The sequence below is a fragment of the Tenacibaculum mesophilum genome, assembly GCF_003867075.1.
Classification (GTDB): domain Bacteria; phylum Bacteroidota; class Bacteroidia; order Flavobacteriales; family Flavobacteriaceae; genus Polaribacter; species Polaribacter mesophilus.
Genome location: NZ_CP032544.1, coordinates 898,358 through 1,332,500, shown reverse-complemented (window position 1 = coordinate 1,332,500; position 434,143 = coordinate 898,358). Strand labels below are relative to the sequence as shown.

377 protein-coding genes, 2 rRNA genes, 1 other RNA gene, 2 pseudogenes and 2 riboswitches (2 of these 384 cut by a window edge) are annotated in these 434,143 nt (G+C 31.6%); of the genes and pseudogenes, 192 read left to right on the top strand and 190 right to left on the bottom strand.

Annotated features, from left to right (window positions below; translation table 11 throughout):
* The 7 genes and pseudogenes from D6200_RS06090 to D6200_RS06065 all read left to right on the top strand — a co-directional run.
* Nucleotides 1–1,919: ribosomal RNA gene (locus D6200_RS06090) — 23S ribosomal RNA — on the top strand (it extends 954 nt beyond the left edge of the window).
* Between the two features lie 100 nt (nucleotides 1,920–2,019).
* Nucleotides 2,020–2,128, top strand: a 5S ribosomal RNA gene (rrf, locus tag D6200_RS06085).
* Nucleotides 2,129–2,973: 845 nt separating this feature from the next.
* Nucleotides 2,974–3,333 (top strand): helix-turn-helix domain-containing protein, encoded by a 360-nt coding sequence (locus D6200_RS06080; protein WP_125064381.1) that lies wholly within the window; start codon nucleotides 2,974–2,976, stop codon nucleotides 3,331–3,333.
* Between the two features lie 119 nt (nucleotides 3,334–3,452).
* Entirely contained in the window at nucleotides 3,453–3,884 is a 432-nt protein-coding gene (locus D6200_RS06075; protein WP_073183431.1) for a hypothetical protein, read from the top strand.
* Nucleotides 3,866–3,940 (top strand): annotated as a pseudogene (locus D6200_RS15560) (hypothetical protein); the annotation flags it as partial. The gene D6200_RS06075 and the pseudogene D6200_RS15560, both read left to right, overlap by 19 nt.
* Before the next feature lie 105 nt (nucleotides 3,941–4,045).
* Nucleotides 4,046–4,237: a type 1 glutamine amidotransferase family protein gene (locus tag D6200_RS15415; protein ID WP_073183428.1), complete on the top strand. Its 192-nt coding sequence runs from the start codon at nucleotides 4,046–4,048 to the stop codon at nucleotides 4,235–4,237.
* Entirely contained in the window at nucleotides 4,194–4,709 is a 516-nt protein-coding gene (locus D6200_RS06065; RefSeq protein ID WP_083574817.1) for a DJ-1/PfpI family protein, read from the top strand. The genes D6200_RS15415 and D6200_RS06065 overlap by 44 nt, the downstream gene beginning before the upstream one ends.
* Before the next feature lie 65 nt (nucleotides 4,710–4,774).
* Here the strand turns inward: D6200_RS06065 and D6200_RS06060 are convergent, their stop codons facing one another.
* From D6200_RS06060 to tsaD, 6 genes are all read right to left on the bottom strand, one after another.
* Nucleotides 4,775–6,406, bottom strand: coding sequence for a pyruvate dehydrogenase complex dihydrolipoamide acetyltransferase (locus D6200_RS06060; protein WP_073183424.1), 1,632 nt, complete (start codon nucleotides 6,404–6,406; stop codon nucleotides 4,775–4,777).
* A 3-nt stretch (nucleotides 6,407–6,409) separates the two neighbouring features.
* On the bottom strand, nucleotides 6,410–7,405 hold the full coding sequence (pdhA, locus tag D6200_RS06055; protein ID WP_047790615.1) for a pyruvate dehydrogenase (acetyl-transferring) E1 component subunit alpha: 996 nt from the start codon (nucleotides 7,403–7,405) through the stop codon (nucleotides 6,410–6,412).
* A 142-nt stretch (nucleotides 7,406–7,547) separates the two neighbouring features.
* A complete protein-coding gene (locus tag D6200_RS06050) occupies nucleotides 7,548–8,222 on the bottom strand; it encodes a hypothetical protein (RefSeq protein ID WP_073183422.1) in 675 nt (224 codons plus the stop codon).
* Between the two features lie 67 nt (nucleotides 8,223–8,289).
* Nucleotides 8,290–8,955, bottom strand: coding sequence for a M15 family metallopeptidase (locus D6200_RS06045; protein ID WP_083574816.1), 666 nt, complete (start codon nucleotides 8,953–8,955; stop codon nucleotides 8,290–8,292).
* A 57-nt stretch (nucleotides 8,956–9,012) separates the two neighbouring features.
* Entirely contained in the window at nucleotides 9,013–10,866 is a 1,854-nt protein-coding gene (locus D6200_RS06040) for an LTA synthase family protein (RefSeq protein WP_240627207.1), read from the bottom strand.
* A 17-nt stretch (nucleotides 10,867–10,883) separates the two neighbouring features.
* Nucleotides 10,884–11,912, bottom strand: coding sequence for a tRNA (adenosine(37)-N6)-threonylcarbamoyltransferase complex transferase subunit TsaD (gene tsaD, locus D6200_RS06035; RefSeq protein WP_073183420.1), 1,029 nt, complete (start codon nucleotides 11,910–11,912; stop codon nucleotides 10,884–10,886).
* A 227-nt stretch (nucleotides 11,913–12,139) separates the two neighbouring features.
* Here tsaD and D6200_RS06030 point away from each other — a divergent pair, with 227 nt between their 5' ends.
* From D6200_RS06030 to D6200_RS06010, 5 genes are all read left to right on the top strand, one after another.
* The gene (locus D6200_RS06030) at nucleotides 12,140–16,498 is read left to right on the top strand and encodes a translocation/assembly module TamB domain-containing protein (protein WP_240627206.1); all 4,359 of its coding nucleotides are present in this window, start codon (nucleotides 12,140–12,142) and stop codon (nucleotides 16,496–16,498) included.
* A gap of 13 nt (nucleotides 16,499–16,511) precedes the next feature.
* Nucleotides 16,512–17,435 (top strand): DUF368 domain-containing protein, encoded by a 924-nt coding sequence (locus D6200_RS06025; RefSeq protein ID WP_047790619.1) that lies wholly within the window; start codon nucleotides 16,512–16,514, stop codon nucleotides 17,433–17,435.
* Between the two features lie 33 nt (nucleotides 17,436–17,468).
* On the top strand, nucleotides 17,469–18,476 hold the full coding sequence (locus tag D6200_RS06020; RefSeq protein ID WP_073183416.1) for a DUF368 domain-containing protein: 1,008 nt from the start codon (nucleotides 17,469–17,471) through the stop codon (nucleotides 18,474–18,476).
* Nucleotides 18,457–19,218, top strand: a complete 762-nt coding sequence (locus D6200_RS06015; RefSeq protein WP_073183414.1) for a shikimate dehydrogenase family protein — start codon at nucleotides 18,457–18,459, stop codon at nucleotides 19,216–19,218. The genes D6200_RS06020 and D6200_RS06015 overlap by 20 nt, the downstream gene beginning before the upstream one ends.
* Nucleotides 19,219–19,304: 86 nt before the next feature.
* Nucleotides 19,305–21,062 (top strand): DUF349 domain-containing protein, encoded by a 1,758-nt coding sequence (locus D6200_RS06010; RefSeq protein WP_240627205.1) that lies wholly within the window; start codon nucleotides 19,305–19,307, stop codon nucleotides 21,060–21,062.
* Between the two features lie 121 nt (nucleotides 21,063–21,183).
* On the opposite strand, the gene D6200_RS06005 is transcribed toward D6200_RS06010, so the two are convergent.
* Both D6200_RS06005 and D6200_RS06000 read right to left on the bottom strand, forming a co-directional pair.
* On the bottom strand, nucleotides 21,184–21,612 hold the full coding sequence (locus D6200_RS06005; protein ID WP_073183409.1) for a hypothetical protein: 429 nt from the start codon (nucleotides 21,610–21,612) through the stop codon (nucleotides 21,184–21,186).
* Between the two features lie 23 nt (nucleotides 21,613–21,635).
* Nucleotides 21,636–23,306 (bottom strand): M1 family metallopeptidase, encoded by a 1,671-nt coding sequence (locus D6200_RS06000; protein WP_240627204.1) that lies wholly within the window; start codon nucleotides 23,304–23,306, stop codon nucleotides 21,636–21,638.
* Between the two features lie 91 nt (nucleotides 23,307–23,397).
* On the opposite strand from D6200_RS06000, the gene D6200_RS05995 reads away from it, so the two are divergent.
* The 4 genes from D6200_RS05995 to D6200_RS05980 all read left to right on the top strand — a co-directional run bounded on the left by D6200_RS05995 (nucleotide 23,398) and on the right by D6200_RS05980 (nucleotide 27,134).
* Entirely contained in the window at nucleotides 23,398–24,198 is an 801-nt protein-coding gene (locus D6200_RS05995) for an SDR family oxidoreductase (protein ID WP_073183407.1), read from the top strand.
* Nucleotides 24,199–24,323: 125 nt separating this feature from the next.
* Nucleotides 24,324–24,977, top strand: a complete 654-nt coding sequence (gene fsa, locus D6200_RS05990; protein ID WP_073183404.1) for a fructose-6-phosphate aldolase — start codon at nucleotides 24,324–24,326, stop codon at nucleotides 24,975–24,977.
* A gap of 65 nt (nucleotides 24,978–25,042) precedes the next feature.
* Entirely contained in the window at nucleotides 25,043–26,722 is a 1,680-nt protein-coding gene (gene menD, locus D6200_RS05985) for a 2-succinyl-5-enolpyruvyl-6-hydroxy-3-cyclohexene-1-carboxylic-acid synthase (protein WP_073183401.1), read from the top strand.
* Between the two features lies 1 nt (nucleotide 26,723).
* Nucleotides 26,724–27,134, top strand: coding sequence for a S1 RNA-binding domain-containing protein (locus D6200_RS05980; protein ID WP_073183399.1), 411 nt, complete (start codon nucleotides 26,724–26,726; stop codon nucleotides 27,132–27,134).
* A 1-nt stretch (nucleotide 27,135) separates the two neighbouring features.
* On the opposite strand, the gene D6200_RS05975 is transcribed toward D6200_RS05980, so the two are convergent.
* Nucleotides 27,136–28,365, bottom strand: a complete 1,230-nt coding sequence (locus tag D6200_RS05975; protein WP_073183396.1) for an alpha/beta hydrolase-fold protein — start codon at nucleotides 28,363–28,365, stop codon at nucleotides 27,136–27,138.
* Nucleotides 28,366–28,460: 95 nt separating this feature from the next.
* On the opposite strand from D6200_RS05975, the gene D6200_RS05970 reads away from it, so the two are divergent.
* From D6200_RS05970 to ftsY, 7 genes are all read left to right on the top strand, one after another.
* Entirely contained in the window at nucleotides 28,461–29,300 is an 840-nt protein-coding gene (locus tag D6200_RS05970; RefSeq protein ID WP_047790629.1) for a 1,4-dihydroxy-2-naphthoyl-CoA synthase, read from the top strand.
* Between the two features lie 84 nt (nucleotides 29,301–29,384).
* Nucleotides 29,385–29,993: a fumarylacetoacetate hydrolase family protein gene (locus D6200_RS05965; RefSeq protein WP_073183394.1), complete on the top strand. Its 609-nt coding sequence runs from the start codon at nucleotides 29,385–29,387 to the stop codon at nucleotides 29,991–29,993.
* A 41-nt stretch (nucleotides 29,994–30,034) separates the two neighbouring features.
* On the top strand, nucleotides 30,035–31,279 hold the full coding sequence (locus tag D6200_RS05960; protein ID WP_073183392.1) for a competence/damage-inducible protein A: 1,245 nt from the start codon (nucleotides 30,035–30,037) through the stop codon (nucleotides 31,277–31,279).
* A 165-nt stretch (nucleotides 31,280–31,444) separates the two neighbouring features.
* Nucleotides 31,445–31,684, top strand: coding sequence for a 50S ribosomal protein L28 (gene rpmB / locus D6200_RS05955; RefSeq protein ID WP_047790661.1), 240 nt, complete (start codon nucleotides 31,445–31,447; stop codon nucleotides 31,682–31,684).
* Nucleotides 31,685–31,711: 27 nt separating this feature from the next.
* A complete protein-coding gene (rpmG, locus tag D6200_RS05950) occupies nucleotides 31,712–31,894 on the top strand; it encodes a 50S ribosomal protein L33 (protein ID WP_013070733.1) in 183 nt (60 codons plus the stop codon).
* A 28-nt stretch (nucleotides 31,895–31,922) separates the two neighbouring features.
* A complete protein-coding gene (locus tag D6200_RS05945; protein WP_073183390.1) occupies nucleotides 31,923–32,075 on the top strand; it encodes a DUF4295 domain-containing protein in 153 nt (50 codons plus the stop codon).
* A gap of 263 nt (nucleotides 32,076–32,338) precedes the next feature.
* The gene (gene ftsY / locus D6200_RS05940; RefSeq protein WP_047790632.1) at nucleotides 32,339–33,292 is read left to right on the top strand and encodes a signal recognition particle-docking protein FtsY; all 954 of its coding nucleotides are present in this window, start codon (nucleotides 32,339–32,341) and stop codon (nucleotides 33,290–33,292) included.
* Between the two features lie 48 nt (nucleotides 33,293–33,340).
* Here ftsY and D6200_RS05935 read toward each other — a convergent pair whose 3' ends face one another.
* Nucleotides 33,341–33,940 (bottom strand): nitroreductase family protein, encoded by a 600-nt coding sequence (locus D6200_RS05935; RefSeq protein WP_047790633.1) that lies wholly within the window; start codon nucleotides 33,938–33,940, stop codon nucleotides 33,341–33,343.
* A gap of 95 nt (nucleotides 33,941–34,035) precedes the next feature.
* Between D6200_RS05935 and D6200_RS05930 the strand changes: the two genes are divergently transcribed.
* Both D6200_RS05930 and D6200_RS05925 read left to right on the top strand, forming a co-directional pair.
* Entirely contained in the window at nucleotides 34,036–34,392 is a 357-nt protein-coding gene (locus D6200_RS05930; RefSeq protein ID WP_047790634.1) for a winged helix-turn-helix transcriptional regulator, read from the top strand.
* Nucleotides 34,393–34,503: 111 nt separating this feature from the next.
* On the top strand, nucleotides 34,504–36,150 hold the full coding sequence (locus tag D6200_RS05925) for an amidase family protein (RefSeq protein ID WP_073183388.1): 1,647 nt from the start codon (nucleotides 34,504–34,506) through the stop codon (nucleotides 36,148–36,150).
* A 46-nt stretch (nucleotides 36,151–36,196) separates the two neighbouring features.
* Here the strand turns inward: D6200_RS05925 and D6200_RS05920 are convergent, their stop codons facing one another.
* Entirely contained in the window at nucleotides 36,197–37,300 is a 1,104-nt protein-coding gene (locus tag D6200_RS05920; protein WP_073183386.1) for an SMP-30/gluconolactonase/LRE family protein, read from the bottom strand.
* Nucleotides 37,301–37,367: 67 nt separating this feature from the next.
* A complete protein-coding gene (locus D6200_RS05915; protein WP_073183384.1) occupies nucleotides 37,368–37,943 on the bottom strand; it encodes a Crp/Fnr family transcriptional regulator in 576 nt (191 codons plus the stop codon).
* A gap of 153 nt (nucleotides 37,944–38,096) precedes the next feature.
* On the opposite strand from D6200_RS05915, the gene rimO reads away from it, so the two are divergent.
* Entirely contained in the window at nucleotides 38,097–39,449 is a 1,353-nt protein-coding gene (rimO, locus tag D6200_RS05910) for a 30S ribosomal protein S12 methylthiotransferase RimO (protein ID WP_073183382.1), read from the top strand.
* A 44-nt stretch (nucleotides 39,450–39,493) separates the two neighbouring features.
* Nucleotides 39,494–40,252, top strand: coding sequence for a Dph6-related ATP pyrophosphatase (locus D6200_RS05905; protein ID WP_073183380.1), 759 nt, complete (start codon nucleotides 39,494–39,496; stop codon nucleotides 40,250–40,252).
* On the opposite strand, the gene D6200_RS05900 is transcribed toward D6200_RS05905, so the two are convergent.
* The 6 genes from D6200_RS05900 to D6200_RS05875 all read right to left on the bottom strand — a co-directional run bounded on the left by D6200_RS05900 (nucleotide 40,241) and on the right by D6200_RS05875 (nucleotide 45,869).
* Nucleotides 40,241–40,624: a DUF6122 family protein gene (locus D6200_RS05900; protein WP_206337276.1), complete on the bottom strand. Its 384-nt coding sequence runs from the start codon at nucleotides 40,622–40,624 to the stop codon at nucleotides 40,241–40,243. The two genes, D6200_RS05905 and D6200_RS05900, sit on opposite strands and share 12 nt — an antisense overlap.
* Nucleotides 40,625–40,628: 4 nt before the next feature.
* The gene (locus D6200_RS05895; protein ID WP_053056780.1) at nucleotides 40,629–41,189 is read right to left on the bottom strand and encodes a PAS domain-containing protein; all 561 of its coding nucleotides are present in this window, start codon (nucleotides 41,187–41,189) and stop codon (nucleotides 40,629–40,631) included.
* Nucleotides 41,190–41,219: 30 nt separating this feature from the next.
* A complete protein-coding gene (locus D6200_RS05890; protein WP_073183378.1) occupies nucleotides 41,220–41,984 on the bottom strand; it encodes a TIGR02757 family protein in 765 nt (254 codons plus the stop codon).
* 1 nt (nucleotide 41,985) lies between these two features.
* Entirely contained in the window at nucleotides 41,986–42,537 is a 552-nt protein-coding gene (locus D6200_RS05885) for a CPBP family intramembrane glutamic endopeptidase (protein WP_073183376.1), read from the bottom strand.
* A gap of 45 nt (nucleotides 42,538–42,582) precedes the next feature.
* On the bottom strand, nucleotides 42,583–43,245 hold the full coding sequence (locus D6200_RS05880; RefSeq protein WP_073183373.1) for an ABC transporter ATP-binding protein: 663 nt from the start codon (nucleotides 43,243–43,245) through the stop codon (nucleotides 42,583–42,585).
* Between the two features lie 89 nt (nucleotides 43,246–43,334).
* Nucleotides 43,335–45,869 carry a DUF5916 domain-containing protein gene (locus tag D6200_RS05875; RefSeq protein ID WP_073183371.1) on the bottom strand — a complete coding sequence of 845 codons (2,535 nt, stop codon included), beginning with the start codon at nucleotides 45,867–45,869 and terminating at the stop codon, nucleotides 43,335–43,337.
* A 243-nt stretch (nucleotides 45,870–46,112) separates the two neighbouring features.
* On the opposite strand from D6200_RS05875, the gene sucC reads away from it, so the two are divergent.
* The 11 genes and pseudogenes from sucC to D6200_RS05820 all read left to right on the top strand — a co-directional run.
* On the top strand, nucleotides 46,113–47,309 hold the full coding sequence (gene sucC, locus D6200_RS05870) for an ADP-forming succinate--CoA ligase subunit beta (RefSeq protein WP_073183369.1): 1,197 nt from the start codon (nucleotides 46,113–46,115) through the stop codon (nucleotides 47,307–47,309).
* Nucleotides 47,310–47,767: 458 nt separating this feature from the next.
* Complete coding sequence (gene tssD, locus D6200_RS05865; RefSeq protein WP_073183366.1) at nucleotides 47,768–48,550, top strand: type VI secretion system tube protein TssD; 783 nt, start codon at nucleotides 47,768–47,770, stop codon at nucleotides 48,548–48,550.
* Between the two features lie 5 nt (nucleotides 48,551–48,555).
* Entirely contained in the window at nucleotides 48,556–50,007 is a 1,452-nt protein-coding gene (locus D6200_RS05860) for a hypothetical protein (protein WP_073183364.1), read from the top strand.
* A 1-nt stretch (nucleotide 50,008) separates the two neighbouring features.
* On the top strand, nucleotides 50,009–50,587 hold the full coding sequence (locus D6200_RS05855; RefSeq protein WP_073183361.1) for a hypothetical protein: 579 nt from the start codon (nucleotides 50,009–50,011) through the stop codon (nucleotides 50,585–50,587).
* A 14-nt stretch (nucleotides 50,588–50,601) separates the two neighbouring features.
* Nucleotides 50,602–50,988, top strand: coding sequence for a hypothetical protein (locus D6200_RS05850; protein ID WP_073183358.1), 387 nt, complete (start codon nucleotides 50,602–50,604; stop codon nucleotides 50,986–50,988).
* Nucleotides 50,989–50,992: 4 nt separating this feature from the next.
* A complete protein-coding gene (locus tag D6200_RS05845; protein ID WP_073183356.1) occupies nucleotides 50,993–51,562 on the top strand; it encodes a hypothetical protein in 570 nt (189 codons plus the stop codon).
* A gap of 116 nt (nucleotides 51,563–51,678) precedes the next feature.
* Entirely contained in the window at nucleotides 51,679–52,542 is an 864-nt protein-coding gene (locus D6200_RS05840) for a hypothetical protein (protein WP_073183354.1), read from the top strand.
* 117 nt (nucleotides 52,543–52,659) lie between these two features.
* The gene (locus D6200_RS05835) at nucleotides 52,660–52,878 is read left to right on the top strand and encodes a hypothetical protein (RefSeq protein ID WP_073183351.1); all 219 of its coding nucleotides are present in this window, start codon (nucleotides 52,660–52,662) and stop codon (nucleotides 52,876–52,878) included.
* Between the two features lie 8 nt (nucleotides 52,879–52,886).
* Nucleotides 52,887–53,501, top strand: coding sequence for a hypothetical protein (locus tag D6200_RS05830; RefSeq protein ID WP_125064380.1), 615 nt, complete (start codon nucleotides 52,887–52,889; stop codon nucleotides 53,499–53,501).
* Between the two features lie 88 nt (nucleotides 53,502–53,589).
* The gene (locus D6200_RS05825; RefSeq protein ID WP_073183347.1) at nucleotides 53,590–54,147 is read left to right on the top strand and encodes a hypothetical protein; all 558 of its coding nucleotides are present in this window, start codon (nucleotides 53,590–53,592) and stop codon (nucleotides 54,145–54,147) included.
* A 93-nt stretch (nucleotides 54,148–54,240) separates the two neighbouring features.
* A pseudogene (locus D6200_RS05820) lies at nucleotides 54,241–54,465 on the top strand (DNA polymerase III subunit delta); the annotation flags it as partial.
* 36 nt (nucleotides 54,466–54,501) lie between these two features.
* Here the strand turns inward: D6200_RS05820 and D6200_RS05815 are convergent.
* The 17 genes from D6200_RS05815 to D6200_RS05735 form a co-directional block, all read right to left on the bottom strand.
* A complete protein-coding gene (locus D6200_RS05815; RefSeq protein ID WP_073183344.1) occupies nucleotides 54,502–55,305 on the bottom strand; it encodes a hypothetical protein in 804 nt (267 codons plus the stop codon).
* 139 nt (nucleotides 55,306–55,444) lie between these two features.
* The gene (locus D6200_RS05810) at nucleotides 55,445–56,011 is read right to left on the bottom strand and encodes an SMI1/KNR4 family protein (RefSeq protein WP_073183342.1); all 567 of its coding nucleotides are present in this window, start codon (nucleotides 56,009–56,011) and stop codon (nucleotides 55,445–55,447) included.
* 142 nt (nucleotides 56,012–56,153) lie between these two features.
* Nucleotides 56,154–57,926 carry a DUF6119 family protein gene (locus D6200_RS05805; RefSeq protein WP_125064379.1) on the bottom strand — a complete coding sequence of 591 codons (1,773 nt, stop codon included), beginning with the start codon at nucleotides 57,924–57,926 and terminating at the stop codon, nucleotides 56,154–56,156.
* 225 nt (nucleotides 57,927–58,151) lie between these two features.
* On the bottom strand, nucleotides 58,152–59,177 hold the full coding sequence (locus D6200_RS05800; RefSeq protein ID WP_073183337.1) for an OmpA family protein: 1,026 nt from the start codon (nucleotides 59,175–59,177) through the stop codon (nucleotides 58,152–58,154).
* Between the two features lie 254 nt (nucleotides 59,178–59,431).
* A complete protein-coding gene (locus tag D6200_RS05795; RefSeq protein ID WP_240627203.1) occupies nucleotides 59,432–59,986 on the bottom strand; it encodes an HD domain-containing protein in 555 nt (184 codons plus the stop codon).
* A 97-nt stretch (nucleotides 59,987–60,083) separates the two neighbouring features.
* Nucleotides 60,084–60,494 carry a hypothetical protein gene (locus D6200_RS05790; protein WP_073183334.1) on the bottom strand — a complete coding sequence of 137 codons (411 nt, stop codon included), beginning with the start codon at nucleotides 60,492–60,494 and terminating at the stop codon, nucleotides 60,084–60,086.
* A gap of 99 nt (nucleotides 60,495–60,593) precedes the next feature.
* Nucleotides 60,594–61,094 carry a hypothetical protein gene (locus tag D6200_RS05785; RefSeq protein WP_073183331.1) on the bottom strand — a complete coding sequence of 167 codons (501 nt, stop codon included), beginning with the start codon at nucleotides 61,092–61,094 and terminating at the stop codon, nucleotides 60,594–60,596.
* A gap of 154 nt (nucleotides 61,095–61,248) precedes the next feature.
* Nucleotides 61,249–62,220: a thioredoxin family protein gene (locus tag D6200_RS05780; protein ID WP_073183329.1), complete on the bottom strand. Its 972-nt coding sequence runs from the start codon at nucleotides 62,218–62,220 to the stop codon at nucleotides 61,249–61,251.
* Between the two features lie 545 nt (nucleotides 62,221–62,765).
* A complete protein-coding gene (locus tag D6200_RS05775; RefSeq protein ID WP_073183326.1) occupies nucleotides 62,766–63,497 on the bottom strand; it encodes a GNAT family N-acetyltransferase in 732 nt (243 codons plus the stop codon).
* Nucleotides 63,494–63,943, bottom strand: coding sequence for a DMT family transporter (locus D6200_RS05770; protein ID WP_073183324.1), 450 nt, complete (start codon nucleotides 63,941–63,943; stop codon nucleotides 63,494–63,496). Before D6200_RS05770 ends, D6200_RS05775 begins: the two co-directional genes overlap by 4 nt.
* A 51-nt stretch (nucleotides 63,944–63,994) precedes the next feature.
* On the bottom strand, nucleotides 63,995–64,597 hold the full coding sequence (locus D6200_RS05765) for a Crp/Fnr family transcriptional regulator (RefSeq protein WP_073183322.1): 603 nt from the start codon (nucleotides 64,595–64,597) through the stop codon (nucleotides 63,995–63,997).
* Nucleotides 64,598–64,604: 7 nt separating this feature from the next.
* Entirely contained in the window at nucleotides 64,605–65,549 is a 945-nt protein-coding gene (locus tag D6200_RS05760; protein WP_073183319.1) for an XdhC family protein, read from the bottom strand.
* 6 nt (nucleotides 65,550–65,555) lie between these two features.
* Nucleotides 65,556–66,062, bottom strand: a complete 507-nt coding sequence (locus tag D6200_RS05755; RefSeq protein WP_073183316.1) for a hypothetical protein — start codon at nucleotides 66,060–66,062, stop codon at nucleotides 65,556–65,558.
* Complete coding sequence (locus D6200_RS05750; RefSeq protein WP_073183459.1) at nucleotides 66,052–68,304, bottom strand: xanthine dehydrogenase molybdopterin binding subunit; 2,253 nt, start codon at nucleotides 68,302–68,304, stop codon at nucleotides 66,052–66,054. Before D6200_RS05750 ends, D6200_RS05755 begins: the two co-directional genes overlap by 11 nt.
* 8 nt (nucleotides 68,305–68,312) lie before the next feature.
* On the bottom strand, nucleotides 68,313–69,710 hold the full coding sequence (locus D6200_RS05745; protein ID WP_073183314.1) for an FAD binding domain-containing protein: 1,398 nt from the start codon (nucleotides 69,708–69,710) through the stop codon (nucleotides 68,313–68,315).
* A 148-nt stretch (nucleotides 69,711–69,858) separates the two neighbouring features.
* Nucleotides 69,859–70,629: a zinc ribbon domain-containing protein gene (locus D6200_RS05740; RefSeq protein ID WP_047789597.1), complete on the bottom strand. Its 771-nt coding sequence runs from the start codon at nucleotides 70,627–70,629 to the stop codon at nucleotides 69,859–69,861.
* 3 nt (nucleotides 70,630–70,632) lie between these two features.
* Complete coding sequence (locus tag D6200_RS05735; protein WP_073183311.1) at nucleotides 70,633–71,727, bottom strand: Nif3-like dinuclear metal center hexameric protein; 1,095 nt, start codon at nucleotides 71,725–71,727, stop codon at nucleotides 70,633–70,635.
* 101 nt (nucleotides 71,728–71,828) lie between these two features.
* Here D6200_RS05735 and lpxK point away from each other — a divergent pair, with 101 nt between their 5' ends.
* Nucleotides 71,829–72,860: a tetraacyldisaccharide 4'-kinase gene (gene lpxK / locus D6200_RS05730; protein WP_073183308.1), complete on the top strand. Its 1,032-nt coding sequence runs from the start codon at nucleotides 71,829–71,831 to the stop codon at nucleotides 72,858–72,860.
* Here the strand turns inward: lpxK and D6200_RS05725 are convergent.
* The 4 genes from D6200_RS05725 to D6200_RS05710 form a co-directional block, all read right to left on the bottom strand.
* Nucleotides 72,857–74,842 (bottom strand): GTP-binding protein, encoded by a 1,986-nt coding sequence (locus D6200_RS05725; protein WP_073183306.1) that lies wholly within the window; start codon nucleotides 74,840–74,842, stop codon nucleotides 72,857–72,859. The two genes, lpxK and D6200_RS05725, sit on opposite strands and share 4 nt — an antisense overlap.
* Nucleotides 74,843–74,878: 36 nt before the next feature.
* On the bottom strand, nucleotides 74,879–75,940 hold the full coding sequence (locus D6200_RS05720) for a mannose-1-phosphate guanylyltransferase (RefSeq protein ID WP_073183304.1): 1,062 nt from the start codon (nucleotides 75,938–75,940) through the stop codon (nucleotides 74,879–74,881).
* 7 nt (nucleotides 75,941–75,947) lie between these two features.
* Complete coding sequence (locus tag D6200_RS05715) at nucleotides 75,948–76,541, bottom strand: SprT-like domain-containing protein (RefSeq protein ID WP_073183301.1); 594 nt, start codon at nucleotides 76,539–76,541, stop codon at nucleotides 75,948–75,950.
* Between the two features lie 140 nt (nucleotides 76,542–76,681).
* On the bottom strand, nucleotides 76,682–77,362 hold the full coding sequence (locus D6200_RS05710) for an SDR family NAD(P)-dependent oxidoreductase (protein ID WP_073183299.1): 681 nt from the start codon (nucleotides 77,360–77,362) through the stop codon (nucleotides 76,682–76,684).
* Nucleotides 77,363–77,436: 74 nt separating this feature from the next.
* On the opposite strand from D6200_RS05710, the gene D6200_RS05705 reads away from it, so the two are divergent.
* A complete protein-coding gene (locus D6200_RS05705; RefSeq protein ID WP_073183296.1) occupies nucleotides 77,437–78,726 on the top strand; it encodes a metal-dependent hydrolase family protein in 1,290 nt (429 codons plus the stop codon).
* Nucleotides 78,727–79,485: 759 nt separating this feature from the next.
* Here the strand turns inward: D6200_RS05705 and D6200_RS05700 are convergent.
* Nucleotides 79,486–80,982, bottom strand: coding sequence for a hypothetical protein (locus tag D6200_RS05700; RefSeq protein ID WP_073183294.1), 1,497 nt, complete (start codon nucleotides 80,980–80,982; stop codon nucleotides 79,486–79,488).
* Nucleotides 80,983–80,991: 9 nt separating this feature from the next.
* Complete coding sequence (locus D6200_RS05695) at nucleotides 80,992–82,032, bottom strand: glutaminyl-peptide cyclotransferase (protein ID WP_047789606.1); 1,041 nt, start codon at nucleotides 82,030–82,032, stop codon at nucleotides 80,992–80,994.
* A 197-nt stretch (nucleotides 82,033–82,229) separates the two neighbouring features.
* Between D6200_RS05695 and D6200_RS05690 the strand changes: the two genes are divergently transcribed.
* From D6200_RS05690 to D6200_RS05680, 3 genes are all read left to right on the top strand, one after another.
* Nucleotides 82,230–82,481 (top strand): type B 50S ribosomal protein L31, encoded by a 252-nt coding sequence (locus D6200_RS05690; RefSeq protein ID WP_047789607.1) that lies wholly within the window; start codon nucleotides 82,230–82,232, stop codon nucleotides 82,479–82,481.
* A gap of 90 nt (nucleotides 82,482–82,571) precedes the next feature.
* Nucleotides 82,572–84,104 carry an FMN-binding glutamate synthase family protein gene (locus D6200_RS05685; protein ID WP_073183291.1) on the top strand — a complete coding sequence of 511 codons (1,533 nt, stop codon included), beginning with the start codon at nucleotides 82,572–82,574 and terminating at the stop codon, nucleotides 84,102–84,104.
* Nucleotides 84,105–84,124: 20 nt separating this feature from the next.
* Nucleotides 84,125–85,222 (top strand): methyltransferase, encoded by a 1,098-nt coding sequence (locus tag D6200_RS05680; protein ID WP_073183289.1) that lies wholly within the window; start codon nucleotides 84,125–84,127, stop codon nucleotides 85,220–85,222.
* Between the two features lie 42 nt (nucleotides 85,223–85,264).
* On the opposite strand, the gene D6200_RS05675 is transcribed toward D6200_RS05680, so the two are convergent.
* The 12 genes from D6200_RS05675 to D6200_RS05620 all read right to left on the bottom strand — a co-directional run bounded on the left by D6200_RS05675 (nucleotide 85,265) and on the right by D6200_RS05620 (nucleotide 97,399).
* Nucleotides 85,265–85,906 carry an outer membrane beta-barrel protein gene (locus tag D6200_RS05675; protein WP_073183457.1) on the bottom strand — a complete coding sequence of 214 codons (642 nt, stop codon included), beginning with the start codon at nucleotides 85,904–85,906 and terminating at the stop codon, nucleotides 85,265–85,267.
* Nucleotides 85,907–85,960: 54 nt separating this feature from the next.
* Nucleotides 85,961–87,130, bottom strand: a complete 1,170-nt coding sequence (locus D6200_RS05670; protein ID WP_073183286.1) for a histidine decarboxylase — start codon at nucleotides 87,128–87,130, stop codon at nucleotides 85,961–85,963.
* Nucleotides 87,131–87,362: 232 nt separating this feature from the next.
* Nucleotides 87,363–88,397: a M28 family metallopeptidase gene (locus D6200_RS05665; protein WP_206337274.1), complete on the bottom strand. Its 1,035-nt coding sequence runs from the start codon at nucleotides 88,395–88,397 to the stop codon at nucleotides 87,363–87,365.
* Between the two features lie 65 nt (nucleotides 88,398–88,462).
* Nucleotides 88,463–89,167: an ABC transporter ATP-binding protein gene (locus D6200_RS05660; protein ID WP_317039781.1), complete on the bottom strand. Its 705-nt coding sequence runs from the start codon at nucleotides 89,165–89,167 to the stop codon at nucleotides 88,463–88,465.
* A 125-nt stretch (nucleotides 89,168–89,292) separates the two neighbouring features.
* The gene (locus D6200_RS05655) at nucleotides 89,293–90,324 is read right to left on the bottom strand and encodes a FecCD family ABC transporter permease (protein ID WP_073183279.1); all 1,032 of its coding nucleotides are present in this window, start codon (nucleotides 90,322–90,324) and stop codon (nucleotides 89,293–89,295) included.
* Nucleotides 90,325–90,903: a non-canonical purine NTP diphosphatase gene (locus D6200_RS05650; protein WP_073183277.1), complete on the bottom strand. Its 579-nt coding sequence runs from the start codon at nucleotides 90,901–90,903 to the stop codon at nucleotides 90,325–90,327. It abuts the gene before it with no gap.
* Between the two features lie 154 nt (nucleotides 90,904–91,057).
* Nucleotides 91,058–91,417 carry a DUF2200 domain-containing protein gene (locus tag D6200_RS05645; RefSeq protein WP_073183274.1) on the bottom strand — a complete coding sequence of 120 codons (360 nt, stop codon included), beginning with the start codon at nucleotides 91,415–91,417 and terminating at the stop codon, nucleotides 91,058–91,060.
* A 9-nt stretch (nucleotides 91,418–91,426) separates the two neighbouring features.
* Entirely contained in the window at nucleotides 91,427–91,753 is a 327-nt protein-coding gene (locus D6200_RS05640; RefSeq protein WP_073183272.1) for a DMT family transporter, read from the bottom strand.
* Nucleotides 91,754–91,782: 29 nt separating this feature from the next.
* Nucleotides 91,783–92,457 (bottom strand): hypothetical protein, encoded by a 675-nt coding sequence (locus D6200_RS05635; RefSeq protein ID WP_073183270.1) that lies wholly within the window; start codon nucleotides 92,455–92,457, stop codon nucleotides 91,783–91,785.
* A 45-nt stretch (nucleotides 92,458–92,502) separates the two neighbouring features.
* Entirely contained in the window at nucleotides 92,503–93,087 is a 585-nt protein-coding gene (locus D6200_RS05630; protein WP_073183268.1) for an SMI1/KNR4 family protein, read from the bottom strand.
* Between the two features lie 164 nt (nucleotides 93,088–93,251).
* Nucleotides 93,252–95,696 carry a carboxypeptidase-like regulatory domain-containing protein gene (locus tag D6200_RS05625; protein ID WP_073183266.1) on the bottom strand — a complete coding sequence of 815 codons (2,445 nt, stop codon included), beginning with the start codon at nucleotides 95,694–95,696 and terminating at the stop codon, nucleotides 93,252–93,254.
* A gap of 11 nt (nucleotides 95,697–95,707) precedes the next feature.
* A complete protein-coding gene (locus tag D6200_RS05620) occupies nucleotides 95,708–97,399 on the bottom strand; it encodes a M23 family metallopeptidase (protein WP_240627202.1) in 1,692 nt (563 codons plus the stop codon).
* Between the two features lie 148 nt (nucleotides 97,400–97,547).
* Between D6200_RS05620 and D6200_RS05615 the strand changes: the two genes are divergently transcribed.
* From D6200_RS05615 to rny, 4 genes are all read left to right on the top strand, one after another.
* Nucleotides 97,548–97,838, top strand: a complete 291-nt coding sequence (locus D6200_RS05615; RefSeq protein ID WP_047789618.1) for a hypothetical protein — start codon at nucleotides 97,548–97,550, stop codon at nucleotides 97,836–97,838.
* 15 nt (nucleotides 97,839–97,853) lie between these two features.
* On the top strand, nucleotides 97,854–98,144 hold the full coding sequence (locus tag D6200_RS05610) for a cell division protein ZapA (protein WP_047789619.1): 291 nt from the start codon (nucleotides 97,854–97,856) through the stop codon (nucleotides 98,142–98,144).
* Nucleotides 98,145–98,200: 56 nt separating this feature from the next.
* Nucleotides 98,201–98,309, top strand: a non-coding RNA gene (ssrS, locus tag D6200_RS05605) — 6S RNA.
* A 48-nt stretch (nucleotides 98,310–98,357) separates the two neighbouring features.
* Nucleotides 98,358–99,923: a ribonuclease Y gene (rny, locus tag D6200_RS05600; protein ID WP_047789620.1), complete on the top strand. Its 1,566-nt coding sequence runs from the start codon at nucleotides 98,358–98,360 to the stop codon at nucleotides 99,921–99,923.
* Nucleotides 99,924–99,978: 55 nt separating this feature from the next.
* Here the strand turns inward: rny and D6200_RS05595 are convergent, their stop codons facing one another.
* Entirely contained in the window at nucleotides 99,979–100,695 is a 717-nt protein-coding gene (locus D6200_RS05595; RefSeq protein WP_073183261.1) for a hypothetical protein, read from the bottom strand.
* A 240-nt stretch (nucleotides 100,696–100,935) separates the two neighbouring features.
* Between D6200_RS05595 and D6200_RS05590 the strand changes: the two genes are divergently transcribed.
* Nucleotides 100,936–101,430: a DinB family protein gene (locus D6200_RS05590; protein ID WP_047789621.1), complete on the top strand. Its 495-nt coding sequence runs from the start codon at nucleotides 100,936–100,938 to the stop codon at nucleotides 101,428–101,430.
* An 11-nt stretch (nucleotides 101,431–101,441) separates the two neighbouring features.
* On the opposite strand, the gene D6200_RS05585 is transcribed toward D6200_RS05590, so the two are convergent.
* The 10 genes from D6200_RS05585 to prfB all read right to left on the bottom strand — a co-directional run bounded on the left by D6200_RS05585 (nucleotide 101,442) and on the right by prfB (nucleotide 113,437).
* Nucleotides 101,442–102,602: a gliding motility-associated C-terminal domain-containing protein gene (locus D6200_RS05585; protein WP_073183259.1), complete on the bottom strand. Its 1,161-nt coding sequence runs from the start codon at nucleotides 102,600–102,602 to the stop codon at nucleotides 101,442–101,444.
* A gap of 5 nt (nucleotides 102,603–102,607) precedes the next feature.
* Nucleotides 102,608–104,878 (bottom strand): hypothetical protein, encoded by a 2,271-nt coding sequence (locus tag D6200_RS05580; RefSeq protein WP_073183257.1) that lies wholly within the window; start codon nucleotides 104,876–104,878, stop codon nucleotides 102,608–102,610.
* A gap of 20 nt (nucleotides 104,879–104,898) precedes the next feature.
* The gene (locus D6200_RS05575; RefSeq protein ID WP_073183255.1) at nucleotides 104,899–105,663 is read right to left on the bottom strand and encodes a hypothetical protein; all 765 of its coding nucleotides are present in this window, start codon (nucleotides 105,661–105,663) and stop codon (nucleotides 104,899–104,901) included.
* A gap of 47 nt (nucleotides 105,664–105,710) precedes the next feature.
* Nucleotides 105,711–106,658: a hypothetical protein gene (locus tag D6200_RS05570; RefSeq protein ID WP_073183252.1), complete on the bottom strand. Its 948-nt coding sequence runs from the start codon at nucleotides 106,656–106,658 to the stop codon at nucleotides 105,711–105,713.
* A 90-nt stretch (nucleotides 106,659–106,748) separates the two neighbouring features.
* Complete coding sequence (locus tag D6200_RS05565) at nucleotides 106,749–107,801, bottom strand: ATP-grasp domain-containing protein (RefSeq protein ID WP_083574814.1); 1,053 nt, start codon at nucleotides 107,799–107,801, stop codon at nucleotides 106,749–106,751.
* A 3-nt stretch (nucleotides 107,802–107,804) separates the two neighbouring features.
* Complete coding sequence (locus tag D6200_RS05560; RefSeq protein ID WP_047789626.1) at nucleotides 107,805–108,044, bottom strand: DUF6095 family protein; 240 nt, start codon at nucleotides 108,042–108,044, stop codon at nucleotides 107,805–107,807.
* Entirely contained in the window at nucleotides 108,037–108,852 is an 816-nt protein-coding gene (gene murQ / locus D6200_RS05555; protein ID WP_047789627.1) for an N-acetylmuramic acid 6-phosphate etherase, read from the bottom strand. Before murQ ends, D6200_RS05560 begins: the two co-directional genes overlap by 8 nt.
* Before the next feature lie 206 nt (nucleotides 108,853–109,058).
* Nucleotides 109,059–111,284, bottom strand: a complete 2,226-nt coding sequence (locus D6200_RS05550) for an NADP-dependent isocitrate dehydrogenase (RefSeq protein WP_073183250.1) — start codon at nucleotides 111,282–111,284, stop codon at nucleotides 109,059–109,061.
* Nucleotides 111,285–111,981: 697 nt separating this feature from the next.
* Nucleotides 111,982–112,323 (bottom strand): arsenate reductase (glutaredoxin), encoded by a 342-nt coding sequence (gene arsC, locus D6200_RS05545; RefSeq protein ID WP_047789629.1) that lies wholly within the window; start codon nucleotides 112,321–112,323, stop codon nucleotides 111,982–111,984.
* A 19-nt stretch (nucleotides 112,324–112,342) separates the two neighbouring features.
* Complete coding sequence (gene prfB, locus D6200_RS05540) at nucleotides 112,343–113,437, bottom strand: peptide chain release factor 2 (protein ID WP_073183247.1); 1,095 nt, start codon at nucleotides 113,435–113,437, stop codon at nucleotides 112,343–112,345.
* A gap of 36 nt (nucleotides 113,438–113,473) precedes the next feature.
* Between prfB and D6200_RS05535 the strand changes: the two genes are divergently transcribed.
* Nucleotides 113,474–114,496 (top strand): threonine aldolase family protein, encoded by a 1,023-nt coding sequence (locus tag D6200_RS05535; protein ID WP_073183244.1) that lies wholly within the window; start codon nucleotides 113,474–113,476, stop codon nucleotides 114,494–114,496.
* On the opposite strand, the gene D6200_RS05530 is transcribed toward D6200_RS05535, so the two are convergent.
* From D6200_RS05530 to D6200_RS05520, 3 genes are all read right to left on the bottom strand, one after another.
* Nucleotides 114,493–114,978: a hypothetical protein gene (locus tag D6200_RS05530; RefSeq protein WP_073183242.1), complete on the bottom strand. Its 486-nt coding sequence runs from the start codon at nucleotides 114,976–114,978 to the stop codon at nucleotides 114,493–114,495. The genes D6200_RS05535 and D6200_RS05530 overlap by 4 nt on opposite strands.
* Before the next feature lie 79 nt (nucleotides 114,979–115,057).
* Nucleotides 115,058–115,666, bottom strand: coding sequence for a hypothetical protein (locus tag D6200_RS05525; protein ID WP_047789633.1), 609 nt, complete (start codon nucleotides 115,664–115,666; stop codon nucleotides 115,058–115,060).
* Between the two features lie 5 nt (nucleotides 115,667–115,671).
* Nucleotides 115,672–116,166, bottom strand: a complete 495-nt coding sequence (locus D6200_RS05520; protein ID WP_073183239.1) for an RNA polymerase sigma factor — start codon at nucleotides 116,164–116,166, stop codon at nucleotides 115,672–115,674.
* Between the two features lie 152 nt (nucleotides 116,167–116,318).
* Between D6200_RS05520 and D6200_RS05515 the strand changes: the two genes are divergently transcribed.
* From D6200_RS05515 to D6200_RS05485, 7 genes are read left to right on the top strand one after another with little or no spacing between them, the layout of a single operon-like run.
* The gene (locus tag D6200_RS05515; protein ID WP_073183237.1) at nucleotides 116,319–116,735 is read left to right on the top strand and encodes a DUF2141 domain-containing protein; all 417 of its coding nucleotides are present in this window, start codon (nucleotides 116,319–116,321) and stop codon (nucleotides 116,733–116,735) included.
* A 40-nt stretch (nucleotides 116,736–116,775) separates the two neighbouring features.
* On the top strand, nucleotides 116,776–118,128 hold the full coding sequence (locus tag D6200_RS05510) for a 2TM domain-containing protein (RefSeq protein ID WP_073183234.1): 1,353 nt from the start codon (nucleotides 116,776–116,778) through the stop codon (nucleotides 118,126–118,128).
* A gap of 5 nt (nucleotides 118,129–118,133) precedes the next feature.
* Complete coding sequence (locus D6200_RS05505) at nucleotides 118,134–118,430, top strand: 2TM domain-containing protein (protein ID WP_047789637.1); 297 nt, start codon at nucleotides 118,134–118,136, stop codon at nucleotides 118,428–118,430.
* Nucleotides 118,420–118,707 carry a 2TM domain-containing protein gene (locus tag D6200_RS05500; protein ID WP_047789638.1) on the top strand — a complete coding sequence of 96 codons (288 nt, stop codon included), beginning with the start codon at nucleotides 118,420–118,422 and terminating at the stop codon, nucleotides 118,705–118,707. The genes D6200_RS05505 and D6200_RS05500 overlap by 11 nt, the downstream gene beginning before the upstream one ends.
* 1 nt (nucleotide 118,708) lies before the next feature.
* Nucleotides 118,709–119,050, top strand: a complete 342-nt coding sequence (locus D6200_RS05495) for a 2TM domain-containing protein (RefSeq protein ID WP_047789639.1) — start codon at nucleotides 118,709–118,711, stop codon at nucleotides 119,048–119,050.
* Nucleotides 119,034–119,342: a 2TM domain-containing protein gene (locus D6200_RS05490; protein ID WP_047789640.1), complete on the top strand. Its 309-nt coding sequence runs from the start codon at nucleotides 119,034–119,036 to the stop codon at nucleotides 119,340–119,342. The genes D6200_RS05495 and D6200_RS05490 overlap by 17 nt, the downstream gene beginning before the upstream one ends.
* A gap of 26 nt (nucleotides 119,343–119,368) precedes the next feature.
* Entirely contained in the window at nucleotides 119,369–120,124 is a 756-nt protein-coding gene (locus D6200_RS05485) for a LytR/AlgR family response regulator transcription factor (protein ID WP_073183232.1), read from the top strand.
* Here the strand turns inward: D6200_RS05485 and D6200_RS05480 are convergent.
* The 4 genes from D6200_RS05480 to D6200_RS15375 form a co-directional block, all read right to left on the bottom strand.
* Nucleotides 120,121–120,912, bottom strand: coding sequence for a helix-turn-helix domain-containing protein (locus D6200_RS05480; protein ID WP_047789642.1), 792 nt, complete (start codon nucleotides 120,910–120,912; stop codon nucleotides 120,121–120,123). The genes D6200_RS05485 and D6200_RS05480 overlap by 4 nt on opposite strands.
* Before the next feature lie 5 nt (nucleotides 120,913–120,917).
* Entirely contained in the window at nucleotides 120,918–121,196 is a 279-nt protein-coding gene (locus D6200_RS05475; RefSeq protein WP_047789643.1) for a putative quinol monooxygenase, read from the bottom strand.
* Between the two features lie 78 nt (nucleotides 121,197–121,274).
* Nucleotides 121,275–121,613, bottom strand: a complete 339-nt coding sequence (locus D6200_RS05470) for a flavodoxin family protein (RefSeq protein ID WP_240627215.1) — start codon at nucleotides 121,611–121,613, stop codon at nucleotides 121,275–121,277.
* Nucleotides 121,614–121,642: 29 nt separating this feature from the next.
* The gene (locus D6200_RS15375; protein ID WP_206337273.1) at nucleotides 121,643–121,816 is read right to left on the bottom strand and encodes a hypothetical protein; all 174 of its coding nucleotides are present in this window, start codon (nucleotides 121,814–121,816) and stop codon (nucleotides 121,643–121,645) included.
* 140 nt (nucleotides 121,817–121,956) lie between these two features.
* On the opposite strand from D6200_RS15375, the gene D6200_RS05465 reads away from it, so the two are divergent.
* From D6200_RS05465 to D6200_RS05450, 4 genes are all read left to right on the top strand, one after another.
* The gene (locus D6200_RS05465) at nucleotides 121,957–122,811 is read left to right on the top strand and encodes a PPK2 family polyphosphate kinase (RefSeq protein ID WP_047789645.1); all 855 of its coding nucleotides are present in this window, start codon (nucleotides 121,957–121,959) and stop codon (nucleotides 122,809–122,811) included.
* Between the two features lie 70 nt (nucleotides 122,812–122,881).
* On the top strand, nucleotides 122,882–123,709 hold the full coding sequence (locus D6200_RS05460; RefSeq protein ID WP_047789646.1) for a 3'-5' exonuclease: 828 nt from the start codon (nucleotides 122,882–122,884) through the stop codon (nucleotides 123,707–123,709).
* Nucleotides 123,710–123,782: 73 nt separating this feature from the next.
* The gene (locus D6200_RS05455; protein WP_073183230.1) at nucleotides 123,783–124,268 is read left to right on the top strand and encodes an ABC transporter ATPase; all 486 of its coding nucleotides are present in this window, start codon (nucleotides 123,783–123,785) and stop codon (nucleotides 124,266–124,268) included.
* A gap of 68 nt (nucleotides 124,269–124,336) precedes the next feature.
* Entirely contained in the window at nucleotides 124,337–127,267 is a 2,931-nt protein-coding gene (locus D6200_RS05450) for a glycoside hydrolase family 3 N-terminal domain-containing protein (RefSeq protein ID WP_073183227.1), read from the top strand.
* On the opposite strand, the gene D6200_RS05445 is transcribed toward D6200_RS05450, so the two are convergent.
* The 7 genes from D6200_RS05445 to D6200_RS05415 all read right to left on the bottom strand — a co-directional run bounded on the left by D6200_RS05445 (nucleotide 127,248) and on the right by D6200_RS05415 (nucleotide 134,633).
* The gene (locus D6200_RS05445) at nucleotides 127,248–128,294 is read right to left on the bottom strand and encodes a 1-acyl-sn-glycerol-3-phosphate acyltransferase (RefSeq protein ID WP_073183225.1); all 1,047 of its coding nucleotides are present in this window, start codon (nucleotides 128,292–128,294) and stop codon (nucleotides 127,248–127,250) included. The two genes, D6200_RS05450 and D6200_RS05445, sit on opposite strands and share 20 nt — an antisense overlap.
* 3 nt (nucleotides 128,295–128,297) lie before the next feature.
* Complete coding sequence (locus tag D6200_RS05440) at nucleotides 128,298–129,209, bottom strand: bile acid:sodium symporter family protein (protein WP_073183222.1); 912 nt, start codon at nucleotides 129,207–129,209, stop codon at nucleotides 128,298–128,300.
* Nucleotides 129,193–129,834 carry a DUF4159 domain-containing protein gene (locus D6200_RS05435; protein ID WP_073183220.1) on the bottom strand — a complete coding sequence of 214 codons (642 nt, stop codon included), beginning with the start codon at nucleotides 129,832–129,834 and terminating at the stop codon, nucleotides 129,193–129,195. The genes D6200_RS05440 and D6200_RS05435 overlap by 17 nt, the downstream gene beginning before the upstream one ends.
* Nucleotides 129,835–130,226: 392 nt before the next feature.
* On the bottom strand, nucleotides 130,227–131,297 hold the full coding sequence (locus tag D6200_RS05430) for a helix-turn-helix domain-containing protein (protein ID WP_125064378.1): 1,071 nt from the start codon (nucleotides 131,295–131,297) through the stop codon (nucleotides 130,227–130,229).
* Between the two features lie 145 nt (nucleotides 131,298–131,442).
* Nucleotides 131,443–132,153, bottom strand: a complete 711-nt coding sequence (locus tag D6200_RS05425; RefSeq protein ID WP_047789653.1) for a 16S rRNA (uracil(1498)-N(3))-methyltransferase — start codon at nucleotides 132,151–132,153, stop codon at nucleotides 131,443–131,445.
* Nucleotides 132,153–133,271: a GTP cyclohydrolase gene (locus tag D6200_RS05420; protein ID WP_073183216.1), complete on the bottom strand. Its 1,119-nt coding sequence runs from the start codon at nucleotides 133,269–133,271 to the stop codon at nucleotides 132,153–132,155. The genes D6200_RS05425 and D6200_RS05420 overlap by 1 nt, the downstream gene beginning before the upstream one ends.
* 18 nt (nucleotides 133,272–133,289) lie before the next feature.
* Entirely contained in the window at nucleotides 133,290–134,633 is a 1,344-nt protein-coding gene (locus D6200_RS05415; RefSeq protein WP_073183214.1) for a transporter, read from the bottom strand.
* Nucleotides 134,634–134,772: 139 nt separating this feature from the next.
* Between D6200_RS05415 and D6200_RS05410 the strand changes: the two genes are divergently transcribed.
* Together D6200_RS05410 and D6200_RS05405 are read left to right on the top strand one after the other, a co-directional pair.
* On the top strand, nucleotides 134,773–135,054 hold the full coding sequence (locus tag D6200_RS05410; RefSeq protein ID WP_047789655.1) for a DUF4834 family protein: 282 nt from the start codon (nucleotides 134,773–134,775) through the stop codon (nucleotides 135,052–135,054).
* Nucleotides 135,055–135,056: 2 nt separating this feature from the next.
* Nucleotides 135,057–137,450 carry a YfhO family protein gene (locus tag D6200_RS05405; RefSeq protein WP_073183212.1) on the top strand — a complete coding sequence of 798 codons (2,394 nt, stop codon included), beginning with the start codon at nucleotides 135,057–135,059 and terminating at the stop codon, nucleotides 137,448–137,450.
* Here the strand turns inward: D6200_RS05405 and D6200_RS05400 are convergent.
* Nucleotides 137,447–139,135: a helix-turn-helix domain-containing protein gene (locus tag D6200_RS05400; protein ID WP_073183210.1), complete on the bottom strand. Its 1,689-nt coding sequence runs from the start codon at nucleotides 139,133–139,135 to the stop codon at nucleotides 137,447–137,449. The two genes, D6200_RS05405 and D6200_RS05400, sit on opposite strands and share 4 nt — an antisense overlap.
* Before the next feature lie 315 nt (nucleotides 139,136–139,450).
* Between D6200_RS05400 and D6200_RS05395 the strand changes: the two genes are divergently transcribed.
* From D6200_RS05395 to D6200_RS05375, 5 genes are read left to right on the top strand one after another with little or no spacing between them, the layout of a single operon-like run.
* A complete protein-coding gene (locus D6200_RS05395; protein ID WP_047789658.1) occupies nucleotides 139,451–139,978 on the top strand; it encodes a methyltransferase domain-containing protein in 528 nt (175 codons plus the stop codon).
* The gene (locus D6200_RS05390; protein ID WP_073183207.1) at nucleotides 139,975–141,150 is read left to right on the top strand and encodes a glycosyltransferase family 4 protein; all 1,176 of its coding nucleotides are present in this window, start codon (nucleotides 139,975–139,977) and stop codon (nucleotides 141,148–141,150) included. Before D6200_RS05395 ends, D6200_RS05390 begins: the two co-directional genes overlap by 4 nt.
* Nucleotides 141,147–142,427: a glycosyltransferase gene (locus D6200_RS05385; protein ID WP_047789660.1), complete on the top strand. Its 1,281-nt coding sequence runs from the start codon at nucleotides 141,147–141,149 to the stop codon at nucleotides 142,425–142,427. Before D6200_RS05390 ends, D6200_RS05385 begins: the two co-directional genes overlap by 4 nt.
* Nucleotides 142,424–143,509 carry a non-hydrolyzing UDP-N-acetylglucosamine 2-epimerase gene (wecB, locus tag D6200_RS05380; RefSeq protein ID WP_073183205.1) on the top strand — a complete coding sequence of 362 codons (1,086 nt, stop codon included), beginning with the start codon at nucleotides 142,424–142,426 and terminating at the stop codon, nucleotides 143,507–143,509. Before D6200_RS05385 ends, wecB begins: the two co-directional genes overlap by 4 nt.
* A 1-nt stretch (nucleotide 143,510) precedes the next feature.
* Nucleotides 143,511–145,016 carry a lipopolysaccharide biosynthesis protein gene (locus D6200_RS05375; RefSeq protein ID WP_073183202.1) on the top strand — a complete coding sequence of 502 codons (1,506 nt, stop codon included), beginning with the start codon at nucleotides 143,511–143,513 and terminating at the stop codon, nucleotides 145,014–145,016.
* Between the two features lie 162 nt (nucleotides 145,017–145,178).
* On the opposite strand, the gene D6200_RS05370 is transcribed toward D6200_RS05375, so the two are convergent.
* From D6200_RS05370 to D6200_RS05335, 8 genes are all read right to left on the bottom strand, one after another.
* Nucleotides 145,179–145,799 carry a WbqC family protein gene (locus D6200_RS05370; RefSeq protein WP_073183200.1) on the bottom strand — a complete coding sequence of 207 codons (621 nt, stop codon included), beginning with the start codon at nucleotides 145,797–145,799 and terminating at the stop codon, nucleotides 145,179–145,181.
* Nucleotides 145,799–147,382, bottom strand: a complete 1,584-nt coding sequence (lepB, locus tag D6200_RS05365; protein ID WP_073183198.1) for a signal peptidase I — start codon at nucleotides 147,380–147,382, stop codon at nucleotides 145,799–145,801. The genes D6200_RS05370 and lepB overlap by 1 nt, the downstream gene beginning before the upstream one ends.
* 78 nt (nucleotides 147,383–147,460) lie before the next feature.
* On the bottom strand, nucleotides 147,461–148,162 hold the full coding sequence (gene dapB, locus D6200_RS05360; protein WP_073183195.1) for a 4-hydroxy-tetrahydrodipicolinate reductase: 702 nt from the start codon (nucleotides 148,160–148,162) through the stop codon (nucleotides 147,461–147,463).
* 1 nt (nucleotide 148,163) lies between these two features.
* Nucleotides 148,164–148,742, bottom strand: a complete 579-nt coding sequence (locus D6200_RS05355) for a DUF5683 domain-containing protein (protein ID WP_073183192.1) — start codon at nucleotides 148,740–148,742, stop codon at nucleotides 148,164–148,166.
* Nucleotides 148,743–149,630, bottom strand: a complete 888-nt coding sequence (locus D6200_RS05350) for a ParB/RepB/Spo0J family partition protein (RefSeq protein ID WP_047789667.1) — start codon at nucleotides 149,628–149,630, stop codon at nucleotides 148,743–148,745. It lies immediately after the preceding gene.
* A 9-nt stretch (nucleotides 149,631–149,639) separates the two neighbouring features.
* On the bottom strand, nucleotides 149,640–150,404 hold the full coding sequence (locus D6200_RS05345; RefSeq protein ID WP_047789668.1) for a ParA family protein: 765 nt from the start codon (nucleotides 150,402–150,404) through the stop codon (nucleotides 149,640–149,642).
* 136 nt (nucleotides 150,405–150,540) lie between these two features.
* On the bottom strand, nucleotides 150,541–151,659 hold the full coding sequence (gene dnaN / locus D6200_RS05340; protein WP_047789669.1) for a DNA polymerase III subunit beta: 1,119 nt from the start codon (nucleotides 151,657–151,659) through the stop codon (nucleotides 150,541–150,543).
* Nucleotides 151,660–151,744: 85 nt separating this feature from the next.
* A complete protein-coding gene (locus tag D6200_RS05335) occupies nucleotides 151,745–152,689 on the bottom strand; it encodes a lipid A deacylase LpxR family protein (RefSeq protein ID WP_073183189.1) in 945 nt (314 codons plus the stop codon).
* Nucleotides 152,690–152,757: 68 nt separating this feature from the next.
* Between D6200_RS05335 and ppk2 (D6200_RS05330) the strand changes: the two genes are divergently transcribed.
* Both ppk2 (D6200_RS05330) and ppk2 (D6200_RS05325) read left to right on the top strand, forming a co-directional pair.
* The gene (ppk2, locus tag D6200_RS05330; RefSeq protein ID WP_047789745.1) at nucleotides 152,758–153,615 is read left to right on the top strand and encodes a polyphosphate kinase 2; all 858 of its coding nucleotides are present in this window, start codon (nucleotides 152,758–152,760) and stop codon (nucleotides 153,613–153,615) included.
* A gap of 2 nt (nucleotides 153,616–153,617) precedes the next feature.
* Nucleotides 153,618–154,397: a polyphosphate kinase 2 gene (gene ppk2 / locus D6200_RS05325; protein ID WP_047789671.1), complete on the top strand. Its 780-nt coding sequence runs from the start codon at nucleotides 153,618–153,620 to the stop codon at nucleotides 154,395–154,397.
* Here the strand turns inward: ppk2 (D6200_RS05325) and D6200_RS05320 are convergent, their stop codons facing one another.
* On the bottom strand, nucleotides 154,398–155,033 hold the full coding sequence (locus D6200_RS05320; RefSeq protein WP_073183187.1) for a low molecular weight phosphatase family protein: 636 nt from the start codon (nucleotides 155,031–155,033) through the stop codon (nucleotides 154,398–154,400).
* An 83-nt stretch (nucleotides 155,034–155,116) separates the two neighbouring features.
* On the opposite strand from D6200_RS05320, the gene D6200_RS05315 reads away from it, so the two are divergent.
* Both D6200_RS05315 and D6200_RS05310 read left to right on the top strand, forming a co-directional pair.
* Nucleotides 155,117–155,662 (top strand): Smr/MutS family protein, encoded by a 546-nt coding sequence (locus D6200_RS05315; protein ID WP_047789673.1) that lies wholly within the window; start codon nucleotides 155,117–155,119, stop codon nucleotides 155,660–155,662.
* Between the two features lie 46 nt (nucleotides 155,663–155,708).
* Nucleotides 155,709–156,839: a cysteine desulfurase family protein gene (locus D6200_RS05310; RefSeq protein WP_073183184.1), complete on the top strand. Its 1,131-nt coding sequence runs from the start codon at nucleotides 155,709–155,711 to the stop codon at nucleotides 156,837–156,839.
* A gap of 138 nt (nucleotides 156,840–156,977) precedes the next feature.
* Here D6200_RS05310 and D6200_RS05305 read toward each other — a convergent pair whose 3' ends face one another.
* The 4 genes from D6200_RS05305 to D6200_RS05290 form a co-directional block, all read right to left on the bottom strand.
* Nucleotides 156,978–160,220, bottom strand: coding sequence for a S41 family peptidase (locus tag D6200_RS05305; protein ID WP_073183182.1), 3,243 nt, complete (start codon nucleotides 160,218–160,220; stop codon nucleotides 156,978–156,980).
* 69 nt (nucleotides 160,221–160,289) lie between these two features.
* Nucleotides 160,290–161,969 carry a gamma-glutamyltransferase gene (gene ggt / locus D6200_RS05300; protein WP_073183180.1) on the bottom strand — a complete coding sequence of 560 codons (1,680 nt, stop codon included), beginning with the start codon at nucleotides 161,967–161,969 and terminating at the stop codon, nucleotides 160,290–160,292.
* 6 nt (nucleotides 161,970–161,975) lie between these two features.
* Entirely contained in the window at nucleotides 161,976–162,563 is a 588-nt protein-coding gene (locus D6200_RS05295) for an acyl carrier protein phosphodiesterase (protein ID WP_073183178.1), read from the bottom strand.
* Between the two features lie 64 nt (nucleotides 162,564–162,627).
* Nucleotides 162,628–164,091, bottom strand: a complete 1,464-nt coding sequence (locus tag D6200_RS05290; protein ID WP_073183176.1) for an aminoacyl-histidine dipeptidase — start codon at nucleotides 164,089–164,091, stop codon at nucleotides 162,628–162,630.
* A 70-nt stretch (nucleotides 164,092–164,161) separates the two neighbouring features.
* On the opposite strand from D6200_RS05290, the gene recR reads away from it, so the two are divergent.
* Nucleotides 164,162–164,779, top strand: a complete 618-nt coding sequence (gene recR / locus D6200_RS05285; RefSeq protein WP_073183174.1) for a recombination mediator RecR — start codon at nucleotides 164,162–164,164, stop codon at nucleotides 164,777–164,779.
* Nucleotides 164,780–164,816: 37 nt separating this feature from the next.
* On the opposite strand, the gene D6200_RS05280 is transcribed toward recR, so the two are convergent.
* From D6200_RS05280 to D6200_RS05260, 5 genes are all read right to left on the bottom strand, one after another.
* The gene (locus D6200_RS05280) at nucleotides 164,817–165,206 is read right to left on the bottom strand and encodes a lipocalin-like domain-containing protein (RefSeq protein ID WP_073183171.1); all 390 of its coding nucleotides are present in this window, start codon (nucleotides 165,204–165,206) and stop codon (nucleotides 164,817–164,819) included.
* Between the two features lie 177 nt (nucleotides 165,207–165,383).
* Nucleotides 165,384–165,968, bottom strand: a complete 585-nt coding sequence (locus D6200_RS05275; RefSeq protein ID WP_073183169.1) for a CopD family protein — start codon at nucleotides 165,966–165,968, stop codon at nucleotides 165,384–165,386.
* A gap of 137 nt (nucleotides 165,969–166,105) precedes the next feature.
* Entirely contained in the window at nucleotides 166,106–167,143 is a 1,038-nt protein-coding gene (gene hemH, locus D6200_RS05270) for a ferrochelatase (protein ID WP_073183167.1), read from the bottom strand.
* A gap of 1 nt (nucleotide 167,144) precedes the next feature.
* The gene (locus D6200_RS05265; RefSeq protein ID WP_073183164.1) at nucleotides 167,145–167,660 is read right to left on the bottom strand and encodes a TrmH family RNA methyltransferase; all 516 of its coding nucleotides are present in this window, start codon (nucleotides 167,658–167,660) and stop codon (nucleotides 167,145–167,147) included.
* A gap of 31 nt (nucleotides 167,661–167,691) precedes the next feature.
* Nucleotides 167,692–168,576: a helix-turn-helix domain-containing protein gene (locus D6200_RS05260; RefSeq protein WP_047789684.1), complete on the bottom strand. Its 885-nt coding sequence runs from the start codon at nucleotides 168,574–168,576 to the stop codon at nucleotides 167,692–167,694.
* 211 nt (nucleotides 168,577–168,787) lie between these two features.
* Between D6200_RS05260 and hemA the strand changes: the two genes are divergently transcribed.
* The 11 genes from hemA (at nucleotide 168,788) to D6200_RS05205 (ending at nucleotide 180,408) form a co-directional block, all read left to right on the top strand.
* Entirely contained in the window at nucleotides 168,788–170,059 is a 1,272-nt protein-coding gene (hemA, locus tag D6200_RS05255; RefSeq protein WP_073183452.1) for a glutamyl-tRNA reductase, read from the top strand.
* The gene (hemC, locus tag D6200_RS05250) at nucleotides 170,043–171,629 is read left to right on the top strand and encodes a hydroxymethylbilane synthase (protein ID WP_073183162.1); all 1,587 of its coding nucleotides are present in this window, start codon (nucleotides 170,043–170,045) and stop codon (nucleotides 171,627–171,629) included. Before hemA ends, hemC begins: the two co-directional genes overlap by 17 nt.
* A gap of 2 nt (nucleotides 171,630–171,631) precedes the next feature.
* Nucleotides 171,632–172,141 carry a hypothetical protein gene (locus D6200_RS05245; protein WP_073183160.1) on the top strand — a complete coding sequence of 170 codons (510 nt, stop codon included), beginning with the start codon at nucleotides 171,632–171,634 and terminating at the stop codon, nucleotides 172,139–172,141.
* On the top strand, nucleotides 172,138–172,965 hold the full coding sequence (locus tag D6200_RS05240) for a tetratricopeptide repeat protein (protein WP_073183158.1): 828 nt from the start codon (nucleotides 172,138–172,140) through the stop codon (nucleotides 172,963–172,965). The genes D6200_RS05245 and D6200_RS05240 overlap by 4 nt, the downstream gene beginning before the upstream one ends.
* Nucleotides 172,966–172,984: 19 nt before the next feature.
* Nucleotides 172,985–173,947, top strand: coding sequence for a porphobilinogen synthase (gene hemB, locus D6200_RS05235; RefSeq protein ID WP_047789688.1), 963 nt, complete (start codon nucleotides 172,985–172,987; stop codon nucleotides 173,945–173,947).
* Between the two features lie 58 nt (nucleotides 173,948–174,005).
* Nucleotides 174,006–175,295: a glutamate-1-semialdehyde 2,1-aminomutase gene (hemL, locus tag D6200_RS05230; RefSeq protein WP_073183156.1), complete on the top strand. Its 1,290-nt coding sequence runs from the start codon at nucleotides 174,006–174,008 to the stop codon at nucleotides 175,293–175,295.
* Nucleotides 175,296–175,339: 44 nt separating this feature from the next.
* The gene (hemE, locus tag D6200_RS05225) at nucleotides 175,340–176,371 is read left to right on the top strand and encodes a uroporphyrinogen decarboxylase (RefSeq protein WP_047789690.1); all 1,032 of its coding nucleotides are present in this window, start codon (nucleotides 175,340–175,342) and stop codon (nucleotides 176,369–176,371) included.
* A 20-nt stretch (nucleotides 176,372–176,391) separates the two neighbouring features.
* Entirely contained in the window at nucleotides 176,392–176,994 is a 603-nt protein-coding gene (locus tag D6200_RS05220; protein ID WP_082118662.1) for a TlpA family protein disulfide reductase, read from the top strand.
* Between the two features lie 74 nt (nucleotides 176,995–177,068).
* Nucleotides 177,069–177,815, top strand: a complete 747-nt coding sequence (locus D6200_RS05215) for an EI24 domain-containing protein (RefSeq protein WP_047789747.1) — start codon at nucleotides 177,069–177,071, stop codon at nucleotides 177,813–177,815.
* Nucleotides 177,816–177,845: 30 nt separating this feature from the next.
* Nucleotides 177,846–178,748, top strand: coding sequence for an oxygen-dependent coproporphyrinogen oxidase (gene hemF, locus D6200_RS05210; RefSeq protein WP_073183153.1), 903 nt, complete (start codon nucleotides 177,846–177,848; stop codon nucleotides 178,746–178,748).
* 352 nt (nucleotides 178,749–179,100) lie between these two features.
* Entirely contained in the window at nucleotides 179,101–180,408 is a 1,308-nt protein-coding gene (locus tag D6200_RS05205; protein WP_047789693.1) for a dihydrolipoamide acetyltransferase family protein, read from the top strand.
* Between the two features lie 164 nt (nucleotides 180,409–180,572).
* Here the strand turns inward: D6200_RS05205 and D6200_RS05200 are convergent, their stop codons facing one another.
* Both D6200_RS05200 and D6200_RS05195 read right to left on the bottom strand, forming a co-directional pair.
* Entirely contained in the window at nucleotides 180,573–181,250 is a 678-nt protein-coding gene (locus D6200_RS05200) for a GNAT family N-acetyltransferase (protein ID WP_073183151.1), read from the bottom strand.
* Nucleotides 181,243–182,130, bottom strand: a complete 888-nt coding sequence (locus tag D6200_RS05195; RefSeq protein ID WP_073183149.1) for a TIGR01777 family oxidoreductase — start codon at nucleotides 182,128–182,130, stop codon at nucleotides 181,243–181,245. The genes D6200_RS05200 and D6200_RS05195 overlap by 8 nt, the downstream gene beginning before the upstream one ends.
* Nucleotides 182,131–182,325: 195 nt before the next feature.
* Here D6200_RS05195 and D6200_RS15495 point away from each other — a divergent pair, with 195 nt between their 5' ends.
* The 4 genes from D6200_RS15495 to D6200_RS05175 all read left to right on the top strand — a co-directional run bounded on the left by D6200_RS15495 (nucleotide 182,326) and on the right by D6200_RS05175 (nucleotide 187,194).
* Nucleotides 182,326–182,976 (top strand): DUF4331 family protein, encoded by a 651-nt coding sequence (locus tag D6200_RS15495; RefSeq protein WP_073183147.1) that lies wholly within the window; start codon nucleotides 182,326–182,328, stop codon nucleotides 182,974–182,976.
* Between the two features lie 28 nt (nucleotides 182,977–183,004).
* On the top strand, nucleotides 183,005–183,565 hold the full coding sequence (locus D6200_RS15490) for a DUF4331 family protein (RefSeq protein ID WP_073183145.1): 561 nt from the start codon (nucleotides 183,005–183,007) through the stop codon (nucleotides 183,563–183,565).
* 89 nt (nucleotides 183,566–183,654) lie between these two features.
* Nucleotides 183,655–184,950 carry a tetratricopeptide repeat protein gene (locus D6200_RS05180; protein ID WP_073183142.1) on the top strand — a complete coding sequence of 432 codons (1,296 nt, stop codon included), beginning with the start codon at nucleotides 183,655–183,657 and terminating at the stop codon, nucleotides 184,948–184,950.
* A 15-nt stretch (nucleotides 184,951–184,965) separates the two neighbouring features.
* Nucleotides 184,966–187,194, top strand: coding sequence for a TonB-dependent receptor (locus D6200_RS05175; RefSeq protein ID WP_073183140.1), 2,229 nt, complete (start codon nucleotides 184,966–184,968; stop codon nucleotides 187,192–187,194).
* Nucleotides 187,195–187,304: 110 nt separating this feature from the next.
* On the opposite strand, the gene D6200_RS05170 is transcribed toward D6200_RS05175, so the two are convergent.
* The 10 genes from D6200_RS05170 to htpG form a co-directional block, all read right to left on the bottom strand.
* Nucleotides 187,305–188,102: an anti-sigma factor gene (locus tag D6200_RS05170; protein WP_047789700.1), complete on the bottom strand. Its 798-nt coding sequence runs from the start codon at nucleotides 188,100–188,102 to the stop codon at nucleotides 187,305–187,307.
* A complete protein-coding gene (locus tag D6200_RS05165; protein WP_073183137.1) occupies nucleotides 188,102–188,629 on the bottom strand; it encodes an RNA polymerase sigma factor in 528 nt (175 codons plus the stop codon). The genes D6200_RS05170 and D6200_RS05165 overlap by 1 nt, the downstream gene beginning before the upstream one ends.
* 34 nt (nucleotides 188,630–188,663) lie before the next feature.
* On the bottom strand, nucleotides 188,664–189,230 hold the full coding sequence (locus D6200_RS05160) for a YdeI/OmpD-associated family protein (RefSeq protein WP_073183134.1): 567 nt from the start codon (nucleotides 189,228–189,230) through the stop codon (nucleotides 188,664–188,666).
* Between the two features lie 3 nt (nucleotides 189,231–189,233).
* Nucleotides 189,234–190,562: a M28 family peptidase gene (locus D6200_RS05155; RefSeq protein WP_073183132.1), complete on the bottom strand. Its 1,329-nt coding sequence runs from the start codon at nucleotides 190,560–190,562 to the stop codon at nucleotides 189,234–189,236.
* Nucleotides 190,563–190,674: 112 nt separating this feature from the next.
* Nucleotides 190,675–191,847, bottom strand: coding sequence for a nuclear transport factor 2 family protein (locus D6200_RS15370; RefSeq protein WP_206337272.1), 1,173 nt, complete (start codon nucleotides 191,845–191,847; stop codon nucleotides 190,675–190,677).
* 80 nt (nucleotides 191,848–191,927) lie between these two features.
* Nucleotides 191,928–193,742 (bottom strand): DUF885 domain-containing protein, encoded by a 1,815-nt coding sequence (locus D6200_RS05145; protein ID WP_073183130.1) that lies wholly within the window; start codon nucleotides 193,740–193,742, stop codon nucleotides 191,928–191,930.
* A 292-nt stretch (nucleotides 193,743–194,034) separates the two neighbouring features.
* Nucleotides 194,035–194,382 (bottom strand): 50S ribosomal protein L19, encoded by a 348-nt coding sequence (gene rplS / locus D6200_RS05140; protein ID WP_047789705.1) that lies wholly within the window; start codon nucleotides 194,380–194,382, stop codon nucleotides 194,035–194,037.
* A 122-nt stretch (nucleotides 194,383–194,504) separates the two neighbouring features.
* A complete protein-coding gene (trmD, locus tag D6200_RS05135) occupies nucleotides 194,505–195,179 on the bottom strand; it encodes a tRNA (guanosine(37)-N1)-methyltransferase TrmD (protein WP_073183128.1) in 675 nt (224 codons plus the stop codon).
* 32 nt (nucleotides 195,180–195,211) lie between these two features.
* The gene (locus tag D6200_RS05130) at nucleotides 195,212–196,069 is read right to left on the bottom strand and encodes an RluA family pseudouridine synthase (RefSeq protein WP_073183126.1); all 858 of its coding nucleotides are present in this window, start codon (nucleotides 196,067–196,069) and stop codon (nucleotides 195,212–195,214) included.
* Nucleotides 196,070–196,400: 331 nt separating this feature from the next.
* Nucleotides 196,401–198,311: a molecular chaperone HtpG gene (htpG, locus tag D6200_RS05125; protein ID WP_073183123.1), complete on the bottom strand. Its 1,911-nt coding sequence runs from the start codon at nucleotides 198,309–198,311 to the stop codon at nucleotides 196,401–196,403.
* Between the two features lie 162 nt (nucleotides 198,312–198,473).
* Between htpG and D6200_RS05120 the strand changes: the two genes are divergently transcribed.
* Nucleotides 198,474–199,484 (top strand): 3-oxoacyl-ACP synthase III family protein, encoded by a 1,011-nt coding sequence (locus D6200_RS05120; RefSeq protein WP_047789709.1) that lies wholly within the window; start codon nucleotides 198,474–198,476, stop codon nucleotides 199,482–199,484.
* Nucleotides 199,485–199,542: 58 nt separating this feature from the next.
* Here D6200_RS05120 and D6200_RS05115 read toward each other — a convergent pair whose 3' ends face one another.
* Together D6200_RS05115 and D6200_RS05110 are read right to left on the bottom strand one after the other, a co-directional pair.
* Entirely contained in the window at nucleotides 199,543–201,912 is a 2,370-nt protein-coding gene (locus tag D6200_RS05115; RefSeq protein ID WP_073183121.1) for an outer membrane beta-barrel family protein, read from the bottom strand.
* 86 nt (nucleotides 201,913–201,998) lie between these two features.
* Nucleotides 201,999–204,446: a TonB-dependent receptor domain-containing protein gene (locus D6200_RS05110; RefSeq protein WP_073183119.1), complete on the bottom strand. Its 2,448-nt coding sequence runs from the start codon at nucleotides 204,444–204,446 to the stop codon at nucleotides 201,999–202,001.
* 96 nt (nucleotides 204,447–204,542) lie between these two features.
* Between D6200_RS05110 and D6200_RS05105 the strand changes: the two genes are divergently transcribed.
* The gene (locus tag D6200_RS05105; RefSeq protein ID WP_047789712.1) at nucleotides 204,543–204,905 is read left to right on the top strand and encodes a CoA-binding protein; all 363 of its coding nucleotides are present in this window, start codon (nucleotides 204,543–204,545) and stop codon (nucleotides 204,903–204,905) included.
* On the opposite strand, the gene D6200_RS05100 is transcribed toward D6200_RS05105, so the two are convergent.
* Genes D6200_RS05100 through pyrR form a run of 5 tightly spaced genes read right to left on the bottom strand, consistent with a single transcriptional unit; the run spans nucleotide 204,902 to nucleotide 208,052 of the window.
* Nucleotides 204,902–205,843 (bottom strand): ribonuclease Z, encoded by a 942-nt coding sequence (locus D6200_RS05100; RefSeq protein ID WP_047789713.1) that lies wholly within the window; start codon nucleotides 205,841–205,843, stop codon nucleotides 204,902–204,904. The two genes, D6200_RS05105 and D6200_RS05100, sit on opposite strands and share 4 nt — an antisense overlap.
* Entirely contained in the window at nucleotides 205,844–206,164 is a 321-nt protein-coding gene (locus tag D6200_RS05095; RefSeq protein ID WP_073183117.1) for a T9SS type A sorting domain-containing protein, read from the bottom strand. It abuts the gene before it with no gap.
* Between the two features lie 41 nt (nucleotides 206,165–206,205).
* A complete protein-coding gene (locus D6200_RS05090; RefSeq protein WP_073183115.1) occupies nucleotides 206,206–206,538 on the bottom strand; it encodes a hypothetical protein in 333 nt (110 codons plus the stop codon).
* A gap of 2 nt (nucleotides 206,539–206,540) precedes the next feature.
* On the bottom strand, nucleotides 206,541–207,473 hold the full coding sequence (locus D6200_RS05085; protein WP_073183113.1) for an aspartate carbamoyltransferase catalytic subunit: 933 nt from the start codon (nucleotides 207,471–207,473) through the stop codon (nucleotides 206,541–206,543).
* Between the two features lie 24 nt (nucleotides 207,474–207,497).
* Complete coding sequence (pyrR, locus tag D6200_RS05080; protein ID WP_073183111.1) at nucleotides 207,498–208,052, bottom strand: bifunctional pyr operon transcriptional regulator/uracil phosphoribosyltransferase PyrR; 555 nt, start codon at nucleotides 208,050–208,052, stop codon at nucleotides 207,498–207,500.
* 147 nt (nucleotides 208,053–208,199) lie between these two features.
* Between pyrR and D6200_RS05075 the strand changes: the two genes are divergently transcribed.
* Nucleotides 208,200–210,092: a SulP family inorganic anion transporter gene (locus D6200_RS05075; protein WP_073183108.1), complete on the top strand. Its 1,893-nt coding sequence runs from the start codon at nucleotides 208,200–208,202 to the stop codon at nucleotides 210,090–210,092.
* Between the two features lie 47 nt (nucleotides 210,093–210,139).
* On the opposite strand, the gene D6200_RS05070 is transcribed toward D6200_RS05075, so the two are convergent.
* Nucleotides 210,140–210,886 (bottom strand): hypothetical protein, encoded by a 747-nt coding sequence (locus tag D6200_RS05070; protein WP_073183106.1) that lies wholly within the window; start codon nucleotides 210,884–210,886, stop codon nucleotides 210,140–210,142.
* 39 nt (nucleotides 210,887–210,925) lie between these two features.
* A complete protein-coding gene (locus D6200_RS05065; protein WP_047789720.1) occupies nucleotides 210,926–211,867 on the bottom strand; it encodes a hydrogen peroxide-inducible genes activator in 942 nt (313 codons plus the stop codon).
* Between the two features lie 116 nt (nucleotides 211,868–211,983).
* Between D6200_RS05065 and D6200_RS05060 the strand changes: the two genes are divergently transcribed.
* Complete coding sequence (locus tag D6200_RS05060) at nucleotides 211,984–212,454, top strand: Dps family protein (protein ID WP_047789721.1); 471 nt, start codon at nucleotides 211,984–211,986, stop codon at nucleotides 212,452–212,454.
* Nucleotides 212,455–212,540: 86 nt separating this feature from the next.
* Here the strand turns inward: D6200_RS05060 and D6200_RS05055 are convergent, their stop codons facing one another.
* A complete protein-coding gene (locus tag D6200_RS05055) occupies nucleotides 212,541–213,320 on the bottom strand; it encodes a sulfite exporter TauE/SafE family protein (RefSeq protein WP_047789722.1) in 780 nt (259 codons plus the stop codon).
* A gap of 46 nt (nucleotides 213,321–213,366) precedes the next feature.
* Nucleotides 213,367–214,287, bottom strand: coding sequence for an AraC family transcriptional regulator (locus D6200_RS05050; RefSeq protein WP_073183104.1), 921 nt, complete (start codon nucleotides 214,285–214,287; stop codon nucleotides 213,367–213,369).
* A 201-nt stretch (nucleotides 214,288–214,488) separates the two neighbouring features.
* Here D6200_RS05050 and D6200_RS05045 point away from each other — a divergent pair, with 201 nt between their 5' ends.
* The 3 genes from D6200_RS05045 (at nucleotide 214,489) to acs (ending at nucleotide 218,384) form a co-directional block, all read left to right on the top strand.
* Nucleotides 214,489–215,988, top strand: a complete 1,500-nt coding sequence (locus D6200_RS05045; RefSeq protein ID WP_047789724.1) for an aldehyde dehydrogenase family protein — start codon at nucleotides 214,489–214,491, stop codon at nucleotides 215,986–215,988.
* A 54-nt stretch (nucleotides 215,989–216,042) separates the two neighbouring features.
* Nucleotides 216,043–216,384 (top strand): DUF779 domain-containing protein, encoded by a 342-nt coding sequence (locus D6200_RS05040; protein ID WP_073183101.1) that lies wholly within the window; start codon nucleotides 216,043–216,045, stop codon nucleotides 216,382–216,384.
* A gap of 92 nt (nucleotides 216,385–216,476) precedes the next feature.
* Entirely contained in the window at nucleotides 216,477–218,384 is a 1,908-nt protein-coding gene (gene acs, locus D6200_RS05035) for an acetate--CoA ligase (RefSeq protein WP_073183099.1), read from the top strand.
* Between the two features lie 18 nt (nucleotides 218,385–218,402).
* Here acs and D6200_RS05030 read toward each other — a convergent pair whose 3' ends face one another.
* The 3 genes from D6200_RS05030 to D6200_RS05020 all read right to left on the bottom strand — a co-directional run bounded on the left by D6200_RS05030 (nucleotide 218,403) and on the right by D6200_RS05020 (nucleotide 221,389).
* Entirely contained in the window at nucleotides 218,403–219,086 is a 684-nt protein-coding gene (locus D6200_RS05030; RefSeq protein WP_047789727.1) for a response regulator, read from the bottom strand.
* The gene (locus D6200_RS05025; protein ID WP_073183097.1) at nucleotides 219,076–221,085 is read right to left on the bottom strand and encodes a tetratricopeptide repeat-containing sensor histidine kinase; all 2,010 of its coding nucleotides are present in this window, start codon (nucleotides 221,083–221,085) and stop codon (nucleotides 219,076–219,078) included. The genes D6200_RS05030 and D6200_RS05025 overlap by 11 nt, the downstream gene beginning before the upstream one ends.
* A gap of 73 nt (nucleotides 221,086–221,158) precedes the next feature.
* Nucleotides 221,159–221,389, bottom strand: a complete 231-nt coding sequence (locus tag D6200_RS05020; RefSeq protein ID WP_125064376.1) for a hypothetical protein — start codon at nucleotides 221,387–221,389, stop codon at nucleotides 221,159–221,161.
* Between the two features lie 1,645 nt (nucleotides 221,390–223,034).
* Between D6200_RS05020 and D6200_RS05015 the strand changes: the two genes are divergently transcribed.
* The 4 genes from D6200_RS05015 to D6200_RS05000 all read left to right on the top strand — a co-directional run bounded on the left by D6200_RS05015 (nucleotide 223,035) and on the right by D6200_RS05000 (nucleotide 228,954).
* The gene (locus D6200_RS05015) at nucleotides 223,035–224,495 is read left to right on the top strand and encodes an alkaline phosphatase PhoX (RefSeq protein WP_073183093.1); all 1,461 of its coding nucleotides are present in this window, start codon (nucleotides 223,035–223,037) and stop codon (nucleotides 224,493–224,495) included.
* Nucleotides 224,496–224,536: 41 nt separating this feature from the next.
* Nucleotides 224,537–226,288, top strand: coding sequence for a cytochrome-c peroxidase (locus D6200_RS05010; protein WP_240627201.1), 1,752 nt, complete (start codon nucleotides 224,537–224,539; stop codon nucleotides 226,286–226,288).
* Nucleotides 226,289–226,401: 113 nt separating this feature from the next.
* Nucleotides 226,402–227,163 carry a DUF6503 family protein gene (locus D6200_RS05005; protein WP_073183088.1) on the top strand — a complete coding sequence of 254 codons (762 nt, stop codon included), beginning with the start codon at nucleotides 226,402–226,404 and terminating at the stop codon, nucleotides 227,161–227,163.
* 129 nt (nucleotides 227,164–227,292) lie between these two features.
* Nucleotides 227,293–228,954, top strand: coding sequence for a sodium:solute symporter (locus D6200_RS05000; RefSeq protein ID WP_073183086.1), 1,662 nt, complete (start codon nucleotides 227,293–227,295; stop codon nucleotides 228,952–228,954).
* Here the strand turns inward: D6200_RS05000 and D6200_RS04995 are convergent.
* Both D6200_RS04995 and cmk read right to left on the bottom strand, forming a co-directional pair.
* Nucleotides 228,951–230,438: a bifunctional ADP-dependent NAD(P)H-hydrate dehydratase/NAD(P)H-hydrate epimerase gene (locus D6200_RS04995; RefSeq protein ID WP_073183084.1), complete on the bottom strand. Its 1,488-nt coding sequence runs from the start codon at nucleotides 230,436–230,438 to the stop codon at nucleotides 228,951–228,953. The genes D6200_RS05000 and D6200_RS04995 overlap by 4 nt on opposite strands.
* Nucleotides 230,439–230,528: 90 nt before the next feature.
* Nucleotides 230,529–231,218 carry a (d)CMP kinase gene (cmk, locus tag D6200_RS04990; RefSeq protein ID WP_073183082.1) on the bottom strand — a complete coding sequence of 230 codons (690 nt, stop codon included), beginning with the start codon at nucleotides 231,216–231,218 and terminating at the stop codon, nucleotides 230,529–230,531.
* A gap of 257 nt (nucleotides 231,219–231,475) precedes the next feature.
* Here cmk and D6200_RS04985 point away from each other — a divergent pair, with 257 nt between their 5' ends.
* The 14 genes from D6200_RS04985 to D6200_RS04920 all read left to right on the top strand — a co-directional run bounded on the left by D6200_RS04985 (nucleotide 231,476) and on the right by D6200_RS04920 (nucleotide 267,274).
* Nucleotides 231,476–233,656 (top strand): T9SS type B sorting domain-containing protein, encoded by a 2,181-nt coding sequence (locus D6200_RS04985; RefSeq protein ID WP_073183080.1) that lies wholly within the window; start codon nucleotides 231,476–231,478, stop codon nucleotides 233,654–233,656.
* Between the two features lie 10 nt (nucleotides 233,657–233,666).
* Nucleotides 233,667–235,505 carry a PorP/SprF family type IX secretion system membrane protein gene (locus tag D6200_RS04980; protein WP_073183077.1) on the top strand — a complete coding sequence of 613 codons (1,839 nt, stop codon included), beginning with the start codon at nucleotides 233,667–233,669 and terminating at the stop codon, nucleotides 235,503–235,505.
* A 48-nt stretch (nucleotides 235,506–235,553) separates the two neighbouring features.
* Entirely contained in the window at nucleotides 235,554–253,607 is an 18,054-nt protein-coding gene (locus tag D6200_RS04975) for a T9SS type B sorting domain-containing protein (protein WP_073183075.1), read from the top strand.
* Nucleotides 253,608–253,613: 6 nt separating this feature from the next.
* On the top strand, nucleotides 253,614–254,561 hold the full coding sequence (locus D6200_RS04970) for a PorP/SprF family type IX secretion system membrane protein (RefSeq protein ID WP_073183073.1): 948 nt from the start codon (nucleotides 253,614–253,616) through the stop codon (nucleotides 254,559–254,561).
* A 131-nt stretch (nucleotides 254,562–254,692) separates the two neighbouring features.
* Nucleotides 254,693–255,529 carry a 23S rRNA pseudouridine(2604) synthase RluF gene (rluF, locus tag D6200_RS04965; RefSeq protein ID WP_073183071.1) on the top strand — a complete coding sequence of 279 codons (837 nt, stop codon included), beginning with the start codon at nucleotides 254,693–254,695 and terminating at the stop codon, nucleotides 255,527–255,529.
* Between the two features lie 70 nt (nucleotides 255,530–255,599).
* Nucleotides 255,600–256,730 (top strand): tRNA guanosine(34) transglycosylase Tgt, encoded by a 1,131-nt coding sequence (gene tgt, locus D6200_RS04960; RefSeq protein ID WP_047789398.1) that lies wholly within the window; start codon nucleotides 255,600–255,602, stop codon nucleotides 256,728–256,730.
* Nucleotide 256,731: 1 nt separating this feature from the next.
* Nucleotides 256,732–257,817: an LptF/LptG family permease gene (locus D6200_RS04955; protein WP_047789399.1), complete on the top strand. Its 1,086-nt coding sequence runs from the start codon at nucleotides 256,732–256,734 to the stop codon at nucleotides 257,815–257,817.
* On the top strand, nucleotides 257,804–258,703 hold the full coding sequence (locus D6200_RS04950) for a DMT family transporter (RefSeq protein ID WP_073183069.1): 900 nt from the start codon (nucleotides 257,804–257,806) through the stop codon (nucleotides 258,701–258,703). Before D6200_RS04955 ends, D6200_RS04950 begins: the two co-directional genes overlap by 14 nt.
* 106 nt (nucleotides 258,704–258,809) lie before the next feature.
* Nucleotides 258,810–259,763: an acetyl-CoA carboxylase carboxyltransferase subunit alpha gene (locus D6200_RS04945; RefSeq protein WP_047789401.1), complete on the top strand. Its 954-nt coding sequence runs from the start codon at nucleotides 258,810–258,812 to the stop codon at nucleotides 259,761–259,763.
* Nucleotides 259,764–259,885: 122 nt separating this feature from the next.
* On the top strand, nucleotides 259,886–260,311 hold the full coding sequence (locus tag D6200_RS04940) for a hypothetical protein (protein WP_073183066.1): 426 nt from the start codon (nucleotides 259,886–259,888) through the stop codon (nucleotides 260,309–260,311).
* 142 nt (nucleotides 260,312–260,453) lie between these two features.
* Entirely contained in the window at nucleotides 260,454–261,536 is a 1,083-nt protein-coding gene (locus tag D6200_RS04935; protein WP_073183064.1) for an efflux RND transporter periplasmic adaptor subunit, read from the top strand.
* A gap of 24 nt (nucleotides 261,537–261,560) precedes the next feature.
* The gene (locus D6200_RS04930) at nucleotides 261,561–264,809 is read left to right on the top strand and encodes an efflux RND transporter permease subunit (protein ID WP_073183062.1); all 3,249 of its coding nucleotides are present in this window, start codon (nucleotides 261,561–261,563) and stop codon (nucleotides 264,807–264,809) included.
* The gene (locus D6200_RS04925) at nucleotides 264,799–266,250 is read left to right on the top strand and encodes a TolC family protein (protein WP_047789405.1); all 1,452 of its coding nucleotides are present in this window, start codon (nucleotides 264,799–264,801) and stop codon (nucleotides 266,248–266,250) included. The genes D6200_RS04930 and D6200_RS04925 overlap by 11 nt, the downstream gene beginning before the upstream one ends.
* Before the next feature lie 151 nt (nucleotides 266,251–266,401).
* Complete coding sequence (locus tag D6200_RS04920) at nucleotides 266,402–267,274, top strand: cation diffusion facilitator family transporter (RefSeq protein ID WP_073183060.1); 873 nt, start codon at nucleotides 266,402–266,404, stop codon at nucleotides 267,272–267,274.
* Nucleotides 267,275–267,324: 50 nt separating this feature from the next.
* Here the strand turns inward: D6200_RS04920 and D6200_RS04915 are convergent, their stop codons facing one another.
* Nucleotides 267,325–267,957, bottom strand: a complete 633-nt coding sequence (locus D6200_RS04915) for a 7-carboxy-7-deazaguanine synthase QueE (RefSeq protein ID WP_047789407.1) — start codon at nucleotides 267,955–267,957, stop codon at nucleotides 267,325–267,327.
* Between the two features lie 86 nt (nucleotides 267,958–268,043).
* Between D6200_RS04915 and D6200_RS04910 the strand changes: the two genes are divergently transcribed.
* The 3 genes from D6200_RS04910 (at nucleotide 268,044) to D6200_RS04900 (ending at nucleotide 270,771) form a co-directional block, all read left to right on the top strand.
* Nucleotides 268,044–269,564 carry a helicase HerA-like domain-containing protein gene (locus D6200_RS04910; protein ID WP_073183058.1) on the top strand — a complete coding sequence of 507 codons (1,521 nt, stop codon included), beginning with the start codon at nucleotides 268,044–268,046 and terminating at the stop codon, nucleotides 269,562–269,564.
* 41 nt (nucleotides 269,565–269,605) lie between these two features.
* Nucleotides 269,606–270,166: a hypothetical protein gene (locus D6200_RS04905; RefSeq protein WP_047789409.1), complete on the top strand. Its 561-nt coding sequence runs from the start codon at nucleotides 269,606–269,608 to the stop codon at nucleotides 270,164–270,166.
* Between the two features lie 65 nt (nucleotides 270,167–270,231).
* Nucleotides 270,232–270,771, top strand: coding sequence for a hypothetical protein (locus D6200_RS04900; RefSeq protein WP_073183056.1), 540 nt, complete (start codon nucleotides 270,232–270,234; stop codon nucleotides 270,769–270,771).
* 554 nt (nucleotides 270,772–271,325) lie between these two features.
* Here the strand turns inward: D6200_RS04900 and D6200_RS04895 are convergent.
* The 9 genes from D6200_RS04895 to D6200_RS04855 all read right to left on the bottom strand — a co-directional run bounded on the left by D6200_RS04895 (nucleotide 271,326) and on the right by D6200_RS04855 (nucleotide 278,851).
* Complete coding sequence (locus tag D6200_RS04895) at nucleotides 271,326–272,294, bottom strand: hypothetical protein (protein ID WP_073183053.1); 969 nt, start codon at nucleotides 272,292–272,294, stop codon at nucleotides 271,326–271,328.
* Nucleotides 272,295–272,346: 52 nt separating this feature from the next.
* Nucleotides 272,347–272,748 carry a hypothetical protein gene (locus D6200_RS04890; RefSeq protein ID WP_073183051.1) on the bottom strand — a complete coding sequence of 134 codons (402 nt, stop codon included), beginning with the start codon at nucleotides 272,746–272,748 and terminating at the stop codon, nucleotides 272,347–272,349.
* Between the two features lie 210 nt (nucleotides 272,749–272,958).
* On the bottom strand, nucleotides 272,959–273,423 hold the full coding sequence (locus tag D6200_RS04885) for a hypothetical protein (RefSeq protein ID WP_073183049.1): 465 nt from the start codon (nucleotides 273,421–273,423) through the stop codon (nucleotides 272,959–272,961).
* 100 nt (nucleotides 273,424–273,523) lie between these two features.
* The gene (locus tag D6200_RS04880; protein WP_047789415.1) at nucleotides 273,524–273,895 is read right to left on the bottom strand and encodes a hypothetical protein; all 372 of its coding nucleotides are present in this window, start codon (nucleotides 273,893–273,895) and stop codon (nucleotides 273,524–273,526) included.
* A 44-nt stretch (nucleotides 273,896–273,939) separates the two neighbouring features.
* Nucleotides 273,940–275,400 carry a potassium/proton antiporter gene (locus D6200_RS04875; RefSeq protein WP_073183047.1) on the bottom strand — a complete coding sequence of 487 codons (1,461 nt, stop codon included), beginning with the start codon at nucleotides 275,398–275,400 and terminating at the stop codon, nucleotides 273,940–273,942.
* A gap of 168 nt (nucleotides 275,401–275,568) precedes the next feature.
* Complete coding sequence (locus D6200_RS04870; RefSeq protein WP_239178894.1) at nucleotides 275,569–276,075, bottom strand: nuclear transport factor 2 family protein; 507 nt, start codon at nucleotides 276,073–276,075, stop codon at nucleotides 275,569–275,571.
* Between the two features lie 19 nt (nucleotides 276,076–276,094).
* Nucleotides 276,095–278,068 carry a PspC domain-containing protein gene (locus D6200_RS04865; protein ID WP_073183045.1) on the bottom strand — a complete coding sequence of 658 codons (1,974 nt, stop codon included), beginning with the start codon at nucleotides 278,066–278,068 and terminating at the stop codon, nucleotides 276,095–276,097.
* Nucleotides 278,061–278,405 (bottom strand): PadR family transcriptional regulator, encoded by a 345-nt coding sequence (locus D6200_RS04860; RefSeq protein ID WP_047789417.1) that lies wholly within the window; start codon nucleotides 278,403–278,405, stop codon nucleotides 278,061–278,063. Before D6200_RS04860 ends, D6200_RS04865 begins: the two co-directional genes overlap by 8 nt.
* Before the next feature lie 17 nt (nucleotides 278,406–278,422).
* Nucleotides 278,423–278,851 carry a DUF4870 domain-containing protein gene (locus D6200_RS04855; RefSeq protein WP_073183042.1) on the bottom strand — a complete coding sequence of 143 codons (429 nt, stop codon included), beginning with the start codon at nucleotides 278,849–278,851 and terminating at the stop codon, nucleotides 278,423–278,425.
* A 154-nt stretch (nucleotides 278,852–279,005) separates the two neighbouring features.
* On the opposite strand from D6200_RS04855, the gene D6200_RS04850 reads away from it, so the two are divergent.
* From D6200_RS04850 to D6200_RS04835, 4 genes are all read left to right on the top strand, one after another.
* On the top strand, nucleotides 279,006–279,461 hold the full coding sequence (locus D6200_RS04850; protein ID WP_073183040.1) for a DUF4442 domain-containing protein: 456 nt from the start codon (nucleotides 279,006–279,008) through the stop codon (nucleotides 279,459–279,461).
* A 7-nt stretch (nucleotides 279,462–279,468) separates the two neighbouring features.
* Nucleotides 279,469–280,326: a class D beta-lactamase gene (gene blaOXA, locus D6200_RS04845; protein WP_073183037.1), complete on the top strand. Its 858-nt coding sequence runs from the start codon at nucleotides 279,469–279,471 to the stop codon at nucleotides 280,324–280,326.
* Nucleotides 280,327–280,360: 34 nt separating this feature from the next.
* Nucleotides 280,361–281,161, top strand: a complete 801-nt coding sequence (locus D6200_RS04840; protein ID WP_073183035.1) for a TIGR00266 family protein — start codon at nucleotides 280,361–280,363, stop codon at nucleotides 281,159–281,161.
* 507 nt (nucleotides 281,162–281,668) lie between these two features.
* A complete protein-coding gene (locus D6200_RS04835; protein ID WP_125064375.1) occupies nucleotides 281,669–281,842 on the top strand; it encodes a grasp-with-spasm system A modified peptide in 174 nt (57 codons plus the stop codon).
* Between the two features lie 1,082 nt (nucleotides 281,843–282,924).
* Here D6200_RS04835 and D6200_RS04830 read toward each other — a convergent pair.
* Nucleotides 282,925–284,319, bottom strand: coding sequence for a TlpA family protein disulfide reductase (locus tag D6200_RS04830; protein WP_047789457.1), 1,395 nt, complete (start codon nucleotides 284,317–284,319; stop codon nucleotides 282,925–282,927).
* Between the two features lie 169 nt (nucleotides 284,320–284,488).
* Between D6200_RS04830 and hutH the strand changes: the two genes are divergently transcribed.
* The 4 genes from hutH (at nucleotide 284,489) to metF (ending at nucleotide 291,638) form a co-directional block, all read left to right on the top strand.
* Nucleotides 284,489–285,994 carry a histidine ammonia-lyase gene (hutH, locus tag D6200_RS04825; protein ID WP_047789579.1) on the top strand — a complete coding sequence of 502 codons (1,506 nt, stop codon included), beginning with the start codon at nucleotides 284,489–284,491 and terminating at the stop codon, nucleotides 285,992–285,994.
* 598 nt (nucleotides 285,995–286,592) lie between these two features.
* A riboswitch (SAM riboswitch) is annotated at nucleotides 286,593–286,697 on the top strand.
* 50 nt (nucleotides 286,698–286,747) lie between these two features.
* A complete protein-coding gene (locus D6200_RS04820; RefSeq protein WP_047789458.1) occupies nucleotides 286,748–287,764 on the top strand; it encodes a homocysteine S-methyltransferase family protein in 1,017 nt (338 codons plus the stop codon).
* 3 nt (nucleotides 287,765–287,767) lie between these two features.
* Nucleotides 287,768–290,443, top strand: coding sequence for a methionine synthase (gene metH / locus D6200_RS04815; protein ID WP_073183033.1), 2,676 nt, complete (start codon nucleotides 287,768–287,770; stop codon nucleotides 290,441–290,443).
* A 238-nt stretch (nucleotides 290,444–290,681) separates the two neighbouring features.
* Nucleotides 290,682–291,638 carry a methylenetetrahydrofolate reductase [NAD(P)H] gene (gene metF, locus D6200_RS04810; protein WP_047789460.1) on the top strand — a complete coding sequence of 319 codons (957 nt, stop codon included), beginning with the start codon at nucleotides 290,682–290,684 and terminating at the stop codon, nucleotides 291,636–291,638.
* Nucleotides 291,639–292,020: 382 nt separating this feature from the next.
* Here metF and D6200_RS04805 read toward each other — a convergent pair whose 3' ends face one another.
* The 3 genes from D6200_RS04805 to D6200_RS04795 all read right to left on the bottom strand — a co-directional run bounded on the left by D6200_RS04805 (nucleotide 292,021) and on the right by D6200_RS04795 (nucleotide 299,640).
* Nucleotides 292,021–293,157: an NAD(P)/FAD-dependent oxidoreductase gene (locus D6200_RS04805; protein ID WP_159432119.1), complete on the bottom strand. Its 1,137-nt coding sequence runs from the start codon at nucleotides 293,155–293,157 to the stop codon at nucleotides 292,021–292,023.
* A gap of 8 nt (nucleotides 293,158–293,165) precedes the next feature.
* Entirely contained in the window at nucleotides 293,166–296,354 is a 3,189-nt protein-coding gene (locus D6200_RS04800) for a LodA/GoxA family CTQ-dependent oxidase (RefSeq protein ID WP_073183028.1), read from the bottom strand.
* Between the two features lie 310 nt (nucleotides 296,355–296,664).
* Nucleotides 296,665–299,640 (bottom strand): DEAD/DEAH box helicase, encoded by a 2,976-nt coding sequence (locus D6200_RS04795; protein WP_073183026.1) that lies wholly within the window; start codon nucleotides 299,638–299,640, stop codon nucleotides 296,665–296,667.
* Between the two features lie 248 nt (nucleotides 299,641–299,888).
* Between D6200_RS04795 and D6200_RS04790 the strand changes: the two genes are divergently transcribed.
* From D6200_RS04790 to D6200_RS04750, 9 genes are all read left to right on the top strand, one after another.
* On the top strand, nucleotides 299,889–300,236 hold the full coding sequence (locus D6200_RS04790; protein WP_125064374.1) for a hypothetical protein: 348 nt from the start codon (nucleotides 299,889–299,891) through the stop codon (nucleotides 300,234–300,236).
* 730 nt (nucleotides 300,237–300,966) lie between these two features.
* The gene (locus D6200_RS04785; protein ID WP_073183024.1) at nucleotides 300,967–301,449 is read left to right on the top strand and encodes a glycine-rich domain-containing protein; all 483 of its coding nucleotides are present in this window, start codon (nucleotides 300,967–300,969) and stop codon (nucleotides 301,447–301,449) included.
* 2 nt (nucleotides 301,450–301,451) lie between these two features.
* The gene (locus tag D6200_RS04780) at nucleotides 301,452–302,366 is read left to right on the top strand and encodes a hypothetical protein (RefSeq protein ID WP_073183022.1); all 915 of its coding nucleotides are present in this window, start codon (nucleotides 301,452–301,454) and stop codon (nucleotides 302,364–302,366) included.
* A gap of 101 nt (nucleotides 302,367–302,467) precedes the next feature.
* Nucleotides 302,468–304,756, top strand: coding sequence for a TonB-dependent receptor (locus D6200_RS04775; protein ID WP_206337271.1), 2,289 nt, complete (start codon nucleotides 302,468–302,470; stop codon nucleotides 304,754–304,756).
* 22 nt (nucleotides 304,757–304,778) lie between these two features.
* On the top strand, nucleotides 304,779–305,996 hold the full coding sequence (locus D6200_RS04770) for a DUF4374 domain-containing protein (protein ID WP_073183019.1): 1,218 nt from the start codon (nucleotides 304,779–304,781) through the stop codon (nucleotides 305,994–305,996).
* Nucleotides 305,997–306,004: 8 nt separating this feature from the next.
* Complete coding sequence (locus tag D6200_RS04765) at nucleotides 306,005–306,706, top strand: ABC transporter ATP-binding protein (RefSeq protein ID WP_073183017.1); 702 nt, start codon at nucleotides 306,005–306,007, stop codon at nucleotides 306,704–306,706.
* A 43-nt stretch (nucleotides 306,707–306,749) separates the two neighbouring features.
* The gene (locus D6200_RS04760; RefSeq protein WP_073183015.1) at nucleotides 306,750–308,180 is read left to right on the top strand and encodes a DUF3526 domain-containing protein; all 1,431 of its coding nucleotides are present in this window, start codon (nucleotides 306,750–306,752) and stop codon (nucleotides 308,178–308,180) included.
* On the top strand, nucleotides 308,177–309,598 hold the full coding sequence (locus D6200_RS04755; protein WP_083574811.1) for a DUF3526 domain-containing protein: 1,422 nt from the start codon (nucleotides 308,177–308,179) through the stop codon (nucleotides 309,596–309,598). Before D6200_RS04760 ends, D6200_RS04755 begins: the two co-directional genes overlap by 4 nt.
* A 15-nt stretch (nucleotides 309,599–309,613) precedes the next feature.
* Nucleotides 309,614–310,981, top strand: coding sequence for an MATE family efflux transporter (locus D6200_RS04750; protein ID WP_073183010.1), 1,368 nt, complete (start codon nucleotides 309,614–309,616; stop codon nucleotides 310,979–310,981).
* Nucleotides 310,982–311,006: 25 nt separating this feature from the next.
* On the opposite strand, the gene D6200_RS04745 is transcribed toward D6200_RS04750, so the two are convergent.
* Nucleotides 311,007–311,615 carry a methyltransferase domain-containing protein gene (locus D6200_RS04745; RefSeq protein WP_073183008.1) on the bottom strand — a complete coding sequence of 203 codons (609 nt, stop codon included), beginning with the start codon at nucleotides 311,613–311,615 and terminating at the stop codon, nucleotides 311,007–311,009.
* 204 nt (nucleotides 311,616–311,819) lie between these two features.
* On the opposite strand from D6200_RS04745, the gene D6200_RS04740 reads away from it, so the two are divergent.
* Both D6200_RS04740 and D6200_RS04735 read left to right on the top strand, forming a co-directional pair.
* On the top strand, nucleotides 311,820–312,131 hold the full coding sequence (locus D6200_RS04740; RefSeq protein ID WP_073183005.1) for a hypothetical protein: 312 nt from the start codon (nucleotides 311,820–311,822) through the stop codon (nucleotides 312,129–312,131).
* A 374-nt stretch (nucleotides 312,132–312,505) separates the two neighbouring features.
* Entirely contained in the window at nucleotides 312,506–314,872 is a 2,367-nt protein-coding gene (locus tag D6200_RS04735; protein ID WP_073183002.1) for an outer membrane beta-barrel protein, read from the top strand.
* Nucleotides 314,873–315,163: 291 nt separating this feature from the next.
* On the opposite strand, the gene D6200_RS04730 is transcribed toward D6200_RS04735, so the two are convergent.
* A complete protein-coding gene (locus tag D6200_RS04730; protein ID WP_073183000.1) occupies nucleotides 315,164–315,880 on the bottom strand; it encodes an RDD family protein in 717 nt (238 codons plus the stop codon).
* Nucleotides 315,881–315,998: 118 nt separating this feature from the next.
* On the opposite strand from D6200_RS04730, the gene D6200_RS04725 reads away from it, so the two are divergent.
* The 6 genes from D6200_RS04725 to D6200_RS04700 are packed head-to-tail and all read left to right on the top strand — an operon-like array spanning nucleotide 315,999 to nucleotide 322,124.
* On the top strand, nucleotides 315,999–316,964 hold the full coding sequence (locus D6200_RS04725) for a stage II sporulation protein M (RefSeq protein WP_047789477.1): 966 nt from the start codon (nucleotides 315,999–316,001) through the stop codon (nucleotides 316,962–316,964).
* The gene (locus D6200_RS04720; protein ID WP_047789478.1) at nucleotides 316,957–317,808 is read left to right on the top strand and encodes a hypothetical protein; all 852 of its coding nucleotides are present in this window, start codon (nucleotides 316,957–316,959) and stop codon (nucleotides 317,806–317,808) included. The genes D6200_RS04725 and D6200_RS04720 overlap by 8 nt, the downstream gene beginning before the upstream one ends.
* A gap of 4 nt (nucleotides 317,809–317,812) precedes the next feature.
* The gene (locus D6200_RS04715; RefSeq protein WP_073182997.1) at nucleotides 317,813–318,547 is read left to right on the top strand and encodes a hypothetical protein; all 735 of its coding nucleotides are present in this window, start codon (nucleotides 317,813–317,815) and stop codon (nucleotides 318,545–318,547) included.
* A gap of 1 nt (nucleotide 318,548) precedes the next feature.
* The gene (locus D6200_RS04710; protein WP_073182995.1) at nucleotides 318,549–319,784 is read left to right on the top strand and encodes a DUF4350 domain-containing protein; all 1,236 of its coding nucleotides are present in this window, start codon (nucleotides 318,549–318,551) and stop codon (nucleotides 319,782–319,784) included.
* 1 nt (nucleotide 319,785) lies between these two features.
* Entirely contained in the window at nucleotides 319,786–320,790 is a 1,005-nt protein-coding gene (locus D6200_RS04705) for an AAA family ATPase (protein ID WP_073182992.1), read from the top strand.
* A gap of 2 nt (nucleotides 320,791–320,792) precedes the next feature.
* The gene (locus tag D6200_RS04700) at nucleotides 320,793–322,124 is read left to right on the top strand and encodes a DUF58 domain-containing protein (RefSeq protein ID WP_125064449.1); all 1,332 of its coding nucleotides are present in this window, start codon (nucleotides 320,793–320,795) and stop codon (nucleotides 322,122–322,124) included.
* A 35-nt stretch (nucleotides 322,125–322,159) separates the two neighbouring features.
* Here the strand turns inward: D6200_RS04700 and D6200_RS04695 are convergent, their stop codons facing one another.
* Genes D6200_RS04695 through D6200_RS04685 form a run of 3 tightly spaced genes read right to left on the bottom strand, consistent with a single transcriptional unit; the run spans nucleotide 322,160 to nucleotide 323,114 of the window.
* The gene (locus tag D6200_RS04695; RefSeq protein WP_073182988.1) at nucleotides 322,160–322,477 is read right to left on the bottom strand and encodes a CCC motif membrane protein; all 318 of its coding nucleotides are present in this window, start codon (nucleotides 322,475–322,477) and stop codon (nucleotides 322,160–322,162) included.
* Between the two features lie 13 nt (nucleotides 322,478–322,490).
* The gene (locus D6200_RS04690; RefSeq protein WP_231128418.1) at nucleotides 322,491–322,784 is read right to left on the bottom strand and encodes a DUF2752 domain-containing protein; all 294 of its coding nucleotides are present in this window, start codon (nucleotides 322,782–322,784) and stop codon (nucleotides 322,491–322,493) included.
* A gap of 6 nt (nucleotides 322,785–322,790) precedes the next feature.
* A complete protein-coding gene (locus tag D6200_RS04685) occupies nucleotides 322,791–323,114 on the bottom strand; it encodes a YbaB/EbfC family nucleoid-associated protein (protein WP_047789483.1) in 324 nt (107 codons plus the stop codon).
* 138 nt (nucleotides 323,115–323,252) lie between these two features.
* Between D6200_RS04685 and D6200_RS04680 the strand changes: the two genes are divergently transcribed.
* The gene (locus D6200_RS04680; protein ID WP_073183445.1) at nucleotides 323,253–325,349 is read left to right on the top strand and encodes a S9 family peptidase; all 2,097 of its coding nucleotides are present in this window, start codon (nucleotides 323,253–323,255) and stop codon (nucleotides 325,347–325,349) included.
* Between the two features lie 114 nt (nucleotides 325,350–325,463).
* Complete coding sequence (locus D6200_RS04675) at nucleotides 325,464–326,459, top strand: PLP-dependent cysteine synthase family protein (protein WP_073182986.1); 996 nt, start codon at nucleotides 325,464–325,466, stop codon at nucleotides 326,457–326,459.
* Between the two features lie 7 nt (nucleotides 326,460–326,466).
* On the opposite strand, the gene D6200_RS04670 is transcribed toward D6200_RS04675, so the two are convergent.
* From D6200_RS04670 to D6200_RS04660, 3 genes are all read right to left on the bottom strand, one after another.
* A complete protein-coding gene (locus tag D6200_RS04670; protein ID WP_047789485.1) occupies nucleotides 326,467–327,216 on the bottom strand; it encodes an FG-GAP repeat domain-containing protein in 750 nt (249 codons plus the stop codon).
* 288 nt (nucleotides 327,217–327,504) lie between these two features.
* Entirely contained in the window at nucleotides 327,505–328,134 is a 630-nt protein-coding gene (locus D6200_RS04665) for a hypothetical protein (RefSeq protein ID WP_073182984.1), read from the bottom strand.
* A gap of 38 nt (nucleotides 328,135–328,172) precedes the next feature.
* A complete protein-coding gene (locus D6200_RS04660; RefSeq protein ID WP_073182981.1) occupies nucleotides 328,173–329,429 on the bottom strand; it encodes an exo-beta-N-acetylmuramidase NamZ family protein in 1,257 nt (418 codons plus the stop codon).
* A 135-nt stretch (nucleotides 329,430–329,564) separates the two neighbouring features.
* Here D6200_RS04660 and D6200_RS04655 point away from each other — a divergent pair, with 135 nt between their 5' ends.
* Both D6200_RS04655 and D6200_RS04650 read left to right on the top strand, forming a co-directional pair.
* Nucleotides 329,565–330,800 carry an ABC transporter permease gene (locus D6200_RS04655; RefSeq protein ID WP_073182978.1) on the top strand — a complete coding sequence of 412 codons (1,236 nt, stop codon included), beginning with the start codon at nucleotides 329,565–329,567 and terminating at the stop codon, nucleotides 330,798–330,800.
* Nucleotides 330,801–330,822: 22 nt separating this feature from the next.
* Nucleotides 330,823–332,181, top strand: coding sequence for a pyridoxal-phosphate dependent enzyme (locus tag D6200_RS04650; protein WP_073182975.1), 1,359 nt, complete (start codon nucleotides 330,823–330,825; stop codon nucleotides 332,179–332,181).
* 240 nt (nucleotides 332,182–332,421) lie between these two features.
* Here D6200_RS04650 and lipA read toward each other — a convergent pair whose 3' ends face one another.
* The 6 genes from lipA to D6200_RS04620 all read right to left on the bottom strand — a co-directional run bounded on the left by lipA (nucleotide 332,422) and on the right by D6200_RS04620 (nucleotide 338,051).
* Nucleotides 332,422–333,291 carry a lipoyl synthase gene (gene lipA, locus D6200_RS04645; RefSeq protein ID WP_047789490.1) on the bottom strand — a complete coding sequence of 290 codons (870 nt, stop codon included), beginning with the start codon at nucleotides 333,289–333,291 and terminating at the stop codon, nucleotides 332,422–332,424.
* Between the two features lie 38 nt (nucleotides 333,292–333,329).
* Nucleotides 333,330–334,559 (bottom strand): Nramp family divalent metal transporter, encoded by a 1,230-nt coding sequence (locus D6200_RS04640; RefSeq protein ID WP_073182973.1) that lies wholly within the window; start codon nucleotides 334,557–334,559, stop codon nucleotides 333,330–333,332.
* Nucleotides 334,560–334,728: 169 nt separating this feature from the next.
* A complete protein-coding gene (locus D6200_RS04635) occupies nucleotides 334,729–335,292 on the bottom strand; it encodes an RNA polymerase sigma factor (protein WP_082118657.1) in 564 nt (187 codons plus the stop codon).
* Between the two features lie 236 nt (nucleotides 335,293–335,528).
* Nucleotides 335,529–335,735 (bottom strand): membrane or secreted protein, encoded by a 207-nt coding sequence (locus tag D6200_RS04630; RefSeq protein ID WP_073182971.1) that lies wholly within the window; start codon nucleotides 335,733–335,735, stop codon nucleotides 335,529–335,531.
* Between the two features lie 114 nt (nucleotides 335,736–335,849).
* Nucleotides 335,850–336,860: a UDP-N-acetylmuramate dehydrogenase gene (gene murB / locus D6200_RS04625; protein ID WP_073182968.1), complete on the bottom strand. Its 1,011-nt coding sequence runs from the start codon at nucleotides 336,858–336,860 to the stop codon at nucleotides 335,850–335,852.
* Nucleotides 336,861–338,051, bottom strand: a complete 1,191-nt coding sequence (locus D6200_RS04620) for a pyridoxal phosphate-dependent aminotransferase (protein ID WP_073182966.1) — start codon at nucleotides 338,049–338,051, stop codon at nucleotides 336,861–336,863.
* A gap of 158 nt (nucleotides 338,052–338,209) precedes the next feature.
* On the opposite strand from D6200_RS04620, the gene D6200_RS04615 reads away from it, so the two are divergent.
* Entirely contained in the window at nucleotides 338,210–339,550 is a 1,341-nt protein-coding gene (locus tag D6200_RS04615) for an aspartyl protease family protein (RefSeq protein ID WP_073182963.1), read from the top strand.
* Between the two features lie 46 nt (nucleotides 339,551–339,596).
* On the opposite strand, the gene D6200_RS04610 is transcribed toward D6200_RS04615, so the two are convergent.
* Complete coding sequence (locus D6200_RS04610) at nucleotides 339,597–340,001, bottom strand: DUF1573 domain-containing protein (protein WP_047789497.1); 405 nt, start codon at nucleotides 339,999–340,001, stop codon at nucleotides 339,597–339,599.
* Nucleotides 340,002–340,188: 187 nt separating this feature from the next.
* Between D6200_RS04610 and D6200_RS04605 the strand changes: the two genes are divergently transcribed.
* Nucleotides 340,189–342,828: a valine--tRNA ligase gene (locus tag D6200_RS04605; protein WP_073182960.1), complete on the top strand. Its 2,640-nt coding sequence runs from the start codon at nucleotides 340,189–340,191 to the stop codon at nucleotides 342,826–342,828.
* Nucleotides 342,829–342,898: 70 nt separating this feature from the next.
* Here D6200_RS04605 and D6200_RS04600 read toward each other — a convergent pair whose 3' ends face one another.
* The 4 genes from D6200_RS04600 to D6200_RS04585 are packed head-to-tail and all read right to left on the bottom strand — an operon-like array spanning nucleotide 342,899 to nucleotide 345,793.
* Entirely contained in the window at nucleotides 342,899–343,627 is a 729-nt protein-coding gene (locus tag D6200_RS04600; protein WP_073183443.1) for a head GIN domain-containing protein, read from the bottom strand.
* A 22-nt stretch (nucleotides 343,628–343,649) separates the two neighbouring features.
* Nucleotides 343,650–344,720, bottom strand: a complete 1,071-nt coding sequence (locus D6200_RS04595) for a hypothetical protein (RefSeq protein ID WP_073182958.1) — start codon at nucleotides 344,718–344,720, stop codon at nucleotides 343,650–343,652.
* Nucleotides 344,707–345,237, bottom strand: coding sequence for a hypothetical protein (locus tag D6200_RS04590; protein ID WP_047789500.1), 531 nt, complete (start codon nucleotides 345,235–345,237; stop codon nucleotides 344,707–344,709). Before D6200_RS04590 ends, D6200_RS04595 begins: the two co-directional genes overlap by 14 nt.
* Nucleotides 345,227–345,793: an RNA polymerase sigma factor gene (locus D6200_RS04585; protein ID WP_231128417.1), complete on the bottom strand. Its 567-nt coding sequence runs from the start codon at nucleotides 345,791–345,793 to the stop codon at nucleotides 345,227–345,229. The genes D6200_RS04590 and D6200_RS04585 overlap by 11 nt, the downstream gene beginning before the upstream one ends.
* Nucleotides 345,794–345,992: 199 nt before the next feature.
* Here D6200_RS04585 and D6200_RS04580 point away from each other — a divergent pair, with 199 nt between their 5' ends.
* The 10 genes from D6200_RS04580 to D6200_RS04535 all read left to right on the top strand — a co-directional run bounded on the left by D6200_RS04580 (nucleotide 345,993) and on the right by D6200_RS04535 (nucleotide 358,844).
* Complete coding sequence (locus tag D6200_RS04580; protein WP_047789502.1) at nucleotides 345,993–346,850, top strand: hydroxymethylglutaryl-CoA lyase; 858 nt, start codon at nucleotides 345,993–345,995, stop codon at nucleotides 346,848–346,850.
* 4 nt (nucleotides 346,851–346,854) lie between these two features.
* A complete protein-coding gene (locus tag D6200_RS04575; protein ID WP_047789503.1) occupies nucleotides 346,855–347,661 on the top strand; it encodes a hypothetical protein in 807 nt (268 codons plus the stop codon).
* 37 nt (nucleotides 347,662–347,698) lie between these two features.
* Complete coding sequence (locus D6200_RS04570) at nucleotides 347,699–349,258, top strand: bifunctional metallophosphatase/5'-nucleotidase (RefSeq protein ID WP_083574808.1); 1,560 nt, start codon at nucleotides 347,699–347,701, stop codon at nucleotides 349,256–349,258.
* 133 nt (nucleotides 349,259–349,391) lie between these two features.
* The gene (locus D6200_RS04565; protein WP_073182956.1) at nucleotides 349,392–350,579 is read left to right on the top strand and encodes a DUF4856 domain-containing protein; all 1,188 of its coding nucleotides are present in this window, start codon (nucleotides 349,392–349,394) and stop codon (nucleotides 350,577–350,579) included.
* A 105-nt stretch (nucleotides 350,580–350,684) separates the two neighbouring features.
* Nucleotides 350,685–351,785: an imelysin family protein gene (locus tag D6200_RS04560; RefSeq protein WP_073182954.1), complete on the top strand. Its 1,101-nt coding sequence runs from the start codon at nucleotides 350,685–350,687 to the stop codon at nucleotides 351,783–351,785.
* Nucleotides 351,778–353,145, top strand: a complete 1,368-nt coding sequence (locus tag D6200_RS04555) for an HTTM domain-containing protein (protein WP_073182952.1) — start codon at nucleotides 351,778–351,780, stop codon at nucleotides 353,143–353,145. The genes D6200_RS04560 and D6200_RS04555 overlap by 8 nt, the downstream gene beginning before the upstream one ends.
* Complete coding sequence (locus D6200_RS04550; protein ID WP_073182950.1) at nucleotides 353,120–355,612, top strand: TonB-dependent receptor domain-containing protein; 2,493 nt, start codon at nucleotides 353,120–353,122, stop codon at nucleotides 355,610–355,612. Before D6200_RS04555 ends, D6200_RS04550 begins: the two co-directional genes overlap by 26 nt.
* A 242-nt stretch (nucleotides 355,613–355,854) precedes the next feature.
* Nucleotides 355,855–356,382 (top strand): hypothetical protein, encoded by a 528-nt coding sequence (locus tag D6200_RS04545; protein WP_073182948.1) that lies wholly within the window; start codon nucleotides 355,855–355,857, stop codon nucleotides 356,380–356,382.
* A gap of 209 nt (nucleotides 356,383–356,591) precedes the next feature.
* Nucleotides 356,592–358,097: a tetratricopeptide repeat-containing sensor histidine kinase gene (locus D6200_RS04540; RefSeq protein ID WP_125064373.1), complete on the top strand. Its 1,506-nt coding sequence runs from the start codon at nucleotides 356,592–356,594 to the stop codon at nucleotides 358,095–358,097.
* Nucleotides 358,098–358,100: 3 nt separating this feature from the next.
* Nucleotides 358,101–358,844, top strand: a complete 744-nt coding sequence (locus D6200_RS04535; RefSeq protein ID WP_073182943.1) for a LytR/AlgR family response regulator transcription factor — start codon at nucleotides 358,101–358,103, stop codon at nucleotides 358,842–358,844.
* On the opposite strand, the gene D6200_RS04530 is transcribed toward D6200_RS04535, so the two are convergent.
* From D6200_RS04530 to D6200_RS04520, 3 genes are all read right to left on the bottom strand, one after another.
* Nucleotides 358,845–359,114, bottom strand: coding sequence for a hypothetical protein (locus D6200_RS04530; protein WP_047789511.1), 270 nt, complete (start codon nucleotides 359,112–359,114; stop codon nucleotides 358,845–358,847).
* A 5-nt stretch (nucleotides 359,115–359,119) separates the two neighbouring features.
* Nucleotides 359,120–359,707 (bottom strand): hypothetical protein, encoded by a 588-nt coding sequence (locus D6200_RS04525; protein WP_073182941.1) that lies wholly within the window; start codon nucleotides 359,705–359,707, stop codon nucleotides 359,120–359,122.
* 117 nt (nucleotides 359,708–359,824) lie between these two features.
* Nucleotides 359,825–360,580, bottom strand: coding sequence for a hypothetical protein (locus D6200_RS04520; protein ID WP_073182939.1), 756 nt, complete (start codon nucleotides 360,578–360,580; stop codon nucleotides 359,825–359,827).
* 247 nt (nucleotides 360,581–360,827) lie between these two features.
* Between D6200_RS04520 and guaB the strand changes: the two genes are divergently transcribed.
* The 21 genes from guaB (at nucleotide 360,828) to cysM (ending at nucleotide 383,238) form a co-directional block, all read left to right on the top strand.
* The gene (guaB, locus tag D6200_RS04515; protein ID WP_073182936.1) at nucleotides 360,828–362,303 is read left to right on the top strand and encodes an IMP dehydrogenase; all 1,476 of its coding nucleotides are present in this window, start codon (nucleotides 360,828–360,830) and stop codon (nucleotides 362,301–362,303) included.
* Between the two features lie 253 nt (nucleotides 362,304–362,556).
* Nucleotides 362,557–363,003, top strand: a complete 447-nt coding sequence (msrB, locus tag D6200_RS04510; RefSeq protein ID WP_047789587.1) for a peptide-methionine (R)-S-oxide reductase MsrB — start codon at nucleotides 362,557–362,559, stop codon at nucleotides 363,001–363,003.
* Between the two features lie 14 nt (nucleotides 363,004–363,017).
* Entirely contained in the window at nucleotides 363,018–363,563 is a 546-nt protein-coding gene (gene msrA / locus D6200_RS04505; protein WP_073182934.1) for a peptide-methionine (S)-S-oxide reductase MsrA, read from the top strand.
* A gap of 6 nt (nucleotides 363,564–363,569) precedes the next feature.
* Entirely contained in the window at nucleotides 363,570–365,135 is a 1,566-nt protein-coding gene (locus D6200_RS04500; RefSeq protein WP_073182932.1) for a protein adenylyltransferase SelO, read from the top strand.
* A gap of 184 nt (nucleotides 365,136–365,319) precedes the next feature.
* Nucleotides 365,320–365,433, top strand: a riboswitch (SAM riboswitch).
* A gap of 131 nt (nucleotides 365,434–365,564) precedes the next feature.
* Nucleotides 365,565–366,857, top strand: coding sequence for an O-acetylhomoserine aminocarboxypropyltransferase/cysteine synthase family protein (locus tag D6200_RS04495; protein WP_073182930.1), 1,293 nt, complete (start codon nucleotides 365,565–365,567; stop codon nucleotides 366,855–366,857).
* A 133-nt stretch (nucleotides 366,858–366,990) separates the two neighbouring features.
* Complete coding sequence (thrA, locus tag D6200_RS04490) at nucleotides 366,991–370,389, top strand: bifunctional aspartate kinase/homoserine dehydrogenase I (RefSeq protein WP_073182928.1); 3,399 nt, start codon at nucleotides 366,991–366,993, stop codon at nucleotides 370,387–370,389.
* Between the two features lie 320 nt (nucleotides 370,390–370,709).
* Nucleotides 370,710–371,876 (top strand): O-succinylhomoserine sulfhydrylase, encoded by a 1,167-nt coding sequence (locus tag D6200_RS04485; protein ID WP_073182926.1) that lies wholly within the window; start codon nucleotides 370,710–370,712, stop codon nucleotides 371,874–371,876.
* A gap of 23 nt (nucleotides 371,877–371,899) precedes the next feature.
* Nucleotides 371,900–372,307 (top strand): RrF2 family transcriptional regulator, encoded by a 408-nt coding sequence (locus D6200_RS04480; protein WP_047789518.1) that lies wholly within the window; start codon nucleotides 371,900–371,902, stop codon nucleotides 372,305–372,307.
* Between the two features lie 117 nt (nucleotides 372,308–372,424).
* The gene (locus tag D6200_RS04475) at nucleotides 372,425–372,679 is read left to right on the top strand and encodes a DUF2061 domain-containing protein (RefSeq protein ID WP_073182924.1); all 255 of its coding nucleotides are present in this window, start codon (nucleotides 372,425–372,427) and stop codon (nucleotides 372,677–372,679) included.
* Between the two features lie 11 nt (nucleotides 372,680–372,690).
* Entirely contained in the window at nucleotides 372,691–373,299 is a 609-nt protein-coding gene (locus tag D6200_RS04470) for a phosphoadenosine phosphosulfate reductase domain-containing protein (RefSeq protein WP_073183439.1), read from the top strand.
* Between the two features lie 11 nt (nucleotides 373,300–373,310).
* Nucleotides 373,311–374,216: a sulfate adenylyltransferase subunit CysD gene (gene cysD, locus D6200_RS04465; protein WP_082118660.1), complete on the top strand. Its 906-nt coding sequence runs from the start codon at nucleotides 373,311–373,313 to the stop codon at nucleotides 374,214–374,216.
* Between the two features lie 79 nt (nucleotides 374,217–374,295).
* Nucleotides 374,296–375,546, top strand: coding sequence for a sulfate adenylyltransferase subunit 1 (locus D6200_RS04460; protein WP_073182922.1), 1,251 nt, complete (start codon nucleotides 374,296–374,298; stop codon nucleotides 375,544–375,546).
* Nucleotides 375,547–375,558: 12 nt separating this feature from the next.
* On the top strand, nucleotides 375,559–375,909 hold the full coding sequence (locus tag D6200_RS04455) for a 4Fe-4S dicluster domain-containing protein (protein WP_073182919.1): 351 nt from the start codon (nucleotides 375,559–375,561) through the stop codon (nucleotides 375,907–375,909).
* 37 nt (nucleotides 375,910–375,946) lie between these two features.
* Nucleotides 375,947–378,049, top strand: coding sequence for a HEPN domain-containing protein (locus tag D6200_RS04450; protein ID WP_073182917.1), 2,103 nt, complete (start codon nucleotides 375,947–375,949; stop codon nucleotides 378,047–378,049).
* 14 nt (nucleotides 378,050–378,063) lie between these two features.
* The gene (gene cobA / locus D6200_RS04445; protein ID WP_073182915.1) at nucleotides 378,064–378,831 is read left to right on the top strand and encodes a uroporphyrinogen-III C-methyltransferase; all 768 of its coding nucleotides are present in this window, start codon (nucleotides 378,064–378,066) and stop codon (nucleotides 378,829–378,831) included.
* A 13-nt stretch (nucleotides 378,832–378,844) separates the two neighbouring features.
* A complete protein-coding gene (locus D6200_RS04440; RefSeq protein ID WP_047789525.1) occupies nucleotides 378,845–379,450 on the top strand; it encodes an HPP family protein in 606 nt (201 codons plus the stop codon).
* Between the two features lie 5 nt (nucleotides 379,451–379,455).
* Nucleotides 379,456–380,031, top strand: a complete 576-nt coding sequence (locus tag D6200_RS04435) for a precorrin-2 dehydrogenase/sirohydrochlorin ferrochelatase family protein (RefSeq protein WP_047789526.1) — start codon at nucleotides 379,456–379,458, stop codon at nucleotides 380,029–380,031.
* A 7-nt stretch (nucleotides 380,032–380,038) separates the two neighbouring features.
* Nucleotides 380,039–381,094: an NAD(P)/FAD-dependent oxidoreductase gene (locus D6200_RS04430; RefSeq protein WP_073182913.1), complete on the top strand. Its 1,056-nt coding sequence runs from the start codon at nucleotides 380,039–380,041 to the stop codon at nucleotides 381,092–381,094.
* 134 nt (nucleotides 381,095–381,228) lie between these two features.
* Nucleotides 381,229–381,564, top strand: a complete 336-nt coding sequence (locus tag D6200_RS04425; protein WP_073182911.1) for a 2Fe-2S iron-sulfur cluster-binding family protein — start codon at nucleotides 381,229–381,231, stop codon at nucleotides 381,562–381,564.
* Nucleotides 381,565–381,587: 23 nt separating this feature from the next.
* Nucleotides 381,588–382,331, top strand: a complete 744-nt coding sequence (gene epsC, locus D6200_RS04420) for a serine O-acetyltransferase EpsC (RefSeq protein ID WP_073182909.1) — start codon at nucleotides 381,588–381,590, stop codon at nucleotides 382,329–382,331.
* Between the two features lie 19 nt (nucleotides 382,332–382,350).
* Nucleotides 382,351–383,238 carry a cysteine synthase CysM gene (cysM, locus tag D6200_RS04415; RefSeq protein WP_073182907.1) on the top strand — a complete coding sequence of 296 codons (888 nt, stop codon included), beginning with the start codon at nucleotides 382,351–382,353 and terminating at the stop codon, nucleotides 383,236–383,238.
* Nucleotides 383,239–383,357: 119 nt separating this feature from the next.
* Here the strand turns inward: cysM and D6200_RS04410 are convergent, their stop codons facing one another.
* The 3 genes from D6200_RS04410 to D6200_RS04400 form a co-directional block, all read right to left on the bottom strand.
* Nucleotides 383,358–384,344, bottom strand: a complete 987-nt coding sequence (locus D6200_RS04410; protein ID WP_073182905.1) for a hypothetical protein — start codon at nucleotides 384,342–384,344, stop codon at nucleotides 383,358–383,360.
* Nucleotides 384,345–384,702: 358 nt separating this feature from the next.
* Entirely contained in the window at nucleotides 384,703–386,493 is a 1,791-nt protein-coding gene (locus tag D6200_RS04405) for a DEAD/DEAH box helicase (protein WP_073182902.1), read from the bottom strand.
* 126 nt (nucleotides 386,494–386,619) lie between these two features.
* A complete protein-coding gene (locus D6200_RS04400) occupies nucleotides 386,620–387,972 on the bottom strand; it encodes a hypothetical protein (RefSeq protein WP_073182900.1) in 1,353 nt (450 codons plus the stop codon).
* Between the two features lie 178 nt (nucleotides 387,973–388,150).
* Between D6200_RS04400 and D6200_RS04395 the strand changes: the two genes are divergently transcribed.
* Nucleotides 388,151–389,773 carry an ABC-F family ATP-binding cassette domain-containing protein gene (locus tag D6200_RS04395; RefSeq protein WP_047789534.1) on the top strand — a complete coding sequence of 541 codons (1,623 nt, stop codon included), beginning with the start codon at nucleotides 388,151–388,153 and terminating at the stop codon, nucleotides 389,771–389,773.
* A 53-nt stretch (nucleotides 389,774–389,826) separates the two neighbouring features.
* Here D6200_RS04395 and D6200_RS04390 read toward each other — a convergent pair whose 3' ends face one another.
* The 4 genes from D6200_RS04390 to D6200_RS04375 all read right to left on the bottom strand — a co-directional run bounded on the left by D6200_RS04390 (nucleotide 389,827) and on the right by D6200_RS04375 (nucleotide 392,324).
* Nucleotides 389,827–390,105, bottom strand: coding sequence for an STAS domain-containing protein (locus D6200_RS04390; RefSeq protein WP_073182898.1), 279 nt, complete (start codon nucleotides 390,103–390,105; stop codon nucleotides 389,827–389,829).
* A 125-nt stretch (nucleotides 390,106–390,230) separates the two neighbouring features.
* Nucleotides 390,231–390,785, bottom strand: coding sequence for an RsmD family RNA methyltransferase (locus D6200_RS04385; RefSeq protein ID WP_073182896.1), 555 nt, complete (start codon nucleotides 390,783–390,785; stop codon nucleotides 390,231–390,233).
* The gene (locus D6200_RS04380; protein WP_239179516.1) at nucleotides 390,785–391,615 is read right to left on the bottom strand and encodes a DUF3822 family protein; all 831 of its coding nucleotides are present in this window, start codon (nucleotides 391,613–391,615) and stop codon (nucleotides 390,785–390,787) included. The genes D6200_RS04385 and D6200_RS04380 overlap by 1 nt, the downstream gene beginning before the upstream one ends.
* A complete protein-coding gene (locus D6200_RS04375) occupies nucleotides 391,590–392,324 on the bottom strand; it encodes a hypothetical protein (RefSeq protein WP_073182894.1) in 735 nt (244 codons plus the stop codon). Before D6200_RS04375 ends, D6200_RS04380 begins: the two co-directional genes overlap by 26 nt.
* 102 nt (nucleotides 392,325–392,426) lie before the next feature.
* Between D6200_RS04375 and D6200_RS04370 the strand changes: the two genes are divergently transcribed.
* The 5 genes from D6200_RS04370 to D6200_RS04350 all read left to right on the top strand — a co-directional run bounded on the left by D6200_RS04370 (nucleotide 392,427) and on the right by D6200_RS04350 (nucleotide 402,653).
* Complete coding sequence (locus D6200_RS04370) at nucleotides 392,427–393,854, top strand: ATP-dependent DNA helicase (protein ID WP_073182892.1); 1,428 nt, start codon at nucleotides 392,427–392,429, stop codon at nucleotides 393,852–393,854.
* A 35-nt stretch (nucleotides 393,855–393,889) separates the two neighbouring features.
* The gene (locus tag D6200_RS04365) at nucleotides 393,890–394,603 is read left to right on the top strand and encodes a hypothetical protein (RefSeq protein WP_073182890.1); all 714 of its coding nucleotides are present in this window, start codon (nucleotides 393,890–393,892) and stop codon (nucleotides 394,601–394,603) included.
* 163 nt (nucleotides 394,604–394,766) lie between these two features.
* The gene (locus tag D6200_RS04360) at nucleotides 394,767–397,268 is read left to right on the top strand and encodes a PIG-L family deacetylase (RefSeq protein WP_073182887.1); all 2,502 of its coding nucleotides are present in this window, start codon (nucleotides 394,767–394,769) and stop codon (nucleotides 397,266–397,268) included.
* A 172-nt stretch (nucleotides 397,269–397,440) separates the two neighbouring features.
* Entirely contained in the window at nucleotides 397,441–401,979 is a 4,539-nt protein-coding gene (locus D6200_RS04355; RefSeq protein WP_073182884.1) for an immunoglobulin domain-containing protein, read from the top strand.
* Entirely contained in the window at nucleotides 401,976–402,653 is a 678-nt protein-coding gene (locus tag D6200_RS04350) for a fibronectin type III domain-containing protein (RefSeq protein WP_073182882.1), read from the top strand. The genes D6200_RS04355 and D6200_RS04350 overlap by 4 nt, the downstream gene beginning before the upstream one ends.
* Nucleotides 402,654–402,708: 55 nt before the next feature.
* Here D6200_RS04350 and D6200_RS04345 read toward each other — a convergent pair whose 3' ends face one another.
* The 5 genes from D6200_RS04345 to D6200_RS04325 form a co-directional block, all read right to left on the bottom strand.
* A complete protein-coding gene (locus D6200_RS04345; RefSeq protein WP_073182879.1) occupies nucleotides 402,709–404,319 on the bottom strand; it encodes a class I SAM-dependent methyltransferase in 1,611 nt (536 codons plus the stop codon).
* Nucleotides 404,320–404,391: 72 nt separating this feature from the next.
* Nucleotides 404,392–404,934 carry an NUDIX hydrolase gene (locus D6200_RS04340; protein WP_073182877.1) on the bottom strand — a complete coding sequence of 181 codons (543 nt, stop codon included), beginning with the start codon at nucleotides 404,932–404,934 and terminating at the stop codon, nucleotides 404,392–404,394.
* Between the two features lie 57 nt (nucleotides 404,935–404,991).
* A complete protein-coding gene (locus tag D6200_RS04335) occupies nucleotides 404,992–406,080 on the bottom strand; it encodes a M42 family metallopeptidase (protein WP_047789544.1) in 1,089 nt (362 codons plus the stop codon).
* Between the two features lie 25 nt (nucleotides 406,081–406,105).
* A complete protein-coding gene (locus D6200_RS04330; RefSeq protein ID WP_047789545.1) occupies nucleotides 406,106–406,942 on the bottom strand; it encodes a lysophospholipid acyltransferase family protein in 837 nt (278 codons plus the stop codon).
* Nucleotides 406,943–407,002: 60 nt separating this feature from the next.
* Nucleotides 407,003–407,629 carry an NUDIX hydrolase gene (locus D6200_RS04325; protein WP_073182874.1) on the bottom strand — a complete coding sequence of 209 codons (627 nt, stop codon included), beginning with the start codon at nucleotides 407,627–407,629 and terminating at the stop codon, nucleotides 407,003–407,005.
* Nucleotides 407,630–407,732: 103 nt separating this feature from the next.
* On the opposite strand from D6200_RS04325, the gene D6200_RS04320 reads away from it, so the two are divergent.
* Complete coding sequence (locus tag D6200_RS04320; protein ID WP_073182871.1) at nucleotides 407,733–408,026, top strand: hypothetical protein; 294 nt, start codon at nucleotides 407,733–407,735, stop codon at nucleotides 408,024–408,026.
* Between the two features lie 72 nt (nucleotides 408,027–408,098).
* Here the strand turns inward: D6200_RS04320 and D6200_RS04315 are convergent, their stop codons facing one another.
* On the bottom strand, nucleotides 408,099–410,669 hold the full coding sequence (locus D6200_RS04315; RefSeq protein ID WP_073182868.1) for an endonuclease: 2,571 nt from the start codon (nucleotides 410,667–410,669) through the stop codon (nucleotides 408,099–408,101).
* A 174-nt stretch (nucleotides 410,670–410,843) separates the two neighbouring features.
* Here D6200_RS04315 and pheT point away from each other — a divergent pair, with 174 nt between their 5' ends.
* The 3 genes from pheT to D6200_RS04300 all read left to right on the top strand — a co-directional run bounded on the left by pheT (nucleotide 410,844) and on the right by D6200_RS04300 (nucleotide 415,343).
* The gene (gene pheT, locus D6200_RS04310) at nucleotides 410,844–413,270 is read left to right on the top strand and encodes a phenylalanine--tRNA ligase subunit beta (protein WP_073182866.1); all 2,427 of its coding nucleotides are present in this window, start codon (nucleotides 410,844–410,846) and stop codon (nucleotides 413,268–413,270) included.
* Nucleotides 413,271–413,334: 64 nt separating this feature from the next.
* Nucleotides 413,335–414,387: a quinone-dependent dihydroorotate dehydrogenase gene (locus D6200_RS04305; RefSeq protein WP_073182864.1), complete on the top strand. Its 1,053-nt coding sequence runs from the start codon at nucleotides 413,335–413,337 to the stop codon at nucleotides 414,385–414,387.
* Between the two features lie 341 nt (nucleotides 414,388–414,728).
* A complete protein-coding gene (locus D6200_RS04300; protein ID WP_073182862.1) occupies nucleotides 414,729–415,343 on the top strand; it encodes a LysE family translocator in 615 nt (204 codons plus the stop codon).
* Nucleotides 415,344–415,360: 17 nt separating this feature from the next.
* Here the strand turns inward: D6200_RS04300 and D6200_RS04295 are convergent, their stop codons facing one another.
* On the bottom strand, nucleotides 415,361–416,047 hold the full coding sequence (locus D6200_RS04295) for a tetratricopeptide repeat protein (protein WP_047789553.1): 687 nt from the start codon (nucleotides 416,045–416,047) through the stop codon (nucleotides 415,361–415,363).
* A 230-nt stretch (nucleotides 416,048–416,277) separates the two neighbouring features.
* Between D6200_RS04295 and lon the strand changes: the two genes are divergently transcribed.
* The gene (gene lon, locus D6200_RS04290) at nucleotides 416,278–418,734 is read left to right on the top strand and encodes an endopeptidase La (RefSeq protein WP_047789554.1); all 2,457 of its coding nucleotides are present in this window, start codon (nucleotides 416,278–416,280) and stop codon (nucleotides 418,732–418,734) included.
* A 99-nt stretch (nucleotides 418,735–418,833) separates the two neighbouring features.
* Here the strand turns inward: lon and D6200_RS04285 are convergent, their stop codons facing one another.
* The 4 genes from D6200_RS04285 to D6200_RS15260 are packed head-to-tail and all read right to left on the bottom strand — an operon-like array spanning nucleotide 418,834 to nucleotide 419,607.
* Complete coding sequence (locus D6200_RS04285) at nucleotides 418,834–419,013, bottom strand: hypothetical protein (protein WP_047789555.1); 180 nt, start codon at nucleotides 419,011–419,013, stop codon at nucleotides 418,834–418,836.
* A 21-nt stretch (nucleotides 419,014–419,034) separates the two neighbouring features.
* Entirely contained in the window at nucleotides 419,035–419,214 is a 180-nt protein-coding gene (locus D6200_RS04280; RefSeq protein ID WP_073182860.1) for a hypothetical protein, read from the bottom strand.
* A gap of 13 nt (nucleotides 419,215–419,227) precedes the next feature.
* Entirely contained in the window at nucleotides 419,228–419,407 is a 180-nt protein-coding gene (locus D6200_RS04275; RefSeq protein WP_073182857.1) for a hypothetical protein, read from the bottom strand.
* Between the two features lie 29 nt (nucleotides 419,408–419,436).
* Nucleotides 419,437–419,607 carry a hypothetical protein gene (locus D6200_RS15260; RefSeq protein ID WP_159495251.1) on the bottom strand — a complete coding sequence of 57 codons (171 nt, stop codon included), beginning with the start codon at nucleotides 419,605–419,607 and terminating at the stop codon, nucleotides 419,437–419,439.
* Nucleotides 419,608–419,893: 286 nt separating this feature from the next.
* On the opposite strand from D6200_RS15260, the gene D6200_RS04270 reads away from it, so the two are divergent.
* Entirely contained in the window at nucleotides 419,894–420,103 is a 210-nt protein-coding gene (locus D6200_RS04270) for a hypothetical protein (protein WP_073182855.1), read from the top strand.
* Nucleotides 420,104–420,119: 16 nt separating this feature from the next.
* Here D6200_RS04270 and D6200_RS04265 read toward each other — a convergent pair whose 3' ends face one another.
* Nucleotides 420,120–421,823 (bottom strand): helix-turn-helix domain-containing protein, encoded by a 1,704-nt coding sequence (locus D6200_RS04265; protein WP_073182853.1) that lies wholly within the window; start codon nucleotides 421,821–421,823, stop codon nucleotides 420,120–420,122.
* 253 nt (nucleotides 421,824–422,076) lie between these two features.
* Here D6200_RS04265 and D6200_RS04260 point away from each other — a divergent pair, with 253 nt between their 5' ends.
* Entirely contained in the window at nucleotides 422,077–422,511 is a 435-nt protein-coding gene (locus D6200_RS04260) for a hypothetical protein (RefSeq protein WP_047789560.1), read from the top strand.
* Nucleotides 422,512–422,577: 66 nt separating this feature from the next.
* On the opposite strand, the gene D6200_RS04255 is transcribed toward D6200_RS04260, so the two are convergent.
* From D6200_RS04255 to D6200_RS04225, 7 genes are all read right to left on the bottom strand, one after another.
* Nucleotides 422,578–424,806: a M1 family metallopeptidase gene (locus tag D6200_RS04255; RefSeq protein WP_073182850.1), complete on the bottom strand. Its 2,229-nt coding sequence runs from the start codon at nucleotides 424,804–424,806 to the stop codon at nucleotides 422,578–422,580.
* 71 nt (nucleotides 424,807–424,877) lie between these two features.
* Nucleotides 424,878–425,369 (bottom strand): DUF6702 family protein, encoded by a 492-nt coding sequence (locus D6200_RS04250; RefSeq protein ID WP_073182848.1) that lies wholly within the window; start codon nucleotides 425,367–425,369, stop codon nucleotides 424,878–424,880.
* 29 nt (nucleotides 425,370–425,398) lie between these two features.
* A complete protein-coding gene (locus D6200_RS04245; RefSeq protein ID WP_073182846.1) occupies nucleotides 425,399–426,196 on the bottom strand; it encodes a carboxypeptidase-like regulatory domain-containing protein in 798 nt (265 codons plus the stop codon).
* Between the two features lie 90 nt (nucleotides 426,197–426,286).
* On the bottom strand, nucleotides 426,287–427,063 hold the full coding sequence (locus tag D6200_RS04240; RefSeq protein ID WP_073182843.1) for a carboxypeptidase-like regulatory domain-containing protein: 777 nt from the start codon (nucleotides 427,061–427,063) through the stop codon (nucleotides 426,287–426,289).
* Between the two features lie 4 nt (nucleotides 427,064–427,067).
* On the bottom strand, nucleotides 427,068–427,880 hold the full coding sequence (locus D6200_RS04235) for a carboxypeptidase-like regulatory domain-containing protein (RefSeq protein ID WP_073182841.1): 813 nt from the start codon (nucleotides 427,878–427,880) through the stop codon (nucleotides 427,068–427,070).
* 4 nt (nucleotides 427,881–427,884) lie between these two features.
* On the bottom strand, nucleotides 427,885–428,661 hold the full coding sequence (locus D6200_RS04230; RefSeq protein WP_073182838.1) for a carboxypeptidase-like regulatory domain-containing protein: 777 nt from the start codon (nucleotides 428,659–428,661) through the stop codon (nucleotides 427,885–427,887).
* A gap of 130 nt (nucleotides 428,662–428,791) precedes the next feature.
* A complete protein-coding gene (locus D6200_RS04225; RefSeq protein WP_073182836.1) occupies nucleotides 428,792–429,310 on the bottom strand; it encodes a lipocalin family protein in 519 nt (172 codons plus the stop codon).
* A gap of 66 nt (nucleotides 429,311–429,376) precedes the next feature.
* Between D6200_RS04225 and pepE the strand changes: the two genes are divergently transcribed.
* Nucleotides 429,377–430,084: a dipeptidase PepE gene (gene pepE / locus D6200_RS04220; RefSeq protein ID WP_073182834.1), complete on the top strand. Its 708-nt coding sequence runs from the start codon at nucleotides 429,377–429,379 to the stop codon at nucleotides 430,082–430,084.
* A gap of 420 nt (nucleotides 430,085–430,504) precedes the next feature.
* The gene (locus D6200_RS04215) at nucleotides 430,505–431,131 is read left to right on the top strand and encodes a JAB domain-containing protein (RefSeq protein ID WP_073182832.1); all 627 of its coding nucleotides are present in this window, start codon (nucleotides 430,505–430,507) and stop codon (nucleotides 431,129–431,131) included.
* A gap of 136 nt (nucleotides 431,132–431,267) precedes the next feature.
* On the opposite strand, the gene D6200_RS04210 is transcribed toward D6200_RS04215, so the two are convergent.
* The 3 genes in view from D6200_RS04210 to D6200_RS04200 are tightly spaced (at most 25 nt apart) and all read right to left on the bottom strand, a layout consistent with a single transcriptional unit that may run on beyond the window.
* Nucleotides 431,268–432,662: a Sau3AI family type II restriction endonuclease gene (locus D6200_RS04210; protein ID WP_073183437.1), complete on the bottom strand. Its 1,395-nt coding sequence runs from the start codon at nucleotides 432,660–432,662 to the stop codon at nucleotides 431,268–431,270.
* 25 nt (nucleotides 432,663–432,687) lie between these two features.
* Nucleotides 432,688–433,929, bottom strand: coding sequence for a DNA (cytosine-5-)-methyltransferase (gene dcm, locus D6200_RS04205; RefSeq protein ID WP_073182830.1), 1,242 nt, complete (start codon nucleotides 433,927–433,929; stop codon nucleotides 432,688–432,690).
* A protein-coding gene (locus tag D6200_RS04200) for a helix-turn-helix domain-containing protein (protein ID WP_073182828.1) crosses the window boundary here: on the bottom strand, nucleotides 433,919–434,143 show its 3' portion. The gene runs 84 nt beyond the window's last position; 225 of the gene's 309 nt are visible here — the last part of the coding sequence; its start codon lies beyond the right edge, outside the window — the gene reads right to left on this strand; its stop codon occupies nucleotides 433,919–433,921. Before D6200_RS04200 ends, dcm begins: the two co-directional genes overlap by 11 nt.

The window sequence follows — 434,143 nt, the reverse complement described above, 5'->3', positions numbered from 1 at the left end:
AAAATGTTTTTCAGCAGTGAGGGCATGGGTGCTAAGGTCCATGTCCGAGAGGGAAAGAACCCAGACCATCAGCTAAGGTCCCCAAATATATGTTAAGTTGAAAAAACGAGGTTTGACTGCCCAGACAGCTAGGATGTTGGCTTGGAAGCAGCCATTCATTTAAAGAGTGCGTAACAGCTCACTAGTCGAGCGGTCGAGCATGGATAATAATCGGGCATAAACATATTACCGAAGCTATGGACTTTTAAAAGTGGTAGGGGAGCATTCTATATGTGCTGAAGGTGTGCTGTGAGGCATGCTGGAACGTATAGAAAAGAAAATGTAGGCATAAGTAACGATAAAGGGGGCGAGAAACCCCCTCACCGAAAGACTAAGGTTTCCTCAGCGATGCTAATCAGCTGAGGGTTAGTCGGGACCTAAGGCGAATCCGAAGGGAGTAGTCGATGGACAACAGGTTAATATTCCTGTACTTCTTATAATTGCGATGGGGTGACGGAGTACTGAAAGCACCGCGAACTGACGGAATAGTTCGTTGAAACATTTAGGTATTAGACTGGTAGGCAAATCCGCTGGTTTAGCTGAAGTGTGATAGTACCACAAGTCTTCGGATGCGTGGATAGTGTGCCTAAAAACTTCCAAGAAAAACCTCTAAGCTTCAGGTTATAAGAACCCGTACCGTAAACCGACACAGGTAGTTGGGATGAGAATTCTAAGGTGCTCGAGAGATTCATGGCTAAGGAACTAGGCAAAATAGACTCGTAACTTCGGGAGAAGAGTCGCCAACAGCAATGTTGGCCGCAGTGAAAAGATCCAGGCGACTGTTTATCAAAAACACAGGGCTTTGCTAAATTGAAAGATGATGTATAAGGCCTGACACCTGCCCGGTGCTGGAAGGTTAAGTGGAGTTGTTAGCTTCGGCGACGCAATCAAATGAAGCCCCAGTAAACGGCGGCCGTAACTATAACGGTCCTAAGGTAGCGAAATTCCTTGTCGGGTAAGTTCCGACCTGCACGAATGGTGCAACGATCTGGATACTGTCTCAGCCATGAGCTCGGTGAAATTGTAGTATCGGTGAAGATGCCGATTACCCGCAGCGGGACGAAAAGACCCCGTGAACCTTTACTATAGCTTCGTATTGACTTTGGATAAGTAATGTGTAGGATAGGTGGGAGACTTAGAAGCGGCGTCGCTAGGCGTTGTGGAGTCATCCTTGAAATACCACCCTTTGCTTATCTAGAGCCTAACTCAGCAATGAGAACAGTGCGTGGTGGGTAGTTTGACTGGGGTGGTCGCCTCCAAAAGAGTAACGGAGGCTTCTAAAGGTTCCCTCAGCACGCTTGGTAACCGTGCGTAGAGTGCAATGGCATAAGGGAGCTTGACTGAGAGACATACAGGTCGATCAGGTACGAAAGTAGAGCATAGTGATCCGGTGGTTCCGCATGGAAGGGCCATCGCTCAAAGGATAAAAGGTACTCCGGGGATAACAGGCTGATCTCCCCCAAGAGCTCACATCGACGGGGGGGTTTGGCACCTCGATGTCGGCTCGTCACATCCTGGGGCTGGAGAAGGTCCCAAGGGTTGGGCTGTTCGCCCATTAAAGTGGCACGCGAGCTGGGTTCAGAACGTCGTGAGACAGTTCGGTCTCTATCTGCTGTGGGCGTTAGAAATTTGAGTGGATCTGACTTTAGTACGAGAGGACCGAGTTGGACTGACCTCTAGTGTATCTGTTGTCTCGCCAGGGGCACTGCAGAGTAGCTACGTCGGGAAGGGATAAGCGCTGAAAGCATATAAGCGCGAAACCCACCACAAGATGAGATTTCTTTAAAGGGTCGTGGAAGATCACCACGTTGATAGGCTATAAGTGTAAGTGCAGTAATGTATGTAGCTGAGTAGTACTAATAACCCATAGGCTTATGTACGTATCCCGGTCCTAGTGGCCGGGAGCAAACTCTTTGATGAATTTATGATATGATTTTACTAATATGTTAACTTTTACAGTTGAAATATACTGAAACGATTTAAGGTGATTATCGCAATGGGGCTCACCTCTTACCATTCCGAACAGAGAAGTTAAGCCCATTAGCGCCGATGGTACTGCCACAGGTGGGAGAGTAGGTCGTTGCCTTTCTTTATAAACCTCAATCTTTTAAAGATTGAGGTTTTTTTTTGATCTTATTTTTGGGATTGCTGTATCTCGTAGTTTTTAATCCTTTGCCCGTTATTTTTATAATTATAAAAGAAGTAACTATACTAAATAAGATTTGTACATTGAAATTTGTTTTTAAATATTTACGTTTTAGAAATACGAAATGAGTTTATATAACGAAGTTTTATTTTTTATTTGCTCTTTAGGTGTTTTTAATGGTCTATTGGTGAGTATCTATTTTTTATTAATAGATAAAACAAAAAGAGTTCCTAATTTTTTGTTTGGGCTGTTGACTTTCTTTTTAACAGTGCGAATAGGGAAGTCTGTTTACACAATATTTACTCCTAGGGAAGAAAGAAATTTATGGGTTGTCCAGATAGGACTATCTGCTTGTTTTTTAATAGGAATCTCGTTGTATTACTATTTAAAGTCTTCTGTAACTAAGACGAAGAAAATTCCATTAAACTGGAAAATTCATTTTTTAATATTATTCCCAGTAATATTTATAGTAGGAGTCATAAAACCACATGCAATAGATACTCTTTTTTGGAATACCTATTTATTTATTTGGTTGGGGTGTTTATGTTGTATTGTCAGGTTTTATTCTAAAAGATATTTTCAAAAAGCTATTTTAAAAAAAAGAAACTTGGATGACATCAGAAGTTTGGTTGGTTGCTGTTTATATGAGTAACTTATTAATTTAGCTAGCGTACATTATTGGGTATTTTAATTTCTATTTTGTAGGAACGGTTACTTTTTCTATTGTGTTTTATGGTCTAGTACTATTGTTTCTCTCTAAGAAAAATAGAGAGTCAATTTTTAGAGATTTGCCTGAAAAATATTCAGCAAAAAAGATTGAAAGTGATGAAGTAATCTCTTTGAAATTACAATTAAATGCTTTGATGGGAGAGCAAGAGTTGTATAAGAATTCAGATATGAAGTTATCTGATATTTCAGCTAAAATGGGTATATCTTCTCATAAATTATCTCAATTTTTAAATGATAACTTAGGAAAAAGCTTTGCAATGTTTTTAAATGAGTATAGCATTGAGGAGGCGAAGAAACTATTGAAAGAGAATCATAAAATTACTTTAGAAAATATTGGTTTTGAAGCTGGTTTTTCTTCAAAATCAAACTTTTATGCTACCTTTAAAAAGGTTGTTAGGCAAACTCCAGCTCAATATTAAAAGCAGTTTTTATAAGGTTTTTAGTACAGAATTATAATTTAGGACGCCTAAATTATAGGACATCATTAAAAAGGAAGATTGTTTTAAGAGGTTTGAATTCAAATTAAAAACCTTTTAAAATGAAATTTATATGTACAGCAGTAGTGTCTTTCTTTTTTCTGTTTAGTTTTTCACAAGAAAAAGAAGATACTAAAGGGAAACTTCTAGCCAGTATTTATGGAAGTAAACAACAGAAAGTAATTAACTATGGTAAGAGTTTTATTTCTGGAGATCGTTTGTTTTATGGAAATATAGATCGTTCAGGGATTAATAGTTTATCTCCTTCAGATGAAGAATTGATTGAACAGACGCTTAATAATTATATTGAAGGAAGTTCTTTTAATAAAATGAATACTCTTAAAAACTCTTTTTACAAATATGTAACATTTTATTTAACAGGAAAAGATGGCTTTAAACAGTTTAGTACTGAAGAATATTCAAATTTTTTTTCATCAAACAAAAAGGGAGAGTTTAATGGTAGGGGACAGGAGAGATCATTTCAGTTGATATAACGAATGATATTGCTACGGCAAAAGTTGAAATCTTAATACCTAATCGTAAATGGAGGTTTGTAGATCTTTTTTTACTGAAGAAGTTTGCGAATAATTGGAAAATTATAAGTAAAACCGCAACTAGAGAAGCTTCTTATGAGACAGGAAATAAAATCTTATTTGTGGTTTCTAATACAGATTATTATGTAGGTACTAATATACCAACAGGAAATAGTTTTGATGAAATAGTATTGGCTTATAAAATGTTTACGGAAGCTGGGTTTAATATAGATATTATTAGTCCCAAAGGAGGTGCAATTCCTTTAAAATATGTGGATACATCTGAAAAGAATAAGAAAAAAATACTTGTATGATAATGACTTTATGTATGCTTTAAAAACGACTAAAAAAACAACAGAAGTTCATTCGTCTAGCTATAAAGCAATTTATTATGTGGGAGGTGGAAGTGCTATGTTTAATGTACCTAAGAATAAGGAAATACAAAAAATAGCTATGGATATTTATGAAAAGCAAGAAGGTGTTATCAGTGCAGTGTGTCATGGTACTGCTGGAATTGTTTTTCTAAAGAAAAGTGACGGTGAGTATGTGGTAAAAAACAAGCGAGTAAATGGGTTTCCTGAAGATCATGAAAAGAAAGAAAAAGAATATTTTAAAAGTTTTTCTTTTTTAATAAGAAAAACAGTTGAAGATCATAGAGGAAAGTTCTTTTTTTCAGATGTAGCAGATGAACATCTAGAAGTGGATGGAAGGTTAGTAACTGGTCAAAATCCAGCGTCGGTACCTAAATTGGTAAGAGAGGTAATTAATATTATTAACTCCAAATAAAGTAGATTTGATTTCATAAAAAAAACTCACCAAAGGTGAGTTTTTTATTTATAATTTATTGAATATTAAGCTAACATTGTAACTGGATTCTCTAAATAAGTTTTTAAGGTTTGTAAAAACTGAGCTCCAACAGCACCGTCAACCGTTCTGTGGTCACATGCTAAGGTTAACTTCATAGTGTTTCCAACCACTATTTCTCCGTTTTTTACTACTGGTTTTTGTACAATTGCACCTACCGATAAAATAGCAGAATTAGGTTGATTGATAATTGAAGTAAAGCTTTCAATACCAAACATTCCTAAGTTAGATACCGTAAACGTACTTCCTTGCATTTCGTTAGGAGTTAGTTTTTTATTTCTAGCTTTTGACGCTAATTGACGAACTTCAATATCTATTTGATTGATATTCATGTAATCTGTATTACGAAGAACAGGTACAACTAAACCTTCAGGTACAGCAACGGCTACACCTATATTTATATGTTTATTGTATATTGTTACATCATCATTCCAAGTAGTATTAACTTGAGGGTGTCTTCTCAATGCCATAGCAGAAGCTTTAACCACCATATCATTAAAAGATACTTTTGTTTCTGGCATCTGATTAATAATCTTTCTAGATTCAATAGCATTGTCCATATCTACCTCTATGTTTAAGTAGAAATGAGGAGCGGAGAATTTAGAATTAGCTAGTGCTTTAGCAATAGCTTTACGCATTTGAGAATTTTTAACTTCCTCTATAGATTCACCTGCTGCAGTAGTAAAATTAGTTACTGCTGATGGAGTTGTAGCTGTACTTGTAGCTACAGGAGCTTCAACTTTAGCAGTTGGACTATAGTTTTCAACATCTTTTTTGATGATGCGACCATTTTCTCCAGAACCTTTAATATCTGCTAAATTAATTCCTTTGTCTTTAGCAATTTTCTTAGCTAAAGGGGAAGCAAAAATACGTCCACCTTTATTATTTGATGCAGTTTCTACTGGAGTAGCTACTGTTTCTGTTTTATTTTCTTCAATTGCTTTAGGAGCTTCTTCTTGTTTTTCAGAAGAGTTGTTATTTAAAGTACCTGCTTTATGAGCTTCTACTAATGATGAAACATCAGTACCAGCTTCACCAATGATAGCTAATAAACTATCTACAGGAGCACTTTCACCTTCTTGAACACCGATATGTAACAAAGTACCTTCATTGAAAGATTCGAACTCCATTGTAGCTTTATCAGTTTCAATTTCAGCTAAAATATCACCTTCTTCAACTTTATCACCTACTTTTTTTAACCAAGAAGCAACGGTACCTTCAGTCATTGTATCACTTAAACGAGGCATGGTTACCACTTTTACTCCTTCAGGAATAGCAGTATTTGTAGATGTTGCTTTGGGCTCTTCAGTTTTAGGTTCTTCTGATTTTGTTTCAGCAGAAGCGGAAGTGTTTCCATTTAATAATGCTGAAAAATCTTCTCCTTCTTCACCAATAATAGCTAATAAACTATCAACAGGAGCTGTTTCGCCTTCTTGAACTCCGATATGTAATAAAGTTCCTTCATGGAAAGACTCGAATTCCATTGTAGCTTTATCAGTTTCGATTTCAGCTAAAATATCACCTTCTTCAACTTTATCACCTACTTTTTTTAACCAAGAAGCTACCACTCCTTCTTCCATTGTATCGCTTAAGCGAGGCATGTTTATAATTGTAGCCATAGTTTACTTAGATTTTATAAATGGATAATCTTCTTGTTCATATACCATATCATATAATTGATTAAGCTCTGGATATGGAGAATCCTCTGCGAATTTTTCACATTCCTTAACCATATCTTTTACTTCTTTATCAATTGCTTTGATCTCATCTTCTGTAGCGTACTCTTTTTCTTTGATGACATCTAAAACTTGAGTGATAGGATCTATTTTTTTATACTCTTCAACTTCGTCTTTTGTACGATAATGTTGAGCATCTGACATAGAGTGACCTCTATATCGGTATGTTTTCATTTCTAAGAAAGTAGGACCATCACCACGACGAGCTCTTTGAATAGCTTCATCTACAGCTTCAGCTACTTTGATAGGGTTCATTCCATCAACAGGTCCACAAGGCATTTCATAACCTAAGCCTAATTTCCATATATCAGTATGGTTTGCAGTTCTTTCGACAGAAGTTCCCATAGCATATCCATTATTTTCTACAATAAATACTACTGGTAATTTCCAGTTCATAGCCATGTTAAAAGTTTCATGTAAAGAACCTTGACGTGCAGCTCCATCACCAAAATAACATAAAGTAACAGCATCGCTACCTTTGTATTTATCTCCAAAAGCGATACCAGCACCTAATGGAATTTGTCCTCCTACAATTCCGTGACCACCATAGAAACGGTATTCTTTAGAGAAGATGTGCATAGAACCTCCCATACCATGAGAAGTACCTGTAGCTTTACCATATAACTCTGCCATAACACGTTTTGGATCTTCACCCATACCAATTGGTTGAACGTGATTACGATAAGCAGTAATCATTTTATCTTTAGTCAAATCCATTGCATGTAATGAACCGGCTAAAACAGCCTCTTGACCGTTGTATAAGTGTAAAAAACCTCTTACTTTTTGTTGAATGTAAACTGCAGCTAGCTTATCTTCGAATTTTCTCCAAAATAGCATGTCTCTATACCAATTGATATAGGTTTCTTTGGTGATTTTCTTCATTATATACTTAGTTGTTTATTTAAATGTTTGTTTGCTTTACTTATTACAAAACGTAGCTACAAAAATAAGTAGTTTTTAGTAATTTAAAAAAAGTTATTACTAAAAGTTGAAGAAAGGTTTTTGGAGAAGTGTAAAGGTGTAATTATTGTTCTTTAGCTACAATTATAGTGGCTTTAGCACCTGTAGCTAAATTCCACTCATTAGATGAAATTAACATACCTGCATCGTTATAAATTTTAAATGCGGCTGTGTTTGGACCAGAGGTACCTTGGTTTAAAGCTACAATTTTTATAGTGTTGATTCCTTTATCTAGAGGAATATTAAAGGACTGATAGCGTTGTCTTAGTATAAGGTTGCTAACAACAGGTACATCATTTATATAGATGGTAACCTTATCTCCGTCAGGATATTGATAATCCCTACAAATAATGTTAACACTTTTTGATTTAGTACTAAAACTCCCTAAGTCCTGATCAATAACAGGATACTGATACATTCCATTTATTTGTTTGAATGATTTTAAGTATTGTTCTTCTGCAATTTTAGCTTTAGTTAAGATTCCTTTATTTTCTAAATCTCTTTGAGCTTGTCTTTTTTGAAGTTCTTTTTGTTGTTCTTTATGTGCAGTTTTAAATCCATTGTTATTGTCAAAATCTAACGCTTTAGGTTTTTTTACTTCTTTAACAGGTGCAGTTATAACACCAAAAGCAGAATTTCCCTTTTTTTTACTATTAACAGAACCATCCATTTGTGCAAGAACATTGGATGTAATGCTACATAAAAAAATGATTACAAGTGTTGGTATTATTTTCATCATTGTAAATAAATCTAAGCAAATATAATGCCGATTTTTAAGTGATTTTAAAATAAAAGATTAAAACTAGTTATTTTACAGGAAAATCAAAAAAGGTTTTAGGGAAAGGTTCTCCTCTTAGGGTAAAATGCCACCATTCTTTACTGTAAGGTCTAAAACCATGTTTACGCATCACAGTTTGTAATAGTTGTCTGTTCTTTTTTTGTTGTTTAGTAAGTTTTTCATAGGTGATATGAGATGAAACTCCAAAAAAGTCATACGGACTTCCCATATCTAACTCTTCGCCTGTTTCTAGGCGTATAATTGTTAAATCTACAGTGCTTCCTCTTGAATGACCAGATTTTGAAGAAATATATCCCTTTTTAAATAAATGACGTTTATTAACCTCAGGATAGTATTGTTGTTTCATTAATGTATCATTCATTACTCGAGCCCATTTTACAAAATGATTTACTGCTGTTTGAGGACGGTAAGCATCATAAATTTTTAAACCTAATTTTTGATTTGCTAACTCATTTTGGACTTTTTTTAAAGCTTTAGCAGTAGGGGTGGTAGCTATAAGAATATTTTCTTCATATCCATTAACAGGGACCCCCATAAAGTTGTTAGTATGACAATATCTTAATTCCCCTTGTATTGTAGGAGACACTTCTTTTATATATGTAAAACCTTCAGGTAATTTTTGAGACTGAATGCTTAAAGCGGCAAGTAAAAATAACGATAAAATCCATTTCATAGGGTAAAAGTAATGAAATGGATTTTAACAGTTTCTCTCTTAATGAAAGATTAACTTTTATTTATCTAAAAAATCTTGATAAGCGTTTTGACTAATAGCTCTTCCTAAAGAATCTAAAGGGTGGTAATTACCTTCTTGTATTACAGGTTTTTTGCTTACATAATCGTATACAAAGGTTCCGTTTTTAGAAACTGTACCAAATCCTTTATTAAACACATAATGTGCATATTGATTTTCAGAATTATTAAAAATATTTTTTCCAAATTGAAATTTTTCTGGATTACCTCCTAATATGTCAGTTAAAGTATATGCTAAATCACTTTGAGCGCTAAAATTATTAACAGTAATACCTGTTTTGTTAAGAGCACCACCTAACCAAACCATAGGAATTTGAAATCTTTTAGGGGAGTTAAAATAACCTTTGTGTTTAGGTAATGGATGTCCATGGTCAGATAAAATAATAACCAAAGTGTTATTCCACCAAGGTTGTTTTTTAGCTTTGTGAATAAACTTACCTATAGCTTTGTCTGTATATGCTTGTGCACTTCTGTATAAATTTTCTACAGAACTTTTACCAAATTTATATTCGCCAGGGAACTCGTAAGGTTCGTGACTAGTTAATGTTAAAGCTACTTCAAAAAAAGGTTCTTTAAGGGTAGGAGAAGATAAATCTTTCATAAATCGGTCTAAAAAGATGTGATCATGCGCTCCCCATTTCGAATTCCAGTTTTCTTTGTCAAATTCAGTTCCATCAACAATTTTATCTATTTGACCATTACGTAAATAGGTAATCATATTCCCAAAATTACTATCCCCACCATAATAAAAACTAGTATTGTACCCTAATTTTTTCATCTCTTTGGTGAGTATAGGTAGCTTTCTTGCTTTGTATGGAATTTTCATTATGCTTTTTGTAGGCTGAGGATAATAGCCACTTAAAATAGCAGGAACCCCTTTATCTGTCCTGTCTCCATTTCCATAGAAATTAATAAACAAAATACCTTCTTTAGCTAGTTTGTTTAGGTTTATAGTAACATCAGGTTCACCTCCTAATGCACCAACTGCTTTAGCAGAGAGACTTTCCCAAATAAGTAAAATGACATTTGGTTTTTTAGTATTTAAGATAGAATCTGTATTAGCTGTTAAAAGCTGATTTTTAGTTTTGTTGATGATGTTTTTAGCAATATCTTTTTTATAGTGAACATACGGGTTTTTGCCGTCGGTTTTATGAGTAATTGTATTAGCAAAGTTCCAGATAAAATTTACCGCAGCATGATTTGCAAACATATTTTTAGAGAAGTATACGTTACTTTGATTAATAGGAATGTTGGCAAAACCACCTCGTATAGGAATTATTAAGCTAGCAATTAATAATAAAAATATAGGAGTTTCTAAAAAATGCTTCTTATTCAACTTTTTAAGAACTTTGTTCAATATCTTATTAAAACAGTAAATAGTAATTACCGAAAGTAATCCCCAAGCAAAAAGTCCGCCAACTAATTGTAAAGTACTTACAGAAGCCAACATTGCTTTAGGAGTATTAATGTAATTTAAGACAGTAACATCTATACGAACTCCCCAGAATTTATACAAGGAAATATCCGTTAACATAAACAAGTTAATAACTAAAAGAATAGGGAAAGTATACCCTTTAATAATATAACCAATAATTCTTCTAGGAATCCATATTGATAGCAAAATAATTAGAAAAGGAATAGCAGCCAAGTATGCAGCAAAAGAAAAATCTAATTGAATACCATACACGAATGTTTTTAGCGTAGTGATAAAACTTAATTCAGAGGTTTTATCAAAATAATATATTAAAAATAAAAGACGGGCAAGTAAAAAGTATACTACCCATAGAAAATAATATGTAAAACTAAATAAGATTCTATTTTTAAAATTAGTCATTCTAGTATGAAAAAGGTTTACTCTGTAACTTTTAAACGAGCTTTAGCTGTTACAGAAATATCTGAATAATCGTTTTTTAAATATTTTAAATACCCTGCAATGGCAATCATAGCAGCATTATCAGTGGTATACTCAAACTTTGGAATATATGTTGTCCATCCCCAATGTTTTTCAGCTAAAATTAAACGTTTTCGTATTTCTGAGTTAGCAGAAACACCACCAGCAATAGCTATGTGCTTAATACCAGTTTGTTTTATAGTATTTTTAAGCTTATCCATCAAAATTTCAATAATAGTGTATTGAATAGAAGCACAGATGTCATTAAGGTTTTCTTTGATGAAATTGGGGTTTTCTTTTACGTTTTTTTGAATAAAGTATAAGATTCCAGTTTTTAATCCGCTAAAACTAAATTCTAAGTCACCAACTTTAGGCTTGGTAAATTTAAAAGCTTTAGGGTTTCCTAATTGCGCATATTTATCAATTAAAGGTCCACCTGGATAAGGCAGACCTAAAATTTTAGCAGATTTATCAAAAGCTTCCCCAACAGCATCGTCAATTGTTTCACCTAAAATTTCCATTTCAAAATGATTGGTAATTTTTACAATTTGCGTGTGTCCACCGCTAATTGTTAAACAAACGAATGGAAAAGGAGGTATTCTACTTCCTTCTTCATCAATAAAATGAGCTAAAATATGTGCCTGCATATGGTTAACATTTATCAAAGGAATGTTTAACCCTAAGGCTAAAGACTTAGCAAAAGAAGTACCAACCAGTAATGAGCCCATTAACCCTGGGCCACGAGTAAAAGCAATTGCATTTAAATCGTTTTTAGTTATACCAGCTTGTTCAATAGCTTGTTGCACAACAGGAACAATGTTTTGTTGATGTGCTCTTGACGCTAATTCAGGAACTACACCACCATATTTAGCATGTACTTCTTGGTTTGCTACGATATTACTTAATACCTTTCCGTTACAAATTATTGAAGCACTTGTATCATCACAAGAGCTCTCAATACCTAAAATATAGATGTTTTTTGCACTCAAATCTTTTCTGATTTAGAGGACAAAAATATTGATATTACGTTAGATTTTAGTTAAAAAAAACATTTCTTTAAAATAAGGCAGCATTTTTGCTGTTTGCTGATTACTTTTGTTAAATAAGATTATAAATAAAGGAAGTTATTAAAAGATTAGGAAACATAATAGGTAAAATACTAAAGTATACAGTACTTTTTTTACTCTTGCTTTTTATTTTACTATCTCTCCCTTTTGTGCAAAGTCAACTTGCTAAACAAGCAACTAATTGGGTGAATAAAGAATTTAATACTAATATAGTTGTAAAAAAAATTGATTTGTCTTGGTTGGGAAGTGTCCAGTTAAAAGAAATTGAGATTAGAGACCATCACAAAGACACTTTAATATTTGTGAATAATCTAACTACTTCTTTACAAAATGCTAAACGTATATTAGAAAATCAAGTAGATTTAGGAGAAGCTTCTTTAAGTGGCGTTCATTTTTATATGAAAACATATAAAGGTGAAAAGAATGATAATATGTCTATTTTTATAGATAGTTTTGAAGACGGAAAACCTAAAGATAGTTTAGCTGCACCGTTTGTTCTTAAAAGTGATAAAATTTCTTTAGATGATTTAACTTTTAAGTTAATGGATGAAAATAAACAAGACCCTCTTGAATTTGCAGCGTATAAAGCAGGAGCTGAATTAAATGATTTTTCTATTATAGGCCCTGATGTTTCTATGAAAATAAGAAACATGTACTTTACTGAAAACAGGGGAGTAAATGTATCAAACTTAGCTACCGATTTTACATATACAAAATCCTTTATGGATTTTAGTAATACAATTTTAGCAACAGACAATGACACAAAATTGCAAGCAGAAGTTAAATTTACCTATAATCGCAAAGATTTTGTAAACTTTAATGATAAAGTTAGGATAAAGGCTAAATTTCAAGAAAGTGTAGTCTCTGTAAGAGATTTAAACAAACTATATAGTGAAATTGGCGGACACGATTTTCTTTATATAAGTGGAGATATTGATGGTGTTTTGAACAATTTTAGTGCTAGTAATGTAAGAGTACACTCAAAAGGAGGTATGAGAATTATTGGAGACATGGGGTTTGTTAACGCAGTTAAAACTAGTAGGGGTTTTGTATTTGATGCGGACTTAGATAATCTTACAGCAAATTATTATCAACTAAGAAATGTACTACCAAATTTATTAGGAAGAACATTGCCAACAGAATTTCAAAGACTAGGAAATTTTACTTTGAATGGAATAGTAAGAGTAACTCCACAACAAATGGACGCTACAGTATCAGTAAAATCAGAAATTGGAACCGCAATTTCTGATCTTCAATTAACCAATATTGATAATATTGATAAATCTGAGTATACAGGAGAGGTAGAGTTTAAAAATTTTGATCTTGGAGTCTTTGCTAATGATCCTGTATTAGGAACTGTTTCATTAAAAGCGGATGTTAATGGGAGTGGGTTTAATGTAGATAATGTAAACACCATAATAATAGGAAAAGTAAGTAGTTTGTTCTTTAATGAGTATGAATACAAAAACTTACAAGTAAATGGACAGTTTCAAAATAAAAAGTTTGACGGTTTACTTAATGCGGATGATGATAACTTTAAGTTGAAATTTGAAGGACTAGCAGATTTTTCATCAGAGATTAACAAATTTGATTTTATCGCTGATGTTGATAGAATTGATTTAAAAAAGACAAATTTGTTTACCCGTGATAGTATTTCTGAATTAAAAGGGAATATTAATTTAAATATTTCAGGAAATACGTTTGATGATATTATTGGTAAAGCAACGTTCAAAAACTTAATTTATACAAATCAAAAACAAAGCTACCCATTCAAGAGCTTTGAAGTAAATTCATCAGTAAAAGATAGTATAAAAACTATTGAAGTAAATTCATCAGATATTGTAAAAGGATCTCTTAAAGGTAAATTTTCTTTCGAAGAGCTGTTACCAATTACTCAAAATGCTTTAGGTAGTGTGTATACAAACTATCGTCCGCATGAAGTAGCGCCAAATCAGTTTTTAGATTTTGACTTTACAATTTATAATCAAATTATAGATGTTTTTTTACCAAATATTTCTATAGGAAAGAATACACGATTAAAAGGACGTATTAATTCAGATAAAAACTCATTAAAACTAACGTTTGAATCTCCAGAAATAAACGCGTATAAAAATATAATAGAAGGAGTGGTGTTAAGATTAGATAATAAAAACCCGCTTTATAGTACTCACTTAACTGCAAATAAGGTGAATACAAAATATTATAACATTGAGAAATTAAACTTGTTAAACCGTACCAAAAATGATACGCTATTCTTTAAGTCTGTTTTTAAAGGAGGGAAAAATTATGAAGAAAGTTTTAGTTTAGATTTTTTCTATACAATCAATGAACTTCAAAAATCTGTAGTAGGAATTCAAAAATCGAAGCTATATTACAAGGGGTTTGATTGGGAGGTAAATCCAAATGATGATAAAAATAACAAAGTAACATTTGATTTACAAAAAGATGAATTTACAATCAGCCCATTTATTTTGAAATCGGGAGAACAAAGAATCGATTTCAAAGGAGTTTTAAGAGATAGTACTTACAAAGATTTTCAAGCAGATTTTAATAAAGTTAAATTAGCTAGCTTTTTACCCCCTATCGATAGTTTAAAATTAGATGGTAAATTAAATGGACAATTAGCATTTAAACAAGAAAATGAAACGATAGCTCCAGTTGGTAATTTATACATAGAGAATTTTGACATTAATAATTATTCGCAAGGAAATTTGGCGTTAAATGTTACGGGAGATAATTCTTATGAAAAATACAATGTTAATCTATCTCTAGAAAATAAAAATGCAAAAAACATATCTGCTACTGGTGGAATTGATTTTTCAAAGGATAGGCCAATTATAGATTTAGATATTTACTTGAAAGAATATGATATTGCTGCTTTCAGTCCATTAGGAGAAGATGTATTGTCTAAACTAAGAGGAAAAGTAACAGGAGATTTTACAGCAACAGGTTATTTAAGAAATCCTGATTTTAACGGAGTTTTAAATTTTGAAAATGCAGGATTAGCTTTTCCGTATTTAAATGTAGATTTTGATCTTAAAGGAAATACAAGTGTTGTTTTAGACAAACAAGAATTTATACTAAAAGACATAATCTTAGAGGATACAAAGTATCTTACACAAGGAGATTTATCTGGGAGTATTGTACATCAAAACTTTAAAGATTGGTTTTTAAATTTTGATATCAATACACAAAATTTACTGATTTTAGACACACAAGAAACTGAAGAATCTCAGTATTATGGAACAGGTTTTTTAAATGGAGAAGCTAAAATTAGAGGGCTTACTAGCTTTTTAGATATTGAGGTTAACGGAAAAACAAACAAAGGAACTTTATTTGTAATTCCATTAAGTGATGTTAAAACAATTGATAATTACAAGTTAATTAGATTTAAAACAGGAGAAGAAGAAGAAGGAACTAAAGGAAAAGTTATTGGAGATATTAAAGGTCTTGACTTAAGACTTAATCTAGCCGTAACAAAAGATGCTGTAGCACAAGTTGTAATAGATAAAGTTTCAGGAAGTGAGTTAAAAGGAAGTGGAGAAGGAAACCTTAGAATTGATATTGATACACGAGGTAAGTTTAATATGTTTGGAGACTTTACGGTAGATAATGGTTTTTATAATTTTAAGTATGCAGGAATAACAAAACCCTTTATTGTACAAAAAGGAGGAACTATTTCTTGGAATGGAGATCCTTATGAAGCCGATTTAGATATAACAGCAGTATATAGAACCAAAGCAAACCCAGCACAGTTATTAGATAACATTAATTCAAATCGTAAGATTCCAATTGATTTATACACCAAAATTACAGGAGGTCTATTTAGTTCAAAACAAGAGTTTGATATTAAAATACCAAATGCAAACTCAACAGTAAGTTCTGAGTTAGAATTTATTTTAAATGAGAATGACTTAAACACTAAAATGCAGCACTTTTCATTTTTGTTAGCCTTCGGTACATTTTATAATCCAGATGCTATTGGAAGTAGTGCAAGTTCAGGAATTACAGGAACAGCTTCAGAAATAGCTTCAGGAATTTTGACAAATATGTTAAATAGCGATGGAAATAAATTTCAGTTAGGAGTAGGATATACACAAGGAGATAGAGGAGATGTAGACAACCTTAATTCAGACGATCAAGTAGATGTATCTGTATCAACGCAATTAAGTGATAGGGTATTGGTTAATGGTAAAGTAGGAGTTCCTGTTGGAGCTAATACACAAACCAGTGTAGTGGGAGAAGTAAAAGTAGAGGTCCTTTTAAATGAAGAAGGTAATTTAAGAGGTACAGTATTTAATCGCCAAAATGAAGTGCAATATTCCACAGAAGAAGAAGGATATACACAAGGAGTAGGGATTTCTTATCAAGTTAACTTTAATAATTTACGTGACTTGGGGAAAAAATTAGGGTTAAATAAAAAAGAAAAGAAGAAAGAAGTAAAAAAAGATACCTTAAAACCAAAGAAAAAAGGATTGATAAATTTTAAATCAAAAGAGAAAAAATAACCAAACTATTTTTATGAATAGAACTATTAAAGATTACTTCGTAATCATGTTAAAGGGAATTGCTATGGGGGCTGCTGATGTAGTTCCAGGTGTTTCAGGAGGTACCATTGCGTTTATTTCAGGAATTTATGAAGAACTACTAGGTTCTATTAGTAATATAAACTTAAAGTTACTTAAAACTTTAAAAAAAGAAGGTTTTAAATCAGCTTGGAAACAAGTAAATGGTAACTTTTTAGTAACTCTTTTTGTTGGAATTTTTATTAGTATCGTTTCGTTAGCAAAAATGATTTCTTGGTTATTAATGCACCATCCAGTTTTAGTATGGTCTTTTTTCTTTGGGTTAGTATTAGCAAGTGTTATTTACATAGCAAAACAAGTTACTCAATGGAATCTCGCTTCAGGAATTTTACTAATGTTGGGAGCTATATTAGCTTATTACATCACAACGCTAAATCCGTTGGTTTCAGAAAACTCTTCAATGTCATTTATGTTTTTAGCAGGAGCAATAGCAATTTGCGCTATGATTTTACCAGGTATATCAGGATCTTTTATACTAGTATTATTAGGAGCCTATAAACCAGTATTAGCAGCCGTAAACAACCGTGATTTAACAACTATAACAGTTGTTGGTTTAGGAGCGATTGTAGGTTTATTACTTTTTTCAAGAGTTTTAAAGTATCTGTTTGAAAACTATAAAAACCATACTCTCGTTGTCTTAACAGGGTTTATAATAGGGTCATTAAACAAAATTTGGCCTTGGAAGAAAGTATTGACATACAGAACCAATTCACACGGAGAACAAATCCCTTTTAATGAGTTATCTATTTCACCATTTTCCTACGATGGAAATCCACAATTAATGTATGCAATAATCTTAGCCTTAATTGGTTTTGCACTTATTTTATTGCTAGAAAAATTAGCAGTAAAAAAGCACTAGAAAATAACTAACTTAGCGTTCTAATCAAACCGCATGTATAAAGAGCGCACGCTATCACAAAAAATAACCCTTTTTTTAAAAGGCTTGATAATGGGAGGAGCCAACAAGGTACCAGGAGTCTCAGGGGGCATGGTAGCTTTTGTAATGGGGTTTTATGAAGAGCTTATTTATACTTTTCAAAGAATCAATGGTAAAGCTTTTAAACTGTTGTTTAATGGACGTTTTAAAAGTTTTGCAACCTATACCAATTTACAATTTTTAGTTTGGGTAATGGCAGGAAGTATGTTCAGCTACTTCAGTGTATCTCTTATTTTAGATTATTTCTTGAAAAATTACGAACTGTATGTATGGTCATGGTTTTTTGGAATGATTATAGGCTCTATTTATTATATATCGAAAGATTTTGGAGAATGGAAACTTAAAACAGTTTTAGGACTATTTATTGGAGCATCAGTTGGAATCTCTATTAGTTTTATGACACCCGCTACAGAAAATGATAATCTTTGGTTTGTCTTCTTATGTGGTATTATAGGAGTTTCAGGAATGACATTACCAGGACTTTCAGGCTCATTTATTCTTATATTATTAGGAAACTATGTTTTGTTGTTAGTAGATAGTGTAAATGTATTAGGCAATGTAATTACAAATCTATTGTCTGGAAACTTTGAAGTACTGAATGATCAAGTAAAAGTTCGTTACTTAAAAATTATAGGAGTTTTTACAGCAGGTTCAGCTTTTGGGCTTGTGTCTATTTCACATGTTTTAGGGTATGTTTTAAAAAGATGGCATGAAATTGTAACAGCAATTATTATAGGTTTTATTACTGGGTCATTAGGTGTTGTTTGGCCATGGAAAGAAACTATTTATAAAAAAGAAGCAGGTGTGTTTTTGCTTGATCAGAGTGGGAACAAAATTATAGAAAATTACCAGAGATTTATACCCAATTTTAACAATCAAGAAACATGGGTTTCTATAGGATTCATTATTATTGGAATTGCATTAATACTAATTATTGATTTTTATGACCAAAAAAGAAAATAAGCATTTATATGCTTTAGTAGGAAAGAACATTTCGTACTCATTTTCTCGCGGATATTTTACCGAAAAATTTGAAAAATTAGATTTAAAAAATCATGAGTATATCAATTTTGATATTCAATCAATACATGAACTACCTGAAAAAATAAAAGAAAATAAAAAACGCTTAAAAGGAATGAATGTTACGATTCCATATAAGTTAGATGTTTTTAATTTTTTAGATAGAATAGATAAGAAGGCTCTAAAAGTAGGAGCCGTTAATACTATTAAAATAACCAAGAAAGGGAGATTAAAAGGATATAATACTGATGTGTATGGGTTTAAAAAATCATTAAAACCATTAGTAAAGAAATATCATAAAAGAGCCTTGATATTGGGAACAGGTGGGGCATCTAAGGCTGTATCCTATGTACTTGAAAGCTTAGGAGTGAAATATAAATATGTATCTAGAACTCCTGAAGGAAAAAAGCAAATCTCCTATCAAGATATAGGTAAAGAACTTATAGAATCACATTATATAATTGTAAATTGTACACCGTTAGGTACACATCCAAACGTAGAGAACTGTCCAGATATTCCATATAAATTTTTATCAGATAAACATTTATTATACGATTTAATATATAATCCGTCAGAAACTACTTTTTTACGTAAAGGTAAAGAGCAGGGAGCAACTATAAAAAATGGATTAGAGATGTTAGAGCTACAAGCAGAAAAAGCTTGGAAAATATGGAATAATAGCTAAAATTTTAAAAACTAAAATAAAATTTGCTATTCTCTAAGAATCCTTATCTTTATAATCTAAATCAAAGGAACTTAAACATTGTAGATATGTTAGAAAACAACGAAGAGAAAGTAGAAAAGCCAATCACAGAAGAGCAATCAAAGGTTAGTAGGGAAACTGAAAATGCAGTTAATGAAGTTGAAAATGAAGTAGCCAATGAATCTGAAAAAGCAGATGAAAAGCACGAAATACCTATGCTTGATTATGCTTCGATGGAGCTAGAAAAATTGGTAGATGAATTAAAAAAATTACTAAAAAGCCATCCAATTCAACAATTAAAATCAAATGTAGATGCTATTAAAACAGCGTTTAACTCAAAGTTTGGGGCTTTATTAGCAAAGAAAAAAGAGGCATTTTTGGCAGATGGAGGAAATTCTATAGATTTTCAATTCTCTAGTCCAACAAAAACAGAATACAATAAGTTATTAGGTGAATATAAATCCAAGCGTGATGCTTACTATTCTCAATTAGAAAAACAATTAAAAGAAAACTTAGAGAGACGAAATAATTTAATTGAAGAGTTAAAGACTTTAATTAAAGATGCTGACCCAAAAACGATGTATAATGATTTTCAAGAAATTCAAAATCGTTGGAAAAGTGTTGGAGCTGTGCCTAAAACAAAGTATAATGATACCTGGAGAACATATCATCATCATGTAGAACGTTTTTACGATTTACTACATTTAAATAAAGACTTTAGAGAGTTAGATTTTAAACATAACCTTGAAGAAAAACTACGACTAATTGAAAGAGCAGAAGCTTTAAATGATGTAGAAGACGTTAATGTAGCTTTTAAAGAGTTACAAGAATTACATCGTATGTGGAAAGAAGATGTAGGACCTGTGTCAAGAGAACATAGAGAAGATGTTTGGGGAAGGTTTAGTGAAGCAACTAAAAAAATTCATGACAGACGTCATCAGCATTACAGAGAATTAAAGTCAAAGCATCAAGAAATGATTGATGCAAAACTAGCTGTTGCAGCAGAAATAAATGCGTACGATACATCAAGCAATAAAACACACAACGACTGGCAAAAAAGTATTGTAGAAATAGAAAAACTACGAAAAAAATACTTTGACATAGGAAAATTACCTTACAGTAAGAGCGAAGCTGTTTGGCAAGAGTTTAAAGCAGCAACTAAAAAGTTTAACTCAGCTAAAAATGCATTTTACAAGCATGAAAAAAGTGCACAAAACGAGAACTTAAGGAAGAAAATGGAATTGGTAGAGCTTGCAGAAAGCTTAAAAGATAGTGAAGACTGGAGTGAAACTACCAATACTATGAAGCGTATTCAAGCAGATTGGAAAAAAATAGGACATGTGCCTAGAAAATTTTCTGACGATATCTGGAAAAAATTCAAAAATGCTTGTAATTACTATTTTGATAGATTACACGCCCATAAGAATGAAGAAAATAAAGAACAATTAGTAGTAGTAGAGGCTAAGAAAGAATTTGTAGAGCAAATTAAAGTTGCTGAAATTTCTACCGAAGAAGATGTAGAAAAAGCCTTAGCAGATTGGAGAGCACTAGGAGCATTGCCAAGAAATGCACGTTATTTGGATGAAAAATTCAACAAAGCAATGGATGCACATCTCGATAAATTGGATATGAGCAGAATTGATATTGAAATGATGAAGTTTAAAGGCGTTGTAGATACATATTTAGCACAAGAAGACTATAGAAAATTAGATAGTGAACAGTTCTTTATTAGAAAAAAAATAGATGAAACTGTACGAGAAATGCAACAGTTAGAAAACAATTTAAGCTTTATTTCAAACGCTACAGAAGATAATCCTTTAGTATAAAATGTACGTAAAGGAATCCAAGAATTTAAAGACCAGTTAGATCTTTGGCAAGAAAAACTAGACTACTTAAAAAGATTAGATTATTAAAAACAATATAATAATCATTAAAAACTCGAGCCTTTTAAGGTTCGAGTTTTTTATTTGTTTTTTTAGTAAGTTGTTTGGCTACTTTGAGTTCAAAATTTGATAGAATGGTAATAATAAAGACTTCAACGATAATATAAGTCCATCCTAAGTTAGTAATAGTTTTTCTATGAAGAAATGCTACTCCAATAGAAAGACAGCAATATAGTAGGTTTACAACTGCAATTCCTTTTAAAAAACATCTAAGATTATTGTGATTTTTTCGGTAACAGTAAAAATCATACATAGTAAAGATCAAAGGAAAAGCAGTTAGAAAATACAGACTAGAAGGAGGAATTCCTATGGTGCTTTCAAACTTTACTAACACAACACCCAATAAAAAAGCAGATAAAAAAGCTCCAAAACCATCTATTAAAAACAACTTTTTAGGGTTTAGGATAACGTTTTTTAAAAGCTTTTTAATCATGAAAAAGATAAAATACAGTTGCTTTATAGAGGTTTTGAGTTTACATAAAAGTTTTTGTCAACCTCAATTGAGTCTCCTTTAATAGTTTTTGTTTGCCAATTATCAGAAGGATTTAGTAATTCATCCTTTCCATCAATAGTTACTTTTATAGGCATATTAAAACCTTTAACAACATTATTCCAACGATATTTTAAGGTGTTGTTTACAATAGTATACTCCAGCTCTGGAATCTTCACTGTACGTAAATATTGATCGAATATTTTACTTAAATCAATACCTGATTTTTCAATCATGTACTTTTCGATTTCTTCAGTAGTTACTGTTTTATGATAAAAATCAGCATTCAAACCACGTAAAATTTGACGCCATTTTTCATCATTATTAACTAGTTGACGAATTGTATGAAGCATATTAGCCCCTTTATAATACATGTCTCCAGAACCTTCATCATTAACATTATAATTTCCAATTATAGGAATATCATTTTGAATAGAACTTCGTGTTCCTATAACATATTCAGCAGAAGCTTTTTTACCATAGTAATAATCTAAAAATAAGTTTTCAGAGTAAGCTGTAAAGCTTTCGTGAATCCACATATCAGCAATATCTACATTGGTAATATTATTAGCAAACCATTCATGACCAGCTTCGTGAATAATAATAAAGTCGAATTTTAGTCCCCAACCAGTTCCAGATAAATCTCTACCTAAATACCCGTTTTTATATTGATTTCCATAGGTAACAGAACTTTGATGTTCCATTCCTAAATATGGAACTTCTACTAGTTTAAAGCCATCTTCATAAAAAGGATATTTACCAAACCAGTGTTCAAAAGCTTTCATCATCTTGGGAGCGTCTTTAAATTGCTTTTTGGCTTTTTTAAGATTGTCACGTAACACATAATAATTCATATCTAACGCTCCACCTTCACCTTGGTATTTTTCAGAAAAATGTACATAATCTCCAATGTTTACATTAACTCCGTAGTTGTTGATAGGATTATCAACAAACCAATGATAAGTAGTTGTATCGTCATTGTGTTTTTCAATATTACGTAAACGCCCATTAGAAACATCCATTAAATTTTTAGGTACACGAACACTAATTGCCATACTATCTACCTCATCATACATATGATCTTTATTTGGCCACCAAACACTAGCTCCTAACCCTTGACAAGAAGTAGCAACAAAGTGATTTCCATTACTGTCTTTTTTCCAAGAAAAACCACCATCCCAAGGAGCTCTAATCGCTTCTTTAGGTTTACCTTCATAATATACATCAACAGAATTTACAGTTCCTTTCTTTTGAGGAGATTGTAGTTGAATAAAATGCGCATTTCCTTCAGAAATAACTTTTAATTCTTTATTGTTTTGAGTCGCTTTGGTAATTTTTAAAGGAGGTTGTAAATCTATTTGTAAAACTTGATAAGGTTTTAAAACTTTATATTGTACAGTATTTTTTCCTTTAATAAACTTTTTGTCAGGATTAACGGTTACGTTAAGGTGATAATATGTTAAGTCCCACCAAGATCTTTCAGGCGTAATAGAACCACGTAAAGAATCTTGACGTGTAAACGTTTTATTTTTTGAAAATAACGAGGTGCTTTTTTGAGCGGTTGAAGAAGAACATCCAGCAATTAAAATTGCTAAAGATGTCATAAAAACAGATAAAGAAAACGTTTTTTTATACATGGTATTTGTTCTTGTAAGATAAAATGCTAAGATAAGTTTTAAAGTTTTTTTATTGAAGCTAACTTTAAGATATTTGCTTAAAATAAGAACAATGTCAAAAACAGTTTTCATTACAGGAGCTTCTTCAGGAATAGGAAAATCAATAGCTATCTATTTACACGATAGAGGGTTTAAAGTTTATGGAACAAGTAGAAATCCACAAAAAGTAACTACTCCATTTCAAATGGTAGCATTAGATGTAACTGACCAAGAATCAATAAAGAAAGCTGTAGAAGAAGTAATCACTGCTGAAGGAAAGATTGATGTGTTGATAAACAATGCAGGAAAAGGAATTACTGGTCCAATTGAGGATACACCTACACAAGAAATGAAAGATAATTTTAATACAAATTTTTTTGGGGTAATTGATGTTGTTAAAGAAGTGTTGCCTCATATGAGAAAACAGCAATCGGGAACGATTATTAATACAACTTCAATCGCAGGATACATGGGGTTACCTTTTAGAGGAATTTATTCTGCAAGTAAAGGGGCGTTAGAGTTGGTTACAGAAGCGTTAAGTATGGAGGTGAAAAGTTTCGGTATTAAGGTTGTTAATGTAGCTCCAGGAGATTTTGCTACGAATATTGCTGCAGGAAGGTATCATACACCTGTTTTTGAAAACTCTGCTTACAAAGAAAAATATGCTGAAAACTTAGCATTGATGGATGCTCATGTTGATTCTGGTGCAGATCCAATACTAATGGCAGAGGCAATCTATAAAATCATTGAAAACAAGAACCCAAAAATTCACTATAAAGTTGGTGGATTTATGGAGAAATTTTCAATCGTATTGAAAAGAATTTTGCCTGATAAAATTTATGAAAAATTACTAATGAATCATTATAAATTGTAAATTCGCAGAAGATTAGTAATTAAAGAAAAATCAAGGTGTAAAACATTGTTTTATATGTTGTTTTTATAGAGAGTTGAACTCGCAAAACTCAAGAATTAGAACACAACTACATAATAAATATACAGATGAAATTTTTTATTGATACAGCTAACTTAGATCAAATAAGAGAAGCACAGGCTTTAGGTATTTTAGACGGGGTAACAACAAATCCATCGTTAATGGCTAAAGAAGGAATAACAGGAGAGGGGAATATTATCAATCATTACAAAGCAATTTGTCAAATTGTAGAAGGAGATGTTTCTGCTGAGGTAATTTCTACTGATTTTGATGGTATGGTAAAGGAAGGAGAAGCGTTAGCTGCTTTAAACCCTCAAATAGTAGTGAAACTACCTATGATTAAAGATGGAATAAAAGCGTGTAAATATTTTTCTGATAAAGGAATTAAAACCAATGTAACTTTAGTGTTTTCTGCTGGTCAAGCATTATTAGCAGCAAAAGCTGGAGCAACATATGTATCGCCATTTATTGGTCGTTTAGATGATATTTCTACAGACGGTTTAAACTTAATTTCAGAAATCCGTCAGATTTATGATAACTATTTATTCGATACTCAAATTTTAGCTGCATCTGTACGTCACACAATGCATGTGATTGATTGCGCTAAAATTGGAGCTGATGTTATGACAGGGCCTTTAAGCGCTATTGAAGGATTGTTAAAACACCCTTTAACTGATATTGGTTTAGCTAAATTCTTAGCAGATTATAAAAAAGGAAACTAACCAACGAAGTTGGTTTTAGTATTTTTTCATTCCCGCTTTCGCGGGAATCTCATTTTTTAAAAGATATGTACCCAAAAAAAGAACTCGCACAATTAGTAGTTTCAGCATGCAATCAATTTAATATTGATACTGTTGTAATTTCTCCAGGCTCTCGTAATGCCCCACTTACTGTAGGGTTTTCAAACCATCCAGAAATAAAAGCATTAAGTGTAGTAGATGAGCGTTGTGCAGCCTTTTTTGCAATGGGAATAGCACAACAAAAGCAAAAACCTGTTGCCATTGTATGTTCGTCAGGTTCTGCTTTGTTGAATTATTATCCTGCGATAGCAGAAGCTTTTTATAGCAATATTCCGCTAGTTGTAATTTCAGCAGACAGACCCAAGCACCTGATTGATATTGGTGATGGACAAACCATTCGTCAAGAGAATGTGTTTAAGAACCATATTTTGTTCTCAGCTAATTTGATTGAAGAAGAAAGTCAGTTAAAAAATAATATCAGTTTATTAATTCAGGCATTACAAACTTCAATCACTCAAAAAGGACCAGTTCATATAAATGTTCCATTTGATGAACCTTTATATGAAACACTTGAAAAATCAGATTCGGTCATTGCGAACAAAGTGAAGCAATCTTTTGAAAAGATGAATGTCATTTCGAGCGCAGTCGAGAAATCTTTTGATTTAGAAAAAATAGCTTCTATTTGGAACTCTTCAGTCAAAAAAATGATTTTAGTAGGAAGTCATTTTCCTGATGTTGAGCTTCAAAAAATATTGAATGTATATGCAGAAGATACTTCTGTTTTAGTGTTAACAGAAACTACCTCAAATATATACAATTCTAAGTTTATCAATAACATAGATAAATTAATCTCTAAGTTAACTGAAGACGGGTATAAAGAGTTGCAACCTGAAGTATTACTAACTTTAGGAGGAATGGTAATTTCTAAAAGAATTAAACAGTTTTTACGAAAATTACAGCCGAAACATCACTGGCATGTTGATGAGTTAAAGGCAATGGATACGTATCACTGTTTGTCAGAATTTTTACAAGTAAAACCTGTAACCTTGTTAACAAGTCTTTCTAAGGAAAAGAAAAATGTTGAAAGTAGTTATCAACATGCATGGTTACAAGAAAAAGAACAAAGAGCTGTAAAACACGAAGAGTATTTGAAAGATTGCGAATATTCAGATTTAAAATCTTTTGAAGTTATTTTAGAAAGTATCCCAGATAATTCGCAAGTACAAATAAGTAACAGTTCAATTATTCGATATTCACAATTGTTTGATGTAAATTCTACGCTAAAAGTATTTTGTAATCGAGGAACAAGCGGGATTGATGGAAGTACAAGTACAGCTGTAGGAGCAGCATATGCCTCAAAAAATCAAACAATATTTATAACAGGAGATTTAAGTTTCTTTTACGACAGCAATGCATTGTGGAACACAAATATTCCGAAGAATTTTAGAATTATTATTTTAAACAATGCAGGAGGTGGTATTTTTAGATATATCCCGGGGCCATTAACAACAAATGCTACGGAGTACTTTGAAACACCGCATGATTTAACTGCAGAGCATTTATCAAAAATGTATGGTTTTGAATATGTTCAAATAAAAGACTTAAAGAGCTTGCAAAATAGTTTGATTTCGTTTTATGAAGAATCGGATCAGCCAAAAATAATGGAGGTTTTTACTCCAAAAGAAATAAATGACGTAGTTTTAAAAAACTATTTTAAAAACTTATAAAATGGAATTAAAAGAAGGTGATAAGGTAGATTTAGTAATTGGTGTTCAAACCGCTTTAGGTTATTCAGTATTAATTAATGAAGCATATGAAGGCTTATTGTATAACAATGAAGTTTTTAGTGATGTAGAAGAAGGAATGCGAACAATAGGTTATATTAAAAAGATACGTGAAGATGAAAAAATTGATGTATCACTACGACCGCAAGGATTTAAAAACGTAATTGATTCAGATATTGATATAATCTTAAAAAAGCTAGAAGAAAAAGGCTTTTTATTGTTAACAGATAAAAGCTCTCCTGAATCAATTAAATTTCACTTGCAGATGAGTAAAAAAGCATTCAAGAGAGCTATTGGCAGCTTGTATAAGAGTAAAAAAATAGAATTACAAGAAGACAGAATAGTGTTAAAATAAACTATTCTTGTCCTTCTTCTTCAATAATTTCCTCGTCATTATTTTTAATTTCTTCTTTCTTTTTACTTCCCATTAAATCGTTTACACGTTTAATGTTTTCGTAAAAAGCATTTGCATTAGGATCAGAAGGATCCATTTTTCCATAAGCAGCTTTGTAGTAAAAATCTGCTTTTTCGTAGTCTTTTCCAAGTTCATGGTATTTACCTATATAAAAATCACCCATATGAGAATCAGGGTATTTTATCATTACAAAATCCCCTAAAACTCTCAAGTAATCACCATCTTGTCTGTCAATTACAATATCTTCAATAACAAAAATGTCATCTAAACGAACATTTAAGTTAGAACCGTATAGATACTGAATATCTAGATATTTTTTTTCCACATACTTAATTGCATCTAAAGGAGCCAAATCTTTAACATTAGCTTCGTACTCTTCTTTAGTAATTTTAGAATATAAGCTAAACATTTGTGTAAAAGCTCTAGGAATAGTTTCTCCAATTATAGCTAAATAGCTTGGAGAAGAATCAAATTCATCAAAAACAACATTAAAGTTTTTAGCTTCATAGGATGTTAATAACGTTTTAATATCACTAAATCGATTATATTGATTAGTGTCAATGTACTTTTTGTTATTACTTGTATATAAGAAGTAAGTGTTATCTATAGAACCCAGTCTGTTAAGAGAATAAGACTCCATAATAGCTGGAGCAAACTTAGGAAAATCAGGAGTGATACAGATATAAGAATTAAAAATAGGTTTTTCATCTTTTAAGTAGTGAGTAATAAAATTAGCAGCTTTTCCTTCACCTACAATTGTCATAAAAGGAGAAGTTCTAAAGTTTCCTTCCATAAAAGGAATTAACTCATGTTTAATAAAATTAAAAAAATGTACCCCTGAACTGGTTAAGGAATTATTAGAAGGTATTATAGAAATATCTTTTCCATAAGTGTTTTTCATATCAATACCTACTACAATTTGTCTGGGTGCTTTATCTACATTAGCATAAAGTTTAGCATTACCTACATATAAATCAAAAAGATACTCGTCACCTAAAACAATAGCTAGAGGATAATTAGTAGTTTCATCTACATCATAGCCTTTTGGAAGGTAGATTTTTACATTTCTATCTTTTTCTAATTCTTTTGAATTGATTTTTTGAGTAACAACTTTTTGAGAAAAAAGACTAATACTAATTAATAGGGTAAATAATAAATATACTTGTTTCATATTTAGGGGTAAATTATATCGTTCAAATATAGAAAAGAAAAATAAAGTTATTATGTTATTTTTGTACAACTAAATAACGACAATATTTTAAAATTATGATACAACCAGACTGGAAAGTTGCCAAAGAGTACGAAGATATTACCTATAAAAAGTCACACAACGTTGCAAGAATAGCATTTAATAGACCCAATGTACGTAATGCGTTTCGACCAAAAACTACTTCAGAGTTATTGGATGCGTTTCATGATGCACATGAAGATACGAATATAGGAGTGGTATTGTTGTCTGCTGAAGGGCCATCAACTAAAGATGGAGTTTGGAGTTTTTGTTCTGGAGGAGATCAAAATGCACGTGGACACCAAGGTTATGTTGGAGATGATGGTTACCACCGTTTGAATATTTTAGAAGTACAGCGTTTAATACGTTTTATGCCAAAAGCAGTAATATGCGTGGTTCCAGGTTGGGCTGTAGGTGGCGGACATAGTTTGCACGTAACTTGTGATTTAACTTTAGCGAGTAAAGAACATGCTATTTTTAAGCAAACTGATGCCGATGTTACTTCGTTTGACGCAGGTTATGGTTCAGCATATTTAGCTAAAATGGTGGGGCAAAAGAAGGCCCGTGAAATATTTTTCTTAGGAAGAAACTACTCAGCACAAGAAGCGTATGAAATGGGTATGGTAAATGCCGTAATTCCACATGATGAGCTAGAGCAAACAGCTTTTGATTGGGCACAAGAAATTTTAGCAAAATCACCAACTTCAATAAAAATGTTAAAGTTTGCAATGAACTTAACGGACGATGGAATGGTAGGGCAACAAGTATTTGCAGGAGAAGTAACTCGTTTAGCATATATGACGGATGAAGCTAAAGAAGGACGTGATGCGTTTTTAGAAAAACGTAAGCCAAACTTCCCTAAAACGTGGATACCATAACTGATTGATAATTTTAAGAATTATGAATTACGAGTTAGAGGTTTTTAATTCGTAATTCTAAAATCATAATTCGTACTTGAAGAAATGAAAATAATTTGTATAGGACGTAATTACGCAAAACACATAGAAGAGTTAGCAAATGAAACACCAGAAAACCCGGTAGTTTTCTTAAAACCAGATTCGGCTATTCTTCCTAAAAAAATGCCATTTTTTATTCCTCCGTTTTCAAATGATATCCATTATGAGGTTGAAGTATTGGTAAAAATTAATAAGGTTGGAAAACACATTTCTCCAAAATTTGCTCATAAATATTATGACACTGTAGGCTTAGGGATTGATTTTACTGCGCGTGATGTGCAAGCACAATGTAAAGAAAAAGGATTGCCTTGGGAAAAAGCAAAAGCTTTTGATGGTAGTGCTATAGTAGGAGAGTTTTTTCCGAAAGAAGATTTTGACTTAGAAAACTTGTCTTTTCAATTACAAAAGAACGATGAGGTTGTACAAGATGGAAATACCACTAGTATGTTGTGGAAAATTGATGAGTTGATTAGTTACGTGTCGCAATATTTCACGTTGAAAAAAGGAGATATTATCTTTACAGGAACACCAGCAGGAGTTGGAAAAGTGGCAGAAAATGACATTTTAACAGGAACTATTGAAGGAAAACAAGCTTTTCAAATTAAAGTAAAATAAAATATATCCCGCTTCGGCGGGATTCTTTTTTAGATATATACATGAATGCAGAAATCATTACGATAGGAGATGAAATTCTTATCGGACAAATTATAGATACCAATTCACAATGGATTGGTCAAGAACTTAATAAAATTGGAATTTCGGTATATCAAATCTCCTCAGTACAGGATGAAAAACAACATATTTTAAATGCGTTAAAAGAAGCAGAAAGTAGAGCAGATATTGTTATTGCTACAGGAGGATTGGGACCTACCAAAGACGATATCACTAAAAAAACAATTGCTGAATATTTTAAAGATGAAAAGATTGTTGAATACCCCGAAGTAATTGATAACATTAAATACCTATTCAAAAAAAATAATCATCCGTTCAACGAAATCCAGAAGTATCAAGCGCAGCTTCCTTCCAAAGCCACCTTATTAATGAATCGTTTAGGAACTGCACCAGGAATGTGGTTCTATGAAAATAATACTGTTTTTGTATCTCTTCCGGGAGTGCCATATGAAATGAAAGGATTAATGAAGTATCATGTATTGCCTAAGCTACGGTCTACTTTTAAATTGCCATTCATTTTACATAGGACAATTATGACGGTAGGTACAGGGGAAACAATTATTGCAGAAAGAATTTCTGATTGGGAAGAGAGTTTACCTAATTTTATAAAGCTAGCCTACTTACCATCTTATGGACGTGTTCGTTTACGTTTATCAGCTAAAGGAAAAGATAAAGAGGTATTAGTGAAAGAGATGGAAAAGCAAGTTGCAGCATTATATATGCTAATACCAGAAATTATCGTAGGAGATGATAATGAAACATCTTTAGAAAAAGAAGTGGGTAAACTGTTAAAAAAACATGGGAAAACTGTTGCTACAGCAGAAAGCTTAACAGGAGGGAAAATAGCGTCAACCATAGTTTCAGTTCCAGGAGCATCTTCATATTTTATGGGAGGATTCGTTACGTATACAGCAGCTTTAAAAGAACAACTACTCAATGTTTCTAAAGAAGTTATTGATAAATATACGGTAGTAAGTAAAGAAGTAGCTTTAGCAATGGCAAAAGGATGTTTGGAGAAGTTACAAACAGATTACGCGATAGCTGTAACAGGAAATGCAGGTCCAACAACCGATCATAATGATAAAAGTGTAGGATTGGTATATATTGGTATAGCAACTAAAAGTGGAGTAGATGTTTATGAGTTTAATTTTGGGGAGCCAAGAGAAAAGGTAATTAATAGAACGGTAACCAAATCTTTAGAACTTTTACAAGCTGCCATATTAAAATAAATTAGTATTTTTGCAGCCGTTACGCTTCCAAATAGGTTAGATGCTGAGCCTAGTTTTGAAAAGATTAAAATTAATTAAAATTTAATCGAGAATATTTTTGTGCAGTAAATTAAAATGCATAAATTTGCACCTCGTTTAGAAATAACACTAAAAACTGTCAAGAAGATGTCTAGAGTTTGTGAATTAACAGGAAAAAAAGCGATGGTAGGTAACAATGTATCTCACGCTTTAAATAGAACTAAAAGAAGATTTAACGCTAATTTAATGACTAAGCGTTTCTATATTCCAGAAGAAGATAAATGGGTAACTTTAAAAGTATCTGCTTCTGCATTAAAAAATATTAATAAAAAAGGAATCTCTGCGGTTATTAAAGAAGCTAGAGAAAAAGGTTTCTTAACTAAATAATTCCTTACTAGATAAAATTTTAGAGAGATGGCAAAAAAAGGAAACAGAGTTCAAGTAATTTTAGAGTGTACTGAGCACAAAGCTTCTGGTCAACCAGGAACTTCTCGTTATATTACAACAAAGAACAAAAAGAATACTCCTGATAGAATGGAATTAAAGAAATTTAATCCAATCTTAAAGAAGATGACAGTTCATAAAGAAATTAAATAATAAGCTACGGCGTAAACTTTAATATAAAATGGCAAAGAAATCAGTAGCATCGTTACAAACAGGTTCAAAAAGATTAACCAAAGCTATCAAAATGGTAAAGTCTCCAAAATCAGGAGCTTATACATTTGTTGAAGCTATTATGGATCCAGAAAGCGTGAATGACTTTTTAGCAAAAAAGTAATTCTTGTATACAGTTTAAAGAAAAGCTACTTTCATTAGAGAGTAGCTTTTTTTATATTTGACAGTCTCAAGTTTTTTGAATACGTTAAAGATTTGGGAATTATCCTAGCAAGTCGGGCTTTCGGCAGTCGCTTCCCGAAGTATCGGGAGAGCTTTAATAAATGCCTCAATCCTTAACACTAAAGCTGTGGAACAATGACAATTTGACTGTATTAGTAAAATGGTATAGTTTTTAACCTATGTAAGCGATTATAAAATTTAAAAATGAGTTTTTTTAAGAAAATCTTCTCTAAAGAGAAAAAGGAAACCTTAGACAAGGGATTAGAAAAAACCAAAACAAGTTTTTTCTCTAAATTATCAAAAGCAGTTGCTGGTAAAGCTAAGGTTGATGATGATGTATTAGATAATTTAGAAGAAGTATTGGTATCGTCTGATGTAGGAGTAGAAACTACCCTGAAAATAATAGATAGAATAGAAGAACGTGTATCTCGCGACAAATATTTAGGAACAGAAGAGCTAAACCAAATTTTACGTGAAGAAATAGCGGGTTTATTATCAGAAACCAATACTGGTGACGACACCGATTTCACTATTCCAGCAAATACGAAACCTTATGTGTTAATGGTTGTAGGTGTTAATGGAGTAGGAAAAACAACTACGATAGGTAAACTAGCTTCACAATTTAAAAAGAAAGGGTTAAAAGTTGTTTTAGGAGCAGCGGATACCTTTAGAGCCGCAGCAATAGATCAGCTACAAGTTTGGGCAGATAGAACAGACGTACCAATTGTAAGACAAGAAATGGGTTCCGATCCTGCCTCTGTAGCTTTTGATACAGTTCAATCAGGTGTAAATCAAGGAGCAGATGTTATAATTATCGACACTGCAGGACGTTTACATAATAAAGTAAACCTAATGAATGAGCTAACAAAAATAAAACGTGTAATGCAAAAAGTAATACCAAATGCACCACACGATGTATTGTTAGTGTTAGATGGTTCAACAGGACAAAATGCTTTTGAACAAGCAAAACAATTTACGAAAGCAACAGAAGTAACTTCGTTAGCAGTAACTAAATTAGATGGTACCGCAAAAGGAGGCGTTGTTATCGGAATTTCAGATCAATTTAAAATACCTGTGAAATATATTGGAGTAGGAGAAGGTATTGATGACCTACAAGTATTCAACAAACATGAATTTGTAGATTCGTTTTTTAAATAGAAAAACATAAGTAAATAAAAAAACTCCCAATTTGGGAGTTTTTTTATTCTAAACAGTTTCAATAACCTTGTTAAAAGCCAATCTCGATTTAGGTTTTCTGTCTGGTTGATTAAAATCCTCTTCATCTCTATAGCCAATAGCCACAGCAACAACAGTTGCGTAATCTTTGTTGTTTAAAATTTTGTCATAATTTTCTGGTTCAATACCTTCCATTGGAGTGGCATCGATTCCCATTTCAGCACAAGCACTTAAAAAAACTCCTAAAGCCAAATATACTTGTCTGTTAAACCAGGCTTTAATTTCTTCTTCAGGTTTTGGCTTTATAAATTCTTTATAATAACCAACAGCACCCTCAGGGAGCTCTTCTTCAATTTGTTTTTCAAACAAATCAATATCATTAATTCGATTAAAAACAACAATGGTATCACTTTCAATAACCTTGCTAGTATTTAACCAAGATACTTTTGAAAGTTGTTCTTTAGTATCAGTGTCAGAAACAAAAGTGAATTTCCATGGTTGGCTATTTATTGAAGAAGGACTTAATTGTAAAACCTGTTGTAACTCTTTGATTTTTTCTGATTCAATTTTTTTTGAAGCATTATATTTTTTTGTTGTATAACGTTGCTGCATTGATGTTATAAAGCTCATATTCTATTTTTTAATTAAACTATAAAAATTATAGTATCAAAAGTAAGTATAGTTTTTTATCTTTGCAATAACGGTCAAAAAGGATAGTATAAATTATGGAGGTACAAGAATCTAAAACACTTAAGTTTAAAGGAAGAGAGTTCCCCTGCTGTACGAGTCTTACTATGGGAGTTATTGGAGGGAAATGGAAAACAGTAATTCTTTTTCATTTAATAAAAGGAACGCTTCGTTACAGTGAGTTAAGAAAAGAAATTCCAATGGTTACAGAACGAACTTTAAGTTTACAGTTAAAAGCCTTGGAAGAAGATGGTGTAATAAAAAGAAAAGTGTACACCTCAAAACCACCATTAAAAGTAGAGTATTCTTTAACTGATTTAGGAAAAAGTTTAATTCCTATAATTCAGTCTATCGCAGACTGGGGAGATTTTGCCGTAACAAACCATTCTAAATAATAATCTCCGTATATTATCAACTATTAGAGTTTAGATAATAAGGCAGTTTTGTTATCCTAAATAAAGCTTTTCAATTTTTATAATTACATTTGAGTATCAAATATTTGACCAATGAGAAAAGCTACTTTTTTATTATTAACTCTTCTATTTATAAGTGCATGTAAGCAAAAAGCTGTAAAGGTATATTTTAAAAGCTATGATGAATCATCAGAAATAGAAAAACAGCAAGATCACGAGAAAAAGAGAATGCAGTTTAAATTACTTCAGTCTCATTTTTTAGATTTAAATAAAGAACTCAAACCTTTTGAAAAGGAGCTATCAAGATTTTCAGAAGAAGAATATCAACAACTAAAGCCATTAATTTTAGAAAAAGATATTCCAACTATTCAAAAGAGCATAACAAATAAAAAACTCACGTACGAAAAACTAACATTATTCTATTTATATAGAATACGAAAGTTTGAAAGTGATAGTACAAAGTATTTGAATGCAATTATATCTCTAAATCCAAAGGTATTAGAAGAAGCAAGAGCAAAAGATAAAGAATCAAAAGAAGCAAATGAATTTTCCTTGAATGGAATTCCAATTTTGATAAAGGATAATATTGATGCCGCAGGAATGATAACGACTGCTGGAGCTGTAGCTTTACAAAACAACTCAACTGACAAGGATGCTTTTATTGTCAAAAAATTAAGAGAAGCGGGAGCATTAATTTTAGGAAAAGTAAACTTAAGTGAATGGGCATACTTCTTTTGTGAAGATTGTCCGTTAGGGTATAGTGCCACTGGAGGGCAAACCTTAAATCCTTATGGAAGAAAAGTTTTTGAAACAGGAGGTTCTAGCTCAGGAAGTGGAGTTTCTGTAGCAGCAAACTATGCCGTAGCTGCTGTAGGTACAGAAACAGCAGGGTCTATAACTTCACCATCAAGTCAAAACTCAGTGGTTGGATTAAAACCAACAATTGGTGTTTTAAGTCGCTCAGGAATTGTTCCGATTTCAAGTACGTTAGATACTCCAGGTCCGATGACTAAAAGTGTCGTAGACAATGTTATTTTATTTGAAGCGATGCTAGGAAAAGATAATGAGGATGCTGCTTCTTTAGAAATAGAAGATTTTAAACCTAAAGAATTACTTAATGAAAGCTACACAATCCAAGGAAAAAGAATAGGAGTGCTAAAACCTATTTTAACAGATTCTATTTATAAAGCAAGTGTAGAAAAGTTACAAGAAGCTGGTGCAGAAATTATTGAGATAATACCACCTGAAATTTCTTTTGATGGATTTATTACACTGTTGAATATAGATATGAAACATGATTTACCTGAATACTTAGCTACTCACGGAAACAAAAAGCTAACAGTGAAAAATATACAAGATGTGGTTGAGTTTAATAAAAAAGATTCTACAAAAAGAGCTCCATACGGACAACAGCTATTTGAAGGAATAATAAAAGATACGACTAGTTTAGCTCAGTTAGAGGTGGTAAAAGATAGTCTAAGTTATAATGGAAAGAAATTTTTACAAGCTTTAAAAGCCCAAAATTTAGATGGTATTCTATCAATTAATAATTATCATTCTGGTATTGCAGCAGTAGCGAAGTATCCGACATTAACAGTTCCTATGGGATATAAAAACTCTGGAGAACCTGTTAGTTTAACGTTTATAGGGAAGCCTTTTACTGAAAAAGAATTATTGCAGCTAGGGTATGCTTTTGAGAAACTAACGAAAGCAAGAAAGACTCCAGTTGATTATCATTAATAGGACTACATATAAAATAAAAACTCCCAATTCGGGAGTTTTTATTTTAATTCTCTAATTTGTATTTTCCAATATAACCAGACACATCTCCGCCAAGATAAAGATATCCATCATGCTCTTCAACAGAACTAGCTTCTGACACAACTTTACCAGTCGTGTCATAATAAGTTTTTAAAATCTCTCCATCAGCACTCAAATGCATAATCATTCCATAGCGAGCTACTTTAGGTTGTAAAAATAGAGGAAGACCATATACTAACTTTTTTACAAGAGGTTTAGAGTGTATTTCATCTAAAGAAGAATCTCTTTTAGTTGAAAAACCAAGCCAAAAACTACCATCGGTTCTTCTAGAAACTCCATTAGGAAAACCAGGTAGGTTATCAAGAAAAATATCTGTTGTTCCTTTATTACTGCCTTTTAACCAGTATCTAAGAATTCTATATTTAGCCAAATCTACCATTAACACAAAGTCATCCTTTTGAGAAACCGCAACACCGTTTCCGAAATAAGTACCCTCTATAAGTGTTTTTACTTCTTTGGTTTTCGGATTGTAACTATAAAGACCTCCATCAGGTTTAGCTTCCATTAATAGTTTCCAAATATGTGTTCTACTAAAAGGAATTTTAGAAGAAGTATTGGTAAAGTAAATAGTTCCATCAGAAGCAATGTCTACATCATTGGGGATAAGAAACTTGTTCCCGTTTTCATCTTCACTTGCTAAAGTGGTAATTTTTCCTTTTTTATCTACACTGATTAAACCTCTTTTTAAGTCACAAGCAATTAGATTTTGATTGCTGTCAAAATGCAGACCAGCAACCCAAGATTCAGTATTACAAAACACAGAAACTTTTCCCGATGTGTCAATTTTTAAAATTCTACCATCTGAAAAGTCTGTTTCAGAAATATGAACTCCACAATATAGATTTCCTTGATTATCTACTGCAATATCCTCAGGCCCATACCAACCGTCTAAATCGATGTGTTGAGTTGAGCTTAGTAGTTCATTTTCATGAAGCGCGCCTACTAATTTAGGAGGTGTAGGAGGAAACCAAGCTTCTGGATTAATTGAACATGATTTAAAAGTAACACTGGTTATAAAAATGAGTAAGATTAATAATGTAGCGTATTTTACTAATGATGCAATTTTCATTGTATTTGTTTTTATAATTTATAAAGACAAAGAAAATGACAGTAATTTATTTCTATCTTGACAAATGTTAGGAAATAGTAACTTCTTTTCGAATCCTACTCAAAGATTCGGCAGCTATACCAAGAAAGCTTGCGATTTGGTATTGAGGAGCTCTTAAAACAATTTTTTTATCATAGTTTTTAATAAAGTCTAAATACTTTTTTTTAGCCGATTTTGTTTGCATAGTTAGAACTCTTTGTTGTGCACAAAGGTGATTTTGCTCAGCTAAAACTCTACCAAACTTCTCAAAGTTGGGAGATTCTTTATATAATTGAGTTAAACTTTCAAAAGAAATTTTATAAACTACGCTATCTTCAATAGCTTCTAGAAATTCAAGAGAAGGAGTTTGGTATATAAAACTATCAAAAACTGTTATAAACTGGTTATCGCAAGAAAAATAGGTTGTAAACTCTTTACCTTCTATATTTTTAAATGTTCTAAAAAAACCAGATTCAATAAAGTATAAATCCTTAGCTTTTCTCCCTTCTTTAATAACTAATGTTTTTGATTTATACTCTTTTTTTTCTAATTGATTATAAAATGTTTTAAACTCATTTTCAGTAAGTCCGATTAAGTCGTATAATAATCTTTTGAGTTCGTTCATTTTTTAATAAGAGGTTAACGTAGTTTGTAAACATACAAGTTTCGTTAATAACGAAGTTACCGAAAACAAGGATAAGAATCAAACTAATTTTTAGGGGTTTAAAGTTAAAGAAGTTCAATTAAAACGTATCTTTGCACACCGAATTTTTATAGTATGCGTACCAAAACAACAAAACAAAACAAAATTAATGTAGTTACTTTAGGTTGCTCTAAAAACGTTTACGATAGTGAAGTGTTAATGGGGCAGTTAAAAGCTAATGGTAAAGAAGTGGTTCATGAAGATGAAAATGACGATGGAAATATTGTAGTAATTAATACGTGTGGTTTTATTGGTAAAGCCAAAGAAGAAAGTGTAGAAACTATTTTACACTATGCACAAAAGAAAGAAGAAGGTGAAGTAGATAAAGTGTTTGTTACGGGGTGTTTAAGCGAACGTTACAAGCCAGACTTAGAAGCTGAAATTACCAATGTAGATCAGTATTTTGGTACACACGATTTACCAAATTTGTTAAAAGTTTTAGAAGCAGACTATAAGCATGAGTTAATCGGTGAACGTTTAACCACGACTCCAGAGCATTATGCCTATTTAAAGATTGCAGAAGGATGTGACCGCCCGTGTTCGTTCTGTGCCATTCCGTTAATGCGTGGCAAGCATAAATCGACACCAATTGAAGATTTGGTTACAGAAGCAACGAAATTGGCAGAAAAAGGGATTAAGGAAATTATGCTAATCGCACAAGATTTAACCTATTACGGATTGGATATCTATAAAAAGCGTGCTTTAGCAGATTTATTAAAAGAATTAGTAAAAGTTGAAGGTATAGAGTGGATTCGTTTGCATTATGCATTTCCAACAGGTTTCCCTATGGATGTATTGGAAGTGATGAAAAACGAACCAAAGGTTTGTAATTATCTAGATATTCCGTTACAGCATATCAATACCGAAATTTTAAAGTCGATGAAGCGTGGTACAACGCACGAAAAAACGACTTCGCTGATTCATAAATTTCGAGAGGCAGTGCCAAACATGGCAATTCGTACAACATTAATTGTTGGATATCCGGGAGAAACTGAAGAGCAATTCCAAGAATTAAAAGACTGGGTAGAAGAGATGCGTTTTGAGCGTTTAGGAGCTTTTGAATACTCGCATGAAGAAAATACAGGAGCGTATGTTTTAGAAGACGATGTACCTGCGGATGTAAAGTTTAGAAGGGTGAATGAAATCATGGAAGTGCAGTCGCAAATTTCTTGGGAATTGAATCAAGAGAAAATAGGAAAGACGTTCAAATGTTTATTCGATAGAAAAGATGGAGAGTACTATTACGGACGTACCGAGTTTGACTCACCAGATGTAGATAATGACGTAATTGTTGATGCTCGTGAGTATTATATCAAACTAGGAGAGTTTATCGATATTGAAATTTTTGATGCAGGTGATTTTGACTTGCACGGAAAACCAGTAGTAAAACAAGAAAGACCAGTTCCTTTAAATCAAAAGAGAAAATAAAATCAAACCTGCGCAATGCAGGTTTTTTTATGCATATTTGTCGCATGAAAAAAGCCTATTTTAACTGGAGTTCAGGAAAAGATTCGTCATTAGCATTGTATAAAATTTTACAACAAAAAGAATACGATGTACAAAAATTGATAACAAATGTAAATCAAGATTATCAGCGTGTTTCAATGCATGGTTTACATGAGGATTTACTGAATGCACAGACTGAAAGCATTGGTATTCCTTTAGAAAAAATATATTTTCCAGCTGAGGTTACAATGGATTTATATAATCAAAGAATGAAAGAGAAGACTGCGGAGTTAAAAGAAGCAGGACTTGTAAATGGTATTTTTGGTGATATTTTCTTGGAAGACTTGAGAGCATATCGCGATTCGAAGCTACAAGAGGTTGGAATTACTGGTGTTTACCCACTTTGGAAACAAGATACAAAAGAATTACTTAGAGAGTTTTTAGATTTAGGCTTTAAAACAATTACTGTTTGTGTGAATGCAAAATTGCTAGGAGAAGAATTTGTAGGGAGAGTTATTGATGAAGGTTTTATTAATGAACTTCCTGATGGAGTTGATGTTTGTGGGGAGAATGGAGAGTTCCATACGTTTTGTTATGACGGTCCTATTTTTAAGAAACCTGTGGAGTTTGAAATAGGAGAGAAGGTATTGAAATCGTATACGTTACATAAAAACGATGATGACAATTGTTATCAAGATTCAAAGAAAACTAAGAAATCAGAAGAAACGACTACTAAAAACTATGATAGAAGTTTTTGGTACTGTGATTTACAGCTAAAAAAGTAATTTATTTATAGCTTCTAATAGTCTTTGAGCAGGAGCATTTTCTAGGCAAGAACTACAAGTGTTGTACATAAACAAACAATCGATAAAGTCGGTTAGCATATGTAATAATAGCCCTAAGCCAATAATGTTGTATGGTCTTTTAAAAAAAAGTAAAATAACATACACTCCAATAGCATAGTAGGAATGAAATAGGTGAAACCCAAAACTACATCGGTTTGGGTCAAATATAGGGCTTGCTAATAAGTGATCTATATCTACTAGCATAGTTGCTAGTAGTGTTATAGCAACTTTTATCCAATTTTTTTTAAAAAAGAAGAAAGCGATAAAAACAGGAAATCCGAAATGTAAAAAATAATGGATGAATTGTTGCACTATGCTAAGCTATTTCTTTTTCTAAAGCTAAAAAATGAGTAACTTCTGTAGGGCTGTTTTTATATAAAGGAATAATATATAACTCACACTTGTAGTAGGACTTATCTTTTCTATAATTAACAATAATATCTTTAAAAGGTTTCCCTTTTAATAATTTATTTCTAATTCGTTTTCGAGTACTTTCTTTTGTCTTTTCTCCTTGAAAAAAACGTCCAGTTTTGTTAATAACAAAATCAATGTCATATCCAGTCATTTTAGAGAAGCCATCGTTAGCCCAAATAATTTTTTTTGTAACATCTGTTAATACAAGCGCTTCATAATAGTTCTCGTTTAAAATAGAAGTTATGTTATTTTTCCAGTTGTAGTTTTTACGTAAGTTTTTTAAAACATTAATATCATTAGAAACTGTTGAACTCATAAATAACTGTTGAATTCCCCAACTTAAAATATTTATACTTTTTTTGGAAGCGAGTGTAAGGTTATTGGCTATTTTAGAATACTCATCATTAGTTAAGTTAGATGTATAAATATCAAGAGACATCATTTTGTCAAAACAGTTTTTCATACTAATATAATTTTTTGTAAATGTAAAAAATTAAAACTTTTCAAATACACCTAAACCAAAAAGGGCAAAATCATATTTCACAGGATCCTTTTTATCAAACGTTCTTAAAGTAAGATCAAGTTCTTGAATAGCTTTCCAATCATTTTGCTTCCTAGTAAGTATTTTTAGTTTTCTAGCAATATTTCCTGTGTGAACATCTAACGGACAATGTAAGTGTGCTGACGAGTGTGTTTTCCATATGCCTAAATCGACTCCAGTGGTATTATCGCGAACCATCCAACGTAAAAACATATTAATTCTTTTAGATGCAGAGCCTTTTAAAGGGTCAGAAACATGTTTTAGAGTTCTTGGTTGATGAGGGATTTCAAAAAAAACTTGTTTGAAACGATGTATAGCATGTTGGTAATTATCTGCTTTATCTTTTGGTTTTAAAACAGCTTCTAATCCCCCATGATTCTGATAGATGTTTTTTAATGCCTGAACAAAGAACTTAAAATCATCGGCATTAAATGTTCTGTGTACAAATCCGTCAAAATTAGCTAAATCTTCTTCAGAATGATTGAGAACAAAATCATAAGGAGAACTTCCCATTAAATCCATCATTTTATGGGAGTTGTTAATAATCATTTTACGATTTCCCCAAGCAATAGTTGCTGCTAAAAAACCAGCAATTTCAATATCTTCTTTTACTGAAAATTGGTGTGGAATTTGAATAGGATCACTATCAATAAAATCAGGATTATTATATTGTATAACCTTTTCGTCTAAAAAATCTTTAAGCTCTTTATTGTTCATGCTATGCTAAATCTCCTGCAAAACTAAGCAAAACAAAGAAAGCATTATAGCAAGCGTGTAATAACATACTCCATCTTAAGCCAAAACGAACTCTAATAAATCCTAAATAACCGCCTAAAATAGTTTGCGGAGCTACTAGTATTGGAGCTAATAAAAGTACGTTTGTGGTAATACCAAAATTGGTTAAGTGTACCAAACCAAAAAGTATAGCAAAGACATAGAAACTTATTTTAAATGTTTTCTTACGATGAAATAAAGTAATGGGAGCTCTAAAAAATAATTCTTCAAACAAAGGAGCCAAAATAATTGCTAAAAAAGCAATAAACCATTTAGGGTGTTCTTTCAATAATTCTTCCATGGCATGTTCATTCATATTTACCCAACCCAACTCTTGAATAAGGATAAAAAGAGGAGATAATACAGCACCTGTTATAATACTTATAATAAGTAAATGAAAGAATTTTTGAAATCGATAAGAAACATCTTGATTAGTATCTTTTTCTAAGACAGGATTTTTTAAATAAATGATAAGTTCTTGAAAAGTTTCTTTCATGGAATTGATTTATTAATTAGTAGCAAGAAACTTTAAATAGTTACATTATTCAACAATAATTCCGTCTTTCATGGTAAGTGTTCTATCAGCCATTTGTGCTAACTCTTTGTTATGTGTCACTAATACAAATGTTTGGCCAAACTCATCACGTAACTTAAAAAACAGTTCATGTAAGTTTTTAGCAGAAGTAGAATCCAAATTTCCTGAAGGTTCATCTGCAAAAATAACAGAAGGTTCGTTAATTAAAGCTCTAGCAACAGCAACACGTTGTTGTTCTCCTCCAGAAAGCTCGTTAGGTTTGTGGTTTTCTCTGTGCGATAATCCTAAAAAGGCTAGTAATTCTTTTGCTCTTTTTTCGGTTTCTGTTTTTCCTTTTCCTCCTATAAAAGCAGGAATACAAACATTTTCTAAAGCAGTAAACTCTGGTAACAACTGATGAAATTGAAAAATGAATCCGATATGTTTATTTCGGAAAGCAGAAACTTTGGTATCGTTTAAACCTTTTATAGAAACACCATCGACCAATAATTCGTAGCTCTGATTTTTTAAGGGCTTATCTAAAGTTCCTAAAATTTGTAATAAGGTTGTTTTTCCTGCTCCTGACGGACCAACAATAGCGACGATTTCTCCTTTTTTTATATGAAGATCAACGCCTTTTAATATTTCTACCTCTCCGTAATGTTTGTGGATGTTTTTAGCAACAATCATAGTGTTATTTTCTAAGTAACGAATGTATAAAAAAGAAATCAGATACGCTTTAATGCTTACCTGATTTCAAATAATAAATGAACGAGTATTTAAATTATGTTTTTGATGTTGTTGTAATCGATAAAATAAACCAATCGAACAGAGAATCTATGCTGCATACTTTGGTCAAAAAGTTTTGAGATGTTGTCTTTAAAATCAATATTAGCTGGAGCAAAATCATGATCAGGCCTTATTGAGTTTCTGTAGAAAAAAATCAATTGACTACCAGGAGCAAATTGCCATTGATAGTTTAAGTCTAAGTTCCAGCTATTAAAGTTTTTATCGTGTTCTCCTTGATAATTATTTGAAACAAGTTCTCCATTATCTTCATTCAAACTATAAAATAGACCTAAATATGGAACTTTACTCCAATTGTGCCTAAACGATAACGACGCTGCTGATTTTGTACTAAATGTGTATTTTCCAGTTAATGAATTGTCATAAGTATCCCAATCTCGTTGCCCGAAAATAATGTGATTTTTTAAAGGAGCTAATAAAGGTTTTTCTTCTACATCATCTTCATCAATCTTTGTAACATACCCCTGACCGTTATTGGTTTTGCCATATCTAAAACCATAAATCAAAGAAAACTTATTAGTGAAACGATATCTAGGAGAAACTCTAAACCCATAATCTTCTTTAGGGTTGTTTTTGTAAAAAGTATAATACCAATCGTAGTCTATTGCAAACTTTTTTCTATAATCAGTAGACCCCCAATGATTCACATTTAGCCTTTCAGGTCTGTTAAAAAAAATTCCACTAGTAGTTCCTTGTCTAGGTTCAAAAAAATCTTTTCGTTCTGTGCTATAATTCAAGTTTCCTCCAAAACTGAATCGCTTTTTTGTATCAGCGCCAAAAGATAAACTAACATTTGTACCTACATACGTTCCTGGATTGTGTAAGAAGTTAATATCATAAAAAACATTAATTCTATAATTATTGAATATTCCTTTAGGTTTTAATAATCGATAGCCAACAAAACCATAAATAGCTTGTTCGTTGTTGCTAAAAAGAATCCCCATATCGTTAGGGTTGTAGTCTTTATTTTCAAAATTATATCCAATTTCTCCACGCCAATTCCCTGAATGTTTACCTATACTGGTATCGAAAGTGTACCCCGTATTAGGGTTGTCTTCATCGTCAGAGATACTACTCATTTTAAAACTTCCGTCTATATTATACCTACTTTTTTTATCCTCAACATGCCATAGAAGTCCAGTAACATTAGCATCTCTAAATCGTCCATCACGAGTTACATTGGTATTAATTAAGGTAATAGATGAGTTTTGATTAAACTGTTGGTCTAACACCATAATATTGTAATTAGAAAACGGATTAACTGTAGTTTTATAAGTACTTACATTGCTAATAGTATCTAATCCATTAATTGTTTGCTTAGTTCTTTCAACAGTAGCTTCTGTTTTTTCAGTAATGGCATTAAAGAATCCTATTCCTAAACCACCTTTGGTTCTTCCAGATATTTTTATGGCGTTTAGCATTTGAACTTTATCAGGAACATCTATAACTTCATCATTTATTTTTTTTCCATTAATAAACTCATCATCGTCTTTTCGTTCGTTAGAAAATTGATCTATTGGTCGTCCTCCAATTCTTCTTGAGTAAAACAAATTACCTTTACTAAATAGTTCAGTTCCTTCAGTAAAAAACTGACGTTGTTCTGTAAATTGTTGTTCAAAAGGACCGAGGTTTAAGGTAACATTATCAAAACCTACTTGGCTAAAATCAGGAATTAAAGTAGCATCTAAGGTAAAGTTTTCGGTAATACCATACTTTACATCCATTCCTACACTCCAATCAAAGTCAGTATTTCCATCTTTAGTGGTCGTAGTTGCAGAGGCATACGGATAAAAGTTTAATCGGGTAGGAGGTTTTATATTGGTGAAGTTTTCATATAAACCATCATATTGAGTCCAATTCCCTTGTTGATTATCAATATGGTTCCATGTAAATTGAGCATTTAAATTGAGCACTTTTCTGTGGTAATTGATTCCCCATGATTGAACAGGAGTATTAGCAAAACGCAAAGCTCTATAAGGGATTTTCATTTCTACAACCCAAGAATCTTGATTAATACTAAAATCGCTATCCCATACAGCACTCCAGTTAAAATCTTCATTTCCGTTAGATACTTTTGAGTCTGCTTTGGCTCCTGAACTGGTTACTATAAACTCAAAAGGATTTTGTCCGTCATCGTTAGGGTTAATAGTTATTAAAAAGAAATCGCTGTTACCAATATTGTCTCTGTTAGTAAACTCTGCAGGTATTTTAGATGGTTCAGGATCGTACATTTTAGCACAGATATAAATAGCATTATCATCGTATACTAATTTTACTACTGTTTTATGGGTGTCAGGTTCTGCTCTTCCGTTATCAGGACGCAACATTACAAAATCTTTTGCGGCTGGAGTATTTTTCCAGGCAATGTCATTTAATTTTCCGTCAATTTTTGGAGGGGTATCTACACGTACTACATTTAGTTTTTTTCTGTTTTTATTAATGGTTTGGGCGGTTGTAACTTCAATAAAGAAGAAACAAGTTATAATAAATGCTAAAATCTTAAGCATAATTTATTGATGTATAGTGTTAGTTGTCGCGCTAAATTATTATGATTTGGATTAATAAATCATAAAATCATGTTAATTACAGTAAAAACGTGTTAAAAAAAAGAGTGTTAAAAGTTTAAATGTTAAAAAAATAGTAGAATGAAAATTAAATAAAACTTGATTTAATTATAAATTAAAGTACAAATTATAAGGTATTATAAATTGAATTTGTATTTTTGTTCGACTTTTAAAAATTCATATCTAATGAACTTACACGAATATCAAGGTAAAGAAATATTAAGCAGTTTTGGCGTTCGTATTCAACGCGGAATTGTTGCAAATACTCCAGAAGAAGCTGTTGAAGCAGCAAAAAAATTAACAGAAGAAACAGGTACTGGTTGGCACGTAATCAAAGCTCAAGTACACGCAGGTGGTCGTGGAAAAGGTGGAGGTGTTAAGTTAGCTAAAAACTTAGACGAAGTAAAGAGCATTTCTGATGATATTTTAGGAATGATGTTAGTAACTCCTCAAACTTCAGCAGAAGGAAAGTTAGTTAACCAAGTGTTAATTGCTGAGGATGTATATTATCCTGGTGATAGTGAGCCAGATGAATTTTATATGTCAGTTTTATTAAACCGTGCTACGGGTAGAAACATGATTATGTACTCTACTGAAGGAGGTATGGATATTGAAACTGTGGCAGAAGAAACTCCACACTTAATTTTTACAGAAGAAATTGATCCAGGAACAGGATTATTACCTTTTCAAGCTCGTAAAATTGCTTTTAATTTAGGTTTAAGCGGTGGGGCTTTAAAAGAAATGGTAAAATTTGTTACTGCTTTATATACTGCATACATCAAGTCTGATTCTTCGATGTTTGAAATTAACCCAGTATTAAAAACATCTGATGATAAAATTATGGCAGTAGATGCTAAAGTATCGTTAGATGAGAATGCATTATATCGTCATAAAGATTATGCAGCAATGCGTGATTTACGTGAAGAAAATCCAATTGAGGTAGAAGCTAAAGCTACAGGATTAAACTATGTAGATTTAGATGGTAATGTTGGATGTATGGTAAACGGAGCTGGTTTAGCAATGGGAACTATGGATTTAATTAAGCAAGCAGGTGGTGATCCAGCTAACTTCTTAGATGTTGGTGGTACTGCAGATGCACAGCGTGTTGAAACTGCTTTCGGAATCATTTTAAAAGACCCTAATGTAAAAGCTATCTTAGTAAACATTTTTGGAGGAATCGTTCGTTGTGATCGTGTTGCTCAAGGTGTTGTAGATGCTTATAAAAATATGGGAGACAAAATTAATGTGCCTATTATTTGTCGTTTACAAGGAACAAATGCTAAAGAAGCAAAAGAATTAATAGACAATAGCGGAATGGAGATAATCTCAGCTACTGAGTTCCAAGAGGCTGCTGACAAAGTAGGGGAAGTTTTAAACGCTTAAACTACCATTTAATTCTTAGTTATAACTGGTCCTAAATAGTGTTATATATTTTAAGGTCAGAAAACCAAACCTCATTAGAAATCTAAATTCTAATGAGGTTTAGTTTTTAATATCATGAATTAAAAGTCAATATGAAAGACTCAGAAGCTAATAACTTAAAAGTAAACTCTAATAAATAAGTAAGTGATAGAGTTAAGTTACCTGTCTAGTTTCATAATTAAATGTATTGAAATAGATGACTGCTCGAATAAAAGAGAAAAAAAACACGTACTACTTAGTGACTTTTTAAGTACATAAAATAGTGTGCAAAGGTACAAGCTGCGTACAAATAAAATTGGTTCTTGTTAAAAGACAGTGTTTTACAGTAAAAAACTTAAAAATCAATATATTAAATGTGTGATTTTGAAGATGTTTTATATCTTTAACTCAAAAAATTGTACCACCCTAAAAATACATCTATGAACATAAAAGCAAAGCTTTTTATATGTGGTGAGGAACGAGAATTGCTTACTACTAACTTAAATTATAACAGACTTACTGATTGGAATGGTAAACCTACTTCAGCCTTATTAGGAGGAACTATTTCAGTAACTTTTGAATCTGAAATGTACGATGATACTTTTGTTGATTGGATTAAATCAGATAGAAGAGGCAATAAAAAAATACGTCATCCTTTTAATCTTTATCAGTTAAGAGACGGTAAAATAGTTTTTTACAAAGACGAGTTTGATGGAGTAGAGCTGTTCCAAAACAACTTTCAAGATGGTGTACTTGTAAACTATTACGAAGCTTTTGATAACCAAAAAGGTATGTATGTTACGTTAACCATATCGCCTGCGATGCAAGACTATCGTTTTTTTAATAATAGTACCGACTGGCGTAGAAAAAGCACTACTCGTTATATAAAGCCTTGGCAAGAAAGTTTTATACCGCCTATAAAAGAAACTCCATACAAGGCAAAAACAAATGATAACCGCATAAAAATAACTAAGTACACAATAAAAAACACCAACAATGAAGAAATTGAAGAATATTTTGCAGGTGATACAATTGTGTTACATGTTGAAACAATTAATGCTATTGGTAAAACCATAACACTAAATTTAAATGACAAGTCTTACGACTTTAAGTATAAGAACACCGTTTTAAAAGATGATATATTAAAAGATTATGTAATTAACAGTAATCTTGAAAAAATAACACTGGAAGTTATAGTTCCTGAAAAAGAAGAAATTAACTAAAAGCTATGGCTGAAACAAAATTTAAAATTACGTTAAACGAAACAGGACAATCAATAACCAAAGAAGTATTGGGTTACAAAATTGCTTTTTTCAATCATAAATGGAGTTATGATAAGGAAGGAAAAGAAACTATAAACAAGGCTGAACTTTCTGAAACTGTATACTTTCACACGGAAATAACAGGATTGCCAAATAAAACACAATTAGAGTTTAAACTTTATGAACACGATAATTTTTTTCCCGATAGTCTTAATGATGATAAGTTTAATGAAGAAGAAGTTATTATAAAAACTGAAGTAATAGAAAAAGGGGGAATACGAAAAGCTAGTATAAAACTTTATCTTGATGAGAAATGGGAAGGTATGTTAAAAAAAGACACTGCTTATGACCTAGATTTATATTGGCAAGTTTATTTTAAATTACCCAATTACGATACAAACCTTTGGGCGAAAGTGCCTAAAAAAGAAGAAGAGCGCTTACAAGTAGAGTTTAATTCAAGAACTTTGTTTTTTAAACCTTCTATTGCAGGAGGTAAATTACCACAGCTTATCGCTAACGATGGAAGCCCTTTGTTTTTAGCTGAACTTAAAGAAGCTACAATTGATGAAGTTGAGGACATTGCTAAGTCAAGGATTAAAGATAAAGTTAAAAAGAAAGCTGAAGAACTTGTAAATAGTGCTGTAGTAGGTTATAATAATGCTATTGAAAGTAAAGTAACTACCATTGCATTGGCGAAATTAGCCAAAGGTACTATGGTAGATACAAATGGTAAAATACATACCAAGTCTAGAAAAATTTACCAATACACCGAAGAAGTATTTAACAAAGAAATAATTGTAAAAAGAGGTAGACGTTTTGATAACGGTGTTGTAAAATCAGCAGCTAATCAAGCACATTATTTTGCAACTAATGGTACTAATGTAGAAATACTAAATACATTACGTATAAGGCCATTAATGAGTGCTGAAGATGCATCTGAAACATTTAGTAAAATATTTAGTTTGGTTGATTTCTCTATGATGAGTTTAGAAGAAATAACGGATACACCTTTAAATGTACCTGATTTTTTGTTAAAACGTTTTTTACCCAAAACACCCATTGTAGGTATTAGTTTATGGCTTGAGTTTTTAGGATATGTAGCTTTAGTTGAACATGAAAAGCAAGAAGCTATGGTTGACCAAATAATGCAAGAAAAACTTGAAAGAGCAAAAATAAAAGGACTAGATGCTTTAAGAACATTTTTACATGTTTATGAAACAGATTATGAATTAAGAAAAGTAACAAGCAAGACTTTAGGTAAATTATTAACAAATAATTTTAAAACATTAAATGATTTACTTGACTTTGATGCGAAAACAAGAGGGGAAAGGAATATTGAACTTTTAATAAAAAAGGATAATAAAACCAATCCTGTGCAAACTAAAACAATTATTGAATCAATTTTTTTCTCTAAATAAAATGAAGTATTTAAATATTATACTCACACTTCTATTAGTTTCATGTACAACAACTAAAGAAATTACTGTTACAAGTAAAGTGTCTAATAAATATAAAGTTATTGCTTGGTATGATAAAGAGCAGAAAGATATTTGGGCTTTTAGTGTTCCTATATATTTAGAAGTTGAAAATAAAAGTTTTCTAACACCACGTGAGTTCATATCTCATAAATATATTTATGCAGATAAAAACAGTGGTACACATACATTTTTGTATGAGTTAGAAGCAAATGGAAAATTAAAAAAGAAAAAGAATTTCAGTAGAAAAAAAATAACACCTAGTACAAAGAAAAAATACATTATTTATTCTAAACATTTAATAACAAACAAGAAATATTCCGGCCAAATATTGCACTCTTATAAAAATAGAGAGTTTAAAAGTGATTCTATAGTACTCGACTTTTTTAATGATTTTAAAAACAAATTACCAGATTTAGCTGAAAATATATTGGTAAAAGATAGTTTGTTCTTAAGCTTTAACAACGAGGATGAAAAAAGTAAACTATCTACAAAAAGAATTAAAGTCCCTATTAAACTTTAAACGTACCTGATTTTTTGTTAAAACGTTTTTTACCCAAAACACCCATTGTAGGTATTAGTTTATGGCTTGAGTTTTTAGGATATGTAGCATTAGTTGAACATGAAAAGCAAGAGGCTATGGTTGACCAAATAATGCAAGAAAAACTTGAAAGAGCAAAAACAAAAGGATTAGATGCTTTAAGAACATTTTTACATGTTTATGAAACAGATTATGTTTTAGTCCCTGTTTCAGCCAAAACACTTTCAGAATTATTAATAGGGAATTTTAAAACTCTTGGTGAGGTGACTGATTATGATAAAAAGGTTTCAGAAGAAAGAAGAGCAGAACTTCTGATAAAAGTAATAGATGAAGAAGAAAAAAAGTCAGAAACAACAGTAATTAAAGCCATTTTTATTGATTAACAATATGAAATATATATATATAACCTTTATAATTTTATTTATTTCTTGTAGTACAAGTAAACATTTTAAAATAGAAAGTGAATTTAAAAAGGATTCTAATGTTTACGCTTGGTATGATGTAGAAAAAAAAACTATTTGGGCATTAAGTTTTCCTATATCTCTGAACATTATTAATGATGATGTAAAAAAAGAATTATTATATTATCAGTATAATTACAAAAATTCAAAAAGAGGTAAAGCGATATCTCTATATGAAATCGAAAAAGATAATAGTCTCATACCCATCAAAAACTTTAAGAAAAAAGAACTAAAGCTTGATGAAACTAATAACTTTTTAATACTTACTAAGCATATTATTACTGGTAGTGAATTAGCAAATAAAATAGTTACTGAGCTAAATAATAAACGGTTAACCAATGATTCCATTTCTTTAGGTAATTTCAAAGAGTTTAAAAAAAAGTATTCGTCTTCTATCAAGAACCTTCTTGATAAAGACACCCTCTACATAAGGTTTAAGATTTTTGAAGATAATAATAGAAAGAAGAAAAGAATTAAAGTACCTATTAAACTTTAAACGTACCTGATTTTTTGTTAAAACGTTTTTTACCCAAAACACCTATAGTAGGTATTAGTTTATGACTTGAGTTTTTAGGATATGTAGCTTTAGTTGAACATGAAAAGCAAGAAGCTATGGTTGATCAAATAATGCAAGAAAAACTTGAAAGAGCAAAAACAAAAGGATTAGATGCTTTAAGAACATTTTTACATGTTTATGAAATAGCATATTTCTTAGAGCCTATTACAAGTAATACTTTATCCAGTATACTTACAGGTAAATTTAAAACATTAGAAGAGGTAAGAGATTATGATAAAAAGATATTTAGTGATAGAAATGTCATGCTTTTAATTAGAGAGGATAAAAAAAATCCAGTACAAGTAAAAACAATTGTTGAATCTATTTTTATTGAATACATTGTGAAATATAAGTTATATATAACGCTAATTCTATTTGTTATTTCTTCTTGTAGTATGCAAAGAAATATTGAAGTAAAGAGTATTACTTCAAAAAGCAATGAAATAATCGGTTGGTATAATCCTAAAAGTAAAAAAATAGACGCGATAAGTTTACCTTTTAATCTATATATTGAGAGTAGCCAACAAGAACTTTTACATACTTACCAATACAAATACAGAAATCCTAAAAAAGGCGCTTCTGTGGAAATTTATTATATAAACAAAGAAAAAAAGATAGAAGTATTAAAAGATTATGAAGAAAGGTCATTTAGCTCTAATAAAAGAAAAAAGTTCTTATTATACACCAGGCATATGATTTATGATACTGAGCTGTCGAATAAACTATCGTCAAAATATATTAAAGGTAGAGAAACAAAAGACTCTATTACACTAGGGGTTTTTGAAGATTTTTATAAAAACTACCCAACTTTAACAAAAGACTTAATAAAAGAAGATACTCTATATTTAAGGTTTAAACTTCTTCCACTTAGAGGGAAAGATAAAAAAATAAAAAGAATTAAAGTACCTATACACCTTTAAATGTACCTGATTTTTTGTTAAAACGTTTTTTTACCCAAAAGACCCATAGTAGGTATTAGTTTATGGCTTGAGTTTTTAGGATATGTAGCTTTAGTTAAACATGAAAAGCAAGAAGCTATGGTTGACCAAATAAAGCAAAAAAAACTTGAAAGAGCAAAAATAAAAGGATTAGATGCTGTTCAAACTTTTGTTCATATTTACGGAAAAGAGACAGAGTATGATTTAATAGCTGTTTTAAATAAAACTTTATCAGCATTGTTATTAGGAAAATTTAGAACCTTAAAAAAGTTAAACGATTATGAAAGTGAACAAAAGTTTAGTACAAAAAATGTATAGAGCTGTTTATGGAGAAGAAAAAGGAAGATTTGATTACGTTATCGAGTCTATATTTATTGATAAATAGAGGGAAATATGTCTTTGTTACTTTAATGTTTATTGCTTGTTCAAGTAATAAAAAAGTTTCAAGCTTTAAACCCTCAAGTCCAGTTATTGTGATGATGAGTAAACCCCATAAAAAAGTTTATAGAATAGACATTCCTTTTGGTGTTAAAATAAAAAACAGTTCATCTTCAAAACTATCTTTTGTTACCATGAATTATAATTACTTCCTTAATAAAAAGGGGATTGGAGAAGATCTATTTATCTATAATGATGCTGAAGAATTAGTTGAAATAGAAAACAATCAAATAAAGAGCATATCACCTTTTTTAACTAATAAATATATAATCTATTCACGATATCAAATAGACTCATCCGAGGTCACTCAAAAAGACTTAAAACCCTACGTACTAAAAATGTTGAAAAACAACTTAGATACCTTCCGTATAAAATCAGTTTTAGAGTTTAAGAAAAAACATGCAGCATTATTTGAAAAGTTAACAAAAGGAGATAGTATTTCAATTCAGTTTTTAGATAATGGAAAGTTAGGCGAGTATGTTACTGTTCCTGCAAAATGGTAACAGAGTTTTTTAAGCTTCAACAATGAGGATAAAAAAAATCCAGTACAAGTAAAAACAATTGTTGAATCTATTTTCTTTAAATAAACTTATGAAACATTTATACATCATATTAATTTTTTTTATTTTCTGTGGTACCAATAAAGATATTAAAATAACAAGTAAACCGAGTGAAGATTCTGAAGTGATTGCATGGTATGATAATGAGAGTAAAAAAATATGGGCAATTAGTTTACCTTTTGATTTAAATATTAAAAGTAGTGGAAATAAATTTTTATATCATTTTCAATATAAATATAAAAAATCAGATGAAGGTGCTGTGATTAAAATGTATTTCATCAGTGACGAAAAATTGGTGAGATTAGAAAATTATAAAAAAAGAAAATTTAATAATCAAAAAAATAAATCATTTTTGTTTTATACAAAACATTTGATAATTGATGAAGATGAATCAAAAAAGATTTTATCAAAAATAGATACAACATCAATTAAAGCTGATTCTCTTTTCGTAGGTAATTTTTATAGTTTTAGTAGAAAATTCCCCAAAATAACAAAAAACCTTATTGATGGGGATACACTTTATTTAAGGTTTAAAGAAATTGAAGGGGTAAATAAAGAAAGAATTAAAGTACCTATTAAAATTAACTAATCAATGAAGTTAATTATCTACTTGTTAACTCATAGTATGCTTTAAAAGTTTATTAACAGAGTAAGTAATCGTTTTTCTACGTATGAATTTTAATACCACGGATTAAAAGACAAATCGAAAGCTTCGGTAGCTAAAAACTTAGGAGTAAACCCTTATTTTGTGGACGACTATGTAAATGCAGCCCGTAACTACCCGATGCGAAAAGTATCACAAATTATAGCCTTATTATGTGATGCCGATGTAAAAAGTAAAGGAGTAGGAGCCAACCAAACGCATGCTGATATTTTAAAAGAACTGCTGTTTAAGATTTTGCATTAAAGGTTTATATAGCTTATGCATTGCTGGTAAACGTATTTATTTCCATTTAGTTCTTAATTCAGTGCCAATAGGATACTTTTCATGGTCAAAATCAGGTAGACGATATGCACCAAAACTACGATTTGTTAAAACAGAATCAATTTCTAAAAAAATCATATCATCTTTTGTAGTCATTGATAGACGGTTGTTCATTTTGTCATTATTTCCTTTATCCAACTCTATTTCCCACCAATAATTTTCTTTATCGTATGGGTCGGTAATTTTTTTAAAACTTTTTATTTTGGCTGAAATAGGTTGCGTTAAAAAAAACTCCTGCCACTTTTCAGGAATTTGTTTTAAATTAAATTCTGATTTTATTGAATCTTTACTTTTCTTGGATAGATACATTCCGCTTGTACTAGGTTCTAGACCTATATTTAAATAATTAGCGAATCTAATGTAGTCGTTTTCCTTTTCAAGACTCCAGTCATAATCATAAAAACTAGAAAGAAGGTATTTATTATTTTCCCAAGTAACAATTTGAAATTCAGTTTTAATTTTAAGTGAATCAACTCCATAATTAATATTAGTCGTTTTTGGTTTTGATTTGCTGTCAAAAGGATATTCGATTGGATATTCGGTAAGTTCTATTGTTTTAGGATTCAATTTTAAGTTTATATTATTCATTTTATAAGTTCCGAATACTTTTTTTCTTTCTCCACCACCAGTACAACCAAACACATATTTTTCGTTTATAAACCTCCCATCACTTAACAGATCAAGCCTTGAACCATTATTAAATCCATCGTAAGAATATCTAATAGTGTCAATACTCTGTGCTAAATTATTGTCATCATTCAATTTTGTTTTATTATTCGAACAACTAAATATTAAAAACAATAATAGAATATTAATGTGTTTCAAAGTCTTTATCAAAATATCAGTTAATTTTTATGTAAGAAGATTAATTAAGTGTTTAAACTCTTAATTTTATCAGGTATTACAGATAGTTTATTATTCTTTCCCAAATACTCTTTTTTACTTTTTTCTTTGGCTTAAGTTCTCTTATAATGTTGTCAAGTTTGGGATCAATCCATCTTTTAAAATTATTATATTTAGGAGTTACTTCTGAATTTGATGCTAATTCATCTTCCCATACCTGCCCCTTTGCTTTTCCTTTAATTATTAATACATATCCATTGCCACAACCAGTTCCAGCAAGACTGATACACCCATTAGTTAGTTCGTCATAATCAAATTCATTAGTTGAGTCTTTTGTTCTTTCAAAAACGGGAAACTCTATGTAAGGATTATGACTTTCACCATCAAGGTCAGCAAAATAATTTGTAAAGTTTGTCTCATCAAAAATTACCTCATCATGTTCATTGTCCTTAATTCCATTTGCAACATTAGTTACAAAATCTTTGAAATCTTCAGGTAGTTTTAATTGATGTTTTTTTTCAAAAATAAGAATACCATCTAAAGATGCCTTTTCGGAAAAAACATACTTATTTTGAATATCTAATTCTTTTATTAATTCAACTTTTTTCTTAAATGTTCTAAGCATAAATTATTTGTAAGGTGATTGTGTATGATTTCGTTGAGTGTTTAAGTACTGAAGTTAGCAAATAAATCACAGATAGAAAACCCGCGAGGATTTTCAGAAGTGGGCGAGGAAAGTAATTACTTATAGCCATTGTTAGCGGTAGTTATTTTCTCATAATTTGATGTGTAAGCATTGGAAAATAATTCGCTCTCATTTCACTTGAACATTGTATTAGTGAATATCTTGCGATATTTGAATCAAACGACTCAATATTAGATAAAACATCCAAATCTTTCTTCAAGTGAGAAGTGAAAGCTAAAACAAAAGAGATTTTTTTATCAAATAAATCTTTAAATTCGTCTAACGATAATCCATCAACGCTTCTCTTTTTCTTTTTTAGCTTTTTATAAATCTTTTCCAGTATTAATTTGTCATCTGTGCCTAATGTTTTTATTAATCTTCTTGCCGAGATAATTACTTGATTTGTCAATTCTCTCATTTCAGATTTGAAACCATATTTAACGTGGATTAAATATAAATTTCTATTGTCATAATGTAGTATATCACAGAGTTCTAATCCGTCTTCTATTATAGTATCTATAACAATATAATTCGGGATTTTGTCATAAAGCAAATTATAGTGTTTTTCTTTTTTGATTAATTGTTTATCCCAAGGTAGATTTACAATTTTTGGTGGTGCAGAATATGTCTTTAAAACGTGCTTTGTGTTATTTTTTAAATCCTCAACAAATGAATCTCGCAAATGATACCATTTAGTGTCTACTAAGAAAACTGGTTTGCCATCAATCGGAAACTCTGTAGAAATATGAAATAAAAAGCTTGAAGCAACGGTTTTTTTATTGTTTTGATGGCAAGTAACTCTAACGCCTTGTATAAAAACCATAAATTTAAACCTATCATTTACACCATATAATTCTACAGCACGATTTAGAACCGCATCATAAATTTCATTTCTATCTGATACTATTTTAAAAATTTTATAGCCTCCATTTTCTGTCTTCGCTTTTAGCTTATAGGTATCAGCTTCATAGAATTTTTCTATATTATTTGGGTTGCAAAAATCGTGTTCGAATGTTGTACCTGAATTTTGATTTCTTTTTCCCAAATTCTCCGTGTCGTTGAAAATTCGCGTGATCAATTCTGGGTGTAATCTATTTGCTTTAAATGTTTCATCAGTAATTTCTTCGTAAGAACTTAGGTAGTCTGATGGAACTAACTCCATTATATATCCAAGTTCAATTATAATCTTATGCAGAGTCTTAAAATCAATCGTCTTTTTAATTTGAAAAGCTCTACCTACAAAAATTTGAATTCTATCTGTTTTTTTACTTTTAAGAAATTTGAAATATAAATCTGTTGTTTCTTGACTTAATCTCAAATGTATTTCTTTTGGTACCTTACCAAATTTTATGAAATCAATAATTCGATAGTTATTCCTGAATTGTTCACTTAGTCCAGCTCTTGTCCCTGTAATTCCTCTCGATTTGATAGATGCAAGTTCATCCTTTTCTGGTTGCATAATTCGAGCATAAGTTGAGAGACCAAATGATTGGTCTATAAACGGAAGGATTATTTGATAAGCATTACCGCCAATTACACAAAAAATGTGATGCTCAGTTTCTACAAAAAGTATTAAAGAAAGTTTTTGCTGGATAAAGTCTTCTCCTTGTGTAAGACTTTTAGGCAAGAATTCCTCCCAATCAGAGACAATATCTTTCGAATTGTAAAGGTATAGGAAATAAGTAAATTCTCCTTTTGTAGTTCTTTTAAGGTTTTTAGATTTAAAATTTTGAGCAATTCCCAGTTTTTTGAATGATGTATTGATAATTTTTTGAATAATCTTTTCCGTGTCGACAATTCCTTTTATCAACCTTTTATTCTTATCAATCAAATATATTTTTGGGTTTTTTGTCAAATGCGTTTTGTTTGTTTTAATTGCCGCTAACTTGTTTATACTTTTACGAACTTAACAATAATAATTTAATTTTCTTACGGAATCCCATAAGCTCAATTATTTAAGTACTAAAAGTTGTTTTAGCTACCATAAAAGCTTGCACGGGTCGCTGATATTATTAAGGCTATAGAATTATCTTGTGTTTTGTGTAAGCAGCAGTTTTTATACTGCTTACACGATATTTCTTTAAATTTTTCTTAGTTCAACTCTTCTATTTTGTGCTTTTCCTTCTTCTGTAGCGTTATTACCTATAGGTTTCGTGTGCCCAAAGCCTTTACTTTCTAGTCTTGATTCTTCAATACCTTCATCTACGAGTGACATAAGAACAGATTTGGCTCTGTTTTTAGATAGTTTCATATTAAAACCTTCATTACCCACATTATCAGTATGTCCTTCAATACTTATTTTTAAATTGGGATTTGTTTTTAACATTTTAGATATTTCACTCACTATTTCGTAAGAGTCAGCTTTAATTCTTGATTTCCCAGTATCGAAATTAATATGCAACGTAGCAAAGCCTTTAGTGTTTATTTCATTTATGATTTTATCTGCAGTTATTTTCTCTATTGTTTGTTCAAATTCTTTTGATTCCACAACTCCAATTTGTGCATTAGCCACATCAGAATAGATTTGAATTCCTATTTTTTTAGTTGGTGTTTTTAATACATACATACGAATAGGATGGTTTACAACATCTCCAACATAAAAATTATTAAAGTAAGTATAACGATCGTTTACGCTTTCTCCTTTTTGATTTACAAGTTCATTAGGTATTTTTCCTTCAAAAATAAGTTGAGCGCCAATAGCTGTTAGGTAGTCTTTAATACTTTTATCAAAATAGTATTGATTCCATTTTTGATTTCCATCCATCATAATTCCCATTTTATCTACTCGTCCTTCTATGTCAAAAAATGAATTACCGTCAAACATTTCAAGTTTGTGAAAGTCATAAGACTCTGTGCTGCTAGTATTTTTATTTACTAACATACCTTTTGGTGGTGTTATATAAGGGTATGCACCAATATCAACTTTAGATTCAACTATGTTTTTCCAAGAAAATTTTTTAGTGTTATTCTTTAATTCTTTTTTTTCTTTGGTTGTAACTTCATTATTAACAACTTCATCTAAGTTGTTTTTGGTAGTCTCTTTCTCATTTTTACATGAAATTAAAGTAATTATTGATAACAAACAGATTGAGTAAATTCTTTTCATTGTAATTCTTATTTAAGTTTGGCTTCTAATTGTTAATAACAGCTTTTATGTGCTTGTTAATTATGGAGTTAAATATAATATTTTTAAGTTTAGTTTAACGTTATTAATTATTTTAGTGGTTTTTTGAAGTTTCTTACATCTTCTTGAGATTGAAAGTAGGTTATATTTGTAATTAAGAGTTTATTACTACAGTTAAACATTATAAAGATTAATTTTATAGTTATTTCTCGGGAGAGTTTAATAATAAGTTATTCTTATTTAGTAGTATACTTTTTGTATTCAGCAATTTTATTTTCTAATCTTTTATTTAAATATTCATTCTTGTTATTTAGTGTTTCATTAATTACGATAGCTTCAGATAAATAGTGTTGAATTTTATCTTTTTTCCAATGTTTTGGTGGTTCTTGAAGGTTTGTAATTCTGTCTGCTAATTTTACCATTCCAACCTCTTTTTCAAGTTTGTTTATTCGGTTCAAGCTGTCTGTCATTTTCTCTTTTTTAGAATCTAGGTTTTTATCTTTAGTCAATGCTAGAACTCCATTAGCAACTTTTTCTCCAAACATGTTTAATAACTCCGAAAAGTCAGTATCAGTATCTTCTAATGTATCGTGGAGTAGCGCTAATTGAACAGCATAATTTAAATCGAAATTGTTAGTTGCATTATATGCTATGATTATTTCCATAGCAACGTTAGAGATATGTAGCAAATAGTTGGAATTTGTACCAGGAACTTTTTGATTTTTGTGCTTTTCTCCAGCAAACTTTATTGCTTTTTGATAGATTTCTTGTGTCATTTGAGGTGTATCCATTTAGAGAAGAGTTTTTTTAGCATAGTATATTATTGTTCAAGAGGATAAAAAGTAGTTGAGAACAAGCAATTACTTATAATAATTACTGTAAGTGTCTCTATTTCGGGTTGATAAATAATATTTTTCGGTTAAACTCTTCTTCAAACTTATACAAAAAATCTAGTTCTTTTCCATATTCATTGTATTTCTCCCAAGGGGTTAACTTCTTTTCTGAGTCAAGAAAGCTTTTGATTTTTACTAACACTTCTTTACGAAGCTGTTCTGGTATGGCGTCTTCGAAATTTTCAATCCGATTGTTTTCTTCATAATTAATCAAAACATTGTAAAATTCTAATAGTTGATTTCGGAAGTTATTTTTTATAAATATTTCAACAGAAAATTCAAGATCAGATAATTCGTGTGGTATTACCATATCAAATATTGGGGTTACAACTAAATATGGCTCTCCCCAAGAAAATTTCTTCTCTTCTAATGAGCATTTAGGTAGTGTATCTGTGTCTATTTTCACTTGTTTTGATTGAGTTGATGTTTTGTTATTTATATTGAGTGGAGTTGGACGTAGTTGAATCTGCCGCAATTGTGGTTATATATTGTTAGTCACTGGTTTTTAATATTCAATTAAATGTTTAATATTCTGTCCAAAATAGAAATATGAAAGTCCGTTTCCTTCTCCTCCTGTCGATTCAGAGTCTGCAATTGTTATTTTTAGTTTTTCAAATAGATAATTTCCTTGCTCAATTTCTTTAAAGTCATAACCCTTTAATTTCAGATGGTTTAAATAAATGTCAATATCTTTTCCAAACTCCATTTCTATATTGTCAATCAAAATTTTGATTCCCCAATGAACTTCCAAATCACAAAGTTTATTATCCTTGTCGAAACTCAAAAAGAAATAATTTTTCATACCATTAGTGTCCTCATAAATATCTCTTTTTTGGTCAATGTTGTGATTTGTGTCACCATCAAAGAATTGAGACATCTCAATGACTCTATCATCTTCTTTATAATGGGTTTTCAGTTTTTGTCTAACCGATTTTCTTTCGTCACTCCAATAAAAAAATTCAGAGTTTAGTTTAAACGCTTTGTCTGGTAATATTTCTAATGTCATTTTTGGTCAACTTATGTTTAACAGTTTAGGTTATGAGTAATTTCGTGAATTAGTACTTAACGATGCAAGTACACACCAAGCTGAAAACTCACGAGGATTTTTAGAAGTAGGCAAGAACCAGTAATTATTTATAGCCATTGTTTACCACAAGTAGTTATTCAATAAATTTAGTAAAAGTATCTAAATCAGAGTACCCTTGATTTTTTATAATTTTTCCATTTGCATCTATTATAACAAAGTAAGGTTGAACCCCAGATTTAAATTTATTTACTTGTAATTCATAATTTTTTCTACCAACAGTTTTTATAAGTCTGCCTCTCCTTGATTTACCCCATTCCTTTTCAGGTAGAGGAGTGTTATCATCAACATACACACTAACAAAATTAAAGTCAGTTTTTAATTTATCAATTATTTTCTTTTTTGATAGAACCCTTTGTTCCATTTTTATTGCATTTACACAAGCATAACCAGTAAAATACATTAATACTGGTTTTTTATTTTTTTTACTTTTTTCTAATAGCTTTTCATAGTCTACTTTACCATAGTTTTCAAAAATCTTATTTTGGCTATATTCTAAAGGTTCAATTACTGTATTGTTTTCAGGTGTGCTATTTTTTCCAATTCTTTCTAGTATTTCTTTGTAGGTTTCGTCTTTATTAGGGCTGTTTTTTAACTCGATGAATATTTCTTCTATATATTTATCTGGTATTTCTAACTTTTTAAGTATTAATTTGTCTGATTCCCAGTTTTTAATATTAGCCTCTTTTTTAGTAAAATCAATTAACGTTATATATTTAGGTTTGATATTATTTTTATAGTTTTCTGTTTTTGTAATTAATAATAGTTTTTCTAAAATAGTATTGTAAGTATAAGGCTCAGTATTTTCTTTAGCTAATATGTCCATTATAATATGAGTCATGATGGGACTATTATTTAAAATGTCTAAATCAGTTTTATCTAATCCACAATTTTCAAGTGAATTCAGTTTTTGAGTAAATATTAATAAACTTTCTTTATCATTAGGGGTTAGTTGAACTTTCTCATTTAGAATTTCATTATTACAATCATTCTGACAAAAAGCAAAGTATGTGTTTAAAAATATTAATGTTAAGAGTAATTTTTTCATTTTCCTATTTATGGTAACTAGTTATATATGCATAATAAAATCACTATTACATTCCTATAATGGTAGAGTAAGTAGAAGGGATAGCAATTTTATTAACACTCTCAAATATAAAAAAAGTAAGATAAAAAAGTGTAACTTTTTTATCGGGTCAACACACGAAGCCTAATCGGGTCAACACACGAAGCCTAATCGGGTCAACACACGAAGCCTAATCGGGTCAACACACGAAGCCTAATCGGGTCAACACACGAAGCCTAATCGGGTCAACACACGAAGCCTAATCGGGTCAACACACGAAGCCTAATCGGGTCAACACACGAAGCCTAATCGGGTCAACACACGAAGCCTAATCGGGTCAACACACGAAGCCTAATCGGGTCAACACACGAAGCCTAATCGGGTCAACACACGAAGCCTAATCGGGTCGACACACGAAGCCTAAGGGGAGTGACACTCCTTGCCTAAGGGAAGTGTCATTCACTGCATAATGGGAGTAACACCAAACAACAAAAAAAGATAAAATATTCGTATTGTGTAGAAAATTGTTAGTTTGTTGTATTGAGTATATAGTTCTCCATTAAAAAGTCTAAAGAAAACCCTAGTTTTAAATACATTTCTTTCGCCATTTCTGAGGCTTGAAGTGTAGCTAAAGACAAATTCTGGTCAATGGCTTTATTCAATGTATGGCGCATAATTTCGGTAGCAAAACCTTGTTTTCTTTTTTCTGGTATAATACCTAAGCTGTGCAAACCAGCAATCGTATTTGTGGTGTATAAAATTATGGTGCCTACAAGCTCTTGTTCAAAATAAACAAGATAGTAGGGGATGGTTTCTTTAGTTTTTAAAATTGTTACTGTGCTTATTTCATAATTAAAGGCTTTAAAAAAAGCATTGCTCCAAATACCAGCTTCTTCTTTGTTTTTTACTCTTTTAAAATCGATCTGTCTTTGCGTTTCGAACTTTTCTTTTAGTTCTAAACTCATTCCATATTGTGTTGACTTTAACTTAATTTTAGCGTCAAGTTCCATATTATTTTCTTGACTTGATAGTGTAAATAAAGAAAATGTAAAATACTTATCTTCTCCTAACATTTGTTGCTGTACTTCTTTTAGTTGGTTTTTAGAAGGAGAGAGGTTAGTCCAAATTCTATTAGGCCATTGAGCGTTTTGTATATAAGCGCTTTCAAAAGATGTTTCTTTATGATATCCTTGATATGGAGTCGCAGCAGTTTTCCACAAAGAAGTTAAATTATTAATATTTGATACTATTTTTTTCATTTTGAGTTGATTAAAAGAATACTAATTGCCATGAAAACAATTCCAATACATTTTTTGGTAGTTATAGGCTCAACAGGCAGGTTTAACCAACCAAATTTTCCTGCGAATAACGAAAAAATCAATTGACCGCATAAGCCAAAAGCAATCATTTTTGAAATTCCTAGTTTTGGTATGGTGTAAAAATAAAGAGAAATACCAATCATGCTAAAAAGTCCGCCAATAAACCATAAATACCAAGGTACTTGTTGTGCTATAGTTAATTGAATACTTTCTTCTTTGAATAGAAAGATGAATAAGCATCCAAAAACAGCACTCGCTATAGAGGTGGCTATAACAGCAATAACAGGTTGCTTTACAATAGCACCTAATTGTGTGTTAAATCCTGCTTGAACAGCTAGTGAAACCCCACCAATAAAGGCCAAAAAGTATAAAAAGAATATTTTCATACTGCAAAGATGGAAAGGAAACAACACCTTTTTCTTTACATATGTTGATTGCTATACAGTTTTTTTTATGCTCTTACGTATTCGGCTTAATTGAGTAGGAGTGATACCTAAGTGAGAGGCAATATAGTGTAACGGTATTCTATTTTCTATGTTTGGATTAGCGTTTACAAAATCAAGATACCGTTCTTTAGCTTCTTTTAAAACAATATCAATTTCTCGTTTCTCTTTATCAATCACCCAATTCTTTTCAAGATAAGCGATGTAAAAGTTTTGTAAATCTTGGTTTTCTCTAATAAGTTGTCTGTAGGTGTCATACGGAAAACTAATAATTGTAGAGTCTTCTATAACTTCCAGAGAAAACTGAGAAGGTGTATTAGTAAGTGACGATACTACAGAACCTACAAAACTCTCTGGTAAAAAAATGTTTTTGTGGTATAACGTACCATCTTTATGTAAAAAACACGAAACTACAGCACCTTTGTAAAGAATATGAACGTGTTTTGATATTTTACCAAAAGGTAATAGAGTGGTTCCTTTTTTTAAATCATGAATTTTTGCAGCTGAAAACAAAGAAGAAATGGAATCGTCGCTCACCGTAGCATAACGATTAAAAACGCTTGTTAAAAAGGTTTTATATTCATTAGGTTGATTCATTATTCGTTTAGGTGTTTTTAATTTGAATAATTTGTGCGGCAATACTTATTGCAATTTCATCGGGCGTTTCACTTTTTATTGGAAGTCCGATGGGAGCATGAATTTTTTGTAGTTTTTGAGCAGCAACTCCTTCTTTTTGCAAAACCTCCCACATTGTTTTTAATTTTGCTTTGCTACCAAGAACGCCTAAAAACGTATAATTGTTTTTTATAAGTTTACTGAGCACTAATTTATCATCTGTATATTTATTAGTCATAATGGCTACATAACTAGAAAGAGATGCTTCAATGTAGTTTTCAATATCGTTGTAATCAATCACTAATTTTTCATGGGCGGTTTGGTTATTTTCTAAGGTGTTTAGATTTTTTCGATTGTCTAAAACCACTACATAAAAACCAAGCTTTACAAAGAGTTCAGAAACAGCAACGCCTACATGCCCCCCACCAATAATGTACAAGGTTTCTCTAAAGCCGATATGTTCTTTAAAATACCAATCTTCTTTCGAGTTAATGGTATACTCAAATTGATTGTCTAGAGTATGAGAAGTAAAATTAAATAAGGTAGGAGATAAGTGTAGAATTCCTTTTTTACCATGCTGTAAAGAAGAAATAATAGTTGAAATTATTGAAGTATGCCCCGAATTTAAGCAATGAAAGGCTACAGTTTGTTCACCAGAACAAATCATACCCGAACCATCTTTGATATTTCCTTTATGAATTTGTTTTTTTGTAAATGTTGGCGGATTCTCTTGTTGTAGTAGTTGTTTTGCTTCTTCAACGAGTGCAAACTCCATTACACCACCGCCCACAGAACCGAAAATAAAACCATCTTCTGCAACTAACATTTTAAAACCTTTTCGACCTGGAGAACTGCCAAGGTTTTCAATTACCATTAGGAGGTATACCTTCTGTTTATTTTGAAGTTTTGTATGTAGTTGTTGCCAAAATTCCATAAAAGCTTAGTTAAAAATGGTTTCGCTTAGGGCATAATAAATAGCCATTAGTGCAGAAAAAATAGCACTGGCTAAAAAACGCCAATCGAGTTTTACTTTATTTTGAATGATAAAGTTAGCGATAAACGAAATAGGAACGTTCACTAAAAACGACCAACAAGCAACAATGAATAAGTTACTGGTTATTTGTTCAAAATTTCCAGAAAACAATTTGATAAATAGCAAATGTCTAAAAATCCAAAGAGGATTAAAGTATGCAATAGCCAATATTGTTTTTGTTATAGTTCTTTTGAGTCCGCTATTGTTTGCTGTCTTTTTTTCTATCCAATTAAAATAATTAGGGATTTCAAAAGCATAAACAGTAGCACCAATAAGTACCATCCCGAGAAGTCTGTATATAGAAAACTCGTTTAGTAAAAGGGATGCAATGGTATCTCCAATGCTATAAATTAACGCGCCCTTAAATATATTCTGTTTGGTGTATTGTAGTTTGATAGGTCTTCTATTTTTCATACAATCCCATCAACACTTTTTCGGCTGTAAAAGGAGCGTGGAATTTTAATTTATAATTAGGGTTAAAGGTTTTTACCGCTTGCTGGATGGCAAAATAAGCCCCAATTCCATACATTAATGGAGGTTCACCAACCGCTTTCGATTTTTTAATAGCCATTTGATTTCCTTCCGTTTTTAACGGAATGGTTTCAACTGTTTTGGGAGCTGAAAAAATATCAGGAACCTTGTAGGTAGACAAGGCATTCGATAATAATCGTCCTTCATTATTATAAGAGATTTCTTCCATAGTCATCCAACCAATTCCTTGTGCCAAAGCACCTTCAACTTGCCCTAAATCAATGCCCATATTCATACTTTTACCAAAGTCGTGTACAATTTTTACACTGTCAATTTCATAATTACCACGGATACAATCTACAGTAACTGTTGTTATTGCAGTACCGTATACATGGTAGGCAAACGGATGTCCTTTTTCTTTGGTTTTATCAAAATGAATAACTGGTGTAGCATAATGTGCATTTTCAGATAGCGCCACACGACGTAGCATCGCTTCAGCAATTAAAGCTTCCCATATTAGATCTGATTTTTTATCGCTTACAAAAACAGCATCTTCTTGAAAAGAGATGTTTTCTTTTTTGGTAGAGAGCATGTCAGCGGCAACTTCTGTTAGTCGTTCAACTAACGAATTACACGCCATTTCTGTTGCTTTTCCGTTAAGGTCGGCAGTTGAACTTGCTGCAGAAGGTGAGGTATTGGCAACACGTGTAGTGTTCGTGGTTTCTAGTTTTACTTTATCTGGCGAAATTCCTAAAACACTTTGTGCTACTTGTAATATTTTGGTGTTTACACTTTGTCCCATTTCTACAGCACCTGTGGAAACACCAACACTTCCATCTTGATAAATATGTACCAAAGCACGTGCATGGTTCATTGGGGTATTGGTAAACGAAATACCAAAAGCAATAGGCATTAATGAAATTCCTTTTTTGTAGCGGTCGTTTTTATTGTTGAAGTCAGCGATTTCTTGTTCTAGCTGTTCAAGTTGATATCGCTCTTTTGCACTAAACCACGAATTTTGTGCTTGTACTTCGGTTGCAATTTGCCCGTAAGAAAACTCATCGTTTTCAGCTAATAGATTTGCTTCTTGTATTTTTCTTTTGTTGATTCCGATTTTATCAGCGGCATCTGCAATAGCACTTTCAATAACAAACATACCTTGCGGACCACCAAAACCACGGAAAGCGGTATTAGGAGGTAGGTTGGTTTTACAGCTATACACGGTAGTATGTACATTTGGAACAAAATAGCTATTGGTAGCATGAAACAAAGTTCTCTCAGCAATAGCAGGAGATAAATCAGCTGCAGCACCTGAATTTTGTAAGAACTCTGCTTCAAAAGCTTTAATTTTTAGGTCTTTGGTGAGTCCTATTTTATAAAATGAGGAATAGGGATGACGTTTTCCTGTCATACGCAAATCATCATGGCGATTCAGCATGTATTTAACTGGGCGATTCAAATGTTGCACAGCTACAGCTGCCATAACTGCCCAAGGAGTTGCTTGATCTTCTTTACCTCCAAAACCACCACCTAAGCGGATTACATCTACTTCAATTTTATGCATTGGGATGCCTAAAACCTTGGCCGCTGTTTTTTGTACAGCAGTAGGGCCTTGCGTAGAGGAAGTAATTTTTATATTTCCGTTTTCTTGAGGAACCGCATAACAACCTTGTGTTTCGAGGTACAAATGCTCTTGTCCGTTCGAAAAAGTTTCGCCTTCAAATACATATTCACATTCAGTAAAGGCGTTTTGAGTATTTCCTAAGTTGAATGAACGAGGAGCATTGATAAAGCTTCCTTTTTCTTTGGCTTCTTTAGCAGTTGTAATTACAGGAAGTTCTTCAATATCTATGGTAATTAAGGCTCTAGCTTTTTTAGCAATAGCTTCACTTTTTGCAACGATAAAAGCAATCGGTTGTCCCCAAAAATGGACTTCATCCTCAGCCCACAAAGGTTCATCAGGAATGATACCTCCAATCTGATTTTCTCCTAAGACATCTTTATAGGTGAATATTTTTACTACACCTTCTAGCGCTTCTGCTTTTGAATAATCTACCGATTTGATTTTTCCATGTGCTTTTGGCGAGTCAAAAACCAATCCGAATAAGGTATCTTGGCGTAGCATTAAATCGTCAACAAATAACGATTCTCCTCTAACATGTGTAAAACTGTCTATGTTCTTCATCGTTTTCATTAGGCAATTAGTTTTTTAAGTTCTACTTGATTTGGGAATAGTTCTAAAAAGTGAGCAAAAAATAACTGTCTTGCCAATAATCGCTTATAGTCAGCAGTTCCACGAACATCGCTAATAGGCGAAATTTCTGATTGTAAAATAGTTTCGGCTTCTTTTATAGTTTCAGAATTGATTGTTTTTCCGATTAAAAAAGCGTTGGTATTGGATAAATACTTTGGAATAGCGGCCACACCTCCTAAAGAAAAATGAGCATCTGTAATTGTATTGTTTTTTAGTGTAATTCTTCCTGCCGAATTTACACTAGCAATGTCTAAATGTGTTCGTTTGCTGACTTTCTCAAAATTGAAAAAGTCTTCTGCTTGTGGAACTTTGAACTGTATTGATTGTAAGATTTCACCTTCGTGTAAATCGTACTTTTTATAGTCTTGATGAAATTCTTGAAATGGAATTTGTCGCGTATTTCCATCTTCTTTTTGAATGGTTAACGTTGAGTTCAATGCTAAAAAGAAAATAGACATGTCACCAATAGGTGAGGCGTTTACAAAGTTACCACCGATGGTTCCCATGTTTCTGATTTGCTCAGAAGAAACAAGTTTCAAAAATTGTTTTAGTTTAGGAAAGAGGGTTTGTAATTGTTTGCTTTCTGCTATTTCGGTCACTGTTGTATTAGCACCTAGTGTACAAAATCCTTCGGTAAAAGAGATTTCTTTTAAAGCGTTTTTATCGGTTAATAAATGTACATCTTCTTCCGCCATTTTATCAGCATGCTGTACATAAATATCGGTTCCGTTAGCTACTTTTATTCCCGTTTTTTCAAAGGTTTTTGGTTGTATTTGTGCTAATTTTTCAGGGATAGTTTCAAAATAATTAGGAATAAACCCTTCTTTGATTAGCCAGTCAATTTGATGGTTTTTATCTTTCTGTTGCAGTTTTTCTTCAATTTCAAAACCGGCTTTTTCAATCGATTTATACCCTGTACAACGACAAATGTTTCCGCTGATAGCATCGTTACAAGAAGTTGTTTGTTTACTGTCAAGAGCATAACCAGTCATAGAAACCACAAATCCTGGTGTGCAAAAACCACATTGCGTCGCATAATTATCGGCCATTGCTTTTTGAACGGTATTCAGTTCTTTTGGTAAATTGATACCTTCTACCGTAACGATGTGTTTTCCGTTAGCATTTCCCAAGGGAGAAATACACGAAGTTATACTTTGATAGCTAAGACTACCGTTTTTTTGTTCACCGATTAGAACGGTACAAGCACCACAATCACCTTCACGACATCCTATTTTTGTACCTTTTAACTGTTGATGTTCTCGAATAAAATCGAGTAGGGTAATACCAGCGTTTGCTGTAGTTTTTATTACCTGATTATTTAATATAAATTGTATCATAAGCAGAATGCAAGATACGAAAATGTAACGTCAGGTGAAAAGTGAGGAGCTTTGATTTTTAATTGTCACTAATTTTATCATCAAAACTGATAGTAATAAAAAAGCCTCCAAATTTTTGGAGGCTTTTGTATATACTTTAAGAAAAATATTAAGCAAATAAGCTGTCTATTTTTTCTTTTTCTTCTTGTGCTAAAGCAGGATCTACTAAAATACGACCACTGTGCTCGTCAATTGTAATTTTCTTACGGTTAGCAATCTCTAATTGTACTTGTGGTGGAATAGTGAAGAAAGAGCCTCCTGCAGCTCCACGCTCAATAGCAACAACAGCTAAACCGTTTCTTACTTTAGTTCTAATTCTTTTGTATGCCGTTAATAAGTGCTTGTCAATAGATTGAGAAAACTCTTCAGACTTTTCTTTTAATAATTGCTCTTCTTTCTCAGTTTCTTTTAAGATAGCATCTAATTCACCTTTTTTGTGAGCTAAATGTGCTTCTTGCTTAGCTAATTTTTCTTTGGTGTTATCAATAACCTCTTTCTTTTGAGCAATTTTAGCTTTGTATTCTTTAATTCTCTTTTCAGATAATTGAATTTCTAGCTCTTGGTACTCAATTTCTTTAGATAAAGAGTCGAATTCACGGTTATTACGAACATTTTTTTGTTGTTCTTCGTATTTAGTAATTAAGTTTTTAGATTCTTCAATCGCTAACTTTTTGTTACTAATGTCAGTTTCTAAATTTTTAACATCCTCAGCTAAATTAGAAAGTCTCTTGTTTAATCCGGCAACTTCATCTTCTAAATCTTCAACTTCTAAAGGTAATTCACCGCGAACGTTTCTAATCTCGTCAATTCTAGAATCGATTAACTGTAAATCGTATAACGCTCTTAATTTTTCTTCTACCGTTACTTCTTTTTTTGCCATCTGTTAAATATAGTGTATTGGATTTGTACTCTTTTCGCTTAAAATAATTGCAAAAGTACTAAATTTTTTGCTAAGATAATCAACTAAAAGGTTTTTTGTAAACTGCTCGCTTTCATAATGTCCTACATCTGTAAGTAAGATTCTTTTTTCAGCTTTAAAAAATTCATGGTATTTAAAATCAGCACTTATATAGGCATCTGCACTTGCTCGTATGGCATTTTTAATAGCAAAACTTCCTGAACCTCCTAGTACTGCAACTTTTTTAATAGGTTTGTCAAGTAATTCTGAATGTCGTACACAACCAGTTTTAAAGGTTTCTTTTACAAATAATAAAAAGTCTTTTTCATTCATCGCCGAAGGTAGTTCTCCAATCATTCCCATACCTACGTTTTGGTTTTGGTTATCCAGCGTAATAACTTCGTAGGCAACTTCTTCATAAGGATGGTTTTTAAAGAGAGCGGAAAGTATTTTTCCTTCTAAATAAGAATCGAATGTTACTGTAATGCAGGTTTCTTCTTCAAACATCAATTTACCCTTTTCACCAACAGTAGGGTTTGAGTTTTCATTGCCTTTATAACTTCCTTTTCCTTCTACATTAAAAGAACAGTTATCATAATTACCAATATTACCTGCACCAGCTTCAAATAATTTTTCACGAAGATTATTAGCTTCTGCAAAAGGAACATAAGTAGTTAGTTTTTTTATGATTCCTTTTTTAGGAATCAAAGTTTTCATGTTTTCTAAGCCTAAAACTTCTCCCATTTTAGCAGAAACACCATTGTTTACATTATCTAGAGCTGTATGTGTAGCATAAATAGCAATATTATTCTGAATAGCCTTCAACACAACACGTTCTACATAATTGTTACCGTTTATTTTTTTCAATCCGCTAAACACAATTGGGTGAAAACTTATGATAAGATTACAATTTTTAGTAATAGCTTCCTCAACAGTTTCTTCTAGGGTATCTAATGTAACTAAAACTCCAGTTACTTCAGTAGCGTAGTTTCCTATTAATAAGCCTACATTGTCAAAATCTTCGGCATACGAAAGCGGAGCTAGTTGTTCAATGTAGTTGGTAACGTCTTTTATTTGCATTTGGGTAATTTTCAAAGTATTAATATAGCAAAGTTACAAAGTAGAAAAATGAAAATAAAAGTATCCTGTAGATTAATGCTTAAATTATTACTTTTGATGTAATGAAGCTACTTCGATTTTTATTATTTCCGTTTGCTGTTTTGTATGATGTTATTACGAGAGTTCGTAATTGGTTTTTTAATGTAGGCATTTTAAAATCTACTTCTTTTGATATTCCTGTAATTGCTGTTGGTAATTTGAGTGTAGGAGGAACAGGAAAATCTCCTCAGATTGAATATTTGATACGATTACTGAAAGATGATTATAAAACTGCTGTTTTAAGTCGTGGATATAAACGTAAAACAGAGGGCTTTAAAATAGTGAATGATACCCATACAGCCGAAGATGTAGGTGATGAACCCTTACAATTTTATAAGAAGTTTAAAAAAGATATTGCGGTAGCTGTGGATGCTGATAGAACGAACGGGGTCCAACAGTTATTACAACATAAGAATCCACCAGAAGTTGTGTTGTTGGATGATGCTTATCAGCATAGAAAAGTAACAGCGAGTAGTTATATTTTACTAACCAAGTACAACGATTTATTTGTAGATGATTTTGTGTTGCCTACAGGGAATTTGCGAGAAAGCAGGAGAGGAGCTAAACGAGCAAAAGTGATTGTGGTTACGAAATGTCCTGAGAATTTATCGAAGACAGAACAAGAAAAGATAGTACGAAAGATAAAACCGAAATCGTATCAAAAAGTGTTCTTTACAACGATTGTTTATGATGAGAATTTAAAAGGAACAAAAGAGTTAACAATTGATGATTTACAGGGTAAGGAAGTTTTGTTAGTTACGGGAATTGCGAATCCGACTCCTTTATTGAATTTTTTGAAAGAAAAGGAAGTAAGTTATAAGCATCTAAACTTTCCTGACCATCATAATTTTACGAATCAGGATATTACAACTATCAAGAAGAATTTTGATGAATTGCAATCTCAACAAAAAATTATACTAACTACCGAAAAAGATTATATGCGTTTAGAAGGAAAGATTGATCCTCTTAATTATATTTCTATAAAAAGTCATTTTATAAGTGAAGAGAAAGCTTTTAACTCTTTGGTGTTGAATGAAATAAAGAAAGTGAATTAAATCACTCGTTCGTCAGCTTTATAAGCACCTCGTCGATGTAAAATCCATTGAGCTTCGTCTAATGGATTAACTCCTTTAAAAGATCTTGATTTTCCTTCTCCTTCAGGACATACGTCATAACCATGAAAAACCATTCGCAAACGTATACGACCGCTGCAAAGAGTATTTAATTTAATACTTAAATCTAAAGAAGTAGCAACAGGAATCGTTCCTGTAAGATGCATCATTTCATTTTGAAAAGTAGGAGAGTTGATAGTAGCTCTTCTAGTAGTAAGTTCAGAAATGATTTTACTTAAAAATTCTTCATTAGTTTTTATTTCAAAACGAACTAATGGCTCTAACAAATGTGTTCCGCCAGCTTGTAAACCTTTCATGATTCCCATTGGAGTAGCTAAATTAAAGTCACCAGGTCTTGAATGCACATTATGATCTTCTCCTTTGATTAATGTTATTTTTACATCGGTTACTTCCCAGCCCAATAATCCTTGTTCTAAAGCTTTAGGAATTGTTCTAGCTATTTCGTTTTGATATTTGTTATGAATATCGTTTTTAGAAACAATAGATTGATAACTAACACCAGAATTTAAAGGAGCGGGTTCAATCAAAAAAGTCATAATTGCCCAACAAGGCTTAGGCATCCAATAACGAACGTAACCTTCTGCAGCTTTGCTTATGGTTTCTTTGTAAACAATTTGAGGCTCTGTAAAAGTAGCAGGGATTGAAAATCGTTCTAATAAAACATGTGTAAGTACTTCAATTTGCATATCTCCCATTAGTAATAACAACAGTTCTTTTTCGGGTTTATGCCATTTGAATTGTAGCGTTGGATCTTCTCTGTCTATGATTTGTAAAGCCTGCGCTAAAGCATTGTAATCTTTATCGTTATCAGGTATCACTTGTACACTCAAGACGGGAGTATTTAATTCGGGGAGCTTAGGAATTCCTTCGGGACTGCCAAGAATATCTCCTGTTTTTGTATCAACAACACCTGTAATAATTCCTATATCACCTGCTTTAATAGTAGTGTCTATGTGTTTGGTATGATGAAAAACTTTCGATTGGTTTATTTTAGTTTCTACGGCTTGGGTATGATTGTAAATAACAGACTTAGAAGATAACTCACCCGAAAAAACCTTTACATGTGCCATGACACCATGAGTTTTATGATGCTCTAACTTGTATACATAAGCAGAAGTTTCTTGTGTGGCAGTATTCTTATCTGGTTTAATGAAACTTGTTAATCCATCTAATAGCTCTTTTACACCAATGTTGTTTTTAGCAATTCCTGTAAATACAGGTGAAATTAAAGCTTTGGAAGTGTTTTTTACAATAGTTTTTATATGGACATCATCAGTAATGGTGTGACCATTTAAGTATTGTTCTAGTAAATTTTCATCGGTTTCAATTAACTCTTCTAAAATGGCTTCTTTTTGTTCTTTGGTAGCCGAATTATTATGAAAAACTGGATTAATACAAGCAGTGTCCAATCCTTCATGATGACTGGTATAGATAGACACAGTTTTAATTTGAAGCTCATCTTTTATTTGTTCTAAAACATTCTCTGTATCTGCTCCTTGTCGGTCAATTTTATTAATGAAAATTATTGTAGGAATTTTCAGTTTTTGCAAAGCATCTGCAATAGTTAAGGTATGAGCTTGTACACCTTCAACAGCTGAAATAACTAAAACAACAGCATCTACCACACATAATGTTCTTGCAACTTCACTAGAAAAATCTACGTGTCCAGGAGTATCTATCAGATTGACTTTGGTGTCATTCCAAATAAAAGAAGTGGTAGCTGCTTTTATGGAAATTCCACGTTCTTTTTCCAGTGCTAAACTGTCAGTAACAGTAGAACCTTTATCTACACTCCCTATATTTCTTATAGCTCCTGTATGGTATAATAAATGTTCGGTTAAGGTAGTTTTACCAGCATCAACATGTGCTAAAATTCCTATGTTAAGAGTGTTGGAATATTCCATTAATCAGTAATATCTTATAAAGATAGAGGTAGTTTGTTAAAATTGCTCTTTTGCTTCAGTTCGTAGTTGTTTAATGTCTTGTTCGTCTTTACGTGGACAAATAACTAATACATCATCTTTTTCTACAATAATAAAATCTTGTAATCCTTGAACTACTACTTTTTTACCATTTTTAGTACTAACCATATTCCCGTTGGCATCTTTAAAAATAGTTGTAGCTCCAACTGTTGCGTTTTGATGAGTGTCTTTATCAAGTTTGTTATATAAAGAACCCCAAGTACCTAAATCATCCCAACCAAAATCTACAGGGAGTACGTGTACCTTTTCAGAGCGTTCCATAATTCCGAAGTCGATAGAAATATTCTCGCACTTCTCATAGTTGCTTTTAATAAAATCATCTTCGAAATTAGTGTTGTACACGTTATCTTCGGTTTCTAAAATGTTTACCATTTCAGGAAGATGTTTTTTAAAGGAATGTAAAATGCTAGAAACAGACCAAACAAAAATACCAGCATTCCATAAATAGTCGCCACTCGCTAAAAACTGAGTAGCTTTTTCTAGATTAGGTTTTTCGGTAAACGTTTGTACCTTTTTTATTTCAGAAGTATTTTCTTCAAATTGAATATAGCCATACCCCGTATTTGGGTGATTCGGTTGTATTCCTAGAGTCATTAATATGTCTTCCTTTGAGCAAGCGTTAAAAGAAGTTTCTATGTTTTTAAGGAATTCGGTTTCGTTTTCTATCCAGTGATCTGATGGGGCTACTAACATCACAGCATTTTCATTTTGCTGACGGATTTTTAATGCAGCATATAAAATACAAGGAGCTGTGTTGCGCATTGTAGGTTCAAGAAGTAGCTGTTCTGAGCTAATCTCAGGAAGTTGTTTTAATATTAATTCTTTATAACGTTGATTCGTAGCAATTAAAATATTCTTAGAAGGAACTAATTGATTGATCCTGTAAAAGGTTTTTTGTAATAAAGATTCTCCAGTTCCTAATAAATCATGAAATTGTTTAGGATTGTTTTCTGTACTTACAGGCCAAAGACGAGAACCTACGCCACCAGCCATAATTACTGCGTAATAATTATTCTTCATAAGAATTTTAAGTTTTTATTAATTCAATTTCTGCGTTTTGATTGAATAAGTAGGTTTTTTTATTGTTTAAATTTAAGCATTCATAACGAGTTCTTCGTTTATTTCCTCTCTTATATAAAATATTTTTAAATTTAAAAACACTCCCTACAGGCACTTCAAATATAAAATGCTTTCCATTTTCTGCTTTACCTCCTCGTAGAGCTAACGATAAGTTTGTATCGGTATCTGTACTGGCTTTTGGATTTTTTAAATAATTGGCTAAATATGGCAGAATATTTTTTGGATAAATTTCTGGCTGTAAAAAAGGTAACATTAAATGTTGAAAAACTGTTTTCCATTCTTTACCATGAGGTTGTACTCTTCCAAATTTTTGATACGTAACATGATGTGCAATTTCATGAATTAACGTCAGTAAAAATTGATAAGGGTTTAAGTTGTTATTTACTGTAATTTGCATGTGACCATTTGATAAGCGACGAAAATCACCATGTTTGGTTTGGCGTTCACTTACTATTTTTAAATTGATTTTATGCTCAATAATTAAGTATTCAACTAATGGAATTGCTTCTTTGGGGATGTATTTAATTAGTGTTTTTTTCAAAAGTCAGTTCGAGCGGTTTTTATTTTGAAATAAAATGAAAAAATAAAAAATTGTATCGAGAATTAACTAATGCTTCTAGATACAATTTTCTTTTCAGTTATGTTAAACGAAAATCATTAAAAGTGATACACGTTATTTTATTATGGAGTAGAGCTTGAAACCTGTAGCACTTTTCCGTTATAATATTTATTACCAGTTAAAGCAAAATCAAAAATATAATTAGCCATTTCTTTAGCAGATAATGGAGCTTCATAACCAGGGAAAGCTTCTTCTAACATCTCTGTTTGTACAGCGCCTAAGGCTAATACATTAAAAGCTATTTGTTGTTCTTTGTATTCTTCTGCTAATAGTTCTGATAAGGTAATTACAGCACCTTTGGCAGAGCTATAGGCAGCTAATCCAGGAAATTTCATGCTTCCTTGAATTCCACCCATACTACTCACTGTTACCACATGACTCCCTTTTTGCATAAACGGTAGAAGGGTTTTAGTCAATTCAGCAACTGCAAAAACATTCACTTTATAAACCTCTTCAAAATCTTGCGTAGTTAGTTGTTCAAAAGGTTTGTTAACCAACTTTCCTGCATTATTGATAAGGATATCTACCTTTTTCCATTTAGTTGAAACAAATTCAACTGCTTTTTGTAAATCTCTTTCGTTCGATAAATTAACAGAGATAATAGTGATGTTTGGGTGGCTAACCTGTTCTAAAGGTTTTGTGTTTCTTGATAAGGCTAATACTTGATGTCCTTGATTAGCAAACTGTTGTGCTAATTTAAAACCAATACCTCTACTAGTTCCTGTAATAACAACGTTCTTCATGTAATTGTCAAAATTTAAAAAGGCAAGCTACATAAAAATCACTACATTTATTGTTTAATCATTCTTAAATTATCATGAAAAAAAGACTTTTTTTAACGCTTCTCCTAACAATGTCAATCACAACATTTGCTCAAAATACCTATATATTTTGTGGGAAATTAATTGATACAGAAAAAGGTAAAATAAAAGAACAACAAACTATAATTGTAAAAGGTAACAAGATTATTGATGTGTTAAAAGGATATGTGAACCCTGAAAATACTGATGATATAACGATAGATTTGAAAGATAAGGTGGTAATGCCTGGATTGATTGATATGCATGTGCATGTTGAAAGTGAACATAGTCCGAAAACAAGACTGGAAAAATATATTTTGAATGATGCTGATAGAGCTTATAACTCAGTTAAGTTTGCCGAAACCACTTTGTTAAACGGCTTTACCACGGTAAGAGATTTGGGAGGAACAGGGGTTAATATTTCTTTAGCTAAAGCAATTAAATCGGGAAAAATTGTAGGTCCGAGAGTGTTTACTGCGGGGAAATCTTTAGCAACGACAGGAGGGCATGCAGACCCAACAAATGGAAGCAGTAGAAAGCTAATAGGAAACCCTGGGCCAAAAGAAGGAGTGGTAAATTCGGTAGAAGATGCTCGAAAAGCGGTTAGACAGCGTTACAAAAATGGAGCAGATTGTATAAAAATTACAGCTACAGGAGGCGTATTAAGTGTGGCCAAAAGCGGAGACAATCCGCAGTTTACTATTGAGGAAATAAAAGCAATTTGTGAAACAGCTAAAGATTACGGAATGCATGTAGCGGCTCATGCTCATGGAGATGAAGGAATGCAACGCGCCATAATTGGAGGGGTAAAAACGATTGAACATGGAACTTATATGAGTGATGAAACAATGGAGTTGATGAAAAAATACGATGCATATTTGGTACCAACTATTACAGCTGGAAAAGAAGTAGAAGAGAAGGCTAAAGTAAAAGGCTTTTATCCAGAAATTGTAGTGCCTAAAGCATTAGCTGTTGGTCCACAAATACAAGGAACTTTTGGAAGAGCTTATAAAAAGGGTGTAAAAATAGCTTTTGGTACTGATGCAGGAGTTTTTAAACATGGTAAGAATGGAAAAGAGTTTGGGTACATGGTTGAAGCAGGAATGCCTGCTATAGAAACGATACAGTCTGCAACAGTGACTAATGCAGCATTATTAGGCATGAAAAATGAGTTAGGACAGATTAAAAAAGGGTTTGTAGCAGATATCATTGCAGTAGGAGAAGATCCTATTCAAAATATTCATACGATGGAAAAAGTAGTTTTTGTGATGAAAAGTGGGAGGGTTTATAAAGAAATTATGAATTGAAAAACAGTACGTTAAAAATAAAAAGGAATGCTCAGCATTCCTTTTTTTATAGATATATATCTATAGTATTGCCCCCCGACAAATATTTTGATGTTTAGTGATTTCTTTTTTTAAAAAGAGCTATTCAATTTTATTAATAAAGAATAGCTCTTAACTAACCAAACTTATTAATTTATTTTATTACTATGAATGAAACAAATACACTACAAATATATTTTAGATTCTATGCTCTTTTACTTTTAATTCGATGAATGGAGTGTTTTTTAGGTTGAGAAGAAGCCTACTACAGATAAGTTATGTAACGAAAAAAACAAGTAACATGTTTTTTAATTTGAATTTATTTTTGTAAAGAATTTATAAAAAAGAACAAAAAAGGAATGCTCAGCATTCCTTTTATTTATAGATACGTATCTATAGTGTTGCCCCCCGACAAATATTTTGATGTTTAATGATTTCTTTTTTAAAAAAGAGCTATTCAATGTTTATTAATAAAGAATAGCTCTCAACTAACCAAACTAATTAATCTATTTTATTACTATGAATGAAACAAATACACTACAAATATATTTTAGATTCTATGCTCTTTTACTTTTAATTCGATGAATGGAGTGTTTTTTAGGTTGAAAAGAAGTGTACTACAGGTAAGTTATGTAACGAAAAAAACAAGTAACATATTTTTTAACTTGAATTCGTTTTATAGCTTGTAAGATATATATCGCTTGATAAATATTTTAATGTTTAATGACTCTTTTTGAAGAGTTAAAAATTAGTATGTTGGTAAGCTCCAATATCAGGGGAAGTGCTTCTGTCTACACCTAAAATATCATTAGAAACAGCAGAAGGTTTAGCTTTATTAATAGCATCACTATTTTCACCAATGATAAACTCATTTTTAGTAACATCTTTAAAGTTAGGCTCTCCGTTTAAAATGTTATTTTGATAATGTTCAGTATCATTAAAATTCAATTCAGTATTATCTGTGAATGAATTATTAAGGTCATTAAATTTTATTAAGCAATTTTCAACCGAGTAATTAAAGGTTGTACCATCAATTCTATCAAGAATAAATTCAACGTTGTTGTTTCCTTCAATAATACAGTTTATAAAGTTAGCGATAACCAAATCATTAGTCTCTGTAACTTCTTGGTTATCATTATTAAGATAACTAATGTGGTTGTTGACTAAAACCGAAGGTAATTGACGAATACTATTGTTCCAAAAGTTAGCAAAAGTAGCATGGGTAAAGTTATATTTACCACCAAAAGTACAAGCTAATGCAGATTGTCCTGCGCTACCTATTACTATGTTTTCTCCTTCAATATGTGTGTTTCTACCTAAAACACCATAGTTTGAACTGTTATATATTTCAGTGTTTTTTATTGTTAGCGTGGGAGAGGAGGTATCTTGTCCGTCAACAAGAAGTCCAACAGTTCCATTTTTAATTTGAGTATAATTTAGTTCGTTGTTAAAACTACCTTCACGTATCCAAATAGCCCCCCATTGTCCTGGAATTTCGCTAAACTGATGTTCTAATCGGTCTCCTTCAAAAATTACTTTTTCATCTAAAGTTCCATTCACTTTAAAGTTTGCATCTTTATCAATAATTAAGCCTGAATTATTGTGAAAATGAATTTTAGCTCCGGCTTCAACTGTTAGTGTTTTACTTGATGGTACAGCAGCGTAACCGTAAATGACATAAGGTTTTTCATTAGTAAAGATTAGTTCTTCGTCAGTTAAAAAGCGACCCTGAATTTCGGTTTCTTTACCATTAATAGTTAATGTTTCAATACCCGAACTGTTTTTAGAAGGAAAAATAAAATGAGCGTCTTGTACTAAAGTAACTAAATCTACATCTTGTTGGTTTTCTCCATTATCAAATAATATTTTATCAGTATATAAAGGATCGGTAATGGTGTTAACATTAATAGTGGTTTCTATAAAAATATAAATACTATCATTTGCCAAAATATCAATATTATTGAAACTGTCACCAGCTAATCCATCTACATTCAATCGATAATTTGAAGTATTTCCATTTTCCAATTTGATTTCTGGAATTGTAATAGTTTTACTACTCTTATTGTATACTTTTAAGTTATAAGTAGCAGAACCTATGTTGCTAAAAACAGTGTCTAGAAACACGGTGTCTTTTGAAAACTGTAACTTCCCATAACTAGGTACTGTATTGAAGTCTTTTCTACAAGATATTACAATAATGGATAGAATAAGTGCTAGTATGGGAAGGGTATTTTTCATGGTTTAGGATTATTGTTTGATTAATTCTATTTCAAATAATTTTCCCCAATGTTTTCCTGTAACAAATAAACGATTGTTTTCAGAATCATATGCAATTCCGTTTAGTACATCATCTTGAGTCTCCAAAGTTTGATCTTTAGCAACAATATCTCTCAATCCATTTAAGTTAGCTACACCTTCAACGACACCTGTTTCTGGATTGATAATAACTATTGAGTTTTGTTGCCATTTATTAGCATAAATTTTACCATTTATTAGCTCAATTTCATTTAAATTATCAACGGGATATTTGTTTGTGTATACTTGAACACTTCTTTTTTCTTGCTGATTATTGGCGTCTAAAAACCAAATTTTGTTACTTCCATCCGTTTTAATAAGCTCAGAACCGTTATGTGTTAATCCCCATCCTTGATTACTATTGGTGTAATTAAAGCTGCCAAGTTGTTTAAATGTTTCAAAATCGTATATAAATCCTTTTCGAGCGTGCCATGTTAACCAATAAATTTTATTATTAAAAATGGTCATTCCTTCACCAAAGTATTTTTCATCCAAATCTATCTTTTGTAAAACTTTTCCAGTTTCTAATTCAACTTTTCGTAAAGTAGACTCACCGTTTCGACCCGTACTTTCATATAAATAACCGTTTTTATATTCTAGTCCTTGAGTATAGGCTCCTTTATCATGTGGGTAAATGTTTACAATTTTATAAGAGTATACAGCAGGAGCCTCTTTTGCTAAAATCTCAATAGAGTTGTTTAATTTTTTTGACTTATTAGGATAAAAAGCCAATGCGGTAACAGCATGTTTTCCTACACCAAAATTGGCAGTATTAATAGTAACACTTGTTTCGTTAGTATTTACACGTTTGTTGTTTACATAAAGGTGTACAGAATCTATCTGCTCCCCCTTCAATTGTTCAAACTTAATAGCGGCTTTTTCGCCTAGAGTGGTTTTTTTAGTAGTGTTTAATTTAAATTTGTAATTAGTTTCACTACAAGAAGTTATGAGTAAAGTAGTTAATCCTAATGATAAAAGTTTATAAAAACGCATATATAAAATGTTATTTTCTATAGTTTATAAAGATGTACTACAAATTAAAGCAAATTATTTGTTTGCAAATTAAAAAAAAGGGTTAAATTTGCACCCTCAAATAGCCATTGCAGGTTTTTGATATATGAAAGAACTATAAAGCTTTACCAACTTTATAATTTTTTCAACAAAAATAAAAGATTTTAAATTTACAAGAGATGAAAAAAGGTATACATCCAGAAAATTATAGAATGGTAGCGTTTAAAGACATGTCTAACGGAGATGTTTTTTTAACACGTTCAACTGCTAACACAAAAGAAACTTTAGAAGTAGAAGGAGTTGAGTATCCATTAATTAAATTAGAAATTTCAAGAACTTCACATCCTTTCTACACTGGTAAGTCTAAGTTAGTAGATACTGCAGGGCGTATTGATAAGTTCAAAAATAAGTACGCGAAATTCAAAAAATAATTTCAAGTATTCAAATATACAAGAAAGCTCTGGCTATATGTCAGAGCTTTTTTTATGCTAAAATTGTATTTTTGCAAAAAAATAAAAAAAATGAGAGATACTATCTTATCTGTTGTTATTGTAATAAATATTTTATGTGGTGTGTTAGTTTATTTCATGCCAGATATGGGAAATTACATTTTACTAACAGTAGCTACAGCAGTTACTCTGTTAGCAATATATGATGCTTTTATTCAAAAAAAGCATTCATTAATGAGAGCTTTTCCAGTAATTGCTCGTTTACGTTGGGTATTTGAAGAAGAAAGAGAAAAAATTCAACAGTATTTTATTGAAGACGATTTAAACGGAAAGCCTATTAATCGTGAAAAAAGAAGTATTGTTTACCAGCGTTCAAAAAGAGAAATTGAAACAGTACCTTTTGGTACCCAACATAATGTATATGCAAAGGGGTATGAGTTTGTAAAACATTCACTATTTCCTAAAGACCATCATCATATTAAAGGAGAAAGAGTACTTATTGGTTCAGATAAGTGTACACAAAAATATGACTCTTCTATAATCAATATTTCTGCAATGTCTTTTGGTTCGTTGAGTAAAAATGCAATTATGGCATTAAACCAAGGTGCTAAAATGGGTGGTTTTGCACATAATACAGGTGAAGGAGGAGTTTCTCCTTATCATTTACAAGGAGGAGATTTAATTTTTCAGGTAGGTACAGGGTATTTTGGAGCAGGGAAAAGTGTAAATGGTAAACGTGTTTTTGATGCTGAGGTTTTTAAGAAAAATGCTGTTAGAGAAGAGGTAAAGATGGTTGAAATAAAGCTTTCACAAGGAGCTAAACCAGGTCATGGTGGAATTCTTCCAGCAAAAAAGAACACGAAAGAAATTGCTGAAATTCGTTCTGTAGAGCCTTTTACACGAGTAGATTCACCACCGGCACATGATGCTTTTTCTAATTTTGACGAAATGGTTGCATTTATTCAGCAAGTAAGAGAGTTATCAGGAGGTAAACCAATAGGAATTAAGTTTTGTGTTGGAGACAACGATGAAATCGAAGCGATGATTAAAGCTTTTGCTGATGCTAATAATTACCCTGATTATATAGCTGTTGATGGAGGAGAAGGAGGGACAGGTTCAGCACCTTTAGAGTTTTCAAACTACATTGGTACACCGTTATTAGAAGGACTATCTTTTGTAAATAAGATGTTGAAAAAATACGGACTAAAAGACCAAATAAAAATTATTGCAAGTGGTAAAGCTATTGATGCTTTTGATGTGATTAAATATCTAGCATTAGGAGCCGATGCAATTGGTATGGCTCGTAGCTTTATGTTAAGTTTAGGCTGTATTCAGGCACGTGAATGTAATTTAGATACTTGTCCTGTGGGTGTAGCAACACAAGAGAAGGACTTAGTAAAGGCTTTGGTAGTTAAGTATAAGAATATGCGTGTAAAGAATTACCATAATAAGACAATTAGTGCCATTAAAGAAATGGTTGCAGCTATGGGAAAAGATTCAATTAAAGATGTAGAGGCAAAACACATTTTTAGAAGAAAAAGAACAGGAGAAATAACTTCGTTAGATAAAGTTTACTACACTAAAGAAAAGGTTTTAGTTAGTTAAATAAAGAAAACTAGTTAAAATTGGATACTAGAGTAAAAATACAGTCAAAAACATATCAATTACAGCGTTACCCCAAGACTTCCGACAAAAGTTTACGAGCTTGGAGTAACGCTGAACTCTTAGTGTTAGATTATATAACCGATAAGTATATAGAGGGTTTACACCTTTTTAATGACCGTTTTGGAGTGTGGAATTGCGCTTTACAGCATAAAAAAGTTACGGCTGTTTGGACGTATGCTAGTCAGCAAAAAGCAATTCGTCAAAATTTAAAACTGAATAACATTTCTACGGAAGTCGATTTTAAAACTCCTTTAGACAACTTAGAGAGTGTTGATTTAGCATTGATTAAAATTCCAAAGTCATTAGAGTTGTTTGAGTTGTTTTTACAACAAATACATAAAGCTTCACATGAAAATACTGAAGTAGTTTGTGGGTTTATGACTAAATATTTTTCAGTTTCTTTTATAAAAGTTGCTGAACAATATTTTGAAGGGGTTACTCAATCAAAAGCATGGAAAAAAGCACGTTTGTTGATTTTAAAAGTACCTAAAAAAGAAGTCAAACAGAAGGATCTAATTAATACCATCCAGTGGAAAAGCAAAGTCTTACAGCAATATTACGGTGTGTTTTCTTCTGGAAGCATAGATATAGGAACGCAATTTTTCTTAGAAAATTTAGAAGTTAAAACAGAGGAGTTAAAAGTATTAGATGTAGCTTCTGGAAATGGAATTATAGCTTATGAAGTTACTGAGCAAAACCCACAAGCAGAAGTAACTTTGCTAGATGATTTTAACTTAGCTATAGAATCATCTAAAATTAACTTAGAAGAAAAAAAAGCAGAATTTTTATGTGATGATACTTTAGAGGGGGTAAAACAAAATTCTTTTGATTTAGTAGTATCGAACCCTCCTTTTCATTTTGAATATGAGAATAATATTGAAGTGGCACTAAACCTTTTTAAAGGAGTAGAAAATTGTTTGAAAAATAACGGAAGATTTTTGTTAGTTGCTAATTCACATTTGAATTATAGTACGCACTTAACAAAGCTTTTTACTTCGGTAAGTGTATTACAACAAAATAAAAAGTTTCAAATAATAGAATGTATAAAAAAACGCTAAGAATTTTCTTAGCGTTTCTTGTTTGATTTGTAAACTTTAATACTACCAATAATATGATAAACCGAACATTAAATCAGTTGAGTTTATATTAAAGTTGAAAGAACTCCAAGTTCTTTTTGATGGACTCCCGGACTTTTGTGTAGCATTATTGTATCCTAAAGTTCCTATGTTAGCCTCTAAAGCTAAATTTTTGTTTAAGAAATAAGTTATTCCTGGTCGAACACCAATAAAATACTCGTTTGTATGCCCTCCATTAGAATTTAAAACGTCATTTTTTTCATATTCTGAATAGCTATACCTAAATTCTCCTTGTAACGAAATAGTCAATTTCTTTCCAACAGGAAAATATTTTTTGATGTAAGGGAAAACTCTAAAATGATTAGTTGTGTTTACTTGATTATTTGTTGTGTTTCCTGACTCGCTTTCCGTGTATCCATACCCTAAGCCCAACCCTAGAATTAAGTTGTCGTTGAAAGTATAACCTATCTTAGGGGAGAAGTTAAAATTAAAATACTTAGAAGTATTAGGTGAATCTTCAAATTCGGAATTGGTGTGTCCTAAAGAAACATTCCCGCCAACATACCACGTGCCTTTTTCAATAGTTAATTTTTCATTTTCTTTTTTTCCTTGCCCATAAGCAAATGACAATGCAAATAGCATTGTACTTAATAATAATTTCTTCATAATTAAATTTTCTTTTAAAGCAATCAAAAGTACTTGTCTTAGATTAATAAAAGGTTAGCTTAATGAAAAATCATAGGAAAATTCCTCCTCAATAATTTGTTCTGTACAATTTTTTAAGTCATTTACAAATTCATCAATTTGAGTTTTTGTTACGTTAGGCATACAAATAACATGAGAAATGTTCCCTTCAGTAGCTAACTGCCATTTATCTTTAATACTTTGTGGAGTTTTTGGTAATACAACAGTAATTGCATTTGGGTTTCTCCAAGCATTTACTCCAATTTTTTGTAATTCAGCTTCGCAATATTCAGCTACAGCTAAGCTATGTAGGTAACGTTGTTGTAGACCCTCAACACCTAATTGTTTTAAGGCATACCACAAGAATAAAGGAGAATGTCCGTTACGAGAGCCTGTAATAGTAGTATCAAAAGAACCGATGTAAGAAATTCCTTTAGCAATTCTGTCTCTGTTAGATCGTTTAGCCATTAAGACACCAGTAGGTATTGGTGAACCAATAAATTTATGTCCACTAATAGATATACTGTCAGCACCATCCATAAAATCGAAAGGGAGACGAGGTTGCATGAACGGTCCAAAAGAGCCAGCTAAGGCAGCATCACAATGAATATAATGGTCTTGGATAGCAAGGTTGCTTAAAATTCCTTTAATTCTACCTATATCGTCTTTTGCTTCTTTCATCGTTGTACCAAAAGTTGCCAATACAATTACTGGTTTGTGACGGTTCATACGAACAGTGTTTTCAAAATCTTCATAATCCATCTCGCCATTTTCTTGCGATTTAATTACAATACTTGGGATATTTAATAAATGGATATTCTTACGTACACTATAATGAGTAGATTCAGAATAGTATACCATAGCTTTAGGAAATAATTCACGAGCAATGTATAAACCATACAGGTTACTCTCTGAACCACCGTTGGTAACATATCCCCAAAAGTCTTTCGGATTTGCTCTAAATAGTTTTGCGAAAAATGCAATAACCTCACGTTCCATTTCATGGGTTCGCACACGATAAGTGCCTTGTTCGAAAGGATCACCAAGGTTGTTAATTGGATATTGAAAAAATTTATTTAATTCTGAATAATCGAAATCTTTTGATACAGGATATCCTAAAAAAGTATCGCGAGCAGAAGCTAATTCTTCTTGTAATTTATCTAGTTTTTGTTGATTTTCTAATGATAATTTCCCTTCGTTAACCATAGTATTAAAATTTAAGCGGGCAAATGTAAACTAAGGAATGTTATTTATCAGGTATTAGTTTGATATTTAGATTATTTTTCTAATTTATTTTTTTTAGTAGATAAATAATCTGGTTAGGGTTCTTTTTTAAGTTTAAAAAGAGATATATTTTAAGAGTAATATTAAAGAAAATAAAAAAGCCCATCTAATTTAGATGAGCTTTTAAACTTTATAATTTAAATTTGATTAGACCTTATTCTGCGGCTTTATCAACCACAACACGATTCTCACGATTCGCAACTTCCCAAGCTGTATGGAAAACCAAACGAGTTCTGTTCTCTAACATTTCATAATTGATTTTGTCAGGAGTGTCAGTTGGTCTGTGATAGTCGGCATGTGTTCCATTAAAATAAAAAATAATAGGAATGTTGTGCTTAGCAAAATTATAGTGGTCAGAACGATAATAAAAACGATTAGGGTCGTTATCATCGTTATATTTATAATCTAAATCGATGTTAGTATATTTTTTATTCATCGCTTCAGAAATGTTATGTAATTCAGTACTTAACTTATCAGAACCGATTAAGTATACATAATTTGGATTTCCTTTATGGCGGTCATCAACTCTACCAATCATATCAATGTTCAAGTTGGTAACAGTATTAGCCAATGGGAAAATTGGATTTTCAGTATAATATTTAGATCCTAATAAACCTTTTTCTTCACCTGTAACGTGTAAAAATAAAATAGAACGTTTAGGGCCTTTACCAGCATCGGCAGCTTGTTTAAAAGCTTCAGCAATTTCTAAAATAGCTACAGTTCCTGATCCATCATCATCGGCACCATTGTATATTTCTCCATTTTTAACTCCCTCGTGATCTAAGTGAGCTGAAATAACTACTATTTCATCTGGTTTTTCCGTTCCTTTGATAAAAGCAACAACATTTTCAGAATCTTTTAAAGTCATTCCTCTACGGTTGTTACTTAAGTATTCAGAAGGTACTTCTTGAAAGTGATCATCACCACTTAAAGGAGAAGCTATTCCTTGACTAACATAGAAATCTTTTAAATACTTTACCGCTTTTTTTTGTCCAGGCTCCCCCGTGTTTCTTCCTTCAAATTCATCTGAAGCATAGATAAATAGATGTTTTCCTAAATCTTTTGCAGTAATAGTTTTGGCATATTTAGCTGCAAAATCAGTAGTATCATTATCAGTACTAGCTGTTTCTTTGCTAGAACCACATGCTACCAATGCAATTGCACTAGCCATAAAAAGTAATTTTTTCATCAATAGTTAAGGTTTGTTTAGTTCGATTAGTTTCAAAAGTAAGAAAATGTTACAATTGCTCAAATTTAATTTTTCTTGATAACGAATTGTTCTAATGTTTTGTTAAAACTTATTAATTCTTTTGGAAAAAGTTTTTCAAAAGCATTTTTACTAATTAAGTCTTGTGAAGTACCTGTATATAGTTGTTTTTCAGAAAGAAGTATGAATTCATCTGCAAGTTGAATGGCTAAATTCACTTCGTGGGTAGATATAATGATAGTTTTTCTTGTATTCTTTACGAGTTTTTTTAATAAAGAAAACACTTTGAATGTATGATGTATATCTAAATGAGCAGTAGGTTCATCTAAAATAATGATTTCAGTATCTTGAGCCAAAGCTCTAGCAATAAGTACTCGTTGTAGCTGACCATCGCTCAATTCATAAAATCGTTTATCTTTTAAATGGGAGATTTCTGTCTGTTCAATTGCCCAGAGAATTTTTTTTAGATGTTCTTGAGTTAGTTTGTCAATCCAGTTGGTGTAAGGTTGACGTCCTAGAGCAACGAGTTCAAAAACAGTTAGCTGGCTTAGGGGTAAACGTTCGGTTAATACTAAGCTTAGGGTAGTAGATAATTCTTGACTGGTGTAGGTTGAAAGTTCTTTTTGATTGATTTTTATAATTCCGTTCAAAGGTTTTTGAACCTTAGAAATGGTACGGAGTAAGGTTGATTTTCCAATTCCATTTTTACCTAACAAAGCAACAAATTTTCCTTTTTCGATAGCTAAATCAATAGCTGAAGCAATAACTGTTTCTTGCCTTTTTGATTTGTATCCTATTGAAAGATTTTCTGTTTGTAAGACGATATGTTTTTGTTGTTGATTGATGTTTGCTTGTTTAACTGTTTATAATCTTAGTTTTACACATATATTTTCTTCTTCCTAATTAATAGCCATATAACTACAGGTGCTCCAAATAATGATGTTATTGCGTTAATAGGTAAAGTGAATTCGCTTGTGGGTAACTGCGCTATACTGTCACAAATTAAAAGAATAATAGCTCCAATTAAGGCAACAGCGGGTAATAAAATTTTATGATTTGATGTAGAGAAAATCATTTTAGCTATATGAGGAACAGCTAGTCCAACAAAAGCAATAGGACCTGAAAACGCTGTAATTACTCCTGTAAGAATACTTGTGATTAGTAAAATGATATTTCTACTTTTTTTAATATTAATTCCTAAGCTTTTTGCATAGTTTTCGCCTAGTAAAAAGCTGTTTAGAGGTTTTATGACAGAGAATGTTCCAAGAATTCCTACGAGATAAATAATTCCAAAAACAGAAAGTTCAGTCCAAGTTAGATTACCCAAACTTCCAAAGCTCCAAAATAAATATTGTTGTATTTGTTCAGCTTCACTAAAAAAAGCTAATACGCTAATAACTGCTGATGTTAATGAGCCAAACATTAATCCAATAATTAAAATAGACATCGTATTACGAACTCTATTTGCAGCGATAATAACCGCTGATAATACTAAGAAAGATCCTGCACTAGCAGCAATGGCTAATGCCCAGTTGGAGTAGATTGCTACTAAAAAAAATCCTCCAAAAACACTAGAGCCTAAAATGAGTAATGCTACACCAAGGCTTGCGCCAGAAGATATTCCTAATACGAAAGGACCAGCAAGTGGATTTCTGAATAATGTTTGCATTAACAAACCACTTATGGCTAATCCAGATCCTACCAGTATTGCAGTAATTGCTTTAGGTAAGCGGTAGTTGATAATAATGGTTTCCCAACTATCTTTTGCTACTGGATTACCAAATAAGGAATTGAAAATTTCTTTTAAAGGTATTGATACGGAACCTAAGCTAATGTTTAATAATAAAAAAAAGATCAGTAAAACCGATAAAAGTAAAAAATGAAAGGTGTATGTTTTTGATAAATTCAATTAGTTAATTGATTTTAAAAATGCTACTAATTGTTGAATTGCTAATCCTCTATGGCTTATTTTGTTCTTTTCTTCTGAAGTCATTTCTGCAAATGATTTATTGTATCCTTCAGGTTGAAAAATAGGATCATATCCAAAACCTTTTTCACCTTGTTTAGATGTTAAAATAGTTCCTTTACAAACTCCATCAAATAAAAACTGTTTTTTGTCTAAATTTAAACAAATAGAAGTCCTAAACTGAGCATTTCTATCAGTTTTATTATCCAACGCTGTTAATAGTTTTTGCATGTTGTTTTCAGCATTAGCAGGTTCACCTGCGTAGCGAGCAGAATATACTCCTGGTTCTCCATTTAAAGCTTCTACCTCTAAACCTGTATCGTCGGCAAAACAATTATATCCAAATTTTTCGGTAATGTAATTTGCTTTAATCTTAGCATTACCTTCTAAAGTAGTTGCAGTTTCTTCAATATCATCAAAGCAATCGATATCTTTCAAAGAAAGTAACTCAATAGAGCTAGGGAGCATTTTTTGTACTTCAGCAAGTTTGTTTAGATTATTAGTAGCAAAAACTAGTTTCATGTGTTGAAAATTAACAAAAGCAAATGTATTCAATTTTTATCATCTTTGCTGGTGTTTTTATTTTTTATAAAAAAGATATTCGTCTTGAAAGTCTTGTAAATAAAGAGGTATTGTGAGAAGGTAGGGTTAAAAATTATTAAGTACCCTAAAAGGTTTATCGTAAAATTTTTTCCATTTTACGACCTTTAGCTAATTCATCTACAAGCTTGTCTAAATAGCGAACTTGCTTCGTTAACGGAGTTTCGATTTCTTCTATTCGATAACCACAAATAACACCTGTAATTAAATGGGCATTTGGATTTAAGTTGGCTTCTTTGAAGAAGGTTTCAAAAGTTACTTTTTGATCAATTAAGTTGTTTAACATCTGGTTATCAAAACCAGTTAACCATTCAATTATTTGATGTAACTCCTCTTTAGTTCTACCTTTTTTCTCAACTTTCGTAACATAGTGTGGATAAACAGAAGCAAAAGTTATGTTTGCAATTCTTTCGTCGTGTTTTGGTGTTGTTTTCATGTTTTATAGTTAGTGAGAAACTACTTTTAGTCCTACAATTGAAATAATTAAGGTAGTGATAAAAAAGAGTCGCCAAAATGTAGCAGGTTCTTTAAAAATCAGAATCCCAATTAATACTGTTCCTACAGCTCCTATACCTGTCCAAACTGCATAAGCAGTTCCAATAGGTAGCTCTTGTGTTACTTTTATAAGAAGTAACATACTGATAGATAAACAAACTAAAAAGCCTATATACCAGTAAGAAGCTTCAATTCCCGTGGCTTCTTTAGCCTTGCCAAGACAAGCAGCAAAAGCGACTTCAAAAAGCCCAGCTGTAATTAATAAAGTCCAATTCATTTATTAAATTTTACTGTTAACTGATTATTTTATATAACAGATTCTCGTTGAGATGTTAATTTATGAAAATTTTTATTAGTAAGTAATTCTGCTACTTTATTTCTTCCCTCAGCTCCATTTTCTAATATATAAGCTAATTCTTTTGGAGTTAAATGTGTTATGTTAACCAATGCTATTTCTTCAATACTTAATTTTAAAGAGTCACTAATACTGTTATTTTTTAAACCTAACAATATACCAACCTCTTCATCTTCATTTACAAAATATTCAGGTAATTCACTACTATCAATAGTAGTTGAAATGTAGGTGTAATCATTTATAGTATATGAAATATTAGGGTTTGCAGCAGCAATATTACTTGCTCTTCGTATAACTTTAAATTCCCAAGAATCAATAACCTGTTGAATGTCTTCATATTTATTACCGCTAATTGCATAGAGCTCTAAACCAATACCGTTATAGGTTTGGTTTTCTGAGTTTGTATCGTAGTCGTCATATGGATCACTTAATCCGTCTGTAGCTATAATAGTTTCATTATCAGTATTGATTCCTATATGTGCTTGTCGCAAAGAAGGCCATTTTGGCCCTCCTAAAAAGGTAGGGTTAATCATACTTCCTATAACATCAGAAAAAGGAGTTCCTGTTTGTTGCCAGTATTCATTTCTAATCTCAGATGAGCGTTGAAAATGTTGTTCGTAATTCATAATGTTGTGTATTGTTTATAGTTTTTACAGTGTAAAAAAAATGATTTAAACATCTTCTTTATTAACTATACCTCCCCATTCGTCGGAGTAAACATATTTGCCATTTTCAAGATTGTTACAATAGTTTTCAAAGAAAATTTTAAAAGAAGGAGCAATAAATTCTCTTATACTATCGTCATGCCACATCCTTATTATTTGCCCTTTGGTTCCATTTTCAGTAGGGTCCATATCTATACAAAGATGATTTCCTGATCCGTCATAGGTAATTGGTATCCATTTAGGGTTCCACCAAAAATTTTTAATTTCTTCGTCAGGCTCAGCTTCACAATCATCAAAGTCTCCACTGTGATATAAATCATACCAAATTTTCCATTCGTCCATTATTCGGTCAGAAGAAAGTAACTCTTCAGCATCTATAAAACCATCAGCATTGCTATTTTGACCATTGTGTATACTTAAAAAGGCTATAAAGTCTTCAGGTAATTCTGTTTGTATAGTTTGTTGTAATTGTTTTATTTCTTCTGGTTGAACTGCAGGCTGAAGGTCTTTTGATAAATGAGGAGCATTTGAAGTAATCCAATTTTTAAATCGACTCCATAAGTTTTCAATTTCAATTTGTTGATTTTTCATTTTAATTATTTTTTGTAGTATAATATTGGTGCTTATTAAACTCTCTTACAAAAAATGGATAGAGTTTTCCATAGTACTTTTAAATTCTTGAGCTAAAGTACTATGTATGTAAAATGAGTAAGGAAGTTTTTTCGCTAATTTTTCGTTAAAAAGAGTAAAGGAGACTAAAACTGCATTCCTAATTTGAAGTTTAGCACTCTTCCCGTCATATAGTTAGGTATGCCGTATTGATTTTTACTGTAAGCATCACGTACCCATGTGTTGGTATTGGAGTTACGAATATCAAAAATGTTAAAAAGTTCTAAACCAGCAGTAAGCTCTTTAAAACTTTTTAAAAAACCTGTTGTATGTTGTTTGTTTGCATCTGCAAAAACATAAGAAATTCCCACATCGGCACGTTTATAATCATTTAAACGGTTTTGAAATTGATATACATCTGAATATGCAGGAGCTCCACCTGGTAAACCTGTATTGTAAACTAAGTTTAAGTAGGCTTTCAAATCAGGTAAGTTAGGTACATAATCTTGAAATAGTACACCAAACTTTAAACGTTGATCGGTTGGCCTAGCAATGTAACCTCTATTGTTACTATTTTCTTCGGTTTTTAAATATCCAAAGCTTACCCAACTATCGTTACCCGGAACAAACTCACCATTTAAGCGAACGTCTAAACCATAAGCATAGGCATCAGTAACGTTGTCTGCGCGATAACGAATACGGACATTATCTACAGAGTAAGCATTTACATCAGATAAGTCTTTATAGTAAAGTTCAGTAACTAATTTAAAAGGACGCTCCCATACGTTAAAACTATATTCATTCCCAGCAACTAAGTGAATTGACTTTTGTGCTTTTACTTCGGGATGTACTTGTCCGTCATAATCACGTAATTCTTTATAAAAAGGAGGTTGTGAATACCATCCGCCAGATATTCTAAATAGCATATCGCTCTCCCAATTAGGTTTTATAGCAAATTGTGCTCTAGGACTAAAGATTGTTTGAGAATAACTATTAGTAGAAGCTGTTTTTATAGACCAATAATGAGCACGAACGCCAATATTCATCCAAACTTGGTGGTCGTTCCACATTGTTTTTCTACTAAATTGTAAAAAACTAGTAATACGGTTAATGTCTGTTTCATTTTCTGCTCTCACATTTCTGTAAGGCTCAATAGGACCTGTAAAAGGTTCGTATGGTTGATTATTAGGAATATGGTGTGGTGGACGAACAGAAAAACCTAAAGAATCTATCACTTCCCATTCACGAATGCGGTCTTTACTATTTTCTTTCTGGTATTTGATACCAGCTTTCCATTCATTGTTACCGTCTTTTAAAGTAGCTTTTAGTTGAATATTGCTGATTAAAGCATCCAAGTCGTTGCGTGCATGATTAATTTGCGAACCTATTCCTTGAGAAAATTCAACTTCACCAAAATTTTCAGCACCAATATTGCTATTTACTTCGCCTATGGCGTAAGCGGCAGCAATATCAAAATATTCTTCTTCTTGTGTATTAAAAGAAGAAATTGTACCTGTAAGTTTTAGGTTGTCGTTAATTTGATAATCAGCAGAAAGTGCTCCAAATAAGGTTTGAAAACGATCTTTTTCTTGCCCTTGATAAAAAACGATCAATTCTAGCGGATTCGTTAAAGTTCCAAATCGGGTTTTGCGAGTTAATGGTTGGTAATTATAGTTGTTAAGAGAGAAGTTCCCTAAGAGGTTTAATGTAAGTTTGCTAGTTGCTTGGTAGCTTAAAAATGATTGAACATCTGTAAATTGGGGTCTAAAGTTAACTTCAGTCTGCTTATTATTTACAAATAAGCTATTATCACGATAACGAACACCAACAATTGCACTTAGTTTATTATTGGCAAAAGTATCTTCAATGGTAAAACTACCTCCTAACAAACTTAAATCTAGCTGAATGCCAAAGTTGGTTGGCTTTCGATAGGTGATATCTAGTACAGAAGATAATTTATCTCCATATTTTGCTTGAAATCCACCTGCAGAAAAATTGATATTCTGAATCATATGCGGATTGGTAAAACTTAGTCCTTCTTGTTGGCCGGAACGGATTAAAAAAGGGCGGTAGACTTCAATTCCATTTACATATACTAGGTTCTCATCAAAATTACCTCCACGAACATTGTATTGAGTGCTTAATTCATTGTTGTTACTAACTCCAGGGAGTGTCATCAATATATTTTCAACACCGGCATTGGCACCAAGTATGTTTTTTACTTTTTTAGTTTTTATTTTGGTAATACCCTGTGCTTCTTTTTGTTGGTTTTTAACAATAACTTCTTCTAATTCTTCACTCTTAATTTGTAAAGTAGGAGAGAAGTTAAAGCTTCTTTTTCCTCTAGAAGTGAATTTTTTTACCAAAGTTTTATAGGAAACATGAGTAAATGTAACAGTAACAGTTTTGCGAATAGGAATGGTAAATTGATACATTCCGTTGGCATCGGTAGTAGTTCCTTTTGATAAATAAGAAATCGCAACTCCTTCAATTGGTGTATTGAATTTATTGGTAATGATTCCTTTTACTGTAGCTGTTTTTTGTGCAAAAACGAGTGAAGGGAACAGTAATAAAAGAATAAATTTTTTCAAGCTTGTTTAGTTTACTTTCTGAAAAATGTTGCTGAAACTGTTTCAGTATTACCCACATTATCAGAGACTACAAGTTTAAAAATATGTTTGCTACCAACCAACTTTTTATCATTAAAATCGTATGTAAGTATTCTTTTTTTATGGTTATACTCCATTAAAATCCATTCACCATCAATAGTAGCGCGGTAATTTTTTATTCCCGTTTCTTTATCCCCAATTTTAACTTTCAGTGTTTTATTTTTAGAAATCCACTGATTGTTACTAAAATTGTATAGCTGAATAGTTGGTTTTCCTGTGTCAAAACGTAAAGCATAACTACCTAAGAGTTTAGTGGTAGTATATACTTTGTCAATTTTTTTTCTTGTAGATGTGTATCTTGGATATTTAGGATTTGTAACATTAGCGATATATACATGTTGTTTTTGATCTTCTGTTAAAAAAGAAGTCTCAAAAGTTAGTGTATAACGTTTGTCTAAAGGAATTGTAGGGTTGTGAATTTTTGCAGTACCATTTTCAACTTTAAAATCAATGAAACAATCTTTATAAAAAGTGTTTTTAGGAAAAGCAACTGTTACATTTTTTTGATGAAATTTATTAAAGTTAGTTGCTATAATTTTATAGTTAGTAGTATCTTTTTCCTTAAATACCAAATTGCTTGCAGTTCCTCTAACTGGTATCCTTACTTTAGAAGTGTTATGTTTGAAGTCTTTGGCTATAATCTCAATATTGTAATTAGCTCCGTTTTCAATATATATTTTTCCGTTGTTTATTAAATCTTCATATAAGCTAAGTCTATTTGCGTCTACCTTGTGTGTTCTTTGTACTCTATCTCTATATTTTTTATAATGCTTATAGTCAATTAATAAGTTAATATATTTACTCTCTGCGAAAGAAAAGGTTTCAACATCATGATAATACACACGTTTACCATTTACTTTCATTTCTAAACTATAAATTCCATTTTTATTTAAAGCACCATTTAATCGGTCAAACACGCTAATACCAAAACCAATAGTGCCACTGGCAGTAATTTTTTCGGCAATATAATTACCTTCACCATTATTTTTAAATGAAATAACAGATTTTAATGCCGAATTATTAATTCTAGCATCATCACTTAATGGATAGGCTACTAATTTTTGAACAGTAGGAGTTTTATCGTCTTCAGCTGTTAAACCAAAATGCATTGGGTTAATAATATGTTCTGTTTTAGTATCTCGAATTTCATAATGTAAGTGCGGACCTCCAGAACTACCAGTATCACCAGTATAACCAATAAGTTGCCCTTTTTTTACAGGGAATTTATCTGATTTAAGAAAAAGGTTTCCTGTACTATATTTTTCTTTTTTGTACTGAATACTTTTTACATACTGTTGAATGCTTGGTTCAAAACGTTTTAAATGTGCATATACAGTTGTATAACCGTTAGGGTGCGTTATATATAAAGCCTTTCCAAAACCATATTGCTGCACTTTTATACGAGAAACATATCCATTAGCAGGAGCGTAAATAGGAATACCTTCTTTACCTTGAGTTTTAATATCTATTCCAGAATGAAAGTGGTTACTTCGTAATTCTCCAAAAGTACCAGACAATACAATAGGAATTTTTAAAGGGTTTGAAAAATAGTTTCGCGGATACTTATTTTGAGCTTGTCCGCTAATAAAAAAGATAAATAGAATAAGAGAAAAATAAAATTTCAAAATGCAACAGTTTTAAAGCAAAACTAATAAAATTCTATTAAAGCTGTTAAAGATTTAAAATCAATAATTTAGTAAAAAACACTAAAAGAGTTGCTAATTATAAGTTATATTAATAACTTTGTAAATATAGTTTTATTCTCTAAAATAAATGAGTAACCCTTTAAAAGCAGTTCATTTACTGGAAGATAGATTGAAGGACTTACTTTCGAACTACGAGTTTTTGAAAGAAGAAAATAGAGTTTTACTTCAAAATAACGGAGAGTTACAAGTTTTATTACAGGAAAAAGAGAGGCAATTAGAAGAACAGCAAAAACAATTTAATTTGCTGAAAGTTGCAAAAACTATTGAGGGCAGTAACGAAAGTACAAGAGAAACAAAACTCAAAATAAATACTTTAATTCGAGAGATTGATAAGTGCATCACCCTTTTGAATACATAATATAAGTTTTTTTGCATGGCAAAAATAAAAGTTAATGTGGTAATTGCTGGGAGAACATATCCATTAAGTGTAAATAGTACAGATGAAGAAGAAGGATTACGAAAAGCAGCAAAAAGTATTAACGAATTAATAGCCAAGTTTGAACAAAATTATGCGGTAGCAGATAAGCAAGATGTTTTAGCAATGAGTGCTTTACAGTTTGCATCAAAAGCAGAAATAGTATCGTTAAAAAATACTAAAGAAAAAGCCGAAGTATTGCAAAAGATAAATGAATTGACTAACTTGCTAGAAGATCATTTATTATAACGTTCTTTAAAATATATTATTTAATATACTGCCTACATTAGTACATTGTTTGTTAAACTCAACGTTATTCAATTATAAAGGATGAGTCGTGATTAGTAAAGCAAGCCGATTTTACCTCGGATCCTTGATCAATCAGTTAATCCTAAACTTGTTATTTTGGAGTTTTTAAAACCCTATTAATGTGGGCTTTTTTTATACAATCAAATCAAAATTATGGAGGGAATATTATTTCCTGTTTTAGCAGGAATTATAGGTGTAGCAGTAGGTTTTTTTATTGCTAAAATGTTAGAAAAATCTAATGCAAATAAATTAATACAAGAAACAAAAAAAGAGGCTAATAGCATTCTTAAAGAAGCTAAAGTAGAGGCTGAAGCAATAAAAAAAGATAAAATATTACAAGCCAAAGAGAAGTTTATAGAATTAAAATCAGAGCATGAAAAAGTAATTTTATCTAGAGAGAAGAAAGTTTCTGATGTAGAAAAAAGAATTAGAGATAAAGAGAGTCAAGTATCATCAGAACTAGATAAAAACAGAAAACTTAATAAACAATTAGAAAAAAAAGAAGCTGATTTTGATTATAAATTAGAGTTCTTAGAAAAAAAAGAATCTGAGCTAGAAAAAATGCACAAGCGTCATGTAGACATGCTTGAGCAAATTTCAGGTTTATCTGCAGATGAAGCTAAGACAGAATTAGTTGCATCATTAAAAGATGAGGCAAAATCTGATGCAATGTCTTTCATACAAGATACCATTGAAGAAGCTAAAATGACAGCGCAACAAGAAGCTCGTAAGGTGGTTTTAAACACTATACAAAGAGTAGGAGTAGAGCAAGCTGTAGAAAATTGTGTGTCGGTATTTAATTTAGAATCAGATGACGTTAAAGGTAGAATTATTGGTAGAGAAGGACGTAATATTCGAGCTTTAGAATCTGCAACTGGAGTTGAGATTATTGTAGATGATACGCCAGAGGCAATTATTTTATCGTGTTTCGATCCTGTTCGTCGTGAAATTGCTCGTTTATCAATGCATAAATTAGTTACAGACGGAAGAATTCACCCAGCAAGAATTGAAGAGATCGTAAAGAAAACCGAAAAACAAATCACTCAGGAGATTATTGAAGTTGGTAAACGTACTGTTATTGATTTAGGAATTCATGGTTTACACCCCGAATTGATTAAAACTGTAGGACGTATGAAGTATCGTTCTTCTTATGGTCAAAATTTATTACAACACTCACGTGAAGTAGCAAATCTTTGTGGTATTATGGCAGCTGAAATGGGATTAAATGCTAAAGCAGCTAAACGTGCAGGTTTATTACACGATATAGGTAAAGTACCTGAAACAGAAAGCGAATTACCACACGCATTATTAGGGATGCAATGGGCTGAAAAGTACGGAGAGAAGCCAGATGTATGTAATGCAATTGGAGCTCACCACGATGAAATTGAGATGAAGAGTTTAATAGCTCCTATTGTTCAAGTTTGTGATGCAATTTCAGGAGCAAGACCTGGTGCACGTCGTCAAGTATTAGATTCTTATATTCAACGTTTAAAAGATTTAGAAGATATTGCTTTTGGATTTAACGGAGTTCAAAAAGCTTATGCAATTCAAGCGGGGCGTGAATTAAGAGTTATGGTAGAAAGTGCTAAAGTTAACGATACTAAAGCTGCTGAATTATCATTTAATATTTCTCAAAAAATTCAGAATGATATGACGTATCCAGGACAGGTTAAAGTTACTGTAATTAGAGAAACAAGAGCAGTAAATGTAGCGAAGTAATTATTAAATTATAAAATATAAAAATCCCTCATCAATTTTGATGAGGGATTTTTGTTTAATCATGGTTTCTTCTTGATTTACCTCTTTGTTCAGGCTTTCCTTTTCTATATTTATTGTTGTCGTTTTTGTAAATTTTATGTTTACGTCTTTTTATAACTTTACTACGCTTGCCAATTTTTGCATTAGGTAATGCTCTGTAGTAATAAAAGTTTTTATCTTCTCTAAACTGACGATAGTTTCTTCTAAAGTCTTTTCTGTAAAAATATACATCGTCATAATCAAAAATATCTCCTATGTTTATGTCGATATTTACATCAACTCCATCATCGTAATAATAATGATCATTTCCATAATAGTGATGTCCTCCTGATTTTACATGTCCTCTAAACCTTGGGTTTCCCCATCTATCATATTGAATATGTAGATTTCCAACCTTAAATAAGTTTCCGAATTTGTATCTCATAAATACACTACCAATTCTTTTTACATTTCCCCTGGCATCGTAATTTATATATACGTTTCCAACACTTCTAACACGTCCTCTTCTATCTCGTTTTATACGTACACCATAGTCAGAATATCTATCGTAGTGAGTGTTAAAATCGAAATCTCCATTTAAAAACACATGAAATTGGATTCCTCTTTCTACAAAGGTAACCGCTTCATTATAACGGTATGTAACCCCAATTTTGCTAGTTGATTTTTCAATGTTGTCGGCATTTACAGTTGTTAATGACATCATTGCTAATAATAAAAGTATCCCTGTTCTCATAATTGCTAATTTTAGGGTTATGCTTACTCTATATGCTTTTCGGCTTCCGCAGTTGTTATGTAATTTTCCAAAGAACGTGCCAAAAAATATTTTAAAGCTTTTTAAAAGTAATAATATAAAGTGATTTTTTACTTTAAGCTACTGATATTTAGTGTCTTTTTTAGGATTTAAAAAATAATTTATTTCTCCCCGTAAAAAGTTCTATATTTATACGACTTACTTGAAAACTTATACTTACGAATGATAGCAGCTATTGATAAAAATTTACAAAGAGGGATTAAATTATTAGAAGCAATTAGTGATGAACAATACAGTGATACATCTATTCCGCCTTATTATTCGAGCATAGGGGCCAATATGAGACATATTTTAGACGTTTTTACCTGCATTTTTAATGGGTTAAATAAAAACTGTGTTGATTTTTCTGATAGAGAACGTAATCATTTAGCAGAGCAAAAAACAGCTTCAGGAATAGCATATTTTAATGAAGTTATAGAGCAATTATATTGTTTGAAGACAGAAGATTTTGATAAAATTATTTCTGTTACTGACGATTTAGGAACAGGGAAAGTAACAGCAAATTATACTTTAAGCAGTGCTTTAATCCAGGCACATAGTCATGCAATACATCACTTTGCTAGTATAGGTTTTATTATAAATCAATTAGGAATAGAGTTACCTGATGCAGATTTTGGGTATAATCCTACAACACCTAAGAAAATATTAATAAAGTAGTAATTAATAATTTATCGGTTAATATACACCCAACCTTTTTTCATAACGTTTAACTTATTGGGTGAGTTACCTAGCTCTAAATAATAAAAATACGTAGCAGTAGGAAGTTTGCTTTCTTTGTTTAGTGTAGCTCTACCGTTAGAGGTTCCATCCCAATTATTCTTGTAATTTAAAGTTTCATAAACTAGGTTTCCCCAACGATTATAAATTGTTAATTTATTATGTGTATAGTTATTAACTTCATCAAAGACCAAGAAGTCATTAAGACTATCTCCATTTGGAGATATTAGAATGTTATTGTTATTACTTATTTCATTATTTAACAAAGAACCAATAGTTATTACTTCGTAATTATTAGGTGTAAATGCCGCCGATGTAATTGTTCCTTCAGACAAGTCTCCGGTAACTTGCATTACATTTAAGTTTACCCATTGATTTTCTGCTTTGCTCCAGCCAACAACTATTAATTGAGAAATTTGATTAGCTATTGATGTAATATCACTACGGTTATTCCATGTTAATGTAATTTGAGTTTCATTATTTCCATCTAAATCCCAAAACTCAATATTACTTACGTTTTCGATAATAGCTTGTTTTTGATCTGTTAAAAAAACTGAAGTAAATGTTGAAGGAAAATTTGGGTTTTCGTAAAAATAAGCTCCTTTGAACACATAATATTTATCATGGTTTGGCAAACTCATAGGACGCAACATACTTCCATCTCCAATTGGGAATGTAAAATTTGTAGTATTTTTATTTCCTTGTTCTACTAAGGCATAACCATTAATATGTCTAGAGTTATCTTCCCCGGCATAAAAATCATAGTCTAAAAATTGAAGAGAAATAGAGTTGTCGAGTCTAGGTGTGACAATTTGCCCGTTTATAAAGTCTAATTGATTACGAATTTTTAAAGAGTTGTAAAGTTCTATATTTTGTAAAGCATCAACTTCTACATTAAAAAAACTAACACTATTAGTACCGGAAATCGTTCTTACTTCATTATCAGAATAGAAACCAGCAAAACCTGTGTAATTATCTAATGTACCATTATTTACTACATTAGTATGAAAACCTATTTTGGCGTCGTTATGTAATTGCACATTTCCAACATTGTAAAATGCATTTTGAGCAAGTAATGAACTAGAAAATAATATGAAAAATAGATTTTTCATTTAAACTATTTATATGCTGTGTATAATACAACAAGGTTTTCGGAGCTAGCATTATTAGTTCTATTTACATTAATAGTAAAACCATTTGTATTAAAAGAGGTCATGGAAGCTGTAATTTTACCGAGATCATTACCATTTTGATCACTATATCTTAAACCTATACAGTTTGAAGAAGATGCAAACCTTGAAATATCATTTATAGAATTACCACTACCTCCAATATAAATAACTTGTTGTGTTATTGTTCCAGAGTCATTTCTAGCAAAACCGTTCATTGTACCAAAAGAATTAGCAATGCTTCTGTTGTTATCACCTATATTATTGTCTAGATCTAAGTTAAAAGATTCAACATTTGCGTGAGCTACAAAAGTTATTTGAGAAGGTTGAAAAGGTAGTGTATTTATAGTAACATTTCCGTTTGTATTAATTATAAAAGCACCAGTATATACAGTTGGTCCTAAATATACACCACCATTGGCTCCAGTAGAAATTTGATTATTACTTTCAGAGGCAATCAATTTTTTCTTTTCAACAACACCGTTTGTATTGGTTGTTAGTATATCATTATTTGTAGTAACAGTAGATATATCTCTAATACGTACTTTACCATTAACATCTAAACGTTCAGAAGGGATAGTGGTATTAATACCAACATTTTGATTAGATTGAAGAATTCTAACTGCTTCAGTATTGTTTGTTCTTAAAGATAAATCTTGAGCATCAGTAGTTCCAATAAAATTATTTGTAGGATTTGTGGCTGAGTTACCAGTAACTTTCCAATTATTATTAATATTGTTTAGAATATTACTAATACTTACCCATCTAGTTCCATCACTCTGTACCTTTAATGTAGTATTATTGTTTATCGTAGATGTATCTGTGTTTGATTCGTTTCTGTAAGTAGAAGAATTAATGTTTCCACCAGATACATTTTTAATTATGTAGATTCTTCCTTTACAGGTATTTGCTGTAGGAAAATTAATTGTAACGTTAGCTGTAACAACTACTGTATGATGGTCTTCATTAAGTGTAGTGTTAGAGTTAATTTGTTCAATAGATTTAGAGACAGATCCCTCAATTTGTAAAGTCGAATTAGCTATTAATTTAGGGTTTGTAACACCTCCGTTTGAAGGTGCATTTATATTGTCTGTTACAGAATATTGATTCTGATTAATATTAATACCAAAACGTGTTTTAGCATTCTCAGTAGCATTAGATCCTTGAACTCTAAAAAACTCTTTATAGAACTCTCCATTTCTATAGTCAAACCTTTTGAAAACAATAGGTTCGTTTCCATCATCGGCAATAACAAACTCCAAACGACCGTCATTAGTAGGACCAGCGGAACCTATTTCAAAAAAATCAGTACCTCCAGAACTACCTTTTAACCTAAAACTTCCATTAGAAGTTGTATAAAACATAGGTTTGTAAAAGCTAGCACCGTCAGCTCTAAATTGTAATGCAGATACACCATCAGAACCATTTAAATATACTAACGATTGGTTTGGGTTGTTATAATCAGTTCTAGTTGGTTCGTTTAAGCCTAATGTTTGTCTTCTACCAAACTCTAGCATAGAAACGTTATTAGAACGGATTTGCATTTTAACATCATCAATCGTTCCTAAAAAATTTGTATTCGTAGTTCCAGTATTACCTGTAATTAGCCAGTTATTCAAAGCAGGATTATCTATCCAATCTACACCGGTGCCTGTAGAGGTTAATATTTGACCAGAAGTTCCAGCAGAATTATTAATATCTAATAAGCTACTGTTAAATTCAGTAGGACTTTGTAAAATAATATTACTTGGGGCTGTTAACTGCATTGTTGAAGAAGCAGATAGTTGCATAGGGCCTCCTGTGGTACTTATTTGGGTACTGTTAATACCATTTATTTGTATAGTGTTACTAAATAGTTGTAGATAGTTTAAGTTTTGTAAAGTTAAACCAAAGCTATTGGTGCCGTTTAAAGTACGGTTTGAAGTTAAATCACCGTTGGCAGTGTAGATATTTTGAGAAGCAATAGTAGAGCTAATTAACTTCCAACCGTCTACAGTGTCATATATTTTTATTTGACTATTGGTTGTATCGAACCAAACATCATTTTCAACAGGGTTGGTTGGTGCGGTTGTAGAAGTAGTAACGTTATTATTATTTACTTTTTGAATAGTTCCTTTATTATCTATAACCCTAACTTCTTGTGCATTGGCACTAAAAGAAGATAGTGCCAATGCAAAAGCTAGTATAAATCTTTTTATATGTTTAATGTTTTCAAGCATTAAGGTAAATTAAGATTTAATTATTTAGACCAATGAACTTCGATAATATCTTCGGTAGTTATTGACCAATCATATGGAGCTGTATTGGTAGGAGCTAATGAAACAGAGGCAGGGTCTGTAGCAGTTGCCCCAGCTATAATACTATAATCTCTATTAGCAATCAGTTTTGCACCATTTCTATATACACTAACATTTTTAAACTCTAATGTTTGAGGAGCGTTTGTAAGTACTAAAGTTAAGGTAGCAGGATTAGCTGTAGCAACAACTGCAGGTGTAGTAGTACTATCAAAAATATCATGACCACTTTGGATTAAATCACTTAACAGTAATTTTTTTACTTGACCAGTAGCTTGATCTCTTACTAAAAGAGTGTAACCAGTAGTAGAAATACCATCAGCTTGTCCTGCATCAGCAGTTGCAGCAGCACCGTTTTCAACAACTGTATTATTTAGGTTAAAATTAATACCATCAATAGTAAAGTTACGATCTGTAGTACCATCATTTAAAGTGATTGTAGTATCACTATTTAAAGTTCCTCCCAACTGAATAGTGGTGGTAGTGGTATTGTTAGTAGTATTAGTTAATGTAGTAATACCATTTTGAGTTTGGATGTATTTAATAGTACCTTTATTGTCTATAACTCTTATAGTTTTATTTACTCCAGTTTGAATGTCTTTATTTGCAGGAGCAATATCTACACCAGTGATTTGCGCACTAACAGTACCAATAGCCAATAAACTTAAGACAGCTAATGTTAATTTAAATTTGTTTGTAATTGTTTTCATGAATTGATAATTAAATTGTTTTTAAGATTTTTAATTAAGGATTGTTATTAATAAAGTTGAACTATTCGTATTTCATCACCTGCATAGCATGTTGCTTCAGGTTCTATGGTAATCGTTGTGGCATTATCAACAGTAAAGTCTATTCTAACTCCGTTTCTGTATACATTAATTTTATCAGTTGTATATAATGTAAGCCCCGTAAAAGTTACCTGACCATCAGTTGCTATAATTTTTATAACTTCTTCATTTAGTAGGTTAGAAGCAGCGGTTCTTTTTAAAACGCCAGTAGTTCTGTCTACTGTAACGATATCATCAGTAGTAGTGCTTCCATTTTCTAAACCACTAATAGCTAATGTATTTGTAGTACTAGTTTCAATAGTGGTAGGTTGAATTAATACACCACCTAATTGAATAGTATTACTAGCATTTATTAAAAGTCCGTTATTTGCAGATGGTGTTGTGTTAGATGTTACCCAAGTTGTACCATCATAAGCATAAATTATACCAGTGGTTGTATCTACATAAACATCTCCAGAACTTGGATTCGGGGCAGTACTATTATTAGGTGTTCCATTTCCTCTTCTAGGGTTGTTATCTATAGAAATCCAATTTGTTCCATCCCAAATACTGGTGGTATTATTTTGAGAGTCGTTAATCCAAAAATCACCTATTTCATTATCAATAGGAGGTGTGGAAGAAGTAGTTACGTCAATACTTTCTCTAGTTCCTGAAGAACATAAACTTCTCCATGAGCTACCATCGTACATGAAAACACAATTCTGGTCAATGTTGAAAACTAAAGCACCTCGCAAAGGTTGAATAGCATTCATTTGAGTGCTGGTCATTCTACTTATAACTAAAACTTTGTCAGAACTCTCTAGTTCTAGGATAGAGCTTAAATGAATTGAAGAGGGATTATCTCCAACTTTTACTTGAGAAAAGGTTGGGATAATAGCACAAACAAGAATCAAAGAAAAAAGTAATCTTCTTTCCATTCAGTTAAATAATTAATTGTTCTTAAGACTCGGGGGGATTCTTAAAAAATACATGGACATGTATTCGCTTACAAATGTAAGAAAGATTTTTTATTTAGAAAGACGTTTAATTTTTTTTGTATATTTTTTTAGTAAAAAAATTTCATAAAGAAAACTTATCGAATTTTTATATGGAGTATTGAAATTCTTATGGTTCGTAATAGCGATATTAAAAAGAGATTTCCAATGTACCCTTATAGCTTTTAAGGCTTTTAGATAGGTATAATTTTGTGAATCGTAAATATGAGTAGGTTCTGCTATAATTCCGTTGATTTCTAGTATTTTAAAATTGACACCCTTTTCTAGCTCCTCAAAAGTATTGTACTTTAAATCAATTCGTCCATAATACCAACCGGGAATTGATTTACTTAGTTTATCAAAAGTGTCAGTTAGTTTATCATTTATCAAATGATTACCATTAATAAACTGAGTTCCCTTAGAATGATTACCTATAGCAGTAAGTTTAATAACCTCATTTTTAACAGGTATTTCTGTAAGTTTATTTTGATGAATTTTAAAAAATAAATCGACGTATAATTTAGCTCTTTTATCAGCTAAAATTAATTCTTTTAAAGTAGAGGTCCCGTCTCCTGTAACGGATAAAAAATGTTTTAGAGTTAATGAAGAAATTTTTCCAGAATTATCCTTTGGGTTTCTATGATAAAATATCCCACACTCATTTTTATAATCTAAAAACTCTTGAATAATAATGTCAATGGAGTATTTTTCAAGATAGTTTTTTAGTGTTTCTTTTGTAGTTATTTTTTCAACTAATAAACCTCTAAAGCCAACATCGGGTTTTGCTATTAAAGGAAAATTAATTTTTTGTTCTTTGATATTTTTACAAACAGTTTTAAAATCAGTTTTTGGTTTAATTAAAACTGTTTTAGGTCTATGTTTTTCAGGAACTAATAAAATTGTTTCGTACTTACTTTCAGTTCCATTTCCAGAGCTTTTTATACATGGATTAGCTGCACTAAAAAAAGCTAAATGTTTGGCTTTGAGGGCTAGATAAAAAGCGTAAGGAAGATTAGGAAGATAAAACATAGCGGATGGCCAATGCTCCCAGTCTGTTATTTTTTTTATGGAACTATTTTTAATCAAAAGTTATTTGCTAAAAAGGTGGTCTAATATAGTTTTAAAAGTTTTAAAGCCATAATATACGGTAAATAGTATTAGCAACACACCAACTGCGAGCAGACCATATGCAATAAAAACTTTTGGAGCATCTTTAAAAGCACGTAAGGCTTTAAAAGCAATACTTAATACTAATGGAGAAATAATTAACAACCCTAAAAAAACTAAGAGCTTTTTTATACCAGCTTCAAAAGTAGTAGGTTTATTCATTTGTATAGTTTTTTATTGCTTCACGAACATTTCTATATTTTTTTAATAGCTCGCTAGCAGTTTCTTGGTCGATATTTAATTCAGAAGCTAACATTTTTTCTCCTCTATCTACTAATTTGTTGTTAGACAATTGCATATCAACCATTTTATTTCCCTTAACTCTTCCTAATTGAATCATACTAGCTGTAGAAAGCATATTCAATACTAATTTTTGTGCTGTTCCAGCTTTCATTCTAGAACTTCCAGTCACAAACTCAGGGCCTACAACAACTTCAATAGGAAATTGAGCAGTTAATGCTAAGGGACTTCCTTGGTTACAAGTTATACAGCCTGTAATAATACCGTTATTGTTACATTCTTCTAAAGCAGAAATAACGTAAGGTGTAGTGCCAGACGCAGCAATACCTACTACAATATCTTTTGATGATATTTGGTGCTCTTGTAAATCTTTCCATCCTTGATTCGTTGAATCTTCAGCGAATTCAACAGCTTTTCTAATAGCATAATCACCACCAGCGATTAATCCAACAACTAACTCGTGAGGAACGCCAAAAGTAGGAGGACATTCACTAGCATCTACAATTCCAAGCCTACCACTGGTACCAGCACCAATGTAAAACAATCGACCACCTTCTTTTAATTTTAATACAATATGTTTCGTTAGTTTTTCTATTTGAGGAAGTGCTTTTTCTACAGCGAAAGGAACTGATTTGTCTTCTTTATTGATGTTAAACAGTAATTCAGATACACTCATTTTTTCCAAATTATTATAGTTGGAATCTTGTTCGGTTGTTTTTGTAAACTTCATGCTTCAAATTTACTAATTAAAAGTTTTAAGAAATTAGATTGTTGTGATTATAATTTTATGGTGTCATAATTATAAGTCAAAACAAAGTAATGGGGTTGAATAATAATTCGGCGGACATTATTGTTTAATAATTTGTTTGGTTTACTTTTTTAATAGAAAAAGCAGGTGATTTATCACCTGCTTTTGAATTTTATATAACTAATTAATTATATGTTTTGTAAAATATTATTAAGAGTTTTACTTGGCTGCATTACTGCATTAGCTAAATCATCATTTGGTTCATAATATCCACCAATGTTTACAGCTTTACCTTGTACAGAATTTAATTCTTCTACAATTGTCGCTTCATTAGTAGCCATTTTTTCTGCTATAGGAGCAAATTGAGATTTTAAATCAGCATCTTTGTCTTGAGAAGCTAAAGCTTGTGCCCAGTACATAGCTAAATAAAAATGAGAACCTCTGTTGTCTAGCTCACCAGTTTTTCTTGAAGGTCCTTTTTTATTATCTAACAATTTGCTTGTCGCATCGTCTAAGGCTTCTGCTAAAACTTTTGCTTTATTATTGTCGTTAGTTTCACCTAAGTGTTCTAAGGAAACTGCTAAAGCTAAAAACTCTCCTAAAGAATCCCAGCGTAAGTGATTTTCTTCTACTAATTGCTCAACATGTTTTGGAGCAGATCCTCCTGCACCAGTTTCAAATAATCCACCACCATTCATTAATGGTACGATAGATAACATTTTAGCTGAAGTTCCTAATTCTAAAATAGGGAATAAGTCAGTTAAATAGTCACGTAAAACGTTTCCTGTAACAGAAATAGTATCTTTTCCTTCTTTAACTCTTTCTAAAGTATATTTGGTAGCCTCTATTGGAGATAAGATTTTAATTTCTAAACCTGTAGTATCGTGATCTTGTAAATATTTTTCTACTTTTTTGATGATTTCTGCATCGTGTGCTCTTTCTTTTCCTAACCAGAAAACAGCAGGAGTTTGTGTAGCTCTTGCACGAGTAACAGCTAACTTTACCCAATCTTGAATAGGGGCATCTTTAGTTTGACACATTCTCCAAATATCACCCGTTTCAACAGTGTGTCCTAATAATACAGTTCCATTAGCATCGATAACTTCAACTTTTCCGTCAGTAGTGATTTCAAAAGTTTTATCATGAGAACCATATTCTTCAGCTTTTTGAGCCATTAAGCCTACATTAGGAACTGTACCCATAGTAGTTGGATCAAAAGCTCCATTTTTAATACAGAAATCGATAGTTTCTTGGTATAAACCAGCATAAGAACTATCAGGAATCACAGCTTTAGTATCTTGTTGTTTTCCTTCTTTATTCCACATTTGTCCAGAAGTACGAATCATTGCTGGCATAGAAGCATCAATAATTACATCAGAAGGAACGTGTAAGTTAGTAATTCCTTTGTCAGAATTAACCATTGCTACATCAGGGTTACTAGCATAAATAGCTTCAATATCTGCTAAAATCTCTGCTTTTTTATCAGCTGGTAATTCTTCTAGGTTACTCAACAAGTTACCAAATCCGTTGTTTACATCAACCCCAATTTTTTTAAATGTATCACCGTGTTTAGCAAATAAATCTTTAAAGAAAACACGAACAGCATGACCAAATATAATAGGGTCTGAAACCTTCATCATGGTTGCTTTCATGTGTAAAGAGAATAAAACTCCTTTATCATTAGCGTCTTTAACCTGTTCTTCTAAGAAAGTTAACAATGCTTTTTTACTCATAACAGAAGCATCAATTACTTCTTCAGCTAGTAATGATACCTTTTCTTTTAAAACAGTTTTGTTTCCATTAGCATCAGTATGTACAATTTGTACATCTGTAGCATTTGGTACTGTAACTGATTTTTCACTGTGTGCAAAATCTCCTTCAGTCATTGTTGAAACATGAGTTTTAGAGTCTGTACTCCAAGCTCCCATTGAATGAGGATTCTTTTTTGCGTAATTTTTTACAGCTTTTGGAGCTCTACGGTCAGAGTTACCTTCACGTAAAACAGGGTTTACTGCAGAACCTTTTACTTTGTTATAACGTGCTAAAATAGCTTTTTCTTCATCGGTAGTAGCTTCTTCAGGGTAATCAGGTAAAGAGTATCCTAAAGCTTGTAGTTCCTTAATTGCGGCTTTTAATTGAGGTACAGAAGCAGAGATGTTAGGAAGTTTAATAATATTAGCTTCTGGCTTTTTTGCTAAATCTCCTAAAAAAGCTAAAGCATCTTCTACTTGTTGTTCTTTAGGTAAAAAATCTGAAAAGTTAGCAAGAATACGACCAGCAAGAGAAATATCTTTGGTTTCTACTTCTATGTTAGATGATTTTGTAAAAGCTTTTACGATTGGTAAAAACGAACGAGTAGCTAATGCTGGAGCTTCATCCGTTTTTGTGTACATAATTTTAGCAGTCTTATTCATATGTATAAGTAATAAATTAAATTATATTTTGAAGTGACGCAAATTTAAGAATTACGGCTGAGTTTTTTGATGGTAAATTATTATTAATTAGTATGTTTTGTTATGAATGTGATAATTTAAAGAGGTGAAAAAGAGAATTTGTTATTAAAAATAAAAGCCATATCAAACAATTTCTTGTAATTGATATGGCTTTCTTGAAATAGTAAGAGGTACTGATTTGTATTACTACATTATCAAATAAACGGTGTTTATGCTTTTTCCTTAGATAAAGCTACGTTACTACCTCAAAAGAAACTTTACCTTATAAATTATGTCACCTATAAAATAAAAGTTTCGATGTTTTTAAACAGGTTAGTCCAGCTAAATTTAAACCAATAATACTTATAAACTTATAACTAGAAAACTATAAATTATTAATAACTTACAATTAATCAAAAATTATGATGATCGTATTTAGCTTTAATTACGTTTAAAAACAAAATATATAAAGAACGTTACTTTAATGGTTTACTTTTAGTGATTAATACAGTTAACTATAATTCTGACGTCACTTACTTTGTAAACTCTTTTCCAAATGTAAGAAATAAATGACTCTTTTTTAGTGTTTTAGGTGTTTTGTTATCAACAAGTTGGATGTAATGTTTTATTAACAAATGTGAATAAAAAAGCTCCCAATTTCTTGAGAGCTTTTAAGTAGTTAAATGATTTCTTTGATGTTTTCAGGTGGACGACCAATCACTGCTTTATTGCCATTAATAACTATTGGGCGTTCTATTAATTTAGGATTGTCAACCATAGCTTTAATGATTTCAGCATCTGATAGTTCTCTTCCTTTATATTCTTCTTTCCAAATTTTTTCATTTTTACGAACTAAATCGATTGGAGAAATATTTAATAGACTAATAACTCCTTTTAACTCTTCAGTAGAGGGAATAGTATCTAAATATTTTACAGTTTCAAACTCTTTACCAGAGTTTTCTATAATCTCTAAACCTTGTCTTGATTTAGAACAACGTGGATTGTGATATATTTTTATCATTATTAAGAGTTTTATAGTATTAATCTTCTTTTTGCCCCATCATCATTAAATAGGCTTTTAAAAACGGATTGATATTTCCGTCCATAACAGCATCTACATTTCCTGTTTCATGGGCTGTACGGACATCTTTTACCAACTTATATGGGTGCATTACGTAGTTACGAATTTGACTTCCCCATTCATTTTTCATTTTGTTTGCTTCAATTTCGTCACGAGCAGCTAAACGTTTTTGTAATTCAATTTCGTACAATTGAGATTTCAGCATTTGCATTGCAGTAGCTCTATTATCGTGCTGCGAACGTGAGTTAGAACACTGAATTTGAATTCCTGTAGGTTTATGCAAGAGCTGAACTTTAGTTTCAACTTTGTTTACATTCTGTCCACCAGCACCACTTGAACGTGCTGTAGTAATTTCAATATCGGCTGGGTTTACTTCAATTTCGATAGAATCATCGGCTACAGGATACACATATACAGAAGCAAAGGAAGTATGACGTTTCGCATTACTATCAAAAGGAGAAATACGTACCAAGCGATGGACACCATTTTCACCTTTTAACCACCCAAAGGCATAATCGCCTTCAAATTCTAAAGTAACCGTTTTTATACCAGCAACATCACCTTCTTGGTAGTTTAAGGTCTTTATTTTAAAACCTTGTTTTTCTGCCCACATAGTGTACATTCGAGTTAACATTTCTGCCCAGTCACAACTTTCAGTTCCACCTGCACCTGCTGTAATTTGTATCGTTGCACTTAAACTATCACCTTCTTCAGAAAGCATGTTTTTAAACTCAATATCTTCTAAAAAAGTAGCAGCTTTATCAAATTGTTCTTCGACTTCGTTTTCATCAACATCCCCTTCTTTATAAAAATCGTACAAAACTGTTAAATCATCATTCATAGCTACAACAGTATTGTAATCTTCTACCCATTTCTTTTTAAACCGAAGTGATTTCATTACAGCTTCTGCTTCCTTCGTATTGTTCCAAAAATCAGGATTTGCTGTTTTTTCTTCTTCATTTGAAATTTCAATTAACTTCTTGTCAATTTCTAAATATCCTTTTAACTTGCCAATTCGTTCAGCGATATTTTTAAGCTGTTCGTGTGTAATCATAGATGCAAAAATACATTTTAAAAATCGTAGTTAGAAATGGAAATAAACTTAATAAGTGACACAGTAACAAAGCCAACTCAAGGAATGTTGGAAGCAATGATGAGTGCTAAGGTAGGAGATGATGTTTTTAAAGCAGATCCGACAGTGAATTTGTTACAAGAAAAAGTAGCGGATTTGTTTGGAATGGAAGCTGCGTTATTTTTTCCTTCGGGAACTATGGCAAATCAAACAGCGATAAAGATTCACACACAGCCAGGGGATAGAATGTTTTGCGACAAATGGGCACATGTATATAATTATGAAGGTGGAGGAGCTGCGTTTAATGCAGGGGTTACTTCTTGTTTAATTGATGGGGGTAGAGGAATGTTTACAGCGAATCAGTTAGCAAGTGTGGTAGGAGGAAGAAATGATATTCATACACCTTATAGTAGATTAGTTTGTGTTGAAAATACAACAAACAAAGGAGGTGGTGCCTGCTGGGACTTTGAAGAATTACAAAAGATTCAAAAAGTAGCTAAAGCCAATGATTTGGCGTATCATTTGGATGGAGCACGTTTATTTAATGCTTTGGTGGCAAAAAAAGAAACCCCAAAACAATATGGAGAGTTATTTGATACGATTTCAATTTGTTTATCAAAAGGATTGGGAGCTCCTGTTGGATCTGTTTTGTTGGGAACTAAAGAACATATAGAAAAAGCGTTACGTGTACGAAAGTTGTTTGGTGGTGGAATGAGACAAGCTGGTTTTTTAGCAGCTGCTGGGATCTATGCTCTGGATAATCAAGTAGAGCGTTTAGCAGAAGATCATCAAAAAGCAAAAGAAATAGGTAAGGTATTAGAAAGTTCTTCGTATGTGAAAAAGGTAGAACTTATTGAAACGAATATTGTTATTTTTTATGTAGAAGATTCTATAAATCCAGATGATTTTATGAAAAAGATGGCAGACAGAGGTATATTACTAATTTCTATGGGGGAAGGAAAAATACGAATAGTAACTCATTTAGATTATACAAATGAGATGCATGAAAAATTATTACAAGAATTAAGAGAGTTTTTTTAAAAGAAAACTCTTACGATAGGAGAGAAAGCAGAAGCGTATACACTTTTGCTTTCTTCATACAAAACATCGTATTGTACGCCTAAAGAAACAACACCTATTCTGTAAGAAGCTCCAATATTTAAAGCAGGGTAATTATATTTTTTAGAAGTACCATTAATGTTTGTATTGACATACATTTGCTGTAAATCGGCAGAAAATTCAATTTCTCTAATAGGTCTATATAAAGTAATTATTTTAGGAGTGATTATATTAGAACTTAAACCTTCGTTTTTATTGTACACATAACCAATTCCTAAGCCTATAGAAAAAGATTCATTAAAATCATAAACAGCAGCTGGAGATATAGCAAGAGTTGTGTTATTTGAACCAAAGCCAAAGCTAGCATCCCCTCCAAAACGAAGATTTTTCCAAAAACTATGTTCTTGAGTAAAAGCAAAAACAGAATAAAAAAGGAAAACAGCTATAATAAATACTTTTTTCATAAGTAATGAATTAATATGGCTAATATAGTGAATGCTAATTATATAACGTTAATAAAAGTTTATGAAAAAACAGTTCTTTTTAATTTAAGTCTTCAAGTTTAGCAAGCTCTTTATAGTTTTTATTTAACTTTCTTAGTAAAATTCCATACAAGAGCTGATAAAAACACCATAAAACTATAAGCATAACTATCAACATTATTACTGTAACAATAATTGAAATTAAAACTTGCTTAGAGTTAAATTCTGGGTGAGCTTTTAGTGATGCAATTGCAACTATAATTCCAAAAGTAAATACATATAACAAGTTAAATATAACGTAGTACTTTACAGTTTTTCTTGTTTTAATAATTTTTGTCATTAAAGTTTTAGTAGAGTCTACAACAGAAATGCTTTTATAATTAAGGTAAAATTTAATCAAGAAATAGAGTAGTACAGGGTATATGATAAATTGAGAATAAATCATAAAGTTATATAAACCAAGTTTTTTATATTCCTCATAAGCTTCTTCCATGTCAAAAATAAAATAGAAAGAATTCAAGAAAATAAACTCTAAAATTCCAATAATAAAAATCCACTTTACTATTGATGATGACTTGGAATGCGCCATTCTATAAATGTCGATTTTAGAAACTTTATTTGTTTCTTCAGACTGGTTTCCCCAAGCTTTTTTATATTTATCTAAATCCATTTAAATTATGGGTTTAATATCTTTTTTAATTTATCTTTTGCTCTGTTCATTTTAACTCGAGCATTTACTTGACTAATACCTAAGGTTTCAGAAATTTCTTTATAGGGCTTGTCTTCTAGGTATAAAAAAATTAGCGCTTTATCAATATCATTTAGTTTACGAATAGCACCATATAAGGCTTTTAATTGTATTTCTTCAGTGTCGTCATATTCTTCTGCTTTAATTTTAAAAGAATAGTCTGTAAAGTCTTGTGTTTTTATACTTCTTGTTGATTTTCTATATAAAGAAATAGCAGTATTTAATGCTACTCGATACATCCAAGTACTAAATTTTGCATCTCCTCTAAACTTACCATAGTTTTTCCATAACTGAATGGTGATTTCTTGAAACAAATCGTTATGTGCATTTTGATTGGTTGTATAAATCCTACATACCTTATGCACAATGTTTTGATTGGCTTCGAAATCAGTTAAAAATCTATTTTCTAATTCTTTTTTCACTAAGTTTAGTAGAGTTGTTATGTTATAAGTAGCTCAAAAATACAAATTGTTACAACTCATCTTAAAAATAATACAATTCAGTGTGTTTTTATTTTAGAGATAAAGCATCTTATGAATATTTGTGTCATAATTAACCGTAAAAAATAAATAAAATGAAACTTGTAATCCATATTGTTATTACAGTCGTCTTGTTTACAATTGAAACAATTTCAGCTCAAGACAAAACAATTGCAACGACAGTTGTAAATGTCACTTCAGATAAAGGAAAAATAAAATTTGCCTTATATACTAAAGAGAACTTTAGAAAAGAACCACTACAGGCAAAAGAATCAGTAATAATAAAGGGAAAAAGTACTGTAATTTTTGAAAAAGTATCAGAAGGAGAATATGCTATTATTTGTTTTCATGACGCAAACAATAATAATAAGATGGATTTTGAACCTAATGGAATGCCAATAGAAGACTATGGAGTATCAAACAATAAATTATCACGTTTTGGACCGCCTGTGTTTGACGAAGCAAAGTTTTTGGTTAAAGATAAAAATGTATCTTTCGATATTAAATTTTAGAATGAAGAGGGTAAACCTTTAAATATAATAAGCATAAAGAATGAAAACACCAGTAAAAAAAACATTTAATAGTTTGAAGAATGATATTTGGATTTGCTTAAAGCTTACAATTATTTTTGGTGTTGTTTTTACTATAATAAATCAGGCTTTTACATTAAAAGAAGCTGGATTAGTGTTTTTGTTTTCAGGAATGTATTCTTTTGTTCTGGGGTTAGGTAATGGAATTATTAATGGTTATTTAAGTAAAAAATGGGATTGGGTTTTGCAAACCAATCAAAGAGTTTGGGCAGGAATCATAGCAACAATAAGCTATACAACTGTAGCTGTATTATTAATCCATTACGTACAGTACTTTGTGATTTTTAATAATAATATAGATAACTTCTTTAATGGACGATTTTTATGGATGCATTTATTTGCAATTATACTATCGTTAGCTATCGCTGTGTTTTTTCATGCGAAAGATTTTATGGTAAACTGGAAAGCGTCTGTAAAACAAGAAACAACACAGCATGAAATAGTCGCTAAAACTGAAACAGCAAAGTTTGAAACGTTAAAGAACCAGATAGATCCACATTTTCTATTTAATAGTTTAAATGTACTAACCTCTTTAATTAGCGAAAATCCAAAACAAGCAGAGAAGTTTACAACAAAGTTATCTAAAGTGTATAGATATGTACTAGAACAACGTAATAAAGAATTGGTGCCTATACAAGAAGAATTACAATTTGCTAAGACGTATATGGAGTTATTACAAATGCGTTTTGAAGAAGCTATTCAATTTAATATTCCAGAAGAAGTAAGTAATTCAGATTTAAAAATAGTTCCTCTATCTCTTCAATTATTATTAGAAAATGCAGTAAAACACAATGTAGTTTCTTCAAATAAACCCTTAGAAATAAACATTTTTGAAGAAGAAGGTTTTTTAAAGATTCAAAACAACGTTAATCCGAAAGAGGCTATAGGAAAAAGTACAAAAGTAGGATTAAGAAATATAGCAGATCGTTACGGTTTAATAACCGATAGAAATATTCAAATAATTAATAATAATAAAATATTCACAGTGTGTTTACCGCTGTTAATTAATATAAAAGATAGTATCATGGATACAAAAAGTTTAGAAAACAGTAATTATGTAAAAGCAGTAGAAAAGGTAGAAAAACTAAAAGAGTTTTATCAAAACTTAGTTTCGTATTGTATAGTTATTCCTTTTTTAATTTTTATAAACCTCAAAACATATTCAAAGTTTCAATGGTTTTGGTTTCCTATGATAGGTTGGGGGATAGGATTAATTTTTCATTATTTAGAAGTAAATAATTATAATTTATTCTTAGGTAAAAATTGGGAAGAACGCAAGATTAAGGAGTTAATGAATGATGATAAAAAATTATAAATGAGATGGAAAAAGAATACACAACAGCTTACAAATATGCAAAAGCAAAAAAGAGAGTAGAGAAAATCAAAGGGTTTTACATTCATCTTATAGTCACTGTATTAATCATTCCAGTTTTAATTTTTATAAACTTAAAGTTTGTGCCAAGTTATCATTGGTTTTATTATCCAATAATAGGAATGTTAATTGGAGTTTTTTTTCATTGGTTGGGCATTTTTGGAATAGAAAAAATAGGCTTAGGAAAAGATTGGGAAGAACGTAAGATTAAAGAATTTTTAGAAAACAATAACAATGGAAGGTAATTATAGAGAAGAAAAAAAGTATTTAGAGGCTAAAAAGAAAGTAAAACAAGTAAAAGGGTTTTATGCTCATGCTTTAGTAAATATCATTTCAGTGATTATTATTGTTTTAGTGAATTTAAAATTCTCACCTTATTATCATTGGTTTTGGTTTCCTGTTATAGGAATAGTACTAGTGACTTTTATTCATTGGATGCTAGTTTTTGGTGTTAACATTTTAGGGCTTGGAAAAGATTGGGAGGAGAAGAAGATAAAGGAATACTTAAATAAAAAGGATTAGTATGGAAAATGATTATAAAGAAGAACATAAATATTTACTAGCCAAAAAAAGAGTAGAAAAAATAAAAGGATTTTATTGGCATTTAGCAGCATATATAATTGTGAATATATTTATTTCAGTTGTAATTATTATGGGGTTGATGAATGAAGACAAGTTAACTTTTATCAAAGCAATAAGCAATTTTGGTGTATATGCTACTTGGGTTTTTTGGGGGATTGGAGTTTTTTTTCATTGGTTAGGAGTATTTGGAACCAATATTTTTTTTAATAAAGATTGGGAACAACGCAAAATACAAGAGTATCTAGATGAACTAAAAAAGAGAGAAAATGGAAACTATAAATAGAGAACAACAATATATAAGAGCTCAAAAAAGAGTAGATGAAATTAAAAAGTTCTACAAACATTTAGTGTTTTACATACTAATAAACTTAATTTTTATAGGAAGAAGAATATATAAAGATATTGTTTATGGAGACGAATCAGTAATGGAAGCTTTTTTAGATGTAAACAACTATAATTTGTTCTTTTGGTGGGGAGTTATAGTATTTTTACACGGATTTAATGTTTTTTCTAAAGGAAAACTTTTTTCTAAAAAATGGGAAGAGCGAAAGATTAAAGAATACATGAACAAGTAATTGCTAAAAATAGACCAAACCAAACTATGAATGTTATAATTATTGAAGACGAAAAGCCAGCTGCAAGACGGTTAAGTAGAATGTTAGCTGAATTAGATATAGAAGTTCAACAAATGTTGCACTCAGTAGAAGAGTCGATTAACTGGTTTCAAAACAATTCTCATCCTGATTTAATTTTTTTAGATATTCAACTTTCAGATGGATTATCATTCGAAATTTTTGAAGAAGTAACTGTGAAATCAGCTATCATTTTTACAACGGCTTATGATGAATATGCATTAAAAGCATTCAAGTTAAATTCTATAGACTATTTGTTAAAACCCATAGATGAAGATGAGTTAACAATAGCAGTAAATAAATTTAAAGAGCATCAACCTATACAAAGTAATATACAGGTTAATATAGATGACATTCGTAAGCTGTTGATTAACCCAGTTGATAGAAAATATAAAAAGCGATTTACTATAAAAGTGGGACAGCACTTAAAAATTATCAATACAGAAGATATTGAATGTTTTTACTCAGAAAATAAAGCAACTTACATACATACAAATGCTAATAGAAATTATTTAATAGATAACTCTTTAGAATATTGGCAAGAAGAGTTAGACCCCGAGCAATTTTTTAGGGTAAATAGAACATTTATAGTACACATAAATGCCATAAAAGATATTGTTTCTTATACCAACTCACGCTTACAACTAAAATTAGAATCTTATGAAGACTCAGAAATAATTGTAAGTAGAGAGCGTGTAAAAGATTTTAAAAACTGGATTGACTAGCTTAAAGGTTTATAATAAAAGTGGTTTTCAAAGTTTTTAGTTACAAAATACTGGGAAGGTTTAAGATTTGTAAAACTTTGAAATTCTTTAATAAAATGACTTTGGTCGTAATAACCATTATCTAAAGCAGTAGACAAATAATGTTTGTTACTCGATAGCAATACTTGTTTTACAGTTTTTTGAAGCCTAGTGATTCGTTGAAATTTTTTAGGAGAAACGCCAAACTTTTGTTTGAACAGACGTTCAAATTGACGGTAACTTAGATTACTTTGAGAAGCCAATTCATGGAGAGGTATTGAATTGAAGTTTTTGTATAGCGTTTTAATTATCAAATCCCAATTAACTATAGTAGAAAAATGATGTTTTTTTAATTGATTATATAGAAAGAAATCAATTAGTTTAATTTTTTCGTCTACACTAGGTAATGAATAAAGAATTTCTAAAAACTCTCTACCTTCATTTTGCCATATTTCTTCTACAGATAAATATTGATTAACAATTTGTGTATGCGGAATAGAAGCAAAATGTCTAAAACCACCACTATGAAAACGTACAGAAATATAATGTACATGGTTAGTTGAATCAAAAATTAATTTTTCTCTCGGACAAATAACATGAGCAATATCTAATTTTTCATTATTGATGGATAAGGGAGTGTCTATATGAAAAAGTACTTCTAAACCAGTGCCTGGTAAAATTAAAGGAAGACTTTTAGTTTGAGAACAAACAAAATACCTATCAATATAAGGAGATAGGTATTTTGATGGCTTATAGTGTTTTATACTCATTTAAATTAATAAATATTTATAATAGGCTCTCTGGTAATTAAAGGAGTAATATCTTTTATAAATTGATGAAAGTGTGCAGAGTTATTATGTGCCTCTACAGCTGTTTTATCAATATACTCTTCATAAAACAAATAATTACCTTCACTAAATAGGTCTTTATGTAATTGATAGGTAATACATCCTGTTTCAGCGTTACTCGTTTTTACCATTTCTACAGCCAATTTCAAAAAATCGTTTTCTTTTCCTTGTTGAATTGCTATTTGAGCTATAATTACTTTTTGCATTGTGATGAATTAAAATTAAAACTCAAAAATACTGTCAAAGGTTTCTTGTAAATTGTAAAAAAACGACATCTTAAAATTCTAACGGGTTAAAACATCCTTAAAATTTTTAGTAGCTAAAATATTTCTAAATTCATTAATTTTAACTTTAGCATCAGGATGTATGTCGTTTCCGTCTTCAGTAAACCAAGCATGGGTACTACCAAGATAGTTCATACCTAAATATTTAGCACTTTCAATAAAAGGCATTTCAAAACCATTTCTACGGTCATTAGCACCAGAATTACTAATCATAGCCATGTTTTTGCCTCGCAACTGTCTACCTAAATCTTTTTTATAATGTAACAAGTCTGACAATCTATCAAAAAATATTTTTAGCGTAGCACTCATACTATACCAATATACAGGGGTGGCAAATATTAGTGTATCGTATTTACTAACAATTTCTTCTATAAGAGGGATAAAATCATCATCAGAATTGCTAAAATCATATTCAAATACACCAATTTTTTTGTTCTTAAGTCAATAAAATCAAAAGACTCGTTGTTGTTGAGGTAGTTAACCACTTTGTTTGTGTTTCCTACACTTTTAGAACTTGCTTGTATAATAACTGTTTTATTCATTCTGTCATTTATTTGGAAGTAAAGCTCAAAAAAATAAATAAAAGAATATCTTGGATTTAATTGTAATATTTGATAATAACCAAGAAAAAATCAATAGAAGAAGTCTATATTTTTGTACTTTTATGCTATAAAAAAAGCGGATGAACACAAATGCCTACATATTTTCTAAAAAAAGAAAGTTAAATGAATTTTCTACTAAAGAAGTTGTTGATAATGCTAAGAAGAAGCTGAAAAAATCAAGAAAAAAAATTAGTGATTTACAAGACACAATGTACGCAGAAGGTAAGTATAGTGTTTTATTGTGTTTACAAGGAATGGATACAGCCGGTAAAGATAGTTTAATTCGAGAAGTTTTTAAAGATGTTAATGCACGTGGAGTAGTAGTGCATAGCTTTAAAGTACCAACAGAATTAGAATTAAAACATGATTTTTTATGGCGTCATTATATAGCCTTGCCTGCTAAAGGAAAAATAGGAGTTTTTAATCGTACACATTATGAGAATGTTTTGGTAACAAGAGTGCATCCAGAGTATGTTTTTGCCGAAAATATTCCCACAGTAAATAACGTTGATGATTTAAATGATACTTTTTATCATGATAGAATGGAGCGTATTAATCAGTTTGAAAGGCATATATCTGAAAACGGAACAATTATTTTAAAGTTTTTTTTAAATATATCTAAAGAAGAACAGAAAAACAGATTATTACGTAGATTAAATATTCCAGAAAAAAACTGGAAATTTTCTGCGGGTGATTTAGAAGAACGAAAGTTATGGGATAAATATCAAGAGTGTTATGAAGATATGTTGTTGAGAACATCAACAAATTATGCTCCTTGGTATGTAATACCTGCAGATGATAAACCTACAGCACGTTACATTGTAGCAAAAACATTAGAAAAAGAATTAGAAAAATATAATTTTAAAGAGCCTACACTGCCAAAGAAAGTGTTAGACCAAATAGATGAATTTAAAAAAGAATTAACGAACGAATAATATATAGAAAAGACAATAATAGATAATATATGTAAAGTAAATAAAATATTGTCTTTAAGCACTACAAAAAATGAATTTAAATTTAACAAAACCAATCGTATTTTTTGATTTAGAAACAACAGGAATAAACATAGCTAAAGATAGAGTAGTTGAGATATCTATTTTAAAAGTGTTTCCTAATGGAAATAAAGAAAGTAAAACATGGTTGGTAAACCCAGAAATAGAAATACCTAAAGAAGCTTCAGAAATTCACGGAATTACAAACGAAAAAGTAGTTGCTGAGCCAACTTTTAAAGAATTAGCACCGCAAATTAATGAGTTAATAGGAGATGCAGATTTAGCAGGATTTAACTCTAATCGATTTGATATTCCTTTATTAGCAGAAGAGCTGCTGCGAGCAGGAATTGATTTTAATATGAATAATAGAAAAGCAGTTGATGTACAAACTATTTTTCATAAAAAAGAACAGAGAACACTAAGTGCTGGATATCAATTTTATTGTGGAAAAGAGTTAGTAGGAGCGCATGGAGCAGAAGCGGATACAAAGGCAACCTATGAAATTTTATTAGCACAGGTTGAAAAATATGAAGATTTAGAAAACTCAGTAGAAGCATTGAGTGAATTTTCAACCCACGGAAAAAGAGCAGATTTTGCAGGGTTTATTTTATTTAATGATAAAGATCAAGAAATTTTTTCTTTTGGAAAGTATAAGGGAAGAACTGTTGAAGAAGTATTTAAAGAAAACCCAGGATACAATGCTTGGATTCAGAATGCTGATTTTCCTTTGTACACAAAAAAGGTTTTAAAAGAAATAAAAGAACGAATGTCGGCACCGAAAGATACGATGACTGATGAAGAAAAGTTACAAGCCTTACAGCAAAAATTTAATTTAAGATAATCTTTAACATCTATTTTTAGTAATTATCTCAGTTGTTCTTTAATTTAGATAATACGAAACAAATACAGTAAAAATGTTTACAGAATATAAGGAATTACCCCAAAACGCAAGAGTTTGGGTGTATCAATCAAACAGAGAATTTACACAAGAGGAGGTAGAGCTTATCAGTGCAAAAGCATTACTTTTTATTGATAATTGGACGCGTCATGGAGACGATTTAAAAGGATCATTCACTATTAAGTACAATCAATTTTTGGTGTTGGGTGTAGATGAGAACTTTAATAATGCTTCAGGATGCTCAATAGATGCTTCTGTACGTTTTATTCAAGAGTTAGAAAAAGAGTTAGAATTAGATTTAATGGATAAAATGAATATTTCTTTTAAAGATGGAGATAATATTAATATCGTAAAACTACCAGAGTTCCAAAATTTTGCCAAAGAACAAAAAATAACCGCTAAAACGGTTGTTTTTAATAATATGGTAAATACTAAAGAAGATTTTGAAACAAAATGGGAAGTGCCAGCAAACCAGAGTTGGCATGCACGATTTTTGGTATAACTATTCATTCTATAAAAAAAGATGTAAAGCCTTACATGTTTTTTGTAAGGCTTGTTAAGGGATAATATATGAAAAGAAAAGTATTAACATTACTAACGTTTGTTTTTATACAAATAATTCAAGCCCAAGTCCAAGGAGTAAACCCTTTATTGGCAAAAGATTCTATAACACAAAATGTATGGGTAGATAGTATCATGAAAACTATGTCTGTTGATGAAAAAATAGGACAGTTGTTTATGATACAAGCATATTCAAATAAAGATAAAAAACACGAAGATTTTATTTCTAATATGGTTACAAAATACCATGTAGGAAATATTATTTTTATGCAAGGAACACCTGATAAACAAGTAGTTTTAAACAATAAATATCAAGAATTAGCAAAAATACCTTTAATGGTTGGTTTTGATGGCGAATGGGGCTTGGATATGCGTTTGAAAAACACGTATCGTTTTCCTTGGAACATGACATTAGGGGCTATTCAGGACACGGTTTTACTTCAGGAAGTAGGTAAAAGAATTGGAGAACACTGTAAACGAGTTGGAATTCATATAAATTTTGCTCCAGTTGTAGATATAAACACTAATCCTGATAACCCAATTATAGGAAACCGTTCTTTTGGAGAAGATAAAGAAAATGTAGCAGAAAAATCAATAGCATTTACAAAAGGAATGCAAGAGGTAGGAGTGTTAGCGAATGCAAAACACTTTCCAGGACACGGAGATACGGAAGCAGATTCTCACCACACGTTACCAACAATTAATTTTAGTAAAGAACGACTAGATTCAATAGAGTTATATCCATTCAAAAAAATATTTAAAGCAGGTGTAGGAAGTGTAATGACAGCGCACTTGAGTATTCCAGCTTTAGAAACGAATCCAAAATTACCATCATCATTATCAAAAAGTATTGTAACCAATCTGTTACAAAATCAGTTAGGCTTTAAAGGGTTGATTATCACGGATGGATTGAATATGAAAGGAGCTGCAAATTATTCAACACCAGCAGAAATAGACTTAGCAGCAATTTTGGCAGGAAACGATATGTTGTTGATTCCTCAAGATGTCCCTGAATCAATTAGGTTTATTAAGAAAGCCCTATTGGAAGGAAAATTAACAGAAGAGCGATTAAATCATTCAGTTAAAAAGATTTTAAAGGCAAAATACTTAGTAGGGTTAAACAAGTATAAGCCTATTACTACAGGAAATGTTGTAAAAGATATAAATACCCCTTATGATGAGGTTTTACATCGTAAATTGATAAAAAACGCTATTACAGTTCTAAAAAATGAAGGAGGAATTTTACCAATTAACAACCTTAAGGATAAAAAAGTAGCTTACATTTCTTTAGGAAGTGATACTGGATCAGATTTCTATGAAATGCTTAAAAACTATACGAAAGTAGATAAGGTTTCTGATAAGCATTTAAGTGTATTGAACAAGAAGTTAGAAAAGTACAATCTTATAGTTATAGGTTTTCATAAATCAAATAAAAACCCTTGGAAAGGTTACAAGTTTTCTAATAAAGACCTTGTATGGTTACAAGAAATAGCAAGGAACCATAAAGTTATTTTAGATGTTTTTGCTAGTCCGTATAGTCTACTTCAAGTTCCTTCTTTTACTAACATAGAAGGAGTTGTAATGTCATATCAAAATAGTAAGTTAGCTCAAGAGCTATCAGCGCAAGCCCTTTTTGGAGCTTTTAATTTAAAAGGAAAGTTGCCAGTATCTATAAAAAATGAGTTTAAAGCAGGGGATGGATTATTGGTAGATGGGTTGGATGTGTTACAATACACAATTCCTGAAGAAGCTGGAGTTTCTTCAGAAAAACTTTCAATTATTGATAAAAGAATTGATACAATTTTACAAGAAAAGATGGCTCCAGGTGGACAAATTTTAGTAGCCAAAGATGGAAAAGTAATTTATAATAAAAGTTTTGGTTATCATACCTTAGCAAAAAATAAACCAGTTAGGAATTCAGATATTTACGATTTAGCTTCTTTAACTAAAATTTTAGCTTCGTTACCCATGATAATGAAAGCAGAAGAAGAAAGAAAAATTAGTTTATTTTCAAACTTGGGAGATGTATTACCAAGGTATAGTAAATCGAATAAAGACACTTTGTTATTAAAAGAAGTATTATCCCATTATGGACGTTTACGTGCTTGGATTCCATTTTATTTGCATACTAAAGACAGTGTAACAGGAAAGAACTCTACACAGTTTTATAGAAAAAACAGAACTTCAAGGTTTAGTATAAAAGTAGCAAGAAATTTATACTTAGCTAAAGAATATAAAGATTCAATTTATAAACAAATAGTTGATTCTGAACAACGAAAAAGAGTAGGATATAAGTATAGTGATTTAGGCTACTATATTTTTAAAGAAATTATAGAAAGAAAATATAAAAGACCTTTAAATAAACTGGTTGAAGAACAGTTTTATCAACCTATTGGGGCAGATAGAATGACATACTTACCTTTAAATAAGTTTACTAAAGATGAAATTGTACCCACAGAAAGAGACAATTATTTTAGACATCAATTAGTTCATGGTTATGTTCACGACATGGGAGCAGCTATGTTAGGTGGAGTAGGAGGACATGCAGGGTTATTTGCAAATGCAAACGATGTAGCTAAAATTATGCAAATGTTTTTACAGGATGGATCTTATGGAGGAAAGAAGTACTTAGAGCCAGAAACAGTGCATAAGTTTAATAAACGCTATTATGAAAACAAAAGAGTACGTAGAGGGTTAGGTTTTGATAAACCACAATTAAACCCCAAAGTAAAAGCAACTTGTGGCTGTGTTTCGGATGTGAGTTTTGGACATAGTGGTTTTACTGGAACGTATACTTGGGCAGACCCAGCAACAGGTGTCGTGTATGTGTTTTTATCAAACAGAATTTATCCAACAATGAGAAATTATGGTTTAGTAAAAAGTAATATACGTACCAAAATTCAACAAGATATTCAAGATGCTATTTTGATGGTGGAGTAGGTGATAATTTGGTATATAAAAGAATAAGTAAAAAGGAAGTGAAAAAGTAGATTAAAGCTATTTTCCAACCCCAAAATATAGATATTATCCAACTTTGTATACAATAAAAGGAAGGAAATAAAATAGCGTTTACACCAAATCTAAAGGTATCTATAAACTCTATTTCATCGATTTTTCTACTTAAAAATTTCCAAATTGAATATGGAACTAAACTATTTAAAACAATTAAAAAGAATAAAGGGAGAGCGTAGTTAATACTACGCTTTTTTTGTACAAATACCTTTTTATTTCTTATAAGACTGTTTACTTCATCAACTTTAGTAAAATCTACTTGAGCATTATTTAAATTAGCTAAGGTAGTTTCATAACTTTCATTTTGTTCTATATGAACAGATAAGTTTTCTAATTGATTTGAAACAAGCTCTTTTATGTGTTTTACAGATTTATTTATGTTTTGTTTGTCGTAATAATCGTTAGCCAAAATTGGAGAACCAAAATGGATAGCAGTTTTTGAAGGGTAGCTAGATACGTTTTGATATGTAATTCCTACTGGAATAATATTTATTCGAGTGTCAGGGAAATTATCTAAAGTTTTAAAAATAATTCTTGTAAAGCCTTTACTAAGTGGTCTAATAGCTCTGTCTTTTTTGTGTGTTCCTTCAGGAAAGATTAGTAAAGTTTTATTATTTTTTAAAAGGAGTTGACATTTATTAAAAATTTCTTCATTCTTACTAAGTTGTTGTACACCGTCTCTAATACGATAAATAGGCATCATTCCAAGCGAGTTGAAAAACTTAGCAATAATAGGGTTGTTAAATACAGCTGCACGCACTAAAAAGTTTGTTCTCCTTTTTATATGTGTAGCTATAAGTATAGGGTCAATTAAGCCATTTGGGTGATTAGCTGTAAAGATTACGGCTTCTTTTTTGGGAATATGCTCACTTCCAATAATCGTTGTCTTTTTAGAGTAAAAGAATAAGCCAGTTTTTACAAAAGCTTTAAAAAAGTAGTACAACAGTGTTTTCATGTATTATTTATTTCTTCCCCAGTAAGTAGCTAACATTATTCCTGAAAAAATATCCCAAACACCCCAAAACGCAGCAAGAAGGGCCATTCCTCCTAGGCCATCAAAAAAACTAAAAATAAGTAGTAACCCTAAACCACCATTTTGTATTCCTGTTTCCATAGAAATAGTTTTAGAGTCCTTTTTATTTAATTTAAAAGATTTAGCAGTTACATAACCTATAATAAACGCATAAATATTATGAAATATTACAAGAAATAAAACTAGATGTATATAGTCTTTAAAAACATCAGCGTTATCATAAAGGGCTATTACAATTAATAAAAGGAAAAAGAAAATAGAAAATGGACGTAAAAGTTTATTGATTTTTTTAGCCATTTCATGATGATAGTGATTAACTAACATTCCTAAAACTATCGGAATTCCTAAAATAAGAAGGACAAGTTTAAAAAGTTCAAAAGGGTTTAAGGAAACACTTTTTAAAATTTCGTTAGTAGGCCCGTATAAACTACCCCATAATTGTAAGTTTAACGGGGTCATTACTAAACAAATTATCGTTGAAAATGCTGTTAAACTAACAGATAATGCAGCGTTACCTTTTGCCATTTTACTAAAAAAGTTAGAAACATTTCCTCCAGGGCAAGCAGCAATCATAATCATGCCTAAAGCAAAACTAGGGTATGGGTTAATAATATTGATAAGAATAAAGGTTAAAAAAGGAAGTAAAATAAACTGAGATAATAATCCAACAAATAATATTTTAGGTTCATTAATAAGTCTTTTAAAATCCTCTACCTTCATATCTAAAGCAATACCAAACATAATGATAGCTAGAGCAACATTAAGCATCCATAAAGCTTCAGTATCAAAATTAATCTTAATACTATCAATTTGTAAAGTGTTAATGTTTAAAGGCATATTCTATTATGTTAGCCCCCATTTGTAGAGCTTTTGTTCTAATTTCTTTTGGATTGTTATGTACGGCAGTATCTTCCCATCCATCACTTAAATCACTTTCGTAATCATAAAAAACTATAAGTCTACCTTCATAGAACAAACCAAAACCTTGAGGAGGTTTTTTATCATGTTCGTGAATTTTTGGCAAGCCTTTAGGAAAGGAAAAAGTTTGATGATAAATAGGGTGATTGCTGGGAATTTCTTGAAGTTGTAATTCAGGAAAAACTTTTTTTAATTCTCTTCGTATGTATTTATCAAGACCATAATTATCTGATACATGTAAAAAGCCTCCTGAAATAAGATAACTTCTTAGTATTGAAATTTCATTATTTGTAAATAAAATATTACCATGTCCGGTTATGAAAACTATTGGGTAGTCAAAGATAGTTTCGTCGTCTAGCGTAATGTTTTGTATGTTTTTGTCAATCTGGGTTTTCGTGTTTTGATTAGTGAATTTTACAAGGTTAGGTAAAGCTGTAGGATTTGCATACCAATCACCACCTCCTTTATATTGTATAACAGCTATTTCTTGAGAAAAAATATTTTGACTTAATAGAAAAATAAAAAGCAGGGAGAGGTTTTTCATGAATTAACTTGAATTTAAAAGCAATATAGTAAAACAACAATAAAAAACACTAACAAATTTGTTATCGCCTTCTTTTCTTTAAAAAAAATAATTCTTTTGAATATGAAAGCTAATTAATAAAGTATTATGTAGTTCTTAAATAAAAAAAACACCAATAATAAATATTGATGTTTTTAAGCTATAGCTTCCTCTTCTTCGTAATTGAGAAATAAATTACACCTCAATAAATTTTTTAGAAATTTCACATTATAAATTGAAAACCCCTTCAACTATTTTCAATTACTAATTTTTTAATTTCTCATCACAAATATAGCTTAAGAGTAAAATATAAGGGTTCGAAAACGTCCATTTTGGATGTTTTCGAACTGTCTTTTTATAAAAAGATTATAAAATTAATTTAAAACAATTACAGATAAGTTTTTAAATTGAACAGGTGTATAACCTGTATGCTTTTTAAAAACGGTATAAAACGTAGATTTAGAATTGAATCCAGACTCAAGCCCTATAGAAGTTATTGTATAGCTAGTATAGTCGGGGTCTAATAAAAGTGTTTTAGCTAAATCTATTCTCATTTCATTTAAGTAATCTGTAAAAGATTTTTTAGCAATATTATTAATAATAAGAGAAAGTGTGCTAGAACTTAGCTCTGTGTCTTTTGATAGATCTTGTAGAGTATATTTGTTAAGTAAAAATTTCTTTTTAGATCTAATGAACTTATCTATTTCTATAAATTGTTCTTTTTGTTTTTCTACTTGATTTTTAGAGAAGTTTTTTTCAGTGTTCAAATTAATTGTATCAATACTAAAATCACCATTTAAATCAATTAAAAGTGACTCTCTAATTCTTTCACGCTCTTTTAATACACGAATTTGTTTTAACCCTTGGTAGCCTAACCAATAAATTAAGACTGTAGTATAAACTCTTAAAGGATAATAGGAGAATAAGAAACCGGTAAAGTTCATTTTTACTTTAACAATTAGAGCTAAAATCCAAAGAGCATACCCAATTGAAGTTAAAATGAAGAATGTATAAATCCATCTAAGATTATCAAAAGATAGAATTTTAGGAAACAATTTTTCTTTTTTGTATAAAATGTAAAATGAATAAACAAAAATACTTAGTGAAGTAATTAAACTAAAAATCTCTTCAATAGAAGTATACCGTTCATAAATAAAATTTAGGTACTCTCTAGATGCTGAATCACTGTAGTAAAGAACAAAACTGATTTGACCTATAACAAGAATTAAAAAGAGAGGTATTATAATCTTTAATATTTTGTACGACTTTTCAGCAAGATTTAAATAATGAATTAAAAACATATATAAAAAAGGCATTGCTAAAAAGTGCCAAGGCACTTGTACATAGTCTAAAGCAAATTTATGTTGAACGAGCTCTTTTTCTAAAGCCCAAGATTGTATATTATTTAATGATATTGCAAGTATTAATAAGTTTAGGTATATCATACTTTTTTCTCGTCCATTTTTAGAACAAAAAAGTATTATACTAAAAGCAAAACCATGAATGGCACTAATTAACAAAAAGAGATTAAAAAAATCTGCTGTAGTCAAAATAAAACACTTTAAAAGAGTTAAATATACGAAAAATGAATTATTGATGTAAATAGGATATGCTTTGAACTACATTTAAGCCTGCGGTTTCTGTTCTAAGTCTATTCTTTCCTAAAGAAATAGGGATGAATTTCTTGTTTAATGACTCTTGTATTTCTTCAGGAGAAAAATCACCTTCGGGTCCAATAAGCACTGTATATTTTGATGTTAGAGAAGCAACGTTTTTTAAAAACTTTTTTTCAGTATCATTTTCACAATGAGCAATAAAAATTTCTTCTGAAAAATCATTTTTTATGAAGTCAGAAAAATTTATTGGAGGGTTAAGTTTAGGCAATGTAAATTGTAGTGATTGTTTCATTGCAGATTGTATAATTCTTTCTAAACGGTCAACTTTTACAACTTTTCTTTCTGAGTTTTTACAAATAATAGGGGTTATTTCATCAATACCAATTTCTGTAGCTTTTTCTAAAAACCATTCTAAGCGATCGTTGTTTTTCGTAGGTGCTATAGCTACGTGTAAATAATAATCTCTTGTACTAGGTTTTTCTTCGTATTTAATAATTTTGGCAATACACTTTTTATCATTTCCAATAATTATTTCAGCAAAAAAAAGAATACCATTTCCATTGGTGATATGTAATATGTCCCCTTCTTTTTTCCGTAAAACACGAATTATATGACGACTTTCATCTTTGTTGAAAGTAATTTCTTTTGAAGTGATTAATAAATCCGGATTATAAAAAAGTTGCATTATAAATCGAGTTTGTATGTTCTTCTTCTTTTGTGAATTTTAGGACTAAAATCTTTCCAAATTTGATGAATTGCATGATTTTCTTCAAGTTCAGGGGTTCTAATACAGTTTTGAATTCCTTTAGCCAAAAATATAGGATGAAATTGCTCAAAAATAATGGCTGTAACTCCTTTGTTTTGATATTCGGGATCAACTCCAATTAAATAAAAAGTAACATCTTTAGAGTTTTTTCTTGCATTCAACAAGTGGAAAATTCCGAAAGGAAAAAGTTTTCCTTTTGCTTTTTGTAAAGCTTTAGAAAAAGAAGGCATAACAATAGCAAATGCGACTAGTTTATGATTTTCGTCAACAACAAATTTTATATACTCAGGGTTTATAAAGCTTATATATTTCTTTTTAAAATAAGCTATTTGAGCATCTGAAATAGGTACATAAGTTGATAGTTTGGAATATGTTTTACTAAACAAGTTAAACATTTCATCAACATAAGGCATAATTTTATCTGTAGAAGTAAAGTTTAAAGGAGTTAAGTTGTATCTCCTTTGAATTATATTACTAGCCTTTCTATATTTCTTAATATCAACGTTACTGAAAGAGAATATACTTTCGATGTATTCTTTTTCTTTAGTAAACCCTAAATTCTCTAGGTGTTTCGCATAATAAGGATGATTGTACCATGTAATCATAGTTCCAATGTGGTCAAACCCTTCAATAAGAACTCCTGTTTTATCTAAATTATTAAAACCAACAGGACCTTCTATGTATTCTAAGTTATTTTCGCGACCTATTTCAGCAACTTTATTTAGTAAAGCTTTAGATACTTCAATATTATCAATAACATCAAACCAGCCAAAACGTATTTTTTTTATATGCTGCTTTTCTACTTCATAAGAATTGATAATAGCTACAACTCTACCAACTATTTCATTGTTTTTTAATGCTAAGAAAAAACGAGCTTTGGCATGTTCAAAAACAGGATTTTTATTTTTGTCAAAGCTTTCAATTTCATCCTTAATAATAGGAGGAACCCAGTACTTATTGTTTTTATAAAGAGAAAAAGGAAACTTAACAAATTGTTTCATTCCCTTTTTGGTAGTTATTTCTTTAATTTGAATCATTTTACAAATTTAAGGCTTTTAATTATCCTCCTTTTCTTTTTCCTTTTCTTTCTCTTGTTGTTCTTCTTTTTTAATTTCTTCTTCTAGCTTTTTTATTTCTTTTTCAAGCTTTAAACGTTCTTTTTCTTTACGCTTAGCCTCTTTTTCTTCTTCTTTTTTAATTTGTTTCTCAAGTTTTAAGCGTTCTTTTTCTTTACGCCTCGCTTCTTTTTCGGCTTTCTTCTTAGCTTTTTTAGCAGCTTTTCTTTCTTCTTTAGCTGTTTTTTTCTTTTGTTTTTTATCTTCTTTAACAATCATATCAACCAAAGACCCTTGGCGTTCTCTCTTAGGTTTTTCGTTTAAAAGCTCTCCATTACCTGAGTCATTATCTAAATCAACTTTTCTCTTCTCTTTTTTAGAAAATAGTTTTCCTACTTTACTAAACATTCGACCAAAGAAATTCCTATTCTCGTCATACTTAACAGGTTTTTCTTCTTCAATCTTGTTTCCAAATTCATCTATTTCAACAAAATCGTCTTTATGTCTATTAAGTCTGTATGATACTCCTAAAGAACTATATATACCAATTTCATCTTGTTGTAAGTTTGCCCTTAAAGAAGCATTGAACTGTAAGTTTTCACTAAAAAGATAGGCGGCACCTGCTCCTATATTAGTTTTTTTCTCATATTCTTCAAAAATACCTTGTATTTCAGCAAAACCAGACCAATAATCATTAAAGTTATAGGTACCCGTTACTATGTAAGAAAGTTGAGAAAAATCAGTTCCAATATAATCATAATGTAGGTTAGTAATTACATTTAATTTGTCAGAAAATTCATTTTGTAATAAAATACCAACTTTAGGACTAAACCCACCTCTTTCATGATAATCAGTTAAAAAACTTCCAATATTTATACCAGCAGAAACACCAATGTGTGGTATCCACCTTTTCCAGTCGAAAGAATGTCTTTTTTTCCAACTTCTTATTTCTTTGCTCTTATCATCATATTTAGGAGCATAAATCAGATATTTTGCACCTAGACTAAATTGACTTAACCCTGTTTTATTATATGATGACTCAAAAATGTTTTTAAATGCTATTTTATCTCTTTGTAAAGAAGTATTAAAGTTTACTTCTAATTTTTCAGAAATAAAGCTGGTTCTAAAAAACAAGTTTAATCCTAAGGCTTCAGGATTGCTAAAAGTAGGTGTAGCATTCATTTTTCTATAAAAAATACTTGTTTCGAACTGATAAACACCCGAGCCAACACTATAAGGGCTTTCAGAAAAACCTGGCTTATTTGAATTTATAACAGGTGTATATTGCGCGTTAGTAGTTAGAATAGAGCAAAAAACAAAAAGGATAAGAAGTTTCTTAATCATATAATAAATCCAAATTTTCAGGTTGTACAAACATACGTAAAAATACAATTACCTATATAATATAAGTTTTGTAAACTCTTAACGCTTCCTTTTGCTTCAAATTGTTATTTTTGATTGATTTTTTTATTTTAAGAAAAAGATGACATATTTAAATGAAGCTGGACCTGTGAATTTTTTAAAAACCATATTAATTATTCTGTTAGTTTATTACGTTATTAAGTTTTTAGCGAAACTTTTTGGACCATACTTAATAAAAAAAGCAGTAGACAAAGTACAAAAGAAAGCTGAACAACAGTATAGAAACCAACAACAAGCATCTGATGTTGAAGTAGGAAAAACTGTTATTGATAAAAAGCCAAGTAATTCTAAAGAAAGTAATAATTCTGTTGGCGAGTACGTTGACTATGAAGAAATAGACTAACCATGAACTTAAAGAAATTTTTACCGTTTGCAATAGCAATTATTGTTTTTGCAATAGCATCTGTATTGTATTTTAACCCGGTTTTAAGCGGAAAACAAATTAAACAAAGTGACATTACTCAGTTTATAGGAATGTCAAAAGATGTAAAAGAATATAGAGCTGAAAAAGGAGAAGAGCCTTATTGGTTAGATAATGCTTTTAGTGGAATGCCAGCATATCAGGTAAGTGCTTATTATCCGAATGACTTTGTACGTTATGTTGATAAAGTTATTCGCTTTTTACCTAGACCTGCGGATTATCTTTTCTTATATTTTTTAAGTTTTTTCTTATTATTAACTGCCTTAAAAGTAGATTGGAAGCTGGCTATTTTAGGAAGTTTGTCCTTTGGGTTTTCTACCTATCTGATAATTATTTTTGGAGCAGGACACAATGCGAAAGCACATGCTATAGGCTATATGCCAATGGTGATTGCAGGAGTAATTTATATTTTTAGAAAACGATATTTACTTGGGTTTATTTTAACGGCTTTAGCAATGGCTTTAGAAGTTTATTCAAATCATCCACAGATGACTTATTATTTAGGATTTTGTTTGTTGATTTTGGTAATTGTTGAAGGTGTTGAAGCTTTTAAATCGAGAACATTACCTGTGTTTTTTAAACAATCAGCTATTTTGGTTGCAGCAATGTTAATTGGTATTGGAGCTAATTCTACCAGACTGTTAGCAATGAAAGAGTATGCTGATTATAGTACGAGAGGAAAATCAGAACTAACAATTAACCCTGATGGAACATCAAAAGAAAAGTCTACTGGGTTAGATAAGGAGTATATAACTGAATATAGCTATGGAATAGCCGAAACATTTAACTTGATGATTCCTCGTTTTATGGGAGGAGGAACAGTTGAAGAGTTAGGAGAAGACTCAAACTTTTATCAAGTTTTAGAGCAAAATGCTGGTAAAAGTGTAGCAAAAGAGTATTCTAGTCAAGTGTTGACTTATTGGGGGAAACAACCTATTGTTGAAGCACCAGCTTATATTGGTGCGATAGTTTTTTTCTTATTCTTTTTAGGAATTTTTCTAGTAAAAGGACGATTAAAATATTGGCTGGTTGCAGCTACCATTTTTTCGATCGTATTAAGTTGGGGTAAAAACTTTTCTATAATAACTGATTTCTTTATTGACTATATACCTTTATATAATAAATTTAGAGCAGTATCGTCTATTCAAGTAATAGCAGAATTATGTGTTCCTTTGTTAGGAATTCTGGCATTAAAAGAATTTTTCTCTTCTGAGAATTCTTCCGAAGAAAAAGAAAATGCAGTAAAGAAAGCTTTTTACATTGTTGGAGGAATTTCTTTGCTATTCTTACTGTTTGGATCTAGTTTGTTCGCTTTTGAAGGATTACGTGATGCACAATATCAGCAACTTCCAGAGTTAATTGATGCTTTAGTTGCAGATAGAAAATCAATGTTATTTAACGATAGTTTACGTTCTCTTTTATTGGTTTTAGTTGTTGCAGGAATGTTGTGGTTTTATTTGAAAGGAAAATTGAAGCAAGTACCTATGTTAATTGTATTGGGAGGATTGATAATTTTTGATTTGGTCTCAATAGATGCTAACTATGTTAATAAGGAAGATTTTACTTCAGCTAGAAGAGTACAAAAACCATTTACAGCAACAAAAGCTGATACAGAAATTTTAAAAGATAAAGGGCATTACAGAGTTGTTAATTTTAGCGTAAGTCCTATGCAAGATGGTAGAACTTCTTATTTCCACAATTCGATAGGAGGATACCATGCTGCCAAAATGAAACGTTATCAAGAGTTGTTTGATTATCAGATAGCTAAAAATAATATGGAGGTATTAAATATGTTAAACACGAAGTATTTTATTGTTAGTGAAGAACAATTTCAGGAAAACCCAGAAGCGAATGGAAATGCATGGTTTGTTAATTCACTGAAAAAAGTATCTTCAGCAAATGAAGAAATTATAGCGTTAGATAGTTTGAATACTAAATCAGAAGCAGTTATTAACTCAAGCGAGTTTAATGTAAAAGCCGATGTGTTTCAAAAAGATTCTATTGCTACGATTAATCTTGTGAAGAAAGATCTTACTGAATTGATATACGAAGCAAGTACAACTTCAGAACAATTTGCTGTATTTTCTGAAATCTATTACAAAGATGGATGGAACGCTTATATTGATGGGGAAAGTGTGCCATATTATAGAGTAAACTATGTTTTAAGAGGAATAGAAGTTCCTGCAGGAAAACATAAAATAACTTTTAAATATGAGCCTTCAGTAATTAAAACAGGAAGTTCATTGTCTTTAATTTGTTATGCTTTACTCCTTATAATACCTATTGGTTGGTTTGTTATAAAAAAGAAGAAGAACTAATTTTCAAGGTCTTTTAAAAATACAGAAGGGGTTACACCAATATGTTTTTTAAACGCTCTTGTAAAAGCAGATGCGTTGGTGTAACCTATTTCTTCAGCAATGGCTTGAATGGAATATTTTCTAAAGATTTTGTCTGTCTTTAATTTATGTACTACATAGTTAATTTTAAGCTTAGTACAGTATTGTTTAAAAGACTCTTCGTAATACTTATTAAAAACAAAAGAAATATAAGTAGTATTGGTATTTAATTTTTCAGCAATGTAGTTAACTGAAAAATCAGGTTTTAAAAAATCTAAACTATTAGCAATATTCCTAAATTCATTAAGAATTTTAGCTTCTAAGATTTCATCAATATTGTATTCTTTTTTTTCTATTTCTGTCGTTTTATTATTGCTTATTACAGATATAAGTTTCTTCTTCTTATCTTTTTCTTTTCTAAATAAATAAAAAGTAATAACGAAAAAAGTTAATAATAAAATAATAAAAGAAATAATGAGGTTACGCTGTTTTTCTGCTTCTCTTTGTTCTATAGTTTTTTTAAGCTTTTGAGCTTGAGCAAAATTATTGTTGTAAAAAAGATTGAAAGTTTTGTCTTTAGTATCTTTTGTTAAATGATGTTGTTCTAAAGTAAGTTTAGAATACTTGTAAGCGCTATCCAGTTTATTTAAATTATTATATTCTTTTGAGAGAATGTCGTAAATAGTAATAAGTTTACTCCTTTCACATTTTTTATAATTCATTAATAATTTATTAGAATGGTAAATAGCGGAATCAGAATTTTTTAAGTTGTGAAAACAAATGGCTTTTAGGTAATATTCTTTGTTAAAATAAGAATAACCATTACTTATATTTTTATAATTATTAATTAAATCAATAGCTTTAGAAAATTCTTTTTTAGCCATTAAAACTTTAGTTTTTCTTAAGTAATAATATATTTTAGAGTCTTTATGTTGAGGAGTAAATTGTTGTGTTAATTTATAAGCTTTGTCAAAGTAATAGTCAGCAGAATCCAGGAGAATGGTATTTGGGTTTTTATTGTTAATTAAAATATATGTGTTTCCAAGGCAATTAAAAGAGTTAGCTTTCCATTGAAGAAAAAAATTGTTTTTTTGAAAATCTTTAAGAACAGTTTTTTTTGATTCCGAAATAGCTTTTAGTAGTATACTTTTAGCTTTTTCTTGCATGTTAAGTTTATTTTTTATTACAGCTTTACTAAGAACAAGTCCCAATTTATTTCTAATCCATTTTTGATCTTTTATAGGATGATTAATTATTTCTTTTTCATACTTAATAAGTATAGAGTAAGCTTCTTCGTACTTTTCTTGATTTTTTTTTATCCAAAAAAGCCTATTTAAAGAAGCAATTTTTCTATCAATAAGGCAAGTCAAGTTATTATTTTGGAGTAAAGAATCAATTTGTGTTATTACCTTATTAGAAGAAGTTGCAGCTTCATCGTATCTTTTTAATCTATAAAGTCCATAAATTTTATCAGTAGCAGCTTCTATTTTTGTACAAATATTGTTAGAATTTTCTAACTTATCACAATAAAAGAACAAGCTATCAGTATTAATGTTTTTATAAAAGTCAATCTTACTTCGGTTTATAGAATCTAAATATATTGTTTGTGATACTGTATTTAATGAAAAAAATAAAGTAATTAATGTTATAAGTATAAACCTAATCATTAGAATAGTTTAAGTAATTAAGAATTCTTTTTCTCAAATAACCTCATAAAAAGCTCTCAAATATACATTAATTTAACTGTGCTTTTTATAAAATACGGGATATAATATTTTATTTTTAAATAAAACAATAATATGTTTGCATTAAACAAAACGTACTAGATAAGTACAAGTTGCTATGGAAAATTAATATTTTATAAAAGCGAAAGATTAATCTTTCGCTTTTATGTTTTTTGTATAATATTTAATTAAACTCAATTAAAAGGTTTATTACACGAAATGATAAAATAGTAATACATTTGTGTTAAAATAAATTTCATGTATTTTAAACTACCAAAGAAAAGATATAACCATACACTTCAGTTTTTACAAAAACATCTTACAGCTCCTGCTACAATACTAGATTTAGGAGTGCGTAACCCGTTTTCTGAAATTATGGAAGAAAATGGATATACAGTTTATAATACAAATGGGGAAGATTTAGATTTATTACCCCAAATTGTAAAAGATTATAATGTAGATGCAGTAACGGCTTTTGAGATTTTTGAACATTTATTAGCACCATTTAACGTGTTAAGAGAAATTGAAGCACAAAAAATAATAACCACTGTTCCTTTAAAGTTATGGTTTGCAAGTGCGTACAGAAGCAAAACAGATATGTGGGACAGACATTATCATGAGTTTGAAGACTGGCAGTATGATTGGTTATTAGAAAAATCAGGTTGGAATATTGTTGATACTGAAAAATGGACAAGTCCAATAAACAAGTTGGGTATAAGACCTGTTTTAAGAAAATATACACCTAGATATTATGCTGTATATGCTGAGAAAGAGAGAAAGGGATGAAGATAGGAATGGTTTTAGATAAGACGTTTCCTCCTGACCCTAGAGTACATAATGAAGCAATAGAATTAATAAAATCTGGACATGAGGTTTTTTTATTTTGTTTAACTTATGGTAATGAGCCAACATCAGAACTTGTAGGTAAAATAAAAGTAAAAAGATATGAGTCAAATAAGTTAGAGTATAAGTTATCTGCTTTGGCTTATACTATCCCATTATATTCTCTTTCACTAAAGAAAAAGATAATACATTTTCTTAATAAATATGATATAGAGGCTATTCATATACATGATATGGTTGTAGCTGAAGCTGTAATGTTAGCCAATAAAAAGAAGCAGCTCCCGGTTGTATTAGATTTACATGAAAATAGGCCTGAGATAATGAGGTTTTATCCTCATTTAAAAAAGTTTCCGCAAAATATTTTAATATCAACAAACAAATGGAAGCAAAAAGAAGAAGAGCTTATTAAGAAAGCTAGTAAAGTAATAGTTGTTACTCAAGAAGCAAAAGAGGAAGTATATAAGAGAACAAAAATAAAATCTGATAAAGTTATTGTTGTTCCTAATACAGTAAGAAAATCATTTTTTGAAAAGCAAGATAATTTTGAAGAAAGCTCAAAAAGAGATACTTTTAACTTACTATATATAGGAGATACAGGAGAGAGAAGGGGAGTAGCTACAGCAATTAAAAGTTTACCAGCATTAAAAAAGGAAATAGAGAATATTCGATTAGTAATTGTAGGAAGTCTAAACACTAAATTAAAAAAGTTATCTGAAGAATTAAAAGTTGAAGAACAAGTATGTTTTGAAGGGTGGCAAGAAGAAACTACATTTCCTAAGTATATAAAACAGAGTAATGTTTGTTTGTCTCCTTTACACAGAAATTTACATCACGACACTACACATGCTAATAAATTATTCCAGTACATGAGTTTAAGGAAACCTTTGTTGGTAAGCGATGCAACAGCTCAAAAAAACATAGTAGAAAAAGTAAATGCCGGATTGATACATGAAGCAAAAAATGTAGAAGATTTTACTGATAAAGTACTGAGGTTATATAAAGATGAGCTGCTGAGAAAAGAATTAGGAAAAAACGGAGAAGCTTTTATTCGAAATGAATTTACATGGGATAAAACCTCAAAAGAATTAATAAACCTATACAATAGTTTAATTTGAAAGTATTAATAATTACATACTATTGGGTGCCGGCAGGAGGTTCAGGTATACAAAGATGGTTGAAGTTTGTAAAATATTTGCGAAATTTTAATATTGAACCAATAGTTTACACAGTTGAAGATGCTAAATATCCGATAGTTGATACAACATTAAAAAAAGATCTTCCTGAAAATTTAACGGTTTTAAGAAACTCAATTTGGGAACCTAATGACTTGTTATCTGTTTTCAAGAAAAAAGAAACGAAAACAAGTGCTGGTTTTTTAGATCCTAATCCAAGTTTAATAGGTCAGGTAATGCAATATGTTCGAGCTAATTATTTCATTCCTGATGCAAGAAGGTTTTGGGTAAAGCCTTCAGTTAATAAGCTAAAAAAATATTTAAAAGAAAATACTATTGATGTTATTATAACTACTGGACCACCACATAGCTTGCATTTAATCGGATTAAAGCTTAAAAAAGAATTAGGATTGAAGTGGGTAGCAGACTTCCGTGACCCTTGGACAGATATTGATTATTTTCATCAATTACCACTCACGCAAAAATCAAAAGCAACACATCATCAATTGGAACAGGAAGTGTTAAGATATGCCAATGCGGTATTAGTTGTAGGTAAAACTATGAAAAAGAATTATGAAAAATTTTCTAATAATATTCATGTTATTACTAATGGTTTTGATGCAGAAGAAAGTAGAGAAACAAATGTAATACTAGATAAAAAGTTTTCAATTACGCATATAGGTTTGATGAATGATGATAGGAATCCTGAAGTTTTATGGAAAGCATTATCAGAGTTATGTAAAGAAGATAAGGAGTTTACAGAAGATTTAGAAATTAAACTAATAGGGAAAATAGCGAAAGGAGTTAAAAAATCTTTAGAAACACATCAATTTAAAAATATTACAAAAATTACTTATCTACCTCATAAAAAAGCACAACAACAACAACAAACATCACAAGTTTTATTGTTAGCAGTAAATAAAGTACCAAGTGCTAAAGGAATTATTACAGGTAAAATATTTGAATATTTACAAGCAAAACGCCCTATCTTAGCAGTGGGTCCAGAAGATGGTGATTTAGCAGAAATACTTGCTAAAACTAACTCAGGAACTATTGTTGGTTTTGATGATGTAGTAAAAATGAAAAAAGAAATTAAACTTCTTTATAATCAATATAAGAAAGGGATTTTAGAGGTTAATTCTAAAAACATAGAGCAATATCATCGGAAAAAGTTAACAGAGAAATTATCTATAGTATTAAAAAAAGTCGTTAATTCTTGAAAAAAATAATAACCATATTAGGAGCACGTCCACAGTTTGTAAAAGGAGCTGTATTAAGTAGAGTGATTCAAAAGCATAATGAAGTAGAAGAAATAATAGTGCATACAGGGCAACATTTTGATGCTAACATGAGTGCTGTTTTTTTTGAAGAAATGCAAATACCTAACCCCAAATATAATTTAAATATCAATGGTTTAAGTCATGGTGCTATGACGGGGCAAATGTTAGAAAAAATAGAAGAAATTTTAGTATTAGAAAAGCCAGATGCAGTTGTTGTATATGGAGATACAAATTCGACGTTAGCAGGAGCTTTAGCAGCTAAAAAACTACATATAAAAGTAGTACATATTGAAGCGGGCTTGCGTTCATTCAATATGCAAATGCCTGAAGAAATAAATCGTATTTTAACAGATAGAATAGGAAACCTACTAAGTTGTCCAACAGATACTGCTGTATTAAACCTGAGAAATGAAGGTTTTGATAGTTTTGATATTTTGATAGAAAAGCATGGTGATATCATGAAAGATGCTGTAGAGTTTTATAATCAAGTTTCCGAAGAGAAGTCAACTATTATTAAAGACTTAGGTTTAGAGAAAAAAGAGTTTGTGTTAGCAACAATTCATCGTCAAGAAAATACTGATGAAAAAGAGAGATTAGCTAATATTTTTGAAGCTCTTGAAAAAATTAATGCTTCTAAAAAAGTAGTATTGCCATTGCATCCAAGGACAAAAAAAATGTTAGAAAAGTACAAATTAAAGTCTAATATAACCTTTATTGAACCTGTAGGGTATTTTTCTATGTTAGAGTTATTAAAAAATTGTGCTCTTGTTATAACTGATAGTGGAGGTTTACAAAAAGAGGCTTTCTTTAATAAGAAGTTTTGTATTATAGCAAGAGAAGAAACAGAATGGAAAGAGTTAGTAAGTAATGGTTATGGAGCTATAACAGGAGCTAATTCAGGAAAAATAATTAATTATTTTCAACAGTTTTTAGCTACATCAAAAGATTTTAAAGAGCCATTATATGGAGATAATGTTGGAGAAAAAATATATCAATCAATATTAAAATTAATAAAAGAATAAATTGGGAATTGTATTTAAACAATCGTTCAGGAATACTCTAATAATATATTTAGGATTTTTGATTGGAGGTATTAATACCTTGGTGTTATATACACGATTTTTAGGAGATGAATATTATGGATTAGCAACCTATGTTTTTTCGGCTTCAAACTTAATTATGCCTGTTACAGCCTTTGGAGTTCACTTTACAATTATCAAGTTTTTTTCTGGATATACTTCAAAAGTAGAAAAAGATAAATTTTTAAGCTCTATAATTTTTTTACCATTATTTATAGCGATTCCAATAGGATATTTTTGGAGTTTATTTCATAATTGGATTATGAGTTATGTGGTAGAAAATGGAAGTGGAGGCAACCTCATAATTGAAGATTATACTATTTATATTTATATTATCGCTGTAGCTTGTGCTTATTTTGAAGTGTTTTATTCTTGGGCAAGAGTACAAATGCAATCGGTTTTTGGGAATATTTTAAAGGAATTATACAATAGAGTAGCTGTGATGGTTTTACTTTTTGCTGTGTATTTTAACTTTATAACAAAAGAAGAGTTTTTAGTATATATGTCAATAGCTTACATATTAAGAGTACTCTTAATGATGGGGTATGCTTTTCGTCTATATACACCAAAATTTACCTTCAGTTTACCAAACAACTTTAAAGAAGTTTTACGATATACTTTTTATATCATTTTAGCAGGTAGTGCAGGAGCTATTATCTTAGATATAGACAAAGTAATGATACCAGGGAAAGAAGGTTTTGCTACAGCTGCATATTATACGGTAGCTGTGTTTATAGGGTCATTTATAGAAGCACCAAGTAGGGCAATGGGGCAAATTTTACAGCCATTAACCTCTAAGGCTCTTAATGAAGATAACCCAAAAGAAACAGAAAGTTTATATAAGAAGAGTTCTATTAATTTATTGTTGATTGGCGGGCTGTTTTTTGTCTTAGTAAATTGTAATGTGGAGGAGTTATTCAGGTTGATGCCGAATAAAAATTATGGAAAAGAAGGAGTATTAGTAGTATTATTGATTTCGTCTGCAAAGTTATTTTTAATGTCATTAGGTAGTAATGGTGCTATTATAAGTAATTCTAAATTTTATCGTATTACGTTACCTGTAGGTTTAGGAATGGCCTTTTCTGTATATTTTTTAAATAGTTACTTTTTTAATGATTTAGAAATGGGAACAAAAGGGTTGGCACTAGCAACACTTATTACAGTTTTGGTGTTTAATACCTTTAAACTATGGTTTGTAAAAGAAAAGTTTAATATGACCCCTTTTACTAATAAAACATTTTTAATGATTCTTATTGTCTTAATTATGTTTTTAGGGTTTAACTTTTGGAATTTTTCAATACCTAAGTTTTATCTTTTTGACTTTCCAATTCACCCAATAGTAAACATTGTTTTAAAGAGTATATTAATTATAGTAATTTATGTCTTTGTCGTAGTAAAATTATCTATTTCTGAGCAGATTAACAATCTAGCCAAAAGGTATATAAAGTAAAAAGACCTGCACACAAAGGGAACAAGTCTTTTCTTAATAATAAGGGGGAAATGAAACATTAAAAAGGGGGAAATGCTTCGGTGGCAAATATATATAAAATAACTAAATAACCTCTTAGTTTATGTTAAAAAATAAAGAAATACTAAAATAGTATGAAGAAAGTTATTTTAGGCTTATATTAATTTTTTCTAAAAAACTAATAGTATTAGCACCTTCCATAAACAAAAGATCTAAAATAGATAAATTAGGTATAAATCCGTATTTATCATCAAACATTTGAATATAAGAATCCATTTTTATTTCAACTCCTTTTTTAGCAATAGCTAAAGCTCTATAATCAATGCTCTCAGGGGTTAGTTCGTAACTGGAAGTTTTGTTAAATTGCTGTTTAATTTGTAAAGCATCAGTTACAAATAAATGAGTATCAATATTCAAGTCTTGTAAAAACGTGTACTTTTTATTGAAAATAGCTTGTAAATCATCTTCAAAAAATTCAAAAAATGGAGAAGAACGATAAGCTGATTGTAATGACTTAAAATGTTGTTGTTGCCAGGGGAAGTCATTTTCTACTAAGGTGTCTTTGGTCTTTTTTCTACCTTCTTTTGTTTTATGTTTAACAGGAATATTAAGAGCTAATTTACCATTGGCTCCATAAATATAACAGCGATTACGATAGGTTTGCTTTTGATAATTATCTTCTATTTCAAAAGTAATAGCATCCGATTGATAGATTGCTGCATACTGTGAAATAGGAGCAAAATAAGTTGGAATAAAAAGTGACATTATGCTTTTTTCTTTTTACTTTTTCTAAAACTGTACACGATATAACCTCCAATCAACAATAAAACCAACCAAAGGTAAGAAACAGGTTTACCACTTCCTCCAACAGTTGTAAACATTCTGTCCCAACGAATAGAATTTAACTTAGCAATAAAACTAGGTGCATTAGCATCCCAACTTAACCAAATCATAACAGGTTTACCAACTACGTGGTCAAAAGGCACATACCCCCAATTTCTAGCGTCTAACGAACGTTGACGATTGTCTCCCATCATCCAGTAGTAATCTTGCTTAAAAGTATATTCTTTTGCTTTCTCACCATTGATATAAATATCGTCTCCAAAAATTGTTAAATTGTTATTCTCATATCTACGAATAATCTGCTCATAAAAAGGAATTGTTTTAGAATTTAATTTAACAGTAGCTCCTTTTTTAGGAATATATATTGGTCCAAAATTATCCGAAGACCAAGCATATCTTGGGTCATGAGGAAAAACTGATTTGTCATAAGCTCCTTTTGGAGTTAAGTGTTTTTTAATACTTTCTACAATAGGGTTTTTAGCTATTAAAGCAGCTTCTTCATCTGTTAAGTTTAAAGCATATTTACCATCAGGCATTACTTGTCCTTCTCTAATATTATATCTAGAAAGGGCTCCTTGGCTAAACTTTTCTCCGTTGGTATCAACTATAAAATGCCATTGTGGTTTCGCTCTATCTGGTAAAACAGTTTTCTTTCCATTAATAAAAACATAACCATCACGTACTTCTAAGCTATCTCCAGGAATTCCTACAGCACGTTTTACGTAGTTCGTACGCTTATCAATTGGTTTATAGGTAAAGTTACCAGAGTTATCTCCCCACATTGTGGCTAAAGAGTCTGAAGGCCAGCTAAAAACAACGATATCATTACGGTTAATTTTTTGAAAGCCAGGAACACGCATATAAGGTAAAGAAAGCTTGTTTAATAAACCTTCCTTGTTTTTATCATCAGATAAAAATGATTTTATACCCAATCCAGGAATAGTATCGTGTGCCATTGGTGCAGCAACGGTAGTCATTGGTACACGTGCACCGTAATGAAACTTACTTACAAATAAATAATCACCAACTAATAAGGTTTTCTCTAAAGATGAGGTAGGAATAGTGTATGGTTGCATAATATAAGTATGTACCAAAGTAGCAGCAATAATAGCAAAAGCAATAGAGCTAACCCATTCACCTAAAGGAGATCTTGGTTTTAAACTTCTGTTTTCAATATATTTTGCATCTGTAAAATAATTGATATAATAGATATATAGTCCTAAAGTTAGAATAGCTAAAATAGTATCAGGTCTTTTTTTAAAACCAAAACTTCTACAAGTTTCAACCCAAATAATAGGGAACATTAATAGGTTAACTATAGGAATAAACAATAAAATCACCCACCATTTTGGACGATTTATTATTTGCATCAATACAATAGCATTATAAACAGGTATAGCAGCTTCCCAAGCTTTTTTACCTGCTTTAGTATATAGCTTCCAAGTACCTAAAAAATGAACAACTTGTATGAATAAAAAGAATAAAAACCATTCAGTAAATGTCATAATCTATATATTTTGTAGTTCCATTAAGGAATAAAATTCAATTTTATTTGTGTGTTTTTTGAGCTGTTTGTTACGTTATTAACCTAAGTTTAACACATCTCGCATAGTAAAAACACCTGTTTTATTATTTAACCACTCAGCAGCAATTACAGCACCTAAAGCAAAACCTTGACGATTATGAGCTGTGTGTTTAATATCAATAGTATCTATTTCAGAATTATAAGTCACGGTGTGAGTACCTGGAACATTCGGAGTTCTGATAGCTTTAATAGGAATATTTTCTTCTGATGTTTTTTCGTCTAATTCCCAAGCTTTTTGGTTAGTATTTTCAATAACACCTTCTGCCAATGTAATTGCAGTACCGCTTGGAGCATCTAACTTTTTAGTATGATGAATCTCTTCAATAGAAACATTATATTGTTCTAAAGTATTCATCATTTTAGCAAGTTGTTTGTTTAGTTCAAAGAAAACATTAACCCCTAAACTAAAGTTAGAGGCATAAATAAAAGCACCGTTTTTTTCATTACATAAATCAACAATATCGTTGTACTTATCTAACCAGCCAGTAGTTCCAGAAATAACAGGTGTATTATTGTTAATACAATTGCTGATATTGTCGTATGCTGAAGAAGGAATGCTAAAGTCTATTGCTACATCAGCTTTTGTAATATCATACACTTCTTTTCCAGAAGTTTTTATAACGATTTGATGTCCTCTTTGTAAAGCAATTTTTTCAATTTCTTTACCCATTCTACCATAACCAAGTAAGGCTATTTTCATTTTAAAAAGAATATTTTAGTGTTAAACCAACTTTTGGGGCTTCAATAAATAAAGGATCAGGAGTTATTACTGGTTTTACAGATAAGCTATCGTCTGTGTCAAATTGTAATAAGTGTGCATTAACACTAGCTTCAACAATTTGCAAAACATATAAAAGTACACCAGTTAATAATGATAAATCTCTATTTTTTCGTAAAGTTTTTTGAGCAGATTCTAATCCAGGTGTTGAAATAAATGGGTTTCCGTCCTTACCATTGAATTCATCAGATAACCCTTGGTTTCTTAGCTTAAAAGCTGTTCGGTATCGATCATACTGATCACTATTATCAATATAAAAATATGCACTAGCACCTATTGCAGCCCATACTATTGGGGCTTTCCAATATTTTCCATTATAAATTTGCCCGCCTCCGGGGAAAATAGCTGAGTAAAAGGCAGCTTTTGAAGGTGACAAAGGATTGTATTTGTCACTTGTTAACTGAAGTTGTTTTGCCCTAACGGCAATAGAATCTTTTTGAGCAAAAGTATTTTGAAACAAAAAAAGACTAAAAAAAGCGAATATGATTATACGTACGTTCAATTACTTTAGTAAGTTTTTAATACGGTTAAAATCTTCTTCAGAATGAAAAGGAATAGAGATTTTACCTTTTCCACGATTGTTCACTGTAACGTCAATTTTATGTCCAAAATAGTCGCTAATATCCTTAACACTTTCAGAAATATAATTAGGTAAAGCTTTCTTTTTGGCTGTTTTAGCAACCTTACCAGCTTTTAGGTTCTTTACAAGTTCTTCAGTTTGACGTACTGATAGTTTATCACGAACAATTTTCTCATAAATGTTTAATTGATCAGAGTTACTATCAACATTGATCAATGCACGACCGTGTCCCATTGAAATAAAACCATCACGCATTCCTGTTTGAATAATAGGATCTAGCTTAAGTAAACGTAAGTAGTTAGTAACTGTAGAACGCTTTTTACCAACACGGGTACTTAGTTCTTCTTGAGTAAGTTGAATTTCATCAATTAAACGTTGATAAGAAAGAGCAACTTCAATTGGGTCTAAGTTTTTACGTTGAATATTTTCTACCAACGCCATTTCTAACATTTCCTGATCGTTTGCTAAACGAATGTAAGCAGGAACGGTTTTGTTTCCAATAAGTTTAGAAGCTCTAAAACGACGCTCTCCAGAAACTAATTGAAACTTATCGCTTGATAGTTTACGTACAGTAATAGGCTGAATTACTCCTAATTCTTTAATAGAACTAGCTAATTCGCGCAACGCTTCTTCATCAAAATAAGTCCTAGGTTGGTAAGGGTTTACATCTATTGAGTTGATATCAATTTCAATAATATTTCCAACTAACTTATCTGCATTTTTATCTTCTGCCGAATTTACTTCTGCAGTTTCCTTTAATAATGCTGATAAACCTCTACCTAAAGCTTGTTTTTTTGTTGCTTTTGCCATTTACAGTAATTATGCGTTTTTAGTTAAAATTTCGTTCGCCAAATTTAAGTAATTTACGGCACCTTTACTCGTTGCATCGTATGAAATTATACTTTCTCCATAACTTGGTGCTTCACTTAAGCGGATATTTCTGTGTACTATTGTTTCAAAAACCATAGAACTGAAGTGTTTGCGTACTTCATCTACCACTTGGTTTGACAAGCGTAAACGAGAATCGAACATAGTTAATAACAAGCCTTCTATTTCTAGCTCTTGATTGTGTATTTTTTGAACACTCTTAATTGTGTTTAATAATTTTCCTAAACCTTCTAAAGCAAAATATTCACATTGAATAGGGATAACAACAGAGTCGGCAGCTACTAGAGAGTTTAAAGTTATTAACCCTAGAGATGGAGCACAATCAATTAAAATAAAATCGTAATCATCTTTAATATCTTCTAACGCTTTTTTTAACATGTACTCGCGTTGTTGCTTGTCTACCAATTCAATTTCAATAGCAACTAAATCAATATGAGCAGGAATTAAGTCAACGTTTGGAGAGTCAGTTTTTAAAACAGTGTCTTTCGCAGAGATCGTGTGTTCTAAAACCTGATACGTTCCAATTTCTATACTTTCAACGTCTAAACCTAAACCAGAAGTAGCATTTGCTTGGGGGTCAGCATCAATTAACAACACTTTTTTTTCTAAAACACCTAAAGCCGCAGCTAAGTTTACAGATGTAGTAGTTTTACCTACGCCACCTTTTTGATTTGCAATTGCAATAATTCTACCCATTATAATTTATAAAGTTTGAAAGAGGTAAATTTACAATTATTTCTCATTTTTGAAAGAGAAAGATATTAAATAAAATTACAAAAGCCACAGAGTTTTGATTCTGTGGCTTTTGTAATTTTTATATGTGGAAAATTTATTACCCGTTTAACATTACTGGCATAACAAGCATAGTTACTAACTCGCCTTCTTCAGTACCGTCAATTGGAGTTAAAATTCCAGCTCTATTTGGTAAGCTCATTTCAATTAAAACGTCGTTAGAGTTTAAGTTGTTTAACATTTCGCTAAGAAAACGAGAGTTAAACCCAATCTGCATATCGTCACCTTGATAATCACAGTTTAATCGTTCGTCGGCTTTATTAGAATAGTCTAAATCTTCTGCAGAAATATTTAATTCAGTACCCGCCATTTTCAAACGAATTTGATGTGTTGTCTTACTAGAGAAAATAGATACACGACGTACAGAATTTAAGAAAGAAGCTCTGTCAACAGTTAATTTGTTTGGGTTTTCTTTTGGTATAACAGCTTCGTAGTTAGGGTATTTTCCATCAATTAATCGACAGATTAATACTACATTATCAAAAGTAAATTTGGCATTAGTATCATTATATTCAATAGTCACATTGTTTTCTGATCCCCCTAAAATTCCCTTTAATAAGTTTAAAGGTTTTTTAGGCATGATAAATTCGGCTGATTTATCAGCAGTAATATCGGTACGTGTATATTTAACTAATTTATGAGCATCAGTGGCTACAAAAGTTAATTCTTTTGAATTGAACTGAAAAAATACACCACTCATAACAGGACGTAAATCATCATTACCAGCCGCAAAAATAGTTTTAGAAATAGCTGTAGCTAAAATATGAGAAGGGATTTCAGTGCTGCTAGGAGAAGGTAATTCTACAGCTTTAGGGAACTCATCTCCACTAAAGTATGCCATGTCATATTTTCCTTGTTCCGAAATAATCTCAATAGTGTTATCTCCTTCAATCTTAAATGTAAGAGGTTGTTCAGGAAATGTTTTTAAAGTATCTAATAATAAACGAGCATTTATAGCAATCGCTCCAGTATCAGTACTTTCAACTTCAATAACTGATGACATGGTTGTCTCAAGGTCGGAAGCTGATATTTTTAATTCGTTTTCAGATAGTTCAAATAAAAAGTTATCTAAAATTGGTAACGTGTTATTGCTATTTATAACCCCACCTAAAACTTGTAGTTGTTTTAATAATTGTGAGCTAGATACGATAAATTTCATTTAGTAATTTTTCTATTTATTAGACTTACAAATATATCTTAATTTGATGATTTTAAAAATTATTTTTTCAAAGAGTGCAATACTCTTAATTAAATTGATAATTTAATTGTATTGTACCATAAAAATTTCCTTTAGGAACACGCGAACTTTTAAGTTTTTTTGTATGGTAGTTTATGGCATAACCAAAATTAAAACGATTACTTGTAAAACGAATTCCAAACTCCGTTGTAAATTTAAAAGGTTCTACATCAAACGTTACAGGGCTTTTTTTGTTTAAAAAGCTACCTTCAATAGTTGCGTCATAAGCAACATAATGGAGCATTGGTTTTAGGTATAAAAAAACTTCCGTCTTATTTTCGAAATTAGTGTTTTTATTGTTTAAGTTTCCATGAAAAGCAATAGAATTAATAATACTTTCTAGAGGCTTAAAGCCAATACGAGTAAATAAACCAGTTGATAAATCAGTATAAACAGTGCCTAACCTAGCAGAGTTTGTCCAGTTAAGGTCAAAAACATTGTCTTTAGTTATTTTTTTAATATAATCGACCTTTAGATTAAGAGCAAAAGCATCTTTTATTTGATAATCCCATCCAGTAGCTTCTTTAAAACCATACATTTTATGTATAATTCCTTGAAGTTCTTCACCAAAAGAATAAGATCCAATAGTTCCTATTTGTAAAGCTGTTTTGAGAATAGATTTATTAGCGTAAAATCGGTTAACCCCAAAACTACCGAATAAGTAGCTAGCAAAAGGACGATCATGTTCTTCAATAGTTTCAACAACAGCCTTATAAGGAGTGTACATATGGTGACCTAATTGGATTTCATATATTTTTTTATCAATATTTTCAGCTTGCTTTTTACTTAAGAAGCGGTATGTTAAAAAGGCTCCGTTTGTATAATATCGATCTTGATAGGTGGAAACATATAAGTCATTATCATTTAAAAAACTTAATTCTTTGTCATATTTACGTTGTGAGAATAGATAGAGAGTAAATAAGATAAATAAAAGTGACATGTTTTTTTTCATAGGTGTAAATATCGTATTATTTTAGCACAACCTTGGTTAAATTATTAACAAGAATAATTAATAAACATATGAAAGAAAAGCAAGTATTAACAATTGAAGATTTTGAAAGTGTTTCTACAAATGAAGAGTTGCTAGCAATTATAAAAAAAAAGGAAATTTCAATAACCAAGGTTCAGGTAAAGTTAAATTACGAAGAGGAACTGAAAAAACTACAGATAGAGTTAGTGAAACTTCAGCAATGGATTGCGCAAAATAAGAAGCGAGTGGCAGTTATCTTTGAAGGAAGAGATGCAGCAGGGAAAGGTGGGAGTATAAGACGTTTTATGGAGCATATGAATCCGCGTTCTACTCGTTTAGTAGCTTTGAATAAACCTACAGATGTAGAAAAGGGACAATGGTATTTTCAGCGTTATATTAAAGAATTACCAAATCCTGGGGAAATAGTTTTTTTTGATCGTAGTTGGTACAATAGAGCTGTAGTTGAGCCTGTAATGGGGTTTTGTACGGACGAGCAGTATAAGAATTTTTTGGTTCAAGTGCCTGAATTTGAACATATGTTATATGAAGATGGCGTTGTTGTGATAAAATTTTGGTTATCAATTTCAAAAGAAGAACAGTTACGTCGATTTAATTCTAGGAATAATAATCCTTTAAAGCGTTGGAAGTTCAGCCCTGTAGATAAAAGAGGACAAGAGTTATGGGATAAGTATAGTCATTATAAAAATGAAATGTTTAGTAAAACGCACACAGCTTATAGTCCTTGGATAGTAGTAAAGACAAATAACAAAAAAGAAGCTAGAGTTGAGTGTATGCGTCATGTATTGTCTCAATTTGATTATAAAGGAAAAGAAGAGGCGCAAACTATTTTAACACCAGATCCAAATATAGTAATGCGTTATTATCGTTCAGTAAAACATTTAGATTAATTATGGGGAAGTTAACTCAAAGAGATGTAAATAAATTAAATACAACAAGAGGTTTAAAGGCTTTACTGTCTAAATCTTTTAATATAGAAAGAGCAATTCGATATGTAGATTACGAACGAAAGTTAAAAAAATTACAAGTAGAGTTAATTCGTTTACAAGCTTGGACAATAAAAAAAAATGAACGAATAATTGTAATTTTTGAAGGAAGAGATGCTGCTGGAAAAGGAGGGGCAATACGTAGAATTACAGAACGTATCAATCCTCGTCATATGCGAATAGTAGCGCTTCCTAAACCAAATGAAGATGAAAAAACACAATGGTATTTTCAAAGGTATGTAGAACAGTTTCCAAAAGCAGGTGAAATAGTTTTTTTTGATCGCAGTTGGTATAATAGAGCAGTAGTAGAACCAGTTAATGGTTTTTGTACACAAGAAGAGTATGAGGTTTTTATGAATCAAGTAAATGATTTTGAACGTATGATTTTAGAGTCAGGTATTCGTTTGGTAAAAATCTACATGTCTATTAATAAAAAAGAACAAGCTAAACGATTCAACGATATAAAAAACAACCCATTAAAACAATGGAAAATGACGCCTGTAGATGAAAAAGCGCAAGAACTTTGGGATAATTATACAGAGTATAAAAAGGCAATGTTCTCAAAAACAAATACAGAAATATCTCCATGGAAAGTTATTCGAGCAAATAGGAAAACTATAGCAAGAATAAGTGTGATTAATCACATTTTAAAAAGTATACCTTATGACAAGAGTATAGAAGTGTAGCTAAGATAATTTTTGATAAATTTCTTCGAAAATAAAAAATAACTCACCAGCAATTTGTTTACTAACTTTTAAGTATGTTTCTTCGGTTAAGTCTGTATTGTCAGATGTTTGAGGGTCGTTATAAGGTAAATGAAAACGTTCAATAGCATCAGGTATATATGGACAGTTTTGGTCGGCATTATCACAAGTAGTTATAGCTACAAAAGGATAACTGTTTTGGGGGTGATCATATAACTTGGAAAAACCTAAAATTGATTTTTTAGTTCCTTTAAAAGAAACTAAGTACCTTGGATTCTGGTGAGAAAAATCAACAACGTTAAAGATAAAGCCAGTTTTTTGTAAACATTTCACTGTGTTTCTATGAAAAGAAGTGGTTTCTGTTCCGCCAGAATAGGTGAACATATTCTTTAAGTTAAAATATTCAATAGCAAAAAAGCTCCACACTTGTGCAAACTGACTTCTACGAGAATTATGAGTACAAATAAAATTTAAATTTATTTTTTCTCTGTCAAGATATTCTTCGTAAATAGTGTCTATTATTTCAACCAATAAATCTTTTCGGTCTTCGGTAAGGGTTAACTCTTTTCTAGCTTCCTCAAAGAAAATTTTTGTATTGATATTCTTAGTGTTTATCATTTATTTGCAGTTATTTTGCATAATTAAATCATTTGCAAAAATACAAGCTAATACCCTTTTGGCTAATTAAATAAAGGTTAAGGATGTGTTTAGAAATAGGAAATAAAGTAGCAGTAATTGATGCTGATATTAAAGGAGTTGTAACAAAAATTAAAAATGAAGAAATTTTTGTTAAAGATGAGGGAGGAATGGAGTATTGTTTTCTTAGGAAAGAGCTAGTAAAAGTTGAGGTAGATCAAAGTGAGTTAAGTAAATATTCGGATATTAACAATCCAATGCTTAAAGCCAAGACTCAAAATAAAGAAAAAAAGAAAAAAACATCTTTTATAAAAGATAAAAGAGAAGTGGTAATGGAAGTAGATTTACATGCTGAAAAGCTGTTAAAATCTACAAGAGGAATGGATAATTTTGATATTTTATCAATACAAATTAATACAGCAAAACATAAGTTAGAGTATTGTATATCTAAAAGAATATCAAAACTAGTTTTAATACATGGAGTAGGAGATGGAGTTTTAAAAACTGAGTTACAGTATTTATTAAATAATTATCCAGTTAAATATTACGACGCTTCTTATCAAAGATATGGGCAAGGAGCAACAGAGGTATATATTTTTCAGAATCAATAATTTTTTGAAAACATAACTATCGTTAAGAAAAACTTATTTTTGCTCTATGAAATCTGTTTATTTAGACAATGCCGCAACAACACCTATGTTGCCCGAAGTTATTGAGGTTATTCAACAATCAATGCAAACCAATTTTGGAAATCCGTCATCCATACATCAGCATGGTAGAAAAGCTAAAGCAGCTGTTGAAACAGCTAGAAAGAGTATAGCGAAACATTTTAATGTGTCTTCAAGTGAAATCATTTTTACAGCAGGAGGGACCGAAGCTGATAACTTAATTTTGTTTAATGCAGTCTTAAACTTAGGAGTAGAGAGAATTATTACTTCCAAGATAGAACACCATGCAGTTTTAAACACTGTACAGTTTTTAGAAGAAAAACATAATCTAGTAGTAGATTATGTTAAGGTAAATGAAGAAGGAGCTGTTTCAATGGAGAGTTTGGGGGATTTACTAAATAAATCAAAGAAAAAAACTTTGGTGAGTTTAATGTATGTGAATAATGAAATAGGTAATTTACTATCAATAGAAGAGGTTGTAGCATTATGTAAAGAGCATGAGGCGTATTTTCATTCAGATACCGTACAAGCTATTGGGCATTATGATATAGACTTACAAAAAACACAAATAGATTTTATCACTGCAAGTGCACATAAGTTCCATGGACCTAAAGGGGTTGGTTTTGCTTATTTTAAAAAAGGGATTGGAATATTACCAATGTTACATGGTGGTGAACAAGAAAAAGGAGCAAGATCTAGTACAGAAAACGTACATTCAATAGTTGGAATGGAAAAAGCGTTGACTATTGCTTTTGAAAATTTACAAAAAGACAAAAAATATATTTTTGGATTAAAGGAATATTTTACAAAAAAAATAAAAGAAGTTATTCCAAATATTAGAGTTAATGGAGAGTCAATAGAAAAGACTAGTTATACAATTGTAAATATACAATTTCCTTTAGAGGATAAAATGCTGTTATTTAATTTAGATTTATCTGGGATAGCTGTTTCTGGAGGTAGTGCATGTCAAAGTGGAAGTAGTAAAGGATCTCATGTGTTACGAGAATTCTTAAGTGAAAAAGAAGAAAAGAAAACATCTATACGATTTTCTTTTAGTAAATTAAATACAATTAAAGAAATTGATTATACGATAAATCAATTAAAGAGATTATTGAAATAGATAGAAAAGATAATATTGTTAATTATGAATTACTTTTTATTTTAGGAAATTATATGAGCAGACTCTTATTATATAATAAATAAGGGGGCTAAAAGCCCCCTGTTTTAAGAAGTTTTTATACTTTTATATAAAGTGATTTTAATATCCGGAAGGTCTTTTCCAACGCACAGGTGGAGCAGGTTCAGGTTTAGGAATAAATTCATTACTTTTTAATAAGCGTAAAGCTTCATCAACAGCTTTTTCTAACTGAGGGTCTTTTCCTTTTAAAATTTTACTTGGCTCTTGGTGTACTTCGATATCAGGAGCTACACCTTCACCTTCAACGGCCCAATTACCATCCAAATCAAAAAATCCACCACGTGGTGCAACCATTCTACCACCATCAATAAAAGCTGGAGTGTCCCAGGTTCCTACTAAACCTCCCCATGTACGAGTTCCAACTAGTGGTCCTAATTTTTTTTCTTTAAACATATAAGGAAGTAAATCTCCTCCAGAACCAGCACGCTCGTTAATAATCATCACTTTTGGTCCCCAAATACCAGCTATAGGTGTTGTCCATGGCTTTCTTTTATTAGCTTTACTATTAAAATACCCAAAAGGTTTTCTCGATAAAATATCAATCATATAATCGGCAGCACTACCACCACCGTTATTTCTTTCGTCTATAATAACTCCTTTTTTATCTTGCTGAGAAAAATAATAGCGATTAAAAGAGGTAAATCCGTTGTTTGAAGTATTCGGAACATACACATACGCTAATTTTCCGTTAGATAATTTATCTACTTTTCTCCTGTTTTCTTCTACCCAGTCTATAGAGCGCAAATTTCTTTCACTGGCAACAGGTTTTACCAAAATAGTTTTTGCTCCATTAACTGTGGGGTTAGAATTTGTCTTAATGTAAATTTCTCTTCCTGCGGTTTGCTCTAATGCTTTATACAGATTGTCTTTTGAAGTTACAGGAACTCCATTAACTTCTAATAAATAATCCCCTTCTTTAACATCAATTCCCGGAAGCCCTAATGGAGCTTTAATATTAGGATTCCAACGTTCTCCTTTGTATATTTTTGAAAACTTGTATAAGCCATTAGATTCTTCAAAATCACAACCAAGTAATCCAACAGGAACGTAGTTGGTTTTAGGAGTGTCACCTCCATAAACGTATGAATGACCAATAGCAACTTCACCGCTCATAATGTCTACAACATAGTTTAAATCAGTTCTGTGCCTTACATGATCAATCCAAGGAGCGTACCATTGATAGATTTTGTCCCAAGGTGCACCGTGTACATTATCAACATATAAAAAATCTCTCATATAGCGCCAACCTTCTTTAAAGATTTGATGAGCTTCAGCTTTTGGGTCGACCTTAATTTTTAAGTTGGTTTTTATAGAGCCTTTACCAGGTTTAACTGGAGATTTACTACTAACAATACTCCAGTTTCCTTTACTTGATAGTAATACAGACTCTCTGTCTTCTGAAACTGTTACTGAACGAGCTCCTTTAGTAAATTCAGTAGCTTTTTCTTTTGAAATGTCATAGTCATGGATAATCACATCAGGTTTGTTTTGAATAGCTTCAGCTATGAAAACATGATTTTTTGGTGCTTTGTATAAAGCTGTATAATTTTTAGCAGGTAATTTTAAGGCAATAGCTCTATTGAAAATACCTTCTTCATCAATCACAACTTTTATTTTATCAGCTTCTTTTGATGTTTTTTTATCGTCTTTTTTTTCTTTTTTGCTCTTTTCTTCTGAATCTTTCTCTTCATCAGTTTTCGGTAGGTTAGGAGCTTTGTCTTTGCTGTTCAAAACAACGGCATATAAGCTACGAGTTACTGAAGGGTCGTAAGAACTCATGTCTAACCACCCAGATGCTAATCCGTAGTTTGTGCTAGCCAAGGTATAAATATATTTCCCTGAAGCATCCCAAACAGGTGAAATAGCATCTGCTAAAGGATCTGTAATTTGAATTGTTTTTTTGGTGCTGATTTGATATGCGTAAATAGATTTAAAATGATTTTCATTTTGTTTAGCATAAGCAATCCAATCACTATCAGGAGACCATTTCGGATTCATGGTTCTATTTGGATGTGCAAAATTATCAGTAGCTACTTTTTCAGCTTTTTTAGTTTCTAAATTTAAAATCCAAATATTAAAATGCGTATCGGTAAATGATACATATTTACCATCAGGAGACCAATCTGGTCTAAAATAAAAAGTAGGATTAGGAATGGTAATATATGATTTGTTGTCTCCATTTTGGTCGGAAATCACCAATTCGTATTCTCCATTTTTATCAGAAAACCAAGCTACTTTATCTCCTTTTGGAGACCAAATAGGATACCTATCAGCTACACCTGAAGAGTTGGTTAAGTTTCTCCAAGTACCATTTTCTTTTGGGACAGTAAAAATTTCACCGCGGTATTCAAAAATAGCTCTTTTTCCTTTAGGGGAAATATTAGGGTTTGTTAAATTTCTTCCTTTTACATCCATCCAACGAGTTCTAGCATAGTTTAAATCACCATGAACTGTTATCGGTATTTGTTTGGTAGTTGAGGTGTTAGGATTTAAAAAGTGGATGTATCCTCCTTGTTCATAAACAATTCCGTTTGAATTAGCATCTAAGCTTTTTACATCAAATCTTTTATGGAATGTAAGTTGTTTTTCTTGTTTGGTTGCCAAGTTATATGACCAAATATTACTAGTATAGTCTCTTTCAGAAATGTAGTAAACATTACCGTTGTACCAAACAGGATCTAAATGCCTTTCTTTGTCTTTTTGAGGAGTTTTAACTAGTTTTTGATTTTGCATATTTAAAATCCAAATAGGCATTGCTTGACCACCACGATAATTTCGCCATTCTGCATCCCAACTCGTAATAGGGGTGTAGGCAAGGTATTTACCATCTTTTGAAAATTCTCCATAAGCAGCTCTTGGAACGTTTACAGCTTTAGGTAATTCTCCTTTAAGTGAAACAGTATAGAATTTAGTAGTTTGGGTTGGTCTGCCTTCTCTAGATGAGCGAAATAAAACTTTGTTATCAGGTGTCCAGCCTTGTACAAAGTCACCACTTGGATGATAGGTTAATCGTTTGGGTTCACCACCAGTAGCAGGAATTACATATACATCAGTATTTCCATCGTACTGTGCAGTAAAGGCAATCATAGTACCATCATTAGAGAAATGTGGGTTTGACTCATAGCCGTCATCACTGGTAAGTCGTATGGCATCTCCACCTTTAATCGGAGCCTTCCAAAGGTCGTTTGCATATACAAAAACGACTTCAGAGTTAGATATTGTAGGTTGTCTTAAAAGGCGTGTTTCTTGGGAAAAGCCAGTGTAGCAGGTAGCTAAAGTGAGTAAGGTCAGTATTTTTTTCATGCTTTGTTGAAATTTAAATCTTAAAACTACTTAATTAGTTGTTAAAGGGAGTGAAAAAAATGTTAAAAACTAAAACCCTACAGCGGTGTCGTCCCCTCTAGGGTCTGCACCGCCTTCTAGTTTTCCGTTAGGAAGCACTAAAATAGCATCTACTTTTCCTATAACAGGTGAATTTGTTTCATCTAATTTGTATCCTAATTGTTGTAAGTCTTTTTTTACTTGTTCGTCAAAACCTTTTGGTTCCATTTTAATTACATCTGGTAACCATTGATGGTGGAAACGTGGTTGATTCACGGCTTCTTGCATTCCCATATCAAACTCATGTACATTTAAAATAGTTTGCAAAACTGAAGTAATAATTGTTGAACCTCCAGGAGTTCCTACAACCATGTATAGTTGACCATTTTTTTCTACAATAGTAGGAGTCATAGAGCTTAACATGCGTTTTTCGGGTTCAATTTTATTCGCTTCAGCTCCAACTAAACCAAACATATTCGGCACACCAGGTTTGCTTGAAAAATCATCCATTTCATTGTTTAAGAAAAAACCTAAATCTGAACAATATAGCTTAGAACCGTAAGCTCCATTAATGGTTGTTGTGGCTGAAATAGCATTTCCAAATTGATCAACAATAGAGTAGTGGGTGGTTTCATCACTTTCAACCATTGTAATATTTCCATGAGAAACATCGGTTGAAGAGGTGGCTTTTTCAAAAGAAAAATCAAGCATTCGATTTTTTGTGTATTCTTTACTGATGAGTGTCTTAATAGGAATTTCTACAAAATCAGGATCTCCTAAGTAAAAACTTCTATCTGCATAAGCTCTACGTTCTGCTTCAGTAATTATCTGCATAGTTTTTGTTGAATTATGACCGTATTTATCTAAATCAAACGGTTCAATTCCGTTCATTATTTGTGCTAAACAAATTCCCCCACTAGCAGGTGGAGACATTGAAATAATTCGTAAATCGTCGTAGGTAAAAGTGATTGGAGTTCTCCATCTAGCTTCATACTTAGCCAAATCTTCTTCGGTCATAATTCCGCCATTGTTTTGCATAAAATCAACAAGGCGTTTAGCGGTTTCTCCTTTGTAAAACTCATCACGACCATTTTTTGCAATACGTTCTAAAGTTGCTGCTAAAGCAGTATATTTGATAGTGTCTCCCTTTTTCCAAGGCTTGTCAAAAAGAATAGAGTCTTTATTTACTTCTAAAAAATAATGTTGATACTTTTTTATACGGTCTTCTTGTTTTTGAGTAACTACAACTCCTTTTTTAGCTAAAGCTATGATTGGTTTTAAAATCTCTTGAATAGGTAATGAGCCGAATTTTTCATGTGTGGCAAAAACACCAGCCACTGTTCCTGGAATTCCTGCAGCCATAGCTCCTAAAGTACTTTTGTTTTTAATTACATTTCCTAAGCTATCTAAATACATGTCTTTATGAGCAGCAAGTGGAGCTTTTTCGCGATAGTCAAGCGCACCAATTTCTCCCGTATTTTTTCTATATACCATGAATCCACCACCACCAAGATTACCAGCGTAAGGATATGTTACTGCTAAAGCTAATTCTGTGGCTACCATAGCGTCGAAAGCATTTCCTCCTTTTTGTAAGATATCCGAACCAATTTGTGAAGCTTCTTTACGAGCAGAAACTACCATAGCCTTTTCAGTAATTGTACCTAGAACTTTTTCTTTTTTACAGCTATATAATACTGTGAGTGTTAAAAAAAATAAGAATGCTTTTTTCATGTGTTGTTAACTTAGTTCTTTTAGTTTTTGATGAGAGAATGTGCGAAGGTCTTCAAAAAAAGTAGCGAAATCATTTTCGAAAATCTGATAATTCTCTAACAAATCTCCGGTCGCTAAATTCATTTTTGATTTCCCATTAGTGCGTCTATTCATTCCGTTTAGGACTTCCTGAATCCCTTTAGCAAATTGATAATTATATAACCAGTCATACTGTATCATGTAGGGTAGCATTTCTTGTGTTTTTTCAGGAAGAATATCAATATTGTCTTGAAGTAAATTATAGACAGAGTTTACATAGACGTCTAGTGGGATTTGTGAATAATTTTTCCAGTTTTTGGCTAAATAATGATCGTAAAAAATATCGATAATTACTCCGTCATAATGACGATATCTTTCGTGAAGGCGACGCTTACTGATTCTAACAATTTTATGCGCATCTGTGTAGGTGTCAATTTCGCGATGTAACAAAATTCCTTTTTGAATGTCTTCATGATAGTGAGAGAAGTTTCTTCCTTTTACATGGTCGGCAATAAAGTTACCAATCATTACATTAGTGTTGTTGTCAGAAAGATATAAATGCGCTAAAAAATTCATTTTATAAATGTAAACAAAAAACCACAACTGAAAAGCTGTGGTTTTAAAGTTTATGTATAAGTCTTTAATTCTTAACTGGAGTGTTCTTTAAAATCTCTAATAAAAATTTCCAGAATTTTTGTGTTGATGATATTTGTGCGCGTTCATCAGGTGAATGTGCACCTTTAATATTCGGACCAAAAGAAACCATGTCCATTTCTGGGTAGTTTTGGCCTAAAATACCACATTCTAACCCTGCATGACATGCAGCTACAATAGGTTTTTCGTTGTGTAACTCTTCATATAAATTAGTTACAGTTTTTAAAATCTCAGAATTTACGTTTGGTAACCATCCAGGATACGAACCAGAAAACTCTACATCAAAACCAGCTAATTCAAAAGATGAACGTAATGAGTTAGCTAAGTCCCACTTATTTGTTTCAGAAGAAGAACGTGTTAAACATCCAATTTTAATAGCTCCATCTTTTACAATAATACGAGCAATGTTGTTTGAGGTTTCTACTAAACCTTCAATATCAGGGCTCATTCGATATACACCATTTAAAGCAGCATAAACGGCTTTAATTAATCCTTCTTGAACGCCTAGATCCATTACAGTTTCAGGAGTGTCAATTTCTTTTAATTCAATAGTTAGATTAGGTTCTAGTGTTGAAAACTCAGCTTTGATGTTGTTGATAAGCTCATGTATTTCAAATTGGAAAGGTTCTTTAGAAACAGCATCAATAACTACAGTTGAAAAGCTTTCGCGAGGAATAGCATTACGTAAACTACCTCCGTTAATTTCCGAAACACGTAAACCAAAGTTGGTAAACCCATCAAATAATAAACGGTTCATAATTTTGTTAGCGTTTCCTAAACCTTTAATAATATCCATTCCTGAGTGACCACCATTTAGTCCAGTAACAGAAATTTCATAGGCGATTGTGTTTTCAGGAGTAGTTTCTTCACTATAATTTCTAGTAGCGGTAACATCTACACCACCAGCACATCCCATTCCTATTTCATCATCTTCTTCAGTGTCTAGATTTAATAAAATTTCACCTTCTAATAAACCTCCTTCAAGTCCCATTGCACCTGTCATACCTGTTTCTTCATCAATTGTGAATAAAGCTTCGATAGCAGGGTGAGGAATATTAGTAGATTCTAAAACACCCATGATAGCAGCAACCCCTAAACCGTTGTCAGCTCCTAACGTAGTTCCGTCAGCTTTAACCCAATCACCATCTACAAACATTTTAATACCTTCGGTGTCAAAATCAAAAACAGTATCAGCATTTTTCTGGTGTACCATATCTAAATGGCTTTGCATAACTACTGTTTTTCTGTCTTCCATTCCAGTTGAAGCAGGCTTGCGAATAATTACATTCCCAACTTTATCAACCATGGTTTCAAGATTTAATTTCTTACCGAAATCTACCATAAACTGAATTACTCTTTCTTCTTTTTTAGAAGGGCGAGGTACAGCGTTTAAGTCGGCAAAATTTTTCCAAACAGCTTTTGGTTCTAGGTTTCTTATCTCTGAATTCATGTGAATTGAAGTTTTAATTTTAAAGCTACGAAGATACTTAATCCTTATCGAAAAATTGTAAATTCGCAGCATGGATTTTTCGTCAAAATTATTAGAAAATGCAGTAAATGAAGTAAGCAGATTACCGGGTATTGGTAAGCGGACAGCACTTCGTTTGGTGTTACATTTATTAAAACAACCGAAAGAAAACACGAAGTATTTGTCAGAGGCTTTAACGCATTTACGAAATGATGTAAAATCGTGTAAAAAGTGTCATAATATTTCAGATACAGTGCTATGTGATATTTGTAGTAACCCGAAACGAAATGCTGAGATTGTATGTGTGGTAGAAGATATTCGTGATGTAATGGCGATTGAAAATACAGCGCAATACAGAGGTTTGTACCATGTGTTAGGGGGAAAGATTTCTCCTATTGAAGGAATTGGTCCTCAGAATCTACAAATTGAATCGTTAGTGGAAAAAGTAAAAGAAGGAGAGGTTAAAGAACTGATTTTTGCTTTAAGTTCTACCATGGAAGGAGATACCACGAACTTTTATATTTACAAACAGATAGAAAAGTACGGAGTAACTACATCAACCATTGCTAGAGGAATCTCGGTAGGAGATGAGTTAGAATATGCAGATGAGGTTACACTTGGGCGAAGTATTGTAAATAGGATACCTTTTGAACAATCGATAAAGGGATAAAAAAAGCGAAGTTTTCGAACTCCGCTTTTTAAGCTAATTATTTTCTCCTGTAAGCTAGTTCTTCTTCGCCCGATTCTAGAAAAATTAAAGTATTATTGTTGTCTTCAAATCTAATTGAGGTATCTATGGATACCCCTTGTTTTTCTAAAGTATATAGGTTTTCGCTTTTTTTGTTCCAATTACCTATAGTTGTGCCAGTGCTTACACATTCATCATCTGTTAAAGAAAGGTAAGTGTTAATTATTAAATCAAAATCATTTTCAAAGGTTATTGTTGATTTTTTTGTGCAATCATCAGCGTCATCACCATACTGACGGATTAATTGCCATTTTCCAATAATAATATCATCACTCAAAGGAGTATTCTCGTTTGAAGAACAAGAAAGTAGGCTTGCTGTTAAAATTGATAGTGTAATAAATCTTTTCACAGCTTAGTGTAATTTAAGAGTTTATAATAGTAGACGAAAGTAGTAAAGTTAATTGTGTAAAAAAAGATATAAATAGTAATTTTGGTTTTTAGAAATTATAACAAAACGTAGAAAAAAACAGCTTTGGAACTCCAAAGCTGTTTTTTTAAGTATTAATGTTTTCTAAGGTTCATGATTTTAACTTTTATCATCTTCTTCAATTAACTCTTGTTCGTATTTATCCCACGATTTTTTAGCTCTTACTTTTTTATAATAACGAATACCAATCATTAATAATATTCCAAATAGAATAATTCCTACCACACCCCAGATCCAGTTAATAGCACTTTTTAAAACGACTAAAAATACAACAGCGAATAAAATTACAGTTGGAATTTCATTAAACATGCGAAGCTTATTAGGTGAGTATTTAATCTCATCACGTTGTAGTTCTTTGTAAATTTTGTGACAAAATCCGTGGTAAAAATACAGCGCTAATACAAAGGCTAATTTTACATGCATCCACGGCATTTTTAAATAATAAGGATTTTTATATAGCATCCAAAAAGCAAAAAAACTCGCTAAAAATAGAGAAGGCCAAGTAATGATATACCATAAACGTTTAGACATTAACTTGTATTGGGTTTGTAATATAGACTTGGCTGGTTCGTCTTTTTTTTCAGCTTCTACATGGTAAATAAACAGACGACCTATGTAAAATAATCCTGCAAACCAAGTTACTACAAATATAATGTGTAATGCTTTTACGTATAGAAAATCCATGAGTTTTAATGTTTGAAAGTTGTAAAGTTACAAGTTTTTAATTTTGTTAACTGATAACTTGAAAGAGATTATCACGTCGTTATCACTCTTCATAATGACAATTTTTAGTGTCATTGCCGGCGAAGCGTGGTAATCTGTTAATTGTTTGTTGTTAACTGAAATTCATTAATCCATCCAGCTAAAACATCTACCCATTCATCATTATCATTAATACAAGGAACGGTGTAGAACTCTTCACCACCAGCTTCTAAAAACTCGTGTTTTCCTTCCATAGCTATTTCTTCCAACGTTTCTAAACAGTCAGATACAAAAGCAGGAGTTACAATAGCTAATTTTTTAATGCCATCTTTTTCTGCTTTATTTACAATAGTTCTGTCGGTATACGGTTGTAACCAAGGATCTACTCCTAAACGAGATTGAAATGAAGTTGATACTTTATTTTCGTCTAAACCTAATTCAGAAATCACATTTTTAGTAGTTTGATAACATTGGTGGCGGTAGCAATACTTATGAGCTTCAGAAGATGTATTACAGCAACTTAAGTTTCCTGGGAGAGGGTTACAGTGCGATTTTGTAATGTCAGATTTTCTGATGTGACGCTCTGGAACTCCATGATAAGAGAATAAAATATGGTCGTAATCTTTATCAGATAAATAATCCTTTATACTATTAGATAGTGCTTTGATGTATTCTGGTTTGTTGTAAAAAGCAGGTACATCGGTAATTTTCATGTTAGGAAAGAGTTCTTTTCTTAACTCTTCAGCTAATACCAAAATAGTTTCAGTAGTTGCCATGGCAAATTGAGGGTATAACGGAACTAAAAGTACTTCTGTAACACCTTTATCATGTAGTTCTTGTAATCCATTTTTAATTGAAGGATTTCCATAACGCATTGCCAAAGCAACAGGTAGTTCTGTTTTTGCTTGTACCTTGTTTTGTAAACGTTCAGATAAAACGATTAAAGGAGAACCTTCTTCCCACCAAATTTTTTGATAGGCTTCTGCCGATTTTTTAGGACGAGTATTTAAAATAATACCTTTAACAATAAATGTTCTTAGCCAGTAAGGAACGTCAATAACACGTTCGTCCATTAAAAATTCTCCTAAGTATTTTTTTACGTCTTTAGGGTTTGTGCTTTCTGGTGAGCCAAGGTTTACTAATAAAACTCCTTTCATACTATTTCAAGTTCTTTTCTTTTAACTGATTTGTTGTTTCGTATAATGCGATAGCTAAACTGTGAATTACATTCATGCTAGAATTTCTTCCGTACATTGGTATCGCAACTGTTGCGTCTACTAAATTTATGTTTTCTATACCGTTTCTTTCGCTACCCAAAAGTAATACAATTTTAGAATGTGTACAGAAATCGTAATCGCTAATATCTATGCTTTCATCGGTAATTTCAATTCCAATAATAGTGTTTCCTTCTTCTTTTAATTGATGGATAAGTTGTTCGAAATTGTTATACGTATTATGTGATATTTGTTGAATTGTATTTCGAGCAGTTTTTTTTACAATTCTATTATCTACAGAAGGAGAGCTTTCGTGTAAATATATTTTAGATACGCCAAAACTTTCTGAAATTCGAAAACACATTCCTATATTTTCAGGAGTACGGATAGTATCACAAACAATGGTTATAGGAAATTCTTGTTGGTTATTTTCTATATCGTAATGAGTAAGTTGTTTCATTTTATTAAGATTATGAGTTTTTAATTTTTTTCTACTGTTGTAAACTCATTACATATTGTTTAGGGGTAGTGCCAAACTTTTTTTTAAAAGCAGCAATAAAATGACTAGAAGTACTATAACCAACCTGTAAACCAACTTCGTTAACATTATATTGGTTACTTTCTAATAGTTTTCTAGCATGATCCATTTTATAGTCAAACAAAAAGCTGTATACAGTATCTCCATAAATTTGTTTGAATCCTTCTTTTAATTTTTTTAAGTTTAAACCTACTTCGTTAGATAAATCTTGTAAACTAGGAGGCTCACTCATTCTAGCAATGATTATATCTTTTGCTTTTCTTATTTTTAAAACTTCACGATCATCCACCAAAAAAGGACAATATTCTTCGTTGGTGTTTTCACCGCTGTCAAAATGTAAACTCAATAGCTCGTATGTTTTTCCTTTTATATAAAGGTCTTTCATAGAGCTTTGGTTTTTCGCTGTTAAAATTTGTTGAAGTACGAATAAAACATTAGCACTTATTTCTGCGTTGTCGTAATATTTTTTATTTTTATTATTTTCACTTAAAAAAGGTATATAACTAGCTTCTTTAGAGAAAAGAGCGTGAAACTTTTCAATAGAAATTAAAACTGAAACCAAAGAGGTTTTAGGTAGTATTTCTAAATTGATAGGTAAATCTTGTTGTGGGTTATATAGGAAAATTGAATGTTTGTCTAAAACATTAAAAGTATAACTATTGTTATTGAAGTTAAACTTACAATTACCTTTAACACAGTAGTGTAGTTGTATGTATGAGTTGTCTATATCTCTTTTAAAAAACTCCGTTTGGTCAGAATTGTTTTGAAATTTTAGGACAAAAAAACCTTTTTCTATAGAAATTTCTCTAAATGTACTTTCTGCGATGTTTTTTGACATGAATTTAGTGGTTTACGTAAAACTTGTTATTTAGAATGGTTCTAAAATAAAATGTTTTCCCTAGTCTATTTTACTACAAAAATACACTTTTAAAGAAGTTTTTAGGGGGTTTTTAAGTGAAAAAACAAATAGCGACATTAAAAGTTCTTTTAGCGATACTTTTTTTTGTTCAATATTTATATTTTTGACCGACTTTTTTGAAGAAGACTCAATGATAGTAGAAAACAAACATCATAATAATTTATACAATATAGGCGTTAGTTATAAAAAGGCTGATGCTTTGATTAGGGGGAAATTTAGTATTTCTAAAGAAAATCAAATACAACTTTTAGAAGAAGCCAAGCAAAGAGGTATAGACGGAATTTTTGTGTTGTCTACTTGTAATAGAACAGAAATTTGTGGTTTTGCAGAACATCCTTTTCAGTTAATAAGCATGTTGTGTAAATACTCAAATGGTTCGGTAGAAGAATTTGCAAACGTATCAAACGTATACAAAAACAAAGAGGCTATTAACCACCTTTTTAGAATGGGAACAGGGTTAGATAGCCAAATTTTAGGTGACTACGAAATAGTAGGGCAGTTGCGTCAGGCATTTAAACAAGCTAAAGAAGTAGGAACTACAAATGCTTATTTTGAGCGTTTGTTGAACCATGTAATGCAAGCAAGCAAGCGAGTTAAAAATGAAACTAAGTTAAGTTCAGGTACCACTTCAGTATCATATGCAGCTGTTCAATACTTAATTAATAATTTACCAGATTACAACTCGAAAAATATTTTAGTATTTGGATTAGGTAAAATGGGAAAACATACCTGTAAAAACCTAGCAGAATACACACAAAATAAATCGGTAAGTTTAATTAATAGAACTGAAGAAAAGACTTCAGCATTTGTAAAAGAACATAATTCTATTAGAAAAGCGTCATATGCAAATTTAGCAAAGGAGGTTTCAAATAGTGATGTTCTAATTGTTTCTACAGGAGCAAGTTTTCCTACGGTTACAAAAGAACATGTTTCAACAGATAAGGAATTGTTGATTTTAGATTTATCAATGCCAGCAAATGTGTCAAAAGAAGTGGCAGGTTTAGAGAATGTAACAATGGTAAATATAGATGATCTTTCCAAAATAACTGATGAAACATTAGCAATACGCCAACAAGAAGTACCATTAGCAGAGGCGATTATTGAAACTCATAACCAAGAATTTCAAGAATGGTTAAATCATAGAAGATTTACGCCAGCAATTACTGCTTTAAAAGAATCATTACAAAATATTCAACAAGGAGAAATAGCCTTCCATAAGAAGAAAATTAAAAATTTTGATGAAGAACAGGCAGAAATATTAACATCAAGATTTATTCAAAAAATAACCACACAGTTTGTTAAACACTTAAAAGACGAAGAAACTTCGGTAAATACAAGTATTGAAGTAATGGCTAAAGTGTTTGGAGCAAATTTAGAAACCATCCATGCAGAAGATAATTAGAATAGGTACCCGCGATAGCCAATTGGCTATGTGGCAAGCAAGAAAAGTTCAAAAACTTTTAGAAGAATTAGGCCATCAAACTCAATTAATCCCCGTTAAAGCAACGGGTGATTTAGTTTTAGATAAACCCCTTTATGAATTAGGAATTACAGGGATTTTTACTAAAAATTTAGATATCGCTATGTTGAATGACGACATTGATATTGCAGTACATTCTATGAAAGATGTTCCTACAGTATTGCCAGAAGGTATTATACAAGCAGCTGTTTTAAAACGTGCTAATTATAACGATATATTGTTGTTAAAGGACAATGAAGAGTTTATGGCGCAACCCAACGGAGTAGTTGCTACAGGTAGTTTACGTAGAAAAGCCCAATGGTTAAATCGTTATCCAACTCACAAGGTAGAGGGTTTACGTGGAAATGTAAATACACGCTTGCAAAAGTTAGAAAGTAATGACTGGAACGGTGCTATTTTTGCAGCAGCAGGATTGGAACGTGTAGGTTTAAGACCTAAAGGAGCTGTTAATTTGTCTTGGATGATTCCTGCACCAGCACAAGGAGCTATAATGGTTACAGCTTTAGATGAAAATCAAGAAATAAAAGAAATTTGTGCTAACCTAAATGATAAAGACACTGAAATTTGTACAGGTATAGAGCGTGAGTTTTTAAATCGTTTAGAAGGAGGGTGTACAGCACCTATTGGTGCATTAGCTTTTATAAATGAGAAAGAAGAAGAAATTAACTTTAAAGGAGTTTTACTAAGTAGAGATGGTAAAAAGAAAATTGAAGTTAGCAAGAAAGTAAAAGTAGGAAAACATAAATATATAGCAAAAGATTGTGCGAATTACGTGATAGATAAAGGAGGGAAGCTAATTATGATGGAAGACGAAGGAATTGAAAAACAGTTTTCAATCTATTCGACAAAAAAACTATCAGAAGCACAAAAAAAACTATTACCAACAAGCATGAATGTTCAGGATAGTGATTTTATTAAAATTCGTTTTAATAGAATTGCTCCTAAAGTAGTTAAGGAAGAAATAGAAAATGTAATTATTACTAGTAAAAACGGAGTAGAAGCATTACTAAACTCATTTACTTCAGATGAATTACAATTTAAAAATATTTATTGTGTTGGTAGAAGAACCAAAAAGTTAATTGAACAACGTATAGGAAAAGTAACACACTCAGAAAGAAATGCTAAGAAACTTTCTGATTATCTATCAAAAGAATTAAAAGGGCAGGAGGTAACTTATTTTTGTAGTAATGTACGTTTAGATACTTTACCACTTATCTTAAAAGCAAAGGGCATTACTGTAAATGAAGTAGAAGCTTATAAAACAACGTATAGTCCAGCAAAAGTTAATGAAAAGGTAAATGGAGTGTTGTTTTATAGCCCATCAACAGTAGAGAGTTACATGGAAAAAAATACTGCAGATAAAATAGCCTTTTGTATTGGAGATAGTACTGCTAACGAAGCAAAAAAACATTTTAAAGAAGTACAAATAGCAAAATTACCAACAGTAGAAAGCGTTTTGGAGTTGGTTAATTTACATTTTGTAAAGGAATAGAAATGAAGGGAATGTTTTATTTTATGTGTTTTTTGTTTCTTTTTAGCTGTAAAAATAAAAAGACAGAAAAACTTATATATCCACGTCAAATAGGAGATATTGGTTATGATGTAAAGTTAGACAGTCCAAGTTTTATTCCATGCAACGGAAATGATAAAATATTTCAATACTTCAATAATGGCAAAGGTTTAGAGTATAAAGGAAGTAAAAGAGAAATAGAAAATTTATTTAAAAAAAAGTATACTCATATAAAAGTGGATGAAAGCGGATTGATAAGGATTCGTTTCATTGTTAACTGTAAAGGAGAAACAGGCAGGTTTAGAGTTATACAAATGAATAATAACTACGAACAATTTACTTTTGATAATAGAATCACTAATCAGCTATTGATGTTAACTCAAAGCTTAAATGGCTGGAAAACAAAACAAGATGGTCGAGATAGAGAAATAGATTATTATCAATACTTGATATTTAAAATTGAAAAAGGAAACCTTATTGAAATTTTACCATGAGATCTATTATAATATGTTTGTTAAGTTTTTTTGCGAGTAATGCTTTTACTCAAAACTGCAATGCATACAAATGGGAAGGGGAGATTAAAAAATATGAGGCTTGTAAAAAACAAAAAGAAGCCTATCAATTTTATCAGTTCACCAAAGAGTATCAAGAATTATTAGATGAAGCCATACAGATAGATTCTACTTATGATAAAGCTTATTGGGCTAAGTCAATTGCATATTTAAAAAGTGGAGATTTTTTATCATGGAAACCATTAATTGACAAGGCTGTAGAATTAAATCCTAAAATGCATTTAGGTTATAGAGGATGGTGTAGATATCAATTTTTTAGAGATTATAAAGGAGCTATAAAAGATATAGAACAATATGAAAAAATTATAAAAGATGATATAGGTTACTGTCAAAATGGAGACTATCATTTACGAATAGCAAAAGCAATTTGTTATAAAGCAGTTGGAAAAAAAGATAAGGCAATTAAAATAATAGAGGATTATTTAAAAGATAATAACGAAGAACCTGATCTGTACAACTATTTTCATCTAGGAGTTTTGTATTTCGAAAAAGGAAATTATAATAGAGCTTTAAGTAACCTTATGAAGCAAAAGGAGAATAATAATTTAGCAGATAATAGGTACTACATAGCAATGTGTTATAAAAAAAAGAATAACCTCAATAAGTATAAAGAAATAATATTAGAAGCAAAGAAGTTATTTGAAGAAGGATATTTATTAAATGATCCATACACTCATCACTATGATAAGGTGTATTTGTCTCAAATAGAAGAAGAAATTAATAAAAGTAAAAGATTTACCCCTTAAACTTTTAAAAAGAAAATTAATGTTTAGAACACGAAGACTAAGAAAAACAGAAAACATCCGTCGATTAGTTAGAGAAAATAAGCTTTCGGTAGATGATTTTGTATACCCATTATTTATTGAAGAAGGAACAGGCATTGAAACCGAAATTCCATCAATGCCAGGAATCAATCGTTATTCATTAGATACTATTTCTAAAGAATTAGATGAAGTTGTAGCTTTAAAAATTCCAGCAGTATTGTTATTCGGTATTCCATCTAAAAAAGATGATGAAGGGACTGAAACTTGGAATGATAACGGAATTATGCAACAAGCTATCCGATTCATAAAAAAGAATTACCCAAGTTTATATGTAATTACTGATGTATGTTTTTGTGAATATACAAGTCATGGTCATTGTGGAGTTATACACGATAATGATGTAGATAACGATGCAACTCTAGTTAACTTAGCAAAACAAACCGTATCACATGCGAAAGCTGGAGCAGATATGGTAGCACCATCAGGAATGATGGACGGTGCTATAGCTATGATGCGTGAGTCGTTAGATAATACAGGTTTTGCGAACTTACCAATCATGGGATATTCTGTAAAATACGCATCAGGATTTTACGGACCTTTCAGAGAAGCGGTAGATTCAGCACCGTCGTTTGGAGATAGAAGAACGTATCAAATGGACCCTTCTAATAGAGATGAAGGTTTACGTGAAGCAACTTTTGATGATGAAGAAGGAGCAGATATTTTAATGGTAAAACCAGCTCTATCGTATTTAGATATCATAAGAGATTTAAAAAATAATTTTGATAGACCTATTGCTTGCTATAATGTAAGTGGAGAATACTCAATGGTAAAAGCAGCAGCCGAAAAAGGTTGGATTGATGGTGAAAAAGTAATGATGGAGAGCTTACTTTCTATGAAAAGAGCTGGAGCAGATATTATCATAACCTATTTTGCCAAAGAAGCAGCTAGAGTTTTAAATAGATAATTAAAAAATGAGTTAATCAACTAAAAACTCATAATTAACAACTAATAATTAGCGAAGAATGAGCTTTAAGAAATCACAAGAATTATATAACAAAGGATTAGAAAACTTAGTAGGAGCAGTAAATTCACCAGTGCGTGCATTTGCATCCGTAGGAGGGAATCCTTTATTCATAAAAAAAGCGAAAGGAAGTAAGATTATTGATGTAGATAATAATTCATACATTGATTTAGTGTTGTCTTACGGTCCAATGATTTTAGGACACCGCCATAAAAAAGTAGAAAAAGCTATTAGAAAAGCGTTGAAAAATGGGTATTCTTTTGGAGCATCAACAAAAGGTGAAATTAAATTAGCAAAAATTGTTTGTGATGCTTTCCCGGGAATGGATAAAGTACGCTTTGTAAATTCTGGTACAGAGGCGGTATTAAGCGGAATTCGTTTAGCGAGAGCGTTTACAGGAAAAGATAAAATTATAAAGTTTGCAGGTTGTTATCACGGGCATCAAGATGCTTTATTAGTAGCTGCAGGTTCTGGTTTAGCTACGTTGAGTTTACCAGGTAGTAAAGGAGTACCAGAAGGGGCTGTAAAAAATACCTTGATTGCAAATTACAACGATTTAGAAAGTGTAAAAGCACATTTTGAAGCTCATGATGATATTGCAGGAGTTATTTTAGAACCTATCGCAGGAAACATGGGAGTAGTAACTCCACAAGATGACTTCTTAAAAGAATTAAAAGAGTACGTAAACTCAAAAGGAGCTTTATTAATTATTGATGAGGTAATGACAGGTTTCCGTTCTAAGTTTGGGGGAGCTCAAGAAATATTAGGTGTTGAAGCTGACATTACTTGTTTAGGAAAAGTAATTGGAGGAGGTTTTCCAGTAGGAGCCTATGGAGCACGTAATGAAATTATGGAAACAGTAGCCCCATTAGGAGGAATGTATCAAGCAGGAACATTAAGTGGTAACCCAATTGCCATGGCAGCAGGAATTTCAACCTTAACAGAATTAAAGAAGCAAAATCCATACGAAAAGTTCAATGAGATAGCTCAAATTATTGAGGTATTCTTACTAGAATCAGCAAAAAAGCACGGAGTTGAAATTACAGTTAACCGATTTGGTTCGATGATTAATCCATTCTTTACTAATAAAAAAGTAACCAACTTTGAAGAAGCACAAACTTCAGATACGAAGAAATATGCAACTTTCTTTTGGGAAATGACTAAAAATGGGGTGTTTTTACCTCCAAGTCAGTTTGAAGCTTGGTTCTTATCATCAGCATTAACAGAAAAAGATATTCAAGAGATAGCTAATGCCATTGATAAGTCGATGGAAGCAGTATCAAAAATGTAGAATAAATAATTGTCATTACGAGGAAGAATGACGTACAGATAGACATGATAAAAAACGATTTATTTTTAAGAGCATTAAAAGGAGAAACAGTTGATCGTCCACCAGTATGGATGATGCGTCAAGCAGGAAGGTATTTGCCAGAGTTTATGGAAATTCGAGAAAAGTACGATTTCTTTACACGCTGTAGAACTCCAGAATTAGCATCAGAAATTACAGTACAACCAATTCGTAGATACGGAATGGATGCTGCAATATTATTCTCAGACATTTTAGTAATTCCACAAGCAATGAATATTGAAGTGGAAATGAAACCAAATTTTGGACCTTATTTACCAAACCCTGTAAGAGACAAAAAAGGATTAGATAGTGTAATTATACCTGATATTCATGAAGAATTAGGCTATGTAATGGATGCTATTAAAGCAACTAAAGAAAAGCTGAATGATGAAATACCATTGATAGGTTTTGCAGGGTCTCCCTGGACAATTTTATGTTATGTTGTACAAGGACAAGGGTCTAAGAATTTTGATAAGGCAAAAGAATTTTGTTTTACGCAACCAGTTTTGGCACACGAATTGCTTCAGAAGATTACAGATACCACAATTGCTTATTTAAAAGAAAAGGTAAAAGCAGGTGTGAATGCTGTACAAGTTTTTGATTCTTGGGGAGGAATGTTATCTCCAACAGATTATCAGGAGTTTTCATGGCAATACATTAATCAAATAATAGAAGCATTAAAAGATGATGCACCAGTAATAGCTTTCGGTAAAGGATGCTGGTTTGCCTTACATGAAATGGCACAATCAAATGCTTCAGCTTTAGGAGTAGACTGGACGTGTTCAGCAAGAAACGCACGCTATTTAACAGGAGGAAATATTACATTACAAGGTAATTTTGATCCTTCAAGATTATTGTCTCCACCAGCCGAAATAAAAAAGATGGTACACCAAATGATAAATGAGTTTGGTAAAGACAAATATATTGTTAACTTGGGGCACGGAATTTTACCAAATATACCGATAGAGAATGCAAAAGCATTTATAGATGCGGTAAAAGAGTATAAAGCCGACAGATAACCCCTTTTAAATAATTAAAAATGAAGAAATTATCTTTTGTTTTGATGTGTTTTTTAACGACTGTTATTTTCGCACAAAATAAAACGTATTACAATTTTGCAGTAAACAATTGTGTAGAAGAAAGTGCCGAAGGTTTGATTGATAAGTGCATTAAAGGCTCTTATTTGTTAAATTATAACTTTACTACAATTGACAGTAAAACAGTAAGTACAGACAAAATTAACAAGCCAATTGTATTGATAGCTAATGCTACTTGGTCGGCTCCTTGCTGGGGAGATGTACCAGCCCTAAACAAAATGGTAGAAAAATATAATAATCAATTGGAGTTTATTATGATTTTCTGGGATAAGGAAGCTAAAGTTAAAAGAATGGCTGAAAAGTTAGATAAGAGAATTAAGCTTGTTCCTGCAAGAGATATTGATAAAGTTCAAAAAGGATTTTTAGATATCAGTGGGTTTGTTCATAAGTTAGACTACCCAACAGCATACTTAATAGGTAAAGACAAACAGTTTGTTAATGTTAAAAGAGGAGCTGCAACACCAACAAAAGAAGTAGGTTGGGATAAAGTTAACGAAATAAATACCAAAAACTTTGAAGATTTTTTAGCACCAATATTAAAATAAATCATTTGAAATAATATTACTAGTAACCTCTTTCTTTATTGAAAGAGGTTTTTTATTTTCACACAAAAAAAGATATGATACAAAATATTGTAAAAGGAATTAAAGCCTATTTTGGTGCTTTCGGAATGATTTCAAAACTAAAGCTATGGAAGTATTTTATTATTCCAATGTTTATAAGCCTATTAACAGCAACGTTTATTGGTTTTATGGCCTATACATTTTCAGATAATATTGGTCATTATGTAGCCAATTTCTGGAAATGGGAGTTTGGTAAAGAAACCTTTGAGGTTATCAGTACTTTTATAAGCGGATTACTTATTGTGGTAATAGGTTTGGTATTGTATAAACATATTGTAATGGCTTTATCTGCGCCTTTTATGAGTCCAGTTTCAGAAAAAATTGAAGATCATCTTAGAGGAGAAGACCATACACATAGAATAACTTCTTTTCAAGAGCAATTAATTAGAGGTATACGAATAAACCTTAGAAATTTAACTAGAGAGCTCTTATTGACAATCCCTATCTTATTATTAGGTTTTATTCCTGTAATTGGTATTATTTCAACGATATTACTGTTTTTAATGCAAGCATATTATGCCGGTTTTGGAAATATGGATTATACCTTAGAACGTCATTTTAAATACAGAGAAAGTATCAATTTTGTAAAAGAAAATAAAGGGTTAGCTATAGGAAATGGAGTGGTATTTATGTTGTTTTTATTAATTCCTGTTATCGGAGTAATTTTGGTATTACCACTATCAGTAACCGCAGCTACTACAGAAACTATTAAGAAAATACAGCTTAAAAAATTACCAGAATAAGTACTTTTGCACGTCAATAGAAACAAACACATGAAAGAACAATTTTACGCCTACATTCAAGAATTACAAGATACCATAACATCAAAACTGGAAGCAATAGATGGTAAAGCTAAGTTTCAAGAAGATTTATGGAAGCGTGCTGAAGGAGGAGGAGGTAGAACTCGTGTAATTGAAAATGGGAATATTTTTGAAAAAGGTGGCGTAAATATATCTAAAGTACATGGAGAGTTACCAGAAGCATTAAGAAAGCAGTTTGGAGTAGAAAGTGGAGATTTCTTTGCCTGTGGATTGAGTTTGGTAATTCACCCGAAGAATCCATTTGTACCTACAGTACATGCTAATTGGCGTTATTTTGAAATGTATGATGGTGAAGGAAATATTGTTACCCAATGGTTTGGTGGTGGACAAGATTTAACTCCGTATTACTTATTTGAAGAAGACGCAATACATTTTCATGAGATATGTAAAGAAGCTTGTGATAAGCATCATCCAGATTTTTACCCAAAGTTCAAAGAAACTTGTGATAATTATTTTTGGAATCCGCATAGAAATGAAGCACGTGGCTTAGGAGGCTTGTTCTTTGATTATTTAAAAGAAACAGAAGAGTTCTCTATGCAAGATCGATATGATTTTGTAACTGAAGTAGCAAATAGCTTTTTAAACTCCTATGTACCTATTGTTGAGAGAAGAAAAGACACTGCCCACACTCAGGAGCATAAAGATTGGCAGGAAGTTCGTCGTGGTCGTTATGTAGAGTTCAATTTAGTACACGATAGAGGAACCTTATTTGGTTTAAAAACCAATGGACGTATCGAAAGTATTTTAATGAGTTTACCACCAACAGTACAGTGGAAATATAATCACCATCCAAAAGAAGGTTCTGAAGAAGCAAAATTATTAGAGGTATTGACAAAACCTAAAAATTGGGTGTAAACATTTCTTTTAAAATAAATACAAAGGAAAAAAGACAAAACAGATAAAGTTTTGTCTTTTTTTGTTAGATAGAAAATTAATATTAAAAATAAAATAGTGCTTAATAATTTTAATTAGGTTAAAGAGTTCAAAAATAGAATTTTGAGTAAAGAAACAATAGTTTAATTAGATATTAGATTATTCGTAATGATATTCTCTTTTTATAGAGATAACAATAATCTATTTGTTGTTTTTTATAGTTGAATTGAGGATAATTTAATTGGTAAAGAAAAAATCAAAAATATTTAACGTATAAAACCATGAAAAAATCGTTGCTTTTTAGTAACTTCGCAAGCGTTTAAAATTATACACTATGGCTAGATACGAATTGAAGTTGCCTAAAATGGGCGAAAGTGTTGCAGAAGCAACAATAACTTCTTGGGTAAAAGAAGTTGGAGAAACTATTGATATAGATGATACCGTTGTTGAAGTAGCTACAGATAAAGTAGATAGCGAAGTACCTAGTGAAGTTGAAGGAACTTTAGTTGAAATCTTATTTGAAAAAGATGCTGTTGTGCAAGTAGGTGAAACTATTGCAATTATAGAAACAGAAGGAGAGGAAGGAGCAACAGCTGATGCGTCTAAGAAAGAAGAAGTTAAACCAGAAACTGTAGCTGCTGTAGAGAAAACTGTTGAAGTAGCTAAAGAAACAGTAGCGACTACGATTGATACTTCATCAAGCGATCGTTTTTATTCACCATTAGTTAAGAGTATTGCGCAAACAGAAGGAATATCTGTTGAAGAGTTAGAAAACATAAAAGGAACTGGCAAAGAAGGAAGAGTTACTAAGAATGATATTTTATCATATTTAGAAAACAGAGGAAGTCAGCCAGAAGTTGTAGCTCCAGCTTCAACAGAAAAGAAATCGGTACCTCAGTCAGCACCAGCGCCAACTCCTGTTTCGTTAAGTGGTCAAGATGAAATTATAGAAATGAGTCGTATGGGGAAATTAATCTCTAAACATATGGTTGACTCTATTCAAACATCAGCACACGTACAATCGTTTATTGAAATTGATGTAACTAATATTGTTAATTGGAGAAATAAGGTTAAAAAAGCCTACCAACAAAGAGAAGGAGAAAAGTTAACATTTACACCAATATTTATGCAAGCTGTTGCTTCTACAATAAAGAAGCATCCAATGATAAACATTTCTGTTGATGGAGATAAAATTATTAAAAGAGGGAACGTAAATTTAGGAATGGCAGCTGCCTTACCTGACGGAAATTTAATTGTACCAGTAATTAAAAATGCTGATATGTTAAATTTGGTAGGTATGACAAAGCAAGTAAATGATTTAGCTACTAGAGCTCGTGCTAATAAGTTAAAACCGGATGAGATTCAAGGAGGAACTTATACAGTAACGAATGTTGGTAGCTTTGGAAGTATTACAGGTACACCAATAATTAACCAACCTCAAGTAGCAATTTTAGCTTTAGGAGCTATTGTTAAAAAACCTGCAGTAATTGAAACTCCAGAAGGAGATTTTATAGGAATCCGTCATAAGATGATTGTATCACATTCTTATGATCATAGAGTAGTAAATGGAGCTTTAGGTGGTATGTTTATAAAAACATTAAAAGAAATTTTAGAATCTTGGGATGTAAATCAAGATTTTTAAGAAAGAAGAAATAATATTTTAAAAGGCTTAGGTATTTACCTAAGCCTTTTTGTTTCAACTATGTTGATTATTTAACTATTAATATTTTTATTGATACATTTTGAGAGTACAGTTTACCAAATATTAAGGCTTGCTTGAAGAATCTAGGAGTTTATTGAGAACTCTTATTTTTTATGAAAATACCACCAATTCATATCTCGTGTTAGTCGATACCCTAATTTTTCATAAAGCTTAATTGCAGGATTTCCTTTATTAGTATGTAAAATAGGATGTTTTCCAGCTTTTAAAATTTCTTTAGTAACATGTTGAGAAAGTTGTTTAGCCAATCCTTTTCTTGTATGTTCAGGATGAGTAACTACAGCACTAACTTCAATAAAGCTATCAGTTTGCATACGTTGTCCAGTTACAGCAACAAGTTTGTTATCCTTAAAAATCCCAAAATACTTTCCCATATCAAAAGTTCTTTTTCTATAATAACCAGGCATTACTAACCATACAAGGTTATAAATTTCATCAACATGTTCTTCAGTTAACGGAATTATTTCTTCAATAATATCAAAATCAGTTAAGTCTTCAAGTATCATTTGGCAACCATCAATCTTTTTGTATAGAAGAATTTTGTCTTTGTCATAAGTAGGTGTTTTATTTTCAGAAACTAAAAAGAATTTATCCGTAAGCTTTGCATATTCATTTAGAGCATAAGTTGTTTTTGAAGCCTCAGTAAAAGCACCAAAAGGACAAATAGTAGGATTATAAAACTTTACACTATTATAATTAATAGCAAATTTTTCATGTGTTTCACACAACGAATGCCAAACAGGATTTTGAAGTTTGTTATTCATTATAAATATTGGTTAAAGCAGTATTTAAGTTTGAAAAAATAAAATTATAAGCATTACTTGTTTTCTCATAGGAAATCCTACTTCCTTTTAATAAGATATAAGCCATTTCACCTAAAGCTATTTTCAAAATAAATGAAGGAGCATTCATGAGAAGTACAGGTTTATTAATAACCTTTCCTAGTAGCTTTGTAAAACTTTCATTAGTCTGATGTTCGGGAGCAACAGCATTATAAACTCCAGTAAAACCGTTGTCTTCTATCGCTTTTGTATACAGTTCACATAAGTCATGAATGTGAATCCAAGGTATATACTGTTTACCATTTCCTAAGGCAGATAGAAACAAAGGAGTATTCATCTTTTGTAATGCACCACCATTTTTAGAAAGTACAACACCAGTTCGTAAAATGGTTACAGGAATATCTATTTGTTCGAATTGAAGAGCAGCATTCTCCCATTTTACACAAATTTTAGAGATAAAATCATTTTCAGGTTTATCATTTTCTGTATAGATTTTATTAGAAGTAATTGCTCCATAATATCCAATACCAGAAGCAGAAATAAATTTCTTGATGGATATTTGATACTCTTGTATTTTATTAAATAGTAAAGAAGCTGTTTTTACACGGCTATCAATCAATTCTTTTTTTCTTTCATTAGTCCAACGTTTATCAGCAATTCCAGCTCCTGCCAAATGAATAATATAACTTACATTATTAAAAGCATCTTTATCAATAAAGCCTTCTTTAACATTCCAACGAAATTCGTTACTCTTTTTTGGAGTTCTGGTAAGAATGTTAACCACATGCCCTTTACTAGTTAACCTTTTTGTTAACTCTTTTCCGATTAAGCCAGTTCCTCCTGTAATTAATATAGTTGCCATAGTACTCAAAAATAAACATTCATTTTTAAAAAAGAGGAGAGTAGGAGAAAGATTATAAAAAAAATAATCATCAAATACCTAGTAAAATTAAGACTTATGAATCTTTTATAAAAAAAAGTTAAAAAAATAAAAACCGTCATCACCATTTTTTCGTAAGTAAGGTAGAATGAGTAATTAACTTTAAAATTTACAACCATGAAAAAAATGAAATTAATTATTGGAGCCGGTGCTTTAGCATTAATAGGTTTAGTCTTATTAGCAGCCGATCACATTGATGCTCCAGATGTAACAGGAGGCTCAAGTGATATTACAGACTTTTACGCTTTTCAAGGAGAAAATACGAGCAATCTTGTGTTTGCAGCAAATATTCAAGGATTACTAAGTCCTTCAGCTACGGCAGCAGCAAGTTTTGATGAAAATGTATTAATTGAGTTTAATATTGATAATACTGGTGATAATGTTGAAGACTTGGTAATTCAAGCAATTCCTAGAGATGGTAAAATGTACTTTTTTGGTCCATACAATCCATCAACTACTGGTTTAACTAGTACGTTACCTCAAGATGGAACAGAATATGGGGTTTCTATAACTCCTTATGGATCTAGTGCTATTATTGGTAGTAAGGGAGGAATGCAATTTTTTGCAGGGCCTAGAGACGATCCTTTCTTTATGGATTTTGCACAATACGGTGAAATTATAGCTGGAAATGCAGGTGGTTTTAACGATCCAGGAGCAGATACTTTTGCTGGAACAAATGTATTATCAGTAGTAGTAGAGGTGCCAAAATCTATGATTGGAGGCTCAGGTACTATTAATACTTGGGTAGAAACTAAAACGAAGCAGTAAAAATCAATCAACTTTAAAATTCAAAGACATGAAACTTAACAATATAAAAATTTTAGCAATTTCAATTCTATCAATCTTTGCCTTAGCAAGTTGTAGTGATGATGATAATAACATGCCGCCAATAGCTTCTATTGACTTCTCGGGAAGTTACATGCAAAAAGACCAAATGGGTAGACCAGCAGTAAATACAGTATTTGTAAATAGCGATATGAAAGATGCGTTTAATGTAACAATACCGTCAGAACAAGGAGCAAATTTTGCTGCAATGTTTGAAACAAATTTAAAAGCGTTAAGCCCAGCATATGCAAATGACGGAGATACCAACGCATTAGGTTTAGATGCAGCAACTTTTGCGAGTGTTTTAGCTACCGATGTATTAACCGTTTCATTAGATGGAACAACAACTTTTTATGATGGAACAAATGTGTTAACAGGTAGAGCTTTAGCAGATGATGTAATTACCGTTGAATTATTATTGATTTTCGGAGGCGAGGACTTTTCTGAAAATCCTACATTATCAGATGATCAGGTAGATGGAAATGATAAAGACTTCTTAAGTTCTTTTCCATATTTAGCAAGTCCTTGGTAAAATGGGGAGACTAAACCTCCTGGGGTTAAAATTGGTTGCTTTTTAGCAACCAATTTTTAAACAAATTATTAACTAAAAATCCTTCTAAAATGAAAACTATAAAAATAATTATTTGTGCTATTTTAAGCAGCACAATACTAAGTTGTACAACTTCAAAAACAACAAAGGTAGCTAACCAAGAAGAGTATAATAAATATCTACAAAGTACAACCACCACTTCAGAATCGTTAGCTCAAAAAGAACTAGATTTTTGGCAGAAAAAACTAAACAATCAGCCAACGCAGTATCCATATTTAAGTAAAATAGCAAAGGCTAATTCATTACTTTTCTCAGAAAAAGGAAATATTTCTTATTTGATAGAAGCTGAAGAAAAGCTGTTAAAAATCAATCAAAAAACAAATTATAACAAAGCCTCACATTTACGATCATTAGCAAGAAACTATATTTCTCAACATCGATTTAAAGAATCGTTAGAATTATTAAAAAAAGCAGAAGTAAATGGAGAAAACCTAAATGCTACTCAAAAAATGTTGTTTGATGTTTATTTAGAGTTAGGAGAACCTGAAAAAGCTTCAGAATACTTAGCAGAAATTGAAAATTATGCTGACTTTGATTATCTAATAAGAGTTTCTAAATGGCATGATTATAAAGGAGACTTATCTTCAGCAATTCGTTTTATGGAAAAGGCCATGAAAAAAGCAGAAGAAGCTAAAAATAAAGATTTAAAAGCATGGAGTTATACTAACTTAGCTGACTTTTATGGACATAATGGTCAAATAAAAGATTCTTATAAATTATATTTAAAAGCATTAGAACTAGATAACAGTAACGCGTATGCAAAAAAAGGTATTGCTTGGATAGTATATTCTCATGATAAAAATCCAGATGAAGCACTCCGAATTTTAGATATCATAAGTAACGAACATTCTTCTCCAGATTACTATTTATTAAAGGCAGAGATAGCCGAGTTTAAGAATAATTTAACAATAAAAGAAAGTAATATAGAGGTATATTTATCGGCTGTAAAAAATAGCTCATATGGTGTAATGTATAATCAGCATTTAGCTAAATTATATTTAGAAGAATTTAATGACACATCTAGTGCGTTATCATACATCGAAAAAGAAATTGAGAGTAGGTCTACGCCACAATCTTACGATTTACTAGCCTGGTATTATTACAAAAATAAAGACTTTAAAAAAGCTTTAGAAGTAATTAATACATATGTAGTAGATAAAACTTTCGAGCCCGAAATACAGTATCATATAGCTGAAATTTACAAAGCAAATGGAATTAATGATAAAGCTATGGCTTTAAAAGAAGAGTTATTAGATAGCTCTTTTGAATTAGGTCCGTTGATGACAGAAAAAATTTTAAATATATAACCAAACTTCAGTATTTTGAAAACAAAGATTTTATTTTTAGCATTATTGCTAGGTAGTTACCATGCATTTTCACAACAATTTAAAGGAAAGGTATTAAATACCAACAAAAAGCCTTTAGAGAATGTATATGTATATAATACTACTAGTAACAGCCATACACACACAAAAGTTAATGGAGAATTTATCTTAGATAATTCAAAAGTAGGAGATATTATTGAATTTGGAATTCTAGGATACAAAAAAATCAACTTAGAATTAGGTAGTGACGATCTAAGCTCTCCAAAAACAATTATTTTAGAAATGAAAAGTTTTTTGTTAGATGAGATGGTATTATCTAATAAGAGAGATCCATTACAAACAATTGTAAGAGTTGATTTAGATAAAAAACCAGTAAGTTCATCTCAACAAATATTACAACGAGTACCAGGACTTTTCATAGGTCAACATGCTGGTGGAGGAAAAGCGGAACAAATATTTTTAAGAGGTTTTGATATTGATCACGGTACAGATATAGCGTTGTCGGTAGACGGAACACCAGTAAATATGGTTTCTCATGCACACGGACAAGGGTACAGTGATTTACACTTTATAATTCCAGAAACCATCGAAAAAATTAACTTCGGAAAAGGGCCTTATTACGCTAGTAAAGGAGATTTTAATACTGCTGGGTATGTAGATTTTAAAACAAAAACATATTTACAAAACAGTAGAGTAGAAGTTGGTATAGGACAGTTCAATACATTTAGAACTTTAGGAATGTTTAATTTGTTAGATAAAAACAATACAGACAATGCTTATGTAGCTATTGAGTATTTAGAAACAGATGGTTTTGTAGAATCTCCTCAGAATTTTAGTCGAATTAATATTTTTACGAAGTATAGAACCTTTTTAAAAGATAATAGTAGTTTATCATTATCAGCTTCACATTTTACGAGTAAATGGGATGCTTCTGGGCAAATACCCCAAAGAGAAGTTGATAATGGAAATATTACTCGTTTTGGTTCAATTGATGATACTGAAGGAGGAACAACATCAAGAACAAACATAAACTTAGAGCACTCAAAAGTTTTAAAGAACGATGTTAGCGTAACTTCAAACGTTTTTTATTCAAATTATAATTTTAATTTATTTTCAAACTTTACCTTCTTTTTAGATGATCCTGTGAACGGAGATCAAATAAAGCAAACTGAAAACAGAGATGTTTTCGGGTTCAATACACAGTTTAAAAAGAAAACTCATATATCAAATACACCAGTAGAGTTAACTTTTGGAACAGGTTTACGTGCTGATATTGTAGATAACTTAGAGTTATCGCATACACTTCAAAGAAAAGAAATTTTAGATCGAATTCAATTAGGAAAGGTAAATCAAACTAACTATTATGCCTTTGTAAATAGTGAGTTTGAGTTTGGAAAATTTATGGTGGCACCAGCTTTACGTTTAGATTATTTAAAATTTAACTACAATGATTATTTACTAGATGAATACAAAACGTTTTCTGAATCACAAGTAGTAGTTAATCCTAAGATAAATGTTACTTATACTCCAAATGAAAAAATTCAATGGTTTTTAAAATCAGGAATAGGCTTTCACTCAAACGATACTAGAGTAGTAGCTACACAACCTAATAGGAAAACATTACCTAGAGCTTATGGTGTTGATTTAGGAACTGTTTGGAAACCAACCTCAAAAATAGCTATAAATACAGCATTATGGTACTTACTTTCAGAAGATGAGTTAGTATATGTTGGAGATGCTGGTATTGTAGAGCCTTCAGGAGAAGCACAGCGTTATGGTATTGATTTAGGTCTTAGATATCAGCTAACAGATTGGTTATATCTTGATAGTGATGCTACTTTTACAAAAGCAGAAAGTGTTGACGATTCGTCAGGAGAAAACAATATTCCTTTAGCTCCTAAAGTGACTGTAACAGGGGGATTATCAGTAAATAATTATAAGAACTTTTCAGGAGGAGTTCATTACAGATATATAGGTGACAGAGCAGCAAATGAAGATAATTCAATAGTAGCAGAAGGTTATTTTGTTACCGATGCGAATATTAGCTATAAAATAAATAATATAACACTAGGTGTAGCGTTAGAAAATATTTTTGATGTAGCTTGGAATGAAACACAGTTTGCTACAGAATCAAGGTTGCAAAATGAACCAAATTCTGTAGAAGAAATTCATTTTACACCAGGAACTCCGTTTTCTGCAAAAGCCACCATACGATATTCTTTTTAAAGATAATGATAGTCCGGGGGGGGCTTGATAAGTTGTCATTTTTTAGAAGGATTAATGGCAACAAAAATATAGCCGCTTTAAGCGGCTATATTAATTTATAAAATAGATTATTATACTGCACCTAGAGTATATAATTGTTCTAAAGTAGGAGTTTCGCTACCACCTGCTGGCTCAAGAGTAATACCAAAAGCTTGTGAATCATTAGGATTGTTAATAGTAAATATTTTACTATCACTAGCAGTAAAGTTATCTATAGTACCTAAACTAGTTGGAGATAACGGATCAAGTTTTAAAGACCATACTTGGTATACTTTTCCTTCTGGTGGATCAGGTAAACCTTGAACATCTAAGAAAATATTTTTAGAGTTTTTATTCCAATATACCTTTGCATAGGCTTCAGGATATACTTTTTGTCCTTGTAAAGGAACTGTAACTATATCTTTACTTCTTATTACTGCTAAAAGTTTTTTGTTTTCAGCTAAATTAGCATTAGTTTCATCTAACTGAATTTCATATTGTTCTTTAGCTTCATTAATAGTGTCTATTTGCCCTTGTAAATTAGCACTCTTATTTAACGATAAAATTAAAGTACTACCAACTACTAAAGCAGCAGCCCACCCTGTATAAGTTACCCAATTATTTTTAGATGTTCGTAAAGGAATTGTTTTAGCTGAATCTTCTTTTTCTTGTAACATTTTTATTAAAACGTCTTTAAAAGAATTTTTAGCATCTTTAGGAGCAACATGAGAAGTAAGAATAGAAATTGATTTTTCAATTTCTTTTACTTCTTCTAAAATCTCAGGATGTTCCATCATCAAACTATATACTTGCTCATTTTCTTTATCAGAAAGAGCACCAGCTATATATAGTTCTAATATTCCAGATTCTATGTGTTTGTTTGTAGCCATTATTTAAGCATAAGTCTTAATTCGTTAATACAATTTCGGCTTCTAGTTTTTACAGTACCAAGAGGTATTTTTAAACTTTCAGAAACTTCCTTTTGTGTAAAGCCTTTAAAATAAAGAAGCTCTATAACTTTGATACAAGTGTCTTTTAACTTGTTTACAAAGTTTTTTATACCAATTGCATCAGTTTTAGAGTCCAAGCTATCGTGGTTCTCTAATATATCTACGAAAATTTCGGCATCAAGGTTTTTAGAACTGTTTTTAAAGTTTTTAGACCTTGTTTTATCAATAGCTGCATTTCTAGCAATATTGATAATCCATGTAAAAAAACGTCCTTTTTTCTCAGAATAAGAGTTTGCGTTATTCCAAGCTTTTATAAAAACATCTTGTGTTATTTCTTCAGCTATTGCTTGATCTCTAACAATATTAAAAACTACACCAGTAACGCTTTGTTTGTACATTTCGTAAAGGCATTCAAAAGCTTTTACATCTTTGTTTTTAAAATTTTTAATGAGGGATTCTAGTTGCATATAGTTAATTGATTGGAGTACAAAATACTAAAAATCATTTAGATTTAATATTAGCTTCACACAAACGAATAATTTCATCAATTCGTTTTATTCTTGTAGCTTCTCTTTTAGCTTGATGTATCCAGTACAAATAGCTCTTACGGTAAGACGGAGCAAAGTTTTGAAAGTTGTTAAGAGCAGTGGGGTTTTTCTCAAATTCAATCTGTAGGTCTTTTGGAACTATTAAGTTTTCTACAGCATCTAAAGCATTCCAAGAACCATTTTTTTTAGCAATTTCAACAGACGTAATTCCAGCAGGGTGGATTAAGTTGGAAGTAGTTAGTTCCTTAATGTATTTCTTGTTTAAAGCACTCCAAACACTTTTAGGCTTTCTGGGGCAGAAATATTGCCTCCTTTTACCATCGCCTAAACTTTTCACAGTACTATCTATCCAACCAAAGCATAAAGCTACTTTTACAGCTTCTTCCCAACGCATACTAGGTATGTCTACGTTAACTTTGTATAAAATTAGATGAACTCCATCACTTTCGTTATGGTTTTCTAATAACCACTTACGCCATTCTGTGTCTGTTTTAAAATATAGGTGAGGTTTGTCGTCCATTTGTTAACGTATAATTTTTGAAGGAAATGAAACAATGCTTTCGTGTCCGTTTTTTCCTACAGTACTTACTCCAAAGAAGTAATTATCTAAAACAATTCCGTTTAAAGTAAATTTAGTAGTACCTTCTACATATTTAAAATTATCCCAAGTAGGAGATGTGGTATCTCTCCAGTAGATTTTATAACCTTTAGCACCATTAACTTTATCCCATTGAAGTTTAGCAGACGCTTCAACAATACCGCCAATTCCTACATTTTTAGGTGAAGGTGGGGCAGCAGCAATATTAGCCAAATTAATAGCATTTACAGCAGTTAATTTTTTAGCATATTCAAAATTTACAAATTGTAAGCGGTCTCCATATTCAATACCATTTTCAGTTCTAATATCTTGGTGTTGTTGCGTGTAGTTTTCATGTGCTTCCATAATTCGAATGCCAGCAAAACCTGTATCGTTAAAAGGTCTGTGATGTCCGCCACGACCAAACCTATCTAAGCGATAAATCATTTTCGGATTCATTTCTGGCATATACGTTTTAGTTGTTGTATAAATATAACGTGCTAATTGACGTGAAATTCCGTCCACTTCACCACCATAAAAGCGACGTGCTTTTCGTTGACGTTCAGTTTCGGTTGGAGGTACGGGTTCAGAAAAGATTCTAAATGTACGATTGTCTATAATTCCATCAACACCTTTTATGTTTCCAATCATATCATTATTCATAACTCCCACAATATTCCAATTTTTTTCCTTGGCATAAGCAGCCAATCCTTTTCCACCAAATAAGCCTTGTTCTTCACCAGACAATCCTACATAAATAATACTATTTTCAAATGTATAGTTACTTAATACACGTGCTGCTTCAATAGTTCCTGCCATTCCAGAGGCATTGTCATTAGCCCCAGGAGCATCATCAATAAAGTTATTAGGATCGGAAATTCTTGAATCTATATCACCACTCATTACAATGTAATTGTTAGGATATTTTGTTCCTTTTTGAATAGCAACAACATTAACAACCCAAACATCTTTGGTGATTCTGCTATTAGTTCCTTTTTTTACAAAGTCTTTTTGGTAAAATACTTTTAAACAGTTGTTGCAATTAGAAGAAATTTTGTCGAATTCAGACTTAATCCATCGACGGGCTGCACCAATTCCACGTGTATTTGAAATAGTATCGCTTAATGTATGACGGGTACCGAAATTTGTTAGTGTAGTAATATCTGATTTAATTCTATTTGCTGAAATAGCATTAATAATATCGTATATTTTAGTGTCGGTTTGTGCTGATATTGTTGTAGAAGTTAGTAAGAATAGTACTATGAATTTTTTCATAATTAAGGAATTTAGCTTACTAAATTACAAAACAAAAAAGAGAATAAATTGTATTTATTCTCTTTTTACTTATTGTGGAAGTGTATTTTGTGAAAAAGTTAGACTTATAAATTTATTTTACAAACCTAACCACAGCAATTTTACCATTAACTATTTCATAGATGGCGACAGCATGAAAGGTAGCTCCGTTTGCTGTAACTTCTTCCTCATCTATCACTACATTTCCTTTAACTATTCTACTAATAATTTTACAGTGTAAATCTTTTGTTGTTTCAAACTTAGGGGCATATCGTTTGCGCATTTCTTCAATACCTTCATATTCTAATTTATTTGGGTAACTATATACTTTTACACCTTTAGCGTAAGGTTTTAAAAATGCATCTATATCCCTTTTATTATAAGCTTCTAATTGTTCTTGTGCCAAAGCTCTGGGAGATACTTCTGCTACGATTGCTAGTTTTGTTCCTTCTGGGTTTGCCATAATTCTTGAAATATTATTGATGTTCTCATTTTCAAACTGATGAAAAACAGTTATTTCTTTGTCTGTTTTAGGGTTGTATTGAAAAATCATATTCTGATAAGCAATTAACAGTGTACCATTAGGAAGCCAACAAACATCTTTACTTTTACCTGTTGACACGATTTTTTTAGTTTCTTTAGAAAAAGGGTTTAATGACCAAACTTCCCATTTTTTACCGTTTTGTTTCATAAAACTAACTAAGTTAGAGTTTGGAATTTTATGAAATGAACGTCCTGTTTGTTTAGCTATTGAAATGTTAGTGTTCTTTTTTAAGTCACTCATATAAAGTTGAAGAGTATCATTTACAATTACGGAAGAAATTACAAGGTTTTTAGTATACCACATAGGGTATGCTACTACTAAGTCTTTAATTACTTCTTTACTTTTGCCCGTTTTAAAGTTATACTGATAAAAACGTTGTAGACCATTATTATCTAAACGTACTGTCGATACATCTTTTGACTTGGGAATTCGTTGAGGTGAATATTCACTTCCATTTGGTGTGTTATTAATAAACCTCTTAGCTTCACTATCTATAGAATATTTTACAATATCGGTTTGTCCATTTCTATTGGAAGCAAATAGGATCGTGTTTTCATCATAAAAATAAGGTTGACTATCATACCCATCATTGTTAGAAATATTTTTTCCATTGGTCACCTTCCATTGTCCATCTTCAGAATTGATGTCAAATAAATGAATTTCGGTATTTGTTTGAGCGAAAGTAAATGAGGTAATAAATAGGGAGTATAATAGCTTTTTCATAATAAATAAATTGAGGTCTAAAATACTAAAAAAGTCCGCTCTAAATAATAAGAACGGACTTTTTATGAAGATTTAGAAAGTTATTTTAGAGAAGCTATCCACTTGTCAATTTTGTTTTCTAAAAGTGCTAACGGAATACATCCAGTTTCTAAAACTTGATTGTGGAATTCTTTAATATCGAATTTATCCCCCAATTCTTTTTTAGCCTTAGCGCGTAATTCACGGATTTTTAATTGTCCGATCTTATATGACAATGCTTGTCCAGGATTCGCCATATAACGCTCAATTTCAGAAATGATACTAGCTTCACCTTCCGCTTCATTATCTAATGAATATTGAATTGCTTTTTCACGACTCCAACCTTTAGCGTGTATCCCTGTGTCAACTACTAAGCGAATAGCTCGGTGCATTTCCATACCTAACATTCCGAAGTATTGATAAGGATCTGTATATAAACCTAATTCTTTTCCTAAGTTTTCAGTATATAAAGCCCAACCTTCACCATAAGCGCTGTACCATAACGTTTTTCTAAAATCTGGTAAGTCTTCATTTTCTTGCGTTAATGAAATTTGATAATGGTGACCCGGAATAGCCTCGTGTAAAAATAAAGCTTCATCAGAAAATACATTGTATTTAGTAGCATTAGGAATTGGTGTATAGAAAACTCCAGGACGAGTTCCGTCTAACGAACCAGGGTTGTATTCAGCACTAGCAGAAGCTTCTCTGAATTTTTCAGTTTGCTTTACCACAAATGGAGTTTTTGGCTTATTACCAAATAATTTTTCTAATTGTGGCTTCATTTTTTCGTGAATCGCATTAAAGTTATCAATAATTTGTTGCGGTTCAGTATATGGCATTAACTCTTTGTTGTTACGAACAAAATCAAAGAATTCTTTTAAGTTTCCTTCAAATCCAACTTGTTCTTTTACTTTCTCCATTTCTGATAAAATTCGAGCAACTTCTTTTAGCCCTAATTCATGAATTTCATCAGCAGTCATGTTGGTAGTCGTATAATTTTTGATAGCATGTTGGTAGTATGCTGTTCCGTTAGGAATATCAGAAATACCGCTACTTTCTCTACCAGCCGCTAAATAGTCAGTCTTTAAAAACTCATACATAGCTTTGAATGACGGAATTAATTTATCATTCAATATATTGGTATACGCTTCTGTTAATCTAGTTTTATCACCCTCAGAAAAATCTGCAGGTAAAGTGTTTATTGGAGAATAGAATAAGTGCTCGGAAAAATCGATAATTCCTTCAGAAGACTTCTTTACAACAGTTAAGCTTTCGAATTGAGGAATTACTTTTTTGATTAATGATTTAGGTAAAACATATCCTTCTTTGATACCTTGTTGCATACGTTCTTTAGCCGATTGTAACCACGTGTTGTATTTGTCTAATCTGCTTAACCAATTGTCGTAATCTTCAACTTTTTTAAAAGGTTGTGCGCTACTACCACTTGCCAATTGCCCCATGGTAAGGTTAATTGTCCACATTTGGTTAATAGGCATTAATAAATCGTTTTTATAGCTAGCTTGTGCCAATGCCATATCACAATCCCAATCCAATACAGCTTTACTCATTTGTTGACTTTCGGTTAAGTCGGTATCTTTAAAATTGTTGAGTTTTGTTTTGTAATTTTTGTAAAACTCCTTGCTTTTTGTTTGATATTCGTCAGAAAGTGTGTTAGGAAATTGATCGTTAAAACGATTATCACCCGCAAAAGTTGCATTTACAGGGTTTAGCTGTAGTTTTCCTTCGTTATAGTCTTTTAATAACTGATTAAACTCCATGTTTTCTGGAGTAGGAGTGTTAACCGCTTCTTTTTTTTCTTGTTTACAAGAAGCAAAAAGTGTAGTGGCTGCTACAATGGTTAAGAGGATTTTCTTCATGGTTATGTTTTTGATTATGAACAAATATATCAAAAAGGAGGTTTAAAGATGTAAAAAAAGAGAAAGGAGGTTAAGTTTTAGAATGTTAAGTTAAATATGAAAAAATGGAGTATTTATTTTAAATAGATGGTATTTTAATAGTAGACTATAAGCTTATAAAACATAGTTGTTTACAGTATTTTTCTAGTAAATATGATAGAAAAAGAAAACCTTATTACATAATTTGTAATAAGGTTTAGTGTTTTTTAATCCTAAGTAAATACATTTAGGATTGGTAATGACAAAAGAGTTTCTAGTGTCTTCTTTCTTTAATTCTTGCTTTCTTACCAGTAAGACCTCTAAAGTAGTAAATACGAGCTCTACGTACTTTACCTCTTTTGTTTACTTCAATCTTTTGGATTGATGGTAAGTTAATAGGGAAGATACGCTCAACACCTACAGTACCAGACATTTTTCTAATAGTAAATGTTTCAGAAGCTCCACTTCCTCTTTTTTGGATAACAACTCCTCTAAAAAACTGAGTACGAGTTTTGTTTCCTTCTTTAATTTCGTAGTATACTGTAATAGTATCTCCAGCTGCGAATTCTGGTAATTCGTTTTTTGTTACAAATTCGTCTTGAACAAATTTTACTAAATCCATTTTCTTGTTATTTATGGTTGTATAAAAGCAACATTCACGATTTTCGTCAGAGGTTGATTTTGTGGCTGCAAATTTAGAATTTTTCTTTTGATAAAAAAAATAAATAAATCACTGATTATTAGTTAATCTAATAAATCTGGACGTATTTCTTTTGTTCTTTTGTAAGCTTGTTCTGAGCGCCATTCTTCAATTTTAGGAAAATTACCTGATAGTAATACCTCAGGAACCTTCATTCCTTCATATTCTGAAGGTCTTGTATATACAGGAGGTGATAGTAAGTTATCTTGAAAACTATCGGTTAAAGCAGAAGTTTCATCACCCAAAACCCCAGGAATTAAACGAATGACAGCATCGCATAAAACAGCTGCAGCCAATTCTCCTCCAGTTAACACATAGTCACCAATAGAAATTTCTTTGGTTACATATTTATCACGTACACGTTGATCTACGCCCTTGTAATGTCCCGTTAAAATAATTATATTTTCTTTTAAAGAAAGGGTATTTGCTGTAGCTTGATTTAGAGTTTTAGCGTCTGGAGTCATATATATGATTTCATCGTACGTTCTTTCAGATTGTAGCTTTTCAATACATTTAGCTATGGGTTCAATCATTAAAACCATTCCAGCTCCTCCACCAAATTGGTAGTCGTCTATTTGACGATAATTACCAAAACCATATTCTCGTAGGTTATGAAAATGAACTTCAGCGAGTCCTTTATCAATAGCCCTTTTCATCATTGAGTTTTCAAACGGGCTTTTTATTAAGTCGGGTTCTACCGTAATAATGTCTATTCGCATGCAGCAAAGATATATGTTTTAAAGGAGATTTTTTATGGGAATATTTTTTTGAATTTCTTTGGAAGTTCTTTTGTGATGTTGATTGTTTCTTTAGTAAAAGGGTGTGTGAATTCGAGTGTTGAAGCATGAAGAAATAGCCCCTTTCCTTTTAATATTTTATTTTCTATAAAGTATTCTTTATCACCTAAAATCGGATTGCCAATAGCGAAAAGATGCTTGCGTAGTTGATGCTTTCTTCCTGTTTTAGGGTGTAATTTAACCAAGTTCAAGAAATCAAATCTAGGTGACTCAGCAGTTTCAATAACTTCAAACGAAGTAGAAGCTTTTTTATTATCAATAGGAAAGTTAATTTCACCTTTCCTCTCTATTTTACCAATGCAGATTGCGTGATATATTTTCTGAATCTCCTTTTTTTGGAATAGTTGGTTCAAAACAATAATACTTTCAGTTGTTTTTCCAATGAGTAACAATCCACTTGTAGGATAATCTAATCGGTGAACAGGTCGAGGGCGAGTAGTATCAAAGAGAGTACTTTTTTGTAAGTTTTGTGTAAGAGCGTTATCAATTGTGGCAAAAGAATTTCCACTAACTAAAACTCCTGAGGGTTTATAAATAATAGCTAAATAATTATCTTCAAAGAGGACTTCTAAGGGAAAATTAAAATGTTTTTTTTGTAAGTTTTCTTTAGGAAGAAGTAATTCAATAGTTTCTCCTCCTTTAATATATAAGGCTGTTGAGGCAGTTTTACCGTTAACTTTTACTAATCCTTTTTTAATAGCTTTTTTTATACCAGATTTTGTAGGAATCGTTTTAAAAACTCCAACAGCGTATTCTTGTAATCGAGTAGGAGTTATTATTTTTTTTACGTTATGATTTTCAGAAACATTCAAGAGTTAATACTTATTTTGTATGCCATTATATAAAGTAAAAGATTTTATTTAAGTACTCAAACAATTTAACATATATCGTCTTGAAAAAAATAGTTATACACTTAAAATAAAGTATAATTAAAGTTTTTCATCAGACTTTGAAAATATTATTACTAATAGTAGAAGTTACCTTAACTAATCAATTAATATAATATTCAGATAGGTGTAATGTTACAGTAAAATTATAAGAAACTATTAAAATACAATAACACAAAAAGAAAACTTCATTACAAACCATGAGTTTGTAATGAAGTTTAGCGTTGTTTAAGACTAATTATATAACTCTTAACGACTATTTAATTAGTTCATATGAACGTTTGATAAAATTTGTTAACTCTTCACCATGTAATAGGTTTTGAGCTAATTTAGCTAAATCAAATGCTTGTGTAACTAATTGTTTTTGCTTGTCTTCATCAGCATTTAATATTTCTGATACTAACTCGTGATTCGTATTTACTACTAAGTTATACATTTCTGGCATGTTACCCATTCCCATCATTCCACCACCAGTAGCACTCATTTCTTTCATACGACGCATGAATTCTGGTACTGTAATTATGAAAGGAGAAGCACTAGAATCCATAGCTTCTAATTGTACTGTATAACTTGTATTATTTACAGCTCCTTCAATAACAGGTTTTAATTGCTCTTTTTCTTCGTCAGAAAGTTTAGAAATTACTGTATCGTCTTTCTTAATTAAGTTGTCAATATGGTCAGCATCTACACGTTTGAATTGTACTTTAGCATCGCCAGACTCCATTTCTAATTTTTGCATTAAATGCGAAACGATAGGAGAGTCTAACAACAATACTTCATAGCCTTTGGCTTTAGCGTCTTCAATATAACTGTGTTGCGCATCTTTATTGGCGGCATATAAAACGATGTGATTTCCATCTTTGTCAGTTTGAGCATCTTTAGTTTTTTCAACTAACTCATCAAACGTGAAAAATTTATTATCAACAGTAGGGTATAAGGCAAACTTCTTTGCTTTGCTGAAGAACTTTTCTTCTGATAACATTCCGTACTCGATGATAACCTTGATATCGTTCCATTTTTGTTCAAAGTCTTCACGGTTATTTTTGAATAAAGAAGAAAGTTTATCTGCTACTTTTTTAGTGATGTATCCAGAAATCTTTTTAACAGCTCCGTCTGCTTGTAAGTATGAACGAGAAACGTTTAATGGGATGTCTGGAGAATCAATTACTCCTTTTAACATTTGTAAGAAGTCAGGAACGATTCCTTCTACGTTATCTGTTACAAAAACTTGGTTTTGGTATAATTGAATTTTATCCTTTTGCATATCCAAGTTCTGCGTTAACTTAGGGAAATATAAGATTCCTGTTAAGTTAAATGGATAGTCTACATTTAAGTGAATATGGAATAAAGACTCCTCAAATTGCATTGGATACAATTCACGGTAGAAGTTTTTATAATCTTCATCTTCTAAATCTGCTGGTTTTTTAGTCCATGCAGGTTCAGTATTATTGATGATATCATCAACTTCAATTTGTTTGTGAGGCTCAGTTACTTCTTTACCGTCTTCGTCTTTAGTGGTTTTTGGAGTAAAATCTGGATCATTTATCTTCTTAGTTCCAAATTTAATTGGCACTTGATTAAAACGGTTGTATTTAGTTAATAACCCACGAATTTTACCTTCTTCTAAAAACTCTGTAGAATCCTCAGCAATATGTAATACGATTTCTGTACCTCTGTCAGACTTATCGTGTTTCACTAAAGTATATTCAGGTGAACCATCACATGTCCAGTGAGCAGCTGGCTCGTCTTTGAATGATTTTGTGAAAATTTCTACTTTATCAGCTACCATAAAAGCAGAATAGAAACCTAATCCGAAGTGACCAATAACACCTGTTTCGTTTTTATCGTCTTTGTATTTTTCTAAGAACTCTTCTGCACCAGAAAAAGCGATTTGGTTGATGTATTTTTCAACCTCATCCATTGTCATACCAATTCCTTGGTCTTTAATGGTTAGGGTTTTCGCATCTTTATCGATACTTATTTCAATTTTAGCATCGCCTAATTCTGTCTTAGCTTCACCAATTGAAATAAGATGTTTTAATTTAGTTGTAGCATCAGTTCCGTTAGAAATTAACTCACGTAAAAAGATTTCGTGGTCAGAATACAAGAATTTTTTAATCAGTGGAAATATATTTTCAACCGATACATTAATGTTTCCTTTACTCATAAGTATATATTTTAATTGATATTATTTTCTGCAGAATAAATAGTCAAAAAAAATACCAAATAAGAATTAATGACAAGATGGCACTTTTTGTACGAATTATATAAAATTCATACTTTTACAGGCTTTTAATTTGTTAACTACAGAATAATCAACATAAAAAATATGTATAACTCAAAAATTACAGGATTAGGTTATTATGTTCCTGAGAACGTAGTGACTAACGATGACTTGACTCAGTTTATGGAGACGAGTGATGAATGGATTCAGGAGAGAACTGGTATAAAAGAGCGTCGTTGGATAGACCCAAAAACTTCTGATGATTCTACATCAGTAATGGGAGCAAAAGCCGCTAAAATAGCTATTGAGCGTGCGGGATTAACTAAAGATGATATTGATTTTATTATTTTTGCTACGTTGAGTCCTGAATTATATTTTCCAGGAGGTGGAGTACAAATTCAAGATTTATTAGATATGCCTACAATTGGTGCGTTAGATGTACGTAACCAATGTTCTGGTTTTATTTATTCACTTTCTGTTGCTGATCAATTTATCAAAACAGGAATGTATAAAAATGTTTTAGTAATTGGTTCTGAAAATCATTCAGGTGGTTTAGAACGTTCTACACGTGGTCGTGGAGTTACTGTAATTTTTGGAGATGGAGCAGGAGCAGCTGTTTTATCACGTTCGGAAGAGGAAGGAAAAGGGATTTTATCTTCTCACTTACATTCTGAAGGAAAGTTTGCGAAAGAATTAATGCTAGAAGGGCCTTCAACAGGACGTTGGGTTCCTGAAATCATAGAGGCCAATGACCCAGATGATACTTCGTATTATCCATATATGAACGGTCAGTTTGTATTTAAGCATGCAGTCGTTCGTTTTTCAGAAGCTATTATGGAAGGATTACAAGCAAACGGACTGCAAAAGGAAGATATTGATATGTTAATTCCTCATCAAGCGAATTTACGTATTGCACAATTTATTCAAAAGAAGTTCCAGTTATCTGATGACAAGGTGTATAATAATATTATGAAGTATGGTAATACTACTGCTGCTTCGGTTATTATAGCATTGACAGAAGCTTGGGAAAAAGGAAAAATAAATGATGGTGATTTGGTAGTGTTAGCTGCCTTTGGTAGTGGATTTACTTGGGGATCGGTAGTGATTCGTTGGTAATGTTAGACTACCTATTTATAAAATAAATAAATCCGAAGTATTAACTTCGGATTTTTTATTAAAACATACCTCCTTGTGCTTCATTATTATCTCTGTATTTTCTGCCTTTACTTTTGTTTTTTCCACTTCCAAAATTATAGGAAAATCCTAGGTAGACAGAGTTGTACTCTAGTGTATACTTTCCTTTTTGCATAAAAGGGGTGTTAGATGTATAATCAAAATTTACATTATTAAAAATGTCAGTACTTCTTAAGGTAATACTTCCTTTACCGTCAAATAGCTTTAACCTAGCTCCGGCATTAATCATAGTATATGGTTCTATAGAATACTGAATGTTTTTACTTTTACCTCTAAAAATACCTGATAACTGGAAGCTCAGTTTTTTTGAAGCTTTAAAAGAGTTGCTTATACGTCCTTTTACTAAGGTGTTTTTTACCGTTTCAAAGTTACCATTTAAAACACCTTGAGAGTCTTGAATGTACGTTTCAAAAGAAGAATTGAGTGTCCACCATTTTTTTGGCTTAAAACTAGAAGAAAGTTCAATACCATAACTATCTGCATAATCGTAATTGGTAAACGAAGTAATGACTTTGTCTGAATTTTGTTCATCTTGCTGCAATAGTCGACCAATTTTTTCATTTGTTCTTCGATAAAATGTTCCGAATGATATATAACCTTTAGTGACTGTTTTAGTATAATTAAGCTCTAGAGAGTTTGTAAATTGCGGCTGTAAATTAAGGTTTCCTCTTGATATAGTTAGAGGAGAAAACCACTCTTGAATTGGTGTTATCTGATATGCAGAAGGTCTGTCAATTCTCCTACTATAGGCAAGTTGTAACTTATCTTTTTCAGTAAAGCTGTATAGAATTGATAATGAAGGAAACCAACTAAAAATATTATTTTTTAAAGTGGTGTTTCCTTGTTCTGTATTCGAAAAAAGAGCATCTAGGTAAAATTGTTCTAATCTTAAACCTGTCTGAATTGAAATTTTTTTGAACTCCTTGTTGAAATTTATATATCCTGAATAAATATCTCTATCATAATTTAACGTTGTATTTCCTATAGGTTCAAGAGAAGCAGAATCATTTATGTTTTCTCTATCGGTAAGTATTAGATTGTAAAAATCTTGCTTTCTAAATTCAAATCCTAATTCTAGTTTTCCTGACTTTATAGGTTTTATATAATCAATGTTCAACAACCAAAGTTTACGAGTGTCTTTAATGTCATTTGTATAATTATATTCTTTTGAACTGGGATTTATAAACTCTTCGTTAGTTGTTTTTTCAGGATTTTTGGTTAGAGAGTGATTAAGTTCAATCTCTAAATTCTGTCCTTTATCATCAAAATTGTAAACATAATCAGCATTATAGGTTTCATTTTTTTGATTGTAATTAGAAAAACTTCTATTGTCAAAAGTCAAAGAATTGTTTTCGGTTACTAGTGTATTCGTTATTAAACTATTGTTATCGAAATTTTGATAAGTGTATATAGATAAAATACTTTTAGCTGTAAGATCTATATCTATTCCAAATTTGATGTTATGATTTTCAGAATTATTTAAAAAGTAAAGGTTTTGAGACAGATTACTGTCTACTCTTGTTAAGTTATTGAAAGTTTCATAATCGCCCCAACTAGTATTATAGTTTAGATAAAAATTAGTAACTCCTGCCTTGTAATTGGTGTTTAAGATTATGTCGGGTTTGGTGTTTCTACTGTGCTTAATACCTGCAATAATACTACCATTAAAACCAATTTTGGTGTTCTTTTTTAGGATTAAGTTGATAATACCACTCATACCTTCAGGAGTGTATTTTGCTGAAGGATTTGTAATTATTTCAACACTTTTTACTGAGTTGGAAGGTATTTGTTTTAATAATTGAGCTGTATTTACGTTGGAAGGTTTTCCATTCACTAAAACTCTAACATTTTCATTACCTCGTAAACTTATAGTTCCAGAAAGTTGATTAATATCTATTGAAGGAATATTTTCAAGCATTTCTAAAGAGGTAGCTCCAGCAGCTGTTAAGTCATTACCTACATTAATGACTTTTCTGTCAATTTTTTGAATAATAGTTGAAGTTTCTCCTTGTATTTCAACCTCATCTAATTGAGTAGTATTTTCTTCAAGAAAAATTGTTCCTATTTTACTATTCTTTTTTAAGTCAATTTTCTTTTCAAAAGCTCTGTAACCAATAAATTGAAAAGTTAAAAGTAAATTTTCCTTTGGAAGTTTTTCAATTTTAAAATTCCCTTTTTCATCAGAGATACTACCAGTAATTATTTTGTCAGAAGTATTTTTACAAGAAATAGTAACGAAGGGTATTGGTTGGTTATTTTTTTTATCTAAAATAGTTCCTGTAACCTGTAGGTTTTGAGCTAGGCTCAAATAAGTACTTAGGAATAAAATTAATATTAGCAATCTTTTCATATATTGAAGGGAATGAAATTCTGCTAAAAATAAAAAAAACGAAGTATTTAACTTCGTTTTTTTTAAATAATTAAAGAAATGTAATGCTACATGAAGCCTCCGCCTCCTTGCTTTTCATTATTATCACGTTGTTTTCTGGCACGAGCTTTGTTTTTTCCTCCACCAAATCTATAGTTAAATCCAATATAAGCAGTTCTACTTTCCCATTTAAAACGTCCATTTTGAACAAAAGGCCTTTCAGAATTAAACTTAAATCTCATATCGTTAAAGATATCATTTACTCTAAGGTTAATATTTCCTTTTCCTTTAAGAATACTATAATTAGCACCAATATTTACCATTTTCATAGGGTCAACATTCCATTGAATGTCTTCTCTTGGACCTCTATACATTGCAAACAATTGTAAACGTAATTTTTTAGATACTGTAAAACTATTACTTATACGAGCATTAAAAATATCTGTTTTGACTTCAATAGTTGGTGAGTTCGGGTCGCTTAAATCAGTAGTTCCAAATTGCTTTTGAGAATAATAATCCATACTAGCATTTGCTCTCCACCATTTTGCTATCTTATAACTAGCAGAAAATTCTAAACCGTAAGCGTCTGTGTCATCAAAATTAGCAAAAGTTAATATTTGCCTAGTGTTTGTTTCATCTAAAGGATCCATGTAAGTAGCTCTATTAATTACATCAGTGATGTTTCTATAAAAACTTCCTAATGTTATTGAACCACCTTTTATTTTTCTTGTATAATTAAATTCAACTGAGTTTGTAAATTGAGGAACAAGATCAGGATTACCTACAGAAGTAATTAAAGGAGTACTCCATTCTCTAATAGGGTTTACTTGCTGTATTCCTGGTCTATCAACTCTTTTACTATAGCTTAACTGAAATTGATCTGCATCATTAGGATTGTAAGTAAAAAAAGCAGAAGGGTATACGCTGAAAATATCATCAGTAACTTTATCTTTCTTTACATCACCATTTTCATCTAGTCCTGTAAAGTTTCCTTCAATTTTATATTGCTCAAAACGGGCACCTAATTGCATAGATAATTTTCCAAACTTATGACCATAGTTTATATAAGCAGAATAAATATCTCTGTCATAAGTAAAATAAGAATCTCCTACATCTCTATATGTTTTATTTCCATTAATATCTTCTAATACAATTTGTTGTTTTGTTAGGTTTACATTGTCGGTATTATTTACTCGATACTCTAAACCTAACTCAAGTTTACCATTTTTAGAGATAGGGTTTGTATAATCTAAATTTAATAATGTACTTTTTCTATCATTATTAATATCATTGAAATAATCAGGTTGAGTACCTTCTAAGAAGTAATTATTTAAGTAGTTTGGAGCATTGTTTTTAGAATAGTTAGCTTCAAACTCTATGTTATGTCCTTCTTTTTCAAAATCATGTTTATAATTTACATTATAGGTTTGATTATGACTTTCATTGTTTTGAGTATTAGGTGAATGTTCAATTAAATTACCATTATTATCTGTAATTATAGCACGTCCTTTAGCAAAAACATTAAACCAGTTTTGAGTTGTGTAAAGCGAAAGAGTGTTTTTATCATCTAAATAAATGTCTGCTCCAATTTTAAATAAATGTGATTCATCATCATTCTGAAAAATAAAGTCTTGATAATTTTCTCCAGGTCTACTAATGTATCCAAAATTGTAATTATCACCACCTCTAAAGCCATAGTTACCAAAAAAGTTCACTTTTCCTGTTTTGTAATTCATGTTTGTAGAAGCATTGTAACGAACATAATGACCAGCTTCAACTCCAGTATTTATAGAACCATTAAAGCCCATATTGGCATTTTTATTAAGAATTATGTTAATAATACCACTCATTCCTTCAGGGTTGTATTTAGCAGAAGGATTGGTAATTAACTCAACACTTTTAATAGATGATGAAGGTATTTGTTTTAATAACTCAGAAGCAGGAATGTTGGTAGGTTTACCATCAACTAATACACGTACATTTTCGTTACCACGCAAACTAATGTTACCTGATTGGCTATCAACACTTACAGATTGTACGTTATTTAATAAATCAGAAGCAGTAGCTCCTGCTGAGGTCAAATCTTTACCAACGTTAATAACTTTTCTGTCTACTTTTTGAGTTACTGAAGAAGTTTCTGCTCTAATTTCTACTTCATCTAAAGTAGTGCTATCTTCCTCTAGAGGAATAGTGCCCAAATTAACATTGCTTGATTTACGACTTACAGAAATAGGTTTAGAGAATGTTCTATACCCTATAAACTGAACTTCAACAATACTATTTCCTTCAGGTATATTTTTTATAGAGAATAAGCCATTGTCATCAGTAATTCCACCAGTAATAATTTTTTTGGCAATATCTTTGATTATAATATTTACATAGGGAAGAGGTTGCTTGGTTGCTTGATCGACTACTTTACCAGAAATTACTCCTGGTTTGGGTAGGCTACTTTTAGGCATTTGTGCATAAATACTTGTAGTAAATACAGCTAAAAGTATTAGTAATATGTTTTTCATTTTTGTTGTTTTTGAATTGTTTTGATGCTTAATAGACTCTTTATTACCTAACTTTGTTACTTAACTTAAGAGAGTTTAACGTATTATTAACAGAAAATGAAAAAACGAACTTTGGTACTAGGAGCCTCTTTAAAATCCTCTAGATATTCGAATATAGCTATTAAAAGGCTAAGAGATAATGGAATAGAAACTGTAGCAATTGGTTTACAAAAAGGAATTGTTGCAGATGTAGCTATTAAAACAGAAAATATTTTTTTCGAAAATATTGATACTGTAACTTTATATTTAAATCCAAAGCGACAGGAATCTTATTATGAGTATATAATTAACTTACAACCTCGCAGAGTGATTTTTAACCCTGGAACCGAAAATATTGAGCTTATGGAGTTGTTAAAGGAAAATGGTATTGAGAGTGAAATAGCATGTACTTTGGTACTTCTATCAACAAAGCAGTATTAATTTAAAATTTCAACAGGAAAAGAATTAGTACTATATCGTTTCCCTGCTTCCGCTAATTCAGTATTCTTAAAAACTGTTTGAGCCTCAATTTTAAAATCGTTAATGTTTTTATACCTGCTAGAATAATGCCCAATAATTAATTTGTTTGCATTTGCTTTACTAGCAATAGAAGCTGCTTGTTCTGCAGTAGAATGTTTAGTTTTATCACATAAATCTTCTCTGTCTTTTAAAAATGTAGCTTCGTGGTATAACAAGTCTACATCTTTAATAATAGGAACAATGTCTGGTTTATAGGCAGTGTCACTACAGAAAGCAAAACTTAAAGGTTTAGGAGGATCAATTGTAAGCTCTTCATTAGGAATTACTTCACCCGTAGAGAGTGTAAAGTCTTTACCAGCTTTAATGTTATGAAAGTCACAAGTTTCTATTTCGTTATATTGCTGAATATTCTCAATGTGTAACTTTCTAAGTTTAGGTTTTTCAGTAAATAAAAAACCATTAGTATACACTCTATGATTTAAAGGAATGGTTCTTACAGAAACTTTATCATCTTCAAAAATAAGCTCACTTTCTTTTGATTCTAATTCGTGAAAAATAATAGGATATTTAGTCCACGATTTTGAAATTTTTAACTGAAGTGTTGTCACTTCTTTTATGCCTTTTGGGCCGTAAATATGTAACTCTTTTTCTCTGTTTAGAATCCCAAAAGTAGCGATGAGTCCAACCAAACCAAAAAAATGATCACCATGCAAATGAGAAATAAAAATATGGTTTATTTTTGAAAAACCAACCTTGTATTTTCGCATTTGGCGTTGTGTACCTTCTCCACAATCAATTAAAAAATGACGATTGTTAATTTCTAAGTATTGAGCGGTAGGGTAGGCATTAGCTCTTGGAGTAGCAGAATGACAACCTAAAACAGTTAAGTGTAAACTCATTTATTTGATTACAAAGCGTTTTGAAATTATTTCTTTATTACTTTGTATTGCATAAATGTACATACCAGACTTTAAATCATTACGTTGAAAAGGGAAAGAGTTACGTCCCTTAACCACTTTAAGCTCTTTATTATAAACAGTTTTACCTAGTACATTTCTAACAGTTAAAATAACTGTTTGACTATGTTTAGCATTAAAGTAAATAGTAGTATTGTTCGTAAAAGGGTTAGGAGATGCTATTAACTTATTAATTGATTTTTCTTGTGAAAAAGCAACAGAAATAGTTAAGAAAAAAGTTATAAAAAGTATTTTTTTTATCATAAATTATCGTTTAGGGGATGGATAATTATTAAAATTAAAGGTTAAAAACCTAAATCACGCTGAATGTTTTCCATTTCTATAACATCTTCTGCTTCAATTAAAGTAGGAACAATGTTAAAAGTTTCAGGAAAATCATCAATAGTAACATCTTTAGATATAACAACAAAAGATGTGCCATTGTTTTGATGTTTTTCTGCGTATTCCAAAAATAGTAAAATATTTTTGTTAGAGGGATTAAATTCTTCTGAAATTACAACAATTAAATTTTTATCTGTAAGGTTTACATGTTCATTTTCAAAGCTTTCAAAGAAGTCAGAAAATGTTCTTTCATCAGAAGTTACTAGGGTGTAATTAGTTTTATCAGTTATATTCATGACTATCTTTTTATTTGTTGTGCTAACAAATAAATAACTGCCATACGAACAGCAACTCCATTTTCTACTTGGTTTAGAATAATTGATTGATCACTGTCGGCAACATCACTTGTTAGTTCTACCCCTCTATTAATAGGTCCAGGGTGCATTATGACAATTTTTTTGCCAAGACTGCCTAATATTTCTTTGTTAATACCAAAAAGTTGTGTGTATTCTCTAGTTGATGGAAAGTATTTTATATCCATACGTTCGTGTTGCACACGTAATACATTAGCAACATCACACCACTCTAAAGCTTTTTTTAGATTTGTTTCCACTTCAACTCCTAAACTAGAAATGTATCTAGGAATTAACGTACTAGGTCCACAAACTTTTACTTTAGCTCCTTGTAATTGTAGTGCAAAAATATTTGATAAAGCTACACGTGAGTGTAAAACATCACCAACAATTACAACTTTCTTTCCTTTTAAGTCGCTATTTAAAGCTTCACGCATAGAAAAACTATCTAATAATGCTTGTGTTGGATGTTCGTGTGTACCGTCTCCAGCATTAATAATTTTAGCATCTACATGGTTTGATAAGAAAATTCCTGCTCCTACATTTGAATGTCGCATCACAACAATATCAACTTTCATCGACAAAATATTGTTAACAGTATCAATTAAAGTTTCTCCTTTTTTTACTGAAGATTGCCCTGCAGAAAAATTAATAACATCAGCAGATAAACGTTTTTCAGCTAATTCAAAAGAAAGCTTTGTACGTGTGCTATTTTCAAAAAATAAATTAGCGATGGTAATATCACGTAACGAAGGAACCTTTTTTATAGGTCGGTTAATGACTTCTTTAAAATGAGCGGCAGTTTCAAAAATAAGCTCAAGGTCATTTTTGTTAAGGTATTTGATTCCTAATAAATGTTCAACACTTAACTGCTTCATTTTAGTTTGTTTTTTTAATCATAACTAATCAAGCTTTGAGGGCTTGGGTTCAAGGTAAATTGTATCTTCTTTATGAGTTTCTTGCCAGTTCACAACTACTTTTTCTTCATTGATGGCATCTACTTGTCTTCCTCTATAATTAGGTTGAATAGGTAAATGACGGCTAAAGCGACGATCTATTAATACTAATAACTCAATATTATCAGGTCTTCCATACGATTGTAGTGCTGTTAAAGCACTTCGAACGCTTCTTCCTGAAAATAATACGTCATCAATAATAACCACCTTTTTTCCTTCAATTAAAAAGTCAATTTGTGTAGAGGTGGCTTCTAATGGTTCTTCTCTTCTGCGAAAATCATCACGATAAAAGGTAATATCTAACAAGCCTAATTTTAGGCCTTTAATTTGATACTCTTCTCTTAATAATTTAGCCAATCGATTAGCTAAATAAGAGCCTCTAGGTTGTAATCCTATTAAAACGGTATTAGAAAAATCGTTGTGATTCTCGATTAACTGACACGCTAATCGATGCAGAATGATTTCAATTTCTTTCGAAGTAAGTAGTGTTTTTCTGCTCATTTGTTGCTACCAAATTGGTTTGATAGTTCAACGTTCAAAATTAAGGCAAAAATTTACGCTGACAAAATTAAACTTAATGAAACCTAAAACTTGGTCTATAAAATTATCTTTACATTTGCGCATTTTTACAAAAGACTCTTAGAAATTATGATGAAATACATTAAAAGTAAGAAGATTAATATAAAAGACGATTCGTTAGCAGGTATTACGGTATCGTTAGCAATGATACCAGAGGTAGTAGCTTTTGCTTTCGTAGCTCAAATTAGTCCTATTGTAGCTTTGTTTGGAGCTTTCGTGGTAGGGATTGTTTCTGCAATTTTTGGAGGAAGACCTGGTTTAATTTCAGGAGCAGCTGGTGCTGTGGCAGTAATTTTTGTAAACATGATACAGGAAGGACATGCAAAAGGACTGCTGTTTGATACTCCTGTAGAAAATATGGGATACTTTTATTTACTAGCAGCTGTAGTTTTAATGGGAGTTATTCAAGTGTTAGCAGGAGTATTTAAATTAGGGAAATTAGTTCGGTTAATTCCACATCCAGTAATGATGGGATTCGTAAATGGTTTAGCTATAGTTATTTTTATAGCTCAACTAGGAATGTTCAAAGAAAATAAGAAGGACATTTTTGGTCAAAATATGCGTAAAACTGAATCGAAAGAGTTGGTGTATAAAGTTGCAGATAATGAGGTACAAGATCTAGTATCAAGTGCTGCATTGTTTTCAATTAAAGGAAATTCAATTATTAATAATGAAACAAACCAGGAAGTTTTTGTAAAATCAGAAACACAAGTTTTTGATGCAAAAACAAAAAAAGTTGTTTATAATATTGAAAATGGCGGATTTTATTCAGTAAAAGATAGTGGGGTAGTAAAATCTACTTTACAAGGAACAAAGCTATATACTATGGTTGGGTTAGTGTTGTTAACGATGCTAATTATATGGTTGCTTCCAAAATTAACAACAAAAGTACCAGCAGCGTTAACAGCTATTTTAATTGTTACGTTTGTATCTATTTTCGGTGGATTAGAGTCTATAAATGTTGGAGATTTTATTAGAGATGGAGGAGGAGCTGGTTTAAATGGTTTTGATGAAATTTCTAAGAAAATGAATTTAGCAGAACTTTGGAGTAATTTGCCATTTAATTTAGATACATTAAAGTTTATTGCACCGTATGCCTTTTTAGCAGCTTCAGTTGGGTTGATTGAAACGTTAATGACGATGAATTTAGTGGATGAGTTAACAGATTCAAGAGGTGATGGTAATAAAGAATGTGTAGCACAAGGAGCTGGAAATATGTTAAGTGGATTGTTTGGAGGAACTGGTGGTTGTGGTATGATTGGTCAAACAGTAATTAACATTAACGCAGGTGGTAGAGGGCGTTTATCAGGAGTTATGATGGCGGTTACTTTATTAATTTTTATCCTTTTTGCAGATAAATATATTGAACAAGTACCTATCGCAGCTTTAGTAGGAGTAATGTTTATGATGGTTATTGATACGTTCGCATGGTCTAGTTTTAGAATTATGAATAAAATTCCAAAATCGGATGCAATTGTATTAATTATAGTATCTGCGGTAACTGTAATTTTTGATTTAGCAATTGCTGTATTTGTTGGGGTAATTATTTCAGCATTAGTTTTTGCTTGGGAAAATGCAAAAAAAATTAGAGCGAGAAAACGTTTTAAAGAAGATGGAACTAAGATTTACGAAATTTGGGGACCTTTATTCTTCGGAAGTATTACTGCTTTTAACGAAAAGTTTGATATTAAAAATGATCCTGCTAACGTGGAAATTGATTTTGTAGAATCGCGTATTTCAGACCATTCAGCTATTGAAGCTATTTTTATATTAGTAGAAAAATATCAAAAAGCAGGGAAGAAGGTAACCTTAAAACATTTAAGTGAAGATTGTAAGGTATTGTTATATAAAGCAAGCCCGATTTTTGCAGATGTTATTGAAGAAGCAGTAGATGACCCTCGTTATCACTTAGCTGCAAATCCAGAAGATTTTCCAAAACCTTTATCAGAATATAGTTTTTAAATCGCAGAGCGATAAAAAATAAAAAATCCCGCTATTAGCGGGATTTTTTATGTGTTTTTTAGAATTAGGCATATAATGATTATTACAACTATAAATAATAGATACTTTAGGAATTTCGTGTTTAGTTGAGTGTTTTTATTTAAGTTATCAAGAGGAGAAGAAACTTTTCTTATGTTAGTAGGTGTTTTTGAAAAACTATATCCTTCGAAATTAGTATCAAATAATAACTCATCATCTGAATCCAATTGCTTTCCAAAATACCTTGTACATAACTCAAATACAAAATTTTCACCTACTTGATCTTCAGTAAATTCTCCTTCAGTAAATTCATCGAAATTATAAAACCTATTTCCATTTTCATCTATTTTTGACTTAGATAATAGTTTTTCTTCCTCTTTAAGAGGTTTACCGAAATCAATAAAGGTGCCTAGTTCTGATGTTCCTCCTTTAACCCTTAATTTTTGATTATTTTTAGTAACAGAATATCCCCAAAAATTAACAGTGCTTTGAATAGCAATAGAACATATTTCTGTATCAGGGAAAAAATCAGATAGTGTATTTTCCTCATAGGAAGTATTTTCTTCAAATGATTTTATGGGTAATTCTTGTTCACATATTATCCAATTTCCTTTGTATTTTGTAATATAAACGGTATTACCAGGAGGTAACATAACCTCTTCAAACGTTTTAGGAACTATTTTTTTTAGATTATGAAAACCGATACTATTTAAGAGTTTTTCTTTCTCTATTTCTTTGTTAGAGTTAATAATTACGCATGATATTTTCCATCCCATAGCTAGGTCAGTTATTTTAAAATGTTAGCTTAATGAGGTTTATTTTTTCTGAAGTGGACTTATAATTTCTACATCACTAAAAGCAATAGCGCCTCTAATTACACTGTCAATAGTACTTTTTAAAGCTTCAATCAATTGCATTTTTAATTGCGATTTGTGATAAATCAAGCTAACTTCACGTGCAGGAGATGGAGATTCAAATTCTCTTAAATGAGTTTTGTCTCGTTCATTTAAATCCAGCGTATTTAAATAAGGAAGTAAGGTCATTCCTAATCCGTCTTTAGATAACTTTATTAATGTATCAAAACTTCCACTTTCTAACTGAAAGTGATGTGTAGAGCTTCTTTTATTAGTTCTACAAAGATTAATTACACTGTCTTTAAAACAATGTCCGTCTTCTAACAATAAAATATCATCAACTTCTAAATCATCAACTTTTAATTTCTTTTGTTTAAATAATCGATGTTCACTTGGAACTAAACCTACAAAAGGTTCATAATATAAAACACGCTCTTTTATGGCTTCATTTTCTAATGGAGTAGCAGCAATAGCAGCATCTATATAACCATCCATTAACTTTCTAACAATTTCTTCTGTAGTTAATTCTTCAATAACTAATTGAACTTTAGGGTAGTTCTTACTAAATGTTTTTAAAAACATAGGAAGTAGTGTAGGCATAATTGTAGGGATTATTCCTAGTCTAAACTCACCACCTACATAGCCTTTTTGTTGATGTACAATATCAATAATACGATTACTTTCATCAACAATTACTTTAGCTTGCTCTACAATACGCTTACCAACTTCAGTTAATTCAATAGGCTTTTTTGAGCGGTTAAAAATTTTAGCATCTAGTTCTTCTTCTAATTTCTGAATTTGCATACTTAACGTTGGTTGCGTGACAAAGCAATGTTCTGCAGCTATGGTGAAGTTTTTATATTCAGCAACGGCTAGTGTATATTTTAATTGTGTTATAGTCATTTCAATAATAATTTTTGATAAAGATATTAAAACAATCGATTACGTTTATAGTAAAACTGTTAAAACTTGCCTTAAATTTGTAATAGAAAAAGTAAAAAACTTAAAATCAAAACAATATGTCAACTACAATTTTAGGATTAGATAAACAAAAAACTGAAAACTTAGTAAAAGAGTTAAATGCCCTACTAGCAAACTTTCAAGTATATTACCAAAATGCAAGAGGTTTACACTGGAATATTAAAGGGAAAAACTTTTTTGAGTTGCATATGAAGTTTGAAGAATTTTATACAGATGCACAAGAAAAAGTAGACTTAATAGCAGAACGTATTTTAACATTACAAGGAACACCATTGCATACTTTTGAAGATTACACTAGTGTATCAAAAGTACCAGTAGGAAAAAATATTTCAAATGATGTTGAAGCAGTAAAATTAATTATTGATTCGTTATCAGAACTATTAAAAATAGAACGTTTAATTCTTGATTTGTCTGATGAAGCAGAAGATGAAGGAACAAACTCAATGATGAGTGACTTTATTGCAGAACAAGAAAAAACATTGTGGATGATGAATGCTTGGTTAGGCTAAGAAATAGTTATCTATGTTTAGGGGATGAAAGAGCAACGTGTTTACGTTGCTTTTTTTATGTAGAAGAAAATAATATGAATAATTGGCTAATATAAATACTTAATTAAAATCCGAATACTTACAAAGGCAATTAGAATAGCGGTTGCTTTTTTCAGTTGTGTGGAATTAAAGAATTGGTTACTCATTCTACTACCAATTTGACCACCAATAAAAACAGTAATTAATAAAATAGAAGTAAGCTTCCAGTCGATAGAAAATTCAGGGTTCACATATTGACCTATCAATCCAGATATAGAATTTACTAAAATAAAAAAGCTTGCTGTAGCAGCTATTTTTTTAGGAGTGTCCCAATTGGTTAAATGAAGTAACGGAGCTAAGAAAATACCACCACCAATTCCAACCATTCCAGAAATAAAACCAATAATTCCGCCATAACCTGCATTTTTTGCTATGTTTAAATCGGTAGTTTTATTGCTGTTGGTAACTACTTTGTTTGAACTCCACATGGTAATAGCAGCAAAAAGTAGTGTGAAACCTAAAAGAATAAAGAAAAAAGTTTGACTTATTCGTAAATAGCCACCCAAAAAAGCCATAGGAATACTAAATAAAGTAAGCGGAATAACCTTTTTCCAATTATATTGTTTTTGTTGCATATAAAGTAAAACATTACCTGTAACAACCATTACATTACAAAGTAATGCTGTAGCTCTTATTTGTGTAAAAAGTAAGCCAGTGAGTGCTAAAACAGCCAAGTAACTGGAACCACCACCAAATCCGACAGAAGAGTATAGAACAGCCACAATAAAAAAGAGTAAGACTATGTACAAATTAGTACTTAAAACATCTAGAAAAAGAGATATCATCATATCAAACAAATGTAGCTATAAAAGTTTTTTGAAAAAAGTTGATGATTTACTCTTTTATAAAAGACTTTTTAAACTGCTGAGGAGTAATCATCTCCATTTTTTTAAACTGTCTGTTGAAATAGCTAATGTTATTAAAACCTGATTTGTAGGCTATTTCAGAGATTCGTAGGTTTTTAGATTGCTTTATAAGTTTTTTAGAAAATTTAATCTTTTCAGAATTTATATAGTCAATAGGAGAGATTCCCAAGGTGTTTTTAAACTTTTTATGAAAATGAGATGTACTCATACAAGCTTTCTTAGCTAACAATTCTACAGTAATATCTTTATTTGTGAGGTTGTTTTTTATAAACTTAATAACCATACCAATGCGGGTGTCTGTAAGCGTGTCAGAAGGATCGTTTAAGATAAAAGCTTTAGCTTTCGTTTGTAATAATCTAACAATCAATTCCTGTATCATAAGATCAAGAAGAATGTCTTTAGATTTGTTTTGATCGGTAAACGTATGTACTAAACGTCCAACTAAATGATTAATATCCGTATTATGAACAAGGTGAGAAGAAGTTTCGTTTAATTTCCAATTATTGTTTTCGCGCTCTATAGTAACATTGTGATTAAACTTATCTACTATCTCATCAATCTTATCAGAGTCAATACCTAAAGCCAAACATTGAGTAGGATTATTTTTTTCAGCCAAGGGGAAATCTATAATCATCTCTTTATTAGTTGGCATTACCACAGATTCACCAGGGAAAAAATCAAAAGGTTCCATGCCTTCTAAATGCATTACTTTTTTTCCAGTGAGCATACTTGCAATCACAGGAAAATCAAAAGTCAAAGAAACCTGTTCAGCACTTTTATGAGTCTCAAAAATATTCAACTCAGCATATTCGGCATTATACGTAGTTCTGTTCTCTATTAAAGTAGTAAGTTTTCTACTTTCTTTATGTCGACTTAATAAATGGTTCATAATCAATAGTACAAAAATCTATTTATCCTTTTTTTGAGATAATAGATATGTGTTACAATTTAATAAATATGTTCAATATATTGACTATATGATATTTTAATTTTACAAAAATTACGAAATACTCATTTTTAACACAAGTTGATTGTAGAAGTGTTATTTCGGGATAGTTAATTTAAGTAAAGAACAAAAATACAAAGTTTTATGAGTTACACGAAACCAAAATTTAAAGACACGTATGCAAATTTTATCAATGGGAAGTTTGTATCTCCCTTAGGTGGAGAATATTTTGAAAATAAATCTCCAGTTGATAATAGCATCATAGCAAAATATCCAAGATCACAAAAAGAAGATATAGAACTAGCTTTAGATGCAGCCAATGCAGCGAAGGAAAGTTGGGGAAACACTTCAGCAGCAGAACGAGCTTCATTGCTAAATAAAGTAGCAGATATAATTGAAGCAAATTTAGAAGAGTTTGCATTAGTAGAAACCTGTGATAATGGAAAACCAATACGAGAAACATTAAATGCTGATGTTCCTTTGGCAGTAGATCATTGGCGCTATTTTGCGGCTGCCATTAGAGCAGAAGAAGGAAGTGCAACAGAGCTTGATCAAAATACCTTATCAATGAACATTAAAGAACCTTTGGGGGTTGTGGGGCAAATTATTCCTTGGAACTTTCCTCTTTTAATGTTATCGTGGAAGTTGCCACCAGCATTGGCTACAGGTAACTGTGTAATATTAAAACCAGCAGAACAAACTCCGTCATCAGCAACATTGTTAATGGAAAAAATAGCCGATGTTTTTCCTCCAGGAGTTATTAATGTAGTTCATGGTTTTGGTCCAGAAGCAGGAAAACCATTGGCATCAAGCCCAAGAATAGATAAAGTAGCATTTACAGGAGAAACTACTACAGGACAGTTAATAATGCAGTATGCTTCTAAAAACTTAAATCCAGTTACGATGGAGTTAGGAGGTAAGTCTCCAAATATCTTCTTTAATAGTGTAATGGATGAAGATGATGCTTTTTTAGATAAAGCAATTGAAGGAGCGGTGTTATTTGCTTTTAATCAAGGAGAAGTTTGTACCTGTCCTTCACGTATTTTAGTACAAGAAGACATCTATGATAAGTTTATGGAGCGAGTGGTGGCAAGAACAGAAGCAATTGTACAAAAAAGTCCGTATGATGTAAACACAATGGTAGGAGCACAAGCATCAAATGATCAATATGAAAAAATTCAAGCGTATATTAAAATAGGAAAAGAAGAAGGAGCGAAAGTGCTATGTGGAGGAGAAGTTAATACACTAGAAGGAGAGTTAGCAAATGGATTTTATATTAAACCAACTATTTTAGAAGGACACAATAAGATGCGCGTATTTCAAGAGGAAATTTTTGGGCCTGTTGTGTGTGTGACAAAGTTTAAAGATGAAGCAGAAGCGCTAGAAATAGCAAATGATACCATGTACGGATTAGGAGCAGGAGTGTGGACACGAGATGCACATCAGTTATATCAAATTCCAAGAGCTATTAAAGCAGGAAGAGTTTGGGTAAATTGTTATCATGCTTATCCAGCCCACGCACCATTTGGAGGGTATAAAAAATCAGGATTTGGTAGAGAAAACCATTTAATGATGATGGATTACTATCGTCAAACTAAGAACATGTTGATATCGTATGATAAAAACAAGTTAGGGTTCTTTTAGTTGTTTGAAAATACTGAGCTTTAAAAAGCTCAGTATTTTATAAAAAAATATAATATGCAAAGAGTAGCAATAACAGATGCAGCAAAAGAAATAGTTAAAAAACTAAAAAAGCAACATGGCGAATTAATTTTTCATCAAAGTGGAGGGTGTTGTGATGGATCATCACCAATGATTTTTCCTAAAGATGAAATGTATTTAGATGAAAGTGATATTCTGTTAGGTGTGTTAGATGAAGTTCCTTTTTATATGAATAAAGATCAATATGAATACTGGAAGCACACGCACTTAACCATTGATATAACTGAAGGAAGAGGAGCAAGTTTTTCATTAGAAATTCCTTTAGGAGTTCGTTTTATTATACATTCACGTTTATTGCAACAAGAAGATGAAAGTTAGTATATGTTTTAAGAAGAAGAATTAATAAATTGATAAACAATTAAAAATGATTTATTTTAGTAGCTTAAGCTAAAATAAAAAGGAGTATAAGAATGAGTAACTACCACGTAAAAACATTAGAAGAATATTTTCAAGTATATAGAAAGTCCGTTAGAAATCCAGAATTATTTTGGGAAGAAATAGCAGAAGAACACTTTGTTTGGAGGAAAAAATGGGATACCGTTTTGGACTATAATTTTGAGAAAACTGAGTTCAAATGGTTTGAAGGAGCAAAGCTAAATATTACAGAAAACTGTATTGACCGTCATTTGCATATCAGAGGAGATAAAACAGCTATTTTATTTGAGCCCAACAACCCAAAAGAAGAAGCTCAACATATTTCTTATAAAGAACTACACAAACGTGTTTGTAAGTTTGCTAATGTTTTAAAAGACCACGGGATAAAGAAAGGAGATAGAGTTTGTATTTACTTACCAATGATTCCAGAATTAGCTATTTCGGTTTTAGCTTGCGCACGAATCGGAGCAGTACACTCAGTTGTTTTTGCAGGATTTTCATCAACAGCATTAGCAACGAGAGTTAATGATTGCGAAGCAAAAATGGTAATTACTTCAGATGGTTCCTACAGAGGGACAAAAACTATTGATTTAAAGAGTATTGTAGATGAAGCATTAGAAGATTGTCCTACTATAGAAAATGTATTAGTTGCTAAAAGAATTAATTCAGATATTCAATTAAAAGAAGGACGAGATAAGTGGTTAGCACCTTTATTAGAAGAAGCTTATCAAGATTGTGTTCCAGAGATTATGGATGCTGAAGATCCATTATTCATTTTATACACTTCTGGTTCAACAGGAAGTCCAAAAGGAATGTTACATACCACAGCTGGTTACATGGTATACACAGCATATACGTTTAAAAATGTTTTCAATTATAAAGAAAATGATGTGTATTGGTGTACCGCAGATATTGGTTGGATTACAGGGCATAGTTATATTGTGTATGGTCCGTTAGCAAACGGAGCAACAACTGTAATGTTTGAAGGCGTTCCTAGTTATCCAGATTTCGGTCGTTTTTGGGAAATTGTAGAGAAGCACAACATAAATCAATTTTATACGGCGCCCACAGCAATTAGAGCATTAGCAAAAGAGAACTTAGAATTTGTTGATAGCCATAACCTTTCATCAGTAAAAGTGTTAGGAACGGTAGGGGAACCTATAAACGAAGAAGCATGGCACTGGTATAATGATAATGTTGGAAAAAAGAAAAGCCCAATTGTAGATACTTGGTGGCAAACTGAAACTGGTGGAATTATGATTTCTCCTTTACCTTATATCACTCCAACAAAACCAACTTACGCAACGTTGCCCTTACCAGGAATTCAAATAGCATTGATGGATGAAAACGGAAAAGAAGTAAAAGGAAATCAGGTTGATGGAAGATTGTGTATAAAATACCCTTGGCCATCTATGGCAAGAACTATATGGGGAAATCATCAGCGTTATAAGGAAACATATTTCTCTGCATTCGATGATATGTATTTTACAGGAGATGGTGCTCTTCGTGATGAGGTAGGCTATTACCGAATTACAGGTAGGGTAGATGATGTAATTATTGTTTCAGGACATAACTTAGGAACTGCACCTATAGAAGATGCAATCAATGAGCATCCTGCAGTAGCAGAAAGCGCTATAGTTGGTTTTCCGCACGAAGTAAAAGGAAACGCTTTATATGGTTATGTGATTTTGAAAGAAACCGGAGAGGTAAGAAATCAAGATAACTTACGTAAAGAGATAAATCAAATTATTACGGAGCATATCGGTCCGATAGCGAAGTTGGATAAAATTCAGTTTACTGAAGGAGTACCTAAAACACGCTCAGGAAAAATTATGCGTCGTATTCTTCGAAAAATTGCACATAATGAATTAGATAATTTAGGAGATGTTTCTACACTCTTAAATCCTGAAGTGGTACAGAATATAATTGATAACAGATTATAAAATAGTGAAAAGGGATTCTTATAAGAATCCTTTTTCTTTTGCTATTAAAATCAAATCGCGATCATCAGAATTATCAACCTCAAATATTTTAGCCATTTGTCGTTTTCTTTTTTGTACTGCAGCTAAAGATAAGGGTAGGATGTTGGGTAGTTTATTTACACGATTACCAATAGATAGTTCATACAAAATCTTTCTATCCAAATCATCTAAAAAATACTCATTGGACACTTGATTTCTCAGCATTTTCATTACCGTTTTGCTGTAGTAAGGAGGGTCGTTAAGTACTTCTTCAATAGCATGAACTAATTCTACCGGGGTAATGTCATTTTTAACTAAGAACCCATCAGGGTTTACGTTTTTTAAAATACTATGTACTCGGTAATTATCGTTAAAAGTAGTGGAGATAATAATTTTAGACTCAGGAAGTTTTTCGTTTATAATCAAACCTAAATCCTCACCAGATAAAATACCTTTTTCTTCTAGAGGAGGTAAACTAATATCTAAAAAAATAATTTCAATAGATCGATTAGAAGAAGAATACGTTTCTATAATTTCATCGGCAGCACCACAGTTATTTGCTATTTGAATATGAAAAGAAATATTTTCATTTTGACTTTCGATATAGGCAAAAGCACTTTTATAAGCTTCTGATATTAAAGGATGATCGTCAATTATTAAAGCGTTATACTTTTTACTTTCCATTTTTAGTATTAAAAGGGGTTATAATAACAAGTGTAGTTCCTTGGTTTTCTTTAGAAATAAACTCTAAAGTACCACCTAATTTTTGTACCCTTGCTGTAATATTTTTTATTCCAATTCCCTTTTTCTTTTTCTCGGCATTAAAACCAATTCCGTCGTCTTTTAACGAAATAATAAGCTCTTCTCTCTTAAAAGAAGCGTCTAAGGTAACATTTTTTGCCTTAGCATGCTTAATAATGTTTTGTAAAGCCTCTTGAATGATGCGGTATACGTTAGCTTTAGTAACCTCGTTAATTTCGTTCCATGGAATGGTTTTATCAAAGTTAAACTTATAAGAAAAATTACCAATAGTACTTCTATCTTTTAAAAGTTGTGTTAAAATTGTTGTAAAGTTAATATTAGTGCTATCAAAATTATCGCTTAATCTGTGAGAAACATCTCTAATTTCCTTTTCTATCTCTTGTAACTCATCTAAAAAAGCTTGGTGTTTTTCTTGAGTTTCAGGTTTCATTTGCATAGCTAAAAAACCAAGGTTTACCCGAGTACCGAAAAGTTTTCCTAAAACACCATCATGAAGTTCTGCCGAAATGCGGTTACGTTCGTTAACACGTTCTTCTTCTAACTTAGCCTGTTGTTGTAGTGTTAAAACATATACTTCTTCATTGGCTTTTTGTTGTTCCGCTTCTAGTTTTAATTTTTCATTTCTTACCTTTTGTACACGTAAAAAATATAGTAAACTAAGAACTAATAGACCTGCAAAACTAGTTACTATAATCCATATACGTTGTTGACTTAAACGCTCGGTTTCTTCAATATATTCATCTGTTTCAAACTCAATACGGGTAAACTTGTTTTGTATTCTTCTTTCAGCGCTAATTAAACTATCGTTAAACTCTATGTAGCGATCTAAGTGTTTTTTAGAATTTTGTTTGTCTAAGTTGGCTAGTTGTTTTAAAGTAGTTAAATAATCTCCCCCATTTTTTAATTCTTTGGCAAGCGAATTGGCTTCTTTAGCATATTGTAGCGCTTTTGTGGTGTCTTTGATGTATTTATAATAATCTGAAATATGAATTTTTGAAGAAACAATACCTTCTTTGTTTTTTAAGCTATCTCTTATGGACAAACTTTTAAAGAAATCTTCTTTAATATTTTTAATATCATTCATTAGAAGTTTACAGTGAGCTCTGTTGTCTATAACCATAGAGTATTGAATAGGGGTAAGACGATTCTTTAATTCAATGTTATAGTAGTAAAGGGCTTTCTTATAATTTTTTATTTCCTTGTAGACATTACCAATATTATTATATATGGCGATATATTTTTTTTTAGTACTTTTTTGATAGTTCTTAATGGCTTTCTCATAGTAATATAAAGCTCTGTCATATTCTTTAATATCGAATTGTAATTGTGCTAAATGGTTATAAGATGTATGTAAGCGCTTATAATTTTTTAATTCTTTAAAAAGTTTTATGGCTTTTATGTTTAAAATTTCAGCTCCAGTATAGTCTCTGAAGCGCCCTTTAATTCGAGACATCCCTTGTAGTATTTGTGATGCTTCATCTTTAAAGTCTTTCTCAATAAAGTTTTGAAAAGCTTTGTCAAGGTGATAATAGCCCTTGTCATAAAATTCTAATTTTATATAATAGGTGGCATAATTCCAATGGGCATCACCAATAGCATAAGTATGTTTTGTTTGTGTAGCTAGCTGTAATGCTTCTTTGTTAATTTTGAAAAAAAAGGTAGTATCTTTTAATTTGTAGAATTCGTAGGCAATGGAGCTTAGTTCTAAAGGAAGTTTTTCTTTATTATTTATAATACAATCATATGATTTTAGTAATAATTTCTTTTTTGATTTTATATCTAATTTTTTGCTTTTGGCCTGCTTAAGCCATATCTTAATACTGTCATTTTGTTTAATTTCTTGTAATGGAAGAGGGAAACAAAAAGTGTCTGTTAAAAAGGTAAAAACAAATAAAAAAATGCTTTTCTTTAAATAGTTCAAGATTATTGTTTTTAGACAAAACTAAAAAAAAGCTTTTAACAATATTGTTAAAAGCTTATAAATATAATAAGGGTTAATTTCCTTTGGTACCATCACCGTCACCATCACCAACACCACCTGTATCAAGGTCGGTAGTTCCCCCAGTACCGTCATCGCCAGTACCATCGGTAGGTACATTAGTACTTGTAACTAATTCTGTTTGGTAAACAGTGTCATTTGGTACAATATCTTCTGTTAAGTCTGTACAACTTGTAGTTAACAAAAATAACATGCTTATTAGTAGTGTAAATTTTAAAGTTCTCATAATTTCAATTTTTAAATTTTGACAATAGTTTTCCTAGCCGCATGTGCGGCTCGTATAGCATCGAAATAAATTTTCGCGTGTATTACATCATTTTAAAATGAGGCAATAGTCATCTAACCCAAGTGTTTGGTTAGTAGGTAGAATTAAATTGATTGAAACATCAATTCATGAAGATGCGTTACTACTAAGGCCTATTGAGTACAACAGACTTCAGGGAATTCTACTTTGTCATAAAGGAAGCGTTTGCAATTTTGAAATGAACGCTAGTTGATTTTTAATTCTAAAATAGTGACAACATTATATATAATGAAGATGATTTTAGTAAGCGTTCTTGTTGAATGAGTAAACGTCCTTTTTCATTTAGTATGTGCAATTTTAATGTTTTCATAGCATTTATTTTGTCTTCTTAATATAATGAAAAAAAACGAATTATACAAGTTTTAACTTGTTAAAAATGTGTTTTTTAATAAAAAAAGCGTCTTTTTAAAAAGACGCTTTTTTGTTATATATAAGTGTAGAATAATTGCTAACTCCTCATTAAATATTTTGCTCCACAATAAACATCCTTGTCTTTTTTTGTTCCGTAATCTGCTCCTTTTCTATAAGCTAAGCTGATACTTCTGTTTGTGTTAGTTAATACCATCGTTTTAAATTTTTATTTATTAATAATACCAATTAAGTGTATCTTAATAAGTATGGTACAAATATACGAAATTTTTACAATAAAACAAGTGTTTTTTAGGTTTAAGTTATTGTAAATCAGTTGATTGTGTTGTTGTTAGGGTAAAGAAGGACTGTCCGGATAATATCCAGATAAGTAGTGTTTCTGTAACGTTTTGTACGTTAGTAGTTTAGAGTTCAATTAAGAGTTTTTAGTATGTTTAAATTAAAATTCCATTTTTCAAAAAAAATATAAAAAAAGCGCCCAAAATTAATTGGACGCTTTATATATCATTAGTTTTATAATCAAATCATATCTGAGTTTTCATTATAATTAACATACAACGTCCGGTTTCGAAAGATTCCTTCATCAGGATTCCCACGAAAACTACATGTTAAGCTTACAAGCTCTTGTGCTATATGTAAATTCATTTTTTTCATAAAAAACAAATATATAAAATTTTAAATAATTTCTGTTTTAACGAAATTTTTGGCTTTTGAGGTCTTTTTTACCTCATTTTGGTGAAAAAGTAAGTCAGTGACTTACTAAAAGTAAGTCACTGACTTACCAAAAAGAAAATTAGACGACTTATTTTTGTCTCGGTTAAAATTTAGACCTTCAATAAGGTTAAGATATAAAATGGGGAATTATATCACGTCGTAGGGAAAGTTCTATGAAGAAAAAGAAAAACAAAATGATTTTTACTCTAACCAAAGTAAAATATTCAAACTGAGAGTGTCTTTTAAGGCGCTCTTTTTTTATTAGAAAAAAGCTATATAGTCAGAAGATAAACGAGTTAAGTAAGTTAATAAATAGTTAAGTGCTGTGTTTTAATAACAAGTGTTTAGAGGTGGGAATAAAAATAGTTGTTTAAGTTTAGTTAAAGTTGGTAACCTTTTAGTGAGCTAGATTTAAACTACAGCTAAGAGCTTCTTAAAGTAAGTGTTGTTGATTTGCGGACATAACACAAAAATTAACATAATAATGAAAAACTTACTTAAATTAGGGTTCTTAGGCGTTTGCGGAGCTATAGCTTTAACATCTTGCGATTCTGATAGTACACCTAGTCACGGAGATTCAATTGAATTAAAAGCACACTCAAAAACTCCAAACTTTTTAAAATTAGAATCAGAGTTTTCTGGAGTAAACATTTTTCCTTTATTGTCTTCTGAAGATAAGTTAGAAGATACACCAAACTTTGTATACGGTTCTATGGCAGATGGAGCTGGGTTAATGAGAAATTCAGATGGAACTTATACTTTAATAAACAATATTGAGGCAGATTATTCAATTGCTCGTATTAAATTAGATAAAACTTTTAAGCCTGTACATGGTGAATATATTTTAAATGCAGATGCTACAGCTAGTACAGCACAATGTTCAGGTTCACTAATTACAGAGGCAGAACATGGTTTTGGTCCATTATATTTATCTGGTGGAGAATGGGGAGGAGCTTCTAAAGGGGTTTTTGCAACAGATCCTTTAAAAAATGATTCAGCAGCAAGTACTCCAAAAATGTTAACAGCTATGGGACAATGGTCTACAGAAAATGCAGTGGCAATTGGTAAAGATGCGTACGCAGATAAAACTGTTGTATTTATTGGAGATGATCATTCAGATAATGAAGTACCTTCAGGTCAATTAGGAATGTATGTAGGTGATAGAGGAGATTTAGAAGGTGGTAAATTATATGGTTTAAAGGTAACTGATGAAGGGATTGCTTATGAGGTAGATATGAAAGAAGGTACAACTTATAATGCTTCTTTTGTTGAGTTAACCGAAAAGAATATCGATTTATTAGATGCAGAGGCTAAAGAAAAAGGAGTGATGGGATTCTCTCGTTTAGAAGATATTGATTGGAGAAGAGGTTCTGCTAAAAACAACCGTGAAATCTATTTTTGTGTAACAGGTCGTAAAAAAGACGGTTTAGTAGGAAAAGGAACTATCTATGGGCGTGTATATAAAGTAGAGTTAAATGAAAATGATCCTACTGGAGCAGCAAAAATTACCTGTGTTTTAGATGGAGATAAATTAGATGGTAAAGCAAAAGCTTTCCATAGTCCAGATAATATCGTAGTTACAGAAAACTATGCGTATATTCAAGAAGATCCAAACGGATATTTTGATGGTGAAAAGAATCACGCAGCTAGCTTATATCAATACAACTTGAAAACAGGAGAGGTAAAGAAAGTGTTAGAGTGCGATCAGGTTGCAGCTTCTGCTCAAGGTTACGGAGCGTCTTATCAAGATAAAGCATGGGAAATTACTGGTATGATTGATGTTTCTGAAACTATTGGAGTAAGCAATACGTTTTTATTAATTACTCAAAATCATGGCTGGGAACCTGCTGATGGAGGAGCATTTACTGACCCTATGGCAAACGATGCAGCGGAAACAAGAAAAGAAGGAAGTCAATTATATGTAGTTCAAGGATTAGATAGATAATGACAAACAATTTTCAAAAAATAAAAAAGGCACATGTTATCATGTGTCTTTTTCTGGTATCTATAATTGGTTGTAAACAAGAAAAAGCAACAAGCTATTCAAAGCTAGATAATCAAGCTTTGGTGGCAAAAGTTCAAGAATATTATTCAAAGCGTCTTGATGACTGCATTTTAAGTTTAGAAGAAATTAATGTTGTTGATGAGGTTTCCGAAAAGCTCAATAAGTATAAGTTAGCGAGAAGGGAATTTAAGTTGATAGAACCTATATTAGCTTTTGCTGATAAAGAAAACTACAAGAGTCTAAATGCTCCTAATATTTTAAAGGTAGAAGAAGAGGATGCTACGGATATTAAAATAAGAGCTCCTTTTGGGTTTCAAGTTATTGAAGAGTTATTAAATGAGGATGAAGTTGACGTTGCAGAGGTAGAGAGCATTATAAAAAAGACAGTAAGTAGGCTTAAACTAATAGGGGCAAATAACACGTTGTATTTAAAAAAACACCATGTTTTATGGCTGTTGCGCGATCAAATTGCCCGTATAGCTTTGGTAGGAATAACAGGTTTTGATTCACCAGTGTTAGAGCAATCTTTATTAGAAGCAAAAACAAACTACGAAACCTTACTTTTTATTATAGGTACTTATAAAAGTGAGTTTTCAAAAGATAAATTGTATACTGATTTTGTAAATGAGTTGCAGACAGCTCAAAAAATGTTACAAGAAGGCAATTTTGAGTCGTTTAATCGCTATGATTTTATAAAAAATCACACACATAAACAATTGGAGCTGTTGGCAAAAACCTCAGAAGATTGGAAAGTAGAGTTTCCATTAACTATGGCGTTCAATAATAACATCACTTCATTATTTTCTAAAGAAACATTTAATATTGATTTCTTTAACGATTATCATCAGTTAGAAAAGGCGATGTCTAATGAAAAAATAGCTTTAGGAAGAAAACTATTTAATGATAAGAATTTATCAAAAGACGGTGTGATGAGCTGTGCTACTTGTCATATTAAAGATAAGGCTTTTACAGATGGGTTAGCAACTTTTCCAAAACAAAAAAGAAATACACCAATCTTACCGTATGCTGCTTATCAACAAACCTTTTTTCACGATGGAAGAGCAGGTAGTTTAGAGGGGCAAATTGTGGGAGTTGTTGAAAACAAGAATGAGTTTCATACCAATTTAGAAAACTTGACAGAAACTGTAAAAAATGACAGTGTATATACAAAGTCGTTTGCTAATTTATATGGAAAAGTAACTGATTTTAACATCCGAAATGCAATAGCAAATTATATTAGGAGTTTAGGCGATTTTAGTTCTAAGTTTGATAAAAATATCAACAATAAAGAAAACACTTTAACAACTTCTGAAATCAACGGATTTAATCTTTTTATGGGGAAGGCAAAATGTGCCACTTGTCACTTTCCACCTGTGTTTAACGGGACAGTTCCACCTAATTTTACGGAAACAGAAGTAGAATCTATTGGAGTTCCAAATATGAAAGAAACAGGGTTAGATGATGATTTAGGAGCTTATGATATATTTAAAACTGAAGAACGAAAATACTTTTTCAAAACTTCTACCGTTCGTAACATATCCAAAACGGCTCCCTATATGCATAATGGGGTGTATGAAACCTTAGAACAAGTAGTTGATTTTTATAATAAAGGTGGTGGACAAGGATTAGGATATAAAGTACCAAATCAAACGTTACCATCAGATAAATTGAATTTGTCAGAAAAAGAAATTAAAGACCTAATCGCTTTTATGGAAGCCTTAACGGATGAATAATTCATTCAATTTTTATAGTTAACATAAAACTCTCTAATATATATTTAGAGAGTTTTTTATTTTTACTGTAATTTCTAATGGTAGTTTCGACCAATTAGAACAAATCAATTATCATGAAAAAAATACTAGTACTAATCGCTATAGCTCTTGTTTCAATAGCATGTAAAAAAGAAGTTAAAAAGGAAACAATTAAAAAAGAAGAGGTAGCAACATTAAAATACCCGAAAACATTAGAAAAAATTTTTGAAAAACATGGAGGGATTGAACAATGGAAAAAAATGAAAACATTGTCATTCACACTAAAAAATGAAGAACATACTACAGACTTACATTCACGAAAAACAGTAGTGAATTCACCAGAATATTCTTTAGGGTTTGATGGAAAAGAAGTGTGGTTACAACAACAAGATTCAACAGCGTTTAAAGGAAACCCGGAGTTTTATTACAATCTATATTTTTATTTTTATGCAATGCCTTTTGTATTAGCTGATGATGGCATTGTGTATTCAGAAACAAAACCGCTGACTTTTGAAGGAGTTAGCTATCCAGGAATAAAAATTTCATACAAAGCCAACGTAGGAACTTCACCAGATGATAATTATTTTATATTTTACCATCCAGAAACAAAACAAATGGCATGGTTAGGGTATACGGTTACTTATTTTAGCAAAGAATCAACTGATGCTTATAAAATTATAAGATATAACGATTGGGAAAATGTTAACGGTTTGTTATTGCCAAAATCCATAACTTGGTATGCTAAAGATGAAAATGGGCAACCAACAGAACCAGGAAGAGAACCAATTCAGTTTAAAATGCCTTTGTTAAGTGAAGCATCATTAGCCAATAGTTTTTACGAAAAACCAAAAGAATAATCAACTAATAAAAAACAAAGTATGGATAAAAAGTATGTATGGAAAAAAGAGTATACATTAGTCTTAGTGGCTAATTTAGTATACATCGTGTTGTTTTACATAATCACTAACATATATACAAAATAAACCATGCAGCTAATAGATTGGATTGTTCTTTCGGTAACCTTATTGTTTATTGTTTTATATGGAGCTTGGAAAACCAAAGGAAGTAAAAATGTTGAAGATTACATAAAAGGAGGAAACGAAAGTAAATGGTGGACGATTGGTTTGTCAGTTATGGCAACACAAGCCAGTGCGATAACCTTTTTATCAACCCCAGGACAAGCATTTCATAGTGGAATGGGATTTGTGCAGTTTTACTTTGGATTACCAATAGCCATGGTAATTATCTGTTTGGTGTTTATTCCTATTTACCACCGATTAAAAGTTTATACAGCCTACGAATATTTAGAAGGAAGGTTTGATCAAAAAACTAGAACCTTGACAGCAATTCTGTTTTTAATTCAACGCGGATTAGCAGCTGGAATCACCATTTTTGCACCTGCTATTATTTTGTCTGCTGTTTTGGGTTGGGATTTAATTACTTTGAATATCATCATTGGGGTTTTGGTAATTATTTATACTGTTTCTGGAGGAACAAAGGCAGTGAGTGTTACGCAAAAACAACAAATGGCTGTAATTTTCGCAGGAATGTTTGTAGCTTTTTACTTGATATTACAATACTTACCCGACGATATTACATTTACCAAAGCACTAGAAATTGCAGGAGCTTCCGATAAAATGAAAGTGCTTGATTTTTCTTGGGATTTGAATAACCGTTACACGGTTTGGACAGGTATTTTAGGGGGGACATTTTTAATGTTATCGTATTTTGGAACAGACCAAAGCCAAGTACAGCGATACTTATCAGGAAAATCATTAAGAGAAAGTCAATTAGGATTGATTTTTAATGGGCTGTTAAAAGTACCGATGCAGTTTTTTATTCTGTTAGTAGGAGTGATGGTGTTTGTATTTTATCAGTTTAATCCGTCACCGTTAAATTTCAACCCAAAATCAGGAGAAGCAATAGCAAATTCCAACCTTGAAACAATAGAACAATATGTAAAATTAGAAGAGCAACATCGTTTTATTGAAGGAAGAAAAAAAGCGCTGATTTTTGAAGGGTTAACTCCTGAGAATGTAGCACAGATTCAAGAGTTTAATGAACAAGATAAGGTACTAAAGGAAGAAGCGAAAAATATTATTTCAAAAGTAGATCCGTTAGTAGAAACAAATGATAAAGATTATGTGTTTATTCATTTTATTCTGAATAATTTACCCAAAGGATTAATAGGTTTGTTGTTAGCGGTAATTTTATCTGCAGCAATGTCTTCTACAGCATCTGAATTAAACGCCTTAGGAGGTACTACAGCTATTGATTTATACAAACGAAATACGAAAATAGAATATAGCGAAGAGCATTATGTAAAAATGTCAAAATGGTTTACCCTAGGTTGGGGGATTTTGGCAATTTTAGTCGCCTGTATAGCAGATTTATTTGATAATTTAATTCAGCTTGTAAATATTATTGGTTCTATTTTTTATGGAAATGTGTTGGGAATATTCTTATTAGCCTTTTTTATAAAGTTTGTCAAAGGAAATGCAGTATTTATTGCAGCGATAATCACGCAATTAATTATTATCGCAGTTTGGTACATCGATTGGCTACCGTATTTGTGGTTGAATGCTTTAGGGTGCGGTTTAGTAATGCTATTAGCAATACTAATTCAATCAACGTCTAAAGAAAACTAACTTTTTTCTATTAGTAATGCATCAATAATATCAGAAGCAATTAGGGCGTTGTATCCTTTTTTGCAAGCGGCATCATCGCCTGCTTTTCCGTGGAAAAATACCCCTAATAAAGCGGCATGTAGAGGAGTGTAGTTTTGTGCTAATAAGCCTGTGATAATTCCTGTGAGTACATCACCGCTACCACCTGTTGCCATTCCTTGGTTTCCAGAAGTGTTGAAGTATAAATTTCCTTCAGGAGAAGAAATCACAGTATATGCATTTTTTAAAACTACGATACATTGATATTTTGCAGAAAACTCAAGTTGCTTTTGAAAACGTTCGGTTGAGGTGTCAGACTTTCCTACCAATCTATCAAACTCTTTAATATGTGGAGTTAAGATAGAGTTTTTAGGAAGTAACGATTTTAATTCTTCGTTTTGAGCAATAATATTAATAGCATCGGCATCAATAACTAACGGGCTACTACTTTTCGATACTAATTTTTTTACAAGTTGTGTTGTTTTTTCGTTAACATCCAATCCTGGACCTATCGCGAGAATGTCGTATTTGAAAATTTCTGGGAGTTGGGTCACGAATTCTTCATTCTCGTCGGTTAGGCATATTGCTTCTGGAATGGAAGATTGCATAATTTGATACCCGCATTTTGGTACGTAACTAGTTAGCAGACCTACACCACTTCGTAAGCAAGCTTTTGAAGAGAGTACCGCAGCTCCCATTTTTCCATAAGAACCTGCAATTAATAAAGCGTGTCCGTAACTTCCTTTGTGTGATTGACGTAATCGGGGTATTAAAATTTCAGTAATCTTTTCGTTTAAAATAAAATAGTTACTTTTCTGCTGTTGAATAAAATCTTCATCTAAACCAATATCAACTGTTTTCCAATTTTTTACATGGTTTCCATTTTCAGGAAAAAAGAATGAAAGTTTTGGTCTTTGAAAGCTCACTGCTATATCTGCATGTACAACAGTTTCAGAATCAGGAAGCTTATCGCAATATAAACCAGAAGGAAGATCAACAGCGTATATGGTTTTTTTAGCATTATTAATGTTTTCAATAACATGCTTTATAAAACCAGTAACAGGCTTGGAAAGCCCAAAACCAAAAATAGCGTCAATAATAACATCATATTCAAAAAAATCAGGAATTGTACTGGTTGATTTTATAGTGATAGTATCATCAAGTTTTTGAAAATTAATATCACAATCTGAGCTAAGTACATCTTTAAACTGAACTAAAAAAGGTTGTACAGTATATTTCTTACTTTTTAAAATTCTAGCAATAGCAAATCCGTCACCACCATTATTACCAACCCCACTAACAATAGCAATTTTTAGAGAACGGTTTAGTAAAGGTTCAATAGCTTTTACAAAGGCTAAAGATGCTTGTCCCATCAGAGCAAAAGAAGTAATTCCTTTTTTACTAATAGTATGTTCGTCAGCTTTTCGTATTTGTGTAACGTTGATTATTTTTTGAAGATTTTCCATGTTAGAAATTTACAACTTTACATAAAAAAAGCAAAAATAAACCCACAAAATTCTTTGTGGGCTTATTATAATTAATAGTATATGAAGTTTTTATTGAATTCTAGCATTAACTAAACTCATAATACGTTCAAATTGTTCTTTAAGTCCCATGTCAGAATTATCAAACTCAATAGCATCGTCAGCCATGACCAAAGGAGAGTCTTCTCGGGTAGAATCTATTCTGTCACGTTCTTGTACGTTTTGTAAAATTTCTTCGTACTTAACCTTGTCACCACGATCTATTAATTCTTTATAACGGCGAGTAGCACGTTTGTAGGCAGAAGCAGTCATAAATAATTTTAGTTCAGCATTAGGAAAAACTACGGTTCCAATATCACGACCATCCATAACAATACCTTTGTTTTTACCCATTTCCTGCTGCTCACGAACTAACTTTTTTCTAATTTCAGAAACTTCAGCAACTTTGCTTACCAATTTAGAAACTTCAATACTTCTAATTTCTTTTTCAACATTGGTTCCGTTTAAAAACATTTCAGCAAAACCAAGTTTTTCATTAAAAGTAAAAGATAGAGAAATGTTAGGTAAATCAGCAACTAAATTTTCTGAGTTAAAATGGTTTTTAGAAATATAATTATGCTGCATAGCATATAAAGTAACAGCTCTATACATAGCACCAGTATCAACATAAATATAACTAAGCTCTTTAGCTAATTGTTTAGCAATAGTACTCTTTCCTGTAGATGAAAAACCGTCAATGGCTATGGTGATTTTCTTTGTCATGATTCAAAAAAATAGATAGCAAATATACGGTGGATTTTTAATATAATGAGGTTGCTTTTTTGTGGTTAAGTTTAAGATTTTTTGTTTTTTTTAAAGTGTTGTATTGTAGTGATTTATAGGTTGTTTTTTTGTGTTTGTAAACTTTAGTTGTAGGTTACACATAGATTTTATATATTTCGGCGTTAAATTTTGTTAATTTTAATGCCGTTTTTGTTAAGAAAAACTATAAATTTGACACCCCTTAAAGGATCCCTTAGATGAAAAATTACACTAAAAGCATTTTATTACTTTTAGCGACACTTCTGTTTTGTGCAACAAGTGCTGTATCTCAGACGCTGCTTAAGCCTGAGATTCAGTTTTCTAATGCTTGTAATGGTGCAGCTACAGATTTTAATGTGATTTTTAAATACTCGGGGTCAGATTTTAACTCTAATAATGTATTTACGATAGAATTATCTGATGCTGATGGAAATTGGGGAAGTCCGATTAATGTAGGGACAGTAACTACTGAAAATTCTTCATATACTTTTTCTAGAACTTTTCAATTGCCTGATAATACTTACGGAACTAATTACAAGATACGTTTGGTTGCTAGTTCACCAGTAATGACCAGTCCAGATTCAGATTCGTTTGCAGCATATAAATTTTCAACAGATACTTTAGTTTTAAATAATTATGATGATGTTGTACTTTGTGATAGTGGATCAGCAGAACTTATATTAAATACTAATCAGAATGGTAATTACGAATGGTACAAAGATGATGTATTATTTACCACTACAACGGAACCTAAACTAGAGGTCACTTTATCTGGAAAGTATGAAGTGAAAATTGATTATGGAGCTTGTGGGTTTAGAGAGTCTACAATATCTAATGTAATTATCTTAGATAATACAGCCAAACAAATTAAAGGGCCTTCAACCGTAGAAATATGTGGAGATGAGTCACATACTTTTGAAGCTAACACAAATCGTTCAGGTTTAACCTATAATTGGTACTTAGACAATAAATTAGTACAATCATCTAATTCTTCAACCTATACAACACCAACAACAGGGCAGTTTGGAACGTATCATTTGGTAATTGATACAGGAACCTGTACTACCAAGTCAAACGATGTAGTGTTACAACAACAAACTACAGCAGGTTTTACAGTAACGAATGTTGGAGCCTTAGAAAGAATTATTTTATTTGGTGAAAAAAAAGAATTGTGTATTACACATGATGCTGACCCCTCAGAAGTTACTATAGAATGGTATAGAGATGATGTAACTATGGGAACTGCTGTTAGAAATCAGTTATGCATAGATGCAGCTACAGCAGGGGTATATTATGCAAGAGTAACAAAGAGTACAGGTTCAGCTTGTGATGATATAGTTGATTCTGAAAAGTTTACATTGTTAAATGTAACGTCATTTGAGCCAACCATTAGAGTGGAAACGAGCTATGAGGAATGTAATACTAGAAGTACAGAGTTAAGTATAGTAGGGGTGAAGGCAGAGGCAGAAAATGGAGATATGTATGATCTAACATCAGATCAAATAGCTTTACTAAGTTTTGAATGGTATAAAAATAATGTATCAACAGGAGGAACAGTAAGCGAATACGAAGTTAATTCGTATTTAGATAATGGGACATATACATTAAAAGTAAGTTTTAATGGTGTAGAGGGGGTGTCTAATGAATTGGATGTTAAGTTGGCTGAAGTACCCGAAATAAGAAGCACATCAACTTCAAACTCACTTTGTGCTGGGTCTTCTATAACTTATACAATAAATAATGTAGTAGCAGGTTATACGTATCAGTGGATTAAAGATGGTACGGATGATGTTACCCCTGCTAACCCTGAAAACTTAATAGTAACTGAAGTTGGAGAATATGTGTTGAAATATTCAGGTTTTGGTTGTGATAATGAACTAGAGCCTATAAACGTAGTGATGTTTGATGATTCTGCGGTAACCATAACTCCTTCTGAGATTGTGGTAATGGAGGAAGGAAGTTCAGCAACTATAACAGCAGCAGGGGGAGAGTCATATGAGTGGTATCAAGGAGAGAGTATATCAGGAACCACATTATCAACAACAGAACAGTTAGAAGTAACAGAGCTAGGTTTTTACACAGTATTAGTAAAAGTAGGGGCCTGTTCGGTAACAAGAACGGTAGAAGTTGTAGAGCCAGATGATCAAATTATAGTACCCAACACCTTAACTCCTAATGGAGACGGTAAAAATGACACATGGAAGATATCAAACAAATATGCGTTTCAACCACTAGTAACTGTAATGTTGTATAATGCTAATGGTAAAGAGATTTTAAAAACAACTGAGTACAAAAATGATTGGCCAACAGAAGATTTAGGAAATCAAAAAGTTTTTTATTATAAAATAATAAGAGAAGACAAATTGATTAAAGCTGGAACGATATCTGTTTTACACTAAAAAGGTTAGAATGATTAGAAAAATTACCTTACTTATTATATTGATATTAAATGTGTTTGTTATACAAGCGCAAACTTCTGGTAATGAACAGCAATATAATAGCTTCAGTTCTCGTAACTTTATGAAGTTTAATCGCTTTTTAACCGTGCCAACATTTTCTGCATTACGAGAAAACAAAACATCTCTTTCAGCTATAGTAAGAAATAGTAACATAGATTTTGATGATAATCCCCGTTTATATGTGCTTACGTATTCAGGGAAAATGAGAGAAAATGTTGGAGCAGGAGTGGCTGTATATCAACAAGATGTAGGGTCGGTAAAAGATTTTGGAGCTATAGCAAATTATGCACATCGTTTACAGTTAAATGAAACGATGGATTTAACTTTTGGATTTAATTTTTTATATAGTAGAAGAAGTTTAAACTGGGGGAAGGTTCTAGTAACTGATGATGACGATACTTTTTTAAGTAATTATCAAGATGATCCTGTGGTTAATTTTCAACCAGCAGTAACGTTGTCTATTGGAAAGTTTGATGTTGGTGTCTTTTTCGAGAATTTAGTAGACTTTAATCTTAAAAAAAGTGAGATGGCAACTTCTTTTGGAGAAAAAACATTTTCGGGACATCTAATGTACTCTCATGAATTTACTTACGCATCAGGGCTTTTTGAAGGAGCTGATGTAAGATTCCTAGCAACCGCTAGAAAACCAGGGAATGATGACTTTGGTTTTGGAGGGAGCGCTATAGTAGATTTACCTAAAGCAGGTTGGGTTAAAGCTGGTTATGACAAAACATATGGAATTTCAGCTGGTGTTGGAATAAACCTTTCAGAAAATTTAGCGATAGGATTTAGTTACGAAAAAAGTAGTTTTGCAGCAACAAATGAAGTTGGACTTATTTATAATTTTGGTAAAAAAAGGTTTACAAGAGAACGACCTAAGAGGAGAACAGGAAATATTAAAGTAAACCTTCCAGAAAGAACACCTAAAAAAGAAATAGAATATAAAAACCCAGAACATAACGATTTATCTGACGAGATTCAACAAGCACAGGATTCTATTGATATACTAAATAAAAAGATAGATGAAGTATTACGAATACTGAAAAATCAACCGGCTCCTAAAGTAATTACCAATACTAATACAGTAATTATTAAAGATAGTGCTCAAACAAAAGATACCACATTAAGAAGAAGATCAAATAAACCATGGCGTAAGAGTACTGTAACTCGCTCTGGTGGAGGAGGAACTATGTATTATGTGGTTTCGGACCAATTTAGAAGTAAAGAAAATGCAGAAGCTTTGATAGATAAATGGGCCCGATTAGATATTGAAGCTAAGTATGTATTTGAACCTAATAAAAAATTATACTATGTATACATAGATAGGTTTGCTAAAGAAGAGGAGGCAGAAGAAAAGGTAGACGATTTTAATGATAAAACACGTTTATTTGAAAAGAATGATGAGAAAAAAGATAATTCTACAATAAAGGTTAATAAGACTACTAAGGACCCTGTGTACGTAGTTAAAATTACCTTAGGAGGAGAGCTTAGTAGTTATGAAGAGCCAAAAACTCAACCACCAGCGAGGGTTTATCCGATGCAGGCCGAAGGAGTTGAGCCCGGATATTATTTACGAGTATACGTAAATTCTCAGAAAGCATTAGCTGATAGAAATGTAGATGAATTAAGAAACGATGACATAGATGCAGATTATTTTGTAGATCCAAAAACAGGCTACATGCATATATATATATTTAAAACAACAGATAGATCGGAAGCGATTAAAATGTACAATACAAATTTAAATGGTGCTTTTTATGATCGTAAAGCAATCATTCAAATTAAATAATATAATAAAATAAAAGAACTTGATTAATTAATTTCCCCAATTGATATTATGAAGAGAATAATTACCCTACTAATAATTGTATTACAAACCTTTTTTTGCTTTTCTCAGGAGAAACAAAAACCAACATCAAAACCATCACAAGTAGTTTTAGATGAGACGGTAGGTTATGAAAAACTAATAAAAAGGCTTCCTAAAGAGAAGGCATTAAGACCGCCATCAACGCCTTATTTTGATCAGAGAGTTGTTAAGCCAGATGGAAGTTCAGGAGGTATTAATATTAAAGGTGATATTACGTTTATAGCCAATAATGTTTTAAGTATTGATCAATGGGGGTATGACCCAGAAGACCCTTACGATGGATCTAGTTCAAACGGAACTGTTAATATGCAGTATATTGACATTGATGGGGATTCTTCTACAGATTCATCAAGTTCAGATGAGTTAAACTTACCAAGTTGTTCTAGAGTAGTATATGCAGGATTGTATTGGGCTGGTGTTTATCCATACGAAACTTGGGGGGGACGAGAAAGTAGGAGATATAATCCATATCAAATAAAATTCAAATTACCAGGAGGAAATTATCAAGATATAGAAGCAGATGCGAGTGATGTTACAAAGAGGGAGCTAATTTATGATAATGGTGTTGCTTATATATGTTATAAAGACATTACTTCAGATATTCAAGGGTTAGCAACTGTAAACCCGGAAGGGCATAATGGTACTTATGTAGCAGCTAACATTAGAGCAACAAGAGGAAGAGATTATTCAGGTGGTCTAGGAGGTTCTGGAGGTTGGACAATGGTCGTAGTTTATGAAAACGAAACAGAGTCAAGTAAAAACATATCTATTTTTGATGGTTTTGCAGATGTACGTAATGGGAATAATGTAAATTTATCATATTCTGGATTTACAACAGTACCTGTAGGGCCAAACCCAGCGAATCCAGCACCAGTTAGAGCAACATTATTAGCCGCAGCCTTAGAAGGAGATAGAAGTATATATGGAGATAGATTTCAAATTAAAAATACAGCTGGTAATTTTATAAATCAATCTACTCCTAATACAAATCCAAGTGGTAATTTTTTTAATGGTAGTATTACTAGGTATGATCAATATGTAACATCACGAACCCCTGATAGTGAAAACACCTTAGGTTTCGATGCAGATTTATATCAGTTAAGTAACCCTAATAACAGTGTCATAACCAACGGACAAACTTCTGCAGAAGTAAAATTTACAACTAGTGGAGATGTGTACTGGCCTTTTTTAAATGCCTTGGCTGTTGAAATCATAGAACCAAAAGTACAATTAATTAAAACAATTGAAGATGCTAGTGGAAATGATATACAAGGCACACCTGTAGGTTTAGGAAATGAATTATTTTATAACATAAGCTTTCAAAATGTAGGAACAGATCATGCAAGAAATACAATAATCACAGATAGATTACCAAAAAATGTAGATTTATTAACAACTACAGCACCAAATGGCTCTGTTGCTCCAGATGGAACACGTTTTGATATAGATTTACCTCCAGGAGTATCTATAACAGCATACGATCCACCAAGCGCAGCTAATGATAATAGAGCTGAATTAGAGATTTCAGTACCAGATAATATGGTTTTAGAGGGAGGTGCCCTTTATAATATTCGTATGCACGTTCAAGTAGTAACAGACTGTAGTCAATTAAGAGATGTGTGTTCTAATGAAGTTAGAAATCAAGCTTTTGCCAGATACGAAGGAGTTAGAGGAGGAGTAGTTATTAATAATGAGCCTAGTTTTTCGGGATTAGATGATTGTAATTTTGGTATAGTTGGTACTTCAAACTTTTTAGTTGATACAAGTGGATGTTCTTTTGAAACGACACAAGTAATGTGTGGTTCTAGTATAACATTAACTGCTGGAGCAGGGTTTGAATCATACGAATGGAGAGATGCCTCAGGTACTTTATTAGGAACTACTACAGTACCATCTTTTGATGTAACTAATGAAGGAACTTACACAGTTAATAAGATAGCCTCAGTAGCATCAGGATGTATAAATGCTGAAGAAACCATACATGTTGTAGGATATAATTCAGAACCAAATCCATTACAACCATTTGCAGACCAAGTATTAACTTGTGCAAGTAATGGAGAAGAGTTAGCTGAAGTTTACTTATGTGGTGATAGTGGTTCTAGAACTATTAATTTACCATTTGATACCTCTTCAGCTACAACAGTACAATGGTTTAAATTGGATGAATCTTCTTGTACCGATGTAACAGAATCAGGATGTCCTAATATAAATACAGGCTGTACATGGAATGAGGTAGGAAGCGGAGAATTTTCTAGAAACTTTGCAGATGCTGGAGAATATCGTTTAGATGTTTTATATGATGGAAGATGCCCTAAAAGTTACTACTTCAATGTGTACAAAGCAACTTTAAATCCTACCTTTATTACACAGGATATTTTATGTGGTAACAATGGGTCTATTACAGTAAACAATATACCAGCAGGTTATCAATACAGTTTAACAGGTCCAGGAGGTTATAATGCTCCTTTTCAAAATAGTAATGTTTTTTCAAATTTAACAGCTGCAGGAAACTATAACCTTTCAATTCGTGTAAGTAGTGCGTCTGCTGCTTCATGTACATATACTTTTCCTCCTATTAATATTCAGGAAAATGACATAGATATGGACGTCATTACAACACCTATGCAGTGTTTTAATGATTCAGCACAAATAAGAGTTCAAGTAAATAATGTTCCTGGAGATTATACATATGAATTATTACAAGGTGGAAGTGTAGTAGGAATAGAAGGTCCAACTGCTAATAACGATTTTACTTTTAATGTTACAGATGGTGGGGCTTACACAGTGAGAGTTACAACACCTCAGTGTACCGCTACAGAAACGATTGTTATTAATGAACCAGATGAGTTATTACTTACAGCATTAAAAACTAAAGATATAACTTGCGAATCAGGAAGTTCAGACGGAATTATTCAGTTAACTGCAAGTGGAGGAACATTAGACACATCGTCAGGTAATAATTATAATTTTGCTGTATGGACGAGTCAGGGAACAGATTTATATACAAACCCATCAGACATTCCTAATACTGCGTTTTTAACACCAGCAACAAACCCATACACCTACAATGTGCCTGTTGGTAGTGAAGGAATATATCGATTTATTGTTATTGATGATAATAACTGTTATACAATTTCAGACCCGGTAGAAATTACTGTAGAGCCAGAATTAGCTTTTACTCATTCAGAAACAGATGTAACTTGTAATGGTTTAACAGATGGAACTATTAATGTTAGTGTTAATGGAGATAATTTAGGATATGCAGTAGAATATAGCATTGATAATGCTACATGGAACACTACAGGTGCTTTTGATAGTTTAGATGATGGAACTTATACCATTTATATAAGGGCATCAAAAAATTCTTATCAGTGTTTATATGAAATTCCTAATGTAGTAATAAATGAGCCAGCACCACTTAATGGAGGAAGTGCTACAAAAACTGATTTAGAATGTAACACCTCTGGAGGAACTACCTTTGGTACTATAACCTATACAGCACCAACAGGAGGTACTCCTAATTATACATATTATTATAAGTTAAGTTCAGCTGCAACTTATACATTAGCAGCAAATAATCCAGTAACAGGGCTCCCTGCAGGAACATACAACACAAGAGCAATAGACGCAAGTGGATGTATTATAGATTTAAATAATGTAACTATAAATGGTTTACCATCAGCACCAAATGTAACAAGTACTGTGGTATATAATTGTGATGGTACAGGAAACGTAACAATAGCAGCTAATCCAGCAGGAACATATACTTATACTTTAAATGGAAACTCAAATACTACGGGGGTATTTAATAATGTACCAGTAGGAGGATATACCGCTGAAGTAACTTATGGAGGTAGTTGTGTAGAAGATATTAGAGTAAGGGTAAATGCAGGAAATGAATTTTCAGGAAGTATTGTAGGCTCTACAGATAGTGAGTGTTATGGTTCAGATAATGGGTCAATCACAATATCAGCAAATAACGTTATAGGAGGAAGTTTTGAGTATTCGACAGATGGTGGAGCAACTTGGTCAATGACAGCCGATAACCCTTATAGAGTTGTAGGTTTAGCAGCAGGAACATATAATGTGTTTATAAGAGAAGCTGATGGAGGAGTGGCAAGTTGTGTAATTGATTTAGGTAATGTTACAATAGGGCAACCAGAAGAATTAACCTTAGCAGCATCGGTAACTCAAGAAGTAACTTGTAATATTGCAACAGGAACTATTACAGCTACTGCTACAGGAGGAATCCCTCCATACGAATATAGTATTGATGGAGGTACTAGTTGGCAAAGTAGTAATGTATTTAACAACGTGCCACCAAGAGCAACTGATTATGTTGTAATGGTTAGAGATAGTAGAAACTGTAACGAATGTGGCTGTACAGCCAAATTGTTCCAAAATGGAAGCTTTGAAAGACCAGCAGAAACAACAACAAGATTCAGATTTTATAATGAAGATGATATACCAGGTTGGGATTCTACTGCGTCTGATAATCAAATAGAGCTTTGGCATAATGGATTTAATGGTGTTACCGCTTATGAAGGAAACTCTTTTGCAGAACTAAATGCTAACAGAGTATCATCATTATATCAAGAATACTGTACTCAACCAGGAGATATAATTACTTGGTCTGTAGCGCATAGAGGAAGAAGTGGTTTAGATAGAGCAACAGTGAAAATAGGAGGTGATTTAGCCACAGCCGGAGTTGTTGAAACTATGGAAACAAATAACACCGCTTGGAAAGTTTATACAGGAAGTTATACCGTTCCAGTAGGTCAATCAACCACAATAATTGCTTTTGATGCATTATCAACAGCTGGAGGAAATAACACTGTAGGGAATTTTATAGACGACGTACAAATTAATATTGCGAGTACAACTTGTGTACCTGTAAGTGTACCTGTTATAGAACCAAATACAGTAGATTTTGATTTAACACCTACATTATGTTATGATGGAAGCGGAAATGGTGAGATTCGTGTAGAAGTTACATCGGGTAATAATGATTACCAATTTAGGATTGATGGAGGAATTTGGCAAAACCCAAATGTAGCTACACCAGATGAGTTTACTTTTACAGGGTTAACAGATGGTACTTACAGTATTGAAGTAAGAGACGGATTAGGCTGTACAATTCCAGCAAAAGATGCAACTATTTTACCACAGTTAACAGCAACAATAACAACAGTAAGTGCAACATGTAACGATGGTCAAATAGTAATTACTCCAAACGGAGGAGACGGTAATTATGAATTTATAGTAGAAACAGGAGGGGTGCAAACCTCGTACACTTCTAGTCCAATTGCAGTACCAGCAGGAACTTATACGGTGTATGTAAGAGATAAAAATGGAGGAACAAATTACTGTGAATATTCAGATACAGTAACAGTGAATCAAATAGCAGCACCAACCGTAAGCAGTACATCAACACAACCAAATTGTAGTACAGATACGGGAACAATCAATGTAACTGTAGGAAGTGGAACCTCACCATATACCGTAACAGTTACAGGACCAGGAGGTCCATTTGTACAAGGACCATCAGCAGATGTTAATTACAGTTTTACAGGATTAGGAGATGGTACTTATCAAATTACAGTAAGTGATGCAAACGGTTGTCCACCAGTAGCCACATCAACAGAAACGATTAATGTTCCAACAGCATTATCAGGAGGCTCAGCAAGTAAAACAGACTTAATGTGTAGCCCTACAGGCACTATTTTAGGAACGATAAGTTTTACAGCACCAACAGGTGGAACAGCACCTTACATTTATTATTATAGATTAGTAGGAGGAGGAGCTTATACACAAATAGCAGGAACAACAGTATCTAATTTACCAGCAGGAGATTATGAGACAAAAGTAGAAGATTCAAATGGCTGTGAAAGAATTTTAGACACCTTAACGATAGCAGATTTACCAGCAGTACCACCATTTGCAAGTACTGTAGTATATAACTGTGATGGTACAGGAAATATCACCATAACACCATTTGATGCTAGTTATACTTATTCTTTAGATGGGGCTGCAGCACAAACAGGAGCAAATGCTAATATTTTTAATAATGTAGCAGCTGGAGCTCATACAGTAACTGTAGATTATGGAAGTAATTGTACAGAAGATGTATTGGTAACAGTAGCAGCAGATCAAGAATTTACAGCAGCAGTTATAAACACGACAAATCCTACATGTTTAGGAGACAATAATGGAAGTATAGAAGTAGAAGCAAGTTTTCCATCATCAACACCAACTGAGTTTGAATATAATATAGGAGCAGGTTGGGTAAGTACTTCAGGAAATAATCCATTTGTTATACCAAACTTTACATCAGGAACACATACAATTGAAGTTCGTCCAGTAGGAGGAATTGCAGCATGTGAGCAAACAGTAAGTGCAACCTTAACAGATCCAAGTGTAGTAACAGTAGTAGCACCAGTAACAAAAGAAGTTACTTGTGTACCAGCAACAGGAGCTACTATTACACCAAACGGAAGCGGAGGAAATGGCGCACCATTTAGTTATGAGTTATTTGATAATGGAGGAACATCATTAGGAACAACTACGACAGAGTTTACAGATGTAGCAGCAGGAACGTATACAGTAGTAGCTACAGATCGTTTGGGTTGTGATTCATCACCAGTAACAGTAATGATAAACCCATCGCAAACAGTAGATTTTGATTTAACACCTACATTATGTTATGATGGAAGTGGGAATGGTGAGATTCGTGTAGAAGTTACATCGGGTAATAATGATTACCAATTTAGGATTGATGGAGGAATTTGGCAAAACCCAAATGTAGCTACACCAGATGAGTTTACTTTTACAGGGTTAACAGATGGTACTTACAGTATTGAAGTAAGAGACGGATTAGGCTGTACAGTTCCAGCAAAAGATGCAACTATTTTACCACAGTTAACAGCAACAATAACAACAGTAAGTGCAACATGTAACGATGGTCAAATAGTAATTACTCCAAACGGAGGAGACGGTAATTATGAATTTATAGTAGAAACAGGAGGGGTGCAAACCTCGTACACTTCTAGTCCAATTGCAGTACCAGCAGGAACTTATACGGTGTATGTAAGAGATAAAAATGGAGGAACAAATTACTGTGAATATTCAGATACAGTAACAGTGAATCAAATAGCAGCACCAACCGTAAGCAGTACATCAACACAACCAAATTGTAGTACAGATACGGGAACAATCAATGTAACTGTAGGAAGTGGAACCTCACCATATACCGTAACAGTTACAGGACCAGGAGGTCCATTTGTACAAGGACCATCAGCAGATGTTAATTACAGTTTTACAGGATTAGGAGATGGTACTTATCAAATTACAGTAAGTGATGCAAACGGTTGTCCACCAGTAGCCACATCAACAGAAACGATTAATGTTCCAACAGCATTATCAGGAGGCTCAGCAAGTAAAACAGACTTAATGTGTAGCCCTACAGGCACTATTTTAGGAACGATAAGTTTTACAGCACCAACAGGTGGAACAGCACCTTACATTTATTATTATAGATTAGTAGGAGGAGGAGCTTATACACAAATAGCAGGAACAACAGTATCTAATTTACCAGCAGGAGATTATGAGACAAAAGTAGAAGATTCAAATGGCTGTGAAAGAATTTTAGACACCTTAACGATAGCAGATTTACCAGCAGTACCACCATTTGCAAGTACTGTAGTATATAACTGTGATGGTACAGGAAATATCACCATAACACCATTTGATGCTAGTTATACTTATTCTTTAGATGGGGCTGCAGCACAAACAGGAGCAAATGCTAATATTTTTAATAATGTAGCAGCTGGAGCTCATACAGTAACTGTAGATTATGGAAGTAATTGTACAGAAGATGTATTGGTAACAGTAGCAGCAGATCAAGAATTTACAGCAGCAGTTATAAACACGACAAATCCTACATGTTTAGGAGACAATAATGGAAGTATAGAAGTAGAAGCAAGTTTTCCATCATCAACACCAACTGAGTTTGAATATAATATAGGAGCAGGTTGGGTAAGTACTTCAGGAAATAATCCATTTGTTATACCAAACTTTACATCAGGAACACATACAATTGAAGTTCGTCCAGTAGGAGGAATTGCAGCATGTGAGCAAACAGTAAGTGCAACCTTAACAGATCCAAGTGTAGTAACAGTAGTAGCACCAGTAACAAAAGAAGTTACTTGTGTACCAGCAACAGGAGCTACTATTACACCAAACGGAAGCGGAGGAAATGGCGCACCATTTAGTTATGAGTTATTTGATAATGGAGGAACATCATTAGGAACAACTACGACAGAGTTTACAGATGTAGCAGCAGGAACGTATACAGTAGTAGCTACAGATCGTTTGGGTTGTGATTCATCACCAGTAACAGTAATGATAAACCCATCGCAAACAGTAGATTTTGATGTAGCAACAACATGTTTTGATGGAACAAGTGGAAGTATCTTAGTGAGCAACACCGTTGGTAATGGAGATTATCAATACAACATTAATGGAAATCCATGGCAAAATCCAGATGTAGCCACACCAGATGAATATACTTTTACAGGACTAACACCAAATACTTATACAGTTAATGTAAAAGATGGTAGGGGTTGTATTACTACTAAAAGTATAACTATTAATCCGCAGTTACAAGCAACAGCAACACCCACAAACGCTAGTTGTACACCTGGATCAATAGCAATTAGTGCTACAGGAGGTACAGGAACAGGAACTTACGAATATGCTGTAGTAACAGCTGGAGACCCAGTACCTACAACAGGTTTTTCAAACACGAACCCTATAACTAATTTAGCACCTAACACTTATGATGTATATGTAAGAGATAGTTCAACATGTTCTTATGTTATCGAAGATGTTGTAATAGCATATATTATGCCTGTAGATATCACAGCAACACCTAATAACCCTACATGTAATGGAGATAGAGGTAGTGTAGATGGTGAAATAATAGTAAATAGAGGTCAAGGACCTTATACTATTACCATTGAAGATAGTTCAAATACCGAAATAGATAGATTAGACAACTTCATAGGTACTAATTTTAGTTTCAATAACTTAGCTGTAGATACTTATGAAATTAAAATTACAGATGCTTTAGGGTGTGAGGACACTTTTGATTTTACATTAGAAGAATTACCACCTTTAACAGCCGATTTAAGTTCAATTTTACCTGTGTGCGGCACACCTTTTTTAGGAAATGAAAACCTGTTTGGTTTTGAGTTTACTAATTACCCTACAGTACCAACACCTTATAGTGTTGAGTTTAGTAAAGATGACGGAGCAACATGGCAATCTTCTCCTACATTTACAGGAATAGATTCAGGGACAATAGTTTACCCAGCGATAAGGATTGTAGAAGCAGATGGTGTTACTACAAGATGTATTTTTAATTTTGGAAGATATGAAGTTCCTTATCCAGTTGAAGGTTTAATCGTAAACCCAGTTGCAAATCCTACTAGCTGTAATGAAGGGTTTAGTGTAACTGTTGAAGCTTTTTTAGGAGCTGGTCCTTTCCAGTTTGCAATAGGAACTCCTTCTGGTTGGGTTGATCCAGACATTGATAGTCCAGCACCTCCAGCACCAGCACCAGTACCTGATCAAGATAGAACGTATACATTTAAAAATTTAACTCCTGGGTTAACGTATGTGTTTTATGTAAAAGATTTAAATGGTACTCCTCTTGATACAACAGATGACTGTATTAAGCAGAACAATGAAGATGTTTATGCTACTTTTACCCCTTCTGTGCCAATTACACCTACAGTAAACAATAATCAATGTAGTGGTAGTTCTAATGGGCAAATTACATTTGAAATAGATAATACAAGTACAGATTTAAACAATAATTTTACTTGGACGTTGTATGAAAGAGACCCAGTAACTAACGCAGGTACAGCTTTACCTGCATATACGAATGTTCCACAAACAGGTTTTGCCCCTATTGTGGCAACTGGGTTACCTTCAGGAGTATATTATATTATACTTAGCAATACAACGGGAGGACCACCTGTTTGTGAATTTGGTAGTTTAGATGTAACTATTAAAGAAGGTCAGCCTATAACAGGTAATTTGAATAAATTAAATGATATTACATGTAACGTTCCAGGGAAGATAAGAGTAGAAAATGTTTTAGGAGGGTTTGCACCTTACACTTATAACGTAACTTTATCTGAAGCGACTGCAACAGCAACAGTTACAGGTAATGAAATTACAGTAACAGCACCTACTAGTATAACATCTGTAGACGTAACGGTAGAAGTTGAAGATAGTAATGGAACAGGAGCGTGTACTGCTAATTTAGGTACAGTAACTTTAAATGTAGCACAATTACCAACAGCCACAGCAGTAGCAGATAGTTGTCCTGCAAATAAAACGATTACAGCAACAGTTACTACTGGTGTAGCACCTTACCAATATTCATTAAATGGAGGAGCTACCTTTAGTACAGAAACAACTAACACAACTTTTACACAAAATAATGTAACCCCAGGTAGTTATGATATTGTAGTAAGAGACGCTACAGGTTGTGAAAGTGTACCAACAACAGTAATAGTACACGAGAATGTTACATTTGATGTGGTACCTACAAAAAATGCAGAGTGTGTTTTAAATGGAGAAGCTACTCTTACAATTAATAGCGGTTCACACAATACAGCAACTTTCACAGCAAACTATACTTATTCGGTTGATGGAGGGGCTCCAGTAGCTATCCCAGCAGGTAACACTACAGCAATTATTAGTTTGGCTCCAGGAACATATACAGTATCAGTTACAGATATAAATACAGGATGTACTACAGGTACACAAACTGTAACTATTCAAGATGCTGAAATTCCTAGTTTCACAGCATTAGCCGAGGCTAGTTTATGTTCAGGAGATAATTCGGGTAGAATTACTTTAACGGCAGTAGACAATGGAATTTTACCATTAAATTATAGTATAATTCCTGCAGCAGGAACGATTACAGGAAATGTAATAACAGATTTACCACCAGGAACATACTCCGTTACAGGAGAAGGAACGAATGGATGTACTTTCACCGTTACAGATATTGTAATAGATGAATACGCTCCAATAGTACCGAGTACACCAGTTGTAGATCAATTTGGATGTAGCGCAGGTAATACTGTAGATGTTGCTACGGTAACTATTCCAGCAGGAACAGTAGGAGGTTCAACAAATTATACACGTTATGTATTTGTTTATACCCCAGTAGACGGAAGCGGACCAATAACCCAAGACGGTTCGAGTACAAGTTTTAGTACAACGAATACCTCAGGAGGACCAGTATCAATCACTGTTTATGACGATAAAGGATGTTCAGGAGTAGAAAACACTACTATTGATGCTTATGTAGCAATTACAGGTGTAACAATTAGTCCACAAAGAACTATTGATTGTAATGAGGGAGAAGATATAGAGGCTACCTATACTATAAATACAGGAGGAGCATTAGCAAATTTTGAATTTAGATTGTATGATGATACGAATGCTCTATTAGAAACTAGAACTAATACAGATGGAGATTTTACAACATTATTAGCAACAGGAACTTATAGAGTAGAGTTAGAAAATAGAGATACCAATTGTATATATACAGAGTATCACACAGTAGAAGCAGAACCTACCTTTGATATTTTAATTACCAATGTAGATGATGTAGATTGTAAAGGAGATAATAATGGAAGTGCTGTCTTAAGTTTTGTACCAAGTACACCACCATACACAAGTGGTTATAGTTATATTGTTTACGATGCTACTACAGGTACAGCAACGGCAGTAACAGGAACAGGAACAGCAGGTACACCAGAAACAATCACAGGATTGGTAGCAGGAGAGTACTATGTACGAATAGATATGGGAACTAACAGTCCATTCTGTGAAGCACAAAGTGCAAACTTTACCATTGCAGAGCCAGCAGATTCGTTATCAGTAACAGGAGTTACCAATCCAGTAGTAAGCTGTTACAATGGTTCAGATGCTACTATTACAGCCACCGGATCAGGAGGTTGGGGAGATTATGTGTACCAATTAGAAGAAACAGCTACCCCAGGAGTTGCTTATGCAGGTAACACGTTTAGTTCAAACAATATCTTTACGAACTTACCAGCAGGAGATTATACAGTAGTAGTACGAGATAAAAATGGTGCTGTCGGATTATATTGTGAGTCAACTGATCAAGTAGTCATAGCAAATCCAGCAGCGGTAACATTTACAGTAACTGAGAATGACAATTCATGTGATACCACAGTAGGAGGAAGTATATCAGTAACAGCAACAGGAGGTACAGGTACATATACTTATACATTATCTAACGGAAGTGGAGTAGTAGAAACGCAAATACTGAATGCTGCAAACTATACATTTACCAATTTAGCAGCAGATGCTTATACAGTAAATGTAGTAGATTCTAATGGATGTACAGAAGGTACCCCAACGAATGTTACAATAACACCAGATTTAGTATTTACATTAACAGAGACTAAGAAGTTAACATGTAATGCACCAATGGCAGCAACTGTAGCATTAGAAGTAACTTCAGGATCTAGTAGTTATGCTTATGAAGTTGCAGGACCAAGTATAGCAGTAGGAAGAACGAATTTAGCAGGTACAACATTAACGCTAAATCCTACGGTAGCAGGAGTATATACCGTAACAGTTTACGATACAGGAGCAACACCAGAATGTTCAGTAGTTAAAACTATTGAAATTGAAGATGCTGAAATTCCTAGTTTCACAGCATTAGCCGAGGCTAGTTTATGTTCAGGAGATAATTCGGGTAGAATTACTTTAACGGCAGTAGACAATGGAATTTTACCATTAAATTATAGTATAATTCCTGCAGCAGGAACGATTACAGGAAATGTAATAACAGATTTACCACCAGGAACATACTCCGTTACAGGAGAAGGAACGAATGGATGTACTTTCACCGTTACAGATATTGTAATAGATGAATACGCTCCAATAGTACCGAGTACACCAGTTGTAGATCAATTTGGATGTAGCGCAGGTAATACTGTAGATGTTGCTACGGTAACTATTCCAGCAGGAACAGTAGGAGGTTCAACAAATTATACACGTTATGTATTTGTTTATACCCCAGTAGACGGAAGCGGACCAATAACCCAAGACGGTTCGAGTACAAGTTTTAGTACAACGAATACCTCAGGAGGACCAGTATCAATCACTGTTTATGACGATAAAGGATGTTCAGGAGTAGAAAACACTACTATTGATGCTTATGTAGCAATTACAGGTGTAACAATTAGTCCACAAAGAACTATTGATTGTAATGAGGGAGAAGATATAGAGGCTACCTATACTATAAATACAGGAGGAGCATTAGCAAATTTTGAATTTAGATTGTATGATGATACGAATGCTCTATTAGAAACTAGAACTAATACAGATGGAGATTTTACAACATTATTAGCAACAGGAACTTATAGAGTAGAGTTAGAAAATAGAGATACCAATTGTATATATACAGAGTATCACACAGTAGAAGCAGAACCTACCTTTGATATTTTAATTACCAATGTAGATGATGTAGATTGTAAAGGAGATAATAATGGAAGTGCTGTCTTAAGTTTTGTACCAAGTACACCACCATACACAAGTGGTTATAGTTATATTGTTTACGATGCTACTACAGGTACAGCAACGGCAGTAACAGGAACAGGAACAGCAGGTACACCAGAAACAATCACAGGATTGGTAGCAGGAGAGTACTATGTACGAATAGATATGGGAACTAACAGTCCATTCTGTGAAGCACAAAGTGCAAACTTTACCATTGCAGAGCCAGCAGATTCGTTATCAGTAACAGGAGTTACCAATCCAGTAGTAAGCTGTTACAATGGTTCAGATGCTACTATTACAGCCACCGGATCAGGAGGTTGGGGAGATTATGTGTACCAATTAGAAGAAACAGCTACCCCAGGAGTTGCTTATGCAGGTAACACGTTTAGTTCAAACAATATCTTTACGAACTTACCAGCAGGAGATTATACAGTAGTAGTACGAGATAAAAATGGTGCTGTCGGATTATATTGTGAGTCAACTGATCAAGTAGTCATAGCAAATCCAGCAGCGGTAACATTTACAGTAACTGAGAATGACAATTCATGTGATACCACAGTAGGAGGAAGTATATCAGTAACAGCAACAGGAGGTACAGGTACATATACTTATACATTATCTAACGGAAGTGGAGTAGTAGAAACGCAAATACTGAATGCTGCAAACTATACATTTACCAATTTAGCAGCAGATGCTTATACAGTAAATGTAGTAGATTCTAATGGATGTACAGAAGGTACCCCAACGAATGTTACAATAACACCAGATTTAGTATTTACATTAACAGAGACTAAGAAGTTAACATGTAATGCACCAATGGCAGCAACTGTAGCATTAGAAGTAACTTCAGGATCTAGTAGTTATGCTTATGAAGTTGCAGGACCAAGTATAGCAGTAGGAAGAACGAATTTAGCAGGTACAACATTAACGCTAAATCCTACGGTAGCAGGAGTATATACCGTAACAGTTTACGATACAGGAGCAACACCAGAATGTTCAGTAGTTAAAACTATTGAAATTGAAGATGCTGAAACTCCTAATTTCACGGTAGTAGCTACAGTAACAGATATTTGTTTCGGAACATCAACAGGAGAAGTTACAGTTTCACCAGTAGATAATGGTATTTTACCATTAAGTTATGAGATTAATAATGTATCAGGAACATATAATGCTGTTTTAGCAGGAAGTGATACGGTATTTGCGAACTTACCAGCAGATGACTATATAGTTACAGCTACGGGAGTAAATGGGTGTACAACAGATGTATCAATTACAGTAAGAGAAAATCCAGTAATAGATATTTCAGCAGCAATTACAGTAACACAGTTTGCTTGTACAGCAGGAAGTAATACAACAAACAATGCTATAATTACAGTTGACAAGGCAGCGATTACAGGAGGAACAGGAAACTATGTTCGAGTTGTGTTTGAAGATAATGCAACAGGTGATGTATTACAAGACGATAGTAACTTTACATATATATCAACTAATTTAGCTGGAGGAGATTATACAGTAAAAGTATATGATGAAAATACAGATTGTTTTGTATCTAGAGTAGTAAGGATAGCTCCATTTACTCCAATGACAGCAGCAGATATCGATGTAATTAAAGATACAGACTGTAATACAGGAGAGAATATCACTGTAAAAGTAGTGCCAGCATTACCAAATATTCAGTATACAATAACAGGAACAGGAGCTACTCCTTATACACGAACATTAAATGTGGTATCAGATGCAGATGCAGCAGTATTTAATAACGTACCGGTTGATGATTACACAATTGAGATGTACAATGCAGCAACAGGATGTACTTTAGAAGTATATCACACGGTAGAACCAGAACCTACCTTTGATATATTAGTAAGTAATGTTCAAAGAGCTTGTTTTGGTGGTACAGGAAGTGCAACAATAGATTTTAGTGCAGCTACACCATATACAGATGTTTATACTTACGAAGTATTTGAAGTAGGTAACCCAACTACTATTACATCAGGAAATGGTACAGGAGGTACTCCAGAAACAATTACTACTAATTTAGTAGCAGGTGAATATTATGTGGTTGTAAGTATGACGAATACACCATTCTGTGAAGCACAAAGTGAAAACTTTATAATTGAAGAACCAGCAAACGCATTAGCATTAACAGGCACACCAACGTATATTAATTGTAATGTTACTGATTCTGGAGAAATCTTGTTAGAAGCTCAAGGAGGTTGGGCACCGTATGAGTATCAATTAGTAAATGATGCAGCACCAGCTACACCAGTTCAAAATTTTGATAGTAATAGAAGAATTACTGGGTTAATAGCAGGTAATTATACAGCAACAGTTAGAGATGTTACAGGGTGTGAAGAAACATTTACATTTACATTACAGCCAACTACAAATATGGCAGCAGATGTAACTGTTACTCCAAACTTATGTGAAGGAGAAAGAACAGCAACCATTGAAGTAACTAATGTAACAGGAGGTCAAACACAAGATGCAACTGTAAGTTATAGTTATATTTTAACCTATCCTGACGGAGTAACGCAAGTAGAACAGTTATCAAATACATTTAGCAATTTACCAGCGGGTACTAATTACACAGTAATTGTTAGAGATAATAAATATAGCTGTTCGTATACAAGGCAGGTGGATATAATTGACCCTTCAGAAGTAGAAGCTTCGGCAAATATTACTGCAGATATAACTTGTAACAATGCTAATGCAACCGTAGTAGTGAGTGCAATAGGAGGTACAGGCGTTTATGAATATAGTAGCGATGGAGTGAATTTTGGTCCTGACAATACGTTTACAAACGTAAGTTCAGGTTCTCAAACATTCTATGTACGTGATGATAATAATTGTGAAGATACAGTTGTAGTAACAGTCAACGCATACGAACCTTTAGTACCAACTTTGGTAGTTGATTCAGGATTTGTTACCTGTAATGGAGATGCTAATGGAGTGTTATCAGCAACTGTAGCAGGCGGTTTCGGTAATTACGAATACCAACTGTTAGATGATAGTAATAACCCGATTGATGGAACATGGACAACATCAAATACTTTTGGAGGTTTAGATGTTGGTACATATAAAATTAGAGTAAGAAGTACTAATAGATTTGGAGAAGTATGTACAGAAGATACTGCACCACATCCTATTGTAGAACCAGAACCTTTAGTAGTTGCTGAAAACCATACAGATGTAAGTTGTTTTGGAGGAAATGATGGTACTATTACAGTATTAGCCTCAGGAGGAAACTTAACAGGATATGAATACAATATTAGTACAGACCCAACAAATAAATTTGTTACCGATAATGTGTTCAGAAACTTAACAGCAGGTACGTATACCATTACTGTTAAAGATAAGGTTGGATGTATTGATACTATTGATGTAGTTATTGATCAACCACAACAATTTACAGCAACATTGGTAGGAGTTACAGAACAAACTTGTATTAATAATGCAACTCCAACAATAGAGTTAGATGTACAAGGAGGAACACAACCTTACTACGTAAGTATTAATAATATAGAACAGCCTACACCATATACAACGAATACAATTGTGTTAGGAGCAGCAGAAAACATCCAAGCAGGTACGTCTTACTACATTACAGTAAGAGATGAAGCAGGTTGTAATGTTGCAGACCCAATTAGAGTAACTACGGCTGAACCAGTAGATTTACAATTAACAGTTGATTTTGCATATACCTGTGAGGTAGGAAATATTATTAAAGCAATAGTTGATGAAGCATATAGAGCTAATATGTCTTACACATTATATGACGGAATAGGAAACCCTGTAGTAACAAATAATACAGGAGAATTTATTGATGTACCAGCAGGAACAGGATACTATGTTACAGCAACACATACAATAACTTCATGTTCTGAAAGTTCTACTAGTAGTCCAATTAGTATTGAAGATATTCAAGCATTAACCTTAGATATTGATGATTCGGTTAAGAATACTTTAATAGCCAATGCAGATTTTGGATTACCACCTTATGAGTATAGTGTAGATGGAGGTGATTTTGGATCAGATAATGAGTTCTTAATCTTACAAACAAAAGATTACACTATTACGGTAAGAGATGCTAGAGGCTGTGAGGAAACAGTAACTATAAGAGGAGAGTATATTACTATTTTCGTTCCAAACTTATTTACTCCAGACGGAGATGGAACAAATGATTATTGGTACCCTCGTGAAGTAGAAGAATATCATGATATTCAAGTGTTTATTTATGATAGATATGCACGTAACATTGCCGAGTTTAAAGGTTCTGTAGAAGGATGGGATGGTACTTATGAAGGTACACCATTACCATCAGGAGATTATTGGTATACTATTTACTTTAAAGAGTTATCAGGTCAAGAGAAGAAAATAATGGGACACTTTACACTATATAGATAAAAAGAAATGAGAAAAATAGTAATAATTTTAAGTGTAGTATTTAGTAGTGTAAAACTTGCTGCACAAGAAGTAGAATTACCCCAATATGTAAGTCATTTGGCAGACAATCCATTTTTAATTTCCCCAACCTATGCAGGTATAGGAACAGGTTTACAGGTTAGATTAAATGGAGTAAGCCAGTGGATTGGAGTTAAAGACGCACCCGATACACAATCATTAACAGTTGAAGCACGTATCGCAGATACTTTTGGTGGAGGAATCACGTTATTTAATGATAAAAACGGGTATACCACTCAAAAAGGAGCAAAATTGTCATTTGCAAGTCACTTAACATTAAGTGACTTTCATGATAGTTTTCTATCGTTTGCTTTAAGTTATAGCTTTACGCAATTTGGTATTGATACATCAGAAAATAACTCAGGACAAACAGTATCAAACAGAACTTTAAACAATTCAAACTTTGATGTAGGTTTGTTATATCGTTACGAACGATTTAGTATTAGTGCAAACATTATGAACATCTTAAATAAAGAGATAGAGGATTTTCAAACCGGTGAACCAGAAGTACTAAGAAAGTATGTGCTTTTTACATCTTACACCTTTACGAAATTAAGCAGAAACTTTGAGTTAGAGCCATCAATGCTAGTAGAGTATAGAGAAGCCGATAAACGCTCTAGAACAGATATGAATATTAAAGCAAGAAGAGGAATTAGAGATGGATATGTTTGGGCTGGTTTAAGTTATACGTTCTTAAATGACCAGTTTTTTCAACCAAATGCTATTGCACCATTACTTGGTTTAAAGAAAAATAATCTTTACATGTCGTATGGTTTTAGTATCAATATGAATAAAACACAAGATTATAATTACGGAACACACATGATTACACTTGGGTTTGATTATGAAAGAAGACCAAGTTTAGCACGTTGTACACAAAAAATGATCATGTTTTAAAAGATAAAATCTAAAACATACAAGACAGTCTCGAAAGTATGTCATTTCGAGCGAAGTCAGAGAAATCTGATTCTCTTAATTCGTGAAATGACAATATTTAGTACTTTTGAGACTGTCTTTTTTTTGATTACATGGAAAATAATAATAACGATACATCAATAAATCTTAACAAGTACATTAGTAGTACAGGTATTTGTTCACGTCGTGAAGCAGAACGATTTATAACTGAGGGAAGAGTAACGATAAATGGGAAACCTACCCAGTTAGGAAACAGAGTTCATGAAGGAGATGTGGTAAAAATTGATGGAAAACCATTAAAAGCAAAACCCAAAACGATACATATAGCATTAAACAAACCTAAAGGCATTGTTTGTACTACTGATAGTAAAGAACGTAAAAATATCGTGAAATTTGTGGGGCATCCACAACGACTATTTCCTATTGGTCGCTTAGATAAACCTTCAGAAGGATTAATTTTTTTAACCAATGATGGAGATATTGTAAACAAAATATTACGAGCAGGGAATAACCACGAAAAAGAATACATTGTTACGGTTAATAAACCTTTTGATGAGCGCTTTATAAAAAGAATGAGTAATGGAATTCCTATTTTAGGAACTGTAACAAAGAAATGCAAGGTAGAACGTATAAATGATACCACATTTAAAATAATTTTAATACAAGGCTTAAATCGTCAAATAAGACGTATGTGTGAATACTTAGGATATGATGTAAAGAAATTAAAACGCACACGTATTATGAACGTAACTTTAGGAAGTTTAAAAGTAGGAGAGTGGCGTGAATTATCATCTAAAGAAATGGATGAAATTAATAAACTCGTAGCAGGTTCGTCAAAAACATACGAAGAAGCAGAAAAAAAGAATCAAAAAGCCTCTCCTCAAAATAACAAACAATCAAAGAAGAGAGCAGATTTTAAATCCAAGTTTGGAAGAAGAAGAAAAAGTTAAAAATTAGTAATAAGAAACTTTTAACTATCTACTTTTAAACATTCAACTTACATGTGTATCTTTGCCACTTATGCAATTTGACTTAAAAATAACCGATCCAAAAAGTAAAGCACGCGCAGGCGTTATTACTACTGATCATGGAACTATAGAAACTCCAATATTCATGCCTGTAGGTACAGTAGCTACGGTTAAAGGAGTACATCAATCAGAATTAAAAGACGAAATCAATCCTGATATTATTTTAGGAAATACATATCATTTATACTTACGTCCAAAATTAGAAACTTTAGAAGCTGCAGGAGGCTTACATAAGTTCATGAATTGGGATCGTAATATTTTAACTGATAGTGGAGGATATCAAGTATACTCTTTGTCAGGAAGAAGGAAGATAAATGAAGAAGGAGTAAAGTTTAAAAGTCATATTGACGGCTCTACACATTTTTTTACACCAGAAAATGTAATGGAAACACAGCGTACCATTGGAGCAGATATAATTATGGCTTTTGATGAGTGTACGCCATACCCTTGTGATTATAACTATGCAAAACGATCTATGCACATGACTCACCGTTGGTTAGATCGTTGTATAAAACACTTTGAGAACACGCCTCCAAAATATGGATATAGTCAGTCTTTATTTCCAATTGTACAAGGAAGTACATACAAAGATTTACGTAAGCAATCAGCAGAGTATATAGCAAACTCAGGAGCAGAAGGAAATGCGATAGGAGGATTATCAGTAGGAGAACCTGCTGAAGAAATGTATGCAATGACAGAAGTGGTTACTGAAATTTTACCAGAAGACAAACCACGTTATTTAATGGGAGTTGGTACACCAATTAATATTTTAGAAAACATAGCGTTAGGAGTTGATATGTTCGATTGCGTAATGCCAACTCGTAATGCACGTAACGGAATGTTATTTACAGCACACGGTAGCATAAATATTAAAAATAAAAAGTGGGAAAACGATTTTTCTCCAATTGATGAAATGGGCATTACTTGGGTAGATACCATGTATTCTAAAGCCTATTTACGTCACTTATTTGCTGCAAGAGAAATGTTAGGAAAGCAGATAGCTTCTATTCATAACCTAGGGTTTTATTTATGGTTAGTTCGTGAAGCACGTAAACACATAATAGCAGGAGATTTTACTGAATGGAAAGACAAAATGGTAAAACAAATGGATAAACGTTTGTAATTTGAAAATACTAGATTGGTACATATTAAAACGTTACTTAGTAACTTTTCTGTTTACATTACTTATTTTAATACCTATTGCGGTAGCTATTGATATTGCAGAAAAAGTTGATAAGTTTTTACGAGAAGAAAATTTAACATTGTTTGAAATAGTTAACGATTACTATAAAAACTTTATTATTTACTATGCTAATACATTTATGCCATTAGCATTGTTTATAGCAGTTATACTATTTACTTCTAAGCTGGCAAGTAACACAGAAATTGTAGCAATCAATAGCTCACAAGTATCATTCACACGTTTTTTATTTCCATATTTTATAGGAGCAACTATAGTTTGTGCAATAGCACTCTCAATGAACCATTTTTTTGTACCCTCAAGTAGTAAAACACGAAAAGCTTTTGAAAAGAAGTATTTAAAGAAAAAAAAGTATGCAGATAATTCCATCCGAGAGTTTAGCTTACAATTGAATGATAGTACTTATGTATACATTCAAAGTTTTGATTTAAAAAGAAATTCAGGCTATAATTTTTCAATAGATTTATATGACGGTATTAAATTAAAAAAGAAACTTATAGCTGATAATATTAATTGGAAGGAAAAAGATAGTACGTTTAAATTATATAACTGGAAAGAACGAAAAATTTTTAAAGAAAGAGATAGTATCTTTTCGGGGAAAAGTTTAGATACTACATTTACATTTACACCAGAAGATTTTAATTATAAAAATATAATGGCACAAGAAATGAACTCACCAGAGTTGATTAAGTTTATTGAAGTGTCTAGAAAAAGAGGAATAAAAAACTTAAATGCTTATTTAGTAGAACTATATAAGAGAACAAGTTTACCAATTGCGAGCTACATATTAACGTTAATTGCGGTAGGACTAGCACATAGGAAAACTAGAGGAGGCATAGGAGTTAATTTGGCAATAGGTATAAGCGTTATGTTTATTTATGTATTCTTTTTAAAAGTAGCAGAAGTATTAGGAGCTGTAGCAGGAGCAAATGCATTGTTAAATGTTTGGGGACCTAATGTGGTATTTGGTTTATACGCTGTTTATTTATATTTCAATGCAAGGAGATAAATTAAAGAATTACTTACTCTTACATTTAATCGTATTTATTTGGGGGTTTACAGCTATTTTAGGCGCATTAATATCAATTGATGCAGTACCTTTAGTTTGGTTTAGAATGTTGTTAGCAGTAGGTTTTATTGCTTTATATTTTTTAATAAGGAAGAAGTCATTTAAAGTAGAAAAAAAAGCATTAATTAAGTTTGCCATTTCAGGAGTAATTATAGCAGTACACTGGATAACATTTTTCAAAGCAATAAAAGTATCAAATGTATCTGTAGCTTTAGTAATGATGAGTACTGGAGCTTTTTTTGCCTCATTTATAGAACCTTTCTTTTTTAAAAGAAGAATAAAAACAATAGAAATAGTATTAGGCTTGTTAGTAATAATGGGATTGTACATTATTTTTAATTTTGAAAGTCAGTATACACTAGGCATTATTTATGCATTAATTTCAGCATTTCTCTCCGCATTATTTTCAGTACTAAACGGTTTGTTTATAAAAAAACACGAAGCAAATACTATTTCATTTTATCAGTTATTATTTGGAGTTTTAGGAGTAACTATATATTTATTATTTACACAAAAATTTTCAATAGAGTTTTTTCAATTACAAACAAGTGACTGGATATATTTATTCATTTTAAGTAGTATTTGTACAGCCTATGCTTTTATAGCTTCAGTGCAAGTAATGAGGTATTTAACACCTTATACAGTAATGCTCACGATTAATTTAGAACCTATATACGCTATTATTTTAGCATTATTAATATTTGGAGAAAAAGAACAAATGAATCCAGAGTTTTATTACGGGACTTGTATTGTTTTAATAGTAGTATTATTAAATGGAGTACTCAAAAATGTTTCTTCCATAAAAAAGAAAATTATAAAAAAATAATATTTTAAGAAAAGTGATGAAGGTAAACTGTACAATTTTTTAGTATGTTTGCCTTTACAAACAACTAACTAGTAAATTAGAAAATCAAACTATATACAAGAATACAATGGAATATTTAGATTTTGAAATGCCAATAAAAGAGCTAGAAGATCAGTTGGCAAAATGTTTTGATATAGGAAAAGAAAGTGATGTAGACGTTACAGCTACATGTCAGAAGATTGAAAAAAAATTAGAAAAAGCTAAGAAAGATATATATAAGAATTTAACGGCATGGCAACGCGTACAGTTATCTCGTCATCCAAATCGTCCTTATACCTTAGATTATATTAAAGCACTTTGTGGAGATACATTTATGGAATTACACGGTGACCGTAGTGTAAAAGATGATAAAGCTATGATTGGTGGACTAGGTAAGATTGGAGACCAATCTTTTATGTTCATAGGTCAGCAAAAAGGATACAATACCAAAACACGTCAATATCGTAACTTTGGTATGGCAAACCCAGAAGGATACCGTAAAGCATTACGTTTAATGCGCATGGCTGAAAAATTTGGAATACCAGTAGTAACTTTAGTAGATACTCCAGGTGCTTACCCAGGATTAGAAGCTGAAGAACGTGGACAAGGAGAAGCAATTGCTCGTAATATCTTTGAAATGACTCGCTTAAAAACTCCAATTATTACCATAATTATTGGAGAAGGAGCTTCAGGAGGAGCTTTAGGAATAGGAGTAGGAGATAGAGTATATATGTTAGAAAATTCTTGGTATTCAGTTATCTCACCTGAAAACTGTTCTTCTATTTTATGGCGTAGTTGGTCAGAAAAAGAAAAAGCAGCAGAAGCATTAAAATTAACGGCAGAAGATGGTATGAAACTAAAAATAGTTGATGATATCATAAAAGAACCTTTAGGAGGTGCACACTCTGACCGTGAAGGAACTTTTAAAGCTGTTAAAGAGCAAATTATAAAAGCGTACGAAGAACTTAATAAGCTTAAAGATAAAGAGTTGATAGCTCAGCGTATGGAGAAATACGAAAATATGGGAGTTTATAAAGAATAGCTTTATATCCTAAAAAACATACTATTAAAACTCGCCAATCGGCGAGTTTTTTTGTTTTATAAATATTTTACAATACGAATTATTTGTTAAATGAATATATATCTATAATTTTGCCGATTGAAATGAGTAATACATTTAATAAATATCTATTTTTATTAATACTTTTATTAAAAGGATGGTCTACATCATATGCAGACCAAAAGACTTTTGATACAACTACCTCAGTGGCTACTTTTAAATCTGTAAACGTAAAAGAAGAGCCACAATTTATTACTCAACACATCAGTAATTACGTTTTTAGCGAAAAATATCAAGATTCTGAAAGGGAGAGTTATTTCGAAATCAGTGAAATTGAAGACAAAACCCAAGACGAAAATGAAGTAGATGAAAGTTTGTCAAAATTCGGAAGTTACTTATCAGCCATTTTACATGCGCAGTTTTTTGAGTGCCAGTTTTGTGTAGTAAAAGAAAAAGCACAACGCTTTAAAGAGTACACTTATAGTGCTATTTTAAAATTGCATATTAAATTTCAAGTTTTTATAATTTGATACCCTCTTCGGTAAAGTAAACCTAAAGCTTTTATTTAGCTTACTTTATATACCCCACATAAAAATTTAATTAAATTTTTAGAATAACCATTGGTATTCAATGGTTACACACTCACTCTAACTTTACAAATACATACAAAAAATGAAAAAAAACTTCATTTTCATGAGTCTATTTGCGCTATTAATTAACATTAGCTGCGAATCAAAAAAGGAATCTAAACACCCAGAAACAAAGTTCCTTGTAACCAATCCCATTAAAAAAGATACATCAATAACCAAAGATTATGTAAGTCAAATACATGCCATTCAGCACATAGAATTGAGGGCGCTTGAAAAAGGATATTTAAAGAAAGTATTTGTTGATGAAGGACAGCATGTAAAAAAAGGACAAAACATGTTTCAAATATCAGCAAATGTTTATAAGGCAGATTTACAAAAAGCAAAAGCAGAAGCAAAAGCTGCTGAAATTGAATATAAAAACACGGAATTATTAGCAGATGGAAACGTAGTTTCTAAAAACGAATTAGCCTTAGCAAAAGCAAATTACGAAAAAGCAAAAGCTGAAGTAATGCTAGCCCAAACACACCTGGGTTTTACAAGTATTAAGGCTCCGTTTAATGGTATAATGGACCACTTACATGTTAGAAAAGGAAGTTTGTTAGATGAAGGAGAACTCCTAACAACACTATCAGACAACAGTAAAATGTGGGTATATTTTAATGTGCCAGAAACAGAATATCTAGATTATATAATGAGTCAAGATAAAGACAAGAAAAAAGAAGTAACACTTTTAATGGCAAATAACAAACCATTCAATCAAAAAGGAATTGTAGAAACGATTGAGGGAGAGTTTAACAATGAAACAGGAAACATTGCCTTTAGAGCAACTTTCCCAAATCCAGATGGAATTTTAAGACACGGAGAAACAGGAAGTATTTTAATGGAAGTTCCGTACGAAGGAGCTTTAATAATTCCACAAAAAGCCACTTTTGAAGTATTAGATAAAAAATATGTTTTTGTAGTAGATAAAAACAATATAGTAAAACAACGAGAAATTACTGTAGAAGCAGAATTACCACACTTATTTATAGTAGAAAAAGGACTTACAGAAAACGATAAAATATTGTTAGAAGGAATCCGTATGGTAAAAGATCAACAAAAGATACATGTTGAGTTTAAAGAGCCAAATGCTGTAATGTCTAGTTTAGACTTATATGCAGAGTAATCAAAAACTAAAATTCAACAATACATGTTTAGTCAATTTATAAAAAGACCAGTACTAGCAATTGTTATTTCGATAATAGTTGTTTTTACGGGGTTGTTATCAATAAAACAACTCCCAATATCACAGTTTCCACAAATTGCACCAACCACGGTAAACATATTTATAGCATACCCAGGTTCAAGTGCAGATGTATTGGTAAACTCAACACTAATTCCTCTAGAAACAGCCATCAATGGAGTACAAGGAATGCGTTATATCGCTTCTGATGCTACCAGTGCAGGAGAAGGAACCCTACGTGTAATTTTTGAACCCGGTACAGATCCCAACCAAGCAGTAGTAAGGGTAAAAACAAGGGTAGATCAAGTAATGCCTTTATTACCTGAATTAGTACAGCGAGAAGGAGTAATTATTACTCCAGTACAACCAAGTATGTTAATGTATGTGAACCTTTTTAGTAAAGAAAAACATAATGACGAAAAGTTCCTATACAACTATGCGTATACCAAAATGATACCCGAGATTCAACGTATTAACGGTATCGCCAGTGCTAAAATTTTAGGAAGTAGAAAATATGCGATGAGAGTTTGGTTAAAACCAGACCGAATGAGAGCCTATAATATTTCTGCAGAAGAAATTTTAGAAGCGATGGAAGACCAAAGTATTTTGGCAAGACCCGGAAGATTAGGAAGAAGTTCAGGAATCAAATCACAATCACTAGAATACGTACTTACCTATCAAAACAGGTATAACGAACCAGATCAGTATAAAGACATTATTATTCGAGCAAATGAAGAAGGAGAAATTTTAAAGTTAAAAGATGTTGCCGAAGTAAAATTAGGGAGTGAATTCTTCGATATTTACTCAAACTTAGATGGGTATCCATCAGCATCTATTGTTTTAAAACAAACCTTTGGAAGTAATGGTAGTGATGTAATAGCATCGGTAAAAGAAAAACTAAAAGAATTAAAAGAAGATCTACCACCAGGGATTGATTTTAAAATTAGTTATGACGTTTCTAACTTTTTAGATGCCTCAATAGAACAAGTAATACATACACTTAGAGATGCCTTTATTTTAGTGGCAATTGTGGTGTTTCTCTTCTTAGGAGATTTACGATCAACCTTAATTCCAATTATAGCAGTACCAGTATCTTTAATTGGGGCGTTCTTTGTAATGCAACTTTTTGGGCTTTCAATAAACTTAATTACCTTGTTTGCATTAGTATTAGCCATTGGTATTGTGGTAGATGATGCTATTGTAGTGGTAGAAGCAGTCCATTTAAAAATGGAGAAGGAACATCTTACACCTTACCAAGCATCTAAGGCAGCATTAGGAGAAATAGGGGGAGCTATTTTAGCAATTACATTGGTTATGGTCTCTGTATTTGTGCCAATTTCATTTATGACAGGGCCCGTAGGAGTTTTTTACAGACAGTTCTCTATAACAATGGCGGGTTCTATCATTATTTCAGCAGTGGTAGCATTAACATTAACACCAGTATTGTGTGCAATAATGTTGAAGAATAACCACGGAAAAGAAAGAAAAAAATCAATAATAGATAAATTTATTGATTGGTTTAACAAAGGGTTTGAAAAACTTACAGGAAGATATGTAAAAGTGTTAAACAGAATCGTAGCAAGAAGAATGTTAACCTTTGGAGTATTACTAGCTTTCTGTGCAGGAATATTTATTACCAATAAAACATTACCAGCAGGTTTTATTCCTAGTGAAGATCAAGGAATGATCTATGCTATTATTCAAACACCACCAGGTGCTACTTTAGAACGTACAAATGAAGTAGCAAGAAAACTACAACAGATTTGTGAAGAAACCGAAGGAGTAGAATCAGTTTCATCTTTAGCAGGATATGAAATTATGACCGAAGGTAGAGGATCCAATGCAGGTACCTGTTTAATTAACTTAAAACCATGGTCAGAACGTCATCATTCAGTTCACGAAATCATGGAAGAATTAGAAGAAGAAACCAAAGATTTAGGGGCGGTTATAGAATATTTTGAACCACCAGCAGTACCAGGTTTTGGATCTTCAGGAGGATTCTCAATGCGTTTATTAGATAAAACAAACTCAACAGACTACCACGAATTTGAACGTATCAATAACAAATTCATGGAATCGTTATCAAAACGAAAAGAGCTTACAGGTTTATTTACTTTTTATTCTGCAAACTATCCGCAGTACGAATTAAAAATCGACAATAAAAAAGCGATGCAAAAAGGAGTAACCATTGGTAAAGCCATGGAAAACCTAAACATTTTAATAGGTAGTACCTATGAACAAGGTTTTATTCGTTTTGGTAGATTTTTTAAAGTGTATACACAAGCAGCGCCAGAATACAGGAGAATCCCTTCAGATTTAGAAAAACTATATGTTAAAAATGAGGAAGGAAAAATGGTGCCTTATTCAGCGTTCATGAGTTTAGAAAAAAAACTAGGACCTAATGAGATAACACGATACAATTTATATAATTCAGCAGCTATTAGAGGGTTACCAGCATCAGGATACACAAGTGGAGATGCTATTAACGCAATTAAAGAAGTAGCAGCAAAAGAATTACCAAGAGGGTATGATGTTGCTTGGGAAGGACTTACCTATGATGAAGCACAAAGAGGTAATGAATCAGTGTATATTTTCATCATTGTATTAGCTTTTGTATACTTTGTGTTAGCAGCACAATACGAAAGTTTTATACTGCCATTAGCAGTGATTTTCTCACTTCCAGTAGGAGTGTACGGGTCATTCACACTCTTAAAACTAATGGGCCTAGCGAATGATGTATATGCACAAATCGGAATAATAATGCTGGTTGGTTTATTAGGTAAAAATGCAGTGTTAATTGTAGAATTTGCAGTACTAAAACGAAGCCAGGGAGCTACAATTTTTGAAGCAGCTATTGAAGGAGCTAAAGAACGATTCAGGCCAATTTTAATGACTTCATTTGCATTTATAGCAGGATTAATACCGTTAGTTATAGCTCACGGAGCAGGAGCTATTGGAAACAGAACTATTGGTGGGTCAGCTTTAGGAGGAATGTTAATAGGAACCATTTTCGGAGTTTTAATTATACCAGGTCTCTATTACATATTTGCTAAAATGAGTGATGGAAGAAGCTTAATTAAAGACGAAGCTAATGAACCAGTTTCTGAAGAGTTTATAAGAATAAATGAAGTTGAAGGAAGTAAAACAAAAGTTAAAATAACAGAGCTTAAAAAACTTCTAAAGAAAATAATTAAAAGAGAAAACAATGAAAACTAAACGAAGAAGTTCATTTGTAATAAAAAAAGCACACTTTTTAAGTGTGCTTGTCCTCTTAATTTTGTGCTCTTGCGTGCCAAATCAAGTATTAAGAGAGGAGAACAAAGCAGTACCAGAGAATTTTAAGAATCAACCAGCAGACTCATTAAGTACAGCTACTATTAAATGGCGTGACTTTTTTTCAGATTCACATTTAATTTCTCTGATAGATACAGCTTTATCAAACAACCAAGAGTTGAACATAATGTTACAACAAGTAGCTATTTCAAAAAATAACATCAAAGCAAAAAAAGGTGAGTATTTACCGTTTGTAAATATGTATGCAGGAGCTGAATTAGAAAAGGTTGGGAAGTATACTAGAAATGGTGCTGTAGAAGAAAATTTAGATATCCGCGAAGGTGAAAAATTTCCTGAACCATTAACTGATTTTTCAATAGGACTTTCAGCTTCTTGGGAGCTAGACGTATGGAAGAAGTTACGAAATGAGAAGAAAGCAGCAGTATTAGAATACTTAGCTAGTGTTGAAGGAAAAAACTTTATGGTAACTAATTTGGTTTCAGAAATTGCAAATTCATATTACGAATTAGTAGCATTAGATAATGAATTATCTATGGTTTCACAAAACTTAGAGATTCAAAAAAATGCATTGCAAATGGTAAAGCTTCAAAAGCAAGCCGCAAGAACAACAGAATTAGCAGTGCGTAGGTTTGAAGCGAGTGTACTTAAAAACCAAAGTCACCTATACGAACTTCAACAAGAGATTGTAGAAACTGAAAATAAAATTAACTTTTTAGTAGGAAGGTATCCACAACCTATAGAAAGAAACTCAGATAATTTTATAGACAAACCTATTGAAGGAGTAAAAGCAGGAATTCCATCACAACTGTTACAAAACAGACCCGATTTAAGGAGAGCTGAATACGAGTTAGCAGCAGCTAAATTGAATACCAAAATAGCACGAGCTAATTTTTATCCATCAATAGGAATTAAAGCAGGAGTGGGGTTACAAGCATTTAAACCTAAGTTTTTAACATCAACACCAGAATCGTTAGTCTATTCTTTAGCAGGAGATATTGTAGGACCTTTAATCAATAGAAATGCGATAAAAGCAGCTTATAAAACAGCCAATAATAAACAATTACAAGCTGTTTATGAATACGAAAGAGCTATTTTAAATGCGTATTTAGAAGTAGCCAATGAGCTTTCAAAAATTGACAACTTGAAAAATAGTTACGATTTAAAAAAGCAACAAGTAGAAGCGTTAAATGAATCTATAGATCTTTCAGTTCGTTTGTTTAAATCAGCAAGAGCAGAATATACAGAAGTGTTGTTAACACAAAGAGAAGCATTAGAGTCTAAAATTGAAATCATAGAAACGAAAAGAGATCAATTATTAGCAAATGTAAAAGTATATAAAGCCTTAGGAGGAGGCTGGAACTAATTTTTCATTCGTTATTAACTATTAATTGTTGTTAAAGTGGTAGTTTTATAAACTATCCAAGAGACTCGCTAATTGGCGAGTCTTTTTTTTTCAATACTTTTCAAGTACCTTCGTACAACCTCATAAAAAGAGATTGTAATATCATAATTCAATGAGTAAAGAAGAGTTAGCTATAAAAACCACCTATTTTAGTATTCTAAGCAATACTAGTTTAGCAATTATAAAAGGACTAGCAGGTATTTTTGGAAACTCATACGCGTTAATAGCAGATGCAATTGAATCTACTACTGATATTTTTTCTTCTCTTTTAGTGTTGTTAGGGTTGAAATATGCGAAAAGACCTGCAGATAAAAATCACCCATACGGACACGGAAAAATAGAACCTTTAATCACCTTTGTAGTAGTTGCTTTTTTGGTAACTTCGGCTACAATTATTGCCTATGAAAGTATACAGAATATCCAAACTCCACATAAAACTCCTAAACCATGGACGTTACTCGTTTTAGGGGCAATTATTATTTGGAAAGAAATATCCTTTCAAGTGGTTATCAGAAAGAGTAAAGAAACTAATAGTTCTTCTTTAAAAGCAGATGCGTGGCATCATAGAAGTGATGCAATTACTTCTTTAATGGCATTTATAGGGATTTCAATAGCACTTATTTTTAAAGAAGGTTATGAAACTGCTGATGATTGGGCAGCTTTATTGGCTTCGTTCTTTATTTTATACAATAGTTACCTAATTTTTAGACCAGCACTGGGTGAAATAATGGATGAACATGTATATGACGATTTAATAGAAGAAATAAGAGAAAAATCTATGGAAGTAGCAGGTGTTTTAGGAACAGAAAAATGCTTTGTTCGTAAAGCAGGAATGAAATATCATGTAGATTTACATGCCATTGTAGATAGTACTATTACAGTAAAAGAAGGACACGATATTGCTCATAAATTAAAAGACTATTTAAGAGAAAAACTCCCAGACTTGGGGCATGTTTTAATTCATATAGAACCTAATGAATATTAAAAAAGCAACCTTTTTACTGAGCGTAGTCGAAGTATGGTTGCTTTTTTTGTTTATGGTATATTTAAATACTTGTGTGTTTGTAAGGAAATTTTCCATTGAGGATGCTCCATCACATAATCAATAATTTGTGGAGTCATTTTTTCCTTTTTACTCCATTCAGGTTGTAAAAACAACTTACATTTTTTACCAACTTTAGCAGCCTGTTCCTCAGCAAACTGAAAATCATTTTTATTATGAATAATCATTTTCAACTCATCTGCTTCTTGATAAGCACGTTCTAAAGGTAATTTTGTTTTTTTAGGCGATAAACAAAACCAATCCCAAACCCCAGAAAAGTCATACGCTCCAGAAGTTTCAATATGTGTTTTAATACCTTTTTCTTGAAGTTGCCCTGTAATATAGTCTAAACTCCACATTAAAGGCTCTCCACCTGTAATTACCACAGTTTCGGCATATTTCTTTGCATTTTCAACAATAATATCCGTTTTTGTAGGCGGATGTAAATTAGCATCCCAGCTTTCTTTTACATCACACCAATGGCAACCTACATCGCAACCGCCAATACGAATAAAATAAGCAGCAGTACCAGTGTGTGCCCCTTCTCCCTGAATCGTGTAAAACTCTTCCATTAACGGAAGCATTTCTCCTGTATTAATTAACTCTTGTACTTCTTTTTTCAACATAAGGGTGCAAAGATAGGCAACATTAAAATTTAATGAATGATTTTTGTTACTTTTACGTGTTTTTATCACAAAAAAGGTCATAAATAATGAGTAAAACCGAAGAGTTTTTCAATTACATCAAAGAAGGCTATACAACAAAAGGAGAGTTTATTACGCTAGGAGCAGGAATGTTAGGAGAAGAAACTGTAACAAACGCTCATGTAAATATTCCTTTAAAAACATTAAATCGTCACGGATTAATAGCTGGAGCAACAGGAACAGGAAAAACAAAAACCTTGCAAGTGCTGGCAGAAAACATGTCAGAAAAAGGAATACCTGTATTGTTAATGGATGTAAAAGGAGACTTAAGTGGATTAGCACAACCAAGTCCTGGGCATGTTAAGATTGATGAACGCCACGAAAAAATCGGAATACCATTTACTCCAACAAAATTTCCAATAGAAATTTTATCTATTTCAGAACAAAACGGAGTCCGTTTACGTGCTACAGTTTCTGAATTTGGACCTGTTTTATTATCACGTATTTTAGATTTGACGGAGACACAATCTGGAATTGTAGCGATTATTTTTAAATATTGTGATGATAACCAATTACCGTTATTAGACTTAAAAGACTTCAAGAAAATCCTTCAATACATAACCAATGAAGGAAAAGAAGAGATTAAAAAAGAATACGGAAGAATTTCTACCGCAAGTACTGGAGCAATTCTCAGAAAAATTGTTGAAATTGAGCAACAAGGAGGTGATTTATTCTTCGGAGAAAAATCATTTGATGTTGACGATTTAACTCGTATTGATGAAAACGGACGTGGCGTTATTTCTGTATTACGCTTGACAGATATTCAAGATAGACCAAAGTTGTTTTCAACCTTTATGCTACAGTTACTAGCTGAGGTATATGAAACTTTTCCAGAACAAGGAGATAGTGGTCGACCAGAATTGGTGATTTTTATAGATGAAGCCCATTTAGTATTTGATGAAGCTTCAAAAGCGTTATTAAGTCAAATAGAAAGCATCGTAAAATTAATTCGATCTAAAGGAATAGGATTATACTTTGTAACACAAAATCCAAAAGATGTTCCGGAAGACGTATTAGCACAGTTAGGAATGAAGATTCAACATGCCTTACGTGCCTTTACAGCAAAAGATAGAAAAGCAATTAAATTAGCTGCAGAAAACTATCCAGATTCTGAATATTACGATACTAAAGAAGTATTAACACAGTTGGGAATAGGAGAGGCGTTGATTTCTGTATTAAATGAAAAAGGAATTCCAACACCATTGGCACGAACCATGTTACGTGCACCTATGAGTAGAATGGATGTATTAACAGATAAGGAAATTAAACAAGTTTTAGATAATTCAAGATTAATCCCGAAATACAACGATACTATTGATAGGGAGAGTGCTTACGAAATGCTAAACGAGAAGATAGAAAAAGTCAACAAAGAAAAAACTGAAGAAGCACGCAAAGAGGAGGAAGAAAAAACAAGAAGAAAATCTTCAACACGTAGTAGAAGCACACGTATGAACCCAATAGTAAAGGTATTAACCAGTGCTACCTTTATAAGAGCAGCCTTTGGAATTTTGAAAAAAGTAATAAAATAAGAAATACAAGAAATAGACGTTTTAAATATAAAAGAAGACAAATGAGAACATTTATGAAACCTTTAGTTATCGCAGTAATATCAGTACTATTTATCCAGTGTGGTAATAGCAAATTTGATATTGCTAAAGGAAAAGTAGGAAAGTTAACAACGAAAACAACTGTTAACGAAATAGAAAACGTATTTAAGCAAGACTCAGTAGTTAAAGTATTAAGTGAAGGGGCTAAAGGAAATAATCTTTTTCAAGAAGATGATAAGTATTTAGTATATGAAAAAGGAGGAAAGCATTTACTAACAATTACTCCAAAAGAACAATTAGACTCTACGTCAACAATTAAGAGTATTGAGATTTTTGATGATCGTTTTAAAACAAAATCAGGAGTAAATATAAAATCTACTTTTCAAGAAATTAATGCAAATACTAAGGTAAGTAAAGTAGAGTCATCATTTTCATCAGCAACCTTATTTATTGATGATTTAAACGCAACAATAACGATTGATAATGAAGATTTAGGTTTAAAAGAATTTAGTACTCAAAAAGTAACCAAAGAACAAATTCCAGATTTAGCCAAAATTAAATCATTTACTATTTGGTTTAACTAAAATATTTGAAGCCGAAACATATGTTTCGGCTTTTTAATTAATAACAGCTATGTAATTTTTAAAAGATGGAAGTAATAAAAATAGCATTTTTTGTATTGGGAGTTTTCTTTGGAGAAAACAGTAGGATAGGAGCGGAGAAAACAACCGTTACCATAAACCCAAATAAGCAAACAATAACCATAGTTCAAGAAAACATATTTGCACTTATAGCGAATGAAGCAGATAGTATGCAAGTTAGTACAGAGCTAGAAAAGGTGATAGCAAGAAATTGGAGAAAAGAAATAGAAACCTATCCATCAAAATCATGTACTTTTTATATTACTGATAAAGGGGATTTAAACGCAAAAATTATACTGAAGTATCCTTCTGAAAATGTATTAAGAGATTTTGCTTTAGATTTTAATAAAGAAGCTAAAGAATTCTCTTTAATAAATATTCCTGATTGGAATGTTGAAACAGAAGATGGAGCATTAAAAGGAAATTATTGGCGATTTAGTGCAGACGACAGCTTTACTTTTGTTGTTACTCCTTTTAAAAACATGCCAGATAGGTTTAAAGAATTTAAAAGGAATCTTGCGCCAATTTGGGAAGCTGAAAAAGAGTAAATGAAACATTGCATAATTACAAAGCTACAGTATTTTTTTTATTACTTCTCCTCTCCTTACTTTGGAGATGGACAATTCAATTTTTAATAAGTAATCAATCATAGTTTTATAGCTAACACTAATAACTTTAGAGTTTATAAAAAAATATTTATAGAAAAAACCTTTTAATTTTCAAGAGAATAAATGTTGAGTGTTCTGTTTTTTAAATAGCTGACTTAACTTTAATAGAGTCACCGATAGAAAATCATTTTTACTAACTTCTACAGGGGTACTTTAAGTAAATGTTGAAGTTGTGATTAATTAAAAAGAAAGGAATAGGGTTTTATATTTCATATAACTCATTTAATGGTTAATATACAATAATATTGATATAAAGAGGCTTTTACTCAATAGTTATTATTTCCATCTTTATAAAAAATACGAGTCTTACTAAATAGATTATATTAAGTTAGTATAACTTTAAGTTTTTTGTTAATGGGTAATAGTTAATCGTTTCCATGTGATTAGTAATGATCAATCTAGGAGAATTTAAAAATTTCAGAAGAACTGTTTAATTAATTGTGTTTTTTAATACCAAGCACTAGTGGTTTCGAGTCTTTGTCTAACAAAAATAAAGAAAGGTTTATAAATGAAAATGCTATATTAATAAGCGAGAAAAAAGTTTGATATGTATTTATGTAATTTAAATTATCAACTTTATATGTTATTACAATTAAAGAGGCTAAACTTATAATATAAACTATAAAACATAAAAAATAGTTCAAGAAAGAAAAAGTAGTGTTTTTTAATCTCATGTAAACCAGTTTTAAATACCACATAATAATTAAAAGACTAGTAAAACCAAGAATAATTGATTGCCAAAACATGTTTCGATTAAGGAAATTAAGAGTATTGTTATTACTAGCGATACCAAAAAGAGTAATAAAAAGTATAGACAAGACAAAAATGATAATAAGTAAAAAACCTAATTGATTAATAAATTGAAAGATGGTTAATTTTCCTTTATTGTAAACATCTTTTACATAGTGTTTTGTCCCTTTTAGAATCGAAAGAATGAATATGGAACTTACTCCTAAAAGTATATAAATCCCCATATTAAATAGATGATAATTTTTTACTTCATTATTTATTTCTACTCCTAATAAATTAGAAAGCGTTCCTGTGCTAGTAGTTGTTTTTAAGAAAGTAACATCAAAAAAAAGAAAGATGAATATTCCGGTTAGTACACCTACCCATACTTTAGAATTAAGGTCTTTAACTCTTTTAATTGCTAGAATAATAGAACTGTAAAAAAGTATAAAGTTAATAGGCAAATAAGGGATAGTAAATGGCTGTATAATTTGATATGTAGCTAATTTTTGAACTCCTTTATGGCTTATAAATGCTGTGATACTAATATTTGTGATAAAATTAATAACTAGAGAGAAGGCTAAAATGAATAAAATTATTATTCCAAATAAAAATTCTTTTTTATTAATCGTTTCTCTTGGGTCAAAGAGTAGTTTTATTATTTTGTAGTTCATAGCTTTTTATAGGTGTATTAATTAAACAAGTTGTGGTTTGTTAAAGTAAAAATTAAATGTTTTGTGTATTAACTAGGTTGTTTTCATGCTTCTCATTTAATTCTAAGTAATTATCTTTTCCAAAAGAAATATAGTATAAAGGATATAGAATAATAATTCCTGCAAGAATTAAAAAAATGAGACTTTTTGAAAACATAAATAAAGCAACAAGTAACATCATAATTGTTCTTATAATTCCCTCGTATTTAAAACTGTTAAGAGTTAAGGTGATGGTTTTATCATCGGTAACATTTATATTTATTTTTTGACTACCACACCAAGACGCTTTGGCATAGATTTCATACCTGCCGTTTTCTACTACATATTCTTTGTTTTCTTTTTTTATTAAACCTAGTTCTTTTTCATTAGCATAAATTTTAGCACCAACAGTGCTTTCAATTTTAATTTTTCCCATATTCACTTATTTAATGTTGTTTGTATAATAGAAAGAACGAAGAAACTTTTTTGGTAATCACTTTATTCTTTTTGTATTTACATAGCAGTTAATTTATAACTATAATTTTTGTCGAAAATATTCATAAAAAAAATGTTAGGCAAGTATAAAAAGAGTTTAATAAAAATCTAAGCCTTAAGTAATTCTAAGGCTTAGATTAGATATTAAAACTTATTGTTTTTTTAAACTACTATTAATTAGAAGAGCCCATTTATTTGCCACTAGTAATTCGTTGCTAATTAACAGGTCTTTTTTTTCATCATAAATAATAATTGAAGTAGTTTCATTATCTTTTATAAAATTCAGCTTTATTAATTCAATTGTTCTATCGTTTATGCTTCGTGTTTTTTTAATAACAATACATTCTTCAATTGTTTGTAGATTTATGACTTCTTTTTGTGTGTTTTCTTCAGATTGTTTAAAATAGAAAAGATAGTTTTTAGATTTGTCAATTCCTAAAACAAAATCATTACAAAATTCATATCCTTCTATATTACAGTTATATTCTAGAGAAATATTATTTAGTATTTGAAGTTTTTTCTTCTTTTTTGTTAATTGTTTTTTACGTACAAGTATAAAAGGAACTATACATATAACTAATAGTATAGCACCAATGATTATGGTTCCTAAATCCATTTATTTTTAATTAAATTGGGTTTTACTCTTAATTAATTATTAGTTAAGAGTATATTTTTTATGATAAAATTGATTAGTTGAATATTAAAGTTCAAAAAAATCACCAATGGTAATGAAAAGGAAATATTAAATCAGATTTTCTATAGTTTACTATAGTATTTCTTGATAAAGAAATGTATTGAATATATTTTCTGTTGAAAAATAATTCAACAGATTTAAAATTGATGCCTGCTTCTGAGAATGTGTTTTTTACATTAGTAGAAGGAAGGTTGTTAAAGTGATTGGTAAGATTTTCTGATTCTGTAGTGTGCTGTAATCCCTTAGAAGAAAGCTTTTGTTTATATTCTTTAAGAGCAGAATTAGGTTTGCGTAACTTATTAGAAAAAGATTGCTCTTCTTGAGTATACCCAATAGCGGTAAAATATACCGTTGTAATAAAAAGTAGACTTAGAAATTTCAAAACCTTATTCATACTGCAAAGTTACTTTATTAAATAATACCAAAACTCATAAAAAGTTAATTTTTAAGACTTTCATTAACTTCTTTAAAAACACTTTTTTTATCAGCAAGAACAATTAAAATATCAGCATTATTTATTGTAGTTGAACCATTAGGAGTAATATAGTTACCATCTCTTTTTATCATGGCTATAATAGCGTTTTTAGGAAAGTTTAATTCAACAATTTTTTTATTTGCCGATTTGCATGATTCTGTAATTATAATTTCTTGCATTAAAGCTTTTGGATTTTCTTCTAACAACATATCTGTGGCACTTAATTTTTTTGTTTCTTCAGGTAAAGCAACGTTTAACCATTTTGCAACAATACTAAGTGTTGTACCTTGTATTATAATAGAAGTAACTGATATAAAAAATACGATATTAAAAATAATATTAGCTTTATCTATACCAGCTAAAAGAGGGTAGGTAGCAAATACTATAGGAACGGCCCCACGTAGGCCAACCCATGAAATATAAAAACGCCTCCTTAATTTCATTTTAAAAAAAAGTAAACTAATAAAAACTCCTACAGGTCGAGCAATAAAAATTAAGAAGAGTGAAATAATAAGTCCAATACCAATATAAGGAACAATTTGTGAAGGAAAAACAAGTAGTCCTAAGGTTAAGAACAGTACTATTTGCATTAACCAAGCTAATCCATCAAACATTTTTAAAATAGTTTTTTTATGAATTAAGTTTTGATTTCCTAAATAAACAGCACAAATATAAATAGCTAAAAAGCCATTACCACTTATAAAATCAGTGAAAGAAAAAGTAATAAACATAAGTGCAATAACCAAAACAGGATACAACCCTTCAAAATCAAGTTTTATTGAGTTTATTATTTTTTTGCTAAGCATACCAAACAAAAAACCAGCAATAGCACCAAATATCATTTGCTGTAAAAATAAAGGTATTATAGAGGTTAAGCTTTGATCTTGATGAATAACTAGTGTTAAAAAAGCTATAGTTAATACGTAAGCCATGGGGTCGTTACTACCACTTTCTAGCTCCAAAGTAGGGCGCAAGTTTTCTCTTAATGCTAAGTTTTTAGAGCGTAAAATAGAGAATACAGCTGCAGCATCGGTAGAAGAAACAATAGCTCCTAATAGTAAGCTTTCATATATCGTAAAGTTGGTAACATTCCAAACAAATAGTCCTAAGGAAACAGCGGTAAGCAATACTCCTAAAGTAGAAAGTGCTAACCCTTCTTTAAGTATAGGTTTAACAGCTTTCCAATTTGTATCTAAACCACCAGAAAATAGAATAAAATTTAAAGAAACAATTCCTATAAATTGTGCGGCTTTTGGGTCGTCAAAAATAATACCTCCAATACCATCAGAGCCTGCAAGCATTCCGATACTTAAAAAAAGGAGTAGAGTAGGAACTCCAAATTTATAAGATGTTTTTCCTACAATAATACTTATTAAAAGCAATAAAGACCCTATTAATAAAATGTTCTCAATGGTTAAATTCATACAAGGAATGTTTTAAACAAAGATATAGGTTTTAGTATTTTAATAAGTGAGATTCATGCAAAGAAAAAGCCAAAGCTGTACAGCTTTGGCTTAACTAATAAAACCAAGTATTAGTGTCATCGGAGTTAGCTAACCAATGAACTAATGTTGTTAGTGTCAACTATATTTTTAATGCAGGCTAATAATTTTTGTCATTAACCACTTTTCATGTTCTTTTTTCCAGATAGCAATAAACTTGCTAGGAATAGATTTAGCGTTAGGTTCTCTATTATTAAAAAACTTATGATAACCTATTTGAACGGCTCCATACTTATTAATAGGGTATACTTCAATGCTACCCTTTATCAAGGTACGAGTAACCTTACCGCAAATATTTTTTTTAGTGGCAGCTATGATTTCATTTTTAGAGGTAGATAAACCACCCTTGTCATGAAAGAATTCAATATCATCACTTAAAATACCTGCTTGTGTTTTCATGTCACAAGTATTATAAGCGTTAAAGAATATACTATCCATTTTTACAATTTGATTGTGTAGATCAATATCAACAGGTTTGTAGTTAGGAATTTCTTGTACTTGTCCATTCATTACCCATGAAAGTAAGAGTGTGTATAGAAGTGTAACTATTTTCATAAAAAAGTTACCCTTAAAGAAGAAGTCAAATAAATCATTCATAGTTTTTCAGTTTATGCATTTACCAAGTTTTAAAGCTTAAAGCTCCTTCTTCATTATACAGTCTACGGAATCCTTTTGATATAGTATCTAATGTACCGTTTGAAACTTTAATACCACCTACATATCCGTCGTTACAATCAATTCCTAAAACTATATTATCAATTGTTTTATCATTATTAAATTTAGCGCTAACAATATCAATATCTATGTTTTTACGATCTTTAAACCAGTTGATTAATTTGTTAAGTTCACTTTCAGTAGTTTTCTTTGAGATAATAAATTCAGCTTTTGTATCATTAATTGTGCTGTCAAATAAGAAGCTTACCTCATCATCATTATCAGAATCCCAATCGTCAGAATCTTCATTATTAATATCTTCTTCATCACAATCTAAACAGTTAAAGCCTTTAGAAGTCATTTTAAAATGATGGTTGGCCATATCACGGTCGTATACATTTTGGACGTTTTTTACATCATCTAAAAAGTTACGAGACGAACCTTCAAAGTATATAGTTGTTCCTTCAGGAATGTATAAAACAGCATCAATTTCTTCATCTTTCCACATGTTCTTGTATTCGCTAATAAAAAAGGCATCAAAAACAATAGTATTGTTTGCTGTTTTAAAGTTGTACTGAATAGCTTCTGCATTACTGTTGGCATCATTTCGCTTTCTTCCTTCAGAAGTTTTCTTTATTTCTATATAAGCATTACCAGTTTCACTTTTACGGACATCGATATTTATATCGTTAGAGTATTTCATTTCTTTATCATTTATATGAACAGATACTGAATTATCTCTATTACGCAAACTATGTTGATAGTAAATATTATCATCGTTTACTACTCGTATTTTTAAAGGCTCTTCTTGATTGTAGGTAATACTATGTTTTGAAACATGTGCACCATCGTAAGCATGTGTGGTAAAATATTCAATACCAGAGAATCCGATTGCTAATAAAGATACTAACCAAAGCCCGAATAATGTTAAAACTGTTGCAATACCAAGTCTTTTAACATTAGGAGATAAAATTCGTAATCCTAAAATAAATAGGACAACAAAAGGAATTCCTATTAAGAAAAATACAAATGTCATTAACAACCATTTAGGCATAGCCGAATCATAAAAGAAAGGAGGGTAGTGAATCATGTCTCCATCAAAATTTAAGATTTCTAAGCTTCCTACAGAAAATAAGGTTAGTAGCAATGAAATGATTGTAATACCAGCGATAAATATTAATAAAACGCCCATGAATTTACCAAACACTTTGAATACGGCTAGTAAAATTTTACCCATAGTGTCTATGAAATCCTGAAAACCAGATTTAGTTTGGTTACGTAGTTTTTGATAATCAGCATTTGAAATTTTATCCGATAAATCATGGGCGCCTTCCTTTACCTTTGAAGAAAGGTTTTCAAACTCATTACGAATTTTTTTTTCAATATTGTCAATATTTACAGCTTCACCCTCCATCTGTAACTTTTCTGAAGTAGTTTTCGCTTCTGGAAGGATAACCCATAAAATGATATATCCTATAATTCCAAAACCAAATCCTGCTAATGTTAAAATAAGGAAAGCTAAACGAATCCAAACAACATCAATATTAAAATAGTGTCCAAGTCCAGAACATACTCCTCCTAAAAACTTATCATCACCATCTCTAAACATTTTTTTGTTTGAAGTATTTCTCTTATAGTTGTAAGAAGTATTTTCGCTATACCCTTCTTCAGCTTCCGCATAGTCTTCAGGCTGCCCCATGATAGCAATAATTTCTTCAATGTCGCTTTCATTTACTACTTGACGAGCATCGGTAATTCTTTCAGATAATAACTCACTAATACGAGCTTCTATATCTGCTATAATTTCATTTTTCCCTTGCGGATCATCGCTTAACGAACGAGCGATGGCATCTAAGTATCGTTTTAATTTCTGATAGGCAGTTTCATCTATGTGGAAGAAAAATCCGCCCAGGTTTATATTTATTGTCTTATTCATCTTTAGTTGATTTTGTACTTGTTACTTGGTTTACTGCGTTTACTAAATTATGCCATGTTTTGTCTAATTCTTTCAAGAACATTCCGCCATTTTCTGTGAGTACGTAATATTTTCTTGGAGGTCCAGAGGTTGATTCTTCCCATCTGTAACTTAATAATCCTGCATTTTTTAAGCGGGTAAGTAACGGATATATGGTTCCTTCAACCACAATCATTTCAGCACTTTTAAGATTTGAGAGTATTTCAGAGGTGTATGCATCTCCTTTTTGTAAAATAGATAAGATACAGTACTCTAAAACTCCCTTACGCATTTGTGCTTTTGTGTTTTCTATCTTCATGTAATGCGGTTTATGGGTTATTTTATAAATTTTATTGTAAGTGGATATTTATACATTTCACCTTTATTAGCTTTCATGGCTGCTATAATTATTAGCGCTACTTTAATAAGAGCGACAATACTTACGACAGAAGCGAATCCAAAAATACCAAACAATCCTCCATGTCCATGATGTCCACCAAAGTCGATATCTATACCATCAAATCCGTTGAAAATTCTTCCGAAGAAAAAAGGAATAAAAGAAAGGCCTAGTATAAAAATGTATAAACTATAACTGATGTTAAAATTAACGGCCTCTTTACCATGTTCATCTAAAAAAGTACTTCGTTCTTTTAAAGTTTGCCATAATATAAGTGGGGTGATAATACTTCCTAAAGGAAATAAATACCCTGCAAAAGCAGAAATATGTATTAAAAAAGCATTGGTATTTTGGTTGTTGTGTTGCATAGTGAAACGATTTATATAATACTTTACAATGCAAATATATATCTTTTAAAAGGTATTATGCAATACATAGTACTAAAAATTAACAAAATTTAACATTTAAATGAAACGATATAATTAAATAAAAAGCTGTACATTGCTTGTAAATACTGAAAAAATGAAGTTTACACCAAGAAAAGTTAATGCCTTTTTATTATTTAAGTTACCCTCAGCTTTTTTTACTGGAGTGCGATTAAAGTCGCTTACTAACGACAGAGCAGTGGTTAAAGTAACCCACAAATGGGTAAATCAAAATCCATTTAAATCAATGTTTTGGGCAGTACAAGGAATGGCATCAGAATTATCTACAGGTATTTTGGTAATGAAAGAAATAGATGCTTCGAATAAAAAAATTTCTATGCTGGTTACTAATATGAATGGAACTTTTACTAAAAAGGCTACAGGGAAAATACGTTTTGAATGTAACGATGGTAAATTAATAAGAGAAACAATACAAAAAGCAATTGATACAGGTGAAGGGCAAACAATAACTGTTACTTCAGAAGGTTTTAACGAAGAAGAGGTTTCTGTTTCAAAATTTGAATATGAATGGAGTTTAAAGGTTAAAAATTAGTTTTGTGGTGAGGTTTAATTATATTTTTATAATTATAGTACTGCTATTTTCTTGTAAGAGTGAAGAAGAGAGTAAAAAAGAGAAAGTTGAAACAAAGTTTTTAGTTAATAATCAGTTTCAAGGGGTACTTGATATAGCAAAGTTAGAAGGAGCTATATTAGTTTATGATTTGCATAAAGATGTGTATTATTCTAATAATTTTGATTGGTGTAAAACAGGAAATTTACCAGCGTCAACATTTAAAATTCCGAATTCTATCATTGCTTTAGAAGCTGGAGTCGTAAAAAATGATAGCGCAATCTTTAAATGGAACGGAGAATCTAGGTATCTAAAGATTTGGGAGCAAGATTTAACGTTTAAAGAAGCTTTTCACTACTCTTGCGTTCCATGTTACCAAGAGGTAGCTAGAAAAATTGGAGTTGAAAGAATGAAATCTAGTTTAGCAAAGTTGAATTTTGGTTCAATGGATGTAAATGAAATGACTTTAGATAATTTCTGGTTAGAAGGTAAATCTAAGATTAATCAATTTCAACAAATAGACTTTTTAAAACGATTACATAATTCAGAGTTACTTATTAGTGAGCGTACCGATAGTATCATGAAAAGTATGATGATAATGCATAAAAGCAATCAGTATGTATTGAGAGGTAAAACAGGTTGGTCAGTAAGAGGTGAAGAAAATAATGGTTGGTTTGTAGGCTATGTTTTAGTTAAAAAAAATGCTTATTTCTTTGCTACAAATGTAGTTCCAAAAAAGAATTTTGATATGAAGTTTTTTAGTAGAGAAAGAAAAGAAGTGACTTTTAAGGCTTTAAAAGTGTTAAAAGTATTAAGCGAAAATGAATCTTTTGTAACAAAACAGTAAAAAACTCTTCTTATAAATATAAAAACAAAAAATTATGAATGCACACGAAATAGATTATCGCATTTTTGGAGAAGAAATGCAGTATGTAGAAATAGAATTAGACCCGCAAGAAGGAGTAGTTGCTGAAAGTGGTAGTTTTATGATGATGGATGCTGATGTGAAAATGAACACAATTTTTGGAGACGGTTCAAATCAAGAAAAAGGATTGTTAGGGAAAATTTTTTCTGCAGGAAAACGAATCTTAACAGGTGAAAGCCTGTTTATGACGGTTTTTACCAATGATGGTCAAGGAAAAAAACAAGTTTCTTTTGCTTCCCCTTATCCAGGAAAAATAATTCCAATTGATTTAACAGAATTTGGAGGGAAGTTTATTTGTCAAAAAGATGCTTTTTTATGTGCAGCTAAAGGGGTATCTATCGGAATTGAGTTTTCAAAACGCTTAGGAAGAGGGTTGTTTGGAGGAGAAGGATTTATTATGCAAAAAATGGAAGGCGATGGTATAGGCTTTGTGCATGCAGGTGGTACAATGGCAAAAAAGGTATTACAACCAGGAGAAGTTTTAAAAGTAGATACAGGCTGTATTGTTGGTTTTACTCAAGACGTTGATTATGATGTTGAATTTGTAGGAGGTATAAAGAATACCATTTTTGGAGGAGAAGGATTGTTCTTTGCAAAGCTGAGAGGTCCTGGAACTGTATATATCCAATCATTACCATTTAGTAGGTTAGCAGGTAGAGTGTTGGCTATGGCTCCACAAACTGGAAAAGGTGATAGAGGAGAAGGAAGTGTTTTAGGAGGTTTAGGAAATATTTTAGATGGAGATAATAGGTTTTAATTATCAATTATTCAATATTGTGAAATTTAACTTTAATTCAGTTTTTATTATATCCTAATGAGAATATGAATCATTATATCTCATTTTTTTTAGATTAATATATAAATGTTTACTAGAAGGAATTTGTTTAAAAAAAAAGACTCCGAATAAACTTCTTTTTTTGTTAAAATACATAAATTTTTTAAAAATATTTGTTAATTTTTTTGTGTTGTTTTGTTTTTTTTGTTTTTTCGTGCTAAATAGAAAAGAAAAAAATTGTTTTATGTATTAAAAGATTGCTATTGTATTCTTAAAATTTTCTCTTTTTATTTTTTTCCTTATAACAAAGATTTTATTATAAAAGTATTGTTATGTGTAATAACTTTTAGTCGTAAGTAAATAGAGATAGGTTTTATTGCTTGATTAAAATCTATAATAAAACGTAAAAAATATTTTTTCGTGAAAAATAGACATAAATCTTGAGTGTCTTAAAATGATCAAGAGTTTATTAAATTTTAAATTATTATTATGAAAAAATCAATTTTAAATCTTGGAAAAGCTTTAAACCAAGAGCAATTAAAACAAATTTCAGGAGGTGAACATGATCCATACGATGCGTGGGGTAATGATTGTGAAAACCACAATCATATCTATGATTATAATCATGAAAGATGGCTTTGTTTAGGGCCTGGACCTGAGTAATTAATCTAGTTTTGTTGTCGAATATTCTTCTGTTAGATTTTGAGACTCTCGTCTATTTAGAAGAGATTTGACAGCAAAACTAATATCAATTAGCAAGTTTTTTTACTGAATTCTCAAAATTAGACTTGAATAAAATAAATCCAGAGAGTTAATTTATTTTCAGCGTAATCTTTGATTTTTCTTCTAAATGTAGAAAGACAATGTCTTAATTGTATATTTTAATTCTAAAAGTTTCTGTTTAGGAGGGAAATATTTATATTTAGTTATTAACTCATAGTAATGCGTCTATTAAGATCAATAAAAATGATTAATTTGTCTGTTTCTTAACTTTTTCCAAAGCCTTACTTCTGTTTTTGTAAATCTATCTTTATAGAAAAACCGACAAACCTTTTAACAAATCTATTAATGGTAATCCATATTCAACAGTAGTTTTTTATTACCAATATAATTGTATACTTTTATCTAACTTAACTATTTCAATAGGAATTTACTGTGTTGGTAAACCTATGAATTCTCCCTTTTCTTTATGTAATAATAGATAGTTATGTGGCTTATCTTTGGTGTTTAGCCTATTGGAAGAAAGCCAAAACCTTCTAAATATATTTCTAGATTTATAAATGACTTACTTGTTTTGGTTTTACATCAGGTTTTACAGATACTGATAGCGAGAACTGGGCATATAGTAACTACTTTAATTTAACAATACCAGTTTTCCTTATTCTAATATATGTTTTAGGGTTTTATAGAGGTAAGGATGAAGGGGAAGGGAGAGAAATTTGGACAATATTTCTGGCTACATCTAATGTGATTTGTTTGATTTTTTTATTAAGGGTACCTCTGTAGAAAGAAAAAGGAAGTTAGTGAGAAAAAGCAATAAAAATTTATAGTAGCAAAAGTCCATCATTGTTCGAATAATTTATTTATGCCTAATCAAAAATATGAATTAAAGGTAAGTCATAAATTTAAACAAAGTATGATTCTGTTCTGACTGAATCGTATAAAAACAAAAGGTAGTAATTTTAAATTACTACCTTCGATGTTGATTAATCTTGTACTACTATTTATAAGATAAGACAAATGATTTATATTCCTAATTCCTCAAACATATTGATTAATTTTTCTCCTTGTGATGGGGCAGGAGCATTTGGACTTACAATATTACCGTCAGGGTCAATAATGATAAACCTTGGTAAACCTTTAATTAAGAAGTTTTGAGCCCATTCTAAATTTAAGTGACTATCTCCAGCCATTAACTGTATACCAGTCATTTCTCTATCTTGGATAACTTCCTTCCATTTTTCATCATTTCCTTTGGCATCAACATTAATACTTACAAACTCAATATTTTTACCGTGGTACTCTTGCTCTAATCGCTTTAATAAAGGAATTTCTCTTTTACAATAAGCACACCAAGTAGCCCAAACATCAATGTATAAGTACTTTCCGTGGCCTAATAAATCATCTAAAGAAGTTGTGCCACCATCATAGTTTACATAGTCTTTAAACTTAGGAGCAGGTTGTCCTTTAGCAGTGGTTTTTAATAGTTCATAATCTTTAGTAATCTCTTTTTTATGTGCTTTATTTGTAGAGTATGCCATAAACTTTCTATAAAACTCTTTTAAGTCACTAGTGTATGTAATACTGCTTTCAGCGCTATTGTATAATAAATCATTTTTTGCAATCGTATCGGTAACTTCAGTTTGAACTGTTTCTAAATAAGTTAAGGGTAAATCTTCCCCTTCCTTATTTTTCTCCTTAGCAATCCTTTGAAGTTCAGTTTCTAACATTGCTCTGTAGAAATATGAAGAAGCATAATCACCTCCACTATAGTTAAAGCTTTCTAATGGGTTAGGGAAATCATCTGAAACTTCAAAGTCTTTATTTCCAGTTAATGTTCTGTGATAATCTTGATAATTATAAAGGTTTCTTAAACATTCATAGTCAATATTTTTGACTTCCTTTTTTAAGAAATCAGCAGGCAATTGTTTAGAAATAGATGCTTCAGTTACAGCATCTTTATATTCATTAGTTTTTGCTAAAAACTCACCTTCTTCTAAGGCAAAATATTGATTAGCACTAACAAGTATTTCAGGCCAAGTTTTTTGTTTTTCATGAAGATAGCTATTTATTTTTTTGTTTGCACCTTCAAAATTAATAAAATCTGGGTTGTCGTAATCAAATACAATACCTGTATCATCTGTCTTTGTTAAATATAAGTTGATAGCTTTAATAGGTTTTGTATTGTAAACCAAGGTGTAATAGCCTTCTCTATCAATTTTAAGAGTATCAACAAAAGAACCAGTCTTTCTGTCAAATTTTATTTTCTTTTCAAATTGAAAACCATTTAAGGTAACAGTTCTTTTTTTAAGGTTATCAATTTTACCAGTTAAAACCAAGTAGTCTTTAACAGGTTTTTCTTCCTTTTTACATGAAATTATGGTAACTCCTATGAGGGCTAAAAGTACTAGTTTTTTCATTCTTTAATGTTTAGTGAGAATAACGGTGTTTAAGCCGCCGAAGTTACTTTTTTTAACTTTTTTATCAAAGAAATTAACATTTTATTTAAACTTAGTTCTATTTTTTATAAAAAATCAGCTTGAAGTTTTCTCTTTTTTTTGGTTATTTGTACACCATAAAAATATTAAAATGAATACTACACATATAATAAATTCCCAACCACTTGGTTTAGAAGATATTCATAGTATTGTATTACTAGATAAAAAACTTTCTTTATCAGAAGAATCAAAAGAAAAGATATTAAAATGTCGTGCTTACCTTGATGAGAAAATGAAAACTCATAACGATCCTATTTATGGAATTAACACAGGATTTGGTTCGTTATGTAACGTCAAAATTAATGGAGATAATTTACAACAACTTCAAGAAAACTTAGTAATGAGTCATGCTTGTGGAACTGGAGATGAAGTTCCTCAAAAAATTGTAAAGTTAATGTTGTTGCTTAAAATACAATCATTAAGTTATGGTCATTCTGGTGTACAGTTGGCCACTGTTGAGCGTTTGATTGAGTTTTATAATAAAGACATTTTACCTGTTGTATATACACAAGGTTCGTTAGGAGCATCTGGTGATTTAGCACCATTAGCACATCTTTCTTTACCATTGATAGGATTGGGAGAAGTGTATGTTGAAGGAGAACGAGTTTCAGGAGATGTTTTAAAAGAAAAATTTGGTTGGAAGAAAATTAATTTACAGTCTAAAGAAGGATTAGCATTGTTAAATGGAACTCAATTTATGAGTGCATATGGTGTATATAATTTATTAAAGGCTTATAAACTTTCTTATTTAGCAGATGTTATTGGTGCAATTTCTTTAGAAGCTTTTGATGGAAGAATTGAGCCTTTTAATGAGTTGATTCATTTAGTGCGCCCACATAACGGACAGTTAGCTACAGCTAAACGTATTAAAGAAGTATTAGAAGGAAGTGAATTAATCAAGCAACCAAAAGAGCACGTACAAGATCCTTATTCTTTTAGATGTATGCCACAAGTTCATGGTGCAACAAAAGACACGTTAGAGTTTGTAAAGAAAACATTCATAACAGAAATAAATTCAGTAACAGATAACCCAAACATATTTGTTGATGAAGATATTATTGTTTCAGGAGGAAACTTCCATGGCCAGCCACTAGCCCTAGCTTTAGATTATTTAGCAATTGCTGTTGCAGAATTAGGAAATATTTCTGAAAGAAGAACCTATCAATTAGTTTCTGGTTTAAGAGGGCTACCTGACTTTTTGGTATCGAACCCAGGTTTAAATAGTGGGTTTATGATTCCACAATATACAGCTGCAAGTATTGTGAGTGGAAATAAACAATTTTGTACTCCTTCTAGTGTAGATTCTATTGTGTCTAGTAATGGACAAGAAGATCATGTAAGCATGGGAGCCAATGCAGCTGTGAAAGCAAAAAAAGTAGTAGATAATGTATGTTCTGTACTAGCAATAGAGTTAATGAATGCTTCTCAAGGACTTTCTTTTAGAGAAGAGAATACTTCTGAGTTTTTATCTTCTTTTGTAGGAATGTTTAGAGAAGATGTACCTTTAGTAAATGATGACAGAGTACTACATAATGATATTAAGAAAGCAGAAAACTTCATTAATGATTTAATTATTGAAGTAGAAGAACTGTTTTAAGACAACTATAGAGATTAGTGAAAAAGCTCAAATTGTTTTTACAATTTGAGCTTTTTAGTTTTTCAACGTTTATATGAAACGATGATAAATATTAACTAGAATAATAAGATATTAATATTTATTTATGTTAGCACTCTGTTAGAGTAGGATTTTTTTTGAATTAAAATACTTTTAATAATTACCTCTATGGCTATATAGCAAACATCTTTTACAAAAGTATATTGATTAATGTGTTGTAATGCATGTAAATAGCCTGAATAAAAAGTAATTAAAGCTCCCATTCAGATAATGATAGTGAAAAACAAGGATTTGTTATTTGGAAATGGATGGAGGAGTTATACTTACTCGAATAGCTTGTTTAGAAAATATTGTAATTAGACAGTTTATATCTAATCAATCAAAAACAATGAGATAATATGGAAAATTAGCCATTATTATTTGTGGTCCATAAGGCTATAAATTTCAACTTAAAATGTTAAAAAAGATAGAGATATCTATAAGCTAGAAAAAATATTTAAATATCTACTTAATAAAAGTATTCATTTTTTTTAGTAACTAAAAATAATACTATAACTTTGTCCCGTTTATTAACATATTGATGTTATCAAGAAAGGTGGAGGGAATAGACCCTTTGAAACCTTAGCAACCCTTTGTGCAAACAAAGAAGGTGCTACATTCTACTGCTTCGGCAGAGAGATAACGAAAAGAATTTTACTTCCTCTTTTCCTGATAACATTACACTAAATATCAGGAATGTCAAACATTTATCAAGAAATACAAAAACGAATCCTTGTGCTCGATGGCGCTATGGGAACCATGCTTCAGGAATATAAATTTACTGAAGAAGATTTTCGTGGAGAACGTTTTAAAGACTACCCAACACCGTTGCAAGGAAACAATGATTTGTTGTCCATTACGCAACCCGAAGCCGTAAAAGAAGTACATAGAAAATACTTTGCGGCAGGAGCAGACATTGTAGAAACCAACACCTTTTCAGGAACTACCATTGCCATGGCAGACTACCAAATGGAAGAGTTGGTATACGAGTTAAATTACGAGTCTGCTAGAATAGCCAAAGAGGTGGCCGATGAATTTACAGCGAAAGAACCACATAAACCTCGTTTTGTAGCAGGTTCTATCGGGCCTACCAACCGTACCGCAAGTATGTCACCTGATGTAAACGATCCGGGATACAGAGCAGTTACTTTCGAAGAGTTACGTATTGCCTACAAGCAACAAGTAGAAGCCTTAATTGATGGTGGTTCAGATATTTTGTTGGTAGAAACCGTATTTGATACCCTAAATGCCAAAGCAGCTTTATTTGCCATTGAAGAGGTAAAAGCTGAGCGTAATATAGAAGTACCTATCATGGTTTCTGGAACCATTACCGATGCTTCAGGTAGAACCTTGTCGGGACAAACAGCCGAGGCGTTTTTAATTTCCATCTCTCATATTCCGTTGTTATCCGTAGGTTTTAATTGTGCTTTAGGGGCTAATTTATTACAACCACACTTAGAAGCGATTGCTTCTAAAACAGAGTTTGCCATTTCTGCACATCCAAATGCCGGATTACCGAATGCCTTTGGAGAGTATGACGAAACTCCAGAAGAAACAGCGGAGCAAATAGAAGAATATTTAAAGAAAAACTTAATCAACATTATAGGAGGATGCTGTGGTACCACGCCAAAACATATTTCAGCTATCGCAGCAATAGCAGCGAAATACAAACCACGAAAAGCTGAATTTGTTGCAGCAGGACAAAATAGTTAGTAGATGAGTGAGGAAAGAAGATACATGAAATTATCGGGGTTAGAACCGTTAATTATAACACCCGAAAGTAATTTTATCAATGTAGGGGAGCGCACAAACGTAGCAGGATCACGTAAATTTCTTCGATTGATTAAAGAAGAAAAGTTCGACGAAGCCTTAGCGATTGCGCGTCATCAAGTGGATGGAGGAGCACAAATCATCGACATTAATATGGATGATGGTTTGATAGAAGGAAAAGAAGCAATGGTACGCTTTTTAAACTTAATAGCTTCTGAACCTGATATTGCCAGAGTTCCTATTATGATTGATAGTTCTAAATGGGAAATCATCGAAGCTGGATTACAGGTAGTACAAGGTAAATCGGTTGTAAACTCTATTTCTTTAAAAGAAGGTGAAGAAAAATTTATTTGGGAAGCAACTCAGATAAAACGGTACGGAGCTGCTGTAATTATCATGGCTTTTGATGAAGTAGGACAAGCCGATACCTATGAACGAAGGATTGAAATTGCAGAGCGTTCGTATAATATATTAACCGAGATTGTCGGTTTTCCGCCAGAAGATATCATTTTAGATTTAAACATCTTTCCTGTAGCTACGGGGATGGAAGAGCACCGAAAAAATGCATTGGATTTTATAGAGGCTACCCGTTGGGTACGCGAAAACTTACCACATGTAAGTGTAAGTGGTGGAGTAAGTAACGTATCATTTTCTTTTAGAGGAAATAATGTCGTTCGTGAAGCGATGCATTCGGTATTCCTGTACTATGCTATCAAAGCAGGAATGAATATGGGAATTGTGAATCCGACGATGTTAGAAGTCTACGATGATATTCCAAAGGATTTACTAGAGCATATTGAAGATGTTGTTTTAGATAGAAGAGACGATGCTACAGAACGCTTATTAGAATTTGCTGAAACGGTAAAAGGAACAAAAAAAGAAAGCAGTAAGCAGGTTTTAGAATGGAGAAGTTTACCGCTACAAGACCGTATAACACACTCTTTAGTAAAAGGAATAGATGCTTTTATTGAAGAAGATGCAGAAGAAGCGCGTTTGAGTGTTGAAAGACCTTTACAAGTTATTGAAGGTCATTTAATGACAGGGATGAATGTAGTTGGAGATTTGTTTGGTGCTGGAAAAATGTTTCTACCACAAGTAGTAAAATCTGCCCGAGTAATGAAGAAAGCCGTAGCCTATTTGAATCCTTTTATTGAAGCAGAGAAAAGCGAGGAGCAACAAGCTATCGGAAAGATATTGATGGCAACAGTAAAAGGAGATGTGCATGATATTGGTAAGAACATTGTATCCGTAGTATTAGGCTGTAACAATTATGAGATTGTCGATTTAGGAGTCATGGTTCCGCCAGAGAAGATTATTGAAACTGCTAAAAAGGAGAACGTAGATGCGATTGGTTTAAGCGGATTGATAACGCCTTCGTTGGATGAAATGGTGTATTTAGCCAAAGAAATGGAACGCCAAAACTTGGAGATTCCTTTATTGATTGGTGGAGCAACAACCTCGAAAGCACATACCGCTGTAAAAATTGATACGCAGTATAAAAATGCAGTGGTGCATGTAAACGATGCATCAAGAGCAGTAACCGTAGTAGGAGATTTATTGAGTAAAGAAACCTCAAACGAGTATGTTGCCAAGTTGAAGAAAGATTACGAAGAGTTTCGAGATAAATTCTTAAAACGAGGAAAACAGAAGCACTACATACCAATTGAGGAAGCTAGAGAGCGAAAATTCAGAATAGATTGGGAGACTACTAACATTACTAAACCAAAAGAATTAGGAGTACAAAAGCTAGAGCAAGTAAGTTTAAAAGATTTGGTACCATATTTTGATTGGAGTCCGTTTTTCCGCTCGTGGGATTTACACGGAAAGTTTCCTGATATTTTAGAAGATGAAGTAGTAGGAGAAGAGGCAACCAATTTGTTTGCAGATGCTCAAAAGATGTTGCAACAAATCATAGAAAAACAAGCATTAAAGCCCAAAGCTATTTTTGGTTTGTTTGAGGCAAACTCTATTAACGACGACGATATTTCAGTTCAAAAGAAAGGAAAAGAAGTCGCCATATTTAGAACCTTACGTCAGCAATTAAAAAAACGTGAAGGAAAACCAAGTTTTGCTTTAGCAGATTTTATTGCGCCCAAAGAAACAGATAAAACGGATTATATAGGAGCTTTCTGTACCGCCATTTTTGGCGCTGATGAATTGGCATTACAATACAAAGAAAATCACGACGATTACAATGCAATTATGGCACAAGCCATTGCCGATCGTTTTGCTGAAGCTTTTGCAGAATATTTGCATCATAGAGTAAGAACGAAACACTGGGGCTATGCATCCGAAGAAAACTTAACGAATGATGAATTGATAAAAGAAGCGTACAAAGGAATTCGTCCTGCACCTGGGTATCCTGCATGCCCAGATCATCTAGAAAAAGAAACAATTTGGCAGCTTTTACAGGTAGAAGAGAACATAGGAGTAAGTTTAACAGAAAGTTTAGCCATGTGGCCAGCAGCGGCCGTTTCAGGATATTATTTTGCCAATGAAGAAGCTAGGTACTTCGGGTTAGGTAAAATAACAGACGATCAAGTAAGAGATTTTGCAGAGCGAAAAAATATACCCTTAGAAAAAGCCAGAAAATGGTTACATCCAAACATATCAGATAATTAATAATAACTTTAAAATAAACAAACAAAAGAGCGTATTTAATTAACAATAAGTTTTAAGTTAGGTAAACTGAAAACTACAAAACAGTAGTAATATTGCCGTATAAAAAATCAATAAAATTAGACAAATGAAAAAGTATAATTTAGAGATTCGATTTGCAATACAGCTACTGGTAATGGCAGTCGTATCGTTGTTGGCAGCTTCATTGGTATAGTTAAATACGCCTTTATAAGATACACTTATGAAGGTAATAGAACACTTAGAAAAAGCTAACGGAAGATCGTTGTTTTCGTTTGAAATACTTCCACCGTTAAAGGGAGATACAATCGAGTCAATATTCAAAAATATTAATCCGTTAATGGAGTTCAATCCGCCATTTATAGACGTAACCTATCACCGTGAGGAATACGTGTATAAAGAGTTAGGAGACGGACTCTTAAAAAAGCAAGTAGTAAAAAAACGTCCAGGTACAGTAGGTATTTGTGCGGCGATTCAAAATAAATACCAAGTAGATGCTATTCCGCATATTTTATGTGGAGGATTTACCAAAGAAGACACTGAAAACTTCTTAATTGATCTCGATTTTTTAGGAATTGATAACGTAGTTGCATTACGTGGTGATGCAGTAAAAAGCGAAACTTATTTTAAACCTGAAAAAGACGGACATGCATACGCAAGTGAGTTAGTTACACAAATAGAGGACTTAAATAAAGGAAGATACTTGGATGATAATTTGCAAAACTCATCAAAAACCGATTTCTGTATTGGAGTAGCTGGATATCCTGAAAAACATATGGAAGCACCAAGTTTAGATTCTGATATTCACTTTTTAAAGAAGAAAATTAAAAACGGAGCAAATTATGTGATAACTCAAATGTTTTTTGATAATCAAAAGTATTTTGAGTTTGTAAAAAAATGTAGAGAAGAGGGAATTATGGTTCCTATTATTCCGGGATTAAAACCAATCTCAACCAAAAAGCAATTGAATTTAATTCCGCACCGTTTTAAAGTTGATTTACCAGATACTTTGGTAAAAGAGGTTGTTAATTGTAAGAGTAATGCAGAAGTACGACAAGTAGGAGTAGAGTGGTGCATTGCTCAAAGTAAGGAACTACAACAAAAAGGAGTACCTATTTTACATTATTATTCAATGGGAAGATCAACCAATATTCAAAAAATTGCTGAAGGAGTTTTTTAAGATAAATCGTCATTTCATCCATTTGAAAGAATACTGAGTGAATTAGGAATAAAACATCGATATATAAGGCCTTATAGACCACAAATCAATGGAAAATTGAACGATTATGGAGAACCATTGAGGAAGATTTAATTCATGGAACTTATTTTGAATCAAAAGAATATTTAAAAGAAGAAATATTATAATATATTTATTACTATAATCAATAAAGACCACACCAAAGTTTAAATGGTGTGGCTTCTAATATTTTTAACCAAAAATGTCAACGAATTAGTTAACTTTTACAGAAATGATAACATAAGGGATCAAAACTTAGCAGAAAAACCTTTACTCTAAAAGTGAAGCGGTCTTTTTTTGGGTTCTAAAATTAAGAAATCAACAGTTAATAGTTACTGCGTCTTTTCCAAAAAGTAGCTTCTTTCCATCTAGTCTCAGTACTGTAGAAAAAGTTTTTATGTTTTAGATAATGATTCCAAACTTGTTGTAGTTGATTTTCATATAATCTATTGAATTGCTCTTCCTTAGTGGAGTCCAAATCCTTAATAAAATCATAGTTAATAAGTAGTTTTTGAAGCTGCATTGCATTTGCCATAGCGTTGAACATCCCCTGAGAAGAAAGCGGATCAAAACTCATAGCTGCATCACCCAAAGCAACCCATTGTTTACCTGTTACTTGTTCTAAACGAGTAGAGTTAGCACTTACCGTACCATGAAAGTTAACAGTAGTTTCGTTACCTTCAATTAAAGGCTGAATGAGTTTGTGTTCTTTGGCAAAGGATAAAAATGTATTTACATGCTTAAAAGTGTTTCTATCCACTAAATCAGGATCCGTTTGAAAAGCGATGACCCTTTTATTATCGGGAACTACAGCACTATACCACCAACCTAAATCATCAGTAGCAATGGTGCTCATGGTATTTTCTTGGGTATTAGGTAAGCTCATCCAACAAGAAATCAATTTATCGTACTGTGTACGTTGAATACCTAAGCTTTTGGTGAAATGCGATTGCCTACCAGTGGCGTCAATTACGAATTTTGCCTGAATAGTATGTGTGGTTCTGTTTTTTAAGTCATCAGACTTTGTGGTTACTTTCCAGTAATTATTTTCATAAGAGCTATTAGAAAGGCGTGTTCCCCAAATACAATTAACTCCTCTTTTAGCAGCAATCTTTCTTAGATATACTTCAAAGTTCTTTCTGTCTAAACTTCTAGAGAATCCATCGGGGTTCCTCATATGGTCAACAATTTGAAGTTGACTATTTCCCCAATAGGATTGCATTCCTAAATTATTACGAAATATGGTTTGTTTTATGGCTTCCGATTCATTTTCTAATAAATCTAACTCTTTTAAAATTCGTTGTGCAGCAGGTGCTAGTGATTCTCCAATTCTATCAACAGGTTCAACTAGTTTATCTAGCAATGTAACATTATAATAATTAACTAAAGAAATGGCGGCAATGCAACCTGCAATGCCACCACCTATAATTAGTATGTCAGTAGTACTATTATATTCTTTCAATTTGTATATTATTTAGGAATATATCTTGAAAAACGTGTCATCTTTTCAGGAATACCAACTTCAACTCTTTTAGGAGCTGTTTCTTGATGTGAATCAGACTGTTTCATATGATGTAACTTAGAAGCAATTAAATGTATGGTTTTAATAACATTTGGTGTTGCTTTAAAGTCTTTTTCTAGTTCATCTTCCGTTAAGCTTAATAAACTACGCTGAGCATCTTCCAATACAAATTGCTCGTTTAATAAATTATCGTGTGATAGTTTTTCTACGGCTGTATCTATTGTATTTTGAAGTCCTTTCTTTAACGCATGTTTAGCAGTTAAAACACTTTGTAATTCTTGTATGGTAGCTTTTAATAATGTTGCCTCTTGTTCTGGAGTAGGAGTAATACCCACCTGCATTTCTTCAGGGAAATTAGGATCATGCTGAACTCCTGGACGCTTTTGAACCACGGCTAATTTATCAAAATACTTAATCATACTATTAATTTGATTCGTATAGGTTGGCGCTTCACCATCTAAGGGAAGATTGTCTAACCAATCGGAACGGAAATTAAAGGCTTGTATACGGGTTTCTTCAGATAAATTCGAATCCATTGTTTCTTTATAACGTTCTTCATTTAAAACGTTATTTGGTACTCTAGCAGGCCAAAACGTAGGTAAATATGGATCGTATTCACTAGTGTATCCATCTCTACAACTAGCGGTATCTGTTTGCCAAGGAATCGCCATCCAACGAGTAATTCCCCCAGCTACTTGTCCGCCTAAAATAGGTCCTTTTGCCAATGGTAATATATCGTTATTCATCATTGGACCATAATACGTAGTATTAACAGGTGGCGTTTTAGGTGCATGTTTAATTCTAAAAGGAGCCATATACATTCCAGACGAACGCATAGGCCACGTCATTTCACAACCAGGGTGAAAAGCATCAGCTAAACAAAACTCCATAGCTGCTTTAGTTAACATATCTGGTTGTTCTGAAACAGGAAGTTCGTCTATCGTTGGTGGTTTAGGTACGTGCGGACATCCAGTCATGTCTACATAATCAGCATCAAAATCACCTTGTACCCATTGATCTAAAAATTCTAATTGTAAATCAGATAACGTAGCATGTTGACGTACAGAGCCTGTGGAAGGAATACTAATTGCATCACCATACAACCAAGGCCATAGTTGAGGTGCTTCTGCTCCTGATATGTCAAAACGACGGAAGTTGTTAGAAATCGTTCTACGCATTTCCATATAGGCAGGTGACGGATTCCCTAATCGTTTTATCCACTCATTAGTGGTGTAGTTGAACTGACCGCCAAAACCAAAAGCCCCAGCAAAACCAGCATTTACCCATTGTAAATCAGTTATACGTTGGAAAATTGGTAATATATCTTTGGTAAACGATGGTCTTACAGGACGTACCAACATTTTAGATTTTACAGCTACATCACGCATTAAATCCCACATCGTACGTACCGATTTTTGCATCGGAGCATAATCTGGTGGAGCACAAATAACCCAGGCAGGATCTACTTTTAATTTTGTTCCTTCGTATTCAACTTCCGCAGTAACAGGACCATCAGAAATGTCATCGTACCAACCTTCGTTATTGGCAAAAGTAATGGCAATATCTCCGTTGATATTTTCCGATTTTCCGTGTCCACCTAACATCACTAAACGTCCTTTTTCATCCGTACGCATTTCACCTAAGTATACTTTTTTCGAAAGAAATTCCCCTTCAAAGAAAGGACCTTCGGTAACATTGGTTCCAGTAATAGATTTTGCACCTCCATCAATTAATAAAGAGTTACGGTCTTTTACATCAATATTACGTAACATAGAAGGAGGCATATCAGCAGCTTCAGGAATGTCTAAGGCAATGTTAAATTGATACCAAGACGATTTTTGATTGGCTAAATGACTATGCCAGGTAATTTTTGCATTTTCAGCCGTTAATTCCTTCACCGCTTTTCCTGCAGCATTGAATCCGTAGATTCTAAATTGTGCTGCTTGTCTTTTTAAAGCTCCTGTTTTATCTCGATACGCATATGGATCGGTTTGTGGTTCAGGATTGTCAACCAGTGGACCAATAAAGTATTCGTTTTCACTATTTCCTACACGCATCACGCCAATAGGAGGGTAGATACCTGCTTTTACGATACAGTCACTATTTTCATCGGTGTTACCTTCAAACTGTGGATTGATTTCTTTAGGTTCTTGTAATTGCTGTCCGTTAGCTTGATGTCGTGCCTCAGCACTTGCAGCATATACTACTTTTCTTGCTTGCGCAATAGATCCTAAAGGTTCGTGTTGAGGTAAGGTTCTCCAAATATTAAAGGCTAAGTTGCTTCCAAATTCGGCTTGTCCAATACTAGCCACATCTTGTTGAGGTAAGTGTAATTTAGCAATGCAGATATACGGACTTTCTTCTGTGTTCCAAACTAACTGTGCATCATCTAAAGGCATGGTAGCATCGTTGGTACGCAATTGTATTTCGAAACGGAAGGTCGCTTCTTTGGTTAACAACCGTTGTTGTAAATCGATACCTAAATAATTATTATCGTTAAAAGGAGTTCCTTTATAAGTGTCTTCAGGAACTAAACGATATTTTACAATTTGTGAATCACCTAATTTAAAAGGAAGAATTGCCCAATAGCTAGCACTTAGTACACTAGCTTCTTCTTTGGTCATTGCTTTTAGAATACTGGCTAATTCAGGGTGCTTTGCTATGTATGAATCATAATCGCGGTCAATAACACCAGCAGTGGTAAAGCTACACATCTGTTGTGCATCACGTGCAAAAAAACGGTCGATGTTTTGAAAGATAAAATCGGCATTGGTACCATCTCCTAATAGTTTAGGACCTTCTACACCAAAGAGTTTTAAACCGACTCCTAAGGTAGAATGTAAATCAGGAGAAGTTGGTCCAGTATCACTTGAAAAACGAACAGCACATTCGTAAGTATCACCAGCAAAAATTCCGATTTTGAATTTTTCTTCGATGTCTTTGTTTACTACAAAACGACCGTAGGCTATACCGTGTTGTTTTCTAAATACAGCTCTCTCGGCAGGTTGTTGTCCGTTTTCAATGCGTGTTTTTTGTCCCATTTCTACAAACATTTCTTTTAAACGTTGTGTAACTTGGGTAATGTCTCCATCGCAGTTCCAGCATGATGAAGATTGATTTTGTGAGGGGTTTGTCATTTTTTGGTTAGTTTTAGTTTGACATTATATACCTTTAAAAATAAGGAATATAAGTTAGAGTTGGTTTTAAGAAACTCTTAAGCGTTAGGATTTTGGTTATTAGTTAAAGGTATTGGGTAATGGGATAGGAGTTGATATTTTAAAGGGAAGTAAGTATTTTTAAGAAGATTTAGAAGTGAATTATATAAATTATAATACTTCAAATTAATTTTTAGTTAAGAATTTTACAGACGTATTTTAAGTAGGTAAAAGGTCTAAAAAAAGAAAAGTTATAGGCAAGACTAATAAAATATAATGTATGAAAATGTAGTTAGTTAGCCATTTCATAAATGTTTAAGTGTCTTTTTAAAATTCCTGAAGGCGTGTTTTTGGTTTCATCAAAAATTCGAGTGTCTCCAAAAAGAATAAAGCTTTCTTTAGCTCTAGAAACCGCTACATTTAGCATGTTAGGCTTGTTGTCTTTTTCAAAAAACAAGGTTCCTTCGTCGTCATTAGAATATACGGAGCTGAACAAGATAATGTTTCGTTCTGCACCTTGTAATGCGTGTACAGTACCTAATTTAATGTCGCTTACTTTATAACCCGCATCGGTTAAGGCTTTTGATAATTCTCCTTTCTGACTTGCAAAAGGAGTAATAATTCCTAAAACAGGTTCAATAGCGTCTACATCGTATGCTTCTTGAATGGTTTCTTTGTTTTGTTGTAACCAAGAAATAATAGCTTTTACTTCACTTATATTTTGACGACTGTTGTATTTGCGTTCGCTAACTCCTTCTATATGATATGCCATCATTGATGGAAATGCTTGATTTTCTTTCGCCTTTCCTTTCATAGGTTTTAAAATACCATCGTATGCCAATTCGTTACAAAAACTAATAATTTCATCATTACATCGTCTATGTTCCAATAAAACCAATCCTTGTTCTTTTTTAGCGGGTAATGGTGTTTCAAATTCGCAGGCATTTTGAGCCATTTTCATAATACTTCCGCTAGACGCTAAAAAACCTAACTCATCTAAATGTGTGTCATTTTGATTTTCAATAATATCAAGACTTGTTAAGTTTCCTTGGTCAATTTTTTTAGGGATAGACCAAATAGGTTCAATTTGTTGTAAATCACCTACTACAAAGGCTTTTTGAGTTAATGAAAATACAGGGATGCTTACTTCTGGAGTAACCTGACCAGCTTCATCAATAATTAACAAATCCAAAAAGTTGTATAGTGGTAAGTATTCAAAAATAGGTTTTCCGTTTTCGTTTTCTCCTTGAAATTGACTGTATAAAAAGTGACTTGGAGCTGTATAAAAAGTAGCTACAAAGCAAGGAGTAAGCATAGCTCTTCGTTTCCATTTTGCTTTAATAGCATATTCTCCTGTTCCTTTTTCGGTGTTCTCTTCTAGCATTTCTCTGGTCTCCAATAACCAACGCGCTTCCCAATAATGGGTTGCTAATAAGAATGCTTTATGGCGTAAATCAATATCTAATTCATCATAAAAGAAACGCTGTGTTGCATCATTAGAGTTTATTTTTTCATATTCATACGCCCACATTTGTTCTTCTGAAACAAAAGGAAATCCTTTGATATTATTTTCGTACTTCCAATTTTTTAGGCTTAAATGTGATTGCAGTAGCAGATTTACATTGTTTGTACATTCTTTTATATATGCTGCTGCTTTTTTAGCATTCAACAATGTTTCAGCGTTAGCTTTAAAAATGTGTTCAGCATTTCTTGATTCAAACTGAGCTTCATCAATAAAATAGTGTTTTACTTTATCAATAAAATCAGTGTCTTTTGTAGCTGTTTTTAAATCGTTTAAAACAGTTCTCCATTCTTGTAGTTTGGAGATTTTAAACGTACTTTTTTGAACAAAATCTTCTTCGTGTACAAGTATGCTGTTGATGTAGTTTACAGCATTTATATAGTTTCTAGAGAAGTCAACACCATCAGCTAAAATATTTTGAATACCTATAATTTCTTCTTGTAGATGGTTACATACATCGTCAAGTGAATTTGTTTGGGTATTGAAATACTGACAGTAGTTTGTTAAAAAATAATATTCTGCTTCAGAGATATATTTTTCATTTTCCAGATTACAAAGTGTTCCTTCATGACCAAATAAGTTTCCTTTTAAGTAATTGATATTGGCTAGTTTTTTCTCACTTTTTGAACTGGATGGGAGGTAGGTAGCATATCCGTTAAAATCAGGAATCCAACGGTTGGCTAATTCTCCCATAGTACTTTCAGAGTTGATAAAACTATCAATAATATTGGTTACTGCTTGGTTGTTGTTTGAGCAGGCTAAAATTATAGGAGCTTCTTCACCATTAATAGCGGCTTTTACAAACTCGGTAGCCACTAAACTTTGTAATAGGGTAGTTTTTCCAGTTCCTGGAGGTCCGTTTACAGCGGTAACTGCATTTTCTTCGGCTACTAAATACGATAGTAATGTTTTTCGCTGACTAACCGAAAGTGGGAACTTATTCGACATTTGTCCTAAATGCAAATGGTTATACACTAAAAATCCGTTATCGGTAATGGCTTCTTGTCGTTCTCTAGTATATGGGTTGATGATTTTAGAGAGTACAGGTAACTCATCCGTATTTTTAAGTAGATTTTCGTACAGAAATAGAATACTTTTTGCTGTAGAAATTTTAGAACTTAAAGCGAAATAAGTAAGTTCATATTGTGTGGTATGGCGTTCTACTTGATAACGATATAGGTTGCTAAAAGTTATCGCAGAAAACACTTCGTTAATATAGTTCCAGTATTCATCCCAAGGTATAGGTTCTTCGCTATTTTCAAAATCGGGAGCATCTAGGTCTTTGGCATCTAAAACGGTATCGATAGAAGAGAAGATAAAATCGTTCTTAACATCCGCCATAGGAGTTAGATAGTTACGAACAATTAAAGGAAAGCCATCTTTTGGAGCAGATAATTGTCCTGAACGATTTACAATTGCACTCACCCAAAAAGGATGAATGGTGCGCTGTTTGAATTTAGTGTTGTCGGTTTGATATACTAAATGAAAAGGCGCTATTAATATTTTAGTTTCTTCTACCTTATGCCACTTAGGGTTGTCTTTTTTAGTAATTCCTTTTAACCGATTAATTCTACGTTCTTCAACATCTAATAGTTGACTTGCTTGTTTAGCGTTGATGAGTGCGTTACTTAAATCGGAAGATTTTTGATGAAAAAGGTTTTTTATTTTACTAATGTCAATAGCTAAGTTTTCACTATCAGATAAGCTGTTTTTATAATATTGTAACCAGTTTTTTTCGTCGTTCATAGTTGTTATCGTACCCTTGAAATGTGATTTTTTCTGTAAGAAAGGGTGCGAAAATACTATATTCAACGTGTGAAAAAATAGTTTTTGTTAGCTTTTTATTAACGAAAAAATAAGAGAGAGGATAGTGGGTTTGTTTTCAGTAAATTAAAAATTATTGTTAAGATGTTGCTTTACACTATGCATAGTTTTCCATAAATATAGCTAGTTTAACTACGAGAGTTTGTAATAAAATTTAAGTAGTAAAAAAAATGTGTTTATATAATTTAATTTATTATATTCGTGACCAAATGGAAAGTAATCGTTTAAAAAATAGCATTGCATATTTATTTCTTGTTCTGTTTCTATCAATGAAAGTAGGTGGGTTGCACGTGCTATCTCATACAGACGATAAAGACCATACATCACACTGTACGATATGTGATCATGCAGTTGCAAGTGATTTAACTCCGTTAGTTACTCCTGATACTTTAGACTTTTCAATAGAAAGCAATGAATATATTGTTTTGAGGGAAGTAATTAAAGATTATAATTTTATTATTTCAGGTACTATTACTGCGGAGCAACTTTTTTCTAGACCTCCACCTTTTTTAGTGTAAGAGTTTTTATTTTACATTCAATCTTTCTAATTAATGTTTTTTTATTCAAGTATTTGAGCAGTTATAGAATATTGGCTTAAATAGTACTTGTAATGAATCTGAGATACGTTGTTGTGATGTCTCAGTTTTAAAGAGGAGAAAATACCAGCTTAAAAGCTCTTACCACCACTTTGTTTTTATTTTAATAACCTATTTTCTTTATTGTTTAAAGGAATAGCTCGTAGTATATTTAGATGCAGGATTATCTTATCTAAAATATATTATAGCAGCTTAGATGTCTTTACGTGTTTTTAAGGGTTTTAAACAGTTATAGGCATTAGATATAACATAAGAAGTAAGAAAAGTACCTAAATATACTAGAGCATAGGTTATTACTAAAATTTAAATTTCAAAAGAATCTTTACAGAAATCTTTCAGTTTTTCAAAAGACTAAGTCTCATTTTGAAAAGCCTAGGAATTCTATTGGATTTATGTACCATAATATTAAAGAAGTTGCAACAAAGGGGATGCTGAAAACCTTATAAAATAGAGTAGGCCAAACTTTAAAATTTTTAATTATGAAAACCAAAGAATTAATGATTTCAGAAATTTTAGCTGATAAGTCTAAGCAAGCAGCTGGAACTACACATTGTAGTAATTGTGGGCACTGTGTTAACACTTTATAGTCCCAAGTTTATAGCGGTAGGAATTTATCCTACCGCTTTTTAAAAAGTAAAAACAGTTAAATATAATGGAAGGAAAAGTTACAGAAGAACAATTAGAAAAGCTCCTAACTTTTAGTGATGAAAATGTAATATCTAGGTTTTTAGATATGTATGATGTTACAGAAACTGAAGCAGAAGATATATTAATGGAAACGTTGAAGTTTTTGTACATAAGTCAAATTCCAGGAGTCTTCATTCCAGATGATTTATTAATTATAGACGAAATGTGGCACAATCTTATACTGTTTACACCACTTTACCATAAGTTAAGTAAAGAATACTTAAACACGTCTTACTTTCATCATCTTCCTGCAACTAAAAAAGAAAAAGATGAAAGAAGAGAGGCCATGAGAATTGCGCCAGATGAAGCAAAAGAAGAGTACCTCAAGAAATTGGAATTTTTGTTGTCTACAACCTACGATTATTTAGGTGAAGAAACCATGGTAAAATGGTTTAAAGTATACCCTCAAAAATACAGCAAAGAAAATATTAAAAAATTGAAAAAATAAGAATGAGCATTTTTCCCAAAAGAACCATTCAAGGTACCACTGTTACCATTCATTGGAACTTTAATACAGCACACTTAAAAGATAAACACTTATGTCCATTGGTAAAAATAGGAGTAAAAGATCCCAAAGGTAATGTAACAATGCTTTTTGAAGATCATGTTGTTGCTTTTCCAGAAGAAAATGAAAATAAGGAAGTAGTACCACAAAAATTAAAATATTTAAACAAAAACACTCCGCTTTTAGTGTTGGCTTCATATTTAGAAGGAGCTTGTAAACGTGAAAAACTTGTAGAAATTCTTACAAACATACAAGCTGGTCGCCATTATTATTTTACATATAACGTTCCCGATAATGCTCCTCTAGGAAAATATACTCTCGTGTCCGAGGTGCATAATAATGGAAATATAAAGTACTCAAAAACTCACTTAGATGATCATTTTTGGGTAGAAAAAATCTCATTAATCAATGTAAAAAAAGAAGAAAAAATAGCAATGGTTTACAATCATTCAAAAGAGAAAACTCCAGTAAAAATAGTAAGGAGCTTTATCAACTCTGAAGGTTGTATGAAAACAGAAATGGAAGCTTTTGAAATGAATCCAAATGAAACAAAATCGCTTTCAATTTCAACAGGAAATACTTTTTTACTCTACAATGAAGAACGAGAAATAGTGCCATTATTAGAAGAGAACCCCATACACTTAATAAAGAATCACGAAATACTATTAGTTAGTAAATCACCAGAACTTAATTATCTCATGAAAAAAGATACAGATGAAGCTTTTTCTCTTACGTCAGAAGCAAAAGAATTATGGGATAAAGCGGATGGATTACTCACTAAAAATAGCCTGTCAAAAAAAGAGTTAGAGATATTTAAAGAAATGGAAGCTGAAGGGCTGATAAAGCAAGTAAGGTTATAATGACTAAAAATTATTTTAAATCAGAGATGTTATACCTTGAAAAATTAGGAAGTAAAAAAGTTATATGCATACTATTTTTTAGCCTATTAACAAGTAGTTTTTTGTATTCGCAAACAGTAAAAGTTTCAGGAGTAGTAACCGACAATTTAGGGATTCCTTTATTTCAGTCTCATCTCCAAATACAAGAACTTAATAAAAGTACAGTAACCAATGAAGATGGAAAGTTTACATTTAAAAAGATTCCGAAAGGAAAATATAGCTTAAAAATATCTTATGTAGGTTTTAAAACAAATTACCAGACAATAGATGCTTCAGGTGAAAAAACGAATATAAAACTTACTATTCAGTTAAAGCCAGAGCAAAATCAGCTAAATGAGGTAACTCTTGAAGGAAAATCAACAGCTCAAAGATTAAAAGAGAGTACTGCTAACGTGTCAGTTTTACAAATGGAAAAGTTTCGAGAGAGGAACATTAATACAAGTGATATTGTAAAACAAATTTCAGGGGTAAATGTACGACAAACAGGAGGTTTTGGTAGTGCTGCAAGAATCTATGTAAATGGGATGACTGGAAAATCGGTACCCTTTTTTCTAGATGGAATTCCTTTATCATATTTTGGAGCGGGATTAGGGTTAAACGTATTGCCTTCAAACTTAATAGAACAAATTGAAGTTTATAAGGGGGTAGTACCTGTAGACTTAGGAGCAGATGCGCTTGGAGGAGCGGTTAATATAATTCCTAGAAAATCATATTCAGATTACTTAGATATTTCCTATTCAGCAGGATCGTTTAATAGCCATAAAATGAGTGTAAATGCGCAATTGATGAGTCCAGACAATCAATGGATGTTTGGGGTAAATTCATTTTTTAATCACTCTGATAATAGCTATAAAGTTGATGTTGAAATACCAAACGAACAAGGAAATCCAAAGCCAGCGAGAGTTAAACGGTTTCATGATAAATTTTCTAACCATCTTTTAAACGTTTATGCAGGAGTTTTAGATAAAAAGTATGCAGATCGATTGGTTCTTAGTGCGCGTTATTCAGGACTTGACGATGATATACAGCACAATGCTATTATGGCTCAACCTTATGGAGAAGCCACTTATAGTGAATCAACAGTTGGAACTTCCTTAGAATATGAAAAAAAGAATATTTTAAAGAAAATGAACATGAAATGGTATAGTGCTTATAACCGTACCAGAGGACATTTTATTGATACTACCCTAAATGCCTATACTTGGGATGGTAAAATATATCGTAAACGGACAGATGGTGGGGAAATTTCTGCCTCACGAAATTCTTTAAAATTAACCTCTCAAAATGTTTTAAATCGAGTTAATTTAAACTACCATCCTTGGGAAAAAGGAAAGTTTACGTTAAACCTTTTTTCATCTTGGTTTAGAAGAGTAGGAGAAGATCCAATTGCGGCTGAGTTTTATGGAGAAGATTTTTTTAAGAATCCAACCCAGCTTTTTAAAAACGCTTTAGGAATTGCTTATGAACACCGTTTTTCAAAAAGTTTAACGAGTTACACGGGAGCAAAACATTTTTGGTTAGATGCAGATGGGTATGAAATAAAAAACCTTGACTTTGTTCCTAACCAACAAGAAACATCTAATTTTGGATTTTTACAATCGCTTCGTTACCATCTTACAAAATCTTTTTTAGTAAAGTCTTCTTACGAGTATGCTACGAGACTTCCTGATGAAGTGGAGCTTTTTGGAGATTTTACTTTAATAAAATCCAATCCATTTTTAGAACCAGAACAAAGCCATAATTTTAATTTAGGTTTCCAGTTAAAAACAAAGAAAGTTAATTGGGATACGAATCTTTTTTATCGAGGAACAAACAATGTTATTTGGTTGCGAACCTCACAGTTTTATTCCCAATATCAAAATTTACTAAAATCACGTACGCTTGGGGTTGATATGGAGCTGCGTTATCGTCCCGTAGATTTTCTTGATATAAAAGCAAATGCTACCTATCAAGATTTACGAAACCGTTCACCGAAAAATATTACGGGGGCTGTGGACAATCGTTATTTTAATGCAAGACTACCCAACATTCCTTATTTTTTTGGAAATGCAGAAGTACGCTACCACAAAGAAAATTTCTTGCACACAAAAAATAATATTTCAGCATGGTGGTCTGCAAACTACGTAAATGAATTTTATCTGTTTTGGGCTGTAGATGGTAATAAAGATTTAAAAAACACCATTCCATCTCAATTTACTCAAAATTTAGGTATCACTCTTTCTCACCCGGAAAATAGATGGACAGTTACTGCTGAAGCGACCAATATATTTAACGAAAAAGTATTCGATAACTTTAGTGTGCAACGTCCTGGAAGAGCATTTTATATAACACTTAGAACATTTATAAATTAAAAATAAACATCAATAAATAAAAATGAAAACACAATTCTTTAAAAAAATAAGTTTAGTATCATTTTACACATTTGTATTAGTTTTTACATTCATAGGGTGTAGTAGTGATGATAATTCACCAGTTGGAACCGATCCAGTAATTATTAATTTTGGGATTACAACAGTAAGTGGAGCATTTCCTAATCAGACCTCTTATATTCAAGGAAAATCAAGTTTAGAATTTTCAACGATAGGAAATGACAAGGCTTTAGAATTAACAGGAAATACAAGAACCGTTTCTTATAATAAAGAGTTGTATGCATTGCCTTTTGGCGCACCTGCAACCCTTGCAAAATATTCATTTAATGAAGAAGGAAATGCAGTCGAAGATCAACGTATTGTTGTTCCTGGGGCAAATACTTTTTCTGCCCTTTATTTTGAAAGTAAGGAGGTAGCGTATGCTTCAGTAGCAGGGGGAATTTCAAAACTTATTATTTTCAATCCAACTACAATGCGTATTACAGACGAAGTAGCTTTAACATTAATTAAAGAAAAATTTCCTGAAGCTACGCGCACCTATTATACAGATATGATTGAACGCGATGGAAAGTTGTTTATGGGAGTACATTATGAGAAAAATTTTGCTCCAGTAAACGATTGGGCTTATGTAGCGGTAATTGATTTAAAAGAGAAAAAGGTAGAAAAAATAATTTCGGATAAAAGAACAGGAATGGTGTTTGGCGGACATGCAGCAAATGCAGGAATGGTTAAAACTACTAATGGAGATATTTATGTACAAGGTTTAGGAACTACAATGAGTAGTGGAAGTAGCCCTAGTGGTTTGCTAAAAATACCTAATGGAGAAACTTCTTTTGACCCAGATTATTTTATGAATATGCAAGAAGCAACAGGAAATGTATGTTATGGAATTTATCATGCACCTAATGGAAGAAGCTTTACAGCAAGAGTAGAGGAGGTAAGTGATTTTTATGAGTATCAAACTGGGCAACCTCAATTCAAATATTTTGAGATTGATGTTCAAAAAAAGTCGAGTTTAGGGGCTGTACCAGGACTTCCTACCACATATGGATCTCGTAGTATGATTATTCTTCCCTATAAAGACCAAAAATTATTATTTACAACAGCAACGAATGATGAAAATGCTGTGTTTAGTTTTGACACCAGTTCAAACACATCTAGTAAAATGTTTACGTCTACAGGTGGTTACATATCAGGTCTTGAAGATTTTAATAACGAATAGAATACACCATGTTAAAAGCACAAGATCTCACAAAAAAATATGGTGATTTTACCGCCTTGAATAGTTTAAATTTAAATATTAAAGCAGGAGATATTTTTTGCTTGCTCGGAGCTAACGGTGCGGGAAAATCAACAACTATTAATTTGTTTTTAAATTTTATTGAGCCTACATCTGGTAGTGCTTTTGTTAATGATTTAGATGTAACAAAGAACCCACAAGAAACAAAAAAATGGTTGTCTTATATTCCTGAAAATCTCCAGTTGTATCAATATATGACAGGACTGGAGAATCTTCACTTTTTCTGTGGTCTACAAGGTGTGGATATAGAAAAAGAAGCATTAGAAAAGTTATTAATACAATCAGGTTTACAAAAAGATTTTATTAAGAAAAGAGTTCGTAGTTACTCTAAAGGAATGAGACAAAAAGTAGGGATTGCTTTAGCGAGAGCTAAAGGAGCCAAGGTATTACTTTTAGATGAGCCTACTTCTGGATTAGACCCAAAAGCAAGTAATGAGTTTTCTGAGCTTCTACTTAACATGAAGCAACAAAAAGTTGCCACTTTAATGGCAACACATGATCTTTTTAGAGCTAAAGATACAGGAACACATATTGGTATTATGAAAGAAGGAATTTTGGTTGAAAAGATGGAATCAAATCAAGTTTCTTTTCATGATTTAGAACAAAAGTACTTAAAGCACATGCATGAATAGTGTGTAATAAGTCATTACATCTAAAAAATAAAAATGTAAACAGATGATACATCAAGTATTTTTAATAGCTAAAAAAGAACTTACCAATATAGCAAGGCAAAATGCTTTAAAAATTTTGTTTCCTATTATTTTGTTCCTCTTAGGGTTTTCACTTTATGCTGGACATATAGCTTATAAGCAGGAAATGGGTATGGTGAAAAAGGCTCAAGAAGAAAGAAGAGCTGAGTGGTTAGAACAAGGAAATAAGCATCCGCATATTGCGGCTCATTATGGAACATATGTTTTTAAGCCTAAAACGCTTTTAAGTCTTTTTGATTTTGGATTGGATACTTATACAGGAACCTCCGTTTATTTAGAAGCACATTATGCACATGAGTTTATGTTTAGACCTGTACAAGGATATGGTAATATGGCTCGTTTTGGAGAATTGAGTGCAGCTTTGGTTCTTCAGTTATTATTACCACTTCTTATTATATTCATCACTTTTCAAACTTTTAGTAAAGAAAAAGAGACAGGAACCTTAAAGCTGCTAATAGGGCAAGGAGTTTCAATGAGATCCATTTATTTAGGTAAAGTTTTGGCTTATTCTTTAATAGTTCTACTCATATTAATATTGTTTTTTACAGGACTTTATATTGTGGGAATAATTGAAGGTAATAGTTTAGTAGTGCAAGATGTAGGTTTACGAGTTTTATTTCTCTTTTTTCTTTACGTTGGGTACTTATTTGTTTTTACAAACTTTTCTGTTTGGGTTTCTTTTAAGTCTTCAAATGCACGAAACTCTCTTCTAACTTTATTAATGTTTTGGATTACAACTGGTATTATTATTCCAAAAACTTCGGCTAATATAGGAGAGAGTTTATATCCTTTACCATCACTTAAAGCATATAAAGAAAAAATTAAAAGGGATATAGATAAGGGTTTGCCTATGGATGGCTCTAAAGAAGAGAGACTTGTTAAATTAAAGGAACAGTACTTAAAAAAATATGGAGTAGACTCTTTACATCAATTACCACTAAATTTTGAAGCAATACGAATGCAAGAGGGAGAAGAATATGCTTATAAAGTACAAAAAGTTCATGATTCTCTTCTTAACAGAAGGTTTGAATATCAAAATAGAATAGGAAGTATAATAGGGTTTGTTGCACCTTACATTTCAGTAAGAAATTTTTCAATGGCTTTTGCAGCAACAGACGGGTACAGTTTTAATGATTTTCAAGAAAAAACAAAAGTATACCGCCTTAAACTAATGAGAAAAATGAATAATGATATGGCTGTAAATTCACGTTATGGCGAGTTTTATGAGTACAAAGCAGGAAGAAATTTATGGGAAACGGTTTCTGGACTAGAATATCGTACACCAAGTGTAATGAAAATCTTTAAAAATTACAGAATAGAATTAATATCATTAATTTTTTGGGTTTTAATAATGTTCTTACTAATACCTTCTTCTCACAAAAATAAATTGATATGAAATTAACTATATTATTATGGAGACGTGAAGGTATTTCAATCGTTAGAAATACGTTTCAAATAGTCTTGCTTACCATCGTATTTTTATTGGGAATTTATGCTGTTTATTATGGGCACTCAAAAATAACGGAGCAGCGTAAAATAATTGAGAATGTTAAACATATTGAAAAGAAAGAATTTGAACAGTATAAAGAGAGTTTTTATGCCAATCATACTTCGTTAAAAGATAAACAGTTATTTGACATAGCTTCTAAGCCAGCCTATGCATGGTATCGACATGGATATCATGCAATTTTACCTCCTCATGGTTTAGCGCACATGTCTTTAGGACAAAGAGATATAGAACCTTATTACTATAAGTTAACGGGAATGAGTTTATATTATCAATTATTTGAAAATGAACTGGCAAACCCACTTAAACTCTATGTTGGAAATTTAGACCTATCGTTTGTTTTTGTTTATTTGTTTCCGTTACTTATCATAACTTTTACTTATGGATTATATGCAGAGGAGAAGGAAAATGGAATGTTACCCTTATTAAGGTTACAATCTATAGGGCTAAGAAAAATCCTCTTAATTAGAATTGCTTTTTATTATGTTTTAGTTTTAGGATTAGGAATCCTTTTGTCTATAATAGCCTTTACGGTTGCTGAAAAAGTAAGTATTTTAAGTGCTTGTTTATGGTTATTAGCAGTCTTGTGTTATTTCAGCTTTTGGTTTGCCTTAATGTTTCTTTTAATAAGCTTGAAAAAGAATTCTTCATTAACAGCCATTACTGCTGCTGGTTTATGGTTACTTTTTTTAATAGTTTTTCCAGCAATATTAAATGTATATGCAAATATTGTACATCCGATAGACAATACTTCATTAGCTGATATAACCCGAAGAAGAAGTCTTGAAAATGAAGAGAATATAGAAGAAGCTAAAGCTGTAGTTGTTGAGTATTTAGATTACCGAGATGATTTAAAAGGAGCAAAATCTTTAATAGATGTAAATACAATGGCCAAGGCTTATGCATCTTTTACTGCGCTTAATGATAATCATCACAGAGAAGAAGTACAGGAGTATTTTAAACAAATTGAGTTAAGACAAGAATGGGTTTCTAAATTTCGATGGGCAAATCCAGCAGTAAATGCTCAAGGAATGTTTAATGAAATAGTTGAAACGGATTCTGAAATTTTTCAATCCTTTTATCAATCAATTGAAGTTTTTCATAAAAATATTACCAATTTTTACTTCAACAAATTGTTTTTGGGCAAGCAAATAACAATAAGAGATTATGAAAGGTTGCCTAAGTTTAAGTTGAATGCTGATTATACTAAAGGTCAAAGAATAGGAAAAAGTTTACTAGAAGTAATGCTTATAACCTTTATAATTTTTGGAGTATCACTAGTTTTTTTTAAAAAAATAACTTCTTAAAAGAGTGGTGCAAATATGAGTTCCAAAATAAAAAATAACACAAAACAAAAGCTTGATTTTATTAATGATAGCCTTTGGGGGCTTATGTTAAAACTATCTGTTCCCAGTATTTTGGGTATGATGGTTATATCTATAAACGGGCTTGTAGATATATTTTATACAAGCTATTTTATAGGAATAAAAGCTTTTACAGGAATTTCAATGTTGTTTCCTTTAATGCTAGTTGTTACAAGTATTACTGTTTTTATAGCTGCAGGCTCTGCATCTGTTCTTAGTAGAGCTATAGGCGCCAAACAAATTGAAGTTCAAAAGAAAATAATTCCAAACATGATAGCCTTATCTCTCATAGGGGCAGCTTTAGTAACTGTTTTTGGAATTATTTTTTCTCATGAAATAGTTTCAGTAATAGGAATTACAGGAGAATTATTTACGTATGCTTTAGAATATTTTAAAGTATACGTTTTGGGAGCATTGTTCAGTATTTATGGTCTGTCAGCTAATAACTTAATACGGGCAGAAGGAAACATAAAAGTAGCAATGCAATTCACAATAGCTTCAGTAATTTTAAATATTTTACTAACTCCCATCTTTATTGGCGTTTTACATATGGGAGTAGCAGGTGCTGCATGGAGTAGTATTATAGCAATGTTTATTTATAGTTTGTTAACATCTTTATATTTTATCCGTGGAAAAGCAACATTTAAAACAGGGGCTTTTCGAATAAGGTTGGAGTATAAAATACTTAAAAATGTTTTAAGTATTGGTTTTTCAGCATTTACAATGCAACTATCTAATTTGTTTAGGCAGTTTTTACTTTTCAGGTTAGTGGTTTTCTATGGAACAGTAGAGGCTATGGCTTTTTTTAATGCTGTTTTTAGATTGTTTACTTTTTTAGCTATCCCGCTTTTAGGACTTTACCAATCTATGCAGCCGATTATAGGAATTAATTATGGAGCTAACAAGCCGTCTAGGTGTTTAAAAGGAGTAAGGGTATACAGGTTAGCAGGGGTTGTTCTTGGTGCAGGACTATTAATTCCGATACTAATTTTTCCTGAGGCAATGGTTAATGTTATATTACCTAATGTAGAACTTAATGATACAGAAATTTTTAATGTACGAATGCTATTGAGTATTTTATTAGTTATTCCAATATCTTCTAGTAGCATAGTTCTTTTTCAAGCTATAGGAGAAGCAAAATTAGCAACGTTGTTACCTATTGGAAGACAATTATTATTGTTTGTTCCGGTAGTATTACTTTTAACTAAATACTTTGGAATAGAGGGGATATATTACAGTTTGGCTTTAGAAAATATTTTATATGCTTTGGTTTTATATATTGTATCTAGAAAAACACTTAAGCAAATATCCAAGGGAATAATATAGGGGTAGGTATAAATGAGTTAGTTTATTATTTTATAAGGTGTTTCTTTTTTGCCACAATATGAAAAACATGCCAAAATTTTTCTTTTCCAGATAATGTTTTTCCTTTTTTAGAGATTTCATTAAAATAAAGAATCTCAAACTGATCAAATAAGTTTTTTACATCTTGTATATTGTGAAAAGTCATATCAGAGTTAGAGCTCCAGGAATCTTGTGGTCCAAAAAAATGTCCGCAAAAAATTCCTCCAGGAGATATACATTTAATGATATTCGACCATAGATTGTCAAATTGATTAGGATGACAAAAAGGAAGTGAAAAAGAAGCATTAACCAAATAAGCTAAAGGAAACTCTTTTATATTCTCAAAAGAAACGTTATTAAATTTTAATAATTTTGAATGTTTAGGAGCTAAATTTTGTTGTAGGTGAAGCAATGAGTTAGGATTACTGTCTATGGCAACTACAGAAAAACCATTTTCTAGCAAAGCAAATGTATCTACACCATTACCACAACCCAAGTCTATAGCTGTTTTTTCTGTTATATTATCTTGGGAGGCTATAAAATCTAAAGCTTTACGTAGTGTATAAGCTGGGGGATGTTTTTCTTTTTTAATTTTATTATAATGCTCTTTCCACATTCTATATTTTTTTCTGAGATAAACAAATATAATGAAGTATTACACTGTTTAAATTAAAAAATAAGATATTCTATTATATTTTAACTTTTATAAGAGTAAAAGGTTTATTATTATGTGTTTAACTTGATTGAGGTATTTGTTTTTGGGTGAAAGCAAGTGTGAAATTAACACCTTTTCAAGTTAATTTTAGTAGGTTTGTAAGTAATGAAAAAAGATTGGTTAAAGAATAGTGTAACCTATTTATTCCTTGTACTTTTTCTATCAGTGAAAATGACAGGAATTCATGTATTGATGCATACGGATGATATGGATCATGCAGTACATTGTACTATGTGTGACCATAGTATAACACATGATTTAACTCCTGCACTTACTCCTAATTTTCAAAATTTAATTATTGATAGGTTTGAAATTATAGTTCAAAAATCAATTATTAAAAATTACAAGTTTATTGCTACAAGTAACTTTGCTTTGTATCAGTTTATCTCCAGACCTCCTCCTCCTTTCTTATTATAATTTTTTAGAGAAAAACAAAGCAAAATATCATCGTGGTTTTTTATAAGTTATTCTAGTTTCTTTTAATGATAGCGTAATCAAAAGTTAAAAACTTTGGATTAATAAAATGTATCTAAATATTTAGAGCATAAAGCTATGTGTAAAGAAAAAACATTTCCACATTCAATTTTTTGAAAATAATTGCAACTTTTTTAAAAGGAGTTGAAGAACATTTTATGCAACTAATTGTAATGAAAACTTCTAGAACTTAAAAAAACAAAATAATTCATTCTTAAGTAATACTTAATATTTAGGTATCTGTGTAAAAACAGAAATTAAATAAGCAGAATGATTACAGGTAGATAAATCTATCTAACTAAAAAATAAATTAAATAATGAAAAATTATATCAAAATACTTATACGTTACTTTTTAATTCTTTTCCCATGGCTTGTTTTTTCACAGGAGGTTGAAGTAAAAGGAATCGTTAGTGATGTTACAAATCAAGTATTACCAGGTACAACTGTTTTTATAAAAGGAAGTAATAAAGGAACAGTAACCAATTTAGATGGGAAATATTCAATAAAAACTACTAGAGGATCTGTTTTGGTATTTTCTTTTGTAGGAATGATTACGAGAGAAAAAAAAGTAACTGATGAAGAAAAGATAAACATAACCTTAAAAGAAGATACTAATGCGTTAGACGAAGTAGTGGTTAATTTTAAAAAACCGCTTATTGAGGCTAGTAAAGGAAAATTAACATTTAACCTAAAAAAATCTACTCTTACAACAGGGCAATCCGCTCTTGATATGTTAAAAAAATTACCAGGGATAAATGTAGCGCAAAACGATGCTATTTTATTTAGAGGGGCGTCTGGGGTAAATATTATGATAGATGGTAAAATGACCTATTTATCTGGAGGTCAATTGTCAAATTTATTAAAAGGAATGAGTGCTGAAGACCTTAAAAAGATAGAATTGATAACATCACCAACAGCCGAGTTTGATGCAGCAGGTAATACAGGTATAATTAATATTGTTCTCGAAAAAAAACTTAAAAAAGGTTATGCAGTCAATTTACGAACTACCATTTCAAAAGGGAAATACTGGATGACAAACGAAAATATTTCGGCAAGTTTACGCACAAAAAAAGTGAATTTATATGGTTCTTTTGATTATAATACGCCTCATAGATTTACCAAAAACAAAAGTGGAAATACCATCAATGAGAACGGAGAATCTCTGTGGCTTAGTCGTAAAAACGAAAGTAACTATAAAATAAAATATTATACTTGGCGATTTGGAGCTCAATGGCAGTTTTTACCTAAACATAGCTTAAGTATTAACTATCATGGCTACTTTGATGACTTTAAAAAACAAAATTATTCTACAGTTAATAAATTTAATAATCTCAAAGAATTACAATCTTACACATTAACAGATAATAAAATAATTGAACCTTATCATTACGATGCGGGGAGTGTGCATTATATGTTTGTTATAGATTCTCTTGGAAAAAAATTAACAGCAGATGCCAATTATACATCCTATCGAAATTATTCAGATGGAATACTGATAACAGACAATTATGATGCAAATCAAAATAAATTAAATACTAACGTACTCAAGTCACACCAACCAGGAAGTGTAGATATTTTTTCAGCACAAATTGATGCTAATTTGCCTTTTAAGAAGTATGCTATTAAAACAGGGGTTAAATATGCTAAGGTAAAAAATGATAATCAATACGAATTTGAATCGTTAGAAGAAGATACTTATGTAAAAGTACCAGCATTAAGTAATCATTATAAATATAATGAACAGATTGCAGCAGCATATATAACAGGATCAAAAGAAATAAATAAAACAACAATAGATGCTGGACTTCGTGTAGAATATACCAGAGCAGAAGGATATACAGTAAAAGAAAATGAAACAAATCAATGGCAATATACCAAGTTGTTTCCCTCTTTTTCAATTGGACAAATTTTAGATAAAGACAATAAAATAGATTTTTCGCTTAATAGACGTATCAATCGTCCATCTTACACCGATTTAAATCTAGTACGATGGTATAGAGATCAGTACTTCTATTATTCAGGAAACCCTAATTTAACACCTGAATTAGCTTGGGTATATTCGTTTACATATAGCTTAAAAAATAAATATGTTTTTTCTGCAACGTATAACCAAAGTGATAATTTTATAAATCGAAGGCTTTTAGTAGATAATAATGGTACTACTATAAAAAGTCAAAGTGATAATTTTGGTAATCGTGAACGTTTTGATTTTACAGTATCAACCCCATTTAAATTATATTCGTTTTGGAACTTACTTTTCTTTTCAGACATAAGTTATACTACTTACCCTATTTCACAAGTTTCAGGAGAAAAACAACTATCAAAGTGGGCTACAACATTTACATTACAACAAGATATTTCCTTGCCAAAAGACTATAAAATGAATCTTTCTGCACACTGGTTTTCATCGGAGTTACTTGGTTTGTACAGTACAAAAGCAACAGGTTATGTAGATTTCGGTATTAAAAAAACATTTCTAAATAAAAAATTAGTAGCGCAACTGACTATAAGTGATGTATTTAACACCAACCATTATGAAGCCTATTCTCAAAGTGATATTATAGATTATTACTATAACAACAAACCCGATTCAAGAAGGTTTGGTATAACTTTACTTTATCACTTAGGAGGAAATTTAGTGAAAGAAAATAGAAAAAAAACAGAAGAACAAAAAAGGTTATGATTTTTTTCAAGAATTAAATTACGAGATAGAATTCCATAAAAAAACAAAGAATGTCATCTTTTTAGAGCGGCGTTCTTTGTTTTTTATCACGGTGTTTGTTTTCAGTAAATTAAAGGGTATGGTATTAAAAACACATTTTAAGTCCAGAAATAACCTTTATTTCCAAACAAAAATTTTAAACATAATGTAGACAAAGATGATAACTATTAATATTGGAGTTATAATCTCTTTCAAAAATTCCTTAACGCCTTTTTTGTTTTCTGTTTTCATATATTTCTGAGTATTGAAAAATTACTGCCTCGCGTAATAATGATAATCTTTAATCACAGTATCTATAAATTGAGCAGGCTTTTGCTCGGTAGTAATTCCTGTTAACTCAATAACTTTTGTGTATAGTTTCAAAATTACTTTATGATTTCTTTTCTTCATGGCATCTTTATATACTCTTGTGATAGTGTGAATATCATTATCACTCAATAACGTTACCTGTGAATAGGTTGGTGTATAGTTATCAACTACATCGCTTGCAATAGTATCTTTTAACGTAATTCTTTTCTTTTCAGATATTACAGTAGTTCCTGCAGCAATATCTCCTAAACGTTGCCCTTTTCCGTTTAATAAAATGGTAAGTACAGCAACAGAACCACTAGCTAAAGTGAAATCAACAAAACGTAATAACCATCTAATTAAATAACTTCCAAAAGTGGGTTTTGAACCATCTAATTTAACCACTCTTATTTGGTTGAAGTATTTACCAGGCGTTTGTCCGTTCATTAAAACCTCAAAAAGTAAGCTGTAGAAGAATACAGGAAGCCCTAGTAAAACAAAGAGACTCATGTATTCCATACGCATGGGAATGTCTAACATTCCTATTATAATAGCAATGATAATGTAGTACCCAACAATAAATAACGCATCAATTAAATATGAACCAATGCGAGTGGTAACATGAGCTACATTTTGACTGATAGCAATGTTTTGAGCTGTTTCTATTTGAAAATTATCCATTAATTAGTTTTTCACTTTTTTTGTTGATATTTATGCAACTTTTTTTAGTTTAGCGAAGATAAAAATATTCTATGATTAGAGAAACTTCTCAACAAACATGCTTTAATTTTTTAAACTCATGAGAGAAGCTGCCTTTGTAAATAAAAATAAAGAAAAGTGGCAGCTTTTTGAAGATGCGTTGTACAACAAAACAGTTATTTCACCAGATAAACTATCTGATTTATATGTGGAGTTAACTGACGATTTGAGTTATGCCAAAACGTTTTATCCTAACGGAAATACGGTGATATACTTGAATTCAATAGCATCTGCAGCACATCAAAAAATTTATAAAACTAAAAAAGAAAGCAAAAACAGGTTTGTTAGTTTTTTTAAAACGGAATTTCCTTTAATGTTTTATAGTCATCAAAAACAATTACTGATTGCGTTTTTAGTATTTGCTTTTTTTTCTATTTGTGGTGCTTTTTCAGCCGCAACCGATATTGATTTTGTCCGTTTGATTTTAGGAGATGGTTATGTAAACATGACTCTGGAGAATATTGAAAACGGAGATCCAATGGCTGTATATAAAAAAGCTAATGAAGTAGACATGTTTATTGGAATTACTGTCAATAATATAAAAGTAGCTATGTATGCCTTTGTGTTAGGAATGTTATTTTCGGTAGGAACCTTATACATTATGATGCAAAACGGAATAATGTTAGGTTCGTTCTTATATTTTTTTTACGATAAAGGGTTGTTTTGGGAATCGTCAAGAACCATTTGGATTCACGGAACCATAGAAATATCAGTAATTGTTATTGCAGGATGTGCCGGATTGGTATTAGGTAACGGATTACTATTTCCAAAAACCTATTCACGACTAGAATCATTTAAAAGAAGCATGAAAGATGGATTAAAAATAATGGTAAGTACCATTCCGTTTTTTATAGTTGCAGGATTTTTAGAAGGTTTTGTAACCCGTCATACAGAAATGCCCGATTGGTTAGCAATTTTAATCATTACTACCTCATTAGCAATTATTATATTTTATTACGTCATATACCCAATTAAAGTTTATAAAAATCAACAAACCAATGCATAAAGAATACGTAGAGTTTAAAAAAGAAAGAGATTTAGGAAGTATTATTTCAGATGCTTTTAAGTTTATAAGATTAGAGGGGAAGCAGTTCTTTTTAACAATTTTAAAAATAGCGGCAATTCCTATTGTAATTACTGTTGTTACTTCTGTTTATATGACTTATTTATTATCTGAAATTCCAAATAACAACCCTTTTGATACATTGAGTTTTGGAGGGTCGGGTATAATAATGGGTATAGCCTATTTGGTAACAGTTGTTTATGTTAATTTAGCAGGGATGTATTATATCAAGTCCTATATAGACAATAAAGGAGTTGTAAAAAAAGAAGAAGTAATAGCTGGTACAAAAGCTAAGTTTTGGTCGTTTACAGGATTTGGGATTTTAGCTGGATTAATAATTTTTGCAAGTATCTTACTTTGTTTTCTACCTGTTATTTATACAGCGACAGTATTGTCTTTAGGAGCTTCAATTTTAGTGTTTGAAAATGAAGGAGCAACTGAAACTATTAGTAAAAGTTTTAATTTTATTTCTGGTTATTTTTGGGAGACGTTCGGAGTAATGTTTGTTGTAGGTCTTTTAGTAGGAGTTTTAGGTTATGTGTTCCAAATACCAGCGGTGATTTATCAACTTGCTAAGATGGGAATAAGTATGGGAAATGAAGACCCTACATCAATGTTTAATACATATAGGGATCCTATTTACTTATTGTTAAATGTGTTGGCAACTGTAGGAAAGTTTTTATTCTATTCGATAACACTTATTACAAATGTACTTTTGTACTTCGATATTAATGAAAGAAAAAATTTGACGGGGACTATTGAAAGAATTGATAGTATAGGACAGTAATCTTTTGAAGCAGTTTCTTTTTTACATAGCGTTTTTTATTTGTTCAATCACTGTTTTTTCTCAAGAAGAAAAAATAGAGGTGCAGTATGATGATACTATTATAGAACAAAAAAAGTTTGATACTCAAAAAATAGAGGAATACAAACAAAAAGATGAATTTATATACATTGTAGAAAAAAGAGAACCTACTATTTTAGAAAAAATATGGGACTGGTTAAAACGAACCGTCATAAAAATTCTCTCTTATATTTTTGATGATATTACACCAGCAGTAGGATTTTTACGTGTTGTTTTAAAGGTTTTACCATACGTAATAGCAGGACTCGTACTTTTCTTCATTATTAAATTCTTTTTAAAAGTAAATGCACGCAATATTATTGATGGTAAAAAGGCTAAACCTATTGTGCACTTATCGGAAGAGGAAGAGTTAATTAAAGATAAAGATTTACCAAAGTTAATTCAGAAAGCAACTTCAGAAGGAAATTATCAACTAGCAGTACGTTATTATTATTTGTTGTTGTTAAAAAAACTGTCAGATAAAGAGTTTATTTCTTGGCAACAAGAAAAAACAAACGAAGATTATATAAAAGAGTTATCATCTAAAAAACAACTGTATACAGACTTTAAAGAGTTAACTTATTTGTACGATTATGTGTGGTATGGTGAGTTTTCTATAGATAAAGAAAAATTTACACAAGCGGAGAACAACTTTAAAAACACACTAGCTAAAATTTACTAATTTGGATAAAAAACTTAAAATATACATTGGTCTGTTGGTGCTTATAGTGCTCGGTATTTTTTATGTTGAATCTGTAAAGCCTAAAGAAATCAATTGGTATCCAAGTTATGCTGCAAAACATAAAATTCCATATGGTACATATGTATTGCATAAAGAAATGCCAAGTTTATTTCCAAAAAGTGAAGTAAAAGATATCTACCAAAATCCGTATGTGTACTTAAAAGACGATAAGAATAACGGAACCTATTTTTTTCTTGATAATAAAGTGAATTTTGACAAAGATGAGTTGAATGAGCTTTTAGAGTTTGCAGATAGAGGAAATGATGTGTTCATAGCAACCAATGGAATATATTTAGATACGTTGCAAACAAAGACAAGTTATTTAACAACTTCAGCGTTTGAGGAAAAAGCCTATCAAAAAATGAGTAACCCTATTTTTGGTGGAAAAGAGTATTATTTTGATAGAGATTTTTCAAAGCTGTATTTTTCTGAAGTTGATACGCTCAATACAACTATTTTAGGCGAGTTGGTAATACGAAATGAAAACGATTCCATCATCAGTAAAAAGCCGAATTTTATCAAAGTTAAACACGGAGAAGGTAATTTTTATTTGCATACGTTCCCGCAGGCATTTACGAATTATAACATGCTATTAGATAATAATTATGAGTACGTAGCGAATGTGTTATCATATCTAAATAACTCGGGTAATAAAGAAGCAGAGGTGGGTTCTAATAGTAACAATACCATTTTATGGGATACCTATTATAAAACAGGAAAAAGTAGAATAACCTCTCCCATGCATTATATTTTATCAACCCAATCGTTAAAATGGGCATATTATATAGGATTGATAGGGGTGTTGTTCTTTATTATTTTTAAAGGAAAGCGTAATCAGCGATTAATTCCTGTTATTACACCGTTAAAAAATCAAACACTGGCTTTTACACGTACTATAGCCAATATGTATTACGAAAAATCAGATCATAAAAATATAGCTGAACATAAAATCAACTATTTTTTAGAATATATCAGAATAAAATACCGATTATCAACTTTAAACATAGACGAACGTTTTTATAAAAACCTTGCTAATAGAAGTGGTAATTCAGAAGAAAAAGTAGTTGCTTTATTTAAAAAGATAGAGCAAATACAGTCAAAATCAAGTATAACCGAAGAAGATTTAATAGCCTTAAATAAAGCTATTGAAGCTTTTAAAGCATATAAAAAAGAATAGGATGGATACAGAAAACAATCCAATAGAAAATACGAATGAGTTATTTTCAAGTAGAATAGATTTGTCAAAGTTAAAAGAAGCGGTTGTAAAAATAAAAGAGCAACTAGGGAAAGTAATTGTAGGTCAAGAGGAGTTTATGGAGTTACTGTTGGTTTCTTTACTGGCTGACGGACACGTATTGATTGAAGGTGTTCCTGGAGTAGCCAAAACAGTAACAGCAAAGTTATTGGCAAAAACCATAGCAACCGATTTCAGCCGAATTCAGTTTACGCCTGATTTAATGCCTTCGGATGTATTAGGAACTTCGGTTTTAAACATGAAAACATCTGATTTCGAGTTTAAAAAAGGTCCGATTTTCTCTAACATTGTGTTGATTGATGAAATTAACAGAGCACCAGCTAAAACGCAAGCAGCATTGTTTGAGGTGATGGAGGAAAAGCAAATTACAATGGATGGTGAGCGTTATGAAATGAATCCACCCTTTATGGTATTAGCAACTCAAAACCCAATAGAGCAGGAGGGAACGTATGCCTTACCAGAGGCTCAATTAGACCGTTTCTTATTCAAAATAAATGTTGGGTATCCGAATTTAGAGGAAGAAATACAGATAATCACTGCTCATAACGATCGCAAAGGAGCGTTACCGCAAACGAAAGTGGAAGCTGTGTTAACAGAAGCTGAGTTATTAGAATACAGAAGCAAGGTTTTTGAAGTATTGGTAGAGGAAAAAATAATTAAATACATAGCACAACTTATTTCCAATACACGTAACAATGCACATTTGTATTTAGGAGGTTCACCAAGAGCAAGTATTGCAGTATTAATGGCCTCTAAAGCATTTGCAGCAATCAATGGACGTGATTTTGTGATTCCTGAAGATGTAAAGAAGAGCATTTACCCTGTATTACGCCATAGAATTATGTTAACTCCTGAACGTGAAATGGAAGGAATGACAGCCGATAAGGTGATTGAAATGATTGTACAATCTGTAGAAGTTCCAAGATAGTGATTCAATTCTTTAAATCGTTATACGTACACAATCGCTTTTTTATCTATATAAGCGTTATTTCGGCATTATTTTTAGTCTCGTTTTGGATTCCTGCGCTTTATTCAGTAACATGGATGCTTGTGTGGTTATTTGTAATAACGATATGTGTTGATGTGTTTATCTTATACCGATTTAAAAATGGATTTTTAGCGAAAAGAATTACATCAGAAAAACTATCAAATTCAGATGATAATGAAATAGCCATTACGCTTGAAAATAATTATCCGTTTCAAGTTTTTATTTCATTGATTGATGAATTGCCAGTACAATTTCAAAAAAGAGATTTCGAACATGCAATGTCTTTGAAGCCTGGTGAGAAATCAACCTATACCTATAGTGTTAGACCAGTTGAAAGGGGGGAATACAAATTTGGGAAAGTAAATATATTCGTGTCTTCTTTTTTACAAATGTTTTCCAAACGTTATTCCTTTGCTGCGGAAGAAAGTGTGAAAGTATATCCGTCATATATACAAATGAAAAAGTACGAGTTTCTGGCGATGCACAATAACTTAACGGAGTTTGGTATGAAGAAAATCCGACGAATAGGGCATACCATGGAGTTTGAGCAGATAAAAAACTATATTCCTGGTGATGATGTACGTACCATAAACTGGAAAGCAACTGCTAAAAGAGCAGAGTTGATGGTGAATCAATATCAAGATGAAAAATCGCAACCCATATATTCTATTATCGATTTAGGTCGTGTCATGAAAATGCCTTTTGAAGGGTTGAAGTTATTAGACTATGCAATTAATTCAACCTTAGCTTTTTCAAACATAGCCTTATTAAAAAACGATAAAGCAGGGATGCTTACCTTTTCCAAAAAGGTTGAAAAGATAGTAGCTGCTAGTAACAAAAAAACAAACTTATCGGTTATTAACGAAGAGTTGTATAATATTACAACCGATTTTTCAGATGCTAATTTTGCGTTATTGTATGCGAATATTAAAAGAAAAATAAATCAACGTAGCTTGTTAATTTTATATACCAATTTTGAGCATATATCGGCGTTAAAAAGGCAATTACCATATTTAAAAGCAATAGCTAAAAAACACTTGCTAGTGACTGTTTTTTTTGAAAATACGGAGTTAGATACGTTGATTACTGAAAATGCAGAAGATTTACAAAGTGTGTATCATAAAACAATTGCTGAGAAATACGCATACGAAAAACGTTTGATGATAAAAGAGCTAGAAAAAAACGCTGTGCATGCTATTTTAACAAAACCACAACATTTGTCTGTTAATGTAATAAATAAATACCTAGAGTTTAAAGCAAAAGGAATGATATAAAAAAAGCGACCATTTGGTCGCTTTTTTATGAGTTATTATTGATATTGTTCTAACTGTCTGTTATATTGTTCCATAAGAACATCCCAATCTGTTGTTGCAACTCTATAAATAGTCATTGACAAATAAATGGCATTTAATATTAAAGCAATCATAGCAACTGTTTTAGCTGTTTTTATAGACTTGATTGTAGCAGCATTGTATTGCTCAGGATTTGCTTCAGCTTCTTTTAGTTTATTGTTTGCCATTATAAAAGCAGGTGCAGCCAATACAATACCTAATCCAGCAAAACAACAACATAGGAAGCTAATTATAGATAGTACATAAATAGCCGTTGGATTGAATTGTTTTTCCATAGTTTTCTAAAGTTTAAATTAATTGATTCATTTTTATAACATAACTACTCACTATAATAATTATGTTAATGATAGCCAATATACTGATTATTTTTTGAGCATATTTTACTTTATAGAAGAAGTTAATGCCTACAACAAAAGCTAAAAGTAGTAAGGTATATATAGCAGGGTACATTTTAAAAGCAGCAACGAACTCTCCTTGTGAAATTAAGCTCAAAGCACGCTGTATACCACAACCTAAACAGTCAACTCCAAAGAATTTTTTGTTTAAGCAAGGCAACATATAATCTTCTAATTGTACAGGCATAACTTATTATTTGAACATATCCATTCCAGGAATATTAGGCATTCCGCTTTTAGCAGCAACAGCTAATTCCTGTTCGTTAATTTCACCAGCACGTTTTAATGCTTTGTTTAGCGCTAAGATTAAATAGTCTTCCAATTCTTCTTTGTCATCTAACAAAGACTCATCTACTGTAATAGCTTTAACTTCACGATTAGCGGTTACGGTAACTTTTACATTTCCTCCAGCAATTGCTTCATCAATTAAAACGGTATCTAATCGTTTTTTTGTTTCTTCTACTTTTTGTTGGGCTTCTTTTAGTTTACCCATCATTCCAGAAATATCTCCGAACATATTGTACAGTTTTTATGATTTATTTTCCAACAAAAATAGTATTTTCACAAGAAATATAAACCAACTTAAAAAATGAAAAAAATAATGCTACCGGCTTTGTTTTTTAGTCTTATTTTTGGTTCTTGCAAAAAACAAGAAATGAATAAAGATATCAAAGCCCCAGTTGCTGAAAAGCAACCAACTAAGTTAGAGAAACACGGAGATATACGTACTGATGATTATTTTTGGATGCGTTTAACTGATGCTCAAAAAAATGCAGAAGTTAAAGACGAACAAACTCAAAAAGTATACGATTACTTAAATGCAGAGAACGCTTATTATGAAGAAATGACAAAAGAAACTAAAGAGTTTCAAGAAGAGTTATTTCAAGAAATGAAAGGGCGCATAAAAGAAGATGATGAGTCAGTACCATACAAAAAAGATGGATACTTTTACATAACTCGTTATGAAAAAGGACAGCAATATCCTATTTATAGCCGTAAAAAAGAAACTTTAGAAGCAGAAGAGGAAATCATGTTCAATGTGAATAATGAAGCAAAAGGATATGATTATTTCCAGCTAGGAGGGTTAAATGTGTCGCCAGATAATAAAATGACAGCTTTTGCTACAGACACAGTTAGTCGTCGTCAATATTTTATTAGAATTAAAAACTTAGAAACTGGTAAAATCTATAAAGATATTATTGAAAATACCACTGGAGGTTCTGTATGGGCTAATGATAATAAAACGTTGTTTTATGCTAAAAAAGATCCTGTAACGTTACGTTCTTCAAAGATTTACAAACACACATTGGGTTCTGATGCATCTTTAGATGAATTAGTGTATGAAGAAAAAGACGATACGTTCGGAGCTTTTGTTACCAAATCAAAATCTAAAGATTATATCATAATAGGTTCGTATAGTACTGTTTCAACAGAATATCATGTATTAGATGCTAATAATCCTGATGGAGAATTACAAATAATTCAACCACGTGAGCGTGATTTAGAATATGAAGTAGCACACTACGGAGATCATTTTTATATTAAAACCAATAAGGACGGAGCAACCAATTTTAAGTTGATGAAAACTCCTGTAGATAAGCCTGGGAAAGAAAACTGGGTAGATGTAATTCCACATAGAGAAGATACCTTATTTGAAGATTTTTCAATTTTTAAAGACTATTTAGTTTTAGAAGAAAGAAACGAAGGATTGAATAAAATCCGTATTAAACGATGGGATGGAACTGAAGACTACTACTTACCTTTTGAAGAAGAAACCTATTCAGCAGGAGTATATGGTAACCCTGAATTCGATACAGAGGTAATTCGTTACTCATATAATTCAATGACAACTCCAAGCTCTGTGATTGATTTCAATATGAAAGACAGGTCAAAAGAAGTTAAAAAGGAGCAAGAAGTTTTAGGAGGAAAGTTTGATAAAAATAATTATGTAAGCAAGCGTATATGGGTACCTGCACGAGATGGTAAAAAAGTAGCGTTATCAATTGTACACCATAAAGATACGAAGCTTGATAAAAATACACCAATCTTACAATATGCGTACGGTTCTTACGGATATACAATTAATGATGGGTTTTCAACAACACGTTTAAGTTTATTAGATCGTGGATTTGTATATGCTTTAGCGCATATTAGAGGAAGTCAGTATTTAGGACGTGAGTGGTATGAAGATGGTAAAATGTTGAACAAGAAAAATACATTTACCGATTTTATTGATTGTTCTAAATATTTAATTGATAACGGTTATACATCTCCAGAGCATTTATATGCTATGGGAGGTTCTGCAGGAGGTTTATTAATGGGGGCTATTGTAAATATGAATCCTGAGCTATATAACGGAATCATAGCTGCGGTGCCTTTTGTTGATGTAATTTCTACCATGCTAGATGATAGTATTCCATTAACTACAGGTGAATATGACGAATGGGGGAACCCGAATAATAAAGAATATTACGATTATATTAAGTCGTATTCTCCATACGATCAAGTTGAAGCAAAAGCATATCCAAATATGTTAGTAACTACAGGTTTACATGATAGCCAAGTGCAGTATTGGGAGCCAGCAAAATGGGTAGCGAAACTACGTGAATTAAAAACAGATAACAACATGTTATTCTTACATACTAATATGGAAGCAGGTCATGGAGGAGCCTCAGGAAGGTTCGATGCTTTAAAAGAAACAGCAGAAGAATATACGTTCTTTTTAATGTTAGAAGGTAAGTTAAAAAAATAATTATATTTTTGCGCTCGATTGAGTGTAAGTGTCATTGCGAAAGCAACGAACAATCTCAACAGATTTTTCGTGTCTAATTTTCGTAATGACACTTTTTCTTATTTATAAAACATAATGAAAAGACATCAAGGTATTACCAATTCAATAATAGATTTAGTAGGTCAAACCCCCATGATTCAACTGCATCGAATTACCCAAGACTTACCGGGTACGTATTATGCAAAAGTTGAAGCTTTTAACCCAGGTCACTCTGCTAAAGATAGAATTGCATTGCATATCATAGAAACAGCAGAACAAAAAGGAATCGTAAAAGAAGGAGATATTATTGTTGAAACAACATCTGGTAACACAGGGTTTTCATTGGCAATGATTAGTATTGTAAAAGGATATCGATGTATTTTGGCAGTGAGTGATAAGTCTTCTCAAGACAAAATAGACATGTTAAAGTCTATGGGAGCAGAAGTACATGTTTGTCCTGCAAATGTTACTCCTGACGATCCTCGTTCGTATTACGAAGTAGCTAAAAGATTGCATAGAGAAAATCCAGGGTCTATTTATATCAATCAGTATTTTAATGAACTAAATATTGAAGCACATTATAAGAGTACGGGACCAGAAATTTGGGAACAAACCGACGGAAAAGTAACTCACGTAGTTGCAGCAAGCGGGACAGGAGGAACGATTTCTGGAACAGCACGTTATTTAAAAGAACAAAATCCTGATATTCAAATTTTAGGAGTCGATGCGATGGGCTCAGTGATTAAAAAGTATCATGAAACAGGTGAGTTTGATTCAAATGAAATTAGTCCCTATAAAATAGAAGGTTTAGGTAAAAACTTAATTCCAACTTCTACTGATTTTGATGTAGTAGATGTGTACGAAAAAGTATCAGATAAAGAAGCGGCTTTAAAAGCCAGAGAATTAGTGAAAGCAGAAGGTATTTTTGCGGGATATACTTCAGGAGCAGCCTTACAAGCTACACAACAATACGCAGATAACGGTTTTTTTGATGAAAATAGTGTAGTAGTCGTAATTTTACCAGACCATGGTTCTCGTTATATGAATAAGATTTATTCTAATAAGTGGATGAAAGAGCAGGGGTTTTTATAGGTAGTTCTTACTTGCTCTTGTAGTCCTTAGGAAGATTAAAAGAGAATTTTTTCATTTCTTCTCTTTTAATTTTATTGGTAATTGTATAGTTCTTTTTGTTAAGAAATTGTACCATAATAGGATAATTAGCTTTATTATTAACGTTTTTTAATTCACCTTCTTTGTATTCGAAAATATTAAATGTCCAATAATTATGATTGCTATAATTTGTTAAGGTCATTGTAATAATTTCATGGTTTCCGTCTCCATCAAAATCGTATTCTGGTCGAATAGTATCCATTTTATCAGTAAAAGAAATCTTATGGAAGGTAGAGTCTTGTGTTTGAAATAAGTATATTACTCTAACATTCATTGCTGAAATACCATTACCCATATACGGAATTATCATTTTTATGTCTTCCAGACCATCACCATTTATATCTCCAACGTAAATAGGATCGTGACCTGTATTTATTGTTGAAAATAACATGCTTTCTGGAAATTTGCAGATTTCTTTTTTATTACGAAATAAGCGAATCGTAGAAGTGTTTTCGAAATAAGTAAGTAAAGAGGTTAATTGAACTGTTAAGCTCTTTTTATTATCAAAAAAAGAGTCAATAGTAAGTGTGTGATGTATCGTATTTTTTGTGTCTAACCAATCGTAAAGCTTCCAGTTCTTATATTCTTTATATTCTGTAGAAGGAAGTTTTTCAAAAGGAAATTGAGCAAACGAAAAGCTGCTAATTAAGAGAAATATAGTGAAGTAAAATTTTTTCAAAGTGCAGCAATTTACAATAGTTTTATTTGAGATTATAAAGATAAGAAGTTTTTTTACTTTAGAGTTTACTGTATGTAAATTGACTTTGTTAAAAATTTATTCTAATAACTGTATGAAAAGATAAGGATTTTCATGAAACCCTTAACTTGTTGTTTAGTCTTTAGGAAGAGAGTTTTCCTATAATTGACAATTTAGCAAACTGGAGAATTAACTATAGACAATCGATGTGTGAGGAGAAATGATTTAATATTTATTCTGATAACTGGATGAAAGATTGATGTTTTTTAGTTAATCTATACCAAAGCAATAAATTTTAATAGTGTAGCTATACCCCATGGCAGTTTGTCCACTGTTTAGCGCAGGAATGATAGCATATTCTCCTTTTTTAAGTATGTCATCAAAAATTATTTCGTAGGTGTTTTTTTCAATCTTTTTAAGCTTGAAAGTTACTTCATTTTCAGAAGTATCTCTTGCATTTCCTCCCAATGCTATACTACTTTGAATAAATTGTCTTTTTTTTCTTTTTTCATTAGCCTTTATAACGGTGAATAAATCTTCAGGATTTAAAAGTCCTTCATATTTAAATACAATTTTTGGTATTGATTGATTATTAAATCTAACATTAGATTTAGCTTTAAATGCTATTAATTGAGTTTTAACACCTCCATAACCTAGAGCCTTGACTTTTGCTTCGTATTTTGCTTTAACTTTTTCTAAGCTTACTAAATCATCTCGATTTAAATAATAGGGTTCATTAAAGTTTTTTAAATTTAATTTTTTTTCATCTGTTATTTTTTTTGACCAAGTTCCGTCTGAGTGTAGTATAAAAATTTCACCACTAGAGGTTACAGCTTCTTTTGTTTGAGCTAAAGATGGAGATACGATAATCAGTATAAGTAAAATAAGATACTTTTTCATAGTCAAAATTTTTAATAATCAAAAGTATTAAAAAAGAACTATTCATACAACAAATACTGTTCACGTACCTTTTTAAAGTCATTTAGACCTTCTTGCCAACTTGCTTTGATTTCTTCTTCAGAAAGTCCTTGTTCAATTTGTCCTTGTAGTTTTTTAGTTCCTGCTAGTTTGGTAAAAAAAGCATTGAAAAAATCTTTTTTAGGAGACTGCTTATAGGCTTTCACTAACCAACTAAGATTTAGGTTAACTAAACGTTCAGAAGTGCTTAAATCTTCCCCAAAACACATTTTTTCTTTATGTTTTGGATGTTTTGCACCTTCATTGGGTTGTGGTGTAAAACTAAAATCAGTTTTTTCTAAATGTGGTGAACCATAAATTTGAAATTGTTTATCTGTTCCTCTTCCAGCAGACACATTGGTTCCTTCAAAAAAACATAAACTAGGGTATAAGTTTATTGAAACATCGTTCGGTAAATTAGGCGATGGTTTTATCGGTAAACTATATGTTGATTGATGTGTGTAATTTTCTAGCGGAATTACGGTTAAGTTACACTGAATACCATTTGCTAACCACTTTTCACCATTAATCATTTTACCGTATTCACCAATTGTCATTCCGTAAACTACAGGAACAGGGTGCATGCCTACAAAACTTTTGTGTTCAGGTTCTAAAATAGGTCCGTCAATATAATGTCCGTTTGGGTTTGGTCTATCTAATAAAATTACAGGAATATTTGCCTCGGCACAAGCTTCCATCACATAATGTAACGTAGAGATATAGGTGTAAAAACGTGCGCCTACATCTTGAATATCAAAAATAACAACATCAATTCCGTTTAATTGTTCAGGCGAAGGTTTCTTGTTTTTTCCGTACAACGAAATAATTGGAATCCCTGTTTTTACATCTTTTCCATCAGCTATGGCTTCACCAGCATCAGCTTTTCCTCTAAAACCATGCTCAGGAGCAAATACTTTTTGAACGTTAATTCTATCGTAACTATGTAAATAATCTACTAAGTGATGTTGTACCATTTCAGACCCCATAATGTTGGGGGCAACTTCAGCTCGTTGTAACACTTGCAATACGGAAGTTTGATTTGCAACTATGGCAATATTTTTATTCTTTAAAAGAGGAAGGTAAGCTGTAGTTCTATCAGCACCCGTTTTAATTGTTTTTGGCTGTTCTTGTATTGGCACTTCTTTAGTAGTTGATTTTTTTTGTTGTTGTGCACAAGAAGAAAATTGAAAACTGAATACTAAAAAAAGTAAAAAAACGTAATTAAAAGTAAGCTTCATCTATAAAAAATTAAAACATAAAGGTACAGATTTCTATTTTTTAAGAATAATAAAAGTTAAAGAATTAAAACCTAGGTAATCTTCTCTTTCTTTACATAAGAATTAGTTACTTTTGGTTTGTAAAAAAGAAAACATTTGAACTTCGAATTATTTATAGCAAAACGAATCATTGCTGGAAAACAGTATAAAAGCAGTATTTCATCACCAATTATTACCATTGCAACCATTGCAATTGCTCTTGGTGTAGCTATTATGTTAATTGCAGTGTCGATTACCTCTGGGTTTCAGAATAAGGTGCGCGATAAAATGACAGGCTTTAAAGGGCATATTCAAATTGTAAATTACGATAATAACAATTCAGATGTTTCAACAGTACCGATTGATATTAACCAAGAGTTTTATCCAGAGTTTAAAAACATTGACGGCATAAAAAAAGTACAACCTTTTGCTAATGTTGGAGGGATAATTAGAACTCCTACTGATTTTGAAGGAATTATTTTTAAAGGAGTTTCGGCTGATTACGATTTTACTTTTTTTAATGAGTGTTTAGTTGAGGGTCGTTTACCAGATTTTACCCAAGATAGAAACCGAGAAATTCTAATTTCTCAATCTATTGCAAACCGATTGCATTTTAAACTAAACGATACCATTCAAACATGGTTTGGAGCAGAAAACAGTAGTTTGAAATTTAAATCAAGAAAGCCAATTATTGTGGGAATATACAATACAGGTTTTGAACAGTTTGATAAGATTATGTTGTTGGGAGACTTAAGAGAGGTTCAAAAAATTAATCGTTGGAAAGACAATGAAATAGGAGGCTTTGAAGTGTTGATTGATGATTATGATATGCTTAAAGAAAAAGGAGATGAAGTGTATACAAGTATTGGAGCAACCTTAAATAGTATTACCATTGTAAATAATTATCCTGCTATTTTTGAGTGGTTAAAACTATTAGATAATAACGTATGGTTTATTATTGGAATCATGGTGTTGGTTGCTGGAATAAACATGGTAACAGCATTGTTGGTTCTTATTCTAGAACGTGTACAAATGGTTGGAATTTTAAAAGCATTGGGAAGTGTAAATTGGAGTATCCGAAAAATATTTTTATACAATGCTTCTTACTTAATTTTAAAAGGATTGTTCTGGGGAAATCTCATCGGACTTAGTATGCTTTTAATTCAAAAATATACGAAGTTAATAAGTCTAGATCCTGAAACTTATTATGTATCGACAATGCCTGTAGATATTAATTTCTTGGCAATTTTATTGTTAAACATAGGTACGCTAATACTTTGCTTTTTAATGTTGATAGTACCTTCATATATCATTACAAAAATTCGCCCTTCAAAATCCATTCGATTTGCTTAGTTTTGCATAACATTAATAAGATATGAAGTACGCAAAAAATATATTAGAAACTATTGGTAACACACCTTTAGTTCAATTAAACTCAGTAACAAAAGAAGTAGATGCTTTAGTATTAGCTAAAGTAGAAACGTTTAATCCAGGAAACTCTGTAAAAGACCGTATGGCACTTAAAATGATAGAAGATGCCGAAGCAGATGGTCGTTTAAAACCAGGAGGTACTATTATTGAAGGTACTTCAGGAAATACAGGAATGGGATTAGCATTAGCAGCTATTGTAAAAGGGTACAAATGTATTTTTGTAATTTCAGATAAGCAATCAAAAGAAAAAATGGATATTCTGCGTGCTGTAGGAGCAGAGGTAGTTGTTTGCCCTACGAATGTAGAACCAGATGATCCTCGTTCATATTATTCAGTATCTAAGCGTTTAGGGGAGGAAACTCCAAACTCTTGGTATGTAAATCAATATGACAATCCTTCAAATGCACAAGCACATTATGAACAAACAGGACCAGAAATTTGGGAACAGACCGATGGTAAAATCACACATTTTGTTGTTGGAGTAGGAACAGGAGGAACGGTTTCAGGGACTGCTAAGTTTTTAAAAGAAAAGAATCCAAATATTAAAATTTGGGGAGTAGATACATACGGTTCCGTATTTAAAAAATATCACGAAACTGGTATCTTTGATGAAAATGAAATCTATCCATATATTACGGAAGGAATTGGGGAAGATATTTTACCTAAAAATGTTGATTTTTCTTTAATTGATGGATTTACAAAAGTAACTGACAAAGATGCTGCTATTTACACACGCAAAATAGCTAAGGAAGAAGGGATTTTTGTAGGGAATTCAGCAGGTTCAGCTATTAAAGGATTATTACAGTTAAAAGACGAGTTTAAACCTGATGATGTAGTGGTAGTGTTGTTTCACGATCATGGAAGCCGTTATGTAGGAAAAATGTTTAATGACGATTGGATGCGTGATAGAGGATTCTTAGATGAAGAAATTACTACAGCTGAAGATTTAATTAAAGATCATATAGATAAACCATTAGTAACTGTTCAAACAGAAGAATTAGTATCGCATGCTATCGAAAGAATGCGTGCATTTAAAATATCACAGATTCCTGTAAGAGATGTAAATGGGTTTGTAGGTTCAGTAGATGAATCAGCATTATTATATAGTTATTTAGAAGATAAAAATATAGCAGAAAAGCCTATTAAAGATGTAATGGGAAGAACATATCCTACAGTTAAAAAATCAGCTTCTATTGATGAGGTATCTAAGTTAATTAACAAAGAAAATCAAGCAGTTTTAGTTGATTTAGAAAATGGAAAACACCACATCATTACAAAATATGATATAATTAGAGCTATTTAAAATTAGCATCTCTAAAGAGAATAAAAACAGGAAGCCCACTCAATTTGAGCGGGCTTCTTTGTTAATCAACTAATTCAAATAATTTACACAATGAAAACAATGTTACTTGCTTACGGTATTGTTGTTTCCAATATCTGTGCCAAAATTATAAATAAAAAGCGGTACTTTATTTAATTTTTAATTATTTGACATTTTTTTAACGTTAAACCGTTAAAAAGTTAAGGATATTTTAATTTAAGGTTAGCTAGCGTGTTTGTGTGCTTTATACGATGAACGTACTAAGGCACCACTTTCTACATACATAAAGCCCATTTCTAACCCTAATGTTTCGTATTTTTTGAATTGTTCTGGTGTTATAAATTCCTTAACAGGTAAGTGTTTTTTACTAGGTTGTAAATATTGACCGATAGTAATAACATCCAATCCAACATTACGTAAGTCTTTCATGGTTTGTATTACTTCATCTTCTGTTTCGCCTAAACCAAGCATAATTCCAGATTTAGTACGCATTCCGTTTTCTTTTAGGTATTTTAAAACCCCCAAGCTACGATCATATTTTGCTTGAATACGAACTTCACGAGTTAAGCGACGTACCGTTTCCATATTGTGAGAAACAACTTCAGGAGCTACTTCAATAATACGGTCTATTAATTTTTCGTTTCCTTGAAAATCAGGAATAAGAGTTTCTAAAGTAGTATTCGGATTAGCTCTACGAATAGCCTGTACTGTTTCAGACCAAATAATAGAACCTCCATCTTTTAAATCATCACGGTCAACAGAGGTAATTACCGCATGTTTAATATTCATTAATTTAATAGAACGAGCTACTTTTTCAGGTTCATCCCATTCAACGGTGTCTGGACGTCCAGTTTTAACACCACAAAACCCACATGAACGTGTACAGATGTTACCTAAAATCATAAAGGTAGCAGTACCTTCTCCCCAACATTCACCCATGTTTGGACAGCTTCCACTGGTACAAATAGTGTTTAATTTATATTTATCAACAAGTCCTCTTAGTTCCGTGTATTTTTTTCCTACAGGTAATTTTACACGTAACCATTTTGGTTTTTTCGTTCTTTCTGGTGTTGCTACAGTTTCGTTTGCCATTCCATAAAAATTGAACTGCAAATTTACAAAGAAAAGATTTATAAACTAAGTAAAAACCAAATACTAAATCCGAACAAAAAAACAATACCTATAAGACTCAAAATGCGTAAACCAATATTTGGTCTGTACTTTTTTGGCGTATGCTTACCAGTAATTAAGATATAGTTGAGAATAGCATAAAACGGAGCTGTTAAAAAAGATAAAACTGTGGCTATTCGTACAAGAAATACCATATCACTTAAAAAACAATATAAAATAACAGAGGTTCCAAGCGTTAACAGTAGTAACCAAAACCAGTAGCCTAATTTTATTGTTCTTGTTGTTCTCGGAAAAAGTAAAAAAGAAGATTTTTCCATAGCTCTTGGTGAAGCATCTAATGTTGTAATGGTAGTACTAAACATAGTTGTAAAAGCTGCAATACCAATAAATACAGAAGAAAATTCTCCTAAGTTTTTTGTGTATAAATTGATTAGTTGAGAAGCAAAAATAGTTCCTTTACTAGAGAATGATTCTCCTGATTGATGCATAACTAAAGCACCTAACATAACGAAACAAACTCCTAAAAATAAGGCTCCAATATAGCCAACATTAAAATCAAAAATGGCTTGTTTAGGCTTTATTTTTACAAAAGTAGTTTTGTCTTTTTCTACCGACCATAAAGAATGCCAAATAGAAATATCCAACGGAGCGGGCATCCATCCTAAGAAAGCAATTAAAAAGGTTACTTGAGCTGTTCCGCTAGGTATTATTTGTTGAAAGCTAAAACCCTTGTCAGTTTTAAATAGGGCAATGTTTACGGCTATTATAGTGCTAATGGTTAAAATAGCAATAATATACTTCATTAAGTTATCTAAAAATTTGTATTTCCCTATGCCTAGTAAAACAATACTAATGAACATAATTAATACAGACCACGCTACTAAATCAAGTGAAATACCAAAAATATTAGAAGCTAAACTGGCTGTAACAATAGTTACTGCAGCTTGAATGGTAAACATAGTTGCAATATTTAATATGAAATAGCTGATTAAAACTCCTTTACCAAGTTTTTTATAACCATCTAAAAGCGTTTCGCCTGTTGCTGTAGCATATCGAGGGCCAAATTGAAAAAAAGGATATTTGATAATGTGTACTAGGAGTAAAGCCCATAGTAAACCAAAGCCAAAATCGGCACCAGCTCTAGTTGATTGTACTAAATGGGAAACACCTATGGCAGCACCAGCAAATAATAGTCCAGGGCCTAATAGGTTTAAGAGAGATTTTTTCATGAAAAAGAGAGCTTAAAAGTTTAAATAGTCACCATCTTTTAACTTTTCAAACAAAGTTTTCAGATGCTTTTTTTCTTCTCTTTTTGGTTGAAATTCTTTTTTATGTAGATATTTTCTTATTGCATTAAACTGTAAAATCATAAAGTTTTGATTTTTATGGTTTTGCAATTTATGATTTCTTTATTATTTCAGCTAATAATTTTTTTGCACGTAATAATTTTACTTTTACATTATTTATCGGTTCCCCAATTTGCTCAGAAATTTCTTTATAACTTAATTCTTGAAAATACCGAAGGTTGATGACATCTTGATATTTTGGTTTTAATTTTTTAATGTCTTTTAGAAGTTTCGCTAAGTTTTGTTCAGTAATAATTTTGTCTTCAGGAGAAGGAGCGTCATCAACAACAGCATACACTTCTTTTTCTTGTTCTTCAGTTGTTTGTGTATATATGGTAGATTTTTTCTTTCGAAGAGAATCGATGTATACGTTTTTTGAAATTGTAATTAACCAAGTTTTGAATTGATAGTTTTCATCAAAAGTTTCAATTCTATCAAAGGCCTTAGAAAAAGTCTGAATAGTAATATCTTCAGCATCATTATCATTTTTGGTTTTTTTCAGCTGAAAAGCATACACGCTCCCCCAGAAAGTATCTAATAAATAATTAAAAGATATTTGATTTCCTTTTTTAGCTTGTTGAATGTGGTGAAATACTTTTTCCTGATTTATGTCCAATGCTTGGGTTTCAAAATTTGATTTGATATAAATATACTAATTTATAGCGATATTCGGTAAATACCAAGTATACCAGCTATAAAAAACTAAGTAACTCTAGTTATGGAAGAGTAATATCTTGAACGATATAACATCTAAACATAGATTTTTTTACTTCCTTTTGCAAAATAGTAGCTGCTGTAAGAGAGAAGGGTAAAGTGATAAATTCTAAAAAAGATTAGTTAATTGGTACTTGTTTAATAATTATGTTGAGGTTCACTACAAGTATCAAACTGGTCTGGAGTTTTACCACAAAATCCACAAGCTTCACCACTCTCATTTAACATCGGGTTTTGGCTAGCACAAGTACCAGCAAACTCTCCGTCTTTTTTTGCCCAAATTTTAATGGCAATTCCAGCAAATGCTAACGCTAATAATCCTATGGTAACAAAAATTAATTTCATGATGTATTGTTTTGTACTGCAAAGATACGAACTTCATATTTTTTTGTATGAAATTAAATAAATTTATACTAATGAAATTGAAGTATGGCTAAAATGTTAGAATTAATTGTAATTTTATAAAATAATGTTTACCTCTATTTCTAGGTTAATATTAAACTTTTCTTTGATAGTGTGTTGAATATTTTGTGCCAATTCATAAATTTCATTTCCCTTTGCATTTCCGTAATTTACTAAGACTAAGGCTTGCTTTTCGTGGACTCCATAGTCGCCAAAACGCTTTCCTTTAAATCCACTTTGTTCAATTAACCAACCAGCTGGTACTTTAATTTCAGTATCAGAAATAACATAACTAGGAGTATTAGGATACTTTTTCTGAAGTTTTTCAAAATGTTCTCTTGAAATTACTGGATTTTTAAAGAAACTACCACTGTTTCCTATTTCTTTTGGATCTGGTAATTTTGATTGACGTATGGCGATTACAGCATCAGAAATATCTTTTATAGTTGGATTTGTAATATCTTTTGAAGCTAACTCAGACTCAATAGCTCCGTAGGAAGTATTAAGTTTGTGATTGTTTTTAGTGAGTTGAAAACTTACTGAAGTTAACACATATTTCCCTTTGGCTTCGTTTTTAAATATGGAATTACGGTATCCAAACTGACATTCTTCCGCAGAAAAAGAAACTAATTTTCCTGTTTTTATTTCAACAGCTTCTACTTTTGTGATAGTATCTTTTACTTCAACACCGTAAGCACCAATATTTTGGATAGGACAAGTACCTACATTTCCAGGGATTAGAGATAAGTTTTCCAATCCACCATAGTTTTGAGAAACGCACCACAACACAAATTCATGCCAGTTTTCACCAGCATTTACAGTTATGTAGATGTCATTATTATTTTCTCTATCAATAGAAATTCCTTTAATATCAATATGTACAACTAGGTTTTCAATATCTTTGGTAAGTAACATGTTACTACCACCAGAAATTAAAAAAAGATTTTTTTCCTCTTTTAAAAGCTGTTGTAGTTGGTATACAGAAGTAATAGAAACAAAACGTTTGGCATTTACATCAATACCAAACGTGTTGTACTCTTTTAAAGATATGTTTTCTTGAATATTCAATTAACTATTATATTTTTCTAAGGCGATTTTTAATATCTCAACTGAACGTTTTAAATCGGCTTTGTTTAAAACATAGGCAATACGCACCTGATTTTTTCCTTCACCTTCGGTAGAATAGAATCCACTTGCAGGAGCTACCATTACCGTTTCATTATTATCGCTGAATTTTTCTAAAATCCATTGAGCAAAGTCATCTGTATCTTTTACTGGTAATTCAGCAACACAGTAAAAAGCACCTTTAGGATTGGCAACTTTTACTCCTTCAATTTTTTGCAACTCAGAAATCAAGGTATTTCTACGATCCTCATACTCTTCAATAACTTCATCAAAATAACTTTGAGGAGTATCTAAAGCAGCTTCACTGGCAATTAAGGCATAGGTTGGTGGGCTTAGACGTGCTTGAGCAAATTTAATAGCTGTTCCAATAAATTCTTCATTTTTAGAAACAATACAACCAATTCTTGCACCACACATACTGTAACGTTTCGATACAGAATCAATCATAATAGCATTTTGTTCTAATCCTTCTAAAGCCATTACCGAGTTATGCTTTTCACCATCATAGGTAAACTCACGATATACTTCATCAGCAATTAAAAATAAATCATGTTTTAACACAATTTGTTTTAGCTTTTCAATTTCTTCTTTGCTGTATAAATATCCAGTTGGATTCCCAGGGTTACAAATTAAAATTGCTTTAGTTTTTGGAGTAATTAACTTCTCAAAATCTTCAATAGCAGGTAAAGCAAAGTTATTTTCAATTTTAGAAATAACAGGAACTACTTTTACACCTGAAGCTGTAGAGAAACCATTATAGTTAGCATAAAAAGGTTCAGGTATAATAATTTCATCTCCTGGATCGGTAATACTACCAATAGTAAATAATAAAGCCTCTGAACCTCCTGTAGTAGCTATGATATTATTAGCCGTTACATGAATGTCATTTTTAGCATAGTAATTAGCAAGCTTAGTCCTGTATTCTTCTGAACCTTCAGATCTAGCATATGATAATACTTCAATACTATTGTTTTTTACTGCGTCTAAAGCAACTTGTGGTGTTTTAATATCAGGTTGACCAATATTTAAATGATAAACTTTTGTTCCATTTTTTTTAGCAGCCTCAGCAAAAGGAACCAATTTACGAATTGGTGATTGAGGCATTGCGTTTCCTTTACTAGAAATTGATGGCATTTTTAAATTAAATTAGTTGTTTGAAAGGCAAATTTGCAAAATATATTTGAGAGTATTAGAATGTTTACGATGAAAAAATCGGTTAAAAAAATCATAAAAACCAGAATTTCTAAAATGAAGGTTGTATATTTAAGTATATAACTATAAAATAAGTTCTTTTGAATAGATTATTACTATACTTTTTTATACTTTTTTTAAGTACTTCAGCTTTTACTCAACAAAACTTTCAGTTTTTAGGTAAAGAGATTGATAAACAATCGATAAAGTTTCAGTTAATTAACAATTTAGTCGTTATTCCATTGGAAATTAATGGACACAAACTATCATTTATTTTGGATACAGGGGTAAATAAGACAATTTTATTTAATCTAACTTCTAAAGATAGTATTGGTTTAAATAATGTAAAAAAAGTGTTTATAAGGGGGTTAGGGAGTGGAGCTCCAGTAGAAGCATTATTTTCTAGAGGTAATAATTTTAGAATTAAAAATATAGCTAGTTCTAATCAAGGGTTATATGTTATTTTGAAAGATGCTTTTGATATTTCTGCTAAAATGGGAACAACCATTCACGGTATTATAGGGTATGATTTATTAAAAGATGTTATAGTCAAAATTAATTATGCTAGCAAGAGTATTGATTTTTACAACCCTAAAACTTATAAACTGAATGTATGTAATAGATGTGAAAGTTTTCCTTTACAATTTTATAGAAATAAACCTTACATAGATGTAAATGTGCAAGTTGATACTTTGAAAACAACAATGTTACCAGTAAAATTATTAATTGATACAGGAGGTAGTGACGCAGTTTGGTTGTTTGAGGGAACAAAAAAAGAGTTGAAAACACCTAAGAAGTTTTTTAAAGATATAATAGGAGAGGGGTTTAGTGGTACTATCTATGGAAATAGAAGTAGGCTTCAGAAAATTTCTATAGGAAAGTTTAAAATAAGTGAACCAACAGTATCTTTTTTAGATTCTTCATCAACCTTTAATGCCAGACAATTTAAAGAAAGGAATGGTAGTATTGGCGGAGGAATTTTAAAACGTTTTAAGGTATGGCTTGATTACCCGAATAAAAGAGTAATACTGAAAAAGAACGCTTCATTAAATAGAGGCTTTTATTATAATATGAGTGGTCTACATATAATATATGATGGGCAAGAGTTAATAAAAGAAAAAGGAGCGACTAAGTTTGAAGATGCTTATGGTTCAAATAATCAAACACAAAAAAGTAATGTAATTTCTTTAGTAAGTACATATTTTTATCGTTTTAAGCCTAAGTATAAAATAGATAAAGTAGTAGAAAATTCACCAGCTTTTAAAGCAGGTCTTCAAATTGGAGATGTAATAAAGAGAATTAATGGAAAGGCAGCACATGAATATCATTTAAATGAGATTATAGATATGTTTCATACAAAACCAGGTAAGAAAATAAAGATAGAAGCAGAAAGAGCAGGTGTTAGGCTAAGGTTTATGTTTAAGCTAGAACAAAGAATATAAAAAAAGCTCAACATTTGTTGAGCTTTTTTTTATGTATAATAAGTTTTTAGCTATCGCTTACCGTACTTTTCTCTTTGGCAGGAGTTGCATCCTTTACAATGAATCCTTTAATTTTAACTCTTTTTCTTTTGTTTTTAGCATTTGAAATAACAGTTAAAGTTTTAGAAAAACCACCTAATCTTTTTGTGTCATAAGAAACTTCAATTTGTCCTTTTTTACCAGGCATAATTGGCTCTTCAGGTTTAGTAGGTACTGTACATCCACAAGGAGATACGATATCCTTAATTATAATAGGAGCTTCACCTACGTTTGTAAATTCAAATACGCGTTTTCCTTCAGACCCATAAGCTATTTTTCCATAGTCAATAGTTTCAGTTTCAAATTTAAATTCTTGAGCGCTTACTGTTAAGGTAATAAAGCAAACAGCGATAAATGATAAAATTGTTCTCATAATGTTAAAAATTAATTTTTTAGGGTATTAACCGCTACAAATTTAGTATTATTTCTTTAAGTTCTAAAAAAACAACCTCTAATTTTCTGTACCTCATAGATAGTTGTATTTTTGCTAATCGAATTTCAAAAACAATGCCAAAGGTTAAAAAATGTTAAATTATTAACCATAAAGATACACATAACATATGAATATTCCATCAAAATATAATTCCAAAGAAGTAGAAGGAAAATGGTACGATTACTGGATGAAACACAATTACTTTCATTCAGAAGTAGATGAACGAGAACCATACACAATTGTAATACCTCCACCAAACGTAACAGGAGTGTTGCATATGGGACATATGTTAAACAACACGATTCAAGATGTGTTAATTCGTCGTGCTCGTTTACAAGGAAAAAATGCGTGTTGGGTTCCAGGTACTGACCACGCCTCAATTGCTACTGAAGCAAAAGTAGTAGCGAAATTAAAAGAACAAGGTATTGATAAAAATGATTTAACTCGTGAAGAATTTTTAGCACATGCTTGGGAATGGAAAAATGAGTATGGAGGGATTATTTTAGATCAATTAAAAAAGTTAGGAGCTTCTTGTGATTGGGAACGTACTGCATTTACCATGGATCCTGCATTGTCAGAATCAGTAATTAAGGTATTTGTGGATCTATATAATAAAGGGTTAATTTACCGTGGATATCGTATGGTAAATTGGGATCCAGAAGCAAAAACTACACTTTCTGACGAAGAAGTTATCTACGAAGAACGTCAAGGTAATTTATATTACTTACAGTACGATATAGTAGGTTCTGAAGAAAAAGTAACTATTGCAACTACACGTCCAGAAACTATTCTAGGAGATACAGCTATTTGTATCAACCCAAGCGATGAGCGTTTTACGCATTTAAAAGGTAAAAAAGCAATTGTTCCTTTATGTAATAGAGAAATTCCAATTATTGAAGACGAATATGTAGATGTTGAGTTTGGTACAGGGTGTTTAAAAGTAACTCCTGCACACGATGAAAATGATAAAACCTTAGGAGATAAGCATAAGTTAGAAGTAATCGATATTTTTAATGAAGACGCTACCTTAAATTCTTTTGGATTACATTATGAAGGAAAAGACCGTTTTGTTGTTAGAAAGGAAATATCTAAAGAATTAGAGGAGAAAGGTTACTTAATTAAAACAGAAGTTCATACTAATAAAGTTGGGACTTCAGAAAGAACGAAAGCGGTAATTGAACCAAGATTATCGGATCAATGGTTCTTAAAAATGGAAGAGTTGGTAAAGCCAGCTATTGAAGCTGTATTAGGAGAAGATAGAGAAGTAAAGTTATTCCCTAAAAAGTTTGAAAATACATACCGCCACTGGATGGAAAACATCCGTGATTGGAATATTTCTCGTCAATTATGGTGGGGACAACAAATTCCTGCTTTCTATTTTGGAGATGGAAAGGAAGATTTTGTAGTAGCTGAAAATATTGAAGATGCAGTAAAATTAGCTCAAGAAAAAACAGGTAATTCTTCGTTGTCTGCGTCAGATTTAAAACAAGATCCAGATGCGCTAGATACTTGGTTCTCTTCTTGGTTATGGCCAATGTCGGTTTTCGATGGAATTCGTAATCCAGAAAATGAAGAAATAAAGTACTACTATCCAACCAATGATTTAGTAACTGGACCAGATATTTTATTTTTCTGGGTGGCACGTATGATTATTGCTGGATATGAATACAAAGATGAACGTCCGTTTGAAAACGTATACCTAACAGGGTTAGTACGTGATAAGCAACGTAGAAAAATGAGTAAATCCTTAGGGAACTCACCAGATGCTTTAAAGTTAATTGAAGATTTTGGAGCTGACGGAGTTCGTGTAGGGTTATTATTAAGTGCAGCGGCTGGAAACGATTTATTATTTGATGAAGATTTATGCCAACAAGGAAAAGGATTTGCTAATAAAATTTGGAATACCTTCCGTTTAATTAAAGGGTGGGAAATAGACGAAAGTTTAGCTCAACCAGAAACGGCTAAAATAGGATTAGCTTGGTATGAGGCTAAGTTTAATAAAGTGTTGTTAGAAATAGAAGATCACTTTAGTAAGTATCGTTTATCAGATGCTTTAATGGCAATTTACAAGTTAATTACTGATGATTTCTCATCATGGTTATTAGAAATTGTTAAACCAGGATACCAACAACCAATCGATGCAAAAACATATAAAGCTGTAATAGAAGTATTAGAGAATAACTTAAAAGTATTGCATCCATTTATGCCTTTCTTAACAGAAGAAATTTGGCAACACATTACTGAAAGAACTCCAGAAAGCGCATTAATCATTGCTAAATATCCAACAGTAGGAGAAACAAATGAAAAATTGATAACGAATTTTGAGTTTGCTACGGGTGTAGTTTCTGGAATTAGAACAATTAGAAAAAATAAAAATATTTCGTTTAAAGACGCAATTGAACTGTCTGTTGTAAATAACGAAAAGTTTACAAAAGAGTTTGATGTAGTAATTCAAAAGTTAACGAATGCTTCAGAAATTAACTATGTTACCGAAAAGGTAGAAGGTGCAGCATCTTTCCGTGTAAAATCAAATGAATATTTTGTTCCGATTTCGTTAGATACCATTGATGTAGAAGCAGAAATAACTAAGCTAAATGCAGAGTTAAAAAGAGCTGAAGGTTTCTTAACAGGAATTCAAAAGAAGTTGTCTAATGAGCGATTTGTAAGTAATGCACCAGAGCAAGTAATAGCCCTAGAGCGTAAAAAAGAGTCAGACACCTTAGCTAAAATTGAAACAATTAAAGCTAGTTTAGCTTCTCTACAGTAAGTTAATTGTTTTAAATAAATAAAAAAGTCCGCTGTAAACTTACAGCGGACTTTTTATATAGTAAGATACTTTAATTTTTATCAATAACATTTCCAGAGCCTAAAGAAGTCTTATCTATGTCTGAAGGGTTTCCTTTATAATATATACTTCCAGACCCTACTATTGTAGCTTTAATCTTATTGTTAACGGTTACTGATATATCACCAGAGCCAGCAATATTAGCTTTTAAAGAACTTGTTTTTAAATCGTATGCTTTTATATTTCCTGACCCACCAATAGAACATTTTAAGTAGTCACTTTTTCCTTTTAGTTTAATGTTTCCGGAACCGCCAATAGAAGTTTTAACAGTATTAGCGTCTACACTGGCTATAATATTTCCGGAACCTCCTAAACCAAAAGAAATTACATCAGCCTTAATACGTTTTTTTGCAATTATATTTCCTGATCCTCCTAAAGCTACGGCTTCAATTTTTTCAAAAGGAATAGTTACTGTTAGCTTTTTTGTAGCTTTAATATTGGTGTTTTGTTTAAAGTGTACATTTAATTTTCCGTTTTTAACTTCAGTTTCAATATACTTTAAAATATTTTCTTCTCCTTCTAAGGTTACTTTACCTTCGGTTCCGTTAATTAAATAAACATCAAATGAGCCTCCAATGTTTACTTTGTCAAAAGAACCGATTTTTCTAATTTCTGTAGTAACGTTTCCGTTTCCTTTAATTTTTTTTGAATTCCACCAGCTTTGTGCTTGTGTTTGAAAGCTAAAAAAAAGAGATAATAATAAGATTGCTAATTTTTTCATTGTAATATAATTTGTAAGTTGGTTAATCATTTAATTTTAAAGAAACACCTCCGTATTTAGATTTTATGGTAATGGTAGAATTAGAATTTCCTTTACCAAAAGTTCCCTCGTAGTATTTTTTAGATGATTTATTAATGCTTTTAAACATGTTTACATAGTTTTCAGGATATCCAAATCCAGCATAACCTAAATCAACAGTAAAAGTAAAGTTGTTATTACTATTCGTGCCAAGTTTAATTCCAGCATAACTTCCATCAATAACAATACTTTCAAAGCCTTTTTTAATATTTCTAACTCTAACACTACCGTAATCAGTATTAATTTTTAAGTTTTTTCTAATAGCACCTATTTTTATGCTAGCATAATCAGAATTACCATTAACGTTTGAGGCATCATCTATAGAAATACTTCCATAATCACTATTAAAATCAACATCGGTTGCAGTACCAATTTTCATGGTAGAATAATCTGCGTTTACTTTTAAATTTTCTGATTTTTGAATGGTTAACTTAGAGTAGTCAACACTTAAGTTTCCTGATTTCATAAAGTTAATTTCAGAAGTACCACAGTAATCTAAATTAATGTTATTAGTTTCATTTAATAATTGGTCAATTTGTATTTTACCATAATCACAATTAATATTAGACTTACCTTCTAATTTATCCAGCTCAATGTTTCCGTATTTATTATTTAAATCAGCATTGTTGGTGATTGGCATTTTAACAAAGTAGTTAATTTTGTAGTTGGTGTTATTATTACCCCACCAAGACCAGCTTGATTTTGTTTTTTCAATAATGGTTCTGGCTTCTATTAAACTAGGTGTAGCTTCAAATTGAACATTAATTGCTTTTAACTTACGTTCAACGTTAGATAAGTCATTGCCCTTAACGGTTATTTTGACATTAATTTCTATTCTGTTTTCGTTCCAAGTAGCTACATTTATATTACCATATTTATTGTTAATGTATAAGGTTGCGTTTTTGTTAACCGAAAATGTTTTACGTATGTTTTTGCTTTTTTCGTGATTTTTATCATTAGCTACTAAAAGAGTAGGAATGAATAACAGTAGGAAAAGTATTTTATATAATTTCATCTTCTAATATTTCTAATTTTGCGGGGTTTTGTTGTAATTCTAATCGTAAAAGAAGTTTTTCTAATACATCTAATCGTTGTTGATAATTTTGTATCATTTCTCTGATGATTTGATGTTTGTTATCTCTTTTAGATAGTTCTTTTACGAGCGTTTTGTATTGGTCTTCTAGCTCTTCAATTTCATTTAAAGAATCTTCAATAACTATTTCGGTTTCTAAATTCCTATATTGTTCAACTTCCTTTAATTCTTGATTTATAGTTGTAACAAAAAAGTTTTGAGCCTCTGCCATTTTGGGCGAAATATCAGCTAAGTCATAGGTGTTTTTTTGTTGATAACTACCAAGATAAAATCCTAAAAATAATACGATTGAAGCTGCTATGCTCATCCAAAAATAAGATGGTCTTTTAGCTCGTTTTGGCGACTCTAGTTTTCGTTGAAATCGATTTAAATGTCCTTGATGAGGCTCGAAAACATCAAAATCATTTTCTTTAAAAAACTGATGTAGTTTATCCTCCATATACTTGTGTTTTATTAGTATTAGCTGCTAATACTTGTTTTAATTTCTTTTTTGCTCTAGATACTGTTGTTCGCACATTTTCATTGGTGTAATTTAATATCTGAGCGATTTCATCATAATCATAACCTTCAACAAGGTTCAAGGTCAATACAATTCTGTAATTATCCTTTAAACTTTGCAAACAGCTTATAACTCTTTTAACTTCTAAAGAACTATAGTCTATCTCAATATCTTCTACTTCGTAGCTAGGAATCACATCCATTCGTACTTCATCATATCGAGTAACTTTCTTTAATTGGGTTAAACTTTTATTAATCACAATTCTTTTTAACCATGCACCAAAAGTAACCTCACCTTTAAAGCTATCTAACTTCATGAAAGCAGTTAAAAATGCTTCTTGGATTAAATCTTCAGCCTCAAACTCGTCTTTTAAGATACGATATGACGTATTATACATAGCTTTGTAATAGTTTTGATAAACCTGCATCTGAGCAGCATTATCGTTCTTTTTACAGCGTTCGATTAGTTGGTTAATATGTGTATGTTGAGACTCCAATAAAATCATTCTACACTAGAGACAATTTAACTTTAAAATTGTGACAGTTTACATCAATAAAAGTAATTTTTTTTTTATAGTTTTAAATTTTATATTGATATTTTGTTGATAATTAAAGTGTTGTGTGTTTTGTTTTTTGTTAGGGATCGGAAGATTAAGACAAGTGAAAAAATGAATCAAAATATGTATATTTGACACAATGGTGAATAGTGTTAAAATTATTGAATGTCCAAGGGACGCAATGCAAGGAATTAAAAGTCATTTTATTCCTACAGAGGCAAAGGCTAAGTATATTAATTCACTGTTAAAAGTAGGGTTTGACACTATTGATTTTGGAAGTTTTGTATCACCAAAGGCAATTCCGCAAATGAGAGATACAGCTGAAGTTTTATCGATGTTAGATTTATCTACTACTACAAGTAAACTTTTAGCAATTGTAGCAAATGTTCGAGGAGCAAATGATGCTTCACAATTTGAAGAAATAGATTATTTAGGATACCCTTTTTCAATATCAGAAAACTTTCAAATGCGGAACACGCACAAAACAATTGATCAATCTATAGATACCCTAAAAGAGGTATTAGCCATTGCTAATCGAACAAATAAAGAGGTCGTAGCTTATTTGTCAATGGGATTTGGAAATCCGTATGGAGATCCTTGGAGTGTTGAGATAGTTGGAGAATGGACCGAAAAACTTTCGTCGTTTGGTGTTAAAATATTATCTTTGTCAGATACAATTGGAAGCTCAACACCTGAAGATATAGATTATTTATTCTCAAATCTAATACCAAGTTACCCTCAAATAGAATTTGGAGCTCATTTACATACTACACCAATTAAGTGGCACGAAAAAGTTGATAGTGCATTTAAGGCAGGTTGTCGACGTTTTGATGGAGCTATTAAAGGGTATGGGGGGTGTCCAATGGCTAAAGATGATTTAACAGGTAATATGCCTACGGAGAAATTGTTATCTTACTTTACATCAAATAAAGTAATAACTAATATAAAACCAATGAGTTTTGAAAGTGCATATAATAAAGCCCTAGAAGTTTTTTAAAAAAATGATGAAATTAAATATTGTTTTTCTTTTTTTCTTTATTTCAGCTTTTTCTCAATCTGTTGATAGTGAAAGAATAGGAGTATGGGACGTGAAAGGCAATAAAATAATTAAAAATCATTCTGTAAGTGATGAATTAGCTTCTTATTATTGGAGTGAGTTTAATAGAATTTTTCCAAAAGAGCTCACTCAAAAATATATAAAGCGTATTGTTTTAATGACAGATGGGGTTGATGAAAAAACAGGTGCTTTAGTAGCTTTGAGTTCAAAAAATGATAAATGGCAATTAGAAATTGATATTAGAGATGTAAACTTTGAAACTAAAGATAAAAGAAGATTACACGAGTCTGTTTATACCTTAGTTCATGAGTTTGGACATTTGTTAACACTTAATAGAACTCAAATAAGGCCAACGAATAAAAGAAAGCAAGAAGAAGGAGAGTTATATTTAACTCATGAGGGAGAGGCTTATAAAGATAGTTATATTAACAGGTTTGTTAATATTTTTTGGAAAGGAGCCCTTTTAAACCGTTGGGATGTTATTCAACGAAAATACTGTTATACAGAGGCAAATTGTGTAGAAAAACTATATGATTTATATTTAAATAACAGAACAGAGTTTCTTACAGACTATGCAGCAGAAAGTCCAGAAGAAGACATCGTAGAAAGCTGGACAGCTTTTGTGTTAAGGCCTAAAATAAAGAAGCCTAGAACTATAGCACATAAAAAAATAAATTTCTTTTATCAATTCCCTGAATTGGTAGAATACAGAAAAATGATTAGGCAAAACACACGTCAATATCTTCACTAAATTTGTAAATTTGATTTCTTTATCAAAGTAAAATCAAATGAAACAAGTTAGAATTCTTTTAGTATTTCCCATAATCTTATTGTTTATAGTTAGTTGTAATTTAAATAAAAAAACAGCTAATGCTTCTACAAACAAATATCAGTTTACAAAAGATGCCGATAAAACGTACTTTACAATACTTCAGTTAAATGATGTTTATGAAATAGCGCCAATACAAGGAGATAAATATGGCGGAATGGCACGGGTGGAAACCGTACACCAAGACTTACTTAAAGAAAATGAACAAACAATGTTAGTGTTGGCAGGAGATTTTTTATCACCTTCTTTGCTTGGAACAATGAAGTATAATGGAGAACGAGTAAGAGGAAAACAAATGGTAGAAGTTATGAATGCTATGAATTTTGATTTAGTTGCTTTTGGTAATCATGAATTCGATTTAAGTTACACACACTTACAAGCGAGATTAAACGAGAGTAAATTTGAATGGATTTCTGCTAATGTTTTGCATAACATAGATGGTAAACACTCGTATTTTCATAAAATAATTGATGGAGAAAAACATAGTTTAAAAGATTCTTATATAAGAGAATTTGTAAATCCAGATGGTACAAAATTAAAAGTAGGTTTTATAAGTGTTTGTATACCTTCCAACCCTAAGAGTTATGTATATTATGGAGATATGTACGAAGAAATAAAGCGGGCATATAATGAGATTAAAGATAATGTTGATATAGTTATTGGGTTAACCCATGCTTCGCTAACTCAAGACAAAGAAATAGCAAAACTATTACCTAATGTACCTTTAATAATGGGCGGACATGAGCATACCAATAGTTACGATAAAGTAGGAGAGGTAGTAATTACCAAAGCAGATGCAAATGCTAAAACGGTCTATATTCATAGATTTGAATATGATCCAGCAACTAAGAAAACTCAATTTAAGTCAGAGTTAAAAGAGATTAACGATTCGATAATTTCAAATAAAAAAGTAAAAGCTGTAGTTGATAAATGGCAGGTTGTTTTACAAAGTAAAATTCAAGAAGTAGTTTCTAATCCTTATGAAGTTATATATACAGCTAAAGAACCTCTTGATGCAAGAGAAAGTACTATTAGAAGTGTTCAAACAAATATGGGTAAGATTATAGCTGAGTCTATGAGTTTAGCATACAATAACGAAGTTGACTGTGCATTAGTAAACGGAGGTTCTGTTAGGATAGATGATGTACTAGCAGGAGATATAAATGCCGTTGATATTTTCAGAGTTTTGCCTTATGGAGGTGAAGTTTTAAAAGTAGAAATCAAAGGAAGTCTATTAAAAGAAGTGTTGGACTTTGGAGAAGCTGCTTCAGGAACAGGTGCCTACTTACAACGATTTAATGCTAAGAAAGAAAACGGAAAATGGATTCTTAAAAAAGGAAAACTTCAAGAAGATAAAAACTATACAGTTGCTTTTTCAGATTATTTATTGAGAGGTCTTGATATACCTATACTTTCAAATAAAAGTAAAGATGTAATGCATATTTATAAACCAAAAAAAGATGAAATGGCTTATGATATCCGTAAAGCCGTTGTAAACCTTTTTGAAAAAAATAAATAGATTAATTTTACTTCATGTGTAACTAAGTAAAATATGTTAAAAATTATTTAAAATAAGTCTTAATAAGATTTGGTAAAATAAATTTCTTACATAAATTTGCCAGTAAATTTAATTAAAACTTAATCTAAATAAAATGAAAAGAGTATTTCTTTCAATGTTAGCTATATCAGCTCTAGTATTTACATCTTGTTCAGACGATAATGATAATGATGTAAAACCACCAGTGGAAGCTCCAGCTACCTACGCTTTTAATGGAAAAGATAATAAATCCAACGTTAGTTTTTCAGGACAAGTAGCACGTTTAAAAATGGCTAAAGAGTTAAAGGATGCACTTGAAGATAACGTTAAAACTCAGGCTCAGTTAGAAGAAATGTTTAAAGATGGTACAGGGTTTGAAGATGCATCATTAAACACTTCAGGAAAAAAACTTAGAGGTACAGTGGCTTCAGCTACAAACTCTAACGTAGATGCTGTTGAAACAGATGAGTTAAGGCTAAAAATGGATGGATGGATTAAAGATCATGCAACAGAGGTATATGCTAACTGGAATACAGATGCTGCTGCTGGTACAGCAGGAAAATTAACTACAGGTAGTAGAACAGTTCATGTAAGTGCTAAAGGAGTTGAGTATAATCAAGCAGTAGCTAAAACATTAATAGGTTCTGTGATTGCAGATCAAATGATAAACAAGTATGTTTCTCAAAAATTTATTGATGATAATAAAGCAGATCATGAAGCAGGAAAACCATACAAAGGAGATGATACCAAAAATTATACAGCTTTACAACATGGTTGGGATGAAGCTTATGGGTATTTATTTGGTTTAGAAGAAGATCCTGCAAAACCAGTTAATTCTTTAGACGACAGAAAAGGCTTCCTAAACTCATATATTAAAAGTGTTGATAATGATAGTAAGTTTAAAGGAATTTTTGATGATGTTTATAATGCATTCAAATTAGGAAGAGCAGCAGTAGATGCTAATGATTATGAATTAGCAAGCAAGCAAGCTGAAACTATTAGAGCATCAGTATCTAAAGTAATAGGGGTTATGGCTGCACATTACCTATTAAAAGGAAAAGGAGCTAAAGATGCAAATAGTTTACATGCATTATCAGAAGCATACGGTTTTTTACAATCTTTAAGATTTGTTGAAATTAATGGACAACAAGTTGAAAAAAACCAAATAGCAGGAACTATCGCAATGTTAGAAGCTGATAATGGTTTATGGTCTATTACAGACGATCAATTGGACCAAATTGCATCTAGATTAGGAACCTATTTTGGATTCACAACAGAAGATGTAGTTAGTTTAAATGATTAAAACCATTAAATTAAGATAAATTAAAATAGCCATGTATAGTTACATGGCTATTTTTTTTTATTTTTGCGTGTTTATTTAGATTAATAAAAAATTAATTAAGACAAAATGAAAAAAATCGTATACATATGTGTACTTTCTTTAATCGTTGCATGTAGCTCAAGTAGTAGCGATAATCCTAGTACATCAAACCCAGATGATTTTAATAGAAAAGAGATGTTGACTTTTTGGGCTGATCAAATGATTATTCCAGGATACAATGATTTTGTAGAGAAAACACAATTATTAAACGAAGCAATAAATAAATTTACAACAACAGTAAGCACAGCTAATTTAGTTGAAGCAAGAACTGCTTGGAAAAATGCTTACGTAACTTGGCAAAAAGTTTCTTTATATCAAGTAGGTAAGGCTCAAGAGATAAACATGGTTGGTTATATGAACACAATACCAACTAACGCTACTCAATTAGATGATTATGCTAAGTCAGGGACTTATAACCTAGAGTCACCTAATTTAATAAGTGTACAAGGTTTTCCAGCTTTAGACTATTTACTTAACGGGAAAGGGACTGATGAGGAAACTGTAACTTTTTACACAACAGCAGAAAATGCAGCTAAGTATAAACAATACTTAAAAGATGTAAGCAACAGAGTTTATAATTTATCCAAAGAAGTTAAGGATGATTGGAACGGAGGTTACAAGCAAACTTTTATTGAAAATGATGGATATTCAATATCAAGTAGTGTAGATAAATTAGTAAACTTTTATGTTGTAGCTTTTTTTGAAAAACAATTAAGAGACCCTAAAATAGCTAATCCATCAGGAGCAAGAACAGGTATACCAGATGTAACCTTGGTTGAAGGATTTTATAAAAAAGACATTTCTAAAGAATTATTTATAACCGCATTAACAGCTACAAAAAACTTTTATAAAGGAATAGGTTATAATGGAAATAACGGTAAAAGTTTACAGCAATATCTTGAATTTCTAAAAAGAAAAGATTTAGCAGATTTAATAAACACAAACTTTACAAATTTAGAAGATAAGGCAAGTTTATTAAAAGATGATTTTACAGATCAAATTCAAAATGACAAAAACGTGTTTTTAAATACTTATGAGGCTATGCAAACAGTATTAAAAAACTTTAAACCAGATATGATGAGTGCTATGAGTATTAAAAATACTTCGAGCGACGCTGATAATGATTAATACATTACAAAAATATTTCAAAAAAAATACGGAAGCTGCTCCACTTGCAGTATTTCGTATTTTTTTTGGTTTTATGATGTTTTGTAGCATACTACGTTTTTGGTTAAACGGATGGATAGAAGAACAGTATATAAAACCAAAATTTTTCTTTTCATACTACGGATTCGAGTATATAAAACCATTTGGTAACTACACTTATTTATTATTTTTAATTTGTGCAATAGCTGCACTATTTATAATGTTAGGTTATAAGTATAGAGCAGCAGCAATTACTTTTTTTTTAAGCTTTACCTACATAGAATTAATGGATAAAAGCTATTATTTAAACCATTATTACTTTGTAAGTTTAGTAGCATTTATTCTAATTTTTTTACCAGCAAATGCTTATTTTTCTGTAGATGCAAAACAAAACGAGAAAATAGCCTATCAAAAAATACCTAATTGGACTATAGATGCTATAAAGTTACTATTAGGTATTGTATATTTTTATGCAGGATTAGCAAAACTAAATTCTGATTGGTTGTTTAGAGCATCACCATTAAATATATGGTTACCTGTACAAAACAATTTACCGTTAGTAGGTTTTTTAATGGTTAAAACATGGTTTCACTTTGCTATGAGTTGGGCAGGAGCTATATACGATTTAACAATACCTTTCTTATTATTAAATAAACGAACACGCACAATAGCGTTTATTGCAGTAATTATATTTCATGTATTTACAAGAATATTATTTTCAATAGGAATGTTTCCTTATATAATGATTGTCTCAACCATTATATTTTTCAATCCAAAGCTACATCATAAAATACTAAATACCATAGCAGCCATATTTAGAATTTCTAAGGATTATTTCGATCAAGGAAAAACCTTAGTAACTACTCAAAAACTAACATTAACAAGAAAATTTTTAATACTATTTTTTGTACTGCAAATAATTATTCCTTTTAGGTATTTGTTGTACCCCGGAGAGTTATTTTGGACTGAAGAAGGATACCGTTTTTCTTGGCGTGTCATGTTAACAGAAAAAGCAGGCTATGCAGAGTTTAAAATAATTGATGAAGAAACAAAAAAGCAAGTATATATTGATAATAGCGATTATTTAACAACATTACAAGAAAAACAAATGAGTTTTCAATCAGATTTTATACTTGAATTTGCTCATTTTTTAGGAGACACCTACAAGAAAAAAGGAATGAAAAACCCTAAAGTGTATGTAGATAGTTATGTAACATTAAACGGTCGACTTAGCACACAATTTATAGATCCAAAAGTAGATTTATATCAACAAAAAGAAAGTTTTAAACATAAAAATTGGATTATACCATTTAATCATGAAATCAAAATTAAAGGCCTGTAGCATTATTTTTACCTTATTTTTAGCTGTGCAAACAGTAGTAGCACAATATACCATTTCAGGAAAAATAATTGATGAAAAAGGAAACCCTATTAATAATGTTGAAGTTTTTGATGCTTCAGGCGGAAAGTTAGCAATATCAGATGCTCAAGGAAATTATAAAACCCAACCATTGCAATCAGGAAACTATTCATTGGTATTCTTTTCTTACAATTTCGAAATAAAAGAACATGCACTAACTATTACAAATAAAAATATTGTAGAAAACATAACACTTTTAAAGTTAGATGAAGAATTATCAGAAGTAATTATCAATCAAAGACTAAGAAAAGTATTTAGTTTAAAAAGATTAAAAGCAGTAGAAGGAACTGCCATTTACGAAGGAAAAAAAACAGAGGTAGTTTTATTAGACCAAACAGTAGGAAACAAAGCAGCTAATAACGCACGCCAAATATACAGTCAAGTAGTTGGACTCAATATTTACGAAAATGACGATGCAGGATTACAGTTAAATATTGGAGGTAGAGGCTTGGATCCTAACAGAACATCAAACTTTAATACACGACAAAACGGTTACGACATTAGTGCAGATGTATTAGGATATCCAGAAAGCTATTATACACCCCCAGCAGAGGCCTTGCAAGAAATACAAATTGTTAGAGGAGCTGCATCATTACAATACGGAACACAATTTGGAGGCTTATTAAATTTTAAATTTAATGAACCTAATAAGAGTAAAGAATTTGAGTTCATAACAAGACAATCTACAGGATCTTTCGGTCTTTTCAATTCTTTTAACAGTGTTGGAGGTACAGTTGATAAAACAGGTTATTACGGTTACATAAATTATAAACGAGGAGATGGTTTTAGACCAAATTCAGAATTTAATTCAATAAATATTTATGGTCATGTAGATCATAAACTATCAGAAAAAACAACTTTAACAGTAGAGGCAACATATTTAAATTATTTAGCTAAACAAGCAGGAGGGTTAAATGATAAAATGTTTAATGAAGATCCTTTTCAAAGTAACAGATCAAGAAACTGGTTTCGTGTAAACTGGAATTTGTGGACGGTAAAACTAGACCATAATTTTACAGAAGACACGCGCCTAAGTGTTAACTTATTTGGGTTAAATGCTTCGAGAAAAGCCATAGGGTTTAGAGGAAATTATAAATCAAGTAATGTAAGTCCTATAACGTATGTAGATGAACCTTTTGCAGATGGAAATTATGCTACGAGAGATTTAATTAACGGACAATATAAAAACTGGGGAACAGAAATTCGCTTTTTATCAAACTATGATTTTAGAGGGCAAAAGAATACTTACTTATTGGGTGTAAAATATTACAAAGCAAATAATTCAGAAGAACAAGGAGCAGGATCTAATGGTGTAGATGCAAACTTTACATTTGCAGATGTAGATGCCTATGCCTCATCTAATTTTAAATTCCCCAATACGAACGTAGCATTATTTGGAGAACATATTTTTAAACTATCAGATAAATTTTCAATAACTCCTGGATTTAGATTAGAATACATAAAAACAGGAAGTAACGGAGATTATAAAACAGTATTGTGGAATAATGAAGATCTACAAAACGGAGTGCCGTTACCTAACGGAATTAATACGTTTAGAGACGATAGAACAAAAGAAAGAAGCTTTGCTTTATTTGGTATTGGAGCAAGTTATAAACCCTCGACAAAGTTAGAAATTTATGCAAATGCTTCTCAAAACTACCGTTCAGTAACCTTTAATGACATCCGTACGGTAAGTCCTACTTTTAAAGTAGATGAAAACATAGATGATGAAGAAGGAGGCACAGCAGATATTGGAATAAGAGGAAAAATTAAAAACATAGTAACCTACGACCTAAGCGGATTTGGACTATTTTACAACAAAAGAATCGGAATTTTTTGGGTAAGTAGCGGACCCGATGCAGGAGACAGGTTAAGAACTAATGTAGGAGACGCTTTTATTTATGGTTTTGAAGGTTTTACAGATGTTAGTTTGGCAAATGTATTTAAGTTGCCATCAAACTACGTGCTAAATACCTATGTAAACCTAGCGTTAACACAATCAGAATATACAGATTCATTAGAAAAATCAGTAATAGGAAATCAAGTAGAGTTTATACCGAACCTAAACTTAAAAACAGGAGTGAAGTTTGGATATAAAAACTTTTTAAGTAGCTTACAGTTAACGCATTTGTCTGAGCAACAAACAGATGCTACACATGCAACAGTAGATAGCACACATCCTAGTTACGGAACAATAGGTCCTATACCAGCATATACAATTGTAGATGCTTCTTTTTCATATTCGTATAAAAAATGGAAGCTAGAAACAGGAGTTAACAACCTGTTAGACGAAAAATACTTTACACGTAGGGCAACAGGATATCCTGGACCAGGTATTATACCATCATCTCCTAGAAACTGGTATGTAACATTACAGTTCAAGATTTAAAATAAAGGGAGAAGCTTCGGTTTCTCCCTTTTTTAGTTACATGGTATTAATATAACGGCTTTATCGTGTTAATAAAGGCTTTCGAAAACTATTAATAATATTTGCTTTGCTAGCGGAAGAACTAGGAGTTTTATAGAGGAGTATTTATCTAGATACTCCTCTATAAATTATTAACAAACTATTTTTTCTTTTCTTTTTATAATTGTAAATTTAGCCAATAACCAAATTAAAATTATAAAAACATGGGAAACCCAGTAAACGTTAACGGAGTTACATTAACATTAAAAGACTTTAGAAAATTTGACACTAATATTAGTGTTGATAATGTACCAAAAGGACCTTTAGTTAACATGTCAGGTCTTGAAGGTAGTACAAGTAACCCTTTTACTGTAACGGTTTTAGCATACTTACCAGATAACCCTTTGAAGCCAATTGAAAATACCACTGGTTTACAACTACAAGGAAATGAAATCTATTTAAACTATTATGGAATTATTCCAGTTCAAATCCCAAATAAAGAAGGAGGGTATAATATGGTAAGTTGTAGAGATTTTAGAGTAGATTTTAATTGTGATCAAGTGGCCAGTCAATATGATTTATATTATATAGAATATACTTATGAATTGGGAGAAGGAACTGAATTAGCGGACATGATTCTTGTTAGGAATAACAATACTAATCCAGTTTTGAAAGATGTGAATGAGGGACCTATCACAGATAGAGGAACAGTTACAGCACCAGCAGAAACAGAACCACCAACAGAATTTTAATTTTGAGCAAATTAAGTTCTGTCATAGGAATAATAACTCTGTTTTTCTTTCAGGTTAATGAAGGGCCTAAAAAGAAAAACAAGGTTTTTATTGAGAGAGGTCATACTATATGCCAAAAATATAAGAATGAAACTTTTTGCAAGGCCTTAAGTTTTTATAAAGAAAAACAATATGATTCCTGTTATGCTTATAGTAGTAAAGCTTTGTTATTGACAAATAAAGCCGAAGAGATTGCTTATATTAATTTTATGCAAGCCTATAGTGCTTATAAAAAAGGTTTTTATAAAAAAGCATTACAAAGTTTACATTCAATAACAAATGAAGAGGAGAATATTTTAGAAAAACAAGTCTTATTAGGAAGTGTATACTTAAGTTTAAAAGAGTATAATAAATCAATAGTTCACTATCAAAAAGCTTTAGAGAAAAAACCAGAGCCTTTTAGGAAAAAGAACATTTACCATAATTTAGGAGTTAATTTCTTACAAAAAAGAGCTTTTGGAAAAGCTAACGAATATTTTTTGAAAGAAGTTTCTCTAATAAAGAAGAAAGATACTGCTGCAATAATTAGAGCCAAAATAGATTTAGCAAACCTATACTATAATCAATATTTAGATGATAAGGCAATTCCTTTATTTCAAGAGGCTTATGATTTGTCCAAATTGTATTCAGATTTTAATCTTAAACAAATATCCGTGAGAAACATGGCGGTTGTGGAGAAGAATAGAAAAAACTACCAAAAAAGTATAGAGTATTATATGGAATATGGTAATTGGAAAGACTCTATTTGGAACCGCGATAAAATTTGGGAGCTTACAGAAAAAGACAAACAATTAGCCGTAGCTCAAAAGCAACAAGAAATCGTTTTACAAGAAGAACAGCTAAAACGTCAAGCGGTAGTGCAAAAGAGTTTAGTAATTGGAGCTTCAGGATTATTAGTTTTTCTCGGGTTTTTAGGCTATTTTTATAGAGAGTTAAAAAGTAAAAATAGGTTTATTACCCAACAAAAGGAAGAGTTAAACGTAGCTAACAAAACGAAAGACTATTTGTTTTCTGTAGTATCTCACGATTTACGTTCACCAATAAATACAATTAAACGACAACACGAAAAGTTAAAACGACAGTTAAAAAACAAAGAATACGATGCGGTAAGTGAAACGACCAACAACGCGATTGCGTTAACTGAAAGCACGAGTCATTTATTAAACAACGTATTGCATTGGTCGTTAGAGCAAAACAATCAGTTATCGTTTAAAGCAGAAGAATATCCTTTAAAACCGTTGGTAGAACAGGCTGTTTATAACTTTGAAGAAATTGCAGAAGCTAAAAACATTGCACTAACGACAAAGTTAGAAGCTACTATTTTGGTAAAAGCAGACAAAGAGTCCTTAAAAATAGTATTGAGAAATTTGTTAGATAATGCACTAAAATACACAGGAGAAAACGGCAAGATTGAAGTAAAAACCTATAACGACTCTGAAGAATTTAGTGTAATTAAGATTAAAGACACAGGTTTTGGAATTTCAGAAGAAAAACTAGCAAAAATAAAAGGATTAGAAGACTTAAGTATTGACAAAATTAACAGATCTGAGGGCGTAGGGCTAGGTATGTTACTATGTCAAACACTTATTAAAAAGAATAATGGAAAATTACTCATAGATAGTGAGTTGGAAGTGGGGACAACTATACGAATTTTGTTACCCAACGCAAGCGCATAAATTATGAAAAAACTACAATTACTATTGCTAGAAGACTTAGAAGAAGAAGCTTTAGAACTTTCTTCTTTTTTAGAAGATAATGACTACGAAGTATCATTAGCAAAAAATGCGGTAGAAGCAGAAAAGCTAATTAGAAATCGCTTTTTTGATGTTATTATTTTAGACATCATGATAAACGGAAGACCAGACGGAATTTCGTTAGCACACCGTTTGAATAAAGAAGGAATTAATGTGCCTTTTTTATTCCTAACAAGTATGCAAGGAAGAGAAATTTTTGATGAAGCAAAACTAACCAATCCGTTAGTGTATCTTCTAAAACCATATAACAAACTAGAATTGTTATTTTCTTTAGAATTGGCAATTGAGTCGTGTTATCAACAAAACAACAGTATTAGTTTAGCATCAAACAATGGTGTAATAAGTCCGTCTTTTTTATTTATAAAGAAGAAAAGAAGCGTGGTTAAAGTAGATGTAGCTGCTATTAATTATGTAGAAGTAAAAGAAAAATACTGTAGCTTAATTTGTGACTCAGGAAATTATCTAATAAAGTTATCGCTAACCAAGCTAAAAGACATGCTATCTAATCCAGATTTTAGACAAGTGCATAGAAATTACTTAGTTAACGTAAAGAAAATCAAAGAAATTTACTTTGAAGATAATCTTATTGTCTTAGATAATGATGAAAAAATACTCTTTAGTGAGCGTTACAAAACAGCATTTATAAAAGACAATACAATTTTTAGGTAGTTATACCACTTTAGAAACTAAACTTATAACAAAGCCAAAGCCATTTTCAATATTAGAAATAGCTTTGGCTTTTTCATTATTACTAATAGTAGCATCATCAATAAGTTTAAGTGTTTTTATGGCGTTTGCATTGGTAATTTTACTTTCCTTAATAAAAGCATCCACTTCGCTAAGCTTTAGGTTTGTTAAACTAGCCAATTGTTTGTTAAACTCAGCATCAGTTTGTGAAGCAGCTTCTTTAGCTATATTGTTCCAGTCTATAGAGTTCATAATCGTTATTTTTCAGAAATTACTTTTTCAATGGTTACCAATTTATTTAGGGCACTTCCAGTTTTATCAATACTCTGATTAATGGTGTTTTCAACCTTTTTTATATTAATTTTATCACCTGTAAGTTGATCTATTGCCGACAAAGCGTCACTTTCTGTAGTTTTTATGTTTACAGCAGAGTTAATTAAGTTTTGAAGCGAAGTAGTAGCTTTACTATAATCGCTATAATTAGAGTTTAGTTGGTTTAAAATATCTTGTCTTTGTAAATCTAATACACTTTGAAGCGAATCTTTTTTATGATTAATAATAGGAACAATACTATTTAGAATATTAGGTAGTTCTTTTTTATAATCTAAAGAATCTGGTAATAAACTTTCAAACTTTTTTAATAGCGTAGGTGTGTACTTGTTTTCAATAAATAAATTGATTTTTTCTTTTCGCTCATCAAAAAGTTTATTGATTAAAGACACATTTAAAGCATGCATATTATCAGCCTCTTTAATAACTTCTTTAGTAAGCGTTACAGTAGAGCTAGGAATACTAGCACAAGAAAGAAGTAAAAAACTAAAAATAGATACGTAAAAATACTTCATAAGTGTAATTTTAAAATTAAAAAGAGGTTGCTATAATATAGAGCTAAGTTTGGTTAGTATGTTGTAAGCTCAATTATAATCACTTAACGGTGCAACCTCTTTTATTTTTAGTAATAGTTATTTATTGGGTTTAGGTACAATAAAAATAGATTTAACCCTATCTATAATGCCTTGTAATATGCTAAAAATAGCTTCTGAAGAAAACCCACCAATCAGTGCTAAAACACCTTTATTAAAAAGGTTGATGTCTTCAGGGCTTTTAGTGTAAAATGAAATAATTTCCGACATAATTAGTCCAGCAATAATACCAAGTACTATCTGTGCTAAATAAGAAATAGACTCTTCAGAAACCATGGTTGATTCTCTAATAGAATCGCTAACTCTTTTCAATAAATAAAAAATAACTCCTAAACCAGCAACAGATGCTAAGTAGGAGAGGTTTAAAAGGAGTGGTAATCCAGAGTTATTCATTAAACCTTTATCTAATGAGTTATTATTTACATCAGGAGAAAGTGCAGTAATAATAAATAAAACCAAAAAGAAAAGAGCTAAAAAAATAAGGTTCCTTACCACAGGAAGCTTGCTAAAAATCGATTTGTTTTGTCCTTCTTCACGCAGTGCTTTAGTGTATTCTATCGATTTTGGCGTTGCAGGAGCAATGTTTTTAACAAGAATATTATGCGCATTTATCAAGTCGTTTAAACCCTTACTTTCAATGAGAGAATTGACTTCTGTATTAATAGTAATCCCATTGTAAATAGCATACGATAGCATGTTGTTAATTTCAGTAATTAATTCTTTAAATACCTTAGGATAAACATCGGTAGTGTTAACTACTTTCTTGGTATCTTTTATGGGGGTACTGTTCTCCATTAGTTGTAGGTTTATGAATAGGAATAGGGTAAACACATACTAAAATTAAGAATGATATAGAAAAGAATGAGCAGAGAAACCTTGAGCGTATAAAAGTTGATTATTAGCGTTATTGATAGAAGGGTAAAGCAATAAACAAAAGATAAAATATAAAGCGATTTACTTAACTTAAAATTAAAGGTAGTTTTTGCATTATTTGTAGTATATTTGCATGCAATTAATTAACAACACACTAAATTGATTGCATATGCAAGCTCATCAAGCTAAAATATTAGGAGAAGGATTAACGTACGACGACGTTTTATTAGTTCCTGCCTACTCAGAAGTACTTCCAAGGGAAGTTTCAATCCAAACAAAATTTACAAGAAACATAACAATCAATGTTCCAATAGTATCAGCAGCTATGGATACGGTAACCGAATCTGCTATGGCAATTGCTATTGCAAGAGAAGGAGGAATAGGAGTGTTACATAAAAATATGACAATTGAGCAACAAGCTCAAGAAGTTCGTAAAGTAAAACGCGCAGAAAGCGGAATGATAATCGATCCGATTACTTTGTCGTTAAGTGCAATCGTTTTAGATGCTAAACAAGCAATGCGTGAGCATAAAATTGGAGGTATTCCAATTGTTGATGAAGCAGGAAAATTAGTAGGAATTGTAACGAATCGTGATTTGCGTTTCGAAAAAAATAACGAGCGTCCTATTGTTGAAGTTATGACCTCTGAAAACTTAGTAACTGTTGCAGAAGGAACTTCTTTAAAAGATGCTGAAGTTATCTTACAAGAAAACAAAATAGAAAAGTTACCTGTTGTTAATGACGATGATAAGCTAGTAGGATTAATTACTTTTAGAGATATTACAAAGCTTACACAAAAACCAATAGCTAATAAAGACTCATATGGACGTTTACGTGTAGCTGCAGCATTAGGTGTAACGCATGATGCAGTTGATAGAGCAGAAGCCTTAGTAAATGCAGGGGTAGATGCTGTGATTATTGATACAGCTCACGGACATACCAAAGGAGTGGTTTCTGTATTAAAAGAAGTAAAAGCTAAATTCCCTGAATTAGATGTTGTTGTAGGGAACATTGCAACACCAGAAGCAGCTAAATATTTAGTAGAAGCTGGAGCAGATGCAGTAAAAGTAGGAATAGGACCAGGATCTATTTGTACAACTCGTGTTGTAGCAGGTGTAGGATTCCCACAATTTTCAGCAGTATTAGAAGTAGCAGCTGCTATTAAAGGAAGTGGAGTTCCTGTAATTGCTGATGGAGGTATTCGTTATACAGGTGATATTCCAAAAGCTGTTGCGGCTGGAGCAGACTGTGTAATGTTAGGGTCGTTATTAGCAGGAACCAAAGAATCTCCGGGAGAAACTATTATTTACGAAGGAAGAAAATTCAAATCGTATCGTGGAATGGGATCTGTTGAAGCCATGAAACAAGGGTCAAAAGATCGTTACTTTCAAGATGTAGAAGACGATATTAAAAAATTAGTTCCAGAAGGAATTGTAGGACGTGTAGCTTACAAAGGAGAATTACAAGAAAGTATTCACCAATTTGTAGGTGGGTTACGTGCAGGTATGGGATACTGTGGAGCAAAAGATATTGAAACACTAAAAAACACAGGAAAATTTATCCGTATTACTGCAAGTGGAATTAACGAAAGTCATCCACACGATGTTGCTATTACTAAAGAAGCACCTAACTATAGTAGACGATAAACTATAAAGAAACTATAAAACAAAAACGCTGTTAGTAATTAAACTAACAGCGTTTTTGTTTACAACATTTTTTCTTCTTTATTAACTAATGTAAAAAGGGCACTTTTAAACTCCTAACAAATGTAAAAGCACTTTTTATAAATAATGAGAATTAAAATCAATATAATAAATAATGAATTGTAGTTTTGTAAGTAAGATAGAAAAGAAACTACTAATAAGTTAAATAAAACGAAAGAGCAGGATGAGCGACAAAATTTTAACTTGGAAAGACGTAATTAATTTTGCAGTTAATGGTAATCCAACACCTGATAAAAGAGTGGAAAAAACAGCAACAGAATGGCAAGAACTTTTAACTACTGAACAGTTTAGAGTTACCAGACAAAAAGGAACAGAAAGACCAAATTCAGGAGCATTGTGTAGTGTTTATGATGCTGGCAAATATAAATGTGTATGCTGTGGCACACCTTTGTTCGATTCAACGATTAAATTTAGTTCAGGTACCGGGTGGCCTAGTTTTACGCAACCTATAAAAGAGAATGCTATTCAATATGAAAAAGATACTACTTTTGGTATGGTACGCGTAGAAGTAATGTGCAACACTTGCGATGCTCATTTAGGACATGTATTTCCTGACGGACCAGAACCTAGTGGATTACGTTATTGTATAAACTCAGCATCAATGATTTTAGATACTGAATAAAAGAAAGTATATAAATGACAAATAATAAATTAGAACTAATTACCGTTGGTGGCGGTTGCTTTTGGTGCGTAGAAGCTATTTTAAATGAAATAAAAGGAGTAGAAGAAGTGGTATCTGGTTATATGGGAGGAACCGTACCAGGAACACCAACTTATAGAGAAATTTGTTCAGGTTTAACAGGACACGCAGAAGTAGTACAAGCAACATTTAATCCTGAAATTATAAGTTATGAAGAGTTGTTGGTAATGTTTATGACAAGTCATGACCCAACAACTTTAAATAGGCAAGGAGCTGATGTAGGAACACAATACCGTTCAGTAATTTTTTATCAGAATGAAGAGCAACAACAAACTGCTGAAAAAGTAGTAGAAAAATTATCTCCGCATTATGAAGATGAAATTGTAACAGAAATAACTCCATTAACTACATTTCATGCTGCGGAAGAGTATCATCAAAATTATTATGAAAACAACAAAGAACAAATGTATTGTGCTGCAGTAATTTCACCCAAGCTATCTAAACTTAGAAAAATGTACGCAAACAAACTAAAAGAACAATAGAACGTGTTGAAATTCAATATACAAAATACCTTTACTAAAGAATTACCAGCAGACCCAATTCAAGAAAATACTCGAAGACAGGTTACAGAAGCTTGTTTTTCGTATGTAACACCTAAAAAAACATCCAATCCAAAAATGATTCATGTTTCGGATGAAATGGCAAATGAGTTAGGACTTTCAGAAATAGCAATAGCTTCAGAAGAATTTAAGAATGTTTTTACAGGGAATGATGTATATAAAAACACACAACCGTATGCGATGTGCTACGGCGGACATCAATTTGGACATTGGGCAGGACAATTAGGAGACGGCAGAGCAATTAATTTGTTTGAAACAGTCTATGATAATAAAAAATGGGCTTTGCAGTTAAAAGGAGCTGGAGAAACACCGTATTCACGTACTGCGGATGGACTAGCAGTGTTACGTTCCTCTATTCGTGAGTATTTGTGTAGTGAAGCCATGTATCATTTAGGAGTTCCTACAACAAGAGTTCTCTCCTTAGCTTTGTCTGGAGAAGAAGTATTAAGAGATGTAATGTACGACGGAAACACTGCGTATGAAAAAGGAGCCATTGTATGTAGAACAGCCGAGTCTTTTTTACGTTTTGGTAGTTACCAAATATTTCCTGCCAGAGGAGATGTAAAAACATTAAAAACACTAGTTGATTATACAATTAAACATCATTATTCTCATTTAGGTGAACCTTCAAAAGAAACGTATGTTTCCTTTTTTAAAGAGGTAGCAGAGCGTAGTTTAGAAATGGTTATTCACTGGCAACGTGTTGGTTTTGTTCATGGAGTAATGAATACCGATAATATGTCTATTCTTGGTTTAACCATTGATTATGGACCTTATGGATGGTTAGAAGGTTATGACCACGGATGGACACCAAATACAACGGATAATACCCATAAGCGTTACCGATATGGTTCGCAGCCAGAGGTAGTTTTATGGAATTTATATCAGTTGGCAAATGCTTTATATCCTTTAATTGAAGAAGCAGAACCTTTAGAAGCAGTTTTGGAAAATTACCAAGAGCAGTTTCCTGAAAAGTATATGCAAATGATGCGAGAAAAATTAGGTTTTTTTTCTTCACAAGAATTAGATGGAACGTTAGTTTCAAACCTTGAAGAAGTACTTCAAAAAACAGAAACTGATATGACCATTTTTTTCCGATTGTTGTCAGGGATTTCAAAAGATGATAGCATAGAGGAGGTAATCAAAAAAATAGAAAAAGCATTTTATACGCCTTCAGAAGTTGTAGACGAAATAAAAAAATCTTGGGAAAACTGGTTCCAAAGTTATATAGATAGATTACAAAACGAAACTGTTTCAGATGAAGACAGAAAAGAAAAAATGAATGCTATAAACCCGAAATATGTACTCAGAAATTATATGGCACAATTAGCCATTGATGATGCAAATAAAAATGACTTTGTATTGTTAAATGAGTTATATTTACTGCTCAAAAATCCTTACGATGAGCAACCAAAATATGAAAAATGGTTCGCAAAACGACCAGAATGGGCTCGAAATAAAGTAGGATGCTCTATGTTATCTTGTAGTTCTTAAGATAAAAATGTATATAAATTTTTTGCTTAAATAAAACATTTTAAAACACAGGTTTTGAGTTGTTTATGTTTTGTTATTAAAAATAATTCAAAATGCTTTTTTAAATAAAAATCAAAATAAATTTGGAAAATCCATTTTTATAATTGAATATTTGTGCTCGTAAAAGTTCAAACACTTATTGACGATGTTATCAAGAAAGGTGGAGGGATTAGACCCTATGAAACCTTAGCAACCCTTTGTGCAAACAAAGAAGGTGCTAAATTCTACCAGAGCGTAAAAACTCGTGGATAGATAACCCAAAGAAGTTTCTTTAATATCTACAAGAATCTTCTTATAATTTCTTAATAACATTTTTCTAGTAAGCAACATCTAAAAGTAGATGTGTTTTGGCTTTTGGTTTAATTTTTTATTAACTCAAAAACAAGAAAAATGAGTACACAAAAATTCGCAACAAACGCGTTGCACGCAGGTCATGATGTAACACAAAACGGAGGAACAAGAGCAGTTCCTATTTATCAAACTACTTCGTATGTTTTTAATGATTCAGAACATGCAGCAAACCTATTTTCGTTAAAAGAGTTGGGATTTATTTACACCCGATTAAATAATCCTACCAATCAAATTTTGCAGGATCGTTTAGCTGCTTTAGAAGGTGGGATTGGAGCAGTAGTTTTTGCTTCGGGAACAGCAGCTATTTCGACTGGATTGTTAACCTTATTAAAAGCAGGAGATCATATTGTAGCTTCGAGTAGTTTGTATGGAGGAACCTATAACTTGCTAAACGTTACCTTACCAAGACTAGGAATTACGACTACGTTTGTAGATGCTTCAAACCCTGATAATTTTTCGGCAGCAGTACAAGAGAATACTAGAGTCTTTTTTGTTGAATCTCTAGGGAATCCGAAGTTAGATGTATTGGATTTAAAAGCTATATCTGCACATGCTAAAAAAGCAGAAGTGCCTTTTATTGTAGATAATACAGTAGCTACACCAGCTTTATTAAATCCGATAGAACACGGGGCTAATATTGTAATTCACTCCCTAACAAAGTACATTGGAGGGCAAGGAAACTCGTTAGGAGGAGCCATTATTGATGCAGGAACCTTTAACTGGGCTAATGGGAAATTCCCTGAATTTACAGAACCTTCAGCAGGATATCACGGATTGGTATACCATGAAACTTTAGGAGCAGCATCGTATACATTTAAGCTGATTTTAGAAGGCTTACGTGATTTTGGAGGCGCGTTGAGTCCGACAAACGCATTCAACATCATTCAAGGATTGGAAACCTTAGAAGTACGAATTCAAAAACATAGTGAAAATGCCTTGAAACTAGCAAAATGGTTACAAGAACAAGAAGAAGTTGCTTGGGTAAACTATCCAGGGTTGGAAGACAACAAGTACAAAAACTTAGCAGATGAATACTTACCAAAAGGTCAAAGTGGATTGGTAACTTTTGGAGTAAAAGGAGGTTACGAAGCTGCTAAAACCATTGCTGACAATACCAGACTCTTTTCATTACTAGCCAATATTGGAGATACCAAATCTTTAATTATTCATCCAGCAAGTACCACACACCAACAATTGAGTGATGAAGCTCAAGAAAGTACAGGAGTTACTAAAGACTTAATCCGTTTATCAGTTGGTTTGGAAAATATTGAAGATTTAAAAACCGATTTACAAGAAGCATTTGCTCAAATTCCTAAAGAAGTATTGGTTTAAAACAACTTGCGTTAGGGATTGAAGTGGCATCGTTTTGTTGTCAGTTCGAGTTTGCGAAGCAAGTATCGAGAACCAACAAAAGATATAACGGAAAGCCCGACCCTTTAAGGGAACGCCCATAAAGACATCAATAATGAAAAGTGATTTGCAGCATATTAATATTCTTAGTTATACCACATTAAGCGGTACACAATTCGATACAATTCCGTTAAGCTATCAAGTTTTTGGAAAAGCATTGGGTACTGCTCCTGTGGTACTTATTAACCACGCACTCACAGGAAATAGCAATGTTGCAGGAAGCCAAGGTTGGTGGCAAGATTTAATAGGAGAAGCCAAGGTTATAGATACTAATGAATATACCATTTTGTGCTTTAACATACCTGGAAACGGTTATGATAACTTCTTAATAGATGATTACAAAAGTTTCGTAGCACGTGATATTGCAAACATTTTTCTACAAGGGCTAGAACAACTCAACATAACACAATTATTTGCGTTGATAGGAGGATCTTTAGGAGGTGGAATAGCATGGGAAATGGCTGTGTTGAACCCGAAAATTACCGAACATTTAATTCCTGTAGCTACTGATTGGAAATCGACCGATTGGTTGATAGCAAATTGTCAAATACAAGAGCAATTTTTAATCAATTCTAGTAATCCTGTGCATGATGCACGTATGCATGCAATGTTGTGTTATAGAACACCAGAATCGTTTAAAAAACGTTTTCAGCGTTCAAAAAATGAAGAGTTACAGATTTTTAATGTAGAAAGCTGGCTGCTACATCACGGAAAAAAATTACAAGAACGCTATCAGTTAGCATCCTATAAATTGATGAATCAGTTATTAAAAACCATCGATGTAACAAAAGGAAGAGAAGAGCTAGATGTATTAGAGAGAATCGAGGCAGACATCCATATTGTAGGCGTAGATTCCGATTTGTTTTTTACTGCGGAAGAAAACAGAGAAACACATAAACAACTGGCATCTGCCCATGCGAATGTAACCTATAATGAAATTAATTCAGATCATGGGCATGATGCTTTCTTAATAGAATACAAGCAATTAGAAAAAATTATTGAACCGATATTCAATCAAAAATCAACAAATAAAAGAATGAAAATTTTAAAGTTTGGCGGAAAATCTTTGTCGAATGAAGGGATACAAAATGTAGTATCTATCATAGAACAGAAAATTAATGAAGGAGAAAAGATAGCAGTGGTAGTATCTGCAAGAGGAAATGCTACAGATGAACTGGAAGAACTCTTAGAAAGAGCTGCTAAAAATGAAACTTTTAAAGAACAATTAGAAGCATTTCGATATGAGCAAACGAAATTAACTCCGTTAGTAGATTTTTCTACGGAATTTAATCGCTTAGAAAAGTTGTTTGAGGGAGTGAGTTTGTTAGGAGATTATAGCCAAAAAATAAAGGATGAAGTACTAGCACAAGGAGAGTTGTTATCAATAAAAACGGTAACAGATTTATTACAACAAAAAGGGATCAATGCCCTAGCTACAGATTCAAGAGCGTTGTTAAAAACGGATGAGATAGTTGGCAAAGGGCAATCGATTGTTGAAATTTCTAAAGAAAATGTGTTAAATCATTTTAAGCAGTACAACGGAACAACTGTGAATGTGGTAGCGGGGTTTATAGCTTCAAACCTAAAAAACGAAACTACTACGTTGGGTAGAAACGGAAGTAATTACACAGCCTCGTTGTTAGCGAACTATCTAGATGCTGAAGAGTTGCAAAACTACACGCATGTTGATGGAATCTTCACGGCAAATCCTGATTTGGTGGCAGATGCTAAGAAGATAGAAGTATTGTCATTTTCCGAAGCAAATGAATTGGCAAACTTTGGAGCGAACATCTTACACGCCAAAACAATTATTCCGTTGTTAGAGAAGAATATCAATCTACGAATTTTAAATACCTTCAATCCTAACGATAATGGAACGCTTATTACAGCAAAGTCAACCTTAAAAGGAATCAAATCATTATCGGTTTTAGACAAAGTTGCCTTAATAAACTTTGAAGGAAGGGGGTTGTTAGGTAAAGTCGGAGTTGATGCGCGTATTTTTAAAGCATTGAGCAATCACGGAATTAGTGTGAGTATTATTTCACAAGGTTCTTCAGAAAGAGGAATTGGTTTAGTGGTCGACAAATCGAATGCAACTGCTGCTGTAAAAGCCTTAGAGCAAGAGTTTGAAAATGACATACAAACAAAAGATGTAAATCAAATTTCAATTCAGGAAGAAGTATCTGTAATTTCAATTATTGGGCAAGATTTAAGTGAGTTTCATCAGCCATACAACGCTTTAATTAAGAACCAAATAGTTCCCTTGTTATTCAACAATACCATTACAGGTAAGAATGTAAGTTTGGTAGTTAAAAAAGAGCAATTACACAAGGCGTTGAATGTGATTCACGGTCAAGTATTTGGGGTTGCTAAAAAGATAAACATAGCTGTTTTTGGTAAAGGATTAGTTGGAGGAACCTTGATTGAACAAATTTTAGAAAATTCAAAATCGATTTTAGAAAGACGTAAAATTTATCTGAACATTTTTGCGATTGCGAACTCTAAAAAAGTGTTGTTAGCAAAAAATGGAGTTGGAACTAATTGGTTGAATGAGCTTGAAAAAGCAGTAGAAGATAAGCATACAGTTGATAGTGTAATTGACTATGCAAAAGAACATCATTTAGAAAATTTAATAGCAGTAGACAATACAGCAAGTGTAGATTTTATAGAAAATTACATTCCTTTAGTCAATGCTGGATTCGACTTGGTTTCTTCTAACAAAATAGCGAATACTGTTTCGTACGATTTTTATAAAGAGTTACGAAAAACCTTAGATAAAAATAAGAAGAGTTACCTGTATGAAACCAATGTTGGCGCAGGTTTACCATTGATTGATACGATTAAATTATTGCACGATTCAGGAGAGAATATAACCAGAATTCGAGGAGTGTTCTCAGGATCTTTAAGTTATTTATTCAATAAGTTTTCTTCGGAAGATGTAACATTTTCAACGGTGTTACAAGAAGCAATTGATAAAGGGTTTACAGAACCAGACCCTCGTGAAGATTTATGTGGAAATGATGTTGCTAGAAAACTATTGATTTTGGCACGTGAATTAGATTTAGAAAACGAGTTTGATGATATTCAGATAGAAAACTTGATTCCAGAGGAGTTTAGAGAAGTATCTTCTGATGAGTTTTTAGGAAACTTAGAAAAACTAGATACTACATTTCAACAGCAAAAAGAAGCACAAGAAGAGAAACACGTACTGAGATATATCGGAGATTTACATGGAGACTTACAACAAACAAAAGGAGAGTTAGATGTAAAATTAGTATCGGTACCAGAAAGTTCTCCTTTAGGAAGCCTAAAAGGTTCAGATGCCATTTTTGAAATCTATACGGAGTCTTATGGAGAACAACCTATTGTTATCCAAGGAGCAGGAGCAGGATCAAAAGTTACAGCCAGAGGAGTGTTTGGAGACATTTTACGATTAGCCAAGAATAATAATTAGTAGAAAGAAACAAGAAACAAGAAACAAGAACCAAGAAAATAGAGATAAGATTTACTAAAGCCTTTGTCAGTTCGAGTGATTTTTATGGAGTGTTAACGAAGTAAAAATTGTATCGAGAACGATTAGAATACTTCTCGATACAAAATTATTTTTATTTCATTTCAATAATTTTACTCGAAGTGACATCAGAAAAAAGGAATAGAAAACTTAAAAACAAGAACCAAGAAAATAGAGCAGAGAGAAAAGATATAAGAGCTAAGACCCACAAATTTTGATTCTTTTATCTGACAATGAAGCGGTCAAACATCTAAAAAAACAACATGAGCAAAAATTTTGAAACACAAGCCATACGAACGCAAACAGAACGTTCACAATTTTCAGAGCATTCTACACCTTTATACCTAACCTCAAGTTTTGTATTTGATGATGCTGAAGATATGCGAGCATCGTTTGCAGAAGAAAAGGAGAAGAATTTATACAGCAGGTTTTCAAATCCGAATACCACAGAATTTGTCAATAAAATAGTGGCTATGGAAGGTGCCGAAGCAGGATATGCGTTTGCAACCGGTATGGCAGCGGTGTTTTCAACTTTTGGCACCCTGTTAAATGCAGGAGACCATATCGTATCATGTTGTTCAGTATTTGGTTCAACACACAGTTTGTTTACAAAGTATTTACCAAAGTGGAATATAGAAACAAGCTACTTTAAAATAACAGAAGCAGAAAAAATAGAAAGTCTAATACAACCAAATACCAAAATATTATATGCAGAAACACCAACAAACCCAGCAGTAGATATTTTAGATTTAGAACTATTAGGAAGCATTGCAAAAAAACACAACATATTATTAGTAATAGATAACTGCTTCGCAACCCCATACCTACAAAACCCAATAAAATTTGGAGCAGACTTAGTAATTCACTCAGCAACAAAACTCATAGACGGACAAGGACGTGTCTTAGGAGGAGTTACAGTAGGAAAAGCAGAACTAGTAAAAGAAATCTATTTATTCTCAAGAAATACAGGTCCAGCAATGTCACCATTCAACGCTTGGGTATTATCAAAAAGTCTAGAAACACTATCAATAAGAGTAGAAAAACACTGTGAAAACGCGTTAAAAGTAGCACAATTTTTAGAAGAACATCCAAAGGTAAACCTGGTGAAGTACCCATTTTTAAAATCGCATCCACAGTATGAAATAGCAATAAAACAAATGCGATTAGGAGGAAACATTGTAGCCTTTGAAGTTAAAGGAGGCATAGAGGCAGGACGCAAATTTTTGAATAGCATAAAGCTATGCTCTCTATCAGCAAACTTAGGAGACACAAGAACCATTGTAACACACCCAGCATCAACCACGCACAGTAAATTAAATGAAGAAGACCGATTAGAAGTAGGAATTACAGATGGCTTAGTACGATGTTCGGTAGGATTAGAAAACGTAGAAGACGTAATTAACGATTTAAATCAAGCATTAAATAATTAAGAAGTAAAGCATATATTTGTAATATGCTTTCTAAGAAAACAAAATACGGAATTAAGGCGCTTACTTTTATTGCAAAACAAGAAAAGGGCACTATGGTACAAATAGCTACCATTTCAGAAAACGAAAACATTTCACACAAGTTTTTAGAAAGCATATTACTTACCTTACGAAAATCAGGGATTTTAGGAGCAAAAAAAGGAAAGGGTGGAGGCTATTATTTGCTAAAGCCTGCGAGCGAAATTAAAATGACTGATGTTATTAGAACACTAGAAGGACCTATTGCTATGGTACCATGTGTTAGTTTGAATTATTATGAAAAATGTGATGACTGTCCAGATGAAGAAGCATGCTCAGTACACAAATTAATGATTCAAGTAAGAGATAATACGCTACAAGTACTTCGTAATAACACACTTGCAGATTTAGTGTAGTATTAACAAATTGTAAAATTCAAATATTTTTTTGATTTCCCCTTGGAGAATTAAAAAGCATCTGTATATTTGTTGACTTAAAACCTAGTATTCCGATAGGGTAATGGTATTTTAAAAATGATTGTAGAACAAGTAGTAGAAAATAAAGCTAATTATAAAGAAGATAAGCTTTCTGAAAAACCACTAAGAAGCATTATAAAGTCAATAAGTTGGAGAGTTGTTGGTACCATAGATACAATATTAATATCATGGGTAATTACAGGACAAGTAAAAACAGCTTTTTCAATTGGAGCTGTAGAATTAGTAACAAAAATGCTATTGTATTTTTTTCACGAAAGAGTTTGGAACAGTATTAAATGGGGCAAAAAATGAGTATAGAAACAATGAATTTAGAAGCAGTAAACGCAGAGTTAAAAAACAAATCTCCAAAAGAGATTATTGTTTGGGCATTACTACAAGCAAATAAAGCCGTAGTAACTACAAACTTTCGTCCCTATGAAGGAGCCATTTTACACGCAGTAGCATCAGTAAAAAACAGTATAGATGTTATTTGGTGTGATACAGGATATAATACTCCACAAACCTATAAACATGCTGAAGAGTTAATTGAAAAATTACAATTAAACATTCAGTTGTATGTACCTAAACAAACGGTAGCACACAGAAATATTACTTTAGGATTACCAACAGTTGATGATCCAAAACATGCGGTATTTACTGAGCAAGTGAAGTTAGAGCCTTTTAAAAGAGCGATGGAAGAGCACAAACCAAATGTGTGGTTTACCAACTTAAGAAAAGGACAAACAGCTTTTAGAGATAGTATTGATATTGTTTCAAGAAGTAAAGATGGAGTATTAAAAGTGAGTCCGTTTTACCATTGGTCAGATGAGAAGTTAGATGCTTATTTAGAAGAGCATCAATTACCTAACGAGTTTAAGTACTTCGATCCCACAAAAGTAGAAAGTAACAGAGAATGTGGTTTACATATTTAAAGAACATGATTATGAATACAGAAACGATACAAGTAGGAGCTTTAGAAAGTGAAGCCATATATATATTAAGAGAAGTAGTCGCGCAATTTGAAAAACCGGTGTTATTGTTTTCGGGGGGCAAAGATAGCATAACACTGGTGCGACTTGCTCAAAAAGCATTTTATCCAGCAAAAATTCCGTTCCCTTTATTGCATATTGATACTGGGCATAATTTTCCTGAAACGATTGAATTTAGAGATCGTTTGGTAGAAGAATTAGGTGTTGAGTTAATCGTAAGAGAAGTACAAGACAATATTGATGCTGGTAAAGTAAAAGAAGAAACAGGAAAGTACGCTAGCCGAAACATGTTACAAACCGAAACGTTATTAGATGCCATTGAAGAATTTGGTTTTGACGCATGTATCGGTGGAGCGCGTAGAGATGAAGAAAAAGCGAGAGCTAAAGAGCGTATTTTTTCAGTAAGAGATGATTTTGGGCAATGGGATGAAAAGAATCAGCGCCCAGAGTTGTTCGACATGCTAAATGGAAGAATTGATTTAGGTCAAAATGTACGTGTTTTTCCAATTTCTAACTGGACAGAGTTAGATGTTTGGTCGTATATACAACAAGAACAAATTGAAATTCCATCCATCTATTTCGCTCATAAAAGAGCCACTTTTATTAGAGACGGGTTAATCTGGTCTGCAAACGATGAAGTTGTGTATAGAGAAGAGGAAGAAGAAGTACAAGAGCGTATGGTTCGTTTTAGAACAGTAGGAGATATGAGTTGTACGGCAGCGGTTTTATCAGATGCAATAGATATAGATACGGTGGTAGACGAAATTAGAGAATCTTCCATATCAGAAAGAGGAGCAAGGATAGATGATAAACGCTCAGAAGCAGCAATGGAGAAACGTAAACAACAAGGATATTTTTAAAAGAAAACCTAGTATTTAGTATAGAGTAATGAGAAAAAATACTCAAAACTCAATACTAATCACTCAATACTAAAACAACATGAACGTAGTAAAAATAGCAACAGCAGGAAGTGTAGATGATGGAAAGAGCACACTAATAGGGCGAATTTTATACGATACAAAATCATTAACCCAAGATAAATTAGAAGCAATAGAAGAAAAAAGTAAGCAACGTGGATTTGATTACTTAGACTTTTCTTTAGCCACTGACGGATTAGTAGCAGAACGTGAACAAGGGATTACTATTGATGTAGCTCACATATATTTTTCAACACCTAAAACCAGTTTTATCATAGCTGATACTCCAGGTCATATAGAGTATACTAGAAACATGGTAACAGGAGCTTCGAACTCACAAGCTTCTATCATTTTGGTAGATGCCAGAAATGGAGTGGTAGAACAAACCTATCGTCATTTCTTTATCAATAATTTATTGAGAGTAAAAGACGTGATAGTAGCTGTAAACAAAATGGATTTGGTAGACTTTTCAGAAGAAAAATTCAATCAGATTAAAGGAGAAATAGAGTATCTAGCTAAGAAGAGCGACTATCAAAATCAAAATATCACATTCATACCTCTTTCAGCTTTGAAAGGAGATAATGTTGTGAAGTCTTCAGAAAACACCCCTTGGTATAAAGGAGAAACATTACTGAATTACCTTGAAAACTTGGGGTCTGAAGATACGCAAGAAGTATCAAAAGCACGTTTCCCAGTGCAAACAGTTATTCGACCTAAAACGGATGAGTATCATGATTTTAGAGGATATGCTGGGAAATTGTATGGAGGTGATTTAGCAGTAGGAGATAGTGTAACGGTATTACCATCAGCAACAAAATCTACCATAAAAAGCATTCAATTTTTTGATAAAGAATATGCAAGAGCAAAAAGAGGAAGCTCTGTAAACATCACCTTAGAAGATGATGTAAACGTAAGTAGAGGAGATATGTTGGTGAAAACAGGAGAAGAACCTTCTGTGGTAAAACAGTTAGAAGCTACTATTTGTTGGATGGATAAGGCGCCATTACAAGCTTCAGAAAAGTATTACATCAAACACGGAGTAAACGATGTACAAGCAAAGATAACAGGTTTAAAAACAATCATTCGTACTGATTTTTCTGGAGTAGAAGAAGCGCCTGTTAAGTTATCATTAAACGAAATAGGTGAAGTAAGTTTAAAAGTAAGTAAGCCTTTGTTTGTTGATTCATATGAAGAAAATAAGGCAAACGGAGCATTTATCATTATCAACCCTAAAACGAACAATACGTCAGGAGTTGGTTTTATCAAGTACTAAAATTTAAAAGTTATGGCAATAATTATTACAGATGAGTGCATCAACTGTGGGGCATGTGAACCAGAATGCCCAAATACAGCCATTTATGAAGGAGCAAGTGACTGGAAATATAGCGAAGGAACTTCATTAGAAGGAAATGTAACCTTATTAGATGGAGCTTCTGTAAATGCAGACGAGGAGAATGAACCAGTATCAGACGAGTACTATTTTATAGTACCCGATAAATGTACTGAGTGTAAAGGATTTCATGAAGAACCGCAATGTGCGGCAGTATGTCCAGTAGATTGTTGTGTGCCAGATGATGCACATGTAGAAACAGAAGAACAATTGTTAGCAAAGCAAGAGTTCTTACATAACGAATAACAACGCTTTTGTAAGCAAACAACTATTAAAAAACCACATGCAAAGTTTTAGATCAGAAATAGAAAATCCTTTAGTAGAAAAGGATATCCTAGAGTTAGAACGTAAAATACGTTTGTTTAACGAAGGAAAAATAGATGAAGAACGTTTTAGAAGCTTACGTTTAGCCAGAGGAATTTATGGGCAACGTCAGTTTGGGGTACAAATGATTCGTATAAAATTGCCGTATGGTAAAGTTACAAGCGAACAATTACACAGAATTGCAGATGTTTCTGATGAATATTCTCGTGGTCGTTTACACATTACGACACGTCAAGATATTCAAATTCACCACGTAAGTTTAGACAGAACACCTGAGTTATGGGCACAGTTAGAGAAAGACGATATTACATTACGAGAAGCATGTGGTAATGCGGTACGTAATGTTACGGCTTCAGAAACTGCGGGAATCGATCCGAAAGAACCGTTTGATGTAACACCCTACGCACATGCTACTTTTCAATTTTTCTTACGTAATCCAATCTGTCAGGAAATGGGAAGGAAGTTCAAAATGTCTTTCTCAGCTACAGAAGAAGATACTGCGTTGAGTTTTATTCACGATTTAGGATTCATTGCTAAAACGAAAACAGTTGATGGTAAAGAAGTAAAAGGATTTAAGGTATTATTAGCTGGAGGATTAGGGTCACAACCACGTCATGCAGATGTAATTTATGAGTTTTTAGAAGCAGATTTATTGATACCAACTATTGAAGGTGTGTTACGTGTATTTGATCGTTACGGAGAACGTGCTAAAAGAGCCAAAGCTCGTTTAAAATTCTTGGTAAAAGATTTAGGTGTAGATGCTTTCTTAGAACTGGTTGCAGCTGAAAGAAATGCTTTAGCGTATAAAACGTATCCGATAAATACTACCGACTTTGAACAAGACATTGTTTTTGAAACCAACGAAGTTCCATCTGTAGTAATTGAGGATAAAGAAGCGTATCAAAAATGGAAAGAAACTAACGTGATTCAACAAAAACAAGAAGGATTATATGCGATTGGGATTAAAGTTTTGTTAGGAGATTTTTATACCGACAAAGCCCGTTTGTTAGCTGATTTAATCAAGAAATATGGAGCAAATGAGTTACGCTTTACGCTACGTCAAAATATTTTAATTCGTCACGTAAGAGAAGAATTTTTACCATTTTTCTATACGGAATTACAAAAATTAGGTTTTGCTGAGGTAGGATATAACAGTTTGAATGATATCACTGCATGTCCTGGAACTGATACGTGTAATCTAGGTATTGCAAGTAGTACAGGAATTGCAGCAGAGTTAGAACGTGTGTTAAAAGCTGAATATCCACAGTATGTAAATAACAAAGACATCACGATTAAAATTAGTGGCTGCATGAACGCTTGTGGACAACACAACATGGCACATATTGGTTTTCAAGGAATGTCTATAAAAGTAGGTAAGTTATTAGCTCCGGCTTTACAAGTATTAGTTGGAGGAGGAGTTTTAGGTGGCGGAAATGGACGTTTTGCTGATAAGTTGATTAAAATTCCAAGTAAAAGAGGACCAGAATCTTTACGAATTTTATTAAACGACTTCGAAAGCCATAAACAAGAAACCGAAGATTTCTTAAGCTATTATGATAGACAAGGAAAAACATATTTCTATGAGCTGTTAAAAGAGTTGTCAGACACGACCAATTTAACGGAAGACGATTTTGTTGATTGGGGTCACGATAAAAACTATGTAAAAGCCATAGGAGTTGGTGAATGTGCAGGAGTGGTGATAGACTTAGTAGCAACTTTACTGTTTGAAAGTGAAGAAAAGCTAGAAAACGCTTCACAAGCCTTGAACAATCAACAATGGTCAGATAGTATTTATCACGCTTATGCAGCTATGGTAAACACTGCCAAAGCCTTGTTAACAGCAGAAGGAGCAAAAACCAATACACAAGCAGGAATCATTACCAATTTTGATGAACTGTTTGTAGCAACAAATAAAATAGAATTATCAAGTTCATTTGCAGAATTGATTTATCAAATCAATAAAAATGAACCTACGGAAGCTTTTGCAAAGAAGTATTTAGAAGAAGCATCATCATTTTATAAAACAATTGATGCTTACAGAAAAGTAGCCGTAGAAAGTTAAAAAAGGAGAGTCCAATGAAAAATCAACCGAAATTAACCGTAGTAGGTGCAGGACCAGGAGATGCTGATTTAATCACCTTAAAGGCCATCAAAGCATTAGAACAAGCTGATGTGGTATTTTACGATGCATTGGTGAATAATGAATTGTTAGGATATGTGAATCCGAATGCAGAATTAATTTTTGTGGGAAAACGCAGAGGATGCTATAGTTATCAACAAGAACAAATCAATGAGTTGATTGTAGCGAGAGGATTTTCTCACGGACATGTAGTACGTTTAAAAGGAGGCGACCCTTTCATTTTTGGTAGAGGGGCAGAAGAAATCGAGTATGCCGCAAAACATGGATTAGAGGTTGCTGTTGTACCAGGGATTTCTTCTTCGTTAGCGGTACCAGCGTATCAGAACATTCCGTTGACAAAAAGAGGAAGTTCAGAAAGCTTTTGGGTTATTACAGGAACGACTAAACAGCACCAATTATCGAATGATGTTGCCTTAGCAGCAAAATCGAGTGCAACGGTTGTTATTTTAATGGGAATGGGCAAACTTTCAGAAATTATTCAGCTTTTTAAAGCAGAAGGAAAGAATGAATTACCAGTAGCTATTATTCAAAATGGAACTACTCCTGAAGAAAAAATAGGAATTGGTACTGTGGATACTATAGAAGAAGTAGTGGCAAAAAACAATTTGAGCAACCCTGCTATTATTCTGTTAGGAGATGTAGTAAATCACAGACAGCAATTATTACAAGTGCAAGAAGAACTCACTTTAAAAGAAGTGGTGTAAAGATATTTTAGTAATGGTAAAGCAAAAAATACAACGAAGTATTCGAATCACAAAATATGTTCTTTATAAAGAAACCTTACTTGATTATAAAGAGAGTTTTTGGTCTTTTACAGGTGCTTTTTTTGGTATTGGAATCATCGCTTTTATTCAATCTTTTTATTTACCAGATGTAGAAAATATTTTCTTGATAGGCTCTTTTGGAGCGACTTGTGTTTTGATTTACGGAGCTATACAAAGCCCCTTAGCACAACCAAGAAATTTAATTGGCGGACATGTAATATCAGCAATTATAGGAGTAACGATTTACAAATTTTTTCCAAACATTGTGTGGTTAACAGCACCATTAGCGGTTTCGAGCTCTATTGTAGCGATGCAGTACACAAAAACACTTCATCCTCCAGGAGGCGCAACAGCATTAATAGCTATTATAGGAACTGAAAAAATTAAAGGGTTAGGTTACCTGTATGTGTTGGCTCCTGTATTAACAGGAACACTCATTTTATTTGTAGTAGCTCTTTTGTTTAACAATATGACTCCAAGCAGGTGTTACCCTACCAATAGAAAGTTTACGAGATTCTTTAAAAAGAGAAGAAAAATAAAAGAAGTAGATAAGTTATAAATATAATGGAAGAAAGAAATAATTTATATCCAATTTTTTTAAAAACTAAGGAATTGGAAGTACTAATTGTAGGAGGTGGATTTGTAGCAGAAGAAAAACTACGATTTTTATTAAAATCAAGTCCAGATGCTAAAGTAACGATGGTCGCTCCTTTTTTTAGAGATGAAACTGTTACTATTGCTCAAAAAGGTAAGGTGAATATGATAAAGGATAGCTATAACGATACGTATTTACAAGAAAAACATTTAGTGATTGCAACTACAGATGTTTCAGAGGTAAATATGCAGGTGTATAAAGATTGTAGAAGCCAACATAAATTGGTAAATGTAGCTGATAATCCACCATATTGCGATTTTTATATGGGAGGAATTGTTACCAAAGGGAACGTAAAAGTAGCTATTTCAACCAATGGTAAATCACCCACAACAGCTAAAAGATTACGTCAGTTTTTTGAAGAAGTAATTCCAGAAGACATCAATCAATTAGTGAAAAATTTGAATAGTTACAGAAAAACCATCAAAGGAAACTTTGAACAAAAAGTAGAAACATTAAATAAGCTAACCGAGAGTTTAGTGAAATAAGTAGAACATGATACAAACAGATATATTAATTATTGGAGCGGGTCCAACAGGACTATTTACAGTTTTTGAAGCAGGATTATTAAAACTACGTTGTCATTTAATTGATGCTTTACCGCAACCAGGTGGGCAGTGTTCAGAAATTTATCCGAAGAAACCTATTTATGATATTCCTGCATATCCAGAGATTTTAGCAGGAGATTTAACGAAGAATCTGATGGAACAAATCAAGCAATTTGAACCAGGGTTTACCTTAGGTGAGCGTGCAGATACTATTGAAAAGCAAGACGATGGAACATTTATCGTAACTACCAATAAAGGAACAAAACACCAAGCACCTGTTGTAGCTATTGCAGGAGGACTGGGAAGTTTTGAACCTCGTAAACCACCTATTCCAAATATTGCTGATTTTGAAGACAAAGGAGTGGAGTACATGATTAAAGAACCAGAACTGTATCGTGATAAAGATGTGGTAATTGCTGGAGGTGGAGATTCTGCGTTAGATTGGTCTATTTTCTTAACAGATGTAGCAAAATCGGTAACCTTAATTCACAGAAGAAATGAGTTTAGAGGAGCATTAGATTCTGTAGAAAAAGTTCAAGAGTTAAAGAATTTAGGAAAGATAAACTTAATTACACCTGCTGAGGTAAAAGCAGTATTAGGAGAAAATTATGTAACAGGTGTTGTAGTAGAAGAAAAAGGGAAAGAACCTTACATGATAGATACTGATCATTTTATTCCGCTATTTGGATTGGCGCCAAAGTTAGGTCCTATTGCCAATTGGGGATTAGAAATTGAGAAAAACGCGATTAAAGTAAACAATGCGTTAGATTATCAAACGAATGTTGAAGGTATTTATGCCATTGGTGATGTGAATACTTATCCAGGAAAATTAAAATTGATTTTATGTGGATTCCACGAAGCAACGTTAATGTGTCAAAGTGCTTATAAACGTATATATCCAGATAAAAAATATGTGATGAAATATACCACTGTTGGTGGTGTAGACGGTTTTGATGGAACAAGAAAAGAAGCGCCAAAAGCGGTAGTAAAAGCAATTGAATAATTGGGGATTAGGATGAAAGTAGTTAGGAGTTTAGCGAATAAGTTTGTTGTAATTACAAATTTTTAGTAAGCCCCTTCACCAGCAAAACTAAAATAGCCTACCTAACTACTGATTCCTATAATAAATTGTTACTGATGGATAATCAAGATATTAATATAAAAATAACAGATCGAGAAGGTGTAATGCACGAGGTAGTTGCTCCGACAGATATGGCAATGAATTTAATGGAGGTAGTTCGTTCTTATGAGCTTGCTCCAGAAGGAACTATTGGAATCTGTGGAGGAATGGCGATGTGTGCCTCTTGTCAATGTTATGTAAAATCAAATCATGAATTGCCAGAAATGAATGATGATGAAGATGCAATGTTAGCAGAAGCATTTCATGTAGAAGAAAATAGCCGATTAGGATGCCAGATTCAAATAACACTTGAATTAGAAGGATTAGAGGTTGAGTTAGCTCCTGAAAGTTAGTTATTTTTGTAAAAAAAGAATAAATGCAATTTAAACAATACGATTTATCATTAAAAGATGATGTAGCAAATTTTACAAAACAATTATTTTACGCATTGTTTAATGATGTATGTCAAGAAAAAGCAAATCATTTAAAAGAAAAGTTTAAAAAAATTTTAAACGGGTTGGCTATCAAAAATGCTTCGGTAACATGGGTTGCATACCAACAAACATTTTGTGGAATACGAGAAAAGTTAGATTTAGATGCCAAGGCATTTGAAAAGACTGACCCAGCCTGTAAAAGCTTAGGTGAAGTGTATCTAGCCTATCCAGGGTTTCATGCGATTGCTGTATATCGTTTGAGTCATGAATTGTACAAAATGAAAATACCGATTTTACCAAGAATGATGAGTGAATATGCGCATGGATTAACAGGAACAGATATCCATCCAGGAGCAACCATTGGCGATTCGTTTTTTATAGATCATGCAACAGGAATTGTAATTGGAGAAACTACCATTATTAAAGAAAACGTAAAAATATATCAAGGAGTTACCCTAGGAGGAATTCAAGTTAAAAAAGAATTAGCTTCTACAAAAAGGCACCCAACCATTGAAAATAATGTAACCATTTATGCCAACGCAACTATCTTAGGAGGCGATGTAGTGATAGGAAGAGATAGTATTATTGGCGCTAATGTTTGCGTAACCACCTCTGTACCTGAAGGTTCTATTGTAACCTATGAGTCAGAAAATAAAATAACCACTAGAAAATCCTACGTTAAATGATGTAGGTACCAAATTAACCATGAAAACTAAAACAATTATAGATAGTATAGGAAATACGCCACTCATAGAAGTTTCAAACATTCTTAAAAAAGAAGGCGTAAAACTATTATTAAAACTAGAGGGAAATAACCCTGGCGGAAGCGTAAAAGATAGAGCAGCTTTTAATATGATTGCTGAAGCTATTAAAAGGAAAAATATCCGTCCAGGAGATTATTTAGTAGAAGCAACTAGTGGAAATACAGGAATAGCGTTAGCGCTCATGGCAAAAGTGTTAGGAGTAAACATGGTATTGGTGATGCCTGAGAACTCTACAGAAGAACGTGTGAAGACTATGCGTGCATACGGAGCTGAGGTTATTTTAACGGATGCAGAAAGAGGTATTGAAGGTTCTAGAGATGTCGCCTTAGAGTTACGCTATAAAAAAGGCTATTTTATGCTGAATCAGTTTGAAAACACCGATAACTGGAAAGCACACTATAAAACTACAGGTCCAGAAATTTGGAACGACACCGAAGGAGAAGTAACTCATTTTGTTTCAGCGATGGGAACTACAGGAACCATTATGGGAGTTTCTACCTATTTAAAAGAACAAAATCCAGAGGTGCAAATTGTAGGAGCACAACCTAAAGACGGAGCTAGAATACCAGGAATTCGTAAGTGGTCGCCAGAATACCAACCAAAATTCTTTAATAAAAGTAAGGTAGATCAAGTGGTAGAGTTAGATGAAAATGATGCTAAAAACATGACTAGAAAGTTAGCACAAGAAGAAGGTGTTTTTGCAGGAATGAGTAGTGGAGGAGCAGTACATGCAGCTTTAGAAATAGCTAAAACGATTGATAAGGGTGTGATCGTTGCAGTTATTTGCGACAGAGGAGACCGCTATTTATCTTCTGATTTGTTTCAATAGACTGTCTTTACTTATTTTATAATACAAAAATTCCCGTCTAAGCGGGGATTTTTAAATTTATACTTTATAAAAAAGTAGACAAGAACAAGAAATTACTTTTAGTCATTGTTATGTGTAGTTTACTTATAATTTTCAATTTTATTAATAATATTAATAATTTTTAAGATTTCTTCTTGAGCTTCATTACCGAATTTATTTTTATAACTGTTAATAAATTTAAATTGCTTGAAAAAATCTTTTAAAGAATCAATATTGTTAAAATTAGAGGCTACTAAAAAATCATCGAAATTGTGTTTTATTATGAATTCTAGATCTCTATTTAGTAGGATTTTACTTAAAGATTTATCAGTAGGAGGAATTTCATTTAATATATTATACATTAAACTGTAGTTTTCTTTAAATAAAGACCTAAGTTTTTTATAAAAAGAAAACATTTCTGGTTTCATTTTAATTATACCTTTTGCTGAGTTTAAATAAATATTTTTGTGTACTAAGTCTATTTTAAGATTCTTTTCATAAAGGTGACTAACTATTGTATATATTATTTCAGAATTGTAGTTTAAAGATATGCTAAAGGGCAATTTTTCAATTTTATTGGGTATTTGTCTAATGATTGAAGAAGATACAGTGTCTTTATCTACTGTCATAACAATTTCTTCATTAAGACTATTATTTAAATAACTTAATAACATTTCTTTATTGTTAAAAATAACATCAATATTACGACGTAATAACTGATTAAAGGATGTTTCGAGCTTCTTTATCTTATCCTTTTTTAAGTAATTATTATTTTTAGAGATTAACATTTCTCCTTTAGATAATATAAGTTTATCTAAGTCCTTTTGTGTCAAAAGGAAGGGGAATTTAAAAATAAGTTCATTTTTAGATTCATTTACAAGTGATGAAAAATCATATTCTCGTTGATATTTATCATTTAATTCACAGAAAAATTTAACCCTTTGAATAATCTTTTCTTTGAATTCAATATTTGTTTTATCAAAGTTTAGTTTCAATATCATACCGCCATTGTTTTCAAAATTTAATTTTTCATTTTGAGAACATGAGTTGATAGAAATAAAAAGTGCTAATAAATATATATACTTCATTCTATTTTTTAAATTATGAATTTAGATTTATTATTTAAGTTGTTGAACTATAGTAAAAGTTGTGGTTGATTCAATTTGGGATAAAAGAATAAAAACTTCTTTTATCCGTGTGTTTAAATGTGATAAGCGTAGTTTTTAGCAATTTTAATCTTTTTAAGTAAGCGTTAGCCAATATAAAATAAAATAAAAAACCGTACAAAAAATGTACGGTTATATTATCAGTTAACTTACGTTAATCATGTAGTAGTTTTATATTAATTTTAATACTGCCTTATAGTAATGTTAAATTAAAAGAGATAAAACTATTATTTCCTAGTATAATTAATATTGAAATGAAGCAGAAGCACTACCACTACTGTTAATCTCTTCTACGTTTTCTACCAAAACCTGCAGCAGGTTTGTTATCATTTCTTCTTGAGGAGTTGTTTTCGTTACGTCTTCTACCAAAACTTTTTCTGCTATCAGTAGGCTTATCACTTCTACGTTTTTTACCATTGAATCCGCCACCACTTCTACGTGATTTTCTTCCACCACCACTACGATCGTTTTTAGTAATTTCGATATTCACTGATCGTCCATTAAAATCTGGATCATTTGCTGCAAAGGCATCTAAAGTTTCTTTTTCGAAGTTTTTATCGATTTCAAAGAAAGAAAAAGTATCTAATATATCTATAGCTCCAATTTCAATTTTATCACCAATGTTCTGATCGTTGATTAAACCAATTAACTTGGCTGGGTTTAAACGATCTTTTCTTCCTAAATTGATGAAGAAACGGGTCATGTTTTCACTAGAAGAACGTCCTCTTGAATTTTCTCTTGAAGATAAGTTGTTTAAATCAGGAGCATTTTCGTAGTAAGATAAGAAGGTGTTAAACTCTAAAGAAACAAACTTTTGAATTAACTCTTCACGACTTAAATCTTCTAATTTTTCGTAAATACTTGGTAAAAAACCTTCAATTTGTTCTGTGTTTACCTCAGTATTATGAACTTTATCAATTAAATGAAATAATTGGTTTTGACATATTTCCTTGCCAGATGGAATAGGAGTGTGAACAAATTGTTTTTTTATAATACGTTCAATAGGACGTAACCTGCCTTGTTCTTTTTTGCTTACTAAAGCAATGGAAACTCCTTTGTTACCGGCTCTACCAGTTCTACCACTACGGTGATTGTAGTTTTCAATTTGATCTGGTAATTTATGATTAATAACGTGTGTTAAGTTGTTAACGTCCAATCCACGAGCAGCAACATCAGTAGCTACTAATATTTGAATGTTCTTTTTACGAAACTTCTCCATTACAGAGTCACGTTGAGCTTGTGATAAATCACCATGTAAAGAATCAGCATTATAACCATCTCTAATAAGATTATTAGCTACTTCTTGTGTTTCTCTACGTGTTCTACAGAAAACAATTCCGTAAATATCAGGGTTTAAATCAGCTACTCTTTTTAAAGCAGGATAACGAGTTTTTTCGTTTACTAAGTAATACTCATGACTTACATTATCTGAGCCTTGGTTTTTTTGTCCAGATGTAACTTCTACAGGGTTAGTCATGTAGTTTTTTGCAATATCTTCTACTTCTCTAGGAAAAGTTGCAGAAAACAATAATGTTTGTTTGGTGTTTGGTGTAGCTTCTAAAACTTGGTCTAGTTCATCTTTAAAGCCCATGTTAAGCATTTCATCAGCTTCGTCAAGTACTAACCATTGTACATTACCAAGCTTTAAAGCTCTTCTTTTAATTAAGTCTACAGTTCTACCAGGAGTACCTACAACTATTTGAACACCTTTTTTAAGTTTTCTTATTTGCTCTTCAATATTAGCTCCACCATAAACAGTAGCTACTTTTAAGTTAGGTAAATACTTTGAAAAGTCTTCAATGTTTTTTCCTATTTGTACTGCTAGTTCACGAGTAGGAGATAAGATGATTGCTTGTGTGTGTGTGCTTGTTTGATCAGCAAGTTCAATAATAGGTAAACTAAAGGCAGCAGTTTTACCTGTACCTGTTTGTGCAAATGCTTTTAAATCTTCTGTAGAAGAAATTATTTGTGGAATTGCTTTTTCTTGAATTACTGTTGGCTTTTCATAACCTAAATCGGTTAATGCCTTATTGATAGGTTCTTGCAAACCTAAATCTAAAAATGTTGACATACTGTGTTTTTAGAGAACCCACAGATGCCCCTCCGCGAATTCTATAATTAATATTAATTAAATCGTTTTAGCACGATTTTTTTTGGACGGTGCAAAAGTACACTAAATAAAATGAATAGAGGCTAACTATTTTGTTTTTTGTAAGTTGCTTATTTCTAGATTTATATCTTTAGCAGATAAGCTAGTATAACCATTTTGAATAATTCCGTTTTTATCAACTAAAATCATACGAGGAAATTTACTGGTGGTAAAATCACATACGGCACTTTCGCTAGGTATGGTGTATTGATATTTTACATCTACGTTTTTTGTAAATCTTTTAGAAGAGTCGCACAAATTAACAAGAACAAAATTAATATCAGGATTTTTTTTAACTAAATAATTGAAACGAGAAGAAACCCAATCATCTGATGCATACTCGTAGTTTTTTAATAAAACAACAGTGTTTTTATTTTTAGAAATGTTAGAAAACTCTTTTAACTCTCCGTCTGCTGCAATTAGTTTGAAAGGAGGTAATTTCTCTCCTTTATTTAGAACTTTTAAATCATTAATCAAACGCTGAACATTTTTTTTATGCTCGTTGTTGGTGTTTAACTTAAAAAAAGTAAAAAATGCTTCACTTTTAACTTCGCTACTAGGCTCTTCGTAAAAATTACGAATAACAGCATTGTACAACATTTTATTTTTAACAGTCTCGAGAGTTACATTTTCGTTAATGGCATGCAAAAGATTTTGTGTGAATTTATCAGTTTTCACTCCGTTACTTTTCTGATAAGCATCATTATTAATTTTTTCCATCACGAATCTGTAGTAAGGTCCATAAAACATCAAAGAGTCTTTATTAGGAGCCTTTTCGCGGTAACTGTAATAAGAACTACTAAAATTTTGAATGTTATTATTTAAATTTTTAATAGCATATTGTTCTAATCTAGTATATAAAGGGAAGTTTAAAGATATATCAAAAACATCTAAAAAACCAGAAACATCATTACTGTTAGTTTTATAGTTTTCAAGAATAATCTTTTTATCTGATTTCATTGAATCTATCTTAGCCAAAAATTCATTTTTAGGTAAAGAAAGATATGCGAAGGTATTTTTAAAATCTTGCTCATATTGTAAAAAGGACTCTAACAAGAGATTATTACGTTCAGCATTTATACCGCTAAAAACTAATGATTCATCAAAGTCCCATGTGTTCAGTCTAATTAACAAACTATCAGAAGGTTGCATGTATACATATTGAAGCTCATTCCCATGATGAAAGATGTATAAACCTTCTTTAAATTTCTTATAGCTACCTAGGAACGTATTGTTTTTGCTAAGAGGTATAGTGTCGTTAAAATCGTAATTGTCTGATAATACAACAAAATCACATTTAGGATTGATGATTTTACCCCCAAAATAGGTAGGCTTATCCTTATCAGACTTATTACATCCAATAAACACAATTAATATGAGAGGTATAAAATACTTAATCATAATTCAAATTATCCTAAATATTAAAGTTCAAAAATAGATAACTCTTTAATATTAGGCTGTTAATTCGTTGTTAAAAACGAATTAAAACGAGCCAAAAGTAAGATGTTAAAAACTTTAATGCAAATTCTTTTATAGTCTTTAGTTTTTATATTTTTGCACGGAATTTAAAAAAATATACATGTTATCAGTTTCTAATTTATCAGTTCAGTTTGGAAAACGTGTTTTGTTTGATGAAGTAAACACAAAGTTTACTCAAGGAAATTGCTACGGAATTATCGGAGCAAATGGAGCGGGAAAATCTACATTTTTAAAGATTTTATCAGGAAAACAAGAACCAACTTCAGGGCAAGTTCATTTAGAACCAGGAAAGAGAATGTCTGTATTAACACAAGATCATTATGCTTTTGATGAGTATACTGCCTTAGAAGCTGTGTTAATGGGAAACAAAGAACTGCACAAAATAAAATCAGAAATAGATGCATTATATGCTGATTATTCTGACGAAAATGCAGAAAAAATTGGTGAGTTGCAAGTTCGTTTTGAAGAAATGGACGGTTGGAATGCCGATGCTTCTGCTGCAAGTTTACTGTCAAATTTGGGTATTAAAGAAGAAGATCATTACACATTATTATCAGAATTAGACTCTAAGAAAAAAGTACGTGTATTATTGGCACAAGCTTTATTTGGGAATCCTGATGTATTAATCATGGATGAGCCTACAAACGATTTGGATTTTGAAACTATTTCTTGGTTAGAAAATTTCTTAGCAAATTATGATAACACAGTAATTGTAGTATCTCATGACCGTCACTTTTTAGATGCTGTTTGTACGCATATTTCTGATATAGACTTTGGAAAAATTAATCATTATTCAGGAAATTATACTTTCTGGTATGAGTCTTCTCAATTAGCAGCTAAACAAAGAGCTCAACAAAATAAAAAGGCAGAAGATAAAAAGAAAGAATTAGAAGAGTTTATTCGTCGTTTTTCTGCAAACGTGGCTAAATCTAAACAAGCAACTTCACGTAAGAAAATGATTGAGAAACTAAATGTTGATGAAATTAAACCTTCTTCACGTCGTTATCCTGCAATTATTTTTGAAAGAGATAGAGAAGCGGGAGACCAGATTTTAAATATTGAAGGTTTATCAAAAAAGGATGCAGAAGGAGAGTTATTGTTTTCAAATGTTGATATTAATTTGAATAGAGGAGATAAAGTTGCCGTTATTTCTAAAAACTCTAAAGCAACTACAGCTTTTTATCAAGTAATTTCAGGTAATGAAGAAGCAGATTCAGGTAAATATAGTTGGGGTGTAACAACTACTCAATCGTATTTACCAGCAGATAACTCTGCTTATTTTCAAAATGGAGAGTTAAATTTAGTAGATTGGTTACGTCAATACGCACAAACTGAAGAGGAGAGAGAGGAAGTATTTTTAAGAGGTTTCTTAGGAAAAATGATTTTTTCAGGAGAAGAGGCTTTAAAGAAAAGTAATGTATTATCTGGAGGAGAGAAAGTACGTTGTATGCTATCTCGTATGATGATGACAAGAGCTAATATTTTAATGCTAGATGAACCAACAAATCACCTAGATTTAGAGTCTATTCAAGCGTTGAATAATTCATTAATAAACTTCAAGGGAACTGTATTGTTTACTACACATGACCATGAGTTTGCACAAACAGTAGCTAATAGAATAATAGAGATTACACCTAAAGGGATTATTGATAAGTATGCTACTTTCGATGAATATTTAGAGGACTCTAAAGTAAAAGAATTAAGAGAGAAAATGTATTCTTAAATTATTAATTAAAAAAAACAGCCATAATATCATATAAAATTATGGCTGTTTTTTTATGCCACATTTCTGTAATATAATTCATCCATAATATCTTTTGAGCCTTTGCCACAAAAAAGCAAATTCTTTTTATTTTTTAAAGAAAACTGATAAGCTTCTACAATTGAATTAACCCCTAGAGTATCAATATTAGTAACATTACTAATATCTATGTTAATGTCTTTATATTTTTTTATAAAAGAATAAATCATTACTTCAAAAAGCTGAACGTTGGTAAGAGTTAAGTCACCTGATATCTTTAAATAATTTTTAGAGCTTTTAATTTTAAATTCCATAATACATAGTTTTAAATTTATATTATAAAATTATAACTTGCTTTTAAAATAAATAGCTTATTTCGTTGGAATTCAGTTTTCTATAGTTGATTAGGTTGTTTTAATAGATAAATTAGTTATAAGTATTACTCTTGGTTATCATTAACTATTTCAAAGAAGCTAAAAACGTTACCACCATAGCGTTTTTCATAGTTATAATAGGGATGTTGAGATAAATCTGTATGTTTTGAGTGCTCAATTATCAAAAGCCCATCATTATTTAACAAGTTGCGATCAAAAACTATGTCAGCTATTTTTAAAAATTGTTTTTCTTCAAAGTCATATGGAGGGTCAGCAAAAATTACATCTACTTTAAGGGGCGTTTTTTCTAAAAACTTATATACATCACTTTTATAGCTGTTAATAGACATGTTTAAATCCTTAGCTGTCTGATTAATGAATTTTATACAAGCATAATGAGCGTCAACAGCATTAATGGTTTCAGTACCTCGAGAAGCAAATTCGTAACTTATGTTTCCTGTTCCAGCAAATAAATCTAGTACAGAAATGTTTTCAAAATAATAGAAGTTATTTAAAATATTAAATAAAGACTCTTTTGCCATATCTGTTGTGGGTCTTACAGGCAGGTTTTTAGGAGCTGTAATTCTTTTACTTTTATATTTTCCAGAAATAATTCGCATTAGGCTATGAGTATAAAATTAGAGTGATTCGAAAAGTCTTTACTATCGGCAAAAAAACTATTAATTGGATTAATAAAGTGAATATTTCGAATGTATGAATAAGTAATAGAATATATATCTGATTCTTTCTCAATATCACCGATAAATGTCAATTGGAAAGAATTTGGATCCATTTGTAATTGTTCAGCAGTGAAAAGAATGTAATATATAAAATCTTCTTTTGTATTGTATAAAAATGAATTATAAAATAATAGTTTGCCTTCTTTACAAACAACGATATCTAAATAAGAAGAAGAAACATATACAAAGAATTGATCTTCAGAATCATTCTCAGAATAGTTTAGTAGTTTATCTATTAAAACTGTTGAATGATGTTTGTATTCAAATTCCCCAAAATTTTGAAAAAGGTAGTTGTTGATATTTACATAAGGTATATAAACTGTATTAGCAGCTATTACAGTATGTAAATCGTAGGTTATAAAATCTGTTTTTAACGTTTTTACGTTATAATTTAAATATGGAACTAAATTATTTCTATCAAAGAGCTTGTTAGGAACCAACGTAGCTAAATTGTTTTGATGAATGGCAAAAACAGCTGTAAAGTCTTGTTGTAAATCTTTGTCAGTATCAAAAACACGGATGATTTTATCTAGTAATAGTTCTGGAGAAGCAATAGAGTCAGAAAATGTATACTTGGTAAAAAGAAGAGTTTCTTTTGTTTCTGAGTTTGATATACAAAAAGAAAATCCATCCAAACTAAATTGGATGGATAAACTTTTATACTGCGCATTAGCGCTAATTTTTTTACTCTTTTTTTGCAATTGCGTCACCTTTATCGTAATAAGGAGGCCAGTTACCACCTACAGTTACTTCAGTTAAAGAACCAACAGAAACAAACTCACCTTTAATTTGATCTGTCTCAATGGCTTCTAATTCTTGCTTTATTAAAGAAGGATTCATTCCTTTTAAGATAGGTTTCTTAGAAACCTTCGCCTCAAAAACTGGAACTTCTAAGCCAGCAACTTTTTCAACTCTACCTGTAGCTAATTCAAATTTTTCTTCTGTACCAGGAACATCAAACATAGTAGCATACTCTTTACCTTCAAAGTATTTTAAAACAGGCTCGTACCCTACAGTATCAATAACTTTAACAGATATATCTTTAGTAATACCACCACCTAACTCAACAGTTTTTTCAACGTTTTTAGTTTCTGTAATAGCTAATTGACCATTTTTAATAAAGGCAAGCAAAGTATCTTTATTATTAGTATATGTTCCGTAAACTTCTTTATATTTTACTTCAGCGTCTCGAATCAACTTTAAATTCTTAATAACCTTAGCATAACGTACTCTCTTGTCTTTGTTAAAATTAATAGGTTCCATAACACCATTATAAATTTTATATACTAAAAAGACAGTTGCTCCTAATAATAATATAGAGACTAACCATCTCATTTTTAGAGGAACAAACTTAACAACAAGTAATGCTAAAAGAACTGCAACTACAACAGCTGCTAAAATCATTAATAATAAATTCATTTTTTTAATTTTTAATGTATGATATTCGCAAATCTACAATTTTTTTTCAATGATGAAAATAATTATTTAGAAATAGACTTATCTTTGAATATTATTTGATATATGATACAAACTGCTCCGAAATTTTATAAAGAAATACTACAAAAATTCCCGTATTCGCCTACAGAAAAACAAAATGAGTTACTAGATGTCTTAACAGACTTTATTTTTTCAGATGATAATCGTGCTTTATTTTTATTAAAAGGGTATGCAGGAACAGGTAAAACAACAATAATAAGTACCGTTGTACATAATTTATGGAAAATAGGACAAAAAGCAGTTTTACTAGCGCCAACAGGTCGTGCAGCGAAAGTAATTTCAGGATATTCTAACCGACAGGCATTTACGATTCATAAAAAAATATACTTTCCTAAAAAGCAAAGTAGTGGAGCTGTAAATTTTGTAATGCAACCTAATAAGCATACTGATACTCTTTTCATTGTAGATGAAGCTTCTATGATTTCTGATGAAAAGCAGAACGCGAAATTATTTGAAAATGGTTCTTTATTGGATGATTTAATCTCATATGTATACTCAGGAAAAAATTGTAAAATTATTTTTATTGGAGATACGGCACAGTTACCACCTGTAAAGTTAACTATGAGTCCAGCTTTAGAAGCTGACAAACTTTCGTTTGAGTTTAATAAAGAAGTTACAGAAATTGAGTTAGACGAAGTGGTTAGACAAGAAGAAGGCTCTGGGATTTTGGCTAATGCAACCGATTTACGTTTGTTAATTCAGAATGATTCAATACATTTTCAATTTGATTTAAATTATCCCGACATTATTCGTCTACAAGATGGTTATGATATTCAAGATGCTATAACAATGGCTTATGATGGAGATATAGGAGTGGAAGATACTGCTATTATTGTACGTTCAAATAAGAGAGCTAATCAATACAATCAACAGATTAGAACTAAAATTCGCGGACAAGAAAATGAAATTTCTACAGGAGATTACGTGATGGTAGTGAAAAATAATTACTACTGGTTAAAAGACTCTTCTTCGGCAGGATTTATAGCAAATGGAGATATTTGTGAAGTTATGCGTATAAATTCAATTAAAGAATTATACGGCTTTAAGTTTGCAGAAGTTGAAGTTCGCATGATTGATTATCCTGATATGAAACCTTTTGAAACAGTGTTGTTGTTAGATACTCTTACAAGTGAAAGTCCGTCATTAACGTATGAAGAATCTAACCGATTATATGAAGCTGTAAAAGAAGATTTTGTACATGAAAAATCAAAGTACAAGCAATTTATGGGTGTTAAGAAAAATAAGTATTTCAATGCGCTTCAGGTAAAGTTCTCTTACGCAATGACCTGTCATAAATCTCAAGGAGGTCAATGGAAAACAGTTTTTATAGAACAACCATACTTGCCAGATGGAGCTTCGGTTGAGTATTTACGTTGGTTATATACAGCTGTTACACGTGCACAAGAAAAATTGTATTTAATAGGTTTTAAAGATGAGTATTTTTTAGATTAAAAAACTATATTCGCGTCAATTTAAAATTTAAAACTATGAAAATGTATTTTACAAAAACAAAAATTGCATTAATTTTTTCCTTAGTACTACTATTGTCATTTTCTTCATGCAGTAATAGTGATGATTTAGCGTCTAGTAATCCGTTTATAGAAATAAACTGGAGTAATGTAGGAAGCTCGTTAAGTATTCGGTCAGATGAGTTTGAAGAAGGAGGGAAATTAACTTTTGAGTTATACATGAATGGGCAATTAAAAGACTCAGAGACAATAACTACGGGATATGAAGGAGGAAATAACTATAATGGAAGTTTATACTTAGATAATACTGTGAGTTTTCCTGTTACTATATATCTAGTTGTTAAAGGTGGAGGAAGCAAAACTAAAAGTAATGAAGTTGTTATTGAGGATCCTATTTTAGGAAAAAGATTTTTAAGAGAAGCAGAAGTATTTGATAAGTTAGAGGAGACAGATATTCCGATGACTCTTACAAGTTGCGAAAAATTAAGTACTATTGAATTTTTCAGTAATAACAAGGTTAAAAGAGACTGGTTTAGTTCTAATAGTTCAACAGGCGAATGTATAGAAGAGTTAGAAGAATTTCAATGGGAAAGAGTAGGGGTTAATAAGTATAAGTTTATTTTTGATAAAAATTTTTACTTAGTAGATATGAATTTTGGGTATAAGGGTGAATCCATAGAATTTGAAGTTATCGGAAATAGATATGACAGAAAATATTACTATATACAATAAAACATATTTTTAAAAGGCAAAAAAAACTCAAACTTCAAGTGAAGTTTGAGTTTTTTTATTGCTTAACATATAGATGTTACTTTCCAATATGTTAGCATTTTGTTAATGTGCTTTATACTTTAGTTAAAAAAGTTACATTTGTGTAGTATTCAAACTATTAAAAATGCACAAAAAAGTACTTTTATTACTATCTTTTTTATTGATTTCACTAACAATAAGCGCACAAAAACCACAAAAACTTACTTCAAATCAGATTTACGAGAAAGTTCAAAAATTAAACTTTTTAGGCTCTGCATTATACATCGCTGCGCATCCTGATGATGAAAATACTCGTTTGATCGCATATTTATCTAATCATGAAAAGGCAAGAACAGGATATTTGTCGTTAACCCGTGGAGATGGAGGGCAAAATTTAATAGGTCCTGAAATGCGTGAACTTTTGGGAGTTATTCGTACTCAAGAGCTGTTAGCTGCAAGAAATGTAGATGGAGGAGAACAACGTTTTTCTAGAGCTAATGATTTTGGATATTCAAAACACCCTGATGAAACGTTAAAAATTTGGGATAAAGATAAAGTTTTAGCCGATGTAGTTTGGGCAATTCGTACTTTCAAACCCGATGTGATTATCAATCGTTTTAATCATAGAACACCAGGAACAACGCATGGTCACCATACTTCATCAGCGATGTTAAGTGTTGAAGCTTTTGATTTAGCTAATGATAAATCAAAATACCCTGAGCAATTAAAGGATACAGATACATGGAGGCCTAATAGGTTGTTTTTTAATACTTCTTGGTGGTTTTACGGAAGTGAAGAAGCTTTTGAAAAAGCAGACAAAAGTAATATGTTAAGCTTTGATATAGGAACGTACTACCCTTTAAAAGGATTGTCTAATAATGAAGTAGCAGCAATAGCAAGCAGTCAACATTTATGCCAAGGGTTTGGAAGGTTAACCACTAGAGGAAGTCAAACAGAATATGTAGAGTTTTTAAAAGGAGAATTTCCTAAAGACAAAAAAGATATTTTTTCAGGAATAAATACAACATGGAATAGAGTAGAAGGCGGAGGAGAAATAGGAGATATTTTATATGATATTGAACAAAATTTTGATTTTGTAAATCCATCAAAACATCTACCAGACCTATTGGAAGCCTATAAGAAGGTAAGACAACTAAAAGATTCACATTGGAGAGCTATTAAAACTAAAGAATTGAATGAAATTATCAAAGCTTGTGCAGGTTTATATCTAGAAGCCTCGGCAGAAAGTTCTAGTTCAATTCCAAGCAGTACAATTAATGTAAATTTTGAAGCACTAAATAGAAGTTTCATTTCTATGGAGTTGTCATCAATTACTATCCTTCCTGAAGGGAAAAACATCAAAAAAGAATTGGATTTAGCACCCAATAGTAAACAAAACTTTAAAAGTAAAATCAATATCGCTAAAGATGTTTCTTACTCTTCGCCATATTGGTTAGCTACTCAGTGGGATTTGGGAATGTACAAAGTAAACGATCAAAAATTAATAGGTAATCCAGAGTCTTTAAGGCCAATTCAAATTCAATACAATATTGTAATTGAAGACCAACCAATTGCATTTACAATTCCAGTGGTACATAGATACGCTAAAAGAGATAAAGGAGAAATTTATGAACCTTTTGAGGTGTTACCGAAAGTAACAACAAAGCTATTGAATAAGGTACTTGTTTTTTCTTCAGAAAAATCTCAAAAAGTAACTGTAGAAGTTCGTTCTGGAGCGAAAAATACAAATGGAATAGTTACTCTAAAAGCACCAAAAGGGTGGAAAGTTACTCCAAACGAAGCAAAATTTTCTATAGACCAAAAGGGAGATATTCAGTTGATTGACTTTATGGTTACTCCAACACAAAATGAATCAGAAGGAGTTTTAAAAGCTATAGCAAAAGTTGAAGGTAAAAGTTATGATAAAGAATTGATAGAAATTAATTATAGTCATATTCCTAAACAGTCAGTATTATTACCATCACAAGCAAAAGTTGTACGTATGGATATAAAAAAGAACGGTACAAGAATAGGGTATATACAAGGTTCAGGAGATGCTATTCCAGAAAGTTTACAACAAATTGGCTATGAGGTAACAGAGTTGAATGTAAATGAGATTAATGGAAATTTAGAGCAATTTGACGCAGTTGTTGTTGGTATTAGGGCATATAACACTATAAAAGAATTGCAGTTTAAGCAAAAATACTTGTTAGAATATGTAAAAAATGGTGGAAATTTAATAGTGCAATACAACACGAATAGAGGAGTAGATGTACAAGCGCCGTATGAATTACAATTATCACGCGATAGAGTAACAGACGAACATTCTAAAGTAACCTTGTTAGCTAAAGAACATTCTATTTTAAATTACCCAAACAAAATTACTGAAGCTGATTTTGATGGTTGGGTACAAGAACGAGGCTTATATTTTCCTAACAAATGGAGTAAAGAATACACTTCGATATTATCTATGCATGATAAAGGGGAGTCAGTAAAAAAAGGAAGTTTGTTAGTTGCTAAATATGGTAAAGGAAACTATATCTATACAGGGTTAAGCTTCTTTAGAGAGCTTCCAGCAGGAGTTTCAGGAGCTTATAAGTTATTTGCAAACTTATTATCGGTAAAAGAAAATACCGTGGAGAAATAGAATATTGAAAAGAGTCATATAAATTATAGAAAAGCGAGGTTTAAACCCCGCTTTTCTATTTAAAAAGACTGATAAAAATAGATTTCTAAGTAAGTACAAACTAAATGGAAAGTAATTTTTTGTGATTGAGGTAACTTTAATTACTTTTGACGCTGAATATTAAAAAAATTATATGAAAAGACTACTACTTTTTACGCTAGTCCTTTTTGGCGTATATGTAAATGCTCAAGAAATTTCTCAAAGTGATAAAGATGCTTTAATAGCGCTTTATAATGCTACAGATGGAGCAAATTGGACAAACAAATGGGATTTGAATGACTCTCCACAGAATTGGTATGGAGTGGTTACCAGTGTTGTTTTTGGTGCTTCAGGAGCCGAAAGACATGTGGATGAGATAAATCTTTTAAATAATAATTTAAGTGGATCTATACCTGCTGATTTAGGTAACTTAAAAAGCTTAAATACACTAAATCTTTCAAATAATAACTTGACTAGTGCTATTCCTAGTGCTTTGGGGAATGCAAAAGATCTTAATTATTTATACCTTCAAAATAACCAATTAACAGGGAATATACCTGTAGAGCTTTTTACGCTTAATGAGAGACATTTTGTTGAAATCAATTTAAGCTATAATAAATTGACAGGTAAGTTACCAGTGGAGATTGGAGAATCAATTGCAAACGTAGGTGAAGTTTTTGTATCTAATAACCTATTAACAGATTTACCAGATTATACTAATGTTTCTTTATTCAGAATAAACACTTTAGATATCAGTAATAACAATATTAATTTTTCTGTGTTTGAAAGAGTTCCATCTTTTGACAATATAGCTAAAGTTTTAGAAGATAATGTTGCTACATTTACCTATAGTCCTCAAAATAGAGTTAGTGAAATAGAAACAATTGAATTAAATGTAGGAGAAAATATTAGTTTTTCAATTACAGGGTTAACAAGCGCTAATAATACCTATCAGTGGTATAAAAATGATGTTCCAATTGGAGGAGCTACTAATCCTACCTATCAAATTACAGGATCAACTTTAACTGATGCAGGTGTGTATTACTGTGAAGTAAAGAATGCCAATGTACCAAACCTTACTTTAAAGAGAAACATTATTAATTACAATACAATTGGAGCTATAAACGATAGAAATGCTCTTATATCGTTATATGATGCTACTGATGGCGCAAATTGGACAGACTCATGGAATCTTAATGAAGCTATGAATTCTTGGGAAGGAGTAACGGTAAATTCCTTAGGAAGAGTAACAAGTTTATCACTTAATTATAGAAAACTTAATGGAGAATTACCAAATGAATTAGGAAACCTAACAGAATTGATCAAATTACATCTTAATGAAGGTTCTTCTAGTAGTGTGAGAGGTAGTATTCCTGATAGTATTTGTAACCTTGTAAAAGTTGAAGATGTTATAATAGATATGCCAGGATTGACAGGAGCAGTACCGAGTTGTCTTTTTACTATAGCATCATTGAGAAGTGTATATTTAATAGGTAATAGTCCTTTATTAACTCTAGATTTTCCTGATGATTTATCAAACCTTACAAATCTTACAACTCTAAGTTTGAGTCGAATAGATCTTTCATCTAATGGAGGATTTCCAATGAGTATTTTAGATTTAACCAATTTAGAAAAATTATCTCTTTATATTACTAGATTAACTGGAAACATACCTGAACAGATAGGGCTACTTAGTAATTTAACAGAGCTTTCACTTAGACATAGTGGGGCGTTAACTGGAGTGATACCTTCTTCAATAGGTGATTTAACTAAGTTGAATAGTTTAACAATAGTATCAACAAATATTGAAGGTGAAATACCATCTTCTTTTTCAAAATTAACATCTCTTCGTGCTCTGGATCTTTCTAGAAATAAACTAACGGGTCATATCCCTTCTTATATTAATACTTTTAATACTTTAACAAGTTTAGATTTCAGTCATAATAACTTGTCAGGAACTATTCCTGATTTTACAACATTAACAAATTTACAGAACTTAGAGTTTGATAATAATAAATTTGTTTTCAAAGATTTTGAAAATGAATATACAAACTACAAAAATCAAATACCATATATTTTTTCTTACCAACCACAACTTAAAATAGATGAAGAGCAAAATATTACGGTAATAGAAGAAGAATCTATTACTTTAATTGCAGAAGCAACCAATAGTACTAATAATTCATATCAATGGCGTAAAGATGGTGTTGAAATTAATGGAGCAACGAATCGTTCTTATACAATAAATAATTTAGGTTTTAATGATAATGGAGTATATGATTGTGTTATAAAAAATAGTATTATTACCGACTTAATATTATTGAAAAATGAAATAACATTAAAAGTTAAATCTAAAGGTGTAATACATGATAAAAATGCCCTTATAGCATTTTATAATGCTACTGATGGGGCAAATTGGACAAATCCTTGGGATCTCAATGCAGATATAAGTACTTGGGAAGGAGTTACAGTAAATACAGTTGGTAGAGTTACAGAATTAGATATTAGGTATAGAAAGCTTAATGGGACTTTACCAGATGATCTTGGAAATCTAACAGAACTTAGAAAATTAACGCTTTTAGGGTTAGGTTCTACTAGTAATGGGCTCACAGGAAGCATTCCTTCTAGTTTATGTAATCTTACGAAGATTGAAGAGATAAATATAGATCAACTTAACTTAACTGGTGTTATACCAAGTTGTCTTTTTAATATAATATCATTAAAAAATGTTAAAATTGATGGTCATGGAAACATGCTTACATTGGATTTTCCTGATGATTTATCGGAGCTTATAAATCTTACATCTCTATATTTAAGTAATGTGGATCTTTCTTCTGAAGGTGATTTTCCAGAAAATATATTAGATTTAACCAATTTAGAAAGGTTGACTTTATTTAATAATGAATTAACAGGAAGTATACCTACGACAATAAGTAATTTGACTAAACTAAAAGAATTAAGTATTAGAGCTTATAAAATGTCAGGTAGTATACCAGATGAAATTGGAGCGCTTGTTAATCTAGAAAGCCTCTCATTTAATATACCTTTGACTGGATTAATGCCTGCTTCAATAGGGGATTTAATCAAACTAAAAAGTTTAAGAATATATGGGAATATAGAAGGAGAAATACCTGCTTCTTTTTCTAAATTAACAGCTCTTTATTCTCTAGATTTTTCTAGAAATAAGCTTACTGGTCAAATACCTCAATTTATTAATACTTTTAGTAATTTACAATTACTAGAATTAGGAGGAAACAAATTATCAGGAGTTATTCCAGATCTTACGAGTTTGACTAAATTACAAATTTTGGATATTCAAGATAATCAATTCGTTTTTGAAGATTTTGAAAATGAATTTAATACTTATAAAACATTATTTGGTTTCTTTTACCAACCTCAGTCGAATATTGATACGGAAGAAATAATTACAGTAATAGAAGAAGATGAAGTTAGATTAACTGTTGAAGCTACTAAAAGTACTAACAATACTTATCAATGGCGTAAAGATGGGGTAGATATTAATGGTGCTAAAAGCAGAGAGTATGTTATTGAGAGTTTAAAATTAACTGATAAGGGTGTTTATGATTGTGTTATTAGTAATAGTCTTATTACTGACTTAAAATTGACGAAAAACAGAATAATATTAAATGTGGATCCATCAGATTTAGATGGTGATGGAATAAAGGATGTAGATGATTTATGTCTAAATACCCCAGCAGGAGAGTCGGTAAACTCTAATGGATGTTCCGAAAGTCAGTTAGATGATGATAATGATGGAATAAATAATGACAAAGATTTATGCCCTAATACTCCAACAGGAGAACCGGTAAATGTAGACGGATGTTCGGAGAGTCAATTAGATGATGATAATGATGGTGTATTCAATAATGTTGATCAATGTCCTAATACAAGTGAAGGAAGCATTGTTGATGTTAATGGTTGTGCTCAATACCAATTAATTGATATAGTGCCTAGTGATATTCAGGTCATGGTAAGCAGTACCACTTGTCCAGATAAAAGTAACGGTATTGTAAACCTTTCATTTAAAAAGAATTATATTTATAAAGTAATTTTGGTAGGACAAGGTGTAATAAATAAAACTTTTGAAAATGTAAACTATACTTCTGGATTAGAAATTACAGAGTTACCTGTAGGAAGTTATGAAATATGTGTTACTGCGTCAGAGTTACCTAGTTTCAGCCAATGTTATAATGTAATGGTTAGTGCTCCAGTAGCCTTAAAAGTTTCTCAAGCGAGTTTAAAAGGCACTTCACTTACTTATCAAGTATCAGGTAGTGAAAACTATAAAGTAACAATTAATAATAAAGAGTATTTGTATACTTTTAAAGATACTGGTGAACGAGAAATAACAGTTAATCTAAATAATGGAAATAATTCTGTAGAGATAACAACAAATAAACCATGTCAAGGTGTTTATAACAAGAGCGTTACAGTTAAAAGTATTACATTGTACCCTATTCCAGTTACAAATTACCTAAACATTTCTGGTGTTACAGGTAATTCTGCCATAGTAGCCGTAAGAAGCCTTGAGGGAGCTACTGTGTTATCAGCTAAGCTTGATGTTTATAATGGAGGAGCTAGATTACCAATGGATACTCTAGCTACAGGAATGTATCTTGTAACAGTTACTACTTCAACACAAACCGTTAACACAAAAATATTCAAAAAATGAGAAAACTAATATTTATACTATTTATACAATTAATTTTAATTTCTTGTGGAGGAGGGGGAAGTGAAGATCCAGTACCATCAGAACCAGAATTAGGGGCTTTTGAGTTAGTTTTTCCTGAAAATAATACGCTTTGTACAGAAGGAACTGAAGTATCTGATACCGAAGTTTCTATTCCTTTAAAATGGAGTAATTCTACAAATGCTATATCTTATGAAGTGGTACTTACTAACACTGAAAGTGGAAATAGAATTGAAAAGATGACTAACACTAATTCTATGAGTGTTATTTTGCCAAAAGCAACAAAATTTTCTTGGAATGTAACTGCTATTATACAAAATAAAGGAAAACAGAGTAATAGTGCTTGGAATTTTTATACAGAAGGAGTTTCTGTTTCTAATCATGCTCCATTTCCTGCGAGTATAACATTAGAAGATAATAAAGATGGTACGATTAATATCAGTTGGGAAGCATCTGATCTTGATAATGACATTTTAAAATACAAAGTATATTTAGGGGAGTCAAAAGATACAGTTGAATTGATAAAAGAAACAGAAAGTACTTTTATTGAAAAACAAAGTATTGATTATAACACGACTTATTTTTTAATGGTTGTGGTCTTAGATAAAAATGGAAACTCATCGTCTATTTATAAGGAATTCCAGTTTAACATTTAGATAAATTGAACTTATCTTTTATAAAAGCTAGAGTAGTTTAACTACTCTAGCTTTTTTACTTAAAAAGATTTATAGAAACTGTAGCTAATTCCGAGTTTGGAAATTTTCTAAACGTGTTTTTATCATGAGTCAACCCAATAGCTTCCATAGCATTCATGTATTCATCAAGCTCAATAATGTATTGATCAGAATAACCATGTGTAGCATCATAGGCAGTAGCCGCTGTTTTTCCTAAATTTTTAGCAACCAACTCAGGTTTTGATGTGTGTAATTCAATTAGCAATAAGCCAAATTTACTAATAAACGGTTTCCACTTGGTAAAATGCTGTTTTAAAGACTCTACTACCAAGTTGTTATTCAAACGTTTTCCTCTGTAAGCATAAGCTCCAGTTGAATTGGTAATAGTTGAATTATCATTAGGAGCAGGCTCTTGCCAAATTCTGTTGTGATCTAAAAAGGTACGAACGTTTAATAAATCAGAAAGGTTAATTCCGTATTTATCTTGTAAATCTTCTGATAACGCTTTCGGATTTCCAATATCTCCCCAAATCACTTTAGCCCAAATATCTGCTTGTACTAGGTTTTTTCGAGTGATTTTTAATGCAGCTTCGTTATAATCGACACCAATAAGTAATAGAGGATAATCCTCTAACATAGTACCTCTTTTAGTCTGATGTTCAATTACATTAAATAAATGTTTTAAAAATGCACCATTACCACAGCCAACATCTAAAATACCTTTAGGTTGTTCGTTGATAGGTTTATTAAATAGGTTAATAATAATCTCATCGATTACTTTAAAGTAGGTAGAATGCGCGCCACCACTTCCCCAAACATTCATTTCTCTATCTACATGAATTTCGTCATTTCCAATTTCTGAAGTTCTAAAAATATCAGGATTTCCGAAAATAAGTTTGTCTAGTTTTCTGAGTGTAGGAATGTACGATACGGTAACTCCATAAGCACTAGCTCTTCGAGCAAAAAATAAGCCTTCATCAGTAAACTCATAAGAGTCTTTAGTCTTGAAAAACCAACCTAGATTGGTTAATAAATCAAGTAGCCGACTAAAATTATCAGCGTCTTTATGAAACTCATCAGCACTGAATTTTGTTTGCATAAAGTATTTATGAAACATACCGCTCATACCTAATAAAACTGTTGTTGGACCAACAATAATACCTTCGATATGTGTAAGGATCTGAGCTACAATTTCTTTTTCTTCAGAAGTTGATGGAGTTTTAATTCCGAAGTTGTTTGTAAAGTTTTTATAAAGCTTTTCAAGCTTCTCATAAGGTTCAATTTCAAATTTTCGAGCGCTATAATTTTCTGAAAATTTCAACAATAAAAAAGCTTCTTTATATAAGTGAAAATAAGAAAAAGCTATAGCTGAAGCTTCATTGATTTCGAACTGAACAGTGTTATGTGTATTATCTACATGTTGTGTTAACCAGCCTTGAGAACACAATGTTCTTAAAGCCACATTTAAATAACCGTCATTAGCGTTAAATTCGGAAGTAATTTCATTTAAACTAACAGATTTCTTCTTTAATAAGTAGTTAGTAATTCCTTTTTCATGTAAAGTGTAAGCTGCTGGACAAGTAACAATTCCGTCTAAGTGACGAAACAACCTACTCCTTAACGCAGACTTTTCTTGTTTTGATAGCATAGTTTGATAGTTTTCATTCTAAATATAACTAATTGATTTTAAAATTAAAACTAAATTATTAAAGCTAAAAAATTAAGTTAAAATATTTAAAATATGTTTGTGAACAAAAGAATAATAGTCTTGATATTGAGGAAGTAATAAGTTTTCGTAGTTTTTTGTATGCAGTATTGTTTCTAAGCTAAATAGCTTTAAGTCTGCTACTTCCTCTTCTTGAAGTTTTAATTCTTGGACAGAAACTGTTAATTCAGCAATAAATACATGATGAAACTCATTATCAATAATTCCATTCGAGTGATTTACCATGTGTTTTCGAGTACCTATTTTATGTAAGTTTTCAGGAAGAATATCAAAACCTATTTCTTCTTTAACCTCTCTAACAGCAGCAATTTTAATGTTTTCACCGGCAGCTATGTGACCTGCAACCGAAATATCCCATAAACCAGGAAATACTTTTTTAGTCAGTGCTCTTTTTTGAAGAAGTATTTGTTTATTAGAAGTGTACAACCAAACATGGATAGTAGGGTGAAAGTAACCATGTTTATGAGCCTCAGATTTTAAACAAGTTTTTCCTGTATAGTTTCCATTTTCATCGACAATATCTATAAGTTCATCCATAAAAAGCTGGTAAAAAAAACGTCATTACAAATAAGTAATGACGTTTGATTATTTATATTATTTAAAGTAAGAGAAATCTTCTCCGTCTTCAATTTTTAATAAACTTTCGTAAATCATTTTAATTACATTTTCAACATCTTCACGGTGTACCATTTCAACGGTAGTGTGCATGTAACGTAATGGTAAAGAGATTAAAGCAGAAGCAACTCCACCATTGCTGTATGCAAATGCATCAGTGTCAGTTCCTGTAGCTCTTGATAGGGCAGAGCGTTGGAAAGGAATTTTGTTAGCTTCGGCAGTATCAATAATTAAATCTCGTAATTTTTGTTGTACCGCAGGAGCATAAGCTACTACAGGACCTTTACCTAACTCTAAATGACCTTCTTTTTTCTTATCAATCATTGGTGTGGTAGTGTCATGTGTTACATCAGTAACAATAGCTACGTTAGGCTTAATGGTTTCGGTAATCATTTCCGCACCACGCAAACCAATTTCTTCTTGAACAGAGTTTGTAATATATAAACCGAAAGGTAATTTTTTCTTATTTTCGTGTAGTAAACGTGCTACTTCAGCAATCATAAAACCTCCCATACGGTTATCTAAAGCACGACATACAAATTTGTTCTCGTTTAGAATGTGAAACTCATCTGGGTAGGTAATAACACAACCAACATGCACACCTAATTTTTCAACTTCTTCTTTAGTGCTGCAACCACAATCAATAAAAATATTGTCTGGTTTTGGAGCTTCTTCTTTCGCTTTATTACGTGTATGAATTGCTGGCCATCCGAAAACACCTTTTACAATTCCGTTTTTAGTGTGAATGTTTACAATTTTACTAGGAGCAATTTGGTGGTCGCTACCTCCGTTACGGATTACATAAATTAATCCGTCATCAGAAATATAGTTTACATACCAAGAAATTTCATCAGCATGTCCTTCAATAACTACTTTATATTTAGCATCAGGGTTTATAATTCCTACAGCAGAACCATAAGTGTCAGTAATAAACTCGTCAACATAAGGTTTTAAATAGTCCATCCATATTTTTTGCCCTTCCCACTCGTATCCTGTAGGAGCAGCATTATTCAAGTATTTTTCTAAAAAGTCAATAGACTTTTCATTTAAAATAGATTTATCAGCCATAACTTAAACGTTAATTTTAATGTTATTAATCTTTCTTTTCTTTTTCTTTAGGTTTATCAGCTCCCCAAAAACGTCTCTTTTCAATAAACTCTTCTTGTTCCTGAAGTTGTTTTGGTGTTAACACCTTTAAAAAAGATGGGTGTTGCTCTATTGCATACTCAATTTTTTCAACAATGCTAGCCACATCTTCATTTTCGTAATCAATTTCTAAAGGTTCTTTAATAACCATAGATTGTAGCACGTTACGTTTTTTTATCATCAATCCTTTTTTGTCAAAAGAACGTCTAAATCCGTCAATTACTATAGGAACTACAATAGGCTTGTAGGTTTTAATGATATGGGCTGTACCACGACGAATAGGCTTAAAAGGGGTAGTTGTACCTTGTGGAAAGGTAATTACCCAGCCATCATCTAATGCTTTACCTATATTAGAAATGTCAGACATTTTTACTTGTCTGTTTACATCTTTTCCTGCGCTTCTCCAAGTTCTTTCAACAGAGACAGAACCTACATAAGCAAAAATTTTAGGAAGCAAACCAGAACGCATGGTTTCACCTGCAGCAACATAATAAATATTTAGTTTAGGTTTCCATAAATACCCTACGTTTCTAATATTGTCATCTCTACCTTTTAAAGCGGCATTAAATACGTGAAACATGGCTGCTACATCGGCAAAATACGTTTGGTGATTGGAGATAAATAGTACTTTTTGGTCGGGGAGACTTCTTAAAACATCCATTCCCTCTATTTGCAGGTCATTAAACTTACGGTAACGTCCGTGAGAAATAACTCCGAGAACTTGTATTAAAAATCTTTTAATGAACAATATATGTCCAAAAGGATTCCTTTTAAATAAAGGCATTTTTATAATCTGGTTTTATTAGTGTAAATGCTAAATTACAAAAGAAAACCATAAAAAAAACTATTTAAATAAATCTTTAATTTCTGAAAGCATCATGGCAGTTGCACCCCATACAATGTAATCGTTTAATTTAAAGCATGGTACCTCAATATTTTTCATGTATGAGGTTTCCATTTCTACTGAAGTCAAGTTTGAATCGTCTAATAAATCAGCTAATAAAACTTCAATAATTTCTGCAACTTCTTCGTTTGGAGTGAAATGAGGTGTTTTTTCTGAAACACCTATAAATGGAGCTACTAAAAAGTTACTAGGAGGAATATATGCGTCTGAAGTTTGTCGTATTATTTCAATAGATTTATAGTGTACACCAACTTCTTCATAAGTTTCCCGTAAAGCAGTTGTTTGTAGGTTACTATCCTCTTTGTCAAATTTCCCACCAGGAAAGCTAATTTGAGATGAATGCGCTCCATTATAACTCGCTCTTTCAGTAAGTAAAAAGCGTGTTTGGTTATCATTGTCAGGGTAAAATAACGCTAAAACAGCTGCTTTTCTTGGATTTTTGCTTAGTATTAATTCTTCTGAAAACCGTGTTCTTAATTTTGGAGCTAACTTAAATTGAGAAGTTAAACCACCTAGTTGCTTTTGCTGCAATCTTTCTATTTGATTGATAAAATCAGAAAAAGTCATTCGTTTTTAGTATTTTAGAACAAACTTATCAATTTACAAGATAAAAGTTATAAGTTTTGGCTTGAATTTTGATTTGTTAGGTGTGGAATTAATTTAATACTAAATGAATAAAGAAAAAAAGTACCAAAAACTAGCATTAAGTTTGTTGTTTGACGCTATAGGGTATGTATCTTATTTAATACCTGGGCTTGGAGAGTTGTCTGATATTGTTTGGGCACCAGCATCAGCGTATATAATGACAAAAATGTATAAAGGAAATAAAGGTAAAGTAGCAGGAGCCATTGCTTTTATTGAAGAAGCGATGCCTGGGTTAGATGTTGTGCCAACATTTACTCTTATGTGGTTATATACTTATGTTTTTTCTTCAAAGGAAACAAAAACTACGATTGAAGTTTAGTCTTTTAAGTCGAATAAAAAAATAAAGAGCTTCCAATTTTGGAAGCTCTTTTTAGTATTCTATAACTATAAACTATTTCTTGATGATTTTTTTTGTAAATGATTTTTGACTATCGTTTACTTCAAGAATATAAATTCCGTTATGTAGACTTGAAACATCAAGACTTTTATGAGTAACTTTTCCTGCTAAAACTTGTTGTCCTGCTAAATTTGTTATTTTAAAAGTAGCATCTCTGTCATCAGCTAAATTAATTTTTATGAAGTCTACACTAGGGTTTGGTGAAACACTAGCATCAAAAATGGAAGCTTCATTGCCCAACTTTCCATCGATAGTGATGTTGTTGTATCCTAAACCTTTAGAGCTACTACCTATGTTAACAGTATAATCTTCAACTTCACCATAAGAAAAAGTCTCACAAGCTGATGGAGCTGCATTCCATTTCATTGATACACGCATTCTTGTAGTACCTGCTAAAGCAGAGGCAGGTACCGAAAAATTATAAGATAAATTACCAGAGCTAGATGAAGAACCACTAACAACTTCTTCAGAAGATTCAAAAGTTCCATTTTTATTAAAATCAATCCAAACTTTCCAGTATTCTGTGTATGAAGAACTAGCAAATCCAGCGCTTACTACAATAGTATTACTTCCGTAAGGTAAGTTTCCAGTTAAAGAAGTAAAGTCAGCATACCCACCGTTGGCACTAGTAGCGTTTGAAATTCCACCAATAACAACATTATCAATCCATTCATAATTTACATTATTTCCTTTAGTACTACAATAAGAAATTGTGTTTGCTAGAGTTGTTACGTTTACCATATTACTTGAAGAAGAAATATTGTTTGCAGCATCTTTGGCTTTTACAGAAAAAGTATAGCTTGTAGAGGCTGTTAATCCACTTACAGAATAACTTGTAGTAGTAACAGTGGCTATTTTTGAACTTCCTTGATATATGTCATATCCTGTAACATCAATATTATCAGTTGAAGCAGTCCAGCTTAAATTAACAGAAGTTTGTGTAATATTTGAAGCAGCAACATTAGTTGGCGCAGATGGAGCAGTTGTGTCTGGTGTAGAAGTTCCACCATCAATGTTGTGGTTTCCCAAGCCGCTAAATGTATCTTTCGTTAAAATATCCCATTCAGAAGTTGTATATGCACTGTTAGGAGATGTAACAGAAGATTTTCTTTGCATTGTTTTGTCTTGTGCAAAAGTTGAAGAGCTATTAGGATCTCCAATTAAATCGATAAGAGTACTTCCTTTGAATAAACCAACAGCATCGTTTCCGTTAAAAGAAATTACACCAGTATCTGTTCTGTCAGCTTTATTTAATATCGTACTAGAAGCACTGCTATTAGCTATAACATAAACATCACCATTTGTTAGTTGACCACTTAAAGTTAATGTATTGGTCCATCCACCACCATTGGCAGCTTTCTTTAATGAATACCCTGATAAGTTTACACTGGCTCCAGTGAAATTAGCAATTTCAATAGCTTTATTATTTGAAGAACCTTCTACATACTCAGAAATTAATAAATCCGTAGCTGTTCCATTTCCTCCACCTGAACTTGTGTTAGTTGTAACAGAAACAGAATTACTAGAAGTAGATTGATTACCTGCAGCATCTTTAGCTTTTACAGAAAAAGTATAATTAGTTGCTGCTGTTAAACCTGTAACGCTATACGAAGTTGTTGTAACGGTAGCAATTTTCGTAGCTCCATTGTACACATCGTACCCTGATACACCAACATTATCAGTAGATGCAGACCAAGTTAAATCAACTTTAGTTTCTGTAATATTTGAAGCTGCTAAGTTAGATGGAGCAGTAGGAGCTTGTGTATCTGATCCGCTACCACCTCCAAATAAATCTTCAGCTTGAGGTCCTCCCCAGATTTCTGTAGCAAATGCAGGATTATCGATAAACGGATTACGATTTCCTTGAATTCCTTCTAAAATAGGATTACGTTGTTTTTCAAAGTCAGATACTGGATCGTCTACATTCCATTGAATAAATAAAGTAAGCATGTTAGAGTCCGAAGCCATAGTTGATCCTGTACCAACACCAGTAGGTAAACATTGGTTTCCGTAGCGTAAATACATATACATCATCATACGGGCAACATCGCCTTTCCATTCATCACCAGGATACCAACCACCTGAAACATTACCAGCATTACCAGAACCATCTGCAAATTTTTTGCTGCTTCTTTGTGAATTGAAAGAAATATCAGCAGCTCTTAAATGATGAGCATCTGCTCCTGGTCCAGAAGTTCCTAAATTAGGACTTCCTAATGATTTAGGGTACACATGTTCTCTATTCCATTGTGTGCCAGCACTACCACCATTAGCTTCTTTATCCCTAGTTCTATCAGTAACGTAGTTGCCATCAGTGTCACTATATCCATAAATTAACAAAACCTTACTTGCGTCGTTAGGATCTAAATCAGTTTGTTTAAGTGCATTCCACACACCAGGTGTGTATGATAGGTTTGTTGTATGTGTATTAATAATTTTAGTAGCGAGCTCATTTTTTAATGCTGAACCAGATAAATTCAAATTAACATCGTTATAATATGAAGGAATTTGTGAAAAAACAGCTAATGAAGCTATTAAAAAGAAGAAGAGTAGTTTGTGTTTCATAATATTTTATTGAAAAAAGTTAAATTTTTGTTAACCTCCTGCAAATCAATAAAAAATATAATTTTTTGATGTTATCAAAAGGTTAATAATCAATCGTATATCTTTTGTAGGTAACTAGTTTATAGTTTTTCCTTTATTTTGCATAAATTTGCACGCTAAAATTAGAGATTGATTATGAAGATATCATACAATTGGTTACAACAATTTTTACAGACAGACTGGGAGGCAGAGAAAACAGGTGAGTTATTAACTGATTTAGGTCTTGAAGTTGAAGGAATAGAAACTGTAGAGAGTATTAAAGGAAGCCTAAAAGGGGTAGTTGTAGGAGAAGTTTTAACTTGTGAAAAGCACGCTAATGCAGATAAGTTAAAGGTTACTACTGTTGATTTAGGAGATGGTACCCCTGTACAAATTGTATGTGGAGCACCAAATGTCGCGGCAGGACAAAAAGTTCCTGTGGCTACTGTTGGTACCATGTTGTATGATGAAAAAGGAGAAGGCTTTAAAATTAAAAAAGGAAAGATAAGAGGAGAAGAGAGTCACGGAATGATTTGTGCCGAAGACGAATTAGGTTTAGGACAAAGTCATGATGGTATTATGGTGTTAGACGAGAATTTAGCTCCAGGTACTCCTTGTTCAGAGGTTTTTAACATTGAGACAGACTATGTTTTTGAAATTGGGTTAACACCAAACCGAGCAGATGCCATGAGTCATTACGGTGTTGCACGCGATTTAAGAGCTGGATTAATTCAGCAAGGAACTAATATTGAGTTAATATCTCCTTCTGTTTCTGATTTTCATGTTGATGAGCGTACTCATAAAATTGATATTGAAATTGAAGATAAAGATTTAGCACCTCGTTATTGTGGTATAACCATTACTGATGTAGAAGTAAAAGAATCACCAGAGTGGATTCAAAACAGATTAAAAGCAATTGGATTAGCTCCAAAAAATAATATTGTAGATATTACTAACTATGTATTGCATGAGTTAGGACAACCATTACACGCTTTTGATGCTTCTAAAATTAGAGGAGGTAAAGTAGTAGTAAAAACTTTAGAAGAAGGCACTAAGTTTACAACGTTGGATGATGTAGAAAGAAAGTTGTCTTCTGAAGATATTATGATTTGTGATGCAGATGATAATCCATTATGTATTGGAGGTGTATTTGGAGGAGCACAATCAGGAGTTACAGAGCATACAACTTCTATTTTCTTAGAAAGTGCTTATTTTAACCCTGTGTCTGTTCGTAAAACAGCAAAACGTCACGGGTTAAATACAGACGCTTCTTTCCGTTTTGAAAGAGGTATTGACATCAACACAACAAAATATGCCTTAAAACGTGCCGCTTTATTAATTGAAGAATATGCAGGAGGAAAAATGTCTTCTGATATTTTAGATTTTTACCCTGTAAAGGTGGAAGATTTTGAGGTGTTCTTATCGTTTGAAAATGCATATAAATTAATAGGTCAAGAAATACCTAAGGAAACGATTAAAAAGATTTTAGCTTCATTAGATATTAAAATTAATAGTGTTACTGAAGCTGGTTTAGGATTGGTAGTACCATCGTATCGTGTAGATGTACAACGTGAAGCAGATATTATAGAAGAAATCTTACGTGTTTACGGATATAATAATGTAGAGTTTTCTCATAAATTAAATACGTCTATTTCTTTTGATAGTGATAAAGACGTAAAAGTTGAAAATATTGTTGCTGACCAGTTAACATCGTTAGGGTTTAATGAAACTATGGCAAATTCGTTAACAAAGGCAGGTTATATTGAGTTATCTGATAACTTAAACGCTGATTTTAACGTTGAAATGTTGAATCCGTTAAGTAACGACTTAAAAGTAATGCGTCAATCGTTACTATTTAGTGGTTTAGAATCTGTAGCATACAATATTAACAGAAAGAACAATTCATTAAAGTTTTACGAGTTTGGTAAGACGTATCATAAATATGAAAGCAGATACCAAGAAGACAAGCATTTAACGTTATTTGTTACTGGTAATAGAACACAAGATAGCTGGAAGGTAGCTACAGAGACATCAGATTTCTTCTATGTTAAAGGGATTGTAACAGCTTTATTAAGTCGCTTAGGAATTGATAAATTAAAAACCACTCCAACAAAATCAGATGTGTTTTCTGAAGGAATTACGTTAAGTTTAGGAAAAACTAAGTTAGTAGAGTTAGGAGTTGTTAAAAGAGCAATTTTAAAAGAGTTTTCAATAAAACAAGAGGTATTGTTTGCAGACTTTAACTGGCAGAATATTTTAGATTTAGTAGGTAAGAAAAAAATAAAAGTAGCTGATTTACCTAAGTTTCCAGCTGTAAAGCGTGATTTAGCCTTGTTATTGGATAATAAAGTTGAATTCAAAGAAATTTATAACTTAGCATTTCAATCAGAAAGAAAGCTTTTAAAAGAAGTGGATTTGTTTGATGTGTATGAAGGAGACAAATTGCCAGAAGGTAAAAAGTCGTATGCAGTAAGTTTTGTATTACAAGATGAAAACAAAACGTTGGCAGATAAACAAATAGATAAAATAATGCAGAAACTACAGCAAACATTCGAAAAGAATTTAGACGCTGTATTACGATAATTCAGAAGCTCCATTTTTGGAGCTTTTTTTATATTTAATAAAGAACAATACTTAAAATAAACTAATGTATAAATTACTGATTCGCCCAATTTTTTTCCTTTTTGATCCTGAAAAGATTCACCACTTTACATTTTCATTAGTAAAGTTTTTATCGAAAGTACCAGGAATGTCTTCTATCTTTAGAGGAATGTATCAAGTAAACGATAAAAAGTTAGAACGCAATTTATTCGGATTAACATTTAAAAACCCAGTAGGGTTAGCAGCAGGATTTGATAAAAATGCAGTATTGTACAACGAGTTGGCTAATTTTGGATTTGGTTTTGTTGAAATTGGTACTGTAACGCCAAAAGGTCAAGCAGGAAACCCGAAAAAACGTTTATTCCGTTTAAAAGATGATAAAGGAATCATTAACCGAATGGGGTTTAATAATGAAGGGTTAACAGCAGCGATTGAGCAATTAAAAAAGAACAAAGGAAAAATAATTATAGGAGGAAATATTGGAAAAAATACGAATACAGCTCCTGAAAATTATACAGAAGACTACATAACATGTTTTAAAGGATTACACCCGTATGTAGATTATTTTGTGTTGAATGTTAGCTGCCCGAATGTATCTAGTCATGCAAAATTAGAAGATGCTGATTATTTAAAAGAGTTAATTACTGAAGTTCAAAAGATAGATAAAGAATTATCGGTTGCTGAGCGTAGTCGAAGCAAACCAATCTTATTAAAAATTGCTCCAGACTTAAATAATCAACAATTAGATGAAATTATTGAGTTGGTTGCTGAAACGAAGATTGATGGAGTTATAGCGTCGAATACTTCAGTAAATAGAGATAATTTAAAAGCTTCTAAAGATCGTTTACAAGAAATAGGTAATGGAGGTGTAAGCGGACAACCGGTTAAAGATAGAAGTACCAAAGTAATTCAATACTTAACGGATAACTCTAATAAAGCATTTCCAATTATAGGAGTAGGAGGTATTCATTCTGAAAAAGATGCCTTAGAAAAGCTAAAAGCAGGTGCAGATTTAATTCAGATTTATACAGGATTCATTTATGAAGGACCAAGCTTGGTAAAAAGAATCAATAAGGCTATTTTAGCTGAAAAGAAATAGTATTATTGTTATAACTTTAGTGAATAAAGAAGTTTTTATTATCCTATAAAATAGTATTGTTTCTTATTTTTTTATTTCTTGCTCAATATTTAATATTAAAAGGGAAGTTTGAACTCTATCGCTTTTCAGATAATAAGTATTTATATGAAAAAGGAAAGCAATTTTCGAAAGTGTTAGTTTATATAGGGTTTATTCTATCCGCTATATTTCCGTTAATAGTATGGTTTCAGAGAAAAAAAGATTTTTAAAAAAACATAATTTGGGTAATCATAGGTTTTTCCCCCGCTTTATATTACATTTTACTTTTTATATTATCTTATTCAATCTAATTAAGTAAAAAAATGCTAGAAACCCTCATATCTTTTGTATTTGCTACGGCTACTTTAGCTATTTCACCAGGTCCTGATAATATTTTTGTCTTAACACAAAGTATTGTTAATGGAAGAAAATATGGATTGGCTACAGTTGCTGGTTTAATGACAGGATGCATCATTCATACCACGTTGGTAGCTTTTGGAGTATCTGAAATCATCAAACAGAATCCGAATTTATTTTTTATCATTAAGTTATTTGGAGCAGGATACTTACTATATTTAGCATATCAAGTGTATAAAAGTGATGCTAAAATTGCATTTTCTACGGAGAATGTTCAGAAAAAATCAACATTACAATTATTCAAAACAGGTTTTTGGATGAATGTATTAAACCCTAAGGTTACGATTTTCTTTTTGGCATTCTTCCCGCAGTTTTTGTTTTCTGACAGCTTGTCAAACGTACTCCAATTTTATGTATTAGGAGGATTATTCATTCTAACATCTTTTTTAATATTTTCTTCCATTGCTATTTTGGCAGGAAAAATTTCTAATTACATTAAACAGCACAAAAAGGTGGGAATATATTTAAAATGGGCGCAAATTGTAGTTTTTATAGGTATAGCGATGTTAATTTTACTTTAAAAAACTTTCAAGATTATTTATTCCTCTTTCTTTAAAGTAAGTTTTTCTAAAGCACGTTTAGAACTTCTATTTTCAGGGTTAATGGTTAAAGCTTTTTTATAGTATTCAATAGCGTTCGCTGTATCTTTCATTCTGGTATAAGCATCAGCGGTACTATCATAAGTATTTGAACTGTTAGGATACAATTCAATATTAATTTTAAAAACATTAAGGGCATTTTCAAACTCATCTTTTCTAAGGTATTGATATCCTAACCTATTTATATTTCGTTCTCTGATTACAGGATTTAAACTGTCTTTTTCTTTTATAGCTTTGTAACCTTTTAAAGCAGCTTCAAAGTTACCTTCTGCTAAATGTTCGCTGGGAGTTTTTTCTCCTTTTTTTAGTTTTTTAAAGACATACTTTTCACCTTCATGCTCACGCTTTTCAGCTAACCCTATCATATTCTTAGAAGTATTAAAAATTAGTTTTTCATTTAACTCTCTAACGTAAAAAGAAGAATCATTCACTTTTAAAGGTTCTAAGTTTTGATTACGCCATTTTATAAGTAATTTATTGTCATTATTAAAAGTAACTTCTATAATTTCATCAGCATTAAAATAATAGCGTCCTGCTGCTTTTTCAATAAACTCAGAAGAGTTTGTTTTTGAGGTACAGTTAATTAGTAATAAAAGTAATGATAGAGTTAAAATGTTAAATTTCATTTTTGGTTAGTTTTATGTTGAAATAAGATGTTAGTAAGACGATTTAGAACCAAATAAGTTACAAATTAAATTATTTATAGCTTTCGTTGGCATAAGAATTGAAATATAGATAACGAGATAGATAAGAGTTTAAGTTTATTCTTTTGTTTATCAGTAGATTAAGGTTTTTAAAAAGTGGTTTTTTTTCAATAAAAGAGTGATAAGTGCCACTATGACAGAATAAATAAGATATGAGTAAATCAAAAATATTACATTTAGACAATTTGTCGCTTCAAGATGTTTTTAATGAGGATTCAGAGTTAATTCCATTATTAACACCAGAAGATGAAGAGTTAATAAATCAAGAAAGTATTCCTGAAGAATTACCAATTCTTCCTCTACGTAATACAGTGTTATTTCCAGGAGTTGTAATTCCAATTACGGCAGGTAGAGATAAGTCTATTCAGTTAATTAAAGATGCCAACAAGGGAGATAAAGTTGTAGGTGTTGTAGCACAAAAAGATAGTGAAGTTGAAGATCCAGGAATTGATGATATTTATCAAACAGGTGTAGTGGCACAAATTTTACGTGTATTAAAAATGCCTGATGGTAATACAACTGTAATTATCCAAGGTAAAAAGCGTTTTGAAATAGAGGAAATTACGCAAGAAGCCCCTTACTTAAAAGCAAGAGTAAAAGAAGCTGTAGATGAGCGAGAAATTGATGATCAAAAAGAGTTTGATGCAATTATCGATTCGATTAAAGACTTAGCATTAGAGGTAATTAAAGAAAACCCTATGCTACCTTCAGAAGCATCTTTTGCTATAAAAAATATTCAATCCAATTCATTTTTGGTGAATTTTATTTCGTCAAACATGGAATTAAGTGTATCGCAAAAGCAGGTATTACTTGAGAAAGACAATTTAAAAGAACGTGCATTATTAACGTTAAAGAATTTAGATAAAGAGCTTCAAAAGTTACAATTACGTAACGATATTCAATCTAAAACACGTTCTGACTTAGATAAACAACAACGTGAATACTATTTAAATCAACAATTAAAAACCATTCAAGATGAATTAGGTGGTGTTTCTCACGAGCAAGAGCTAGATGAAATGCGTACTAAGGCTAAGTCTAAAAAATGGAATAAAGAGGTTGGAGAAACTTTTGAGAAAGAGTTAGGGCGTTTAAGACGTATGAACCCTCAAATGGCAGAATATGGTGTACAGCGTAACTACTTAGAGTTAATGTTAGAGTTACCTTGGGGCGAGTATTCAAAAGATAAATTTGATTTAAAAAGAGCTCAAAAAATTTTAGATAGAGATCATTTTGGGTTAGAGAAAGTTAAAGAGCGTATTTTAGAGCATTTAGCGGTTTTAAAATTACGTGGTGATATGAAATCGCCAATTATTTGTTTATACGGACCTCCAGGAGTAGGTAAAACATCGTTAGGTAAATCGGTAGCTGAAGCATTAGGACGCAAGTACGTACGTATGTCTTTAGGAGGTTTACGTGATGAAGCTGAAATTAGAGGACACCGTAAAACCTATATTGGAGCAATGCCTGGTCGTTTAATCCAAAATATTAAAAAGGCAGGAACTTCAAATCCTGTATTTGTGTTAGATGAAATAGATAAGTTAAGTCAAAGTCATCAAGGAGATCCTTCTTCAGCAATGTTAGAAGTATTAGACCCAGAACAAAACACAGCTTTTTATGATAATTATTTAGAAGTGGGATATGATCTTTCTAAAGTATTATTTATAGCAACAGCTAATAACATTAATCAAATTCCATGGGCATTACGTGATCGTATGGAAATTATTAACGTAACAGGGTATACTATTGAAGAGAAGGTAGAAATAGCTAAAAAATACTTGTTCCCAAAGCAATTAAAAGAGCACGGATTATCAAAAGAACATTTAACAGTAGGTAAAAAGCAGATAGAGAAAATAGTTGAAGGATATACTAGAGAGTCTGGAGTCCGTGGTTTAGAAAAACAAGTAGCAAAAGTAGTTCGCTTTGCCGCTAAGTCTATTGCGATGGAAGAGGAGTACAATGTTGTTTTGACAAATGAAGATATAGAAACTATTTTAGGACCTGCACGTTTAGAACGTGATAAGTACGAGAATAACGATGTTGCAGGTGTTGTTACTGGGTTAGCTTGGACAAGTGTTGGAGGAGATATTTTATTTATAGAATCTATTATTTCTAAAGGAAAAGGAAATCTTTCAATAACAGGTAACTTAGGTACTGTAATGAAAGAGTCTTCAACAATAGCAATGAAATATATAAAATCTAATGCTGAAGAATTTGGAATTAATCCTGAAGTATTAGATAAATATGATGTACACATTCACGTGCCTGAAGGAGCTACCCCTAAAGATGGTCCAAGTGCAGGTATTACGATGTTAACTTCTTTAGTTTCTGTATTTACACAGCGTAAGGTGAAAAATAAATTAGCCATGACTGGAGAGATCACGCTACGCGGAAAGGTACTTCCAGTTGGTGGAATTAAAGAAAAAATATTAGCAGCAAAACGAGCAAATATTAAAGAAATTATTTTGTGTGCTGATAATAAAAAGGATATAGAAGAAATAAAAGAGAGCTACTTAAAAGGGTTAACATTTCATTATGTAACCGACATGAGTGAGGTAATTGATATAGCACTTACCAAGCAAAAAGTTAAAAAAGCTAAGAAACTTTTATAATATTAGAAAAACTAAACAAACAGCCAATATAGTTCTATTGGCTGTTTTTTAAGTAGAGTTTTACTTAAGAAACTTCATGAATATACATTGCTTTGTTACTTAAAAGTTAGGTTCACGGTCATAGTGTTTATCATATACACACCAACATATAATATAAGGCTCTTTTCCTCTACATGTCCATACTCCATCTCCAGGACATTTTATAGGTGTACCTCCTAAAATTTGTTTTTGCGCTGTTTTATTGATAACAGTACCTAAGTTTGAAATTTTTGTTTTCATAATTATATTTTTAATTAATTACTAATAGTTAGGTTCAAAAAAATTCTTCTTATCATATTCACACCAACACATAATATAAGGCTCTTTTCCTCTACATTTCAATACTCCATCTCCAGGACATTTTGCAGGTGTACCTCCTAAAATTTGTTTTTGCGCTGCTTTATTAATAATAGTACCTAAATTTAAAATTTTTGTTTTCATAATTATTAATTTGTTACTCAGGTCTAAGTACTTCGTATGCTTTATAATAACACCAACAATTGGTGTGAGGTTTTTCACCTTTGCATACTAATACTCCATCTCCTGGGCACCTCATAGGAGATTCACCTCCTAAAATTTGTTTTTGTGCTGTTTTACTGATAATAGTACCTAGGTTTAAAACTTTTGTTTTCATAATTAATTAGTTTTGGTTATTGATAATTTTTAGTGGTCAAAGTCTACAGGTAATTCTTCAACATATTCTGGTTCACACCAACATCTTATCCAATTACATTTTAAATAAGTTCCTCTAGGGCAAACAATTTGTCCACCATTAATAGTTCTTTGTTCTGATTTATTCAGAACGTTTCCTAATTTAGAAATTGATTTTAACATGATTAATTAATTTGAGTTATCCCTACTCTATTAAATGCTTTTCGGGGGACGCATTAAAACAAGCTTGATTTATAACAAATATTAAACATTGTTAGTTACAAAAGAAGTAAAAACAGGTACTATTTATGAAAACAGGAGGTACTATTTAAAAATAATGACATTATTATTGTTGATTTAAGTTGTTGTTTTGTAGTGTTTTGTGTGTTTTGTTTTTTGGTGAGTTTGATAAAAACAAAAACAATAGATTAAAAAATTAACTTTACATATAACTTAAAAATTAAAACTTATGAAATGTTTATCTATTGAGATGTTAGCAAAGTATAAATTAACATTAGAGGAAAAAACAAAGATATTAGCAGGAGATCCAGTTAAGGCGAATTATGAAAAAATAGATTTTGGCGGACCAGATACAGATGGAGAAGAAGACTGTTTTGTTTTACCACCAAGTGCAGAAAAAGATAAATGCTACGATCGTAAAAATAATTTTAAGGTTTAAAATAATTACAAAAGCATTATAACTCCTTATTAATTTTCTCTATAAATTGATAAGGAGTTATACCTATATATTTTTTAAAAATTCGAGTAAAAGACTTCGCATTTTTATATCCAGCAATTTCTCCAATAGCTTGTGTTGTATAAGACCTCACTTTCTTATCATTACTCAATATTCCAATAATGTAATTAATACGTAACTCATTCGTATAATCATTAAAGCTCATTTTTTTATAATCTTTAATGATTTTTGATAGGTAAGTAGTATTGGTTCCTATTTTTTTAGCTGCATTATATAAATTATACTCTTCTTTTAAAAAGTATTTCTTTTCCTCTATTTTTAATAAGCCGCTAATAATTTGTTGATGTTGTTCGTCTTTTATTTTTAATGGATTAGGTAAAGAAAAGGGCTTTTCAGTTAGGTCTTCTTTTTTTGAAATTTTATTTAATAGTTCACTTAACTTTTTCTTTGTTTTCTTTTTTTCTTTAGCGTTTTTAAATACTAAAAAAGAGATAACTATTACTGTAGATATTAATCCTATAACTATAATTTCATAATAAAAATTCTTTTTGTTACTATCCTCTTTTAACTTTTTAATTTTTTTATCAAAATCAACTTTAATTGCTTCTTTAAACTGTTTTTTATCTCTTAATGAAACTTTTGAATGATTATTTACATATGTGTTTAAATAATAATTTGCAGAGTCTACTTTATTTTGATAAGTATAAATTTGTGAAAGGTATCCATTCATTTTTATATAATTATCATCTAAAATGGTGTCTTTTTTTATTTTAAGAGCAGTTAAAAAGTTATGTTTAGCCTTTTCGAATTTATTTAAATTATAATAGTTTAGACCATTGTTGTAGTATCCTTTGTATAAATAAGACTGTGACTTGCTTTTTTCGAATAACGCTAAACTTTTTTCAAGAAAAGAACTAGCTTTAGAGTATTCTTTTTTTAAAGTATAAATAGTCCCTTTTCCATAATAAACTTTGCCGGTATAATAGCTATTAAGATTAAACTCTTTTGTTTTTAGTATCAAATTATAGTAATGTAAAGAAGAGTCTGCATACTGCTGTTTTTCTCTATTTTTTTTATATAAAGTAGCGTAAATAGCAGCAACATTAAACATTCTTTTATATTTGCTACTATAATACTTGTTTGAAAGGGATTCTTTATTAGCTTCTATAAGGTCAAGAGTTTCTTTTGCTTTATTAAGAGCTTTATCAAGCTCTCCCATGTCTTGATAAATAAGTGCGATGTTCCCTTTTATTTTAATAATTCGCTCAATATCTTTGGCTAACAAAGCGTAATTTTCGGCTGTAATATAATTTTGTAAAGCTGGTTTAATTAACTTTCTTCTTTTATTAGAGTTGCCTAAGAGAATATGAATATCAAACAGTAAAGGAAAATTTTTATTTACTCTTACTATTTTAGGAAGATATTTATTAATACTATCTTTAAAAGAAGTGTTTATAGATTGTTTTTCTCTTACTTTTAAATATTCTATAGCAGCATATCCAAAAGTTTTATAAGCAGTATTATTACTTAGTAGAAGCTTGTTCATGTAGTATAAAGAACTATCAACACCAATTTCTTTATTTAAATAGAACTTTTTTTTAATTTTTATCAAGTCACTTTCGTTATACTTCTCTATTTCTTGAGAAAAAGAAAGAATACAATTAAAAATTACTAAGAAGAGAAATAAAATTTGCTTTAACATAATTTTTTTGAAGGGTTAGAGGAAAATTAATAGTAGTTGCAAAATAAAAATAATTTAACAAGAAAGCTATTTCTTCTATTCTATTTTTGATTTACAGTAAGTTAGTTTATTTCTAAAAAAATGTTATAAGAACATAATAAGATAATATGTAAATAAAAAGAGAAAATACTTTTTATAAGTAAAAAGCGTTGTTGTTTTAGTTATATTTAAAAAATTTTTAAAAAGTAATATAAAACTTAAACCCTTAAATTTCATGAAAAAACTTTTTTTATTAGCAGGTCTTTTATTTTCTGTAGCCTCGTATTCTCAGATTGAATTTATTGAAACTACTAAAACAGAAATAGTAGGAAAAATAGAGTACGTTTATTTAGAGAAAATAGGAGATAAAGCTTACAACTTTTACTATAAGAATATAAATGATCCTATTCATGAATATGTTCATTTTTCATTTAAAAACTTAGATAATGATGTAGAAAAATTACATCAAATAATTGTAAAAGGCTTTGAAGAAAACCCTAGAGATCCTTATAAAATTAAAGCAAATGGAGATGTAATCTGGTTAAAATATACTAAAGTTGATGGAGTAGTAATGTTACAAATTCAACAGTATGTAAGTAGAGATCCAGATATTATGACAGTTTCTAAGTTACTTACATATGAAGAAGTAAATAAGTTATTTAGCAAATAGTTAAAATAACAGCAACAAAAAAGCAGCCCATAGGCTGCTTTTTTGTTAGGTTTAAATAAAACTATATTAGTTTTTAGCTTTCTTTTTAAAAGCATCAAACTTATTTGTTGTTTGTTTAGGCCAACTGTTATTTGAAGTATCAATATCGGCAGTTTCTAAATCAGGATCTACAACAATACTTTTAATTTCTTGAGTAGATGTAAATACTCTTTTTACTTTATGCTCATTTTTTTTCCAAATTTGAGCAGGGAAAGTTTGGCGTTTTTTAGAACCATCTGCATACGTTAATTCCACAATAATAGGCATTACTAAACCACCTGGTTTTTCAAACTCAACTTGATAAATATAATTAGGTATACTTTTTAAATTAGCTTTCTTGTCTGAAGGTAAGCTATTAATATATGCTTCTATTTCAGATTTATCAGCATCTTCTTTTTTAGTAGTTAAGTAAACTAACTTACCTAATTGCGCAAAATAAGAAGGATATTGCTGTTGTAACTTCTTACTTTCTTCATTTGGCTTATTGGTTAAATATAAAGGCTTAACCTCTTTAATTCCAATATCAGTATAATCAGTGGTGTAGAACCAACCTCTCCAAAACCAGTCTAAGTCCATACCAGAAGCATCTTCCATTGTTCTAAAGAAATCGGCAGGGGTAGGGTGCTTAAACATCCATCTTTTAGAGTATGTTCTAAAAGCATAGTCAAATAACTCAGGTCCCATAATTGTTTGACGCAACATGTATAAACCAGCAGCTGGTTTTGTATAAGCATTAGGCCCGAAATTATGTACATAATCACCTTGAGACATGATAGGGCTTAACCTATCTTGATCTAAACTCATGTAACGAACAATATCTTTAGGTAAGTTACCAGTGTTAAAGTTTGGGTCGTAGTCTAACTCAGCTAAAATTTCAACAAATGAATTTAAGCCTTCATCCATCCAAGTCCACTGACGCTCGTCAGAGTTTACAATCATAGGGAAGAAGTTATGACCAACTTCATGAGTAATTACTCCAATCATTCCGTTTTTAACTCTATCAGAATAGGTTCCATCAGGATTTGGGCGTCCGTAGTTAAAACAAATCATAGGATACTCCATTCCTTGACGCTTAGCGTGTACTGATACTGCTTTAGAATATGGATAATCAAAAGTCATTTTAGAATACTCTTCTAATGTATTAGCAACAACACGAGTAGAGTGCTCTTCCCATAGCGGGTTTCCTTCTTTTGGGTATAAAGATAATGCCATAACGGTTTTACCATTAATATCTACAGCCATAGCATCCCAAATATATTTTCTTGATGAAGCAAAAGCAAAATCACGTACTTTATTTGCCTTAAAGTGCCAAGTTTTAGTTTTAGTAGTTCCTTGCTTTTCGTTTTCTTCAGCTTCTTTTTGAGTAACAATAAACACTGGGTCTTTAAAAGATTTTCTAGCTTTTTCAAGACGTTTACGTTGTTCTCTACTTAATACCTCTTTTTCGTTTTGTAGTTCACCAGTAGCCTCTAAAATATGATCGGCAGGAACAGTAATTTTTACATCGTAATCACCAAATTCTAAAGCCCATTCACTACGTCCCCAAAACTGCATGTTTTGCCATCCTTCAACATTGTTGTACACACATAATCTTGGAAAAAATTGAGCGATAGTATAGTTTTTATTTCCGTCAGGAAAAGATTCAAAACCAGAACGACCACCGTCTTCAACAGAGTTGTTAATTAAGTAGTTCCACTTAATTTTGAATTTAAAGATCTCACCAGGAGCCAATGGCTTAGGCAAGTTAATACGCATCATTGTGCGATTAATAGTATGAGATAAATCTCTACCATCAGCATATTTTACGGCTTCAATATTAAAACCAAATGCTTTTGGTTTATCCATATTGTCACTCACAAATTTATCAGGAGTTTGAAAACTTCTTGCTGCATTAGATTCTGCCAAGGGAGATTTAGAATCTGGAGCTCGCATATTTTGATCTAACTGTAACCATAAATACTCTAAATGATCTTTAGAGTTGTTGTGGTAAGTAATATCTTCATCTCCGTACAATCTATCTGTAGCTTCATCTAAGCGTAAGTTCATTACATAATCAACTTTTTGTTGTGTGTATGCATGACCAGGGGCTCCTGATGCTGTACGTTGATCGTTAGGAGTAGCTAATACATCTTTTAATTGTCGAAATTTGTTTTGGTCGGTATGACCTTGTTGACGTTCTTTTTTAGGTGCTTCTTGGGCAAATAAAGAAGCTGATACAAAGAGCGCTGAAAATAATAGCGTAGAATATTTTCTCATTATATGCTTGTTAGTTTTTGAATAAATAAGCGGAAAGTTAATGAAATCTTATTACTAAAAAAGAAGCTTTATTAAAAATTTAACAAACCTTTATCATTATTGCTTGATAAAAACAAACTTTTGCGCTCCTTTTTAACAGTTGCTTTAATAAGGTTTTGTTGATCAGGGAAATGCTCAACTAAAACATTGTTTTCTATTTTTATTGATTTTGGCAATGAAACATTTTCTATCTCTAAATAAAAGTAAACAATATTACCATCGTATTCCTTACCTATAAACTTGTAGTTTTTTTCTTCATTGTTAATAATAACTTTAAAATGAGTTTTTAAGTATTTGTAATAGTATTCATTAATAGATGTTAATTCGTTTTTAGTGGCAATTTGTAGGTTGGTATTGTAATCTTTATTTATGGCGAGCTCAATATCATCCATAAAAACATTCATAATCATTTGTACGCTTTGAGTATCTTCTCTGTATTCAATTTCAGTTAACGCAACATAGTATTTATGCAGAGTGAATGATAGTAAGGGAAGGACTAATAAGAGAACAAAAAGTTTTTTCATGGTTAATAAAGGTCAATTATTGCGCCAAATTAATCTTTTCCAATAAGTTTGAGGTATCCTGTATGTTCTTTTCTAAATATTTTAATAACTTTTAACACTTCACGGTTTTGATATAGTTTTTCTATTCCTAACGGATTACAATATTCTAAAAAGTGATAATATTTATCAACCGGAATTTTAAGTTCAACAAAAAAGAAGTCTTCTCCTAATTCATTAAGTAATTTAGCAGGCATATTTTCTTTAAAAGCTAATTCTTTACGAAGTTTTATTAGTTTTTCTGAGTTTTTTACAGGAAACGTGTTGGTAGTACCCATTCCTTCAAAAGCTTTTGTAGGGTCAACATTTACTACATTAGGTTTTACGTGTTTACTTATATAATCGTCTGAATGGTAATTACTGTAATTAACATTTGAAAAGTCGGTAGCTTTACTTGCTATTTCTAAGTTTTTATCACGCTTTACCTTTCTAAGGTCTTTGGCAAGTTCACCTGATAATTCGTTGTTTCTTAGTAAAACTTCATCTAGTTCATAATCTTGTTTTTCAAGAGTAGTTCTTTTTCTGTAGGTATTAAAGTCGGCTTTGGTTAGTTTTTCATAAATGGTTTTATAACCTATACTACTATATCTAATAGAATCTGTAGGTCTAGCAAAAAGTCTGTATTCTCCATTCTCGTTAGAAAACGTGGCTTGGTTTGTTGAAAAGTTAACAATATGAGCATTTTCTAGCACACCATTTTCATCATAAACAATTCCAAAAAGTGTTTTTCGTTCTTCTTGAGAGAATACGAATTGTGATAAAAATAACAAGGCTATTAGAACTTTCTTCATGGTACTTTATTAGGTTAGATTAGTATACACCTAAAGGTACGAAATATTTTAAGAAAGCGTAACCAATAACAACGAAATAGGGAAGAGGTTTTAATTGTATTTTTTAGGGTTAAGTTTTTTAAATTCGTCTGATTTCTTTTGTAAAAATGTAATCATTGCTACTTCATTATTTAAATAAAGAGTATTGAAGTCATCGGCAGATTCAGCAAAATAAATAAACCTGTCAATATCTTCTTTTAGTATGTTTAGTTCGTGTTGAATGAGTATGTGGTAATTACGGCGTATGTTTTCTATTCTTTTTTCTTTGTCTTCAATAGCCTTAAGTTTTTTTAATTTTTTTAGTCTTCCAGAAATCCAATTTAGTAAAGGGTCAATTGCTATACCTCCATAACTTGAAGTAGCAGTGTGTAACCTCCTTTCAGCAGGAGTAAGTATTCTAGAACCGGCAAAGGGCAGGTTTAATGTTTCGGCATTAATTTCTTTTTCAGATTTTATATGTTTTGTGTCTGAGGAAATATGCCCGAGTAAATTATGTTTTTTTATCGCTACTTCATCCAGTTCAATAGGTACTTTTTTTAATTGAATGTAATTTTCTTGCATTCCGAAGTGATTAACACCTACCACATTTTTTTTAGTTTCATAACCTACGAACGTAATTTGTATAGTATCATTTGCTTTGGCCAAAATTCTAAACTCACCATTATCGTTAGTAAAAGTTCCTTGTTTAGTGTTAAGGTTTATAACATGTGCGTTAGGAACAGTACTTACTTCATCTTGTATGGTAGCGTAAAAGAATTTTCTACTTTCTTGCGCTGTAGCTTTTATTATAAAAAACAGACAAATAATTGAAGGGAGTATATTTTTCATGTGTTTAGTTACTAATCACTTTTAAATAGCTCTTACTTTCTTGTTGTAAGATAGCAATGACTTTTAAAAGTTGTTGTTCTTTATATAATTTTTCTATTTCTAGGGGATTGCAATATTCTAAAAAATGAAGATACTTGTCTTTAGGTATGTTAAGCTCTTTAAAAAAGAAGGACTCTCCAAATGCTGAGAGGAGCATTTTAGGAAAATTCTCTTTAAACTGTATTGTTTTTCGGGTTCTTTTTAGTTGTTCAGAATAATTATCTTTCCCTAAACTAATTGCGCCTCCAACACCAGCAAATTTAGCAGTAGGGTCAGTTACTTTTCTCATATTAGGAACCCCCATTTTATCAATCTCATCAATAGGCATAATAATAGGGTCTTGAAAATTAATCATAGAAAAATCAATAGCTTTTTTAGCTTTTTCCATACCAATATCTTTAGGTGTTTGTTTAGTATCTATGGCAAGTGAACCTATTAAGTTGTGTTTTTTTACTTCCACTTCATCCAATTCAAAAGGAACTTTAACTAGGGTAATCTTATTTTCTTGTATTCCAAAATGAATATGGGTAAGCTTAATTTTTTGGGTTTCGTATCCTACAAAAGATATTTGTAAAGTATCGTTAGGTTTTGCTAAAATTCTAAATTTACCAAAGTCGGTACTAAATGTACCTTGTTGGGTATTTAGGTTGATAATATGAGCGTTGGGTATAGCACCAAGTTCATCATTTAAAGTTCCGTAAACGAATTTTCGTTTTTGTTGAGCCGTAGCTCCTAAAGTAATTAGTAGTAAAAGTGTGATGGGTAGTTGTTTAATCATGCAATTATTTTTTGGTAACTCTTATATTTTCATTTTCTAGTAGGTAAGGGGATGATTTACTATTTTCAATTAAAACAGCCGTAAGTTCTAATACTTTGTCTTTATTATACAGGTTTATAATTCCTTTAGAAATACAGGCTTGTAAAAACTGATTGATGTTTTCTTTCTTTATTTTTAGTTGACGTATAAAAAAGCCATCTGTAAAGTGTTTTCTAATTTTTTCAATATTTCTATCTTCAACAGTAATCTTTTTTAATTGTTTTTTTCGTTTGTTTGTTCCGTTAAGTGTATTTATAAGTCCCGTTACACTAATAGCTAAGCCCGATTCTACCTTTACTGTTTTTTCATCTTTTGGTTGTATAACATTGGCATAAGGTAGTTTTAAGGTTTTAGCATTTACAACAGGGGCGTTGTTAAGAATGTCGGGATCAATTTCTAAAATACTTCTTTGCTTTTCAAGCACAACCTCATCTAACATGTGCGTTTTACTATCAACAAAAATTACAATGTTCTTAGCTTTAATATGCTCTTTGGTAAGGGTAACCTCTTTATACTCTAAGTTAAGATGAGAAATAAGTAAAACGTTGTTTTCAGAAGCTAAAATTTCAAAACGTCCGTTTTCATTAGAAACGGCACCAAGCGTTAGTTTTTTATTAATAATATGTACATCTTGCGTAGGAATACTATCTATAAACACAGTACCCGTAATAATTTTAGGAGTGTTTTGAGCAGTTATAGCACAGGTAGTTATGGTAAAAAGAACAAGTAACAATTTTCTCATATCACAAATAAACTACCTACTTGTCTTAAAAATGTTTTAAGGACATGGTAAATTTTTGTTAAACGAAGAAAAAGACCGTTTGAAAATTAATTTTCAAACGGTCTTATAGTTTTTAATGTATGTTAGAAATTTATCTTTCTAATATAACTGTAGCATTACCTACAATTTTTACTCCAACACCTTGAACTGTTTGAGTTTCATTTATTTTTTGTTTTAAAACAAGCTTGTTTTCTGTATATGAATCAATAATCATTTCAGAAGAAACACCATTACTCTTTGTAATAAGTTTATTTCCTTTAATTTCCCACTCACCAGATTCTAGGTCCATAATAGAACTCGATTCTGTTTCTTGAGTATCTACTTCTCCATTAGTATTTGTTTTGGTAACAAGGGTAAGAGATCCTTCTGTAGAGTATTCGTTAGGGTTCTCAGAAAAGGTCATTGAAAAATTGTAATTTTTACCATAAACAGCTGTTGTGCTATTAACAGTATTTCCTTGATAAGAAAACTTATTAGTTACATTTGAGGTTAAATCAATTAAGTTCCACTTACCTATAAGATCTTCGTTTGAAATTTCTACCAAATCATTGCTGTCAGAACAAGAAAATAGAAGAAAAGAGATACTGAATACAAAAAGTATTTTTTTCATAGTTTTTAATTTTTTTAATTATTGAAACCAAAAGTCATATTTTTGATTGAATAAACAAAGAAAAAAATGAAAAAACTACTTATAGCTAGCACATCTACCGTTCATGGTAGTGGATACCTAGCATATATTTTACCAACCTTAACTAACTTTTTTAAAGAAGCCTCTACCATATTATTTATACCGTATGCACGAGCAAGCGGAAAAACCTACGATGAATATACTGAAATAGCTCGTAAGGCTTTTGCTACTATTGATAAAAAAGTTGTAGGTATCCATGAGTTTGATAATCCGAAAGAAGCTGTTCAGCAAGCGGAAGCTATTTTTACAGGAGGAGGTAATACGTTTGAATTGGTAAATCAACTATATAAAAACGATATACTTTCTGATTTAACTACAGCGGTTGAAAACGGAACTCCGTATTTAGGTACCAGTGCAGGAAGTAATATTTGTGGAGTAACGATGATGAATACGAACGATATGCCTATTGTGTATCCACCAAGTTTTAAAACCTTAGGGTTTATTCCGTTTAATATCAACGCACATTATTTAGACCCAAATCCAGATTCTACGCACATGGGTGAAACGCGTGAAACACGCATTAAAGAATATCATGTATTTAATGAAACACCAGTGCTAGGGTTACGTGAAGGTAGCTGGCTAGAGGTTAACGGAGATTCAATTATATTAAGAGGAACTTACACCGCACGTTTATTTAAACAAGGAAAGGAAGCTGAGGAGTTAGCCACAAATACAGAGGTTAGCCAGTATTTTTAACCTCTTAAAAGAAATACTTTATAGTTAAAAAGATTTTTTATAAGCTATTTTTATTGTTACTGTGGCATACTATAAGAAAACAACCATTTAAAGCCTGATAAGTTAAGAAACGAACTTGTTGGGCTTATTTATTATCAAGACTTTTCCATTAGGCACCAAATGTCACTTCTACTAAGCACTAAATGTCTTTCGTATTAGGTACGAAAAGACATTTCCATTATACATATCAAGCTTAATAGTACTTTATAAATTGAAATTTAAATAAACAGATTACTTCGCCATGGTCTCCTTATAATTCAGGTTTAATAGGTAACAAATGTTGTTTTAAGCTATAAAAAATGAAAGAACAGCGTATGCTAAAAAAACTACTTTCTATGAAAACTATATAGGCTATCTTTGAAAAAATCCTATTTTTACGATATGGACATAAAATTGACAGAACAAGAGAAGATAAAAATCTTAAATTCCGATGATATCTACGGAATAATGCAAAAAATATTACTTCGTGAAAGTAAGATAGACCAAAACCGTGAACACTTTTGGGTAATTGGTTTAGCTAACAACAACCGTATTCTTTTTATTGAGTTAATAAGCTTAGGCACTATTAATGCTACTTTGGTAGAACCTATGGAAGTTTTTAGTCTTGCATTGCAAAAAAGAGCTGTAAAAATAATATTATGTCATAATCACCCAAGTGGTGAGTTAACTCCGTCAGACAATGACAAAAACCTAACAGATAGGTTAATACAAGTAGGTATTATAGTAAATACACATGTAATAGATCATTTAATTATTTCTGATAAAAGTTATTTGAGTTTTGCTGATGTTGGTCTTTTACAAGAGTTAGCAAAAAGTACCAAATATGTTCCTAAGTATGTACTGGAACAGCGTCTTAAAAAAGAGGCTTCAGAAATTGCTGAAAAGAATAAAGCAATTGAAATTGCCAAGTCCTTAAAGAGAAAAGGTGTTGATACAAGTACCATTGCAGATTCCACAGGTCTTACCATTGAAGAGGTGGAGAAGTTGCGTGTTAGGAGGGGGAGGTAGTGTTTGTTTTTAGTTGGTTGGAAGGGATAGCTAGTTTGTACGCTGACTTTTTTCAATTTGTAATTCAGTATTGATGTGAAAGCATTTTGTAACCGTAGGAATGAGGGATAAAATGTGCTTAAACATAGTGTTGGACTTATTTCCCATAAATTTCATCTTTTACGTAACTCGCATTTAACCAAAAACAATGTTTTGTAAATTCGATTAACCCTGTTAGTTTGTCGGCAACTGGTAAATTATAAGTGTCGTCTGCATTTCTTGCGTGTGGTCTAACGTGGCTAATTCTATTTTCCGTTTTCTTCGGGAAATAGGTCTTTCGAATACCTTTGTTTGTTACTTCTTTTACAATTTTTCCTTTTGAAATGGTTGTTTTCATTTTATCCCAAACAGATTTAGCTTCTATAATATCTGAATATGACATATTCCAAAACTTTACTTTCCTTAATATTAAGTTATCTCCCTCAAATTGATAGAAAACAAAGAAAAATTTACTTTCCAGAATGTTTTTAAAATCAGAATCTTCCCAATCTGTTTCAATTAATTTTTGATATTCAAAAGTTGGAAATGAAATATCTTCTTTAGGTAAATTATTTTCTTTAAGACGAATAGTTTTTACTTGAATGTCAGCTTTTTCAAACTCTTCAATTTTTTGCCCGAGTTTAAGTCCAAGAATAGCATTAGTAAGATTTGCAAAATAGCTTTTAGCTTTTGAGTTTAATTCTAAACCTAACTCTTGTTCAATTTGTTCTGCTGATTTTCCGTAAAAAGGTTGAAACTTAGAAATTACAACATCTTCAATTGATTGAAGTACATCAAGGATTTCAGGCTGTTCAATTATCTTTCCATAAACCGCAGTTTCTTCTTGAGCGATATTAGCAATTATATGATTTACATAACCCTGTTTAAGTGAATAGGCTCTTTGTTTAGCTTTTTCTTTATTAAAAGGTTGGTCACGATAGGATTTTAAGGCTGTAGAACCTTTTGTACAAGCTCCAAGATAAAAAGTATCTCCTTCCGATAATTCGTGCGCTTTTCCGTCTTTTATTTTTTGATTAATTGTTTCCCAATCGTGTTTGATAATTTTCAAATCTTCATTAGGGTACTTCCAATCATCAACCAATTTAATTATGTAGTCAAGTAAATCTAAATCTTTGTCGTGCAGATAAAAGACTAAAAGCAAATGAGCATTTTTTTTCCAAAACGAACTATTCTCAAAGTTTTCTTTGTGAACTTCAAGATAGTTGATGATATTTAAAACAAGCCTTTCTTTTGAGCGATATTCTTTATTTTTTAAGATTTTTAAAGGACTTGATTTAAGCTCTATTCCTGCTTCTTTAAAGTCAGGTTCAGCATCTGAATTTGGCTCATAACCAAAATAAAACTTCTCTAATATTTGACCAAAATTTCCTTTTCCTTTATAACCGTGTTTTTCAATTTCAGAACCACAAGCTTGTCTTAAAGATTGTGCTTTTAATTTCTTGGCAAAGTTTATTATTGACTTTGCAGAATATATATTGTATCCTTTATTCATTAATGTTTTGAAAAAATTAATTAAGCTATTCAGCATAACTATGTTGATTAATTTGCTTGTAAAGTTCTTCTCCTATTTTTTCAATTACACCAACAACTAAAGCGTTTCCCATAAAAAAAGCTCGTTTTGTATCTGTAATTCCTTCAAGTTTGGTGTGATTATCTGGAAACATATTTAGTCTTTCCAATTCAACAGGTGTCAATCTTCTTAAACCTCTGTCAGATACAACTACGTGTTTAAACCTTGAAGGTGATTTTCCGCCTTCTCCTGTAATTATTGTTCTTGAAGCATTATCAAGAGCGTCTGGATAAATCATTCCTCCTTCACTATAATTGTATTCAAACCCGTCTTTAGTTGTTCTTTTTTCTTTTTTAGCACCTTTTAGATATTCCCATTTTGGTTTATCATTTTCGTTAATGAAAAATTCAGATGTTACTTCTCCGTTTTGTAGGATATCTCCTAAAACAGTTCTTTCACCATCATAATTTGGCTCTGTCTTAGTAGTGAAGACTTTACCATTTACAAGTAAACCTGTATTTTGAAAAGGAGAGAGCTTTCCGTTTTTGTTAAAATTATTTGTTATTTCAACTAAATCTCCTTTCAGTTCAATTTCTTGAATTGAATTTGTGTTGTTAACAGGAAAAGCATTTGCAATTGTTCCTTCCTTTGTTAACCAATCGATTTTCTCTGCTTTTTGAAGCCTTTTATATATTTCTGTAGACTTATGATAACCAATAAAGAAAACCCTTCGTCTTCTTTGTGGCATTCCATATTCAGCTGCATTGATTACTCTCCATTCTACTGCATATCCTAGTTCATTTAAACTTTGCAACATAACCGCAAAATCACGTCCTCTTTGTTTAGCAGGTGATTTTAAAAGTCTATCTACATTTTCTAAAAATAGATATTTTGGCTTGTTCTTTTTTTCTTCTAAAATTCGGTGAATAGACCACCAAAGAACTCCTTTTTTACCTTTTAATCCTTTTGAATTATGCAATGTTGTTGCAACAGAATAATCTTGGCAAGGAAACCCACCACAAAGTAAATCATGATCTGGAATTTCGTTTGTTGAAACAGTTGCAATATCTTGATTTGAATGGTTTTCTTTACCAAACCTTGCTTCATAAACTAGTGAAGCGTGTTGCATTTTTGTTGAAGGTTCCCATTGATTACTCCAAACAACTTTATAGTTACTCTTTTCAAGTCCAAGGCGGAAACCACCGACTCCTGCGAACAATTCAGCTACTTTTAATGTCTCACTTTCCATTTACTTGGGTTTTATAATATTTGATTTTCTCTTCTGCTACTTTTAGAATTTCAGAAGTAGATTCTGTATATTTTAATTCATCCGCAATTTTTTCTGAATACCAATTAATGATTAACTCACTTTCAGAAAGTCCATAAAATTTAGCAAGTCTAATGAGTTGCTCCATTGTTGGCTTTCTTTCATTTTTCTCAAATTTGCTTATCAAGGATTGGTC

What these genes read in the sequence shown, in the direction of transcription:
- D6200_RS06075 (WP_073183431.1), top strand. Translation starts at nt 3,453, where the DNA reads ATGAAATTTATATGTACAGCAGTAGTGTCTTTCTTTTTTCTGTTTAGT.
- D6200_RS06065 (WP_083574817.1), top strand. Translation starts at nt 4,194, where the DNA reads ATGTGGATACATCTGAAAAGAATAAGAAAAAAATACTTGTATGATAAT.
- D6200_RS06060 (WP_073183424.1), bottom strand. Translation starts at nt 6,406, where the DNA reads ATGGCTACAATTATAAACATGCCTCGCTTAAGCGATACAATGGAAGAA.
- pdhA (WP_047790615.1), bottom strand. Translation starts at nt 7,405, where the DNA reads ATGAAGAAAATCACCAAAGAAACCTATATCAATTGGTATAGAGACATG.
- D6200_RS06050 (WP_073183422.1), bottom strand. Translation starts at nt 8,222, where the DNA reads ATGATGAAAATAATACCAACACTTGTAATCATTTTTTTATGTAGCATT.
- D6200_RS06045 (WP_083574816.1), bottom strand. Translation starts at nt 8,955, where the DNA reads ATGAAATGGATTTTATCGTTATTTTTACTTGCCGCTTTAAGCATTCAG.
- D6200_RS06040 (WP_240627207.1), bottom strand. Translation starts at nt 10,866, where the DNA reads ATGACTAATTTTAAAAATAGAATCTTATTTAGTTTTACATATTATTTT.
- D6200_RS06025 (WP_047790619.1), top strand. Translation starts at nt 16,512, where the DNA reads ATGAATAGAACTATTAAAGATTACTTCGTAATCATGTTAAAGGGAATT.
- D6200_RS06020 (WP_073183416.1), top strand. Translation starts at nt 17,469, where the DNA reads ATGTATAAAGAGCGCACGCTATCACAAAAAATAACCCTTTTTTTAAAA.
- D6200_RS06015 (WP_073183414.1), top strand. Translation starts at nt 18,457, where the DNA reads ATGACCAAAAAAGAAAATAAGCATTTATATGCTTTAGTAGGAAAGAAC.
- D6200_RS06010 (WP_240627205.1), top strand. Translation starts at nt 19,305, where the DNA reads ATGTTAGAAAACAACGAAGAGAAAGTAGAAAAGCCAATCACAGAAGAG.
- D6200_RS06005 (WP_073183409.1), bottom strand. Translation starts at nt 21,612, where the DNA reads ATGATTAAAAAGCTTTTAAAAAACGTTATCCTAAACCCTAAAAAGTTG.
- D6200_RS06000 (WP_240627204.1), bottom strand. Translation starts at nt 23,306, where the DNA reads ATGTATAAAAAAACGTTTTCTTTATCTGTTTTTATGACATCTTTAGCA.
- D6200_RS05995 (WP_073183407.1), top strand. Translation starts at nt 23,398, where the DNA reads ATGTCAAAAACAGTTTTCATTACAGGAGCTTCTTCAGGAATAGGAAAA.
- fsa (WP_073183404.1), top strand. Translation starts at nt 24,324, where the DNA reads ATGAAATTTTTTATTGATACAGCTAACTTAGATCAAATAAGAGAAGCA.
- menD (WP_073183401.1), top strand. Translation starts at nt 25,043, where the DNA reads ATGTACCCAAAAAAAGAACTCGCACAATTAGTAGTTTCAGCATGCAAT.
- D6200_RS05980 (WP_073183399.1), top strand. Translation starts at nt 26,724, where the DNA reads ATGGAATTAAAAGAAGGTGATAAGGTAGATTTAGTAATTGGTGTTCAA.
- D6200_RS05975 (WP_073183396.1), bottom strand. Translation starts at nt 28,365, where the DNA reads ATGAAACAAGTATATTTATTATTTACCCTATTAATTAGTATTAGTCTT.
- D6200_RS05970 (WP_047790629.1), top strand. Translation starts at nt 28,461, where the DNA reads ATGATACAACCAGACTGGAAAGTTGCCAAAGAGTACGAAGATATTACC.
- D6200_RS05965 (WP_073183394.1), top strand. Translation starts at nt 29,385, where the DNA reads ATGAAAATAATTTGTATAGGACGTAATTACGCAAAACACATAGAAGAG.
- D6200_RS05960 (WP_073183392.1), top strand. Translation starts at nt 30,035, where the DNA reads ATGAATGCAGAAATCATTACGATAGGAGATGAAATTCTTATCGGACAA.
- rpmB (WP_047790661.1), top strand. Translation starts at nt 31,445, where the DNA reads ATGTCTAGAGTTTGTGAATTAACAGGAAAAAAAGCGATGGTAGGTAAC.
- rpmG (WP_013070733.1), top strand. Translation starts at nt 31,712, where the DNA reads ATGGCAAAAAAAGGAAACAGAGTTCAAGTAATTTTAGAGTGTACTGAG.
- D6200_RS05945 (WP_073183390.1), top strand. Translation starts at nt 31,923, where the DNA reads ATGGCAAAGAAATCAGTAGCATCGTTACAAACAGGTTCAAAAAGATTA.
- ftsY (WP_047790632.1), top strand. Translation starts at nt 32,339, where the DNA reads ATGAGTTTTTTTAAGAAAATCTTCTCTAAAGAGAAAAAGGAAACCTTA.
- D6200_RS05935 (WP_047790633.1), bottom strand. Translation starts at nt 33,940, where the DNA reads ATGAGCTTTATAACATCAATGCAGCAACGTTATACAACAAAAAAATAT.
- D6200_RS05930 (WP_047790634.1), top strand. Translation starts at nt 34,036, where the DNA reads ATGGAGGTACAAGAATCTAAAACACTTAAGTTTAAAGGAAGAGAGTTC.
- D6200_RS05925 (WP_073183388.1), top strand. Translation starts at nt 34,504, where the DNA reads ATGAGAAAAGCTACTTTTTTATTATTAACTCTTCTATTTATAAGTGCA.
- D6200_RS05920 (WP_073183386.1), bottom strand. Translation starts at nt 37,300, where the DNA reads ATGAAAATTGCATCATTAGTAAAATACGCTACATTATTAATCTTACTC.
- D6200_RS05915 (WP_073183384.1), bottom strand. Translation starts at nt 37,943, where the DNA reads ATGAACGAACTCAAAAGATTATTATACGACTTAATCGGACTTACTGAA.
- rimO (WP_073183382.1), top strand. Translation starts at nt 38,097, where the DNA reads ATGCGTACCAAAACAACAAAACAAAACAAAATTAATGTAGTTACTTTA.
- D6200_RS05905 (WP_073183380.1), top strand. Translation starts at nt 39,494, where the DNA reads ATGAAAAAAGCCTATTTTAACTGGAGTTCAGGAAAAGATTCGTCATTA.
- D6200_RS05895 (WP_053056780.1), bottom strand. Translation starts at nt 41,189, where the DNA reads ATGAAAAACTGTTTTGACAAAATGATGTCTCTTGATATTTATACATCT.
- D6200_RS05890 (WP_073183378.1), bottom strand. Translation starts at nt 41,984, where the DNA reads ATGAACAATAAAGAGCTTAAAGATTTTTTAGACGAAAAGGTTATACAA.
- D6200_RS05885 (WP_073183376.1), bottom strand. Translation starts at nt 42,537, where the DNA reads ATGAAAGAAACTTTTCAAGAACTTATCATTTATTTAAAAAATCCTGTC.
- D6200_RS05880 (WP_073183373.1), bottom strand. Translation starts at nt 43,245, where the DNA reads ATGATTGTTGCTAAAAACATCCACAAACATTACGGAGAGGTAGAAATA.
- D6200_RS05875 (WP_073183371.1), bottom strand. Translation starts at nt 45,869, where the DNA reads ATGCTTAAGATTTTAGCATTTATTATAACTTGTTTCTTCTTTATTGAA.
- sucC (WP_073183369.1), top strand. Translation starts at nt 46,113, where the DNA reads ATGAACTTACACGAATATCAAGGTAAAGAAATATTAAGCAGTTTTGGC.
- tssD (WP_073183366.1), top strand. Translation starts at nt 47,768, where the DNA reads ATGAACATAAAAGCAAAGCTTTTTATATGTGGTGAGGAACGAGAATTG.
- D6200_RS05860 (WP_073183364.1), top strand. Translation starts at nt 48,556, where the DNA reads ATGGCTGAAACAAAATTTAAAATTACGTTAAACGAAACAGGACAATCA.
- D6200_RS05855 (WP_073183361.1), top strand. Translation starts at nt 50,009, where the DNA reads ATGAAGTATTTAAATATTATACTCACACTTCTATTAGTTTCATGTACA.
- D6200_RS05845 (WP_073183356.1), top strand. Translation starts at nt 50,993, where the DNA reads ATGAAATATATATATATAACCTTTATAATTTTATTTATTTCTTGTAGT.
- D6200_RS05840 (WP_073183354.1), top strand. Translation starts at nt 51,679, where the DNA reads ATGGTTGATCAAATAATGCAAGAAAAACTTGAAAGAGCAAAAACAAAA.
- D6200_RS05835 (WP_073183351.1), top strand. Translation starts at nt 52,660, where the DNA reads ATGGTTGACCAAATAAAGCAAAAAAAACTTGAAAGAGCAAAAATAAAA.
- D6200_RS05830 (WP_125064380.1), top strand. Translation starts at nt 52,887, where the DNA reads ATGGAGAAGAAAAAGGAAGATTTGATTACGTTATCGAGTCTATATTTA.
- D6200_RS05825 (WP_073183347.1), top strand. Translation starts at nt 53,590, where the DNA reads ATGAAACATTTATACATCATATTAATTTTTTTTATTTTCTGTGGTACC.
- D6200_RS05810 (WP_073183342.1), bottom strand. Translation starts at nt 56,011, where the DNA reads ATGCTTAGAACATTTAAGAAAAAAGTTGAATTAATAAAAGAATTAGAT.
- D6200_RS05800 (WP_073183337.1), bottom strand. Translation starts at nt 59,177, where the DNA reads ATGAAAAGAATTTACTCAATCTGTTTGTTATCAATAATTACTTTAATT.
- D6200_RS05795 (WP_240627203.1), bottom strand. Translation starts at nt 59,986, where the DNA reads ATGGATACACCTCAAATGACACAAGAAATCTATCAAAAAGCAATAAAG.
- D6200_RS05785 (WP_073183331.1), bottom strand. Translation starts at nt 61,094, where the DNA reads ATGACATTAGAAATATTACCAGACAAAGCGTTTAAACTAAACTCTGAA.
- D6200_RS05780 (WP_073183329.1), bottom strand. Translation starts at nt 62,220, where the DNA reads ATGAAAAAATTACTCTTAACATTAATATTTTTAAACACATACTTTGCT.
- D6200_RS05775 (WP_073183326.1), bottom strand. Translation starts at nt 63,497, where the DNA reads ATGAAAAAAATAGTATCAAATATTAATAATTTAACTTCTTTGTGGAAA.
- D6200_RS05770 (WP_073183324.1), bottom strand. Translation starts at nt 63,943, where the DNA reads ATGAAAATATTCTTTTTATACTTTTTGGCCTTTATTGGTGGGGTTTCA.
- D6200_RS05765 (WP_073183322.1), bottom strand. Translation starts at nt 64,597, where the DNA reads ATGAATCAACCTAATGAATATAAAACCTTTTTAACAAGCGTTTTTAAT.
- D6200_RS05760 (WP_073183319.1), bottom strand. Translation starts at nt 65,549, where the DNA reads ATGGAATTTTGGCAACAACTACATACAAAACTTCAAAATAAACAGAAG.
- D6200_RS05755 (WP_073183316.1), bottom strand. Translation starts at nt 66,062, where the DNA reads ATGAAAAATAGAAGACCTATCAAACTACAATACACCAAACAGAATATA.
- D6200_RS05750 (WP_073183459.1), bottom strand. Translation starts at nt 68,304, where the DNA reads ATGAAGAACATAGACAGTTTTACACATGTTAGAGGAGAATCGTTATTT.
- D6200_RS05745 (WP_073183314.1), bottom strand. Translation starts at nt 69,710, where the DNA reads ATGATACAATTTATATTAAATAATCAGGTAATAAAAACTACAGCAAAC.
- D6200_RS05740 (WP_047789597.1), bottom strand. Translation starts at nt 70,629, where the DNA reads ATGGCAAAAAAAGAAGTAACGGTAGAAGAAAAATTAAGAGCGTTATAC.
- D6200_RS05735 (WP_073183311.1), bottom strand. Translation starts at nt 71,727, where the DNA reads ATGCAAATAAAAGACGTTACCAACTACATTGAACAACTAGCTCCGCTT.
- lpxK (WP_073183308.1), top strand. Translation starts at nt 71,829, where the DNA reads ATGAAGCTACTTCGATTTTTATTATTTCCGTTTGCTGTTTTGTATGAT.
- D6200_RS05725 (WP_073183306.1), bottom strand. Translation starts at nt 74,842, where the DNA reads ATGGAATATTCCAACACTCTTAACATAGGAATTTTAGCACATGTTGAT.
- D6200_RS05720 (WP_073183304.1), bottom strand. Translation starts at nt 75,940, where the DNA reads ATGAAGAATAATTATTACGCAGTAATTATGGCTGGTGGCGTAGGTTCT.
- D6200_RS05710 (WP_073183299.1), bottom strand. Translation starts at nt 77,362, where the DNA reads ATGAAGAACGTTGTTATTACAGGAACTAGTAGAGGTATTGGTTTTAAA.
- D6200_RS05705 (WP_073183296.1), top strand. Translation starts at nt 77,437, where the DNA reads ATGAAAAAAAGACTTTTTTTAACGCTTCTCCTAACAATGTCAATCACA.
- D6200_RS05700 (WP_073183294.1), bottom strand. Translation starts at nt 80,982, where the DNA reads ATGAAAAATACCCTTCCCATACTAGCACTTATTCTATCCATTATTGTA.
- D6200_RS05695 (WP_047789606.1), bottom strand. Translation starts at nt 82,032, where the DNA reads ATGCGTTTTTATAAACTTTTATCATTAGGATTAACTACTTTACTCATA.
- D6200_RS05690 (WP_047789607.1), top strand. Translation starts at nt 82,230, where the DNA reads ATGAAAAAAGGTATACATCCAGAAAATTATAGAATGGTAGCGTTTAAA.
- D6200_RS05685 (WP_073183291.1), top strand. Translation starts at nt 82,572, where the DNA reads ATGAGAGATACTATCTTATCTGTTGTTATTGTAATAAATATTTTATGT.
- D6200_RS05675 (WP_073183457.1), bottom strand. Translation starts at nt 85,906, where the DNA reads ATGAAGAAATTATTATTAAGTACAATGCTATTTGCATTGTCATTTGCT.
- D6200_RS05670 (WP_073183286.1), bottom strand. Translation starts at nt 87,130, where the DNA reads ATGGTTAACGAAGGGAAATTATCATTAGAAAATCAACAAAAACTAGAT.
- D6200_RS05665 (WP_206337274.1), bottom strand. Translation starts at nt 88,397, where the DNA reads ATGAAAAAATTACTTTTTATGGCTAGTGCAATTGCATTGGTAGCATGT.
- D6200_RS05650 (WP_073183277.1), bottom strand. Translation starts at nt 90,903, where the DNA reads ATGAAACTAGTTTTTGCTACTAATAATCTAAACAAACTTGCTGAAGTA.
- D6200_RS05645 (WP_073183274.1), bottom strand. Translation starts at nt 91,417, where the DNA reads ATGAAAACAACACCAAAACACGACGAAAGAATTGCAAACATAACTTTT.
- D6200_RS05640 (WP_073183272.1), bottom strand. Translation starts at nt 91,753, where the DNA reads ATGAATTGGACTTTATTAATTACAGCTGGGCTTTTTGAAGTCGCTTTT.
- D6200_RS05635 (WP_073183270.1), bottom strand. Translation starts at nt 92,457, where the DNA reads ATGAATTACGAACAACATTTTCAACGCTCATCTGAGATTAGAAATGAA.
- D6200_RS05630 (WP_073183268.1), bottom strand. Translation starts at nt 93,087, where the DNA reads ATGAAAAATCAACAAATTGAAATTGAAAACTTATGGAGTCGATTTAAA.
- D6200_RS05615 (WP_047789618.1), top strand. Translation starts at nt 97,548, where the DNA reads ATGAGTAACCCTTTAAAAGCAGTTCATTTACTGGAAGATAGATTGAAG.
- D6200_RS05610 (WP_047789619.1), top strand. Translation starts at nt 97,854, where the DNA reads ATGGCAAAAATAAAAGTTAATGTGGTAATTGCTGGGAGAACATATCCA.
- rny (WP_047789620.1), top strand. Translation starts at nt 98,358, where the DNA reads ATGGAGGGAATATTATTTCCTGTTTTAGCAGGAATTATAGGTGTAGCA.
- D6200_RS05595 (WP_073183261.1), bottom strand. Translation starts at nt 100,695, where the DNA reads ATGAGAACAGGGATACTTTTATTATTAGCAATGATGTCATTAACAACT.
- D6200_RS05590 (WP_047789621.1), top strand. Translation starts at nt 100,936, where the DNA reads ATGATAGCAGCTATTGATAAAAATTTACAAAGAGGGATTAAATTATTA.
- D6200_RS05585 (WP_073183259.1), bottom strand. Translation starts at nt 102,602, where the DNA reads ATGAAAAATCTATTTTTCATATTATTTTCTAGTTCATTACTTGCTCAA.
- D6200_RS05580 (WP_073183257.1), bottom strand. Translation starts at nt 104,878, where the DNA reads ATGCTTGAAAACATTAAACATATAAAAAGATTTATACTAGCTTTTGCA.
- D6200_RS05575 (WP_073183255.1), bottom strand. Translation starts at nt 105,663, where the DNA reads ATGAAAACAATTACAAACAAATTTAAATTAACATTAGCTGTCTTAAGT.
- D6200_RS05570 (WP_073183252.1), bottom strand. Translation starts at nt 106,658, where the DNA reads ATGGAAAGAAGATTACTTTTTTCTTTGATTCTTGTTTGTGCTATTATC.
- D6200_RS05560 (WP_047789626.1), bottom strand. Translation starts at nt 108,044, where the DNA reads ATGAATAAACCTACTACTTTTGAAGCTGGTATAAAAAAGCTCTTAGTT.
- murQ (WP_047789627.1), bottom strand. Translation starts at nt 108,852, where the DNA reads ATGAAGTTTACAAAAACAACCGAACAAGATTCCAACTATAATAATTTG.
- D6200_RS05550 (WP_073183250.1), bottom strand. Translation starts at nt 111,284, where the DNA reads ATGAATAAGACTGCTAAAATTATGTACACAAAAACGGATGAAGCTCCA.
- arsC (WP_047789629.1), bottom strand. Translation starts at nt 112,323, where the DNA reads ATGATAAAAATATATCACAATCCACGTTGTTCTAAATCAAGACAAGGT.
- prfB (WP_073183247.1), bottom strand. Translation starts at nt 113,437, where the DNA reads ATGATTACACACGAACAGCTTAAAAATATCGCTGAACGAATTGGCAAG.
- D6200_RS05535 (WP_073183244.1), top strand. Translation starts at nt 113,474, where the DNA reads ATGGAAATAAACTTAATAAGTGACACAGTAACAAAGCCAACTCAAGGA.
- D6200_RS05530 (WP_073183242.1), bottom strand. Translation starts at nt 114,978, where the DNA reads ATGAAAAAAGTATTTATTATAGCTGTTTTCCTTTTTTATTCTGTTTTT.
- D6200_RS05525 (WP_047789633.1), bottom strand. Translation starts at nt 115,666, where the DNA reads ATGGATTTAGATAAATATAAAAAAGCTTGGGGAAACCAGTCTGAAGAA.
- D6200_RS05515 (WP_073183237.1), top strand. Translation starts at nt 116,319, where the DNA reads ATGAAACTTGTAATCCATATTGTTATTACAGTCGTCTTGTTTACAATT.
- D6200_RS05510 (WP_073183234.1), top strand. Translation starts at nt 116,776, where the DNA reads ATGAAAACACCAGTAAAAAAAACATTTAATAGTTTGAAGAATGATATT.
- D6200_RS05505 (WP_047789637.1), top strand. Translation starts at nt 118,134, where the DNA reads ATGGAAAAAGAATACACAACAGCTTACAAATATGCAAAAGCAAAAAAG.
- D6200_RS05500 (WP_047789638.1), top strand. Translation starts at nt 118,420, where the DNA reads ATGGAAGGTAATTATAGAGAAGAAAAAAAGTATTTAGAGGCTAAAAAG.
- D6200_RS05495 (WP_047789639.1), top strand. Translation starts at nt 118,709, where the DNA reads ATGGAAAATGATTATAAAGAAGAACATAAATATTTACTAGCCAAAAAA.
- D6200_RS05490 (WP_047789640.1), top strand. Translation starts at nt 119,034, where the DNA reads ATGGAAACTATAAATAGAGAACAACAATATATAAGAGCTCAAAAAAGA.
- D6200_RS05485 (WP_073183232.1), top strand. Translation starts at nt 119,369, where the DNA reads ATGAATGTTATAATTATTGAAGACGAAAAGCCAGCTGCAAGACGGTTA.
- D6200_RS05480 (WP_047789642.1), bottom strand. Translation starts at nt 120,912, where the DNA reads ATGAGTATAAAACACTATAAGCCATCAAAATACCTATCTCCTTATATT.
- D6200_RS05475 (WP_047789643.1), bottom strand. Translation starts at nt 121,196, where the DNA reads ATGCAAAAAGTAATTATAGCTCAAATAGCAATTCAACAAGGAAAAGAA.
- D6200_RS15375 (WP_206337273.1), bottom strand. Translation starts at nt 121,816, where the DNA reads ATGAATAAAACAGTTATTATACAAGCAAGTTCTAAAAGTGTAGGAAAC.
- D6200_RS05465 (WP_047789645.1), top strand. Translation starts at nt 121,957, where the DNA reads ATGAACACAAATGCCTACATATTTTCTAAAAAAAGAAAGTTAAATGAA.
- D6200_RS05460 (WP_047789646.1), top strand. Translation starts at nt 122,882, where the DNA reads ATGAATTTAAATTTAACAAAACCAATCGTATTTTTTGATTTAGAAACA.
- D6200_RS05455 (WP_073183230.1), top strand. Translation starts at nt 123,783, where the DNA reads ATGTTTACAGAATATAAGGAATTACCCCAAAACGCAAGAGTTTGGGTG.
- D6200_RS05450 (WP_073183227.1), top strand. Translation starts at nt 124,337, where the DNA reads ATGAAAAGAAAAGTATTAACATTACTAACGTTTGTTTTTATACAAATA.
- D6200_RS05445 (WP_073183225.1), bottom strand. Translation starts at nt 128,294, where the DNA reads ATGAAAACACTGTTGTACTACTTTTTTAAAGCTTTTGTAAAAACTGGC.
- D6200_RS05440 (WP_073183222.1), bottom strand. Translation starts at nt 129,209, where the DNA reads ATGCCTTTAAACATTAACACTTTACAAATTGATAGTATTAAGATTAAT.
- D6200_RS05435 (WP_073183220.1), bottom strand. Translation starts at nt 129,834, where the DNA reads ATGAAAAACCTCTCCCTGCTTTTTATTTTTCTATTAAGTCAAAATATT.
- D6200_RS05430 (WP_125064378.1), bottom strand. Translation starts at nt 131,297, where the DNA reads ATGATATACCTAAACTTATTAATACTTGCAATATCATTAAATAATATA.
- D6200_RS05425 (WP_047789653.1), bottom strand. Translation starts at nt 132,153, where the DNA reads ATGCAACTTTTTTATAATCCGGATTTATTAATCACTTCAAAAGAAATT.
- D6200_RS05420 (WP_073183216.1), bottom strand. Translation starts at nt 133,271, where the DNA reads ATGATTCAAATTAAAGAAATAACTACCAAAAAGGGAATGAAACAATTT.
- D6200_RS05415 (WP_073183214.1), bottom strand. Translation starts at nt 134,633, where the DNA reads ATGATTAAGAAACTTCTTATCCTTTTTGTTTTTTGCTCTATTCTAACT.
- D6200_RS05410 (WP_047789655.1), top strand. Translation starts at nt 134,773, where the DNA reads ATGACATATTTAAATGAAGCTGGACCTGTGAATTTTTTAAAAACCATA.
- D6200_RS05405 (WP_073183212.1), top strand. Translation starts at nt 135,057, where the DNA reads ATGAACTTAAAGAAATTTTTACCGTTTGCAATAGCAATTATTGTTTTT.
- D6200_RS05400 (WP_073183210.1), bottom strand. Translation starts at nt 139,135, where the DNA reads ATGATTAGGTTTATACTTATAACATTAATTACTTTATTTTTTTCATTA.
- D6200_RS05395 (WP_047789658.1), top strand. Translation starts at nt 139,451, where the DNA reads ATGTATTTTAAACTACCAAAGAAAAGATATAACCATACACTTCAGTTT.
- D6200_RS05390 (WP_073183207.1), top strand. Translation starts at nt 139,975, where the DNA reads ATGAAGATAGGAATGGTTTTAGATAAGACGTTTCCTCCTGACCCTAGA.
- D6200_RS05370 (WP_073183200.1), bottom strand. Translation starts at nt 145,799, where the DNA reads ATGTCACTTTTTATTCCAACTTATTTTGCTCCTATTTCACAGTATGCA.
- lepB (WP_073183198.1), bottom strand. Translation starts at nt 147,382, where the DNA reads ATGACATTTACTGAATGGTTTTTATTCTTTTTATTCATACAAGTTGTT.
- dapB (WP_073183195.1), bottom strand. Translation starts at nt 148,162, where the DNA reads ATGAAAATAGCCTTACTTGGTTATGGTAGAATGGGTAAAGAAATTGAA.
- D6200_RS05350 (WP_047789667.1), bottom strand. Translation starts at nt 149,630, where the DNA reads ATGGCAAAAGCAACAAAAAAACAAGCTTTAGGTAGAGGTTTATCAGCA.
- D6200_RS05345 (WP_047789668.1), bottom strand. Translation starts at nt 150,404, where the DNA reads ATGGGTAGAATTATTGCAATTGCAAATCAAAAAGGTGGCGTAGGTAAA.
- dnaN (WP_047789669.1), bottom strand. Translation starts at nt 151,659, where the DNA reads ATGAAATTTATCGTATCTAGCTCACAATTATTAAAACAACTACAAGTT.
- D6200_RS05335 (WP_073183189.1), bottom strand. Translation starts at nt 152,689, where the DNA reads ATGAAAAAAAACATGTCACTTTTATTTATCTTATTTACTCTCTATCTA.
- ppk2 (WP_047789745.1), top strand. Translation starts at nt 152,758, where the DNA reads ATGAAAGAAAAGCAAGTATTAACAATTGAAGATTTTGAAAGTGTTTCT.
- ppk2 (WP_047789671.1), top strand. Translation starts at nt 153,618, where the DNA reads ATGGGGAAGTTAACTCAAAGAGATGTAAATAAATTAAATACAACAAGA.
- D6200_RS05320 (WP_073183187.1), bottom strand. Translation starts at nt 155,033, where the DNA reads ATGATAAACACTAAGAATATCAATACAAAAATTTTCTTTGAGGAAGCT.
- D6200_RS05315 (WP_047789673.1), top strand. Translation starts at nt 155,117, where the DNA reads ATGTGTTTAGAAATAGGAAATAAAGTAGCAGTAATTGATGCTGATATT.
- D6200_RS05310 (WP_073183184.1), top strand. Translation starts at nt 155,709, where the DNA reads ATGAAATCTGTTTATTTAGACAATGCCGCAACAACACCTATGTTGCCC.
- D6200_RS05305 (WP_073183182.1), bottom strand. Translation starts at nt 160,220, where the DNA reads ATGAAAAAAATACTGACCTTACTCACTTTAGCTACCTGCTACACTGGC.
- ggt (WP_073183180.1), bottom strand. Translation starts at nt 161,969, where the DNA reads ATGAAAAAAGCATTCTTATTTTTTTTAACACTCACAGTATTATATAGC.
- D6200_RS05295 (WP_073183178.1), bottom strand. Translation starts at nt 162,563, where the DNA reads ATGAATTTTTTAGCGCATTTATATCTTTCTGACAACAACACTAATGTA.
- D6200_RS05290 (WP_073183176.1), bottom strand. Translation starts at nt 164,091, where the DNA reads ATGAATTCAGAGATAAGAAACCTAGAACCAAAAGCTGTTTGGAAAAAT.
- recR (WP_073183174.1), top strand. Translation starts at nt 164,162, where the DNA reads ATGGATTTTTCGTCAAAATTATTAGAAAATGCAGTAAATGAAGTAAGC.
- D6200_RS05275 (WP_073183169.1), bottom strand. Translation starts at nt 165,968, where the DNA reads ATGGATTTTCTATACGTAAAAGCATTACACATTATATTTGTAGTAACT.
- hemH (WP_073183167.1), bottom strand. Translation starts at nt 167,143, where the DNA reads ATGAAAGGAGTTTTATTAGTAAACCTTGGCTCACCAGAAAGCACAAAC.
- D6200_RS05265 (WP_073183164.1), bottom strand. Translation starts at nt 167,660, where the DNA reads ATGAAACAACTTACTCATTACGATATAGAAAATAACCAACAAGAATTT.
- D6200_RS05260 (WP_047789684.1), bottom strand. Translation starts at nt 168,576, where the DNA reads ATGTCAAAAAACATCGCAGAAAGTACATTTAGAGAAATTTCTATAGAA.
- hemA (WP_073183452.1), top strand. Translation starts at nt 168,788, where the DNA reads ATGATAGTAGAAAACAAACATCATAATAATTTATACAATATAGGCGTT.
- hemC (WP_073183162.1), top strand. Translation starts at nt 170,043, where the DNA reads ATGCAGAAGATAATTAGAATAGGTACCCGCGATAGCCAATTGGCTATG.
- D6200_RS05245 (WP_073183160.1), top strand. Translation starts at nt 171,632, where the DNA reads ATGAAGGGAATGTTTTATTTTATGTGTTTTTTGTTTCTTTTTAGCTGT.
- D6200_RS05240 (WP_073183158.1), top strand. Translation starts at nt 172,138, where the DNA reads ATGAGATCTATTATAATATGTTTGTTAAGTTTTTTTGCGAGTAATGCT.
- hemB (WP_047789688.1), top strand. Translation starts at nt 172,985, where the DNA reads ATGTTTAGAACACGAAGACTAAGAAAAACAGAAAACATCCGTCGATTA.
- hemL (WP_073183156.1), top strand. Translation starts at nt 174,006, where the DNA reads ATGAGCTTTAAGAAATCACAAGAATTATATAACAAAGGATTAGAAAAC.
- hemE (WP_047789690.1), top strand. Translation starts at nt 175,340, where the DNA reads ATGATAAAAAACGATTTATTTTTAAGAGCATTAAAAGGAGAAACAGTT.
- D6200_RS05220 (WP_082118662.1), top strand. Translation starts at nt 176,392, where the DNA reads ATGAAGAAATTATCTTTTGTTTTGATGTGTTTTTTAACGACTGTTATT.
- D6200_RS05215 (WP_047789747.1), top strand. Translation starts at nt 177,069, where the DNA reads ATGATACAAAATATTGTAAAAGGAATTAAAGCCTATTTTGGTGCTTTC.
- hemF (WP_073183153.1), top strand. Translation starts at nt 177,846, where the DNA reads ATGAAAGAACAATTTTACGCCTACATTCAAGAATTACAAGATACCATA.
- D6200_RS05205 (WP_047789693.1), top strand. Translation starts at nt 179,101, where the DNA reads ATGGCTAGATACGAATTGAAGTTGCCTAAAATGGGCGAAAGTGTTGCA.
- D6200_RS05200 (WP_073183151.1), bottom strand. Translation starts at nt 181,250, where the DNA reads ATGAATAACAAACTTCAAAATCCTGTTTGGCATTCGTTGTGTGAAACA.
- D6200_RS05195 (WP_073183149.1), bottom strand. Translation starts at nt 182,130, where the DNA reads ATGGCAACTATATTAATTACAGGAGGAACTGGCTTAATCGGAAAAGAG.
- D6200_RS15495 (WP_073183147.1), top strand. Translation starts at nt 182,326, where the DNA reads ATGAAAAAAATGAAATTAATTATTGGAGCCGGTGCTTTAGCATTAATA.
- D6200_RS15490 (WP_073183145.1), top strand. Translation starts at nt 183,005, where the DNA reads ATGAAACTTAACAATATAAAAATTTTAGCAATTTCAATTCTATCAATC.
- D6200_RS05180 (WP_073183142.1), top strand. Translation starts at nt 183,655, where the DNA reads ATGAAAACTATAAAAATAATTATTTGTGCTATTTTAAGCAGCACAATA.
- D6200_RS05170 (WP_047789700.1), bottom strand. Translation starts at nt 188,102, where the DNA reads ATGGCTACAAACAAACACATAGAATCTGGAATATTAGAACTATATATA.
- D6200_RS05165 (WP_073183137.1), bottom strand. Translation starts at nt 188,629, where the DNA reads ATGCAACTAGAATCCCTCATTAAAAATTTTAAAAACAAAGATGTAAAA.
- D6200_RS05160 (WP_073183134.1), bottom strand. Translation starts at nt 189,230, where the DNA reads ATGGACGACAAACCTCACCTATATTTTAAAACAGACACAGAATGGCGT.
- D6200_RS05155 (WP_073183132.1), bottom strand. Translation starts at nt 190,562, where the DNA reads ATGAAAAAATTCATAGTACTATTCTTACTAACTTCTACAACAATATCA.
- D6200_RS15370 (WP_206337272.1), bottom strand. Translation starts at nt 191,847, where the DNA reads ATGAAAAAGCTATTATACTCCCTATTTATTACCTCATTTACTTTCGCT.
- D6200_RS05145 (WP_073183130.1), bottom strand. Translation starts at nt 193,742, where the DNA reads ATGAAGAAAATCCTCTTAACCATTGTAGCAGCCACTACACTTTTTGCT.
- rplS (WP_047789705.1), bottom strand. Translation starts at nt 194,382, where the DNA reads ATGGATTTAGTAAAATTTGTTCAAGACGAATTTGTAACAAAAAACGAA.
- trmD (WP_073183128.1), bottom strand. Translation starts at nt 195,179, where the DNA reads ATGCGAATAGACATTATTACGGTAGAACCCGACTTAATAAAAAGCCCG.
- htpG (WP_073183123.1), bottom strand. Translation starts at nt 198,311, where the DNA reads ATGAGTAAAGGAAACATTAATGTATCGGTTGAAAATATATTTCCACTG.
- D6200_RS05120 (WP_047789709.1), top strand. Translation starts at nt 198,474, where the DNA reads ATGTATAACTCAAAAATTACAGGATTAGGTTATTATGTTCCTGAGAAC.
- D6200_RS05115 (WP_073183121.1), bottom strand. Translation starts at nt 201,912, where the DNA reads ATGAAAAGATTGCTAATATTAATTTTATTCCTAAGTACTTATTTGAGC.
- D6200_RS05110 (WP_073183119.1), bottom strand. Translation starts at nt 204,446, where the DNA reads ATGAAAAACATATTACTAATACTTTTAGCTGTATTTACTACAAGTATT.
- D6200_RS05105 (WP_047789712.1), top strand. Translation starts at nt 204,543, where the DNA reads ATGAAAAAACGAACTTTGGTACTAGGAGCCTCTTTAAAATCCTCTAGA.
- D6200_RS05100 (WP_047789713.1), bottom strand. Translation starts at nt 205,843, where the DNA reads ATGAGTTTACACTTAACTGTTTTAGGTTGTCATTCTGCTACTCCAAGA.
- D6200_RS05095 (WP_073183117.1), bottom strand. Translation starts at nt 206,164, where the DNA reads ATGATAAAAAAAATACTTTTTATAACTTTTTTCTTAACTATTTCTGTT.
- D6200_RS05090 (WP_073183115.1), bottom strand. Translation starts at nt 206,538, where the DNA reads ATGAATATAACTGATAAAACTAATTACACCCTAGTAACTTCTGATGAA.
- D6200_RS05085 (WP_073183113.1), bottom strand. Translation starts at nt 207,473, where the DNA reads ATGAAGCAGTTAAGTGTTGAACATTTATTAGGAATCAAATACCTTAAC.
- pyrR (WP_073183111.1), bottom strand. Translation starts at nt 208,052, where the DNA reads ATGAGCAGAAAAACACTACTTACTTCGAAAGAAATTGAAATCATTCTG.
- D6200_RS05075 (WP_073183108.1), top strand. Translation starts at nt 208,200, where the DNA reads ATGATGAAATACATTAAAAGTAAGAAGATTAATATAAAAGACGATTCG.
- D6200_RS05070 (WP_073183106.1), bottom strand. Translation starts at nt 210,886, where the DNA reads ATGGGATGGAAAATATCATGCGTAATTATTAACTCTAACAAAGAAATA.
- D6200_RS05065 (WP_047789720.1), bottom strand. Translation starts at nt 211,867, where the DNA reads ATGACTATAACACAATTAAAATATACACTAGCCGTTGCTGAATATAAA.
- D6200_RS05060 (WP_047789721.1), top strand. Translation starts at nt 211,984, where the DNA reads ATGTCAACTACAATTTTAGGATTAGATAAACAAAAAACTGAAAACTTA.
- D6200_RS05055 (WP_047789722.1), bottom strand. Translation starts at nt 213,320, where the DNA reads ATGATGATATCTCTTTTTCTAGATGTTTTAAGTACTAATTTGTACATA.
- D6200_RS05050 (WP_073183104.1), bottom strand. Translation starts at nt 214,287, where the DNA reads ATGAACCATTTATTAAGTCGACATAAAGAAAGTAGAAAACTTACTACT.
- D6200_RS05045 (WP_047789724.1), top strand. Translation starts at nt 214,489, where the DNA reads ATGAGTTACACGAAACCAAAATTTAAAGACACGTATGCAAATTTTATC.
- D6200_RS05040 (WP_073183101.1), top strand. Translation starts at nt 216,043, where the DNA reads ATGCAAAGAGTAGCAATAACAGATGCAGCAAAAGAAATAGTTAAAAAA.
- acs (WP_073183099.1), top strand. Translation starts at nt 216,477, where the DNA reads ATGAGTAACTACCACGTAAAAACATTAGAAGAATATTTTCAAGTATAT.
- D6200_RS05030 (WP_047789727.1), bottom strand. Translation starts at nt 219,086, where the DNA reads ATGGAAAGTAAAAAGTATAACGCTTTAATAATTGACGATCATCCTTTA.
- D6200_RS05020 (WP_125064376.1), bottom strand. Translation starts at nt 221,389, where the DNA reads ATGAGAACTTTAAAATTTACACTACTAATAAGCATGTTATTTTTGTTA.
- D6200_RS05015 (WP_073183093.1), top strand. Translation starts at nt 223,035, where the DNA reads ATGAAAAACTTACTTAAATTAGGGTTCTTAGGCGTTTGCGGAGCTATA.
- D6200_RS05010 (WP_240627201.1), top strand. Translation starts at nt 224,537, where the DNA reads ATGTGTCTTTTTCTGGTATCTATAATTGGTTGTAAACAAGAAAAAGCA.
- D6200_RS05005 (WP_073183088.1), top strand. Translation starts at nt 226,402, where the DNA reads ATGAAAAAAATACTAGTACTAATCGCTATAGCTCTTGTTTCAATAGCA.
- D6200_RS05000 (WP_073183086.1), top strand. Translation starts at nt 227,293, where the DNA reads ATGCAGCTAATAGATTGGATTGTTCTTTCGGTAACCTTATTGTTTATT.
- D6200_RS04995 (WP_073183084.1), bottom strand. Translation starts at nt 230,438, where the DNA reads ATGGAAAATCTTCAAAAAATAATCAACGTTACACAAATACGAAAAGCT.
- cmk (WP_073183082.1), bottom strand. Translation starts at nt 231,218, where the DNA reads ATGACAAAGAAAATCACCATAGCCATTGACGGTTTTTCATCTACAGGA.
- D6200_RS04985 (WP_073183080.1), top strand. Translation starts at nt 231,476, where the DNA reads ATGAAAAATTACACTAAAAGCATTTTATTACTTTTAGCGACACTTCTG.
- D6200_RS04980 (WP_073183077.1), top strand. Translation starts at nt 233,667, where the DNA reads ATGATTAGAAAAATTACCTTACTTATTATATTGATATTAAATGTGTTT.
- D6200_RS04975 (WP_073183075.1), top strand. Translation starts at nt 235,554, where the DNA reads ATGAAGAGAATAATTACCCTACTAATAATTGTATTACAAACCTTTTTT.
- D6200_RS04970 (WP_073183073.1), top strand. Translation starts at nt 253,614, where the DNA reads ATGAGAAAAATAGTAATAATTTTAAGTGTAGTATTTAGTAGTGTAAAA.
- rluF (WP_073183071.1), top strand. Translation starts at nt 254,693, where the DNA reads ATGGAAAATAATAATAACGATACATCAATAAATCTTAACAAGTACATT.
- tgt (WP_047789398.1), top strand. Translation starts at nt 255,600, where the DNA reads ATGCAATTTGACTTAAAAATAACCGATCCAAAAAGTAAAGCACGCGCA.
- D6200_RS04950 (WP_073183069.1), top strand. Translation starts at nt 257,804, where the DNA reads ATGCAAGGAGATAAATTAAAGAATTACTTACTCTTACATTTAATCGTA.
- D6200_RS04945 (WP_047789401.1), top strand. Translation starts at nt 258,810, where the DNA reads ATGGAATATTTAGATTTTGAAATGCCAATAAAAGAGCTAGAAGATCAG.
- D6200_RS04940 (WP_073183066.1), top strand. Translation starts at nt 259,886, where the DNA reads ATGAGTAATACATTTAATAAATATCTATTTTTATTAATACTTTTATTA.
- D6200_RS04935 (WP_073183064.1), top strand. Translation starts at nt 260,454, where the DNA reads ATGAAAAAAAACTTCATTTTCATGAGTCTATTTGCGCTATTAATTAAC.
- D6200_RS04930 (WP_073183062.1), top strand. Translation starts at nt 261,561, where the DNA reads ATGTTTAGTCAATTTATAAAAAGACCAGTACTAGCAATTGTTATTTCG.
- D6200_RS04925 (WP_047789405.1), top strand. Translation starts at nt 264,799, where the DNA reads ATGAAAACTAAACGAAGAAGTTCATTTGTAATAAAAAAAGCACACTTT.
- D6200_RS04920 (WP_073183060.1), top strand. Translation starts at nt 266,402, where the DNA reads ATGAGTAAAGAAGAGTTAGCTATAAAAACCACCTATTTTAGTATTCTA.
- D6200_RS04915 (WP_047789407.1), bottom strand. Translation starts at nt 267,957, where the DNA reads ATGTTGAAAAAAGAAGTACAAGAGTTAATTAATACAGGAGAAATGCTT.
- D6200_RS04910 (WP_073183058.1), top strand. Translation starts at nt 268,044, where the DNA reads ATGAGTAAAACCGAAGAGTTTTTCAATTACATCAAAGAAGGCTATACA.
- D6200_RS04905 (WP_047789409.1), top strand. Translation starts at nt 269,606, where the DNA reads ATGAGAACATTTATGAAACCTTTAGTTATCGCAGTAATATCAGTACTA.
- D6200_RS04900 (WP_073183056.1), top strand. Translation starts at nt 270,232, where the DNA reads ATGGAAGTAATAAAAATAGCATTTTTTGTATTGGGAGTTTTCTTTGGA.
- D6200_RS04895 (WP_073183053.1), bottom strand. Translation starts at nt 272,294, where the DNA reads ATGAACTACAAAATAATAAAACTACTCTTTGACCCAAGAGAAACGATT.
- D6200_RS04890 (WP_073183051.1), bottom strand. Translation starts at nt 272,748, where the DNA reads ATGGGAAAAATTAAAATTGAAAGCACTGTTGGTGCTAAAATTTATGCT.
- D6200_RS04885 (WP_073183049.1), bottom strand. Translation starts at nt 273,423, where the DNA reads ATGGATTTAGGAACCATAATCATTGGTGCTATACTATTAGTTATATGT.
- D6200_RS04880 (WP_047789415.1), bottom strand. Translation starts at nt 273,895, where the DNA reads ATGAATAAGGTTTTGAAATTTCTAAGTCTACTTTTTATTACAACGGTA.
- D6200_RS04875 (WP_073183047.1), bottom strand. Translation starts at nt 275,400, where the DNA reads ATGAATTTAACCATTGAGAACATTTTATTAATAGGGTCTTTATTGCTT.
- D6200_RS04870 (WP_239178894.1), bottom strand. Translation starts at nt 276,075, where the DNA reads ATGAATGATTTATTTGACTTCTTCTTTAAGGGTAACTTTTTTATGAAA.
- D6200_RS04865 (WP_073183045.1), bottom strand. Translation starts at nt 278,068, where the DNA reads ATGAATAAGACAATAAATATAAACCTGGGCGGATTTTTCTTCCACATA.
- D6200_RS04860 (WP_047789417.1), bottom strand. Translation starts at nt 278,405, where the DNA reads ATGAAGATAGAAAACACAAAAGCACAAATGCGTAAGGGAGTTTTAGAG.
- D6200_RS04855 (WP_073183042.1), bottom strand. Translation starts at nt 278,851, where the DNA reads ATGCAACACAACAACCAAAATACCAATGCTTTTTTAATACATATTTCT.
- D6200_RS04850 (WP_073183040.1), top strand. Translation starts at nt 279,006, where the DNA reads ATGAAGTTTACACCAAGAAAAGTTAATGCCTTTTTATTATTTAAGTTA.
- D6200_RS04840 (WP_073183035.1), top strand. Translation starts at nt 280,361, where the DNA reads ATGAATGCACACGAAATAGATTATCGCATTTTTGGAGAAGAAATGCAG.
- D6200_RS04835 (WP_125064375.1), top strand. Translation starts at nt 281,669, where the DNA reads ATGAAAAAATCAATTTTAAATCTTGGAAAAGCTTTAAACCAAGAGCAA.
- D6200_RS04830 (WP_047789457.1), bottom strand. Translation starts at nt 284,319, where the DNA reads ATGAAAAAACTAGTACTTTTAGCCCTCATAGGAGTTACCATAATTTCA.
- hutH (WP_047789579.1), top strand. Translation starts at nt 284,489, where the DNA reads ATGAATACTACACATATAATAAATTCCCAACCACTTGGTTTAGAAGAT.
- D6200_RS04820 (WP_047789458.1), top strand. Translation starts at nt 286,748, where the DNA reads ATGTCAAACATTTATCAAGAAATACAAAAACGAATCCTTGTGCTCGAT.
- metH (WP_073183033.1), top strand. Translation starts at nt 287,768, where the DNA reads ATGAGTGAGGAAAGAAGATACATGAAATTATCGGGGTTAGAACCGTTA.
- metF (WP_047789460.1), top strand. Translation starts at nt 290,682, where the DNA reads ATGAAGGTAATAGAACACTTAGAAAAAGCTAACGGAAGATCGTTGTTT.
- D6200_RS04800 (WP_073183028.1), bottom strand. Translation starts at nt 296,354, where the DNA reads ATGACAAACCCCTCACAAAATCAATCTTCATCATGCTGGAACTGCGAT.
- D6200_RS04795 (WP_073183026.1), bottom strand. Translation starts at nt 299,640, where the DNA reads ATGAACGACGAAAAAAACTGGTTACAATATTATAAAAACAGCTTATCT.
- D6200_RS04790 (WP_125064374.1), top strand. Translation starts at nt 299,889, where the DNA reads ATGTGTTTATATAATTTAATTTATTATATTCGTGACCAAATGGAAAGT.
- D6200_RS04785 (WP_073183024.1), top strand. Translation starts at nt 300,967, where the DNA reads ATGGAAGGAAAAGTTACAGAAGAACAATTAGAAAAGCTCCTAACTTTT.
- D6200_RS04780 (WP_073183022.1), top strand. Translation starts at nt 301,452, where the DNA reads ATGAGCATTTTTCCCAAAAGAACCATTCAAGGTACCACTGTTACCATT.
- D6200_RS04770 (WP_073183019.1), top strand. Translation starts at nt 304,779, where the DNA reads ATGAAAACACAATTCTTTAAAAAAATAAGTTTAGTATCATTTTACACA.
- D6200_RS04765 (WP_073183017.1), top strand. Translation starts at nt 306,005, where the DNA reads ATGTTAAAAGCACAAGATCTCACAAAAAAATATGGTGATTTTACCGCC.
- D6200_RS04760 (WP_073183015.1), top strand. Translation starts at nt 306,750, where the DNA reads ATGATACATCAAGTATTTTTAATAGCTAAAAAAGAACTTACCAATATA.
- D6200_RS04755 (WP_083574811.1), top strand. Translation starts at nt 308,177, where the DNA reads ATGAAATTAACTATATTATTATGGAGACGTGAAGGTATTTCAATCGTT.
- D6200_RS04750 (WP_073183010.1), top strand. Translation starts at nt 309,614, where the DNA reads ATGAGTTCCAAAATAAAAAATAACACAAAACAAAAGCTTGATTTTATT.
- D6200_RS04745 (WP_073183008.1), bottom strand. Translation starts at nt 311,615, where the DNA reads ATGTGGAAAGAGCATTATAATAAAATTAAAAAAGAAAAACATCCCCCA.
- D6200_RS04740 (WP_073183005.1), top strand. Translation starts at nt 311,820, where the DNA reads ATGAAAAAAGATTGGTTAAAGAATAGTGTAACCTATTTATTCCTTGTA.
- D6200_RS04735 (WP_073183002.1), top strand. Translation starts at nt 312,506, where the DNA reads ATGAAAAATTATATCAAAATACTTATACGTTACTTTTTAATTCTTTTC.
- D6200_RS04730 (WP_073183000.1), bottom strand. Translation starts at nt 315,880, where the DNA reads ATGGATAATTTTCAAATAGAAACAGCTCAAAACATTGCTATCAGTCAA.
- D6200_RS04725 (WP_047789477.1), top strand. Translation starts at nt 315,999, where the DNA reads ATGAGAGAAGCTGCCTTTGTAAATAAAAATAAAGAAAAGTGGCAGCTT.
- D6200_RS04720 (WP_047789478.1), top strand. Translation starts at nt 316,957, where the DNA reads ATGCATAAAGAATACGTAGAGTTTAAAAAAGAAAGAGATTTAGGAAGT.
- D6200_RS04705 (WP_073182992.1), top strand. Translation starts at nt 319,786, where the DNA reads ATGGATACAGAAAACAATCCAATAGAAAATACGAATGAGTTATTTTCA.
- D6200_RS04695 (WP_073182988.1), bottom strand. Translation starts at nt 322,477, where the DNA reads ATGGAAAAACAATTCAATCCAACGGCTATTTATGTACTATCTATAATT.
- D6200_RS04690 (WP_231128418.1), bottom strand. Translation starts at nt 322,784, where the DNA reads ATGCCTGTACAATTAGAAGATTATATGTTGCCTTGCTTAAACAAAAAA.
- D6200_RS04685 (WP_047789483.1), bottom strand. Translation starts at nt 323,114, where the DNA reads ATGTTCGGAGATATTTCTGGAATGATGGGTAAACTAAAAGAAGCCCAA.
- D6200_RS04680 (WP_073183445.1), top strand. Translation starts at nt 323,253, where the DNA reads ATGAATAAAGATATCAAAGCCCCAGTTGCTGAAAAGCAACCAACTAAG.
- D6200_RS04675 (WP_073182986.1), top strand. Translation starts at nt 325,464, where the DNA reads ATGAAAAGACATCAAGGTATTACCAATTCAATAATAGATTTAGTAGGT.
- D6200_RS04665 (WP_073182984.1), bottom strand. Translation starts at nt 328,134, where the DNA reads ATGAAAAAGTATCTTATTTTACTTATACTGATTATCGTATCTCCATCT.
- D6200_RS04660 (WP_073182981.1), bottom strand. Translation starts at nt 329,429, where the DNA reads ATGAAGCTTACTTTTAATTACGTTTTTTTACTTTTTTTAGTATTCAGT.
- D6200_RS04650 (WP_073182975.1), top strand. Translation starts at nt 330,823, where the DNA reads ATGAAGTACGCAAAAAATATATTAGAAACTATTGGTAACACACCTTTA.
- lipA (WP_047789490.1), bottom strand. Translation starts at nt 333,291, where the DNA reads ATGGCAAACGAAACTGTAGCAACACCAGAAAGAACGAAAAAACCAAAA.
- D6200_RS04640 (WP_073182973.1), bottom strand. Translation starts at nt 334,559, where the DNA reads ATGAAAAAATCTCTCTTAAACCTATTAGGCCCTGGACTATTATTTGCT.
- D6200_RS04630 (WP_073182971.1), bottom strand. Translation starts at nt 335,735, where the DNA reads ATGAAATTAATTTTTGTTACCATAGGATTATTAGCGTTAGCATTTGCT.
- D6200_RS04620 (WP_073182966.1), bottom strand. Translation starts at nt 338,051, where the DNA reads ATGCCATCAATTTCTAGTAAAGGAAACGCAATGCCTCAATCACCAATT.
- D6200_RS04610 (WP_047789497.1), bottom strand. Translation starts at nt 340,001, where the DNA reads ATGAGAACAATTTTATCATTTATCGCTGTTTGCTTTATTACCTTAACA.
- D6200_RS04605 (WP_073182960.1), top strand. Translation starts at nt 340,189, where the DNA reads ATGAATATTCCATCAAAATATAATTCCAAAGAAGTAGAAGGAAAATGG.
- D6200_RS04600 (WP_073183443.1), bottom strand. Translation starts at nt 343,627, where the DNA reads ATGAAAAAATTAGCAATCTTATTATTATCTCTTTTTTTTAGCTTTCAA.
- D6200_RS04595 (WP_073182958.1), bottom strand. Translation starts at nt 344,720, where the DNA reads ATGAAATTATATAAAATACTTTTCCTACTGTTATTCATTCCTACTCTT.
- D6200_RS04590 (WP_047789500.1), bottom strand. Translation starts at nt 345,237, where the DNA reads ATGGAGGATAAACTACATCAGTTTTTTAAAGAAAATGATTTTGATGTT.
- D6200_RS04580 (WP_047789502.1), top strand. Translation starts at nt 345,993, where the DNA reads ATGGTGAATAGTGTTAAAATTATTGAATGTCCAAGGGACGCAATGCAA.
- D6200_RS04575 (WP_047789503.1), top strand. Translation starts at nt 346,855, where the DNA reads ATGATGAAATTAAATATTGTTTTTCTTTTTTTCTTTATTTCAGCTTTT.
- D6200_RS04570 (WP_083574808.1), top strand. Translation starts at nt 347,699, where the DNA reads ATGAAACAAGTTAGAATTCTTTTAGTATTTCCCATAATCTTATTGTTT.
- D6200_RS04565 (WP_073182956.1), top strand. Translation starts at nt 349,392, where the DNA reads ATGAAAAGAGTATTTCTTTCAATGTTAGCTATATCAGCTCTAGTATTT.
- D6200_RS04560 (WP_073182954.1), top strand. Translation starts at nt 350,685, where the DNA reads ATGAAAAAAATCGTATACATATGTGTACTTTCTTTAATCGTTGCATGT.
- D6200_RS04555 (WP_073182952.1), top strand. Translation starts at nt 351,778, where the DNA reads ATGATTAATACATTACAAAAATATTTCAAAAAAAATACGGAAGCTGCT.
- D6200_RS04550 (WP_073182950.1), top strand. Translation starts at nt 353,120, where the DNA reads ATGAAATCAAAATTAAAGGCCTGTAGCATTATTTTTACCTTATTTTTA.
- D6200_RS04545 (WP_073182948.1), top strand. Translation starts at nt 355,855, where the DNA reads ATGGGAAACCCAGTAAACGTTAACGGAGTTACATTAACATTAAAAGAC.
- D6200_RS04535 (WP_073182943.1), top strand. Translation starts at nt 358,101, where the DNA reads ATGAAAAAACTACAATTACTATTGCTAGAAGACTTAGAAGAAGAAGCT.
- D6200_RS04530 (WP_047789511.1), bottom strand. Translation starts at nt 359,114, where the DNA reads ATGAACTCTATAGACTGGAACAATATAGCTAAAGAAGCTGCTTCACAA.
- D6200_RS04525 (WP_073182941.1), bottom strand. Translation starts at nt 359,707, where the DNA reads ATGAAGTATTTTTACGTATCTATTTTTAGTTTTTTACTTCTTTCTTGT.
- D6200_RS04520 (WP_073182939.1), bottom strand. Translation starts at nt 360,580, where the DNA reads ATGGAGAACAGTACCCCCATAAAAGATACCAAGAAAGTAGTTAACACT.
- guaB (WP_073182936.1), top strand. Translation starts at nt 360,828, where the DNA reads ATGCAAGCTCATCAAGCTAAAATATTAGGAGAAGGATTAACGTACGAC.
- msrA (WP_073182934.1), top strand. Translation starts at nt 363,018, where the DNA reads ATGACAAATAATAAATTAGAACTAATTACCGTTGGTGGCGGTTGCTTT.
- D6200_RS04495 (WP_073182930.1), top strand. Translation starts at nt 365,565, where the DNA reads ATGAGTACACAAAAATTCGCAACAAACGCGTTGCACGCAGGTCATGAT.
- thrA (WP_073182928.1), top strand. Translation starts at nt 366,991, where the DNA reads ATGAAAAGTGATTTGCAGCATATTAATATTCTTAGTTATACCACATTA.
- D6200_RS04485 (WP_073182926.1), top strand. Translation starts at nt 370,710, where the DNA reads ATGAGCAAAAATTTTGAAACACAAGCCATACGAACGCAAACAGAACGT.
- D6200_RS04480 (WP_047789518.1), top strand. Translation starts at nt 371,900, where the DNA reads ATGCTTTCTAAGAAAACAAAATACGGAATTAAGGCGCTTACTTTTATT.
- D6200_RS04475 (WP_073182924.1), top strand. Translation starts at nt 372,425, where the DNA reads ATGATTGTAGAACAAGTAGTAGAAAATAAAGCTAATTATAAAGAAGAT.
- D6200_RS04470 (WP_073183439.1), top strand. Translation starts at nt 372,691, where the DNA reads ATGAATTTAGAAGCAGTAAACGCAGAGTTAAAAAACAAATCTCCAAAA.
- cysD (WP_082118660.1), top strand. Translation starts at nt 373,311, where the DNA reads ATGAATACAGAAACGATACAAGTAGGAGCTTTAGAAAGTGAAGCCATA.
- D6200_RS04460 (WP_073182922.1), top strand. Translation starts at nt 374,296, where the DNA reads ATGAACGTAGTAAAAATAGCAACAGCAGGAAGTGTAGATGATGGAAAG.
- D6200_RS04455 (WP_073182919.1), top strand. Translation starts at nt 375,559, where the DNA reads ATGGCAATAATTATTACAGATGAGTGCATCAACTGTGGGGCATGTGAA.
- D6200_RS04450 (WP_073182917.1), top strand. Translation starts at nt 375,947, where the DNA reads ATGCAAAGTTTTAGATCAGAAATAGAAAATCCTTTAGTAGAAAAGGAT.
- cobA (WP_073182915.1), top strand. Translation starts at nt 378,064, where the DNA reads ATGAAAAATCAACCGAAATTAACCGTAGTAGGTGCAGGACCAGGAGAT.
- D6200_RS04440 (WP_047789525.1), top strand. Translation starts at nt 378,845, where the DNA reads ATGGTAAAGCAAAAAATACAACGAAGTATTCGAATCACAAAATATGTT.
- D6200_RS04435 (WP_047789526.1), top strand. Translation starts at nt 379,456, where the DNA reads ATGGAAGAAAGAAATAATTTATATCCAATTTTTTTAAAAACTAAGGAA.
- D6200_RS04430 (WP_073182913.1), top strand. Translation starts at nt 380,039, where the DNA reads ATGATACAAACAGATATATTAATTATTGGAGCGGGTCCAACAGGACTA.
- D6200_RS04425 (WP_073182911.1), top strand. Translation starts at nt 381,229, where the DNA reads ATGGATAATCAAGATATTAATATAAAAATAACAGATCGAGAAGGTGTA.
- epsC (WP_073182909.1), top strand. Translation starts at nt 381,588, where the DNA reads ATGCAATTTAAACAATACGATTTATCATTAAAAGATGATGTAGCAAAT.
- cysM (WP_073182907.1), top strand. Translation starts at nt 382,351, where the DNA reads ATGAAAACTAAAACAATTATAGATAGTATAGGAAATACGCCACTCATA.
- D6200_RS04410 (WP_073182905.1), bottom strand. Translation starts at nt 384,344, where the DNA reads ATGAAGTATATATATTTATTAGCACTTTTTATTTCTATCAACTCATGT.
- D6200_RS04405 (WP_073182902.1), bottom strand. Translation starts at nt 386,493, where the DNA reads ATGTCAACATTTTTAGATTTAGGTTTGCAAGAACCTATCAATAAGGCA.
- D6200_RS04400 (WP_073182900.1), bottom strand. Translation starts at nt 387,972, where the DNA reads ATGATTAAGTATTTTATACCTCTCATATTAATTGTGTTTATTGGATGT.
- D6200_RS04395 (WP_047789534.1), top strand. Translation starts at nt 388,151, where the DNA reads ATGTTATCAGTTTCTAATTTATCAGTTCAGTTTGGAAAACGTGTTTTG.
- D6200_RS04390 (WP_073182898.1), bottom strand. Translation starts at nt 390,105, where the DNA reads ATGGAATTTAAAATTAAAAGCTCTAAAAATTATTTAAAGATATCAGGT.
- D6200_RS04385 (WP_073182896.1), bottom strand. Translation starts at nt 390,785, where the DNA reads ATGCGAATTATTTCTGGAAAATATAAAAGTAAAAGAATTACAGCTCCT.
- D6200_RS04375 (WP_073182894.1), bottom strand. Translation starts at nt 392,324, where the DNA reads ATGAATTTATTATTAATGATTTTAGCAGCTGTTGTAGTTGCAGTTCTT.
- D6200_RS04370 (WP_073182892.1), top strand. Translation starts at nt 392,427, where the DNA reads ATGATACAAACTGCTCCGAAATTTTATAAAGAAATACTACAAAAATTC.
- D6200_RS04365 (WP_073182890.1), top strand. Translation starts at nt 393,890, where the DNA reads ATGAAAATGTATTTTACAAAAACAAAAATTGCATTAATTTTTTCCTTA.
- D6200_RS04360 (WP_073182887.1), top strand. Translation starts at nt 394,767, where the DNA reads ATGCACAAAAAAGTACTTTTATTACTATCTTTTTTATTGATTTCACTA.
- D6200_RS04355 (WP_073182884.1), top strand. Translation starts at nt 397,441, where the DNA reads ATGAAAAGACTACTACTTTTTACGCTAGTCCTTTTTGGCGTATATGTA.
- D6200_RS04350 (WP_073182882.1), top strand. Translation starts at nt 401,976, where the DNA reads ATGAGAAAACTAATATTTATACTATTTATACAATTAATTTTAATTTCT.
- D6200_RS04345 (WP_073182879.1), bottom strand. Translation starts at nt 404,319, where the DNA reads ATGCTATCAAAACAAGAAAAGTCTGCGTTAAGGAGTAGGTTGTTTCGT.
- D6200_RS04340 (WP_073182877.1), bottom strand. Translation starts at nt 404,934, where the DNA reads ATGGATGAACTTATAGATATTGTCGATGAAAATGGAAACTATACAGGA.
- D6200_RS04335 (WP_047789544.1), bottom strand. Translation starts at nt 406,080, where the DNA reads ATGGCTGATAAATCTATTTTAAATGAAAAGTCTATTGACTTTTTAGAA.
- D6200_RS04330 (WP_047789545.1), bottom strand. Translation starts at nt 406,942, where the DNA reads ATGCCTTTATTTAAAAGGAATCCTTTTGGACATATATTGTTCATTAAA.
- D6200_RS04325 (WP_073182874.1), bottom strand. Translation starts at nt 407,629, where the DNA reads ATGACTTTTTCTGATTTTATCAATCAAATAGAAAGATTGCAGCAAAAG.
- D6200_RS04320 (WP_073182871.1), top strand. Translation starts at nt 407,733, where the DNA reads ATGAATAAAGAAAAAAAGTACCAAAAACTAGCATTAAGTTTGTTGTTT.
- D6200_RS04315 (WP_073182868.1), bottom strand. Translation starts at nt 410,669, where the DNA reads ATGAAACACAAACTACTCTTCTTCTTTTTAATAGCTTCATTAGCTGTT.
- pheT (WP_073182866.1), top strand. Translation starts at nt 410,844, where the DNA reads ATGAAGATATCATACAATTGGTTACAACAATTTTTACAGACAGACTGG.
- D6200_RS04305 (WP_073182864.1), top strand. Translation starts at nt 413,335, where the DNA reads ATGTATAAATTACTGATTCGCCCAATTTTTTTCCTTTTTGATCCTGAA.
- D6200_RS04300 (WP_073182862.1), top strand. Translation starts at nt 414,729, where the DNA reads ATGCTAGAAACCCTCATATCTTTTGTATTTGCTACGGCTACTTTAGCT.
- D6200_RS04295 (WP_047789553.1), bottom strand. Translation starts at nt 416,047, where the DNA reads ATGAAATTTAACATTTTAACTCTATCATTACTTTTATTACTAATTAAC.
- lon (WP_047789554.1), top strand. Translation starts at nt 416,278, where the DNA reads ATGAGTAAATCAAAAATATTACATTTAGACAATTTGTCGCTTCAAGAT.
- D6200_RS04285 (WP_047789555.1), bottom strand. Translation starts at nt 419,013, where the DNA reads ATGAAAACAAAAATTTCAAACTTAGGTACTGTTATCAATAAAACAGCG.
- D6200_RS04280 (WP_073182860.1), bottom strand. Translation starts at nt 419,214, where the DNA reads ATGAAAACAAAAATTTTAAATTTAGGTACTATTATTAATAAAGCAGCG.
- D6200_RS04275 (WP_073182857.1), bottom strand. Translation starts at nt 419,407, where the DNA reads ATGAAAACAAAAGTTTTAAACCTAGGTACTATTATCAGTAAAACAGCA.
- D6200_RS15260 (WP_159495251.1), bottom strand. Translation starts at nt 419,607, where the DNA reads ATGTTAAAATCAATTTCTAAATTAGGAAACGTTCTGAATAAATCAGAA.
- D6200_RS04270 (WP_073182855.1), top strand. Translation starts at nt 419,894, where the DNA reads ATGAAATGTTTATCTATTGAGATGTTAGCAAAGTATAAATTAACATTA.
- D6200_RS04265 (WP_073182853.1), bottom strand. Translation starts at nt 421,823, where the DNA reads ATGTTAAAGCAAATTTTATTTCTCTTCTTAGTAATTTTTAATTGTATT.
- D6200_RS04260 (WP_047789560.1), top strand. Translation starts at nt 422,077, where the DNA reads ATGAAAAAACTTTTTTTATTAGCAGGTCTTTTATTTTCTGTAGCCTCG.
- D6200_RS04255 (WP_073182850.1), bottom strand. Translation starts at nt 424,806, where the DNA reads ATGAGAAAATATTCTACGCTATTATTTTCAGCGCTCTTTGTATCAGCT.
- D6200_RS04250 (WP_073182848.1), bottom strand. Translation starts at nt 425,369, where the DNA reads ATGAAAAAACTTTTTGTTCTCTTATTAGTCCTTCCCTTACTATCATTC.
- D6200_RS04245 (WP_073182846.1), bottom strand. Translation starts at nt 426,196, where the DNA reads ATGAAGAAAGTTCTAATAGCCTTGTTATTTTTATCACAATTCGTATTC.
- D6200_RS04240 (WP_073182843.1), bottom strand. Translation starts at nt 427,063, where the DNA reads ATGAAAAATATACTCCCTTCAATTATTTGTCTGTTTTTTATAATAAAA.
- D6200_RS04235 (WP_073182841.1), bottom strand. Translation starts at nt 427,880, where the DNA reads ATGATTAAACAACTACCCATCACACTTTTACTACTAATTACTTTAGGA.
- D6200_RS04230 (WP_073182838.1), bottom strand. Translation starts at nt 428,661, where the DNA reads ATGAGAAAATTGTTACTTGTTCTTTTTACCATAACTACCTGTGCTATA.
- D6200_RS04225 (WP_073182836.1), bottom strand. Translation starts at nt 429,310, where the DNA reads ATGAAAAAAATACTTTTTGTATTCAGTATCTCTTTTCTTCTATTTTCT.
- pepE (WP_073182834.1), top strand. Translation starts at nt 429,377, where the DNA reads ATGAAAAAACTACTTATAGCTAGCACATCTACCGTTCATGGTAGTGGA.
- D6200_RS04215 (WP_073182832.1), top strand. Translation starts at nt 430,505, where the DNA reads ATGGACATAAAATTGACAGAACAAGAGAAGATAAAAATCTTAAATTCC.
- D6200_RS04210 (WP_073183437.1), bottom strand. Translation starts at nt 432,662, where the DNA reads ATGAATAAAGGATACAATATATATTCTGCAAAGTCAATAATAAACTTT.
- dcm (WP_073182830.1), bottom strand. Translation starts at nt 433,929, where the DNA reads ATGGAAAGTGAGACATTAAAAGTAGCTGAATTGTTCGCAGGAGTCGGT.